This window comes from Leifsonia lichenia (assembly GCF_054780215.1).
In genome coordinates this window covers 739,648-1,108,997 of sequence record NZ_BAAGWT010000002.1, presented here as the reverse complement: position 1 = coordinate 1,108,997, position 369,350 = coordinate 739,648, and the positions used below count along the sequence as shown (strand labels likewise).

At 68.9% G+C, this 369,350-nt stretch carries 342 protein-coding genes, 4 tRNA genes, 1 other RNA gene, 1 pseudogene and 2 riboswitches (1 of these 350 running past the window's edge); of the genes and pseudogenes, 218 read left to right on the top strand and 130 right to left on the bottom strand.

The genetic code is table 11. From position 1 onward, the window contains the following. Positions 1 to 95 precede the first annotated feature (95 nt). The 3 genes from ACYVGI_RS09800 to ACYVGI_RS09790 all read right to left on the bottom strand — a co-directional run bounded on the left by ACYVGI_RS09800 (position 96) and on the right by ACYVGI_RS09790 (position 2,367). Positions 96 to 830, bottom strand: a complete 735-nt coding sequence (locus tag ACYVGI_RS09800) for an ABC transporter permease (protein WP_460632399.1) — start codon at positions 828 to 830, stop codon at positions 96 to 98. Further along, positions 827 to 1,654 (bottom strand): ABC transporter ATP-binding protein, encoded by an 828-nt coding sequence (locus tag ACYVGI_RS09795; protein ID WP_460632398.1) that lies wholly within the window; start codon positions 1,652 to 1,654, stop codon positions 827 to 829. Before ACYVGI_RS09795 ends, ACYVGI_RS09800 begins: the two co-directional genes overlap by 4 nt. 77 nt (positions 1,655 to 1,731) lie before the next feature. Continuing rightward, positions 1,732 to 2,367 carry a TetR/AcrR family transcriptional regulator gene (locus tag ACYVGI_RS09790; RefSeq protein WP_460632397.1) on the bottom strand — a complete coding sequence of 212 codons (636 nt, stop codon included), beginning with the start codon at positions 2,365 to 2,367 and terminating at the stop codon, positions 1,732 to 1,734. Positions 2,368 to 2,511: 144 nt separating this feature from the next. Here ACYVGI_RS09790 and ACYVGI_RS09785 point away from each other — a divergent pair, with 144 nt between their 5' ends. Together ACYVGI_RS09785 and ACYVGI_RS09780 are read left to right on the top strand one after the other, a co-directional pair. Continuing rightward, a complete protein-coding gene (locus ACYVGI_RS09785) occupies positions 2,512 to 3,078 on the top strand; it encodes a LemA family protein (RefSeq protein WP_055895541.1) in 567 nt (188 codons plus the stop codon). A 9-nt stretch (positions 3,079 to 3,087) separates the two neighbouring features. After that, complete coding sequence (locus ACYVGI_RS09780) at positions 3,088 to 3,987, top strand: M48 family metalloprotease (protein WP_460632396.1); 900 nt, start codon at positions 3,088 to 3,090, stop codon at positions 3,985 to 3,987. Between the two features lie 88 nt (positions 3,988 to 4,075). Here the strand turns inward: ACYVGI_RS09780 and ACYVGI_RS09775 are convergent, their stop codons facing one another. Both ACYVGI_RS09775 and ACYVGI_RS09770 read right to left on the bottom strand, forming a co-directional pair. Next, positions 4,076 to 4,498, bottom strand: a complete 423-nt coding sequence (locus ACYVGI_RS09775) for a hypothetical protein (RefSeq protein ID WP_460632395.1) — start codon at positions 4,496 to 4,498, stop codon at positions 4,076 to 4,078. A gap of 103 nt (positions 4,499 to 4,601) precedes the next feature. Continuing rightward, on the bottom strand, positions 4,602 to 5,813 hold the full coding sequence (locus ACYVGI_RS09770) for a winged helix-turn-helix domain-containing protein (RefSeq protein ID WP_460632436.1): 1,212 nt from the start codon (positions 5,811 to 5,813) through the stop codon (positions 4,602 to 4,604). 178 nt (positions 5,814 to 5,991) lie between these two features. Here ACYVGI_RS09770 and ACYVGI_RS09765 point away from each other — a divergent pair, with 178 nt between their 5' ends. The 6 genes from ACYVGI_RS09765 to ilvA all read left to right on the top strand — a co-directional run bounded on the left by ACYVGI_RS09765 (position 5,992) and on the right by ilvA (position 12,900). Further along, positions 5,992 to 7,131: an ABC transporter substrate-binding protein gene (locus ACYVGI_RS09765; protein ID WP_460632394.1), complete on the top strand. Its 1,140-nt coding sequence runs from the start codon at positions 5,992 to 5,994 to the stop codon at positions 7,129 to 7,131. Next, positions 7,110 to 8,132: an ABC transporter permease gene (locus tag ACYVGI_RS09760; RefSeq protein WP_460632393.1), complete on the top strand. Its 1,023-nt coding sequence runs from the start codon at positions 7,110 to 7,112 to the stop codon at positions 8,130 to 8,132. The genes ACYVGI_RS09765 and ACYVGI_RS09760 overlap by 22 nt, the downstream gene beginning before the upstream one ends. Next, entirely contained in the window at positions 8,120 to 8,986 is an 867-nt protein-coding gene (locus ACYVGI_RS09755) for an ABC transporter permease (RefSeq protein WP_460632392.1), read from the top strand. Before ACYVGI_RS09760 ends, ACYVGI_RS09755 begins: the two co-directional genes overlap by 13 nt. A 3-nt stretch (positions 8,987 to 8,989) precedes the next feature. Continuing rightward, positions 8,990 to 10,126 (top strand): ABC transporter ATP-binding protein, encoded by a 1,137-nt coding sequence (locus tag ACYVGI_RS09750; protein WP_460632391.1) that lies wholly within the window; start codon positions 8,990 to 8,992, stop codon positions 10,124 to 10,126. A gap of 120 nt (positions 10,127 to 10,246) precedes the next feature. Next, the gene (locus ACYVGI_RS09745) at positions 10,247 to 11,521 is read left to right on the top strand and encodes an AI-2E family transporter (protein WP_460632390.1); all 1,275 of its coding nucleotides are present in this window, start codon (positions 10,247 to 10,249) and stop codon (positions 11,519 to 11,521) included. 119 nt (positions 11,522 to 11,640) lie between these two features. Beyond that, the gene (gene ilvA, locus ACYVGI_RS09740; RefSeq protein WP_460632389.1) at positions 11,641 to 12,900 is read left to right on the top strand and encodes a threonine ammonia-lyase; all 1,260 of its coding nucleotides are present in this window, start codon (positions 11,641 to 11,643) and stop codon (positions 12,898 to 12,900) included. Between the two features lie 71 nt (positions 12,901 to 12,971). Here ilvA and greA read toward each other — a convergent pair whose 3' ends face one another. Together greA and ACYVGI_RS09730 are read right to left on the bottom strand one after the other, a co-directional pair. Beyond that, complete coding sequence (gene greA, locus ACYVGI_RS09735; RefSeq protein ID WP_460632388.1) at positions 12,972 to 13,460, bottom strand: transcription elongation factor GreA; 489 nt, start codon at positions 13,458 to 13,460, stop codon at positions 12,972 to 12,974. Between the two features lie 112 nt (positions 13,461 to 13,572). Further along, positions 13,573 to 13,968, bottom strand: a complete 396-nt coding sequence (locus ACYVGI_RS09730) for a DUF4307 domain-containing protein (RefSeq protein ID WP_460632387.1) — start codon at positions 13,966 to 13,968, stop codon at positions 13,573 to 13,575. 188 nt (positions 13,969 to 14,156) lie between these two features. Between ACYVGI_RS09730 and ACYVGI_RS09725 the strand changes: the two genes are divergently transcribed. Then, on the top strand, positions 14,157 to 14,438 hold the full coding sequence (locus tag ACYVGI_RS09725; protein ID WP_460632386.1) for a hypothetical protein: 282 nt from the start codon (positions 14,157 to 14,159) through the stop codon (positions 14,436 to 14,438). A gap of 77 nt (positions 14,439 to 14,515) precedes the next feature. Here ACYVGI_RS09725 and trhA read toward each other — a convergent pair whose 3' ends face one another. Next, positions 14,516 to 15,322, bottom strand: a complete 807-nt coding sequence (gene trhA, locus ACYVGI_RS09720; RefSeq protein WP_460632385.1) for a PAQR family membrane homeostasis protein TrhA — start codon at positions 15,320 to 15,322, stop codon at positions 14,516 to 14,518. A 71-nt stretch (positions 15,323 to 15,393) separates the two neighbouring features. On the opposite strand from trhA, the gene ACYVGI_RS09715 reads away from it, so the two are divergent. From ACYVGI_RS09715 to ACYVGI_RS09695, 5 genes are all read left to right on the top strand, one after another. Beyond that, positions 15,394 to 16,179 (top strand): isoprenyl transferase, encoded by a 786-nt coding sequence (locus ACYVGI_RS09715; protein WP_460632384.1) that lies wholly within the window; start codon positions 15,394 to 15,396, stop codon positions 16,177 to 16,179. A gap of 100 nt (positions 16,180 to 16,279) precedes the next feature. Continuing rightward, positions 16,280 to 17,221: a hypothetical protein gene (locus tag ACYVGI_RS09710; protein WP_460632383.1), complete on the top strand. Its 942-nt coding sequence runs from the start codon at positions 16,280 to 16,282 to the stop codon at positions 17,219 to 17,221. A 78-nt stretch (positions 17,222 to 17,299) separates the two neighbouring features. Beyond that, positions 17,300 to 18,421 carry an aminotransferase class V-fold PLP-dependent enzyme gene (locus tag ACYVGI_RS09705; protein ID WP_460632382.1) on the top strand — a complete coding sequence of 374 codons (1,122 nt, stop codon included), beginning with the start codon at positions 17,300 to 17,302 and terminating at the stop codon, positions 18,419 to 18,421. A 295-nt stretch (positions 18,422 to 18,716) separates the two neighbouring features. Continuing rightward, the gene (locus ACYVGI_RS09700) at positions 18,717 to 20,066 is read left to right on the top strand and encodes a PhoH family protein (protein WP_460632381.1); all 1,350 of its coding nucleotides are present in this window, start codon (positions 18,717 to 18,719) and stop codon (positions 20,064 to 20,066) included. A 69-nt stretch (positions 20,067 to 20,135) separates the two neighbouring features. After that, positions 20,136 to 20,798, top strand: coding sequence for a prepilin peptidase (locus ACYVGI_RS09695; RefSeq protein WP_460632380.1), 663 nt, complete (start codon positions 20,136 to 20,138; stop codon positions 20,796 to 20,798). Positions 20,799 to 20,943: 145 nt separating this feature from the next. Here ACYVGI_RS09695 and ACYVGI_RS09690 read toward each other — a convergent pair whose 3' ends face one another. Genes ACYVGI_RS09690 through xseA form a run of 5 tightly spaced genes read right to left on the bottom strand, consistent with a single transcriptional unit; the run spans position 20,944 to position 25,270 of the window. Further along, positions 20,944 to 22,350 carry a class II fumarate hydratase gene (locus tag ACYVGI_RS09690; protein WP_460632379.1) on the bottom strand — a complete coding sequence of 469 codons (1,407 nt, stop codon included), beginning with the start codon at positions 22,348 to 22,350 and terminating at the stop codon, positions 20,944 to 20,946. A gap of 54 nt (positions 22,351 to 22,404) precedes the next feature. Beyond that, a complete protein-coding gene (locus ACYVGI_RS09685; RefSeq protein WP_460632378.1) occupies positions 22,405 to 23,058 on the bottom strand; it encodes a carbonic anhydrase in 654 nt (217 codons plus the stop codon). Next, on the bottom strand, positions 23,058 to 23,714 hold the full coding sequence (locus ACYVGI_RS09680) for a DUF4245 domain-containing protein (RefSeq protein WP_460632377.1): 657 nt from the start codon (positions 23,712 to 23,714) through the stop codon (positions 23,058 to 23,060). Before ACYVGI_RS09680 ends, ACYVGI_RS09685 begins: the two co-directional genes overlap by 1 nt. Beyond that, entirely contained in the window at positions 23,711 to 23,989 is a 279-nt protein-coding gene (locus ACYVGI_RS09675; protein ID WP_460632376.1) for an exodeoxyribonuclease VII small subunit, read from the bottom strand. The genes ACYVGI_RS09680 and ACYVGI_RS09675 overlap by 4 nt, the downstream gene beginning before the upstream one ends. A gap of 18 nt (positions 23,990 to 24,007) precedes the next feature. After that, on the bottom strand, positions 24,008 to 25,270 hold the full coding sequence (gene xseA, locus ACYVGI_RS09670) for an exodeoxyribonuclease VII large subunit (protein WP_460632435.1): 1,263 nt from the start codon (positions 25,268 to 25,270) through the stop codon (positions 24,008 to 24,010). Positions 25,271 to 25,369: 99 nt separating this feature from the next. Here xseA and ACYVGI_RS09665 point away from each other — a divergent pair, with 99 nt between their 5' ends. Next, positions 25,370 to 26,398, top strand: a complete 1,029-nt coding sequence (locus ACYVGI_RS09665) for a 4-hydroxy-3-methylbut-2-enyl diphosphate reductase (RefSeq protein WP_460632434.1) — start codon at positions 25,370 to 25,372, stop codon at positions 26,396 to 26,398. Positions 26,399 to 26,458: 60 nt separating this feature from the next. On the opposite strand, the gene ACYVGI_RS09660 is transcribed toward ACYVGI_RS09665, so the two are convergent. After that, positions 26,459 to 26,908, bottom strand: coding sequence for a winged helix-turn-helix transcriptional regulator (locus tag ACYVGI_RS09660; RefSeq protein WP_460632375.1), 450 nt, complete (start codon positions 26,906 to 26,908; stop codon positions 26,459 to 26,461). Positions 26,909 to 27,003: 95 nt separating this feature from the next. Here ACYVGI_RS09660 and ACYVGI_RS09655 point away from each other — a divergent pair, with 95 nt between their 5' ends. Continuing rightward, complete coding sequence (locus tag ACYVGI_RS09655; RefSeq protein ID WP_460632374.1) at positions 27,004 to 27,873, top strand: SDR family oxidoreductase; 870 nt, start codon at positions 27,004 to 27,006, stop codon at positions 27,871 to 27,873. Between the two features lie 118 nt (positions 27,874 to 27,991). On the opposite strand, the gene ACYVGI_RS09650 is transcribed toward ACYVGI_RS09655, so the two are convergent. Continuing rightward, complete coding sequence (locus ACYVGI_RS09650) at positions 27,992 to 28,684, bottom strand: DUF6264 family protein (RefSeq protein WP_460632373.1); 693 nt, start codon at positions 28,682 to 28,684, stop codon at positions 27,992 to 27,994. Between the two features lie 63 nt (positions 28,685 to 28,747). After that, positions 28,748 to 29,776 (bottom strand): class II fructose-bisphosphate aldolase, encoded by a 1,029-nt coding sequence (fbaA, locus tag ACYVGI_RS09645; protein WP_460632372.1) that lies wholly within the window; start codon positions 29,774 to 29,776, stop codon positions 28,748 to 28,750. 231 nt (positions 29,777 to 30,007) lie between these two features. Here fbaA and glpX point away from each other — a divergent pair, with 231 nt between their 5' ends. Further along, positions 30,008 to 31,009 (top strand): class II fructose-bisphosphatase, encoded by a 1,002-nt coding sequence (glpX, locus tag ACYVGI_RS09640; RefSeq protein WP_460632371.1) that lies wholly within the window; start codon positions 30,008 to 30,010, stop codon positions 31,007 to 31,009. Between the two features lie 106 nt (positions 31,010 to 31,115). On the opposite strand, the gene ACYVGI_RS09635 is transcribed toward glpX, so the two are convergent. Then, complete coding sequence (locus ACYVGI_RS09635; RefSeq protein ID WP_460632370.1) at positions 31,116 to 32,492, bottom strand: DNA recombination protein RmuC; 1,377 nt, start codon at positions 32,490 to 32,492, stop codon at positions 31,116 to 31,118. Between the two features lie 112 nt (positions 32,493 to 32,604). Here ACYVGI_RS09635 and iolC point away from each other — a divergent pair, with 112 nt between their 5' ends. From iolC to ACYVGI_RS09600, 7 genes are all read left to right on the top strand, one after another. After that, entirely contained in the window at positions 32,605 to 33,606 is a 1,002-nt protein-coding gene (gene iolC, locus ACYVGI_RS09630; RefSeq protein ID WP_460632369.1) for a 5-dehydro-2-deoxygluconokinase, read from the top strand. Then, positions 33,593 to 34,495 (top strand): Cgl0159 family (beta/alpha)8-fold protein, encoded by a 903-nt coding sequence (locus ACYVGI_RS09625; protein WP_460632368.1) that lies wholly within the window; start codon positions 33,593 to 33,595, stop codon positions 34,493 to 34,495. Before iolC ends, ACYVGI_RS09625 begins: the two co-directional genes overlap by 14 nt. A gap of 102 nt (positions 34,496 to 34,597) precedes the next feature. Further along, positions 34,598 to 36,103 carry a CoA-acylating methylmalonate-semialdehyde dehydrogenase gene (locus ACYVGI_RS09620; protein WP_460632367.1) on the top strand — a complete coding sequence of 502 codons (1,506 nt, stop codon included), beginning with the start codon at positions 34,598 to 34,600 and terminating at the stop codon, positions 36,101 to 36,103. Positions 36,104 to 36,111: 8 nt separating this feature from the next. Next, entirely contained in the window at positions 36,112 to 37,122 is a 1,011-nt protein-coding gene (gene iolB / locus ACYVGI_RS09615) for a 5-deoxy-glucuronate isomerase (RefSeq protein WP_460632366.1), read from the top strand. A gap of 14 nt (positions 37,123 to 37,136) precedes the next feature. Further along, positions 37,137 to 39,020, top strand: coding sequence for a 3D-(3,5/4)-trihydroxycyclohexane-1,2-dione acylhydrolase (decyclizing) (gene iolD / locus ACYVGI_RS09610; RefSeq protein WP_460632433.1), 1,884 nt, complete (start codon positions 37,137 to 37,139; stop codon positions 39,018 to 39,020). A gap of 92 nt (positions 39,021 to 39,112) precedes the next feature. Then, positions 39,113 to 40,030 carry a sugar phosphate isomerase/epimerase family protein gene (locus ACYVGI_RS09605; RefSeq protein WP_460632365.1) on the top strand — a complete coding sequence of 306 codons (918 nt, stop codon included), beginning with the start codon at positions 39,113 to 39,115 and terminating at the stop codon, positions 40,028 to 40,030. Between the two features lie 50 nt (positions 40,031 to 40,080). Next, positions 40,081 to 41,097: a Gfo/Idh/MocA family protein gene (locus ACYVGI_RS09600; RefSeq protein ID WP_460632364.1), complete on the top strand. Its 1,017-nt coding sequence runs from the start codon at positions 40,081 to 40,083 to the stop codon at positions 41,095 to 41,097. A gap of 85 nt (positions 41,098 to 41,182) precedes the next feature. Here the strand turns inward: ACYVGI_RS09600 and ACYVGI_RS09595 are convergent, their stop codons facing one another. Together ACYVGI_RS09595 and ACYVGI_RS09590 are read right to left on the bottom strand one after the other, a co-directional pair. Beyond that, positions 41,183 to 41,905 carry a GntR family transcriptional regulator gene (locus ACYVGI_RS09595; protein ID WP_460632432.1) on the bottom strand — a complete coding sequence of 241 codons (723 nt, stop codon included), beginning with the start codon at positions 41,903 to 41,905 and terminating at the stop codon, positions 41,183 to 41,185. Positions 41,906 to 42,011: 106 nt separating this feature from the next. Further along, positions 42,012 to 42,593, bottom strand: coding sequence for an exonuclease domain-containing protein (locus tag ACYVGI_RS09590; RefSeq protein WP_460632363.1), 582 nt, complete (start codon positions 42,591 to 42,593; stop codon positions 42,012 to 42,014). A 184-nt stretch (positions 42,594 to 42,777) separates the two neighbouring features. Here ACYVGI_RS09590 and ACYVGI_RS09585 point away from each other — a divergent pair, with 184 nt between their 5' ends. From ACYVGI_RS09585 to ACYVGI_RS09560, 6 genes are all read left to right on the top strand, one after another. Then, a complete protein-coding gene (locus tag ACYVGI_RS09585; RefSeq protein WP_460632362.1) occupies positions 42,778 to 43,524 on the top strand; it encodes a class I SAM-dependent methyltransferase in 747 nt (248 codons plus the stop codon). A 170-nt stretch (positions 43,525 to 43,694) separates the two neighbouring features. Next, complete coding sequence (gene ychF / locus ACYVGI_RS09580; RefSeq protein WP_460632361.1) at positions 43,695 to 44,786, top strand: redox-regulated ATPase YchF; 1,092 nt, start codon at positions 43,695 to 43,697, stop codon at positions 44,784 to 44,786. Between the two features lie 234 nt (positions 44,787 to 45,020). Next, complete coding sequence (locus ACYVGI_RS09575) at positions 45,021 to 45,158, top strand: hypothetical protein (RefSeq protein ID WP_460632360.1); 138 nt, start codon at positions 45,021 to 45,023, stop codon at positions 45,156 to 45,158. Between the two features lie 449 nt (positions 45,159 to 45,607). Beyond that, positions 45,608 to 47,455, top strand: coding sequence for a hypothetical protein (locus tag ACYVGI_RS09570; protein ID WP_460632359.1), 1,848 nt, complete (start codon positions 45,608 to 45,610; stop codon positions 47,453 to 47,455). Between the two features lie 422 nt (positions 47,456 to 47,877). Beyond that, complete coding sequence (locus ACYVGI_RS09565; protein WP_460632358.1) at positions 47,878 to 48,750, top strand: DUF6414 family protein; 873 nt, start codon at positions 47,878 to 47,880, stop codon at positions 48,748 to 48,750. Positions 48,751 to 48,885: 135 nt separating this feature from the next. Then, complete coding sequence (locus ACYVGI_RS09560; RefSeq protein WP_460632357.1) at positions 48,886 to 49,725, top strand: hypothetical protein; 840 nt, start codon at positions 48,886 to 48,888, stop codon at positions 49,723 to 49,725. Positions 49,726 to 49,772: 47 nt separating this feature from the next. Here ACYVGI_RS09560 and ACYVGI_RS09555 read toward each other — a convergent pair whose 3' ends face one another. Continuing rightward, positions 49,773 to 50,270 carry a DUF427 domain-containing protein gene (locus ACYVGI_RS09555; RefSeq protein WP_460632356.1) on the bottom strand — a complete coding sequence of 166 codons (498 nt, stop codon included), beginning with the start codon at positions 50,268 to 50,270 and terminating at the stop codon, positions 49,773 to 49,775. A 50-nt stretch (positions 50,271 to 50,320) separates the two neighbouring features. On the opposite strand from ACYVGI_RS09555, the gene ACYVGI_RS09550 reads away from it, so the two are divergent. The 5 genes from ACYVGI_RS09550 (at position 50,321) to ACYVGI_RS09530 (ending at position 53,978) form a co-directional block, all read left to right on the top strand. Beyond that, positions 50,321 to 50,908, top strand: a complete 588-nt coding sequence (locus tag ACYVGI_RS09550) for an LON peptidase substrate-binding domain-containing protein (protein WP_460632355.1) — start codon at positions 50,321 to 50,323, stop codon at positions 50,906 to 50,908. 662 nt (positions 50,909 to 51,570) lie between these two features. Further along, the gene (locus tag ACYVGI_RS09545; RefSeq protein ID WP_460632354.1) at positions 51,571 to 52,002 is read left to right on the top strand and encodes a hypothetical protein; all 432 of its coding nucleotides are present in this window, start codon (positions 51,571 to 51,573) and stop codon (positions 52,000 to 52,002) included. Then, on the top strand, positions 51,999 to 52,499 hold the full coding sequence (locus ACYVGI_RS09540; RefSeq protein WP_460632353.1) for a WapI family immunity protein: 501 nt from the start codon (positions 51,999 to 52,001) through the stop codon (positions 52,497 to 52,499). The genes ACYVGI_RS09545 and ACYVGI_RS09540 overlap by 4 nt, the downstream gene beginning before the upstream one ends. Positions 52,500 to 52,879: 380 nt before the next feature. Continuing rightward, positions 52,880 to 53,353, top strand: coding sequence for a phage tail protein (locus ACYVGI_RS09535; RefSeq protein ID WP_460632352.1), 474 nt, complete (start codon positions 52,880 to 52,882; stop codon positions 53,351 to 53,353). Positions 53,354 to 53,411: 58 nt separating this feature from the next. Further along, a complete protein-coding gene (locus ACYVGI_RS09530) occupies positions 53,412 to 53,978 on the top strand; it encodes a GNAT family N-acetyltransferase (RefSeq protein ID WP_460632351.1) in 567 nt (188 codons plus the stop codon). A gap of 9 nt (positions 53,979 to 53,987) precedes the next feature. Here the strand turns inward: ACYVGI_RS09530 and ACYVGI_RS09525 are convergent, their stop codons facing one another. Then, entirely contained in the window at positions 53,988 to 55,103 is a 1,116-nt protein-coding gene (locus ACYVGI_RS09525) for an NAD(P)/FAD-dependent oxidoreductase (protein WP_460632350.1), read from the bottom strand. Between the two features lies 1 nt (position 55,104). Further along, positions 55,105 to 55,800 carry an alpha/beta hydrolase family protein gene (locus ACYVGI_RS09520; protein ID WP_460632349.1) on the bottom strand — a complete coding sequence of 232 codons (696 nt, stop codon included), beginning with the start codon at positions 55,798 to 55,800 and terminating at the stop codon, positions 55,105 to 55,107. A 238-nt stretch (positions 55,801 to 56,038) separates the two neighbouring features. Here ACYVGI_RS09520 and ACYVGI_RS09515 point away from each other — a divergent pair, with 238 nt between their 5' ends. From ACYVGI_RS09515 to ACYVGI_RS09500, 4 genes are all read left to right on the top strand, one after another. Continuing rightward, on the top strand, positions 56,039 to 56,311 hold the full coding sequence (locus ACYVGI_RS09515) for a hypothetical protein (protein WP_460632348.1): 273 nt from the start codon (positions 56,039 to 56,041) through the stop codon (positions 56,309 to 56,311). Positions 56,312 to 56,316: 5 nt separating this feature from the next. After that, on the top strand, positions 56,317 to 56,742 hold the full coding sequence (locus ACYVGI_RS09510) for a hypothetical protein (RefSeq protein WP_460632347.1): 426 nt from the start codon (positions 56,317 to 56,319) through the stop codon (positions 56,740 to 56,742). Between the two features lie 313 nt (positions 56,743 to 57,055). Continuing rightward, on the top strand, positions 57,056 to 61,303 hold the full coding sequence (locus ACYVGI_RS09505; protein ID WP_460632346.1) for a hypothetical protein: 4,248 nt from the start codon (positions 57,056 to 57,058) through the stop codon (positions 61,301 to 61,303). After that, on the top strand, positions 61,300 to 66,177 hold the full coding sequence (locus ACYVGI_RS09500; protein ID WP_460632345.1) for a hypothetical protein: 4,878 nt from the start codon (positions 61,300 to 61,302) through the stop codon (positions 66,175 to 66,177). Before ACYVGI_RS09505 ends, ACYVGI_RS09500 begins: the two co-directional genes overlap by 4 nt. A 180-nt stretch (positions 66,178 to 66,357) precedes the next feature. On the opposite strand, the gene ACYVGI_RS09495 is transcribed toward ACYVGI_RS09500, so the two are convergent. Then, the gene (locus ACYVGI_RS09495) at positions 66,358 to 67,755 is read right to left on the bottom strand and encodes an MFS transporter (RefSeq protein WP_460632344.1); all 1,398 of its coding nucleotides are present in this window, start codon (positions 67,753 to 67,755) and stop codon (positions 66,358 to 66,360) included. A gap of 85 nt (positions 67,756 to 67,840) precedes the next feature. On the opposite strand from ACYVGI_RS09495, the gene ACYVGI_RS09490 reads away from it, so the two are divergent. Then, on the top strand, positions 67,841 to 68,320 hold the full coding sequence (locus ACYVGI_RS09490) for a nucleoside deaminase (RefSeq protein WP_460632343.1): 480 nt from the start codon (positions 67,841 to 67,843) through the stop codon (positions 68,318 to 68,320). Here the strand turns inward: ACYVGI_RS09490 and ACYVGI_RS09485 are convergent. Then, a complete protein-coding gene (locus ACYVGI_RS09485) occupies positions 68,317 to 68,562 on the bottom strand; it encodes a hypothetical protein (protein WP_055896531.1) in 246 nt (81 codons plus the stop codon). The genes ACYVGI_RS09490 and ACYVGI_RS09485 overlap by 4 nt on opposite strands. 122 nt (positions 68,563 to 68,684) lie before the next feature. On the opposite strand from ACYVGI_RS09485, the gene ACYVGI_RS09480 reads away from it, so the two are divergent. The 3 genes from ACYVGI_RS09480 to ACYVGI_RS09470 are packed head-to-tail and all read left to right on the top strand — an operon-like array spanning position 68,685 to position 69,713. Beyond that, positions 68,685 to 69,056 (top strand): DUF7882 family protein, encoded by a 372-nt coding sequence (locus ACYVGI_RS09480; protein WP_460632342.1) that lies wholly within the window; start codon positions 68,685 to 68,687, stop codon positions 69,054 to 69,056. A 4-nt stretch (positions 69,057 to 69,060) separates the two neighbouring features. Further along, on the top strand, positions 69,061 to 69,384 hold the full coding sequence (locus tag ACYVGI_RS09475; protein ID WP_460632341.1) for a DUF7882 family protein: 324 nt from the start codon (positions 69,061 to 69,063) through the stop codon (positions 69,382 to 69,384). Positions 69,385 to 69,425: 41 nt separating this feature from the next. After that, positions 69,426 to 69,713 (top strand): DUF4287 domain-containing protein, encoded by a 288-nt coding sequence (locus ACYVGI_RS09470; protein WP_460632340.1) that lies wholly within the window; start codon positions 69,426 to 69,428, stop codon positions 69,711 to 69,713. Positions 69,714 to 69,735: 22 nt separating this feature from the next. Here the strand turns inward: ACYVGI_RS09470 and ACYVGI_RS09465 are convergent, their stop codons facing one another. From ACYVGI_RS09465 to ACYVGI_RS09450, 4 genes are all read right to left on the bottom strand, one after another. After that, positions 69,736 to 70,671 (bottom strand): NADP-dependent oxidoreductase, encoded by a 936-nt coding sequence (locus ACYVGI_RS09465; RefSeq protein WP_460632339.1) that lies wholly within the window; start codon positions 70,669 to 70,671, stop codon positions 69,736 to 69,738. 34 nt (positions 70,672 to 70,705) lie between these two features. Continuing rightward, positions 70,706 to 71,788 carry an NYN domain-containing protein gene (locus tag ACYVGI_RS09460; protein WP_460632338.1) on the bottom strand — a complete coding sequence of 361 codons (1,083 nt, stop codon included), beginning with the start codon at positions 71,786 to 71,788 and terminating at the stop codon, positions 70,706 to 70,708. Between the two features lie 174 nt (positions 71,789 to 71,962). Then, positions 71,963 to 73,381, bottom strand: a complete 1,419-nt coding sequence (locus ACYVGI_RS09455; RefSeq protein WP_460632337.1) for an aminotransferase class III-fold pyridoxal phosphate-dependent enzyme — start codon at positions 73,379 to 73,381, stop codon at positions 71,963 to 71,965. Positions 73,382 to 73,399: 18 nt separating this feature from the next. Further along, a complete protein-coding gene (locus tag ACYVGI_RS09450) occupies positions 73,400 to 74,884 on the bottom strand; it encodes a CoA-acylating methylmalonate-semialdehyde dehydrogenase (protein WP_460632336.1) in 1,485 nt (494 codons plus the stop codon). A 111-nt stretch (positions 74,885 to 74,995) separates the two neighbouring features. On the opposite strand from ACYVGI_RS09450, the gene ACYVGI_RS09445 reads away from it, so the two are divergent. After that, a complete protein-coding gene (locus ACYVGI_RS09445; protein ID WP_460632335.1) occupies positions 74,996 to 76,708 on the top strand; it encodes a PucR family transcriptional regulator in 1,713 nt (570 codons plus the stop codon). Between the two features lie 86 nt (positions 76,709 to 76,794). Here the strand turns inward: ACYVGI_RS09445 and ACYVGI_RS09440 are convergent, their stop codons facing one another. The 8 genes from ACYVGI_RS09440 to ACYVGI_RS09405 all read right to left on the bottom strand — a co-directional run bounded on the left by ACYVGI_RS09440 (position 76,795) and on the right by ACYVGI_RS09405 (position 84,003). Beyond that, positions 76,795 to 77,151, bottom strand: coding sequence for a cupin domain-containing protein (locus ACYVGI_RS09440; RefSeq protein WP_460632334.1), 357 nt, complete (start codon positions 77,149 to 77,151; stop codon positions 76,795 to 76,797). Next, positions 77,151 to 78,071 carry an ABC transporter permease gene (locus ACYVGI_RS09435; protein WP_460632333.1) on the bottom strand — a complete coding sequence of 307 codons (921 nt, stop codon included), beginning with the start codon at positions 78,069 to 78,071 and terminating at the stop codon, positions 77,151 to 77,153. Before ACYVGI_RS09435 ends, ACYVGI_RS09440 begins: the two co-directional genes overlap by 1 nt. After that, complete coding sequence (locus ACYVGI_RS09430; protein WP_460632332.1) at positions 78,068 to 79,105, bottom strand: ABC transporter permease; 1,038 nt, start codon at positions 79,103 to 79,105, stop codon at positions 78,068 to 78,070. The genes ACYVGI_RS09435 and ACYVGI_RS09430 overlap by 4 nt, the downstream gene beginning before the upstream one ends. Beyond that, on the bottom strand, positions 79,105 to 80,289 hold the full coding sequence (locus ACYVGI_RS09425; RefSeq protein WP_460632331.1) for a polyamine ABC transporter substrate-binding protein: 1,185 nt from the start codon (positions 80,287 to 80,289) through the stop codon (positions 79,105 to 79,107). Before ACYVGI_RS09425 ends, ACYVGI_RS09430 begins: the two co-directional genes overlap by 1 nt. A gap of 1 nt (position 80,290) precedes the next feature. After that, a complete protein-coding gene (locus ACYVGI_RS09420; RefSeq protein ID WP_460632330.1) occupies positions 80,291 to 81,430 on the bottom strand; it encodes an ABC transporter ATP-binding protein in 1,140 nt (379 codons plus the stop codon). A 66-nt stretch (positions 81,431 to 81,496) separates the two neighbouring features. Then, the gene (locus ACYVGI_RS09415; protein WP_460632329.1) at positions 81,497 to 82,903 is read right to left on the bottom strand and encodes an NAD(P)/FAD-dependent oxidoreductase; all 1,407 of its coding nucleotides are present in this window, start codon (positions 82,901 to 82,903) and stop codon (positions 81,497 to 81,499) included. A gap of 146 nt (positions 82,904 to 83,049) precedes the next feature. Beyond that, positions 83,050 to 83,406, bottom strand: coding sequence for a cupin domain-containing protein (locus tag ACYVGI_RS09410; protein WP_460632328.1), 357 nt, complete (start codon positions 83,404 to 83,406; stop codon positions 83,050 to 83,052). A gap of 27 nt (positions 83,407 to 83,433) precedes the next feature. Then, positions 83,434 to 84,003, bottom strand: a complete 570-nt coding sequence (locus tag ACYVGI_RS09405; protein ID WP_460632327.1) for a carboxymuconolactone decarboxylase family protein — start codon at positions 84,001 to 84,003, stop codon at positions 83,434 to 83,436. 70 nt (positions 84,004 to 84,073) lie between these two features. On the opposite strand from ACYVGI_RS09405, the gene ACYVGI_RS09400 reads away from it, so the two are divergent. Then, complete coding sequence (locus ACYVGI_RS09400) at positions 84,074 to 84,811, top strand: class I SAM-dependent methyltransferase (RefSeq protein WP_460632326.1); 738 nt, start codon at positions 84,074 to 84,076, stop codon at positions 84,809 to 84,811. 46 nt (positions 84,812 to 84,857) lie between these two features. Here ACYVGI_RS09400 and ACYVGI_RS09395 read toward each other — a convergent pair whose 3' ends face one another. The 8 genes from ACYVGI_RS09395 to ACYVGI_RS09360 form a co-directional block, all read right to left on the bottom strand. Next, on the bottom strand, positions 84,858 to 85,220 hold the full coding sequence (locus tag ACYVGI_RS09395; protein ID WP_460632325.1) for an iron chaperone: 363 nt from the start codon (positions 85,218 to 85,220) through the stop codon (positions 84,858 to 84,860). A gap of 28 nt (positions 85,221 to 85,248) precedes the next feature. Next, the gene (locus ACYVGI_RS09390; RefSeq protein WP_460632431.1) at positions 85,249 to 86,751 is read right to left on the bottom strand and encodes an MDR family MFS transporter; all 1,503 of its coding nucleotides are present in this window, start codon (positions 86,749 to 86,751) and stop codon (positions 85,249 to 85,251) included. 223 nt (positions 86,752 to 86,974) lie between these two features. Then, positions 86,975 to 88,117, bottom strand: a complete 1,143-nt coding sequence (locus ACYVGI_RS09385) for a cysteine desulfurase family protein (protein WP_460632324.1) — start codon at positions 88,115 to 88,117, stop codon at positions 86,975 to 86,977. Continuing rightward, positions 88,114 to 88,977, bottom strand: a complete 864-nt coding sequence (gene nadC, locus ACYVGI_RS09380; RefSeq protein WP_460632323.1) for a carboxylating nicotinate-nucleotide diphosphorylase — start codon at positions 88,975 to 88,977, stop codon at positions 88,114 to 88,116. The genes ACYVGI_RS09385 and nadC overlap by 4 nt, the downstream gene beginning before the upstream one ends. Further along, complete coding sequence (gene nadB, locus ACYVGI_RS09375; RefSeq protein ID WP_460632430.1) at positions 88,971 to 90,629, bottom strand: L-aspartate oxidase; 1,659 nt, start codon at positions 90,627 to 90,629, stop codon at positions 88,971 to 88,973. Before nadB ends, nadC begins: the two co-directional genes overlap by 7 nt. A 2-nt stretch (positions 90,630 to 90,631) precedes the next feature. Beyond that, on the bottom strand, positions 90,632 to 91,930 hold the full coding sequence (gene nadA, locus ACYVGI_RS09370; RefSeq protein WP_460632322.1) for a quinolinate synthase NadA: 1,299 nt from the start codon (positions 91,928 to 91,930) through the stop codon (positions 90,632 to 90,634). A gap of 6 nt (positions 91,931 to 91,936) precedes the next feature. After that, positions 91,937 to 92,680, bottom strand: coding sequence for an NUDIX hydrolase (locus tag ACYVGI_RS09365; RefSeq protein WP_460632321.1), 744 nt, complete (start codon positions 92,678 to 92,680; stop codon positions 91,937 to 91,939). Between the two features lie 54 nt (positions 92,681 to 92,734). Next, entirely contained in the window at positions 92,735 to 93,208 is a 474-nt protein-coding gene (locus tag ACYVGI_RS09360) for a hypothetical protein (RefSeq protein WP_460632320.1), read from the bottom strand. Here ACYVGI_RS09360 and ACYVGI_RS09355 point away from each other — a divergent pair. The 5 genes from ACYVGI_RS09355 (at position 93,195) to gcvP (ending at position 101,578) form a co-directional block, all read left to right on the top strand. Further along, on the top strand, positions 93,195 to 95,159 hold the full coding sequence (locus ACYVGI_RS09355; protein WP_460632319.1) for an alpha/beta hydrolase: 1,965 nt from the start codon (positions 93,195 to 93,197) through the stop codon (positions 95,157 to 95,159). The genes ACYVGI_RS09360 and ACYVGI_RS09355 overlap by 14 nt on opposite strands. Next, complete coding sequence (locus ACYVGI_RS09350; protein ID WP_460632318.1) at positions 95,156 to 95,860, top strand: hypothetical protein; 705 nt, start codon at positions 95,156 to 95,158, stop codon at positions 95,858 to 95,860. The genes ACYVGI_RS09355 and ACYVGI_RS09350 overlap by 4 nt, the downstream gene beginning before the upstream one ends. Positions 95,861 to 96,824: 964 nt before the next feature. Next, a riboswitch (glycine riboswitch) is annotated at positions 96,825 to 96,925 on the top strand. Position 96,926: 1 nt separating this feature from the next. After that, positions 96,927 to 97,027, top strand: a riboswitch (glycine riboswitch). Between the two features lie 67 nt (positions 97,028 to 97,094). Then, complete coding sequence (gene gcvT, locus ACYVGI_RS09345; RefSeq protein ID WP_460632317.1) at positions 97,095 to 98,264, top strand: glycine cleavage system aminomethyltransferase GcvT; 1,170 nt, start codon at positions 97,095 to 97,097, stop codon at positions 98,262 to 98,264. A 2-nt stretch (positions 98,265 to 98,266) separates the two neighbouring features. Beyond that, positions 98,267 to 98,638, top strand: coding sequence for a glycine cleavage system protein GcvH (gene gcvH / locus ACYVGI_RS09340; RefSeq protein WP_460632316.1), 372 nt, complete (start codon positions 98,267 to 98,269; stop codon positions 98,636 to 98,638). A 15-nt stretch (positions 98,639 to 98,653) separates the two neighbouring features. Then, the gene (gene gcvP, locus ACYVGI_RS09335) at positions 98,654 to 101,578 is read left to right on the top strand and encodes an aminomethyl-transferring glycine dehydrogenase (protein ID WP_460632315.1); all 2,925 of its coding nucleotides are present in this window, start codon (positions 98,654 to 98,656) and stop codon (positions 101,576 to 101,578) included. Between the two features lie 76 nt (positions 101,579 to 101,654). Here gcvP and ACYVGI_RS09330 read toward each other — a convergent pair whose 3' ends face one another. Next, positions 101,655 to 102,449, bottom strand: a complete 795-nt coding sequence (locus ACYVGI_RS09330; RefSeq protein WP_460632314.1) for a CPBP family intramembrane glutamic endopeptidase — start codon at positions 102,447 to 102,449, stop codon at positions 101,655 to 101,657. A gap of 272 nt (positions 102,450 to 102,721) precedes the next feature. Between ACYVGI_RS09330 and ACYVGI_RS09325 the strand changes: the two genes are divergently transcribed. From ACYVGI_RS09325 to ACYVGI_RS09315, 3 genes are all read left to right on the top strand, one after another. Continuing rightward, the gene (locus tag ACYVGI_RS09325) at positions 102,722 to 104,512 is read left to right on the top strand and encodes an ABC transporter family substrate-binding protein (protein WP_460632313.1); all 1,791 of its coding nucleotides are present in this window, start codon (positions 102,722 to 102,724) and stop codon (positions 104,510 to 104,512) included. Between the two features lie 192 nt (positions 104,513 to 104,704). Further along, a complete protein-coding gene (locus ACYVGI_RS09320; protein WP_460632312.1) occupies positions 104,705 to 106,237 on the top strand; it encodes an ABC transporter permease in 1,533 nt (510 codons plus the stop codon). Further along, complete coding sequence (locus ACYVGI_RS09315; RefSeq protein ID WP_460632311.1) at positions 106,237 to 107,250, top strand: ABC transporter permease; 1,014 nt, start codon at positions 106,237 to 106,239, stop codon at positions 107,248 to 107,250. The genes ACYVGI_RS09320 and ACYVGI_RS09315 overlap by 1 nt, the downstream gene beginning before the upstream one ends. Before the next feature lie 44 nt (positions 107,251 to 107,294). Here ACYVGI_RS09315 and ACYVGI_RS09310 read toward each other — a convergent pair whose 3' ends face one another. Beyond that, the gene (locus ACYVGI_RS09310; RefSeq protein WP_460632310.1) at positions 107,295 to 107,921 is read right to left on the bottom strand and encodes a PH domain-containing protein; all 627 of its coding nucleotides are present in this window, start codon (positions 107,919 to 107,921) and stop codon (positions 107,295 to 107,297) included. An 86-nt stretch (positions 107,922 to 108,007) separates the two neighbouring features. Here ACYVGI_RS09310 and ACYVGI_RS09305 point away from each other — a divergent pair, with 86 nt between their 5' ends. The 3 genes from ACYVGI_RS09305 (at position 108,008) to ACYVGI_RS09295 (ending at position 112,428) form a co-directional block, all read left to right on the top strand. Then, on the top strand, positions 108,008 to 109,861 hold the full coding sequence (locus ACYVGI_RS09305) for an ABC transporter ATP-binding protein (protein WP_460632309.1): 1,854 nt from the start codon (positions 108,008 to 108,010) through the stop codon (positions 109,859 to 109,861). Positions 109,862 to 109,982: 121 nt separating this feature from the next. Further along, complete coding sequence (gene typA, locus ACYVGI_RS09300; protein ID WP_460632308.1) at positions 109,983 to 111,905, top strand: translational GTPase TypA; 1,923 nt, start codon at positions 109,983 to 109,985, stop codon at positions 111,903 to 111,905. 61 nt (positions 111,906 to 111,966) lie between these two features. Further along, positions 111,967 to 112,428 (top strand): hypothetical protein, encoded by a 462-nt coding sequence (locus ACYVGI_RS09295; protein ID WP_460632307.1) that lies wholly within the window; start codon positions 111,967 to 111,969, stop codon positions 112,426 to 112,428. Positions 112,429 to 112,506: 78 nt separating this feature from the next. Here ACYVGI_RS09295 and efeB read toward each other — a convergent pair whose 3' ends face one another. Genes efeB through efeU form a run of 3 tightly spaced genes read right to left on the bottom strand, consistent with a single transcriptional unit; the run spans position 112,507 to position 115,958 of the window. Further along, positions 112,507 to 113,826 carry an iron uptake transporter deferrochelatase/peroxidase subunit gene (gene efeB / locus ACYVGI_RS09290; protein ID WP_460632306.1) on the bottom strand — a complete coding sequence of 440 codons (1,320 nt, stop codon included), beginning with the start codon at positions 113,824 to 113,826 and terminating at the stop codon, positions 112,507 to 112,509. 9 nt (positions 113,827 to 113,835) lie between these two features. Then, entirely contained in the window at positions 113,836 to 115,014 is a 1,179-nt protein-coding gene (gene efeO, locus ACYVGI_RS09285) for an iron uptake system protein EfeO (RefSeq protein WP_460632305.1), read from the bottom strand. A gap of 44 nt (positions 115,015 to 115,058) precedes the next feature. Beyond that, complete coding sequence (efeU, locus tag ACYVGI_RS09280) at positions 115,059 to 115,958, bottom strand: iron uptake transporter permease EfeU (protein ID WP_460632304.1); 900 nt, start codon at positions 115,956 to 115,958, stop codon at positions 115,059 to 115,061. Positions 115,959 to 116,059: 101 nt separating this feature from the next. Between efeU and ACYVGI_RS09275 the strand changes: the two genes are divergently transcribed. From ACYVGI_RS09275 to ACYVGI_RS09260, 4 genes are all read left to right on the top strand, one after another. Continuing rightward, on the top strand, positions 116,060 to 116,434 hold the full coding sequence (locus ACYVGI_RS09275; RefSeq protein WP_460632303.1) for a DUF6113 family protein: 375 nt from the start codon (positions 116,060 to 116,062) through the stop codon (positions 116,432 to 116,434). Between the two features lie 71 nt (positions 116,435 to 116,505). After that, a complete protein-coding gene (fdxA, locus tag ACYVGI_RS09270) occupies positions 116,506 to 116,826 on the top strand; it encodes a ferredoxin (protein WP_055895722.1) in 321 nt (106 codons plus the stop codon). 16 nt (positions 116,827 to 116,842) lie between these two features. Further along, positions 116,843 to 117,961, top strand: coding sequence for a succinyldiaminopimelate transaminase (dapC, locus tag ACYVGI_RS09265; protein ID WP_460632302.1), 1,119 nt, complete (start codon positions 116,843 to 116,845; stop codon positions 117,959 to 117,961). 124 nt (positions 117,962 to 118,085) lie between these two features. Next, a complete protein-coding gene (locus ACYVGI_RS09260; protein WP_460632301.1) occupies positions 118,086 to 119,423 on the top strand; it encodes a citrate synthase in 1,338 nt (445 codons plus the stop codon). A gap of 88 nt (positions 119,424 to 119,511) precedes the next feature. Here the strand turns inward: ACYVGI_RS09260 and ACYVGI_RS09255 are convergent, their stop codons facing one another. Both ACYVGI_RS09255 and ACYVGI_RS09250 read right to left on the bottom strand, forming a co-directional pair. Continuing rightward, the gene (locus tag ACYVGI_RS09255) at positions 119,512 to 122,154 is read right to left on the bottom strand and encodes a penicillin acylase family protein (protein ID WP_460632300.1); all 2,643 of its coding nucleotides are present in this window, start codon (positions 122,152 to 122,154) and stop codon (positions 119,512 to 119,514) included. Positions 122,155 to 122,268: 114 nt separating this feature from the next. Then, positions 122,269 to 122,895: an SACE_7040 family transcriptional regulator gene (locus ACYVGI_RS09250; RefSeq protein WP_460632299.1), complete on the bottom strand. Its 627-nt coding sequence runs from the start codon at positions 122,893 to 122,895 to the stop codon at positions 122,269 to 122,271. 122 nt (positions 122,896 to 123,017) lie between these two features. Between ACYVGI_RS09250 and ACYVGI_RS09245 the strand changes: the two genes are divergently transcribed. The 8 genes from ACYVGI_RS09245 (at position 123,018) to ACYVGI_RS09210 (ending at position 132,462) form a co-directional block, all read left to right on the top strand. Beyond that, positions 123,018 to 124,625, top strand: coding sequence for a carboxyl transferase domain-containing protein (locus ACYVGI_RS09245; protein ID WP_460632298.1), 1,608 nt, complete (start codon positions 123,018 to 123,020; stop codon positions 124,623 to 124,625). 5 nt (positions 124,626 to 124,630) lie between these two features. Then, positions 124,631 to 126,919, top strand: a complete 2,289-nt coding sequence (locus ACYVGI_RS09240) for an acetyl/propionyl/methylcrotonyl-CoA carboxylase subunit alpha (RefSeq protein WP_460632297.1) — start codon at positions 124,631 to 124,633, stop codon at positions 126,917 to 126,919. Between the two features lie 40 nt (positions 126,920 to 126,959). Then, entirely contained in the window at positions 126,960 to 128,171 is a 1,212-nt protein-coding gene (locus tag ACYVGI_RS09235; RefSeq protein WP_055895735.1) for an acyl-CoA dehydrogenase family protein, read from the top strand. A 102-nt stretch (positions 128,172 to 128,273) separates the two neighbouring features. After that, positions 128,274 to 129,041 (top strand): CoA transferase subunit A, encoded by a 768-nt coding sequence (locus ACYVGI_RS09230; protein WP_460632296.1) that lies wholly within the window; start codon positions 128,274 to 128,276, stop codon positions 129,039 to 129,041. After that, positions 129,038 to 129,712 (top strand): 3-oxoacid CoA-transferase subunit B, encoded by a 675-nt coding sequence (locus ACYVGI_RS09225; protein ID WP_460632295.1) that lies wholly within the window; start codon positions 129,038 to 129,040, stop codon positions 129,710 to 129,712. Before ACYVGI_RS09230 ends, ACYVGI_RS09225 begins: the two co-directional genes overlap by 4 nt. Continuing rightward, positions 129,709 to 130,260, top strand: coding sequence for a MaoC family dehydratase (locus ACYVGI_RS09220; protein ID WP_460632294.1), 552 nt, complete (start codon positions 129,709 to 129,711; stop codon positions 130,258 to 130,260). The genes ACYVGI_RS09225 and ACYVGI_RS09220 overlap by 4 nt, the downstream gene beginning before the upstream one ends. After that, positions 130,257 to 131,072, top strand: coding sequence for an HpcH/HpaI aldolase/citrate lyase family protein (locus ACYVGI_RS09215; protein WP_460632293.1), 816 nt, complete (start codon positions 130,257 to 130,259; stop codon positions 131,070 to 131,072). The genes ACYVGI_RS09220 and ACYVGI_RS09215 overlap by 4 nt, the downstream gene beginning before the upstream one ends. Before the next feature lie 316 nt (positions 131,073 to 131,388). Continuing rightward, the gene (locus ACYVGI_RS09210) at positions 131,389 to 132,462 is read left to right on the top strand and encodes an aldo/keto reductase (RefSeq protein ID WP_460632292.1); all 1,074 of its coding nucleotides are present in this window, start codon (positions 131,389 to 131,391) and stop codon (positions 132,460 to 132,462) included. 314 nt (positions 132,463 to 132,776) lie between these two features. Here the strand turns inward: ACYVGI_RS09210 and ACYVGI_RS09205 are convergent, their stop codons facing one another. After that, on the bottom strand, positions 132,777 to 133,361 hold the full coding sequence (locus ACYVGI_RS09205) for a TetR/AcrR family transcriptional regulator (RefSeq protein WP_460632291.1): 585 nt from the start codon (positions 133,359 to 133,361) through the stop codon (positions 132,777 to 132,779). 171 nt (positions 133,362 to 133,532) lie between these two features. On the opposite strand from ACYVGI_RS09205, the gene ACYVGI_RS09200 reads away from it, so the two are divergent. Both ACYVGI_RS09200 and ACYVGI_RS09195 read left to right on the top strand, forming a co-directional pair. Continuing rightward, positions 133,533 to 134,945 carry a M16 family metallopeptidase gene (locus tag ACYVGI_RS09200; RefSeq protein ID WP_460632290.1) on the top strand — a complete coding sequence of 471 codons (1,413 nt, stop codon included), beginning with the start codon at positions 133,533 to 133,535 and terminating at the stop codon, positions 134,943 to 134,945. 38 nt (positions 134,946 to 134,983) lie between these two features. Continuing rightward, positions 134,984 to 135,586: a histidine phosphatase family protein gene (locus ACYVGI_RS09195; protein WP_460632289.1), complete on the top strand. Its 603-nt coding sequence runs from the start codon at positions 134,984 to 134,986 to the stop codon at positions 135,584 to 135,586. 73 nt (positions 135,587 to 135,659) lie between these two features. Here the strand turns inward: ACYVGI_RS09195 and ACYVGI_RS09190 are convergent, their stop codons facing one another. Beyond that, entirely contained in the window at positions 135,660 to 136,151 is a 492-nt protein-coding gene (locus tag ACYVGI_RS09190; protein ID WP_460632288.1) for a GNAT family N-acetyltransferase, read from the bottom strand. Between the two features lie 116 nt (positions 136,152 to 136,267). Between ACYVGI_RS09190 and dapB the strand changes: the two genes are divergently transcribed. Together dapB and ACYVGI_RS09180 are read left to right on the top strand one after the other, a co-directional pair. After that, a complete protein-coding gene (gene dapB / locus ACYVGI_RS09185) occupies positions 136,268 to 137,050 on the top strand; it encodes a 4-hydroxy-tetrahydrodipicolinate reductase (protein ID WP_460632287.1) in 783 nt (260 codons plus the stop codon). Positions 137,051 to 137,055: 5 nt separating this feature from the next. Further along, positions 137,056 to 137,511, top strand: coding sequence for a hypothetical protein (locus ACYVGI_RS09180; RefSeq protein WP_402850704.1), 456 nt, complete (start codon positions 137,056 to 137,058; stop codon positions 137,509 to 137,511). Positions 137,512 to 137,599: 88 nt separating this feature from the next. On the opposite strand, the gene ACYVGI_RS09175 is transcribed toward ACYVGI_RS09180, so the two are convergent. From ACYVGI_RS09175 to ACYVGI_RS09160, 4 genes are all read right to left on the bottom strand, one after another. Next, positions 137,600 to 138,490 carry a TIGR01777 family oxidoreductase gene (locus tag ACYVGI_RS09175; RefSeq protein WP_460632286.1) on the bottom strand — a complete coding sequence of 297 codons (891 nt, stop codon included), beginning with the start codon at positions 138,488 to 138,490 and terminating at the stop codon, positions 137,600 to 137,602. A 3-nt stretch (positions 138,491 to 138,493) separates the two neighbouring features. Beyond that, positions 138,494 to 138,919: an OsmC family peroxiredoxin gene (locus ACYVGI_RS09170; protein WP_460632285.1), complete on the bottom strand. Its 426-nt coding sequence runs from the start codon at positions 138,917 to 138,919 to the stop codon at positions 138,494 to 138,496. 129 nt (positions 138,920 to 139,048) lie between these two features. After that, a complete protein-coding gene (locus tag ACYVGI_RS09165) occupies positions 139,049 to 139,564 on the bottom strand; it encodes a DUF4395 domain-containing protein (RefSeq protein WP_460632284.1) in 516 nt (171 codons plus the stop codon). Further along, on the bottom strand, positions 139,551 to 140,000 hold the full coding sequence (locus tag ACYVGI_RS09160; protein WP_460632283.1) for a TlpA family protein disulfide reductase: 450 nt from the start codon (positions 139,998 to 140,000) through the stop codon (positions 139,551 to 139,553). Before ACYVGI_RS09160 ends, ACYVGI_RS09165 begins: the two co-directional genes overlap by 14 nt. 141 nt (positions 140,001 to 140,141) lie before the next feature. Between ACYVGI_RS09160 and dapA the strand changes: the two genes are divergently transcribed. From dapA to dapF, 16 genes are all read left to right on the top strand, one after another. Further along, a complete protein-coding gene (dapA, locus tag ACYVGI_RS09155) occupies positions 140,142 to 141,119 on the top strand; it encodes a 4-hydroxy-tetrahydrodipicolinate synthase (RefSeq protein ID WP_055895766.1) in 978 nt (325 codons plus the stop codon). A 65-nt stretch (positions 141,120 to 141,184) separates the two neighbouring features. Beyond that, a complete protein-coding gene (locus ACYVGI_RS09150) occupies positions 141,185 to 142,861 on the top strand; it encodes a ribonuclease J (protein ID WP_460632282.1) in 1,677 nt (558 codons plus the stop codon). 140 nt (positions 142,862 to 143,001) lie between these two features. Then, positions 143,002 to 144,000 (top strand): efflux RND transporter periplasmic adaptor subunit, encoded by a 999-nt coding sequence (locus tag ACYVGI_RS09145; protein ID WP_460632281.1) that lies wholly within the window; start codon positions 143,002 to 143,004, stop codon positions 143,998 to 144,000. Then, positions 143,997 to 144,701, top strand: coding sequence for an ABC transporter ATP-binding protein (locus tag ACYVGI_RS09140; protein ID WP_460632280.1), 705 nt, complete (start codon positions 143,997 to 143,999; stop codon positions 144,699 to 144,701). Before ACYVGI_RS09145 ends, ACYVGI_RS09140 begins: the two co-directional genes overlap by 4 nt. Further along, complete coding sequence (locus ACYVGI_RS09135; protein WP_460632279.1) at positions 144,698 to 145,921, top strand: ABC transporter permease; 1,224 nt, start codon at positions 144,698 to 144,700, stop codon at positions 145,919 to 145,921. Before ACYVGI_RS09140 ends, ACYVGI_RS09135 begins: the two co-directional genes overlap by 4 nt. Positions 145,922 to 145,985: 64 nt before the next feature. Continuing rightward, entirely contained in the window at positions 145,986 to 146,477 is a 492-nt protein-coding gene (locus ACYVGI_RS09130; RefSeq protein ID WP_460632278.1) for a GNAT family N-acetyltransferase, read from the top strand. A 104-nt stretch (positions 146,478 to 146,581) separates the two neighbouring features. Continuing rightward, entirely contained in the window at positions 146,582 to 149,446 is a 2,865-nt protein-coding gene (locus ACYVGI_RS09125; RefSeq protein ID WP_460632277.1) for an FtsK/SpoIIIE family DNA translocase, read from the top strand. 5 nt (positions 149,447 to 149,451) lie between these two features. Further along, positions 149,452 to 150,075 (top strand): CDP-diacylglycerol--glycerol-3-phosphate 3-phosphatidyltransferase, encoded by a 624-nt coding sequence (gene pgsA / locus ACYVGI_RS09120; protein WP_460632276.1) that lies wholly within the window; start codon positions 149,452 to 149,454, stop codon positions 150,073 to 150,075. After that, complete coding sequence (locus ACYVGI_RS09115) at positions 150,062 to 150,562, top strand: CinA family protein (protein ID WP_460632275.1); 501 nt, start codon at positions 150,062 to 150,064, stop codon at positions 150,560 to 150,562. The genes pgsA and ACYVGI_RS09115 overlap by 14 nt, the downstream gene beginning before the upstream one ends. A 156-nt stretch (positions 150,563 to 150,718) precedes the next feature. Then, entirely contained in the window at positions 150,719 to 151,030 is a 312-nt protein-coding gene (locus ACYVGI_RS09110; protein WP_055895785.1) for a helix-turn-helix domain-containing protein, read from the top strand. Between the two features lie 88 nt (positions 151,031 to 151,118). Next, entirely contained in the window at positions 151,119 to 151,343 is a 225-nt protein-coding gene (locus ACYVGI_RS09105) for a DUF3046 domain-containing protein (RefSeq protein ID WP_460632274.1), read from the top strand. A 168-nt stretch (positions 151,344 to 151,511) separates the two neighbouring features. Then, positions 151,512 to 152,585 carry a recombinase RecA gene (gene recA / locus ACYVGI_RS09100; protein WP_055895789.1) on the top strand — a complete coding sequence of 358 codons (1,074 nt, stop codon included), beginning with the start codon at positions 151,512 to 151,514 and terminating at the stop codon, positions 152,583 to 152,585. Positions 152,586 to 152,989: 404 nt separating this feature from the next. Next, a complete protein-coding gene (locus ACYVGI_RS09095; RefSeq protein WP_460632273.1) occupies positions 152,990 to 153,694 on the top strand; it encodes a regulatory protein RecX in 705 nt (234 codons plus the stop codon). A gap of 147 nt (positions 153,695 to 153,841) precedes the next feature. Further along, positions 153,842 to 155,452 carry a tRNA (N6-isopentenyl adenosine(37)-C2)-methylthiotransferase MiaB gene (miaB, locus tag ACYVGI_RS09090; RefSeq protein WP_460632272.1) on the top strand — a complete coding sequence of 537 codons (1,611 nt, stop codon included), beginning with the start codon at positions 153,842 to 153,844 and terminating at the stop codon, positions 155,450 to 155,452. A 185-nt stretch (positions 155,453 to 155,637) separates the two neighbouring features. Beyond that, a complete protein-coding gene (gene miaA, locus ACYVGI_RS09085; protein WP_460632429.1) occupies positions 155,638 to 156,537 on the top strand; it encodes a tRNA (adenosine(37)-N6)-dimethylallyltransferase MiaA in 900 nt (299 codons plus the stop codon). A 2-nt stretch (positions 156,538 to 156,539) separates the two neighbouring features. Further along, positions 156,540 to 157,421, top strand: a complete 882-nt coding sequence (dapF, locus tag ACYVGI_RS09080) for a diaminopimelate epimerase (RefSeq protein ID WP_460632271.1) — start codon at positions 156,540 to 156,542, stop codon at positions 157,419 to 157,421. Positions 157,422 to 157,509: 88 nt separating this feature from the next. On the opposite strand, the gene ACYVGI_RS09075 is transcribed toward dapF, so the two are convergent. Then, on the bottom strand, positions 157,510 to 158,124 hold the full coding sequence (locus ACYVGI_RS09075; protein ID WP_460632270.1) for a class I SAM-dependent methyltransferase: 615 nt from the start codon (positions 158,122 to 158,124) through the stop codon (positions 157,510 to 157,512). Between the two features lie 57 nt (positions 158,125 to 158,181). Here ACYVGI_RS09075 and hflX point away from each other — a divergent pair, with 57 nt between their 5' ends. The 4 genes from hflX to ACYVGI_RS09055 all read left to right on the top strand — a co-directional run bounded on the left by hflX (position 158,182) and on the right by ACYVGI_RS09055 (position 163,868). Then, on the top strand, positions 158,182 to 159,735 hold the full coding sequence (gene hflX / locus ACYVGI_RS09070; RefSeq protein WP_460632269.1) for a GTPase HflX: 1,554 nt from the start codon (positions 158,182 to 158,184) through the stop codon (positions 159,733 to 159,735). 289 nt (positions 159,736 to 160,024) lie between these two features. Further along, the gene (locus ACYVGI_RS09065; RefSeq protein WP_460632268.1) at positions 160,025 to 161,059 is read left to right on the top strand and encodes a methylenetetrahydrofolate reductase; all 1,035 of its coding nucleotides are present in this window, start codon (positions 160,025 to 160,027) and stop codon (positions 161,057 to 161,059) included. Beyond that, positions 161,056 to 163,407, top strand: a complete 2,352-nt coding sequence (gene metE, locus ACYVGI_RS09060) for a 5-methyltetrahydropteroyltriglutamate--homocysteine S-methyltransferase (protein ID WP_460632267.1) — start codon at positions 161,056 to 161,058, stop codon at positions 163,405 to 163,407. Before ACYVGI_RS09065 ends, metE begins: the two co-directional genes overlap by 4 nt. Positions 163,408 to 163,517: 110 nt before the next feature. Further along, positions 163,518 to 163,868, top strand: coding sequence for a metallopeptidase family protein (locus tag ACYVGI_RS09055; RefSeq protein WP_460632266.1), 351 nt, complete (start codon positions 163,518 to 163,520; stop codon positions 163,866 to 163,868). A 155-nt stretch (positions 163,869 to 164,023) separates the two neighbouring features. Here ACYVGI_RS09055 and lexA read toward each other — a convergent pair whose 3' ends face one another. Next, positions 164,024 to 164,743 (bottom strand): transcriptional repressor LexA, encoded by a 720-nt coding sequence (gene lexA / locus ACYVGI_RS09050; protein ID WP_460632265.1) that lies wholly within the window; start codon positions 164,741 to 164,743, stop codon positions 164,024 to 164,026. Between the two features lie 234 nt (positions 164,744 to 164,977). Here lexA and ACYVGI_RS09045 point away from each other — a divergent pair, with 234 nt between their 5' ends. The 6 genes from ACYVGI_RS09045 (at position 164,978) to ACYVGI_RS09020 (ending at position 170,324) form a co-directional block, all read left to right on the top strand. After that, positions 164,978 to 165,346: a LysM peptidoglycan-binding domain-containing protein gene (locus tag ACYVGI_RS09045; RefSeq protein WP_460632264.1), complete on the top strand. Its 369-nt coding sequence runs from the start codon at positions 164,978 to 164,980 to the stop codon at positions 165,344 to 165,346. A gap of 748 nt (positions 165,347 to 166,094) precedes the next feature. Next, positions 166,095 to 167,198: a histidinol-phosphate transaminase gene (locus ACYVGI_RS09040; protein ID WP_460632263.1), complete on the top strand. Its 1,104-nt coding sequence runs from the start codon at positions 166,095 to 166,097 to the stop codon at positions 167,196 to 167,198. Further along, positions 167,195 to 167,797, top strand: a complete 603-nt coding sequence (gene hisB / locus ACYVGI_RS09035; RefSeq protein WP_460632262.1) for an imidazoleglycerol-phosphate dehydratase HisB — start codon at positions 167,195 to 167,197, stop codon at positions 167,795 to 167,797. Before ACYVGI_RS09040 ends, hisB begins: the two co-directional genes overlap by 4 nt. Beyond that, on the top strand, positions 167,794 to 168,426 hold the full coding sequence (gene hisH, locus ACYVGI_RS09030; RefSeq protein ID WP_460632261.1) for an imidazole glycerol phosphate synthase subunit HisH: 633 nt from the start codon (positions 167,794 to 167,796) through the stop codon (positions 168,424 to 168,426). Before hisB ends, hisH begins: the two co-directional genes overlap by 4 nt. A gap of 55 nt (positions 168,427 to 168,481) precedes the next feature. Then, positions 168,482 to 169,228, top strand: coding sequence for a bifunctional 1-(5-phosphoribosyl)-5-((5-phosphoribosylamino)methylideneamino)imidazole-4-carboxamide isomerase/phosphoribosylanthranilate isomerase PriA (priA, locus tag ACYVGI_RS09025; protein ID WP_460632260.1), 747 nt, complete (start codon positions 168,482 to 168,484; stop codon positions 169,226 to 169,228). Positions 169,229 to 169,532: 304 nt separating this feature from the next. Then, positions 169,533 to 170,324, top strand: coding sequence for an SseB family protein (locus ACYVGI_RS09020; protein WP_460632428.1), 792 nt, complete (start codon positions 169,533 to 169,535; stop codon positions 170,322 to 170,324). 163 nt (positions 170,325 to 170,487) lie between these two features. Here the strand turns inward: ACYVGI_RS09020 and ACYVGI_RS09015 are convergent, their stop codons facing one another. Further along, positions 170,488 to 171,714 carry an MFS transporter gene (locus ACYVGI_RS09015; RefSeq protein WP_460632259.1) on the bottom strand — a complete coding sequence of 409 codons (1,227 nt, stop codon included), beginning with the start codon at positions 171,712 to 171,714 and terminating at the stop codon, positions 170,488 to 170,490. A 78-nt stretch (positions 171,715 to 171,792) separates the two neighbouring features. Here ACYVGI_RS09015 and ACYVGI_RS09010 point away from each other — a divergent pair, with 78 nt between their 5' ends. The 11 genes from ACYVGI_RS09010 to ACYVGI_RS08960 all read left to right on the top strand — a co-directional run bounded on the left by ACYVGI_RS09010 (position 171,793) and on the right by ACYVGI_RS08960 (position 182,669). Next, positions 171,793 to 172,686, top strand: a complete 894-nt coding sequence (locus ACYVGI_RS09010) for a LysR family transcriptional regulator (protein ID WP_460632258.1) — start codon at positions 171,793 to 171,795, stop codon at positions 172,684 to 172,686. A gap of 85 nt (positions 172,687 to 172,771) precedes the next feature. Further along, a complete protein-coding gene (locus tag ACYVGI_RS09005; RefSeq protein ID WP_460632257.1) occupies positions 172,772 to 173,935 on the top strand; it encodes a hypothetical protein in 1,164 nt (387 codons plus the stop codon). A gap of 49 nt (positions 173,936 to 173,984) precedes the next feature. After that, positions 173,985 to 174,200, top strand: a complete 216-nt coding sequence (locus tag ACYVGI_RS09000) for an SCO4848 family membrane protein (RefSeq protein ID WP_460632256.1) — start codon at positions 173,985 to 173,987, stop codon at positions 174,198 to 174,200. A 20-nt stretch (positions 174,201 to 174,220) separates the two neighbouring features. Further along, the gene (locus ACYVGI_RS08995) at positions 174,221 to 174,790 is read left to right on the top strand and encodes an HhH-GPD-type base excision DNA repair protein (RefSeq protein ID WP_055895828.1); all 570 of its coding nucleotides are present in this window, start codon (positions 174,221 to 174,223) and stop codon (positions 174,788 to 174,790) included. A gap of 87 nt (positions 174,791 to 174,877) precedes the next feature. After that, positions 174,878 to 175,213: a nuclear transport factor 2 family protein gene (locus ACYVGI_RS08990; RefSeq protein ID WP_055895830.1), complete on the top strand. Its 336-nt coding sequence runs from the start codon at positions 174,878 to 174,880 to the stop codon at positions 175,211 to 175,213. A gap of 110 nt (positions 175,214 to 175,323) precedes the next feature. Beyond that, positions 175,324 to 178,881, top strand: a complete 3,558-nt coding sequence (locus tag ACYVGI_RS08985) for a TM0106 family RecB-like putative nuclease (RefSeq protein WP_460632255.1) — start codon at positions 175,324 to 175,326, stop codon at positions 178,879 to 178,881. Positions 178,882 to 178,913: 32 nt separating this feature from the next. Continuing rightward, entirely contained in the window at positions 178,914 to 179,321 is a 408-nt protein-coding gene (locus ACYVGI_RS08980; protein ID WP_460632254.1) for a helix-turn-helix transcriptional regulator, read from the top strand. A 101-nt stretch (positions 179,322 to 179,422) separates the two neighbouring features. Beyond that, on the top strand, positions 179,423 to 179,836 hold the full coding sequence (locus ACYVGI_RS08975; RefSeq protein WP_460632253.1) for a VOC family protein: 414 nt from the start codon (positions 179,423 to 179,425) through the stop codon (positions 179,834 to 179,836). Between the two features lie 198 nt (positions 179,837 to 180,034). Then, complete coding sequence (locus ACYVGI_RS08970) at positions 180,035 to 180,982, top strand: MetQ/NlpA family ABC transporter substrate-binding protein (RefSeq protein ID WP_460632252.1); 948 nt, start codon at positions 180,035 to 180,037, stop codon at positions 180,980 to 180,982. A 5-nt stretch (positions 180,983 to 180,987) separates the two neighbouring features. Continuing rightward, positions 180,988 to 182,013 (top strand): methionine ABC transporter ATP-binding protein, encoded by a 1,026-nt coding sequence (locus ACYVGI_RS08965; protein ID WP_460632251.1) that lies wholly within the window; start codon positions 180,988 to 180,990, stop codon positions 182,011 to 182,013. Then, positions 182,010 to 182,669: a methionine ABC transporter permease gene (locus ACYVGI_RS08960; RefSeq protein WP_460632250.1), complete on the top strand. Its 660-nt coding sequence runs from the start codon at positions 182,010 to 182,012 to the stop codon at positions 182,667 to 182,669. Before ACYVGI_RS08965 ends, ACYVGI_RS08960 begins: the two co-directional genes overlap by 4 nt. A gap of 112 nt (positions 182,670 to 182,781) precedes the next feature. Here the strand turns inward: ACYVGI_RS08960 and ACYVGI_RS08955 are convergent, their stop codons facing one another. After that, positions 182,782 to 184,221, bottom strand: a complete 1,440-nt coding sequence (locus tag ACYVGI_RS08955; protein WP_460632249.1) for a citrate synthase — start codon at positions 184,219 to 184,221, stop codon at positions 182,782 to 182,784. Between the two features lie 9 nt (positions 184,222 to 184,230). On the opposite strand from ACYVGI_RS08955, the gene ACYVGI_RS08950 reads away from it, so the two are divergent. Beyond that, a complete protein-coding gene (locus ACYVGI_RS08950) occupies positions 184,231 to 185,478 on the top strand; it encodes a citrate/2-methylcitrate synthase (RefSeq protein ID WP_460632248.1) in 1,248 nt (415 codons plus the stop codon). On the opposite strand, the gene ACYVGI_RS08945 is transcribed toward ACYVGI_RS08950, so the two are convergent. Then, positions 185,456 to 185,920: an anthrone oxygenase family protein gene (locus tag ACYVGI_RS08945; RefSeq protein WP_460632247.1), complete on the bottom strand. Its 465-nt coding sequence runs from the start codon at positions 185,918 to 185,920 to the stop codon at positions 185,456 to 185,458. The genes ACYVGI_RS08950 and ACYVGI_RS08945 overlap by 23 nt on opposite strands. 50 nt (positions 185,921 to 185,970) lie before the next feature. Between ACYVGI_RS08945 and ACYVGI_RS08940 the strand changes: the two genes are divergently transcribed. Then, positions 185,971 to 186,621, top strand: a complete 651-nt coding sequence (locus tag ACYVGI_RS08940; protein WP_460632246.1) for a putative glycolipid-binding domain-containing protein — start codon at positions 185,971 to 185,973, stop codon at positions 186,619 to 186,621. 68 nt (positions 186,622 to 186,689) lie between these two features. Here the strand turns inward: ACYVGI_RS08940 and ACYVGI_RS08935 are convergent, their stop codons facing one another. Beyond that, positions 186,690 to 187,955 carry an MFS transporter gene (locus ACYVGI_RS08935; RefSeq protein WP_460632427.1) on the bottom strand — a complete coding sequence of 422 codons (1,266 nt, stop codon included), beginning with the start codon at positions 187,953 to 187,955 and terminating at the stop codon, positions 186,690 to 186,692. Positions 187,956 to 188,068: 113 nt separating this feature from the next. Beyond that, positions 188,069 to 188,497: a hypothetical protein gene (locus tag ACYVGI_RS08930; RefSeq protein ID WP_460632245.1), complete on the bottom strand. Its 429-nt coding sequence runs from the start codon at positions 188,495 to 188,497 to the stop codon at positions 188,069 to 188,071. 99 nt (positions 188,498 to 188,596) lie between these two features. On the opposite strand from ACYVGI_RS08930, the gene ACYVGI_RS08925 reads away from it, so the two are divergent. Then, positions 188,597 to 190,141, top strand: coding sequence for a bifunctional phosphatase PAP2/diacylglycerol kinase family protein (locus ACYVGI_RS08925; protein WP_460632244.1), 1,545 nt, complete (start codon positions 188,597 to 188,599; stop codon positions 190,139 to 190,141). Between the two features lie 6 nt (positions 190,142 to 190,147). On the opposite strand, the gene ACYVGI_RS08920 is transcribed toward ACYVGI_RS08925, so the two are convergent. Further along, entirely contained in the window at positions 190,148 to 192,580 is a 2,433-nt protein-coding gene (locus tag ACYVGI_RS08920; protein ID WP_460632243.1) for an ATP-dependent DNA ligase, read from the bottom strand. Positions 192,581 to 192,615: 35 nt separating this feature from the next. Here ACYVGI_RS08920 and ACYVGI_RS08915 point away from each other — a divergent pair, with 35 nt between their 5' ends. From ACYVGI_RS08915 to ACYVGI_RS08905, 3 genes are read left to right on the top strand one after another with little or no spacing between them, the layout of a single operon-like run. Next, positions 192,616 to 193,215: a DUF1349 domain-containing protein gene (locus ACYVGI_RS08915; RefSeq protein WP_460632242.1), complete on the top strand. Its 600-nt coding sequence runs from the start codon at positions 192,616 to 192,618 to the stop codon at positions 193,213 to 193,215. A gap of 49 nt (positions 193,216 to 193,264) precedes the next feature. Beyond that, the gene (gene ku, locus ACYVGI_RS08910) at positions 193,265 to 194,167 is read left to right on the top strand and encodes a non-homologous end joining protein Ku (protein ID WP_460632241.1); all 903 of its coding nucleotides are present in this window, start codon (positions 193,265 to 193,267) and stop codon (positions 194,165 to 194,167) included. Next, a complete protein-coding gene (locus ACYVGI_RS08905; protein ID WP_460632240.1) occupies positions 194,164 to 195,129 on the top strand; it encodes a DNA topoisomerase IB in 966 nt (321 codons plus the stop codon). Before ku ends, ACYVGI_RS08905 begins: the two co-directional genes overlap by 4 nt. Positions 195,130 to 195,196: 67 nt before the next feature. On the opposite strand, the gene ACYVGI_RS08900 is transcribed toward ACYVGI_RS08905, so the two are convergent. Further along, positions 195,197 to 196,624: an MFS transporter gene (locus ACYVGI_RS08900; protein WP_460632239.1), complete on the bottom strand. Its 1,428-nt coding sequence runs from the start codon at positions 196,622 to 196,624 to the stop codon at positions 195,197 to 195,199. Positions 196,625 to 196,917: 293 nt separating this feature from the next. On the opposite strand from ACYVGI_RS08900, the gene ACYVGI_RS08895 reads away from it, so the two are divergent. Then, the gene (locus tag ACYVGI_RS08895) at positions 196,918 to 197,829 is read left to right on the top strand and encodes a sigma-70 family RNA polymerase sigma factor (protein WP_460632238.1); all 912 of its coding nucleotides are present in this window, start codon (positions 196,918 to 196,920) and stop codon (positions 197,827 to 197,829) included. 44 nt (positions 197,830 to 197,873) lie between these two features. On the opposite strand, the gene ACYVGI_RS08890 is transcribed toward ACYVGI_RS08895, so the two are convergent. Further along, positions 197,874 to 198,215: a DUF7882 family protein gene (locus tag ACYVGI_RS08890; protein WP_055895873.1), complete on the bottom strand. Its 342-nt coding sequence runs from the start codon at positions 198,213 to 198,215 to the stop codon at positions 197,874 to 197,876. Between the two features lie 62 nt (positions 198,216 to 198,277). Here ACYVGI_RS08890 and ACYVGI_RS08885 point away from each other — a divergent pair, with 62 nt between their 5' ends. Beyond that, positions 198,278 to 199,849, top strand: coding sequence for an SDR family oxidoreductase (locus tag ACYVGI_RS08885; protein ID WP_460632237.1), 1,572 nt, complete (start codon positions 198,278 to 198,280; stop codon positions 199,847 to 199,849). Here ACYVGI_RS08885 and ACYVGI_RS08880 read toward each other — a convergent pair. After that, entirely contained in the window at positions 199,794 to 200,369 is a 576-nt protein-coding gene (locus tag ACYVGI_RS08880; RefSeq protein WP_460632236.1) for a MarR family winged helix-turn-helix transcriptional regulator, read from the bottom strand. The two genes, ACYVGI_RS08885 and ACYVGI_RS08880, sit on opposite strands and share 56 nt — an antisense overlap. Before the next feature lie 74 nt (positions 200,370 to 200,443). Between ACYVGI_RS08880 and ACYVGI_RS08875 the strand changes: the two genes are divergently transcribed. Genes ACYVGI_RS08875 through ACYVGI_RS08850 form a run of 6 tightly spaced genes read left to right on the top strand, consistent with a single transcriptional unit; the run spans position 200,444 to position 205,691 of the window. Then, positions 200,444 to 201,529, top strand: a complete 1,086-nt coding sequence (locus tag ACYVGI_RS08875) for a polyprenyl synthetase family protein (protein ID WP_460632235.1) — start codon at positions 200,444 to 200,446, stop codon at positions 201,527 to 201,529. After that, on the top strand, positions 201,526 to 202,449 hold the full coding sequence (locus ACYVGI_RS08870) for a phytoene/squalene synthase family protein (RefSeq protein ID WP_460632234.1): 924 nt from the start codon (positions 201,526 to 201,528) through the stop codon (positions 202,447 to 202,449). Before ACYVGI_RS08875 ends, ACYVGI_RS08870 begins: the two co-directional genes overlap by 4 nt. Further along, positions 202,446 to 204,056: a phytoene desaturase family protein gene (gene crtI / locus ACYVGI_RS08865; protein WP_460632233.1), complete on the top strand. Its 1,611-nt coding sequence runs from the start codon at positions 202,446 to 202,448 to the stop codon at positions 204,054 to 204,056. Before ACYVGI_RS08870 ends, crtI begins: the two co-directional genes overlap by 4 nt. Beyond that, a complete protein-coding gene (locus tag ACYVGI_RS08860) occupies positions 204,053 to 204,493 on the top strand; it encodes a lycopene cyclase domain-containing protein (RefSeq protein ID WP_460632232.1) in 441 nt (146 codons plus the stop codon). The genes crtI and ACYVGI_RS08860 overlap by 4 nt, the downstream gene beginning before the upstream one ends. Then, on the top strand, positions 204,490 to 204,810 hold the full coding sequence (locus tag ACYVGI_RS08855) for a lycopene cyclase domain-containing protein (protein ID WP_460632231.1): 321 nt from the start codon (positions 204,490 to 204,492) through the stop codon (positions 204,808 to 204,810). Before ACYVGI_RS08860 ends, ACYVGI_RS08855 begins: the two co-directional genes overlap by 4 nt. A gap of 2 nt (positions 204,811 to 204,812) precedes the next feature. Beyond that, a complete protein-coding gene (locus ACYVGI_RS08850; RefSeq protein ID WP_460632230.1) occupies positions 204,813 to 205,691 on the top strand; it encodes a prenyltransferase in 879 nt (292 codons plus the stop codon). Here ACYVGI_RS08850 and ACYVGI_RS08845 read toward each other — a convergent pair. From ACYVGI_RS08845 to ACYVGI_RS08830, 4 genes are all read right to left on the bottom strand, one after another. Further along, on the bottom strand, positions 205,681 to 206,511 hold the full coding sequence (locus ACYVGI_RS08845; protein ID WP_460632229.1) for an alpha/beta fold hydrolase: 831 nt from the start codon (positions 206,509 to 206,511) through the stop codon (positions 205,681 to 205,683). The genes ACYVGI_RS08850 and ACYVGI_RS08845 overlap by 11 nt on opposite strands. Positions 206,512 to 206,515: 4 nt before the next feature. Next, positions 206,516 to 206,992 carry an SRPBCC family protein gene (locus ACYVGI_RS08840; protein WP_460632228.1) on the bottom strand — a complete coding sequence of 159 codons (477 nt, stop codon included), beginning with the start codon at positions 206,990 to 206,992 and terminating at the stop codon, positions 206,516 to 206,518. After that, positions 206,989 to 207,411, bottom strand: a complete 423-nt coding sequence (locus ACYVGI_RS08835) for an ArsR/SmtB family transcription factor (protein ID WP_460632227.1) — start codon at positions 207,409 to 207,411, stop codon at positions 206,989 to 206,991. Before ACYVGI_RS08835 ends, ACYVGI_RS08840 begins: the two co-directional genes overlap by 4 nt. A gap of 119 nt (positions 207,412 to 207,530) precedes the next feature. Further along, a complete protein-coding gene (locus tag ACYVGI_RS08830) occupies positions 207,531 to 207,911 on the bottom strand; it encodes a glyoxalase superfamily protein (protein WP_460632226.1) in 381 nt (126 codons plus the stop codon). Positions 207,912 to 208,114: 203 nt separating this feature from the next. Between ACYVGI_RS08830 and ACYVGI_RS08825 the strand changes: the two are divergent. From ACYVGI_RS08825 to ACYVGI_RS08815, 3 genes and pseudogenes are all read left to right on the top strand, one after another. Next, positions 208,115 to 208,255, top strand: a pseudogene (locus ACYVGI_RS08825) (DnaJ domain-containing protein); the annotation flags it as partial. 239 nt (positions 208,256 to 208,494) lie between these two features. Next, positions 208,495 to 209,067 (top strand): nuclease-related domain-containing protein, encoded by a 573-nt coding sequence (locus tag ACYVGI_RS08820; RefSeq protein ID WP_460632225.1) that lies wholly within the window; start codon positions 208,495 to 208,497, stop codon positions 209,065 to 209,067. 33 nt (positions 209,068 to 209,100) lie between these two features. Beyond that, on the top strand, positions 209,101 to 209,490 hold the full coding sequence (locus ACYVGI_RS08815; protein ID WP_460632224.1) for a VOC family protein: 390 nt from the start codon (positions 209,101 to 209,103) through the stop codon (positions 209,488 to 209,490). A gap of 83 nt (positions 209,491 to 209,573) precedes the next feature. Here ACYVGI_RS08815 and ACYVGI_RS08810 read toward each other — a convergent pair whose 3' ends face one another. From ACYVGI_RS08810 to ACYVGI_RS08800, 3 genes are read right to left on the bottom strand one after another with little or no spacing between them, the layout of a single operon-like run. After that, positions 209,574 to 210,386 carry a DUF72 domain-containing protein gene (locus ACYVGI_RS08810; protein ID WP_460632223.1) on the bottom strand — a complete coding sequence of 271 codons (813 nt, stop codon included), beginning with the start codon at positions 210,384 to 210,386 and terminating at the stop codon, positions 209,574 to 209,576. After that, positions 210,386 to 210,757 carry an RNA-binding S4 domain-containing protein gene (locus tag ACYVGI_RS08805; protein ID WP_460632222.1) on the bottom strand — a complete coding sequence of 124 codons (372 nt, stop codon included), beginning with the start codon at positions 210,755 to 210,757 and terminating at the stop codon, positions 210,386 to 210,388. Before ACYVGI_RS08805 ends, ACYVGI_RS08810 begins: the two co-directional genes overlap by 1 nt. Positions 210,758 to 210,759: 2 nt before the next feature. Next, positions 210,760 to 211,206: a hypothetical protein gene (locus ACYVGI_RS08800; protein WP_460632221.1), complete on the bottom strand. Its 447-nt coding sequence runs from the start codon at positions 211,204 to 211,206 to the stop codon at positions 210,760 to 210,762. Positions 211,207 to 211,278: 72 nt separating this feature from the next. Between ACYVGI_RS08800 and ACYVGI_RS08795 the strand changes: the two genes are divergently transcribed. After that, positions 211,279 to 211,806: a hypothetical protein gene (locus tag ACYVGI_RS08795; protein WP_460632220.1), complete on the top strand. Its 528-nt coding sequence runs from the start codon at positions 211,279 to 211,281 to the stop codon at positions 211,804 to 211,806. Here the strand turns inward: ACYVGI_RS08795 and ACYVGI_RS08790 are convergent. Beyond that, a complete protein-coding gene (locus ACYVGI_RS08790) occupies positions 211,796 to 212,620 on the bottom strand; it encodes a DUF1295 domain-containing protein (RefSeq protein WP_460632219.1) in 825 nt (274 codons plus the stop codon). The genes ACYVGI_RS08795 and ACYVGI_RS08790 overlap by 11 nt on opposite strands. A 79-nt stretch (positions 212,621 to 212,699) precedes the next feature. Here ACYVGI_RS08790 and ACYVGI_RS08785 point away from each other — a divergent pair, with 79 nt between their 5' ends. The 4 genes from ACYVGI_RS08785 to ACYVGI_RS08770 all read left to right on the top strand — a co-directional run bounded on the left by ACYVGI_RS08785 (position 212,700) and on the right by ACYVGI_RS08770 (position 215,244). After that, the gene (locus ACYVGI_RS08785; protein ID WP_460632218.1) at positions 212,700 to 213,314 is read left to right on the top strand and encodes a CDP-alcohol phosphatidyltransferase family protein; all 615 of its coding nucleotides are present in this window, start codon (positions 212,700 to 212,702) and stop codon (positions 213,312 to 213,314) included. 12 nt (positions 213,315 to 213,326) lie between these two features. After that, positions 213,327 to 213,830, top strand: a complete 504-nt coding sequence (locus ACYVGI_RS08780; RefSeq protein ID WP_321164258.1) for an FHA domain-containing protein — start codon at positions 213,327 to 213,329, stop codon at positions 213,828 to 213,830. 27 nt (positions 213,831 to 213,857) lie between these two features. Continuing rightward, complete coding sequence (ftsR, locus tag ACYVGI_RS08775) at positions 213,858 to 214,556, top strand: transcriptional regulator FtsR (protein ID WP_460632217.1); 699 nt, start codon at positions 213,858 to 213,860, stop codon at positions 214,554 to 214,556. Positions 214,557 to 214,698: 142 nt separating this feature from the next. After that, positions 214,699 to 215,244, top strand: a complete 546-nt coding sequence (locus ACYVGI_RS08770) for a MerR family transcriptional regulator (protein ID WP_460632216.1) — start codon at positions 214,699 to 214,701, stop codon at positions 215,242 to 215,244. A gap of 240 nt (positions 215,245 to 215,484) precedes the next feature. Here the strand turns inward: ACYVGI_RS08770 and ACYVGI_RS08765 are convergent, their stop codons facing one another. Then, entirely contained in the window at positions 215,485 to 216,291 is an 807-nt protein-coding gene (locus tag ACYVGI_RS08765; RefSeq protein ID WP_055895949.1) for a ParA family protein, read from the bottom strand. Positions 216,292 to 216,371: 80 nt separating this feature from the next. Here ACYVGI_RS08765 and ACYVGI_RS08760 point away from each other — a divergent pair, with 80 nt between their 5' ends. The 4 genes from ACYVGI_RS08760 to ACYVGI_RS08745 all read left to right on the top strand — a co-directional run bounded on the left by ACYVGI_RS08760 (position 216,372) and on the right by ACYVGI_RS08745 (position 222,654). After that, positions 216,372 to 219,776, top strand: a complete 3,405-nt coding sequence (locus ACYVGI_RS08760; protein WP_460632215.1) for a pyruvate carboxylase — start codon at positions 216,372 to 216,374, stop codon at positions 219,774 to 219,776. Positions 219,777 to 219,919: 143 nt separating this feature from the next. Next, entirely contained in the window at positions 219,920 to 221,242 is a 1,323-nt protein-coding gene (locus ACYVGI_RS08755; RefSeq protein WP_460632214.1) for a MinD/ParA family ATP-binding protein, read from the top strand. A gap of 36 nt (positions 221,243 to 221,278) precedes the next feature. Further along, positions 221,279 to 221,770 carry a peptide deformylase gene (gene def, locus ACYVGI_RS08750; protein WP_460632213.1) on the top strand — a complete coding sequence of 164 codons (492 nt, stop codon included), beginning with the start codon at positions 221,279 to 221,281 and terminating at the stop codon, positions 221,768 to 221,770. Between the two features lie 38 nt (positions 221,771 to 221,808). Beyond that, entirely contained in the window at positions 221,809 to 222,654 is an 846-nt protein-coding gene (locus ACYVGI_RS08745; protein WP_460632212.1) for an NAD-dependent epimerase/dehydratase family protein, read from the top strand. 80 nt (positions 222,655 to 222,734) lie between these two features. Here ACYVGI_RS08745 and ACYVGI_RS08740 read toward each other — a convergent pair whose 3' ends face one another. Next, on the bottom strand, positions 222,735 to 224,564 hold the full coding sequence (locus tag ACYVGI_RS08740; protein WP_460632211.1) for an AMP-dependent synthetase/ligase: 1,830 nt from the start codon (positions 224,562 to 224,564) through the stop codon (positions 222,735 to 222,737). A 149-nt stretch (positions 224,565 to 224,713) separates the two neighbouring features. Between ACYVGI_RS08740 and ACYVGI_RS08735 the strand changes: the two genes are divergently transcribed. The 3 genes from ACYVGI_RS08735 (at position 224,714) to ACYVGI_RS08725 (ending at position 227,820) form a co-directional block, all read left to right on the top strand. Beyond that, complete coding sequence (locus ACYVGI_RS08735) at positions 224,714 to 225,664, top strand: ROK family glucokinase (RefSeq protein WP_460632210.1); 951 nt, start codon at positions 224,714 to 224,716, stop codon at positions 225,662 to 225,664. Between the two features lie 9 nt (positions 225,665 to 225,673). After that, positions 225,674 to 226,363, top strand: coding sequence for a lysophospholipid acyltransferase family protein (locus ACYVGI_RS08730; protein WP_460632209.1), 690 nt, complete (start codon positions 225,674 to 225,676; stop codon positions 226,361 to 226,363). Between the two features lie 128 nt (positions 226,364 to 226,491). Further along, positions 226,492 to 227,820 (top strand): class II 3-deoxy-7-phosphoheptulonate synthase, encoded by a 1,329-nt coding sequence (locus ACYVGI_RS08725; RefSeq protein ID WP_157480411.1) that lies wholly within the window; start codon positions 226,492 to 226,494, stop codon positions 227,818 to 227,820. Positions 227,821 to 227,905: 85 nt separating this feature from the next. Here the strand turns inward: ACYVGI_RS08725 and pknB are convergent, their stop codons facing one another. Continuing rightward, positions 227,906 to 229,822: a Stk1 family PASTA domain-containing Ser/Thr kinase gene (gene pknB, locus ACYVGI_RS08720; RefSeq protein WP_460632208.1), complete on the bottom strand. Its 1,917-nt coding sequence runs from the start codon at positions 229,820 to 229,822 to the stop codon at positions 227,906 to 227,908. A gap of 91 nt (positions 229,823 to 229,913) precedes the next feature. Beyond that, entirely contained in the window at positions 229,914 to 231,047 is a 1,134-nt protein-coding gene (locus ACYVGI_RS08715; protein WP_460632426.1) for a LysM peptidoglycan-binding domain-containing protein, read from the bottom strand. Between the two features lie 157 nt (positions 231,048 to 231,204). Here ACYVGI_RS08715 and ACYVGI_RS08710 point away from each other — a divergent pair, with 157 nt between their 5' ends. Continuing rightward, positions 231,205 to 231,546 carry an Rv2175c family DNA-binding protein gene (locus ACYVGI_RS08710; protein WP_055895981.1) on the top strand — a complete coding sequence of 114 codons (342 nt, stop codon included), beginning with the start codon at positions 231,205 to 231,207 and terminating at the stop codon, positions 231,544 to 231,546. A gap of 36 nt (positions 231,547 to 231,582) precedes the next feature. Here the strand turns inward: ACYVGI_RS08710 and ACYVGI_RS08705 are convergent, their stop codons facing one another. Then, positions 231,583 to 232,698, bottom strand: a complete 1,116-nt coding sequence (locus tag ACYVGI_RS08705) for a polyprenyl synthetase family protein (protein ID WP_460632207.1) — start codon at positions 232,696 to 232,698, stop codon at positions 231,583 to 231,585. A gap of 76 nt (positions 232,699 to 232,774) precedes the next feature. Here ACYVGI_RS08705 and ACYVGI_RS08700 point away from each other — a divergent pair, with 76 nt between their 5' ends. The 21 genes from ACYVGI_RS08700 (at position 232,775) to dnaE (ending at position 256,836) form a co-directional block, all read left to right on the top strand. Beyond that, on the top strand, positions 232,775 to 233,164 hold the full coding sequence (locus ACYVGI_RS08700; RefSeq protein WP_460632206.1) for a DUF3040 domain-containing protein: 390 nt from the start codon (positions 232,775 to 232,777) through the stop codon (positions 233,162 to 233,164). Positions 233,165 to 233,419: 255 nt separating this feature from the next. Further along, positions 233,420 to 233,851: a division/cell wall cluster transcriptional repressor MraZ gene (gene mraZ, locus ACYVGI_RS08695; protein WP_055895993.1), complete on the top strand. Its 432-nt coding sequence runs from the start codon at positions 233,420 to 233,422 to the stop codon at positions 233,849 to 233,851. Positions 233,852 to 233,957: 106 nt separating this feature from the next. After that, positions 233,958 to 234,911, top strand: a complete 954-nt coding sequence (gene rsmH, locus ACYVGI_RS08690; RefSeq protein WP_460632205.1) for a 16S rRNA (cytosine(1402)-N(4))-methyltransferase RsmH — start codon at positions 233,958 to 233,960, stop codon at positions 234,909 to 234,911. Continuing rightward, positions 234,908 to 235,615: a hypothetical protein gene (locus tag ACYVGI_RS08685; RefSeq protein ID WP_460632204.1), complete on the top strand. Its 708-nt coding sequence runs from the start codon at positions 234,908 to 234,910 to the stop codon at positions 235,613 to 235,615. The genes rsmH and ACYVGI_RS08685 overlap by 4 nt, the downstream gene beginning before the upstream one ends. 20 nt (positions 235,616 to 235,635) lie before the next feature. Next, the gene (locus tag ACYVGI_RS08680) at positions 235,636 to 237,384 is read left to right on the top strand and encodes a peptidoglycan D,D-transpeptidase FtsI family protein (protein ID WP_460632203.1); all 1,749 of its coding nucleotides are present in this window, start codon (positions 235,636 to 235,638) and stop codon (positions 237,382 to 237,384) included. 11 nt (positions 237,385 to 237,395) lie between these two features. Continuing rightward, the gene (locus ACYVGI_RS08675) at positions 237,396 to 238,940 is read left to right on the top strand and encodes a Mur ligase family protein (protein WP_460632202.1); all 1,545 of its coding nucleotides are present in this window, start codon (positions 237,396 to 237,398) and stop codon (positions 238,938 to 238,940) included. Then, a complete protein-coding gene (locus ACYVGI_RS08670) occupies positions 238,940 to 240,367 on the top strand; it encodes a UDP-N-acetylmuramoyl-tripeptide--D-alanyl-D-alanine ligase (protein ID WP_460632201.1) in 1,428 nt (475 codons plus the stop codon). The genes ACYVGI_RS08675 and ACYVGI_RS08670 overlap by 1 nt, the downstream gene beginning before the upstream one ends. Continuing rightward, a complete protein-coding gene (gene mraY, locus ACYVGI_RS08665) occupies positions 240,364 to 241,476 on the top strand; it encodes a phospho-N-acetylmuramoyl-pentapeptide-transferase (protein WP_460632200.1) in 1,113 nt (370 codons plus the stop codon). Before ACYVGI_RS08670 ends, mraY begins: the two co-directional genes overlap by 4 nt. After that, a complete protein-coding gene (murD, locus tag ACYVGI_RS08660; RefSeq protein ID WP_460632199.1) occupies positions 241,473 to 243,002 on the top strand; it encodes a UDP-N-acetylmuramoyl-L-alanine--D-glutamate ligase in 1,530 nt (509 codons plus the stop codon). Before mraY ends, murD begins: the two co-directional genes overlap by 4 nt. After that, the gene (gene ftsW, locus ACYVGI_RS08655) at positions 242,968 to 244,212 is read left to right on the top strand and encodes a putative lipid II flippase FtsW (protein ID WP_460632198.1); all 1,245 of its coding nucleotides are present in this window, start codon (positions 242,968 to 242,970) and stop codon (positions 244,210 to 244,212) included. Before murD ends, ftsW begins: the two co-directional genes overlap by 35 nt. Further along, positions 244,209 to 245,276: a UDP-N-acetylglucosamine--N-acetylmuramyl-(pentapeptide) pyrophosphoryl-undecaprenol N-acetylglucosamine transferase gene (locus ACYVGI_RS08650; RefSeq protein ID WP_460632197.1), complete on the top strand. Its 1,068-nt coding sequence runs from the start codon at positions 244,209 to 244,211 to the stop codon at positions 245,274 to 245,276. Before ftsW ends, ACYVGI_RS08650 begins: the two co-directional genes overlap by 4 nt. 55 nt (positions 245,277 to 245,331) lie before the next feature. Then, positions 245,332 to 246,741 (top strand): UDP-N-acetylmuramate--L-alanine ligase, encoded by a 1,410-nt coding sequence (murC, locus tag ACYVGI_RS08645; protein WP_460632196.1) that lies wholly within the window; start codon positions 245,332 to 245,334, stop codon positions 246,739 to 246,741. Positions 246,742 to 246,751: 10 nt separating this feature from the next. Next, positions 246,752 to 247,735, top strand: a complete 984-nt coding sequence (locus ACYVGI_RS08640; RefSeq protein ID WP_460632195.1) for a cell division protein FtsQ/DivIB — start codon at positions 246,752 to 246,754, stop codon at positions 247,733 to 247,735. 157 nt (positions 247,736 to 247,892) lie between these two features. Then, on the top strand, positions 247,893 to 249,068 hold the full coding sequence (ftsZ, locus tag ACYVGI_RS08635) for a cell division protein FtsZ (RefSeq protein WP_460632194.1): 1,176 nt from the start codon (positions 247,893 to 247,895) through the stop codon (positions 249,066 to 249,068). After that, positions 249,034 to 249,735: a YggS family pyridoxal phosphate-dependent enzyme gene (locus ACYVGI_RS08630; protein ID WP_460632193.1), complete on the top strand. Its 702-nt coding sequence runs from the start codon at positions 249,034 to 249,036 to the stop codon at positions 249,733 to 249,735. The genes ftsZ and ACYVGI_RS08630 overlap by 35 nt, the downstream gene beginning before the upstream one ends. Positions 249,736 to 249,796: 61 nt before the next feature. Beyond that, a complete protein-coding gene (locus ACYVGI_RS08625) occupies positions 249,797 to 250,309 on the top strand; it encodes a cell division protein SepF (protein WP_055896036.1) in 513 nt (170 codons plus the stop codon). An 88-nt stretch (positions 250,310 to 250,397) separates the two neighbouring features. Beyond that, complete coding sequence (locus ACYVGI_RS08620) at positions 250,398 to 250,694, top strand: YggT family protein (RefSeq protein WP_460632192.1); 297 nt, start codon at positions 250,398 to 250,400, stop codon at positions 250,692 to 250,694. Between the two features lie 151 nt (positions 250,695 to 250,845). Next, positions 250,846 to 251,727: a DivIVA domain-containing protein gene (locus tag ACYVGI_RS08615; RefSeq protein ID WP_460632191.1), complete on the top strand. Its 882-nt coding sequence runs from the start codon at positions 250,846 to 250,848 to the stop codon at positions 251,725 to 251,727. A gap of 34 nt (positions 251,728 to 251,761) precedes the next feature. Continuing rightward, the gene (gene lspA, locus ACYVGI_RS08610; protein WP_460632425.1) at positions 251,762 to 252,352 is read left to right on the top strand and encodes a signal peptidase II; all 591 of its coding nucleotides are present in this window, start codon (positions 251,762 to 251,764) and stop codon (positions 252,350 to 252,352) included. Positions 252,353 to 252,354: 2 nt separating this feature from the next. Then, a complete protein-coding gene (locus ACYVGI_RS08605) occupies positions 252,355 to 253,275 on the top strand; it encodes an RluA family pseudouridine synthase (RefSeq protein ID WP_460632190.1) in 921 nt (306 codons plus the stop codon). 90 nt (positions 253,276 to 253,365) lie between these two features. Further along, a complete protein-coding gene (gene dnaE, locus ACYVGI_RS08600) occupies positions 253,366 to 256,836 on the top strand; it encodes a DNA polymerase III subunit alpha (RefSeq protein WP_460632424.1) in 3,471 nt (1,156 codons plus the stop codon). Positions 256,837 to 256,912: 76 nt separating this feature from the next. On the opposite strand, the gene ACYVGI_RS08595 is transcribed toward dnaE, so the two are convergent. Further along, positions 256,913 to 257,506, bottom strand: a complete 594-nt coding sequence (locus ACYVGI_RS08595) for a flavin reductase family protein (RefSeq protein WP_460632189.1) — start codon at positions 257,504 to 257,506, stop codon at positions 256,913 to 256,915. 62 nt (positions 257,507 to 257,568) lie between these two features. Between ACYVGI_RS08595 and hisD the strand changes: the two genes are divergently transcribed. The 3 genes from hisD to ACYVGI_RS08580 all read left to right on the top strand — a co-directional run bounded on the left by hisD (position 257,569) and on the right by ACYVGI_RS08580 (position 260,547). Beyond that, positions 257,569 to 258,873: a histidinol dehydrogenase gene (hisD, locus tag ACYVGI_RS08590; protein ID WP_460632188.1), complete on the top strand. Its 1,305-nt coding sequence runs from the start codon at positions 257,569 to 257,571 to the stop codon at positions 258,871 to 258,873. Between the two features lie 53 nt (positions 258,874 to 258,926). After that, a complete protein-coding gene (gene nrdR, locus ACYVGI_RS08585) occupies positions 258,927 to 259,409 on the top strand; it encodes a transcriptional regulator NrdR (RefSeq protein ID WP_460632187.1) in 483 nt (160 codons plus the stop codon). 94 nt (positions 259,410 to 259,503) lie between these two features. Further along, a complete protein-coding gene (locus tag ACYVGI_RS08580) occupies positions 259,504 to 260,547 on the top strand; it encodes a quinone-dependent dihydroorotate dehydrogenase (protein ID WP_460632186.1) in 1,044 nt (347 codons plus the stop codon). On the opposite strand, the gene ACYVGI_RS08575 is transcribed toward ACYVGI_RS08580, so the two are convergent. Next, positions 260,512 to 261,450: an RNase H family protein gene (locus tag ACYVGI_RS08575; protein ID WP_460632185.1), complete on the bottom strand. Its 939-nt coding sequence runs from the start codon at positions 261,448 to 261,450 to the stop codon at positions 260,512 to 260,514. The two genes, ACYVGI_RS08580 and ACYVGI_RS08575, sit on opposite strands and share 36 nt — an antisense overlap. A gap of 2 nt (positions 261,451 to 261,452) precedes the next feature. After that, a complete protein-coding gene (locus tag ACYVGI_RS08570; protein ID WP_460632184.1) occupies positions 261,453 to 262,049 on the bottom strand; it encodes a DUF3043 domain-containing protein in 597 nt (198 codons plus the stop codon). 42 nt (positions 262,050 to 262,091) lie between these two features. Here ACYVGI_RS08570 and ACYVGI_RS08565 point away from each other — a divergent pair, with 42 nt between their 5' ends. From ACYVGI_RS08565 to ACYVGI_RS08540, 6 genes are all read left to right on the top strand, one after another. Beyond that, positions 262,092 to 263,519: a M20/M25/M40 family metallo-hydrolase gene (locus tag ACYVGI_RS08565; protein ID WP_460632183.1), complete on the top strand. Its 1,428-nt coding sequence runs from the start codon at positions 262,092 to 262,094 to the stop codon at positions 263,517 to 263,519. A gap of 115 nt (positions 263,520 to 263,634) precedes the next feature. Continuing rightward, on the top strand, positions 263,635 to 263,991 hold the full coding sequence (gene erpA, locus ACYVGI_RS08560; RefSeq protein ID WP_055896079.1) for an iron-sulfur cluster insertion protein ErpA: 357 nt from the start codon (positions 263,635 to 263,637) through the stop codon (positions 263,989 to 263,991). A 143-nt stretch (positions 263,992 to 264,134) separates the two neighbouring features. Next, positions 264,135 to 265,022 carry an aa3-type cytochrome oxidase subunit II gene (gene ctaC, locus ACYVGI_RS08555; protein ID WP_460632182.1) on the top strand — a complete coding sequence of 296 codons (888 nt, stop codon included), beginning with the start codon at positions 264,135 to 264,137 and terminating at the stop codon, positions 265,020 to 265,022. A gap of 11 nt (positions 265,023 to 265,033) precedes the next feature. Further along, positions 265,034 to 266,785 (top strand): aa3-type cytochrome oxidase subunit I, encoded by a 1,752-nt coding sequence (gene ctaD, locus ACYVGI_RS08550; protein ID WP_055896086.1) that lies wholly within the window; start codon positions 265,034 to 265,036, stop codon positions 266,783 to 266,785. Between the two features lie 3 nt (positions 266,786 to 266,788). Further along, positions 266,789 to 267,211: a cytochrome c oxidase subunit 4 gene (locus ACYVGI_RS08545; RefSeq protein WP_460632181.1), complete on the top strand. Its 423-nt coding sequence runs from the start codon at positions 266,789 to 266,791 to the stop codon at positions 267,209 to 267,211. Positions 267,212 to 267,318: 107 nt separating this feature from the next. After that, entirely contained in the window at positions 267,319 to 267,906 is a 588-nt protein-coding gene (locus tag ACYVGI_RS08540; RefSeq protein WP_460632180.1) for a dihydrofolate reductase family protein, read from the top strand. Positions 267,907 to 267,919: 13 nt separating this feature from the next. On the opposite strand, the gene ACYVGI_RS08535 is transcribed toward ACYVGI_RS08540, so the two are convergent. The 5 genes from ACYVGI_RS08535 to ctaE all read right to left on the bottom strand — a co-directional run bounded on the left by ACYVGI_RS08535 (position 267,920) and on the right by ctaE (position 273,052). Then, positions 267,920 to 268,738: a methyltransferase domain-containing protein gene (locus ACYVGI_RS08535; RefSeq protein WP_460632179.1), complete on the bottom strand. Its 819-nt coding sequence runs from the start codon at positions 268,736 to 268,738 to the stop codon at positions 267,920 to 267,922. 99 nt (positions 268,739 to 268,837) lie between these two features. Continuing rightward, positions 268,838 to 270,457 (bottom strand): cytochrome bc1 complex cytochrome b subunit, encoded by a 1,620-nt coding sequence (gene qcrB / locus ACYVGI_RS08530; protein ID WP_460632178.1) that lies wholly within the window; start codon positions 270,455 to 270,457, stop codon positions 268,838 to 268,840. Next, positions 270,454 to 271,527 carry a cytochrome bc1 complex Rieske iron-sulfur subunit gene (qcrA, locus tag ACYVGI_RS08525; RefSeq protein WP_460632177.1) on the bottom strand — a complete coding sequence of 358 codons (1,074 nt, stop codon included), beginning with the start codon at positions 271,525 to 271,527 and terminating at the stop codon, positions 270,454 to 270,456. Before qcrA ends, qcrB begins: the two co-directional genes overlap by 4 nt. Positions 271,528 to 271,566: 39 nt before the next feature. Then, the gene (gene qcrC / locus ACYVGI_RS08520; protein ID WP_460632176.1) at positions 271,567 to 272,388 is read right to left on the bottom strand and encodes a cytochrome bc1 complex diheme cytochrome c subunit; all 822 of its coding nucleotides are present in this window, start codon (positions 272,386 to 272,388) and stop codon (positions 271,567 to 271,569) included. 25 nt (positions 272,389 to 272,413) lie between these two features. Further along, positions 272,414 to 273,052: an aa3-type cytochrome oxidase subunit III gene (ctaE, locus tag ACYVGI_RS08515; RefSeq protein ID WP_402850479.1), complete on the bottom strand. Its 639-nt coding sequence runs from the start codon at positions 273,050 to 273,052 to the stop codon at positions 272,414 to 272,416. Positions 273,053 to 273,184: 132 nt separating this feature from the next. Between ctaE and trpD the strand changes: the two genes are divergently transcribed. The 6 genes from trpD to ACYVGI_RS08485 all read left to right on the top strand — a co-directional run bounded on the left by trpD (position 273,185) and on the right by ACYVGI_RS08485 (position 280,018). Continuing rightward, positions 273,185 to 274,234, top strand: a complete 1,050-nt coding sequence (trpD, locus tag ACYVGI_RS08510) for an anthranilate phosphoribosyltransferase (RefSeq protein ID WP_460632175.1) — start codon at positions 273,185 to 273,187, stop codon at positions 274,232 to 274,234. Between the two features lie 20 nt (positions 274,235 to 274,254). Further along, positions 274,255 to 275,256 carry a dihydroxyacetone kinase subunit DhaK gene (gene dhaK, locus ACYVGI_RS08505; RefSeq protein WP_460632174.1) on the top strand — a complete coding sequence of 334 codons (1,002 nt, stop codon included), beginning with the start codon at positions 274,255 to 274,257 and terminating at the stop codon, positions 275,254 to 275,256. Positions 275,257 to 275,279: 23 nt separating this feature from the next. Continuing rightward, positions 275,280 to 275,918, top strand: a complete 639-nt coding sequence (gene dhaL, locus ACYVGI_RS08500; protein ID WP_460632173.1) for a dihydroxyacetone kinase subunit DhaL — start codon at positions 275,280 to 275,282, stop codon at positions 275,916 to 275,918. After that, positions 275,911 to 276,651: a dihydroxyacetone kinase phosphoryl donor subunit DhaM gene (gene dhaM, locus ACYVGI_RS08495; RefSeq protein ID WP_460632172.1), complete on the top strand. Its 741-nt coding sequence runs from the start codon at positions 275,911 to 275,913 to the stop codon at positions 276,649 to 276,651. Before dhaL ends, dhaM begins: the two co-directional genes overlap by 8 nt. 130 nt (positions 276,652 to 276,781) lie before the next feature. Next, positions 276,782 to 278,494 (top strand): MFS transporter, encoded by a 1,713-nt coding sequence (locus ACYVGI_RS08490; RefSeq protein ID WP_460632171.1) that lies wholly within the window; start codon positions 276,782 to 276,784, stop codon positions 278,492 to 278,494. 3 nt (positions 278,495 to 278,497) lie between these two features. After that, positions 278,498 to 280,018: a leucyl aminopeptidase gene (locus ACYVGI_RS08485; protein ID WP_460632170.1), complete on the top strand. Its 1,521-nt coding sequence runs from the start codon at positions 278,498 to 278,500 to the stop codon at positions 280,016 to 280,018. A gap of 73 nt (positions 280,019 to 280,091) precedes the next feature. Here ACYVGI_RS08485 and ACYVGI_RS08480 read toward each other — a convergent pair whose 3' ends face one another. Further along, positions 280,092 to 280,595, bottom strand: a complete 504-nt coding sequence (locus ACYVGI_RS08480; protein ID WP_460632169.1) for a GNAT family N-acetyltransferase — start codon at positions 280,593 to 280,595, stop codon at positions 280,092 to 280,094. 30 nt (positions 280,596 to 280,625) lie between these two features. Continuing rightward, positions 280,626 to 281,954 carry an aminotransferase class I/II-fold pyridoxal phosphate-dependent enzyme gene (locus ACYVGI_RS08475; RefSeq protein ID WP_460632168.1) on the bottom strand — a complete coding sequence of 443 codons (1,329 nt, stop codon included), beginning with the start codon at positions 281,952 to 281,954 and terminating at the stop codon, positions 280,626 to 280,628. Positions 281,955 to 282,022: 68 nt separating this feature from the next. On the opposite strand from ACYVGI_RS08475, the gene ACYVGI_RS08470 reads away from it, so the two are divergent. Next, on the top strand, positions 282,023 to 282,670 hold the full coding sequence (locus ACYVGI_RS08470; RefSeq protein ID WP_460632167.1) for a DUF1345 domain-containing protein: 648 nt from the start codon (positions 282,023 to 282,025) through the stop codon (positions 282,668 to 282,670). A 52-nt stretch (positions 282,671 to 282,722) separates the two neighbouring features. Here the strand turns inward: ACYVGI_RS08470 and ACYVGI_RS08465 are convergent, their stop codons facing one another. Together ACYVGI_RS08465 and ACYVGI_RS08460 are read right to left on the bottom strand one after the other, a co-directional pair. Continuing rightward, positions 282,723 to 283,217 carry a dihydrofolate reductase gene (locus ACYVGI_RS08465; RefSeq protein ID WP_460632166.1) on the bottom strand — a complete coding sequence of 165 codons (495 nt, stop codon included), beginning with the start codon at positions 283,215 to 283,217 and terminating at the stop codon, positions 282,723 to 282,725. Beyond that, positions 283,214 to 284,023, bottom strand: a complete 810-nt coding sequence (locus ACYVGI_RS08460; RefSeq protein WP_460632165.1) for a thymidylate synthase — start codon at positions 284,021 to 284,023, stop codon at positions 283,214 to 283,216. Before ACYVGI_RS08460 ends, ACYVGI_RS08465 begins: the two co-directional genes overlap by 4 nt. Positions 284,024 to 284,103: 80 nt before the next feature. On the opposite strand from ACYVGI_RS08460, the gene ACYVGI_RS08455 reads away from it, so the two are divergent. The 5 genes from ACYVGI_RS08455 (at position 284,104) to ACYVGI_RS08435 (ending at position 288,809) form a co-directional block, all read left to right on the top strand. Beyond that, on the top strand, positions 284,104 to 286,260 hold the full coding sequence (locus tag ACYVGI_RS08455) for a purine-cytosine permease family protein (protein WP_460632164.1): 2,157 nt from the start codon (positions 284,104 to 284,106) through the stop codon (positions 286,258 to 286,260). 10 nt (positions 286,261 to 286,270) lie between these two features. Beyond that, positions 286,271 to 287,089: a Nif3-like dinuclear metal center hexameric protein gene (locus ACYVGI_RS08450; RefSeq protein WP_460632163.1), complete on the top strand. Its 819-nt coding sequence runs from the start codon at positions 286,271 to 286,273 to the stop codon at positions 287,087 to 287,089. A 55-nt stretch (positions 287,090 to 287,144) separates the two neighbouring features. After that, a complete protein-coding gene (locus tag ACYVGI_RS08445; RefSeq protein ID WP_460632162.1) occupies positions 287,145 to 287,879 on the top strand; it encodes a zinc ribbon domain-containing protein in 735 nt (244 codons plus the stop codon). Positions 287,880 to 287,955: 76 nt separating this feature from the next. Then, positions 287,956 to 288,336, top strand: an RNA gene (rnpB, locus tag ACYVGI_RS08440) — RNase P RNA component class A. Positions 288,337 to 288,359: 23 nt separating this feature from the next. Next, positions 288,360 to 288,809, top strand: a complete 450-nt coding sequence (locus tag ACYVGI_RS08435; RefSeq protein ID WP_460632161.1) for a hypothetical protein — start codon at positions 288,360 to 288,362, stop codon at positions 288,807 to 288,809. Here ACYVGI_RS08435 and ACYVGI_RS08430 read toward each other — a convergent pair. The 8 genes from ACYVGI_RS08430 to map all read right to left on the bottom strand — a co-directional run bounded on the left by ACYVGI_RS08430 (position 288,770) and on the right by map (position 298,433). Continuing rightward, positions 288,770 to 289,474: a response regulator gene (locus ACYVGI_RS08430; protein WP_460632160.1), complete on the bottom strand. Its 705-nt coding sequence runs from the start codon at positions 289,472 to 289,474 to the stop codon at positions 288,770 to 288,772. The genes ACYVGI_RS08435 and ACYVGI_RS08430 overlap by 40 nt on opposite strands. Further along, positions 289,471 to 291,975, bottom strand: a complete 2,505-nt coding sequence (locus ACYVGI_RS08425) for a DUF4118 domain-containing protein (RefSeq protein WP_460632159.1) — start codon at positions 291,973 to 291,975, stop codon at positions 289,471 to 289,473. Before ACYVGI_RS08425 ends, ACYVGI_RS08430 begins: the two co-directional genes overlap by 4 nt. A gap of 5 nt (positions 291,976 to 291,980) precedes the next feature. Next, positions 291,981 to 292,589: a potassium-transporting ATPase subunit KdpC gene (gene kdpC, locus ACYVGI_RS08420; protein WP_460632158.1), complete on the bottom strand. Its 609-nt coding sequence runs from the start codon at positions 292,587 to 292,589 to the stop codon at positions 291,981 to 291,983. A gap of 18 nt (positions 292,590 to 292,607) precedes the next feature. Beyond that, positions 292,608 to 294,722 carry a potassium-transporting ATPase subunit KdpB gene (gene kdpB, locus ACYVGI_RS08415; protein WP_460632157.1) on the bottom strand — a complete coding sequence of 705 codons (2,115 nt, stop codon included), beginning with the start codon at positions 294,720 to 294,722 and terminating at the stop codon, positions 292,608 to 292,610. A gap of 2 nt (positions 294,723 to 294,724) precedes the next feature. Then, entirely contained in the window at positions 294,725 to 296,371 is a 1,647-nt protein-coding gene (gene kdpA, locus ACYVGI_RS08410; protein WP_460632156.1) for a potassium-transporting ATPase subunit KdpA, read from the bottom strand. Next, positions 296,371 to 296,460 carry a K(+)-transporting ATPase subunit F gene (gene kdpF, locus ACYVGI_RS08405; protein WP_157480388.1) on the bottom strand — a complete coding sequence of 30 codons (90 nt, stop codon included), beginning with the start codon at positions 296,458 to 296,460 and terminating at the stop codon, positions 296,371 to 296,373. The genes kdpA and kdpF overlap by 1 nt, the downstream gene beginning before the upstream one ends. A 288-nt stretch (positions 296,461 to 296,748) precedes the next feature. Further along, positions 296,749 to 297,504: a polyphosphate--glucose phosphotransferase gene (gene ppgK / locus ACYVGI_RS08400; RefSeq protein WP_460632155.1), complete on the bottom strand. Its 756-nt coding sequence runs from the start codon at positions 297,502 to 297,504 to the stop codon at positions 296,749 to 296,751. Positions 297,505 to 297,566: 62 nt separating this feature from the next. Continuing rightward, positions 297,567 to 298,433 (bottom strand): type I methionyl aminopeptidase, encoded by an 867-nt coding sequence (gene map / locus ACYVGI_RS08395; RefSeq protein ID WP_460632154.1) that lies wholly within the window; start codon positions 298,431 to 298,433, stop codon positions 297,567 to 297,569. Between the two features lie 12 nt (positions 298,434 to 298,445). Here map and ACYVGI_RS08390 point away from each other — a divergent pair, with 12 nt between their 5' ends. Beyond that, positions 298,446 to 298,658 (top strand): SPOR domain-containing protein, encoded by a 213-nt coding sequence (locus tag ACYVGI_RS08390; RefSeq protein ID WP_055896176.1) that lies wholly within the window; start codon positions 298,446 to 298,448, stop codon positions 298,656 to 298,658. Here ACYVGI_RS08390 and panB read toward each other — a convergent pair. Then, positions 298,655 to 299,506: a 3-methyl-2-oxobutanoate hydroxymethyltransferase gene (panB, locus tag ACYVGI_RS08385; RefSeq protein ID WP_460632153.1), complete on the bottom strand. Its 852-nt coding sequence runs from the start codon at positions 299,504 to 299,506 to the stop codon at positions 298,655 to 298,657. The two genes, ACYVGI_RS08390 and panB, sit on opposite strands and share 4 nt — an antisense overlap. A gap of 103 nt (positions 299,507 to 299,609) precedes the next feature. On the opposite strand from panB, the gene glnA (ACYVGI_RS08380) reads away from it, so the two are divergent. Next, on the top strand, positions 299,610 to 300,947 hold the full coding sequence (gene glnA / locus ACYVGI_RS08380) for a type I glutamate--ammonia ligase (protein WP_055896181.1): 1,338 nt from the start codon (positions 299,610 to 299,612) through the stop codon (positions 300,945 to 300,947). Positions 300,948 to 300,952: 5 nt separating this feature from the next. Beyond that, positions 300,953 to 303,976: a bifunctional [glutamine synthetase] adenylyltransferase/[glutamine synthetase]-adenylyl-L-tyrosine phosphorylase gene (locus tag ACYVGI_RS08375; protein WP_460632152.1), complete on the top strand. Its 3,024-nt coding sequence runs from the start codon at positions 300,953 to 300,955 to the stop codon at positions 303,974 to 303,976. Between the two features lie 180 nt (positions 303,977 to 304,156). Here ACYVGI_RS08375 and glnA (ACYVGI_RS08370) read toward each other — a convergent pair whose 3' ends face one another. Continuing rightward, entirely contained in the window at positions 304,157 to 305,581 is a 1,425-nt protein-coding gene (gene glnA / locus ACYVGI_RS08370) for a type I glutamate--ammonia ligase (RefSeq protein WP_055896186.1), read from the bottom strand. A 139-nt stretch (positions 305,582 to 305,720) separates the two neighbouring features. Between glnA (ACYVGI_RS08370) and ACYVGI_RS08365 the strand changes: the two genes are divergently transcribed. Next, the gene (locus tag ACYVGI_RS08365; protein ID WP_460632151.1) at positions 305,721 to 306,158 is read left to right on the top strand and encodes an RDD family protein; all 438 of its coding nucleotides are present in this window, start codon (positions 305,721 to 305,723) and stop codon (positions 306,156 to 306,158) included. Positions 306,159 to 306,279: 121 nt separating this feature from the next. On the opposite strand, the gene ACYVGI_RS08360 is transcribed toward ACYVGI_RS08365, so the two are convergent. From ACYVGI_RS08360 to lipB, 3 genes are read right to left on the bottom strand one after another with little or no spacing between them, the layout of a single operon-like run. Further along, entirely contained in the window at positions 306,280 to 306,978 is a 699-nt protein-coding gene (locus ACYVGI_RS08360) for a DUF4191 domain-containing protein (RefSeq protein ID WP_460632150.1), read from the bottom strand. A gap of 49 nt (positions 306,979 to 307,027) precedes the next feature. Beyond that, positions 307,028 to 308,017: a lipoyl synthase gene (gene lipA, locus ACYVGI_RS08355; protein WP_460632149.1), complete on the bottom strand. Its 990-nt coding sequence runs from the start codon at positions 308,015 to 308,017 to the stop codon at positions 307,028 to 307,030. Next, positions 308,014 to 308,661, bottom strand: coding sequence for a lipoyl(octanoyl) transferase LipB (gene lipB / locus ACYVGI_RS08350; RefSeq protein WP_460632148.1), 648 nt, complete (start codon positions 308,659 to 308,661; stop codon positions 308,014 to 308,016). The genes lipA and lipB overlap by 4 nt, the downstream gene beginning before the upstream one ends. Positions 308,662 to 308,771: 110 nt before the next feature. On the opposite strand from lipB, the gene ACYVGI_RS08345 reads away from it, so the two are divergent. Then, the gene (locus ACYVGI_RS08345; RefSeq protein WP_460632147.1) at positions 308,772 to 310,433 is read left to right on the top strand and encodes a hypothetical protein; all 1,662 of its coding nucleotides are present in this window, start codon (positions 308,772 to 308,774) and stop codon (positions 310,431 to 310,433) included. On the opposite strand, the gene sucB is transcribed toward ACYVGI_RS08345, so the two are convergent. The 3 genes from sucB to ACYVGI_RS08330 form a co-directional block, all read right to left on the bottom strand. After that, positions 310,434 to 311,930, bottom strand: coding sequence for a 2-oxoglutarate dehydrogenase, E2 component, dihydrolipoamide succinyltransferase (sucB, locus tag ACYVGI_RS08340; protein WP_460632146.1), 1,497 nt, complete (start codon positions 311,928 to 311,930; stop codon positions 310,434 to 310,436). Between the two features lie 64 nt (positions 311,931 to 311,994). After that, positions 311,995 to 313,368 (bottom strand): dihydrolipoyl dehydrogenase, encoded by a 1,374-nt coding sequence (gene lpdA, locus ACYVGI_RS08335; protein WP_460632145.1) that lies wholly within the window; start codon positions 313,366 to 313,368, stop codon positions 311,995 to 311,997. Between the two features lie 109 nt (positions 313,369 to 313,477). Continuing rightward, the gene (locus ACYVGI_RS08330; protein ID WP_460632144.1) at positions 313,478 to 315,010 is read right to left on the bottom strand and encodes a leucyl aminopeptidase; all 1,533 of its coding nucleotides are present in this window, start codon (positions 315,008 to 315,010) and stop codon (positions 313,478 to 313,480) included. A gap of 128 nt (positions 315,011 to 315,138) precedes the next feature. On the opposite strand from ACYVGI_RS08330, the gene ACYVGI_RS08325 reads away from it, so the two are divergent. The 5 genes from ACYVGI_RS08325 to ACYVGI_RS08305 all read left to right on the top strand — a co-directional run bounded on the left by ACYVGI_RS08325 (position 315,139) and on the right by ACYVGI_RS08305 (position 320,986). Next, positions 315,139 to 316,071 (top strand): proteasome assembly chaperone family protein, encoded by a 933-nt coding sequence (locus ACYVGI_RS08325; RefSeq protein ID WP_460632143.1) that lies wholly within the window; start codon positions 315,139 to 315,141, stop codon positions 316,069 to 316,071. A 27-nt stretch (positions 316,072 to 316,098) separates the two neighbouring features. Next, positions 316,099 to 317,439: an MFS transporter gene (locus tag ACYVGI_RS08320; protein WP_460632142.1), complete on the top strand. Its 1,341-nt coding sequence runs from the start codon at positions 316,099 to 316,101 to the stop codon at positions 317,437 to 317,439. A gap of 233 nt (positions 317,440 to 317,672) precedes the next feature. Further along, a complete protein-coding gene (locus ACYVGI_RS08315; RefSeq protein ID WP_460632141.1) occupies positions 317,673 to 318,989 on the top strand; it encodes an RNA polymerase sigma factor in 1,317 nt (438 codons plus the stop codon). A gap of 9 nt (positions 318,990 to 318,998) precedes the next feature. Beyond that, complete coding sequence (locus ACYVGI_RS08310) at positions 318,999 to 320,273, top strand: MurT ligase domain-containing protein (RefSeq protein ID WP_460632140.1); 1,275 nt, start codon at positions 318,999 to 319,001, stop codon at positions 320,271 to 320,273. After that, positions 320,270 to 320,986: a type 1 glutamine amidotransferase gene (locus tag ACYVGI_RS08305; RefSeq protein WP_460632139.1), complete on the top strand. Its 717-nt coding sequence runs from the start codon at positions 320,270 to 320,272 to the stop codon at positions 320,984 to 320,986. The genes ACYVGI_RS08310 and ACYVGI_RS08305 overlap by 4 nt, the downstream gene beginning before the upstream one ends. Before the next feature lie 151 nt (positions 320,987 to 321,137). Here the strand turns inward: ACYVGI_RS08305 and alr are convergent, their stop codons facing one another. From alr to ACYVGI_RS08290, 3 genes are read right to left on the bottom strand one after another with little or no spacing between them, the layout of a single operon-like run. After that, positions 321,138 to 322,214 carry an alanine racemase gene (alr, locus tag ACYVGI_RS08300; protein WP_460632138.1) on the bottom strand — a complete coding sequence of 359 codons (1,077 nt, stop codon included), beginning with the start codon at positions 322,212 to 322,214 and terminating at the stop codon, positions 321,138 to 321,140. Next, positions 322,211 to 322,918, bottom strand: coding sequence for an alanine racemase (locus ACYVGI_RS08295; RefSeq protein WP_460632137.1), 708 nt, complete (start codon positions 322,916 to 322,918; stop codon positions 322,211 to 322,213). Before ACYVGI_RS08295 ends, alr begins: the two co-directional genes overlap by 4 nt. 52 nt (positions 322,919 to 322,970) lie before the next feature. Next, a complete protein-coding gene (locus tag ACYVGI_RS08290) occupies positions 322,971 to 323,207 on the bottom strand; it encodes a DUF7455 domain-containing protein (RefSeq protein WP_055896232.1) in 237 nt (78 codons plus the stop codon). A 212-nt stretch (positions 323,208 to 323,419) separates the two neighbouring features. Between ACYVGI_RS08290 and ACYVGI_RS08285 the strand changes: the two genes are divergently transcribed. Beyond that, on the top strand, positions 323,420 to 325,504 hold the full coding sequence (locus ACYVGI_RS08285) for a DNA gyrase/topoisomerase IV subunit B (protein WP_460632136.1): 2,085 nt from the start codon (positions 323,420 to 323,422) through the stop codon (positions 325,502 to 325,504). Between the two features lie 87 nt (positions 325,505 to 325,591). On the opposite strand, the gene ACYVGI_RS08280 is transcribed toward ACYVGI_RS08285, so the two are convergent. Further along, complete coding sequence (locus ACYVGI_RS08280; RefSeq protein WP_460632135.1) at positions 325,592 to 328,069, bottom strand: DNA gyrase/topoisomerase IV subunit A; 2,478 nt, start codon at positions 328,067 to 328,069, stop codon at positions 325,592 to 325,594. 73 nt (positions 328,070 to 328,142) lie between these two features. Between ACYVGI_RS08280 and ACYVGI_RS08275 the strand changes: the two genes are divergently transcribed. Next, positions 328,143 to 329,270 carry an alkaline phosphatase family protein gene (locus ACYVGI_RS08275; RefSeq protein WP_460632423.1) on the top strand — a complete coding sequence of 376 codons (1,128 nt, stop codon included), beginning with the start codon at positions 328,143 to 328,145 and terminating at the stop codon, positions 329,268 to 329,270. Here the strand turns inward: ACYVGI_RS08275 and ACYVGI_RS08270 are convergent. After that, positions 329,218 to 330,486 (bottom strand): acyltransferase family protein, encoded by a 1,269-nt coding sequence (locus ACYVGI_RS08270; RefSeq protein WP_460632134.1) that lies wholly within the window; start codon positions 330,484 to 330,486, stop codon positions 329,218 to 329,220. The two genes, ACYVGI_RS08275 and ACYVGI_RS08270, sit on opposite strands and share 53 nt — an antisense overlap. 53 nt (positions 330,487 to 330,539) lie before the next feature. After that, positions 330,540 to 331,691 (bottom strand): septation protein SepH, encoded by a 1,152-nt coding sequence (gene sepH, locus ACYVGI_RS08265; RefSeq protein ID WP_460632133.1) that lies wholly within the window; start codon positions 331,689 to 331,691, stop codon positions 330,540 to 330,542. Between the two features lie 206 nt (positions 331,692 to 331,897). Here sepH and ACYVGI_RS08260 point away from each other — a divergent pair, with 206 nt between their 5' ends. Next, entirely contained in the window at positions 331,898 to 332,191 is a 294-nt protein-coding gene (locus ACYVGI_RS08260; RefSeq protein ID WP_026307201.1) for a DUF4193 domain-containing protein, read from the top strand. A 10-nt stretch (positions 332,192 to 332,201) separates the two neighbouring features. Here ACYVGI_RS08260 and ACYVGI_RS08255 read toward each other — a convergent pair whose 3' ends face one another. After that, positions 332,202 to 332,648, bottom strand: a complete 447-nt coding sequence (locus ACYVGI_RS08255) for a DUF3093 domain-containing protein (protein ID WP_460632132.1) — start codon at positions 332,646 to 332,648, stop codon at positions 332,202 to 332,204. Between the two features lie 38 nt (positions 332,649 to 332,686). Here ACYVGI_RS08255 and dut point away from each other — a divergent pair, with 38 nt between their 5' ends. The 8 genes from dut to dxs all read left to right on the top strand — a co-directional run bounded on the left by dut (position 332,687) and on the right by dxs (position 342,806). Then, positions 332,687 to 333,145: a dUTP diphosphatase gene (gene dut / locus ACYVGI_RS08250; protein WP_460632131.1), complete on the top strand. Its 459-nt coding sequence runs from the start codon at positions 332,687 to 332,689 to the stop codon at positions 333,143 to 333,145. Then, the gene (locus tag ACYVGI_RS08245) at positions 333,142 to 333,768 is read left to right on the top strand and encodes a DUF3710 domain-containing protein (RefSeq protein WP_460632130.1); all 627 of its coding nucleotides are present in this window, start codon (positions 333,142 to 333,144) and stop codon (positions 333,766 to 333,768) included. The genes dut and ACYVGI_RS08245 overlap by 4 nt, the downstream gene beginning before the upstream one ends. 10 nt (positions 333,769 to 333,778) lie before the next feature. After that, positions 333,779 to 334,588 (top strand): DUF3159 domain-containing protein, encoded by an 810-nt coding sequence (locus tag ACYVGI_RS08240; protein ID WP_460632129.1) that lies wholly within the window; start codon positions 333,779 to 333,781, stop codon positions 334,586 to 334,588. Positions 334,589 to 334,591: 3 nt separating this feature from the next. Then, positions 334,592 to 336,967, top strand: a complete 2,376-nt coding sequence (locus ACYVGI_RS08235) for an HAD-IC family P-type ATPase (protein ID WP_460632128.1) — start codon at positions 334,592 to 334,594, stop codon at positions 336,965 to 336,967. Positions 336,968 to 337,112: 145 nt separating this feature from the next. Next, positions 337,113 to 339,926 carry an aconitate hydratase AcnA gene (acnA, locus tag ACYVGI_RS08230; protein WP_460632127.1) on the top strand — a complete coding sequence of 938 codons (2,814 nt, stop codon included), beginning with the start codon at positions 337,113 to 337,115 and terminating at the stop codon, positions 339,924 to 339,926. 79 nt (positions 339,927 to 340,005) lie between these two features. After that, positions 340,006 to 340,278, top strand: coding sequence for a type II toxin-antitoxin system TacA family antitoxin (locus tag ACYVGI_RS08225; RefSeq protein WP_460632126.1), 273 nt, complete (start codon positions 340,006 to 340,008; stop codon positions 340,276 to 340,278). A gap of 13 nt (positions 340,279 to 340,291) precedes the next feature. Next, positions 340,292 to 340,810, top strand: a complete 519-nt coding sequence (locus ACYVGI_RS08220; RefSeq protein WP_460632125.1) for a GNAT family N-acetyltransferase — start codon at positions 340,292 to 340,294, stop codon at positions 340,808 to 340,810. Between the two features lie 58 nt (positions 340,811 to 340,868). Continuing rightward, the gene (gene dxs, locus ACYVGI_RS08215) at positions 340,869 to 342,806 is read left to right on the top strand and encodes a 1-deoxy-D-xylulose-5-phosphate synthase (RefSeq protein WP_460632124.1); all 1,938 of its coding nucleotides are present in this window, start codon (positions 340,869 to 340,871) and stop codon (positions 342,804 to 342,806) included. A gap of 61 nt (positions 342,807 to 342,867) precedes the next feature. Here dxs and ACYVGI_RS08210 read toward each other — a convergent pair whose 3' ends face one another. Continuing rightward, a complete protein-coding gene (locus tag ACYVGI_RS08210) occupies positions 342,868 to 343,404 on the bottom strand; it encodes a dihydrofolate reductase family protein (RefSeq protein WP_460632123.1) in 537 nt (178 codons plus the stop codon). A gap of 84 nt (positions 343,405 to 343,488) precedes the next feature. Between ACYVGI_RS08210 and ACYVGI_RS08205 the strand changes: the two genes are divergently transcribed. Both ACYVGI_RS08205 and ACYVGI_RS08200 read left to right on the top strand, forming a co-directional pair. Further along, entirely contained in the window at positions 343,489 to 343,869 is a 381-nt protein-coding gene (locus tag ACYVGI_RS08205; protein ID WP_460632122.1) for a MerR family transcriptional regulator, read from the top strand. After that, the gene (locus ACYVGI_RS08200; RefSeq protein WP_460632121.1) at positions 343,866 to 344,843 is read left to right on the top strand and encodes an aldo/keto reductase; all 978 of its coding nucleotides are present in this window, start codon (positions 343,866 to 343,868) and stop codon (positions 344,841 to 344,843) included. Before ACYVGI_RS08205 ends, ACYVGI_RS08200 begins: the two co-directional genes overlap by 4 nt. An 85-nt stretch (positions 344,844 to 344,928) precedes the next feature. Here the strand turns inward: ACYVGI_RS08200 and ACYVGI_RS08195 are convergent, their stop codons facing one another. From ACYVGI_RS08195 to ACYVGI_RS08180, 4 genes are read right to left on the bottom strand one after another with little or no spacing between them, the layout of a single operon-like run. Next, a complete protein-coding gene (locus tag ACYVGI_RS08195; RefSeq protein WP_460632422.1) occupies positions 344,929 to 347,916 on the bottom strand; it encodes a glycoside hydrolase family 2 TIM barrel-domain containing protein in 2,988 nt (995 codons plus the stop codon). Positions 347,917 to 347,918: 2 nt separating this feature from the next. Next, on the bottom strand, positions 347,919 to 348,857 hold the full coding sequence (locus ACYVGI_RS08190) for a carbohydrate ABC transporter permease (RefSeq protein WP_460632120.1): 939 nt from the start codon (positions 348,855 to 348,857) through the stop codon (positions 347,919 to 347,921). Continuing rightward, positions 348,854 to 349,741: a carbohydrate ABC transporter permease gene (locus tag ACYVGI_RS08185; protein WP_460632119.1), complete on the bottom strand. Its 888-nt coding sequence runs from the start codon at positions 349,739 to 349,741 to the stop codon at positions 348,854 to 348,856. Before ACYVGI_RS08185 ends, ACYVGI_RS08190 begins: the two co-directional genes overlap by 4 nt. After that, on the bottom strand, positions 349,738 to 351,087 hold the full coding sequence (locus tag ACYVGI_RS08180; protein WP_460632118.1) for an ABC transporter substrate-binding protein: 1,350 nt from the start codon (positions 351,085 to 351,087) through the stop codon (positions 349,738 to 349,740). The genes ACYVGI_RS08185 and ACYVGI_RS08180 overlap by 4 nt, the downstream gene beginning before the upstream one ends. Positions 351,088 to 351,166: 79 nt before the next feature. Here ACYVGI_RS08180 and ACYVGI_RS08175 point away from each other — a divergent pair, with 79 nt between their 5' ends. Next, the gene (locus ACYVGI_RS08175) at positions 351,167 to 351,799 is read left to right on the top strand and encodes a TetR/AcrR family transcriptional regulator (protein WP_460632117.1); all 633 of its coding nucleotides are present in this window, start codon (positions 351,167 to 351,169) and stop codon (positions 351,797 to 351,799) included. Between the two features lie 83 nt (positions 351,800 to 351,882). Here the strand turns inward: ACYVGI_RS08175 and ACYVGI_RS08170 are convergent, their stop codons facing one another. The 4 genes from ACYVGI_RS08170 to ACYVGI_RS08155 form a co-directional block, all read right to left on the bottom strand. Continuing rightward, positions 351,883 to 354,021: a 3-hydroxyacyl-CoA dehydrogenase NAD-binding domain-containing protein gene (locus ACYVGI_RS08170; protein WP_460632116.1), complete on the bottom strand. Its 2,139-nt coding sequence runs from the start codon at positions 354,019 to 354,021 to the stop codon at positions 351,883 to 351,885. Positions 354,022 to 354,024: 3 nt separating this feature from the next. Then, entirely contained in the window at positions 354,025 to 355,230 is a 1,206-nt protein-coding gene (locus ACYVGI_RS08165) for a thiolase family protein (protein WP_460632115.1), read from the bottom strand. 71 nt (positions 355,231 to 355,301) lie between these two features. Beyond that, on the bottom strand, positions 355,302 to 356,498 hold the full coding sequence (locus ACYVGI_RS08160) for an HRDC domain-containing protein (RefSeq protein ID WP_460632114.1): 1,197 nt from the start codon (positions 356,496 to 356,498) through the stop codon (positions 355,302 to 355,304). Continuing rightward, entirely contained in the window at positions 356,491 to 357,084 is a 594-nt protein-coding gene (locus ACYVGI_RS08155; protein WP_460632113.1) for a DUF3000 domain-containing protein, read from the bottom strand. The genes ACYVGI_RS08160 and ACYVGI_RS08155 overlap by 8 nt, the downstream gene beginning before the upstream one ends. Before the next feature lie 100 nt (positions 357,085 to 357,184). Here ACYVGI_RS08155 and ACYVGI_RS08150 point away from each other — a divergent pair, with 100 nt between their 5' ends. Further along, the gene (locus ACYVGI_RS08150) at positions 357,185 to 358,402 is read left to right on the top strand and encodes an alpha/beta hydrolase family protein (RefSeq protein WP_460632112.1); all 1,218 of its coding nucleotides are present in this window, start codon (positions 357,185 to 357,187) and stop codon (positions 358,400 to 358,402) included. Here ACYVGI_RS08150 and ACYVGI_RS08145 read toward each other — a convergent pair. Both ACYVGI_RS08145 and ACYVGI_RS08140 read right to left on the bottom strand, forming a co-directional pair. After that, positions 358,399 to 358,842, bottom strand: a complete 444-nt coding sequence (locus ACYVGI_RS08145) for a SufE family protein (RefSeq protein ID WP_460632111.1) — start codon at positions 358,840 to 358,842, stop codon at positions 358,399 to 358,401. The two genes, ACYVGI_RS08150 and ACYVGI_RS08145, sit on opposite strands and share 4 nt — an antisense overlap. A 9-nt stretch (positions 358,843 to 358,851) precedes the next feature. Next, positions 358,852 to 359,751: a sulfurtransferase gene (locus ACYVGI_RS08140; protein WP_460632110.1), complete on the bottom strand. Its 900-nt coding sequence runs from the start codon at positions 359,749 to 359,751 to the stop codon at positions 358,852 to 358,854. A 155-nt stretch (positions 359,752 to 359,906) separates the two neighbouring features. Here ACYVGI_RS08140 and zapE point away from each other — a divergent pair, with 155 nt between their 5' ends. The 4 genes from zapE (at position 359,907) to ACYVGI_RS08120 (ending at position 364,288) form a co-directional block, all read left to right on the top strand. Then, positions 359,907 to 360,956, top strand: coding sequence for a cell division protein ZapE (gene zapE, locus ACYVGI_RS08135; protein ID WP_460632109.1), 1,050 nt, complete (start codon positions 359,907 to 359,909; stop codon positions 360,954 to 360,956). A gap of 214 nt (positions 360,957 to 361,170) precedes the next feature. Then, the gene (locus tag ACYVGI_RS08130; protein WP_460632108.1) at positions 361,171 to 362,445 is read left to right on the top strand and encodes an ammonium transporter; all 1,275 of its coding nucleotides are present in this window, start codon (positions 361,171 to 361,173) and stop codon (positions 362,443 to 362,445) included. 114 nt (positions 362,446 to 362,559) lie between these two features. Continuing rightward, positions 362,560 to 363,867 carry an ammonium transporter gene (locus tag ACYVGI_RS08125; protein ID WP_460632107.1) on the top strand — a complete coding sequence of 436 codons (1,308 nt, stop codon included), beginning with the start codon at positions 362,560 to 362,562 and terminating at the stop codon, positions 363,865 to 363,867. Continuing rightward, positions 363,776 to 364,288 carry a type II toxin-antitoxin system PemK/MazF family toxin gene (locus ACYVGI_RS08120; RefSeq protein WP_460632106.1) on the top strand — a complete coding sequence of 171 codons (513 nt, stop codon included), beginning with the start codon at positions 363,776 to 363,778 and terminating at the stop codon, positions 364,286 to 364,288. The genes ACYVGI_RS08125 and ACYVGI_RS08120 overlap by 92 nt, the downstream gene beginning before the upstream one ends. Before the next feature lie 49 nt (positions 364,289 to 364,337). Here the strand turns inward: ACYVGI_RS08120 and ACYVGI_RS08115 are convergent, their stop codons facing one another. The 3 genes from ACYVGI_RS08115 to ACYVGI_RS08105 form a co-directional block, all read right to left on the bottom strand. Further along, the gene (locus ACYVGI_RS08115; protein WP_460632105.1) at positions 364,338 to 364,709 is read right to left on the bottom strand and encodes a hypothetical protein; all 372 of its coding nucleotides are present in this window, start codon (positions 364,707 to 364,709) and stop codon (positions 364,338 to 364,340) included. Then, positions 364,676 to 364,921: a hypothetical protein gene (locus ACYVGI_RS08110; protein ID WP_460632104.1), complete on the bottom strand. Its 246-nt coding sequence runs from the start codon at positions 364,919 to 364,921 to the stop codon at positions 364,676 to 364,678. Before ACYVGI_RS08110 ends, ACYVGI_RS08115 begins: the two co-directional genes overlap by 34 nt. 66 nt (positions 364,922 to 364,987) lie before the next feature. After that, a tRNA-Val gene (locus tag ACYVGI_RS08105) sits at positions 364,988 to 365,060 on the bottom strand. Positions 365,061 to 365,224: 164 nt separating this feature from the next. Between ACYVGI_RS08105 and ACYVGI_RS08100 the strand changes: the two genes are divergently transcribed. The 8 genes from ACYVGI_RS08100 to thrS all read left to right on the top strand — a co-directional run. Beyond that, positions 365,225 to 365,297 (top strand) — tRNA-Gly (locus ACYVGI_RS08100). A 53-nt stretch (positions 365,298 to 365,350) separates the two neighbouring features. Then, a tRNA-Cys gene (locus ACYVGI_RS08095) sits at positions 365,351 to 365,424 on the top strand. 20 nt (positions 365,425 to 365,444) lie between these two features. Continuing rightward, positions 365,445 to 365,519: transfer RNA gene (locus ACYVGI_RS08090), tRNA-Val, on the top strand. Positions 365,520 to 365,650: 131 nt separating this feature from the next. Continuing rightward, entirely contained in the window at positions 365,651 to 365,905 is a 255-nt protein-coding gene (locus ACYVGI_RS08085; RefSeq protein ID WP_460632103.1) for a hypothetical protein, read from the top strand. 149 nt (positions 365,906 to 366,054) lie between these two features. Next, on the top strand, positions 366,055 to 366,636 hold the full coding sequence (locus ACYVGI_RS08080; RefSeq protein ID WP_460632102.1) for a cyclodeaminase/cyclohydrolase family protein: 582 nt from the start codon (positions 366,055 to 366,057) through the stop codon (positions 366,634 to 366,636). Beyond that, positions 366,633 to 367,544, top strand: coding sequence for a bifunctional methylenetetrahydrofolate dehydrogenase/methenyltetrahydrofolate cyclohydrolase (locus ACYVGI_RS08075; protein WP_460632101.1), 912 nt, complete (start codon positions 366,633 to 366,635; stop codon positions 367,542 to 367,544). The genes ACYVGI_RS08080 and ACYVGI_RS08075 overlap by 4 nt, the downstream gene beginning before the upstream one ends. A gap of 91 nt (positions 367,545 to 367,635) precedes the next feature. Beyond that, the gene (locus ACYVGI_RS08070; protein ID WP_460632100.1) at positions 367,636 to 368,013 is read left to right on the top strand and encodes a hypothetical protein; all 378 of its coding nucleotides are present in this window, start codon (positions 367,636 to 367,638) and stop codon (positions 368,011 to 368,013) included. A gap of 186 nt (positions 368,014 to 368,199) precedes the next feature. After that, positions 368,200 to 369,350, top strand: partial view of a threonine--tRNA ligase gene (gene thrS / locus ACYVGI_RS08065; protein WP_460632099.1) — the 5' portion only. 832 nt of this gene lie beyond the right edge of the window; only the first 1,151 of its 1,983 coding nucleotides appear in the window; the start codon lies at positions 368,200 to 368,202; its stop codon lies off the right edge, out of view.

Here is a 369,350-nt window from a genome sequence, read left to right as displayed (position 1 = left end):
CCGCCGCTGACCGAAGCAATCGAGCCCAGGCTTTTTCACCTTAAGACGCGTTCTTAAGGTGAAAAAGCCTGGGCTCGATTGCGTCGGAGGCGCGGTCAGGCGGTGCGGCGCTGCAGGGTGAGGGCTCCGAGGATGATCGCGGCGAGCGCGAACGCTCCGATGATGAGGAGCTCGCCGCCGACGTACGCGGCGTCGTGCGTGTCGTTCGCCACCGCGTTCAGCGCGTCGACGGCGTGCGAGAGCGGGAGCCAGTCGCTGATGATGTGCAGCGCATCCGGGAGCTGGTCCCGCGGGATGAAGATGCCGCCGAGCAGGATCTGCGGGAACACCAGCGCCGGCATGAACTGCACCACCTGGAACTCGGTGCGGGCGAACGCGCTCACGAACAGGCCGAGCGTCGTTCCCAGGATCGCGTCGGCGAGCGCGACGGCGATCAGCAGCCAGACGCTGCCCGTGATCTCCAGCCCGCACACCCACACCGCGTATCCGACCGCCACGAGCGTCTGGACGATCGCCAGCAGGCCGAACGCGAGCGTGTAGCCGAGGATGAAGTCCGCCTTGCCGAGCGGCATCGACAGCAGGCGCTCCAGCGTGCCGGTGCGGCGCTCCCGCAGTGTGGTGATGCTCGTCACCAGGAACATCACGATGAACGGGAACAGCGCGAGCATCGCCGGGCCGATCGTCGAGAAGACCGGGGTGTCGGTGAAGATCCACGCGACCAGGCCGATCAGCAGGCTGGGCACGACGACGAGCAGCCCGATGGTGCGCGGGTCGTGGCGGATCTGCGTCAGCACCCGGCCGGCGGTGGCGATGGTGCGTGAGCCGTTCATCGGGCCGCCCCGCTCTCGTCGCCGGGATGTGCGACGTCCGCGTCGTGCGCGTCGTCCGCGCCGTCCGCGGCGTCCATACTGTCCGTCCCGTCCGCATCCGGCAGCGCGTGCTTGGGATGGCGGCGGCGGATCAGCGCCAGGAACGCGCCCTCCGCATCCTCCGCCCCTGTCGAGGCCAGCAGGGATGCGGGCGTCTCGTCCGCGAGGATCGCCCCGTCGCGCATCAGCAGCAGCCGGTCGCAGCGGCTGGCCTCGTCCATCACGTGACTGGAGATGAGCAGGCTCGTCCCCGCATCGGCCAGGCGGTGGAACAGCTCCCACAGCTCTACGCGCAGGAGCGGGTCGAGGCCGACCGTCGGCTCGTCGAGCACGAGCAGGTCGGGGGAGCCGAGCAGGGCCGCGGCGAGCGAGACGCGGCTGCGCTGCCCGCCCGAGAGCGTGGAGACGAGCTGCCCGGCGTTCGCGCCGAGGTCGGTGGCCGCGATGGCGCGGTCGACGTCGGCCTTCGCCGCCCCGAGGATGCGCCGGAAGTACGCGAGGTTCTGCTGCACCGTGAGGTCGTCGTAGACGCTCGCCGCCTGGGTGACGTAGCCGACCCTGTGCCGCAGCCCGGCAGAGCCGGCCGGTTCTCCCAGCACGTCGACCGTGCCCCCGGCGATGCGCTGCACGCCGACGATCGAGCGCATGAGCGTCGTCTTCCCGCATCCACTCGGCCCGAGCAGGCCGACCACCTCACCGCGCGGGATGCGCAGGGTCAGGCCGTCGAGGATCGTCGCGCGGCCGCGGCGCACCGTCAGCCCGTTCACGGAGACCGCTGTGCCCATCGAGGAAGTGCCCACCGAGGAAGTGCCCGCCGCGGAATTCATCATGTGATGAATTATTCGCCCGCGACGGCGAGGCGTCAAGGACGATCCAGGCTCCCCGCCGACGGGTTCCCGAACAGATGCCACTGCACCACGGGCCCGACGCGCCGCGCCAGCTCGTCGGCGTCCGCGTGCGCGATCGGCTCCAGCTTGAGCACGAACCTGGTCAGCATCAGCCCGACCAGTTGGGATGCGGCGAGGTTCGCCCGCAGGTCGGCGTCCTGCCCTCCCGCCAGGGCCGCCAATCGCACGAAAACCTCCCTGGTCAGGAACTCCTTGAGCATCCGGCTGCCAGGTCCGCTGCCGAGAGCCGTGCGCAGGATCGCGACGATGCGGGCCTGAGACTTCGCGTCGTCGAGCTGCCGGAGCAGCAGACGCACCACGGACGTGCCGATCTCCTCCCTGGGTCCGGCGAGGATGACCTCCAGGATGCGGTCGGGCCGCAGTGGCGCATCCAGAGACGCGGTGAACAGCTCGGCCTTGTCGTCGAAGTAGTGGTGCACGAGGGCGGAGTCGACGCCCGCGCGTCGCGCAATCGCCCGCAGCGACGCCGCGTCGTAGCCGTGCTCGGCGAACTCCTCCGTTGCCGCCTTGAGGATGGCGGACTTGGCGGATGCGCCGTCCCGCTCCTTGCGCGGACGGCCCCGTCTGCGACGCTCGGCGACCTCACTCACGTGCCCATTGTGCACCCCGCCTGCCGAACCGCACCACGCTTGCTTTGAGAGTGGTGGGAACGCGGTGGGAGCGCCGTGGCCCGCCGTTAGGATGAGATCTGCGCCCAGTCGTTCACGCGCCAGCACACCAAGGAGTACCCGAAAATGGAATGGCTCATCCCGGTCATCATCGTCGTCGTGATCGTCGCGATCATCGGGATCTACCTGTGGGCCACCTACAACTCGCTGGTGACGCTCAAGGTCCGTGTCGACGAGGCGTGGAGTGACATCACGGTGCAGCTCAAGCGGCGTGCCGACCTCATCCCGAACCTCATCGAGACGGTCAAGGGATACGCGGCGCACGAGAAGGGCGTCTTCGAGTCCGTCACGCAGGCGCGTGCCGAGACGCTGTCCGCGCAGGGGCCGGCAGAGGCGTCCGTGGCCGAGGGCCACATGCAGAGCGCCCTGAAGAGCATCTTCGCGGTCGCTGAGGCGTACCCGCAGCTCCAGGCGAGCCAGAACTTCCTGCGGCTGCAGGCCGACCTGGTCGACACCGAAGACAAGATCCAGGCATCGCGCCGGTTCTACAACGGCGGCGTTCGCGAGCTAAACACCAAGATCAAGGTCTTCCCCAACAACATCTTCGCCAAGCGCATGGGCTTCACCGAGCGCGACTTCTTCGAGGTCAGCGACCTCGCGGCCATCGCCGAGCCCCCGCGCGTCCAGTTCTAGCGGGCGGCGATGTATAGGGCGATAGCCAGGAACAAGCGCAATACGGTCTTCACGATCCTGCTGTTCCTGATCATCATCGGTGGGCTCGGCTGGCTGGCGAGCCTCATCTACCACAGCTACACGATCCTCTGGTTCGTGATCATCGGCGCCACGCTCTACGCAGTGGTGCAGTACTTCCTGGCCAGCAGTCAGGCGCTGAGCATGTCGGGCGCCGTCCCCATCACCAAGGCGGACAACCCGCGGCTCTGGAACGTGGTCGAGAACCTGTCGATCACCACGGGCACGCCGATGCCGGCGGTCTATGTGGTCAACGACCCGGCGCCCAACGCGTTCGCCACCGGCCGCGACCCGCAGCACGCCTCCGTCGCGGCCACCACCGGACTGCTGGACATCATGACCGACGCCGAGCTCGAAGGCGTCATGGCGCACGAACTCGGTCACGTCCGCAACTACGACATCCGGCTGTCGATGATCGTCTTCGGCCTCACCGTGGCCATCGGCTTCATCGCGGACATCTTCCTGCGCATGGCGTTCTTCGGCGGCATGGGCGGCAACCGCAACAACAACAGCGGCGGTGGCGGCGGCAACCCGGTCATCATCGTCTTCGGCCTCATCGCCGCGATCATCGCCCCGCTCGTCGCGACCCTCGTGCAGCTCGCGGTCTCCCGCCAGCGTGAGTACCTCGCCGACGCCACGGGAGCCATGACCACCCGGCATCCGGACGCGCTCGCGAGCGCCCTGCTCAAGCTGGAGGCCTACGGCCGCCCCATGCAGAAGCAGAACTCGTCGATGGCGCACCTCTGGATCGCCAACCCGCTCAAGCCCAGCGTGATGAGCCGCCTGTTCGGCACCCACCCGCCCATCCCCGAGCGCGTCGAGCGCCTCGAGAAGATGGGTTCCACCTTCTAGCCGTTCGCGCAGCTATCGAGCCCAGCCTTTTTCACCGCAGATCGCGCTTTTGCGGTGAAAAACCCTGGGCTCGATCGCTGCGGCGGGCTCAGCCGAGTTCGGCGGTGCCCGCGTAGCGGTACGGGATGCGCGTGGAACCGGCGCGCGACGCATCCACCGGGTGCCAGGCGGTGCCGACGGTCTGGCCTTCGACGGTCGACACATCGCGGATGGGGTCGGCCGGTTCGCCGTCGACGAAGCTCTGCACGACTTCGGCGTAGACGGTGTCGTCCGGGTTCAGCAGCACGGCGACGTAGTGGTCAGACGCCCGCACCTCGGCAGCGGGCACCCAGATGCGTCCGTCGAACTGCACGAGGCTCGTGCCGTCCTGCGCGCCCCCGCGTTTGACGCCGGTGACGAAACCGTCCACCCAGCTCTCCCCGTCGCGGTAGGCGTAGAGCTCGCGCATCGGCGATTCGAAGTCGGCCTCATCGGCCCCGGCAGCATCCAGATACTCCAGCGGTGAACTCATGCCCGCACACTACGCCCGCCCGCCTCCCGTGCCCAAGCAATCGAGCCGGGACTTCTGTACGCGACACGCGGGCGACTCGCGTACACAACTCCCGGCTCGATGGCTACGCGAGTGCGGCGGCGAGGAGCGGGGCGAGGTCGCCGCGGTGCGGGGCGGTGACCGAGACCGCGTCGAGGCCCTGCCAAGCGGCGGTGCTGCGCAGCAGCGGCACCAGGCGCTCCACCGTCTCGGCGGGCGCGCCGGGCTCCGACCACGCCGACTGCACGCGCAGCACGCGAGCCTGCCTGTCGCTCTTCAGGTCGATGCGCCCGACCACGCGGTCGTCGAGCAGGATCGGCAGGGTGTAGTAGCCGAAGATGCGTTTCTCGGCCGGGGTGTAGATCTCGATGCGGTAGTGGAAGTCGAACAGCCGCAGCGCCCGGTCGCGATACCAGACCACCGGGTCGAACGGCGAGAGCAGAGCCGTGGCCGACACCCGCCGGGGGAGGCGCGCATCCCGGTGCAGCCACGCCTTCTCCGGCTTGCCGCCGCGCTCCCAGCCGCCGACCGCCACCGGAATCAGCTCGCCAGCGTCCTCCAGCTCCTGGATGGCCGCGATAGCCGGAGCCCGCTTGATGCGGTAGTAGTCGCCCAGGTCGGCCGCCGTGCCGATGCCGTGCGCGACCGCCGAGCGGCGGATCAGCTCGCGCACCGCATCCACCGTCGGCACGGTCGTGTCGAGGACCGACGAGGGCAGCACGTCTTCCGCCAGCGCGTAGCGGCGCTGGAACCGCGTGCGCCCCGCCACCGCCACCTCGCCGAACAGGAACAGGAACTCCAGCGCCCGCTTCACGTCCGACCAGCCCCACCACGGCCCGCTGCGCTTGTTGGCGTCGTGCTCGATCTCGCCTGCGACGAGCGGCCCGCGTTCGGCGAGCTCTGCGCGCAGCCACTCCACGGTGGATGCGTTCCGCTGGTACCACCCGTCGGGGTCCGTGCCATAGCGCGCCCGGAAACCGTCCATCCGCCACTGGAACAGCGGCCAGTCCTCGCGCCGGATGAACCCGGCCTCGTGCGGCCAGTACTCCGTGTGCGGCGACTTGGCGGCGAAGGTCAGCTTGTCGAGCAGCTCCTTGTCGTACGCCCCGACCCGCGCGAACACCGGTAGATAGTGGCTGCGCTCGAACACGTTGACCGAGTCGATCTGCAACAGGTTGATGCGGTCGATCACCCCGTTGAGCTGCCGGGTGCCGACCGACTCGGGATGCGGGCGGCCGAACCCCTGCGCGGCAAGGGCGATGCGGCGTGCGAGCGCGGGGGAGACCTTTTCTACCACGGTGTCGACCATAGCGGGAACCTCGGACAGTCCTTCCCCGCTCGTTCACCTGCCGTCCATCGACGCCACCCCGGCTGGTCGAACGACCGCCATACGTTTGCATCGGCCCGGACGGGAATCCATGTGTCCCGCGACCGAACGCGGGACGACTGACCGGGCACCCCACACTGGAGGAACCGTGACATTCAAGCGCGCACGCGTCGCCGGCCTTGCCGCCGCGGCCACCGTCGTCGCACTCTCGCTCGCCGCCTGCACCGGCGGGGCGAACGCAGCAGACCCCACCGCGTCGAAGGACATCGCCTCGGCCGCCGATGTGAAGGCAGCGGGAGGCATGGATGCGCTCATCGCCGCCGCGAAGAAAGAGGGCACCCTCAACATCATCGCGACGCCGGGCGACTGGGCGAACTACCAGGAGATCTTCGACGGCTTCACCAAGAAGTACGGGATCACGATCAACCCGAGTCAGGACAGCGCATCCAGCCAGGAGGAGATCGACGCGGCGAAGAAGCTCAAGGGCCAGGACACCGCTCCTGACACCTTCGACGTCGGCTCGTCCGTCGCCCTCGCCAACACCGAGTACTTCGCGCCGTACAAGCCGACCGGCTGGGACGACATCCCCGCGAACGAGAAGGAGAGCACCGGTCTCTGGAAGGTCGGATACTACGGTGTCATGGCCGTCGGCTACGACGCCAACAAGATCAAGTCGGCTCCGAAGAGCCTCGACGACCTGCTCGGCTCCGAGTACAAGGGCGCCGTCGCGCTGAACGGCAACCCGACCCAGGCCGCGGCAGCCGCGGGCGCCGTCGCGTTCGCCGATCTGCAGGCCGGCGGAACCCTCGACGACCTGACCCCCGGCATCGACTGGTTCGCGAAGCTGAAGAAGGCGGGCAACTGGAACGCCGCCGACGGCAAGCCGAACACGATCGCCTCCGGCGAGACCCCGGTGCTGCTCGACTGGTCGTTCAACCAGAAGGGGTACACGACCTCCGACACGATCAAGGGCGGCGGCGTGAACTGGAAGTACACCGTTCTCCCCGGCACCGCGTACGTCGGCTACTACAACCAGGCCATCAACAAGGATGCGCCGCACCCGGCCGCCGCGCGCCTCTGGGAGGAGTACCTCTACAGCGACGCTGCGCAGAACGCCTGGCTCAAGGGCGGGGCGTACCCGGCCCGCGTGGATGCGATGGAGAAGGCCGGCACGCTGAACAAGGCCGACTTCCCCGGCAAGCTCGACAAGACCGCCGTCATGACGGACAAGCAGGCCACCGACGCCGGAACCCTGCTCAACGCCAAATGGGCGAACGCGGTCGGTTGATGTCAGAGACCACCGTCGGCGCTGCTGCGCCGCCGCTGGACAGCGATGGCGCCGGGGAGACCCGGCGCCAATCGCCGTTCGGCGTCGCGTCCGCCGAGCGGACGCAGCACGACTCCGGAGCGCGCTCCGGCTCGGCCCCGGTCCGGCGTCGCCGTCGCGGGCTCCCCGCCATCGTCGGCCTCACCCCGTTCGCCTTCTACGTCGTCGTCTTCCTCGCGATCCCCACGATCATCGCGGTCGGTAGCGGGTTCGTGGATGCGGACGGCCGGTTCACCTGGGCGAACCTCACCGGCCTCGCAGAGCCGGCCATCTTCGGCTCCTTCGTCGGCGCGTTCTTCCTCTCCGCGGTGACCGCCGTGGTCGGCGCGATCGGCGGCGCCGCACTCTGCTTCGCCATGCTGCGCTCGCGCCCGGGAGGGGCGACCCGCTCGCTGGTCGACTCGGCCAGCAGCGTCCTCGCCCAGTTCGGCGGCGTGATGCTCGCGTTCGCGTTCATCGCGACCATCGGAGCACAGGGGCTCGTCACGGTGCTGCTGCGCAACCAGTTCCACATCAACATCTACGAGAACGGCGTCTGGCTCTACACGGTGCCCGGCCTCATCCTGCCGTACCTCTACTTCCAGATCCCGCTCATGGTCATCACCTTCATGCCGGCTCTCGAAGGACTGAAGCCGCAGTGGCTGGAGGCGAACGCCACCCTCGGCGGTAACAGGGCGACCTACTGGTTCCGGGTGGGCATCCCGGTGCTGCTGCCGTCGTTCCTCGGCAGCCTGCTGCTGCTGTTCGCCAACGCGTTCTCCTCGTACGCCACCGCTGCGGCCCTCGTCGGGCAGGCGAACAACATCGTCTCCCTGCAGATCAGGCAGGCGCTCATCTCCGAGACCGTCCTCGGGCGCGCCAACCTCGCCGGGGCCATGTCGCTCGGGATGCTCGTGGTCATGGTCGTGGTGATGCTCGGCTACTCCGCGCTCGCCTCCCGCACCGCCAGGTGGCAGCGATGAGCGGCGCGAAGGTGGAGAGCAGACGCCCCACCCGCGCCCGCCGGAACGCCCAGGCTCTCCGCTTCGGCCCAGGGCCGTTCGCACGCGCGATCATCTGGACGATCTTCGGCCTCTTCTTCCTCATCCCGCTGTTCTCGATGCTGGAGTTCACGCTCCGCACCGCGAAGCCCGGCGTCTACAGCTTCGACAGGTGGGTGCTCGTCTTCAGCGGCGAGACCACCCGCTACGACCGCATCTACCAGGGTCTCGGCAACTCGCTCGTCCTGGCGGTGGTCACCGTCGCGATCGTGCTCCTCGTGCTGCTGCCGACGATGATCCTGGTCGAGGTGCGCATCCCGAAGCTGCGGCGCGTTCTGGAGCTGGTGTGCCTGCTGCCGATCGTGATCCCCGCGATCGTGATGGTCGTCGGGCTCGCGCCGACGTACGCGGTCGTCACCGACCTGTTCGGCTCCGGCACCTGGACGCTGGCCTTCGCATACGGGATCCTCGTGCTGCCGTACGCCTACCGGGCGATCCAGAGCAACATCGCGGCGATCGACGTCGTCACCCTCAGCGAGGCGGGTCGTTCGCTCGGCGCCGGGTGGCTGAGCGTGCTGCTGCGCGTCCTGGTGCCGAACCTGCGCCGCGGCATCCTGGCAGCGAGCGTGCTCTCTGTGGCCGTGGTGCTCGGCGAGTTCACCATCGCGTCGCTGCTCAGCCGGGTGAACCTGCAGACCGCTCTGCTGCTGGTCTCGCAGTCCGACCCGTTCGTCGCGGTCATCTTCGCACTCCTCGCGCTGGTGTTCGCGTTCCTCCTCCTCTTCGTCGTCGACCGTCTCGTGACGGCCGGTCGTCGACGCTCAGCGAAAGGCTGACCTGTGTCCGCACTCGAAACCTCCGTCCGTCCCGTCCCTGCGTCCGCGCAGGGGCTCGGCAGCACCGTCGAACTCCGCGGCGTCGTCCGCGACTTCGGCGGCGGCGCCGGTCTCGCCGGGCTCAGCCTCAGCGCCCGCCCCGGCGAGCTGATCGCCCTGCTCGGCCCGAGTGGCTGCGGCAAGACCACGGCGCTCCGCGCGCTGGCCGGGCTGGAGCGGGTGGATGCCGGAAGCATCCTCATCGACGGAGAGGATGTCACCGACCAGCCGACCAACCGCCGCGACCTCGGCATGGTCTTCCAGTCCTACTCGCTGTTCCCGCACCTCACCGCCGGGCAGAACGTCGAATTCGGTCTCCGGATGCGCAAGGTCGCGACCGCCGACCGCCGCCGCCGTGCAGCGGAGGCTCTCGAACTGGTCGGACTCGACCACCACGCGGATCGCTACGCGCACCAGCTCTCCGGCGGCCAGCAGCAGCGCGTCGCCCTCGCCAGGGCGCTCGTCACCCGCCCGCGCGTGCTGCTCCTCGACGAGCCACTGTCCGCCCTGGATGCGAAGGTCAGGGTGCAGTTGCGCGACGAGATCCGCCGCATCCAGACCGAGCTCGGCATCACCACCTTCTTCGTCACGCACGACCAGGAGGAGGCGCTCGCCGTCGCCGATCGGGTGGCGGTGATGCGCGCGGGCGACATCGAGCAGATCGGCGAGCCGGAGGAGCTGTACCGCAGGCCGGTGTCCGCGTTCGTCGCCGAGTTCGTCGGACTCACCAACCGCGTGCCCGGCGTCGTCACGGGCGGAGAGCTGACCGTGTTCGGGATGCGGGTGCCCCTGGTGTCGCCGTCGGCGGACGGACCCGTCACGGTGTACCTCCGGCCGGAGGACGTGCTGTTCGCGGGCCAGGCGGGGGCGCGAGCCGAGGCAGGTGCGGGAGCCGGGGAACGGGCAGGCGCAGGCGCGCTGGCGGGCGTCGTGCTGACGACGAGCTTCCTCGGGGCGCTGCGCCGCACCAGGGTGCGCCTCGACGACGGGACGGAGCTGGCCGTTCAGCACGAGACGCGGAACGCCCCTGCGCCGGGGGAGCGCATCCACCTGTCGCTGGCGGGGACGCCGGTCACGGTGGGGGCCGCGGCGCAGGCGTGATGGCTTTCGCCGCCGCGGTGGGCGCCGTCCGGCGCTCCACACCTGAGCGCATCCTGTGCGTTGTGCACAGCCGGAGTCAACCCCGTGGACGCCCGGAGCGGCCAGCCTAGACTGGCGAGCATGTCAGACAACGACGCGACGCCGAAGCAGATCACCGTCACGCCGGGCGAGAACCGCGCGCCTGCGCGGGGCTGGTTCCTGAAAGCCCGCGGTGCGGCGCAGAGCAAGCCGGGGCGCACCGGCCAGTCGGGCGAGCCTGGCGCATCGGTCGAGGAATCGCTGCCGCACGGGATGCTCGTGGCGGGCGCCTGGTCGTGGCGGCTGCTGGTCATCGGCGCGGTCATCGCCGTCGCGATCTTCCTGGTGGTGCAGTTGCGGCTCATCATCATCCCGCTGCTGATCGCCGTGCTCATCTCGGCGCTGCTCGTGCCGTTCGTCGACTTCCTGCACCGTCACCGGTGGCCGCGCTGGGCGGCGATCGTGGCCGCCATGGTGTCGGTGATCGTGGTGATCGGCGGCCTGCTCTATCTGGCCGTCTGGCAGGTCACCAAGGAGAGCCACGAGCTGCAGACGCAGTCGGTGGCGGCGTACGACCAGTTCCGCGCGTGGCTCACCTCCGGGCCGCTCGGCCTCAGCGAGAGCCAGATCAGCGGTGCGCTGGACTCGCTCGTCAAGTCGGTCCAGCAGGACAGCCAGATCTTCATCTCAGGCGCTCTCTCGATCGGCTCGACGCTCGGCCACGTGCTCGCCGGAGTGCTGCTCGCCCTGTTCAGCACGCTGTTCATCCTCATCGACGGACGCTCCATCTGGAGCTGGATCGTGCGCATCTTCCCGAAGCGCGCTCGCCGGGCGGTCGACGGTGCTGGCCAGGCGGGCTGGGTGACGCTGCGCAACTTCGTGAAGGTGCAGATCCTGGTCGCGTCGATCGATGCGCTCGGCATCGGCCTCGGGGCGTTCTTCCTCGGTCTGCCGCTGGTGATCCCGATCGCCGTGCTGGTGTTCCTCGGCTCGTTCATCCCGGTGGTGGGTGCGGTGGTCACCGGTGCGCTGGCGATCTTCATCGCGCTGATCTTCAAGGGCTGGGTGTTCGCGCTCATCATGCTCGCGGTCGTGCTCCTGGTGCAGCAGATCGAGGGCCACGTGCTGCAGCCGCTGATCATGGGAACCGCGGTCAAGGTGCATCCGCTGGCCGTCGTGCTCGCCGTCGCAGCTGGCTCGCTCCTCGCCGGCATCCCCGGCGCGCTGTTCGCGGTGCCGGTGGCCGCCGTGCTCAACGTGATGGTGCACTACGTCTCGAGCGGAGCGTGGCGGGAAGGCTCGTCCGGGCCGTACGCCGCGCCGGACACGGTGCTCTGGCAGACGGTGCCGCGGCAGCCGCGCAGGGCGCGGACGTGACGGTGACGTCGCCCGCGCCGGTCACCGGCGACCGCGGTCGCGGCGGTCGGCTGCGGTCGGCTGCGGTCGCCGTCGGTCACATTCGACTCGCGGAATACGTCCGCGAGTAGGCTGTCCCCGTGGCCACGCTGACTGATTCGACGCGCACTCCTTTCGCCGGGCCGAGCCTTGACGAGATCGAGGCTGCGCGCGCCATCGTGTCCAGGGTCGCAGAGCCGACGCCGGTCGAGACGTCGCGGTTCCTCGCCGACGTGCTCGGAGCACCGGTGCTCCTCAAGTGCGAGAACCTGCAGCGCACCGGGTCGTACAAGATCCGCGGCGCGTACAACAGGATGGCCACGCTGAGTGCAGAGGAACGCGAGCGCGGCGTCGTCGCGGCCTCGGCGGGCAACCACGCTCAGGGCGTCGCGTTCGCGGCCAGGGAGCTGGGCATCCACGCCACGATCTTCATGCCTGTCGGGGTCGCCATCCCCAAGTTCCAGGCCACCCGCGACTACGGGGCGGATGTGGTCCTCAGCGGCAGCATCGTCGACGAGACGCTGCGCGCCGCCGCCGACTTCGCCGCTGAGACCGGGGCCGTCCTCATCCCGCCGTTCGACCATCCGGACGTGGTCGCCGGTCAGGGCACGCTCGGTCTCGAGATCCTCGACGACGTCCCGGATGCGGCCACCATCGTCGTGCCCATCGGCGGCGGAGGGCTCATCTCCGGCGTCGCCAGCGCGGTCAAGCAGCGCGCGGCGGCCGAGGGTCGCGAGATCCGCGTGATCGGCGTGCAGGCCGCGAACGCCGCCGCATACCCGCCCTCGCTCGAAGCGGGGGAGCCGACCGAGATCGCGCTGGTCGCGACCATCGCGGACGGCATCGCCGTGAGCAAGCCGGGCTCGCTCAACTTCCAGATCATCCGCGACGTGGTCGACGAGATCGTCACCGTGTCCGAGGACGACATCGCCCGCGCTCTGCTCGTACTGCTCGAGCGAGCGAAGCTCGTCGTGGAGCCCGCCGGCGCCGCCGCGGTCGCGGCGATCCTCGCAGGCAAGATCCCGGCGCTCGGGCCGACCGTCGCGATCCTCTCCGGAGGCAACATCGACCCGCTGCTGATGCAGCGCATCATCAGCCACGGTCTCGCCGCCTCCGACCGCTACCTCAAGCTCACGATCATGCTGCCCGACCGCCCAGGCCAGCTCGCACGCATCTCCGAAATCCTCGCCGGTGTCAACGCCAATGTGGTCGAGGTGCTGCACACCCGCCACGGCCGGGGCCTGCAGCTCAGCCAGGTCGAGCTCGACGTGAGCGTCGAGACCCGCGGCACCGACCACCGTCACCACGTCATCGAGGCGCTGCGCGCCGCGGGCTACGACCCCGTTCTCGACTACGAGTAGGCCGCACGGATCGTGCAAAAAGCGCGGTGCAGGAGACCTGCACCGCGCTTTTCGCACGAGTCGAGCGCCGGTCAGCCGGTGTAGGTCTCGACCTTCAGGATGGTGACGGCGATCTGCTTGCCGTTCGGGGCCGTGTACGTGGTCGACTCGTCGACCTTGAGGCCGAGGATGGCCTCGCCCAGCGGGCTGCCCTCCGAGTAGACCTGCAGGTCGGTGCCCGCGGCGATCTCGCGGTTGCCGATGAGGAAGGTGCTCTCGTCGCCAGCGATCGTCGCGGTGATGACGGTTCCCGGTTCCACGACACCGTGGCTCTGCGGGGCTTCGCTCACCGTCGAGTTGCGCAGCAGGTTGGTGAGCTGCACGATGCGGGCCTCGATCTTGCCCTGCTCGTCCTTCGCAGCGTGGTATCCGCCGTTCTCCTTGAGGTCGCCCTCCTCGCGGGCCGCTTCGATGCGCTTCGCGATCTCGTTTCGGCCGTTGACGCTGAGCTCCTCGAGTTCGGCCGCGAGACGGTCGTACGCATCCTGGGTCAGAAAGCTGACCTGAGACTCCTGAGGCATGATGAACTCCTTTGCGCCGCCGGTCGGGGACCGGCTGGGCAGATCGGCCGGTCCGGGGACCGGCTGGATAAAGTCGACGCCCCGACATCAGGTCGGGGCGTATCGAAGAATCCTAGGTCAGCCAGCAACTGGAAATCAAACCAGTGTTGCTTTGTTCCGTCGTCCTGATCGTCTCGGTGTAGTCGGTGAGCCGCTTCTCGGAGGCCGGAATGCTGATGATGCGCCAGCCGACGACGGCGAACGACTCGTTCAGCGCCTGGATGGCGCAGGTCACCGGGGTGCCGGGAGGAGTGTTCACGGAGAAGCTGATCGACACGTGATGCGCATCCGTGATCGTGTATGCCGTGTCTGTCGTCTCCAGGTCGGCCTGGTCGTTGTCCCACCCCGCCCAGAAGACCCACGCGGTGAAGATCGCGACGAACGCGATGGCTGCTCCGATGATCCACCAGCGATCCCGGCGTTTGCGATTGGGCGTGCGACCGTAACGGCGATCGATGGTCTCGGTCACCGCCATCCTTCTCCCTGCACTGAGCGTTCTCCCGTGGAAAGTGCACCGTCCTGGCGACGGTAGGCTTGAACCCAGACTAGAAGACGAAGCTGTGAAACCCTGCGCTTCGTCCACGGCTCGAAAGTGGAGACCCGGATGCCCGTAACCGCCCTGCGCGCAGGAATCGTTCTCGACCGCGAGGGAGTGCGATGATCCAGGATGCGCTGCTGCGCGCGGCCGTGTGGGTCACCGCTGCGACCCCGACGCCCACCCCGACCGGTGGCCCGAGCGACGACCAGGTCACCCCTGGTGTGGTCGGATTCATCGTCACCTTCCTGGTGGCCGTCGCCGCTGTACTCCTCGCGCTCGACATGACCAGGCGCATCCGTCGGGTGCGGTACCGGGCTGAGATCGCGGAGAAGCTGGACGCCGAGCAGGCCGGCCAGAGCGGCGAGACCGGGTCGGACGGCCGGGACGACACCGCGCGCTGAGTCGCCAGTCGCGGAGTATGCGCTGAGTCGCCAGGCGCTGAGTCGCCAGGCGCGGAGTCAGAGCTCAGCCGCCGCCCTCAGCCCACGTTGTAGACCGGGTGCAGCGCGATCAGGAGCACCGCCGTCCAGTGGCAGAGGAACGCCAGGACGGTCAGCGTGTGGAAGATCTCGTGGAACCCGAACACACCGGGGACCGGGTTCGGTTTCTTGATGCCGTAAATGACCGCGCCGATCGAGTAGAACAGACCGCCGACGAGCACCAGCACCATCATGGCGACGTTCGCGTCGAGCAGATCGACGACGTACATCAGCGCGCCCCAGCCGAGCGCCAGGTAGAGCGGTACGTACAGCCAGCGCGGCGCGTGGATCCAGAACACCCGGAAGGCGATGCCGAGCAGGGCGCCCGTCCAGACCAGCGACAGCAGCAGGATGCCCTTCGACGGCGGCAGCGCGAGCACCGCCAGCGGGGTGTACGTGCCCGCGATCAGAAGGAAGATGTTGGCGTGGTCGATCCGCTTGAGGAGGACCTTCATCCGCGGCTTCCAGTTGAAGCGGTGGTAGAGCGCCGAGTTGCCGAACAGCAGCAGCGACGTGAGCACGAACACCGCGGACGACCACTTCGCCGGGGCGCCGTCCGCGAGCGTGATGAGCACGATCCCGGCCGCGATGGTGACGGGGAACGTGCCGGCGTGGATCCAGCCGCGCCAGGTGGGCTTGATCTCGGCGGGGTTGGCGGGGGACGCATCCAGGAGCGGGATGTTGGGGAGGTCTGGGCCGCGGCCTTCGTCTGCCTTGACGGCGGCATCGGCGGAGTCGAGAGTGTCTGCCGGCCCGCTCAGGGACTCGGCGACGTCTTCCGACTTCTGGGCATCGTGCGCTGTCATGGCCCAAGGGTACGGGAGCCGCGTGACCTCATGCTGTGAGTTCGGCGCTGAGGTCGCGGTAACGTACTTCCGTGAGCAGATGGAGTTTCCCCCTCGGACGTGGGCTGCTCTACGGGCTCTACCAGAGCAAGCTCAAGCGGAACCTGCCCGCCGAGTCGATGCCCCGCCACGTGGCGATGATCATCGACGGCAACCGGCGCTGGGCGCGCCAGCTCGGGCTGACCACCGTGGCCCACGGGCACCGTGCAGGTGCGGCGAAGATGCGCGAGTTCCTGGAGTGGTGCGACGACCTCGGGATCTCGGTGGTGACGCTCTACCTGCTCTCCAGCGACAACCTCACCAACCGCGAGAGCGGCGAGCTCTCCGACCTCATCGAGATCATCGCCGAGCTCGCCGACGACCTGTCCCGCTACCGCGACTGGCGCGTCCAGCACGTCGGCTCGACCGCTGGGCTGCCGGAGCCGCTGATCGCCGCTCTGACGGGCGCTGAGGACCGCACAGCGCAGAACACCGGCCTGCACGTGAACCTGGCGGTCGGCTACGGAGGACGCAAGGAGATCGTGGATGCGATGCGCGACATCGTCGCCGCCCACCACGCTCAGGGGGGAAGCCTGGAGACCCTCGCCGACCTGCTCACCCCCGACCTGATCGGCGAACACCTCTACACCGGTGGCCAGCCGGACCCCGACCTCGTCATCCGCACCTCCGGCGAGCAGCGGCTCAGCGACTTCATGCTCTGGCAGAGCGCGCACAGCGAGTTCTACTTCGTGGAAGCTCTCGGCCCCGACCTGCGCGAGGTCGACTTCCTGCGCGCCGTGCGCGACTACTCGCGACGGCAGCGGCGGTTCGGCGGCTGAGCGCCCGGCCGCTGCTATGGTCGGGGGGAATCCGTCAACGGAATCAGCTCTGGGGTGAGGGGCGGACGGTGACGACGGGGTTCGACCGATGGGGGTTGCGATGGGTGCTGCGAGACGACTCGCTCTGACGGCATGGCGGGCGGACGACGGCCGGATGCGCGTCGCGGCCTGGACGGCGTCGGCCGCCGCGCTGCTCGGCATCGGGCTCGCCTGGTCGGCACTGCGCGTGATCGGCCTCTATGCGCTCTGGACCGTCGGGATGAGCGACGGTGTGCTGTTCGCCTCGGAGTTCGGCGCCAGAGCGGTGCTGCTCGCTCTGACCGTCGTCTGCCTGGTGCTCGGCATCGCGCGCAGGGCAGCGCGGGGCGCTGGTCTCGGCTGGCTCGTCGCCGCGATCCTGCTGTCCGGGCTGCTTCTCGTCGTCCACGTGGTGCAGCTCACCTACCTCACGCATTTCGATCTCCGGAGCCTGTTCAGTTCCACGTCGCTCACCTGGCTGGGCTTCGCCGCCCTCACCCTCGCGGCGTGCGTGCTCGCCCTGACGGCGCGCCGACCGACCGCGCTGCGCTCTGCGCCCGTCGCCGAGCCGGACCGGAGCGCGCAGGCGGCGGGACCGTACCTGTGGTTCTCGGTCGCTGCCGCGTTCATCGCGTTCGTGGCGTGCATCCTCGTCGTCGCGCAGGCTCTGATCGTGCCGAACGCCTGGGGCCCTGCGATCGTGGCGCTCGTGCAGGCGGGGGTGACCGTGATCGTGGTGGCGGTGCAGGTGATCGGCTCCCTGTTCGTGCAGCGCGGGTCGGCGCTCGCCCGGCTGGTGGTCAGCGCGGTCGCGATCGTCCTCCTGAGCGACGCCACCGAGTCGTCGCTGCTCGGCTTCGGGGGCGACGACGGCGTCTCCCACGTGGGACTCCTCGTCGCGACCGTCTGCGCGATCGCGGCGGCGGTTCCGCTCTGGCTTCCCCCGGTGTCCCGCTACCTCGCGGATGCGGCGGAGCGTCGCGGCGACGCGAGCGCCGTGGAGCCCACGCGCGCCGCCGGGTGATTAGCCGCCCTGTGAGACGCCGCCGGGCGATCCGCGCATCCCCGGACTGACAGAATGTTCCGGGAGGTCACAACACACATGACGAAGACGATCGACGAGTTCGCTGCCGGGTTCACCGAGGAGTCCGGCTACCTCGACTACGGCAGGGTGGGTCCGATCTCGGCGGCGGCGCTCGCCGAAGCGGTCGGGCAGTACGAGATCCTCGCCAAGGCTCGGTTCGGCAGCATCGAGCGGATGCGCGCAGAGGACCAGCGGGTACGGGATGCGGTGGCCGCGCTCACCCGGTTCCCGTCCGACCAGGTGTCGTTCCAGCCGACCGCGTCGATCGGGCTCATGCACGCCGCGTTCGGGCTCACCGGCGGCGAGGTGCTGCTGTCCGCCGCCGAGTTCCCGAGCATCACCTACGCGGCCGTGCGGGCCTCGCAGGCGATGCGGGTCGTCACGCCGACCTGGCTGGAGACCGACCACCAGCGGGTCACGCCGGCGCGCATCAAAGAGCAGCTCACCTCCAACACGACGGCCGTGATGGTGAGTCTCGTGGACTCGCGCACCGGCTACCTGGCTGACATCGACGGCATCCGCCAGGTGATCGGCGACCGGCTGCTGATCGTGGATGCGATCCAGGGCTTCGGCGTCGTCGACGCGCCGTACGAGGTGGCGGACGTCGTGGTCGCCGGCGGGCAGAAATGGGCGCGCGCCGGATGGGGGACAGGCTTCCTCGTCGCGAGCGAGCGCGCCATCGAGCACCTCACCCCGGTGTTCAGCGGCTGGACCGGCGCCGATCTGGACGGATCGTGGGACGAGGTGGGGGAGCCGAGCGCCAGCACGCGCGCGTTCAGCATCTCGAACCCCGACCCGATCGCGCAGGCCAGGTTCGCCGCGGCGCTCGAGGACATCGCCGCGGTGGGCGTCCCCGCCGTCGGCGCGGCGATCGGCGACAGGGTGGAGCGCGTGTTCGACCTCGCCGACGAGTACGCGATCCCGGTCGCGTCGTCGCGCAACGCCGCCGAGCGGGCGGGCATGGTCGTGCTGGAGCCGCTGCCGGAGCAGCTGACCGCGCTGAGCGCGAGCCTCTTCAACCACGGGATCACCGCATCCATCCGGGCCACCAACGTGCGCATCTCGGTCCACGCCGGCACCACCGACGAGACCTTCGACATGCTCCGGGCCGCCTTCACCTCCTACGCCTCCGCCTCCTGAGCGCGCCCCAGCCCCTAGCCATCGAGCCCAGGGTTTTTCACCGTATACGCGTCGAATACGGTGAAAAAGCCTGGGCTCGATGGCGTCGGTGTGGGGCGCACCCGAAGTGGGGGCGAAAGTTCATCTGATGGAAACGCGACACGGCGGTGTGTCGGACGGACGGGGGCTTGGCGCGGCGTAGGTTCGGCTTATCGGGCACGGAGCCCGATCGAGACGGCCACGTAAGTTCGTTTCGACACCCACCGGCCGACTCGCCAAACAGATCCGCGAGCTCTACAGAGCGAGCGGGGTGGGAGTGGTCGTGGCTGAATCAGGTACCCGACAGTTCGAGTCGACCGGCAGCGGAATCAACCAGGCGGAGCGCACGTACGTGCTCGACACCTCGGTCCTGCTGTCCGACCCCCAGGCGATCTTCCGTTTCGCCGAACACGCTGTCGTCATCCCCGTCGTCGTCGTGAGCGAACTGGAGGGCAAACGCAACGATCCCGAGATCGGCTACTTCGCGCGGCAGGCACTGCGCAATCTGGACGAGCTGAGGATCAAGCACGAACGGCTCGATTTCCCCATCCCGGTCGGTGACGGCGGATCGTTGCGGGTGGAGCTCAACCACTCCAACATGTCGGTGCTGCCGAGCGGATTGCAGCTCGGGGACAACGACTCGCGCATCCTGGCGGTCGCGCTGAACCTCGCCAACGACGGCCTCGCCGTCACGGTCGTCTCCAAAGACCTTCCGCTGCGCGTCAAGGCGGCGTCGATCGGTCTGGCGGCGGAGGAGTACCGGCACGAACTCGCCGTCGACTCCGGCTGGACCGGACTCGCCGAGGTCTCCCTCGGCAGCGACGCGATGAGCGACCTCTACGAGAACGAGTGGATGCGCACAGAGCTGGTCGATGGGATGCCCGCCAACACGGGCCTCATCATCCACTCCGACCGCGGCTCCGCCCTCGGCCGCGTGGTGGCGGACGGCGAGCTGAAGCTCGTCCGCGGAGACAGGGACGTGTTCGGGCTGCACGGCCGCTCGGCCGAGCAACGCCTCGCCATCGACATGCTCCTCGACCCGGAGATCGGCATTCTCTCGCTGGGCGGACGGGCGGGCACCGGCAAGTCGGCCCTCGCTCTCTGCGCCGGGCTGGAGGCGGTGCTCGAACGGCAGCAGCACAAGAAGATCATGGTGTTCCGGCCGCTGTACGCGGTGGGCGGCCAGGAGCTCGGCTACCTGCCGGGCGACCAGGGCGAGAAGATGAACCCGTGGGGCCAGGCGATCTTCGACACCCTCGGAGCGCTCGTCTCGCAGAACGTGCTCGACGAGGTGCAGGACCGCGGCATCCTCGAGGTGCTGCCGCTCACGCACATCAGGGGCCGGTCGCTACACGACGCGTTCGTGATCGTCGACGAGGCCCAGTCGCTGGAGCGCAACGTGCTGCTGACCGTGCTGAGCCGGGTCGGACAGAACTCCCGCGTTGTGCTGACGCACGACGTCGCGCAGCGCGACAACCTCCGGGTCGGCCGTCACGACGGCGTCGCCTCGGTGATCGAGACGCTGAAGGGGCACCCGCTGTTCGGGCACATCACGCTCACCCGTTCGGAGCGCTCGGCGATCGCGGCGCTGGTGACGGAGATGCTGGAAGGGAACGAAGTGATGTGAACAACCGCATCCACGCCCCCGGATGTGGATAACGTACTGGGGCGTTCGACGGGTTGTTAGCGTCGCTCTGTGGGGAAGCAGCAGCGAACGTTACGGAGGCCGACCGGGCAGGCACCGGTCGGCCTCTGCGCTGCCTGGTGGGCGGCCAGGCTCGCGGCTGTCGCGGCTGTGCTGGCTGTGCTGGCTGTGCTGGCTGTGCTGGCCGTGCTGGCCGTGTTGGTCGGGTGCGCGCTGATCGCGCTGGACTCTGCGGGAGCGGCGCCGTCGCGTGTGGTCGGGACCGCGTTCCTCGCGGCCGTGACGTTTCCTCTCTGCGCGGTCGACCTGCGAGAGCGCCGCCTCCCGAACGCGCTGGTGCTCCCCGGATACGCGTTCGCGGCGGTGGGGATGCTCTGGGGAGCGGTGGGGCACGGAGGCGGGCTCGATGCCGTCACCGGTCCGGTGACGGTCGCGGCCGTTGTGCTCGCCGTCCTGCTCTGCGCGGCGGCCGGGGGAGCGCTCGGGATGGGCGACGTCAAGCTCGCGGGCGTCGTCGCGCTGGTGCTCGGCGGGCTGGCCGTGCACGCGCAGGTGGATGCGGTGGTCGCCGTTGTCGCGTGGCTGGCGGTGGCGTTCGGTGTGGCGGGGATCGTGGCGGCGGTTTCGCTGCTGCGTGGCGCATCCGCGGCGGACGGGGTGCCGCTGGGGCCGTACCTGCTCGGAGCTTTCTGGGCGGTCGGAGCGGTGCTGTGAGCCGGTCGCCGCCGGTCGCGCCGAGCGCCTGGACGCGAGGGGCGGGAACGCGAGGGCCGGGAACGCCGAGGGGCGGGAACGCCGAAGGGCGCCCTCCCGCAGGAGAGCGCCCTTCGTAGCGAGCATCTGCGTGAACGCCTCGGGCTCAGCCCGGGTGGGTCATGCTGAGGACGTCGAGCGCCTTGTCGAGCTGCTCGAGGGTCACCTCGCCGCGGTCGACGAAGCCGAGGTCGATGACGGCCTCGCGCACGGTCATGCCCTGGGCGACGGAGTGCTTGGCGACCTTTGCGGCGGCCTCGTAACCGATGGCCCGGTTGAGCGGCGTCACAATCGACGGGCTCGACTCCGCGTACGCGCGGGCGCGCTCCACGTTCGCCTCCAGGCCGGCGACGGTTTTGTCGGCGAGAACGCGCGAGCCCTGGGTGAGCAGGCGGATCGACTCGAGCAGCGCCGTGCCCATGACCGGGATCGCCACGTTGAGCTCGAACAGGCCGGACGCGCCGCTCCAGGCGATGGTGGCGTCGTTGCCGATCACGCGGGAGGCGACCATCAGCACCGCCTCCGGGATGACCGGGTTGACCTTGCCAGGCATGATCGACGAACCGGGCTGGAGGTCCGGGATGTGCAGCTCGCCCAGGCCGGTGTTGGGGCCGGAGCCCATCCAGCGGAGGTCGTTGCAGATCTTGGTGAGGCTGACCGCGATGGTGCGGAGGGCGCCGGAGGCCTCGACCAGCGCATCCCGGTTGGCCTGCGCCTCGAAGTGGTTGCGGGCCTCGGTGATCGGCAGCTCGGTCTCCTGCGTGAGCAGCTCGATGACGAGCTGCGGGAAGCCGAGCGGCGTGTTGATGCCGGTGCCAACCGCCGTGCCGCCGAGCGGGACCTCTGCCACACGGTGCAGGGACGCCTGCACGCGCTCGATGCCGAGACGGATCTGCGCGGCGTAGCCGCCGAACTCCTGGCCGAGGGTGACGGGGGTCGCATCCATCAGGTGGGTGCGACCGCTCTTGACGACGGTGGCCCACAGCTCCGCCTTCTGCTCGAGCGACACCGCGAGGTGGTCGAGCGCGGGGATGAGGTCGTCGATGAGCGCGCCGGTCACGGCGATGTGCACCGACGTGGGGAACACGTCGTTGGACGACTGCGAGGCGTTCACGTGGTCGTTCGGGTGCACCGGCCGACCGAGGGTGCGGGACGCCAGTGTCGCGAGCACCTCGTTCATGTTCATGTTCGACGACGTGCCGGAGCCCGTCTGGTACACGTCGATCGGGAACTCGCCGTCGTGCGCGCCGCTGACGACCTCGTCGGCAGCGGCCGCGATGGCGTCGGCGATCGACTGGTCCAGCACGCCGAGCTTGGCGTTCGCGAGAGCGGCCGACTTCTTGATGCGGGCCAGCGCAGCGATCTGCGTCGGCTCGAGCACCGATCCGGAGATCGGGAAGTTCTCGACGGCGCGCTGCGTCTGCGCGCCGTAGAGCGCGGCCGCAGGAACGCGGACCTCGCCCATCGTGTCGTGTTCGATGCGGTAGTCGGCGTCCGCCTGGGTGTCCACCACGGTGTGTTTTCCTTTCTGGTGCGGGGCCGGCAGAATCGCCGGGCTTCCCGCGGTTCAGTCGGTGACCGGGGCGGCCAATCCGACGACGACGTCGGGGACGACCCGACCTTCCTGAAGCCGGTAGTTGGCACCAACGATAGCCAACGAACCGTCCGCGACGGCGGCGCTGATCATCTCGGAGCCTTCGAGCAGCTCGGCGACGGTGTGCCGCAGGTGCTCGCGGCCGACCGCGAGCGCATCCACCGTCGCCGGATCGACCGGCTGATCGGCGGGGACGCCGGCGATGGCGTGCACGGCGGGGACGATGGGCGCGATGAGGTGCGCGATGTGCGGCGGGAGCGGGGTCGCATCCTGTGCCTGGGAGTCGATGGCGGCACGCACGGCGCCGCACTCGTCGTGCCCCAGCACCAGGATCAGCGGGACCTCCAGCACGCCGACCGCGTACTCCAGCGAGCCGAGCACGGAGTCGGAGATGACCTGACCGGCGTTGCGCACCACGAAGGCGTCGCCCAGCCCGAGATCGAAGATGATCTCGGCGGCGAGCCGGGAGTCTGCGCATCCGAAGATCGCGGCCAGCGGGGCCTGACCCGTGGCGATGGTCTCCCGGCGCTCGACGTCCTGGCGGGGATGCTCAGGCTCTCCGGAGACGAACCGCTCGTTGCCACGCAGCATCGCGTCCCAGACGCGTGACGGCCTCGGCTTACCCATTACGAACCTCCCAGTTGCCGGATCTGATCGGCGAGCGACCCTGCGACGGTGCCGAACTCGGCGTCGCTGGCCGTGCCGAAGACGATGATCGTGCTCTTGCCCGCCGTGCTGACGAGCGCGTACTCCACGTTGCCGTTGTCGTCGCTGGACGTGCGGTTGTCGTAGACGTCCCAGCGCACGCCGTCGATGGTGCGGGTGCCCTTGATCATGGATTTGTTGACCTGCTGCGCCGTCCAGGTGTCGTTCGCGTCGAAGCCCTGGGTGATGCCGATGTACTGGGCCTTCGGGGTGATCAGCCCGATGTACCAGGAGTCGACGCCGTCCGGCGTCTTGGTGCGCAGCTCGGCGTTGTTGGACTTCCAGCTCGACGGAAGCTCCGGCACGAGCAGCCTGTTCGGCTCCGAGCCCTGCGCCTGCGCGGCGATGGAGGCGTAGTCGACGGGCGGCGCGGACGACGTGGGGTTGCCGCGGGGCACGAACAGCACGATCACGGCCACGAGTGCGACGCACGCGATCAGCGAGTAGACGAGGTTGTTGACGGTCTGCCTGTTGCGGTGGTTGGCCGAGTTCACGGCCTTGCGCGCGGCGGTCTCCTCCGGCGTCTCCGGGCGTCCGAGCTCGGCGACCACCGCGGGTGGCTTGGTGCGAGGGCTCATTCGGCGTCCGTCGATCCGGCGGTTGCCGCGCCGACGCCCGCCCCGGCGCGTGCCGCATCCAGCCGGGCCTTCGCTCCGATCAGCCACTCCTCGCAGTGCCGCGCGAGGGCTTCGCCGCGCTCCCAGAGCGCGATCGAGTCCTCCAGCGTCGACGAGCCCTGCTCCAGTTGACCGACGACACGGATCAGCTCGTCGCGCGCCTCCTCGTAGCTGAGCGAGGCGAGCGGATCGCTGCCGAGGGCGTCGTCGCTGGAGGTCGACTCGGTGGGGGGCATGGCATCCATTCTATTTGTCTAGCTGAGTGCTGTCTTCGTGGCCGTGGCCTCTGTGCGCCCTGCCGGCGACGGGATGTGGTCTCCCGCCGTCGCAGCGACGGCCCCGCCGGACACGGTGAGCCGCAACCCGGTGCCGGGTGGCATCTCGTCCGGGGAGGTGACGACGTGGCCGGACGCGAGCTGCACGATGGCGTAGCCGCGGTCGAGCGTGCCCTGCGGCGACAGCGCGCGCAACTGGCCGCGGAGCTCGGCGACCCTGGTGGCCTCCCTGTCGACGCCGCGCTCGATCAGCTCGGCGCCGCGGGCGACGAAACGGGTGAGCTCCTCCGCTCGGGAGTCGACGATCCAGCTCGACGACGCGAGCGACGGGCGGGTGCGGAGGTGACCGATGCGATCGATCTCGGCGGAGATCATGTGCGTCACGCGCATCCCGATGCGGGCGCGCGCCTGCTGCACGCGGGCGAGCTCTTCTGCGACGTCAGGGACCACGCGCTTGGCCGCATCCGTCGGGGTGGATGCGCGCAGGTCGGCGACCTCGTCTATCAGCGGCCGGTCCGCCTCGTGGCCGATGGCGCTGACGATCGGGGTCGTGGCGGCTGCCGCAGCGCGCACGAGCACTTCGTCGCTGAAGCCGAGCAGGTTCTGGAAGTCGCCACCGCCGCGGGCGACGATGATGACCTCGACCTCGGGGTCGGCGTCGAGCTTCCGGATGGCAGCCGTCACCTCGGAGACGGTCCTGTCGCCCTGGACGGCGGCGTACACCGTGCGGAAGCGCACCTGCGGCCAGCGCAACTGGGCGTTGCGGAGCACGTCCTTCTCGGCGTCGGAGTCCTTGCCGGTGACGAGCCCGATGGTGTGCGGGAGGAACGGCAGGCGTTTCTTGCGCTCCGGAGCGAACAGGCCCTCGGCGGTGAGCTGCTGGCGCAGCCGTTCGAGACGTTCGAGCAGGTCGCCGAGGCCGACGTGGCGCATGTCGAACACCTGCATCGTGAGTGTGCCGCCCTTGACCCAGAAGTTGGGCTTGATGGCGGCGACCACGCGGTCGCCCTGCTTCAGGTCGGCGGGGATGCGCGCCCTGACGGACGACCAGATCGTGAAGCTGACCGTCGCATCCTCGTTGAGGTCTTTGAGCTTGCCGTAGACGTTTCCGCCGGAGACGCCCCACTGAGTGATCTCGCCCTCGACCCAGGCGGTGCCGAGCCGTTCGATCCAGCCGCGGATCTTGCCGGCCAGGGTGGCGACCGGCCACGGGGCGTCCGCTGTGGGCGGGCCGACCTCCATCGACGGTGCGCGGGTCGTGTCCGTCACCGAGCCTCCCAACCAGTGTTCAGCGCACTCACCTAGGATCGAAGGGTGAGCGACGCAACCATCAGCCTTCCGATGCCGAGGATTCCCGGTGCGCGAGGCCGGCTACAGGATACCCCGGTCGTCGGACACAAGAGGGTCCTGCTGGCCGCACCGCGTGGATACTGCGCGGGTGTGGACAGGGCCGTCATCGCCGTCGAGAAGGCGCTCGAGCACTACGGCGCGCCCGTCTACGTGCGCAAGCAGATCGTGCACAACGTCCACGTCGTGTCCACGCTGGAGCAGCAGGGCGCGATCTTCGTCGACGAGGTCGGGGAGGTTCCGGAGGGCGCGCACGTCGTGTTCAGCGCTCACGGTGTGTCTCCCGCTGTCGTGCAGGCCGCATCCGATCGCGGGCTGCAGGCCATCGACGCCACCTGCCCGCTGGTCACGAAGGTGCACCGCGAGGCCGTGCGCTTCGCCCGCGACGACTTCGAGATCCTGCTGATCGGCCACAAGGGGCACGAAGAGGTCGAGGGCACCGCCGGGCACGCGCCCGACCGCGTCACCCTCGTGAACAGCCCGGACGATGTGGACACGATCACCGTGAAAGACCCGGACAAGGTCGTCTGGCTCTCGCAGACCACGCTGTCCGTCGACGAGACGATGGAGACGGTGCGCCGCCTGCGCGAGCGCTTCCCGAACCTGCAGGATCCGCCCAGTGACGACATCTGCTACGCCACCCAGAACCGCCAGGTCGCGATCAAGAAGGTCGCAGAGCAGGCCGACCTGGTGATCGTGGTCGGCTCCGCCAACTCGTCCAACTCCGTGCGCCTGGTCGAGGTCGCGCTGGAGTACGGCGCGAAGGCCGCGTACAGGGTCGACTACGCCAGCGAGGTCAAGCAGGAGTGGCTCGACGGCGTGGCGACGGTCGGCGTGACGAGCGGAGCATCCGTGCCGGAGGTGCTGGTGCAGGAAGTGCTCGACGACCTCCGCGGCGCCGGCTACGGCGACGTGCAGGAAGTCAAGACGGCCGAGGAGGACCTCATGTTCTCCCTGCCCAAGGAGCTCCGTAAAGACCTCGCAGGAAACCAGGACGCCCGCGCCCTCGGCGGCCGTCGCTGACCCCTGGCCCCGGACCCCTGGCCCCCTGACCTCAGCTATCGAGCCGGGACTCATGCACGCCTAGGCGCGGCGTGTCGCGTGCATAACTCCCGGCTCGATGGCTTCGGCGGCCGGGGCGGTTTCGGCGGCGGCGGCGGCGGCGGCGGGGGCGACGATGTCGTCGGCGTTGGCGGCGATCCAGGACATGAGCGGCAAGAGGTGCTCGGTGAGGTCGCGGCCGCGCTGGGTGAGGCTGTAGTCGACGCGGGGCGGGATGGTCGGCTGGGCCGTGCGCAGGACGAAGCCGTCGCGCTCCAATGTGCGCAGGGTCTGGGCGAGCATCTTCTCGCTGATGCCCTGCACCGTGCGGCGCAGCTCGCCCCAGCGATGGTCGCTCTGAGAGAGCGCGACGAGCACGAGCACGCCCCAGGTGCTGGTGACGTGGTTGAGGACGACGCGGGTCGGGCAGGCCGAGGGGAGCACGCCATCCGTGAAGCCGAAGCCGTTCAACGTCTGAGTACTGGTGTCCACGTCAGTAACTTACCAAAAAGTGGGTACCTTCGAATGGGAAGTATCGGACAGGGGTCTCTGTTGGCCTCGATGACCGACCGAAAGGAAACACCACCATGACCATCGTCGTCACCGGAGCAACCGGCCACCTCGGACGCCTCGTCGTCGAATCCCTCATCGCCCGCGGCGTTCCCGCCGCCGACATCCGCGCGCTCGGACGCTCAGCGGAGAAGCTCGCGCCCGTCGCGGCGCTCGGCGTGCAGACCGCCACCATCGACTTCGAGAAGCCCGACACCCTGGTGTCCGCGTTCGCGGGGGCGGATGCGCTCCTGCTCGTCTCCGGCAGCGAGGTGGGCAAGCGGGTGCAGCAGCACGCCAACGCCATCGACGCGGCCGTGGCGGCAGGGGCCGGCCGGATCGTCTACACCAGCGCGCCGCACGCCGACGACACCGCGCTCGTCCTCGCGCCGGAGCACACCGCAACCGAGAAGCTGCTCGCGGACTCCGGGCTGCCGGTGACCATCCTGCGCAACAACTGGTACACCGAGAACTACGTCGGCCAGCTCGACACCGCCGCCGCGACAGGCGAGATCGTGTCGAGCGCAGCGGACGGCAGGGTCGCGAGCGCGTCGCGCGCCGACTACGCCGACGCTGCAGCCGTCGTGCTCAGCACCCCCGGCCACGACGGCGCTGTCTACGAGCTCTCCGGCGACGTGGCCTGGACGTTCGCCGACCTGGCCGAGACGGTCTCGGCCATCCTGGGCCAGCCCGTCGCATACCGGTCGGTGAGCCCCGAGGAGCACACGAGCATCCTGACCGGTGCCGGGTTGGACGATGGCACGGCAGGGTTCGTCGTGGCGCTCGACGGCAACATCCGGGACGGCGCTCTCGCCGACGCGACGCCCACGCTCAGCGAACTGATCGGGCGGCCGACGACGCCGCTCGCCGCCGGCCTGCGCGAGGCGCGCGGCGAGGCCGCTGCGTAACAGCAGCCGCCAGACGGCGGAACGGCCCGGTGCGGGATGCGCCGGGCCGTTCGTCGTTCGCGGGTCGTTCGCGGGTCGCTCGCGGCGCACAGGTCGTCCTGCGCGGCGGCCGCGAGGCTCAGGGGGTGGGCGTGCTCGTCGGCGGAGGGGTGATCCCGCTGTAGAAGTCGATCAGCACGGGGTCGGTGAGCAGCACCGCCGACATGAAGCCGAGCAGGGCGATGAGTGCGACGACGCCCGCGATCAACGGGATGTAGAACGCCATTCTGCGCTTGACCAGCAGCCAGACCGACAGGGCGGTCGAGATCACCCAGAGCAGACCGATGACGACGGCGCCAGCGATCAGCGTGCCCTGCACCGACGCCGCGGGGGTGTAGTCGCCGAGGTTCTGGTTGAGGTGCATGAGCTGCATCGCGGACGGCAGCGACAGCAGACCGCTGATCGAGTTGGTGGCGCCGAATAGGCCGAAGACGATGAGCACGACCGTGATGGTCATGTTCCAGCGCGGCGCGTCGGAGCGCAACTGTGTCGACGGGCTCTGCGGGTGCTGGCTGGCGAAGCCGGGACGGTCGGGGTACTGCGCGCGCGCATCCCGGTGGACGGGGATCGCGCCGCGCTGGGCGGCGTCGCGGTGGGCAGCGTCCTGCTGGGCAGCGTCGCCGTGCTCGCCGTAGCGGTCCGGCTCTGCCGTGGGATGCGAGGTGTCCAGTCGGTTCGCATCCGCCGGTGGATGCCACACCCATCCCTCTGGGGCGAGCTCGCCGTACTTCGGGCGTGGTCGCTCGTCGGGTTTCTGTTCCTCGTCGGCCATGGCGGCCAACCTCCCTGGATATGACGCGGCGGCCGGAGCGCGAGCCCCGACCGCCGCGGTGTACTACTTGCCGGAGTGTCCGGCCGAGCCGAGCTGCTTGGTGGCCTCGATCACGCGGGCGGCCATCGCCGTCTCCGCGACCTTGCCCCACGCGCGCGGGTCGTACAGTTTCTTGTTGCCGACCTCGCCGTCGACCTTGAGGACGCCGTCGTAGTTCTTGAACATGTAGTCGGCGATCGAGCGGGTGAACGCGTACTGCGTGTCCGTGTCGATGTTCATCTTGATGACGCCGTTGGCGACCGCCTCGGCGATCTCGGCGTCGGTCGAGCCGGAGCCGCCGTGGAAGACCAGGTCGAGCGGCTTCGGGCCGTGACCGTACTTGGCGGCGAGGCCGTCCTGGATGGTCTTCAGCAGCTCGGGGCGCAGCTTCACGTTGCCCGGCTTGTACACGCCGTGGACGTTGCCGAAGGTGAGGGCGGCCATGTAGCGGCCGTTCTCGCCGAGGCCGAGCGCTTCGACGGCCTTCTCGACGTCGGCGAGGGTCGTGTAGAGCGCCTCGTTGGAGCCCTCGTGCTGCACGCCGTCCTCTTCGCCGCCGACGACACCGATCTCGACCTCGAGGATGGCGTTGATGGCCTTGGTGCGCTTGATCATGTCCTGCGCGATCTCGAGGTTCTCCGCGAGCGGCACGGCCGAGCCGTCCCACATGTGGGACTGGAAGATCGGGTTGCGTCCGGCGCGGACCTCTTCCTCGGAGGCGGCGATGAGCGGCAGCACGAAGCTGTCGAGCGCGTCCTTGGGGCAGTGGTCGGTGTGCAGGGCGACCGTGACGGGATAGTTCTTGGCGACCTCGGTGGCGAACTTCGCGAAGGCGATGGCGCCCGCTGCGCGGTTCTTCACGGTCTGACCGGCGAAGTAGTCTGCGCCGCCGGTGGTCACCTGGATGATGCCGTCGCTGCCGGCTTCCGTCAGGCCCTGGAGGACCGAGTTGATCGTCTGCGACGACGACACGTTGAACGCGGGGTACGCGAAACCACCGGCCTTCGCCTTGTCGAGCATTTCTGCATATTGGTCCGGCGTGGCGATGGGCATTGCAGCTCCTTGAAGTCGAAGTGTCGAACGGGTCTCATCATACCGAGCCGGTGGGAGCGCTCCGGCTGGCAGGTACGGACCTGCCGCCCGGGGCCGGGATGCGCCGTCCGCGTACGCCAGGTGAACGTTCGTGCGCTTTCCGCCGCCGCGTGCAGGCGCGCGGATACACTGGCATCGCCGATACAGCAGCGTCGAAGACGACGACACCGAATCCGTCCGGGAGGACCCATCATGATCAGCACTGACACCGCATCCCTCTACCTGCATCCAGACAGGAACCTGGCCATGGAGCTCGTCAGAGCCACAGAGGCTGCGGCCATCCGGGCGACGCCGTTCATCGGCCGAGGCGACAAGAACGCGGCAGACGGCGCAGCAGTGGATGCGATGCGCAAGTTCCTCGGTACGGTCAACTTCGACGGGCTGATCGTCATCGGCGAGGGCGAGAAGGACAACGCCCCCATGCTGTTCAACGGCGAGCACGTCGGCAACGGCCGGGGACCGGCGGTGGACATCGCGGTCGACCCGATCGACGGCACGTCGCTGACCGCCGCCGGACGCCAGAACGCGCTGTCGGTGATCGCGGTGTCCGACCGCGGGTCGATGCTGGATGCGTCGAGCGTGTTCTACATGGACAAGATCGTCACGGGGCCGGAGGGCATCGGGGTCGTCGACCTGTCGCAGTCGATCGGGGACAACATCCGGGAGCTGGCGAAGGCGAAGGGCAAGCCGGTCGGCGAGGTCCGCGTCGCCGTCCTGGACCGACCGCGTCATGAGGGACTGATCGAGGAGATCCGCGCCGCGGGAGCGGGGACCAGGCTGATGCTCGACGGCGACGTCGCCGGCGGCATCAACGCGGCCCGCTATGAGTCGCGGATCGACATGTGCGTCGGCATCGGCGGGAGCCCGGAGGGCATCACCACGGCGTGCGCGATCAAGGCGCTCGGCGGATTCATGCAGGGAAAGCTGGCGCCGAAGGACGACGCAGAGCGCGCGGGCGGCATCGCGGCGGGTCTCGACATGGATCGCATCTACGGCGCTGACGACCTGGTGCAGGGCGACAACACGTTCTTCGTCGCGACGGGCGTGACCGACGGCGGGCTGGTCGAGGGCGTGCGCCGCAAGGGCCCGATCATCCGCACCGAGAGCATCGTGCTGCGCAGCAAGTCGGGCACCATCCGCCGCGTGATCGCGGACCACCTCGCCGCCAAGTGGCTCGAGGCCGACCAGCTCTAGAGCGCCCCACGCCATCGAGCCCAGGCTTTTTCACCGTTACGCGACGTTGTGCGGTGAAAAAGCCTGGGCTCGATTGCTGCGGGCTGCGGGCTGCGGGCTTGGGGGCTCAGGCGGAGCGGCGCTCGGGGAGGGAGGCGGCGGGCGTGCTGGGCTCGTCGTCGCCGAGCTCGGCGACGAGCTCGAACGCGGTGAGTTCGCGCGGCGCCTCGTCGATGCCTTCGAGGACGCCGATCATCTTGGACTCGTCGAGGGCGTTGAGCTTGCGCGCGGCGGGGAACACCTGGCGCTCGAACGACCCCACGAAGCCGTTGTAGTCCTTGACCGTGCGCTCCAGCGAGCGACCGAGCTTCTCGATGTGGGTGGCCGTGGTGGACAGCCGCGTGTAGAGGGTGCGGCTCAGGTCGAAGAGCTGCTTCGCCTCCTGGGTGAGCACATCCTGCTGCCAACTGAACGCCACCGTCTTCAGCACCGACCACAGCGTGACGGGCGATGCCAGGGCGACGCGCTTGCTGAACGCGAACTCCATGATCGACGGGTCGGCCTCCATCGCCGACGACACCAGCGACTCGCTCGGGATGAACGCGATCACCAGCTCGGGGGAGGAGTCGAGGCCCGTCCAGTACGCCTTGTTGCCGAGGGCCGTGATGTGATCGCGCACCGCCTTGACGTGCTGCTTGAGCAGCGCATCCCGCTGGGCGCCGTCTGCCCCCGTGGCGGTGGCGGGGATCTGGCTGGCCTCGAGATAGGCGTTGAACGGCACCTTGGCGTCGAGCGCGATGCTCTTGCCGCCCGGCAGGTGCACGATCATGTCCGGACGCCCGGCGCCGGATTCCGACTGGATGCTCGACTGCACGCTGAAATCGACGCGCTCGATCAGCCCGGCGGCCTCGACGACGCTGCGCAGTTGGGTCTCGCCCCACACGCCGCGCGTGCTGTTGGAGCGCAGCGCGGACGCCAGCGACTCCGCCGTGCTGCGCAGCCGCTCCTCCGACTCGGTGGCCGACTTGAGCTGCTGCGCGAGCTCGCCGTGCTGCTGGTTGCGCTGCGTCTCGAGGTCGGCGACCTTCTTCTGCATGTCGCTCAGGCTCTCGCGCACCGGCGCGAGCGCCTGCAGCACCTTGCTCTCCGCGCGTTCCCGCTGCTCCCTGGCCTCCGATTCGACGCGGTGCCGCTCGACCAGCTCGCGGTATTGAAGCTGGTGCGAGATGACCTGCTCGCGGAGGGCATCCGCCGTCGCCTGCGTGGCTGCGAGGTCTTGGCGGATCTCGGCCTGCACCGCCGCCTCCGCCGCGCGCAGCTCCGCCAGCTCTGCCGCGTGGCGGGCTGCGACCACGGCCGGGTCCTCCACCGGAACGGCCGGGGCGGCCGATGCGGCGGACTCGGCGCGGCGCCGCAGGAGCGTGACGACGGCGAAGCCGCCCGCTGCCGCTCCGAGCACGATTCCGGCGAGGAGTCCGAGGAGAAGGGAGAGGATGGGGTCCATGCTTCGAGTGTGACAGGGGCCTCTGACAGTGGGAGGTTGCGCGCAGGGCACGCCGCGAATAGGCTCTCCATGTCACTATGTCAGGACATGAGCGAAAGGCAACCACCGAGGGATGACCCAGATCACAGATCAGGCCGCGGAAGCACCGGAGGCACCGGAGGCACCGTTCGACCTCATCGCCATCGGCCGGTCGGGCGTCGACCTCTACCCGCTGCAGGACGGGGTCGGCCTCGAAGAGGTCAGCACGTTCGGCAAGTACCTCGGCGGAAGCGCCACCAACGTCACGGTCGCCGCCGCCCGCCACGGTCGCCGCGCGGCCATCGTCACGCGCACGGGCGCCGACCCGCTCGGTCGCTACGTGAGCGCCGAGATCGCGCGACTCGGCGTCGACAACCGCTTCGTCTCGACCGTTCCCGGCCTCAACACCCCGATCACGCTGTGCGAGATCTTCCCGCCGGACGACTTCCCGCTCTACTTCTACCGCGAGCCCATCGCGCCCGACCTCGTGATCGAACCCTCCGAGCTCGACCTCGCCGCCATCCGGGATGCGCGCATCTTCTGGGCCACCGTCACCGGCCTCTCGCAGGAGCCCAGCCGCACCGCTCACCACGCGGCCTGGAAGGCGAGGGGGCGCCGCCCGCTGACGGTCCTCGACCTCGACTACCGTCCGATGTTCTGGAATTCGCCGGCAGAGGCGACCGCAGAGGTGACGCGCGCGCTCGAACACGCGACCGTCGCCGTCGGCAACCGCGAGGAGTGCGAGATCGCCGTCGGCGAGACCGACCCGCACCGGGCGGCGGATGCGCTGCTCGACCGCGGCCTGGAGCTCGCCGTCGTGAAGCAGGGCCCGCGCGGTGTGCTCGCCAAGACCAGGACGGAGACCGTGGAGGTCGAGCCGTTCCCCGTTCAGGTGGTCAACGGCCTCGGCGCAGGAGACGGCTTCGGCGGCGCCCTGTGCCACGGCCTGCTGGCCGGATGGCCTCTCGAACAGGTGATCCGGTTCGCCAATGTGGCAGGCGCCATCGTCGCCAGCCGCCGCGAGTGCTCGACCGCCATGCCGACGACCGCCGAGGTCGACGCGCTGCTGGAGGGAGCATCCCGTGCAGCTCGCTGACGGTCCCATCTCGGCAGCCGACTTCGACCGACTGCGCCGCATCCGTGCGGCAGAGCCGGAGCGGATCGCCGACGCTCTCGCCACGCGTCAGACGCGCGAGCTGCTGACCGGCGACGACCGCCTCTTCATCGTGGCCGCCGACCACCCGGCGCGCGGCGCCCTCGGCGTCGGCTCCGACCCGCTCGCGATGGCCGACAGGTACGACCTGCTGCAGCGCCTCGCCGCGGCGCTCGAACGGCCGGGGGTCGACGGCGTGCTCGGCACCCCGGACATCATCGAGGACCTGGCCGTCCTCGGCCTCCTCGACGGCCGCATCGCTGTCGGTTCGATGAACCGCGGAGGGCTGCGCGGCGCCACGTTCGAGATGGACGACAGGTTCACCGCCTACGACGTGGATGCGCTGGTCGCCGCCCGCCTCGACTTCGCCAAGCTGCTCGTGCGGATCAACCTCGCCGACGACGGCACCGCATCCACTCTCTCCGCGTCGGCCGACGCGGTCACCGCGGCGGCAGCCGCCCGGCTGCCGATCATGATCGAGCCGTTCATGAGCGCGTGGAAGGACGAGCGGATCGTCAACGACCTGTCGACGGATGCGGTCATCACCTCGGTGGCCATCGCCTCCGGTCTCGGGGCGAGCTCGGCCTATAGCTGGCTGAAGCTGCCCGTCGTCGACGACATGGCGGCGGTGATGGCGGCGACCACCCTGCCGACCCTGCTGCTCGGCGGCGATCCAGCGCCCGGCGCCGAGCCGGGTGCGGTGTACGACGCCTGGGGGAGCGCCATCGGCCTGCCGGGCGTGAAAGGTCTCGTCGTCGGCCGAACGCTGCTCTACCCGGAGCACAACGACGTCGCCGCCGCGGTGGACCAGGCCGCATCCATCGTCCACTGACCCAGCACCCCACCCGGCCACTCACCACCCGGCCACTCACCCCCGGCCACTCACCCACAGACATCCCACGCCAAGCACCGCCCGCGAAGGAGTATCAGCACCATGTCAGACACCGACCTCCCCGTCATCCCGCACTACATCGGCGGCCGTCGCACGCCGAGCACCAGCGGCAGGCTGGCCCCGGTCTACGACCCGGCCATCGGAACGGTCAGCGCGAACGTCGGCCTGGCGGACGAGGCGGAGGTCGCCGCGGCGATCGACGCGGCCGCCGCGGCGTTCCCCGCCTGGCGCGACACCTCGATCGCCAAGCGCCAGCAGGTGATGTTCGCGTTCCGCGAGCTGCTGAACGCCCGCAAGGGCGACCTGGCCGAGATCGTGACGAGCGAGCACGGCAAGGTCGTCTCCGACGCGCTCGGTGAGATCACCCGCGGGCTCGAAGTGGTGGAGCTGGCCACCGGGTTCCCGCACCTCATCAAGGGCGAGCACTCCGAGAACGTCTCGACCGGTGTCGACGTGTACTCGCTCAAGCAGCCGCTCGGCGTCGTCGGCATCGTGAGCCCGTTCAACTTCCCCGCGATGGTGCCGCTCTGGTTCCTCCCCGTCGCCATCGCCGCCGGCAACGCCGTGGTGCTGAAGCCGAGCGAGAAGGACCCGTCCGCCGCGGTCTGGCTCGCCGAGCTGTTCACGGAGGCTGGACTGCCGGATGGCGTCTTCACCGTGCTCCAGGGCGACAAGGTCGCCGTGGACGGGCTGCTCGAACACCCGGAGGTGCAGGCCATCTCCTTCGTCGGCTCCACCCCGATCGCCCGCTACATCTACGAGACGGCCGCGAGGAACGGCAAGCGCGTCCAGGCCCTCGGCGGCGCCAAGAACCACATGCTGGTGCTCCCGGATGCGGACCTCGACCTGGTCGCGGACGCCGCGGTCAACGCCGGGTTCGGCTCGGCAGGCGAGCGCTGCATGGCGATCAGCGTCATCGTCGCGGTCGAACCGGTCGCCGACGACCTCATCGCCAAGGTGACGGAGCGCGTGCGCGGCCTGCGCATCGGCGACGGCCGCCGCAACTGCGACATGGGACCGCTGATCACGCGCGAGCACCGCGACAAGGTCGCCTCGTACATCGACGTCGCCATCGCGGACGGCGCAGACGTGGTGATCGACGGCCGCGGCATCGAGGTCGACGGTGCCGCGGACGGCTTCTGGCTGGGACCGACGCTGATCGACAGGGTGAGCACCGCTTCCCGGGTATACACGGAGGAGATCTTCGGGCCGGTGCTCTCTGTGGTGCGCGTCGAGACGTACCAAGAGGGCGTCGAGCTCATCAACTCGGGGGCGTTCGGCAACGGCACGGCGATCTTCACCAACGACGGGGGAGCGGCGCGCCGCTTTCAGAACGAGGTGCAGGTGGGCATGATCGGGATCAACGTTCCCATCCCTGTGCCGGTGGCGTACTACTCGTTCGGCGGCTGGAAGCAGTCCCTGTTCGGCGACGCGAAAGCGTACGGCGTGCACGGTTTCGAGTTCTTCACGCGCGAGAAGGCCGTCACCAGCCGCTGGCTCGACCCGAGCCACGGCGGCATCAACCTCGGATTCCCGCAGACCAAGTAGGAGCAGTCATGCGCAACGGCAGTGAGTGGGTCTACGGCCCCGGCGACCTGGCTGAGGACGGCTGGGAGTCTGTGGTGGATGCGCGCATCCCCGGCTGGCAGCACACCGGGCTGCGGATCGCGGAGCTCGACGGCGCTGTCGACGGCGGCGCGACCGTTGCGCTGGCCGCCGGCGACGTGGAGCGGATGATCGTGCCGCTCGCCGGGTCGTTCACGGTGGAGTACGACAAACCTGGCGCTGCGACCGCTTCGCAGACCCTTGCCGGGCGAGCGTCCGTCTTCGACGGCCCGACCGACGTGCTCTACCTCGGCGCAGGAACGTCGGCGACGATCGGCGGGCACGGGAGGGTCGCTGTGACCGAAGCGGTGACGGCGGAGCGCCGCCCTGCCGCATACCTCCCTGCCTCTGCCGTGCCCGTGGAGCTGCGCGGCGGCGGCCAGTCCAGCCGTCAGGTGCACAATTTCGGAGTGCCTGGCGCTCTGGATGCGGCCACGCTGATCGCCTGCGAGGTGATCACGCCCGCGGGCAACTGGTCGTCGTACCCGCCGCACAAGCACGACGAGCACCGGCCGGGCGTCGAATCCAGGCTGGAGGAGATCTACTACTTCGAGACCGCGGTGACGCGCGGAGCGGACGCTCCGGCGGAGGCTGCTCCGTTCGCCGTGTTCGCCACGTACTCGTCCGACGAGCGGCCGATCGCCATCGACGCGCGGGTCACGAGCGGCGACATCGCCCTCGTGCCGCACGGCTACCACGGACCGGCCGTCGCTGCGCCGGGATACGACCTCTACTACCTCAACGTGATGGCGGGCCCCGACGCCGAGCGCTCCTGGCTCATCACGGACGACCCCGCCCACGGCTGGGTGCGTCAGACCTGGGAGGCGGACGGGATGGATGCGCGGCTCCCGTACGCGTCCACCGGCACCACCGCATCCACCGGCACGACCGCATCCACCGGCACCACCGACACAACCGCATCCACCGACACCACCGCATCCACCGAAGGAGCAGCCCTGTGAGCGGCACCAAGCGCATGACCGTGAGCCAGGCTCTCGTCGAGTTCCTGGCCCACCAGTGGACCGTCGACGGCGGGCACCGCGAGCGCACGATCGCCGGAACGTTCGGTATCTTCGGGCACGGCAACGTGGCCGGCATCGGGCAGGCGCTCAAGCAGTTCGCCGTGCAGGACCCCGCCCTGATGCCGTACCACCAGGCCCGCAACGAGCAGGCGATGGTGCACGAGGCCGTCGGCTACGCGCGGCTGCGCCGTCGCCGGGGCACGTTCGCCTGCGCCGCATCCGTCGGGCCGGGCGCGACCAACATGCTCACCGGTGCCGCCCTCGCCACCACCAACCGCCTTCCGGTGCTGCTGCTGCCGTCCGACACGTTCGCGACGCGCGTGGCCGACCCGGTGCTGCAGCAGCTCGAACTGCCGCACGACGCCTCGATGAGCGTCAACGACGCGTTCAGGCCGCTGTCGCGCTACTTCGACAGGATCACCCGCCCCGAACAGCTCTTCTCCGCGGCCCTCGGCGCGATGCGCGTGCTGACCGACCCGGTCGAGACCGGCGCTGTCACCATCGCGCTGCCGGAGGACGTTCAGGCGGAGGCGCTCGACGTGCCGCTGGAATTCCTCGCCGACCGCGAGTGGCACGTGCGCCGTCCCGTGCCGGAGCGCGACGCGCTCGCCAGGGCCGCCAGGGCGATCGCTGCGGCAGAGCGGCCGATCATCGTCGCGGGCGGCGGTGTGATCTACTCCGACGCCGTGGCGGAGCTGCGCGCGTTCGCCGAGGCCACCGGGATCCCCGTCGGCACCACCCAGGCGGGCGGCGGCTCGATCGAGTGGGACCACCCGCTGTCGCTCGGCAGCATCGGCTCGACCGGAACCTCCGCCGCCAACCGATTCGCCGCGCAGGCGGACCTGGTGATCGGGATCGGGACGCGCTACAGCGACTTCACCACCGCATCCCGGACGGCGTTCGCCAGGGACGGCGTGCGGTTCGTCAACATCAATGTCGCGTCGTTCGACGCGTACAAGCACGGCTCGACGCTGCCGGTGATCGCCGACGCGAGGGAGGCGCTCGTCGCTCTGCGGGAGGCGCTCGCGGGCTTCGGGACGCCGCCCGCATACCGCGAGGAGGTCGGGACCGAGAAGCGCGCGTGGGACGCCGCGGTCGACGCGAGCTTCGCCGACCGGAGGCTCGACCGTCCGTCGCAGTCGGAGATCATCGGTGCGGTGAACGCGGCGAGCGACCCGCGGGATGTGGTGGTCTGCGCTGCGGGCTCGCTGCCAGGCGACCTGCACAAGCTGTGGCGGGTGCGCGACGACCTCGGCTACCACGTCGAGTACGCGTTCTCCTGCATGGGCTACGAGATCGCCGGAGGGATGGGCGCCAAGCGCGGCGCCGACGACCGCGACGTGATCGTGATGGTCGGAGACGGCTCATACCTGATGATGCACACCGAGCTGGTGAGCGCGGTGGCGGAGGGTGTGAAGATCATCGTGGTGCTCATCCAGAACCACGGCTACGCCTCCATCGGACACCTGAGCGACACGGTCGGCTCGCAGCGCTACGGCACCAGGTACCGCTTCCGCGACGACGCGGCGAACGCGTTCGACGACGGGCCCGCTCTGCCGGTGGATCTCGCGGCCAACGCGGCGAGCCTCGGCGTGGACGTGATCAGGGTCGAGCAGACCCCGGACGCGATCGCCGACCTCACGGCCGCGGTGGCACGCGCCAAGGCGGCGACGGGACCCACCCTCATCCACATCAACAGCGACCCGCTGCTGTTCTCGCCGGACGGCGAAGGCTGGTGGGACGTGCCGGTCGCGGAGACGTCGGAACTCGACAGCACGCGCGGCGCCAAGGCCGCGTACGACGAGCAGAAGACGCGCCAGCGTCCGTACGTCGGCTGAGGGCCGGCTCCCGCAGTCGCGCGGCCAGCGCATCCGCGATCATCCAGAACATCCACCGCATCCAGAGCATCCAGAGCATCACGAGGAGAACGATGACTGACAGCACCCCCGCCCTGCGGATCGGCACCGCCCCCGACTCGTGGGGAGTGTGGTTCGCCGACGACCCGAAACAGATCCCGTGGCAGCGCTTCCTCGACGAGGTGGTCGCGTCCGGTTACACCTGGATCGAGCTGGGTCCGTACGGTTACCTGCCGACCGACCCGCACCAGCTCGAGGACGAGCTCGGCTCGCGAGGCCTGAAGCTCTCGGCCGGCACGGTGTTCACCGGCTTCCACAAGGGCGAGGACCAGTGGCAGCGAGCGTGGGACCAGGCGCTGCAGGTCGCCGGACTCGCCACCGCTCTCGGAGCAGAGCACCTCGTGGTCATTCCCGACCTGTGGCGCAGCGACGCCACCGAGGAGGTGCTGGAGAGCCGGACGCTCGACGACGAGCAGTGGAAGAAGCTGGCCGCCGGGCACGACAAGCTCGGCAAGGCGCTCCTCGAGGAGTTCGGGATGCACCAGCAGTTCCACTCGCACGCCGACAGCCACGTGGGCACCTACGGCGAGGTCGAGCGGTTCCTCACCGAGACGGACGCGGCGTACACGAACCTGTGCCTCGACACCGGGCACTTCTCGTACTACCTCGGTGACAACCTCAAGCTCATCCATGCGTACCCGGAGCGCATCGGCTACCTCCACCTCAAGCAGGTCGACCGCGACATCCTCGCCGACGTGCTCAAGAACGACGTGCCGTTCGCGACCGCGGTCGCCCGCGGCGTCATGACCGAGCCGCCGTCGGGCGTGCCGGACTTCGCGCCGATCATCGAGGCGGTCAGCGCCATCGACCAGAACATCTTCGCGATCGTCGAACAGGACATGTACGGAACGGACATCGAGCGTCCGTTCCCGATCGCGAAGCGCACCCGCGAGCACATCTTCGGATGCACGCGTCACGCCCGCCAGGACTGACCGGCCCACTGACTCAACCGGCGACCCATCACCACCGAAAGAAGACCAGCATGACCACAGCACCACTCCGCATCGCCGTCGTCGGCGCCGGGATCATGGGCTCCGACCACATCACCAGGATCACCAGCCGCATCACCGGCGCCGAGGTCGCGGCCGTCGTCGAGCCCGACGCCGCCCGCGCGGCCGCCGCCGCTGCCGGCGCACCCGGCGCCGCGACGCGCAGCCGCGTCGAGGACGCCCTCGAGCACGACAGCATCGACGCGGTCATCATCGCGACCCCCGGCCCGTTCCACGAGTCCGTGCTGCTGCCTGCGCTCGACGCCGGGGTGGACATCCTCTGCGAGAAGCCGCTGACGCCGGACTCCGAGTCGTCGCTGCGCATCCTGGAGGCCGAGCAGAACACGGGACGTCCGCGCATCCAGGTGGGCTTCATGCGACGCTTCGACGACGAGTACATGCAGCTCAAAGAGCTCATCGACTCCGGGGATGCCGGCGCGCTGCTCGCGCTGCACTGCGCGCACCGCAACCCGTCGACCCCGCCCGGCTACACAGAGTCGATGCTGATCACCGACTCTGTGGTGCACGAGATCGACGTGGTGCCGTGGCTTGTCGGCGAGCCGATCGCCGCGGTCGAGGTGCGCAAGCCGCGCCGCAACTCGCTCGCCCCCGAAGGGCTGCGCGAGCCGCAGTTGGTGCTGCTGGAGACCGCATCCGGTGTGCTGGCCGATGTGGAGATCAGCGTGAACATCCAGTTCGGCTACCAGGTGACCACGGACGCGGTGTTCGAGCGCAGCGTCGCCGAGATCGGTCGCACGTCCGGCATCGCCCGGTACGTGGACGGGGCGTTCCGTCAGGCGGAGCACCTGTCGTACACGACGCGGTTCGCGAAGGCGTACGACACCGAGGTGCAGCGCTGGGTGGATGCGGTGCGTCGCGGCACGATCGACGGCCCGAGCGCCTGGGACGGCTACCTGGCTGCCGCCGTCTGCGAGGCGGGCGTGCGCGCGCAGGCCACCGGGCTCCGCACCGAAGTCAGCTACGTGCCGCGCCCCGCGTTCTACGCGTAAACACCGCCGTCCTGGCTCGAGATGCCAGTAACTGTCGCGCATCCCCGGTGATTCGCGGCAGTTACTGGCATCTCGTGCGTTCGGCCTACTTGTCGACGAGGGTGATCTCGAAGGAGTAGAGGTCGGGCCGGTAGCAGTGGTGGCCGAACTCGACCGCCCTGCCGGAGTTGTCGTACGCGGTGCGGTCCATGGTGAGCACCGGGCCGCCGCCGTCGATCTCGAGCAGGGTGCTCTCCTCGGTGGATGCGCGGCGCGCGCCGATCGTCTGCCGTGCCACCCGCATCGTGGTGCCGCGCCCGCGCATCACCTGGTAGAGGCCGTGCTGGCCGAGGTCGGCCTCCGTGATGTCGGTGAAGTCGGAGGGCAGATAGTTCTCGAGCACGCTGACGGGCACGCCGTCGGCGCTCCGCAGGCGCCGCAGGTGCAGGACGGGGCTCGACGCATCCAGGTTGAGGACCTCGCCGATCGTGGGTCCGGCGGGGATCACCTCGTGCAGCAGCAGCGTGGTCTCCGGGTGCTTGCCGCCGCGGGCGAGGTCGTCGTAGAGGCTGGTCAGCTCGACTTTCCTGGTGACAGGACCGTGGACGACCTGCGTGCCGATGCCGCGGCGCCGCACCACGAGGCCCTTGTCGACGAGCTCCTGGATGGCGCGCCGCACGGTCGGGCGCGACAGGCCGAGGCGTTCGCCGAGCGCGATCTCGTTCTCGAGCCGCGACCCCGGCGGCAGCTCGCCGTCCATGATCGCGTTCTCGATCCGCGTCGCCACCTGGAAGTAGAGGGGGACCGGTCCGGAGTGGTCGAGGTCCATGAACAGGTGTTGCGGGAGGGGGCCGTCGCTCTGGGGCACGATACCTCGTTCATGTCAGGACAAATGGGTGGTCCCGACATTAGCACCAGAGGCGCGGGTGGGGGCGCTAGGCGGCCTGCGCGGTTCCGATGCGGCCGAGCCGGGAGCCGGTGCTGGCGGCGAGCTCGTCGATGCTTGCTGCGCCGTGGCGGCGGGCGGCGTGCACGATGATGGCGGCGCAGGCTTCGGCGTCGGCCAGGGCGTCGTGGTGGTGGAAGTCCTCGAACCCGGCGGCCATCGCTGCGACAGGCAGCCGGTAGGAGTCGAGTGTGTATGTGCGGCGGGCGACCTGCAGACTGCACAGGTAGCTGTAGTCGGGGCAGGCGATGGCGGTGGCCTGGCACGCGGCGCGGATCACGCCCATGTCGAACCCGGCGTTGTGCGCCACGAGGTAGTCGTCCTCCGCGAACGCGACCAGGTCGGGAAGCTGGTCGATCCAGCCCGCGGCGTTCACCACGTCCTCGGCGTGAATGCCGTGGATGCGCGTGTTCCACTCCTGGAAGAAATCGTGTCCGATGGGCGGCTGGATGAGCCAGCCGACACGGTCGACCACTTTGCCGTCCCGCACCTTGATCAGCCCGACCGAGCACGCGGACGCCGCACTCCCGTTCGCGGTCTCGAAGTCGATAGCGGTGAAGTCCAGTGGCACGGGAACATGCTCGCATGGCCCACCGACGCCGCCTGGTTAGGGCGGCGGTGTGCCGTGGATGCGCGTGGGGCCGGGGGCGTGCATCCGCTGTCGGGTGTGTGGGGCCGGGGGCGTGCATCCGCTGTCGGGTGTGTGGGGCCGGGGGCGTGCATCCGCTGTCGGGTGCGCGCGTAGCATCGGCACCATGTACGAACGGAACGATCACGACGCCCACGCCCGCTCCTTCGACAAGGCCGCCGACGTGTACGACGCCGCGCGCCCCGACTACCCGGCAGAGGCGGTGTCCTGGCTGATCGGCGACGCGACCGGCCCGGCGATCGACCTCGGCGCAGGCACAGGCAAGCTCACCGCCGCCCTCGTGCGGCGCGGGCTCGACGTGACGGCCGTCGACCCCTCGCCGGAGATGCTGCGCGTGCTGGGCGAGCGCATCCCCGGTGTCGCCGCGCGGCTCGGCACGGGGGAGAGCATCCCGGTCGACGACCACTCCGCTGGACTGGTGCTTGCCGCGCAGGCGTGGCACTGGGTGGACCCCGCCCTGGCGGTTCCCGAGGTGGCGCGCGTGCTGCGGCCGGGCGGGGCGCTCGGGCTGGTGTGGAACTTCCGCGACGAGTCCGTGGACTGGGTGCGGCAGCTCGGCGAGCTGATGGACACCGGCTCCGCATACGCGAGCGACGAGGTCGAGCCCGTGGTCGGCGAGCCGTTCGGGCCGCTGGAACGGCACGAGGTGCGCTGGGTGCAGCCGCTGACCGTCGACGGGATGCTCGACCTGGCCCGCTCGCGCAGCTACTTCATCACCAAGGACGCGGACACCCAGGCCGCGGTGATCGCGTCGCTGCGCAGGCTCGCGGCCGAGCATCCCGACCTCGCCGGCCGCGACACGTTCGAGCTGCCGTACGTCACGCACTGCTACCGCGCCGTGCTCCCGCGCTGAACGGGCGCACGACTCGTGCCCTGCTGGCGGCACGACTCGTGCCGAACGCGCGGTGCTGGGCGGGCGGCTCGTGCCGAACGCGCGGTGCTGACCCCTGGCACCGCACGTTTCGCACGAGGGCTCCGGCCCGGGCCCGGGTCTGGAGCCCTCGGCCCGTAGAATGGTCGATCGTGGCTCTCACTATCGCAATCGTCGGACTCCCCAACGTGGGAAAGTCCACCCTCTTCAACGCCCTGACCAAGAACACCGTGCTCGCGGCGAACTACCCGTTCGCCACGATCGAGCCGAACGTCGGCGTGGTGAACCTGCCGGACCCGCGGCTCGACAAGCTCGCCGAGGTCTTCGGCAGTGAGCGCATCCTGCCCGCTCCCGTGTCGTTCGTCGACATCGCGGGCATCGTCAAGGGCGCGAGCGAGGGCGAGGGCCTCGGCAACAAGTTCCTCGCCAACATCCGCGAGGCCGACGCGATCGCCCAGGTGGTCCGCGGCTTCGACGACCCGGATGTGGTCCACGTCGCAGGCAAGGTGGATGCGGCCGGCGACATGGAGACCATCAACACCGAGCTGATCCTCGCCGACCTGCAGACCCTCGACAAGGCGATCGCCCGGTACGAGAAAGAGGTCAAGGGCCGCAAGCTGGAGCCCATCGTTCTCGAGACGGCGCAGGCCGCGCACGCGGTGCTGTTCGAGGGCAAGCCGCTGTCGGCCGCATCCATCGACCTGGAGCCCATCGCCGAACTCGGCCTGCTGACCGCGAAGCCGTTCATCTACGTCTTCAACGTGGACGAGTCCGTCCTGACCGACGACGCCCGCCGCGCCGAACTCGCCGCCCTGGTCGCCCCGGCGCAGGCGGTCTTCCTCGACGCGAAGCTCGAATCCGAGCTCATCGACCTCGATGCCGACGACGCCGCCGAACTCCTCGCATCCACCGGCCAGACGGAGAGCGGCCTCGACCAGCTCGCCCGCATCGGCTTCGACACCCTCGGCCTGCAGACCTACCTCACCGCCGGCCCGAAAGAGTCGCGCGCCTGGACCATCCACAAGGGCTGGAAGGCCCCGCAGGCGGCCGGTGTGATCCACACCGACTTCGAGAAGGGCTTCATCAAGGCCGAGGTGATCTCGTTCGACGACCTGGTGGATGCCGGGTCGGTGGCCGAGGCGCGGTCGCGGGGGAAGGCGCGCATGGAGGGGAAGGATTACGTGATGCAGGATGGGGATGTTGTGGAGTTCCGGTTCGGAAGTGCATCTACGTCGAAGGGGTAGGTTGCCGATTTGCCGCCTTCCGAACTGATCGTTGCCTTCCAATTCGGGTAGATTTTGGCTGTGAAACCTCCTCCCACCATCTACGAATGGTGGCCCGACTACGGCCAGGGACCGCTGGCGTTGCGTACAGGGCGAGGCGGTGCCCCAGTAGAGCTCAGTTCGGTAGGTCTCCCCGAGAGTCTCGCGTCAGAACTCGAATCGTGGAACGCATCATATGACGAGGCGAAGGTACCGGTGGACGGGTCTGATGGTGACCGCGGCTGGATCTTGCACGGCATCGACCTGCTCGCCCGAACACGAGAGGTGCTCGCCGGAAGGGCAACAGTCGTGGTGACGGAGCCGTGGTGGGGTGAGGAGCCGGTGGACTACTGACTCGCGGTCGATCTGCAGCGGAAATGCGGTCGAGTTTCGGTTCGGAAGTACATCTACGTCCAAGGGTTGAGATGTGAGTTTCGGACTCTTAGCGAGTCCCCGTTGCGGGAGCAAACACTATCGACATAGCCGTCGTGCAGCCGAGACCACTTACTTCTAAGTCAAGAGAGCGTTCTTGAGTCAAGTAGGCAACGAAGGCTCCCACGTGACCCGCTCATCGAGGGACGTCTCCACAGAATTGCCCCGCGAACGTACGGTGTCGGCCGCGCGGCCCACGAGCGACCGAAATGTCTGAGTTGTCCGGTAGCCTCGCGTTCGTGGGTGGGATCGAGACTCGGTATCAGTTTTACCTGGATGACGCGAAACAGCGAGCCGCTGGACGCTGATGGGCAACGGTATCCCTCAATCCCCGCGATGTAGCCGGTTTTCTTCACGATTTGGGGGAGTCATTGGACGATCTGGACAACACCGAATCTGTTGATTCGGTTCGGGCGCAGGGATACAGGGCTTTCTGGACTGCCGAATCAGGCCCGGGCTGGCGCGCCGAAGCGATACACCAAGCGGCTCGCTGGCTGGCTCCCAAATTCGGCTCCGAGATTGACCTCCATTCGGACGGTGTTGTCAGAGGCGCGGCGGGCAACAGGCTGGAGGTTAGACACCACCAGGCAAATCATCAAAACGCTCTGCGCTTTGTGATGGACGAGTCCAATCCTGGGGGGCAGTTCTCGACCACCCTCACCGCGGTTGAGGGCGAGCGCGGCGGTGGGTGGCTTGCGCTGGAGATTGTCCGCTCGGGCGGTGGGTGGGTGAACCGTCCGAGATTGGCTGAATGGCTACTTGGAGTATTGCCGCTAGCGGATGGCTCACATCTAACTCCCGAGCCTCGACATGTGGGCATCGCAGATGTCGGAGAACTCCTTGCACTTCTTGAGTCGTCGTCCCGTCGTGGTCCTGTTTTCGTGGCCGGCACCGACGGTCGCATTCCGTTCGACTCATTCGTGAGGCGCCTGTCGAAATGGTCCAAGGAGACCGTCGGGCTCGCGCAGGTAATTGCCCTGGATCCGGACGCAACCGAGGCGTTTTCCAACGCGGTCGGCAAGAGGTGGGCAACACCAGCTTGGACGTTGCGCACTTACTTGCCCGGGTTGGATCTTGCCAGCACCGCCGGTGCTCGGGCGAACAGGATACTCGGCACCGAACGATTGGCGCGCAATTCCGACAGGGAGATCATCCGCCTCCTCGGCCTTGTAGCGCGCGAGGTCCTGTCGACGCGCCCGACGCCCCAAGACCTCCTGCAATGGGGTCGGCGGTTCGAGCGAATCGGAACAGCTGCCGCCGCCTCGTTTGCAACGCCTGTACGTCCGGAACGACCCCGCGTAAGCGTCGCGGCCGCGGACATACACTTCCTCCGAGACTTGAGTTCCGCTCAGACGGAGGCCGAGCGGCTTGCGCGCGAGCTCGCGAGAGTGCAGGCAAACCTGGGCCTCCCGGACCTCTCGGAAGCCAGCCTCACGGAACTGCTCGAGCTAGCTACGTCCGAGAGGATAGAGCCACAGGCGTTCCAAGAAGCGTCGGACCAGCTTGCCAGGCTGCAACAGCGCAACGACGTATTGGTAGACGAAGCGGAGCTGGCAAAACTTGACCGCCTAGGTGCGATCGAAGAGCTAGAAGCAGCAGAGAAGACCATCGACGATCAGAATCGGAGAATTAGTTACCTGACCCGGTCGTTGGTCGACGTTGGCCGCCCGGACCTGGCGTTTGGCGGCACGATTGCAGGACATGACGACCTCTCAGACTTGGGTGAGGAGCCGATTGATTTCGCAGAGCTCTTAGAGCGGCTTGGGGAACTAGGGACACATCACGTGATTTTCACAGGTGACGCACGCACCACGGCCGGTCTGCAAACGATCGACACTGAAGGCAAGGCTCTTCAACGCGCGTGGGAGGCACTCACGACTCTCTGTGATTACGTCACAGCGAAGGAGCGTGGAGACGCTGATGGTAGCGTCCACAAGTTCCTGGAGGATCAGCCCGTGGGCTATAGGAGCTTTCCAGTCAACCGTCACGCCGCCACTGAAACGAAGTTCACGAAAGAACGCTACGGGGACGAGCGGGTGCTTCCGGTGCCTGGCCACGTAGATCCGCGGGGTGAGACAACCATGCTCGAGCACTTCAAGCTAGCGAGGATCGGTCGGCAGGATCCACGCCTGTACTACTTCGACGACACGTCGCGATCCGGCAACATCTATGTCGGATACATCGGCCCGCATATGACCAACTCGCAGACCGGGACCTAGCTACCTCAGTTGCGAGGAGAAACAGGTCGACTAGGGCGGTGTGTCTTCTGCCAAAAGACAAGGACTGCGACATGCTCGAGTTTCGCTCTGGATCACTGTCGACGTCCAAGGGAGGCTGGCGCGATCACCGCTCGTCGGTCGGCAGCGATCCGTATCCAGGATGGAGTCAACCGGAAACGGATCACCGTTTCGCGTGCCAGAAGAAGCGTGCGGAACGTCGAGATGACTGAGATCGCTATAACGTGTGCGTAGTCATGGCAGACGTTGAAACCGTCGCGCTCTAGCTCAAAGACAACGTCGATTGGCTGATCGCAGAGACCCGCAGCTTCTGACGTGGACGAGGCGGGCAGCGTGGTCGAGTTCCGTTTAAATATACAACTAGAGGATCGAGTTAAATATACAACTAGAGGATCGAGCGAGCTATGACCGTCTACAAGGCTCCGAAGGAGCGCCTGCATCGAGACTTCTTTTATCTCAACGACGAGGTCGCGATCAATTCCCTCTCGGCTCTCGAGTCGGGGAAGGTCGATGAGATCGTTTCCCGGACCACTACTGCGCGGGAGGGCGGCTTCAGTGGCGAGGTCAAGATCCCCGTGGCCGACATCGGCCTCGGCGGGAGCCGGAAGGCTTCTTCGGAGATTGAAGAGGAGATGGTGCGCACGCGCACCCGCTTTTCTATCTTCGATGCTTGGTACCGCCTGATGCACGAGAAGAAGGCAGTGGGCACTTTTGACGGGTGGGGTGAAGATGCTCTGGCGGGCGTTGAGCCTGGTGACACTCTCGAGATTAGAGCGCAACTGTCGCAGGGCCCCCTCCAGACCGTACTACGCCTATTCCTCTGGTTCGCCGATCAGGCGGCGAAAGATGGCAATATGTTCTCCCAAAAGGGCGAGGAACGTAAGACCACGATCGCGTCCGCGAAGAACGTCCGCCAACTCCTGGGCGATTCGGACAATGACGACGAGGTTCCGCTGCTCGCGACCCCATCCGGTGACGAGGGCCCGGTCGTTCTGCTTTCGGTTTCGCGGAAGTGGCTGATCGGAAGGCTGGGCCAGCTCGGCGGCACGTTTGGAATCGTCGGTCAGGTCGTACAGATCGTCGATGCAGGGGACGAGTACCCCGTCATTCGCTTGACCAAGGATGTGGCGCCCACACCTCTTGAGGTTGACACCTTGAAGGGCGCTGTGGAGCCCTTCGTCGAGCCGGCGAAAGGACTGGGCGTCGACGTGGAGGCTAGCGAGTCTGTGGTGAAAGGTCCGGTCTTGGTCATCAAGCCAATCGCGATCTACCGTTGATCGCCTCGGACTGTATTTTCACCCCAGCCCCAAAATAAGATGGGGATGTGGTCGAGTTCCGGTCCGGAAGTACGTCTACGTCCAAAGGCTGATCGGATGGCGGTAGAGGTGCGCGTCGGGTCCTAGGATCGTGACGTGCTGCTGACTGAAATGCCTCGTCGCCGACTCGGCGCGTCCGAGAACGAAGGGCCGCTTCAGTTCGGCAAGGCCGATTCGAGTGTTCCGTTTTCAGCGAGATACCTGTTTCTCGAGGGTAGGCCGGCCTTCGAGCTTTCCCTTTGGTGTGGCACCTGTCCTTTCCTGTTCGAACGGAAGGAGGGGGCGAACAGCACACTGTCGGGTGTGCGAGAGCGCCTGGAGGAACTGGAGCGGCCCCTCGGTTCGGTGAGCGAGGGCGTCATACAATCGTTCGCTTCCTTGCTTCCGCGCGGCGAGTACCTACCCCTCCTTCTTGAGGTGCGACCAGACCAGGTTGCACCGAACGATGAACGCGACTACTTCGTACATGAGCAGGTCGATACGTGGGGAGTCGACAGCTTCTGGGGGCTTCCAGAGAATCCGCGCAGCTACTACTATCGGACGTTCGAAACACAGGTCGAGTCAAACGAGCACCTTTACGAGTTCGTGGTCCCGATGGTGCCACCGGCTTGGAACGATCGGAAACGGGTGGCCGATTACCGCGACCTCATGCAAGGCGGGACTGCTCCGACGGCCGTTGCGCTATCGACGCTGGATGTCTGCCAGCCCGCGACAGATGACGATTCGATCGACTACTACACCCACTGGGGTCTCACCCACTTCTTGCTCGACGGACACCACAAGATGCAGGCCGCGGCCGAGGTGGGAGAGCCGCTTCAGTTGCTCGCGTTCGTCAGCCTCGACGACAGCCTGGCGCGCTCCGAAGATATTGCCCGCCTCCCCCAACTGCTCTCCCAGCCGTTCATGCGGAGAGCGGCTCCGGGCGTCGATCGTTAGCCGCGATGTGGTGGAGTTCCGTTTCAACGTTTAGGTATCCCCGGCCTTCACCAGCCCTGTGACCCTGGCGACCCCTTGAAAGGCCCGACGACGGCGCTCGTGATCCAGCCGCCGTAGAAGCCTCCGGGCTGAGGTGTGACGACCTCGCCGTCGACGGTGCACTCGTCCATCTGCTGCGCGTAGACGGCGACGCGGTCCCGGAGCGGCTCGAACCCGGGCGACGGATGCGGGTAGTTCCACGCGCAGGCGGACCGTACCTCGCCTCCGCCGCGCACGTCGAGATACCGCGCGGTGCCCTTGAACTCGCAGAACGACGAACCCTCGGCGTCGTGCAGCGCACCGGTTGCGAAGTCCGCGATCGGCAGGTAGTACACCGGCGGGTGGCTGGTCTCGAGAACCCGGACGACATCCCGGGTTTCAACGATGAGGCGCCCACCCAGACGGATCGCGACGGGCGCGGTGACACGCTCGATGCGCGGCGGTCTCGGGTAGTCCCACACAGACTCCTGCCCCGTTCCTGGGATCTCGGGGCGTGGCCGCGGCACCTGTTCACTCTACGTCAGCGGTGCTTCACTGGAGCATGGCCGCCTCACCGATGTTCCCGCTCGGATCCGTGCTGTTCCCATTCGTGCCCATCCCACTGCGGGTGTTCGAACCGCGGTATCTCACGATGGTCGGCCGACTGCTCGACGAGGACGAACCGGCGTTCGAGTTCGGCGTCGTCCTCATCGAGCGCGGACCCGAAGCCGGGGGTGGCGACCAGCGTGCCTCGGTCGGGACGATGGCGCGTCTTGTGAGCGCCGCCGCGGGCGCCGACGATCTGCTCATCGTCGGCGTGGGGACCCGGCGGTTCACCGTCGATCGCTGGGTCGACGAGAGCCCGTATCCCCGGGCCGAGCTCTCGATGCTGCCGGAGCTGGAGTGGTCCGAGGCGCTCGCACCCCTGCGGGCCGAGGCCGAAGCGGTCGTCCGCCGTGTGATCGCCCGCGTTGCAGAGCCGCAGTCGGATGCCGACGTCGAGCTGTCCGACGATCCCGTCGCGGCTGTGTGGCAACTCGCGGCGATCGCGCCGCTGGGCGAGTACGACAGGTACACCCTGTTGAGGTCGACGTCGATGGGGAGTCTCCTGCGTCAGACGATCGATCTGACCCTCGAGGCCGAGGAGCTCTGGTCCGCCGAGTGAGGCACCTGGCCGCCGCTCACCACCTCTGATCCTTCCGTCCGCAGGGAGACCGCACGGTCGCTGCCGGGGCTCGGATGGATCGGACGCGAACTCAGAAGAATCGGATGCGAATCCGATGTCACAGATGAAGTTGTCCAGTGATTGGGCTATCGCGACGTCGGTCCAGGACCGTCGGTGTGCCGCGGACGAGGTTTCTCGTTGTGGCTGTCTGGCGAGCGGACAACCCAGACTCAATCTACGACTTCACAGCCCGTTGGTTCGCCGAGCTGATGCCTCACGCCGTCGCCGAGCAATCTCCACAATCAGCTTTGGCAATCCCCAGATGAGCCAGCAGATGATGTATGCGATCACTACAAAAGCCACTAAAACGAGAAGCACGCCCGTGAACACGAGCACAACGTACCACTCGCGCACGGAGAAAAGGATGAGGCGAACGGGCTCTCGCCTGTAACGCCGTTGGGGGAAGCAAGCGGCAGCGAGGACCCACGGCGACGCGACTCGGCACTGGCCGAAAGCGTGCATAATCGACGGGTGGATGTGGTGGCGAAAGGGCGCGGGGGTGGAGCGCGCGCCGCGCGGCGCGGCGACGTTCGGGTCGGCCAGGACCGTATCGTCTCCACCGGCCTGGGCGCCTTCGACCTCCTCACCTTTCAGGCTGCTCGGTGATCGGACAGTTCATCGCTGACGCGGTCGCCTGGTTGGTGGGAGGCGCCGTCACGGATGGCATCACCGGTTCAGCGCGTCGTCGGGCGGCTCGCGATGGCGCCTTTCTCGGTGGGCTCCGGGTCGTCTCCGGGACACAGAAGGGGCTGAGCCGCGAGTGGCGGATCGGTGAATGGAAGGTGCGCGCTGGTCGGCTGACTCTGGATGAGGTGGAAGTTCCGGTCGATGAAACCGTCCGCGGGTCGCGACGGGACGCAACAACGAACGAGCTGGTGGGCGCAAGTGCCACGGTCGTCGTCAGCATCCGGACGGAGACCGCTCAACTCGAATGGTCCAACCTGCTGCAGTTCGAGGAGCTCGCGTTGAACGCCCTGGACGTTCCAGCGGGTACGGGCTCAGGACCAGGTCCCTCCACGATGGACGTCCCATGAGACTTGCCTTCGCGGGAGTGTCCGTTTCGCTTTCCCTTTCCGGATACCAATATCCAAACTTTGAGCCGCCATTCACGGATCGGGACTGGGATGCGGACTGGCTCGTCGTCAGCGGCACGTTCCAGTCGAACAGGCGCACGTGGGAGTTTCACGCCCCTTGCCTGACCGCACCCGAGGCTGATGAGCTCTGCCGCTGGCTGCGAGCGATTGCACCGAGCGGAGGCGGCCAAGAACGCTGGATCGTCACATCGCTCGACTTCACAGAGCCTGAGCTGGCCTTCGAATGCGAGCTCCAGAGCGACGAGGAAGCGGTGATTCGCGTCGTGCTCTCCGGGCGCGCGGCGCATCCCGGGGGTGGAGGCGGCGACGAGGTCGAGGAGGCCAGCGTCGTCACTGTGCGAATGTCTCTCGTCGATATCGGGCTGGCCGCAGACGACTGGGAGCGCGAGTGCGCGCTGTATCCCGCACGAAGCAGCGACGCAACGCCAGAAAGCTGAGCCGCCGAGCTCGGTAGGTCTGGGTCGTTCGATAGCGTGAGCGGGTGCATGGAAAGACGACCACTAACTCTGGTCGGCCAAACGGTCGGCAGACCTCATAGGCGTGGAGCGCTCTCACCGTTACAGGGACAGCGTGGACGGCTTCGCGCCATCACTGCCGTGTCGATCGGAACGCGACACCTGACGGCGCTCGCCGAGCTCCGAGGCGCGCAGCGGAGGAAAGTTCAGCTTCTGAGTGAACGACGTCTGTATCGGCATCGACGCGCGCCGCAGTTCCGGCGCCGCCAGACGCACTGTGGCAGAATTCGACCGCACCACCCCGCACCACCCGCACCACCCCGCACCGCCGCACCACCCCGCAACCCAGAAGGGCACCCCTCATGCCGTACACCGTCGACTTCGTCACCGTTTCCACCATCGGGCTCGAGTCGTCGCCCGTGGCCGATGCGCTCGCCGGGTTGCGGGCCAACGAGGCGCGCTACTTCCACAACAAGTACGACCACGATTTCACCGTCGGGTCGGTGGATGAGCCGGGGGAGGCGGCGGATGCGCTGGCGTGGGTCACGCGCATCCTGAAGGAGGAGCGGGACCTCGTGATCGGCTCCCCGGCGTTGGAGGCGACGGCGTTCGAGGTCGAGGGGATCAGGATGGCGTACGTGTTCTACGAGTCGGGGCTGTCGATCAACGTCATGTACACGATCGAGGATGCGGGCAAACGAGCTGTCGGGCTCAAGCTGTCGGACGGGATGGAGATTCCTGCGGAGCTGGCGGATAAGTTCAAGTTCGCCAGGCAGAAGTCGAAGCTGGCGGGGACGATCCGCGGGTCGTTCTTCGTGATCAAGGGCGAGTACTAGGGGCGAGCGACGCGGGCACGGCGGCGTGAATGTCGGTGGCTCGGGGTAGCGTTCTTCCATGGCGATCGACGTGCTTCCCGCGACAGGTCGCTGGGACGATTTCGCCGCCTTCATGGTGCCGCGCAAGCCGGGCGGCGGCGGGTGCGTGTGCATGTCGTACCGGGATGCGCGGCTCGGGATGCCGGAACGCATCGAATACATGCGGTCCGAGTGCTCGGCGGAGCCGGGGCCGGGGGTGCTCGCCTATCTGGACGGCGAGGTGGCTGGCTGGTGCTCCGTGGCGCCGAAGTCGACGTATCGGCGGCTGATGAACTCGCGGACCATTCCGCACCTCGACGAGGAACGCGACCCGTGGTCCATCGTGTGCTTCGTGGTGCGGGGCGGGTTCCGCAAACGAGGGCTCATGCACGACCTGCTGGACGGCGCGGTGGAGCATGCACGAGCATCCGGGGCCGCCCTGGTGGAAGGGTATCCGGTAGACGCCGGCGGCGAGCGAGTGGATGTGATCAGCGGCTACGTGGGAACGGTGGCGCTGTTCGAGAAGCACGGGTTCTCACGCGTCCAAGCGACGGATGCGCACTCGGGCGCGACGCAGCGGTGGGTGATGCGGCGGGAGCTGGGCTGAGCGCGGGCATCACACGCCCGCATCCACCTCCGACAGGAAGCCGTCCGGAGGCGCGCTCGCCTCGCCGGTGATCACGGCGGCGAGCAGGTCGCCGACGAGCGGTCCCATCGTCAAGCCAGCCGCGCCGAAGCCAGCGTTCACGAACACGCCGTCCACACCCTGGGGCGCGCCGACCACCGGCAGTTCGCCATCGGCGAGAGGGCGCAGCCCGACGCGCGTCTCGATGATGGTCGCATCCGCGAGACCCGGTGCGACAGAGAGGGCGTTCTCGAGGATCATCCGCTGACCGTCCGCGGTCACCCGCGGGTCGAACCCGGAGCCGGTCTCGCGGGTGGCGCCGACCACCACGCGGGAGTCGTCGAAGGCGACCAGATAGTGACTGGCCACGGGATGAACCGACGGCCAGGAGCGGGTGTCCGCCGCCACACGCAGGTGCGTGATCTGCCCGCGCTGCGGCTCCACCTGGATGCGGCGGTCGAGCGGTTCGAGCAGGCGGTTGGTCCACGCGCCGGCGGCGATGACGAGCGCGTCCGCTTCGAGGGGGCGGCCACCGACCGACACGGCCCAGCCGCCCGCATCCACCGGAGCAACAGACGCCGTCCCAGCCACCACGCGGGCGCCGAGCGCCTGCGACCCCGCGAGCAGTCCCGCGCGAAGCGTGCGGCCGTCGACCCGCGCGCCGCCGGTGATGTGCAGCGCGTCGAAGCCGTCGCCGAGCGGAGGGAAGAGTTCGCGGGCGCGGCTGGCGGGGATGCGCGCGACCTCGCCGATGGAGCGCGACACGGCGGCGCGGGCCGTGACGCGCGACTCGACCTCGTCCAGCACGGTGCTGTCCCGGTTGACCACCAACGCCCCGGACCGGCGGAAACCGATGTCGTGCACCTCGACCGAAGCCAGCCGGGCGATCAGTTCGTCGTAGTGGTCGGCGCCCGCCGCGTACAGGTCGTAGAACGGGCCGTCCGCCGCCGAGCTCCACGGCTGGATGATGCCCGCTCCGGCCGCGGTCGCCTGGCCGACGACGTCCGCATCCACCATGGTCACCGCCACGCCGCGCCTGGCGAGGGAGAACGCCGTCGACGCTCCGGCGACGCCGGTCCCGATGACGATCGCAGTCTGGGGCGCCATGTCACACCACCCCGTCCACGAACGCCGCGACCGACGACACGACGAGTTCGCGCACTGCCGACGCGGGCATCGGCGAGGACTTCAGCACCCGCATCCCGTGGTCGGCGCCGGGCACAGGCACCACCCGGATGTTCGTATGCGCCCCGGCACCGGCACCGGCACCGGTTCCGGCCCCGGTTCCGGCCTCGGTTCCGGCTTCGGCGGCGACGAGTGCGGCCGACCCGAACGTGTCGCGCTCGCCCTGCAGCACGAGCACGGGAACCTCCGGCATCAGCAGCTCGTCCAGCCTGCTCTTCTCCGGGCGTCCAGGCGGATGCAGGGGGAACGCCAGACAGACCACCCCGGCAGCCCCCGTGGATGCGGCGGTGCGGCACGCCACCCGGGCACCGGCGCTGCGTCCGCCCACCACGACGGGCAGGCCGTCCGCTATGCGGTCGACAGCGGCGGCGGTCTCGAGCCACGCCGTGTCCAGGGCGGCTGGGCGCGACGCGACGCGTTTACCGGCGACCCGCCAGGGCTGCTCGTAGCGGACGACGGAGATGCCGAGCGCTGGCAGCGCGGCGGCGAGTGCGGCGAGGTCGGTGGCGTCGATGCCTCCACCCGCTCCGTGACCGAGCCAGACGACGGCGCGCGGAGCCGCGGCGGCGTCGACGGTGAGGCGGCCGGGGCCGAGGGTCGTCTCCACGGTGACGGTCATGGGATCGACGCTACCGCTCGAGGTGGATGCGTGGGGAGTCCAGGCGGCTTAGCGGAGAATCCGGTCCGCAGCAGACGATACCGTCCACCTTTTTTAGAGTTTCTCTCACGTTTCACTGGCGTGTCGTGTGTAGGAGGGAGCACAATGGGCCGCGTCACGGCCTTCTGCCGGTCGTCGAGGGGTGAGTGGGAACCCTGCTCGAAGGGAACGCGGAAACAAAGCCATCTGGAGGCGTGCCATGTCAGCGTGGGACGACAGTCATTGGGTACAGGGATATACGGCAGTCATCAATAACGTCTTCACCGGGGGAGGGACCTCCTGGATCGACTTCAGCCATGAGCTGGGGCGGGTCGGCTGGAGGCGCATCCTGGCGGACACGGACGCCGAGAGGTCGAACATCCTCGCCGTCGCCACCGCGGCGATGGCCACGGGGCGACGGCTCAGCTACCGGGCCACGAACTCCGGCGGCCCGAACAATCTCTCCCAAATCACCGCGCTCCAATCGGTCTGACGCTCATGGAGCACGAAGTGCTGCCCTGGGGCGACCTCGACAGCGTGGACGGAGACCTGGACGAACGGGTGAACCCGCGCCGCGACGCGTTCGACGATCGGCACGCGGCACCGTTCGCCGCACTGGACAGTGTCGGCGACAGCGCCGACGACACCGACGAGCGCGCCATCCCGCGCGACGCGATCCGCGGTGCGAAGGGCGAACGGGGCGAGAAGGCCGAGCGCGGCGAGCAGGGCGAGAAGGGGGAGCTTGTGCCCTTCGGCGACCTCGACAGGATCGACGGCGATGCGGACGAGCGTGCCGTGCCACCGGATGCGGTCCGCGGCGAGCAGGGCGACCTGACGCCGCTCGGCGACCTCGACCGCATCGAGGGTGACGTCGACGAGCGGGCGAACCCGCCGGAAGGTCGCGACAGAGCGAACGCATACTGACCGTTCCGCCGCGGGCAGTGGCAGACTCCCGCGGCGGACGGCAGCCGGACCCGGCACGCGCCGGGCACGGCAACACACAACAGCAGGGTCCGACGCCGGACACACAAAGCCGGACACGCAAAAGCCGGACACGCAAACGCCGGACACGCAAAAGCCGGACACGCAGAAGCCGGACACGCAAAAACCCGGCCCACAAAAGTCTGGCGCGTCGGCCGTAGTCGGAGCATAATTTCCCCGTCAGCGGCATGAATCCACCCGCCGGGCTGGATCGGACACCCTGCTCTCGAAGGCATTCGATGAGAACGGTGAGCTCATGGCTGCAGGGCAGAACAACAGAAAACGACAGGACAGACAACGCGCGACGGGCGGCGCAGGGGCCGCACCGGCAGCGGCGGCCGGGTCCGGGAGAGCGGCTGCGGCCGCCCAGGACGCCGGGACCGCGAACGCCGGCGCCGCGCGCGGCCGGAGGGCGTCGGCGAACGCCGCACCCGAGACGCCCCCGGCCACCACGGGCCTCCGCTTCGCGGCGTCCTGGCGGCTGGTCGGCCACCCCGGCATTGCCTTCGGCGGTCCCGACCCCAGCCAGAGTCCCGGCATCCCGCGCTTCCCCGGCGCCCCACCGTTCGGCGGCGTGCGCCCCGTGCTGCCGGGGCGCGGCCCGCACGCGCGCGCCACGATCGTGGCGGACATCATCCGTCCGGAGGACCTGGTCGCCCTCACGGTCACCTTCACCGGATGCACGCTCACCGACGGCGCGAATCCCACCGTCACGCCGGTCGCGACCGCGCCCGCGCCCGCAGCCGATCCAGCTGCGCCGCCAGCAGCGCCGCCAGCGGCGGGGGCCGCCGACGCAGCCTCAACCATGACCGTCGACTTCGCGTTCCAGCACCTGCACGAGGAGGCTCTGTACGAGGCGCCCACCGGCCCGCCGGCGCTCATCGTCGACCCCGTCACCGGCAAGCCCATCCCGGACACGGCGACGCCGTCCCCGGCCGGGGCGACCGTGCATCCCATCGTCGGGCACCGGCCGGCTCGCGGCTCGCGGCTCGTGTTCTCCGTGCCGCAGGGGGAGAGCATCCCGTTCACCTCCGCCGGGATACTGGCGGCGATGACCCGGCTGACGCCGGTGCTGCATCCGCTGGCCGCGCCGTCCGGAACCGCGCCGTCGCCATGGAACCCTGGCGACAACCCGGCAGCGGCGAACCAGGGGAACGCCGGAGCGGGAGGTTTCCACCAGCGGGTGGTCGTCGGCAAGGGCATCATCGCCACGCTCACCGGCAGCGGCGTCGTCCTGGAGCCCGCGACCGCCGCCCAGCAGCGGAAGGTCGCAGGGCCAGCCACCCTGGACAACCTCGTCTCCACGGCGAAGGTGCTCGGTCAGGTGCGCGCATCCGTCGCCGCCGTGCGGCCCGTCGTGTCGGACGGTGTGAAGCTCGGCGGGCTCGACGCCAGCCTGGCGGCCGCCATCCCGATCGGCCCCATCGGCCGGGGAGAGTTCGGCGGGATCGGCAACCTCCCGCGCACGCGCCCCATCCTCAGCGACAAACCGGATGCGGGCCAGACCGCCATCGAAGCGCCCTTCCGGCTGATGATCTCGCCGACCGCGGACGGACGCTGGGCCCACGCCGTCTCACCCGTGCCGAGTGCGACCGCGCCCGGGTTCGTCGAACTGTGGCACTCCCGGCTCGGCGTGGCCTCCGACGATCCTGCCGCACCGGATGAGCGCGACGCCGACCATCGGGTCGTCCGCGCCATCTGGACCCGCGACCGCGACAGCGTCGGCGCAGCGGACTGGCAGTCCGCTGCCATCGACCAGGCCGGGGGCGCGTTCACCGTGCCGCCGCTCGGCGGGGACTCGCCGTTTCGCGCCTCGCTGAACGCCGCAGACCGGCACCGGCTGGTGCGGCAGACGTCGGAGTCGTGGCTGGCGAAGAACAGACGCAGCCGCATCGACCCGATCCCGGTCGGCGCGAAGGCGCTGTGGCTGTCCGGGCTCGGCGCGACGCTCGACCTGCACGGCGCGTGGCCGACCCTGCCGTACTCGCTGGCCGGGCTCGCCTCCGTGCTCGCCTGGGACCACCAGGCTCCGTTCGGCCGCGACCAGTATGTCCGCGTCGCCTACCCCGGCTACCTGTTCCCCCTCGGCCACAAGGCGGCGCTCATCAAGGTGACCGAACGCAAGATGAAGGCGGCCACGGGAGGGTCGGTCGCCGGGCTGTACCAGCGCAAGTTCATCGTGCTGCTGGAGCGGACGCGCAGCTACAGCGGTCAGCGCGACTTCCCGTTCGCATCCATCGAGCTGCAGCCGTCCGTGACGCCGGTGATCGACGACCCTGGCGCGGCGGAGAACTCGTCGTTCTGGCCGACCATCGGCGGCAAGCGATTCCTCTGGGTGGTGAACACCGTCGACCGCGATACGCAGCCGATCCGACTGAGCTTCCCGATGCTGTGGGTGAGCGAGTCGGTTCAACCGCCCGACTTCGCCACGGTGATCCACGCGAAGTACGACAACGACCCCGACCGCGAAGTTCCTGCCAACGGCCAGCGGGTCGCGTTCGCACCGCGCCCGGCCACCGGTTCGGGAGATGCGCAGGCGGAGACGCAGACCATCCGGCTGCTCGGCACGCCGGTGGTCGGCTCGTCCACACCGACGATGAGCTCGGCCGATGTCGTGCTGCCCGCCGTGCAGCACCTCTCCGCGACGCCGAGCCTGCCGGTCGCGTACGCCAAGCAGTTCCTCTCCACCGGGCTGGATGCCGGCAATGCGGGCCAGGTGTGGGCGAACGTGCTCGCAAACGACAGCACCATCACGCCCGCCGACTTCCCCGACCTCGTCCAGCACGGCATCCCGCTACCGTCGCTGTCGTTCGGCGGCTCCGGTTCGACCAGCGGCACGGACAAGGGCGGCGGTTTCATCGCGCCGAACCTGCCCATCCGCGGCGTCTCCGCGCTCTCCGGTCCCGTCGGCGACATCGACAACGCCATCCATCAGGACTTCGACCCCATCGCCTACCTCAAGGGCGCCCTGCCGAAACTGTTCGGCCTGGTCGACCTGGTGGACGTGATCGAGGCCATCACCGGCGAGCCGCTCAAGCTGCCGAAGGTGGTTTCGCAGGCCGTGCAGCTCATCGAGGGTTTCATCGACGACGTGCAACGGCTGCGGGATGCGGTCGAGCAGGCCGTCCGGGATGCGCAGCTCGCCGTCGACAAGGCCGCAGACCGCTCGAACGACGCCGTCGCAAAAGCCACCGCCGTCCGCGACCAGGTGGTGGCGGCGAAGGACGCGATCGTCGCGCTGGTCACCGACTTCCCCGGCCAGCTCGCCGGAGCCGTCGCCTCCCCGCCCACTGTCACCACCGCGCAGCTCCAGGGCACGATCGGCCAGGTGGGCACGGCCCTCGACGGCGCGCTCGCCATCGACGGACTTCCGGTCTTCGCCCGCAACCAGCTCACCTCGCTGAAGAAGGCCATCGACCCGGTCGTCGCCGACGTGGATGCGGCGCTCAAGGCCGTCGACTTCCTCCGTGGCCTCGCCTCCGACACCCCGCAGGTGCGGTTCCGGTTCGAGTGGACGCCGGAGATGAAGTCGTGGCCGGCGGGCGCCGACCCCATCCTGAGCCTGCAGAAGGACAGCCTGGTCATCGCCATCGACGGCCGTGCGAGCGCGACAGGCGACATGACGGTCGACGTGCTGGCCGAGCTGCGCGAGTTCCAGCTCAACCTGCTGCCGGGCGCACCGCTCATCCGGGTGCCGTTCGAACACATGTCGTTCAAGGCCGGCTCCAACGGCAAGACCGACGTGGATGTGGTGCTCGGCGACCTGAAGTTCGTCGGGCTGCTCTCGTTCGTGGAGGTCATCAAAGAGCTGATCCCGTTCGACGGGTTCTCCGACCCGCCGTTCCTGGACGTCTCGCCGTCCGGGCTGAGCGCCGGTTTCACGCTCGCGCTGCCGAACGTCGCCATCGGCGTGTTCAGCCTGTCGAACATGTCGCTCGGCGCGGACGTTCAGGTGCCGTTCCTCGGCAAGAGCGTCACGGTCGGGTTCAACTTCTGCACCAGGGAGCGCCCGTTCACCCTCGCCGTCGTGTTCCTCGGCGGAGGCGGCTGGTTCGGGATGCGCATCGGGCCGAAGAAGCTGGAGATCCTGGAGATCGGTCTCGAAGCCGGCGCGTGCCTCGCGGTCGACCTGGGGGTCGCATCCGGTTCGATCTCGGCGATGATCGGCATCTACATCCGGCTCGAAACCGACAAGGGCTCGCTCACCGGGTACTTCCGGCTGCGCGGAGAGGTGGATGTCCTCGGGCTCATCTCCGCCTCGATCGAGCTCTACATGGAGCTCGTCTACCAGTTCAACACCGGAAAGATGATCGGAAGGGCGACCATCACCGTGCAGGTGAAGGTGCTGTTCTTCTCCGCGTCCGTGCAGATCAGCGCCGAGCGTCAGTTCGCCGGGTCCAACGGCGACCCGAGCTTCCGCGAGGTGATGTGCGAGCCGGACGGCGACTCGCCAGCGTGGGCCGACTATTGCGAAGCGTTCGGATCGGAAGGGGTGCCGGCATGAGCACCGAGACGTTCATGACGACCGTGCTGCCGCGGTCGACGAGACAGGATGCCGACGCGCACGTGTCGGTGTTCATCAGTCCGAAGCTGGTGCCGGATGCGGCGTCCGCGCGGCTCGACACCTTCGCCCTGTTCCCGCACTGGGCGGCGCTGGTGCTCGATGGGGCGACGATCGAACTCGCCGACGACAACGGAGCGCTCGCCGCAACGGTGGCGACGGCCGCCGAGGTGGCGCCGGATGTGACGGTCTGGGACACGATCTTCCCTCCGGACACCCCGGTGTCGGGCAACCCCGTTCCTCGGCTCGACCAGAACAGGTGGCGCGGCTTCTCCGCCCGTTCGGTGCACGACATCGGCAAGCTGGTGCACCTGGCGACCGTGCTGTCCGACCCGACGAGCCCGCCGGCGCCGTCCGCGCATCCCCTGGCAGAGCAGGCGCTCGAGATGACGCAGCGCTGGCCCAGGCACGACCTGCCCGACCGCCGCAACCTGGAGTTCGACGAGTCGAGGCTGACCGCGTTCCTCGACGAGATCGTCGAGACGGATGCTGAGCCGCAGGAGGTCTCCCGCAGAATCGCCGCGAACGAGGACTGGTTCCTGCGCGCCCTCGGCGAACTGCACAGGGCCAGGCGCTATTACGAGCGACCGGAGTCCGAACAGCCGTACCAGGAGGTGCCGGACACGCAGCCGACCGGGCTGCCGCGCCAGGGACCGGAGTTCCACGCGCGGGTCGGCACGATCGGCGACCACGCCGCGCTGCTGCGGAAGACCGGGCTGGTCATCGACCTGCGGGTGACAGACCCGTCGCGGCTGCTGAAATCGCGCTGGCTCACCGCCGTGGTGTCCCTGAACGGGAGCGCGGCGGCCTGCCGCCCGACGCACGTCTTCGTGCGGGCGCTGGGCGACGGGACATTCGTGACGGTCGCGCAGACAGGCGACTGGCTGGACGGGTCGCTCGCTCTCGGCGACGACAGCCTGTTCTCCGTGCTCGATCTGGATGCGGACGGCACCGCTCTGAAGACCGAGCGGTTCGTCTGGACGCTGCCGAGGCTCCTGCACGTGCAGGACAACGACGACCCGGTCAACGCGGCGACACCGGCGATGCGTGCGAGCGGGCTCACCGTCTCCCGCGCGGAGGAGGCGCAGAGCGCGAAGGACCAGTTGGCCCACCAGGCAGCGCTCGAGACCACCCCCGTACCCGACCTCTTCACCGAGCAGGTGACCCGTGGGATGCGCGTGGAGGTCTGGGACGACACCGTGCGCACCTGGTCCTCGCTGCACGCGAGGATCGCCGATGTCGCCGCGAGGCACGACGACGGCACATACACGCCGGTCTTCACCGGCCTGGCGGAGCAGGGCTTCATCCAGGGGACCGCCGCCAATCAGACGCCAGGCGACCCAGCCAACCCGGTCAACGTGCACGAGGCCGTGTTCGGCTGGGAGGGCTGGAGCCTGTCCGCCCCTCGGCCGGGCAAGCGCGTGCGCAACGAGCAGCAGATGGTCGACGGGCGCGAGCAGACGGTGGAGGTGGTCGAGGACGTGCCGGACGACGTTCCCGACCCGACGCATCCCCTGCGGTTCGTCAACCGGGTGGCGCCGGGGACGCTGCCGCGACTGCGGTTCGGCCGCTCGTACGCGTTCCGAGCCTGGCAGGTGGACCTGGCGGGAAACACCCGCGCCGACGAGCTGAATCCGCAGCCGCTGCCGCCTGGACCGCCGCCGGAGGCGATCCTGGCCGGGCTGCAGACCGCGCCGCCGCCGCTGTTCGACGCACCGGGGGCGACGATCGGGCCGGTGCTCTCCGGGTTGCGCGACGGGACGGCGGCGCTCCACGAGGCGAGGATCGCTGCGGAGGATGCGGCGCGGGTCGCGGCGGAGACTCCGGTGGTCGGGGGACAGGGCGGCGCGACCGGCGCGACGGGCGCGAACGGCGCGACAGCCGCGAACGGCGCGACGGCCGCGAACGGCGCAGCGGACGCCGTGGATGCGGCGGGAACGCTGCGCTCGGTGTTCGCCGCCGAGCCGCCCGCCGCGGTGATCGACGGCCTGCTCGGACGGGTGAGGGCCAGGGCGCAGGGGACGGGCGTGGCGCGAGCCACAACGGTCAGCGCAGCGGTCACGAGGGCCGCGGCCGCCGACCGGCGCAGCCTGGTGGACGCCGCATTCGCCGCCGCCGTCGTCGACCCGGCCATCCCGTTCGCCCAGCCGACATCGACGCGCGACGCCGCGAGCCTCACCGCCGTCGCAGCCGCGCAGCTCCGCGGGCAGCCGGAGTTCCAGCGCGCGGCAGGAGGGGCACTCGACCCCGCCCTGGTCGCCGGGGCCGTGCTCGCAGCTATGAAGAAGGTCACCCCGCTCGTTCCCTTCCTGCGCTGGGACCCCATCCCGTCCCCGGCGCTCGTCCCTCGCCGCCGTTTCACAGAGGGGGAGTCGCTGCGCGTGCTCGTGATCCGCTCCGGCGTGACGCAAGACCCCGACACCCTCGCGGTCACGGTCACCGACCCCGCCGCCTATGCGGCGAGCGTCGACGCGTCCCTCGGCTACGCCGCAGACACCGAGCGGCACCTCACCGCCCCCAAGACCAGCCAGATCCAGGCCGAGCAGCACGGCGAGTTCGACGCCGCCATCGGCTCGGATAAGGCGGCGGCCCAGCGCGCGGCGCTCGCCGCGATCCTGCGCGAGAACGGCAGCTTCTTCGACATCGACGTCGCCGACCTCGCGACCGTGGGGGCGCGCATCCCGCAGCCTGGCATGGCGCTGCTGAGCCAGACCCTCGAACCGGACGGCAGCCAGCCGGTGCCGTCCCCGGCCAACGGGCTCAGGATGCTGCCGCTCCGGCCGGGCGAACTGCCGGACCCCGACCCGTCCGTCGAAGCGCTGCGGCTCCGGCCGGGCGATGCGCCTGCGCCTGGTCAGTACGTGGTGCACGACGTGGACGAGCTGGAGCTGCCGTACCTGCCGGACCCGATCGCGGACGGCGTCAGCTTCGTCTTCCCCGAGGCGGGGGCGGGGCGCACCATCCGCTTCCCGTTCGGCACGGAGGGGTTCACCGCCGCATACCCGGGCGGTTGGCCGGACAGGAAGCCGTTCCTGCTGGCGCTGGAGGGCGGGGATGTGCTGGACTCCGCGGTGGCGGGCAGGCGCATCCGGTTCGTGCTGCCTCCCGGCGATGTGCAGCGGGCACGGCTGTCGAGCAGCCTGGTGCGTGCGCGGCTCGACTGGCTGGGCATCTGGCGCAGTTTCGCCACGGTGCTGCAGCAGACGCCGGAGGTCCGTGAGGCCGCCGTCGACGGGTGGCTGTGGGGGCTGACGCCGTTCGAGGACCTGACCTTCGTGCACGCCGTGCCCCGGCCGCTGGAGGCGCCGCGGCCGACCGTGCTGCACGCTCTTCGGCTGCCGGGCGACACCGCGTCGTTCCTGTTCGGCGGCGTCGACATCGACGGGCAGAGCACCGACAGCATCACGGCGCAGGCGTCGTGGGACGAGCCGGTCGACGACATCACTCAGGATGCGCCGTCCAGCGCCCACACGGACGCCATCGCGTTCACGACGCCGATCCTCCCCGACGAGGACATCGCCGTGCTCGCCGGGCACGACGCGCTGATCACCCTGCCGGGCTACGGACCACTGCGCACCCACGAGTCGACGCACCGTTTCGCCGACACCAAGCACCGCCGCGTGTCCTACTTCTTCCGCGCGGCGACCCGCTTCCGCGAGTACTTCGCCCCCGAACTGCTGCGCGGCGACCCCGCGAACCCGCTCGACGACGGGGCGAGCGTGATCGGGGAGACAGTGGAGGTGTCGGTGCCGTCGAGCGCTCGCCCTGCCGCGCCGGTCATCCACTCGGTGCTGCCGCTGTTCCGCTGGAACGAGGGGGTCGAGCCGGAGCAGCCGATGGCGCGCAGGGTCACCAGGCAGGCCGGGGTGCGCATTTACCTGCAGCGTCCCTGGTATTCGAGCGGGGACGGTGAACTGCTCGCCGTGCTGCTCGCGGCGAACGGCGACGACGTCTTCGGCGAGCCGCCGGACGACCCGGGGACCGGCTTCCCGTACGTGAGCCAGTGGGGTGGCGACCCGCTCTGGGTGAGCGCTCCCGTCGCCGCCCGGCCGCTGAAGACGGTGCAGCTCGACGACCTGCTGCACTCCTCCGGCATCGACGACGAGCCCGTTCAGGGCCGCCCGGCGACACCCGCCGTCTCGCTGCCGCTGCCGGCAGGGGTCGCCGACAGGAACGTGCTGGCGGTCGGCTACCGTCCGCAGTACAGCGCGGAACGGAAGCTCTGGTACGTGGACATCGCGATCGACCCTGGCACCGCGTTCTGGCCGTTCGTTCGGCTCGCCGTTGCCCGCTACCAGCCCGACAGCGTCGCGGGGGAGCACCTCTCTTCTCCTGTGCGCTGCGACTTCGTGCAGCTCACGCCGGAACGCATCGCGAGCGTCGGCCGCACGGACGACACGCACGTGCGCGTGGTCGTCAGCGGCACGCGCGGCCTCACCCGGGACACCACGGCGCCGCGGTTCGGGCTGGAGGGCGCGTTCGCGCGGCCGGTGGACGAGAACCGGCTGCTGGTGGCGAGCATCCAGACCGTCGATCCCGCGATCGGCGGCGATCTGGGCTGGCGCACCGTCGCGACGGAGGAGCTGGTGCTGCGCGGCACGGGCGCGAACGCGTTCGAGGGCGCCTGGGTCGGCGAGCTCGACGCCGGCGAGGTGGTGCCGCTGAGCCGACCCGGCCACAACCCGGGCTGGCGCATCCACGTGGAGGAGTGGGAGCGGTTCCCCGGCGACCCGCCCGCCCCGGAGGATCAGCGCGTCTACCCGGACGGCCGCGTCTGGGAGCAGCGCCTGGTCTTCGCCGCCGACATGGAGTTGTGACGCCGTCGCCGTGCTCTCCGTCCGAACGGAGAGTCCGGCCGACACGCCGCCGACTTCTCCGTAACGAAGGAGTTACGGTCACAGCCCGCCACATTCTCCGTCCGGAAGGAGTCGCGACGCGGCCCGCCGCGGTCGCCGTAACGACGGAGGATGCGCGTCCGGGGGCCGCGTTCTCCGTCGTTACGGAGAAGTGGGCGGCGTGTCGGCCGACGGCTCCTGCGGTCGTCGCGGCCGCACGAAGACGAGCAGCGCCAGGTGCACCACCGCGAGCGCCGTCGCCACCCCCACCGCCGCCAGCCACGTGGATGCGGTGGTGCCGCCCGTGAACAGCAGGCCGAGCATCGTGGTCGCCACGATCGCGCCGACGTAGCGCGCCGTCTGGAAGATCCCGGCCGCGACGCCGGCATCCTGCGGACGGGCCGCAGCGTACAGCGCCTGGTTCATCGCGATGCTGACCACGCAGTACGGCACGCCGAGCACCGCCGTGAGCACCAGAACGACCACCGGCGCCGTGGTCGCCGCGCCGACCGCGAGCAGCGCCGCTCCGACGATCAGCGCCGACGCGCCCCAGAGCAGCGTCGTGCGCACCCCGACCCGCTCGATCGCGCGCGCGGCGAACGGCGTGGCCACGATGGTCACCGCCGCCAGCGGGAACATCAGCAGGCCGGTGATCCCGGCCGAGTACCCGCCGTGCTCCTGAAGGAACTGCGGCAGCCCGAAGAACGCCGAGTAGTAGACGACGTTGAAGATGGCGAAGCACAGGTACACCATCAGCAGCCGGCGGTTCGCGGCGAGCAGCCGCAGGTCGATGAACGGATGCGCAGTGCGCAGCTCCCGCCAGACGAACAGCGCGGCAGCGGCGATGCTCACCGGGAGCAGCCACCACAGCGGCTGTGGCCGCAGGTCGAGCAGGAAGACGAGCATCGTCGCGAGCGCCGCGACGAACGTCACGATTCCGGGAACGTCCGACTCGGCGACCACCTGCCGCAGCGGCGCGCGCACGCGCTCCGGGTCGCGCGGCGCGAACAGCCACACCCCGGCGAAGGCGGCGATGGCGATCGGCACGTTCACCCAGAAGATGGCCTGCCAGCCGAGGAAGGTCACCAGCACGCCGCCCAGCACCGGCCCGATCGCCGCCCCCGACGTGTTGGCGATCTGGATGCGCCCGAGCAGCCTGGGCGTCGCCGCTCCCGCCCCTGCCGCGATCGACCGCAGCATCGCGATGGCAGACGGGAACGCCGTCGCCGTGCCGACGGCGAGGGCCACCCGCCCGGCGCACACCGCGAAGAAGGAGGTCGCGAACGGCGTGAGGGCGCAGGCGGCGACGACCACGAGCATCCCGAACAGGAACAGGCGCCGCGGGCCGAACCGGTCGGCGAAGCGCCCCATCAGCGGCTGCCCCGCCGCCGACGCGAGGTAGAACGAGGTGATGACCCAGGTGACCGTCGCGATGTCCACCCGGAAGCTGTGCTGCAACGAGACCAGGGCGACCGCGATCATCGACGAGTTCAGCGGATTGAGCAGCGTCCCGACGCTGAGCGCTGCGACGGCGGCGCCGGGGCGCTTGGCATCGGTCACGCCGACCAGCCTACGACGGGGCGGCCAGTGCCCTGCGCGACCGGTCGGCCCGCCCGTGCGCACCGCGGCGGGCTATCGTGTGGGCATGACCATCAGCGACGACGACACCCGCCACATCGACAGGGCGGTGCAGCTCGCGGCCGAGGCTCTGGATGCGGGCGACGAGCCGTTCGGGTCCGTGCTGGTCGCAGAGGACGGAACGGTGCTCGCCGAGGACAGGAACAGGGTCAACAGCGGCGACGACACCATGCATCCCGAGTTCGAGCTGGCCCGCTGGGCCGCCAGGAACCTGGACCAGGATGCCCGCGCGAGCGCGGTCGTGTACACCTCGGGGGAGCACTGCCCGATGTGCTCGGCGGCGCACGCCTGGGTGGGTCTCGGCCGGATCGTCTACGCGGCGTCCGCTGCGCAGATCAGCGGCTGGCGCGCATCCTGGGGCGTTGCGCCGTCCGTGGTGAGCGCGCTGCCGATCGGCGCCGTCGTGCCCGGCCTCCCGGTGGACGGACCTGTCGCGCCGTACGACGACGAGGTGCGCGCGCTGCTGCAGCGAGCGGCGGGCCGCTAGTCGTCGAGGTCGGCGGTGGTGACGGGCACGGTCGCCTTGTACGGGTACGCGGGCATCGACGAGAACTCCTCGTCGTCGTCCAGCTCGTAGACGTCGTAGGCGAGCGCGCCTCCGAACGTCGTCGCGACGCGGATCTCGCCCGGTGGGCATCCGCCGATCAGGGGGACGATGACGACGCTGTCCAGCGTCACCCCGTCCTCGTACAGGAGGGCCGCTTTGATGGTTCGCGTGAGAGCGTCCATGCCGCGGAGCATACGACCGGATGCGCGCCGCCGTGCGCAGGAAACGCGCACAGCGCCGAAACCGGAATCCGACTTGACGCAGAGACCGGTGGAGGCGAAAGTGGACCCCGGAGAGGAACTGCATGGGAACGCTGATCTACGACGGGACGGACGGGTTCACCTTCGACGATCGCGTGCTCGCCCACCTGCAGGCCGTGATCGCGACGAAGCTTCGTCGGAGGGAAGGGTTCCTGCTGCTCTGGATCGACCGGTCGGGTGGCACGGAGGGCACGCTGCGCTCGGTCTGGCTCGACCCGTCGATCAGCATCCAGTTCGTCTTCACGCACGCCAAGCTTCCCGAGCTGAACCGGGAGTGGCTGACGCTGCTCACCGAACGGGCGAACAGCAACTCCGGGCTGCTGCTCGAGGACGAGCTGCGAGCGGAGATCCGCGAGGAGGTGCCGGTGGGCACGTACCGGGCGTCGCGGACGAAGCGCGCCGAGCGGGCGGAGTAGCACAGTGGGAAAACTGGTCTACGGCTACGGGGAGGAGTACGACTTCGACGACAGGACCCTCTCACACGTCAAGATCGCAATCGTCACCAAGCTTCGCAGACACGAGAGCTTCCTGCTGAACTGGGAGATCCCGCCTGAGCAGGGCGGCGGCAGAGTCAGCCTCTGGATCAGTCGGGAGCTGCCGATGGCGTTCGTGTTCGCCGGCAGCAGGCCGCCGACCCTGAACGACCAGTGGATGGAGGCGCTTCTCCAGTCGAGTCAGCGCACCGGCGGCATGGTGATCATTCCAGAGGATCAAGCGGAGGCGTACGTGCGCGACCCTCGCTAGACTCTGCGGATAGCGTCCGCGACGATGGGGAGAAGGAGCACATGTCGTTTCAGGCATATCTCGACAACATCGAGGAGAAGACCGGCAAGACGCCGCGCGAGTTCATCGAGCTCGCGAAGGAGCGCGGGTTCGGCGATGGCACCAAGGCGGGCCCGATCCTGGAGTGGCTGAAGACCGACTTCGATCTGGGCCGGGGGCACGGGATGGCTCTCGTCCATGTGATCACGAAGGGCCCGAAGATCAGCACGAAGTTCGTCGGAGACGACGGGACGCACGGCGACGCCTCCGAGACGCTGTGGCTCGACGGCAAGGCGAGCAAGCCCGCCTGAGCGCGCTCGCGGGCGCGCCGACTCAGGGCAGCAGCGCGATCTTCCCGCCCGGGTGACCCTCCTGCAGGAAGGTGAGCGCCTCGATCGCGTCGGCGAGCGGGTAGGTGCGCGCGACCGGGACCTGCAGTCGTCCGCTGCCCGCGAGGGCCAGCAGGTCGGCGCGGACGCTGTCGCGATACGCCGCGCTCTCCGGCTGGGCGCCACCGATCGCCTGGAAACCCTCCTGCGCTGCGCGACCAGCAGCCGCGATGGTGACGATGCGGTTGCGGTCGGCGACGAGTGCGAGCGACACATCCACGGCCTCATCGGTGCCGACCGTGTCGATGGCCGCCCTGATGCGACCGTGGCCGGCCTCGCGCGCCCGGTCGAGGAGGCCGGGACCGTAGGCGATGGGCGTCGCGCCGAAGCGGCGCACCTCGGCGAACCGCGCCTCGCTCGCCGTGCCGATCACGTGCACGTCGAGCTCGGCCGCCTGCTGGAGCACGCTCACCCCGACCGCGCCGGATGCGCCGTGCACGAGGATCGTCTCTCCCGCACGCGCACCGATGACGTGCAGCGCCTGCGACGCTGTCGATCCGGCGAGCAGCAGGTTCGCCGCCGCGGCGTCCTCCAGCCGGGGCGGCTTGGCGAAGACGTCCTTCGCCGGAACGACCACCTCGGTCGCGTATCCGCCGGAGATGCGGAAGGCGACGACCGCATCCCCGATCGCTCCGCCTCCGGAGGCGATCTCGGTGTCAGGGCCGATCGCGGACAGAACCCCGGCCGCCTCGTAGCCGATGGGTGCAGGCAGGTCGACTCCGTCGCGCGGGGAGGAGACGTGCTTGTAGTCGGCCGGGTTCACCCCGGCTGCGGTGACCCGGATGGTGACCTCGCCCCGGCCGGGCTCCGGGAGGTCTACCTCCTGGAACTCCCAGCCGTCCAGTCCACCCCATCGTGTCGCAACCCATCGTCGTGCCATGCGTCTATCCAATTCCCCCGACCTGTGTGCTGGCTCAGGACACGCGGCCCGAATGCTGAGCGCGTCGCGCCGCCCTGGTTGGCGCGAGGCGCAGCATCTGCGCCGTCGAGCTGTCGTCGAGTTCGACCAGCGTGCTGCGCGACTTGATGAAGTCGCTGAACGACCGGTAGCCGAGCGACTTCTCGCTGAACGACGGGTCCATGCGCTTCATCTGGCCCTTCACCGTCGAGCTGTGCAGCCACTCGGCGTCGTCCTTCTCGTGACCGAGCTGCATGGCGCGGGCGAGCAGGCGGGTGGCGACGACCTGCGGGTCTTCGCCCGGTTCCTCCGCCGGTTCTTCCACGACAGGCTCCGGTGCGGCGGCGGCCTTGGTGGAGCGGCGCTTCTTCGGTGCTACGGCGGGCTCTGCGGCCGGCTCGGCGACGGCCTCCGCTGGCGCGGCGGCACCAGTGGCAGGGGCGGCGGCGTCGACAGCCACGGTGCCCGCAGCGGCGGCGGCGCGCGAGCCGGAGGCGACCGGCGCGGCCACCTCGTCCGCGTCGTCGTCCTCCACGCGTGCGACGCCGGGCAGGTCGTCGTAGGTCACGAAGTCGTCGCACGCCGCGGCGAGCGACTTGCTCGTGGACCCGGCGACGCCGATCCCGATCACGTAGCGGCCGAGCCGCTTGCACCGCTGCGCGAGCGCGATGTAGTCGGAGTCTCCCGCCACGATCACCACGTGCGTGAGGTCCGGCAATCGGAAGAGGTCTTCGACCGCATCCACGGCCAGCCGGATGTCCGCGCCGTTCTTGGCGTACGCGGCGGCGGGGAAGAGCTGCACGAGGTCGACGGCCCGGCCGACGAGCTGGCCGCGGTAGTCGGCGTTGACCGCGGCCGACCAGTCCGCGTACGCGCGGGTGAGCACCAGCGTGCCGAACGACGATGCGAAGTCGATCACGGCTCCGATGTCGACGGTCGCCTCGGCGAGCTTCGCGGTGAAGGTGGGGTCGGTCTTGCCGGCCGCCTTCTGTCTGTCGCGCATGAACTGGCCGCGGCCGTGGACTTGGTCGTACCTCGAGATCACGATGTTGTCGAAGTCGATGTACACGGCGACGCGGCCGTCTCCGGGTTCGGTCATGGCCCAACCCTAACCGCAGAACGGGGCCCCGGCGTCCTGCCGGGGCCCCGCTGTGGATAGATCGACGCTGTGGATAGATCGACGCTGTGGATAGATCGACGCTGTGGATAGATCGACGCTGTGGTTAGATCGACGCTGTGGAGATCCGCGCTGTGGATGGGCGCGGTCGCCCGGTCAGCGCGTGTGGCGGTCGGCCACGGTGAGCGCTGCGTCGATCGCGTCGAGTCCGCGGCGCAGCTCGTCCTCCTCGATCACCAGCGGCGGCGCGATGTGCATCCGGTTGAAGTGGGTGAACGGCCACACCCCCGCCGCCTTGCACGCGGCCGCCACCTCGGCCATCGGGGCGGCGTCCGCGCCGGCAGCGTTGAACGGCACGAGCGGTTCGCGCCTCTCGCGGTCGCGCACGAGTTCGAGCGCCCAGAACAGTCCGCGTCCGCGCACCTCGCCGAGCGATGGATGCGTGTCCAGCCAGCCGGTGACGGTCGGCTCGATCACCCGCTCGCCGAGGTCGCGCACGCGCTCCAGGATGCCGTCGCGCTCGAACACCTCGAACGTCGCGACCCCCGCAGCGCAGGCCAGCGGATGCCCGGAGTACGTCAGGCCGCCCTGGAACGACACATCGTCGAAGAACTCCGCGATCCTGTCCGAGATCACCACACCGCCGAGCGGCACGTAGCCGGAATTGACCCCCTTGGCGAAGGTGATGAGGTCGGGGACGACGCCGAACGCATCCACGGCGAACCACTCGCCCACCCGCCCGAAGCCGACCATGACCTCGTCGGCGATGTAGACGATGCCGTAGCGGTCGCACAGCGCGCGCACCCCGGCCAGGTAGCCGGGAGGCGGTACGAGGACGCCGTTGGTCCCGACGATGGTCTCGAGGACGATCGCGGCGATCGTGGCTGCGCCCTCCAGCACGATCACGCTCTCCAGGTGCTCGAGCGCGCGCTGGGTCTCCTCCTCCGGCGTGGCGGCGTGGAAGGCCGAGCGGTACAGGTACGGTCCGAAGAAGTGCGCGACGGAGGGGTCGCTCGGCTCGTTGGCCCAGCGCCTCGGGTCGCCGGTCAGGGAGATGGCCGCCCCGGTGCCGCCGTGGTACGAGCGGTACATCGACAGCACCTTGCGGCGGCCGGTGACGCGCCTGGCCATGCGCACGGCGTACTCGTTCGCGTCCGCGCCGCCGTTGGTGAAGAACACCCGGTTCAGCGTGCCGGGGGCGACGCGGGCGATCCGCCTGGCGAGTTCCCCGCGCACGTCGTTCGCCATCGACGGCTGGATGGTCGCGAGGCGTCCTGCCTGCTCCTGGATGGCGCGCACCAGGTCCGGGTGCTGGTGGCCGAGGTTCAGGTTCACGAGCTGCGAGCTGAAGTCGAGGAAGGCGTTGCCCTTGTAGTCCCAGAAGGTCGAGCCTTCGCCTGCTGCGATGGGCAGCGGGTCGATCTGCGCCTGCGCGCTCCAGGAGTGGAAGACGTGGCTGCGGTCGTCGGCGCGCACCTGGGTCTCTGCGTCGCTGTCGCCGAAGGAGTGCGTGACGCCGCGCCTGTCTTGATACCCGGTGCGGGCGGCGGCAGTGGATGCGATGGTGTCGGTCATGGTGTCCGTCCTGTCTGCTCAGGAGTTGCCGGGGAAGGCGAGCTCGATCTTCGAGTGCACGGGGTCCGGCCAGCGCGTGGTCACGACCTTGCTGCGCGTGTAGAAGTGGAACGACTCCGGCCCGTAGATGTGCGAGTCGCCGAACAGCGAGTTCTTCCAGCCGCCGAACGAGTACGCGCCGATCGGCACGGGGATGGGGACGTTGATGCCGACCATGCCCACCTCGATCTCGAACTCGAACTGCCGGGCGGCGCCGCCGTCGCGGGTGAACAGCGCGACGCCGTTGCCGTAGACGTTGCTGTTGACGAGGGCGACGGCGTCCTCGAAGGTGTCGACCCTGACCACGGAGAGCACGGGGCCGAAGATCTCGTCGGTGTAGACGGCCATCTCCGTCCCGACGTTGTCGATCAGGCTGACGCCGATGAAGAAGCCGTCTGCGTCGAACTGCTCGGCCGTGCCGTCGACCACGACGGTCGCGCCCTCTGCAGCGGCTCCCGAGACGTATGAGGCGACCTTGTCGCGGTGCTCGCGGGTGATCAGCGGACCCATCTCGCTCGCCGCGTCCGTGCCGTCGCCGATCACGAGAGAACCGAGGCGGCGCTCGATCGCGGGGACCAGCCGGTCGCCGACGTCGCCGACGGCCACGAGCACGCTCACGGCCATGCAGCGCTCGCCCGCCGAGCCGTACGCGGCGGACACGGCGGCGTCCGCCGCCGCCTCGATGTCGGCGTCCTCCAGGACGACCATGTGGTTCTTCGCGCCGCCGAGGGCCTGCACCCGCTTGCCGTTGGCGCTCGCCCGCTGGTAGATCGACCGGGCGATCGGGGTGGAGCCGACGAAGCTGACCGCATCCACCCGGGGGCTGTCGAGGATGGTGTCGACGGCGACCTTGTCCCCGTGCACCACATTGAGGACCCCGGCCGGAAGTCCTGCCTCGAGGAACAGGTTCGCCAGGAAGACGGACGCGCTCGGGTCCTTCTCGCTGGGCTTGAGCACGACGGTGTTGCCGCAGGCGATGGCGCTCGCGACCATCCAGAGCGGCACCATCACCGGGAAGTTGAACGGCGTGATGCAGCCGACGACGCCCACCGGCTGCTTGACGCTGTGCACGTCGATGCCGGTGGAGACCTGCTCGCTGTACTCGCCCTTGAGCTGGTTGATGAGCCCGGAGGCGAACTCGACGTTCTCCAGTCCGCGGCCGATCTCGCCCGCCGCGTCGGAGAGCACCTTGCCGTGCTCGCTCGTGACGATGGCGGCGAGCTCGGCGGAGCGCTCCGTGAGCAGGTGGCGCAGCTTGAACAGCACGTCGGCGCGCTTGGTCAGGCTGGTCGAGCGCCAGCCGGGCAGGGCCGCGCGTGCGGCGGCGATGGCGGCTTCGACGTCGGAGACGCTGGCGAGCACGACCTCGTGCTGCTGCTCCCCGGTCGCCGGGTTGAAGACGGGACCGGTACGGACGGGCTCGCCGGTCTCCGCGCCGTCGATCAGGTGACGGATGAGGGCCACGGGCATTCTCCTTCGATGCGTGCCGGACGAACTGCCCGGATGAAAACAGTAGGCTTGCATCCCAATGGTTACAGAGAAGGAGGCGGGCGAGCGATGCCAGATCGTCGGGGCTTGACCGCAGGCGATACAGATCGTCCGGAGGACGGCTCGTCGGCAGTCCTGCCCACCATCAGGGATGTCCTCCGCTTCGACGAGGTCGCCCGGGCCCTGCCGGAGGTGCTGTCCGGGGAGGACGAGCTCGACCGCCCGGTGCGCTGGGTGCACGTCTCGGAGACGGCGGAGAGCGCCCGGTTGCTCAGCGGAGGCGAGCTGCTGCTCTCCACCGGCGCCGGCTGGCCATCCGACGACGCAGGGCTGCTCGCCCTGGCCGATCGTCTGGCGGCGGGAGGCATCGCGGGTCTCGTGCTCGAACTGAGCGACAGGATCCCGGAACCGCCCGCATCCCTCGTGGCGGGTTTCCGTGCCTCCGGGATGCCGTTCGCGGTGCTGCACAGAGAAGTGCGCTTCATCGCGATCACGGAGGCCGTGCACTCGCGCATCATCGCGGACCAGATGGTCGCCCTGCGCGCCAGGGACGAGATCCACGCCCTGTTCACCGAGCTCAGCCTGCGCGGGAGCCCCGCCGACTTCATCGTGGCGCAGGCCGCGCGGGCGCTCGCAGCCCCCGTGGTGCTCGAAGACCTCAACCACCGGGTCATCGCCGCCTCCGGCATCGACGCCGCCGAGATCGCCCTCCTGGACTGGGAGCAGCGCTCCCGGCAGGCGCACCGCGGCACGGGGGAGGAGCGCTGGCTGATCACCCCCGTCGAGGCGCGCGGGATGCGCTGGGGCCACCTCATCGCGCTCTCCGGGCTCCCGCATCCGGCCGGGCGCTCGAACGTGCTGGAACAGGCGGCGGTCGCCCTCGCGCTCAGCAGGCTCGCCGACCGGGATGCGGACGAGTGGACCAGGCAGAGCCACGACCGGCTGCTCGGCGCGCTCCTCGGGCGCCGGTTCGCGAGCGAGAGCGGGCTGGTCGCCCGCTTCGAGGCGTCTGGACTGCCGGTCGCCGGCCGCGTGCTGAGCGGAGCGGTGATCGGGCTGCGGCATGGCGGCGCCAACGGTGCGGTGCTCGCCGACGCCGCCACACGCGAGGCCCGCGATCAGGGACTCGACGTGCTCGTGGCTCAGCATCCGGAGCGCGCAGCGGGGATGCTCGTGCTCGCGGTGTCGTCGCGCCCGGAGCGGCCGGTGACGGATGCGGCGCTGACGGCGGTCGGGCAGGCGGTCGGGCGGGCGGCGGGCGCGGTTGGCGCGGCAGGCGCGGCAGGCGCGGCAGGCGCGGTTGGCGGCTCGGCGGGCGCAGCCGGAGCGGGCGGCGCGGCCGGAGCGGGCGGAGGCGCGGCGGTGACCGTCGCGCTCGGCTCGCAGGCCCCCGGCATCCCCGGCCTGCTGGCGTCCATCGCCGAGGCCGGCCAGCTCATCGCCCGCGCGGACGGCAAGCGCTCCCGCAGCACGACGATCCTGCGCGCGGAGCACCGCCCGCTGCTGCGCCTGGTCACTACGCTCGGCGCCGACCCGCGGATGCAGGAGCACAGTGAACTGATGCTGCGACCGCTGATCGACTACGACCTCGCCAACGGCGGCGACCTCCTCGACGTGCTGCGCGCCTACGCGGCCCACCCCGGCAACCGCACGAAGGCGGCGGCGGCGAGCCACCTCTCCCGCTCGGTCTTCTACCAGCGCATCGCCCTCATCGAGGACCTGCTCGCGATGGACCTCGACGACGGCGAGACCCTCTCCGCCCTGCACGCCGCCCTGCTGGCCCGCTCCGCCCGCGGCTGACCCCGCCCCGCCCCTCCGAAGCCATCGAGCCGGGACCTATGCACGCGACACGCCGGGCGGAGCGTGCATAAGTCCCGGCTCGATTATCAGGCCAGCCACAGTTTGCGGAGCGTTCGGGTCACCGTCCAGCGGGTGGCGTCGCCGGCGGTCAGCCGCACCACATCGCCAGGCTCGACGGTCAGCACGTCGCCGGTCGCCGTGAACTCGATGGTCGCGTGCCCGGCGAGCACCACGAACAGCTCGTCGACCTCCACGTCGGTCGACGTGCCGGGGGTCATCTCCCAGACGCCCACCTCCACGTCGCCGAACGTGCCGAGCGAAGCCAGCCCTGTCGTGGGCGAGCCCGCCACCCTCTGCGCGTCGGGGACCGGTTCGTGCGCGAGCGGCAGGGCGAGCGCATCCACTCGTCCCGTCGCGGAGAGACCGCCGGCAGCGTCGCCCATCACGCGCTCGCCAACGTCTTCGCCATCTCCTCCGTGGATGCGCCGCTGCGGCGAAGCACGAACGCCACGACCGCGAGGGCGATCAGGGTGAGCACGAACATCACGGCGGACACCGCGGCGATCTCCGGCCGCAGGCCGACACGGAGGGAGCTGAAGATGTAGACCGGCCACGGGGTCGAGCCGGGGACCTGCACGAAGCTGGACACGATCGTGTTGTCGAGACTGAGCGTGAACGACATCAGCGCGCCCGCCCAGATCGCCGGGCTCGCCACGGGGAGCGTGATCTGCCAGAAGCGTTTCAGCGGCGGCGCATACAGGTCGGCGGCCGCCTCCTCGAGTGCCTCGTCCATGCCCTGCATCCTGGCGCGGACGATGAACGTCACGACCGCGACGGACAGCACAGCGTGGGCCACGACGAGGCGCACAAGGCCATTGCTGAACACGCCGATGCCGAAGTCCGTGCCGAGGCTGACGAACCAGGGGAGCATCGACACCGCATCCACGATCTCGGGCGTGAACAGCGTGATCGTGAGCAGCAGCGTCGCCCAGAGCACCCAGGAGGCACGCGCCCTGGAGCGTGCGAGCGCCAGGCCGCCGAGCGTGCCGAGGATCGTCGAGAGCACCGCGGCTCCGAGCGCGGCCTCCAGCGAGGTCACCACGGACGACCGGATCACCGGGTTCGCCCACGCGTTCAGGTACGCGTCGAAACCGAAGCCCTGCCAGGTCGCCAGCAGCCTGCCGGTGTTGAACGAGTACACCAGCATCACCAGGATGGGCAGGAACAGGAACGCGAACACCAGAACGCCCCACACGGTCAGCCCGATGTGCACCCCGTCGCGGCGGTGCCGCACCCGAGGCCGGTCGCCGGACTCCTTCGTGCGGACTGCGGCCATCGCCTCTGTCGCCGTCTGCGCGCTCACGCCGACGCTCCCTTCGTGAGGTCGACCCGTCGCGAACGGCGGACCAGGAACCGGATGATCAGGGTCACGCCGCCGACGACGATCACGGCCGCGGCGATGAACAGCATCAGCAGCACCGCCATCGCCGAGCCGAGCGCCCAGTTCTGCGCGGTGTTGAACTGACTGGCCACGAGCTGGCCGACCATGTTCCCCTGCGCACCGCCGAGCACCGACGCCGTGACGTAGTCGCCCATCAGCGGGATGAACACCAGCAGGCATCCGGATGCGATCCCCGGAGCCGCAAGCGGAAGCGTCACCTGCAGAAACGTGCGCACCCGGTTGGCGCCCAGGTCGGCGCTCGCTTCGCGCAGCGGCTGGCCCGCGCGATCCATCGCGACGTAGAGCGGCAGGATCATCAGCGGCAGGTAGTTGTAGACCACGCCGAGCTGCACCGCCGCCTGGGTGTAGAGCACATCGAGGTTGCCGTGGATGATCCCGAGCCCCTGCAGCGCGTCCGAGAGGAAACCCTGCGGCGAGAGCACGATCTGCCAGCCGAGCGTGCGCACCAGGAAGTTGGTCCAGAACGGCACGAGCACCAGCGCCAGGGCAAGCGCCCGGTACTGCGGCCGCAGCTTCACCGCCAGCCAGTATGCGAACGGCACCGCGATCACCAGGCAGATCGCCGTGCCGAGCAGCCCGATCCGCAGGGTGTTCAGGAACGTGCCGAGGAAGGTCGCATCCAGCGCCTCCGCGTAGCGATCGAAGGACAGCTTGTCGTTGGCGTGCGCGGAGAACAGGTCGGGCTTGTAGCCGAAGCTGTACCAGAGCACGAGCGCCAGCGGCACGATGAAGAAGAACAGCACGAACGCCCAGGTCGGGAAGCCCGCCACGGTCGTCCCTGAGATCCGGGAGCGGAGCGGGCGGCGCTGCCGGGGCGCGCTGCCGCCAGCGTCGCGCGTACCGTCACCGCGCGTCCCGTTCCCCCGCGTGCCGTTCCCCCTTCTGGCCCCGGCGCGCTCGCCGTCGGCCCGGGATGCGGTCGCCGTCGCTGTCATCACGAGCCTGCCTTCGCCATCATGCGGTTCACGATCGACACCAGCCGTTCGGCCGCGTCGTTGAGTTCGGCCGGGGTGAGCCGCGCGATCACCTCGTCGGAGGGGAACACCAGCTCGGGAAGGTCGAAGCCCTCCTTCTGCGCCCGCTCCTTCAGCCCCTTCACGCCGGTCGAGTACCCGATGTAGTCGACCTCGCGGTACGAGGCGTCCGGTTCCAGGATCGCGTCGATGAACGCGTACGCCGCATCCGGATGCTGCGCGCCGGTCGCGATGGCCCAGGTGTCCATCCAGAGGTTGGCCGTGGGCGTCGGATAGACGAACTTCCAGTTCTTCGGGACGGTGTCCGTCGCGAGCAGTCCCTGCCTGGCGTCGCCGTTGAACGCCTGGATCAGCGCGAAGGTGCCCTCGGGGATGCCGCTGGTGACCGCGGTCGAGTTGAACGCCTTGAGGTGCGGGGCGAGCGTGTTCACCAGGTACTGCTCTGCCGCATCCAGGTCGGCCTTCTTCGTCGTATTCGGGTCGATGCCATTGGCGGCGAAGTACATGCTCGTCACCTCCCACGGGTCTTCCAGCACGGCGACGTTCTTGCTCGCCTCCTTCTGGGCGGCATCGAGGAAGTCGGCCCACGAGGTCATCGGGCGGGTGATGACGTTCGTGTCGTACGCGAACCCGGTGGTGCCCCAGTCCTTGCAGACCGTGTACACGTTGCCGCGGTCCCAGGACTGGTCGGTGTAGTGCGGGTCGAGGTTGCCGAAGTTGCGCAGACGCGAGTGGTCGAGCTTCTGCAGCAGACCGTTCGCGGCCATCATCGGCACGTAGTTGCCGGTCGGGACGACGATGTCGTAGCCGCTCGTGCCGCGGGTGGCGCCGAGCTTGGCGATCATCTCCTCGTTGGAGCCGTAGCTGTCGAGCTGCACGGTCACGCCGGTCTTCTTCTGGAACGAGGAGATGTTGGCCGGGTCGTCGTAGTCGCCCCAACTGTAGACGTTGAGCTGGCTCTCCAGCTTCCCGTCCGGGGCGATGGATGCGCCGAACGCGGTCTGCCTGCTGCACGCGCTGAGCGCCAGCCCGGCCGCGGTCACGGCGAAGCCGCTGAGCAGGGCGCGCCTGGTGATCCGCGCGGAGCCCGCCTTCGGGATGAGGGCGACGACGTCGGCCGTGCGCCGGTCTCCGAGACCCGCCATCTCAGGCGGCCTCTGCGTCGTCGGAGGCGGATGCGGATGCGGAGGCGGTCTCGGACGCGTCGTCGCCGGGGAACACGTGCACCTCGGTCTCCTCCCAGCCGCACCACACGTCCTGGCCGGTGCTGAGGTGTGCGGCCTGACCTGGAGCCTGCCGCGACAGCAGTTCGACACCCGCCGCCGTGACGACCACGTACTGGATCACGTCGCCGAGGAACGAGATCCCGGCCAGCGTTCCGCGCACCGCGTTCGTTGCCGGACGCTCGGCGGAGACCGTGACCGCCTCGGCGCGCACAGCGACCCGCACGCGGTCGCCCGCGTGCGCATCCGGTCGCCCGGCTGCAGAGCCGACCGGTCCGTCGGGGGAGAGCAGGACGCCGTCCTGCTGCACGGTCGCGTCGAGGAAGTTCTGCTTGCCGATGAACCCGGCCACGAACGCGTTCGCGGGAGACAGGTACACAGACTCGGTCGATCCGACCTGCTGCACCGCGCCGCCCTGCATCACCACGATGCGGTCGCTCATCGAGAGCGCCTCCTGCTGGTCGTGGGTGACGAACACGAACGTGATGCCGAGCTGGCGCTGCAGCAGCTTCAGTTCGATCTGCATCTCCTCGCGCAGCTTCCGGTCGAGGGCGGACATCGGCTCGTCGAGCAGGAGAACGCGGGGGCGGTTGACGAGTGCGCGCGCCAGGGCGACGCGCTGCTGCTGGCCGCCGGAGAGCTTCTGCGGGCTCCGGTCGGCGAACCCGCCCATGCGTGCCATGTCGAGCGCATCCCGCACCCGTCCGGCGATCTCGGCGCGCGGCACCCGCTTCTGCCGCAGGCCGTATGCGACGTTCTCGGCGACGGTCATGTGCGGGAACAGGGCGTACGACTGGAACACGGTGTTGACCGGGCGCTTGTACGGCGGAGTGTTCACGACGCTCGCCCCGCCGACCAGGATGTCTCCAGCATCCGGATGCTCGAACCCGGCGATCATGCGCAGCAGTGTCGTCTTGCCGCAGCCGGACGGACCGAGGAGGGAGATGAACTCGCCGCTGTGCACGTCGAGGTCGATGTGATCGACCGCCGTCTGCGAGCCGAACAGTTTGGTGACGCCGCGCAACTGCACGGAACCGTCGGTCTCGGGTGGGCTGATCGTCATCGATGTTCTCCTCGGTACTGTCGGGCCGGTGGGGTCGGGGCCGGTGGTCGGTGCGCGCTGGCGCGGTCAGCTATCGAAGCCGAGACCGACCGCATCCAGGGTCTTCAGGAACAGGTTGCGCCTGCCGTCGTTGTGGTCTGCGCGGTCGAGCGACACCCGTGTCAGGTTGATGCCGATGGATGCGGCGGGCTCGGGAGGGAACGGCAGCGGCTTGCTCTTCACCATCGCCAGCTCGGTGCGTTCGGTGCTGCGGCCGGCGAGCAGGTCGAGCATCACCCTCGCGCCGAAGTGCGTCGCGGCGACGCCGAGGCCGGTGTACCCGGTCGCGTAGGCGACGCGGCCTCCGCGGGCGGAGCCGAAGAACGCGCAGAACCGGCTGCAGGTGTCGATCGCGCCTGCCCACTTGTTGCTGAACCGCACGCCTTCCAGTTGCGGGAAGGTGGTGAAGAAGTGGTTCGCCAGCTTCGCGAAGGTCTCCGGCCGGTTCTCGTACTCCTCGCGCACCCGCCCGCCGTAGTGGTAGATCGCGTCGTAGCCGCCGAACAGGATGCGGTTGTCCGCCGAGAGCCGGTAGTAGTGGAACTGGTTGGCCGAGTCGCCGAGACCCTGCCGTCCCGACCAGCCGATGGATGCGAGCTGCGCGTCGGTCAGCGGCTCGGTCATCAGCACGTAGTCGTACACCGGGACGGTCGCCAGCTTGTTGCGCTTGAGCAGGCTCGGGAACACGTTGGTCGCGAGCGCCGTGCGCTCCGACCGGACGACGCCGCTCGGCGTCTCCAGCACGGTTCCGTCGCCGATGCTCTGCACCGGGCTGTTCTCGAAGATCTCGACGCCGGCGTCGACGCAGGCGCGGGCGAGCGCTCTGGCGAGCTTCGCCGGGTGCACCAGCGAGGAGTCGCGGGTGCGGAGCAGGCCGCCGAGATAGCTGGGGGAGTGCACCTCGGCGCGCACCGCGTCGGTGTCGAGGAACACAGCGTCGTCGCCGTCCGCCGCCTCGCGCAGCCACTCGACCTGGTGCGGCTCCGTGGCGATGTCGATGGCGCCGTTGCGTTCGAAGTCGGCGTCGAGGCCGAGCTGCAGGATCGTCGACTCGATCTCGTCGAGGTTCTGCATCCCGAGCCGCTGGAGCTGGTCGAACTCGTGGGGGAACCGGCTGCGCCCGTTCTCCTCGCCGTGGGTGAGGCTGGCCTCGCAGAAACCGCCGTTGCGTCCGGAGGCGGCCCAGCCGATGCGACGGGCTTCGAGAAGGACCACCCTGGCGGCCGGGTTCTCCTGCTTGGCGAGGAGCGCGGTCCAGAGGCCGGAGTATCCGCCGCCGACCACCGCGAGGTCGCAGCCGATGTCGCCGGTCAGCGTCGGGTATGCGTCGCCTGGCGCATCCTCCGTCCAGAACACCGCCTGCCGTGTGTCCGCCAGAGCGTGCCGCACGACGGACGCGTCCGGGCGGCTTCGTTCGAATACGGTGCTGCCCACGGTGTCACGCGCCTCTCTGCCTGGTGTTTGGAACATTCTGCCTGTCCCCACCGACACAGAACGACCGATTCCGTACCGATTCCGACGAGTTTCCATCCATTTCGTCCGACGATGTGCCGGGAACGGTGCGAAAACCGTCGTCGCGTTCAGGGGAACGCGATCGACGGCTCCTCGTCGGCGCCGACCGGGAAGTGCCCGAGGAATGTCACGCCCTGTGGGCCGGCGTCGAAGCGCGCGATCCGGCCGCCCTCCGGCTCGTAGAACATATCGCCCGCGATGAGCACGCGCTCCTCGCCACCCTCGATCTGGTAGATCGCGGTGCCGGTCTCGATGCTCCCGATGACGGGGCCGTTGTGGACGTGCAGCCCGGACTCGGCGCCGGGCGCGATCGTGATCCGACGGCTCTGGATGCGGCCGAACAGCCGCGGCTCCGGCAGCGTCACATCCTGCACGACGACACGGACGACAGGATTCTCGGCGGGGTTCTCGGCGGACGGCTCCATGTCTCCGACACTAGCGGCCAGCGCGCATCACAGGGGAGCGAGCAGCGCCCCGCGCAGCCGGTCGCTGAGACCGGGGGGCACGTCCACCTCCACCGCGAGCGCCTGAATCGCGCTGCTGAAGTAGCTGCGGGCGGCGGCCGCGAGGGTGATGTCGACGATCTCCCTGTCGGTGAAGCCCAGCTCGCGCAGCCTTAGGCTGTCCGCCTCCGTCATCGCGTGCGCCTCGCGGGCGACGCGTTCCGCGTAGTCCATCATGGCCACCTCCGCCTCGCTCAGGTCGGCGTCGTGGTAGTCGCGGGCGATGCGTTCGAGCTGATCCTCCTCGATCAGCGGGAGGGTCTTGCGGCCGTGCGCCAGCCGGCAGTGCTCCGAGTGGGTGCCCTGGGCGGCCGCGAGAGTGACCAGCTCGTAGCGGCGCATCCCGAGCTGGGACACGATGGCTCTGACGAGCTGCTCCCACGCCAGGTACGCCTCCGGGTTCACGGCCATGGCGCGCGTGTGCGATGCGACGTAGCCGAGGTCACGCTGGTCTTTGGCGTAGATCGCGGCGACGTCGCCCTCCGCGTCCTCCGGGTCTGTCGTCGAGATGATGGACATGTCTTCCTCCTCCGTCGCAGGACCTCTCCCCATGGTCGCACCGCGCCCGCGTGCCCGCTAGCGTTGAGCCGTGACCGAGGATGCCAGCTACCGAGACCCCCGCCTCGCCGCCCTCTACGACCGGATGAACCCGTACGCGGCCGACACCGAGTTCTATCTGGCGTTCGGCGACGAGCATCCCGGTTCCCGGATCGTGGACATCGGCTGCGGCACGGGGCTCCTGACCGTGGAGCTCGCCCGCAGGGGCCACCGGATGCTCGGGGTCGATCCGGCCGACGCCATGCTCGCGATCGCACGTGGCAGAGACGGAGGCGAGCTGGTCGAGTGGGTGACCGGCGACGCGAGCGCGCTGCCGCCTGCCGACGCGGACCTGGCGATCATGACCGGCCACGTCGCCCAGGTGTTCGTCGCCGACGACGCCTGGCGGGATGCGCTCACAGCGACCCGCCGCGCGCTCACGCCGGGCGGACTGCTGGTGTTCGAGAGCCGCGACCCGCGCGCGCAGGCGTGGCTGGGCTGGGAGGACGGCCGCGAGGTCATCGAGACGGACGATGGGCAGGTGATCGCCTGGAACGAGGTCACAGGCGACTCGGCGGGGGTGGTGGGCCTCACCGGTCATTTCGTGCTGCCGGACGGCGAACACCTCACGGACGAGGGCGCGCTGCGCTTCCGCACGGAGGAGGAGTTGCGGGCGTCGCTGGTGGGTGCCGGCTTCGCCGTGCGCGCGGTCTACGGCGATTGGATGCGCGGCCCCGTCACCGACAGCACCACCGAGCTCATCGTGGTCGCGGAGGCTCGCCCGTTCTAGCGCCTGACGCCCGGTCTAGCTGCCGACGCCCCGCCTAGCGCCCCGCCTAACGCCCTGCCTCGGCGACGCGATACTCGATGATGGTGCGCAGCGTGTCGACGCTGAGCGGCGCATCCGGTGAGAAGTGCAGGGTGGCGCCGCTGAACGAGCCCTCGCCGAGCGTGCCGTCGAGCGCGGCGGCAGCCGGGGGACTCATCAGCAGCAGGCTGCACTCCTTCGCCGTGGCGGAGAGGCCGATCAGGCCGCGCCCGCGGTAGCGGAACACGGGCACCCGGTAGCTGATGACCTGCTCGGCTTCCGGCAGGAGGTTCACGATGCGGTCGCGGACCGTTCGCAACGCCGTCGAGTACGGCTCTCCGATCCGGTCGAGGTACTCCTCGACGGTGTCTGCTTCGACGCCGCGTGCCATGTCGCCCTGCCGATCCGTTCGCGCAGGCTCAGTGCGCGAACTGTCCTTCCGGCGCGATCACATCGGCCGGTTTGCGGATGAAGAACGCACCGACCACCCCGAACAGCGAGATGATCGCCGCAGCGAGGAACGCCGCCCGGATGCCGCCCGCGGTCGCCGAGTCGATGTTGACGCCGGAGCCGACCAGCGTGGCCGTGTGCACCGACATGATCGCGACGAGAAGGGCCGTTCCGGCGGCGCCCGCCACCTGCTGCACCGTGCCGACGATCGCGCTGCCGTGCGAGTACAGGTTCGGCGGAACGGCGCCGAGGCCCGCGGTGAACAACGGCGTGAACATCAGCGCCAGCCCGATGCTCAGCGTGACGTGCCCGGCGAGGATCAGATACTGCGAGGTGTGCTCGGTGATGAGCGTGAACGCCCACAGCACCAGGCTGACCAGGATCGCTCCAGGCACCACCAGCACGCGCGGTCCGAACCTGTCGTAGATGCGCCCGACGAACGGCGCGATCAGTCCCATCACCAGGCCACCAGGCAGAAGCAGCAGCCCTGTCGCAAGCGTGTCCAGGTGCAGTACATGCTGCAGATAGAGCGGGAGCACGATGATCACGCCGAACATCGCCGCCGTGCTGATCGCCATCAGCACGATCGACACCGTGAAGATGGGGGCCGTGAAGGTGCGCAGGTCGAGCAGCGCCCTGTCCTGCCGCTGCAGCAGGAGCTGGCGCACGATGAACGCGGCGAGAGACGCGCCGCCGACAGCGAGCGACACCCACATGACCGCGGGAGACGAGCCGGGGCCGGACTCCGCGGTCTGGGTGAGGCCGTAGAGCAGTCCGCCGAAGCCGAACGCGGAGAGGATCACCGAGAGCACGTCGATCTTGACCTTCTGCGGCTCGGTGACGTTCTCGACGAACTTGATTCCGATGAGCAGCATGACCGCGGCGATCGGCAGCACGATCAGGAAGATCCAGCGCCAGTCGAGGTAGTTGAGGATGAAGCCGGAGATGGTCGGGCCGATGGCCGGGGCCACGGAGATGACGATGGAGACGTTGCCCATCGTGCGCCCTCGCTTCGCCGGCGGCACCAGGGTCATCAGCGTGGTCATCAGCAGCGGGATCATGATCGCCGTGCCGGACGCCTGGATGACGCGGGCGACGACGAGCAGACCGAACCCGGGGGCGATCGCAGCGGACAGCGTCCCGAGCGAGAACAGGCTCATCGCCGCGATGAAGATGCTGCGTGTGCTGAACCGCTGCAGCAGGAACCCGGTGATCGGGATGACCACCGCCATCGTGAGCATGAACGCGGTCGACAGCCACTGGGCGGCGAGCGCGTCGATCCGGAGGTCGTCCATCAGCTTCGGGATGGCAACCGACATGATCGTCTCGTTGAGGATGACGACGAAGGTGGCCGACAGCAGCAGCCAGATCACGCGGTTGTTGCGCTTGGTGTGGTCGGGGGCGGCGACCGCCTCTACCGGCGCACCCGTTCCGACCGGCGCACCCGTTCCGACCGGCGCACCCGCTCCCACCGTGGCGTCGGCGGCGGATCCGGCGACCACGGGGACGTCGAAGGCGGGGTCGGCGAGCGCCTCGGGCGCGGGAGGGGTGTTCTCAGTCACGGATTCGAGCGTACTGGTGACCACTGACATGCGGGGTTTCGGCAGCGTTAACGTTCGCCGCGTTCACTCTGCGCGTAATCCATGCGTCCGCATCCGCGCGGGACGGCGGCGCGCTGAGCCTGGGCCGCCCCGCTCAGCGCCGCAGGCCCGACACCTCGCGCACGGCGTCCCCGACCGCGGGAGCGACGGAGGCGAGCGTGTCCGCATCCACCTCAGGTCCCCAGGAGAACCGCACCGCCGTGCGCGCGATGTCCTCGTCGTAGCCGAGTGCGAGCAGCACGTGCGACGCGTCCTCGCTTCCCGCCGCGCAGGCCGAACCGCTCGACGACACGACGCCGCGCCGTTCCAGTTCGAGCAGGATGGTCTCCCCGTTGCTGCCGGGGAACACGAACGACGCTGTGCCGGGGAGGCGCGACGACGGGTGACCGGTGAGGCGCGCATCCGGGAGCTCGGCGAGCACGGCTGCGACGAACGCATCCCGTGCCGTCGCCGCAGCCGCGGCATTGGTCGACTGGTGCTCGGTCGCGAGCCGCACGGCCGCAGCGAGTCCGACCGCGCCCGCCACGTTCTCCGTTCCCGAGCGGCGCCCGCGCTCCTGCCCTCCGCCGTGCAGCACGGGCTCGACCGGGATGCGCCCGCGCACGTAGAGCGCGCCGATGCCCTTCGGGGCGCCGAGCTTGTGGCCGGAGACGCTGAGCGCATCCACACCCAGGCGTCCGACGTCGAGCGGCAGCCAGCCGGCCGCCTGCACCGCGTCGGTGTGGAACGGGATGCGCAGCTCCCGCGTCAGGGCGGACAACTCGGTGATCGGCTGCACGGTGCCGACCTCGTTGTTGGCGAGCATCACGCTCGCGAGCGTCGTGTCCGGTCGCAGCAGCGCGGCGAACGCATCGACGTCCACCAGACCGTCCCTGTCGACCGGTGCGACGTCGACGGTGAAGCCGTGCTGCCGCACCAGATAGTCCGCAGAGGCGAGCACGGCCTCGTGCTCGATCGGCGTCGTGACGATGTGCCGCCCGCGCGGGGCGGCGATGGCGATGCCCTTCACCGCGAGGTTGTCAGCCTCTGTGCCCCCGGAGGTGAACACGACCTCGGATGCGCGACAGCCCAGCCAGGACGCCACTGTCGAGCGCGCATCGGCCAGGGCCCGCGCAGCGGACTCGCCGACACCGTGGTGGCTCGACGGATTGCCGAAATCGCCGGTGAGGTACGGCCACATCGCCTCGAGCACCTCGCGGCGCACCGCCGAGGTGGCCGCCGCGTCGAGGTAGATCATGGCGTCGCGTCCACCACGACGTCGAGCCCGAGGTCGAGCGCGCGGACGCTGTGGGTGAGCGCACCGACCGAGATGACGTCGACGCCGGTCTCCGCGACGCTGCGCACGGTCGACAGGTTCACGTTGCCGCTCGCATCCACCCGTGCCCGCCCGGCGACGAGGGCGACGCCCTCGCGGAGCTGCTCGATGGTGAAGTTGTCGAGCATGATCGTGTCGATCCCCGCGGCGAGGACCGGCTCGATCTGGTCGATCCTGTCCACCTCGACCTCCAGGTGCGTCGTGTGCGAGAGCTGCGCGCGCACGGCGAGCAGCGCATCGGTCACCGACAGCCCGGTCTGATCGGTGAGGACGGCGAGGTGGTTGTCCTTCGCCATCACGGCGTCGGAGAGCGAGAACCGGTGGTTGTGCCCGCCGCCGGAACGGACCGCGTGACGCTCGAAGGCGCGCAGCCCTGGCGTGGTCTTCCTGGTGTCCACGATCCGTGCCGTGGTGTGCGCGACCTCGGCCACGTACGCGGCCGTGAGCGTCGCGATGCCGCTCATCCGCTGCACGAAGTTGAGCGCGACCCGCTCGGCCTGCAGCACCGAACGCGCCGGCCCCGACACGGTCGCGAGGGTGTCGCCCGCCTGGAACGTGCTGCCGTCCGCGACGGCGAGCTCCACGACGATGCTCGGGTCGGTGATGGTCATCGCAGCGGCGAACACCGCACCGCCGGAGAACGTGCCCGGCTCCCGCGCGGACAGGCGCGCCGTGGCATATGCCGTTTCCGGAATGAGCAGCGACGACGTGACGTCGCCCCAGGGCGCGTCCTCGACGAGCGCCGCGCGCACGACGGTCTGGACGATCTGATCGGTCAGCATGAAACGGTCACCTCGGTGTCGGTCAACAGGGCTGTGTCGGCCGCGACGGCAGTCCGCACAGTGTGCCGCGCCTCGGCGGCCGTGGAGGGGAAATCGGAGCGGAAGTGCGCGCCGCGCGACTCCTCGCGGCCGAGCGCCGACGAGACGACGAGCCTCGCCAGGTCGAGCAGGTTCGCGTCCTCGCGCTCGCGGGGCGTGCGTCCGCCGGCAGTGGATGCGCGCCACCCGGCGAGCACCTCCGCCGCTGCTTCGAGCCGATCCCGGTCGCGGTGCACGCCTGCGGCCTCCCAGAGCAGCGACTGGAGCTGCGCGCGGTCGACGGGGACCGCATCCACGTGTTCGGCGGGGGCGGCTGCGTCGAGTGCGCCGTGCAGCCAGTCGGGTGCGTCCGGCCAGTCACGTGCATCGGGCCAGTCGCGTGCATCGGGCCAGTCGCGTGCATCCGGCCAGTCGCGTGCATCCGGCCAGGCGACCGCGCTCGGCCACGCCCTGTCCGCGTCGATCGCCGCGACGGCCCTGTGGGCGAACACCAGACCCTCCAGCAGGGAGTTGGATGCGAGCCTGTTCGCCCCGTGCGCTCCCGTGCATGCCACCTCGCCGACCGCGTACAGGCCGGGGAGCGTGGTGCGCCCGCTGGTGTCGGTGGCGACCCCGCCCATCCAGTAGTGGGCGGCTGGGGTGACCGGAACGGGCTCGCTCGACCAGTCCATACCGGCAGCGCGGCAGGCCGCGTCGATGGTGGGGAAGCGTCTGGCCAGGAACTCCGCACCGAGTGCCGTCGCATCGAGCACGACGGGACGGCCGCCCTGCGCCGCCATCTCCACGGCTATGCCGCGGGCGACCACATCTCGCGGGGCCAGCTCGGCGTCGGGATGCACGTCGAGCATGAAGCGCTCGCCGCGCGCGTTCCGCAGCACGGCTCCTTCGCCGCGCACGGCCTCCGACACCAGGAACGAGCCGGGGATCGCGAGCGCGGTCGGGTGGAACTGGTAGAACTCCAGGTCGGCGACGGCCGCTCCTGCGCGCCAGGCGGCGGCGACGCCGTCCCCGGTCGTCACCGCCGGATTGGTGGTGTGCGCGTAGAGCTGGCCGGCGCCTCCGCTGGCGAGGATCACGGCGTCGGCGTCGAGCACCTCGGCGGTGCCGTCCGCCAGCAGCAGCTCGACGCCGGTGACGGCTCCGTTCGACACGACGAGGTCGCAAAGGAACGCCTGTTCCACGATGCGCGCTCCCGACGCGCGAACGGCGCGCACCAGGGCGCGCTCGATCTCGGCGCCCGTGGCATCCCCGCCGGCGTGCAGCACGCGCGCGTTCGAGTGCGCCGCCTCCAGTCCGCGAGCGAGGTCGCCGCCCGAGCGGTCGAACGCGACGCCGAACGCGATGAGGTCGCGGATGCGGTCAGGGCCCTCCGTGCAGAGGGCGGCCACCGCATCCCGGACGCCGAGACCGGCCCCGGCGCGCAGGGTGTCGTCCACGTGGGATGCGACGCTGTCGTCCGCGAAGTACGCCGCCGCGATCCCGCCCTGCGCATACGCCGTGTTGCTCTCCGCGAGCTCGGCCTTCGTCACCAGAGTGACGCTGTGCGTCCTGCTGGCCTCGACGGCGGCGACGAGCCCGGCGATGCCGCTGCCGACCACCACGATCCGCGGCATGGTCAAGCCGCCATCGTGGTGTCCGGCCGCGCGGCGAGCATACGCTCCAGTGCGACCCGCGCGGGCTCTGCCACCTCAGGGGCGACCTGGATGCGGTTCAGCACTTCGCCGCGCACCAGGCCCTCCAGCACCCAGGCTAGGTAGCCCGGGTGGATGCGGTACATGGTCGAGCACGGGCACACCACCGAGTCGAGGCAGAAGATGGTGTGCTGCGGGAACTGCGCCGCCAGACGCTGCACCAGGTTGATCTCGGTGCCGATCGCGAACGTCGAGCCTGCCGGGGCGGCCGCGATGGCCTTGACGATGTAGTCGGTCGACCCGTACTCGTCCGCCGCGTCTACCACGGCCATCGGGCACTCGGGGTGCACGATCACGCGCACGCCGGGGAATTCGGCGCGGGCGTGCTCGATCTGGCCGACGGTGAAGCGTTTGTGCACGGAGCAGAATCCGTGCCAGAGGATGACCCTGGCATCCTGCAGGGTGTCCTCGTCGCTGCCGCCGAGCGGTTTGCGCGGATTCCACAGCGGCATCTGCTCGACGGGCACGCCCATAGCCTTCGCCGTGTTGCGGCCGAGGTGCTGGTCGGGGAAGAACAGCACGCGCTGGCCGCGCTCGAAGGCCCACTTCAGCACGGTCTCCGCGTTGGAGGAGGTGCAGACGATACCGCCGTGCTCGCCGCAGAAGCCCTTCAGCGCCGCAGACGAGTTCATGTACGTGACGGGGATGACGGGAACGCGGCCGTCCGCATCCGGTTCGGTGCCGTACAGCTCCTCGAGCTGCTCCCAGCACTCGGTCACCGAGTCGATGTCGGCCATGTCGGCCATCGAGCATCCCGCTGCCAGGTTCGGCAGGATGACCGCCTGCTCAGGACGGGAGATGATGTCGGCGGTCTCCGCCATGAAGTGCACGCCGCAGAACACGATGGCCTCGGCCTCAGGCTTCGCTTTGGCGGCGTTGGCGAGCTGGAACGAGTCGCCGACGAAGTCCGCGTACTGCACCACCTCGTCGCGCTGGTAGAAGTGGCCGAGGGTCACCACGCGGTCGCCGAGCGTGGCCTTCGCGGCCAGGATGCGGTCGTGCAGCTCCTCAGCCGATGCGGTGCGGTACTCGTCGGGCAGTTCGCCCTGGCGGGGCGCATCCACCGGGATGGGGTCGGCCATCGACGCGCCAGGACCGTAGGACGGCGCGAGGGAGTCGAACGTCCACGGGGCGTCCACGAGGTCGGGGGTGCAGGTCTCGCCGTTCAGCTCGCCGGTGGCGATGAGCTGGATGGTGGTGTCGACCGAGGCGATGGTGCTCATTCTTCTCTACTCTCGAACGGGTGCTGCTGCAGGGGATGCGAACGGATGCTGCTGGCGGGGGAGCGGGCCGGCGTCGGCCAGGTCGATGGAGTCGTTGTACCGGTAGAGGCGCGGCGGCCGGTGCCGGGTGCCGGTGAGGTACTGGTCGGTGGCGACGACGGCGCCAGAGCCCTCGATGGTGCGCCGGAAGTTGGCGGGGTCGAGCGGCCGTCCGAGCACCGCCTCGTGCACCTCGCGGAGCTGCGCGAGGGTGAATGTCTCGCCGAGGAAGGCGTGCGCGATGCGCGAGTACTCCATCTTGGTGCGCAGCCGCCAGAGGGCGTACTCGACGATGAGCTTGTGGTCGAAGGCCAGGCTCGGCAGGTCGTCCGCAGGAAACCAGCGCACGTTCTCGCCGACGCTTGCGAGGGCGGCCTCCTCGCTGCGGACCAGCGCCCAGTAGACGATCGAGACGACCCGCTCCGCCCCCGTCGACCGGGAGGCGTCGCCGAACGCGTAGAGCTGTTCCAGGTAGCGCGGGGTGAGGCCGGTCGTCTCGTTGAGGGTGCGGGCGGCGGCGAAGGCGAGATCTTCCTCCCCGTGCAGCGGGCCGCCAGGCAGCGCCCAGCATCCCTCGAACGGTTGGCGCACGCGGCGAACGAGCGGAAGCCAGACGCTCGCGATATCGCCGGTCTGGTCGTCGTTGCGGAGCGAGAAGATCACCGTGGACACGGCGAGCACCGCGCTGACGCGCTCACTGTTCGCTGCCATGCGGTCCTCCCTCACTAAAAGTCAGTCTGACCCTAAGGTGCATTCATCTTAGTGTCATCTCGACCAGAACCACAAACCCTCACCGCGAAATCCTGAGCAGTGGCGACCATCGTTGATGGCAGGGGTGCGCGAGAGCCGTCTCATTTTTCTCTCGATATACTGCGTCTGGAATATGTAGGGCGAATGTTTGGCGGGCAGATGGTCAGAGCGATCGGTGTTGACGCGGATCAGTTGAGGTCCGGTGCGGAAGCGCTGAAGGGCGCCGCCACCGGCTCCCGTTCTTCGGCGGATGAGTCCGACGGGTTCGGCGCAGCGGTCGCTCTGGGCGCTGTGAGCAGGTTCGAGGGGTACTGGGTCCGCGGCCAGTCGACGGTCGATGAGCTGGTCGCAGGTTTGGGCGGCGCTCTCGACCAGGCAGCCGAAACGTATCTTCGTCGGGATGCGGAGGATGCCCACGCGTTCCGGAGCGATCGGGGCGGCTTTCATGGGTTCTAGGTGGGCGGACTGGTCGCCGGTGGGGTTCGACACCGATCCGACGCCGGGTGATCGGGACATGGTGGAGGCGCTGGTCGTTCACTTGCGCACGTGGTCGAGCCGGCTGGAGCGTCAGTCGGTGGTGGCGAGACAGGTGCTGGACACGAACCTCGGGGCGTCGTCGTGGTCCGGGCTGGCCGCTGACGTGTTCTCTGATCGGTTGCGGGCACTGGAGGCGGGGGCTGGCCAGGCGGCTGCGCGGCACAACGAGGGTGTCGAGGCGGCGACCAGGTGGTCGTCGTCGATGCTGTTCGCGCAGGACGACGCGGATCGTGCGTTGCGGGACGCTGAGCAGGCGTTGGCGGACCTGGAGGCGGCCGAGGCGTCGGCGGCAGCGCTGGGCGCCGAGCAGGCCGCGTTGTCGGCGGCGTTGCGGGCGTTGGAGAAGGCGTACAACTCGCGCGAGAAGCCGGCGCCGGGGTCGTCGGCACCCGCGCATGGGGAGGTGGCGTCTGCTCGACGCCGGGAGCAGGATGCGAGCGAGAAGCTGGCGAGCGCACGCTTCACGGTAGAAGACGCGCAGGAGCGACTGGACGACGCGAAGCGAAGGGCCGAGCGGGCGAGGCGGGAGTACAGCGAGGCAGAGAAGACCTTCGCTGACGCTCTGGACGCTGCGTTGCATGGCGCGTTGGCGCCTGTTCCGCAGCCGGAGCTGCAGGCATTCGCGTCGGTCGTCGGCAAGCTCTCGCACATATCCGCCTCGGCGAGCGTGAACGCGTCCCTGATGGCCACGTTGCAGCGTTTGACACCCGAGGAGTTGGCAGCGCTCGTGGCGTCGGATCCGAAGCTCGTCCAGCAGTTCTGGGAGCATCCACCGTCCGCGGACCAGGTCGCGAAATGGTGGTCGAGTCTCGGGGACGAGGCGAAGGAGGCGTTCCAGGCGGCGGCGCCCGGCGTTCTGGGCAACCTGGCCGGGCTGCCGTATGGGGTGAGGCATCGGTGCAACATGGCAGTGTATCTGGCAGCAGCGGACAGTCCTGTCCGTACTCCGGAGCAGCAGAAGGTGCTCGACGCGCTCAAGAAGGTTCTTGCCGATCCGTCGGTGTCATTGGTGTGTCTCAACCTGGACGCTTCGGTACCGATGGTCGCGGTCGGCTACGGCGATCTGGACACGGCGGACACGGTGACGTGGGCGGCTCCGGGGATGAACTCGGATGCGGCGGATGCGACCGAGGGTTGGTCACGCGCTGCGAGCAACCTGTACCGCGAACAAAAGCGCCTTGATGGAGGTCGTTCGCACGCCGTGGTGGGTTGGTTGGGGTATGACACACCGGATTTGGTGAGTGTGAGCACTCCGGCGTTGGCGCAGGACGGGTCGTGGCGGTTCGCGAACGAACTGGACGGGACGCACGCCACTCGTTCGGCGCATTCGTCGGTGTCGCTCCCGTATGTGTCGGTGGTGGCGCATTCGTATGGGACGACGATGGCGGCGGACGCGTTGACACGGGTCAAACACCCGGTGGATTCGTTCACGATGCTCGGGTCTGCGGGGATTGACACGCAGGTGGTCACGTCGTTTTCGGACCTCCGCGTGAAGCAGGCGGGGGAGCTGCCCGCGATCTTCACCACAGCGGCACAGTTGGACTTCCTCGCGCCGTTCGGCTCGGCAGTGGGCGGGCGTGCGGAACCGAACCCCGAGGCGCTCTTGAATCCGGGGACGATGCTCGCGATGCCGGTGAAGGGGCTGCTGAACATGCCGAAGTCGATGGGTGGTGCACGGTCGTTCTCGTCCGAAGGGACGGTGCTGCCTAGCGGTGAGATATTGAAGCAGACCAAGGGCCACAGCGTCCTGGGTGCGAACACGGACGGACCCAACCCGTTCAACGGGATCGCCCCGGAAGGCTCCGGATACCTCGATGAGGACACGGAGGCTTTGTGGAACACGGCCTTCGCGACGGTCGGTCTGCCAGAGAGTGTTGCGGGTGGGTTGAGGTCCACCCGATGAGCGAGACATCAGCGGGGCGTGTGGTTCGTTTCGAGAGAATGTTTGCCGTGGTTGCCGTCGCGGCTGTTGCGGTGTCGGTTTTGGGAGGGTGTATGTCTGTTCCTGCTGTGAGTGGTCCTGTTCCGCTGACTCCTGGCGCGCCGCAGAAAACAATCGGTGAACTACTGACACAGTGGGCGGACCTCACCGACGCCGCTATCGCCGCCACCGGTGTCACGGACGGTTGGTTCCGCGGGGCGGTGCTTGACAACAAGCCCTGGGATCCGGCCGCAGAGGAAGTAGCTCTGTCGCCGTGCGGGACAGTCGGGTCGAAGACCGCTCACCAAGTTGACGCCGACGTGGCTCATGCCGCGTTCGAGGCGGACCCGCATCCGATCGCGGACAAGCTCACCGCGTACTGGGAGAGCCAGGGGTTCACGGTGACGCGCACTGTCGACTCGATCACCCGCTCCGGCTGGATGGGTATCTCGATCCGCGCCGTGCGGTCCGATGGGGTGTACTACGGACTTACTGCTACCAGCGATCAAGTGTCCATCGGAGTGAAGTCGGAGTGCTCCACCGACCCCTCCATCGACACGTGGGCTGAGGAGCGCGTTCGAGAGAGGCTCAACTCACTGTTCCCCACCCCAAGCACGCCAACGCCCGCTGCGGGGGCGGATGCCCCGCCGATGGGCGCCGACGACTGGTTCTCGTGGATGTGACCCACGCACGCCGGACGACAGTTTCGGACGCGACCTCGTACGGGCCGCTGCAGGTTTCGACCGTCAGCGGCCGAATGGCGAGAACATGCGCTGTCGCGATCGTCGCGGCTGTGATGGTGTCGGTTTTGGGAGGGTGTATGTCTTTTCCTGCGGTGAGTGATCCTGTTCCGCGAACTCCGGGTGCGCCGCAGAAAACGATCGGCGAACTACTGACGCAGTGGGCGGGCCTCACCGACGCTGCGATCGCTGCGACCGGTGTCACGGAGGGTTGGTTCCGTGGGGCGAGGCTAGACAATAAGCCCTGGGATCCGGCCGCCGAGGAAGTCGCCTTGTCGCCGTGTGGACGGTCGGGGCGAAGGCCGCTCACCAGGTTGACAGCATGGTGACGCATGCCGCGTTCGAGGAGGATCCGCATCCGATCGCGGACAAGCTAACCGTGTATTGGGAGAGCGAAGGCTTCACAGTGACGCGGACCGTCGATTGGACTTCGCCCTCCGGTTGGATGGGTATCTCGATCCGCGCTGTGCGGTCGGACGGGGTGTTTTACGGACTTACTGCTACAAGCACTCAAGTGGCCATCGATGTTTCCTCGGAGTGCTCTACCGATCCCTCCATCCGGTCGTGGGCGCGTGAGAAGTCGCTGCGGAATCCGCGCTCACCGTCTCCTACACCATCTCCGTCGCCGGCTGCGGGGGCGGATGCTCCCGCAGCGGGCGCCGATGACTGGTTCTCGTGGATGTGACGCGGCCACGACGGACCGCGTCTGGCCCGACCTCGAACAGGCCACGCTGTCGCTGGCGTTGAGAGTGCAGGAGAAGCCCTAGCAACCCGCGCGAGAAGCCCGCGTGCGGTGTCGTCGGCGCCCGTGCATACGGACGTGACACCTGACCCGAGGTGATTCAGCGCCGGCGCGGCGCGTCGGATATGCTGGGCGCGCAGCACAGAACTGAATACTGGGCCAATCGAGGTCGATGCGGGAGAGCCGGGAGCGCGAGAGCGCCGATCCGGCACCGAAGGAGCAATCCTCCCCGACAATCTCTCAGGTACGCGTACCGCATCGGACTGGCCACTCTGAAAAGCAGGACGACGACACGATCGCCGTCCTCGCCCACGGTGAAAGCCGCGCGCCAGCGCGGTGAAACTCTCAGGCCGGATGACAGAGGGGGAGTTCTCACACAGCCGCATCGCGGTCTGTGCCCAACTCCCGGCGACGGCCAGCGAATCGGAGAACTCAATGACCTCGCACGAATCGGACCGCCTCTCCCCGCTGCACGACGCCCATCAGACGGCCGGGGCATCCTTCACGGACTTCGCCGGGTGGCAGATGCCCGTCCGCTACTCCAGCGACCTCGCAGAGCACCACGCTGTTCGGAACGCCGCCGGTCTGTTCGACCTCTCGCACATGGCGGAGATCGTCGTCCTCGGCCCGGAGGCCGGAGCCGCGCTCGACTACGCGCTCGCCGGCAAGCTGTCCTCGATCGGCATCGACCAGGCCAAGTACAGCCTGCTGCTGTCGCGCTCCGGCGGCATCGTCGACGACCTCGTGGTGTACCGCACCGGCGACGACCGGTACATGGTGGTCGCGAACGCGGCCAACCGCTACCAGGTGGTCGAGGAGCTGCGGGCGCGCACCGCGCCGTTCGACGTGGAGGTGTTCGACGAGAGCGACGACATCGCGCTCATCGCCGTTCAGGGTCCCGCCGCGCTGTCGATCCTCGCAGCGACGCCCGGCTTCGCCATCGAGGGCGGCTCGTACGACGGCGACGACGTCGCCGCCCGCCTCGACGGCCTCAAATACTACTGGTCGCTCCCCGCGCTGTACGAGTCGCATCCCGTGCTGATCGCCCGCACCGGGTACACGGGCGAGGACGGCTTCGAGCTGTACCTCGCGCCGGACAACGCGCCTCAGCTCTGGGATGCCCTGCTCGAGGCAGGAGCCGAGCAGGGCCTCGTGCCGGCGGGGCTCGCCAGCCGCGACACCCTCCGACTCGAAGCGGGGATGCCGCTGTACGGGCACGAGCTCGGCCTCGACACCTACCCGGCGCAGGCCGGACTCGGCCGCGTCGTCAACCTCGCGAAAGACACCGACTTCGTCGGCCGCGCCGCCAGCGAGGACGGCCCGGATGCGGAGGCCCCCGTGCTCGTCGGCCTGATGGGCCACGGCAAGCGGGCCGCCCGCGCCGGATACCCGGTGTACGCGACGAGCGAGACGGACGGCGGGGACGCATCCGTCGGCGTCGTCACCTCCGGTGCTCTCTCCCCGACCATCGGCGTGCCGATCGCGATGGCGTACGTCGCTCCGCGCTACGCCCGCCCCGGCACAGAACTGCACGTCGACATCCGCGGCAACCGTCTCGGATACACCGTCACCGCCCTCCCCTTCTACAGCAGAAAGAAGCGCTAGCCATGGCCGCAGAACAGGAACTCAAATACACCGCTGAGCACGAGTGGATCCTCGTGGACGGCGACGTCGCGACGGTCGGCATCACCGCGTACGCGGCCGACAAGCTGGGCGACGTGGTGTTCGTCGAGCTTCCCGCCGTCGGCAGCGAGCTGGCCGAGGGCAAGGTCGTGGGCGAGATCGAGTCGACCAAGTCGGTCGGCGAGTTGTTCGCGCCCGTCGACGGCACGGTCGCCGAGATCAACGACGCCGTCGTGGATGCGCCCGAGCTCGTCAACAGCGACCCGTTCGGCGAAGGCTGGCTGGTCAAGATCGCCTTCACCGCTCTCCCCACCCTTCTCAGCTACGACGAATACGCCGCCCTCACGGGCGAGTGAGGCACCAGCACTTCGATGACTGAACTCTTCCAGACGCGTCACATCGGCACCGGCGACGACGCGCAGCGCACCATGCTGTCCTCCATCGGCTACGAGACGGTCGCCGACCTGGTCACGGCCGCCGTGCCGGACACGATCCGCGTCGACCCCGGCTACGAGTCCGTGCTGCCCGCAGCGGCCAGCGAGCGCGCCGCGCTTCGCGAGCTGCGCGACCTGGCGGCCAAGAACACCGTCAACCGGTCGCTGATCGGCCTCGGGTACTACGGCACCATCACGCCGTCGGTCATCAAGCGCAACGTGCTGGAGAACCCGAGCTGGTACACGGCATACACGCCGTATCAGCCGGAGATCTCGCAGGGGCGCCTTGAAGCGCTCATCAACTTCCAGACGATGGTCGCCGACCTCACCGGCCTCGACACCGCCAACGCGTCGATGCTGGATGAGGGAACCGCCGTCGTCGAGGGGATGCTGCTGGCCCGCCGCGCATCCAAGGTGAAGTCGTCGAGGTTCGTCGTCGACGCCGACGCGTTCCCCCAGACTCTCGCTCTGCTGCGCAACAGGGCGGATGCGGTCGGCATCGAGCTGGTCGTGCTCGACCTCGCTACCACCCCCGCCGACTCCGCCGAGCTGACGGACGCCTTCGGGCTGTTCGTGCAGTACCCCGGCGCATCCGGCCGGGTCTGGAACCCCGCGGAGGTGATCGCCTCGGCCAAGGCCGGGGGAGCGGTCGTCGTCGCTGCGGCCGACCTGCTCGCGCTCACGCAGCTTCGCTCGCCGGGCGAGCTCGGCGCGGACGTCGCGGTCGGCACCAGCCAGCGCTTCGGCGTTCCGATGGGCTTCGGCGGCCCGCACGCCGGCTTCATGGCCGTGCGCTCCGGTCTGGAGCGTCAGCTTCCCGGCCGTCTCGTCGGCGTCTCGCAGGATGCGGTGGGCAAGCCGGCGTACCGGCTCACGCTGCAGACCCGTGAGCAGCACATCCGTCGCGAGAAGGCCACCTCGAACATCTGCACTGCTCAGGTGCTGCTCGCCGTCATGGCCGCCATGTACGCGGTCTACCACGGCCCCCGCGGGCTCAAGGCGATCGGCCGGCGCGTGCACCTCACGGCGGCGACCGCCGCGAGCGTGCTCCGCGAGCGCGGGGTCGACGTCGTCTCCGAGTCGTTCTTCGACACCATCCAGGTGCGGGTCGCCGACGCCGCAGCAGCGGTCGCCGCCGCCCACGAGCGCGGCATCCTGCTGCGCGCCGCCGACGCATCCACCGTCTCCCTGAGCTTCGACGAGGAGGTCGCGGCCGACCTCGCAGAGGGCTCGACGCTGTTCTCCGACCTGCTCGCGGTGTTCGGCTCGGAAAACAGCCTCGCCGCCGACGGTTCCGACGTGCGGATGCTCGACGGCGCCCCGTCCTTCGAGGCCACCCTGACCCGGTCCAGCGCCTACCTGACCCACCCGGTGTTCAACACGCATCACTCCGAAACGGCCATGATGCGCTACCTCAAGTACCTCGCCGACAAGGACTACGCGCTCGACCGCGGCATGATCCCGCTCGGCTCGTGCACGATGAAGCTCAACGCCGCGACCGAGATGGAGGCCGTCACCTGGCCGGAGTTCGCCGGTCTGCACCCGTACGCGCCCGCTGACGACGTCCGCGGCTCGCTCGCGCTCATCGACCAGTTGGAGACCTGGCTCGCCGACGTGACGGGCTACGACTCCGTCTCGCTGCAGCCGAACGCGGGAAGCCAGGGCGAGCTCGCCGGGCTGCTCGCGATCCGCGGCTACCACCGCTCGCGCGGCGACCTCGCGCGCACGGTCTGCCTCATCCCGCAGAGCGCGCACGGCACCAACGCGGCGTCCGCTGTCCTCGCCGGGATGTCCGTGGTGGTCGTCGCCTGCGACGAGCTCGGCAACGTGGACCTCGACGACCTCCGCGCGAAGATCGCGGAGCACGCGGACACCCTCGCCGCACTCATGATCACCTACCCGTCCACGCACGGCGTGTACGAGCACGAGGTCGTCGCGATCACGCAGGCCGTGCACGATGCGGGCGGTCAGGTCTACGTCGACGGCGCCAACCTGAATGCGCTCCTCGGCTACGCCCGCTTCGGCGACTTCGGCGGGGATGTCAGCCACCTCAACCTGCACAAGACGTTCTGCATCCCGCACGGCGGCGGCGGACCGGGCGTCGGCCCCGTTGCGGCGAAGGCGCACCTCGCGCCGTTCCTGCCCGGCCACCCGCTGGCTCAGGATGCGACGCACCCGCTGTCGTCGACGAGCGGGGCGGCAGGGGAGCGCGTCGAGCACGCCGGCGGCCCCGTGTCGAGCGCGCCGTACGGCAGCCCGAGCATCCTGCCGATCAGTTGGGCGTACGTGCGCATGATGGGCGCATCCGGCCTGCGGGATGCGACCGGTGCGGCCGTCCTCGCGGCCAACTACGTCGCCGTCAAGCTCCGCGACTCCTTCCCGGTGCTCTACGCGGGCGACAACGGGCTGGTGGCGCACGAGTGCATCCTGGACCTGCGGCCGCTCACCGAGCAGACCGGCGTGACCGTGGACGACGTGGCGAAGCGCCTCATCGACTACGGCTTCCACGCCCCGACGATGAGCTTCCCGGTGGCCGGCACGCTGATGGTCGAGCCGACCGAGAGCGAAGACTTCGGCGAGCTGGACCGGTTCGTCGCCGCGATGGTCGCCATCCGCGCGGAGGCCGACGCCGTCGCCGCGGGAGACTGGCCGGTCGACGACAACCCGCTGAGGGGCGCCCCGCACACCGCGGAGTCCGTCATCGCCGGCGAGTGGACCCACCCGTACTCCCGCGAGCAGGCCGTCTACCCCGTGCCCGGCATCGTCCGCAGCAAGTACTGGCCTCCCGTACGCCGCATCGACCAGGCATACGGCGACCGCAACCTCTTCTGCGCCTGCCCGCCGCCCGAGGCCTTCGCCTAGACCCGCAGCCGTCGAGCCCAGGCTTTTTCACTGTATTCCGCGCGGATACGGTGAAGAAGCCTGGGCTCGATGACGTTTAAGCGAAGATGTGCGGCCAGAGCGCGACGGCGAGGGGGTACCCGACGAACGAGACGATGTCGATGACGACGTGGGCGACGACGAGCGGCATCACCCGGCCCCACCGCGTGTAGCACCAGCCGAAGACGACGCCCATGATCGCGTTGCCGACGAACGGCCCGAAGCCCTGGTACAGGTGGTAGCTGCCGCGCAGGAGCGCGGCGGAGACGATGATCGTCCACTTGCCCCAGCCGAGCTGCCGCAGCCGGGTGAACAGATAGCCGACGATGATGACCTCCTCCTGCAGCCCGGCGCGCAGCGCGGCGAACACCAGGATCGGGATGGTCCACCAGTGCGTGTCCAGCGGAGACGCCTGCACCTGCACGGTCACCCCGACCACCCGGCCGAGGGCGTAGAACAGGATGCCGGGGATCCCGATGGCGAGGAACAGCAGCATCCCGCCGCCCAGGTCGGCCAGCGGCCTGGTCAGATCGAACCCGATCCGCCGGAAACCGCTGCGCTCCCGCTGCCAGAGCAGGAAGATCACAAGTGCGACCGCGAACAGCGGGAACAGGTTGCCGAGGAACTGGTAGGTGAAGTCCAGCCACTCCCTGGGGCTCTGCGACGGGTTGACCTGCGCCGTCTGGTCGGCGAGCGGCGTCGTGTCGGTGGACCGCGCGATGATCTCGACGATCGAGTAGACAGCGGATGCGCCGAGCGAGAGCCCGAGGACGATTGCGATCTCCCACCACAGCCGCGGGCGCTGTGCGCGTTCGAGCGGAATCTCGGCGGACCAGGGGGTTTCACGGCTCATAGAGGCATCCTGCCAGGTCTCGGGCGCCACCCACGGGATGCGGTTTGTCCAGTCCAAACGGGCGGATGCGGTCGATTCATTGCACGGCGCGGCCGAAAACCGCCGTTCTTGTGCACATCGTGCAATTTATCGCTAACCGAGTTACCACTGTGTAACGTTTTGCCGCCCCGTTTTGCATTCAAACCGTGCGCTACTTAGGGTCATTCATATCCAGCGCGGTCCGGACGCACTCGCATGTCCGCGGCCGTCGCACACTTCGCACAGGAGGAACATTGCACATCAAGGGAAGAAAGGTCAGGTACGCGGTCAGCGCGGTCGCCATCGCCGGCGTCGCAGCGCTCGCACTGTCAGCCTGCACCACGTCCGGCAGCACCGGTGGATCCACCGCTGCGCAGGGCGGCACCGTGACGGTCGCTGTCGTGAACGACTTCACGTCGTTCAACTCGCAGACGCCGCAGGGCAACCTGGACACCAACGGCCAGGTCGGATACCTCAACGGCTCGTACGGAACCGGGTTCCAGTACATCGACAACAACTACAAGATCGTCCACGACGACAAGTTCGGCAAGTTCGAGAAGACCTCGGACGACCCGCTGACGGTCAAGTACACGCTCAACAAGGACGACAAGTGGTCCGACGGCCAGCCCGTCACCGCTGACGACATGGTGCTCGCCTGGGCGATCGCATCCGGCTACTACGACTCGGCGACCACCGACGACCAGGGCAACGTCACCAAGGGAACCCAGTACTTCACGATCGCCGGTTCCACCGCTGGTCTTGACACCACCGCCTTCCCGACCGTCGGTGACAACAACACCTCGATCACCCTGAAGTACGGCACCCCGTACGTCGACTGGGAGCTCGTCAACCCGATCGCGCAGCCCGCGCACATCGTCGCCAAGAAGGCGGGCCTGTCCTCGGCCGCCGACCTGACGAAGCTGCTCAAGGGCCTCGACAAGGGCAACAAGGACAACCCTGCCGCTCCGGACGCCACGCTCAAGAAGGCTGCTGACTTCGTCAACACCGGCTACGACGTGACCGCGTTCCCGACCGACAAGGACCTCCTGGTCTCCTCCGGACCGTTCGTGGTCTCGAGCTGGACCCCCGGTCAGTCGCTCACGATGGTGAAGAACAAGTACTACGCCGGTGGACTCAAGCCGAACGTGGACAAGATCGTCTTCCGCATCATCCCTGACGCGAACGCACAGGTCACCGCTCTCCAGAACGGTGAGGTCGACATCATCAACCCGCAGGCCTCCGCCGACACGATCACCGCGCTGAAGAACACGAGCGCCAAGGTCCTCACCGGTGCACAGGCCTCGTACGACCACCTCGACCTCAACTTCGGCTCGCAGACGTTCGCGGACCCGAAGGTGCGCGAGGCGTTCCTGAAGACGATCCCGCGTCAGCAGATCCTCGACTCGATCGTCACCCCGGTCGACCCGAAGGCCAAGGTCCTCGACTCGCAGATCTTCCTGCCCAACCAGGAACAGTACGCGGACACCGTGAAGATGAACGGTTCTGACAAGTTCGGCAAGGTCGACATCGACGGCGCCAAGGCGCTGCTCGCCGGTGCCACCCCGACGGTCCGGATCCTCTACAACACGAACAACCCGAACCGTGTCGACGAGTTCCAGGCCATCTCGGCCTCGGCCTCCAAGGCCGGCTTCAAGGTCGTCGACGCTGGATCGCCCGACTGGAGCAAGCTCCTGCCGGGTGGCGACTACGACGCTTCGCTCTTCGGCTGGATCAGCCCCGGAGCCGGCACGTCGCAGATCCCGCAGTTGTTCACCACCAACGGTGGCGGTAACTACAACCGTTACTCGGCGGCGAACGACCTCGCTGTGAAGTCGCAGACGACGCTTGACCCGTCCGAGCTGACCAAGATCGAGCAGCAGATCGACGCGAAGACCTTCGCAGATGGATACGGCCTCCCGCTGTTCCAGCTCCCTGGTGTCTTCGGCGCTACCGCTCGTGTGGACGGCGTGAAGTACAACGGCGGACAGTCCGGTCCGTTCTGGAACTTCTGGGAGTGGTCGGTCAAGTCCTCCACCGCGAAGTAACCAGCTCCAACAGTGAGAGTGCCCGGGTGAACCCCGGGCACTCTCCTGCCGCGGGGCGTCGGCGGTTCCGTCGACGCCCCGTATCATGTAGTCGGTGGACGAGACCCGTTCATCCATTCCGATACGCGTCGACGCGGGCCGAGTGCCCGCCACCCCCGAGCCGGCGCGCACTGTCAGTGAGGTTTTCAACCTATGGCGAGTTTCATCCTGAGACGCCTTCTCGTCTCGGTGCTCATCATCATCGCCGCATCGTTCCTGATGTACATGCTGGTCGCGTACAGCGCAGACCCGCTCATGGACCTGCGGAGCAGCAATTCCCCCAACAAGACTCAGCTCATCAATGCCAGGATCCAGCTCCTGCAGCTCGACGTCCCCCCGCCGCTGCGCTGGCTTCTGTGGCTCGGAGGAGCGGCCAAGTGCCTCATCCCGTTCGCGAACGCGTGTGACCTCGGCTCCACGATCTCGAACGCTCAGGTCGTCGACATCCTGCCGCAGGCTCTCGCCTCGACCATCCAGCTCGTCACGGTCGCGCTCATCCTGGCGATCCTGCTCGGCGTCACCATCGGTATCGTCACCGCCCTCCGTCAGTACAGCGGACTCGACAACGTCGTCACGTTCCTCAGCTTCTTCCTGTACTCGCTTCCGGCGTTCCTCGTGGCCGTGCTCCTCAAGGAGTTCGTGGCCATCGGCTTCAACAACTTCCTCGCCAATCCGACGATCCAATGGTGGGTCGCCGCGTTGATCGGGGTCGTTGCAGGTCTCATCTGGCAGTCGCTCATCGGCGGTGACATGAGGCGTCGGGTGACCACGTTCCTCATCTCCGGCGTCGCGACGGCGGGAATCCTGCTGCTGATGTCTGCGACGGACTGGTTCCTCAAGCCCGGCCTCGGCCCGGTGGTGATGATCATCCTGGTGGCGGCCATCGTCCTTGGAACAACGGCTCTGATCTCCGGCCTTCAGAACCGCAGGGCGCTGCTCACGGCCGCGATCACCGGCGCGATCACGATCGTCTGCTACTTCGCTCTGCAGCCGCTGTTCGACATCTCGTCGGTCGCGACCATCATCATCCTGATCGTCGTCGCGATCGCGGTCAGCCTCGCCATCGGCTACTTCGTCGGGGGCTACGACCGCGGGCAGAACATGCGAGTCGGCGTCATCGTGACCATCGTCTCCGGCGCCCTCGTGCTGCTCGACCGCTTCATGCAGGCGTGGCCGCAGTACTTCCAGGACACCAACGGCCGCCCCATCGCGACCGTCGGCTCCTCGACGCCCGGTCTGTCCGGCGACATCTGGGAGACGGGCCTCGACACCTTCACCCACCTGGCGCTGCCGACCGTCGCGCTGCTGCTCATCTCGTTCGCGTCGTACACCAGGTACTCCCGCGCGGGGATGCTCGAAGTCCTCAACCAGGACTTCATCCGCACCGCACGCGCCAAGGGCCTGCCAGAGCGCACTGTCGTGGTTCGCCACGCGTTCAGGAACATGCTGATCCCGATCACCACCCTGGTGGCGTTCGACGTCGGCGCCCTGCTCGGTGGTGCGATCATCACCGAGCGCGTGTTCGCGATCCCCGGCATGGGCTCACTGTTCAACGCTGGACTCCAGCGCGGTGACCTCAACCCGGTGATGGCCTACTTCGTCGTGATCGCCGCCATGGCCATTCTGTTCAACTTCCTCGCGGACCTCGCGTATGCCGCACTCGACCCGAGAGTGAGGGTCCGATAATGTCCAGCACCGAACCCATGATCGCCGATGAGCTGCAGGCTCCGACCGCACCACCGGTCAGCCAGGGCAAGCTCATCTGGAAGCGGTTCCTGTCCAACAAGGTCGCCGTCATCAGCGCGATCCTGTTCATCGTCATCATCCTGTTCTCGATCTCAGCGATCGGCATCGGCCCCGTCCACGGCTGGTGGAAGTACGACTTCAAGGAGCTGAACGACCAGGTCAAGCAGGGGTCGCCGACGCTCGAGCACCCGTTCGGGCAGGACCGCATCGGCAAGGACTACTTCGCCCTCGTCATGCGCGGCATCCAGAACTCCGTGCTGGTGATGGTCATCATCGGCGTCATCGCGAGTGTCCTCGGCGTCTTCGTCGGCGCGGTCGCCGGCTACTTCCGCGGCATCGTCGATGCCATCCTGATGCGCATCACCGACGTGTTCATCGTCATCCCCGCCCTCGTGATCGGCTCGGTCGTCGGGCACTGGACCGGTGGCCTCGGCGCCCCGTTCCTCGCCCTGATGCTCGGGTTCTTCTCCTGGATGGGCATCGCACGACTGGTGCGCGGCGAGTTCCTGTCCCTGCGCGAGCGCGAGTTCGTCGAGGCGGCGCGCGTCGCCGGCGCCTCGGACATGCGGATCATCTTCAAGCACATCCTGCCGAACGCCATCGGCGTCGTGATCGTGTCATCGACGCTGATCATGGCCGCGGCCATTCTGCTCGAGACGGCGCTGTCGTTCCTCGGCTACGGAATCCGTCCGCCGGACGCATCCCTCGGTCTCCTGATCAGCTCGAACGAGTCGGCCTTCCAGACCCGCCCGTGGCTGTTCTGGTGGCCTGGCGCGTTCATCGTGACCCTCGCCCTGCTCGTCAACTTCGTCGGCGACGGTCTGCGGGATGCGTTCGACCCGCGCCACCGCCGGTTCAACCTGCGCAAGATGCGCGAGGAGGAGCCGGAGCCCGGTGAGGGAGACGGCGGATCCCCGAAGACCGGAGCGGCCATCGCGGAGGACGTGCTGTGACCAGCGCCGTCCTCGCCCTGCCCCTCGCCGCCGTGACCCGCTGGTCAGGCGAGGAGCAGGGCGGCGATCGTGCCGCCGAGCAGCAGCACCAGGGCCGCGAGGCTCACCAGGTGCCAGCGAACCGTCACGGGCGTCTCGTCGGCAATGCCGGCCTCCAGCGCTCCGCTTTCGCGCAACTGCGTCCACTGGCGGCGCACCACCTCGGCGGCGGCGCCCGACGGAGTGGACAGCAGATCGCCCGGACGGCGCACGCTGTCGGCGACGCTCGGCTTGCCCACGCGTCCCTTGGTCTCGCTGCGGGTGGCGCGGAGCGTCCTGGACGTTCCCGGCGCTGGCAGGGACCAGACGGCGTACTTGTGGCCGGGCGTGTAGAGGGTCAGCGCGAACTTGGTGTCGACGTTGATCAGCGCCTCCCACGGGATGTGCACGGTGCTCGTGACGTTGACAACGGTCAGTCCCTCGCGGGCGACGACGAACAGGGGACGCCACAGCGTCACCCAGGCCAGCAGCGCGAAGAAGGCGCACGGCACGATGTACAGCAGCCGCAGATCGTGGATGCTCACCAGCAGCCCGATGGTCAGCGCGGCACAGGCCGCCCAGATCAGGACGGCAACGACCCGGTTGAACCGGGAGACGAACACCTCGCGTTCGTCGGCGGAGGCGTAAGGCATGTGACCATGCTCTCACCCCTCGCGCCCTCGGACGGCGACCGGAGACGCCGGGCGATCCCCGGCGCTCGCGAAAGGAACATCACATCATGACCGACAACACCAACGGTCAGGCGGGCGTCGTGAGCGACGCCGCCGTCCTCCAGGTCACCGACCTGTCGGTGGACTTCGGCGTCGACAACGTCTGGGTTCCGGCCGCCAAGAAGCTCAACTACTCGATCAAGGCGGGCGAGGTGCTGGCGATCGTCGGCGAGTCCGGCTCTGGAAAGAGTGCGAGCTCGATGGCGATCCTCGACCTCCTGCCGGAGAACTCCCGCGTGCGAGGGAGCATCAAGCTGGAGGGGCGCGAGCTCACCGGCCTCACCCCGCAGCAGATGCGACGCGTGCGCGGACGCCAGGTGTCGGTGATCTTCCAGGAGCCGATGACGGCGCTGAACCCCGTGTACACGGTGGGCTTCCAGATCGTGGAGACCCTGCGCATCCACTTCGGGATGTCGCCGCACGAGGCGAAGGAGCGCGCGCTGGAGCTGCTCGGCATGGTCGAGCTGCCCGACCCGGTGAAGGCGTTCAACTCGTACCCGCACCAGTTGTCCGGCGGCCAGCGTCAGCGCGCGATGATCGCGCAGTCGATCTCCTGCGACCCGAAGCTGCTCATCGCCGATGAGCCGACCACAGCGCTCGACGTGACGGTTCAGGCCGAGATCCTGGAGCTGCTGCGCTCGCTGCGCGACCGTCTCGACAGCGCCATCCTGCTGATCACCCACGACATGGGCGTCGTCGCCGACCTGGCAGACAACATCGTCGTTATGCGCAAGGGCGACATCGTCGAGTCCGGCACCGTCGCCGAGGTCTTCGCCAACCCGCAGCACCCGTACACGATCGCCCTGCTGGAGGCGGTGCCCCACCTGGGTCAGCGCGAGGACGAGGAGATCGACACCACTGCTGCCCTCGCCGCAGGCACGGAGAACCCGGACGCCGCGTTCGCCGAGCGCATCCGGGTGAACGAGCGCATCGCCGCCGAGGAGCACACCAAGTCCGAGATGGACAAGCGTCAGGTGGTCGTCGACTTCCAGAACGTGGCCATCGAGTACCCGAAGCACGGCCGCGTGCCCGCGTTCCGCGCGGCGAGCGACATCGACCTGCAGATCCACGAGGGAGAGGTCGTCGGCCTGGTGGGGGAGTCGGGCTCCGGCAAGACCACCCTCGGCCGCTCGGCCATCGGCCTGCTGCCCATCCACTCCGGCAAGCTGGTCGTCGCCGGTCAGGACATCAGCAACGCGAACCGCGACGAGATCCGCAAGCTGCACCGCAATGTCGGCATCGTGTTCCAGGACCCGTCGTCGTCGCTGAACCCTCGCCTGCAGATCGCCGACTCGATCGGCGAGCCGCTGCGCCTGGCGAAGGGCCTGAAGGGCCAGGACCTCGCGAAGGAGGTCGACCGCCTGCTCGACAGCGTCGAGCTGCCGCGCGCGTACCGCAGCCGCTTCCCGCACGAGCTCTCCGGAGGCCAGAAGCAGCGCGTCGGAATCGCCCGCGCCCTGTCGCTGAAGCCGCAGGTGCTGATCGCCGACGAGCCGACCAGCGCGCTCGACGTCTCCGTGCAGGCCCGCGTGCTCGACCTGATGCAGAACCTGCAGCGCGAAATGAACTTCGCCTGCCTTTTCATCACCCACGACCTCGCCGTCATCGACGTGCTCGCCGACCGCATCGCCGTGATGCACCACGGCAACCTGGTCGAGGTCGGAACGCGCAACGAGATCCTGCGCTACCCGAAGGAGGCGTACACGCAGCGTCTCCTCGCCGCGGTGCCGCTGCCGGACCCAGACCAGCAGCGCGCCCGCCGCACGCTGAGGCTCGAACTGCTCGCCGCCGGCTCCGACGAGGCCGTCGTGCCCGCCGTCGAGCTGCAGGAGCCGGAGCCGCCGGTGGCGCAGGGGCTGTAGCCCCGCGCGGATCGACGCATCCATCGAGGGCCCGACGCCGAGTGCGTCGGGCCCTCGGTCGTTCCCTGATAGAATGGACCGTTCCCCACTTATCCTTCTGACGAGAGTCGAGTCTGCACGCATGTCCGAGAACGCCGTCGCCCACCGCGATGATCTGCGCAATGTCGCAATCGTCGCCCACGTCGACCACGGCAAGACCACGCTGGTCGACGCCATGCTCCGGCAGACGAATTCGTTCGGCGACCACGAACACGTCGAAGAGCGTGCCATGGACTCCAACGAGCTCGAGCGCGAGAAGGGCATCACGATCCTCGCCAAGAACACGGCGATCTCGTACAAGGGCAAGCACGCCACCAACGGCCCCATCACGATCAACGTGATCGACACCCCCGGCCACGCCGACTTCGGTGGAGAGGTCGAGCGCGGCCTGTCCATGGTCGACGGCGTCGTGCTGCTGGTCGACGCATCCGAGGGTCCGCTGCCGCAGACCCGTTTCGTGCTGCGCAAGGCGCTCGAGGCCAAGCTGCCCGTCATCCTCGCGGTCAACAAGACCGACCGTGGCGACGCCCGCATCGAGGAGGTCGTGAGCGAGAGCCACGACCTCCTGCTCGGTCTCGCCAGCGACCTCGCAGACGACGTGCCCGACCTCGATCTCGACGCGATCCTCGACGTCCCCGTCGTCTACGCGTCCGGTCGCGCAGGCGCGTCGAGCCGCAACCAGCCCGCCAACGGCGAGCTGCCGGACAACGACGACCTGGAGCCGCTGTTCGAGGCGATCCTCGAGCACATCCCCGCTCCCACGTACGACCCGAGCGCCCCGCTGCAGGCGCACGTCACCAACCTCGACGCCTCGCCGTTCCTCGGCCGCCTCGCGCTGCTGCGCATCTTCAACGGCACACTGAAGAAGGGCCAGACGGTCGCCTGGGTGCGTCACGACGGCGACGTGCACAACGTGCGCGTGACCGAGTTGATGATCACGAAGGCCCTCGACCGCTACCCGGCAGAGAGCGCCGGCCCGGGCGACATCGTCGCCGTCGCCGGTTTCGCCGACATCATGATCGGCGACACCCTCGCCGACCCGGAGGACATCCGCGCCCTTCCGGCCATCCACGTGGATGAGCCCGCCATCTCGATGACGATCGGCACGAACACCTCGCCGCTGGTCGGCAAGGTCAAAGGCCACAAGCTCACCGCGCGCATGGTGAAGGACCGCCTCGACCGCGAGCTGGTCGGAAACGTCTCGCTCCGCGTGCTCGACATCGGGCGCCCGGACGCGTGGGAGGTCCAGGGGCGTGGAGAGCTCGCGCTCGCCATCCTGGTCGAGCAGATGCGCCGCGAGGGCTACGAGCTCACCGTCGGCAAGCCGCAGGTGGTCACCAAGCGCGTCGACGGCAAGCTGCAGGAGCCGTTCGAGCACCTGACGATCGACGCTCCGGAGGAGTACCTCGGCGCCATCACGCAGCTCCTCGCCGCCCGCAAGGGCCGCATGGAGAACATGGCGAACCACGGCACCGGATGGGTCCGCATGGAGTTCATCGTCCCGTCGCGCGGCCTGATCGGCTTCCGCACCGAGTTCCTCACGACCACGCGTGGAACCGGCATCGCCAACGCCATCGGTCACGGCTACGACGACTGGGCCGGCCAGATCGTCACCCGCAGCAACGGCTCCATCGTGGCCGACCGCTCCGGTGTGGTCACCCCGTTCGCCATCATCGCGCTGCAGGAGCGCATGACGTTCTTCGTGAACCCCACGGAGGAGGTCTACGAGGGCATGGTCATCGGTGAGAACTCGCGTGCAGACGACATGGACGTGAACATCACCAAGGAGAAGAAGCTGACCAACATGCGTCAGTCGACCGCGGACAACTTCGAGTCGATGACGCCGTCGCGGCAGCTCACGCTCGAGGAGTGCCTCGAATTCGCCCGTGAGGACGAGTGTGTCGAGGTCACCCCGGAGGCCGTGCGCATCCGCAAGGTCGAGCTCGACTCGAACGCTCGCGCCCGCGCCACCTCGCGTCTCAAGAAGCAGGACCAGAACGCCTGATCGAACGTACCCTTGACCTGACGGCCAACGCAGTGAGCGTGGCCGTCAGGGAGGGGCGATCGTGAAGCGATCCAGGATGCTCGTGGGCGTTCCGCTCGCGATCGTGCTCGCCCTCGGCGTCACGCCGGCACTGACGGGCTGCGGCATCGAGGGAATCGTCAAAGACGCCACGGGCGGCAACGTCGACATCGGCAGCAAGAAAGTCCCCTCCGACTTCCCGTCCGCGGTCCCGCTCTACGACGGAGACGTCGTGCTCGGCGCATCCGTCGGTTCCGGCGACGCCGAAGTCTGGAACGTCACCGTCAAGCTGCCGGACGCGAAGGCATACCAGGACATCCAGAAGCAGCTCGCCGACGCCGGGTTCACCGGCGAGTTCGGCGTGACCTCGCCGGACGGCGGGGGCACGGGCACGTTCGCGAGCGACGCATACGGCGTGATCGTCGTGGTCACCTCGGCCGGCATCAACGGCTGGGTCGCCAACTACTCCGTCTCCCGCACCCCCGCATCCACCCCCACGCCGTAGCAATCGAGCCCAGGCTTTTTCACCGTATTCGGCCGGAATACGGTGAAAAAGCCTGGGCTCGATTGCTTGGGGGCGGGGTTAGGCGAAGAGGGGGGCGCCGACGAAGGAGCCGGAGCGGGCGCCGGGCGGAACGGCGAAGATGCCGGAGCCGACGTGCTTGACGTACTCGTTCATGGCATCGTTCTTCGCGAGCTGCAATTGGATGGGGATGAATTGCTTCCGCGGGTCGCTCTGGAACGCGATGAAGAACAGCCCGGCGTTCAGGCGGCCGAGCTCGTCGTTGCCGTCCACGAAGTTGTAGCCGCGGCGCAGCAGTTGAGCGCCGTTGTTGGTCTTCGGGTGCGCCAGCCGGACGTGCGAGTCCGGGTCGATCTTGGTGCCGCCGGTGGGCGAGAGCGCGAGGAAGTTCGGCTCACTGAACTCGGTGCCACCGGAGAGCGGAGCCCCCTCGCCCTTGTCGCGACCGATGATGCGCTCCTGCTCGCCGAGCTGCTGCCTGTCCCAGGTCTCAATGACCATCCGGATCTTGCGCGCCACCAGGTAGGAGCCGCCGCGCATCCACTCGTCGCCGCCGGCCGAGCCCGCCCACACCTGGTCGGCGACGACGGCGGTGTCCTCCGACTTGATGTTCGCGGTGCCGTCCTTGAACCCGAACAGGTTGCGGGGCGTGGTCTGGCTGCGCGACGTGGACGACGTGCGCCCGAAGCCGAGCTGCGACCAGCGGATGGTCGCGCGCCCGAACGCGATGCGCGACAGGTTGCGGATCGCGTGCACCGCCACCTGCGGGTCGTCGCTGCACGCCTGCACGCAGATGTCGCCGCCGACGAGCGCGTCCTGCAACGCGTCGCCAGGGAAGTGCGGCAGGTCGACGAGCGCGGCGGGACGACGGGATGCGATCCCGAACCGGTCCCGCCCGTCCGCCGTCTCGAACAGGGTCGGCCCGAACCCGAACGTGAGGGTGAGGCCGCCGGCGGGCAGGTCGAGAGCTTCGCCGGTGTCGTCCGGGGGCGCATCCACGGGGCCGCTCGCCGGTCCGTACTTGCCGGCCGGGCGTCCCTGGGTCATCCGCGCGGCGGCGGTGGTCCAGTCCTGCAGCAGTTCGACGAGGCCGGCGCGATCGAGGCCGTCGACGACGTCGAAGGTCGCGAAGTGCAGCCTGTCCTGTGCCGGCGTCGTGATCCCGGCCTGGTGCTCCCCGTAGAACGGGTACGTCGCCGACGCGTCCGTGGATGCGCCGAGCACGGTGCGGTCGACGGCGATGCCCGCGCCGACGCCGACCACGGCGGCGCCGGCCGCTGCTGCGCCGGCCAAACCGAGAAGCCCGCGGCGGGAGAGGCCGGACGTGCTGCCGGTCCCTCCCGCCGCTGGCGCGTTCTCGTCGCTGGTCTCTGATGTCACCCGCGGACCCTACTTGACGATGATCGAGGTGAGCTGGCTGAGCGGCTCGCTGAGGGCGTTGACCTCGTCGGACAGCTCCTTCACCTGGGAGGTGCTCAGCTCGGTGTAGCTGACGAAGCCGTCGCCCGACTTGTACTGGTCGAGCAGTTTGGTGATCGCGGCGAACTCGGTGTCGAGCTGTGCGACGACCTTCTTGCCGTTCGCCCCCTTGCCGTTCGCGATGTCGCGGACGATGCCGTATGCGACCTGCGCGCCCTCGACGTTGGCCTGGAAGTCCCACAGGTCGGTGTGCGAGAACGTCTCCTCCTCGCCGGTGATCTTGCTCCGGGAGACCTCCTCCATCAGGCCGATGGCGCCGTTGGAGATCTGGTCGATGGTGAGGTTGAAGTTCTTCGCGTAGACGAGGTCGTAGAGCTTCTGCGTGTCGGCGACGAGCTGGGTGCCGAGCACCATGCGCTCCGCCGGGTCGGACGGCGTGAAGCCCGCCGGAGCCCAGAGGTCCTTCTCGATGCGGTGCCAGCCCGTCCAGTTCTGCCCTGCCTCGAGGTCGGCCTCGCGCAGGTCGATGGCGGGGTCGATGTCGCCGAACTGCTCGGCGGTCGGCTCGATGCGCTCGTAGAATGCGCGCGCCGCGGGGTACTGGGCGCGTGCGGCGGTGTCGTCGCCTGCCTCGTACGCCTTGGCGAACGCCTGCGTGGCGGTGAGGAGCTGGCCGCTCTGGTCCTTGACGTAGGAGATGTAGTTGGTGACGGCCTGCGAGACCTGCTTGCTCTCGCTGGCGGAGGTGGTGGTGTCCTTGCCCTTGGTGACACTGAACTTCGCCATGGACGTCGGGCTGCCCACCATGCCCTTCTTGCAAGCGGTGTAGTAGCTGCCCTCGGCGAGCTGGACGACGTAGTTGACCGTGGTGCCCGGCCCGACGTTCTCCTTCTCGCCCGCGATGCGCAGCTTGTCGTCCGCGAGCACCTCGAACTCGTTGACGTCCGTTCCCGTGTTGGTGACCTGGAACGTGACGGCGCCGCTGGGGGCGGTGGCGGCGGAGACGGTGCACTTCTCGTCGTTCAGCGTGACGCTGATCGCTTCGGCGTCGGCGGCGGCTTTGTTCGGCACGCAGCCGGTCAGCGCGATCGCGATGGTGGCGGCGCCGATGGTTCCGGCGAGGATGCCGATGGTGCGGGATCGTGGCATGGGTGTGCTTTCTCGTGCGGGGGGATGCGCTGGTGCGGCGCGATTCAGGACGCTGTGGCGCGGGGGAGAGGGGAGGTGCTGCCGCTGGATGCGGTCGCCTGGTTCTGCTGGGGCGCATCCGGAGTCGTCGTCGTGGGTTTCGCGGACGCGCGGTGCTGCCGCAGGTAGAACGCGGACACGATCACGACGTATGCGACCCAGCCGAACACCTGCAGCCAGGTGGGCGACGGGTTGAAGTTGACGATGCCGGTGAGGAACGTGCCGTACCAGCTCGACGACGGGATGATCCCGCTGATGTCGTAGGCGTGCACCCCGGCACCGGGAAGGACGCCGGCTTCCTGCAGGTCGCCGATGCCGTACGCGAGCACCCCGCCGGCCACGAGGATGAGGAACCCGCCTGTCCAGGTGAAGAAGGTGCTCAGGTTGATCTTGACCATGCCGCGGTAGATGAGCGCGCCGATCACGACCGCCGTGAGGATGCCGAGCAGCGCGCCGACGACCGGCTCCCAGCCGCCGCCGACGCTGGCGACGGTGGCCCAGACGAACAGGGCGGTCTCGATGCCTTCGCGGCCGACGCTCAGCATGGCCAGGATGATGACGCCCCAGCCTGCGCCGACGAGCGCGGAGTCGAGCTTCGAGTGCAGGGTGGACTTCATGCTGCGGGCGGTCTTGCCCATCCAGAACGTCATCCAGGTCACGAAGCCGACCGCGACGAGCGAGAGGCCGCCGCCGAGGATCTCCTGCGCCTGGAAGCTGAGGCCGTACGGGCCCCAGGTGAGCAGCGCGCCGAGTCCGAGCGGCACGACGACCGCGATCCCGATGCCGGCCCAGAGCTTGGAGAGCACGTCGCGGCGCCCGACCTTCACCACGTACGCGATCAGGATTCCGACGACTAGAGAGGCTTCGAGACCTTCGCGGAGGCCGATCAGATAGTTCGCGAACACAGAGCACTTTCGGAAGGAGAGGCGGGGGAGGTTGGTAAGGCTAACCTTACCGCCTTCGACCTTAGACAACTGCGCCCAGCATGTCCAGATAGGATTCGAGAATGCTCAGCCGGATCGTCAACTACGTGCTGCTCTTCCTGGTGGGAGCGATCGTCGGCGCCGTCGGAACCGTCGCTCACCCGACCACGGTCACCTGGGGAGTGAGCATCCCGCTCGGCCTCATCGGGTCGCTGACGGCGTACACCGCGCTGCTCGTGGGGCTGCGCCTGCTCGGGACCAGCCGCATCCCTGCCCTTGTGGCCGCGATCGGCGCCATCCTCGCCGTGCTGCTGTTCTCGCAGAAGAGCGCAGGGGGGTCCGTGCTCATTCAGAACGACCTGCTCGGTCAGCTCTGGCTCGCCGGTCCCATCGTGATCGCCGCCATCGTGATGGCGTGGCCGGACCTGTCGAAGGCGCGCCTGGCCAGAACGGCGTAGGCGGCGCCGACGGCATCGGCCGGAACGGCATAAGCTAGACGAGTACAACTCGCGAAGGGAAATACTGCACTGTGACCTACGTCATCGCCCTCCCCTGCGTCGACGTGAAAGACCGGGCCTGTATCGACGAGTGCCCTGTCGATTGCATCTACGAGGGCGAACGGTCGCTCTACATCCACCCGGACGAGTGCGTCGACTGCGGCGCGTGCGAGCCCGTATGCCCCGTCGAGGCGATCTACTACGAGGACGACCTGCCCGAGCAGTGGGCCGACTACTACAAGGCCAACGTCGAGTTCTTCGACGACATCGGATCGCCGGGCGGAGCGGCCAAGGTCGGCGTCATCGCCAAGGACCACCCGGTGATCGCCGCCCTGCCTCCGCAGGCGCACTGAGCTCCGGCCGCCTCCGATGGCTCTCGCCGAACTCCCCGAATACCCCTGGGATGCGATGGCGCCGTTCGCGGCGCGCGCCAGGCAGCACGCAGACGGCATCGTCGATCTCTCCATCGGCTCCCCGGTGGATGCGACTCCCGACCTCATCCGCCGAGCGCTCGCCGAGGCGACGGACGCGCACGCATACCCGCAGACCGTCGGGACCCCTGCTCTGCGCGAGGCGATCGTCTCGTGGTTCGCGCGGCGCCGCGGCGTCACCGGCCTGACGGTCGACAACGTCCTTCCCACGATCGGCTCCAAGGAGCTCGTCGCGTTCCTCCCCTTCATGCTCGGCCTGGGGGAGGGCGACGTGGTCGTGCATCCACGGGCCGCGTACCCGACGTACGCGATCGGCGCCGCGATGGCCGGGGCGGAGGCGCTCGCGAGCGACGACCCAGCAGAGTGGCCGGAGAGCACCAGGCTCGTCTGGCTGAACAGCCCCGGCAACCCCGACGGCCGTGTGCTGTCGGTGGAGGAGCTGCGCGCCGCCGTGGAGCGTGCGCGCGAACTGGGTGCGTACGTCGCGAGCGACGAGTGCTACGCCGAGCTCGGCTGGGATGCTCCCTGGGACGAGACGCCCATCCCGAGTGTGCTGGACAAGCGGGTGATCGGCGACTCGCGGCACAATGTGATCGCCGTCTACTCGCTGAGCAAACAGTCCAACCTCGCCGGCTACCGCGCCGCGTTCATCGCGGGATGCGCGACCGTGGTCGGGCGTCTGCTGACCGTCCGCAAGCACGCGGGTCTCATGCTTCCGGCGCCGCTGCAGGCGGCGATGGTGACGGCGCTCGGCGACGACGAGCACGTCTCGGTGCAGCGCGAGCGCTACCGCGCGCGCCGCGAGCTGCTGCGCCCGGCGCTCGAAGCCGCTGGTTTCCGCATCGACCGCAGCGAGGCCGGGCTGTACCTGTGGGCGACAGAGGGCCGGGATGCGTGGGAGAGCGTCGGGCGGCTGGCCGACCTGGGCATCCTGGCCGGCCCTGGCGTGTTCTACGGCGACTCGTTCCCGCAGCATGTGCGCCTCTCGCTGACCGCGACGGATGAGCGGATCGCCGCCGCCGCGGAGCGCTTGCGCGCCGTTGGAGAGACTCTCTAACAGGATCGGCCCGCTTTTGCACGATGCGACAGTTGTCGCTGCCGTTCGTTAGGCTGTACCCGCACGACTTTTGCAGCGCTGCCACGATCAGCGCGCGAACCCAACCATTATCCCTGGAGGCGTTGTGAGCGGAATCGGCACCGAAAAGGCACAGGCGGGCAGCTCTGTTCCCGCCCGCACCGAGGCGGCGACCGCTTCGCTGAGCTACCCGGGTGGCACGGCCGAGTTCCCGATCCTGTCCAGCGTCTCCGGCGCGTCGAGCATCGACTTCTCCACGCTGACCAAGCAGACCGGCCTCACCAGCCTCGACTACGGCTTCGTGAACACGTCGGCCACGCGGTCGGCCATCACGTACATCGACGGCGACGCCGGCATCCTGCGCTATCGCGGGTATCCGATCGAGCAGGTCGCCCAGAACTCCACGTTCCTCGAGGTCGCCTGGCTCCTCATCTACGGCGAGCTGCCGAGCGCGAGCGAGCTGGCCGAGTTCGACGAGCGCATCCGTCGCCACACCCTGCTGCACGAAGACCTGCGCCGCTTCTTCTCCGCGCTGCCGCACGACGCTCACCCGATGTCGGTGCTTTCGAGCGCCGTGTCAGCGCTGTCGACGTTCTACCAGGACTCGCTCAGCGTGCACGATCCCGAGCAGATCGAGCTGTCCACCATCCGTCTGCTGGCCAAGCTGCCGGTGATCGCGGCGTACGCGCACAAGAAGAGCCTCGGCCAGGCGTTCCTCTACCCGGACAACTCGCTGAGCTTCGTCGACAACTTCCTGCGCCTGAACTTCGGCACGATGGCGGAGCCGTACGAGGTGAATCCGGTGCTTTCCAAGGCGCTGGAGCGCCTGCTGATCTTGCACGAGGACCACGAGCAGAACGCCTCCACGTCCACGGTGCGTCTGGTCGGCTCGACTCAGGCCAACCTGTTCGCCTCGGTCTCCGCCGGCATCAATGCGCTGTACGGCCCGCTGCACGGTGGTGCCAACGAGGCCGTCCTCGACATGCTGGCCGGCATCAGGGACTCCGGCGAGAGCGTGCAGAAGTTCGTCGAGCGCGTGAAGAACAAAGAAGAGGGCGTGAAGCTGATGGGCTTCGGGCACCGAGTCTACAAGAACTTCGACCCGCGCGCCCGCCTGGTCAAGGAGTCGGCGGACGAGGTGCTCGCGGCGCTCGGCGTGCACGACCCGCTGCTCGACATCGCGAAGGAGCTGGAAGAGGTCGCGCTGGCCGACCAGTACTTCATCGACCGCAGGCTCTACCCGAACGTGGACTTCTACACGGGTGTCATCTACAAGGCGATGGGCTTCCCGACCAGGATGTTCACCGTCCTGTTCGCGATGGGCCGCCTCCCCGGCTGGATCGCCCACTGGCGTGAGATGAACAGCGACCCGGCCACCAAGATCGGCCGCCCGCAGCAGCTCTACACCGGCTCCGCCGAGCGCACCTGGCCCACCGGCCGCTGACCTCGCGGCTCCCGCCGCCATCGAGCCCAGGCTTTTTCACCGCATTAGTCGCGAATAGCGTGAGAAAGCCTGGGCTCGATTGCTTCGCTCAGGGTGCCGGGCGGAGGGTGAGGGTCTGATCGGCCGCCGCGACGATGGCGGCGCGCGTGAACGGCCACGGACGTGTCTGGTTGTGCTGCCAGAGCGGGGTCTGGTCCGTGTAGTGCGGACTGAACGCGTGACCGGACGCGCCGGTGAGGTTGATCCAGGTGCTCGAGTCGAAGTTGCTCAGGTCGATCACCTGGCGCATCGACGGCACCCAGTCCACCTGGTAGCCGACCGAGGCGTCCCAGCCCACCGCATCCACGACGCTGGAGCTGCCGCCGACCGGGTACGGCCCGCGGTTGAACAGCCACTCGACGGGCGCCACCCCCGACTCGCCGAAACTGGCGTTGGTGAGCTCGATGGTGTGGATGCGGTCCCAGCGCCACGTGGTCTGGTCGCCGCCCATGAGCCGCCCGGCCTCCGCCCACGCCTTGCCTGCGACGACCTCGAACATCGAGTCCCTGTCGCTCGTGCCGAGTTTGGAGTCCACCCACCAGGACGAGTTCTGGTCCTTCACGAGGTTTTGCACCACCGCGAACCACCTGTCGCCTCCCACGGGCGGTGCCGATGCCGGCAGCTTGCGACCGAACGCCTCCTGCAGCAGCGTGCGCCAGAAAACGTTGAAGTACGCGGCGGCCGGGCTGTCGGCGTCGTCCTGATAGTTCCATCCCGTGAGGAGCTGAGCTGCCCTGGCGATGCCGGAGGACGGGTCGGCGTCAGCTCCGAGCTGGCGGATGACCGGCACGAGCGTGGCGGCGTTCGCGTCGTACTTGTCGGCCTGGATCGAGGCGTAGTCGGCCGCCGTGATCTTCGTACCGTCCGCGATCAGCGAGGTGAGCCGAAGCTGGATCTGGTTGGCCCGGTAGCCGTACTCCCAGTCCTTGGTGATGAGCTGCGGGAAGCCCGGCCCGACCGCGGCGTTGTTGGCCGTGACGATGACGCCGCTCGGCGGGTTGTACACCGATGGCAGCTCGTCATAGGGGATGGTGCCGACCCACCCGTACTGGCTGGTCCAGCCGGGAACCGGCATGGTGCCGTCTCCCGAGGCGCGGATCGGGACGCTTCCCGGCGCCTGGTAGCCGATGTTGCCGTCTACGTCTGCGTAGATGAGGTTCTGCGATGGCACCTGGAAGCTCGCTGCCGCCGAGCGGAAGCTCGCCCAGTCGGTGGCGGCGTCGAAGGCGAAGATCGCCCCCGCTGTCGGCCCGGGCGTGAGCGCCGACCACTGCAGCGAGAGCTGGAAGGTCTGCGCCGGCACGCCGAGCTTGCCCGCCTGGTCTTTCGCGATGATCCCGAACCCGTCGGTGAGGTCGGTGACGATCGGGCCGTGGCGGGTGGAGCGCACGGTCAGCGGAACGTCCTTGCCGCCCGCGACTTTGATCGTCTCTTTCCTGATCGTCAACGGCACCTGCGCGCCGTCGTACTCGTAGGTGTCGCCGGTGACCTTCTCCTCGTAGAGGTCGGCGACATCCGGCCCCAGATTGGTGAACCCCCAGGCGATGCGGTCGTTGTGCCCGATCACCACGCCGGGCAGACCGGAGAAGCTGAATCCGGCGACGTCGAACGGGCAGTCCGGCCCGACTGTGCGGCAGTGCAGTCCGATCTGGTACCAGACCGACGGCATCGCCGCCCCGAGGTGCGGATCGTTCGCGAGCAGGGGCTTGCCGCTCGCGGTGTGCGCGCCGGAGACCACCCAGGAGTTGGACCCGATGTCGCTGCCCGCCGGACCGAGGAGCGTCGGCAGCGCATCCAGGCTCGTCGCCAGTTGCGCGAGCGCCGGCGCGTACGATGCGGGCGTCGCCGGAACGCCAGCGGCAGACGGCGCAGCAGCGCCAGCGGACGGCGTGCTGGAATTCGACCCGCCCTGCCCGCCCGCGCTCCCCGCCGCGGCGGCGTCCGGCGTCGTGCGCGCGGGGTCGCCGCTGCCCTCCGCCGTGATTGTGGGGTGCGTCGAATACGGATACGGCGGATGCAGCTCGGCGATCTGCTGCGGGGAGAGCTTGGTGGAGAGGAGCGCTCTGTCGATCTCGTCCTCAAGGTTGGAGCGGAGGTCCCACGCCATCGCCTTGAGCCACGCCACCGAGTCGGCCGGGGTCCACTTCTCGGGTTTGTAGCCCGGGTTCTGCAGGCCGAGCACCGCGTATTCCAGGGACAGCTCTGCCCCCGAGTGCCGGGCCAGATAGGCGTTCACGCCGTCCGCGTAGTCCTGGTAGTAGCGGAGCTGCGTCTTGTCGAGCAGCTTCACCTCCTGCTCGGCGACGGTGCGCCAGCCGAGGGTGCGGATGAACGTGTCGGTCGGCACCTGGCTCGCGCCGAACATCTCCGAGAGCCTCCCTGCCGTGACGTGGCGGCGGAAGTCCATCTCCCAGAAGCGGTCCTGGGCGTGCACATAGCCCTGCGCCCGGAACAGGTCGTCGGCCGTCGACGCCTCGATCTGCGGGATGCCGGCGTCGTCCCTGTACACCGTGACCGACGACGAGAGCCCTGGCACGTCGATCGTTCCGGAGGTCTGCGGAAACGACCGCACCACGGTCCAGACACCGACGCCGCCCGCGATCACGACCAGGACGAGCAGCACGGCGACCACGATGCCGATGACCCGCAGCACACGGTGGTGTCGTCGTAGTCGGGGGGTGTCGTCGCCCACGCCAGTCCTTCCGGTGGTTGGTGTCCTGCGACTGTAACGCATAGGGGTGTCGCCCCGAATGCCAGCGAGAGAACTGTGGAGAAGTCCTCCTGTGGATGTGGGAAGCGACGTTCGTCAGTGCGCGTTGAGGCCCGCCCAGGCCATTCGCTCGAGCACCGGCCGCACCGTCGCGGCGTCCACGCTCGCACCGCCGACGCGCGCCGTGTGCGGGGTCGAGTTGATGAGTCCGAACGCCGCTTGCACGCGCATCCGGAGCTCGTCGGGGGAGAGGGAGGGGTGGAGGCGGCTGAGCACGCGCATCCACAGTTCGATGTACTGGCGTTGCAGGCGGCGGACGGCTCGGCGTTCGTCGCCGGGGAGCGCGTCGAGGTCGCGGTCCTGCACGCGGATCGTGTCCGGTTCGGAGACGGCGAAGTCGACATGGAAGACGATCAGGCCGCGCAGAGCACTCGCCGGGTCGTCCGCGGCGTCCTCGACGCGCGTGCCTCCCTCCAGCAGCCGTTCGCTGACGCCGACCAGCAGAGCGGCGAGCACGGCCTGCTTGGAGGCGAAGTGACGGTACACCGCCGGGCCGCTCACCCCGGCGGCCGACCCGAGGTCTTCGATCGAGACGCCGTTGAAGCCGCGCTCGGAGAACAGGGCAGCCGCCGCGTCGAGCAGGGCGGCGCGCCGGTCGGCCTTGGCCTGGCTGCGCTGGGTGGGTCGCCCCGTGTCCTGCGTGGTTGCTGCGAGTTCGGTCATGGCGTTCTTCCGGGTGCTGGACTTTTGAGTTAATGAACACTAACCTAAATTCGAGTTAGTGACCACTAACCGAATGGTCCACGAGGCCGACAGTCGACGACGACGAAGAGCGAGACGCGAACATGCCAACGCTGACCAGCGCCACCAGCGCAACGGACACCGGGTACGAGCAGAACGAGGCGGCCCAGCGCGCCCTCGTCGCCGAACTCCGCCAGCGCCTCGCCACCGCGGCGGCAGGAGGACCAGAGCGCTCCCGTCAGCGCCACATCGCCCGCGGCAAACTCCTCCCGCGCGAACGCATCGACGCCCTCCTCGACGACGGCAGCCCGTTCGTGGAGATCGCACCCCTCGCCGCGACCGGGATGTACGACGACGAGTCCCCGGCAGCCGGTGTGATCGCGGGCATCGGCCTCGTGCACGGACGCCACGTGCTCGTCATCTCCAACGACGCGACGGTCAAGGGCGGCACCTACTACCCGATGACGGTGAAGAAGCACCTGCGGGCGCAGGAGATCGCGCTGGAGAACAAGCTCCCGTGCATCTATCTGGTCGACTCGGGAGGCGCATACCTGCCGATGCAGGACGAGGTCTTCCCCGATCGCGACCACTTCGGCCGCATCTTCTACAACCAGGCCAGGCTGTCGGCGGCGAAGGTGCCGCAGATCGCCGCCGTTCTCGGCTCCTGCACCGCAGGAGGCGCGTACGTGCCCGCCATGAGCGACGAGACCGTGATCGTGCGCAACCAGGGCACGATCTTCCTCGGCGGGCCTCCGCTGGTGAAGGCGGCGATCGGAGAGGTGGTCACGGCCGAGGAGCTGGGCGGGGGAGACCTGCACGCCAAGACCTCCGGCGTGGTCGACCACCTCGCGGAGAACGACAGGCACGCCCTGCAGATCGTGCGCGACATCGTGGCGACGCTGCCGGAGCCGGCGCAACCGGCCTGGGATGTGCATCCCACCGTCGAGCCCGTCGCAGACCCGGCCGAGCTCTACGGTGTCGTCCCCACCGATGTGCAGGCGCCGTACGACGTGCGCGAGGTCATCGCCCGACTCGTGGACGGCAGCGAACTGCACGAGTTCAAGAAGGACTACGGCACGACGCTCGTGACAGGCTTCGCGCGCATCCACGGGCATCCGGTGGGCATTGTCGCGAACAACGGCGTGCTGTTCAGCGAGTCGGCGCTGAAGGGTGCGCACTTCATCGAGCTGTGCGACCAGCGCGGCATCCCGCTGCTGTTCCTGCAGAACATCTCCGGCTTCATGGTCGGCCGCGACTACGAGGCGGGCGGCATCGCGAAGAACGGAGCGAAGATGGTCACCGCCGTCGCCACGGCCAGGGTGCCGAAGCTCACGGTGGTGATCGGCGGATCGTTCGGCGCGGGGAACTATTCGATGTGCGGCCGCGCGTACTCGCCGCGGTTCCTCTGGATGTGGCCGGCCGCGCGCATCTCGGTGATGGGCGGCGCGCAGGCGTCTTCTGTGCTCGCGACCGTCAAGCGCGAGCAGCTCGAAGGCCGGGGCGAGGAGTGGTCTGCGGAGGCGGAGGCCGAGTTCAAAGCGCCGATCGCCGAGCAGTACGAGCAGCAGGGCAGCCCGTACTACTCCACGGCGCGCCTGTGGGACGACGGCGTGATCGACCCGGCCGACACCCGCACGCTCCTAGGCCTCGCCCTCGACGTGTGCTCCCGCACACCGCTCCCCGACACGGCCTTCGGCCTCTTCCGGATGTGATCGCCATGCCAGCGCACTCGTTCTCCGCACCGTCGACCGGTGTTCCGTTCGACACCGTGCTCGTCGCCAACCGCGGCGAGATCGCCTGCCGGGTGATCCGCACGCTGCGCCGCCTCGGCATCCGCTCGGTGGCCGTGTTCAGCGACGCCGACCGGGATGCGCCGCACGTCGCCATCGCGGACGTCGCCGTGCGCATCGGCCCGGCGTCCGCCTCCCACAGCTACCTCGACACCGCCGCCATCGTGGAGGCCGCCCTCGCCACCGGAGCGCAGGCCGTGCATCCCGGCTACGGGTTCCTCTCCGAGAACGCCGACTTCGCGGCAGCCTGCGAGGACGCGGGCATCGTCTTCGTCGGGCCGGGCGTGCACGCACTGCACGTGATGGGCGACAAGATCGCCGCGAAGCGCGAGGTCGAGGCGCACGGCGTGCCGACCATCCCCGGCATCGCGCGTCCCGGCCTCAGCGACGACGACCTGATCGCCGCCGCCTCCGACATCGGCTTCCCCGTGCTGGTGAAGCCGTCCGCCGGCGGAGGGGGCAAGGGGATGCAGTCTGTCCGCTCCGCCGCAGAGCTGCCGGACGCGCTCGCCGCGGCCAGGCGGGTCGCCGCGAGCGCGTTCGGCGACGACGCTCTGTTCCTGGAACGCCTGGTGGACACGCCGCGGCACATCGAGGTGCAGGTCCTGGCCGACCGGCACGGGCACATCGTGCACCTGGGGGAGCGCGAGTGCTCGCTGCAGCGCCGCCACCAGAAGGTGATCGAAGAGGCGCCGTCTCCTCTGCTCGACGCGGCGACCAGGGCGCGGATCGGCGAAGCGGCCTGCGCTGTCGCGGCGAGCGTCGACTATGTCGGGGCGGGGACGGTCGAGTTCCTGGTGTCCGACGCGGCGCCGGACGAGTTCTTCTTCATGGAGATGAACACCAGACTCCAGGTCGAGCATCCCGTGACCGAGCTGGTGACAGGGCTCGACCTGGTCGAGTGGCAGCTCCGCATCGCTGCGGGCGAGCCGCTGGGCTTCGCGCAGGAAGACGTACGCCTCAGCGGGCACGCCATCGAGGCGCGCGTCTACGCGGAGAACCCGGAGCGCGGCTTCCTGCCGAGCGACGGCCGGGTGCTGGCGCTGCACGAGGCCACAGGGGACGGCGTGCGCGTCGACAGCGGCCTGGCCGCCGGGGTGCCCATCGTCACCGAGTACGACCCGATGCTCGCCAAAGTCATCGCCTGGGGCGCCGACCGGGTGGATGCACTCGCCCGCCTCGACCGCGCCCTCGCCGACACCGCCATCCTGGGCGCTGTGACGAACGTGCGCTGGCTGCGTGAGCTGCTCGCCGACGACGATGTGCGCGCTGGACGGCTCGACACCACTCTGATCGACCGCCGCTTCTCCGAGCAGGCGCCGACCGAACCGGACGAGCGCGAACGGATCGCCGCCGCCATGCTCGCCCACCACGATCGGCTGCAGCGTGCTCGGGATGCGGCGGGCTCGCTCTGGGCAGAACCGTCCGGCTGGCGCCTCGGCGAGCACAGGCCCGCGGCCTACGACCTGGGGTCTGCGACCGTGCGCGTCGCGGGCGACGCCTCCGCACTGGAGGCCGGCACGGCGCGCGTGAGCGTGGTCGATGCGGACGGTGCTGCCGAGGCGGTCGGTTCGGCGAGCGCTGACGCTTCGGCCGACCCGACCGGCGACGCCACGCGCAGCGCCGGTCTGCGTGTGCTGCCCTCGACCCGTCCCGGCGAGCCCGGCACGGCGCTCCTCACGCTCGACGGCGTGGTGACGTCGTTCCGCTACGCGACCGACGGCGCATCCACCTGGCTTGCGCTGGGCGGTGCGGCACGCGAGCTGCGGTTCCTCGGTCGCGCGGAGCGGGTCGCGCGCGACCTTGCCGGGCTGGCGCGGGCGGCGGGGACGGTCGATCCCGAGCTGCGCACGCCGATGCCGGGGACCGTCGTCGCAGTGTCCGTCGCGACAGGCGACCGCGTGGAGGCGGGCGACACGGTGGTCACGGTCGAGGCGATGAAGATGGAGCACCGTCTGGTCGCGCCGCTCGCCGGGACCGTGCACGTGCGCGTCGCTCCTGGCGACCTCGTCAAGCTCGACCAGCTCGTCGCGAGCGTGGAAGCGGACGCCGCCGAACCGCAGGACGACGCCGAACCGCAGGACGCCGCCGAACCGCAGGACGACGCCGAACCGGACGACGCCGCCGAATCGAAGAGCTCACCCACCGCGCCGCCCCCGCCCACCGGCGAGGCGCGCGCATCCACAGGGCCGACACCATCGGCCGTCACTCCATGACCGTCGCACCACGACGATCCACCACGAGACAGGGAAACTCATGACCATGCAGATGACGCGAACGGAAGCAGCGGACACCGACGTCGCCGGCTTCGAGCTCACGGCGGAGCACATCCGGCTGCGCGACCAGGTGCGCGACTTCGCCGACACCGTCGTCGCCCCGGCCGCGTACGACTACGACACCCGCCGCAGCCTGCCGTACGACATCATCGCCGAGATGGGGCGGATGGGCCTGTTCGGGCTGCCGTTCCCCGTCGAGTACGGCGGACAGGGCAAGGATTACCTCTCGCTGTGCCTCGCCGTCGAGCAGCTCGGCCGCGTCGACCAGTCGATCGGCGTGACCCTGGAGGCGGGCATCGGGCTCGGTGCCATGCCGATCTTCCGCAACGGGACAGAGGAGCAGAAGCAGGAGTGGCTGCCCATGCTCGCCCGCGGCGAGGCGCTCGCCGGGTTCGGCCTCACCGAGGCGGACGCGGGCTCGGACGCGGCGGGGACCAAGACGACCGCAGAGCTGCGCGACGGCGAGTGGGTCATCAACGGTTCCAAGCAGTTCATCACCAACTCGGGCAGCGAGATCACCAAGCTCGTGACCATCACCGCGGTGACCGGGGAGCACGAGCGTGCGGACGGCTCGCTCAAGAAGGAGCTGTCCGCGATCCTCGTGCCTGTGGGAACGCCGGGGTTCGTGCAGGAGCCGTCGTACGACAAGGTCGGCTGGCACACCTCGGACACGCATCCACTGACTCTCACGGATGTGCACGTGCCGGAGGCGAACCTGCTCGGCGAGCGAGGCCGCGGGTACGCGAACTTCGTGCAGACGCTGGACGAGGGGCGCGTCGCGTTCGCCGCGCTCTGCACGGGAGCGGCGCAGGGCTGCCTCGACGAGGCGATCCGGTATGCGAAGAGCCGCAACGTGTTCGGCCGCCCGATCGGCGCCAACCAGTACATCGCGTTCAAGATCGCCAGGATGCAGGCCCGCGTGCACACCGCCAGGCTCGCGTACTACGACGCCTGCTTCAAGCTGATGGCGGGCAAGCCGTTCAAGATGGAGGCGTCGATCGCCAAGCTCACCTGCAGCGAGGCCGCGATGGACAACGCGCGCGACGCCACCCAGATCTTCGGCGGCTACGGCTTCCTCAACGAGAACCCGGTCGCGCGTCACTACCGCGACTCCAAGATCCTCGAAATCGGCGAGGGCACCACCGAGGTCCAGCTCATGGTCATCTCGCGCGCCCTCGGCTTCAACGCGTAACCCGTCCCCACACAATCGAGCCCAGGCTTTTTCACCGAAAGAACGGGTTTTAAGGAGACAAACCCTGGGCTCGATGGCTTCGCACGCAGGAGGAGGAAGACAGTGATCGACAAGGTGGTGGCGAGCGCCGCGGAGGCGGTCGCGGACATCGCGGACGGCAGCTCGCTCGCGGTCGGCGGGTTCGGGTTGTGCGGCATCCCGAGCGCCCTGATCGCGGCGCTGCACGAACGCGGCACAGCCGACCTCGAGGTCGTGAGCAACAACTGCGGCGTCGACGACTGGGGGCTCGGCATCCTGCTGGCAGACGGGCGCATCCGCAAGATGATCAGTTCATACGTCGGCGAGAACAAGGAGTTCGCCCGGCAGTTCCTCTCCGGCGAGCTGGAGGTGGAGCTGACGCCGCAGGGCACGCTGGCAGAGAAGCTCCGGGCGGGCGGAGCGGGCATCCCGGCGTTCTTCACGCCTGCGGGCGTCGGCACGCAGATCGCCGAGGGCGGCCTGCCGCGCCGGTACGCGCCGGATGGGTCGGTCGCGGTCGCCTCCGAGCCCAAGGAGGTGCGCTCGTTCGACGGCGCAGACTATGTGCTGGAACGCTCGCTGACCCCCGACTTCGCGCTCGTCCACGCGGCGAAGGGCGACCGATACGGCAACCTGGTCTTCCACGCGGCGGCGATGAACTTCAACCCGCTCGCCGCGATGGCGGGCCGCGTCACCATCGCCGAAGTGGAGGAGCTGGTGGAGCCGGGCGACCTCGACCCCGGCACCGTGCACATCCCCGGCATCTTCGTGCAGCGGGTCGTGCACGCACCGGATGGGGAGAAGCGCATCGAGCGCAGAACCGTCCGCCTCGACGACGGGAGCGCCCGATGAGCCTCAGCCGCAACGAACTCGCCGCCAGGGTGGCGCGCGAACTGCGCAACGGCCAGTATGTGAACCTCGGGATCGGGATGCCCACCCTCATCCCGAACTACATCCCGCGCGACGTGGAGGTCATCCTGCACTCCGAGAACGGCGTGCTCGGCGTCGGCCCGTACCCGGAAGAGGCAGCGGTCGACCCCGACCTGATCAACGCGGGCAAGGAGACGGTGACCGTCAACAGCGGTGCGGCCTTCTTCGACTCCGCTCTCTCGTTCGGGATGGTGCGCGGCGGCCACGTCGACGTCGCCGTGCTCGGCGCGATGGAGGTGTCGCAGAACGGCGACCTCGCCAACTGGATGATCCCCGGCAAGATGGTCAAGGGGATGGGCGGGGCGATGGACCTCGTCTTCGGCGCCAAGCGCCTCATCGTCATGATGGAGCACGTCGACAGGGAGGGGAGGCCGAAGATCGTCGCCGAGTGCTCGCTGCCGCTGACGGGCACGGGATGCGTCGACAGGATCATCACCGACCTGGCCGTGATCGACGTGGTGCGCGACGGCGGGAGCACAGACGCTCCGGCGCGGCTCGTCCTCCGCGAGACCGCCCAGGACGTCACCGTCGACGAGGTGGTGGCTGCCACCGGCGCCCCGCTCGCCGTCGAGCTGGACGGGAGCGCAGCATGAGGGACATCGAGCAGCGCGGCCTCTACTTCGAGGAGTTCGAGGAGGACACCCGCTACCTGCACCGTCCGGGACGCACGGTGACGGAAGCCGACAACGTGTTCTTCACCACCCTCACCATGAACACGCAGGCGCTGCACCTCGACGCCGCCTGGTCGGCAACGCAGCCGTTCGGAGAGCGTCTGGTCAACTCGATGTTCACGCTGGCGACGCTGGTCGGCGCCTCCGTCGCCCAGCTCACGCAGGGCACGATCGTGGCGAACCTGGGGTTCAGCGACGTGACGTTCCCGCATCCGCTGCATCACGGCGACACGCTCTACTCGGAGACGGTGGTGGTGGCCAAGCGGCTGTCGTCGTCGCGGCCGGGGCAGGGCATCGTGACGCTCGCGCACACCGGCCGCAACCAGGACGGGGCGGTCGTCGCCACCGCGACCCGCCAGGTGATGATGTGGTGCAGGGATGCGCACCTCGGCCTGAGCGCAGCGGCCGGAGCCGAGGGCGGATCAGCGGCCGGAACAGAGGCTGATGCCGAGGCCGGAGCCGAGGAATGAGTGCCGCCCCCTTCCCGTTCGGCCCTGCGCTGCTGTTCTGCCCCGCCGACCGGCCGGAGCGCTACGCCAAGGCGCTCGAGCGGGCGGATGCGGTCATCATCGACCTCGAAGACGCCGTCGATCCCGCCCACCGCGCCGAGGCGCGGGAGGCGCTCGCCGTCTCCGACCTCGACCCGGAGCGGGTGATCGTCCGGGTCAACCAGGCGGGCTCCGACGACCACGCCGCCGATCTGTCGGCGCTCGCCGTGACGCCGTACAGCACGGTGATGCTGCCGAAGGCGGAGTCCGTCGCCGACCTGCGCGACCTCGGCGGGCTGGCCGTGATCGCGCTGTGCGAGACGGCGACGGGTGTTCTCGCGGCGCCACGGCTGGCGTCTGCGTCGGAGGTGGTCGCGCTGATGTGGGGCGCGGAGGACCTCGTGGCGTCGCTCGGCGGCACATCGAGCCGCCGAGCGGATGGACGCTACCGGGATGTGGCGGCGCACGCCCGCTCGGCTGTGCTGCTCGCGGCGGGTGCGGCCGGGATCGCCGCCGTGGACACGGTGCACCTCGACATCGACGACCTCGCGGGCCTTGCGGAGGAGGCGGAGGACGCGGCGGCGGTCGGGTTCGCCGCGACCGCGTGCATCCACCCAGGGCAGGTGGAGACGGTCAGGGCGGCGTATCGGCCGACCGACGACCAGGTGAGGGATGCGCGCGAGCTGCTGGACGCCGCGGCGGCGGCCGGGGGAGTGTTCCGCCACCGTGGCCGGATGGTCGACGGGCCGGTGATCGCGCACGCGCGGTCGGTGCTGGCGCGAGCGGGGAACTGAGGGCTGATGGCTGAAAGCCGGGCGTGTCGACCACGAGAACGCACGATTTCGGAATGAACCATCGGCCTCCGCGCTTCGTGATGAAACTGTGACCAAGCATTGTGTAACAGTTCACCGCGATTGGCCGTGGCCCGTCGGACGTATGCCTTACGCTGCAAGTAAGTATCGGGGAGCCGGGGTCCTCGAATCGATTCGAATCACGCCAGAGTAAGGGGGAGAGCACATGCCGCAGTTGTTACCTCTCCGTCTGCGTGATACGGTCGCGCGCCGCGCGGCCGCGCAGGTGGACCCCAGTGGCGCCGACGGCACGGAGCCCGTGGCGCGTCCCGGAACGATCGGCCGCGGCGCAGACGCGCGCGACGCCATCGAGCCAGGCACGCCGGAAGAAGTCCTCACCGAGTCGATCGGCGTCGAGACCGCCGCGATGCCCGCCATCGACCCCGAGCTCGAACGCACGGGCCCGCTCTCGATCATCGCTCCCCGCCGCATCGGCGAGAGCGACCTCGCGGTGTTCCCGCTGTCGCTCGGCGCGAGCGTCTTCGGCTGGACGGCCGACGGCGACACCTCTCTGCGCATCCTGGACCGGTTCGCCCACCTCGGCGGCAACTTCATCGACACGGCGGACAGCTACGTCGGCGGACGCAGCGAAGTGCTCATCGGCAACTGGATGCGCGAGCGCCGCAACCGCGACCAGGTCGTCGTCGCCACCAAGGTCGGCCGTCACCACGAGAACCCCGGACTCGGCTCTGTCAGCATCGTGCGCGCCGTCGAGGCGTCCCTCGAGCGTCTGCAGACCGACCACATCGACCTGCTGTACTTCCACGACGACGACCCGGACGTGCCGCTGGAGGACAGCCTGGCCACCGTCGAGTGGCTGATCGAGACCGGCAAGGTCCGCTACCTCGCCGCGTCCAACTTCAGCGCTGACCGGCTCATCGAGGCGCGCATCCTGTCGTCCACCGGCCTGCCCAAGTTCATCGCGGTGCAGACCCAGTACAACCTGATGCACCGCACCGAGTTCGAGAGCGCCCTCCGCATCGTCGCGGCGGCGCAGGGTCTCGCCGTCATCCCGTACTACGCGCTCGCGAACGGCTTCCTCACCGGCAAGTACCGCAGCAAGGGCGACCTCAACGCGGACGCCCGCAGCATCCGCGCTGCGGCGTACGTCAACCGCAAGGGGCAGCGCGTGCTCGCCGCCCTCGACCGCATCGCGGCCGAGCAGGACGTCACGCCGGCGAGCGTCGCCATCGCCTGGCTGCTCGCCAAGCGCAACGTCGTCGCTCCCGTCGCGAGCGCGAGCCGCCCCGAACAGGTGGATGCGCTGATGGTCTCGGCGGGCATCCGTCTCACCCGTGCCAACATGCTCGAACTGGACCGCGTCTCCGAATAGCGCGCGGGCGTCGCCAGTCCGGCAGGAGTTTCCGCCGCCTCGGCGCGCGCTCTCCGTCCGGAAGGAGCTGCGGTCAGCGTGTCCGCCGCGCTCTCCGTCCGGAAGGAGTTTCCGCCGCCGCGGCGCGCTCTCCGTCCGGAAGGAGGTTCGTCCGGCGCGTCGACCGCGCCGACCGCGCTCTCCGTTCGGAAGGAGATTCGGTCGCCGCGCCGACCGCGCTCCGTCCGGAAGGAGCTTTGTCCGGCGTGTCGACCGCGCACTCCGTTCGGAAGGAGCTCGCGACTCCGCCCCTACGCCCCCGCGCCCCTCCGCCCCTACGCCTCAGCGAGGATGCGGTCGAGCGAGCGGTGCAGCGCGGCTCCCGCGGCGATCGGGTCGCCGACGTAGCCGCCGGCGAGCGCGCCGTCGCGCGCCAGGATGAGGTCGTCGGCGGCGTCACCCGGCCGAGGGTGGCCGATGTCGCGGAACAGTTCCTCGATGCGGCGGGCGTACCAGTCTCGGTGGGTGCTCACGGCGACGCGCACCGGGTGGGTTTCGTCGGCGAACTGGGCGGCCGCGTTGATGAACGGGTCGCCGTGGAAGCCGGGACGCACTGCTTCGAGGTTGATCGAGTCGACGAGCGCCCTGGCGATCTCCCGAGGGTCGTGGCCTTGGCGTTCCTGGTCGTCGAACCAGTCGCGCACCTGCTTGTCCCGGCCTTCGACGTACGCGATGATCAGCAGGTCTTTCGAGCGGTAGTGCTTGTAGAACGTCGCCTTGGTGACGCGCGCTCCCGCGATGATCCGGTCGACACCCACCGTGTGGATGCCTTCCTGGTAGAAGAGTTCGTCGGCCGTCGCAAGGATCTTGACCTTGGACGGCGCGGGCGGCCGGATGGTCGCTCGGGCACTAACGACCATCCGGCACGACTCCTTCACTGCAGGGGACGGTCGGGTCCGTCCTCTTGGTTCCGCATCGGCGTAGGGACCCGCCGATGCGCTGGTTCGACCAGTATAGCAGTAGACAGACCAGTCTGTTTGTCCTCATTTCACGTCCAGGGGTTTCATAGGCTCTGGCGTAGGGTGGAAGGGATGAACAGCGCAGTCGACCTCCCGCTCGGTCTGGCCGACCTCTCTTTCGCCGCATCCGGCGACGCGCTGGTCAGGCGCACAGTCCTGCCGAGCGGCGTGCGCATCCTGAGCGAACAGGTTCCCGGCGCCCGCAGCGCCACCCTCGGCTATTGGGTGGCCGTCGGCTCCCGCGACGAAGCGGATGCGATCCCCGCCGAGCCGGCCGTCCCAGCGCACGCAGGAGCCCCCGCCGAGCCGGCCACACCGGCCGTCCCGTCCAGCTTCGGCTCCACCCACTTCCTCGAACACCTCCTCTTCAAAGGCACCCCGACGCGCAGCGCGCTCGACATCGCCATCTCCTTCGACTCCGTCGGCGGCGAGCACAACGCGATGACGGCCAAGGAGTACACCTGCTACTACGCCAAGGTGCAGGATCGCGATCTGCCGATGGCGGTCGAGGTCATCGCCGACATGCTCACGTCGTCGCTGCTCGACCCCGTCGAGTTCGAGAACGAGCGCGGTGTGATCCTCGAAGAGCTGTCGATGGCCGAGGACGACCCGGCCGACGTCGCCAACGAGCGGTTCTTCGAGGCCGTGCTCGGTGCGCATCCACTCGGCCGTCCCATCGGCGGCAGCCCGCAGACCATCCGCGAGGCGACCAGGGATGCGGTGCTCGCCCACTACCGGGCCAACTACCGCCCCCAAGACCTCGTCATCACCGCGGCGGGCGCCGTCGACCACGACCTGCTCGTCGCCGGCGTCGAGCGCGCCCTCGTCGCAGCGGGCTGGGATCTGAGCGTCGAGGCGTCCCCGGTGCAGCGGCGCGCAGCCACCGCCGTCGCCATCGAGCGCGGGGCCTCCATCGTCACCGTCCAGCGGCCCACGGAGCAGGCCAACCTGCTGATCGGCGTGCCGGGCATCGTCGCCACCGACGAACGCCGCACCACGATGGGCGTGCTCAATTCAATCCTCGGCGGCGGAATGTCGTCCCGGCTGTTCCAGGAGGTGCGCGAGAAGCGCGGCCTGGCATACGCCGTCTACTCGTTCTCCGGCGCATACTCCGACGCCGGGATCTTCGGCCTCTACGCGGGATGCGCTCCCGCCAAGGCCACGCAGGTCGCCGAGCTGATGCTCGGTGAGCTGCACCGCCTCGCAGACGGCGGCGTCACCCCGGACGAGATGCGCCGCGCTGTCGGCCAGCTCTCAGGAGGCGCTGCCCTCGCTCTTGAGGACTCCGACACCAGGATGTCCCGGCTCGGTCGAGCCGAGATCAGCCTGGGGGAGTTCTCCGACCTCGACGAGAGTCTCCGGCGCCTGCACCTCGTCACCGCCGACGATGTGCAGAGCCTCGCCACCGACCTGGCGAGCAGACCGGTCTCCGTCTCCGCGGTGGGGAGCGTGACCGACGACATGTTCGCCGGCCTCGCTCCCTGATCAGCCGCTTCGCCCGTCACACCCGAAAGGCCATCCAGGTGCCCCACTACCTTTACCTCGTCCGCCACGGCGAGCAGCAGGACGCAGAACACGGTCTGCCAGACGGACCCCTCTCGCCGCGCGGCAAGCGTCAGGCACAGCTCGTGGCCGAACGGCTGAGCGGCGTACCGTTCACGGGCATGTACCACTCGCCGCTGAACCGTGCGGCCGAGACGGCGGCGATCATGGCCGAGCGAATGCCTGCGCTGACGCCGGAGCCGTCGAGCCTGCTGTTCGACTGCATCCCGTCGGGACCGACGCCGGACATGCCGAAGTCGTTCGAGTCGTTCTTCGGCAACATCACGGATGCGGAGATCGAGGCGGGCCGTGCGCAGATGGACGACGCGGTGGGCGAGTTCCTCACCCCGGCCATCGGGGACAGGCACGATCTGCTCGTCACGCACAACTTCGTGATCGGCTGGTTCGTGCGGCACGTCTTCGACGCTCCGTCGTGGCGCTGGCTGGGCCTGAACCAGGCCAATTGCGGGCTCACGATCATCCGGGTGCGCTCGGCGAAGCCGCCCGTGCTGGTCGTCCACAACGACCTCGGACACCTGCCAGTCGAGTTGCGCACGGGCCTCCCGGAGCTGCAGCCGGTCTAGCGGCCGCACGACTCGTGCGATACGCGCGGTCGGCAGCGTCGTGACCGCACGTTTCGCACGACTCGTGCCCGGGTCAGAGCAGCTTGCGGAACCAGTCGGTCGCGTTCGGGTTGTCGTTGTACGGCTGGATGTTGTCGTAGCCGTGCGACCGGTACAGGCGCCCCGCCGCCTCCAGACTCGCGTTGGTGTCGAGCACGACCTCCGTCGCGCCGAACCCCCGCGCCCGATGCTCCAGCTCGGACAGGATCGCCCGCCCCAGCCCACGCCCGCGATGCGTGGGCGACACCCACAGGTGCTTGATCTCGTAGCGGACCACCGGCAGCTCTGGGTCGATGTCGGCGAGCGGGACGCTCAGCTCCCTGATACCGCCGCAGCCCGCTTCGCCGTCCTCGTCGTACGCCAGCAGGAACACTCCGGCCGGCGCCACGAACTGGCCGGGGTCGGGGAACGTGGTGCGGTATGCGCCCTGCGACGCGGGGAACGACGCCGCGCGCTCCGCGAAGTAGTCGCTCAGCATCCGGTGGGCGGTCGCGTCCGTGACGGCGACATCAGCAAAAGACACCATCGACCCAGGTTAGTTCGATGCGGCTCGTTCGGTGCGGGTGGTTCGGCGCGAGTCGTCCGGCGCGCACCCCGAGCATCCCGGACTCTTCCCCATGGTGCGGCGGGTAGATTGGTCGAGTGACTATTCGCGTAGCCGTCGCAGGGGCGACCGGAAAACTGGGCAGCGTCGCCGTGCGGCTGATCGAGCAGGCCGCCGACCTCGAGCTCGTCGCCAGCCTCGACTCCCGTTCCCCGCTGGAGGACATGCTCGTCGCCGACGTGCTCGTCGATATGACGCTGCCGGCGGTGAGCCCCGGGATCGTGTCGTTCGCGGTCGACAACGGCCTGAACGTGCTCGTCGGGACGTCCGGGTGGTCGGCCGATCGCATCCTGGACCTGGAGCGGCGCGTCGCGGCGCACGAGGGAACCGGCGCCGTTGTCATCCCCAACTTCTCGCTGGGCTCCGCGCTCGGCACTGCGTTCGCGACCGTCGCCGCACGCTTTTTCGACTCGATCGAGATCATCGAGGCCCACGGCGCAGGCAAGGTCGACTCGCCCTCCGGCACGGCCGTGCGCACCGCCGAGCTGATCGGTGCAGCACGCGCAGAACGAGGGCCAGTGGATGCGCCGCACACCGACCAGCGCGCCCGCGGGCAGCAGGTGGCGAGTGTCCCCATCCACAGCCTCCGGATGCGCGGCCTCGTTGCGCAGCAGCAGGTCATTTTCGGCGGCGCGGGGGAGACTCTCACGATCCGGCACGACACCGTCGGTTCCGAGTCGTACGAGGCGGGCATCCTGCTCGCGATCCGTGCGGCGGCGTCCGCCACGGGGGTGACGGTCGGTCTCGATAAGCTGGTCGACCTCGGAATCGCAGAGCCCAACGGAGAGCCACCCCGGCCGACCGTACGCGAGACGGCGTAGCCGCCGTGCGCAACCGTATCGCCGCGATCGTGATGGCCGCGATCCTGGTCATCTACCTGGTGCTGGTGTTCCAGCGGGCGATCATGCTGATCGCGACGGGCGAGGGCATCGCCATCGCGATGGGGATCGCCCTGCTCGCTCTGCCGCTGGTGGCGGCGTGGGCCATCGGCCGCGAGCTGCTGTTCGGCGCTCGCACCGAGAAGCTGGTGAAGATCCTGGATGCGGAGGGCGGCCTCCCCGTCGAAGACCTCCCCGTGCGCGCCAGCGGCCGACCGCTCCGCGACGCGGCGGACGAGGAGTTCCCGCGCTACAAGGCCGAGGTCGAGGCGGAGCCGGAGAGCTGGCGTGCCTGGTTCCGGCTGGGTCTCGCCTACGACGCCTCCGGCGACCGCAGGCGGGCACGCTCGGCGCTGCGCGAGTCGATCCGTCTGTACCGCACGCAGCAGCGCGCGGCGGCGTAGGAGCCGCGCTGCGGGTAGTCGCCGCGCTGCGGGCAGCCGCCGCGCTGCGGGTAGCCGCCGCGCTGCGGGCAGCCGCCGCGCTGCGCACTTACCGCTTCGCGACCAGTCGGTTCATCGCATCCCGAACCGTCGGCTCGGAGAACACGAAGCCGTCGTCGAGCAGCTTCTGCGGCACCACCTTCTGGCTCGCCAGCAGCAGCTCGCGCCCCGCGTCGCCGAGCGCGAGAGTGATCGCCTTCTCCGGCAGCGGAAGGCCGTACGGTCGTCGCAGAGCCGCCGCGAGTGAGCGCAGCACCGTGTCGGCGGTCGCGGGGGTCGGGCCTGCGATGTTCACCGGTCCGCTCAGCGTCGAGCCGAGGAGGTGCACGATCGCCGCGGCCTCGTCGTGCAGGCTCACCCAGGGCCAGTGCTGGCCCCCGCCCGCGATCGGGCCGAGCAGGCCGAGCTTTCCAGCGGGCAGCAGTGGCTTCATCGCGCCGCCGCGCCCGATGACGACGCCCGTGCGCAGCGTGACGACGCGGGTCTTCTCCGGGGCCAGGTGTGCGGCGGACTCCCACGCCTCGACGACGTCAGGCAGGAATCCCGTTCCCCTGATCGCCGTCTCTGTGAGCTTCTGGCCGGGCCGGTCGCCGTAGAAGCCGACCGCCGATCCGCTCAGGAACACGGAGGGAGGGGACGCGGCCATCCGCATCGCGTCGGTCAGCGTGTGCGTCGCCTCCAGGCGCGAGGCCAGGATGTTCCGTCTCCACGCCGGCGTCCACGGCAGGCGGCTGAGGGATGCGCCGGACAGGTTGACGACCGCATCCACCCGGTCCATCAGGGTGAAGTCGATGATGCGAGCGGACGGCGCCCAGTTGAACTCGTTCGCGCCTTTCGGTGTGCCGCGGACGAGTCTCAGCACCTCGTGGCCGTTCGCTGCCAACTGCGCGGTGACCTCGGTGCCGATCATGCCGGAGGCGCCCGCGATGAGCACCTTCATGCGCTAGGCCAGGGTGGCTTCGATGGTGATCGGGATGCCGACCAGCGCGCGCGACACCGGGCAGCCGCTCTTCGCCTCGTCGGCGAGGCGGGCGAAGTCCTCCTGCGAGAGCCCGGGCACGGTGGCCTGGACGACCAGGTGGCTGCCGGTGATTCCCTCGGCGGGGTCGAAGGTCACGTGCGCGGTGACCTCGATGCGTTCCGGCGTGGTGCCGAAGCCGCTGAGAGCGTTCGAGAACGCCATGGAGAAGCAGGCGGAGTGCGCGGCGCCGAGCAGTTCCTCCGGCGTGGTGACGTCGTTGGAGCCCTGCGAGCGCGCGGCCCAGGTGACCGGGAACTGCGCGGAGTGCGACGAGTCGAGGGTGACCTCGCCCGAGCCGGATTTGAGGTCGCCGGTCCAGACCGTTGTCGATTCGCTCGTGACTGCCATGGTGGTCCTCCTCGTCGTTCCCTCCGCACGTTCCGCGGACGGTTCGACCAGCCTAATAGCGCCGTCCGACACCGCGAGGGGCGTACGGCGGATTCCCTGCTACCCGCTCAGACGCTCCGTGCTCTCCGCTCAGACGGCTGCTGCCGCGCTCCTCCTGATCAGGCCGGCGCGCACCAGGAGTAGGTAGATCTGGCAGCCGAGGCAGTATCCGAACACCGAGTTGAGGAACGCCGCGACGAACGCGAGACCGGCGGCGATCGGGAGCACGTACGGCACGCCGACCAGGTGCAGGAGCAGGCCGAATCCTGTCACGAAGAGCCCGACGCCCTGCGCGAAGGTCGGGGGAGCGGCATCCTCCAGTTCGGCCGGAGGGGAGAGCCGCGGCCGCACGACCGCGCGGAACAGTGCGCCGTACGGGTGGCGCCTGATTCCGGCGAACGCACCCCAGGCGAAGAGCAGCGCGATCGCCAGGAGAAGCCAGAACGCCGCCGTCGTCGCGCCGACCAGACCGAGGAAGACGTCGATCAGCAGCGAGACGGCGGTGATCCCTGCGCCGAAACGAGGGGAGCGCGGGTCGATCCCCGCGCGGGCGGCGGGCGCGGCGGGAGCCGGAGAGGTGGCGGGTGTGGCGTCAGGCTGAGACATGGTCGCTCCCTGCGATGGTGTCGATGGTGGAGCGCACTTCGTCAGCGCGGGCGACGCCGCCGATGCGTGCGCGGATGGTGCCGGACGGGTCGAGCACGAGGGTGGTGGGGGTCTGCAGCACGCCGAAGCGCTTGGCGAGGTCGGGGCGGTGGGTGAGGTCCACATCCACATGGGCGACGCCGGGTCGTTCTTCGGCGATGCCGCCCAGGATGCGCGCGGTCGAGCGGCACGGGGCGCAGTACTCGGTGGAGAACTGGAGGAGCGTGACGCTGCTGCCGAACGCGGGCGCGCCGACGTCGGCCGGCGTGACCACTTTCGCGTCGCGGGAGCGCCCTGCCTCGCGTACGCGGCCCGTCGTCCGACGCCAGAGCAGGCCGGCGGCGGTCGCGACGGCGACGAGCGCGACGATGACGGATGCCGCAGCCAAGGCGTTCATGGTCGCCGACGTTACGCCCGCCGCGGCACGGGATGCGGTGTGTGACGACAGATGACGCGCCGGCCTGTGCAGAACGCGACCTGTCCACAGATCCGCAGAAGGGGCGAGCGCCCGGAGCGACCGACCCGATAACCTTGTGCCATGTCGAACTCCTCCAATCCGTTCGGTCAGGTGCTGGTCGCCCTGGTCACCCCGTTCACCGCCGATGGCGAAGTCGACTGGGCAGGCGTGGAGAAGCACATCGACGACGTGATCACGGCGGGTGCAGACGGCATCGTCGTCACGGGAACGACGGGGGAGACCTCCACGCTCACCGACCACGAGAAGCTGCGGCTGGTCGAGGTCGGCAAAGACGTCGCGGCGGGCCGCGCCAAGATCATCACGGGCGGCGGCTCGAACGAGACGGCGCACGCCATCCAGCTCTACCAGCAGAGCGAGAAGGCGGGGGCAGACGGTGTCATGATCGTCACGCCCTACTACAACAAGCCGACGCAGGCGGGCATCCTCACCCACTTCCGCCTGATCGCGGACTCCACCGATCTTCCGGTGATCCTCTACGACATCCCCGGCCGCACGGGCGTCCCGATCAAGTACGAGACCATCCTCCGCATCGCGAAGCACCCGAACGTGCGCGCGATCAAAGACGCGAAGGGCGATTTCAGCGAGGTGAGCCGCGTGCTCAACCAGACCGATCTGCTCTACTTCTCCGGCGACGACGCCAACGTGCTCCCGCACCTGGCGATCGGCGCCACGGGACTCATCGGCGTCACAGCCAACATCGCTGCGCGGCCGTACCGCCAGATCGTGGATGCGGTCAACGCGGGCGACCTCGCCACGGCGACCGCAGCGCACCAGAAGCTCGAGCCGCTCGTCCGCGCCGTCATGACGCACGTGCCTGGCACGGTGGCGGCCAAGTACATCCTGCACGGCCTCGGCCGCATCTCCAGCCCGCGCGTGCGCCTGCCGCTCGTCGGTCCGGAGGAGTGGGAGGCCGCTCAGATCGAAGACGAGCTCGACCTCGTCAAAGACATCCCCGGTGTCGACTTCTCCAACTTCCGGCCGGATCGCAACGCCGCCGCAGGCGGTGCTCTGCCCCGAATCGCCGGAACCACTCGATAGGCCGTGCCACTGTACGGCTCGAACCACAACAGGCGCCCAGCGCCGGTATCTGTTTAGGAGGGCATATGCCCAACCTCGTCTCCGACCCGCCCGCTCTCGAACCGGGCACTCTCAGGATCATCCCCACAGGCGGCCTGGGGGAGATCGGCCGCAACATGACGGTCTTCGAATACGAGGGCAAGCTCCTCATCGTCGACTGCGGCGTCCTCTTCCCCGAGGAGAACCAGCCGGGCGTCGACCTCATCCTGCCGGACTTCCAGCCGGTTCGCGACCGTCTCGACGACATCGTCGGCGTCGTCCTCACCCACGGGCACGAAGACCACATCGGCGCCGTTCCATACCTCTTGAAGCTGCGCAGGGACATCCCGCTGATCGGCTCCGGCCTCACGCTCGCGCTGGTGGAGGCGAAGCTCAAGGAGCACCGCATCCAGCCGTACAGCCTCACCGTCAAGGAGGGCCAGGTCGAGCAGCTCGGGCCGTTCTCGCTGGAGTTCGTCGCCGTCAACCACTCCATCCCGGATGCGCTCGCCGTCGCGATCACCACGCCGGCCGGCGTCGTACTGCACACCGGCGATTTCAAGATGGACCAGCTCCCGCTCGACGACCGTCTCACCGACCTGCGCGCGTTCGCGAGGCTGGGCGAGAAGGGCGTCGACCTGTTCCTCGCCGACTCCACGAACGCGGACGTCCCGGGCTTCACGCCGCTGGAACGCTCGATCGGCCCCGTGCTCGACAACGTCATCGCCCGTGCGCCTCGCCGCGTGATCGTCGCCAGCTTCTCCAGCCACGTCCACCGTGTGCAGCAGGTGCTCGACGCCGCTGCCGCCAACGGGCGCCGTGTCGCGCTCCTCGGACGCTCGATGGTGCGCAACATGGGCATCGCGGCCGACCTCGGCTACCTCAAGGTGCCTGAGGGCGTGCTGATCGACTACAAGAAGGCCGCGGACCTTCCCGACGACGAGATCGTCTACATGTCCACGGGATCGCAGGGCGAGCCGATGGCGGTGCTCGCGCGCATGGCCAATCTCGACCACCAGATCGAGGTCGGACAGGGCGACACGGTCATCCTCGCGTCCAGCCTCATCCCCGGCAACGAGAACGCCGTCTACCGCGTGATCGACGGCCTCACCAAGCTCGGCGCCAACGTCGTGCACAAGGGCAACGCCAAGGTGCACGTCTCCGGGCACGCCGCAGCGGGCGAACTTCTCTACTGCTACAACATCCTGAAGCCGAAGAACGTCATGCCCGTTCACGGCGAGTACCGCCACCTGGTCGCCAACGCCCGTCTCGCGATGGACACCGGCGTGCCGGAGCAGAACACCATCCTCGCCGAAGACGGAACGGTCATCGACCTCCGCGACGGCGTCGCGCGCGTCGTCGGTCAGCTCGACCTCGGCTTCGTCTACGTGGACGGCTCGAGTGTCGGCGAGATCACGGATGCGGACCTCAAGGACCGCCGCATCCTCGGTGAGGAAGGCTTCATCTCGATCATCGTCGTCGTCGAGGCGGCGACCGGTCGCATCGTCACCGGCCCGGAGATCCACGCACGCGGATTCGCCGAGGACGACGCGGTGTTCGATGCCGTCAAGCCGAAGATCGCGTCGGCGCTGGCCGAGGCCGCCCACAACGGCGTCCGTGACTCGCACGCCCTGTCGCAGGTCGTGCGGCGAACGGTCGGTCGCTGGGTGAACACCAGCTACCGCCGCCGACCGATGATCGTTCCGCTCGTCATCGAGGCATGACACACTAGCCGAACAGATACCGGGGGGCCGGTTTGCCCCGTTCGTGCTGCGGACGGGGGCGGATTCAGCAGAAAGCAGGAGCAGTGGGGGTAACGCGACGATGGGTCTTTCCCATCATCCGTCTGGTTCTGGTCGCCGTCGTGGCGGCTGCGCTCGTCAAGCTGGCGTTCTTCGGCGATGGTCCGTCGACGAACGACCCGCTGCAACCGACCGCTGAGCTCAGCGATCCGACTGTCGCCGTGCAGACCGGCACGATCGTCAACGACGTGACCGTGAGCGGATCCATCGTCGCCGACCCCGCCGCCCCCGTCAGGGCCACGGCGGCGGGCGTCGTCGACGAGGTCCAGGTCGCGGTCGGCGCTGCGGTCGATGCGGGAGCGACGCTCTACGACATCAAGGTGGAGACGCCGCGCGACCCGGTGGAGTCGACCGGCCCGGACGGTCTGCCCGTCGTCACGCAGCCGAAACCCGCCGTGAGCTACGTCGAGGTCACCGCGCCGATCAGCGGAGTCGTCTCCGCGCTGCCGGTCATCCCCGGCCAGTCCGTCGCGGTCGGCGAGGCGACCGGAGGCATCGCGCCGCCGACCTTCTCGGCAACGGCGTCCCTCCCCTCGGCGCAGCAGTATCGCCTTCTCAACCGGCCTACCGAGGCCGTCGTCACGATCAAGAACGGACCGGCGCCGTTCACCTGCACTGGCCTCACCATCACGACGCCCGCGGCCACCGCTGACACGCCGCAGGTTCCGACCTCTGGCGGAGACCAGCAGGGAGGTGGGAACTCCGGATCGACCACGACCGTCCGCTGCGCCATCCCAGCCGGTGTCACGGTGTTCGCTGGTCTGGCCGCCGACCTCACGATGTCTGGCGGTCGTGCCGAGGGGGTGCTGACCGTGCCGACCACGGCGATCAAGGGCACGGCGGAGAAGGGCATCGTCTACCTGCCGGATCCGAAGGGTGGCGATCCGAAAGAGGTCGCCGTCACCCTCGGCCTCACCGACGGCAAGACCGTCGAGGTGCGCGGCGGGGTGAAAGAAGGGGACACGATCCTCGAGTTCGTTCCCGGCGCGCCGATGCCGGACGAGAACGGCTGCATCACCGGGCCGGACGGCTCGATGTCCTGCGCGTCGGTCGGCTCGTGAGCCTGCTGCGGCTCGAGGGCGTGACGAAGACCGTCGACATCCCGGATGCGGACCCGCTGACCATCCTGGACGGCGTCGATCTGGTGGTCGAGCACGGCGAGCGCGCCTCCATCGTCGGTCGCTCCGGCTCCGGGAAATCCACGCTGCTCAACATCCTCGGCCTGCTCGACGCCCCGACCTCCGGGGTCTTCGAGTTCGACGGCCGACCCGTTGCGCGGCTCCGTTCCGGCGCCCGCGACCGGCAGCGCGGCACCGATGTCGGCTTCATCTTCCAGCAGTTCAACCTGCTCTCCGGGCGCACGGCGCTGGAGAACGTGATGACCCCGCTGCTCTACGCGAGCGGGCGCAGGTTCTGGCGGCGGCGGGCGATCGCCGCCGAGATCCTCGACAGAGTCGGGCTCGGGCACCGCATGGACACCATGCCCGAGAAGCTGTCCGGGGGCGAGCAGCAGCGCGTCGCCATCGCCAGGGCGCTCGTTCGAGAGCCGCGGCTCATTCTCGCCGACGAGCCGACCGGCGCGTTGGACGTCGAGACAGGCACCTCGGTGATGGGACTGCTCGACACCGTCGCCACCGACTACGGAGCGGCGCTCGTCACCATCACGCACGATCCGGCCATCGCCGCCCTTGCGGACGAACGGCACCGTCTGGACGGCGGCAGACTGCATCCACTCGGCTCCGCGCAGGACGTCGCGGCATGAGGGCGGTCGAGTCCGTCTGGGGCGCGATCGTCGAAGCGTGGCAGGAGGTGCGCATCCATCGGGTGCGTGTGCTCCTGTCGCTCATCGGCGTCGCGGTCGCGGTCTGCGCGCTCAGCTCCGTGGTGGGACTGGCCAACATCGCCCAGCAGGGCATGACCGAGTCCAACGAGCGCTACGGCGGCAGGCCGGCGCTTCTCTCGGTGACGGCGTCGTACGCCCCGGACGGCACGCCGATGCCGGCGGGTGGGCTCCCCGAGGCGTGGGCCGGCGTCGTCGAACGTCACAAGATCGAATACACCTCGTCAGTGCGACAGGGCGGGATGCGCGTGCAGTTCCGCGGCGGAGTCGCCGAGGTGCAGACCACCGCCGTCGACCAGCCGTATGCGGCGATGCACCGTATCCGCGTCGCCCAGGGCTCGTGGTTCACGAAGGCCGATGCCGACCGGCTCGCACCGGCCATCGTGGTCAATGGGGACTTCTGGCGGAAGCTCGGATCGCCGTCGCTCGGGTCGCATCCCACTGCCAGGGTCACGAGCGGGGATGGCGAAGTCACGGCGGTCGTCGTCGGTGTGCTTCGCACCTCGGGGTACGAGGACATGACGCCGTCCGCGTTCGTCCTCACCTCCGCCGCGCCCCGGGTGATGTCGATCGACTACTCGGGAGGCGCGCCTGCGAACCTCGAGGCGTGGGTTCCGCCCGAGCTTGCCGAACCGCTCACCGCCACGATCCGTGCGGAACTCGACCAGTCGCTCGGCGCGGGAGCCACGAGCGTCAGCAGGGCGGACTACCTCGCCGGCGGCGACGACCCCCTCGTGTTCTTCAAGCTGATCGTCGGCGGCATCGCGGTGCTCGTTCTGCTGCTGGGTGCCCTTGGACTGGTCAACATCGCCCTGGTGACGGTGCGCCACCGCATCCGCGAGATCGGTGTGCGCCGGAGCTTCGGAGCGACCGCCGGTCGTGTCTTCTTCGCGGTGATGATGGAGAGCGTCGTCGCGACCGTCGTCGCCGGCGCTGCTGGGGTGGGGTTGTCCATCCTTATCGTGAAGAGCCCGTGGCTGGAGCAGATGATCGGCCAGGGCATGGTGTCCGACTTCCCGCCGTTCCCTGTCGAGGCCGCCGTGATCGGGATGGTCGCGGCGACCGCGGTGGGAGCGCTCGCCGGGTTGCTTCCCGCGCTCGTCGCCGTGCGGGTGAAGGTCATCGACGCCATCCGGTACTGATCGGCGATGGGGTGACCTCGGTTTCGTAACCTCGCCGTTACACGTCTCCCGGTAGCGTTCCTGCATGACAGCATTCCGGATCAGGGCAGCGACGGGCGATGACGCGCGCTTCCTCGCGGACATGCTCGTCGAGGCGTCCAACTGGAATCCCGTCCGCGCGCGTCCCCGGGTCGCCGTGCTCGAGGACCCGACGGTGTCCAGGTACATCAGCGGGTGGATGCGCCCCGGCGACTTCGGCTCTGTCGCCGTCGACACGCGTGACGTTCCTGTCGGCGCGTGCTGGGGCCGGTTGTTCCCCGCGAACGCGCCGGGGTACGGGTTCGTCGCGGTCGGCGTGCCGGAGCTCACGCTCGGCGTGAACACGCAATGGCGGGCCCGTGGCGTCGGAAGGGCTCTGTTGCAGGCGGTCGTCAAGCAGGCGGGAGCAGCAGGGCACAACCGGCTCAGCCTGAGCGTCGAACGGGCGAACTTCGCCCAGCGGCTCTACATCAGCGAGGGGTACATCACCGTCGAGTCCGGCGCCGACTCTGACACGATGGTGCGCGCGGTGCACTGACGCCGCTTTTCGCGATTCCTTCACAGCGAGGCCGTGTAACGGATTTTCCACAATCCGCGCGCGGTAACCGGCCGATGACACGGGTGCGAAGTACCGTGGACCCTATGGCTACGAGCACCAAGTCGACATCGCGCGCGCGGAACTCCTCCGGCCGCGGCGGCTCGACCGCGCGCAAGCCGGCGGCGAAGACCGCGGCCCAGAAGACGGTCGCATACCCGACCGCCGACGCAGGGCCGAACCCGCTGGTCCGCGCCTGGATGGGCCTCGCCCACCTCACAGGCGCCGCCTTCCGTGCCCTCGGGCCGGAGAAGCTCGCCAAGGAGGAGCGCCGCGACGGGTTCCCGTTCTTCCTGGTCCTGCTCGCCGTGGCCGGCGCCGTGGTCGAGTGGTTCCTCATCAACGACCAGGTCGCCCGCACTCTGGATGCGTGGACCTTCGGTGGGCTGTTCGGTCGCGTGGCGTTCGCACTCCCGGTCATCATGGTCCTGTTCGCCGCGTGGCTGTTCCGGCACCCGAGCTCCGTCCACGACAACACGCGCATCGGAATCGGTCTGAGCATCCTGCTGCTCACCATCTCCGGGCTGTGCCACCTGTTCAGCTCGCACCCGCAGCCGAGCGACGGCATGGCGAAGCTCGCAGAGGCAGGGGGAGTGCTCGGCTGGCTGCTCGCCGCGCCCCTCGCGGCCCTGATCACGCCGTACGGCGCCGCCGCCGTGATCATCGTGCTGCTCATCCTCAGCATCTTCATCATCACCAAGACGCCGCCGAACAAGGTCGGCGTCCGCGTCCGCGAGCTCTACGCCTACCTGTTCGGAGCGCAGCTTCCCACCGAGGAGGAGCGCCAGGCCGCGAAGGAGGCCAAGACCCAGCAGGTCGAGCTGGACGGCGTGGACGACGACGCGGAGCCCGAGGCGAATCTGCCCTGGTGGCGCAGGAACAAGTCCGGCCGCGAGGAAGACCCGGCGTTCGACACCCCCGTCGTCGACGACAGCATCACCGAGGTGTTCGGCGACAGGTCGAAGGGCAAGGGCGAGTTCGCCACCGCACTGGAGCCGGATCCGGCGAGCGACCACTACAACACCGAGGTGCTGAGCGAGCTTGCGCTCGCGGAGGACGCCGTCAAGCGCTTCACGGGTGAGATCCCCTCGGCCGCGGCGATTCCCGGTGTGCCTGCCGCTCCGGCCGCGCCCGCCGTCCTTCCGGGGTTCGTGCCCGATGCGCACGGTGCAGGAGCGGACGACTTCGACGAGACCGCCGCCATCCCGTCCGCCTCCGAGCCGGCAGCGCCGTACCACCTGCCGTCCGCGGGGATGCTGTCCGCCGGCACTCCGGCCAAGACGAGGTCGAGCGCCAACGACGAGATCGTCGCCGCGATCACCGAGGTGCTCACCCAGTTCGGCGTGGATGCGAAGGTCACCGGATACTCCCGCGGGCCGACGGTCACGCAGTACGAGATCGAGCTCGGCCCCGGCGTGAAGGTCGAGCGGGTCACAGCGCTCAGCAAGAACCTTTCTTACGCGGTCGCCAGCAATGAGGTGCGCATCCTCTCTCCGATCCCCGGCAAGAGCGCGATCGGCATCGAGATCCCGAACTCCGACCGCGAGATCGTCTCGCTCGGCGACGTGCTGCGCTCGGGCGCCGCCACCAAGAGCACGCACCCGATGACGATCGGCGTCGGCAAAGACGTGGGCGGCGGTTACGTCGTCGCCAACCTGGCCAAGATGCCTCACCTCCTGGTGGCGGGCTCCACCGGGTCCGGAAAGTCCAGCTTCGTCAACTCGATGATCACCAGCCTGCTGATGCGTGCCAAGCCGTCCGACGTGCGCATGGTGCTGATCGACCCGAAGCGCGTCGAACTCACCATCTACGGCGGCGTCCCGCACCTCATCACGCCCATCATCACGAACCCCAAGAAGGCGGCAGAGGCGCTGCAGTGGGTCGTCAAAGAGATGGACATGCGCTACGACGATCTGGCGAGCTTCGGTTTCCGCCACATCGACGACTTCAACAAGGCCGTCGTCAACAACGAGATCGTGCTCCCCGCAGGCAGTGAGCGCACGCTCAAGCCGTACCCGTACCTCCTGGTGGTCGTCGACGAGCTCGCCGACCTGATGATGGTCGCCCCGCGCGACGTCGAGGACTCGATCGTCCGCATCACCCAGCTCGCCCGCGCATCCGGAATCCACCTGGTGCTCGCGACGCAGCGTCCGTCCGTGGATGTGGTCACCGGCCTCATCAAGGCGAACGTGCCGTCGCGACTCGCCTTCGCGGTCACGAGCGTCACCGACTCCCGCGTCATCCTCGACCAGCCCGGCGCCGACAAGCTCATCGGCCAGGGCGACGCCCTGTTCCTGCCGATGGGCGCCTCCAAGGCGATCCGTGTGCAGGGCGCCTGGGTGAACGAGGCGGAGATCCAGAAGGTCGTCGAGCACGTCACGCGTCAGGCGCGGCCGGAGTACCGGCAAGACGTCGCGGCGGCCGCGGAGAAGAAGCAGATCGACTCCGATATCGGCGACGACCTCGAGCTGCTGCTCGCCGCAGCCGAACTGGTCGTGTCGACGCAGTTCGGTTCGACGTCGATGCTGCAGCGCAAGCTGCGCGTCGGATTCGCGAAGGCCGGGCGCCTGATGGACCTGCTCGAGTCGCGCGAGATCGTCGGCCCGTCCGAAGGGTCGAAGGCCAGGGATGTGCTCGCCACGGTCGAGCAGTTGCCCGCTGTGCTCGCGACGCTGCGCGGCGAGGAGTCGCCGGGCGGAGGTGCGGGCGGGGGCGCAGGTGCCGGCCTGAGCGCGGCGGGCCCTGGGAGCGCATCCACTGTGTCTGCCGGTACCGGCGCACCTTCTGCTGCCGCCTCGTACGAGGACGACGACCAGTACGGCGGCGACCCTGTCGCGCGGATGACCGAGGGCTATCCTGAGGTGGACGGCGACTCGGACGAGGACGCCTGGCAGCTGACCGACAGGGAGTAGACCACATGTCGGTGCACGACACGCCTCCGCCGGCACCGGCGGAGGGGACCCCGGCACGGGCGAGCAACTGGAATCTGCCCAACATCATCACGGTGGTGCGCATCCTGCTGGCGCCGCTGTTCGTGTGGATGCTGCTCGCCGACGCGGGCGACGACGGCTGGCTTCGCTGGGCGGCCGCCGTGCTCTTCGTCATCGCCATCGCGACGGACGGCGTGGATGGCGCCATCGCTCGGCGCAACAACCTCGTGACCGAGCTGGGCAAACTGCTAGACCCGATCGCCGACAAGGTACTCACCGGGGGAGCGCTCGTCGCCCTGTCGATCCTGGGAGAGCTTCCGTGGTGGGTCACCATCGTGATCCTCTTGCGGGAGATCGGCATCACCGTGTACCGCTTCGTGGTCATCCGGCAGGGTGTGATCGCGGCCTCGCGCGGCGGCAAGATCAAGACCATCGTGCAGTCCGTTGCCATCAGCCTCGCCCTATTCCCGCTCTGGACCCTGTTCGGCGACTGGGTGTACTGGGTCAACGGCGTCGTGATGACGGCCGCGGTGATCCTCACGGTCGTCACCGGTGTCGACTACCTCTGGCAGGCGTGGAAGGGCCGGAGGGCCAAGCGTGCCGTCGTCTGACCTGAGCTCCGGCCTCATCCGCTTCCTGGCCGAGCGCGGGCTGACCGTCGCAGCGGCCGAGTCGCTGACCGGTGGTGAGCTCACCGCGGAGCTGACGCGTGTCGGAGGAGCGTCCGCCGTCGTGCTCGGCGGCGTCGTCGTCTACGCGACCGAGCTGAAGCACACCATCGTCGGGGTGGACGCGGAGCTGCTCGCCGCGGAGGGCCCGGTGCATCCCGAGGTCGCCAGGCAGCTCGCGTCAGGGGTGCGGGATGCGCTGGCCGTCTCCGGCCGGGCAGCCGACATCGGGCTCGCCACCACCGGGGTGGCAGGACCGGACCCGCAGGGCGGTCAGCCGGTCGGCACGGTGTTCGTCGGCATCTCGACCGCGGCGGGCACGCGGGCGGTCGAGCTCGCGCTCACCGGGACGCGCTCGGAAATCCGCCGCCAGGTGGTCGAACGCGTGCTCGAGGAGCTGGCCGACGAGGTCGGTCTCGACCGCGCGTGATGGCCGGGAATACCTGCTGTTACGGTCTCGTTACACCTGCTGCATTCACAAGAAAAGCCCAGTCGTCGCCGATATCGTTGAGCCTCATAAGATGCGCTAGTGTTGGCATCCGTTTAAGGTCCGATTCGTCGGCAGGGTAGAAGAAGGAGGCTCCGAATGATTCTTGTACGTCAGGAAATCGGCGACGTGCTCAGGGACTTCCGCCTGCAAAAGGGCCGTACGCTCCGACAGGTGGCCAGCAAGGCGAGTGTCGCCCTCGGCTACCTCAGCGAGGTGGAGCGCGGTCAGAAGGAAGCTTCGTCCGAGATTCTCGCCTCGGTCGCAGAAGCGCTGGACACTCCGATCTCCGTCATCATGCGCGAGGTCGGTGACCGTCTCGCTGTGCTGGAGGGGATCGAGCCCATCATCCCCGACACCGTCCCCGACGAGTTCGTCTCGGCGATGGACGCGGATCTGGTCGCACGCTGACACAGACTCACCAGAGAACGCCCCGGGAGACCGGGGCGTTCTTCGTTTCCCCGGCGATCCGCGCCGGGCAGACCCGTAGGGTGGTTCCATGAAGTTGAGTGAGTTCCAGCGCGCGATCCTCGATGAGTTCGGCTCGACGTACGGACAGGCGCTCACCACGGACCTCGTGCTCGGCGAGCTCGGCAACCGCACGGCGCAGCAGGCGCTCGCAGCGGGCGTCGCGCCCCGCGAGGTCTGGATCGCGCTCTGCCGCGAGACCGGCGTTCCGCAGGCGCACTGGTACGGCGCGGGCAAACCTGCGCCAAAGCGCTGACGCGACACGCCGCGTTCGAAAGTCTCGAAGATATGTTCGGATGTAGTTAGACTTCTTCACAACGGCAATCGAAAACGGGTTGTCCACAGATTCGCGTGGCCAACACCGAGTGTCGGACGTCCCCCGTACAGTCGATCTCGTTAGCGAAGCCGAGAAGGAGAACCGCACATGCCATCACCCGCAGACCGCGAAAAGGCGCTCGAGACCGCGCTCGCGCAGATCGACCGCCAGTTCGGCAAAGGCTCGGTCATGCGACTGGGCAGCGACGAGCGCGCACCCGTCGAGGTCGTCCCCACCGGATCGATCGCACTGGATGTGGCGCTCGGCATCGGCGGCCTCCCGCGCGGCCGCATCGTCGAGATCTACGGTCCGGAGTCCTCGGGTAAGACCACTCTGACCCTCCACGCCATCGCGAACGCACAGCGCGCCGGCGGCATCGCCGCCTTCATCGACGCCGAGCACGCGCTCGACCCCGAGTACGCTCGCAAGCTCGGCGTCGACATCGACGCCCTGCTCGTGTCTCAGCCGGACACCGGTGAGCAGGCGCTCGAGATCGCCGACATGCTGGTGCGAAGCGGATCGATCGACCTGATCGTCATCGACTCCGTTGCCGCGCTCGTGCCCCGCGCCGAGATCGAGGGCGAGATGGGCGACTCGCACGTCGGCCTCCAGGCCCGCCTCATGTCGCAGGCGCTTCGCAAGCTCACCGGTGGTCTCAACCAGACCAACACCACGATGATCTTCATCAACCAGCTCCGCGAGAAGATCGGAGTCTTCTTCGGAAGCCCCGAGACCACAGCCGGTGGTAAGGCGCTCAAGTTCTACGCCTCGGTCCGCCTCGACATCCGCCGTATCGAGACTCTGAAAGACGGAGCGGAAGCCGTCGGTAACCGCACCCGCGTCAAGGTCGTCAAGAATAAAATGGCGCCGCCGTTCAAGCAGGCCGAGTTCGACATCCTCTACGGTGTCGGCATCTCCCGAGAGGGCAGCCTCATCGACTTCGGCGTGGAGCACGCAATCGTCAAGAAGTCGGGCGCCTGGTACACCTACGAGGGCGACCAGCTCGGCCAGGGTAAAGAGAACTCGCGCAACTTCCTGATCAACAACCCCGACATCGCGCTCGATATCGAGAACAAGATCAAGATCAAGCTCGGAATCGTCGCCGACCCGAACGCGGTCGCCGAGGCGCCCGACAACGTCGGATCGCTCGAGGCGAAGCTGCAGGCTAAGAAGGGCGCGTAGCGTCCGGCCCGTCACGTGTGGTTCGTGAACGAACGACACGTGGCGGTCCTTCGCTGGGGGGAGCCGCTGAGCGGGACCCGCTGGTCGGGTTCGGGTCAACGGGGCCGGGCGAGCTGGTCCGGGCGAATGGGCCAGGGTGAGGCGAGAAAAGCGAGGAGTGACCCGTGGTGGTGCGATTTCCCTCCGAGTCGGAGTCTGGGGCCGGCCGCGGAGACGGCAGCGCAGGCGAAGAGGTGCGAGCTGAAGGCGCGGCGTCTGAGGGCGTGAGTGACGACGGCGCGCCCGATGGTGGCGCGGCCGATGGCGGCGCGCCCGATGGCGGCGCGGCTGCGGAGCGGCTTGCTCCCGTGACGTTTCTGCCGCGCTCCCGTGGTGCGGACCACCCATCGCGGCGGGTGAGCGGCGTGGAACCGAGGAGCACGGACAGCGAGTCCGTCCGGTCGGTCGTCGCCTTCCCCTCCGCGCATCCGGTCGGCCAGTCCGAGGACTCCGCCGCTGAGCGCAGGCGAACCACGGGACTGTGGTCGAAGGCCTTCCTCGAGGAAGCTGACACAGAGTCCGGTCGGAACGACGGGCCTTCCGCGAGCGGCGAGGCCGAGCGTTCGGACGGCGGTGTCGAGAAGCAGGTGAAGCGCGCATCCAACGTGTCGATCCACCAGCTCGCGCGGCGCGGCATGTCGCGCTGGGAACTGGAGCAGGTGCTCGCGAAGCGCGAGATCGAGCCGACCGTCGCTCAGGCGGAGCTGGATCGGCTGGAGAGCGTCGGCCTGCTTGACGACGCGGCACTCGCTGTCACACTCGTGTACACCCAGCACAACCGCAAGGGCCTGGGACGATCGGCCATCGCCCAGGAGCTGCACAGGCGGCACATCGCGCCGGAACTCGTCGAGGAAGCGCTCGCGGAGATCGCCGACGACGATGAGCTCGAACGCGCCACGGAGCTGGCGATGAAGCGCGTCGGGCAGTTGTCCACCTACGACGACGAGACGGCGAAGCGGCGCCTCCACGGGTTCCTGGCTCGCAAGGGCTACAGTTCGTCCGTCGTACGGCAGGCGATGGATGCGGCGCTCGCCACCCGCGGTCGCCGCAGCGGAGTGCGCTTCGAGTAGCGGGCTCGCATCCGGGGCTGTTGCGGCAGTCGTGGCTGTTGGGGCTGTCGCGGCTGTCGCGGCGGTCGCGGCTGTTGCGGCGGTCGCTGCGGTCGCGTTGCGACGCGGTTCGGTTCTTCAGCCGGGCGAACGTAAACTTGTCGCACTATGAGCATTACCGAAGAGCGCAGCACCATCATGCCGTCGGACGCAGCCGTGCGACCGGACGGGCGCGCGCGCACCTATGAGGTCCGCACGTTCGGCTGCCAGATGAATGTGCACGACTCGGAACGACTCAGCGGTTCGCTGGAAGCGGCGGGCTACGTGGCGGCAGACGGCGAAGAGGCCGACATCGTCGTCATCAACACCTGCGCCGTGCGCGAGAACGCGGACAACAAGCTGTACGGCAACCTCGGTCACCTCGCCGCCGTCAAGAAGCGGCACGACGGGATGCAGATCGCCGTCGGCGGCTGCCTCGCGCAGAAGGACAAGAACGTCATCCTCGAGAAGGCGCCCTGGGTGGACGTCGTCTTCGGCACCCACAACATGGGGTCCCTTCCGAGCCTGCTCGAACGGGCACGGCACAACGACGCCGCCGAGATCGAGATTCTCGAAGCGCTCGAGACGTTCCCATCGACTCTTCCCACTAAGCGCGATTCCAGCTACAGCGGGTGGGTGTCGATCTCGGTCGGCTGCAACAACACCTGCACCTTCTGCATCGTCCCCTCGCTGCGCGGCAAAGAGAAGGACCGCCGACCGGGCGACATCCTGGCCGAGATCCAGGCGCTCGTTGACGACGGCGCCATCGAGGTCACCCTACTCGGCCAGAACGTCAACTCGTACGGCGTCGAGTTCGGCGACCGGCAGGCGTTCTCCAAGCTGCTTCGCGCGGCGGGCGAGATCGACGGACTCGAGCGAATCCGGTTCACCAGCCCGCACCCCGCCGCCTTCACCGACGACGTGATCGACGCGATGGCGGAGACGGACTCGGTCATGCCCCAACTGCACATGCCGCTGCAGTCCGGGTCGGACCGCATTCTGAAGGCGATGCGTCGCTCCTACCGGTCCGAGAAGTTCCTCGGAATCCTCGACCGCGTGGGCGCGAAGCTGCCGGATGCGGCGATCAGCACCGACATCATCGTCGGCTTCCCCGGTGAGACAGAAGAAGACTTCCTCGAGACGATGCGCGTCGTCGAGGCGGCCCGCTTCTCGTCCGCCTTCACGTTCCAGTACTCGGTCCGGCCGGGCACCCCGGCCGCGACGATGGACGAGCAGGTTCCGAAGGCGGTCGTACAGGACAGGTACGAACGCCTCATCGCCCTGCAGGAGCGTATCTCGCTCGAAGAGAACGAGAAGGTCATCGGACGCCAGGTCGAACTCCTCGTCGCCAACGGCGAGGGCCGCAAGGACGCAGACACGCACCGTCTCAGCGGCCGCGCCCTCGACAGCCGTCTGGTCCACTTCGAGGTCCCGGCCGGGTCTCCGGTGCCGCGCCCGGGAGACGTCGTCACCGTGACGGTCACCCAGGCTGCACCCTTCTACCTGATCGCCGACTCCGCCGACGGAGCGCCGCTCGCGATCCGCCGCACCCGCGCGGGCGACGCGTGGGACAGGGCAGAGGCCGAGTCCTGCGCGGTCCCAGCACACGGCGATGGCGTCGCGTCCGGAGGCAAAGGCCGCGTCTCGCTCGGCCTGCCGACCCTCCGCATCGGAGAGCCGCTCACGTCGCCCGGCGTCGGCACGATGCCGATCTACGACCCGACGGACGGCCAGCGCTGACCGCGCCGGCCACCTCGGAGGGCGGCGCCGATCCCGCCGAACCCGCCGATCCCGCTGGCGGCGCCTGTGGCGACGGGATGCGCGGTGCCACGGCACGAGTCGACGCGCGTCCGGCCGTCGATACCCCGCATCCCGCCGAGACCACCGACGGCGAACTCGACCCCAGCGCATCCGCCACCCCCATCATGGCGATTGTCGGACCGACCGGCACCGGCAAGACCGACCTGTCGCTCGACCTCGCCGAGCGTCTGCGCGCGGACGGGCGCGGCGCGGAGATCGTCAACGCCGACGCCATGCAGCTCTACCGCGGCATGGACATCGGCACCGCCAAGATCGGCCAGCACGAGTGGCGGGGCATCCCGCACCACCTGTTCGACGTGCTCGACGTGCTCGACGAAGCCACGGTCGCCCGCTATCAGCCGGAAGCGCGCGCTGCCGTCAGCGACATCCTCGCCCGTGGCAGCGTGCCCATCCTGGTGGGCGGGTCAGGGCTGTACGTGTCGAGCGTCATCTACGACTTCCGCTTCCCCGGCACCGACCAGACCCTCCGCGCCGAACTCGAAGCGGAGCTCACCGCGCACGGCCCTGGGACGCTCTATCGGCGGCTCCTCGACGTCGACCCGGCCGCCGCTGCGAACATCGGGCCGAGCAACGGGCGCCGGCTGGTGCGCGCGCTCGAAGTGGTCGCCATCACCGGGGAGCCGGTCAGCGCATCCCTGCCGGACGAGCCCGTTCCCTGGCGGCCGGCCACCATCATCGGTCTCGCCGCCCCGCGCGAGCAGTTGACGGCCAGACTGGATGCACGCGTCGGGCGGATGTGGGACGCGGGCCTTCTCGACGAGGTCGAGCGACTCATCCCGCTCGGGCTGGAGCGCGGTGTGACGGCCAGCCGGGCGATCGGCTACGCGCAGGCCCTCGCCGAACTGCGCGGAGAGCTCAGCCGCGCCGAGGCGATCGCGCAGACCCAGCAGCTCACCAGGCGGTACGCGCGGAGGCAGGTGAGCTGGTTCAAACGGTACCCGCGCATCCACTGGCTGGACTACGACGACGAGAATCTGACCGCCTCGGCGCTCGGTAGGCTGTGAGCATGGCGACAACCCTCCACTTCACCAAAGGTCAGGGCACGGGAAACGACTTCGTGCTGTTCTCCGACCCGGACGGCCAGGTGAACCTCAGCGCGACGCAGATCGCCGAGATCTGCGACAGGCACTTCGGGATCGGCGCGGACGGGATCATCCGCGCCGTGCGGTCGAAGCACCTCCCGGAGGGCGCAGAGGCGCTGGCAGAGGACGACGGCGCCGAGTGGTTCATGGACTACTACAACGCGGACGGGTCGCCCGCTGAGATGTGCGGCAACGGCATCCGGGTGTACGTGCGCTACCTGCTCGCGTCCGGCCTCGCCGAGCTCGCAGACGGCGACACTCTCGCCATCGGCACCCGCTCTGGCGTGCGCGACGTGCAGCGCAACCTCACGGGCTTCCAGGTGGACCTCGGACGGTGGTCGCTCGACGGCGGCGAGCCGCTGGTGCGCGCCAAGGAGCTTCCGGTGGCACGGCCAGGACTCGGGATCGACATGGGCAACCCGCACGTGGTGGTCGCCGTCGCCGACGAGTCGGAGCTCGAAGCCGCCGACCTCAGTTACATCCCGCACATCGAGCCGGAGCCCGCCGACGGAGCGAACGTCGAGTTCGTCGTGCCGCACGAGCCCCTGATCGTCGACGGCGTCGGACGCATCCGGATGCGCGTGCACGAGCGCGGAAGTGGCGAGACCCTGTCCTGCGGCACGGGAGCCGCGGCCGCGGCTCTCGCCGTGCGCTACTGGGCCGGGCAGGGCGCCCCGAACCAGTGGCGAGTGGATGTGCCGGGCGGCACGGTCGGCGTCCGCATGTTCGCGACGGAGGACGGCGAGCACGTCGCCCTGTCCGGCCCCGCCGAGCTCGTCTACACGGGCACCATCGACCTCGCCTGACCTCACCCGCCACGCAATCGAGCCCAGGGTTTTTCACCGCGAGTCGCGTGTTTGAGGTGAAAAAGGCTGGGCTCGATTGCTTGGGCGGCTAGGCGGCGGAGCGGCGGGCGCGGAGGACACGGTAGCCCTTGGAGGTGGCCGCGCGCGTGGTGCTCAGGTCGGGGAAGGTCGCCTGCATCCAGCGGTGCAGCGAGTCGGAGCCGAGGTTGCGCTGCACGACCAGCCACGCGTCCGAGCCCGGCTCGAGGCGCGGCAGCCAGCGCTCCAGCAGATTGTGCAGCTCGTTCTTGCCCACCCGGATGGGCGGATTCGACCAGATCGTCGTAAAAAATACATCATCGGGAACATCATCCGGCGTGGATGTGTTTACATTGGTGAGACCGAGCTTCTGCGCGTTCCTGCGCACCACGTCCAACGCTCGGGTATTGACGTCGACGGCCCAGACGGTCGCGTGAGGGGATTCGAGAGCAAGTGTGAGAGCCACAGGCCCCCAGCCGCATCCGAGGTCCAAGAGGTGACCTCCTGGCGGTGCTGAGGGGACATGGTCGAGGAGCACTCGCGTACCCGTGTCAACGCGCTCGGGGCTGAAGATTCCGTTCGCCGTCGTCAACTCGAAGGTCTGTCCGGCGAGTCGGACGGTGAACGGACGGAGCTTCAGTTCGCTCTCGGGCGCCGGGGAAAAGTAGTGATCTCCGCTGGCCATAAGAGGACCGTACAGGACGCTAACAAACTAGGGTTAACCCAGATGCAGGATTTTCAGATGAATGAACATGTGAGCACAGAAGAAACGCCGACGGCCGATCAGCCGACGGACACCAGCCGCGACGCCGACGTCGTTGCCCGCGTGCTCGCCGCCGCGGAGAGCCGCGCCGGCATGACGCTGTTCGGCGGGGGCGCCCAGGCGCTCCAGACCGAGCACACCGACGACGCCGGCCACGACGGCGAGCAGTTCGAACGCGAGGAACGCGCAGCGCTCCGCCGTGTCTCCGGACTCTCCACCGAGCTCGAAGACGTCACAGAGGTCGAGTACCGGCAGCTCCGCCTGGAGAACGTCGTGCTCATCGGCGTCTACTCGCAGGGTTCGCTGCAGGATGCGGAGAACTCCATCAGGGAGCTCGCCGCCCTGGCAGAGACTGCCGGTGCCGTGGTGCTCGACGGGCTGCTCCAGCGTCGACCGCACCCCGACCCGAGCACCTACCTCGGCAAGGGCAAGGCGCAGGAGCTCGCCGGCGTCGTCGCCGCCCTCGGCGCCGACACCGTGATCGCGGACACCGAGCTGGCCCCGAGCCAGCGGCGCGCGCTCGAAGACGTGGTGAAGGTGAAGGTGATCGACCGCACGGCCGTGATCCTCGACATCTTCAGCCAGCACGCCAAGAGCCGCGAGGGCAAAGCTCAGGTCGAGCTCGCGCAGCTCGAATACCTGCTGCCGCGTCTGCGCGGCTGGGGCGAGTCGATGTCCAGGCAGGCAGGTGGCCAGGTCGGTGGAGCGGGCGCCGGTATGGGGTCGCGTGGTCCGGGTGAGACGAAGATCGAGCTGGACCGTCGCCGCATCCACACCAGGATGGCCAAGCTGCGCAAGCAGATCGCCGGGTTCAAACCGGCGCGCGATGCGAAGCGGGCCAACCGCAACCGCAACGCTGTGCCGTCGGTGGCCATCGCGGGATACACCAACGCGGGCAAGTCGAGCCTGCTCAACCGCATCACCAAGGCGGGCGTGCTCGTCGAGAACGCGCTGTTCGCGACCCTGGATGCGACCGTCCGCAAGTCGGTGACCGCTGACGGCCGCCTCTACACGCTGGCCGACACGGTCGGTTTCGTGCGCAACCTGCCGCATCAGTTGGTCGAGGCGTTCCGCTCCACACTCGAAGAGGTGGCGGAGTCGGACGTGATCGTCCACGTGGTCGACGGTTCGCATCCAGACCCCGCCAGTCAGTTGGCGACGGTGCGGGATGTGATCGGCGAGGTCGGTGCGCGCGAGCTGCCGGAGATCGTGGTCTTCAACAAGTCCGACCTGATCACGCCGGACGACCGGCTGGTGCTGCGCGGGCTGGAGCCAGGGGCGATCTTCGCCTCAGCGCGCACGGGCGAGGGGATCGACGAGATCCTCGCGGCCATCGCACGGCTGCTGCCCGACCACTCGGTCGAGGTCGACCTGGTCGTTCCGTACGACCGCGGCGACCTGATCTCGGCGCTGCACGAGCGGGGCCGCGTGGTCTCGACCGAGTACGTCGAGGACGGCACGAGGGTGCGGGCGCGCGTGATGCCGGAATACCTGTCGGTGTTCGAGGCGTTCGCGGTGGAGCCGACCGCCTAGCGGACACCGCACGGCACGAAAGAGCGGGCAGGGACGAATCGTCCTTGCCCGCTTTTCGCGTCTTCCGGCGTCACACGGTGACACAGGGATACCGTCGCACGCCAACGGTTGCTAGATTGCCATTCAACCGCAGCGGGCGACCCGCTCGGTGGTGCGACAGCCGAGCCCGGCACCCGCCCGCGAAAACCTCACCGAACGGCCCCGGCCGTCCGGCGGGGCCCCACCTTGACCGAGGCGGGCGCGGCCCCGGGCGGGGCGACGCGTCACGCCACCGACACCAGAGGACGCCATGAGCTGTACCGACGCGCGGTTCTCCTTCGAGCTGTACCCGCCGCGGAATGCGCGCGCCGCAGAGGCGCTGCCCGCGACGATCCAGAAGCTCGCGGCCGCGCATCCGGAGTTCATCTCCGTCACCTACGGCGCCAACGGGTCGTCCAGGTCGTCGTCGCTCGACGTGCTGCGCTACATCCTCGACAACACCGACGTGAGCCCGATGGCGCACCTCACCTGCGTCGGCTCGTCGCACGCGGAGGCCGGGCAGCTCATCCGAGAGTTCCTGGATGCGGGCATCCGGCGCTTCCTCGCGGTGCGCGGCGACCCGCCGGCGGGCCTCGCGCCGGGGGAGACCGGCCTCGGCGACCTGCACAGCTCCGCCGAGCTGGTGCAGCTCATCCACCGGGTGCAGGCGGAGCGCGTCCCGTACGGCGAGCTCGCCGTTCCCGGGCTTCCGGCGAGCACCGTGCTTTCGCACCGCGAGCACGTCCAGATCGCCGTCGCCGCCTTCCCCAACGGGCACCCGACGTCGCACGGCGTCAGCCAGGACATCGACACCCTGCTCGCCAAGCAGGCCGCCGGTGCGAACCTCGGCATCACCCAGTTGTTCTTCCACCCGGAGGACTACCTCAGCTTCGCCCAGAAGGCACGGGATGCGGGCGTCCTCTTCCCGATCCTGCCCGGCATCATGCCCGTCACCAGTCCCGCCAGGCTGAAGCGGATGCTCGAGCTGAGCGGCGAGGACCTGCCGAGCGAGCTCGCGATCCAGCTCGAGATCGAGCCGACCGAGGAGGGGCAGCGGGAGATCGGCATCGCCTGGGCGACCGACTTCGCTCGGACACTGCTCGACGGCGGCGCACCGGGCATCCACCTGTACACGTTCAACCAGCACGAGGCGGTGCTCGCGGTGCTCGACAGGATCGGGCTCCTCCGCGCGGACACCGCCGCCGCAACCGCCACCGCAACCCCCGCCGCAATCGCCACCACGACCAGCACCACGACCAGTACCAGACCGACCGACCCCAGCACCACCGAAAGGGAACCAGCATGACCGACACCACCTTCCGCATCCCGTTCCCGACGGGGACGATCATCGGCTACCCGCGCATCGGGCGCAGGCGCGAGCTGAAGAAAGCCGTGGAGAGCTTCTGGGCGGGGAACAGCACCGCCGACGAGCTCGAAGCCACCGCCGCCGAGCTGCGCTCCGTGACGCGCGAGCGCCTTGCGGCCCTCGGCCTCGGACGCGACGACGCTTCCATCCCGGAGAGCTTCAGCTACTACGACCAGGTGCTGGATGCGGCGGTCACGGTCGGAGCGATCCCGTCGCGGTTCGCGTCGCTCGCCGACGCGGACGGCGCCGTCGACCTGGCCGGATACTTCACGATCGCCCGCGGCGAAGGCGAGAACGCGCCGCTCGAGATGACCAAGTGGTTCGACTCCAACTACCACTACCTGGTGCCCGAGATCGGCCCGGAGACCGCGTTCCGGCTCGCGTCCGACCGCATCGTGCGCGAGTTCGAGGAGGCGAAGGCTGCCGGGTTCGTCACCCGTCCGGTGATCGTCGGGCCGGTGACCTTCCTCCTGCTCAGCAAGCCGAGCGACGAGGCTCCCGATGGCTTCAGCCCGCTGTCGCGCCTCGGCGACCTGCTTCCGGTCTACGCCGAACTGCTGTCGCGCCTCGCGGCGGCGGGCGCCCCGTGGGTGCAACTCGACGAGCCCGCTCTCGTCAGCGAGTCCATCGACGAGCCGCGGGATGCGGTGCTCGCCGCCCTGGCGACGGCGTACGACACGCTCGGTGCGGTCCCCGCGCGGCCGGCGCTGTTCGTCGCCGCCCCCTACGGCAGCCTCGACGACGCCCTCCCCGTGCTCGCGGCCTCCCCGGTGGAGGCGCTCTCGCTCGACCTGGTGCGCGGCTCCGTTCCGCGCGGGCTCGACGCGGACACCGCATCCCGGCTGTCGGGAAAGACCATCGTCGGCGGTGTGGTCGACGGCCACAACATCTGGCGCGGCGACCTCGAAGCCGCCTTCGGCACGCTCACCGAACTGCTGTCGCTCACCCCGGACGTCGCCGTCGCGACCTCCACGTCGCTGCAGCACGTGCCGCACGACGTCGACGACGAGCCGGAGCTGTCCGACCAGCTCAAGAGCTGGCTGGCGTTCGCCGACCAGAAGGTCGGACAGGTCGCGACGCTCGCCCGCGGGCTGGTCGACGGCCACGAGGCCATCCAGGACGACCTGAGTGCCGCATCCACTGCCCTGGCGGACCGCGCGGCTGCGCCAGGGGTGCGGGTTCCCGCTGTGCGCGCACGCGAAGAGGCGCTGACCGAGGCCGACTTCGCCCGCGGGGAGTACGCCGACCGGCTGGCGGCGCAGGATGCGGCCCTCGGGCTGCCGTTCCTGCCGACCACGACGATCGGGTCGTTCCCGCAGACCGGCGACATCCGCCGCTCGCGCGCTCAGTTCGCGAAGGGGCTGATCACCGAGGCGGAGTACCTGGGCCGGATGCGCGACGAGATCAAGCGCGTCGTCGACCTGCAGGAGGAGATCGGCATCGACGTCATCGTGCACGGCGAGCCGGAGCGCAACGACATGGTTCAGTACTTCGCCGAGAACCTCGACGGGTTCGCCGTGACGCAGAACGGCTGGGTGCAGTCGTACGGCTCCCGCTGTACCCGCCCGTCCATCCTGTGGGGTGACGTGTCGCGGCCCAAGCCGATCACGGTCGAGTGGTCGACGTACACCCAGAGCCTCACGCCGAAGCCGGTCAAGGGGATGCTGACCGGGCCTGTGACCATCCTGGCCTGGTCGTTCGTGCGCGACGACCAGCCGCTCGGCGAGACTGCGCGCCAGGTGGCGCTCGCGCTGCGCGACGAGATCGCCGACCTGGAGTCCGCGGGCATCCGGGTGGTGCAGGTCGACGAGCCCGCGCTGCGCGAACTGCTTCCGCTGAAGAAGGCTGACCACGCGTCGTACCTGGACTGGTCGGTCGGGTCGTTCCGGCTCGCGACGTCCGGTGTGCGGGACGAGACGCAGATCCACACCCACCTCTGCTACTCGGAGTTCGGCGTGGTCATCGACGCGATCCGCAACCTGGATGCGGACGTCACCAGCATCGAAGCGGCCAGGTCGCGCATGGAGGTCGTCCACGACATCCAGAGCTCCGGGTTCGAGCACGGCATCGGCCCTGGCGTGTACGACATCCACTCGCCCCGCGTGCCGTCCGTCGCCGAGGTGACGGAGCTGCTCGAGACGGCGCTCGGTGCGATCCCCGGCCGCCAGCTCTGGGTGAACCCGGACTGCGGACTGAAGACGCGCGGCTACGACGAGACCGTCGCGTCGCTGCGCAACATCATCGCCGCGACGCGCGCCGTGCGCGCCGCCGCTCCCGTCACCGCCTAGCCCCAGGCCTCCACGCCTCGACGCCATCGAGCCCAGGGTTTTTCACCGTATTCCGCCCGGATGCGTTGAAAAACCCTGGGCTCGATCGCGTTCGGGGTGAGGATGGGGGAATGGTGGAGATCGGGGCTGATGCGTTCGAAGCGATGGTCGGCGACGTGTTCGACGCGCTGCCGCCGGACATGGTCGCGCCGCTCGAGAACGTGGCGATCCTGATCGAGGACCAGCCGCCCGGCGCCCGGCCGCGACTGTACGGGCTGTACAGCGGGCATCCACTGACCAGGCGCGGAGTCTACGGGTTCGGCGAGCTGCCCGACCGGATCACGCTGTACCGCAACAACCTCGCTGCCAGTGCTGCGGATCTGGATGCGCTGCGTGCGCGCGTTCGGGTGACCCTCGTCCACGAGATCGGGCACTACTTCGGGCTCGACGACGCCCGCCTGCAGGAGCTCGGCTGGGCGTGACCGGCCTGGTCCGCCGATCGAGTCTGACGCTGTTCGCTGTCGGTCGCGGCCGGCCGCGTGAACGACGTCGGACTCGATGGGGTGCAGAGCAGGGTGGATGCGCGTGAGCCCGGCCGTGCATCCACGGGCCGGGCTCGGAAACGCTGGGGTGTCGGTCAGACGGCGCGGAGGACCGCCACGACCTTGCCGAGGACTTCGGCGTAGTCGCCCAGGATGGGCTCGAAGTTGGAGTTGCGGGGCAGCAGCCAGGTGTGGCCGTCGCGCTGGCGGAAGACCTTGACCGTCGCCTCGTCGTCGAGCATGGCCGCGACGATGTCGCCGTTCTCCGCGGTCTTCTGCGTGCGGACGACCACCCAGTCGCCGTCGCAGATGGCGGCGTCGATCATCGACTCGCCCACGACCTTCAGCATGAAGAGCTCGCCGTTCCCGACGAGCTGGCGGGGGAGGGGGAAGACCTCCTCCACCTGCTGCTCGGCGGTGATCGGCACGCCGGCGGCGATGCGGCCGACGAGCGGGACCATCGCGGCGTCGCCGACAGGCGTCTGGTTCTCGTAGTCGACCGACTCGGAGGAGTTCGACGGCAGGTCGATCAGGATCTCCAGCGCGCGCGGCCGGTTCGGGTCGCGGCGCAGGTAGCCGCTCAGCTCGAGCTGGTTGAGCTGATGCGTGACGCTCGACAGAGACGAGAGGCCGACGGCGTCGCCGATCTCCCTCATGCTCGGCGGATAGCCGCGCTGGCTCACCGATCGCTGGATGACGTCGAGGATGGACAACTGCTTCTCGCTCAGGTTCTTACGTCTGCGCGTGCCCCCGCGCTCGCGTGCTCCCTGGTTGTCGTTCGCCACGGTCGTCCCTTTCGTGACCCGTCTGCGCATCCGGCCGGCCCGAATGTCGGTGGTGCCTGGTTGAGTGAAGTCCAGACAATCGAAACTGTATCCACGATGCAGGGGTAAAACAAACATGTGTTCGAGCGTGTCTCGAAATCACTGGTGTTTTTCGTCATTGAATCGTGCTTGTGGTTTCGAACATTCGAAGATATATTCGGAACACAGCTTCGCATCCGGCCTGCCGGCCAAGCACCGGGTGCGGAATCTTAGGAGGTCAGCAGCATGAGCACAGCAACGATCACGATGTCGTCGTCGCAGTTCCCGACGCCCGTGGGCGCGCGCACGCGCCTTCGTCTCACGCGACGCGGACGCGTCGTCCTCACCACGCTGGCCTCCGTGCCGCTCATCGTCGGAGCCCTCGTCTTCGCGCTCAACGGCGGAGGCGCTGCGGCCTCGGGCGACCAGGCCCACGTGCAGTTCCACTACGTGACGGTCGAGTCAGGCCAGTCGCTGTGGAGCATCGCGGAGAAGGTCGCGCCGAGCGCAGACCCCCGCGATGTGATCGCGGACATCGTCTCGCTGAACCAGCTCGATACCGCCGTGGTGTCGCCGGGCCAGCAGTTGGCGATTCCGACGCAGTACGCGGGGTAGGGCCCGGGCGGTCCTCGGTAGCGCGGGTTTGAGAGCGCTGGGGAAGTTTGGGGAGGGCGTGCCTGGATGGGTGCGCCCTTTTTGCGTGGCTGGTGGGGTGGTGCGGGCGCGGGCGCGGAGTGCGGGGTGCGGGGGGGAATTTGGGGCGCCTTGGTGGGGTGGTTCGTCGCTCGGCAGGACTCTTGGGCCGGTCAAGTGTCGGTTCTCCGTTCGGAAGGAGAAGTTGGCGGCGTGTCGTACGGATTGTCCTGCGGAACCGAGCCGAGCGGTCCCGCGGCAGTGCCGCCGGGTGACGGTGGTGAGCTGGGTGCTTCGATCCGAAGGAGGTCGTGGCTGGTTGGGTGTGGGTTCTCGGTTGGGCAGGAGTTTGCTGCTGGTGGGGTGTGGGTTCTGCGTTGGGCGGGAGTTTGCTGCTTGACGGTGTCGGTTCTCCGTTGGGCAGGAGGTTGCTGCTGACGGGGGTGTGGATTCTCCGTTGGGCAGGAGATTGCTGCTGGTGGGGTGTGGGTTCTCCGTTGGGCAGGAGTTTGCTGCTTAGCAGTGTGGGGTTTCCGTTGGGCAGGAGATTGCTGCTGGTGGGGTGCGGGTTCTGCGTTGGGCAGGAGGTTGCTGCTGGTGGGGTGCGGGTTCTCCGTTCGGAAGGAGGCGTTCGCGGCGTGGCGCGTGGGGTCTCCGTTCGAACGGAGTGCCGTGCGGGTTCGCCAGCCGCTCGGCGTCACACGGTGCGCCGCGTGACTAGCATTGGTGGGTGACTTCTCTTTCCGATTTGCCGATTCGTGATGACTTGCGGGGCAAGACCCCCTACGGAGCGCCGCAGAAGGTCGTTCCGGTGGCGCTGAACGTGAACGAGAACACGCATCCGGTGCCCGCGGATGTGGCCGCCGACATCGTCGCGCGCATCTCGGCGGCGATCGGGGGCGTCAACCGTTACCCGGATCGGGAGTTCACCGAGCTGCGCGAGTCGTTCGCGCGGTACCTCGGGCACGGACTGACCGCCGAGAACATCTGGGCGGCCAACGGGTCCAACGAGGTTCTGCAGCACATCCTGCAGGCGTTCGGGGGACCGGGTCGCAGCCTGCTCGGGTTCAGCCCGACCTACTCGATGTACCCGCTGCTCGCATCCGGCACCGGCACGAGCTGGATCGCCGCGCACCGCGACGGCGAATTCGAGCTGTCGGCGAAGACCGCCGCGGAGCAGATCCGGCGCGAAGACCCGGACATCGTCATCCTGTGCTCGCCGAACAACCCGACGGGGACGCCGCTGTCGCTCGCGACCATCGAGGCCGCGTACGACGCGGCCCGCGGCATCGTGATCGTCGACGAGGCGTACGCCGAGTTCCTGCCGGACGGCGAGCAGACCGCCCTTGGCCTGCTGCCCGGCCGTCCGCGCCTGCTGATCTCGCGCACCATGAGCAAAGCGTTCGCGTTCGCCGGAGCGCGTGTCGGCTACCTCGCCGCAGACCCGGCCGTCGTGGATGCGCTCCGTCTGGTCCGCCTGCCGTACCACCTGTCCGCTCTCACCCAGGCCGCAGCCACCGCGGCGCTCGCCCACTCCGGCGAGATGCTCGCGATGGTCGGGGAGATCCGCATCCAGCGCGACCGGCTCGTCACCGAGCTGGCCAGGCTCGGCTACCAGCCGCACCGCAGCGGCAGCAACTTCGTGCTGTTCGGCGGCGTCGCAGACCCGCAGGCGACGTTCGAGGCGCTGCTCGCCCGCGGTGTCCTCATCCGCGACGTCGGCATCCCGCACCACCTCCGCGTGACCGCGGGCACCGAGGCCGAGACCACCGCGTTCCTCGACGCGCTGGCGGCGCTCGGGCGTCCGGACGCCCCGGTAAACTCGCTGTCATGACGAATCGCATCGCCACCCTGCAGCGCGAGACCAGCGAGTCCAGCATCGAGCTGAGCATCGACCTCGACGGCACAGGCGCTACGGACATCGAGACGTCCGTGCCGTTCTACGACCACCTGCTCACGGCGTTCGCGAAGCACTCGCTCACCGACCTGCGCGTGCGCGCCAGCGGAGACACGAACATCGACGTGCACCACACTGTCGAAGACATCGGCATCGTGCTCGGTCAGGCCATCAAGATCGCGCTCGGCGACAAACGCGGCATCTCCCGCTACGGCGACGCCCTGGTGCCGCTCGACGAAGCGCTCGTGCAGGCCGTCGTCGACATCTCCGGACGTCCGTACCTCGTGCACACCGGCGAGCCGGCCGGGTTCGAGTTCCACCTGATCGGCGGCCACTTCACCGGTTCGATGGTGCGGCACGTCTTCGAGGCCATCTCGTTCAACGCGGCCATCACCACGCACATCACCGTCGTCGGCGGCCGCGACCCGCACCACATCGCCGAGGCCGAGTTCAAGGCGTTCGCTCGCGCATTCCGTCAGGCGAAGGCCCTCGACCCGCTGATCACAGGCATCCCGTCCACCAAGGGGGCGCTGTGACCGCACCCGACGTCGTCGTCTTCGACTACGGGACGGGCAACGTCCACTCCGCGGTCAAAGCGCTCGAAGAGGCGGGCGCGAACGTCGAACTGACCGGCAACCGCCGCCGCGCCCAGGAAGCGGACGGCCTGCTCGTCCCCGGCGTCGGCGCGTTCGCCGCCGTCATCGACGCGCTTCGCGCATCCCACGGCGACGAGGTGATCGACAGACGTCTCGCCGGAGGCCGCCCCGTGCTCGGGATCTGCGTCGGGATGCAGGTGCTGTTCGAACGCGGCGTCGAACACGGCCTCGAAAGCGAAGGTCTCGGCGAGTGGCCCGGCACTGTCGACGTGCTGAAAGCGGACGTGGTTCCGCACATGGGCTGGAACACGGTCGAAGCGCCCGAGAGCTCCGCCCTCTTCGACGGCCTCCACGACGAACGGTTCTACTTCGTGCACTCATACGCTGCGCAGGATTGGACGCTGGATGTGGTCCCGCCGTTCCCGAAGCCGCGCGTCACCTGGGCCGAGCACGGCAGCCGCTTCATCGCCGCCGTCGAGAACGGGCCGCTCAGCGCGACCCAGTTCCACCCCGAGAAGTCCGGCCGCGCCGGCATCCAGCTCCTCCGCAACTGGATCGGCACCCTGTAGGTCTCAGACCCACCCCGAGCCCGCCGCCACCGAGCGGGCCCAACCGAGGAAGAACATGAGCGAATTCAACAACACCCCCCGGCTCGTCCTGCTGCCAGCGGTCGACGTGGCCGACGGCAAAGCTGTGCGCCTGACGCAGGGGGAGGCCGGTTCGGAGACGAGCTACGGCGATCCGGTCGACGCTGCGGCCGAATGGGCCAACCAGGGCGCAGAGTGGATCCACCTCGTCGACCTCGACGCTGCGTTCGGACGCGGGGACAACCACGCGATCCTCAAGAAGGTCATCAAGCAGGTCCGCGGCGTCAACGTCGAACTCTCCGGTGGCATCCGCGACGACGCCTCCCTCGAGTCGGCGCTCGAGATCGGCGCGAAGCGCATCAACCTCGGAACGGCAGCGCTCGAGAACCCCGAGTGGGCGGCGAACGTGATCGGCCAGTACGGCGAAGCGATCGCCGTCGGCCTCGACGTGCGAGGAACCACCCTCGCCGCCCGCGGCTGGACCCGCGACGGCGGCGACCTGTGGCAGGTCCTCGACCGCCTCGAAGACGCAGGATGCGCCCGCTACGTCGTGACGGACGTCACCAAGGACGGCACCCTCCGCGGCCCGAACATCGAGCTCCTCCGCGAGGTCATGGAGCGCACCCCGCGTCCCGTGGTCGCGTCGGGCGGCATCTCCAACCTCGACGACATCGCGGCCCTCCGCGAACTGGTCTCGCTCGGCCTGGAAGGCGCGATCGTCGGCAAAGCCCTCTACGCCGGCGCGTTCACGCTGCCCGAGGCGCTGGATGTCGCAGGGAACTGAGCCGGGCGACGACCGGATGCACGGGGCCGGGCACCGGGCCGGGGCCGAGGCCGGAGACGGGACCGGGGCCGGAGACGGGGCCGAAGCCAGAGGCGGAGACGGGGCCGAGGCTCAAGGCGGATCGGTCGCCTGGGACGCTGAGCGCGATGGCGCAATTCCGGACAATGGCCCGACGCCGGACGATGGCGCGACGCCGGGCGATGGCGCGACGCCGGGCGATGGCGCGACGCCGGGCGATGGCGCGACGCCGGGCGATGGCGCGAGCGCCGCATCCACTGGTCCCAGCGCGAAGGGAGCCGCACGGCTGAGCGGGTTCGCGGCGCAGCTCGCCGCCGACGCCGCGAAGGCCGCCGACTCGGCGGGACAGCCCTGGGAGGGGCGCGAGTTCGACGAGAACGTGTTCGGCGACGACGACGGGAGCGCGCCACCCGCGCTGCTCGGCGCGCTGGCGGCGTTCCGCGCGGGCGAGGTCGGCGCCGAAGCCGTGGTCGACGCGGTGCGCGCCTCGCGACTGCTGATCCCGCTGATGGCGCGGCTCGGCGAGAGCGACACGACGGAGGACGGGCTGCTGATCGACAAGACGCAGGAGCTCGCCATCGTGACCGTGGCGGGTCCGGACGGTCGCACCGTGCTGCCGGTCTTCTCGTCGGTGACCGCGATGCAAACGTGGAACCGGGATGCGCGCCCCGTGCCGGCGGACGGGATGCGCGTCGCGCTCGCGGCGGCGGCGGAGGACACCGAACTGGTCGTGCTCGACCCGACCTCGGAGACCGAGTTCGTGCTGCGGCGTCCGGCGCTGTGGGCGATCGCGCAGAGTCGTGCGTGGCTGCCGAGCGACAGAGACCCCGAGGTGTTCGCGGCGTTCACCGCATCCATCGGGTCGGAGCTCGGCGTGCATGACATCGAGCTGGTCGCAGGCGACCCTGGCGCCAGGCTCGCGGGCGAGGAGCTGGTGGTGCGGCTGACACTGTCCAGCGGCCTCACCAGGGAGGAACTGGATGCGGTGCTCAGCCGCCTCGCGCAGCGCTGGGCCGCGGACGACGTGATCGCGACGCGCGTCGACTCGCTGCGCGTGCAGCTCCGCGCCGCGGAGTGACGCCGCCCGAGCGGCGCTGACGGCTCGTGCCGAAACGCCGTGCGCGGCCAGGCGCTGCGGCGTTTCCGCACGAGGCGTGCGACGGCGGGCGGCGCGCAGCAGCGGCGCGCAGCAGCGGCGCGCAGCAGCGGCACGCAGCAGCGGCGCGCAGCGGCGGCACGCCTCAGCGGCGCAGCATCCGGAAGCCCGCCGCCAGCGACAGCGCCGCGACCACCACCACGAACACCACCAGCACCGGCACCACCGGCCACACGATCAGCGCCACGCCGACCAGGAGCACGGGCACTGCGAGGCCGACGTACGCGATGAGGAAGATCGCCGCCAGCACTTCGCCACGGCGGTCGGGGGCCGCCAGGGACGCGGCGACCGCGATCGCAGAGCGGAACAGCAGCCCGACGCCCGCTCCCGCCACCACCCCGCTCGCGACGAACAGCACGAGCCCCGTCGCCAGCACTCCCACGGCGAGACCGGCCAGACCGGCCACCACCAGCGGGATCGCGAGCACGAGCTGCGCGCGGCCGGAGAGCCGAGAGAACACGATCTGCGAGAGGGCCGACGCCGCGAACACCGAGAACGGCACGGCCCCGGCGAGGAGGCGCGAAGGCTCGTGCAGTACGCCGGACAGCACCGTCGGGGCGAGCGCCGTGAACAGCCCGAACACCGCGAATCCGGCGAACGCGGCGACGGCCGCAGCGGAGAACGTGCTCCGCGCATCCCGGGGGAGGGAGATGCGCTGCGGCCGGTACGCCGGCCGCTCCTCGGCGCGCTCGACGGTCTCCGGCACCAGCGCCACAGCGACCGCCGCGACGGCGAGCACGACGAGGAACACGGCGTACGGGAGGATCAGCGGGGCGGGCAGGAACTGCGCGAGCGCCCCGGCGATCAGCGGCCCGAGCGCGAGGCCGCCGGTGTTGACGACCGTCGACACCGTTCCGGCGAGGCGCGGGCTCTCCTCCGGCCGCGCCGTCGAGCGCAGCTCGCTGAGATGGGCCGTCGCGCTCGCGGTGAGCGCCCCGACGCCGACGCCGGAGATGACGCGCGCGACCAGCAGGCCGGAGACATCGTTCCAGAACAGGAAGAGCACCGCCGCCACGATCTCCAGCGCGATCGCCACCAGGATCATCCGGCGTCGCCCCGCCCAGTCGCTGATGTGCCCGATCAGGAACAGGCTTGCGAGCACGCCGATCGCGTACGCCGCGAAGATCACCGTGACCACCCAGGTCGGGAAGCCGTCGCGCTGCTGATAGAGCGCGTACAGCGGGGTCGGCAGCGTGGAGAACGCCATCACCGCGAGGAAGGCGGCGGCGATGACCCAGAACCCCGCGCCGTGGCGGAGACGCCACGAACGGGTCGATGCAGCGGGCCGGAGGGGGGAGGTCGTGAGTGCCATACCGGTATCGTGCTCCCGCATGGTGATCGTGTCCAACGGATAGCATTGATAAGCGTGATCGGAGACTACGATTGCGATGTGGACACCCGTCAGCTCGAATACTTCGTCGCCGTCGCAGACGAGCTCAACTTCACCCGCGCGGCAGACCGGGTGTTCGCCGCCCAGTCCACCGTGTCCGCCGGGGTCAGGTCGCTGGAGCGCGAGCTCGGCGGAGCCCTGTTCGAGCGTGACAAGCACCGGGTGCGGCTGACCTCGCTCGGTCGCCACGTGCTGGATGCGGCGCGCACGACCCTCGAGGCCACCGAGCGGATGCGCCTGCTCGCCGACAGCTCAGGCGGCCTCCGCGGCGAGGTGCGCGTCGGGATCTTCACCAACCTCACCAGCATCGACCTTCCGGGGATCATGGGCGAGTTCCACGCACGCCACCCGCTGGTCGACCTGCGCCTCGGGCCGTCGCCGAGCGGGTCGACCGGGCTTGCGCGGGATGTGCGGCTCGGCAGGATCGACGTGGCGTTCCTCGGCCTGCCGGGCAGGGTCCCCGACCTGCTGTACCGGGATCTCGCGGTCTCGCCGTTCGTCGCGGTGCTGCCGGAGGCGCATCCACTGGCCGGTGCGGACGCCGTGTCGCTGACCGACCTCGCCGCGGAACGCTGGGTGGATGCGCGTGAGGGCTTCGGCAACCGGGTCGCCCTCGACCGCGCCATCGACGCGCTCGGGATCGCCAGGCGGGTGTCGACCGAGCTGTCCGACCTGGGGGAGATCCCGCGGTTCGTCGCCGCACGGCTCGGGGTGGCGGTGATGCCGCAGCTCACCGTGCTTCCCGCCGCAGGCGCCGTGGTGGTGCCGCTGGCGGAGCGCATCGACTGGGTGCTCAGTGCGGTGTCGCGCACGCGGCCGAGCGCGGCGGCCGCAGCCATGCTCGACCTGCTCGGCGAACGCTTCGGGCCGGTCGCGCGGCCGGCGGAGGAGTGAGCAGGCGGCCCGCCCTTTCCACAGCCCCGCTCGTGGGCGTACTCTTTCCCCGTCTGACGCCGCATTCTCCCGATCGGAGCCGATCATGGGCTGGACAGCACGGAACCTGACAGAGACGTTCCACTTCCCGACGGGCGTCTTCGCGCCCGCCGCATACGACTTCCCCGACGACAGAACGCGGCACGTGATCTACTTGGGCGGCTCCGGCGTCTCCGACGACACCGGGATCCTGCACGAGCTGTACTGCGGCACGGACGATGTCTGGCACGAGAAGGACCTGATGAACGAGAGCGGTGCCCCGCACTCGTCGTCGCCCCCGAAGGCGTACCTGTTCGTCCTGGAGGGAACGCAGCACGTCCTCTACCTCGGCACGACAGCGGACGGGCACCTGCGCGAGCTGTACCAGGACGACGGGTGGCACGCCAACGACCTGACCCACGATTCCGGGGCGCAGGCGGCGCAGAAGGCGGCGCAGGGATTCGAGTACACGGCGGGACGCGCGCAGGTGGTCGTCTTCCAGGGCATCGACAGGCACGTCCACGTGCTCACGAGGAAGTCCAAGGACGACGGAGACCCCACCTGGGTGCACAAAGACCTCACCTGGGATCACGGCGGACCGCTGTGCGCCCGAGCGCCGGGCGGGTACTCGTTCTCCTCCGGCAACACGATGCACGTCGACTACCTCGGCGACGACGGCCGCATGTACGAGTACACCGGCACCTCGAACCTCACCTGGGGCGAACCCGTCGACATCGGCGCAGGGCTCGACGGTCCCGCGGGTTTCGCCGACGACGCATACCGGGGCTACGGGTTCGCCGCGGACGGCACGCGCCACGTGGATGTGGTGGACACGTCCGGCGACGTGTGGGAGTACAGCTTCGACGGAACCTGGTCGGTCGAGAATCTGACGGCACCGCGCGGGGCGGAGCACGTGCTCGCCGGCACGAGCGTGTCCGCGTACGCGTTCGAGGCGACGGACGCGGTGCCGGTCGCCACCCAGCATGTCGTGTACGCGGGAGGCGACCACCGCATCCACGAGCTGTGGAAAGATCCGACCGGCTGGCACGAGAACCCGCTCACGAACGCCGACGATCCAGGCGCGGAGTCCACGCCGTCGGCGTTCGCCGACCACGCCGGCTCGACGCAGCACGTCTTCTACACGTCCCAGGCGAACGAGATCGTCGAACTGCGCTGGACGGACCGGCCGACGCTGTCGGAGGTGGTGCGGCCACGGCACAGGCTCGACTGAGCGCGGCTCGGGGACGGGCGCATCCCGTGTCTCCTAGGCTGGAGGCACCATGACCGTCTTCGCCGCCATCGTCCTGTTCCTCAACGCCGTCTTCAACGTCTTCGCCTGGCCGCGGTTCTTCGCCAGAGTCGCCACAGACAGCAGGGCACGGGATGCGGCGGGCAAGCCGACTCCGTTCCTCATCGTGCACGGCGTGCTGCTCGGCGTCGCGCTGCTGCTCGCGCTCGCCTCGCTCGTGGCCGGGGTGATGTTGCTGGTCTCCTGACCGGATGGCACCATGAACACATGGCTGTGAACATCACCGGCGACCCTGAGGCTGACGCCGTCCTCGACCAGTCCGCTTTCGCGCTCATCCTCGGGATGCTGCTCGACCAGCAGATCCCGATGGAGACCGCGTTCTCCGGCCCGGCCAAGCTGAAGGACAGGCTCGGCTCCCTCGATCCGGCGACCGTCGCATCCACCGACCCGGAGAAGCTGGTCGAGGTGATGAAGCAGACGCCGGCTGTCCACCGGTTCCCCGGTTCCATGGCCGGGCGTGTGCAGGCGCTCGCCGCGGCGATCGTGAACGACTGGGGCGACGACACCGAGGCGATCTGGACGCAGGGCGACCCGGACGGCCCGGAGATCCTGCGCAGGCTCAAGGCGCTGCCCGGCTTCGGAGAGCAGAAGGCCAAGATCTTCCTCGCGCTCCTCGGCAAGCAGCGCGGGCTGACGGCTCCCGGCTGGCGCGAGGCAGCGGGCGACTACGGCACGGAGGGCTCGTTCCGCTCGGTGGCCGACATCGTGAGTCCGGAGTCGCTGACGAAGGTGCGCGAGTTCAAGCGCGCGGCGAAGGCGGCGGCGAAGAAGGCGTAAGCCGCGCGTGCGACGGCGGCTGCGCCCTGAGCCTCGATCCCGTTTCGGCACTGGCGCCCAGCACGGGATGCGGTCCACACTGGGGCGATGACCGACGAGAGCCGCGATGGCATCCCGCCCGTCGTCGCCACGGCGATCGACGCGGCCAACGCTCACGACACGGAGCGCTTCCTCGACACGTTCGCGCCGACAGGCAGCGTGGACGACTGGGGCCGCGTCTTCACCGGCCGCGAGGCGATCAGGGGCTGGAGCGACGGCGAGTTCATCGGCTCGGCCGTCTCGCTCGACGATCTGCAGTTCAGCGCGGTGCCGGACGGCGTGGCTGTGACCGCGCTGGTCGGCGGGTCCGGGTTCAACGGCCCGTCGACGTTCACCTTCCTGGTGGGGCACGGCGGCATCGAGCGGATGACGATCACCGCCTGACGTCCGCGGCCGCACGATCGCCGCCCGACGCGGCCGTGTCGGTGGTTCCGGATAGGCTCGCTGGCAGCGGCGGCCGCAGGGGCCGTCTGGCGTCGCGGGAGGGAGCGCACGTGTTCCTTCTGGACGGTGTCATCGTCACGAGTGCCAGTGATCTGACCGAGGCGTCGAAGTGCGAGTTCGCGTTTCTGCGCGCCCTGGACGTCAAGCTCGGGCGGCTCGAGAAGACCGACGAGATCGAAGACCCGATGTACGTGCGGTCGTCCCGGTTGGGCGACGAGCACGAGCACCACATCCTGGAGCGCTACCGAGAGCAGTTCGGGGCAGCCGTGGCCGAGATCGAGCGGCCGGAGCGGCTGGACGCCGACAGTCTGGCCGCGGCGGTCGCTGAGACGGCAGATGCGTTCGCGCGCTCCTCAGAGGTGGTCTTCCAGGCCACCTTCTTCGACGGATCGTTCGTCGGGTTCGCCGACTTCATCGTGCGCCGTCCCGATGGCCGCTACCGGGTGCAGGATTCGAAGCTTGCCCGCAGCGCACGCGTCACCGCTCTGCTGCAGCTCGCCGCATACGCCGGTCAGCTCCGGCGCATCGGCGTCGACGTGGAGGACACGGTCGAACTGCTGCTCGGCGACGGCTCGGTGAGCGAGCACCGGGTCTCCGAGATCGAGCCGGTGTACCGCAAGCGCCGCGCCAGGCTGCTCTGGATCATCGAGCAGCATCTCGCAGAACAGGGGCCGGTCGCGTGGGGCGACCCGCGGTTCACTGTGTGCGGACGCTGCGACACCTGCGATGCCGAGATCCAGGCCACCAGAGACGTGCTCCTGGTGGCGGGGATGCGGGTCACCCAGCGGGCGAGACTGTTCGAGTCCGGCGTGTACACGATCGACCAGCTCGCCGCATCCACCGGGCCGGTCGACGGCGTGCCGGACGGAACGCTCGACGGCCTGCGCGAGCAGGCGCGGCTGCAACGGGATGCGGTCGATGGCGCGCCCCCGCCGATCCGCGTCTTCAACGCTCCCGTGCTCGCTGTGCTTCCGCATCCGGACGCGGGGGACATCTTCTTCGACTTCGAGGGCGACCCGCTCTACACCGAGGGGGCGGGGGAACGCTGGAACCTCGACTACCTGTTCGGGCTGGTCGACGAGAACGCCGAGTTCACCGCGTTCTGGGCGCACGACTTCGCAGCAGAACGGGTCGCGCTCGAAGCCTTCCTCGCGTTCGTGCGCGACCGGCGCGAACGCTACCCGAACATGCACATCTACCACTACGCCGCCTACGAGCAGACGCACCTGCTGGCGCTCGCCGCCCGGCACGGGGTCGGCGAGGAGGAGGTGGATGCGCTGCTGCGCGACAGCGTGATGGTCGACCTCTATCCGCTGGTGCGCAAGGCGGTGCGGGTCGGTTCTCGGTCGTACTCGATCAAGAAGCTCGAACCGCTTTACATGGGCGACGAACTGCGCGAGAGCGACGTCACGAACGGCGCGGACTCGATCACCCAGTACGCCAACGCGCGCGACCTGATCGCGGTCGGCCGCGAGGACGAGGCGCAGCCGATCCTGGATGCGATCGGCGACTACAACCGTTACGACTGCGTCTCCACGCTGCGGCTGCGGGACTGGCTGATCGCCAGGGCGAAGGAGAACGGGGTACCGATCGGGCAGGCGCCGGTCGACGATGTCGAGATCGCGCCGGAGGAGTCGCCGCTGCGCGCCGGCCTGCTGGCGTTCGCGGGCGACCCGCTCGATCCGCACCGCACGCCGGACAGGGAGGCGATGGCGCTCGCCGCGGCGGCCATCGACTTCCACCGCCGCGAGCAGAAGAGCTTCTGGCAGTCGCACTTCGCCCGGCTCATCCAGCCGGTCGAGGAGTGGGCGGACAACAGGGACGTGCTCGTCGTGGAGGACGTGCGCGTGCTGCGCGACTGGTATCAGGACGAGGGGCAGCGCGTCGAGCGGCGCGAGCTGCTGCTCAGCGGCCGGTGGGGGCCGGGGAGCGCGATCCGCGTGAGCGAGCGGACGGGCCCGTTCCTGCTCTACGAATACCCCGGTCCGTTCCGGCCACCGCGCTCGCAGCCGGGCGCGCGGGCCGCACGAACGGTGGCGGTGATCGACGCGACCGACGAGGGCGCCGTGGTCGTGCGCGAGACCCTGCCGAGGGACGTGCTGCCATACGACGACCTGCCGAGCGCCCTCACGCCAGCCGGGCCACCGGATGCGCGACGCCTGGCCGAGGCGATCCGCGAGTGGGGCAGCGAACTGCTGGAGGCGCGGAGCGGAGGCCGAGACACGACGCCCGGCGCTGGACTCGTGCCAGAAGTGCGGTCTGAGAGCGCTGCAGCGCACGATTCGCACGAGCCGAGCGACGGCGGCTGGCCGCGCGATGGCATGGTCGACCTCCTGCGGCGCACGCCCCCGCGCACGCGCTCGGGCGCGCTCGCCCCTGAGGGGCCCGCGGACGGCAGCGGGCGGGTCGACGCCGTCATCGCCAGCCTGCTCGACCTCGATCGGTCGTACCTCGCGGTCCAGGGGCCTCCGGGAACGGGCAAGTCCTATCTCGGCGCCCACGTGATCGCCGGGCTCGTGCACCGGCACGGGTGGCGGATCGGCGTGGTGGCGCAGTCGCATGCCGTCGTCGAGAACCTGCTCGACCGGGTCGTCGCAGCCGGGCTGGATGCACGACTCGTCGGCAAGGTCCCCGGCAGCGGCAGCGACAGCGACCGGGATGCGCACGCCTTCACTCCGCTCGAGCACGACGGTCAGCTCCTGTTCGCCCTCGACAACGAGGCGAGCGGGTATGTGGTCGGCGGCACAGCGTGGGACTTCGCCAACGCCGCGCGCATCCCGCGCGACAGCCTCGACCTGCTCGTCGTCGACGAGGCAGGGCAGTTCTCGCTCGCATCCACCATCGGCGCCGGCGTCTCCGCGCGCAACCTGCTGCTGCTCGGCGACCCGCAGCAGCTCCCGCAGGTCAGCCAGGGGCGGCACCCGGAGCCGATCGACGGATCGGCGCTCGGCTGGGTGAGCGACGGGCACGACGTTCTGCCGTGCGAGTTCGGATACTTCCTCGCCGAGAGCAGGCGGATGCATCCCGCGCTGGCGCGCGCCGTGTCCCTGCTGTCGTACGAGGGCAAGCTTCACGCCCACCCAGAGGCGGAGAATCGGGCGCTGGACGGAGTGGCCGCCGGACTGCATCCCGTTCCGGTCGAGCACGTCGGCAACTCCACAGAGTCGCCGGAGGAGGCGGCTGTGGTCGTCGGCATCGTGCTGGACGTCCTCGGGCGCGCGTGGACCGATCCCAGTGTGGGCCGCACGCGCGACGCGCTGCGCGAGGAGGACGTGATCGTGGTCACGCCGTACAACGCGCAGCTCGCTGCCGTCCGTGCCGCGCTCGACGAGGCCGGGCTGTCGCGCGTGCGGGTGGGGACGGTCGACAAGTTCCAAGGGCAGGAGGCCGCGATCGCGATCGTCAGCCTCGCCGCGTCGTCGTCGGCCGATGTGCCCCGCGGCATGTCGTTCCTGCTGATGAAGAACCGGCTCAACGTCGCCGTGTCCCGTGCGAAGTGGGCGGCGTACCTGGTGCACTCGCCCGAGCTCACCGAGTACCTGCCGACCACGCCCACCGGCCTCACCGAGCTGAGCGCCTTCATCCGCCTGGTCGAACAGGACGCATGAGCGGGTCGGGGGCGCGGTGCTACGCTCGTGGCGTGTCACCGGAGGAACTGGAAACACTCGCGCACCTGCGCAGGGCCCGCGACCTGATCGACCGCGAGTACGCGCGGCCGCTCGACGTGCCCACCATCGCGAGCAAGGCGCTCATGTCGCCCGCGCACTTCTCCCGCCAGTTCCGCGCAGCGTACGGCGAGACACCGTACAGCTACCTGATGACCCGCCGCATCGAACGCGCCATGGCGCTGCTCCGATCCGGGATGAGCGTGACCGACGCCTGCATGACCGTCGGCTGTACATCGCTCGGCTCGTTCAGCTCCAAGTTCAGCGAGATCGTCGGCATGAGCCCGACCGAGTACCGGGCACGCGAACACCGGGCCGTGGAGGCGATGCCGTCGTGCGTCGCCAAGCAGCGCACCCGGCCGGTGCGGTCCACGTCGGCCTGACCGGGAAGCGCGCATCCGGTGCTGCCGCGCCGCGCGCATCCATTGCCGATCGAGCAGTTTTGGAGAAGTGCGGACCCGCCCCCGCTTCATACAGTGGACTCATGACCGTTTCACTGCAGTACTACCAGATCACCGTCAGCGACCCCGTGGAGTCGCTCAACTTCTACCGCGACGCGCTCGGGCTCGACGTCGTGCGAGACGTCGAGTCCGGTGGGCACCACTGGATCACTCTCGGCAGCGCCGACCAGCCCGGGCTGGAGATCGTGCTCTCCGACCCGTACGGCGGCCGCTCGCAGGCCGACGGAGACACCATCCTGGAACTCCTCACCAAGGGCGTGTTGCAGAACATCGTCTTCCGCACGGACGACATCGACGGCACGTTCGAGCGGGTGCGCGCATCCGGAGCCGAGGTGCTGCAGGAGCCGATCGACCAGCCGTGGGGCCCGCGCGACTGCGCGTTCCGCGACCCGTCGGGCAACATGGTGCGCATCCAGACCATCCTGCAGCCCGCCTGAACCGCGCGCACGAGTCGTGCGAAAGGCGCGCTCGCGACCGCGAGCAGCGCACCTTTCGCACGACTCGTGCGGCGTTTAACGAGCTTCGGTGTCACATTTCGGAACACGGTTTGGGCATCCGGTGCACAGACGGCAGGCTCGAATAGCCGCCAACCGTTCGCCGGCACACCCCCACCCCTTCACAAGAGAGGCACAGCCATGTCCGAGGCCACCCCGCCCACCCCATCCCTTCCGGAGAAGCCGAAGTCCAAGACCGGCTGGATCGTCGGAATCGGGATCGCGGTCATCGCGGTCGTCGTCGCCGTCGTGCTCATCGTCGTGAACGTGACAGCTCCCGCCTCGAACGGCGCGGAGAAGCGCGTCACCGTGAAGATCGGCACCACCGAGCAGGCAGCCCCGTACTGGACCATCCTCAAGAAGGCCGCGGCCAAGGAGGGCATCGACATCCAGGTCGTCGGCTTCCGCGACTACACGCAGGCCAACCCGGCGCTGGCCGACAAGCAGATCGACCTGAACCTGTTCCAGCACCTGCAGTTCCTCGCGAACTACGACGTGAACGCCAACCAGAACCTGGTGCCGATCTCCTCCACCCAGGTGGTGCCCCTCCCGCTGTACTCCAAGAAGTACACCAAGCTGGACGAGATCCCGCAGGGCGCGAAGATCGCCATCCCGAACGACGCCACCAACCAGGCCCGCGCCCTCCTCGTGCTGCAGAAGGCCGGTCTGCTCACGCTGAAGGACGGCGGCAACACGCTGGCGACCCCCGCCGACATCGTGGCGTCCGACTCGAAGGTCTCCGTCATCCCGGTGGATGCGGCCCAGACCGCGCCCGCGCTCGACTCGGCAGACGGCGCGATCATCAACAACAACTTCGCCCTCACCGCCGGCATCGATCCCAAGTCGGCGCTGTTCCAGGACGACCCGAAGAGCGACACCGCTGAGCCGTACATCAACGCGTTCGTCGCCCGCGCCGCCGACAAGGACAACAAGACCTATCTCAAGGTCGCGGAGCTCTACCACACCAAGCCGGTCACCGACGCGGTGCTGGCCGAGTCGAAGAACACCGCGGTGATCGTCGACCGCCCGCAGTCCGACCTCATCTCCATCCTGGACAAGCTGAAGACGACCATCACGGCGGCGAAGTAGCGCGGATGAGTCCCATCATCGAGTTCCGCGACGTCTCGAAGGCGTTCCGCTCCGGCGACGCGACCATCACGGCGGTCGACGGGGTCAGCCTCGCGATCGAGCGCGGTGAGATCTTCGGCATCATCGGATACTCGGGGGCGGGAAAGAGCACGCTCGTCCGCCTCATCAACGCGCTCGAGCGGGCGACCGCAGGCAGCATCCTGATCGACGGCCAGGACATCACGCAGCTTCCCGAATCGAAGCTGCGCGCTGTCCGGGCCGGGATCGGGATGATCTTCCAGCAGTTCAACCTGTTCCGCTCGCGCACGGTGTTCGGCAACATCGCATACCCGCTCAAGGTGGCGGGCTGGCCGAAGGAGAAGCGCAAACAGCGCGTCGCCGAGCTGCTGGCGTTCGTCGGTCTCACCGACAAGGCCTGGGTCTACCCCGACCAGCTCTCCGGGGGCCAGAAGCAGCGTGTCGGCATCGCCCGCGCGCTGGCGACGAATCCGGCGATCCTGCTCGCGGACGAGTCCACCTCCGCGCTCGACCCGGAGACGACCGCGGATGTGCTGCGCCTCCTCAAGCGGGTCAACGACGAGCTGGGGGTCACCATCGTCGTCATCACGCACGAGATGGAGGTCGTGCGCTCGATCGCCGACCGCGTCGCCGTTCTGGATGCGGGCAAGGTCATCGAGACCGGGAGCGTGTTCGAGGTGTTCTCGTCGCCGCAGACCGGGACGGCGCAGCGCTTCGTCGGCACGGTCCTCAAGAACACGCCGGACGAGACGGAGGTGGAGCGTCTGCGCGGCAAGCACGCCGGACGCATCGTCTCCGCGCGCATCCACGACGACGGGCGCCTGGGCGCGGTGCTCTCGGATGCGGTCGGCAGGCACAACGTGCGCTTCGAGATCGTCTACGGCGGCATCTCCGCCCTGCAGGGCCGCTCGTTCGGCAGCCTCACCCTGGAACTGATCGGCGACGACACCGGGGTGGATGCGCTGATCGCCGACCTCCGCGAGGTCACCGAGGTGGAGGAGGTGGCGGCGTGAACGACTGGAACACCCTCTGGCCGGTGTTCGTGCAGTCCATCGGGCAGACCCTGTGGATGGTCGTGGCGACCCTGGTCCTCGGCGGCGCCCTCGGGCTGGCGCTCGGGGTGCTGCTCTACACGACAAGGCGCGGCGGACTTCTGGAGAACCGTGCGCTCTCGGCGGTGCTGAATGTGCTGGTGAACTTCATCCGCCCGATTCCGTTCATCATCTTCATGACCGCCGTCGCCCCGCTGACCCAGCTGGTGCTCGGCACCTTCCTTGGCACGCCGGCGGCGATCTTCCCGATGACGATCGCGGCGACGTTCGGAATCTCCCGCATCGTGGAGCAGAACCTGATCACGATCGACCCCGGGGTGATCGAGGCGGCCCGCGCGATGGGGTCGAGCCCGTGGCGGATCATCACCACGCTGCTCATCCCGGAAGCCCTCGGCCCGCTGATCCTGGGATACACGTTCGTGTTCGTGGCGATCGTGGACCTGTCGGCCATCGCGGGCAGCATCGGCGGTGGCGGCCTGGGCGACTTCGCGATCTCGTACGGCTATCAGCGCTACAACTGGGCGGTGACCTGGATCGCGGTGATCACGATCGTGATCCTGGTGCAGGCCGCGCAGTTCCTCGGCAACTGGCTGGCGCGGAAGGCGTTGCGGCGCTGACCGGGCTGCCGCGCTCGACGTCCAACCGAGTGGTCCCGAATTGCCGTGGGTGCGTCGGCCCGCACGGCAATTCGGGACCACTCGATTGGACGTCGGCGCGTCGTGAGGCGGCTCAGCCGACGTAGCGGCCGACGGGGCGCAGGCGCAGCGGCGGTTGCTCGTACTCGTCGAGGGCGTGGACGATCCAGCCGACGCTGCGCGCCGTGGCGAAGATCACCTCGCCTGCGTCGTCGGCCATGCCCGCCGCGAGCGAGAGAGCGCCGAGGGCCAGGTCGATGTTGGGATGCAGGCCGGTGCGGCGGCGGACGATGGCGGCGACGTCGGCCGCAGCGGCGGATGCGGCGGCAGTGGATGCGGTGGCGGCGGATGCGTCGGCAGTGGATGCGGTGGCGGCGGCGGATGCGGTGGCGGCGGCGGATGCGGCGGCCGCGCCGCCCGAGCTGGTCGCGGAGGCAGCGGCCGACTCCCCGAGCATCCCGAGCAGTGCCCGGGCCCGTGGGTCGCCGTCCGGGTAGAGTCCGTGGCCGAACCCCGGCACGGGCCCGCGTCCGGCCACCACCGTGTCGGCCACCACGCGTTCGGCCGCTTCACCGGCGACGACGCGGGCGAGCATCCGGTGGGCTGCCCTGCTGGCGTTGCCGTGCAGGGGCGAGTCGAGGGCGCCGAGTCCGGCCGTGACCACCGCGTACGGGTTGGCGCGGGCGGATGCGGCCGCGCGCGCCGCGAGCGTCGACACGGCGAGGTCGTGGTCGAGCAGGAGCACGAGCGCTGCGTTGAGCACGGGGAGCACGGGGAGGGCGGGGAGCGCGGGGAGGGCGGAGAGGGCGGGGAGGGCGGTGGGCTCAGCGCCGGTCAGTGCGGCCCACAGCCGAGCCGCCAGCGGTGCGGGCGTCTTCAGCGGGTCAGCACACCGCCGCGGCAGCGCATCCACCATCCCCGCCACCAGCCCTTCCGCCGCTCCCACCACCGCCGCCCGGTCGAGCGAGTAGCGGAGCGGGTCCGCCGCCGCCAGCGCGGTCACGGCCACTTGCTGCCGGTCGCGCGTCGTCGCGGCGGCCGGCAGCGCATCGCCCACCTGTCGCGCGGCGTCGAGCCCCGGTCCGGCGGAGAAGGCCGCGGCCGCATCCCAGTCGCCGGTCAGCGCCCAGCGGGCCACGGTCTCGAACGGTTCGGCGATCAGCGAGGCGGTGTTGCGTCCGCGGTAGAACAGCTCGCCGTCCTCGATCAGCGCGAACGAGGTCTCGACCACCATCAGCGGGCGCCCGTCCGAGTGTCCGTGCGTGCCAGAGACCGGTCGCCTGCGCCGGTCGCTCGCGAATCGCTCCACCTCCAGCGGGTCGAACGTCGAACCGTCGGGGGTGCGGATGCGGTCCAGCCGTCCGCGGGCCACATACGCGTACAGGGTCTCGAGCTTGACCCCGAGGCGCTCCGCCGTCTGCTCGGCGGTGAGGCGGGGGAGTGATCGGTCGTCCGCCGCAGCGGGCACAGCTCGCTTCACAGCCACCTCCACATTGACGAGATCAACGTTGACGCACGGATGATCCATGCTCATGCTCATACTATGCAGAACCACCGGATGGACGACACCCTCATCGACGTGCCCCGCGGCCTCGCCAACGTGGTCGCAGCGGAGACGGCGCTCGGCGACGTGCGCGGTCACGAGGGCTTCTATCACTACCGCCAGTACTCGGCTGTCGAGCTGGCGAGCGAGCGGAGCTTCGAGGAGGCCTGGCACCTGCTGCTGTTCGGCACGCTGCCAGGCACGGCCGAGCTGGCCGCCTTCCGGGAGCGCGTCGCGCGGGCGCGCACCATCCCGGACGAGGTCACCGCGCTGCTCCCTGTCATCGCCCGTCTGACCGCAGACGCACCGGATGCTCTGGCCGGGGTGCGCATGGCGCTCGCCGCCGTGGCCGCCTGCGACCGCATCCGCCCGCTCTACGACGAGGACGTGGACGCGAGGATCGCCGACGCCGTCCGGATCAGCGCCGTCACCCCCATGCTCCTCGCCAGCCTGCACGTGCTCTCCACCGGTCGTGTCCTGCTGCGCAGCCGCGACGACCTCGGCCACGTCGCCAACTACCTCTACCTGGTGACGGGCGAGGCTCCGGATGCACGCAGCGAGCACGCGGTGAGCGCGTACATGACCGCGGCGATCGACCACGGCTTCAACGCGTCGACGTTCACCGCCAGGGTGATCGCATCCACCGGCGCCGACCTCGCCGCCGCGGTCACGGGCGCGCTCGGATCGCTCTCCGGGCCGTTGCACGGCGGCGCCCCGAGCAGGGCACTGGACACGCTCGACGAGATCGCGACGCCCGACCGCATCGACGAGTGGGTGACAGGCACAGTGCAGGGCGGCGGCCGCATCATGGGCTTCGGCCACGCCGTGTACCGCACGGAGGACCCGCGCTCCAGGATGCTGCGCGGCATCGCTGAGGGGTTCGGCGGGGCGCGGGTGGAGTTCGCCGTGCAGGTCGAGCGCCGGGTGCAGGAGCTGCTCGCCGAGCTGAAGCCGGGCAGGGAGCTGCACACGAATGTCGAGTTCTACGCAGCGATCGTGATGGAGGCGTGCGGCATCCCGCGGTCGATGTTCACGCCGACGTTCGCCGCGGCGCGTGTGGTCGGCTGGACCGCCCACATCCTGGAACAGGCGGCGGACGGCAAGATCGTGCGGCCGTCGTCGCGCTACGTCGGGCCCCCGGCACCGGAGCCGCTGCCGGAGCGCGCGGCCCCGACCGAGCGCGCGGCTGCGACCGAGCGCACTGCCGCGACCGATCGCGCTGCCGTCACGCCACCAGAGCGCCGATGAACGACACGGCGCCGAGCAGCGACAGGGTGCCGCGTGCGGTGTTCGCGTGGCTCCAGCGCCGCTCGAACGCCGCGTAGCCCGCTCCGTCCCTGCTGGCAGCCAGCCGGTTGTTCAGCGGCACGTTGACGGACGCCGTCACCAGGAAAGCCACGACCCCCAGCACGCCGCCGACGATGGCGAGCACCGCCTCGGTCGACGGCAGGCCGGGGAACGCCGCGAACACGGCGACCCCAGACGCGAGAGCCGAGCCGAGGAACACCACCATGAACACCGAGCGCACCGCGAACACGTTGATGCGGTTCATCGTGCCGGCGGCATCGTCGGGGTCGGCGCCGCGCAGAGCGGGCATCACCATGGTGGAGAAGCCGAGGTAGACGCCGCCGGCCGCCGCGGTGGTGAGGGCGGCGATGCCGACGACGATCGCGAGGAAGGGGTCCGTCATGCCTTGAGGGTAGCGCGCGGAAGGGTCATCCTGGAGGGGAGGTGGTCGGGATGCGCGGAGCGGTCAGGCAGGTGGAGTGGGTCGGCGACGACGATCCCGAGCGGCTGGAGGCGGCCACGATCACCCTCGCGGCCGACCGGCTGGATGCGCTCGGCACCTCGCGCACGGCCGATTACGTCACGAGCTGGTCGCTGGAGACCGGGCCGGGCTGGGTGACGAGCAGACTGGACGTCGCCGTGTCCGGCCGCGGGTTCACACGCCGTCTGGCCCTGGCACGGGATGCGCGTGGCCGCTGGACGAGCGAAGTCACCCAGGAAGGCACCCGCCGCTACCACGACGAGGACCTTCCCGACCCCGGCATCTCCGAGGCGGATGCACGCTCCGGCGCCCTCGACGGCGCGGACGATTGCGACCTCGCGCTCTGCCCTGTCACGAACACCATGCCCATCCTGCGGCTCGGCGCCCACCGGCGCGCCGTGCAGGAGACGGCCTTCGTGATGGCGTGGGTGTCGCTGCCGTCGCTCGCGGTCATCCGCAGCGAGCAGGTCTACAACTCGCGCCCGTTCGCCCCGGGGGCCGGGCACGCGGTCGTCCGCTACAGCAGCGCGCTCCGGGACTTCACCGCCGACCTCACCGTGGACCAGGACGGTGTGGTCATCGACTACCCGCAGCTCGCCCGTCGCATCCGCACCCGCCCCTAGCGGCAATCGAGCCCAGGGTTCTTCACCTCAAAACGCGTGCTTGAGGTGATAAATCCTGGGGTCGATCGCTACGGCGTGGGGGCCAGGGCGTCGTACTTTCGGAACGCGCCCTGGACGCGCACGACGGTGGCGACCAGGACCATGATGATGAGGCCGCCGAGCAGCGGAGGGAACCACAGGGCGCCGGTGAGCGCGAGCAACCCGATGTACAGGTCGCCGAGGCGAGGGCCGCCGGTGACGACGACGGTGAAGACGCCCTGCAGCCGGCCGCGCATCGCATCCGGGGCAGAGGCCTGCAGGATGGTCATGCGGAAGATCGAGCTGATGTTGTCGGCGGCGCCGGAGCCGGCCAGCAGCAGAGCGGCGACGATGAGGGCAGGCAGGTTCGCGTCGGCGAAGTTCTGTCCGCTGCTGCCGAGGCCGGAGAACGCGATCACCGCCAGCACGATGCCGAAGCCCAGGATGCACGCGCCGTAGACCACGATCGCCCTCCCGACCGCGCGGCCCTGCCAGCGGACGTGCCCGAGCCGTCCGGAGAACACACTCGACAGCAGCGTCCCGACCGCTCCGGCGGCCGTGAGGATGCCGACCGTCACCGGTCCTCCGCCGATCAGCAGTGCGCCGACCGCGGGGAACAGCGCGCGCGGCTGCCCGAAGGTCATCGCGATCAGGTCGAGCACGAACGTCATGGACAGGTTCGGCGCCGTCTTGAGGAAGCGCAGCCCGTCGAGCACCCCGGCGAAGCCCGCCCGCTGCCGCTCGCCCTCCGGGACGATCCTGGGGAGCGTGAAGATGCCGAGGAACGCCGCGGTGAAGAGCAGCACGTCGACCGTGTACGTCCAACTGATGCCGACGCTCGCGACCAGCAGTCCGGCCAGGGCAGGGCCGATGGTCACCTGCACACCGAACCCGATGCCGCCGAGCGCACTCGCCGCGGGCAGCAGGCGTGCGGGCAGGAGCCGGGGCGTGATGGCCTGCCTGGTGCCGCCGATGACGATGGTGGCGACGGCGTTGATGGTGGTGAGGATGTAGAGCGGCCACACCACCTGGATGTCCAGCCAGGCGAACGTGGCGATGCCGGCGGTCGACACCCACGCGACGATGGCGGTGACCAGAGCGACCAGACGGCGGTCGAACGCATCCGCCAGCACGCCGCCGTAGAGGCCGAACACCACCATCGGCAGCAGCGCGAACAGCGCGACGGCCGAGACCGCGAGGGTCGAGTGGGTGAGGTCGTAGATGTGCAGGCCGACGGCGACGACGGTCATCTGACCGCCGATGCCCGCGATCGAGCCGCCCAGCCAGAGCCGGGCGAACGCGGGGGACTCCTTCAGCGGGGAGAGATCGACGAAGTGACGGCGACGCGCGAGCGTCGTATCGTCGGGCTCCTGTGGTTCGCGCCCGCCGGCGCTGTTCGGTTCGGTGCGGGAGCCGGTCGGCTCGCCGGTCAGAACCGGGGCTTCTTGCTCAGTGCGACGGCTGCGGTGGAGAAGACGACGCCCGCGGCCATGATCGTGACCGTCACGCCCTGCAGCAGCGTCTGCCAGAACGGTTCGAACGGGGTGACGGACACCCAGAGCCAGAGCACGGCACCGATGAGCGTGATGACGTAGCTGAACGTCTTGCTCGCGTAGAGCGCGTTGAGCGACACCACGGTGCCGGCCACGAAGACCTGGAAGAGCGGGAGGAACGCGTGCGGGTCGCCGCTCCAGGTGAAGACGAGGCTGATCACGAAGAAGACCGCGGAGACCAGCACGACGATGGTCGCGAGGAGCTTGCCGAGCGGGCCGGGCAGGACGGCGCTCAGGCTGCGGACGAGGCTGCCGTGCTCGTCGTCGACGTCGGCGGTGCGGGGTTCTTCAACGTGTGTGCTCACGTCCACGATCCTAGCGCCGCACCCCCGCCAGTCCGAAAAACGGCACAGGTCGCCGACCTCTCCGTCGAGGATGCGGGCGGCCGAGGATATGGTGAAGGCATGTGGCGAGTGCGGGTGCGACGGGTCGACGAGAAGGTGGCCAGGCGCGTGAACGCGCGGAAGACGGGGCAGGGAGTCGACCGATTCTGGCGCCTGGTGTCCAGTGCGGCCAACCACGGCAAGCTGTGGTTCGCCGCCGCCGCCGTGCTGATGCTGCTCGGCAAGCCACGCGCTGCCGCACGCGGGCTGGCGTCGCTCGGCGTCGCGAGCCTGGTGGCGAACCTGGTCGGCAAGCGGCTCATCGGCGGCGAGCGGCCGGCGCTCACCTCCATCCCGATCAGCAGGCGGCTGCAGCGCACGCCCACGTCGCCGTCGTTCCCGTCTGGTCACACCGCTAGCGCCGTCGCGTTCGCGACCGGCGCTGCGCTGGAGTCGCCCGCATCCGGAGCCGCCCTCGCACCGTTGGCCGCCGGGGTCGCGTACTCGCGGCTGCACACCGGGGCGCACTGGTTCTCGGATGTGGCAGGGGGAGCCGCCATCGGAGCGGGCGTGGCCATCGCTCTCAAGGCCGCCGTCCCCGTGCCGAAGCCGTCCACTCTGCTCAACGAGGCGCCGCCGACCGCGGAGACCGTCGAGCTTCCCGCGCTCGCCGACGGGGACGGAGCGTTCATCGTGGTCAACCCCGGCTCCGGCCGCGGGCTGGGCCGGCCGGACCCGCGGCCCCTGATCGCCAAGCGCCTCCCGAAGGCCGTCATGCACGAGCTGTCCGCCGGCGACGACTTCGCCCAACTGGTGGATGTGGCCATCGCGTCCCCGAATCCGCCCCGCGTCATCGGCATCCATGGCGGCGACGGTTCTGTCGGCGCGATGGCGACCATCGCACGGAAGCACGACCTCCCGCTGCTGGTCTTCCCCGGCGGCACGTTCAACCACTTCGCCAAAGCCGCCATGCTCGACAGCGTTGACGTCGCCATCGACGCTCTGCAGCGGGGCCAGGGGCGCGCGGTCGACGTCGCCGACCTGCGCTTCGCGACGGGGGACCCCATCACGGTCCTGAACACGGTCTCCGTCGGCATCTATCCGTCGTTCGTGGAGGAGAGGGAGAAGCACGAGAAGCGGCTGGGCAAGCCGGTCGCCGCCCTGATCGCCGCCATCCGCGTGCTGCGCAGCAGCAGCCCGCTGCGAGTCGAGATCGAGGGCGGCCGCCGCACGATCTGGTCTGTCTTCGTCGGCGTCGGCCGGTACTACCCCGTCACCGCTGCGCCCATCGAACGGAGGAGGCTCGACGACGGCGTCCTCGACGTGCGCGTGCTCTTCGCCGGTGGCAAGCCCAAGACGCGCGGGGCCGTGGCGCTCGCGCTCGGCGGCCGCATGGACGCGCTGGCCGCACGCCTGCCGTTCCTGCAGGGCCCGCCGGTGCTCGACGCCTTCACCGGGACGGGGCTCACGATCCGCTCACGCGAAGACGACCCCGGATACGCCCACGACGGCGAGGCGTCAACGGAGACCCCGGGCGGCACGGACGACGACGGCGCCAAGCGCCTGAACCTCACCCTGGTGCCGGGCGGCCTGCGCGTGTACTCGCCTGCGCAGCGCGGGGAGTGAGCCGACTCACTCCACGTTGACGTCGGCCACCGCCTTGTCCAGCCGGAGTCCGCGCCACGACGGCTGACGCAGCCGCTTGGTGGGCGTCCACTCGGCGAACTCCACCTCGCCGACCAGTTCGGGGCGCACCCAGTGCGCATCCCTCGCGTCGGCGGAGGGGATGTCGGTCAGCGGGCTCGTCTTCCTGGGATGCGCGGCGAGCCGCTTCGCGAGGTCGTCCAGCATCGCGTCGGTGAACCCGGTGCCCACTTTGCCGACGTAGCGGAGCCCGTCGCCGTCCGGGATGCCGAGCAGCAGTGCACCGACGCCGTTGGCACGGCGGCCGTTGCCCGGCGTCCATCCGGCGATCACCACCTCCTCCATCCGGTGGTGCTTGATCTTGATCCAGGTGCGCGAGCGGCGCCCAGTGGCGTATGTGCCGTCGCGCTGCTTGGCCATGACGCCCTCCAGGTTCAGGTCCCTGCTCGCGTCGACGGCGTGGCGCAGGTCGCCGTCGAACGCCGGCGGCACCTGCACGGGGTCCTTCTTCGGCGGCCGGAGCACGTCCTCGAGGGTCGCGCGGCGCTCGTCGTAGGTGTTCCTGCGCTGGTCATGGCCATCGAGTTCGAGAATGTCGAAGACCAGGTAGTGCACGGGCGCGCGCGTGACCGCCGCATCCACATCCCCTGGCCTGGTGAGGCCCATCCTGGTCTGCAGGAGGCCGAAGTCGGGGCGTCCCGTCGGGTCGAGCGCGACGATCTCGCCGTCGAGGACGAGGTCGTGGCCGTGGGCGAGCGAGGTGAGAGTCGCCAGCTCTGGGTATGCGACGGTGACGTCGTTGCCGTTGCGGGTGCTCAGCCGCAGCGCGTCCCCGCGCACCTCCGCGATGGCGCGGATGCCGTCCCACTTCATCTCGAACGCCCACTCGGCTTCGTCGTGCACGTCCTTCTCCGAGCCGAGCGTGGCGAGCATGGGGGAGATGGGCTCCTTCGCCTTCTGCGTGGCCGTCGCCTTCTGCGTGGCCGTCGCCTTCGGCGTCCCCTTCGCGCTCGCCCCGTCGTCCTTCATCAGGTGGATCAGCCAGTTCTGCTCCGCCTTGCCCTCCCCACCCGTGTGGATGAGGGCGAACCTCCTGTCGCCGCCCAGCCCGCCGCCCTTCGTGCCGTGCAGGGTGACGATCACCTCGTCGTCCCGCCACTTCTCCAGGTCGTAGTCACCCGCATCCCAGATCGTCACGTGTCCTGCGCCGTACTCGCCGTGCGGGATGTCGCCCTCGAACGCGCCGTACTCGAGCGGGTGGTCCTCGACGTGCACGGCGAGATGGTTCTGGCCTGGGTCGGTCGGTGGCCCCTTGGGGAGCGCCCAGCTCACCAGCACGCCGTCGTGTTCGAGCCGGAAGTCCCAGTGCAGCCGCCTGGCGTGATGTTCCTGGATCACGAACGTGCGCCCGCTGGTCGAGTGCTCCAGCTTGTCCGGCACGGGTTCCGGCGTCTTCGCGGCGTCGCGCTTGCTGCGGTAGACGGTGAGCCTGTCCTCCGCGGCGCCGTGCACGTCCTCGTCGAGGTGCCCGGCCGAGAGGTCGGCGAGCGGGTCGCCCCTGCGTTTCACCCGGGCGAGCACCTCGGTGTATTCGAGCTGCGCCAGGTCTTTCCGCGCCAGCTCGCGCCAGGTGCGCGGCGCCGCAACCGTCGGGCGGAACCGGCCGCGCAGCGAGTACGGGGCGATCGTCGTCTTGGCGCCGTTGTTCTGGCTCCAGTCGACGAGCACCTTGCCGGCACGGAGCGCCTTCTTCATGTCGCTCACCACGAGGTCGGGGTGGTCGGCTTCGAGCACGCGGGCGAGCTCGTGTGCGACGGCGGACACCTGGTCGCTGGTCTGACCTCCGTCGAGCGCCGCATACAGGTGGATGCCCTTGGACCCGCTGGTCACCGGCATCGGGTCGAGCCCCATGTCGGTCAGGATGCCGCGGGCGAGCACGGCGACCTCGGCGCAGTCGGCGAGCGTGACACCCTCGCCTGGGTCGAGATCGAGCACCAGCCTGTCCGGGTTCTTCTGCGTCCCGTTCCGCGACACCCGCCACTGCGGGACATGGATCTCCAGCGAGGCGATCTGCGCCAGCCAGATGAGCGTGGCCCTGTCGTTGACCAGCGGATAGTCGTTGCTGTGGCTCTTGTGCGTGATCGTGCGCCGCTTCACCCAGCTCGGCGTCGACGAGGAGTCGAGGTTCTTCTGGAAGAACACCTCGCCGGGCTCGTCCGGCGTGCCGACGCCGTGCACCCACCGCTTGCGCGTGGCGATGCGATCCCGGATGTGCGGGAGCATGACCTCCGCGATGGCGTTGTAGTAGCCGATCACGTCGGCCTTGGTCGTGCCGGTTTCCGGGTACAGCACCTTGTCCAGGTTCGTCAGCTTCAGCCGGTGACCGTCGAGCTCGACGACTTCGGTGTCCGTGGAGGCCATGGCCAGATCGTACGCCGAACCTCTAGCCTGAACAGATGACCATTGTGATCGAAAACCTTCCTCCCCTCTCCTGGAGCAACGGACCAGGCACGGCGGAGCAGCCTCGACGCGGCCGCGTGGTCGTGACCGCAGCGGCAGGGACCGACTGGACCAACAGCGCGTTCGGCGGCGAGCAGCAGCACGCGGCGACCTCCATCGGCTTCGTGCCCACCGAGGATTTCAGCCTCAGCGCTCGCGTGCGTGTGGCGGGGGAGCGCAGCACCTTCGACGCGGGCGTCCTCGCGATCTGGGGCGACAGGGATCACTGGGCAAAGCTCTGCTTCGAGTTCTCCCCGCAGGGGCAGGCCATGGTGGTCTCCGTCGTGACGAACGAGTACTCCGATGACTGCAACTCCACCGTCGTCACCGGCGACCACGTCTTCCTCCGGGTGATGCGGTCGGGCAGTGGATGGGCGTTCCACTCCTCCGCAGACGGGCGCACCTGGGACTTCGTGCGCGTCTTCCGGCTTGACTGGGCGGGTCAGGTGAACGTCGGCCTGATGGCCCAGGCGCCGCTCGGCGACACCTGCGTCGCGGAATTCGACGAGATCTCGTACAGCACGAGCATCCCCAGCGACGTCCGAAACGGCGAGTAAACCTCGATCACTGGTTGAAAATCCGCGCATCCACGGTCACGATGGGCTCATGAGGGCCATATGGACGGGTGCGATCACTTTCGGGCTGGTCAACGTACCGGTGAAGGTATACAGCGCGACGGAGGATCACGACGTCGCACTGCACCAGGTGCACGACGCCGATGGCGGGCGCATCCGGTACCAGCGTCGGTGCGAGATCGACGGCAAGATCATCCCGTACGAGCACATCGCGAAGGCGTACGACGACGGGGAGCGCACGGTCGTGCTCACCCCGGAAGACCTGGCCTCGCTGCCCGCGGAGCGCAGCAGGGAGATCGACGTGGTCGAGTTCGTGCCGAACGACCAGCTCGACCCGCTGATGTTCGACCGGAGCTACTACCTGGAGCCCGACTCGAAATCGCTGAAGGCGTACGCGCTGCTGCGCCGTACCCTGGAGGACTCCGACCGCACGGCCATCGTCAACTTCGCGCTGCGGCAGAAGACCAGGCTCGGCGCACTGCGGGTGCGCGGCGACGTGCTCGTGCTGCAGACCCTGCTCTGGAACGACGAGGTGCGGGAGGCGAGCTTCCCCTCCCTGGCGGACACGCCGCGGATCACACAGCGCGAGCTCGATCTCTCCGCCGCGCTGATGGAGAGCTTCGCAGGCGACTTCCAGCCGGAGAAGTTCAGCGACGAGTACCAGGACGAGCTGCGCAAGCTCATCAACGCGAAACTCGAACAGGGCGACACCATCGACACGGCGGAAACCTTCGGCGAGCAGGAGGAGAAGGCGAAGGGCGGGGGCGAGGTGATCGACCTGATGGAGGCGCTGCAGCGCAGCGTCGAGCGCAGCCGGGGCTCCGGCGCGAAGAGCGAGGCGAAGAGCGGTGCGAAGAAGGACGACGACGAGAAGCCGGCAGCGAAGAAGTCGGGCGCGAAGGCGAAGAAGACCGCCGCCAAGAAGCCAGCGTGACCCGGCTTCGCCGCAGCGACCCGTCCGGCCCCGGCTACCGCAGGATCAGCACGAAGAAGGCGCCGAGCTATCAGGACGAGGCGGGCAACCCGATCGTCGACGAGCGCGAGCTGGAGCGCATCCGGTCGCTGGTGATCCCGCCGGCCTGGCAGGACGTGTGGATCTCCCCGGACGCCCGGGGGCACATCCAGGCGGTCGGCATCGACCAGGCGGGGCGCAAGCAGTACCTCTACCACGAGTCGTGGAGGCTTCATCAGGACCGCCTCAAGTTCGAGCGCGCGGCTCAGCTCGCGGAGACGCTGCCCGCTGCACGCCGTCGCGTCACGATGGATCTGCGGGAGGACGGCTTCGGGCGCGACCGGATCCTGGCCGCGGCGCTACGGATCATCGACCTCGGGTCCCTCAGGATCGGCAGCGAAGAATACCTGCACGCCAACGGAAGCAGAGGGCTCACCACCCTGCTCTGCCGCCACGTCGCCATCGACGGCGACGACGTCACCCTGACCTTTCCGGCGAAGAGCGCCCAGAAATGGACGAGCACCGTCACCGACCCGGATGTGGCCGCCCTGCTCTCCGAGATCGTCGCCGCGCGCGGTCAGCGCTCCCGGCTGCTGTCCTGGAAAGACGGAACCTGGCACACGATCCGGCCGGCGTCGCTCAACGAGTACATCCGCCGCCAGACCCGCGGCGAGTTCACCGCGAAAGACTTCCGCACCCTGCACGGCACGATCACCGCGGCCGCAGCGCTCGCCGACTTGGGCACGGGAGGAACGGAGCGGGAGCGCACCAAGCGGGTCACCGCAGCGGTCGCGGCCGCAGCGGACGCGCTCGGGAACACCCCGGCCATCGCCCGCAACAGCTACATCGACCCGCGCATCTTCGACCGCTACCGGCAGGGCGAGGTCATCGACCTGCGCGGCGGGCGAGCGCCGGAGCCGGCGCTGCTGGAGCTGCTGGGGTAGTCGCTTCGGCGGTAATCACTCCGGCTGCTCACTCCGGCTGCTCACTTCGGCTGCTCACTTCGGCTGCTCACGTCTCCGCCGGTGCGTCCTCCGAAGACACATCCTCGCTCGACAGCGGGGCCGCGATCTCCTCCAGCGACTTGCCCTCCGCATCCACGCCCAGGAACAGTTCCACGAGCCCGGCGGCGATCATCAGCCCCGCTCCGATGTAGTAGCCGATGGCGACAGCGTGGATGCCGCTTTCGATCAGGTTTCCGAACAGGATCGGGCCGATGATGCCGCCGAGGCCGGTGCCGATCGCGTAGAAGAACGCGATCGCCATCGCACGCGTCTCCATCGGGAAGATCTCGGAGACGGTCAGGTATGCGCTGCTCGCGCCGGCGGAGGCGAAGAAGAACACGATCATCCAGCACGCGGTGAGCCAGAACGCATCCAGGATCTTCGCGTCGAACATCACCGCCGTGCCGACCAGCAGCACCCCGCTGCCGACGTAGGAGAGGGTGATCATGAAGCGGCGGCCGACCGAGTCGAACAGGTGCCCGAGCAGCGCGGGGCCGAGGAAATTGCCGATCGCGATCGGGACGAGTGCCCACGGAGCGAGATCGTCCGGGACGCCGAGGAGCTTGGTCAGCACCAGCGAGTATGTGAAGAACACGGCGTTGTAGAGGAACGCCTGGCCGGTGAACAGGGACAGGCCGAGCACGAAGCGCTTCGGATAGCGTGTCACCGCGACGCGGGCGATCTCGCCGAAGCCCGTCGAGCGGCGCTGCTTGATGCGGATCGCCTTGTCGGCGGGGACGGCGTCGAGCGGCTTCCCTGTGTCCTTTTCGACGTCCTCCTCGATCTCGCCGACGAGCTTCTCCGCCGCCTCGTCTTTGCCGTGGATGAACATCCACCGCGGCGACTCCGGGACGTTGCGCCGCACGAGCAGGATGACGAGGCCGAGCACGGCGCCCAGGCCGAACGCGATGCGCCAGCCGATGTCCGCGGCGAAGATGTCGGTGTTCAGCAGGAAGACCGTGAGCACGGCGCCGAACGCCGTGCCGAGCCAGTACGACCCGTTGATCGCCAGATCGACGAGGCCGCGGCGCCTGGCCGGGATGAGCTCGTCGATGGCCGAGTTGATGGCCGCGTACTCCCCGCCGATGCCCGCGCCGGTGAAGAACCGGAACAGGAAGAACATCCACGGGGCGAACGAGAACGCGGTGAGCACGGTCGCCACCAGATATAGGCCGAGTGTGACGATGAACAGCTTCTTGCGGCCGAAGCGGTCGGTGAGGTAGCCGAAGACGAGTGAGCCTGTGCACGCCCCGGCGACGTAGATGGCGGCGGCGAGACCGACGTCGGCGGTGGACAGCCCGAGGCCGCTGGAGGGCTCGGTGAGTCTGCTGCCGATCGCGCCGACGATGGTGACTTCGAGCCCGTCGAGGATCCACACGGTGCCGAGGCCGATGACCACGAGCCAGTGGAATTTCGACCAGGGGAGTCTGTCCATCCGGGCGGGGATGGTCGTTTCGATCGTCTTCAGCGACGTTGCCTGGGAATCCGATGTATGCGCACTCACGGAGCGCAACATACGTCGCCGTCCCCGATCCCAGCAGGGGCTTGACAGAACGGGATGCGTGTGACGAATCCGACACGCCTAGCGTTCCTATACCCCTGCTGTCAACCCCTTGTTGGGGGTCAAGCCGCGCTGAGAGCCTGAAGTCAGATTCCCCGCCCGACCGCGGGATCGCGCACCGCAGGGATGCAGAGCGAACAAATGAACATGAGTGATGGGAAGAAGACATGACAGTCCTCGAAGTGACCAACGACCCGGTGCGCGACTACCTGAACTCAATCGGGCGCACGCGCCTCCTCACGGCAGAAGAGGAAGTCGCTCTGGCCAAGCGCATCGAGATCGGTGTGCTGGCCGGCGAACGCCTCAGCAAGCGTCAGGGACTCACCGGCATGGAGCGCCGTGAACTCCAGTGGCTGGCCGACGACGGCAAGCGCGCCTTCGAGCGCTTCATCGAGGCGAACCTGCGCCTCGTGGTCAGCATCGCCAAACGCTACGCGGGCCGCGGCCTGCCGGTGATGGACCTCATCCAGGAGGGCAACCTCGGCCTCGTCCGCGCCGTCGAGAAGTTCGACTACGGCACAGGCAACAAGTTCTCCACCTACGCCACCTGGTGGATCCGCCAGTCGATCCTCCGCGGCATCGCGGACACGGCCAGGCTCATCCGCATCCCGGTTCACACCGTGGAGAAGATCGACAAGCTCGACCGCATCCGCCGCGACCTCGGTGGTGAGCTCGGACGCACCCCCACGCTCGACGAGATGGCAGAGGCGTCGAACCTGACCCCGGCCGAGGTGCACAAGCTGCAGATGAGCGACTCGGAGACGGTGTCGCTCGCTGTGCCCGTCGGCGAGAACGAGGGCGCAGAGCTCGGCGACCTGATCGAGGACGACGACTTCCCGACCCCCGCGGAGGCGGTGGAGGTCGGCTTCCGGCACCGCGACCTGGAGGAGCGCCTCAAGGATCTGCCCCCGCGCGACGCCAAGGTGGTCCGGATGCGCTTCGGCCTCGACGGCCAGAAGCCGATGACTCTGGACGAGGTCGGCGAGGTCTACGGCATCACCCGCGAGCGCGTCCGCCAGCTCGAGACCCGCAGCCTCAAGCGCCTCCGCAGCCCGGAACTGCTCGAGTACCTGCGCTGATCAGCGCGTCAGTGCGCATCGGTCCGTCCGTGCCGGTCGAGGAATCAGCGGCCGGGAGCCGAGTCCGCGTTCACCTCGTCGGCGCCGATCGCGCCGATCTCCTCCGTGAGCTGGAGGCCCTGTGCGCTGTTGGACGAGAGCGTGAGGGCTTCCAGCCACGCCTTGTTGATCGACGGCTGCCGTCCGCCGCTGTAGCGGAACAGCAGCGGGATGGACGGGTCGACCCAGATCGCGCTCCGGCCGTCGCCGACGCCCTGCTCGTCGCGCCACGACATGAAGAACCCTTCTTTGCGGCGCAGTTTCAGACCCACCACGATCTGCAGGTGTGCGAGGACCCGGTCCTCGAAGCCGATCTCCGTCGTCCCCGCGTATACAAGCTTGCCCATGGCACGAAGCTACAGGACGCGGAGGGCCTTCGCGTGCGAAGCGCCGAGCGTAAGGTCGCGGCATGACCGATTCAGCAGTGCATCCCGAGCAGCAGACACCAGAGGGGACCGGCGGCCGCCTGGCCCTGGTCACCGGCGCGACCGGCTACATCGGCGGACGCCTGGTGCCGAGGCTCCTCGCCGAGGGATTCCGGGTGCGTGTGCTCGCGCGCTCGCCGCAGAAACTCACGGATGTGCCGTGGGCTCCGCAGGTCGAGGTCGCCGAGGGCGACCTGCACGACCGGGATGCGGTGGCCGACGCCATGCGCGACGCCGACGTCGTGTACTACCTCGTCCACTCGATGCGCGCCTCCGGCGACTTCGACGACGAGGAGGCCGACGCCGCCCGCGTGGTGGCGGAGGAGGCGGGCGCCGCCGGAGTCGGCCGCATCGTGTATCTCGGCGCGCTGCACCCCGAGGGCGAGCTGTCACGCCACCTGCGGTCGCGGGTGGCGGTCGGCAGGATTCTTCTCGACTCGGGGGTGCCGACCGTCGTGCTGCAGGCCGGGGTCGTCATCGGCTCCGGCTCGGCGTCGTTCGAGATGATCCGTCACCTGACGGAGGTGCTGCCGTACATGCCCGCTCCGCGCTGGGTGCGCAACCGCATCCAGCCCATCGCGATCCGGGATGTGCTGCGCTACCTGGTCGCCGCCGCCGGCCTGCCTCCCGAGATCAACCGGGCGTACGACATCGGCGGGCCGGACATCCTGCGCTACGGCCAGATGATGAACGGCTTCGCGCTGGAGGCGGGGCTGCGGCAGCGCCCGATCGCGTCGCTGCCGGTGTTCACGCCGTGGCTCGCCTCGCAGTGGGTGAACCTCGTGACGCCCATCCCGCGCAGCCTCGCCGTTCCGATCATCGAATCGCTGCAGTACGACTGCGTGGTGCGCGAGCACGACATCGACGAGGTCATTCCGCCGCCGGAGGGCGGCCTCACCGGCTACCGCACGGCTGTCCGGCTCGCGCTCGCGCGGGTGCGCGACGGCGATGTGGAGACGAGCTGGCGCAACTCCTCGGTCGGGAACGCACCGAGCGACCCTCTGCCGAGCGACCCCGATTGGGCAGGGCACACCGTGTACTCCGATGTGCGAGAGCGGGAGAGCAGCGCATCCCCTGACCGGCTGTGGCGTGTGGTGGAGGGCATCGGCGGCGAACGCGGCTGGTACTCGTTCCCGCTGGCCTGGGCGCTGCGCGGGTGGATGGACAAGATCGTCGGCGGGGTTGGCCTGCGCAGGGGACGCAGGGATGCCGACCGGCTGCAGACCGGAGACGCGCTCGACTGGTGGAGGGTCGAGCGCATCGACAGAGGCAGGGAGCTGCGGCTTCGTGCCGAGATGCTGGTGCCGGGACGGGCGTGGCTGGAGATGCGGGTCGATCCGGACGGCGACGGCTCGCGCTACCGTCAGCGCGCGATCTTCTTCCCGAAGGGCTTGGCCGGGCGGCTCTACTGGTTCGCGATCCTGCCGTTCCACGGCGTGATCTTCAACGGGATGGCGAACCGGATCGTCGCCGCGGCGACCGCTCCGGACGAGGGTCCGGCTACTCCGCCACCGGCACCGGCGTCGCCACCGGCACCGGTGTCGCCACCGCAGTGAGCTCGGTGAGGAACCGGATGACCACCTCGCGCTCGTCGGGCGTCATCGCCCTGGCGACTTCGAACCGCTGCGCGTGCTGCTTGCCCATCATGCGGCGCACCTGCTGGTGCGTCTCCTCGGTGATGGCGACGGTGACTGCTCGGCGGTCGGTCGGGTGCGGCCTGCGCTCGATGTGTCCGGCGCGTTCCAGCCGGTCGAGGAGCTTGGTGGTGGATGCGGTCGAGATGTGGAGGTGCTCGGAGAGCGCCCCCGCCGTGACGGCGACTCCGGAGTTGACCGACGCGATGATGTATCGCAGGGCTTTCATGTCTGTGTCGTTCAGCTTCATCCGGCTGCGCGATTCGAAGCTCAGCCTCTGCTCGGCCTCTCGCCAGTCCCTGATGGCGGTGAGCACCTGCACCACCTGCGCGAGGTCGTCGTCGCTGAGGTCGTCGTGGCGGACGAGTTCCTGTCGGGGATCGATGACGCGGGGATCGAGAAGCGACCCTGAAACGCGTCGCGCGTCGTCCTTGGAACCCATTCCCACATCCTAGGCCCGAGTGTAAGAATCGTGCTAGGTTATTTACTTACTTGGCTAGACAAAGGGGAGCGGAGATGACCCAGGTCCATCAGGGAACACCACCGCGGATCGGTCTGGCAGAGGTCGATGCCCGGCTCGCCGCGTTCTTCGCCGAGCGAACGGAGCAGGCCACCCGCTACGGCAGCGAGTACCAGCGGCTCTGGACAAGCGCGAAGAGCGCCAGCGACGGCGGCAAGCGCATCCGGCCCGGTTTCGTGCTGAGCGCGTTCGACGCCATCGGTGGCCCCGCGTCCGGAATCGCGACCACCGCCGATGCCGTCGACACCGCCGTGGCCTTCGAGCTGCTGCACACCGCCTTCCTGCTGCACGACGACGTGATCGACGGCGACACGATGCGGCGCGGCAGACCCAATGTGTCCGGCGAGTTCGCCAGGGATGCGGTCTCCCGCGGCGTCCAGCCTGAGCGCGCCGCCCTCTGGGGAGAGACGGCCGCCATTCTCGCCGGCGACCTCCTGCTGCACGCTGCGGCCTCCCTGGTCGCCCGCCTCAGCGTCCCCTCCGCCTCCCGCACGGCGCTGCTCGACCTGCTCGATCACAGCATCTTCGTCACGGCGGCCGGCGAGCTCTCCGACGTGTCGTTCAGCGTGCGGCTCGATGAGGCGCGCCTGCCGGACGTGCTGGCGATGACCGAGCGCAAGACGGCGGCGTACTCGTTCGCCGGACCGCTCGCTGCCGGGGCGATCCTGGCCGGAGCAGGTGGAGACGTGCTGGCGGCTCTCGGCGAGTACGGCCGGCTGCTCGGCATCGCCTTCCAGCTCGGCGACGACCTGCTCGGGGTCTTCGGACGCGAGGACGCGACGGGCAAGAGCATCGTCAGCGACCTCAGGGAGGGCAAGGAGACCTCGCTCATCGCGTACGCGCGCGCCACGTCCGCCTGGCCGGGCATCGAACAGCAGTTCGGACGCGCCGACCTGGACCACGAGGCAGGCCGCCGCCTCGCAGCAGACCTCGAGGCCTGCGGCGCGCGCGGGTTCGTCGAGGGCCTCGTGACCGAGTACGCGGACGCCGCCGTCGCTGCGCTGGACGCGCCGGGCCTGCCCGTCTCGCTGAGCGACGAGCTCCAGGCGGTGGCCCGCTCCTGCGTGGGGAGGATCGCATGACCCGAGAGGCCGAACTCACCGCACCGGGCGGCTCGCACCCGGCCAATCCCACCGACCTGTCCCTCTACACCAGGGCGGCTCACACCAGCTCCGCCACGATCATCCACGAGTACTCGACATCGTTCGGGATGGCGACCAGGCTGCTGTCGCCCGAGGTGCGCCCGCAGGTCGAGGACATCTACGCCCTGGTGCGGATCGCCGACGAGATCGTGGATGGAGCGGCCGCGGAGGCCGGTCTGGCCGTCGACGATCAGCGCGCCCTCCTCGACGCGCTCGAAGCCGACACCGAACGGGCGATGCGCACGGGATACAGCGCGAACGTCGTCGTGCACTCGTTCGCCTGCACGGCACGCGCGGTCGGCATCGACGCCGCACTGACCGCGCCGTTCTTCTCGTCGATGCGCCGCGACCTCAGCCCGGTCGACTTCAGCTCCGACGAGCTGAGTGCATACATCTACGGCTCCGCCGAGGTGGTCGGCCTGATGTGCCTGCGCGCGTTCCTCTCCCACGAGCAGGTGGCCACCGAGCGCCGGATGCGGTTGGAGCGCGGCGCACGCCGGCTCGGCTCCGCCTTCCAGAAGATCAACTTCCTCCGCGACCTCGCCGTGGACTGGACAGAACTCGGCCGCAGCTATTTCCCTGGCATCGACCCCGGCAGACTGACCGAGCGGCAGAAGCTCGAGCTCGTGGTCGACATCGAGCGCGATCTCGGGGCGGCGGAGGACGCCATCCCCGAGCTCCCGGACAACTGCCGCAGGGCCATCGTGGCGGCGCACTCCCTGTTCGCGGAACTGACGGATCGCATCCGGTTGACGCCCGCGCCGCTGCTGCTGTCGACCCGCGTGAGCGTGCCGACCCGCACGAAGCTTGCGATCCTGGTGCGCGCGACAGCCGGGTGGGGGGCGGGATCGTACCGATGACGCGTCCGGCCTCCGTGGTGGTGATCGGCGGCGGGATCGCCGGAGTGGCGACCGCAGCCCTGCTGGCAGACGACGGCTACCGGGTGACGCTGCTCGAACAGCACGACACCCTCGGTGGTCGGGCCGGCACCTGGTCGGCGGACGGCTTCCGGTTCGACACCGGACCGTCCTGGTACCTGATGCCGGAGGTCTTCGACCACTTCTTCCGTCTGCTCGGCACCACGTCGGAGGAGCAGCTCGACCTCGTCACGCTCGACCCCGGCTACCGGGTGTTCGCGGAGTCGGGGGAGGCGCCGCTGGACGTGCGGGCGGACTACCCGGCCAACCGGGCGATGTTCGAGGCGGTCGAGCCCGGCTCCGGCGCACGACTGGACCGCTACCTGGACAGCGCCAGGGAGACCTACCGGATGGCGGTCGACCGCTTCCTCTACGGAACGTTCGCATCCTTCCGCCCGCTGTTCGCCCGCGACCTGGTGACCAGGCTCGGCCGCCTCGCCCGCCTTCTGCTCGAACCGCTCGGCCGGCTGGCCGCGCGCACGGTGAACGACACCCGGCTGCGGCAGATCCTCGGCTATCCAGCGGTGTTCCTCGGCACGTCGCCCGGCCGCGCACCGAGCATGTACCACCTGATGAGTCACCTCGACCTGGAGGACGGCGTCCACTATCCCCAGGGCGGCTTCACCACCATCGTCGACAGCATCGCGGCGATCGCCCAGTCAGACGGAGCAGACCTGCGAACCGGGGCCAGGGTCACCGCCATCCGCACCGAACCGGGCGTCGCCAGGGCCAGGGTCACCGGTGTCGAGTACCGGGATGCGGCAGGCGGGCTGCACTTCAGCCCCGCCGACATCGTCGTGTCGGCCGCCGATCTGCACTTCACAGAGACCCGGCTGCTGCCGGAGCAGCTTCGCACGTACCCCGAGTCGTACTGGGACCGCCGCGACCCCGGACCAGGCGCCGTGCTCGTGATGCTCGGCGTGCGCGGCGCGCTCCCGGAGCTGACCCACCACAACCTGTTCTTCACCACCGATTGGGACGACAACTTCGAGCGCATCTACGGCGCCGATCCGTCCATCCCCGACCCCGCTTCGCTCTACGTCTGCAAGCCGAGCGCCACGGACGGCACTGTCGCGCCCAATGGCTGCGAGAACCTCTTCGTCCTCGTGCCTGTGCCCGCCGACGTCTCCATCGGCTCCGGTGGGATCGACGGCGCGGGCGACAGAGTCGTGGAGCGCACGGCGGACGCGGCGATCGCGCAGGTCGCGGCCTGGGCGGGCATCCCGGACCTCGCGGAGCGCGTGATCGTGCGACGCACCGTCGGGCCTGACGACTTCGCCACCGACCTGAACGCCTGGCGAGGTGGGGCACTGGGGCCGGCGCACACCCTGCGGCAGAGCGCCTTCTTCCGCGGCCGCAACGCGTCGGCGAAGGTCGACGGCCTCCTCTACGCGGGAGGGACCACCATCCCTGGCATCGGACTGCCGATGTGCCTGATCAGCGCCGAACTCGTCCTGAAGCGTCTCCGCGGCGACACGAGCACCGGACCCCTGCCGGAGCCCCGCACCGCGGAGACCTCGGCGGAGTCCAGGCAGGAGCCGGTCGGGTGAGCATCCTCTACCTGGTGGCTCTGCTGATCCCGCTCGGCTCGATGGTGCTGCTCGACCGCGGCTTCCGGCTGTTCTTCTGGCGGGATGCGCGGCGGGCCGCGATCGTGCTGGTCGTCGGCGTCGCGTTCTTCCTCGCCTGGGACCTGGCCGGCATCGGACTGCACGTCTTCGCCCGCGGCGGCTCCCGCTTCATGACCGGCATCGTGCTCGCGCCGGAGCTTCCGCTCGAGGAGGTCTTCTTCCTCACCTTCCTCTGCTACCTCACGATGGTGCTCGTGACGGGAGCCAGGCTCCTGCTCGACCGCCGCGCGGCGGGCGGGGCTCCGGGCGATACCACCGCCTCGACGGGCACGGCCTCGACGGGCACCGCCTCGATGGGCGCCGCCTCGACGGACGCTGCGGCACACGACGGCGCCCGCGATCGGGGCGACGCATGACCTACCTACTCCTCAGCCTCGGGTTCCTGGCCGTCGCCGTCGCTGTGCTCGCCGTTGCGCTCGCGACCGCGCGCGATCGCGCAGCCGTCGTCCGCCGGTGGTGGCTCCCCGTCCTGATCGCCGGGCTCCTCCTCGCGGTGCTCACCGCTGTGTTCGACAACGCGATGATCGCCTCCGGCCTGATGACCTACGGCGAGGCGCACATCAGCGGCGCCAGAATCGGTCTGGTTCCCGTCGAAGACTTCGCATACCCGCTCGCCGGCCTCCTGCTCCTGCCTGCACTGTGGCTGCTGCTGCGGAGGCGGCGCCCGGAATGACGATGACGCGCTCCACCTCCCCGTTCCGCCAGCTCGTGCTCGCCTCGCGACCGCTGAGCTGGATCAACACCGCGTTCCCTTTCGCCGCCGCCTACCTGCTGACCACCCGGCAGCTCGACCTCACCCTCGTCGTCGGCACGATCTACTTCCTCGTCCCGTACAACCTCGCCATGTACGGGATCAACGACGTGTTCGACTACGAGTCCGACCTCCGCAATCCGCGCAAGGGCGGCGCGGAGGGCGCCATGCTCGACCGGGGGATGCACCGGCGCACTCTGATCGCTGCGGCCGTCACGAACATCCCGTTTCTGCTCTACCTCGTCGTGGTCGGCTCCCCGCTGTCCTGGCTGGTGCTCGCGGTGAGCGTGTTCGCCGTGCTCGCGTACTCGGTGAAGGGTCTGCGGTTCAAGGAGATCCCGTTCCTCGACTCCGTGACCTCCAGCACCCACTTCGTGAGCCCCGCGGTCTACGCGCTGGTGCTGGCCGGCGCCGCGTTCACGCCGCAGCTCGGCGCCGTGCTGCTCGCCTTCTTCCTGTGGGGGATCGGCAGCCACGCGTTCGGCGCCGTGCAGGATGTGGTGCCGGACCGGGAGGGCGGTATCGCCTCCATCGCCACCGCACTCGGCGCGAAGGCGACGACCAGGTTCGCCATCGCCGCGTGGGCGCTCGCCGGGGTCGCGATGCTCTTCACTGCCTGGCCTGGACCGCTCGCGGCGGTGCTCGCTGTGCCGTACATCGTTGCGGCCGCGCCGTTCTGGCGGATCACCGAAGAGGACTCCGCCGCCGCCAACCGCGGCTGGCGGCGCTTCCTCTGGATCAACTACGCCTGCGGCTTCCTCGTGACCATGCTGCTCATCCTGTTCGCGGCGATCACGAGCTGAACGACGCGATCTCTGGCCCGACGGCCTTCTCGGAGACCTGGTGGGTCTGCCCGGCGAGCACGCCGAACCGGGCGCCGGGGATGGTCGCGGCCAGCGCATCCTGAGCCTCGCGCATCGGGTCGGCGGCTTTCGATCCCACCAACACCAGGGTCGGCACGGCGATGGTCGCCAGCCGTTCGGTGGGGAGGCGAAAGCCGTCCATCACCCGGATGTCGTTCGGCAGTGTCGGGGCGACGGCCGTGAGCTGCTTCCAGACCTTCGGCATCAGCCGCATCATGGCGGGCATGAACACGGGAGCGCCGACCATCTTCGTGAGGAAGTAGCCGACGGCCGCACCGTTCTTGCCCTGGGCGAGCAGCGCTTGCACGGCGGCGAGGTGATCGACGCTCGTGTCCTTCCAGCCGTCCGCGATGTACGGCGCCTCGTAGGTCACGAGCCGGCGCATCGGGATGCCGGCCGCAGCGGCTTCGAGCGCGACGCCGGCTCCGGACGAACTGCCGTACACGTCGACCTCCCCTCCGGTGTCGGCCCCCGCCTGGGCGATCACGGCACGCAGGTCGTCGACTTCGTTCTGCACGGCATACGGCTGTCGGTCGCCGCTTTCACCGCGGCCGCGCCGATCGTACGCATAGACGGTGAAGCGGTCGGCGAGCAGCGCGGCGAGCGGTCGCGCAGGGCCGAATGCGCGCGAGCACAGCGCGCCGTCGACCAGCACGAGCGCTGGTCCCGTTCCGGAGCGCTCGTACACGATGCGAGTGCCGTCTTCGGAGCTCACCGCCCCGGTGGTCGGGGCGACGGTGGATGCGGTCTTGTCGGTCATGCTGCTATCCCTTCGTTCTCGCAAGCTGCGCGTCGAGCTTGACGAACGACTCGCCCCAGCCGGTCTCGGTCTCGTGCTGGGCGTCGCGGTCGAACGGGCCCTGGTGCAGGGTGATCCTGGTGCGGTCTCCGTGGTCGTGGAACTGGATGCGCAGGAAGAGGTTGTCGAGCGCGCCCATCTCGGCCACGGCGGAGACATCGAGAACGAGCAGTTCCGGCTCGACCAGTTCGACGATGGTGCCGCGCATCGGGAAGGTGCCGCCCGTGGCGTCGTTCACCATCGCGAGCTCCCACCGCCCGCCGACCCGCGGCTCGACCACGATCGATTCCTCCGGTGCCGAATGCGCCGTCGGTGCGAACCAGGACGCGAGCAGGTCGGGCTGCATGAAGAACTTCCACACCAGCGCGCGCGGAGCGTCGAACGCCCTGGTGATGTAGACGTCGGTGTCGGCGATCCCCGCCGGTCGGCCGCTGTCGTTCATGATGCCTCTTCTTCCTCGTGTGGCTGGTGTCCTGTCATCGAACCGGGCTCGCGATCGCGCACAGGCTCGTGTTCGTGCCGGCGTTCCTGCTGCTGGAAGGCGGCAATGGCTGCATCGAGGCGGTCGAAGCTCGCGTTCCAGAACCGCTTGTACCGCTGCATCCACTCGGTCGCCTCCCTGAGCGGTTCCGCCTCGAGATGGCTGAGCCGCGTCGTGGCGACCCGGCTTCGGGAGACCAGCCCAGCGTGCTCGAGCACCTTGAGGTGCTTGGAGATCGCCGGCTGGCTCATCGCGAACGGCTCGGCGAGCTCGCTCACGGAGGCGTCGCCGTCTTGGAGGCGAAGGAGTATCTCGCGTCTGGTGGGATCGGCGAGGGCGGCGAACACCGCGCTGAGCTGGTCGGTCTGCTCCACACCCATCGACGTTCGTCCTATCCATAACCAAATGGTTCTATAACCGATGAGGCAAGAATAGTGGATGCGCGGCCCGTGTCAAGAGGGACCGCGCATCCCGCGCCGATGCCCGCGCGCAGTCCTTCTCAGTCGCGCTTCGGCAGCTCCTGCAACGCCCACTCGTTGCCGTCCGGGTCGGCGAAGGTCACGAAGCGGCCCCAGTCCAGGTCGGCCACGCCCTCCGCATCCACGCCGTTCTCCCGAAGGTGGGCGAGTGCGTCGTCTGCGTTCTGCACCACGATCTGCAGTCCGCGCTGCGACCCGGGCTCCATGTCCGTCAGCCCTTCGCCGAACGCGATCGAGCAGGCGGAGCCAGGAGGGGTGAGCTGCACGAAACGCAGTGTCTCGGAGACCCGCTGATCGTGGTCGGCGACGAAGCCGACCTGGTCGACGTAGAACGCCTTGGCGCGGTCGACGTCGGTGACGGGGATGGTGATGAGTTCGATGCGCCAGTCGGTGATGGCCATGAGCTGAGCCCTTTCTCTCGTGTTGTCCGTTCGTTGTTCCCAGCGTACGAACGATTGCGGTCATCTTCCGGCCGCAATGAAAATCTGGGGAAAACATCTCACTCCCTGCCAGTGGGGAGGAAGCTCACAGCGCAGGGACGGTATCGTCAAAAGGCAACGCGGACACCCTCCGCACCAGGACGCCCGAGAAAGACGAACGAGCGATGAGCGACAGCCCGGCTTCGCCCACCCCATACGAGGTGCTCGGCGTCGCCTCCACCGTCAGCCACGACGACCTCCGCCGCGCCTATCGTCGGCTGCTCAGGGAGACCCACCCGGACACCGGCGGCACCGCGGCGCGCTTCCAAGCGGTCCAGGAGGCCTGGGAGCTCATCGGAGAACCGGACGACCGCGCCCGCTACGACCGCGGCGAGTCCGCATACACCTCCGACGTCACAGCGGAGGGCTCCACCGGAGGCGGGTTCAGCGCCACCTTCCACGCCACCCGCTCGCAGTCGCAGGGCGCAACGGTGCGCGCGCGCGCAGCTACGGCCATCCCGGCGGACAGGCGCGCGAACGCTACCTGCACCTCATGCGTGAGTGGATGGGCAGGGGAACCGAACTCGACGACCCGTACGATCCCGGGCTCGTCCGTTCCGCCCCGCGCGAGATCCGCCAGCTCCTCGCTGTCGCGCTCGCCGAGGAGGCGACCGCGCGCGCCGTCACCGGCCTCGGCATCGGCTTCACCATCTGGAACGACGTCTCCGTTCATCCCCGTTCCGACGCGAAGCTCGACCACGTGGTGCTCGGCCCTGCGGGGCTCTTCGCCATCCGTTCGGCCGACTGGGGAGGAGAGGTCAAGCTCTCCAAGGGCGATGTGGTCGGCCAGACGGTCGACCGCGACGAGCAGCCCTTCCACGACCTGCTGCGCGACGCCAAGACGTTCTCGCGTCAGGTGGGCGTGCGCTTCACCGGCCTGATCATCGTGGTCCCGGACGACGCGCTCGCCGTGCCGTACGACCGCATCGAACGCGGACGACTCGCCGGGTCGCTGCTCGTGCGCCGCTCGCTGCTTCCGCTCGTCCTCCGCAACGGCGCGAACGCCGCGGGCAGGGAGAGCGTCGACCGGGCGTTCGAGCTGCGCCCCCGGCTCCAGGAGAGCATCCGGTTCGTCTAGACGCGAAGGCCGCCGGAGGAGCAGAGTGGGGACATGGTCACACCACTCGACATCTTCAGCGGTTTCAGCGTCAACGACATCCCAGCGGCCAAGGCGTTCTACGCCGACACGCTGGGGCTCCAGGTCACCGACGGCCCGATGGGCAACCTCGACCTCGCGCTGCCGTCCGGAAGCCATGTCTTCATCTACCCGAAGGACGACCACACCCCGGCGACCTTCACCATCCTCAACCTGGTCGTGGAGAACATCGACGACGCGGTCGACGAGCTCAACGCCAAGGGTGTCAAGACCGACATCTACGACGACCCCAACCTGCCGACCGACGCCAAGGGAGTCCTGCGCGGCAAAGAGGTCGACCGCGGGCCGAACATCGCCTGGTTCCTCGACCCGGCTGGCAATGTCGTCTCGGTGATCGAGAACTAGCCAGTCGAGTGGTCCCGAATTGCCGTGCGGCCTACGCGCGCACGGCAATTCGGGACCACTCGTTGCCGGGCGGGGGTGACGGGTCAGGGGGCTAGCCGGGTGCGGAGGGAGGTCGCATCGACGGGGGAACGCACTTTGAGGTCGTTGTCGAAGTAGGCGTAGACGTCCTGACCGGCGTGCAGCCAGGTCCGGATGTCCTCCGCCCAGCGGTCGAGCGCATCCGGGGTGTATCCGCTCGCGTACAGCTCTTCGTCGCCGTGCAGTCGCAGGTACTGGAAGTCGGCGGTCGTCTCCCGGATGACGGGGTAGCGGCCGGCCGTGTCCGCGACGACGATGGCCACTCCCGCATCCCGTGCGATGGCCGTGAACTCGGGCACGTCGAAGGTCGTGTTGCGCACCTCGACCGCGTGACGCAGCGGGGCGTCGACCGCGGGGGAGAGGAACGTGCGGTCCTCGTCCAGCGTCGACTCCGCGCCGAGAGTCGCTGCCGCGGAGGTCGTCCGCGGCAGCAGTGCAAGGAACGCGGCGACCGCCTCCGGGTCGAACGACAGGTTCGGCGGGAGCTGCCACAGCATCGGCCCGAGCTTCGCGCCGAGCGCCAGCACTCCGGAAGCGCAGAAGTTGGCCACGGCCTCTCGCGCGTTCCTCAGCCGCAGAATGTGCGTGATGTACCGGCCGCCCTTGACAGAGAAGACGAAGTCGTCTGCCGTCTCCTCGGCCCAGCGGCGGTAGCTCGCGGGTTTCTGCAGCGCGTAGAAACTGCCGTTGATCTCGATCGAGTCCAGCCGCTCTGCCGCGTACGCCAGCTCGGCACGGTGCGGGAGACCCTTCGGGTAGAAGGTTCCGCGCCACGGTGCATACGTCCATCCGGAGATGCCGATGCGGGCGACGGCCATCAGCGCCCCCGCAACTGGTCCAGGATGCGCCTGTCGCGCTTCGTCGGACGCCCGGCCCCGCGCTCGCGCACGATCGCAGACGGCGCCTCGGCCTTCGGCGGCGGAGGGGGAGTCAGCTCGTCGACGCACTCGGCCGCGACCGCGGCGCCCACCCGCTTCACGATCAGCTTCCTGGCGATCAGGATGCGCTCCGTCTCGCCGACGCGAGCCCGCACCTCGTCGCCGACCTTCACGGGCGTCGCCGGTTTGGCCTTGTCGCCGTTCACCCGCAGGTGGCCGGCCTTGCACGCCGTGGATGCGGCGGAGCGGGTCTTGTACAGCCGCACCGCCCACGCCCAGGAGTCGACGCGGACGCTCGCAGGTTCAGCCACGATCAGATCGCTTCTGCGAGCTGGCTCTTCCACTTCACGAGGCTGCGGACGGTCTTGCTCCTGTCGCCGGCGAGCTTGTCCATCACATCCGCCGGGACGAAGTAGTTGACGGCCACCCAGCCGCGCACGACCTCCGAGCGGTCGTCGGCGAGCATCCGGAGGATGTCGCACGGCGTCGCCTCGTTCTTGGCGACACATCCGCGGACCCCGGCGTCCTGGTCTTTCGCGAGGGTGAGGAAGAGGTCCTCCGGCGTGTTGTAGCTGCTCGCGACGCTCTCCCTGATCTTCGGGTTCGGGTCGGCGGCCAGCAGACGCAGGCGACGGATCTTGCTCTCGGTGACCGGGGGAGACGGATGCAGCGCCGCCGCCTCCTCCGCGGTGAGCATCGCAGGCCGGTGCTCACGCATCGCCTGACGCTGGGCCGGGGTGTTGAACCGAATGCACGACATCCTCCAACGGTACGCGCTCGATCCATCGAAATGTGGAAGCGGGCGCGCGTCGCGCCGGGTTACCGTAAAAGCATGGAATCCCTGCTGAGAACGCTCGACCGCATCGCGGGAGGACGGAACGCCGACTACACGATTCCGGATGAGAACCTGCGCGATCCGAAGACCCGCCGCGCGTTCGTGGTGATCACCTGGCTGCTCGTCGCCGAGTTCGTCGTCGGCGTCGCCGCCGTCGCGATCGCGGTGGTCCTGGCCGTCGGCGGCGAGAGCATCCCGTGGGCGGTGTGGATGCGCAGCGTCGTGGTGCTCGGCATGACGGTGACGCTCTTCTACTTCGCCTGGCGCGCGCAGAAGGGCTACTACTGGGCGTACTCGCGGCTGCGGCTGTTCTCGAAGATCTTCCCGGTCGTCACGCTCGTCATCGCCGCGATCCCCGGGCTGTACCCGCTGTGGATGGTCACCGAGCAGATCCTGTTCAGCCTCATCCTGATCGGCGTCGCGGACTACCTCGACTCCGACCACATGCGCGCCGCTTTCCCCAAGCCTGCGAAGTCCGGCGGGGACAAGCCGCGCCGGGCCGGGCACGGTCCGGCTACGGCGTGACCGGCTCCTCGCCTCGACCGCGCGGCGGCCACGGCACGATCGGCGACGTGCGGCGCTGGTACTGCGCGTACTCGGGGTAGCGCGACAGCGAGATGCTCTCGGTGAACACCGTTGAGCCGATGAACAGCCCGGTCAGCAGCAGAGGACCGATTACCGTCCACTGCAGGATCGACCCCGCGGCGACGCAGCCGAACAGGAAGACCACCCACCACTGCGCCTGCTCGAAGAAGAAGTTGGGATGCCGCGAGACGCGGAACAGGCCGGACTGCAGGAAGCGCGGCTGCGGCTCGCGTCCAGCGGCCTTCTCCGCGTTCTTCCACTGGTGGAAGTTCCACTGCTGCTGGTCGGCGACTGTCTCGCCGACCAGGAACGCGAGGAAGACGACGGCGCAGACGATGTCCAGCGCGCCGAGCGGGGTCTGGTGCAGGTATGCAGTCCAGGCCGGGAGCGTGATGAGGAACAGCAGCACGTTCTGGTAGATCACGATGAAGAACAGGTTGAACAGCCAGAACTGCCAGGCGGGCATCCGTCCGCGCAGCACGGCCCAGCGGTAGTCCTCTCCGCCCGGCGCGTACCCGCCCTTGCGCGCGAAGTTGAAGGTGAGCCTGATGCCCCAGAGGGTCACGAGGATCGCCATGAGGTTGAGCCGCGCATCCTGCAGACCGGCGAAGCCCGCGTAGATCCAGACGTACCCGACCGGCACCACCGACCAGATGCGATCGACCCAGGAGTGCTCGCCCGTGATGAGCGAGAGCACCCAGGTGACGACGCAGACGCCGACCAGGACCCACAGACTGACGATGAAAGGCTCCACGCCCACATCTTATGCACGCATTCGTCCCGCGCCGGGGAGCTTCCCGGCGCGGGCGGCTGGATCACTAGACTCGTACCTCGTGGATGGTGTCGGTGCGCGCGAGGCGAGTTCGCGGGTTCTGACGATCCCGAACATCCTGAGCTTCTTCCGGCTGGCCCTCGTGCCGGTGTTCCTGGCGTTCGTGATCGTCGGTCAGGATGCGCTGGCGCTGCTCGTGCTCGTCGTGTCGAGCATCACGGACTTCCTCGACGGTTTCCTCGCCAGGCGCCTCGATCAGGTGTCGCGGCTTGGACAGTTGCTCGATCCGGCCGCCGATCGGCTGTACATCTTCGCCGCCCTGATCGGGCTGGCCTGGCGCGAGGTCATCCCGTGGTGGCTGGTGGCGATCATCGTGGCCAGGGATGTCATGCTCGCGGTGCTCGGCGTCATCCTCGCGAACCACGGCTACGGCCCGCTTCCCGTGCATCACCTGGGCAAAGTGGCGACGTTCTGCCTGTTCTGGGCGCTCCCGCTGCTCATGCTCGGCGAGGCATTCGACGCTCTCGCGCCGTTCTCTCTGCCGCTCGGCTGGGCGTTCGCGCTCTGGGGAGCCTTCCTCTACTGGTGGGCCGGATTCGTGTATATCGGAGAAACGGCTCGGGTAATCCGCCTTCCGGCCGACGACGGAGCCGACCGATCCGATACGCTGGAATAAGAGGAGGTTGACGTGCCTGACGAGACATACCCGAATGGGCCGGCGGACGACGCCGAGAACAACCCCCTGCGTAATTCAGCCGCGGGGAACGAAGACACGACCGCACGCTTCGGCGAGGAGTTCGTGTCGAAGATGTACCCGATGGATGGGGAGATCTCCCCGGAGGAGCAGGAGGCCATCGCCGCCCTGCCGTCCGGGTCGGCTCTGCTGATCGTCCGCCGTGGTCCGAACACCGGCGCGCGCTTCCTGCTCGACGCCGATGTGACGAGCGCCGGACGCCACCCCAACGCCGACATCTTCCTCGACGACGTGACCGTGTCGCGCCGTCACGCGGAGTTCACGCGCCGCGGAACGGCGTTCGAGGTCCGCGACCTCGGTTCGCTGAACGGCACGTACTACGACGGAGTCCGCATCGAGAGCGCCCTGCTCTCCGACTCCGCCGAAGTGCAGATCGGCAAGTTCCGGCTCACGTTCTACGCCTCGCGTCTCGACCTCGCAGCGTCGGCGCAGAGCTAGTGGCCCGCAACTGATGGCACCGCGCTAGTGGCACGGCAGGCAGCGAGCGCTCGCGCCGGCTCGCCTGCGCTGCTCAGCATCGGCCAGGTGCTCGCGCGCCTGACTCCCGAGTTCCCCGACCTGTCGTCGTCGAAGCTGCGCTTCCTCGAAGAGCGAGGGTTGGTGTCCCCGGCGCGGACCGCATCCGGCTATCGCAAGTTCTCTCCGGACGACGTGGAGCGACTCCGCATCGTGCTCGGGATGCAGCGCGACCACTACCTGCCGCTCAAGGTCATCAAGAGCTACCTCGCCGATCTGGATGCTGGCCTCAACCCGCAACTGCCGGGCGCGGCTCCCACGGCCGGTCCCTCCATGCTGCCCACAGGGCGTCGTTTCAAGCGCGGCGAGCTGCTGCGCGAGGCGCAGGCGAGCCAGGAACTCCTGCAGGACGCGATCAGCGCATCCGTCATCGCGCCGGCCGAGGTCTACGGCGAGGAGACGCTGGCGGTGCTGCGCGCACTGGTCGAGCTCCAGCGGCACGGCATCGAGCCCCGCCACCTCCGCGGTTTCCGTGCGGCGGCGCAGCGTGAACTCGGCCTCATCGAGACGGCCCTCGTGCCCATCGCCAGACGCAACGACGTGTCGAGCAGGGCACAGACCGCCGAGCTCGCCCGCGAGATCGCCGGGCAGCTCGACGTGGTGCGCGGGAGCATCATCCGGTCGGCTCTTGCGCGCATCCAGCCATGACCGCGTGCGCCGCACTGACGGATCGCTTCGACACGCCGATAGTCAAACTGCGAATGTCGTTGCCCGCGACCCTGACCATGGGTACCGTGGATGATGCGCCTGTCGAACACGCGCATCCCAAGACCGGGCGAGAGGCGAACCCATGAGTGAACTGAGTCGTGACAACGACGCGGCCCGGTACGATCTGGGGTTGCTGTTCACCGACGGCCTCCCGGAGATGGACGACGCCAACGGCTATCGCGGTGCTGTCGCCGCCCGCGCCGCCGGCATCTCCTACCGCCAGCTCGACTACTGGGCGCGCACGGGACTGGTCGAGCCGACCGTCCGCGGTGCGGCGGGCTCCGGCTCGCAGCGCCTCTACGGCTTCCGCGACATCCTCGTCCTCAAGCTCGTCAAGCGCCTCCTCGACACCGGCATCTCCCTGCAGCAGATCCGCACTGCGGTGAACCAGCTCCGCGAATCCGGCGTCAACGACCTCGCGCAGACCACGCTGATGAGCGACGGCGCGAGCGTCTACCTCTGCACCTCCAACGACGAGGTCATCGACCTCGTCAGCCGCGGCCAGGGCGTCTTCGGCATCGCCGTCGGCAAGGTCCTCCGCGAGGTCGAGTCGAGCCTCGTCGAGCTCGACACCCAGACCGACGCCATGGACGAGCTCGCCGCTCGTCGCGCCTCCCGCGCTTCCTGAGCCGCTCCTGACCGGCGTTCGACCTCCGTTCAGACGGAGTCTTCGCGCGCCACGCCGCCAGTAACTCCGTTCGGACGGAGTTCTCGAATCCTGGCGCCACGAACTCCGTTCGGACGGAGTTCTCGCGACGCCGCCAGTAACTCCGTTCGGACGGAGAATGCGGGCGCTGCGCGGCGCTTCTCCTGCTGAACAGAGTTTTCGACGGCGCGTCGGCCGGAGACTCCTGCGGAAACGGTAGTGTTACGGTGCGACCGCGTACTCACCGATGCGGGCCGTGCGCAGCACGCGCTCCAGCAGCATGTCGAAGTTGTGCGCCATCTCCTGCGCGCTCTCGCCCGGCCAGACGTGCAGCGGCTTCGCCGCGCCCTGCGCCTGCTGGAGCGACGTGCGTTCTGGAAGCTGCGGGGAGAGCACGAGCGGCCCGAACATGTCGCGGAGCTCCTTGATGCGGAACTGGTGCTCCAGCGACTGAACGCGGGCGCGGTTCACGATGATGCCGAGCGGCTGGAGGCGGGGGGAGAGTCCGCGGCGGATCTCCTCGATCGCGCGCAGCGCACGGTCGGCAGCAGCGACAGAGAACAGGCCGGGCTCGGTGACGACGGCGACGCGGTCGCTCGCCGCCCACGCGGTGCGGGTCAGAGCGTTGAGCGACGGAGCGCAGTCGATCAGCACCAGCTCGTAGTCGTGCTCGACGTTCGCCAGCGCCTCCTCGAGCTTCCAGATGTCGCGGATGCTCGGGTGCGGGCCGTCGAAGTTGATGGCGGACGGGCTGCCGATCATGACATCGATCTTGCCGGTGCGGCCCTTGGTCCAGCCGGAGGGGGCGATGGCCGCGCGGACGATCTTCTCCTTCGGCGACGCGAGCACATCGGCCACATTGAGGTGGCCAGCCACCTGGATGTCCATGCCCGTGGACACGTCCGATTGCGGGTCGAGATCGACCACGAGCGTTCGGAGCCCCTTGGCGAACGCCGCGGAGGCCAGTCCAAGCGTCACCGTGGTCTTGCCGACACCGCCCTTGAGGGAACTAACGCTGAGTACGTGCACAAGAAGCCACGTTACCTTCACTAGTCTTAGAGAACCTAACCGTTTGCTGTGTGGCGTCGCCCCCTGCTCGAAAGGTCCCCATGTTCCGTAAGATCCTCGTTGCCAATCGCGGTGAAATCGCCATCCGGGCCTTCCGGGCCGCTTACGAGCTCGGCGCTCAAACCGTGGCGGTGTTCCCGTATGAGGACCGCAATTCCATGCACCGCCTGAAGGCGGATGAGGCGTACCAGATCGGCGAGCCGGGTCACCCCGTGCGCGCCTACCTCGACGTCGCGGAGATCATCCGCGTCGCCAAGGAGTCCGGCGCCGACGCGATCTACCCCGGTTACGGCTTCCTCTCCGAGAACCCGGAGCTGGCGGAGGCCGCCCGCGAGGCCGGCATCACCTTCATCGGCCCGCCGTCGCGCGTGCTGGAGATGGCGGGCAACAAAGTCACCGCCAAGGAGCACGCGATCGCCGCGGGCGTCCCCGTGCTCAAGTCGACCCCGCCGTCGAAGGACATCGACCTCCTCGTCTCGCAGGCGGACGAGATCGGCTTCCCGATCTTCGCCAAGGCCGTCGCGGGTGGCGGCGGACGAGGGATGCGCCGCGTCAACACCAAGGACGACCTCCGCGGAGCCCTCGAAGAGGCGATGCGCGAGGCGGACAGCGCCTTCGGCGACCCGACCATGTTCCTGGAGCAGGCCGTTCTGCGCCCGCGCCACATCGAGGTGCAGATCCTCGCGGACTCGCACGGCGCCACCATGCACCTGTTCGAGCGCGACTGCTCGGTGCAGCGCCGTCACCAGAAGGTGATCGAGATCGCACCGGCCCCGAACCTCGACGACGAGACCCGTCAGGCGCTCTACGCCGACGCGATCGCGTTCGCCAAGTCGATCGGCTACGAGAACGCCGGAACCGTCGAGTTCCTGCTCGACACGGCGGGGGAGCGCGCCGGTGAGCACGTCTTCATCGAGATGAACCCGCGCATCCAGGTGGAGCACACGGTCACCGAGGAGATCACCGACGTCGACCTGGTGCAGTCGCAGATGCGCATCGCCGCGGGCGAGTCTCTCGCCGACCTCGGCCTCAGCCAGGAGACCGTGCACATCCGCGGCGCAGCGCTGCAGTGCCGCATCACCACGGAGGACCCGACGGCGGGCTTCCGCCCGGACACCGGCAAGATCACCACCTACCGCTCCCCGGGCGGCGGCGGCATCCGCCTCGACGGCGGAACCATCAACCCCGGCGCGCAGATCAGCCCGCACTTCGACTCGATGCTCGCCAAGATGACCTGCCGCGGCCGCGACTTCGCGGCAGCGGTGAGCCGCGCCCGCCGCGGTCTGGCCGAGTTCCGCATCCGCGGCGTCTCCACGAACATCCCGTTCCTGCAGGCCGTCCTGGACGACCCTGACTTCATCGCAGGCAACGTCAGCACCTCGTTCATCGAGGAGCGACCCGAGCTGTTCAAGGGCCGTGCGTCCAAGGACCGCGGAACCAAGGTGCTCAACTGGCTCGCCGACGTCACGGTCAACCAGCCGAACGGCGTGCGTCCGGAGACGCACGCGCCGGTCGACAAGCTGCCGAAGATCGACCTGTCCGCTCCCGCGCCGTCCGGCTCGCGGCAGAAGCTGCTCGAGCTCGGCCCTGCCGGGTTCGCGAAGGCCCTGCGCGCGCAGACCGCCCTCGCGGTGACAGAGACGACGTTCCGCGACGCGCACCAGTCGCTGCTCGCGACCCGCGTCCGCACCCGCGACCTGCTCGCCGTCGCCTCGTACGTCGCCAGGATGACCCCCGAGCTGCTCTCGGTCGAGGCGTGGGGCGGAGCGACATACGACGTCGCGCTCCGCTTCCTCGGCGAAGACCCGTGGGAGCGCCTGGCCGCACTCCGCGAGGCGCTGCCGAACGTCAACATCCAGATGCTGCTGCGCGGGCGCAACACGGTCGGCTACACGCCGTATCCCACCCAGGTGACGGATGCGTTCGTCCGTGAGGCCGCCGCCACCGGCGTCGACATCTTCCGCATCTTCGACGCCCTCAACGACGTCTCCCAGATGCGTCCGGCCATCGAGTCCGTGCTGGCCACGGGAACCGCCGTCGCCGAGGTCGCCGTCTGCTACACCGGCGACCTGCTCGACCCGGCGGAAGACCTCTACACGCTCGACTACTACCTGCGTCTGGCCGAGCAGATCGTAGAGTCCGGCGCGCACATCCTCGCCATCAAGGACATGGCGGGACTGCTCCGCCCGTCGGCGGCGGAGAAGCTCGTCTCGGCGTTCCGCGAGCGCTTCGACCTGCCGGTGCACGTGCACACGCACGACACCCCAGGCGGACAGCTCGCGACCCTGCTCGCGGCCAGCCGCGCGGGAGCGGACGCGGTGGACGTTGCCAGCGCGCCGATGTCGGGCACCACCAGCCAGCCGAGCGCATCCGCCCTCGTCGCCGCCCTCGCGCACACCGAACGCGACACGGGGATCTCGCTCGCGTCCGTCAACGCGCTCGAGCCGTACTGGGAGGCCGTTCGCCAGGTCTACCGTCCGTTCGAGTCGGGTCTGCCGGGCCCGACAGGTCGCGTGTACAAGCACGAGATCCCTGGCGGGCAGCTCTCCAACCTGCGTCAGCAGGCGAAGGCGCTCGGCCTCGCCGAGGACTTCGAGCTGGTCGAGGACATGTACGCCGCGGCCAACCAGATCCTCGGGCGCATCCCGAAGGTGACGCCGTCGTCGAAGGTCGTCGGCGACCTCGCGCTGCACCTCGCCGCCGTGCACGCCGACCCGGCCGACTTCGCCGAGAACCCGCAGAACTACGACATCCCGGACTCGGTCGTCGGCTTCATGGCAGGCGAGCTCGGCGAGCTGCCCGGCGGCTGGCCCGAGCCGTTCCGCACCAAGGTGCTGGCGGGCAAGACGGTCAAGATCGGCGTCGAGGATCTCTCCCCGGCCGACGTGAAGGCCCTCGAAGGCTCCAGCCAGGAGCGCCGCTCCACGCTCAACCGTCTGCTGTTCCCCGCCCCGACGCGCATCTACGAGCAGATGCGCGAGCTCTTCGGCGACCTGTCCGTGGTCGACTCGCTCGACTACCTCTACGGCCTCAAGCAGGGCAACGAGCACGTCATCGAGATCGACAAGGGCGTGCGCCTCTACATCGGCCTCGAAGCCATCGGCGAAGCCGACGACAAGGGGATGCGCACGGTCATGACCACGCTCAACGGCCAGCTCCGGCCGGTGTTCGTGCGGGACCGCGGCATCGTCGTGGAGGCGAAGGCGGCCGAGAAGGCGGACACGGCGAAGCCTGGTCAGGTCGCTGCGCCGTTCTCCGGCGTGGTCACGCTGCAGGTCGCGGTCGGCGACACGGTCGCGGCCGGCCAGTCGGTCGCCTCCATCGAGGCCATGAAGATGGAGGCGGCCATCACCGCCCCCATCGCCGGCACGATCGAGCGGCTCGCCATCCCGAAGACCCAGCAGGTCGACGCCGGCGACCTCCTCGTCGTCGTGGCCCCCGCCTGACCCACCCCCCCCAGATAATCGAGTCCGGACTTATTCACGTCTGCGCCCGGCGTGGCGCGTGAATAAGTCCGGACTCGTTTGCTGCGTGCGGCGGCCAGCTAAACTGTGTCCGTCGCTCGCTGCGACAGAAAGAGATGTGATCCGTGCCAGACAACCTCAAGCCCGAGCGCCCCGAACCGGGCGCGCTCGTGTCGCCTGACGACGATCTGACCATCGCGGTTCCAGAGAATCTCAGCATCGCCGTCGACCTGCCGCCCGCTCCGGCGCCCGAGGTCCCGGAGGACGAAGCGGCCGTCGCGATCGATGAGGTCCCGGTCGATCCTGGGTTCGTCGCGTCTCCGGCAGAGCCGACGACCATGTCCGTCGCCATCGTCGCCTCGCGGCTGACGACAGGCCCGACCGGCACCATCCCTGGCGCAGCGGCGGCGCAGGGCGACGCCCAGCACGAGGCCCAGGAGCTCCCGGCCGCCGACCCGTTCTCGCAGTCGCGCCGCGGCCGCCTGCGCGGCGAGCACTCGCAGCAGCCGGAGCCGGCGGCCATGCTCACCGCCGACCGGCTGCTCGAGGTCAACCGCAACACCCGGCCGGGGCCGGAGGGCGGCTGGCAGCGCTTCGTCTACAACGTCACCTTCCGCATGGTCAACCTCGGCGACTCCGCCAAGGCGCGCGCTCGCAAGGAGCTCGACCACCGCATCCAGAAGCAGTTCGAGGGCGGAACGCGGTTCGTTCCCGTGCTCACCCGCAAGGGCGGCGTCGGCAAGACCACCGTCACGACGCTGCTCGGGATGGCGCTGGCCGACGCCCGCGAGGACCGCATCATCGCGATCGACGCGAACCCCGACCGCGGCACCCTCTCGGAGCGCGTGCCCAAGCAGACCCGTGCGACTGTGCGGGATGTGGTCCACAAGGCCGCGACCATCGGCGGCTTCACCGACTTCTCCGCTCTCGTCTCGCGCGACGAGACCAGGCTCGACATCCTCGCCTCCGACACCGACCCTCTGCTCTCCGAGGCATTCGACGAGAACGACTACAACGTCGTCGCCGACCTGTCGGCGCGGTTCTACTCGATCGTGCTCACCGACTGCGGCACCGGCATCGTCCACTCCGTCATGCGTGCCACGCTGCAGCGCGCCGACTCGGTCGTGATCGTTTCCGGCGGAAGCGTCGACGAGGCGCGCCTGGCGTCCGAGACGCTGACCTGGCTGGAGGCCAACGGCTACGGTGAGCTGGTGCGGAACGCGGTCGTCGCCCTCAACACGGCCACCCAGGGCACCAACCTGGTGAAGCTCGAGGAGATCGAGTCGCACTTCCTGTCGCGCGTGCGCGACGTCGTGCGCATCCCGTACGACCCGCAGCTCGCCGCCGGGTCCGTCGTGTCGTACAAAGACCTCAAGCCTCTGACCAAGCAGTCGGCGCGCACCCTCGCCGCCCTGGTGGTCGAGGGCCTGCCCACCTCACGCGGCTGAGCCGCGCATCCCGTTCCCCGTGCCTAGGAGACCGCTGTGACCGAACGTCAGATCCGCCTGTTCGGCGACCCCGTCCTCAAGACCGTGTCCGAGCCGATCGGCGACATCGACGACGGCGTGCGCGGCCTGGTGGAAGACCTGGTGGACAGCGTGCTGCCTCCCGGCCGCGCTGGTGTCGCCGCCCCGCAGATCGGCGTCAACCTGCGCGCGTTCAGCTACAACGTCGACGGTGAGATCGGCTACGTCATCAACCCGGTGCTCGTCGAGGTCTCCGGGGAGCCAGAGCTGGTGGATGAGGGCTGCCTGTCGGTCCCCGGCCTCTGGTTCAAGACCGCCCGCTATCCGTCGGCGACCGTGCGCGGCATCGACCTCGACGGCAACGAGATCGAGGTGTCTGGCACCGGTGTGATGGCGCAGGCGCTGCAGCACGAGACCGACCACCTGGACGGCAAGCTCTACCTCGACCGTCTCGACAAGGACAGCAGGCGCGAGGCGATGAGGCAGGTCCGCGAGTCCGACTGGTTCTAGGAGCGCGCCACCGGTCGCCCGCCACCTAGACTGGCGTCATGCGTATCGCGGTCACCGGCGGATCAGGAAAACTCGGGCGCACGGTCGTCCGCGAGCTGAGGGCGGCGGGCAACGCCGTCGTCAATCTGGATGCGACGGGGGAGCGTGGGCCTGGGTTCGTCCGGGTCGACCTCACCGACTACGGGCAGACGATCGACGCGATCCTCGGCGTCAACGACCAGCACGACGGCTTCGACGCGATCGTGCACCTGGCGGCGATCCCGGCCCCGGGCATCCTGAGCGATGTCGCCACCTTCCACAACAACATCCGGGTCACGTACAACGTGTTCCAGGCGGCGCGCAGGGCGGGCATCCGGAACATCGTCTACGCGTCGAGCGAGACCGTGCTCGGCCTGCCGTTCGACGTGCCGCCGCCGTACATCCCGGTGGATGAGGACTACCCGGCCCGCCCGGAGAGCACGTACTCCCTGGTCAAGCACCTCGAAGAACAGCTCGCGATCGAGCTGGTGCGGTGGGACCCGGCGCTGAAGATCGTGGCCCTGCGGTTCTCGAACGTGATGAACCCGGAGGACTACGCCGCGTTCCCCGGCTTCGACGCGGACGCGCTGGCCCGCAAGTGGAACCTGTGGGGCTACATCGACGGCCGCGACGGAGCCCAGGCCATCCTGCGCGCGCTCGAATGGGACACCACCGGATTCGACCGCTTCATCATCGCGGCGGCCGACACCGTGATGACGCGCCCCAACGACGAGCTGGTCGCCGAGGTGTTCCCCGGCGTGCCCCTCACGGGAGAGCTCGGCGTCAACGACACCCTGCTGTCGATCGCCAAGGCGCGCCAGGTGCTCGGCTACGAGCCGAAGCACTCCTGGCGCGACGAGGTCTAGCCCCGCGCGACGAGTGGTCCCGAATTGCCGTGGCGCGACGACGCGACGCGGCAATTCGGGACCACTCGATGCGGGCGGCGCTAGTGGGCCAGTGAGATGCCCTGCGTGGCGGGGGCGCCGCTGTAGATGCCCTCGATCACATCGGCGAAGTCGGTCAGGATCACGTTGCGCTTGATGCTGAGCTTCGGCGTGAGGTGCCCGCTGGCCTCGGTGAGGTCGGTGGAGAGGATCACGAACTTGCGGATGGACTCCGCACGGGACACACCGGCGTTCGCCGTCTCGATGGCGCGCTCGATCTCCGCGTAGACGGCCGGGTTGACCGACGCCTCGGCGAGCGTCATGTCCTTGTCCTCGCCGTTGTTGGCGAGCCAGGTCGGCAGCATCTCGGTGTCGAGCGTGACGAGGGCCGCGATGAACGGCTTCTGGTCGCCGACCACGATCACCTGGCTGACCAGCGGGTTCGCCCGCACAGGGTCTTCGAGGGCGGCGGGGGAGACGTTCTTGCCGCCCGCCGTCACGATGATCTCCTTCTTGCGACCGGTGATGGTGAGGAAGCCGTCGTCGTCGAAGGAGCCGAGGTCACCCGTGCGGAACCAGCCGTCGTCGAAGGCCGCCGCCGTCGCCTCGGGGTTCTTCCAGTACTCCTTGAAGACGTTGATGCCCTTCACCTCGATCTCGTTGTCGTCTGCGAGACGCAGCGAGACGCCGGGGAGCGCGGGGCCGACCGTGCCGATCCGGAACGTGTCCGGCCGGTTCACCGTCGCCGGAGCCGTGGTCTCCGTGAGGCCGTAGCCCTCCAGGATCTTGATGCCAAGACTGTGGAAGAAGTGACCGAGGTGCGAGCCGAGCGGCGCGGAGCCGGACACCGCGTACTTCACGCGGCCGCCCATCGCGGCGCGCAGCTTGCTGTAGACCAGGCGGTCGAAGATCGCGAAGCGGACGCGCAGCCCGAACGGCACGCTGCCTGCCTCGACGGCCTTCGAGTGCTCGACAGCGACGGCCGCGGCTTTCCGGAAGATCTTGCCGCGTCCACCGGACTCGGCCTTCTGCTCCGCCGAGTTGTAGACCTTCTCGAACACGCGGGGAACGGCGAGGAGGAACGTCGGCTTGAAGCTGGCAAGCGCAGGCAGGAGCTGCTTGGTGTCCGCCTGGTGGCCGACCTTCACGCCTGCCGTCACGCAGAGCACGGCGATGAAGCGGGCGAAAACATGCGCCGTCGTGATGAACAGCAGCGTGGATGCGCCGCCCGGCTGCATCACGACCTCTTTCAGCGCCTCTGCCGAGTTGCGCGAGAGCTCGACGAAGTTCGCGTGCGTGAGAACGCATCCCTTGGGCTTCCCGGTGGAGCCGGAGGTGTAGATGAGCGTGCCGATGTCCTCGCCACGCGCCAGGTTCCTGCGGCGCTCGATCTCGCCGTCCGGGATGCCCGTGCCAGACGCTGCGAGCTTGTCCAGGTCGCCGAGGTGGAGCTGCCAGACGTTCTGGATGAGGGGGAGGTCGGGGTGCACCTCGTCGAACCGCGAGAACATCTCCGCGTTCTCCAGGATGACGGCGATGGCTCCGGAATCGCTCATGTTCCACTGCACCTGTGCGGGGGACGACGTCTCATAAATCGGCACGAGCACCGCCCCGGCGAACCAGGCGGCGAAGTCGATCAGCGACCACTCGTAGCGGGTCTTGCACATCAGGCCGATCTTGTCGCCCGGCTGGATGCCGGCCTGCACGAACCCCTTGGAGAGGGCGACGACCTGGCGCAGGAACTCCGCGGCGGTCACGTCTTTCCAGGCGTCGCCGTCCGGGATGCTGAACAGGGGCGCATCCGGAGTGGCGGCGACGCGGTCGACCAGCAGGTCGGTCGCGTTCGCCTCAGGGTCGGCGGGAACGATGGCGGGTGAATCGAACTGTTTCACGGTAACTCCCTCGGTACCGGGGCGGGCGTCAGACGGGCCAGATGGCTTCGGCCACACTGGGTAACTACACTCTAGATGGTGCGGATGTGAGTCTTCTGGCGCTCGCCGACTCCCGCGCCATACCCGCAACTCAACGAAAGGCTGTGTCTGTGCACGCGATCGGGATCGACATCGGCGGAACGAAGATCGCAGGCGCAGTGGTCGACGAGCTCGGCACCATCGTCCGCGAGGACAGAGTGCCCACCGATGCCGCCCAGCCGCACGAGATCGAGAACGCGGTCGTCGAGATGATCGAGCGGCTCGCCGACGGCGACGAGGAGATCGCGGGCGCCGGCGTCGCCGCCGCCGGATTCATCGACGCGGCGCAGTCGACGGTCTACTACGCCCCCAACATCAACTGGCGCAACGAGCCGTTCCGGGAAAAGCTGGAGAAGCGCCTCGACCTGCCGATCCTGATCGAGAACGACGCGAACGCCGCCGGCTGGGCCGAGTTCCGCTACGGCGCGGGCCGCCTGGTCAGCGACATGGTCATCCTCACCATCGGCACCGGCGTCGGCGGCGCGATCGTCAGCGGCGACCGCCTGTTCCGCGGCGGCTTCGGCGCCGGGGCCGAGGTCGGCCACATGCGCGTCGTGCCAGGCGGGCTGCCCTGCGGCTGCGGCGCCCACGGCTGCATCGAGCAGTACGGCTCCGGTCGCGCCCTGCAGCGCATGGCGAACGAACTGGCGGATGCGGGCGGCATCGGGCAGACGCTCGCCGACGTCCGTTCGCGCAAGGGTTCGCTGAGCGGAACCGACATCAGCGAACTCATCATGGCGGGCGACCCTGGCGCTCTCGCGGCGCTGCGCCAGCTCGGCGACTGGCTCGGCCAGGCGTGCGCGAGCCTCGGCGCCGTGCTCGACCCCCAGTTGTTCGTCTTCGGCGGCGGTGTCGCCCAGGCAGGTGAGCTGCTGCTCGAACCGATCAGGCTCGCCTACCTGGAGAACCTACCGGCCCGCGGCTTCCATCCGGAGCCCGAGTTCCGTATCGCGGAGCTGGTCAACGACGCCGGTGTGGTCGGCGCGGCCGACCTCGCGCGGTTGCACGCGACCGCGCGTTAGGCTGAGCCGGTGTTCTACTGGCTGATGAAGCACCTGATCGCGGGCCCCCTGCTGAAGGGGATCTTCCGTCCGTGGGTCGTGGGGCTCGAGAACGTCCCGGCGAACGGCGCCGTGATCCTCGCCAGCAACCACCTGTCGTTCATCGACTCGATCTTCCTGCCGCTCGTGGTCGACCGGCACGTGTCCTTCCTCGCCAAGAGCGACTACTTCACCCGCAAGGGCTTCAAAGGGTGGGCGACCAAGTCGTTCATGACCGCGACCGGCCAGATCCCGATCGACCGCTCTGGCGGCAAGGCGTCGGAGGACTCCCTCAACACCGGCCTCGCCGTGCTCTCTCGCGGGGAGATCCTGGGCATCTACCCGGAGGGGACGCGCAGCCCTGACGGCAAGCTCTACCGGGGCCGCACCGGCGTCGCGCGGATGATCCTGGAGGGCGAAGTTCCCGTCGTGCCCGTCGCGATGGTCGACACGGAGAAGATCATGCCGATCGGAACGCGCCTGCCGAAGATCGGGCGCATCGGGATCGTCATCGGCGAGCCGATCGACTTCTCCCGCTTCGAGGGAATGGAGGGTGATCGCTTCATCCTCCGCTCCGTCACCGACGAGATCATGTACCGGCTGCACGCGCTCAGCGAGCAGGAGTACGTGGATGTCTACGCCAGTAGCGTGAAGGAAAAGCGCGCGTCCCTTTCACGGTAGGCTCAAGTACCCGGCGCCGACCCGTGCGCCGGAAACCCCATCGGCGTGCCGATTTCGTGGCACGCCCTGAACTGAGCGGAAGACCAGTGCTAGACACCTCCGATCCCGTCGTTTTGGCTGACGAGTCTGTGATCGAGGGCCTGGACTATTGGCGCACGCTCGAGATCAAGCAGCAGCCCACGTGGCCGGATCAGGATGCGGCGGCCGCTGCCTCTGCGGAGATCGCCACGCTGCCACCGCTGGTCTTCGCCGGTGAAGTGGACCAGCTCCGCGACCGTCTCGGCCGCGCCGCCGACGGCAAGGCGTTCCTGCTGCAGGGAGGCGACTGCGCCGAGACGTTCGCCGGCGCGACCGCCGACCAGATCCGCAACAGGGTGAAGACCGTGCTGCAGATGGCCGTCGTGCTCACCTACGGCGCATCCATGCCTGTCATCAAGATGGGGCGCATGGCCGGGCAGTTCGCCAAGCCGCGCTCCAGCGACACCGAGACGCGCGGCGGCGTCACGCTGCCCGCATACCGCGGCGACATCGTGAACGGCTACGACTTCACGCCGGAGTCGCGCCAGGCCGACCCGCGCAGGCTGGTCAAGGGCTACCACACCGCCGCATCCACGCTGAACCTCATCCGGGCGTTCACGCAGGGTGGCTTCGCCGACCTGCGCCAGGTGCACAGTTGGAACAGAGGCTTCGCCGCCAACCCGGCCAACCAGCGCTACGAAGGCCTGGCCAAGGAGATCGACCGCGCGATCAAGTTCATGGAGGCGGCGGGAGCCGACTTCGACGAGCTCAAGCGCGTGGAGTTCTACTCCAGCCACGAGGGTTTGCTGATGGACTACGAGCGTCCGATGACGCGCATCGACTCACGCACGGGCACCCCGTACAACACGTCGGCGCACTTCATCTGGATCGGGGAGCGCACGCGCGACCTCGATGGAGCGCACGTCGACTTCCTGTCCAGGGTGCGCAACCCGATCGGCGTCAAGCTCGGCCCGTCGACCACCCCGGAGACGATGCTGGAGCTCATCGAGAAGCTCGACCCGAACCGCGAGCCTGGGCGTCTGACGTTCATCACGCGCATGGGCGCCGGCAAGATCCGGGATGCGCTTCCCCCGCTGCTCGAGGCCATCAAGGCGTCGGACGCGAAGCCGCTCTGGGTCACCGACCCGATGCACGGCAACGGCCTCACGACGCCGAACGGCTACAAGACCCGCCGCTTCGACGACGTGGTGGACGAGGTCAAGGGCTTCTTCGAGGCGCACCGCGCCGCTGGAACGCACCCGGGCGGCATCCACGTGGAGCTGACCGGCGACGACGTCACCGAGTGCCTCGGCGGCTCGGAGCACATCGACGAGGAGACGCTGGCGACGCGCTACGAGTCGCTCTGCGACCCGCGCCTCAACCACATGCAGTCCCTGGAGCTCGCGTTCCTCGTCGCCGAGGAGCTCGCGGCCCGCTAGCCCCGCGCCCCACCTGCGCCATCGAGCCCAGGGTTCTTCACCTTATAAGCCGTGCTTGAGGTGAAGAACCCTGGGCTCGACTGCTTCAGCCGAAGATGGGCTTGAAGGTGACCTTGACCGTCGAGCCCTTTTTGGCGTCGGTGCCTGCGGCGGGGTTGGTGCTCGCGACGATGGCGACGCCGGGCAGGATGTCCGCCGTCTTGTCGTAGTCGAGCTGGAACCCGGCGTCCTGGAGCGCCTTCTTGGCGTCGATCCAGGTCTTGCCGGCGACATCGGGCACGGGGACGGGCTCCGGGCCTTTCGACGTCTCCAGCAGGAGCGTGTCGTTGGGCTTCACCGGGCCGTCGCTCTGCGCCTGCGCCTGGATGACGTCGCCCTCCGGCACCGTGTCGCTGTAGCTCTGCGGCCCTTGCTCGGCGAACAGCCCGACGTCTTTGAGGGTGGCCGTCGCGTCTGCGACCGACGTGCCGGCAACGCTCGGGATGGCGCCGACCGACACCACCAGGCTCACCTTGGCGCCCTCGAAGTACTTGCCGCCGCCGGAGAGGTCGGTGCCGTCGGCCGTCGCGGCCGAGATGACCGTGCCCTTCGGGATCTTGGCGTCGAACTGCTGGGCGACCGGTCCGAGCTGCGCTCCGACTCCGGTGATCAGGGACGTGGCTTTCTCCTGCGTTTGCCCCGCGAGGGCTGGAACGTCGATCGGCTTAGGGCCCTGCGACACCTTGAGGGTGACGATGCTCCCGCGATTCGCGGACGCTCCCGGCTCAGGATCGGTGTTGGAGACCAGCCCGATGGCGATGGTGGTGCTGTACTCCTGGCCGAGCTTGGTCTCGAAGCCGAGCGCTTTCAGTTGCGCGGCCGCCGCATCCGGGGTCTTGCTCGCCACGTTCGGGATCTGCACCAGCGAGCCGGGGCCCGAGCCGAAGTACCAGCCGGTGCCGCCCGCGACGCCGGCGAGCAGGATCACGAGCGCGAACAGCCACCAGCCCTTGCCGCGCCGCCGCTTGGCCGTGGCGGTGAGGGTGTCGATGGTGCTCGGCGTGGTGGACGCGACCTGCTGCCGGATGGCCGGGTTGATGATCTGCGTGTCGCCGTCGTCGATGCCGGGGCCGAACGCGGGAGGCATGACCATCGTCGGCTGGAAGGCCGAGGTCTCGCCCCTGATCGCCTTCTCGGCCTCGACCAGACGGTCGAGCATCTCCCTCGCGTCCTTCGGGCGCTGGTCGGGGTCTTTGGCCGTGGCCCAGAGCACGAGGTCGTCGAGCTCCGCCGGCACGGCAGGGTTCTTGCTGCTCGGCGACGGCACGGAGTCGTTGGCGTGCTGATACGCGATCTGCATCGGCTGCTCGCCCTTGAACGGCTGCTCGCCGGTGAGCATCTCGAACATCATGATGCCGAGCGCGTAGATGTCGCTGCGCGCATCCGCCACTCCGCGGGTGACGAGCTCGGGGGAGAGGTACGCGATGGTGCCGAGGAGCGCCTGGCCGGTCGCCGTGTTGGCGCTCGCGGCCCGCGCGAGCCCGAAGTCGCCGATCTTGATGCGCCCGTCGTCCGCCAGCAGCACGTTCTCCGGCTTGAGGTCGCGGTGCACGATCCCCGCCTTGTGCGCTGCAGCCAGGCCGGAGAGCACCGCCTCCATGATGTCGATGGTCTGCTCGGGGGTGAGCTTGCCGTAGTCCTTCAGCAGATCGCGCAGGGTGATGCCGGGCAGGTACTCCATGACCAGGTACGCCATGTCGGAGTCCTGGCCCTGGTCGAAGACGTTGACGACGTTCGGATGCGCGAGCCGGGCGGCAGAGCGCGCCTCTTGCACGAAGCGGCTCTTGAACGTGCTGTCGTCGGCGAGGTGGCCGTGCATGATCTTGATCGCGACCCTGCGCTCGAGGCGCAGATCGGTCGCGAGGTACACGGTGGCCATGCCGCCTCTGGCGATCCGCGAGCGCACCTGATAGCGGCCGTCGATAAGACGGCCGATCATGGGATCGGTCTGGCTCGTGGTCACGAGTCGAGTTTAGGGAAAGGGGTCTGCGCGAAGCCTGCAAAACACCGTGAACGGCCGGGCTGTGATCGCGTTGTGACCATCCAGGGCCCGATCACCCGAGTTGGGCGAGCCAGGCCCGCGCCGACGCCTCCCATTTCGCGTACGCGTCCGGGTACGCGGAGATCTGCACGGCCTGTGCGGCCTGGGTCACGCTCATCGATGTCCAGCCAGGGATGTCGAGCAGTCCTCGGGTGCGACCGGCGTTCGGATTGGTCTTCCCGCCGTAGAACGCCATCGCCGCGAAGTGCGGGTCGAGGATCTGGGCGGGCGAGCCCCATCCGGTGCTCGGACGCTGCTGGAACAGGCCGAGCGAGTCGCGGTCCCCGTAGCGCACATTGCGCATCCCGGACTCCTGGGCGGCCGCGGCGAGGGCGATCACGATGCCCTGGTCGCTGACACCCTCCTGTCGTCCGACCTGCACGATGACGGCCGCGTTCGCGCGCATCTCGTCGGTCAACGCGACGACCGCGCCGGTGGCAGGGGCGGGGATGGGCGCCGGCGCAACCGGGGCTGGTGCCGGTGCAGGAGGCGGTGCGGGCGCTGCCGCGTGCGGGGTGTTCAGCGCGGCCGTCGTCATCCCAGGGATGGTGACGAGCTGGCCGGGGAAGATCAGGCTGGACCTGCTGAGTCCGTTGGCGCTCAGCACGGCGCTGGTCGCGACGCCGAACCGCGCGGCGATGCCGCTGATCGTGTCGCCGGACGCGACTTTGTACTTGCTCGCGGCGGGAACGGGCGATGGGGCGGTGACGGGCGCCGCGACGGCGCCTCCGCCAAGGGCGAGCACCTGCCCGGGGAAGATGAGGCTCTTCCAACTGAGTCCGTTGAGGGCGAGCACGCTCGCGGTGGACAGCCCGAACCTCCCGGCGATGCCGGAGACGGTGTCGCCGTTCTGCACGCGGTAGCTCGCCGGGGCGGCAGCCACCGCCGTCGCACCCGTGGATGCGTTCTGCGCCCCGCCGATGGCGCTCACGGTGGAGCCGTTCTCGCCCTGCTTCTGCGGCGCCTTCTCTTTCGAGCGCTCCGCCTCGCCGCTCGGTGCCGCTGCATGCGCCGGTGTCACGAGCCCGAGGGTGACGGCGACGGAACTGGCGATGGCGATGGGCACGGTTCCGAAGATCCCGCGCGTCGTCCTGCGCTGAGCGCGCGTCGGAGTGTCCGTTGCTGAGCTGGTCTCACTGTCGATCATCGACATAGAACCCCCACCTTCGTGCTGTGTTGCGAGTCTCCACGCTGACACACAATGAATTAGGAGTCAATTAGTGTGACGGATGTGATTTGAGTTTACATGATCGTAACAATTGGATGCGCTCACGCCGGGGGCCAGGCCGTGGCACTCTTGAGGGGTGACTGAGCAAGCCCCAGCCCGCGAGTGGCTGACCATCCCCGACCTCGTCGACTCCCTCGGACTCGGTGTCAGCCGGGTCCGCCGCCTGATCGACGACCGCCACCTGGCGGCCAAGCGCATCGACGGCGTCCTCAAGGTCCCGTCCGACTTCCTGAAAGACGGCCAGCCGCTCGGTGAACTCCGCGGCACGCTGATCGTGCTCGGCGACGCCGGTTTCGACGACGAGGAGGCCGTCGACTGGCTCATCCAGGAGGACGAAGTCCTCGGCACCGCGCCGATCGACGCGCTGCGCGCCGGCCGCAAGGCCGAGGTGCGTAGGGTCGCCCAAGCGCTGGCCTGACTGCCGCTCGCCTGACCGCCGCTCGCCTGCTGCGGCTCAGTAGTTCCTGCGGGTGACCGTCACGGCCAGCTCGCGCAACTGCGCCTTGGCCTGCGCGCCGAGCGGGGCGGTGTCGAGCGCCTCGATCGCCCGCGCAACGTTGTCGGCGATCAGCTTCTCCACGTTGTCCACGGCCCCGGATGCGCGGATCGTCATCTGCATCGTCTCGATCTGCTGAGCGGTGAGGGCCGGGTCGCCGAGGAGTTCGTCGAGCGTGGAGCGCGCGCCGCTGGGGATCGCATCCCTGGTCAGAGCGATCAGCACGGTGCGCTTGCCCTCCCGGAGGTCGTCGCCGCTCGGCTTGCCCGTGACGGAGGCGTCTCCGAACACGCCGAGAAGGTCGTCGCGAAGCTGGTAGGCGATTCCGAGCGGGAGCCCGAACCGGCGCAGGGCGTCGAGCTGGCCGATCGTGGCCCCGGCGAGGCTGGCGCCAATCAGCAGGGGGGCCTCGATGCTGTACTTGGCCGACTTGTAGACGATCACCCGCTCCGCGCGTTCGAGCTGGTCGGCGTCCGGCTGGCTGCTCCAGCCGATCTCCTCGAAGATGTCGAGATACTGCCCGGCCATCACGTCGATGCGCATCCGGTTGAACTCCGCCCGCGCCGCGCGCCGGGCGGACGGGCTGACCACCTCGGTGAGCCCCTCGTCGAACAGTTCGTCGCTGAGGATCAGCAGCAGATCGCCGAGCAGGGTCGCCGCCCCCGTCCCGAACGTCTCGCCCGAGCCCTGCCAGCGGTTCTCAGCGTGCAGCGACTCGAACCGCCGATGGGCGGCAGGAGCACCGCGTCTGGTGTCCGAGTTGTCGATGATGTCGTCGTGCACCAGCGCGGCCGCGTGGAACACTTCGAGGGCGCTCGCGGCGGACACGACGGCGTCGAGCGGACCGCCGGGCGTGATGGTCTCGAGGTCCTCGTTCCCCGCCGAACGGACGGCTTGCCAGCCCCAGAAGCAGAACAGTGCCCGGAATCGCTTGCCGCCGCTGAGAAAATCCCGGGAGTACGCCGCGATCGGGGAGAGTTCGTCCGCGATGGAGACGAGAATGGATGCGCGTGCATCGAGGAATCCATCGATTCTGGACTGGATGAGGTCGACGAACCGAATGCTTTCTGACACACGCCTAGCCTAGCCATCACGGCGGGACTAGAATCAGGCTCACAACGCCACGAACCCGGGAAAGAGGGGGAAACGGATGCCGCTTTCGGAACATGAGCAGCGCCTCCTCGAAGAGATGGAGCGCAGCCTCTATCAGAACGACGCAGATTTCGTCGCGAAGGTCGGAGGCACGCGAGCTCGACCCGCGTACCGCTCCATCGTGCTCGGCATCCTCATCGCCGTGGTCGGCATCGCCGTCCTCGTCACCGGGGTGTTCGTGCAGCAGCCGCTGGTCGGCATCCTCGGCTTCGTCGTGATGTTCGCCGGTGTCCTCGTGGCCATCGCCCCTGGCAAGCGCATCGCGCCGGACCCGGATGCGACCCCGTCGCCCTCCAGCCGTGGCGCCAAGCAGGGCAAAGCCGCCCAGGCCGGCTTCATGAACAAGCTCAACGACCGCTGGGACAAGCGTCAGGACGGGCAGAGCTAGGCGCCCTCCCTCCACAGGGCTCCACGCCCACCCCTTCTTCGGGCCGATCTTCGGATCGGCCCTTTTTTTGTGCCCTTTTCGCGCCCGGTTGATCCAAACCCATCCACTTCCCTCCACCGCAGATTTCCCTGATTTTCCGCGGCTTGTTGACCCCTTATCGGGGCAATATTCCCGAATCTGCTGAAAATGTGGATGGATGTGGAGTAAAGTGGAGCCACACCGCAACCTTGGCCGGAAGAGTGGGGGGAGTCACCGATGTTCCTCGGTACGTACGCCCCCAAGCTCGACGAAAAAGGGCGCATCATCCTGCCGGCCAAATTCCGGGATGAGCTCGCGTCCGGCATCGTCCTCACTCGCGGCCAGGAGCACTGCGTCTACGTCTTCAGTCAGCGCGAGTTCGAAGCGCTGCACGAGAAGATCCGGCAGGCGCCGGTGACGAGCAAGCAGGCCCGCGACTACCTCCGCGTCTTCCTCTCCGGAGCGAGCTCGGAGGTTCCGGACAAGCAGCACCGCGTGACGGTGCCGCAGACCCTGCGGTCGTACGCAGGACTCGATCGCGACCTGGTCGTGATCGGTGCGGGAAGCCGCGCAGAGATCTGGGACGCACAGGCATGGGAGACCTACCTGGCCGAGCAGGAAGCAACATTCGCCAACACCACAGAGGAGGTGATTCCGGGACTCTTCTAGCCCCTGACGCCCGACTCCCAGCCATTCATACCGCCCTGACGCACTTCCCCGGCGCCAGGTACCGAATGGATGGGGATCAGGTTTCAGGAGCCGGTCCTCTCGCATCATGACCGACGATCAGATCCACACCCCGGTCCTCCTCGAGCGCTGCATCGAGCTGCTGGCCCCCGCCCTCGACACCCCGGGAGCCGTCTTCGTCGACGCCACCCTCGGGATGGGAGGGCACTCGGCGGGCATCCTCGAGCGCTTCCCCGACGTCACACTGGTCGGTCTCGACCGCGACCCGGACGCCCTCGCCATCGCGGGGGAGCGTCTGGCCAGGTTCGGCGACCGCGTGCACCTGGTGCACACGGTCTACGACGGCATCCTGGATGCGCTCGACGGCCTCGGCATCGACGAAGTACACGGCATCCTGTTCGACCTGGGCGTCTCGTCGCTGCAGCTCGACAGGGTGGAGCGCGGCTTCTCGTACTCGAAGGACGCCCCGCTCGACATGCGGATGGACGGCACCAGTGAGCTGACCGCCGCAACGATCCTCGCCGAGTACAGCGAGGCGGACCTGCGCCGCATCTTCCGTGAGTACGGCGAGGAGAAGCTCGCGGCCCGTTACGCGCAGAAGATCGTCGCCGCCCGCGAGGTCGAGCCGTTCGTGCGCTCCGCGCAGTTGGTGGACGTGATCACCAAGGCGACCCCGGTGGCCGTGCAGCGTCAGGGACACCCGGCCAAGCGCGTGTTCCAGGCGCTGCGGATCGAGGTCAACCAGGAGCTGTCGGTGCTGGAACGGGCGATCCCCGCCGCCATCGACGCTCTCGCGGTCGGCGGACGCATCGTCGTCGAGGCGTACCAGTCGCTCGAAGACCGGATCGTGAAGCGCGAACTGCAGACCAGGTCCACCTCCAGCGCACCAGCGGGGCTTCCGGTGGAGCTGCCGGAGCACCGACCGGAGCTGAAGCTGCTGATCCGTGGCGCCGAGCTGGCGAATGACGAAGAGAAAGCGGCGAACCCGCGAGCGACGCCTGTTCGCTTGCGTGCGGCCGAACGCGTGAGGAGGGGCTCGTGAGCACCAATCTGGCCGAGAAGCGCCCATCCATCGGGTGGATCGGACGCACAGCGCCACGGCCGGAGGTCGAGGAGCGCCCCAGTCACCTCGAGGTCGTCACCACCCGCTCGCAACGTCGGGCGCGCCCGCGCACCGTCTACGCGATCATCGCCGTCGGCGTGCTGTTCGGCGTCGTCGTCGCCCAGTTGCTGATGAGCATCGCCGTCTCCCAGGGGGCGTACCAGCTCAACTCGCTGCAAGACAAGCAGACCGAGCTGCAGCGTTCGTACCAGGCGGCGTCTGAGGACCTGAACCGGCTTTCCTCACCGCAGAACCTCGCAGCGAATGCCAACGCGCTCGGGATGGTCACCAACAGCAACCCGGTCTACCTGCGCCTGTCCGACGGCGCGGTGCTCGGTGCTCCGATCCCGGCGAACGGCGCCGCGGGCACCGTGACGGGCGGCCAGGGCAACCTCGTCCCGAACTCGCTGCTCGCCGGGGTCCCGCTCGCGGCGGCCAAGACTCCGGCAGCGAACGCGACGGCGACGCCCCTCACTGGTGCGCCAGCGGGATCGACGGCGGGCGCCAAGACCGGCGCCGGTGCCGGGTCGGCCTCGGCGGGCGCGCAAGCTGAGAATTCCGGCAGCACGAGCGCGCCGGACACGCAGGCGACACCGCCGACCGTACCGTTGGACGGAGCGTTGCCGACCCCGGTGACGCACTGACGCGGGGACGAGTTCCGAACGTGCTTACGAGAAAGATGATGCGGCGCAGGACCGCCATCACGGTCGTCGCTGTCGCGGCGACCGTCGGCATTCTGGGCGCCAAGCTGGTCGACATCCAGGTCGTCAACGCCGCCGAGCTGCAGAAGAAGTCCGTCAACGCCAAAGAGGTCGAGACGACCCTGCTCGGCGCCCGCGGCAGCATCGTCGACGACAGCGGCACGGTCCTCGCCGACACGGTGTACAAGTACACCGCCGCAGTCTCCCCGCGGGATGCGGTGGCCGGCAAGGACGGCAAGGCCACCATGATCGAGGCGGCGGCGAAGATCGGCGCCATCACCGGTCAGGGCGGCCCCGCGGTGCAGAAGATCATCGAGGACGCCCTCGCGGCCAACCCGAAGTCGCAGTACGCCCTCGTGAAGACCGGCCTCGACGTCGGCGCGTTCACCAAGCTCGACAAGCTCCCGTACCCGTGGCTCACCTTCACCAAGGTGCCGGCACGCACGTATCCGAACGGCGCCGTCGCGGGGAACCTGCTCGGCTTCGTCTCCGCCGGCGGACTCGGCGGTCTCGAGGACAGCGAGAACGCCTGCCTCGCCGGCGAGAACGGATCGCAGACGTATCAGCGGGGAGCGGACGGCGTCGCCATCCCCGGCAGCACGGTCACGCAGAAGGACGCGAAGGACGGCGGCACGCTCAAACTCACCATCGACCGCGATCTGCAGTGGTTCAGCGAGCAGACGCTCGCCCAGCAGGTCGCAGCGACGGGGTCCAAGTTCGGCTTCGTGACCGTCGCCGACGCCAAGACGGGCAAGATCAAGGCCATCGCCCAGTGGCCGGCTCTCGACCCCAACAACATCGATGCCACGGACTCGCAGTACTGGGGTCTCCTGCCGTTCACGACTCCGTACGAGCCCGGTTCGACCTTCAAGGCGCTCACCGCCGCGATGCTGATCGACCAGGGCAAAGCGAGCCCGACGAGCGAGGTGCTCGCCCCGTACCGCTTCGTCTCCGGCCAGGGCGCAGATCTGCACGACTCCGGCTATCACGACCCTGAACGGCTGACCCTCACCGGCGTGCTCATGAACTCGTCCAACGTCGGGATGTCGATCCTCGGCAAGGCGCTCACCGACCAGACCCGCTACGACTACCTCAAGAAGTTCGGGATCGGCGATGCCACCGGGGTGCCGTACCCCGGCCAGTCGGACGGCATCCTGAACCCGGTCGCCGACTGGGACGACCAGACCAAGTACGCCACGATGTTCGGCCAGGGCGTCTCCGCCACGCAGGTGCAGATGGTGAGCGCCTACCAGGCGCTCGCCAACGGCGGCAAGCGCATCCCGCTGTCGCTGGTCGAGGGATGCACGAAGTCGGACGGCACGGTCGTCGACGTCCCGAAGCCCAAGGCCACCCAGGTCGTCTCCGCCGACGCGGCCAACACCACCCTCGGGATGATGGAGAGCGTCGTCACCCAGGGCGAGCTCGCCAGACAGCTCCAGATCCCCGGCTACCGGGTCGCCGCGAAGACCGGAACGGCGCAGCAGCCGGACGGCAACGGAGGCTACCTGCCGTCGTACTACGTGTCGGTCATGGGCGTCGCCCCTGTCGACGATCCGCAGTACGTCGTTTCGGTCAACCTCGGATACCCGACTACCATTACTTCGTCGGCAGCCGCCGCTCCGCTGTTCCACACGATCATGAGCCAGGTGCTGAAGACCTACCGGGTGAAGCCGTCAACGTCCACCCCGGCCGACTACCCTCCGTACTACTGAAAGTGAGCCCCGTGACAGGACCGGCGCCTACGTCCCTGCGCCCCGAACATCCCGTCGCCCGACCGCTCGCACAGCTGGCCAGGGAGTTCGGGCTGGAATGGCGCGGCGATCTCGATGCAGTCGAGGTCACCGGTGTCGCACTCGCGACCACCGCCATCGAGCCAGGCGACCTCTACGTCGGCGTCCCCGGCAGGAACGCCCACGGTGCGAGCTACGCGGCGAAGGCCGCTGAGGTGGGCGCCGTCGCGATCCTGACCGACGAGGAGGGCGCGGAGCTCGCCGCAGACAGCGGCCTCCCCGTCATCGTCACCCAGGATGCGCGTGCGGCCCTCGGCGCGGTCGCCGCGTGGATCTACCGCACGGACGAGAACGCGGCGACGCTGTTCGGCGTCACGGGCACGAACGGCAAGACCAGCGTCGTGTACCTGCTGAACGCGATCCTCGGGCAGCTCGGCGTCGTCTCCGGCCTCAGCTCCACCGCGGAGCGCCGCATCGGCAGCACCGCGATCACGAGCAAGCTGACCACTCCGGAGGCGAGCGAGTTGCACGCCCTGCTGGCCAGGATGCGCGAGGAGGCCGTCCGCGCCGTCGCCATCGAGGTCTCGGCGCAGGCGCTCAGCCGCCACCGCGTCGACGGCATCGTGTTCGACGTCGTCGGCTTCACGAACCTCAGCCACGACCACCTCGACGACTACGACGCGATGGACGACTACTTCGCGGCGAAGCTGGAGCTGTTCCAGCCCGACCGCGCCCGCCGCGGCGTCATCACGGTCGACTCCGACTGGGGCCGCGCCCTGGTCGAGCAGTCCCGCATCCCGGTCACCACGCTGTCGACGTCTCCTGGCGGAGAAGCCGAGTGGACCATGACGGTCACCGACGAGACGCTGGAGCACACCGCGTTCGTGCTGGAGGGCCCGGAGGGCAGCCGCATCGAGACGCGCGTGCCGCTGCTCGGCTCGTACATGGCGGCGAACGCCGCGCTCGCGATCATCATGCTCGTGGAGTCGGGGTACGACCTGCACGCCATCGGAGCGGCGCTCGACCGCGACGGCGGCATCGACGCGTACATCCCCGGTCGCGCAGAGCGCATCTCCGGCGACCGCGGCCCGGTCGTCTTCATCGACTACGGCCACAGCCCCGACGCGTTCCTCTCGACCCTGAGCGCGCTCCGCAAGGTCAGCGACGGCAAGATCGTCATGGTCTTCGGAGCGGACGGCGACCGCGACACCACCAAGCGCACCGACATGGGCGCCATCGCGGCCCGCGGGTCGGATGCGGTGGTCATCACCGACTTCCACCCGCGCTGGGAGGACCCGGCCGCCATCCGCGCGACCCTCCTCGACGGAGCGCGCGGGGCCGTCCCCGACCTGGAGCTGTACGAGGTGGCAGATCCCAGGGCGGCGTTCCGCACGGCGCTCTCGCTCGCCGGAGAGGGCGACGTGGTGCTCTACGCGGGCCCCGGGCACGAGGACTACCAGGAGGTCGCGGGGGAGCGCATCCCGTATTCCGCCCGCGACGACGCCAAGCTGGCGTTGCGAGAGGCCGGGTGGCTCTGATGATCGGCCTGACTCTGGCGGAGATCGCGTCCGCCACCCGTGGCTCCCTCGTGCTCGACGGCACGGGCGCGACCGAGGAGACCGTCGTTGACGGCCTCTCCACCACCGACTCCCGCGAGGTCGTGGACGGCACGCTGTTCTTCGCCAAGCACGGCGAGTTCACCGACGGCCACCTGTTCGTGCCGCAGGCCGTGGATGCAGGAGCCTCCCTCGTCGTGGTCGATCACGCTCTCGACACCTCCGGCTGGTCCCGTCCCGTCCCGCAGCTCGTGGTCGACGACACGGTCGTCGCGCTCGGCGACCTCGCCACCGAGGTCATCGCACGCGTGCGCTCGGCCGGCCTGCTGAAGATCGTCGGCGTCACCGGCTCGAACGGCAAGACCACAACCAAGAACCTGCTGCGCGAGATCCTCGAGCAGGTCGGGCCGACCATCGCTCCGCGGGCGTCGTTCAACAACGAGGTCGGCGCTCCGGTGACCATGCTCGAAGTCACCGAGGACACCGAGTTCCTCGTGGCGGAGATGGGCGCGAGCGGCATCGGCGAGATCGCGCGCCTCGTGCGGATGGCGCGCCCGGACATCGGCATCGTCCTCAAGGTCGGGCTCGCCCACGCGGGAGAGTTCGGCGGCATCGAGGCGACGCTGGCCGCGAAGACCGAGATGGTCAGCGACCTGCTGGACTCGGACGTCGCGGTCCTCAACCTGGACGACCCGCGGGTCGCGTCGATGGCGGACAAGACCGTCGCGCGCATCCTGTGGTTCGGGCTGGACGACCGCGCAGCGGTGCGGGCGACGGACATCGTCTCGAGCGCCCGCGGCACCTCGTTCGTGCTGCACCTGCCGAACGGCGAGTCCCGCGCTGTGCAGTTCCGGGTGCTCGGCGAGCACCACGTGATGAACGCGCTGGCCGCTGCCGCTGCCGCCCACACGCTGGACGTCGGCATCGACAGGATCGTCGACGGCCTGCAGAGCGTCACCAGGGCCGAACGCTGGCGGATGGAGGTCATGGGCGGTGCCCGTGGCGTCACCGTCATCAACGACGCATACAACGCCAGCCCTGACTCGATGGCGGCGGCGCTCAAGACGCTCGCGCAGATCGCGGAGCCCGGCGGACGCACCGTCGCGGTCCTCGGCGAGATGAGCGAGCTCGGCGAGTTCTCCGGCGAGGAGCACGACCGCATCGGTCTGCTCGTCGTGCGCCTCAACATCGACCAGCTCATCGTCGTCGGCCCCGCGGCACGCCGGATGCACATCTCGACCATCAACGAGGGCTCGTGGGACGGCGAGTCGAAGTACTTCGACACGCCGGACGAGGCCTTCGAGCACCTGCAGGAGTCCCTGAACGAGGGGGACACCGTGCTGGTGAAGTCCTCCAACTCCGCCGGTCTCCGGTTTCTGGGCGATCGACTGGGAGAATTGTTCTCGTGAGAGCTCTGCTGACGTCCGGTGCGCTGTCGATGGCGTTCACCCTGTTCCTCACACCCGTGTTCATCCGGTTGTTCCGTCGCCTGCAGTGGGGACAGTTCATCCGCGACGACGGCCCGCAGAGCCACCACGCCAAGCGCGGCACCGCCACGATGGGCGGGATCGTCGTCATCCTCGGCACGCTCTTCGGGTACTTCGTCGCCCTCCTGCTGACCGGTGACGAGACCAGCGTGTCCGCGCTGCTCGTGCTGTTCCTCATGGTCGGTCTCGGCGTCGTCGGCTTCATCGACGACTTCCTCAAGACCAGGAGGGAGCGCAGCCTCGGCCTCACCGGCTGGGCCAAGGTGGCTGGACAGGTGGTCGTCGCGACGGTCTGGGCGTTCCTCGCGATCATGTTCCCGAACGGCAACGGCGACACGCCCGCGACCATGAGCGTCTCGCTCATCCGCGACCTGCCGATCGACTTCATGTCGATCACCAAGTTCGGCGCCATCGGCGTGATCGTCGGCTACGGGCTCTACCTGATCTGGATCAACTTCATCGTGGCCGCCACGTCGAACGGCGTGAACGTCACGGACGGTCTCGACGGCCTGGCGTCCGGTGCATCCATCCTCGCCATCGGCGCGTACATCATCATCGGCTTCTGGCAGTCCATCCAGTCCTGCTCGAACATCAAGCTCGACCCGGCGAACGTGGCAAAGTGCTACGACGTGCGCGACCCCTTCGACCTGGCGATCGTGGCGACAGCCATCGTCGGCGCTGTCGTCGGCTTCCTCTGGTGGAACACCTCGCCTGCGCAGATCTTCCTCGGTGACACCGGCTCGCTCGCCCTCGGCGGCGCGGTCGCGGCCCTCGCGATCCTCAGCCGCACCGAGCTGCTGCTCGTCCTCATCGGCGGCCTGTTCGTGATCGAGGCAGGCTCGGTGATCGTGCAGCGGGCGTACTTCAAACTCACCAGGGGCAGACGCATCTTCCTGATGAGCCCGATCCACCACCACTTCGAGTTGAAGGGCTGGGCGGAGGTAACGGTCGTCGTGCGGTTCTGGATCATCGGCGGACTGCTGGTCGCAGCGGGCGTCGGCAGCTTCTATCTCGAATGGCTCGCGACGTGACAGAGCTCGACGATCGCCTGGCTGCGCTGACCAGTTGGCACGCCGACTGGCGCGGCCTGCGCGTGGCCGTCTACGGCCTCGGCGTCACCGGCTTCTCCGTGGCGGACACCCTCGCCGAGCTCGGCGCGGACGTGCTCGTGGTCACGGCGAAGGCCGACGACGAGCGCGCGATGCTGCTCGAGGTCATCGGCGCCGAGCTCCTGGAGGAGGCCGACCTGAGCGCACCCCCGGCGCGGCTGGCGGAGTTCGACCCGGAGCTCGTGATCGCATCCCCCGGCTTCCACCACGACCATCCACTGCTGAACTGGGCGGCCGAACGCGGCACGCAGATCTGGGGCGACATCGAGCTCGCCTGGCGGTTGAGGGACAAGGTCGGTGCACCGGCCGACTGGATCGCCGTCACCGGCACCAACGGCAAGACCACCACCGTGCAGCTCACCGCGACGATGCTCGTCGCCGGTGGATACCGTGCAGCGCCGTGCGGCAACATCGGCATCCCGGTGCTGGACGCCATCCGCGACCCGCAGGGCTTCGACGTGCTGGTGGTGGAGCTGTCGAGCTACCAACTGCACTGGATGAACAGGAACGCGGGCGGCGAGCTCTCGCCGTACTCGGCCGCCTGCCTGAACATCGCAGACGACCACCTCGACTGGCACGGCTCGCTCGACGCGTACAAGGCCGCCAAGGCCAAGGTCTACCAGAACGCGCAGGTCGCCTGCGTCTACAACAAGGCGGACAGCGCGACCCGCGAGATGGTCGAGGAAGCGGAGGTCATCGACGGCGCCCGCGCCATCGGCTTCGGTCTCGACGTGCCGGGCCCGAGCGACTTCGGCATCGTCGACGGCATTCTCTGCGACCGCGCGTTCCTCGAAGACCGGTTCACCACGGCCATCGAGCTGACCACGCTCGACGAGCTGCGCGAGGCCGGCCTTGCCGCACCGCACGTCGTCGCCAACATCCTCGCCGCCAGCGCGCTCGCCAGGTCGTACGGGGTCGAGCCCATCGCGATCCGGGATGTGCTGGCCGCGTTCCGCCTGGACGCCCACCGCATCGAGCTGGTGCGCATCGAGGCCGGTGTGCACTGGGTGGACGACTCGAAGGCGACCAACCCGCACGCCGCCTCAGCATCGCTGCGCGCATACGAGTCCGTGGTCTGGATCGCGGGCGGCCTGCTCAAAGGCGTCGACATCGACGAACTGGTGCGCACGCACATCGGCAGGCTTCGCGCCGTCGTGCTCATCGGAGCGGACAGGGAGGCGCTGCGCTCCGCATTCGCGCGACACGCCCCCGAGCTCCCGGTCTACGAGGTGGACGCCGACGAGACTGAGAATGTGATGCCGTTGGCGGTCAGGCTGGCCGGTGGCGTCGCGCAGGCAGGAGACACCGTTCTCCTCGCTCCTGCGGCGGCGTCGATGGACCAGTTCTCCGACTACGCAGAGCGTGGCCGTCTCTTCCAGGCGGCTGTCAACGAGTTCTTTGGAGGTGAGGCGGATGACCAATCCGCCTCGCACCCTGGAGAGGCCTGACCTGGAGAAGTCCGGCGCGTCCTCGTCGAAGCTCGCCGGTCTGACCGCGCGGATCTCGCTCGGCAAGGCGGTGCAGGCCGAGTCGGCGAACTATTTCCTACTGCTCGGCATCACCCTGTTCATGGTCGTCTTCGGACTCGTGATGGTGCTGTCGTCGTCGTCGGTGGAGTCGCACAACGACACGGACAACTTCTTCGCCAGGTTCTGGTCGCAGGGTGCGTACGCCCTGATCGGCCTGCCGCTGATGTTCATCGTCTCGCGGCTGCCCTCGCGGTTCTGGAAGAAGACCATCTGGTTCTTCCTCGCCTTCGCCTGCTTCCTGCAGTTGCTCGTGCTCTTCACCCCGCTCGGGATGGAGATCGGCGGCAACCGCAACTGGCTCAAGATCGGCTCGCAGACGCTCCAGCCGTCCGAGGCGATCAAGGTCGCGCTCGTCGTCTGGCTCGGGGTGGTGCTCGCCCGCAAGAAGGACATGCTCTGGCAGTGGAAGCACGTCGCCGTTCCCATCGTGCCGATCGGCGGAGGGGCGATCCTGCTCGTCACGCTCGGCGGTGACCTCGGAACCACGATGATCATGGCGGCCATCCTGCTCGGCGCTCTGTTCTTCGCGGGGGTGCGGTTGCGGCACCTGGCCGTCGGCACGATCGCCATCGGCATCCTCGCCTTCCTCGTCGCCATCTCCAGTGAGTCGAGGCTCGGGCGCATCGCAGCGCTCTTCGGCGGTTCGTCCGCCGCCAACCCGGATGTGAACTGGCAGATCGACAACGGCTTCTACGCGCTCGCCTCCGGCGGCGTGTTCGGCGTCGGGCTGGGCAACTCGCACTCCAAGTGGTCCTGGCTTCCCGCTGCCGACACCGACTTCATCTTCGCCATCATCGGAGAGGAGCTCGGACTGATCGGCGCTGTGGTCGTGCTCATCCTGTTCGTGCTGCTGGCGATCGTGTTCCTGCGCATCATCCACGCGTCCACCGACCCGTTCGCGCGCGTCACGACGGCGGCGATCATGGTGTGGCTGATCGGCCAGGCGTTCGTGAACATCGCGGTGGTGCTCGGCGTGATACCCGTGCTCGGCGTGCCGCTCCCACTGATCTCTGCGGGAGGCACTGCGATGATTAGTTCCATGATCGCAATCGGAATCGTCCTGTCCTTCGCCCGGGAGACCGGCCGTGAGGCGCGCCGCGAGCGCGTCGCGGACGGCTCGGCGGAGTGACCCGCTACCTTCTGGCCGGTGGGGGAACCGCCGGTCACGTGAACCCGTTGCTCGCCGTCGCCGACCGGCTCCGCCGTGACGATCCGGCGGCCGAGGTGCTGGTGCTCGGCACGGCGGAGGGCCTGGAGGCCCGCCTCGTCCCTGCCCGCGGCTACGAACTGGCGACCATCCCGAAGCTGCCGTTCCCTCGCCGCCCGAACGCCGCCGCCCTCCGGTTCCCCGGCGAGTACCGGCGAACGATCCGCACGGTGACCTCGCTCATCCGGGATCGCGGCATCGACGCCGTCGTCGGTTTCGGCGGTTACGCCTCTGCGCCCGCATACTCCGCCGCGCGCAAGGCCGGTGTGCCGCTCGTCTTGCACGAGGCGAACGCCAAGCCCGGCCTCGCCAACCGGCTGGGCGCCCGGTACACGCCGTACGTCGGCGTGGCCTTCGACGGCACGAGACTCCCGCACGCGACCTTCGTCGGGATGCCCCTCCGCGTCGAGATCGAGGACCTCGACCGCGCAGCGTCCCGGCCGCTCGCCGCAGCCGAGTTCGGTCTCGACGCTTCGCGGCCGACCCTCCTCGTCACCGGGGGCTCGCTCGGCGCTCGTCGGATCAACCAGACCATCGCCGACCGCGCGCAGGCCATCGTCGCCGCCGGGTACCAGATCCTGCACATCCAGGGTGGCCGCGGCGAACTGTCCGACCCGGGCATCGAGCACTACAGGCTGCTCGACTACTGCGACAGGATGGACCTCGCCTTCGCGATCACCGACGTCGCCGTCGCGCGCGCGGGAGCGGCGACCGTCTCCGAGTTCGCCGCCCTCGGCATCCCTGCCGCCTACGTGCCGTTCCCGGTCGGCAACGGTGAGCAGCGCTTCAACGCGGCCGGCGTGGTGCAGGCGGGTGGGGGAATCCTCGTCGACGACGCGGCGTTCCTTCCCGCGTGGGTGGATGCGAAGTTCCTGCCGCTGCTCGCCGACGGCGTCGCCGTGGCTGCGATGGGCGCCCGCGCCGCGACAGCCGGCGTCCGCGACGGTTCCGACCGCATGGTGTCGCTCATCCGAAGCTCGCTGTAGAGCGCGTACCGTCATACTTGATGGTGCGATTCCGTCCCGACCGAAAGCAGTGCTCGTGATCAAACCCGACCTCACCATGACGCTCCCCGAGGAGCTCGGCGCCCTCCACTTCGTGGGCATCGGCGGCTCGGGTATGAGCGGCATCGCCCGCCTGTTCCTCGAGGCCGGGTACACGGTGACCGGTTCCGACGTGCGCGAGTCTGCCAACGTGCTCGCCCTCCGCGAGCTCGGCGCGACCATCGCCGTCGGTCACGCCGCGGAGAACGTGGGGGATGCGGACACGCTCGTCGTCACCGGCGCGCTCTGGCAGGACAACCCGGAGTACCAGCTCGCGCTCGCGAATGGCCTTCCCGTCCTGCATCGCTCGCAGGCGCTCGCCTGGCTGATCAGCAGGAAGCGCCTCGTCTCCGTCGCCGGGGCGCACGGCAAGACCACCTCGACCGGGATGGTCGTCACCGGCCTCCTCGGCATCGGAGAGGACCCGAGCTTCGTCAACGGCGGCGTCATCGAGTCGCTCGGCAAGAGCTCGCAGACCGGCTCCGGCGACCTGTTCGTCGTCGAGGCGGACGAGTCGGACGGTTCGTTCCTGCTCTACGACACGGCTGTGGCCCTCATCACCAACGTCGACCCCGACCACCTCGACCACTACGGGTCGCTCGAAGCGTTCGAGGACGCGTTCGTCACCTTCGCCCGCGAGGCGAGCGAGTTCGTCGTCGTCTCCTCGGACGACGCCGGCGCCGTGCACGTCACCGGCAAGCTCCGTGCGGAGGCGCCGGACAAGCGCATCGTGACCTTCGGTGAGGCGGAGGACGCCGAGGTGCGCGTGCACTCCATCGTCACCGACGGCCCCGTGGCCTTCACGCTGTCATACGACGGCGCCGAGTACTCCGCGCAGCTCCGGGTGCCCGGCCGCCACAACGCGATCAACGCGGCAGGCGCGTTCGCGGTGCTCACCGGCCTCGGCTTCGACCCGGCAGCGTCCCTGGCCGCCATCGCCGAGTTCGGCGGCACAGAGCGCCGCTTCGAGCTGCACGGCACAGTCGGCGGTGTCAGCGTCTACGACGACTACGCCCACCACCCGACCGAGGTGGCCGCCGCCCTGGCCGCCGCGCGCACGGTCGTCGGTGAGGGCAGGATCATCGCCGTCCACCAGCCCCACCTCTACAGCCGCACGCGCCTGTTCGCGAAGGAGTTCGCCGAGACGCTGGAGACCTACGCGGACGAGACCGTCGTGCTCGACGTGTACGGTGCCCGCGAAGACCCGGAGCCCGGCGTGACCGGGGCACTCGTGGCCGACCGGTTCGCGCATCCGGAGCACGTCGCGTTCATCGCCGACTGGCAGGATGCCGCCGACCACACGGCCGAGATCGCCCGCGACGGCGACTTCGTGATCACCCTCGGCTGCGGTGACGTCTACCGCATCGTGCCGCAGTTGCTCGACTCGCTCCGCCGCGTGCGAGGATAGCCGTCCCGTCGTGAAGCGTCCCCAGGGTTTCGACCGGTCGGCTGCCGGCGTTCAGCCGCAGCCGCCCGTCGCACCGCCGAGCCGTCCTGAGGCGAGCACGGAGCCCATTCCGATCGTCAGGGCGAGCCCGGCGGATGCGGCGCCCTCGGTCGCCGCTTCGGCTCCCGCTGCCGCTTCGGCCGAGCGCAAGCCCGCCGAGCCGTACGACCACCTTCCGTCCAACCGGGAGATCAGCCGCGAGCTGCGCAAGGCCAAGAAGGAGCGCGCACGCGTCGAGCGCGGCGAGGTGCGTCGCTTCACCAAGCGCTCCCGGCGCAGGAAGCTCGTCTGGTTCTCCGCGCTCGGCGTCGTGGTCGCTCTGGTCCTCGGGGTCACACTGACCGCGTTCTCCCCGCTGATGGCGCTGCGCACCATCGAGGTCACCGGCACCTCCCGCCTCGATGTCGCGGCGGTGAAGAAGGCGCTCTCCGACCAGGTCGGCCGACCGCTTCCCCTGGTCGACCAGGGCGCGATCCGCGGCGACCTCGCCGCGTTCCCGCTGATCAGGAGCTACAGCGTCGAGAGCCACCCGCCGAACACGATCGTGGTGCGGATCGTGGAGCGCCAGCCGATCGGCGTGCTGCAGAGCGGTTCCACGTTCACCCTCGTGGATGCGGCGAAGGTCTCGATCGCGACCGCAGGCACGCGGCAGGACGGCTATCCGCTGATCACCGCATCCGGCGCCGCGGCGGAGACGGACGCCAAGTCCGGTTTCGCGGCGGCCGCCGAGGTGCTCCGCGCGCTGCCGGCCGACCTGCTCGCCCGCGTCGACACGATTTCGGCGACGACGGCCGACGATGTGAGCTTCACGCTCCGCGACAGCGGCGCGAAGGTGATCTGGGGGAGCGCGGACGACTCGTCGCTCAAGGTGGCCGACCTGTCCGCCCTGCTGAAGGGCGCATCCACCGCCCGTGTCTTCGACGTCTCGTCCCCACACAGCGTGACGACGGGTTGACCGGGCAGAATGGCCGGGTTGGGCGCCGACTTTTCCGACACGCCCCGTGCGATACGCGGGCAGAGCCCGTGCGCACCTAACGTCGAATCAAGAATTGCATACTGAGCATAACTTTAAGCCTCGACTTGAGGTTGAAGGTTCCCAGTGGAGGCCGGACGTGACATCAAACCAGAACTACCTCGCCGTGATCAAAGTCGTCGGCATCGGCGGCGGCGGCGTCAACGCCGTCAACCGGATGATCGAACTCGGGCTTCGCGGCGTCGAGTTCATCGCCATCAACACGGATGCGCAAGCACTGCTGATGAGCGACGCCGACGTCAAGCTCGACGTCGGCCGTGAGATCACCCGCGGACTCGGAGCAGGAGCCGACCCGGAGGTCGGTCGCCGCGCAGCCGAGGACCACGCGGAGGAGATCGAGGAGGCGCTCGCCGGCGCCGACATGGTCTTCGTCACAGCTGGCGAGGGCGGTGGCACCGGCACAGGAGGCGCTCCCGTCGTCGCGCGCATCGCCAAGTCCATCGGCGCGCTCACCATCGGTGTCGTCACCAAGCCGTTCGGCTTCGAGGGCAAGCGCCGCTCTGAGCAGGCGGAAGCCGGTGTGCAGCGGCTGAAGGAAGAGGTCGACACCCTCATCGTCGTGCCGAACGACCGGCTGCTGGAGATCAGCGACCGCGGGATCAGCATGTTGGAGGCGTTCTCCACCGCCGACCAGGTGCTCCTCGCCGGTGTGCAGGGAATCACCGACCTCATCACCACCCCCGGCCTCATCAACCTCGACTTCGCCGACGTCAAGTCGGTCATGCAGGGAGCGGGGTCCGCCCTCATGGGCATCGGCTCCTCCCGCGGAGCCGACCGCGCCATCAAGGCGGCGGAGCTCGCCGTCGCGTCCCCGCTGCTCGAGGCGAGCATCGACGGGGCGCACGGCGTGCTGCTCTCCATCCAGGGTGGGTCGAACCTCGGTATCTTCGAGATCAACGACGCGGCCCGGCTGGTGCAGGAGGCCGTGCATCCAGAGGCCAACATCATCTTCGGAGCCGTCATCGACGACACCCTGGGCGACGAGGTGCGCGTGACGGTCATCGCAGCCGGATTCGACGGCGGAGAGCCCAACGCGGTCAAGGCGCAGCTCGCAGAGGCGCGCCGCACCACGTTCGTCGAGGCCGGCGACGAGGACGGGCTGGCGAGCACCGCCGCGCTCGACGCAGAGGACATCCCATCGCCGTCCACGGACGCCTGGTCTGCGGGGGAGAGCCCCGTGTCCGACGCCGCGCCCAAGGACCCTGCCTTCGACGACGAGAATGACGACCTCGACATCCCCGACTTCCTCAAGTAGTCCGCTCGCGGAGCGGCTCGGCGCCGTGCGGGCAGGCATCGCCGATGCCGCCCGCGCCGCCGGGCGTTCGCCGCAGGAGCTGACGACCATCGTCGTCACCAAATTCCACCCGGCGTCGCTCGTGCGCGAGCTGGCGGAACTCGGCGTCGCCGACGTGGGGGAGAACCGTCACCAGGAGGCGCAGGCCAAGGCGGCGGAACTCTCCGACCTCGACCTGCGCTGGCACTTCGTCGGGCAGCTCCAGAGCAAGAAGGCGAGACAGGCGCGTGCGTACGCGTCCGTCATCCACTCGGTCGACCGTGTGTCGCTGGTGGATGCACTGCGCTCGGACGAGTGGGACGTGGACTGCTTCGTGCAGCTCAACCTCACAGACGACCCCGCTCGCGGCGGCGTCGCAGACCGCGACCTCGAACCGCTCGTCGACCACATCGTCGACACGCCGGGCCTCCGGCTGCTCGGCGTGATGGCGGTCGCGCCGATCGACGAGGAGCCCCGTCGCGCCTTCGAGCGGGTCCGGCTCGCGAGCGAGCGCGTCCGCCGCATCGCGCCGGACGCCACGAACATCTCCGCAGGCATGTCCCAGGACTACGCCGACGCCATCGCGGAGGGGGCGACACACCTTCGCATTGGCACGGCCATTACCGGGAATCGACCGCAGCCCGGTTAATCTCGAAGAGAAGGTTCGTCGTGCGTGGAAAGCGACGGCGCACAGGTACACGGAGGATCGCATGTCCAACCCGCTGAAGAAGACGATGGTCTACCTCGGCCTCGCCGACGAAGAGCTCGAGTACGACGAGCAGGCTCAGGAGCAGCCGCAGCGTCAGCAGGCGCCCCAGCAGCACCAGGCGCCCGTCGCACCCGTTCCCCATCCAGCACCGGTCGCCCCCGTGGCCGGTCGCGCCCCGGTGACCCCGCTGCGCAAATCGTCCACCGCACGGAATGTTTCGGTACAGGAAATGAACGAGATCCTCACGGTCCACCCCCGCCAGTACCGCGACGCCCAGGCGATCGCCGAGTCCTTCCGCGAAGGCATCCCGGTGATCATCAACCTGTCGCAGATGAGCGAAGGGGATGCACGTCGCCTGATCGACTTCGCCAGCGGCCTCTCGCAGGGCCTCTACGGCAAGATCGAGCGCGTCACGCCGAAGGTCTTCCTGCTCTCCCCGTCGCACGTCGTCGTCTCCGGCGAGCACGGCGGCCAGGACGCCGAGGTCGACGCGTCCTTCTTCGCCCAGGGCTGACCCCGCTTCGCCCAGGGCGAAACCACCGACACTCCGAGAGCGCGCCGTTCCCAGCTTGGGCGGCGCGCTCTCGGCCATACTGAGACTCGTGTTCGTCCTCTCCATCGTCGCCACTGTGGCGTACTACCTCCTCCTGATCTATTTCTTCGTGCTCTGGGCGCGCTTCGTGCTCGACCTGGTCCGCACCTTCAGCAGGGGATGGCGGCCGCGCGGCTTCGGCCTGGTGCTCGCGGAGTCGGCGTACGTGGTGACCGATCCGCCGATCAAGTTCTTCCGCAGGATCATCCCTCCGCTCTCGATGGGCCCGATCGCCATCGATTTCGGGTGGAGCCTCACGATGCTGGTCGTCATCATCGGCCTGTACGTGACACCCGGTCTTATCTGAGAGTCGATCCGCAGCCAGGTGCGCCTCGGGATGTAGTGTTGACGAGCCGACGCCGGATGAGTGCGGGCGGAGTGCGCACCCCCAGCGCACTTTGCTAGCGTTGGCTGAACGCATTTTTTTGTTCGTACCCCAAGATCTAAGGTGGCTTGCCATGGCGCTGACTCCGGAAGATGTAGTCAACAAGCGGTTCCAACCGACGAAGTTCCGTGAGGGCTATGACCAGGACGAGGTCGATGACTTCCTCGATGAGGTCGTCGTCGAACTGCGTCGTCTGAACCAGGAGAACGAGGAGCTCAAGCAGCGCCTCGTGGCGAGCGATTCCCGCATCGCCGAACTGCAGCGCAGCGGAGGCCAGGGCGGCGCAGCCCCCGTCGCCGCAGCTCCCGCAGCCGACAACGGCGAGGTCACCCGCCTGCAGCAGGAGAACGAGGAGCTCAAGCAGCGCCTCGCCGCAGCCCAGCAGGCAGCGCAGGCAGCACAGGCGGCCCCCGCGCAGGCAGCGGCTCCGGTCGCAGCAGCGGCGGCGGGCGCGGCGACCGCCGCGTACACGGCTCCGGACGCAAGCGCATCCGACCCCAACAGCACCAACAACCTCCTGCAGCTGGCCCGCCGCCTGCACGAGGAGCACGTGCGCGAGGGCATCGAGAAGCGCGACGCGCTCATCGCAGAAGGACACGCCACCGCCGCACGCATCGTCGCAGAGGCGGAGTCCAAGCAGCGCGCTCAGATCAGCGCACTCGACCAGGAGCGCACGTCGCTGGAGAGCCGCATCGACGGCCTCCGCTCGTTCGAGCGCGAGTACCGCGAGAAGCTGAAGGGCTACATCGAGGGCCAGCTCCGCGACCTCGAGAGCTCGTCGGTCTCCGGCTCCGGCACGGGCGGCTACGCCGCGCAGCGCTCCACGCAGGACGCAACGGGCAACGTCAACTCCGGGGCGGTCCCCACCCCGGTGTCCGCCAGCGCCGGCGACAACGCCGCCAACGGCCAGGACCAGGGCCAGCAGCCCCCGGTCTTCCCCGGCTTTGGAGGCTAGTACCTCCCGCGCCAAGGTCAGCACCCGGGCCTTGGTGATCCTCGGTGCGGTCGCGCTCGTCGTGTACCTCATCGACCAGATCGCCAAGGTCCTGGTGGTGCAGAACCTGTACGAGGGACAGCGGGTCGAGGTTCTCGGCCAGCTCCTGCAGTTCAACTTCGTCAAGAACGCGGGCGCCGCGTTCTCGATCGGGAGCGGGTCCACCTGGATCTTCTCGATCGTGGGGGTCGGCGTCCTCGGCTTCGTGATCTGGTACGCCCCGCGGATCCGGTCGGCTGCCTGGGCCATCCTGTTCGGGCTGTTGCTCGGGGGCCTGCTCGGCAACCTGACCGACCGGCTGTTCCGGGAGCCGGGCTTCGGGGTCGGCCACGTGGTCGACTTCCTGCAGATCCCGCTCCTTCCCGCCATCTTCAACCTGGCCGACGTGGCCATCGTGTCGAGCATGGTGCTGTTCCTCATCCTCACCATCCGCGGCATCGGCCTCGACGGCAAGCGCACGGACGACGAGGAGGAGGCGGAGGCCGAAGCGGTCGCCGCCGAGGCGGAGCCCGACCCGCACAACCTGCCGCACGGGTCTTCCGACGCCGACGTGCGCGGCGAGCAGCACGACAAGCCCACCGCCTAGTCATGGAATCCCGGAGTTTCCCCATCCCTGACGGCCTCGAAGGCAGCAGGGTGGATGCGGGCCTCGCCAAGCTCCTCGGCTTCTCGCGCAGCTTCGCCGCCGAGATCGCCGAGGCGGGCGGCGTGACCGTCGATGGTCGCGATGTGGGCAAGTCGGACAGGCTCTCGGCCGGAAGCTGGCTCGAGGTGAGCTGGCAGCCGAAGACCGAGGTGCAGATCGTGCCGATCGCCGTGCCGGAGCTGACCATCGTGCACGACGACGACGACATCGTCGTGATCGACAAGCCGGTCGGCGTCGCCGCACATCCCGCCGCCGGCTGGGAGGGTCCGACCGTGCTCGGTGCCCTCGCGGCAGCGGGTTTCCGCATCTCCACCTCCGGCGCCGCCGAGCGTGCGGGGATCGTCCACCGGCTGGATGCGGGCACCAGCGGCCTGATGGTGGTCGCCAAGTCGGAGCGTGCGTACACCCACCTCAAACGGGCGTTCCACGACCGCACGGTGGAGAAGATCTACCACGCCGTCGTCCAGGGCCACCCCGATCCGCTCGTCGGAACAGTGGATGCTCCGATCGGCCGCCACCCGAAATCCGACTGGAAGTTCGCGGTCGTGGCCGGCGGAAAGCCGTCCGTGACGCACTACGAGACCATCGAGGCGTTCCCTGCCGCCAGCCTCCTCGAGGTGCACCTGGAGACCGGCCGCACCCACCAGATCCGCGTGCACATGGCCGCCCAGCGGCACCCATGCGTCGGAGACGCGATGTATGGAGCGGACCCCACGCTGTCGGCCAGGCTCGGCCTCACCAGGCAGTGGCTGCACGCCGTGCAGCTCGCGTTCGAGCATCCCGGTTCCGGCGAGTGGGTCACCTTCACCACGACGTACCCGGAGGATCTGCAACACGCACTCGACGTGCTTCGCACGTCGTAGGCACGACGTAGTCTTAAGCCCTCACCTCGACCCGGAGCAATAGTGCCGACAGACTCCTTCGTACACCTCCACGTCCACAGCGAGTACTCGATGCTCGACGGTGCGGCGCGTATCAAACCCCTGGTCGACGCCGCGGTCGAGCAGGGGATGCCCGCCGTGGCGGTCACCGACCACGGCAACATGTTCGGCGCGTTCGACTTCTGGCGAACGGCGACGGACGCGGGAATCAAGCCGATCATCGGTACAGAGGCGTACCTCACGCCGGGCACGCACCGCACCGACCGCACCAGGATCCGCTGGGGCGACGGCGGGGGAGACGACGTCTCCGGCTCCGGCGCGTACACGCACATGACGATGTTCGCCGCGACCACCGAGGGGATGCACAACCTCTTCCGGATGTCGTCGCTCGCCTCCACCGAGGGCTACTACTTCAAGCCGCGCATGGACAGGGAACTGCTCAACCGGTACTCGAAGGGCATCATCGCCACCACGGGCTGCCCGTCCGGCGAGGTGCAGACGAGGCTCCGTCTCGGCCAGTACGACGAGGCCAAGAAGGCCGCGGCGGAGTTCCGGGACATCTTCGGCAAGGAGAACTTCTTCGCCGAGATCATGGACCACGGGCTCGGTATCGAGCGCCGCATCATGGCCGACCTCATCCGGCTGGCGAAGGAGCTGGACATCCCGCTCGTCGCCACGAACGACCTGCACTACACGCACGCCGCGGACGCCAAGAGCCACGCGGCGCTGCTCTGTGTGCAGTCCGGCTCGACCCTCGACGACCCCAACCGGTTCAAGTTCGACGCCGACGAGTTCTACCTCAAGACGGCCGAGGAGATGCGCCAGCTCTTCCGCGACCACCCGGAGGCCTGCGACAACACGCTCGCCATCGCGGAGCGGTGCGACGTGAAGTTCGACACCTCGGCCAACTACATGCCGCGCTTCCCCGTACCGGAGGAGGAGACGGAGCAGAGCTGGTTCGTCAAGGAGGTAGAGAAAGGTCTGCACGAGCGCTACCCGGACGGCATCACGGAGGACGTGCGCAAGCAGGCGGACTACGAGATCGGCGTCATCTCGCAGATGGGCTTCCCCGGCTACTTCCTGGTGGTCGCCGACTTCATCAACTGGTCGAAGCGCAACGGCATCCGCGTCGGTCCCGGGCGTGGCTCCGGCGCAGGCTCGATGGCCGCGTACGCCATGCGCATCACCGACCTCGACCCGCTTCGCCACGGCCTCATCTTCGAGCGCTTCCTCAACCCGGACCGCGTCTCCATGCCCGACTTCGACGTCGACTTCGACGACCGCCGCCGCGGCGAGGTCATCAAGTACGTGACGGAGAAGTACGGCGAGGAGCGCGTCGCCCAGATCGTCACATACGGCACCATCAAGGCGAAGCAGGCGCTCAAGGACTCCTCGCGCGTCCTCGGCTTCCCGTTCGGGATGGGCGACAAGCTCACCAAGGCGATGCCGCCGCCCGTGATGGGCAAAGACATCCCGCTCACCGGGATCTTCGACAAGAACCACCCGCGCTACAAAGAGGCGGTGGACATCCGGGCGGTCGTCGAGAGCGACCCGGAGGCCAAGACGGTGTTCGACACCGCGCTGGGCCTGGAGAACCTGAAGCGCCAGTGGGGCGTGCACGCCGCCGGCGTGATCATGTCGTCGGATCCGCTGATCGACATCATCCCGATCATGAAGCGCGAGCAGGACGGCCAGATCGTCACGCAGTTCGACTACCCGGCGTGCGAGTCGCTCGGGCTGATCAAGATGGACTTCCTGGGGTTGCGCAACCTCACGATCATCAACGACGCGCTCGACAACATCGAGGCCAACCGCGGCGAAAAGCTCGTCCTCGAAGACCTCGAACTCGACGACCGCGGTGCGTACGACCTGCTCTCGCGCGGCGACACGCTCGGCGTGTTCCAGCTCGACGGCGGACCGATGCGCTCCCTGCTGCGCCTGATGAAGCCGGACAACTTCGAGGACATCTCGGCGCTCATCGCCCTCTACCGGCCTGGCCCCATGGGCGCCAACTCGCACACCAACTACGCGCTGCGCAAGAACGGCCTCCAGGAGATCACCCCGATCCACCCGGAGCTGGCCGAGCCGCTGGCGGAGATCCTGTCCACCAGCTACGGCCTCATCATCTACCAGGAGCAGGTGATGGCGATCGCGCAGAAGGTCGCCGGCTTCTCGCTCGGCCAAGCGGACATCCTGCGCCGCGCGATGGGCAAGAAGAAGAAGTCGGAGCTGGACAAGCAGTTCGAGGGCTTCGCCGGCGGTATGCAGGCCAACGGGTTCTCGATGGAGGCGGTCAACAAGCTCTGGGAGATCCTGCTCCCGTTCTCCGACTACGCGTTCAACAAAGCGCACTCCGCCGCATACGGTGTCATCTCGTACTGGACCGCCTACCTCAAGGCGCACTACCCGGCCGAGTACATGGCTGCGCTGCTGACGAGTGTCGGCGACTCCAAAGACAAGATGGCGCTCTACCTCAACGAGTGCCGCCGCATGGGCATCAAGGTGCTCCCGCCGGACGTCAACGAGTCCAACCTCTACTTCGCCGCCGTCGGCACCGACATCCGCTTCGGGATGGGCGCTGTGCGCAACGTCGGAGCGAACGTGGTCGAGGGCGTGCGCGAGGCGCGCGAGGCGAAAGGCCGGTTCGACTCGTTCCACGACTTCCTCACGAAGGTGCCGATTCACGCCGCGAACAAGCGCACCGTGGAGTCGCTCATCAAGGCGGGGGCGTTCGACTCGCTCGGGCACACCAGGCGCGCCCTGGTCGAGGTGCACGAGGACGCCGTCGAGTCGGCGGTCAAGATCAAACGCAATGAGGCCAACGGCGACGTCGGCTTCGACTTCGACAGCCTCTGGGGCGAGGACGAGCAGACGGCGTCGCAGCACCACATCCCGGATCGGCCGGAGTGGGGCAAGCGGGACAAGCTGGCGTTCGAGCGCGACATGCTCGGCTTGTACGTTTCCGACCATCCACTGGCCGGGCTGGAGCTGCAGCTCGCCAAGCTCGCGAGCACGTCCATCGCCGACCTGGTCGGTTCCGACAACATCCAGGACGGCGAGACGGTCACGATCGCCGGTCTGGTCACCAGCGTGCAGCACCGCGTGGCGAAGGCGTCGGGCAACCAGTACGGCATGATCCAGGTCGAGGACTTCGGCGGCGAACTGACCGTGATGTTCATGGGCAAGGCGTACCAGGAGTTCTCGCCGATGCTGCAGGGCGACGCGATCGTGGTCGTGCGCGGCCGGGTCAGCCTGCGCGACGACGGGATGAACCTGCACGCGTTCAGCCTGATGACGCCCGACCTCGGCCAGAGCGTCGGCACCGGACCGCTGATGATCACCATGCCGGACCAGCGCGCGACCACGGACACGGTCACCACCCTCGCGGAGGTGCTCGCGCGTCACCCGGGAGACAACGAGGTGCGCCTGCGGCTCGTGAAGGGCCAGGTCGCCCGCGTCTTCGAGGTGCCGAAGCCGGTCGCGATCAGCGCCGACCTCTACGGCGAGCTCAAGGGCCTCCTCGGCCCCAACTGCCTCGTCTAGCCACGCAATCGAGCCCAGGCTTTTTCACCTCATATGCGCCGCTTAAGGTGAAAAAGCCTGGGCTCGATAGCGTCGGTCAGGCGGACTCGCCGGGGGTGAGGTAGCGGCGCTCGTGGTAGAGGAGGGCGGCGTCGTCGGCGCCGACTTCGCCGTCCTCGATCTGGACGACGACGACCGCGTTGTTGTGCACGGAGACCCGCTCCACGATGCGGCCGACCATCCAGCTCGTCACGTCCTTGATGACGGGGAGGCCGTGCGGACCCGGATACCAGTGGTCGCCGTCGAAGCGCAGCGCATTGTCCCCGGCCAGCTTCTCGGCGACGGCGCGGTTGCGCACCCCGAGCATGTGGATGACCACCCTGTCGGTCTCGGAGATGGCCGGCCAGCTCGACGCGGACCGGGCGATGTTGAACGTCGCGAGCGGGGGCACGGCGGCCAGGGAGGCGAGCGAGGTCGCCGTGAAGCCGACCGGCGTTCCGTCGGGGGAGAGCGCCGTGATGATGGCGACCCCGGCTGCGTGGCGGCGGAACGACTGGCGGAAGGCCGCCAGGTCTGGCGTCACATCCGGCTCGACGCGGTCGGCGGGCCGGGGCGGCGCGCTCTGCGCGTTCTGCGCGCTCTGCGGGTTCTGCGCGCTCTGGGAGTTCTGGGGTTCGGGCGAACTATTCATACGTATGCATCAGCGCGGTCGGGCTCCTGGGTATTCCGGGTTGCGGATAGTCTTGTCTGGTCATGATGCAGACCATTGATCTCCGCGGAATCCAGCCTACCCGCGCCGCCTTCCAGCGCCTCGTCCCCCGTCCCGTCGTGGATGTTTCCGTCGCGCTGACGGTGGCGTCCGAGCTGATCGAGGACGTGAAGGCGCATGGCGCCGCAGCACTCGCCGCGCAGGCGGAGAGGTTCGACGGCGGCGCCCCCGCCGCCGTGCGGGTGCCGCAGGAGGACATCGACCGCGCCGTCGAGAACCTGCCCGCGGATGTCCGCGCGGCGCTCGAGGAGGCCATCGCCCGCGTGCGCGAGGCGACCGCCGCCCAGGTGCCCGCGCCCGCCGAGACACGCATCGGCCCCGGCGCGACCGTGGTGCAGCGCTGGCAGCCCGTCGAGCGCGCGGGGCTCTACGTTCCCGGTGGCAAGGCCGTCTACCCGTCGAGCGTCATCATGAACGCGGTGCCGGCGCAGGTGGCGGGCGTCGCATCCATTGCCCTCGTCAGCCCGCCGCAGCGCGAGTTCGGGGGAGCAGTGCACCCCGCGATCCTCGGTGCAGCCGGGCTGCTCGGCATCGACGAGGTCTACGCGATGGGTGGCGCCGGCGCGATCGGCGCTCTCGCCTGGGGCGTCGAGGAGATCGGGCTCGACCCCGTGCAGGTCATCACCGGTCCTGGCAACATCTACGTCGCCGCGGCCAAGCGCGTCGTGCGCGGGCAGACCGGCATCGATGCGGAAGCGGGCACCACCGAGATCCTGGTGATCGCGGACGACACGGCGGATGCACGGTTCGTCGCCGCCGACCTGGTCAGCCAGGCGGAGCACGACGAGGCGGCCGCCTCCCTGCTCGTCACTGACAGCCCGGCGTTCGCCGCGCGAGTCGTGGCCGAGCTGGAGGCCATCGCGTCTGCTACCAAGCACACAGAGCGCGTTCGCACCGCGCTGTCCGGTCAGCAGTCGGCCATCGTGCTCGTCGACGACCTGGCCGCGGCCGCCGCGTTCAGCAACGCGTACGGCCCCGAGCACCTGGAGATCCAGACCGCGAATCCTGATGCGGTCCTCTCCGCCATCGAGAGCGCGGGCGCCATCTTCCTCGGTGCCCACTCGCCGGTGAGTCTCGGTGACTACCTCGCCGGTTCCAACCATGTGCTGCCCACCGGCGGTCAGGCCCGGTTCTCGTCCGGTCTCGGCGCGTACTCCTTCCTGCGCCCGCAGCAGGTGATCCGCTACGACCGGCCGGCGCTGCAGCAGGTGGCCGACCGCATCGTCGCGCTCTCCAGCGCGGAAGACCTTCCGGCGCACGGCGAGGCCGTCACCGCCCGTTTTCGCTGAGGTCCTCCCGCATCCCCCGGATGGGGTCTGCCGAACGGTAGAATCGTCTCACCATGTTCTGCCCTTTCTGCCGCCACCCGGATTCCCGTGTCATCGACTCCCGCACGAGCGACGACGGGCTGTCGATCCGTCGCCGCCGACAGTGCCCGGAGTGCGGTCGTCGCTTCTCCACCACGGAGACCGCGAGCCTCAGCGTCATCAAGCGCAGCGGCGTGGCCGAGCCGTTCAGCCGCGAGAAGATCGTGCTCGGTGTCCGCAAGGCCTGCCAGGGCCGTCCGGTGACCGACTCCGACCTCGCCGTGCTGGCGCAGAAGGTGGAGGAGACCATCCGCTCCACTGGCGCATCGCAGATCGAGGCCAATGACATCGGTCTCGCCATCCTGCCGCCGCTGCGCGACCTGGACGAGGTCGCCTACCTGCGGTTCGCGAGCGTCTACCAGGGTTTCGACTCCCTCGACGACTTCGAGGACGCCATCCAGCAGCTCCGCATCGAGCACCACGGCGCCCCGGTGGATGCGCAGGCCGGCACGGTCTGACCCCGGCCAGACGATCGCCTGACCATCGCCTGAGGTCCGGCCCGATCGAGGACTGACACCCCGCCGCCCGCGCGCCCGGTATCCTCGTACAGGCATGTATCGCACACTCTTCTCCCTCGTCCTGTCGAAGCTCGATCCAGAGCGCGCGCACCACCTGGCGTTCCTGGTGATCCGCGCCCTTCCCGTGCTGGGTCTCGGTCGTCTCGTGCGCCGGTTCACCGCACCGGATGCGTCGCTCGCCGTCGAAGCCCTCGGCCTCCGGTTCGACTCTCCGTTCGGCGTCGCGGCCGGGTTCGACAAGAACGGCGAGGCCGTGCTCGGTCTCGGCTCCCTCGGTTTCGGGCACGTCGAGGTGGGAACCATCACGGCCATTGCGCAGCCGGGCAACGACAAGCCCCGACTGTTCCGCCTCATCCCCGACCGCGCCGTCATCAACCGGATGGGCTTCAACAACCAGGGCGCGGCAGCCGCGGCCAATCGGCTGCTCGGCGTCGTGCGCAAGCGGAACCGTCCGGTGCTCGGTGTCAACATCGGCAAGAGCAGGGTCGTCGCCGTCGAGAACGCGACGGTCGACTACCTCACCAGCGCCCGCTCCCTCGCGCCGGTCGCCGACTACCTCGTCGTCAACGTCAGCTCGCCGAACACCCCTGGCCTGCGCGGTCTGCAGGAGCTCGACCTCCTCGCCCCGCTGCTCACCGCGGTGAAAGTGGTGGCGGGGGAGAAGCCGCTGCTGGTCAAGATCGCACCCGACCTCACCGACGAGCAGGTCGCGAAGATCGCCGCACTCGTGGTCGACCTCGGCCTCGCGGGCATCATCGCCACGAACACCACCATCAGCCGCGACGGCCTGCGCACCGACGCCGCCGCGGTCGAGGCCGCGGGAGCGGGCGGTCTGTCTGGCGCCCCGCTCGCCGACCGGTCGCTCGAGGTCCTCAGGCTGATCCGCGCGAACGTGCCCGCCGAGCTCTGCGTCATCTCGGTCGGCGGCGTCGAGACGGCCGCCGATGTGCAGGCCCGGTTGGATGCGGGCGCCACCCTGGTGCAGGGATACACCGCGTTCCTCTACCTCGGCCCGCTGTGGGCCAGGCAGATCAACCGCGGACTACTCCGCCTCCGGCGTCCCCTGGTGGAAGCGTAGCCGCCAGCGGCCGTTGACCCGCTGCCAGAGCGAGCTACGGAGGGAGCTGCCACGCGCATCCACGGTGCGGGCGGTGAGCAGCATGATCTCGGGCGAGAGCGCTTCGGTGCCGAGCACCTCGAGGCTGGCAGCGGCGGCGCCGTCGTCCGCGCCGATCTCCTGCACGATGGCGTCGCGTCCCCAGAGTCGCCCTGAGCGGCCGATCTCCTCGAAGTCGGCGTGCAGCAGCGCCGCGACCCGGGAGGCGTCCGCGCGCACCGCGGGGTCGAGCAGTTCGCGCTCCAGGCGCACCACTGTCTCTGCGTCGGTCTCTGCAGCGCCCAGGTGGTCTGCGTCGAGGTCGCCGAACAGGTCGAGCTCGACGCTCTCCTGCGCGGCGTCTACGCCGGCAGGGCCGGTCGCCTCGATCACCTCGCCCGTCGCCTCGTCGGTGCGGGCACGACCGGGCCAGCCCGGTCCGATCGGGATGGCGTCGCCCTTCTGATAGGCCGTCGCCACCGCGCGTGCGCGCACGTCCGCGGCCTCGTTGAGTTCGTGACCCGCGTGTCCTTTGACCCACTCGAAGGTGTACCTGCGGCCCTGCACGGCGCGGTCCAGCCGCTCCAGCAGCTCGCGGTTGAGCACGGGGGAGCCGTCGGCCTTCCGCCACCCCTTGCGCTTCCACCCGGGCATCCACTTGGTGACGGCGTTGATGACGTACTGGCTGTCGCAGAGGATGCGCAACTCCTCGTCGAGGTGAGCCGTGGAGTCGAGCAGGTCGATCACAGCCATCAGCTCGCCCTGGTTGTTGGTGCCGTGCGGCCATCCGCCGGCGGCCCAGGTGTTGTCGTCGACGTACCACGCCCACCCTGCTGGACCGGGATTGCCCAGTGCGGAGCCGTCCGCCGCTGCGACGATCGTCACGATCAGCTAGGGAACTGGCCGCGCTTGACCTGCGGCTTCGGCAGGCGCATGACACGCAACTGCAGAGCACGCATGGCCGCGTACCAGCGGACGCCGCGCTCGACCTTGCTCTCGCCGAACTTCTCGCGCAGGCGCTTGCGCACCAGGAGGCCGAGGACGAAGCAGTCGATGACCGCGATGGCGAAGAACGCCCACAGGGCGAGCAGGCCGTACACCTGGAAGTAGCCGGGCAGGAAGGAGAGCACGATCACCAGCAGCATGACCGGGATGAGGTACTCGCCGATGCTGAAGCGCGCATCCACGTAGTCGCGGACATAGCGGCGCTGCGGACCGCGGTCGCGAGCCGTGAGGTAGCGGTCGTCGCCCGCTGCCATGCCGACGCGCGCCTTCTCGCGGGCCTCCGCCGTCTTGGCGCGGGCCTGACGTGCCGCCTCCTTGCGGTCCTCCGGCACCAGGGGGCGCTTGCGGGCGGCCTCCTGCTCACGGCGGGTCGGGGTCGGGGCGCCCTTGCCCTGCCTCAGACGCTCAGCCGTCTCTTCTGCGGTCTCGGTGACCGGCGTCTCCGCCTTGGTCGCCTGCGGGTTCTCTCGTTTTGCCAACGTCAAGCCTTCGGTTCGTGGGGTCCGCTTAAGATTACCGTCATGACGAACGGACAGCAGACCCCGCCCACCGAACCCACAGCAGCAGAGGAGGCGGTGCGCGCCAGCGTCGAGGCGGCGATGCCGTCGACCGTCGCCGATCTCGCGTCGCTCGTGCGCATCCCGTCGGTGTCCTGGTCGGCGTTCGACCCGGCCAACGTCGCCGCGAGCGCCGCCGCCGTTGCGAAGCTGCTGGAGGAGACCGGCGCCTTCGAGAGCGTCGAGATCAGGCGCGCGCCGATCGGAGACGGGGCAGAAGAGGGCCAGCCGGCGGTGCTCGCCACCCGCGCTGCGAAGAACGGTCGCCCCACCGTGCTGCTCTACGCCCACCACGACGTGCAGCCGCAGGGCAAGGACGAGGACTGGAACACCCCGCCGTTCGAGCCGACCGTGCGCGGAGACCGGATGTACGGCCGAGGAGCCGCGGACGACAAAGCGGGCGTCATGGCGCACGTGGCCAGCGTGCGCGCCATCGTGGATGCGCTCGGCGACGGCTTCGACCTCGGCCTCGCCGTGTTCATCGAGGGGGAGGAGGAGTTCGGCTCCCGCTCCTTCGCCAACTTCCTGCAGCAGAACAAGGACGCGCTCGAAGCGGATGTGATCGTGGTCGCCGACTCGGACAACGTCGACATCGACACGCCGGCCCTCACCGTCTCGCTGCGCGGCAACGTGACCTTCCGCCTCACCGTGTCGACACTGGAGCACGCCTCGCACTCCGGAATGTTCGGCGGCGCAGCTCCGGATGCGATGCTCGCCATGGTCACGCTGCTCGCCACCCTGCACGACGAGAACGGCTCCGTCGCCGTCGATGGCTTCACCGGCCGCACGGACGCCGCGGAGCCGCCCGTCGTCACCGAGGAGCACTTCCGCGAGGAGGCCGCGCTGCTCGACGGCGTGACGCCCATCGGCACGGGGCCCATCCTGTCCAGGATGTGGTCGCAGCCGACCGTGACGGTCACCGGCATCGACGCGCCGAGTGTCGCCAACGCATCCAATACGCTGCTGCCGAGCGTCTCCGTGCGGATCAGCGCGCGCGTCGCGCCGGGCCAGCCCGCCGCCGACGCGTACGCGGCACTGGAGCGCCACCTGCGCGCCAACGCGCCGTTCGGAGCGCACATCGCCATCGACGACGTCGACACGGGCGAGGCGTTCCTGGTCGACACGAACGGCTGGGCGGCGACGGAGGCCAAACGGGCGATGACGGATGCGTGGGGCAAAGAAGCGGTCGAGACCGGCGTCGGCGGCTCCATCCCGTTCATCGCCGACCTGGTCCGCGAGTTCCCGGAGGCGCAGATCCTGGTCACCGGCGTCGAGGACCCAGACTCGCGCGCCCACAGCCCGAACGAGTCGCTGCACCTCGGCGTGTTCAAGCGGGCCATCCTCGCCGAGGCCCTGCTGCTCGCTCGCCTCGACGCGCGCACAGAGGGCTGAGCGCAGACGGCCAACCTGGGCGGTCGCGGAATGCCCGGGGTGATTTCCCGGTTTTCCGACGTAGAATCGTCCCAGATTTTCCAGAAGTCCGAACAAGACCCGTAAGAGGAGTCCCATGACCGACACAATGCTGACCGAGACGAAGGCGCACGGCGTCGGGCTGTCCGACGCCGCGGCGAGCAAGGTCAGGAGCCTGCTCGAGCAGGAGGGCCGCGACGACCTGCGTCTGCGCGTCGCCGTCCAGCCCGGTGGATGCTCCGGCCTGATCTACCAGCTCTACTTCGACGAGCGGATGCTCGACGGTGACGCCACCGTCGACTTCGACGGCGTCGAGGTCATCGTCGACAAGATGAGCGTCCCGTACCTCGATGGCGCGTCCATCGACTTCGAGGACACCATCCAGAAGCAGGGTTTCACCATCGACAACCCCAACGCATCCGGCTCGTGCGCCTGCGGAGACTCGTTCCACTGAGTTCCTATAGCACACGAAAAGGTTGAGGGCCGCCCCATCGGGGCGGCCCTTTCTGTTCAAATCGGCGCGTGCGGCGGAGTAGGGTGGATACAGCCAAATACAGTTACGTGTGAACTGTCCATGAGTCACTCGAAAGGTCACCGGTGCGTCACAATCGCCGTCTCCGATGGGCTGCCATCCCGATCGCAGCGACGCTCGCCGTCGTTCTCGCGGGATGCACGCAGGCACAGCTGAACGGATTCCTCCCCGGATTCGTCGAGGGTGAAGAGCCCGTCACCAACCACACGGAGCGCATCAGCGGCCTGTGGGTGACGAGCTGGATCGTCCTCCTCATCGTGGGTGTGATCGTCTGGGGTCTCATCGTCTGGGCGGTCATCGTGTACCGCCGCCGCAAGGGACAGACCGGCCTGCCGGTCCAGATGCGGTACAACATGCCGATCGAGATCTTCTACACGATCGTTCCGCTCATCCTCGTGCTCGGGTTCTTCGCCTTCACGGCGCGCGACCAGAACGCCATCGAGCAGCCGTACGCGAAGCCGGACCTCAAGATCCAGGTCTACGCCAAGCAGTGGGCGTGGGACTTCAACTACGTGAGCGACAACGTCTACGACCCGGGCATCCAGGTGCAGCCGGACGACTCGAGCGCCACCCCCGGTTCCGTGCAGGAGGGAGAGATCCCGACGCTGTACCTGCCCGAGGGCAAGAAGATCACGATCCAGCTCGACTCGCGCGACGTGATCCACTCGTTCTGGGTGCCGGCGATGCTCTACAAGAAGGACATCATCCCCGGCAAGACCAACTACATGTACTTCGAGACGACGGGCCGCACCGGCACGTTCGTCGGAAAGTGCGCCGAGCTCTGCGGCGAGTACCACTCTGCGATGCTCTTCAACGTGAAGATCGTCCCCCAGGACGTGTACGACGCTCACATCCAGAGCCTGCGCGACAAGGGCTACGAGGGCCAGTTGGGCTCCGAGTACGACCGTAATCAGAACCTGCCCGGAACGGGCGCTCCCAAGGGTAACGAGTAGGGCATCCACGAATGACGACGACAGCACCGGCCCCAGCGGCGACCACGGCGCCCGCACCGAAGGCCAATCCGGCCCTCGGCGCGAACCAGGTGGAGCGCAAGGGCAACATCCTCGTGAACTACATCACGTCGACCGACCACAAGACGATCGGGTACATGTACCTGATCTCGTCGTTCATCTACTTCCTCATCGGTGGAGTGATGGCGCTCATCATCCGTGCTCAGCTCTTCGAGCCCGGACTCGAGGTCGTGCAGACCAAGGAGCAGTACAACCAGCTCTTCACCATGCACGGCACGATCATGCTGCTGATGTTCGCGACGCCGCTGTTCGCCGGTTTCGCCAACGTGCTCATGCCGCTGCAGATCGGCGCGCCTGACGTCGCGTTCCCGCGACTGAACGCTCTGGCGTACTGGTTCTACTCCTTCGGCTCCCTGATCGCGGTCGCCGGATTCCTCACCCCGCAGGGCGCTGCGTCCTTCGGCTGGTTCGCCTACGCCCCACTATCGAGCACGACATTCTCACCAGGGGTCGGCGGTAATCTCTGGGTGGTCGGCCTCGGCCTCTCGGGCTTCGGCACCATCCTCGGCGCGGTGAACTTCATCACCACGATCATCACGATGCGCGCCCCCGGCATGACCATGTTCCGGATGCCCATCTTCACCTGGAACACGCTCGTCACCTCGATTCTCGTGCTGATGGCCTTCCCGGTCCTCGCCGCCGCCATGTTCGCCCTCGCGGCCGACCGTGTCTTCGACGCCCACATCTACGACGCTGCCAACGGCGGAGCCCTGCTCTGGCAGCACCTGTTCTGGTTCTTCGGGCACCCGGAGGTCTACATCATCGCGCTGCCGTTCTTCGGCATCGTCTCGGAGATCTTCCCGGTGTTCAGCCGCAAGCCGATCTTCGGGTACAAGACCCTGATCTACGCGACGATCGCGATCGCGGCCCTGTCCGTCACCGTGTGGGCTCACCACATGTACGTGACCGGTTCCGTGCTGCTGCCGTGGTTCTCGCTGATGACGATGCTCATCGCGGTCCCGACCGGTGTGAAGATCTTCAACTGGATCGGCACGATGTGGCGCGGCTCGCTCACGTTCGAGTCGCCGATGCTGTGGTCGATCGGCTTCCTGATCACCTTCACCTTCGGTGGTCTGACCGGTGTCATCCTGGCGTCGCCGCCGCTCGACTTCCACGTGTCGGACACGTACTTCGTCGTGGCCCACTTCCACTACGTGGTCTTCGGAACCGTGGTCTTCGCCATGTTCGCCGGCTTCTACTTCTGGTGGCCGAAGTGGACGGGCAAGATGCTCAACGACCGCCTCGGCAAGTGGCACTTCTGGCTGCTCTTCATCGGCTTCCACACCACCTTCCTCGTGCAGCACTGGCTGGGTGTCGTCGGTATGCCGCGTCGGTACGCGACCTACCTTCCGTCTGACGGCTTCACCTGGATGAACCAGCTCTCGTCGATCGGTGCCGGCATCCTCGCCATCTCGATGATCCCGTTCTTCGTGAACGTGTACCTCACGGCGCGCAACGCTCCCAAGGTCACGGTCAACGACCCGTGGGGCTACGGCCGTTCGCTCGAGTGGGCGACGAGCTGCCCGCCGCCGCGCCACAACTTCACGTCGATCCCGCGTATCCGTTCGGAGTCTCCCGCGTTCGACCTGAACCACCCGGAGGCAGGCATCCCGATCGGTGTCGGCGGCGCCAAGGACGCCCCGGACGCCCCCGTGCTCGACGTCGCGAACAACGAGGTGAAGTAACCCATGAGAGCCAATGCAATCCTCTTCTGGATCCTCGCGATCTTCTTCTTCCTCTCGGCGATCGTGTACACGGTGTGGAGCCTGCTCGACCCGATGCACCTGAAGGTCGAGTGGGTGGGAACGGTCGCGCTCACGCTGAGCGCGATCCTCGCCGCCTTCATCGCGTTCTATGTCGGACGCTCGCACGCCTCCCAGGGCGGGGAGCTGCCGGAGGACCGCCTCGATGCGAACATCGACGACGGCGACCCGGAGCTCGGTCACTTCAGCCCGTGGAGCTGGTGGCCGGTGGCCCTCGCCTTCGGGGCCGGTCTCGTGATGCTCGGCCTCGCGGTCGGCTTCTGGATCTGCTTCATCGGCGTCGCCTTCGCGCTCGTCTGCATCGTCGGCTGGACCTACGAGTACTACCGCGGCTACTTCGCCCGCTGATCGCACTCGCTCGAAGCGCCGCATCCCTCCGGGGGTGCGGCGCTTCCGCGTTCCCCGCGAGGGAACACCTCTCGCTACGATGGACAGCCACACGCAAGGAGGTGCCGATGGGCACGGTGGTCATGTACAGCTCGGTGTCGGTCGACGGCTTCATCGCGGATGAGAACGACCAGCCGGGGCCCCTGTTCGACTGGCTGGTCGGCGGGGATGTGCCGCTGGACGAGAGCGGCGCGCTGACGGTGTCGCAGACGTCGTTCGACTACACCCGGCCGTACTGGGATCGCATCGGGGTGACGATCGTCGGTCGCCACGTCTTCGACCTCACGGACGGGTGGGACGGGCAGCCGCCGAGCGGTGTCGGCCACGTGGTCGTGGTGACGCACCGGCCGATGCCGGAGGGCTGGGACCCCGCGGCACCGTTCCTCTTCGTCGATGGCGTCGAGGCGGCCGTCGCCAGGGCACAGGAGCTCGCGGGGGACCGCATCGTCGAGGTGGCCGCCGGGGATGTCGGTGGTCAGGTGTTCGCAGCCGGACTGGTCGACGAGGTGCGGATGGACGTGGTCCCCGTCGTCTTCGGTTCTGGCAAACGCTACTTCGGTCAGGTTGACGCACAGCACCTGCTGGAGGACCCGGACGCCGCGATTCAGGGCAGCGGTGTGCTGCACCTCCGCTACCGGGTGCGCCGATCGGGCTGAGCTGCCTGGATCGCTAGCGAGTGAACCGGAGGACGTCCACCGAGATGGTCGCCGTCGCGACGACGTCGACGGGGGTGGTTCGTGTGTGGTGCGCGGACGGCCCCATGCCCACGAGAGCGGCCAGGAGTTCGGGATCGAGTGCGAGGACCTTCGTGATGTGTTCGCGCGTCTGGAGCGCGAACAGAGGCTCGGCGGTGGCGATGAGGTCGTCCGCCTTGTCAGCGGGAACGTCGAGCATGGCTCCGCTGGCGCGCAGCTCGGCCAGGTGGTCGCCCCGGGGGACCACGACGACCAGCGTGCCGCCCGGTCGGAGCACGCGGTGGAACTCCGGCAGGTTGCGCGGGGCGAACACGTCGAGCACGCTGTCGGCTGTGGCGGAGCGCACCGGCAGCGGCTGCCAGGTGTCGGCGACGAGGCCCTGGATGCGGTCGGAGCTTCGGGCGGCTCGGCCGACAGCAGCGGGGGAGAGGTCCATGGCGAGGCCGTGCGCATCCGGATACTCCGCCAGCGCTGCCCGCAGATAGTATCCGGTGCCCGCGCCGGCGTCGAGGATGCGCGTGCCGGTCGCCGCGCGGGCGACGGCGTCGGCGATGGGAGCGTATGTGCCGTTCTCGAGCACCGCATCCCGTGCGTCGAGCATGGCGGCGTTGTCGCCCTGGAACTTCGTCCCAGCGGCCAGGAGCGTCACGTAGCCGCGCTTGTTCACGTCGAAGCTATGAGCACGCACGCACGCCAGTCTGAGGCGTCCAGCGGGCTCCAGGGGCTCCCCACAGACGGTGCAGCGAAGCCACTCAGCCAGGCCGGCGAGCTGGACGGCATCGGACGGACTCATGGGTTGCCTCTCAACACGGAACGAACGGCGGGTGGATGCGCGAAAGCGCCGGCGCGATGATCGCGGCCGGCGCTTTCACGTCGGTGGAGCAGGTGCGGCTCAGTGGTGGCCGTGGCCCGACTCGAGCTCGCCCTTGGTGGGCGGCACGATGCGGTCCTCGAAGAACCAGCGGGACATGCTGGCGCGCATCCGGTTGCCGACCGTGATCTTTCCCTTGCTGTTGGGGCGGATCATCAGCGGCTCGTAGCTTTCGAAGCTGACCAGGCGCCAGCGCTCGTACTCGTCGAGCTGCTCGTGCACCTCGATGAACTCGCCACCGGGGAGCTTGACGATGCGGCCGGACTCGTAGCCGTGCAGCGCGATCGAGCGGTCCTTCTTCTGCAGCGCGATGCAGACGCGCTTGGTGACGAAGTAGGCGATGATCGGGCCGACGATGAGCAGAGCCTGCAGGGCGTGGATGACGCCCTCCATCGTGAGCTTGAAGTGCGTCGCGATGATGTCCGAGCTCGCCGCGGCCCAGAAGACCGCGTAGAACGTGACGCCGGCAGCGCCGATGGCGGTGCGGGTTGCCGCGTTGCGCGGACGATCCAGGATGTGGTGCTCACGCTTGTCGCCAGTGATCCACGCTTCGATGAAGGGGTAGATCAGCACGGTGACGATGAACAGGCCCAGGATCGCGACGGGCACGATGATGTTGAACGACCAGGTGCGGTCCAGCCAGACGAACTCCCAGCCCGGTGGAACCAGACGCAGGGCCCCGTCGGCGAAGCCGATGTACCAGTCAGGCTGTGTACCTGCCGACACCGGGGACGGGTCGTACGGACCGTAGTTCCAGATCGGGTTGATGGTGAAGAACGACGCCATGAGGGCGACGACACCGAACACGATGAAGAAGAAGCCGCCGGCCTTCGCCGCGTACACCGGGAGCACCGGGTAGCCGACCACGTTGCCCTGCGTGCGACCGGGGGCCGCGTACTGGGTGTGCTTGTGGATGACCACGAACATCAGGTGTAGCGCGATGAACGCGAGTACGAGTGCCGGGAGCAACAGGATGTGCAGCGTATACAGGCGTCCGACGATCGCCGTGCCCGGGAACTCGCCGCCGAAGAGGAGGAACGAGATCCAGGTGCCGACGAGGGGGAGACCCTTGATCAGACCGTCGATGATGCGGAGGCCGTTGCCCGAGAGCAGGTCGTCGGGGAGCGAGTAGCCGGTGAAGCCCTCTGCCATCGCCAGGATGAACAGCACGAAGCCGATCACCCAGTTGAGCTCGCGCGGCTTGCGGAACGCACCCGTGAAGAAGATGCGGAGCATGTGCAGGCCGATGGCCGCCACGAACAGCAGAGCCGCCCAGTGGTGGATCTGACGCATGAGCAGTCCGCCGCGGATCTCGAACGAGATGTTGAGCGTGCTCGACATCGCGGCCGACATCTCGACGCCCTTGAGCGGGACATACGAGCCGTGGTAGACGACCTCGGCCATCGACGCCTGGAAGAAGAACGTCAGGAACGTTCCGGACAGCAGGATGACGATGAACGAGTAGAGGGCGACCTCACCGAGGAGGAAGGACCAGTGATCGGGGAAGATCTTCCGGCCGAACTCCTTGACGGCGCCCGAGATGCTGGTGCGGTCTTCGAGGTAGTTCGCGGCTGATGCCGTGAACCCGCCCTTCTTGGCCGGTGCTTGTGCCGCGGCAGGTGCGGCGGTGGTGGTGCTCAATGACGCTCCCAGAAGCTCGGGCCGACAGGCTCGGTGAAGTCGCTGCGCGCGACCAAGTAGCCATCGGCGTCCACGGTGATCGGCAACTGCGGCAGCGGACGCTTGGCCGGGCCGAAGATCACCTCGGCCTCGTGCGTGATGTCGAACTGCGACTGGTGGCACGGGCACAGAAGGTGGTGGGTCTGCTGCTCGTAGAGTGCGACGGGGCAGCCGACGTGCGTGCAGATCTTGGAGTACGCGACGATTCCGTCGTAGTTCCAGTTCTCACGGCCCTTGGAGACGTGGAGGTCTTCGGGCTTGAGGCGCATGAGGAGCACGGCCGCCTTGGCCTTCTCCTCGAGACGGTTCTCCTTCTCGTTCAGCCCCTCGGGGATGACGTGGAAGGCGCTGCCGAGTGTGACGTCGGACGCCTTGATCGGCGTTCCGGACGGGTCGCGGGTGAGGCGGATGCCCTTGGCCCACATGGTCTGCGAGAGCAGCTCCACCGGGTCTTCGTTCTGCGGAGCGAGTCCGCGGAAGAGCACGACGGCGGGGAGCGGGAAGGCGATGAGCGCGCCGATCAGGCTGTTGCGCACGAGGACGCGACGGCTGAAGCCCGACTCCTCGTCTGCCTGCTTGAAGATCTCGGCGGCACGCTCCGTGGTCGACTCCGACCCGCGGACGGGGTGACGGAGGTCGACGCCCTCCTTCTCGTGCATGAGGGCCTTGCCCCAGTGCACGGCGCCGATACCGATGGCGAGGAGCGCGAGGGCGATTCCGATGCCGATGAACAGGTTGTTCAGGCGGACGGAGCCCGGGTCGCTGTCGTTGATCGGGAACGCCATGTACGCCGCGACGGCCCAGACGCTGCCGACGATCGACAGGTAGAAGAGCGTGTAGACGGTTCGCTCCGCCCGACGCTCCTTCTTGGGGTCGAGGTCGGTGACGCGGGGGCGGTGCGGCGGGAAGCCGGGGTTCTCCAGTTCGTCGCGGATGATCAGCGCCGTTCCCGGGTCGCCCGTCCTGTGCACGTCGACGGCTGACGAACTGGCAGAGGTCAGCTCGTGACCGCTGTTATCGTCGTGTGCCATTGTTCTCCTTCTTAAGCTGTGACATGTCCCGAGTACCGGCTAGTTCGACTTCGCCGTGATCCAGACGGTCAGCGCGACGATGGCGCCGAGTCCAAAGATCCAGAGGAAGAGACCCTCCGCGACCGGGCCGAGCGAACCGAGCTCGAAGCCGCCGGGGGACGGGTTGTTCTGGATGTACTTGAGGTACGTGATGATGTCGGCCTTGCCCTGCGGCGTGATGTTCAGGTCGTTGAAGACCGGCATGTTCTGCGGGCCGGTGACCATGGCCTCGTAGATGTGCTGCGCGCTCACGCCGGTGAGCGGGGGAGCGTACTTGCCCTCCGTCAGCGCACCGCCGGCGCCGGCCACGTTGTGGCACATCGCGCAGTTGATGCGGAAGAGCTCTGCACCGTTGGCGGCGTCGCCCTTGCCGTCGAGGTACTTCTGCTCCGGGATCGAGGGGCCGGGGGCCAGTGACGCGACGTACGCGGCGAGCTGCTTGATCTGCTCGTCGGTGAACTGGACCGGCTTCTCCTGGGCCTGCGGGCCCTGCATCTGCATCGGCATACGGCCGGTGCCGACCTGGAAGTCGACGGATGCTGCTCCGACGCCGATCAGGCTCGGCGCGTTGACCGTGCCCTGGGCGTCGAGGCCGTGGCAGGTGGCGCAGTTCGACTGGAAAAGCTTCTTGCCCTGGTCGACCGTGTCTTGCGACGCGGCCTGGACCTGCTGGGTCTCTGCGGAGGCGGTGGTCGTGTTGAACGCCGCGTACGCGCCTCCGGTGAGGCCGAGGCCGATCGCGATCAGCGCGACGGTGGCGAGGGGATGACGGCGGCCGCCCTTGCGGACGGTCTTCGTCTTGGTGCGGTTTTTCGGACGCATGGTGGGTAGGTCAGCTCCTGTTGTTCTATCTGATGATGTAGATGACCGCGAACAGTCCGATCCACACGACGTCGACGAAGTGCCAGTAGTACGAGACGACGATGGCGCTCGTCGCCTCCTTGTGGCCGAAGGTCTTGACCGCGAACGCGCGGCCGATGACGAGGAGGAACGCGATGAGGCCGCCCGTGACGTGGAGGCCGTGGAAGCCGGTGGTCAGGTAGAACGCCGACCCGTATGCGTTGGAGCTGAGCGAGATGCCCTCGGAGACGAGCGTCGCGTACTCGAGGATCTGGCCGGAGACGAAGATCGCGCCGAGCGCGTACGAGACCGTGAACCACTCGACCATGCCCCACTTGAGCGGGCTCCAGCCCGTAGCGCGCGGCTGCAGGCGCTCCGCTGCGAACACACCGAACTGGCAGGTGAACGAACTGGCGACCAGGATGATCGTGTTCGTCAGCGAGTACGGGATGTTCAAGTGTGCCGTCTCGGCCGCCCACAGGTCGGGGGACGTGGACTTGAGGGTGAAGTAGATCGCGAACAGGCCCGCGAAGAACATGACCTCACTGCCCAGCCAGACAATGGTGCCGACGGCCACGACATTGGGCCGGTTGATCGTAGGCGCACTCGCCGTAGGAGATATTGAGGTGCTCGTCACGGTAACCATTATGGCTGAAAAGAAGCCGTGGTTTTCTCATCCGACAGGCCGGAATCGCGCTTAAATCTGGTTAGGATGCCCTAAATTCGCCAGTTCCACGCGGGTTGCCGCACCAGGGCGCCCGCTCAGTAGGATCGGTACATGTCGGAAATGCAGTCCTGGTCCTCCGTGCTCACCACCCTTCTCGGGGGCGAAGACCTCAGCGTGGCGGACGCGGCGTGGGCGATGGACCAGGTGATGACCGGCGAAGCCACGGAGGCGCAGGTCGCCGGATTTCTCATCGCGCTACGTGCGAAGGGGGAGACCGTCGACGAGATCGTCGGCTTCCGCGACGCGATCCTCGACCACGCGGTTCCCCTGCCGGTGAACCCGATGGCGCTCGACATCGTGGGCACGGGAGGCGACAGGTTCGGCACCGTGAACGTGTCGACCACCGCATCCATCGTCGCCGCGGCGGCCGGAGTGCCTGTGATCAAGCACGGCAACAGGGCGGCCAGCTCGTCGTCTGGATCGTCCGACGTGCTCGCGGCGCTCGGGATCGACCTGACCCTCTCCGCCGAGAAGGTGGCCGAAGTGCTGGACACGGCCGGTATCACCTTCGCGTTCGCGAGCGCCTTCCACCCCGGATTCGCGAACGCCGGGCCTGTCCGCGCCCAGCTCGGCGTCCCGACGGTGTTCAACTACCTCGGCCCGCTGTGCAACCCGGCCAGGCCGGAGGCGTCCGCGGTCGGCGTCGCTTCGCTCGACCGCGTCCCGCTCTTCGTCGGGGTCTTCCAGACCCGCGGCGCGACCGCGCTGGTCTTCCGCGGAGACGACGGTCTCGACGAGCTGTCGACCACCGGCCACAGCCACGTCTGGGAGGTCTCCCGGGGCCTCGTCACCGAGCACGACATCGACCCGCGCGACCTGGGCATCCCTCGCGCGAAGATGGCCGATCTGCTCGGAAAGGACGCCGCGTACAACGCCGGCGTCGTACGTGCCGTGCTCGCGGGCGAAACCGGCCCCGTGCGCGACATCGTGTTGCTCAACGCGGCGGCAGGGCTCGTGGCATACGAGCTCGCGTCCGACCCGTCGAGGGTTCAGGAAGCCATCCTGGATCGGTTCCGTTCGCAAATGGCGATCGCCGCCGAAGCGATCGACTCCGGGGCTGCGGCCGCGAAGCTCGAGGATTGGATAGCGGCGACGCACTGACAGCAGTGGAAAGGGTTTCGATGAAGAAGCTCATCAACGGCGTACCCGACGTCGTGGACGAATCCCTCGATGGATTCGCCCGAGCTCACTCGGACATCGTGAAGGTGTCCCACGACCCGCGCTTCGTGTCCAGGGCCGACGGCCCTGTGCAGGGCAAGGTCGGCCTGATCAGCGGCGGCGGAAGCGGTCACGAACCCCTCCACGCCGGTTTCGTCGGCAGGGGGATGCTCGACGCGGCCGTGCCAGGAGAGGTGTTCACCTCGCCGACGCCCATGCCGATCGTCGAAGCCACGAAAGCGGCGGACGGCGGCGCAGGCGTGCTGCACATCGTGAAGAACTACACCGGTGACGTGCTGAACTTCGAGACGGCGGCCGACCTGGTCGCCGCGGAGGGCATCGCGGTCAGGGCGGTCGTCACCAACGACGATGTGGCCGTGCAGGACTCGCTGTACACCGCTGGCCGCCGCGGCGTCGCAGGCACGGTGCTGGTCGAGAAGATCGCAGGGGCGGCGGCCGATCGTGGAGACGACCTGGACGGGGTCACCGCCATCGCGGAGAGGGTCAACGCCAACGTGCGGTCGATCGGCCTCGCGCTCTCGGCAGGGACGGTGCCGCACGCGGGCGAGCCGGGATTCGACCTGGCGGACGACGAGATCGAGTTCGGTGTCGGCATCCACGGGGAGCCGGGCCGCGAACGCGTCAAGGTGCAGCCGGCCGACGCCCTGGTGGACCGCATGATGGCCGCTATCCTCGACGACCTGCCGTTCGCATCCGGAGACTCGGTGCTGCTGTTCGTCAACGGGATGGGAGGCACGCCGCTGTCCGAGCTGTACATCGTGTTCCGGCGCGCGGCTCAGATCCTGGACGAGCGCGGCATCACGCTCAGCCGTTCCCTGGTCGGCAGCCTGGTGACCTCCCTGGAGATGCAGGGAGCATCCATCTCCGTGCTGAAGCTGGACGACGAACTGACCGCCCTCTGGGATGCGCCGGTGCACACCGCCGCACTCCGCTGGGGACTCTGAGAACCGCACGAGAGGAGGCGCTCATGGCGCTGGACACGAACTGGGTGAAGTCCTGGATGACGGACGCCGCTGCCGTCATCGCCGAGCACAAGCACGAGCTGAACACGCTCGACCGCGAGATCGGCGACGGCGACCACGGCGAGAACATGGACCGCGGGATGCACGCCGTGGTGGATGCGCTCGGCAAGCTGCCGGAGGACGCGACGCCGAACGCCGCGTTCCGGTCGATCGCCATGACCCTCATCTCGACGGTCGGCGGTGCGTCCGGCCCGCTCTACGGGACGGCGTTCCTGAAGGCGGGGGACCCGATCGGGGACGCCGCGCAGCTCGACGCGGACACGCTGGTCGCCGTTCTCGCCGCCGCCCGCGACGGGATCGTCTCCCGTGGCAAGGCCGAGGTCGGGGACAAGACCATGATCGACGCCTGGACTCCGGCCGTGGCTGCTGCGGCCACCGCGGCGGAGGACGGCGGTTCGCCCGCCGACGTGCTGCGCGAGGCCGCTGACGCCGCGGAGGCCGGCGCGGTCGCCACCGAGCCGCTCGTCGCCCGCAAGGGACGCGCGAGCTACCTCGGCGAGCGGTCGGCCGGTCACCGGGACCCCGGTGCGCAGTCCACGGCGCTCCTGCTTCGCGCCGCTGCGGAGGCGGCGGCCGATGAGTGAGCGGGTCGGGATCGTCTTCGTCTCGCACAGCGTGCAGTTGGCGGACGGCGCCGTCGCCCTCGCAGGTCAGATGGCGCCGTCCGTCCGGCTGCTCCCCGCGGGCGGCACGGACGACGGCGGGATCGGAACGAGTTTCGCCAGGGTGAGCGCTGCTGTCGGCGACGCCGATGGCGGGTCGGGGGTCGTGGTCATCAGCGACCTCGGCTCGGCGCTGCTGACGGCCGAGACGGCGCTCGACTTCCTGGCGGACGAGCAGCGGGCGAAGGTGGCCGTCGTCGACGTGCCGTTCGTGGAGGGCGGAGTCGCCGCGGCGGTCGCAGCGGAGAGCGGCGCCGACCTCGCCGGGGTCGTCGCGGCCGCCGAGGGTGCGAGAACGGCGTGGGCAGACGAGACGTCGTCCACTCCGACGGAAGCGGCGGCGGCGCCTGCGAGCCCTGCGAGCCCTGCGAGCTCTGCGAGCCCCGCGGCCTCGACCGGCCGGTACGTGCGCGAGGTCGTCCTGCGCAACAAGGACGGCCTGCACGCCAGGCCGGCGGCCGAGTTCGTCAAGCTCGCCAACACCTTCGGCGCATCCGTCACCGTCAACGGCAAAGACGCGAAGAGCCTGCTCGGCATCATGTCGCTGGGGCTGACGGCGGGAACGACCGCCGAGATCGCGTCGTCGGACGACGGCGGAGTTCCGGCTGTGGATGCGCTGGCGGCCCTGGTCGAGAGCGGTTTCGGGGAGGCCTGACACGGCAAAAATGCAAGTAATGACAGATCGCCCTCCGCGAGGCCAGAATGAAGCCAGTCCCCACCCGGGGAGACAACCGAACAGGGCGCGGCAGCCTTCGTGATGGCGAGCCGCGCAGGAGGGCCGGGCGATGAGCTCACCATCAACCACAGTCCCGACGACGGCAGCCAAGACATCCTGGCTGCCGCTCATCGTGGTCGTCCTGACGCAGATACAGGCGTCGTTCGCCGTCAACACCCTCACCGTGTCGATGGCGGGGATCACCTCCGACCTCCACATGGCGGCCACCTCGGTCGGCACGGCGATCACCGCAGGCACCTTCGCGATGGCGGCGTTCATCCTGCTGGGCGCGAAGGTGGGCGCCCGCTTCGGCACCAGGCGCGTCTTCCAGATCGCCGTGGTCATCCACGCGGTTGCGATGGCGGTCGTCGCCCTGAGCGTCACCCCGGCGATGCTGTTCATCGCACAGGCCGTCTCCGGCGCCGTGATCGCGCTCATCGCCCCGGCGCTGACGGTGTTCATCGCCACCAACTACAAGCGCGAGCAGCAGGCGACGGCGATCGGACTGCTGGCCGCCGCGATCCCGGCAGCCGGTGTGCTTGCCCTGCTGATCGCAGGGACGTTCGCATCCACGATCGGCTGGCGCTGGTCGTTCTGGCTGATCGTGGCGCTCGGCGTGATCAACCTCCTGCTCAGCTTCCGGTTCAAGGTGGTCCCCGCACAGCGCGACCTGGCCATCGACTGGACAGGCGCGGTGCTCGCCGCCGTGACGATCATCCTGCTGAGCTTCGGCTTCAGCGGTCTCGAGCCGTGGGGCGTCGTGCTGGCGACGGACGGAGCGCCGTTCACCATCCTTGGCCTGTCGCCCGCACCCGTCCTGGTCCTCCTCGGCCTCATCGGAGGCCAACTGTTCTTCGTCTGGCTGCGTCGCAGGCAGAAGGAGAAGAAGCCGCGCATCTTCGACCTTCGGGTGCTGGCGACGGGTTCGGAGCGGGCGGTCACGATCTGCATGGGCGCGATGCTGTTCGTCGGAACGGCGGCCAACTTCCTCATCCCGCTCTACATCCAGGTGGTGCAGGGCAGGAGCAGCTTCGAGACATCCATCGCCGTCATCCCGTACACGCTGTCGATCTTCGTCGCGAGCACGTTCGTCGCGACGCTGTACAAGCGGTTCTCACCGCGTGTGCTCGCCCGGTTCGGGTTCATCGTGGTCGCGGCCGGCCTCGTCATCCTCGCGTTCAGCGTGCGCAACGAGTGGGAGCAGTTCGTCGTGATCGTCGGCCTGATCGTGCTCGGCCTCGGCCAGGGCTCCATCGTTGCGCTGGTGTTCAACACGCTCCTGTCCGCCGCCCCCAAGAAGCTCGCCGGTGACGTCGGCGCGTGGCGCGGGCTGGTGCACAACCTCTCCGGCAGCGTCGGCATCGCCGTGGCGAGCGTCTTCGCCGTCGGCGTCCTCGGCGGTCTCCTGTCGGCGAGCCTCGCCGACCACCCGACCCTGCCGCCCGCCCTCGTCTCCCAGGTCAACCTCGACGACGCGAACTTCGTCACCAACGACCACCTGAAGGGCTTCCTGGAGACCAACACCGACGCGACGCCCGCCCAGGTCGACGAGGCCGTCGCGGTCAACGCGGATGCGCGGCTGCGGGCGCTCAACATCTCGCTGCTCGGCCTCGCCGCCATCGCGCTGCTGGCCATCGTGCCGGCTGGTCGGATGCCCGGCCGCCGCTCCGGAGACCTGCCGGAACAGCTCGAACCGTCCGATCCGGAGGACATCGCGTCCCCGGACGACCCTGTCGCCGAGGAAGGCGACACCGTGACGACCATCGCAACCTCGAAGGACTGAACCATGGCATCCAGCGCATACAAGCTCATCCCCGACTCGTTCACCCCAGCTCCGTCGATCGTCCCGGAGCGGGTCGTCGACTTCGACGCCGTCACCGCGTTCTCCGCCGACCTCGACGCCATCGGCATCACCGTCGGCGCCGACGGGCCGGTGGATGCGGCGCTCGGGCTCGACAGGGACGCCCTCTCCCGCGCGGGCTTCGACGGGAAGGCGGGCCAGACCCTCCTCGTCCCGACCGAGTCGGGGCCACTGCTCTTCGCCGTCGGCACCGGGGAGGCCTCCGACCTGGACGCCGATGCGCTCCGCGACGCCGCAGCGATCTTCGCGCGGGCCGCATCGTCCGCCGCGCGCGTCGGTCTTCGGCTCACCGATGTCGGAGCCGTCACCGCAGAGCGGGCCGGCCAGGTCGCCGCAGAGGGCGTGCTGCTGGCGCGCTACCGGTACAGCGAGCTCAAGAGCGATCCGAAGGTGACCGCTCTCGCGGCGGTCGAACTCGCGGTCGACGGTGTTGACGCATCCGGTGTCACCGCGGGCATCCCGCGCGGGGTGGTCTCAGCGCGCGGGGCTGCGCTCGCCAGAGACCTCGCCAACACGCCGCCGAGCCACCTCACGGCGACCGACTTCGGCGACCTGGCGCTGTCCATCGCGGAGCGGTTCGGCATCGAGGTGGAGGTGTTCGACAGGGAGCAGCTCATCGCGCTCGGCGCCGGCGGACTGCTCGGCGTGAACGCGGGGAGCGCGGAGGAGCCGCGCATGATCAAGCTGCGGTACACCCCGAACGGCGAGCCGACGGGACACCTGGCGATGGTCGGCAAGGGCATCATGTACGACTCCGGCGGCATCAGCCTCAAGCCCTCCGACCCGATGCACCTGCTGATGAAGATGGACATGGGCGGCGCGGCGGCGATTCTCGGCGCGTTCACCTCGCTGCGCGACCTCGGCTGCACGACCGCGGTGACCGCGTTCCTGATGTGCACGGACAACATGCCGTCCGGCAGCGCGTACAAGCTCGGCGACGTGCTCACCGCCCGCAACGGCACCACCATCGAGGTGAAGAACACGGATGCGGAGGGCAGGCTCGCGATGTGCGACGGCCTCGTGCTCGCCGCGGAGGAGAAGCCGGACGCGATCGTCGACATCGCCACGCTCACCGGGGCGGCCCTGATGGCTCTCGGACCGATCCGTGCCGCGCTGTTCGGCAACGACCAGGCGTTCGTCGACCAGGCGACGGCCGCATCCACCGCGACGGACGAGCGGGTGTGGCAGCTTCCGCTGGAGAAGAAGTACCGCAAGGCGCTGGACTCCGACATCGCGGACATCTCCAACCTCGGCGGCCCGTTCGCGGGCGCGACGACGGCGGCGCTGTTCCTCAACGAGTTCGTGGACGGCGTGCCGTGGGCGCACCTCGATATCGCGGGCACGATGCAGTCCGACACCGACGACGCCTGGCGTTCCAAGGGCGCGACGGGCTTCGGCGCGCGGCTCCTGACGGAACTCGCCCTGCACTTCCGTCCCGTCCGCTGACGTCCCCCAGCAATCGAGCCGGGACTTGTGCCCGCTTCGCCCCGGCGTGTCGCGTGCACAAGTCCCGGCTCGATTATCGGAGGGGGAGGGCCATTTCGAGTTCGCGGGCGGAGCGGTCGAGGGGGTATGGCTCTGTCGCGCCGGTGAGGGCGAAGCCGCGGCGTTCGTAGAAGCGGATCGCGGCCGGGTTCTGCTCGTGCACCTGCAGAAGCAGCCGCGTGCCGCGCGGACGCGCCCAGGCGATCACCGCATCCAGGAGGGCGTCGGCCATGCCGCGCGCTCGGCCGCGGAAGGCGGGCGTGATGTAGACGCCGACGAGGTGCGGGTTCTGCGCTCCCGTGGCCTGGAAGCCGCCCATCGTGCCGAGCCAGCGACCGTCGTCGCCGACCGCCGCGAACAGGCGGCTCGACGACGATGCGTTGGCGGCGCGGTTGCGCCAGTGTTCGTCGGGGAGCGTCCTGGCGTGCTCCAGCGTGTCCAGGAACGCGATGGGGGTGTCCTCGAGCATTTCGAGGCGAATGGCGCGGTAGGCGCTCCAGTCGTCCTCTGCGCTCTCGCGCACCAGCCAGTTGGTCATGCCCGCCGGCCGGTCACGCCCGCCCGCCGCTCATGCCTGCGGTGCGCCGTTCGCCAGCAGCAGCTCCGTCTCGGCCAGCAGGATCGCCGTGCACAGACCGTCGAGCGCCGTCTCGAGTTCGGCGAGCGGCGGGAAGGTCGGCGCGATGCGGATGTTCGCATCCCGGGGGTCGTCGCCGTACGGGAACGTGGCGCCGGCCGGGGTGACGGCGATGCCGGCCTCCGCCGCGAGCTGCACGGCACGCTTCGCGCAGCCGTCGAGCACGTCGAGGCTGACGAAGTATCCGCCCTTCGGCGCCGTCCAGGCGCCGGCGCCGTACGGCGCGAGACGGCTCTCGAACGCGCGGGAGACCGCGTCGAACTTGGGCTCCAGGATGGCGCGGTGCTTCTCCATGTGGGCGGCCAGGCCGTCCGCGTCGCGGAGGAACTGCGCGTGGCGGAGCTGGTTGAGCTTGTCGGGGCCGATGCTCTGCGCGGACAGGTTGTGCAGCATCCACTCGACGTTGGCAGGCGAGCCGCCGACGAACGCGACACCGGCGCCGGGGAAGGTGACCTTGGAGGTGGATGCGAACACCAGCGGCCGGTCGGGGTTGCCGGCCTCGGCGGCGAGCGTCAACACGTCGAACGGCGTCGGCCGCTCGTCCGTGAGGTGGTGCACCGCGTACGCGTTGTCCCAGAACAGCCGGAAGTCGGGCGCCGCTGGCAGCGAGATGAGCGCGCGGACGACCTCCTCCGAGTACACGGCGCCGCTCGGGTTGGAGTAGACGGGGACGCACCACATGCCCTTGATGCTGTCGTCGGCGGCGAGCAGGGCGGCGACCGCATCCACGTCGGGTCCGTCGTCGTTCAGCGGGACGGGGATGAGGCGGATGCCGTAGCGCTCGCAGATCGTGAAGTGCCTGTCGTAGCCGGGCACCGGCGCCAGGAAGCTGATCGGCTGTGCGCCCCACGGTCGCTCGCCGCCGGGGACGCCGTGCAGCAGCGCCTGGACGATCACGTCGTGCATCACGGTCAGGCTGGCGTTGCCGAGCGCGAGGAGCTGGGCGGTGGGCACCTGGACGGCGTCCGAGAAGATGGCGCGCAGCTCCGGCAGGCCGGTCGCCCCTCCGTAGTTGCGGAGGTCGGTTCCGGCTGCATCCCGGTATGCGCCGTCCGGCAGGTGAAGCAGGTCGTTCGACAGATCGAGCTGCTCGGCGGACGGCTTGCCGCGGGTGAGATCCAGCTTGAGACCGGAGGAGCGCAGCGCTTCGTATGCGGCAGCGAACTCGGCGTGCGCGGCGCGGAGCGCGTCGGGGGACAGGTCGGCCAGTGGGGAGGGCGAGCGCAGAGGGGAGGGCGAGTGCAGAGGCGCGGAAGTCACGATCCGATCGTAGCCGCGCCCGCAGTGGCGTGGGCCACCTCAGGGCAGCCTGTGCGAACATCACAGATGTGTCAGACCAATTGAAGACCGTTCGCGGCCGTTCCCGGCTGCGTATGATCGCGGCGTTCCTGTTCGGCTTCATCGTCGCGATGCTCACCGGGGTGCTCGGGGAGTGGCAGTTCGCGCTCATCACCGGGTGGGCGGGCGCGTGCGTCGTCTACATCGTGTGGGTGTGGTCCATCGTCTGGCGGATGGATGCGGACGAGACGCGGTCGCACGCGACCAGGGAGGACCCCGGCACGACCGTCTCCGACCTGCTGCTGCTGATCGCCAGCCTGGCCGGGGTGGTCGCGATCGTGTTCGTGCTCGTCGCGGCCAGGCAGGTGCACGGTGCACCGCAGGCGTGGCTGGCGCTGCTCGCCATCGCGTCCGTCGCCCTGTCCTGGACGCTGGTGCACACCATCTACACCCTGCGCTATGCCCGGATGTACTACCACCAGCCGCAGGGCGGCATCGACTTCAACCAGGACGAGCCGCCGCGGTACAGCGACTTCGCCTACGTGGCGTTCACCCTCGGCATGACGTTCCAGGTGAGCGACACGAACATCGGAAACCCGCACATCCGGCGTGCCATCCTGCGGCACACGCTGCTGTCGTACCTGTTCGGCTCCGTCATCCTCGCCACCACCGTGAACCTCGTCGCCGGTCTCACCTGACCACGTGATCGAGCCCGCGGTTTTTCACCCGACACGCCGGGGCGAGCGGTGATTAAGTGCGGGCTCGATCGCGTTCGAGGTGCGTGAAGCGGTAGCGGAGGCCGGAGGCGGCGGTGAGCCAGGGGCCGGGGTCGCTGGTCCAGGATGCGTCGATGGCGGGAGCGCGGGTGTCTCCGTCGACCGAGAGGTCGATCTCGGTGAGCTCGACGCGGTCGGCGGACGGGAGGGCGAGCCGGTAGAGCTCTGCGCCCCCGATCACCCAGGTGGTCTCGGAGGTGGACGCGGCCAGCGCATCCTGGACGCTGTGGGCGACGATGGCACCTGGCGCCTGCCAGTCGGCCTGCCGGGTGACCACGATGTTCCTGCGGCCGGGAAGCGGCCGGAACCGCTCGGGCAGCGACTCCCAGGTGCGGCGGCCCATGACCACGGTGTCGTCTCCGGTGAGCTCGCGGAAGTGCTTCAGGTCTTCCGGCAGGTGCCAGGGCATGGTGCCGTCTGCGCCGATGACGCGGTCGTGCGCCTCCGCCCAGATGAGCGCGAGGCTCATACGGCGACCAGCGCCCGGATGGCCGGGTGGTGCTGGTAGTCCTCGATCACGAAGTCGTCGAAGCGGTAGTCGAAGATGCTCTCCGGGGTGCGGGCGAACCGCAGAGTCGGCGCGGGATAGGGGTCGCGCGACAACTGTTCGGTGACCTGCTCGACGTGGTTGTCGTAGATGTGCACGTCTCCGCCCGTCCAGACGAACTCGCCCGGTTCGAGGCCGACCTGCTGGGCGACCATCATCGTGAGCAGCGCGTAGCTGGCGATGTTGAACGGGACGCCGAGGAACATGTCAGCGCTGCGCTGATAGAGCTGGCAGGAGAGCTTGCCGTCTGCGACGTAGAACTGGAAGAACGCGTGGCAGGGCGCGAGCGCCATCTGCGGGATGTCGGCGACGTTCCAGGCGGAGACGATGATGCGGCGCGAGTCCGGGTCGCTGCGCAGGGTGTCGATCACCTGGCTGATCTGGTCGATGTGCGTGCCGTCCGGCGCGGGCCAGGAGCGCCACTGCACGCCGTAGACCGGGCCGAGCTCGCCGTTCCCGTCCGCCCACTCGTCCCAGATGGTGACGCCCTTCTCGCGCAGCCAGCCGACGTTGCTGTCGCCGCGGAGGAACCAGAGCAGTTCGTACGCGATCGACTTGAAGTGGACACGCTTGGTTGTGATGAGCGGGAAGCCGTCGGCGAGGTCGAATCGCAGTTGCCGGCCGAACACGCTGCGCGTCCCCGTTCCGGTGCGATCGGATTTGCGGGCTCCGTTCGCGAGCACGTCGCGGAGCAGGTCTTCGTACGGGGTCTCGATCGTCTCGCTCATCGAGTCGATCGTAACGCCGATCGGTCGAATCGGCGGGCGCGAACCGGCTTCGTGACGCGACTCGTCGCTAGTCTTGCCCCATGGAAGGCGACGAGGTCGAGCCGGACCCGGCCTCCCTCACCGACGACGAGGTGAAGGAGCTCGTCGGCCACGACCTCGCGGCGCACGACACGCTCGCGGCGATCGAGCATCTGGAGAGCGTGCTGGAGGCTCGCGCGACGGCGGCGATCCCGATTCAGCGGGCACGGGATGCGGAAGCTGAGCCGGAGCCGGAGCCGGAGCCGGAGACAGAGTCCGAGCCGGAGCCGGACTCCGACACCGACGGCGCCCCCACCCAGCTCATCAGTTTCGACGACCTCCCCGTCCCGCGCCGCACGTCTGGCCCGCAGCCGACCTTCAGCGCGTGGATCGCGCCGGCGGCGGCCGCGCATCCAGAGCCGCTCGTGCAGCGGCCGGAGCCGCTCGACTTCGTGCCGGAGGACGTCGCGCCGCGCGACTCGGAGCCCGTGCCCATCGTGCCGCTGCTGCCGCTGCTCCCGCTGCCGGTGGAGCATCCGGATGCGCCGAGCCTCGACTCCGTTCCGCTGCCGGTGCTCCAGGCCGACGCCCTGGCCGGTCACGACCTCGGCGCTGCAGGGCCGGTGGCGGACGCGATCGACGCCGACCTCGCCGACGACGCCGACGACGTCGTGCTGCCGACCGGCTCGCTCGCCGCCCCCGTCGCGAGCCAGCGCGTCGCGTCCGGCGAGCGCATCCTGTTCGGCGACGAGCCGGTGCCCGCGCCGCTGTTCGAGGTGGAGGTCGCCGACTTGGAGCCGACCGCCGTCGACCGCAGGGTGGGGCGCGCATCCCGGCTGTTCTGGCTGTGGTTCGCCGGCACGTCGTCGCTGATCAGCGTCGGCGTCGGCGCCACCCTGTTCACGCTGGGGCTCAGCCTGCGGCAGATGCTGGTGGCGACACTGTTCGGCGTCGCGCTGTCGTTCCTGCCGCTCGGTCTCGGCACGCTTGCCGGGAAGTGGAGCGGGCAGCCGACCATGGTGGTCTCACGGGCGACGTTCGGTCTGCGCGGCAACGTGGTTCCCGCCTCTCTCGCCCTGCTGACCAGGATCTTCTGGGGCGCTGTGCTGCTCTGGCTCGCCGGGGCGGCGGTCGGCGCACTGTTCACGTCGGAGGGCTGGGCGGCCGACCCGCTGCTGCCGACCACCATCGGACTCGTCGTCGCCATCGGCGTCGCGCTCGCCGTCGCATACCTCGGGTACGCGCTGGTGGCGCGGGTGCAGCTCGTGCTGACCATCGCATCCGCCGCCCTGATCGTGGTGATGATCGCGGCGACCTGGCGGCACGTCGACCTGCCGACGGCGCTCGGGGCTCCTGACGCGATCTGGCTGCGCGTCATCACCGGTGCCGTCCTCGTGTTCAGCTATCTCGGGCTGGCCTGGGCGAACAGCAGCGCGGAGGTCGCCCGCTACCAGCGGCCGACATCGTCCGGGGCGACGGGGATGCTCTGGGCCACCTTCGGCGCGGCGCTTCCCCCGTTCATCCTCATCTCATACGGCGGACTGCTGGCGGCCTCGGACACGACCCTCGCCGACGACTTCGCGGCCAACCCGGTGAGCGCCTTCTCCCAGCTCGGCCTCCCCGCCTGGTATCCCGTCCCGCTCCTGCTGGCCGTCACGCTCAGCCTGATCTCCGGGCTGGTGCTCAACATCTATTCCGGCGGCTTCACCCTCGAAGCGCTGGGCGCGCGGCTCGGCAGACGCTGGAGCACCGTCGCGGTGGGCGGCGCCATCGCGCTCGCCGGGTTCGTGCTCGCTGCGACCGTGAGTGATCTGTCGAGCGTCGTCCGCAGCCTGCCGACGACCCTCGCGGTGCCGGTCGCCGCGTGGGCAGGGCTGTTCGTCTCCGAGATGATGCTGCGCACCAGGCGCTTCCACCAGCCGTCTCTGCTGCACAGCGGCGGCGCATACCCCGACTGGCGCTGGACCAACCTCGGGATGCTCGTGGCCGCCTCCGTGATCGGCCTCGGGCTCATCTCGTCCGACCTGCCCTGGCTGCGCTGGGAAGGCTACCTGTTCCGGCTGATGGGAATCGCGCCAGGCAGCGACATCGGCATGACCGATATCGGCGTCGTCGTCGCGCTCGGCATCGGCATCCTGACCCCGATCGTCGCGGGGGTTCCTGCGCTCCGCCGCCAGGAGGAGGCGATCGACACCGCGGCGCTGTCCCTCGGCAAGTAGGCTCTATCCCGTGCCGTACACGCTTGCTACCGTCCGTGAGACCGTCGAGCGACTCTGGCCGCTCTCCGGCGCAGAGGCGTGGGACGCACCCGGTCTCGTCGCCGGGGATCCTGCCGCGCAGGTCGAGCGCATCCTGCTGGCCGTCGATGCGGTCTCCGCCACCGTCGAGGAAGCCGTCGACGCCGGCGCCGACCTGCTGCTGACCCACCACCCTCTGCTGCTGCGCGGCGTGACGAGCGTGGCGGAGGACAGGTACAAGGGCGCGATCCTCGCCCGCCTCATCAAGGCCGACTGCGCACTGATCGCCGCGCACACCAACGCCGACGTCGTGGCAGACGGCACCTCCGCCGTGCTCGCGCGGCTCCTCGGACTCACCGGCACCACGCCGATCGCACCGTCCGCCGACAGCACCGTCGGCATCGGCCGCGTCGGAACGCTGCCGGAGCCCACCACTCTCGGCGCACTCGCACGCCGCCTCGCCGAGATCCTGCCTGCCACCGCCGGCGGCATCCGCGCCGCAGGCGACTACCAGCAGCCGGTGCGCACCGTCGCCGTCTGCGGGGGAGCAGGAGACTCGCTGCTCGGCTCGGACGCCGTCCGCGGCGCCGACGTCTACATCACCGCCGACCTCCGCCACCACCCGGCCTCCGAGGCGCGGGAGCAGGCGGCCATCGGGGGAGGGCCAGCCCTCCTCGACGTCTCCCACTGGGCCAGCGAGTGGCTGTGGCTCGACACCGCGGCCGAACAGCTCAGAGCAGAGCTCCCCGGCGTCGTCGTCGACGTCAGCGACCTGCGCACCGATCCGTGGGACTTCGCGATCCTGCAGTGATCGTCCCAGCCATCCAGCACACCGAGCACAAGCAGCACCGAGAGAGCGGACCACCGTGAAAGCCAGCCCCACCGACCAGAACGAGCTCCTTCGCCTCCAGACGGCGGACACCCGCCTGACCCAGCTCGACCACGCGGCCAAGACCCTGCCGCAGCTCGCCCAGCTCGCCGCCCTGCAGCCGGAGGTGGATGCGCTCCGCACCCGCTGGATCGCCCGCACAGGCGAACTCGAGGACTCGCGGGCCGAGCTCACGCGCGTCGAATCCGACGTCGCTGTGGTCGAGGCGCGTATGGAACGCGACAGCGGTCGCCTCCAGCACACGTCGTCCACCAAGGACGTGCAGGCGCTCGAAGCGGAACTGACGGCCCTCGGCAAGCGCCGCGACGACCTCGAAGAGATCGAGCTCACCGTGATGGAGCGCGTCGAGGAGCAGGAGAGCGCGCTCGCCGCCGTGGAGGCGGAGCGCGCGGAGCTCGACAGCCGCGTGCAGGCGCTGGAGACGGCGAAGGCGGAGGAACTGGCGAAGCTGGATGCGCAGCGCACGGCCCTCGCGAAGGACCGCGCCGCCATCGTCTCCGGTATCCCCGCCGATCTGATCGAGCTGTACGAGAAGCAGCGCGCCCGCTACGGCATCGGTGCCGCCCTTCTCGTGCGCGGCGTCTCGATGGGCAGCAACGTGAAGCTCACCGAGTCGGACCTGTCGGTCATCCGCCGCGCGGCGGACGACGATGTGGTGCTCTGCCCGGACAGCGGGGCGATCCTGATCAGGAACGAGGAATCGGGGCTCTAGGCCGCCGGGCGCCCTGCTCCGAGCATCCTGTGGGTGCGGGGGACCGCATCCACGGCTGCGATAGTGTGGGAGCGAATGGGCCGGCAAGACGGTCGCGTCGGTCTGCTTCGGCAGGCCGCCGAGGAACGTCCGGGCTCCACAGAGCAGGGCGGTGGGTAACACCCACCCGGGGCAACCCGCGAGACAGTGCCACAGAGAACAGACCGCCCCGCGTCGATCCTCGGATCGTCACGGGGTAAGGGTGAAACGGTGGGGTAAGAGCCCACCAGCGACCGGGGTGACCCGGCCGGCTCGGTAAACCTCGCCCGGAGCAAGGTCAGACAGGAAACGTTGAGGCTGCTCGCTGAGTTTCCGGGTAGACCGCTGGAGGGCGGCGGCAACGCCGTCCCGAGATAGATGGCCGTCGACGGTGCTTCGCGCACCTGGACAGAACCCGGCGTAGCAGCCGGCCCATTCCTCACCGGGGCGCAGGAGCAGCCGGTGGATGCTCGAGGGGACGGGATCGAGGCAGGGGTGAAGGCGAAGCAGGCGAACCTGCGGCGGATCGCGGAGATCGCGAGCGCGCTGACCGCTCTGGTCATCGTGCTCGTCGCACTCGGATACTGGTTCTGCGTCTGGTTCTTCTTCTCGATGCCGCGGTTCGTGACGCCGCCTGTCGACTCCGCCGAGTTCACCTCCAGGGCCGACGTGTTCCAGAGCGCTGTCGGCAACCTCGCGTACTGGGTGGCGGCGTTCACCGTCACCCTGGGTCTCGCGCTCCTGATCACCGTGCTCGGCGTGCGAGCGATGTCCACGCTGTGGCAGTGCGCACCGGATGCGCTGATCGTCGACAGGGTGGACGAGAGCGACCCCGCGACCACGGTGGCGCGGCTCGATCTCAACCGGCCGCGTCAGGCGGGATCGGGCTCCGCGTCCGGCGAGAAGCGGTAGCCCATCCCCGGCTCGGTGAGCAGGTAGCGCGGGTGCGACGGCTCCGGCTCGAGCTTCTTCCGCAACTGGGCGAGGTAGAGCCGCAGGTAGCCGGTGTCGCTCGTGTACTGCGGCCCCCACACCTGGGTGAGCAGCGCCTGACGCGTGACCAACCGCCGCGGGTTGCGCACCAGCACCTCGAGGATCGCCCACTCGGTCGGCGTCAGGCGCACCGGCTCGTCGCCGTCGGCGGTCCGCCTGGTCACCTGGTGCGCGGCCAGGTCGACGGCGATGCCGCCGAAGGTCACCACGGGCTCGTCCGCGGACGGCACCTGCCTCCTGGTGAGCGCCCGGATGCGGGCGAGCAGCTCGTCGGCTGCGAAGGGCTTGGTGACGTAGTCGTCTGCGCCGGCGTCCAGCGCATCCACTTTGTCGCCGGAGTCGGTGCGGCCGGAGACGACCAGGATGGGCACAGACGTCCAGCCGCGCAGGCCCTCGATCACCTCGATGCCGTTGAGCTCCGGCATCCCGAGGTCGAGCATCACGAGATCGGGGTGGTGCTCGACGGCCTGGCTGAGCGCTTCCGCGCCGGTCCGCGCGACGCTGACCTCGTAGCCGCGGGCCCTCAGCAGGATGCGCAGCGCCCGGAGGATCTGCTGGTCGTCGTCGGCGATCAGGATTCTCACGCGGACTCTCCTTCCTGTGGTTCTGGGGCGGCCGCGACAGGCAGCGCCACCACCATCGTCAGTCCGCCACCGGGGGTGTCCTCCGCTTCGAGAGTGCCGTCCATCCCCTCGACGAAGCCCTTCGAGAGCGCGAGTCCCAGCCCGATGCCGGTGTCGTTGTCCGTGTCGTCGAGCCGCTGGAACGGCACGAACACGGCGTCGCGGCGCTCGCCGGGGATGCCGGGGCCGTGGTCGATCACCCGCACCTGCACCGAGCCGCCGAACTCGCTGGCGGCGATCACCGGGGGCGAGCCTGCAGGGCTGAACCGGAGGGCGTTGCCGAGCAGGTTGACCAGCACGCGCTGCAGCAGCACACCGTCCGCCGCGACGGGCGGGAGGGCGTCCGGCAGGTCGAGCTCGACCTCCGCAGGTCCAACGCCGAGTTCGTCGAGCACGGCGGGAACCACGTCGTCGATGTCGGTCGGCGCCAGGGAGACGGCGAGCACGCCCGCCTGCACCCGGCTCACGTCGAGCAGGTTGGTGACGAGCTGGGCGAGGTTGCCGAGACTGTCCTCCGCGGTCTCCAGCAGCGCATCCCTGTCGGTCTGCGCCAGGGTGATGTCGGTCTGACGCAGCGTGGTCACGGCGGCCGTCGCCGCGGCGAGCGGGCGGCGCAGATCGTGACCGACCGCGGCCAGCAGGGCGCTGCGCACCCGGTCGGCCTGGGCGAGCGGGGCGAGTTCGCTGGCGGTGGCCTGCAGGTCGCGGTGCTCCAGGGCGGCGTCGAGCTGCGCCACGATCGCGGCGAGCAGGCGGCGGTCGCTCGCCTCCAGCGTGCGGCCGGAGAGTTCGAGCGTGCCCCTGGTGCCGACCGGGATGCTCTGGGTGTGCTCGTCGTCGGACGGCTCGCCGTCGGTGGAGACCACATCCGCGCCGTCGAGCAGGCGCACGCCGGTGAGCGAGAACGCCTCCCTGGTGCGCGTGACAAGCGCCTGCAGCGCGTTCTCGCCGCGGATGACGCCTCCGGCGACCGTGGCGAGCAGCTCGGCCTCGGCCGCCGCACGCTTGGCCGCCCTGCTCCTGCGCGCAGCCTGGTCGACCACCAGGCTCACCAGAGCGGCGATCACGAGGTAGAGCACGAGCGCGAGCAGGTGCAGCGGCTCGCTGATCGTGATCGTGTAGAGCGGGTCGACGAAGAAGAAGTCCAGCGTGATGCCGGAGAGCAGCGCGGCGAACAGGGCAGGCCAGATCCCGCCGACCAGGGCCACGACCACCACGAGCAGTTGGTACGACAGCACATCGCTCGTCATCGAGTCGGGGGAGCGCACGCTGGTCAGCAGCCAGGTCAGCAGCGGGCCGCCGACGATGGCGAGCGCGAATCCGTAGACCTTCCGCCTGGTGGTGAGACCACCCCGGATGCGCGGCAGCGAGAACCGGCCGCCCGCCTTGGCGTGCGACACGATGTGCACATCGATGTCGCCGGACTCCCGGATGACGGTCGCTCCGATGCCCGGCCCGGTGAGAAGGGCGGCCAGACGGCTGCGGCGGCTGACGCCGATGACGAGCTGGGTGGCGTTCTCGCCGCGCGCGAACTCGACCAGCGCGCGCGGAATGTCGCTGCCGACCACCTGGTGGTAGCTGCCGCCGAGCTGCTCGACCAGGGCGCGCTGCGCTGCGAGGGCGCCGGGCGTCGCCTCGCGGAGTCCGTCCTGGCTGGTGACGTGCACCGCGAGGAGTTCGCCGCCGGCCGAGCGCGCCGCGATCCGCGCGCCCCTGCGCAGCAGCGTGTCGCCCTCCGGGCCGCCGGTGAGGGCGACGACGACGCGCTCGCGCGCCTCCCAGGTGCCGGAGATGCCGTGCTCGGCGCGATAGCGCTGCAGCGAGCTGTCGACCTCGTCGGCCAGCCAGAGCAGTGCGAGCTCGCGGAGCGCGGTCAGATTGCCGAGCCGGAAGTAGTTGGAGAGCGCGGCGTCGATGCGCGCGGCAGGGTAGACGTTGCCGTCGGCGAGCCGGTCGCGCAGCGCCTGCGGGGCCAGGTCGACGACCTCGATCTGATCCGCGCGGCGCAGCACGGCATCCGGGATCGTCTCGCGCTGCTGGGCGCCCGTGATCTGCTCGACCACGTCGTTCAGCGACTCGATGTGCTGGATGTTCACGGTCGACATCACGTCGATGCCGGCGGCGAGGAGCGCATCCACGTCCTGCCACCGCTTCTCGTGCTCGGAGCCGGGGGCGTTGGTGTGCGCGAGCTCGTCGACGAGGGCGAGCTGCGGGGCGCGCGCCAGGACCGCATCCAGGTCGAGCTCCGTCAGTTCGATGCCGCGGTGCTCTACGGTCTTCCGCGGCACGACCTCCAGCCCGTCGAGCATGGCGGACGTGGCGGAGCGGCCATGGGTTTCCACGACCGCCACCACCACATCCTTGCCGAGGGCCTGCAGGCGTTTGCCCTCTTCGAGCATCGCGTACGTCTTGCCGACGCCCGGCGCGGCGCCGAGCATCACCCGCAAGTGGCCACGTGGCATCTTCCCTACTCGTCCATCTTCGCCAGCGCGATGTTCAACTGGAGCACGTTCACAGTGGGCTCGCCCAGATAGCCGAGGTCCCGTCCCTGAATCTTAGACTCGACCAGCTTCTGCACCGCTGCCACCGGCAGGCCGCGGGCCTCGGCCACCCGCTGCACCTGGTCGCGGGCGTACGCGGGGGAGATGTGCGGGTCGAGACCGGACCCGGATGCGGTCACCGCGTCCACGGGGACGTCGGCGACCGCGATCCCGTCGTCCTTCGCCACGGCGGCCGTGCGCTCCTTCACGGCCTTCGCCAGGTCGGGGTTGTTCGGACCGAGGTTGCTGCCGGACGACGCGGCTCCGTCGTAGCCGTCGCCGGCCGCGGACGGGCGCGACTGGAACCACTTCGCCAGGGCGTTGCCCTTCGCGTCGGTGAAGCCCTGCCCGATGAGAGCCGAGCCGACCGTCTTCCCCTCCGAGCTGACGAGCGAGCCGTTCGCCTGAACCGGCAGGGCGAGCTGGCCCACCCCGGTCAGCACGAGCGGGTAGACGATGCCCAGGGTGACGGTCAGCACGATCATCGCCCGGATGGCGACCCAGTAGTGGCGCCAGGCGCCACGGAGTCCGTTCATGATTGGTGTTCTCTCTTCCTAGAATCCGGGGATGAGCGCGACCAGCAGGTCGATCAGTTTGATACCGATGAACGGGGCGATGATGCCGCCGACGCCGTAGATCAGCAGGTTGCGGCCGAGCAGAGCTGACGCCTTCGACGGCCGGTACGTCACGCCGCGCAGCGCCAGCGGGATCAGCAGCACGATGACGATGGCGTTGAAGATCACCGCGGAGAGGATGGCCGACGCCGGGGAGTGCAGCCCCATGATGTTCAACGCGGCGAGCCCGGGGAACGCTCCGACGAACATCGCGGGGATGATCGCGAAGTACTTCGCCACGTCGTTCGCGATCGAGAACGTCGTCAGCGCTCCGCGGGTGATCAGGAGCTGCTTGCCGATGCGCACGATGTCGATGAGCTTGGTCGGGTCGGAGTCGAGGTCGACCATGTTCCCGGCCTCCTTCGCCGCGGACGTGCCGGTGTTCATCGCCACCCCGACGTCCGCCTGAGCGAGAGCAGGCGCGTCGTTCGTGCCGTCACCGGTCATGGCGACCAGGTTGCCGCCCTCCTGCTCCCGCCGGATCAGCGCCAGCTTGTCCTCCGGCTTCGCTTCGGCGAGGAAGTCGTCGACACCGGCCTCCGCCGCGATGGCCTTGGCCGTGAGCGGGTTGTCCCCGGTGACCATGACGGTCCGGATGCCCATCCGGCGGAGGTCGGCGAAGCGTTCTGCCAGGCCGTCCTTCACCACATCCTTCAGGTAGATCACGCCGAGCAGGCTGGCGGAACCGGCCGCATCCCTGGTCGCGACAGCCAGTGGAGTGCCGCCGACCATGGAGATGCGTTCCACTTCCTCGTCGAGGTCGTGCAGCACCGAACTCGCCGTGGGTCCGGACTCGCGCACCCAGGCCACGACGGCGCTCGCCGCGCCCTTGCGCACGCTGGTGCCGTCCGGAAGGTCGAGGCCGCTCATCCTGGTCTGTGCCGTGAACGGGACGATCTCGCCGTTCAGGTCGCCCTGGTGGCTGTAGCCGAGCTGTTCGGCGAGGGCGACGACGGAGACGCCCTCCGGCGTCGGGTCGCTGAGCGACGAGAGTGCTGCTGCGCGGACGAGCTCCATGCTGTCTGCGCCGCCGACCGGAGTGAACTCGGCCGCACGCCGGTTGCCGTAGGTGATGGTGCCCGTCTTGTCGAGCAGCAGCGTCGTCACGTCTCCGGCCGCTTCGACGGCCCGGCCGGACATCGCCAGCACGTTGCGCTGCACCAGCCTGTCCATACCAGCGATGCCGATGGCGGAGATGAGGGCGCCGATCGTGGTGGGGATGAGGCACACCAGCAGGGCGATCAGCACGGGCACGGTCGGGGCGGCGTTCGAGTATCCGGCGGCGGGAGCGAGGGTCAGGACGACCACCACGAAGACGATCGACAGGCTCGCCAGCAGGATGTTGAGCGCGATCTCGTTCGGCGTCTTCTGCCGGGATGCGCCCTCGACGAGCTTGATCATCCTGTCGACGAACGTCTCGCCCGGCTTGCTGGTGATCCGCACCAGGATGCGGTCGGAGAGCACCCGGGTGCCTCCCGTCACCGCACTCCTGTCGCCCCCGGACTCGCGGACCACAGGGGCGGACTCGCCGGTGATGGCCGACTCGTCCACGGATGCGATGCCGCGCACGATGTCGCCGTCGCCGGGGATGAGCTCTCCCGCCGTGACCACGACGACGTCGCCCAGCCGCAGCTCGCTCGACGCGACCTGCTCCATCTGGGAGCGGACAGCATCCGGATCGACGGACTCGTCGTACCCGGCGACGCGGTTGGCGACGGTGGTCGACCTGGTCGCCCGCAGGCTCGCGGCCTGGGCCTTGCCCCTGCCCTCAGCGACCGCCTCCGCCAGGTTGGCGAAGACAACGGTGAGCCACAGCCAGATGGCGATTCCCCAGGTGAACGCGAGGTTCTGCTGACCACCGCTGCCGCTGCCGATGAACGGCTGCGCGATCGCGAGCACGGTCGTCAGCGCCGCGCCCACCTCGACGATGAACATCACGGGGTTGCGCCACATCAGGCGCGGGTCGAGCTTGCGGAGAGCGCCGGGAAGCGCCGCCGCGAGTTGCGCGACGGAGAAGGCGCGTGCCGACTGTCGCTGTGAGGAGATGGTTGTCATGGTTACTGCAGCCCTTCCGCCAGGGGACCCAGCGCGAGAACGGGGAAATAGGTGAGGGCGGACACGAGGAGCACGGTTCCGACGAGCAGGCCGACGAACTGCGGCCGGTGGGTCGGGAGGGTGCCGGCTGTCGCCGGGATCTTCGTCTGCCCGGCGAGCGAGCCGGCCAGGGCGAGGACGAACACGATCGGGAGGAACCGGCCGAGGAACATCGCGGTGCCGAGCGCCGCGTTCAGCCACGGGGTGTTCGCGGTGAGGCCGCCGAACGCCGAGCCGTTGTTGTTCGCTGCGGAGGTGAACGCGTAGAGCACCTCGCTGAAGCCGTGCAGGCCGGGGTTGAAGATCGAGGTCTTCTCCACGTCGGCCCTGATCGCCGGGATGGCGAAGCTCAGGCCGGTGCCGACGAGCACCAGGGTCGGCGTCGTCAGGATGTAGAGGCTCGCGAGCTTGATCTCGCGCGGGCCGAGCTTCTTGCCGAGGTATTCGGGGGTGCGCCCGACCATCAGACCGGCGATGAACACGGCGATGACGGCGACCACGAGGATCCCGTACAGCCCCGCCCCGACACCGCCGGGGGCGACTTCGCCGAGCATCATGTTGATCATGGCCATCATTCCGCCGAGCGGACTGTAGCTGTCGAGCATCGAGTTGACGGCGCCGGTGGAGGTGACGGTGCTCGTGGTGTTGAACAGCGTCGAGCCCAGGATGCCGAACACCTGCTCCTTGCCCTCCAGCGAACCGCTCGACAGCTCGAACGCCGTCATCGCGCCGAGGGAGGCGAGGAACAGCACACCCATGGTCGCCAGGATCGCGTAGCCCTGGCGCCGGTCGCCGACCATCGTGCCGAAGGCGCGGGGAAGCGAGAACGGGATGATGAGCATCAGCACGATCTCGATCAGGTTCGTCCAGGCGGTCGGATTCTCGAACGGATGCGCCGAGTTCGCGTTGAAGAAGCCGCCGCCGTTCGTGCCGAGCAGCTTGATCGCCTCCTGCGACGCGACCGGTCCGCCCGGGATGGTCTGGGTCGCCCCGGTGAGCGTCGTCACGTGCTGGAAGCCGGAGAAGTTCTGAATCGCGCCACCGGCGATCAGCACGATCGCGGCCACGACGGCGAGCGGCAGCAGGATGCGCACGGTCGCCCGCAGCAGATCCACCCAGAAGTTGCCGATGGTACCGCTCGACCGGCGAGCGAAACCGCGGACCAGCGTGACGGCGACGGCGATGCCGACGGCGGCGGAGACGAAGTTCTGCACGGCCAGTCCGGCGATCTGGACCGTGTAGCCCATCGTCGCCTCCGGAGAGTACGACTGCCAGTTCGTGTTGGTGACGAACGAGATCGCGGTGTTGAACGCGAGCCCTTCCGGCACGGCGGGCAGGCCGAGCGCGTACGGCAGGAACTCCTGCAACCGCTGCAGACCGTAGACGATCAGGATGCCGACCACGGAGAACGCGAGAACGCCACGGAGGTAGGCGGGCCAGGACTGCTCCGCGGAGGAGTCGACCCCGATCATCCGGTAGACGCCGCGTTCGATTTTCAGGTCCTTCGGCGAGGTGAAGACGCGCGCCATGTAGTCGCCGAGCGGGCGGTATGCGATGGCGAGGATCAGCGCGAGCGTCGCCAACTGGGCGACGAACAGCCAGAGCACCACTAGAAGCGCTCCGGCTTCACCAGGGCGACCACCAGGTAGGCGATCGCGGCCACCGCGAGCAGGGCGCTGATCACATTGATGACGATCACAGCTTCTCGACCCCCCGGCCGACGAGCCCGACGACAAGCGCGAGCACGACGATTCCGAGGAGGTAGACGACGTCCAGCAAGACTCTCTCCATCCGTGAGGATGCCGCGCCGATCGACGCGACGGTGAGAGTCCACACCCTGGGCGGGCGCCGGGAGCCGGTCCTAACGCATCCCTAACGCCCGCTCGCCGAACGCATACGCGCCCCTAACGAACGAGTGGTCCCGAATTGCCGCGCGCACAGGGATGCGCGCGGCGATTCGGGACCACCAGATGGGCCTGACGCCGGGTCAGGACCGGACGGCGAGGGCGGCCGCGCCCAGGATGCCCGCGTTGTTGCGGTGCACAGCAGGCACGATCTCCGTCGTGAGGTCGAGCAGGGGAAGGAAGTCCTTGTAGTTCTTGGAGACGCCGCCGCCGACGATGAAGAGGTCGGGGGTGAACAGGAACTCGAGGGTCGAATAGTACGTCTGCAGGCGCTTCGCCCACTTCTCCCAACTGAGATCCTCGCGCTCCTTCGCCGAGTACGCCGCCTTCGACTCGGCGTCGTGACCGTCGATCTCCAGGTGGCCGAGTTCGGCGTTCGGGATGAGGACGCCGTTGTAGATCAGGGCAGAGCCGATGCCGGTGCCGAGCGTCGTCATGATGACGAGGCCGTCCTTCCCCTTCGCCGCGCCGAACCTGGTCTCCGCGTATCCCGCGGCGTCGGCGTCGTTGACGAAGTGGATGTCCCGCTTCAGCCCCTTCTCGAACAGGTCCTCCGCGCGCAGGTCGATCCACTTCTTCGACACGTTCGCCGCCGACAGGGTGACCCCGTGGCTGACGATGGCAGGGAAGCAGACGCCGACCGGCGCATCCGGGTCTTCCGCTGCCAGCTTGTCGACGATCTCCTTGGTGGTCTCGACGATGTCGTCCGGCTTGCCGCCCTCCGGCGTGGGCAGCTTCACCCTGTCGCTGATGAGTTCTCCGGTGTCGAGGTCCACGAGACCTCCCTTGATCCCGGTTCCTCCGATGTCGATTCCGATTGCCTGGTTCTTCGAACTCATGGCACGAATCTACCCCGCAGTGGATGCGCGGCGCGTCAGCCCGGCCGTGCGACCGATCGCGCTCACGGAAGCGTGAGCACCTCGGCGCCGCGTTCGGTGACCACGAGGGTGTGCTCGAACTGCGCCGTGATGCTCGTGTCGCGGGTGACGACCGTCCAGTCGTCCTCCCACATGTCCCACTCGTGGGTGCCGAGGGTGAGCATCGGCTCGATGGTGAACACCATGCCCACCTCCATCACGTCATCGTGCAGGGGAGCGGAATCGTAGTGCGGGATGATCAGGCCGGAGTGGAAGGCGGCGCCGACGCCGTGTCCGGTGAAGTCGCGCACGACGCCGTAGCCGAACCGCTTGGCGTACGACTCGATGGCGCGGCCGATCACATTGACCTGCCTGCCGGGGGCGACGGCCTTGATCCCGCGGTTCAGCGCCTCGCGCGTGCGCTCGACGAGCAGCGCGACCTCCTCGGCGGCCGTCCCGGCGATGAAGGTCTGGTTGCTGTCCCCGTGGAACCCGTTCTTGTACGCGGTGATGTCGATGTTGACGATGTCGCCGTCGTCGATCACGGTGTCGTCCGGGATACCGTGGCAGATCACCTCGTTGACCGAGCTGCAGATCGACTTCGGGAACCCGCGGTAGCCGAGCGTCGACGGGTATGCGCCGTTCGCGATCAGGAACTCGTGGCCGATCACGTCGAGCTCTTCTGTGGTGACGCCCGGCCGCACGTTCTCGCCGACGAGCGCGATGGCCTGGGCGGCGATCTGGCCGGACTCGCGGATCAGCTCGATCTCCTCCGGGGTGTACACGTCCGACCCGGTGTACGGCGCAGGCGCCTTCTTGCCGACGTACTCCGGTCTGGCGATGTCCGCCGGCACGGAGCGCAGGGGACTGACACGTCCTGGAATCAGGTGACCGGCGGAATCCTTGGGCATAGGATCAAGCTTATGACCGGCGAGAATGACCACGGAATCACCCAGGACGCCGAACACAAGTTCTGGTACAACATGAAGACCGGCCAGGTCGAGCAGGGTTTCCTGTCGCCTGCCCCCGACCGCGTCGGCCCGTTCGACACGCACGCCGAGGCTGAGAACGCCCTCGAGAAGCTGCGCGAGAACAGCGCCAAGTGGGCTGAGGACGACGCGGCGGAGAACCGCTAGAAGCTGTGCTCCGGGGCGGGGAACGTCCCGTCCTGCACGTCGGCCTTGTATGCGGTCGCCGCCTGCGTGAGGATCCCCTGCAGGTCGGCGTACTGCTTCACGAAGCGCGGGATGCGGCCGGTGGTGAAGCCCGCCCAGTCCGTCCAGACGAGAAGCTGCCCGTCCACATCCGGGCCTGCGCCCACGCCGATGGTCGGGATGCGCAGCTCGGCGGTGACCCGAGCGGCCACTTCGGCGGGCACCATCTCCATGACCACCGCGAACGCACCGGCGTCCTCGACGGCGTGCGCGTCGGCGAGCACCTGCTCCGCCCCGTCGCCGCGACCCTGGATGATGTGACCGCCGAGCCCGTGCTCGCTCTGCGGCGTGAAGCCGATGTGCGCCATGACCGGGATGCCCGCATCCACGATCCGGCGGATCTGCTCCGCGCTGCGCACGCCGCCCTCCAGCTTGACCGCGTGCGCACCGGTCTCCTTCATGAACCGTACCGCCGTGTGCAGCGCCTCCAGCGGCCCTGTCTCGTATGAGCCGAACGGCATGTCCGCCACGACGAACGCGCGCTTGACCGCACCGGCCACCGCGCGAGTGAGCGGGATGAGCTCGTCGACCGTCACAGGGAGGGTGGTCTCGTAGCCGAGCACGTTGTTGCCTGCCGAGTCTCCGACCAGCAGGAAGTCTATTCCGGCGGCGTCGAAGATCTGCGCGGTGAGCTGGTCGTAGCTGGTGAGGCCGGTGAACTTGGCGCCCTCCTCCTTCGCGGCCTGGAAGTGCCTGGTGCGGACGCGCTTCAGCGACTGCATCGACGACGTCGTCGGGTGGGCGGACGGCATAGGAGACTGCTCTGACATGGCCTCAGTCTAATGACGCGTTCAGACTCGGAAACGGACGCGCACAGCGCCTGAATCGAGCCCCCGAAACCACTAGTCTGGGAAGGCTGACGAAAGGGGCAGGATGGACAAGCAGCGCGACTTCGTTCTTCGCACGATCGAGGAACGTGGCATCAAGTTCGTGAGGCTGTGGTTCACCGATGTGGTCGGCACGCTCAAGTCCGTCGCCATCGCGCCCGCCGAGGTGGAGGGCGCGTTCAGCGAGGGGCTCGGCTTCGACGGCTCCGCCATCGAGGGCCTGACCCGGGCGTACGAGTCCGACCTGCTCGCGCATCCGGACCCCACCACATTCCAGATCCTTCCGTGGCGCGGAGAGATCGACCCGACGGCGCGCATGTTCTGCGACATCACCACTCCGGACGGGCAGCCGTCGGTGTCCGACCCCCGCAACGTCCTCAAGCGCACGCTGGAGAAGGCCGCAGACCGCGGGTTCACGTTCTACACGCATCCCGAGATCGAGTTCTACCTGCTGAAGTCGTCGGCGTTCGACGAGAACGGCCCTGAGCCGGTCGACTCCGCCGGATACTTCGACAACGTGCCGGGCGGCACGGCCCACGACTTCCGTCGCCGGTCGGTCAGGATGCTCGAAGACCTCGGCATCTCCGTCGAGTTCAGCCACCACGAGGCGGGGCCCGGCCAGAACGAGATCGATCTGCGCTACGCGGACGCCCTCACCACGGCGGACAACATCATGACGTTCCGCACGGTCATCAAAGAGGTCGCCATCGAGCAGGGCGTGTACGCCACGTTCATGCCGAAGCCGCTCTCCGGTCACCCCGGCTCCGGGATGCACACCCACATGTCGCTGTTCGAGGGCGACACCAACGCGTTCTTCGAGGCCGGTGCCGAATACCAGCTCTCCAAGGTCGGCCGCCACTTCATCGCCGGTCTCCTGCGCCACGCGCCGGAGATCACGGCCGTGACCAACCAGTTCGTCAACTCGTACAAGCGCCTCTGGGGCGGGGACGAGGCGCCGAGCTTCGTCTGCTGGGGCCACAACAACCGGTCCGCTCTCGTGCGCGTCCCGCTCTACAAGCCCAACAAGGGCCAGAGCTCGCGCGTCGAATACCGCGCCATCGACTCTGCGGCCAACCCGTACCTCTCGTTCTCGCTCATGCTGGCCGCCGGCCTCAAGGGCATCGAGGAGCAGTACGAGCTTCCGCCGGAGGCCGAGAACAACGTGTGGGCGCTCAGCGACGCCGAGCGCCGCGCTCTCGGATACAACCAGCTCCCCGCGAGCCTCGACCACGCCATCTCGCTGATGGAGGAGTCGGAGCTGGTGGCAGAGACGCTGGGCGAGCAGGTCTTCAACTATGTGCTGCTGAACAAGCGGCAGGAGTGGTCGGCCTACCGCGCCCAGGTCACGCCGTACGAGCTGCGCACCAACCTCGAGATCCTTTAGGCGCCGTGCCGCGCGACCAGCTCTCACTGACCACTCTCGCGCGGTCGGGCTTCGTCGGCCTGAGCTCGGTGCGTGCTCAGCTCGACGAGCTGGCCGCGCTCACCGGCGTTCCGGTCGAGGATGCGCTTCCCGCGTTCTCGGTGGCAGCCGACCCTGACACGGCGCTCGGCTGCACGCTCGCCCTGGTGCGGCGCGCTCCCGACCGCGCTGCTCCGTACCTTCGTGAGCAGGACGCGGCCAAGCGCATCCTGAAGGTGATCGGCGCGTCGGAGGGCATCGGCGACTTCTTTCTGCGGCAGCCGGCCCAGGTGGATGCACTGAGCCAGCCCGTCACACGCCTTCCGTCCTCCGCCGAGCTGCGAGACGACCTGCTGGATGCGGTCGGCGCGGTCGACGGCTTCGCCTCCGTGACCGAGGAGGAGGCGTGGACGGCCCTGCGCATCCGGTATCGCCGGCGGCTGGTGCAGGTGGCGAGCTTCGACCTGGAGCAGGCGGACCCCGTCGACGGCTTCGACGCGGTCGCCGCCACCATCTCCGATCTGGCGGGCGCAGCCCTCGAGGCGTCGCTGGCGATCGCGCGGAGGCAGACCAGCGGCACCGGCCCCGGCCGGTTCCCCGAGGCGGAGGTGCGCGCGACGCGCATCGCCATCATCGGCATGGGCAAGGCGGGCGCACGCGAGCTCAACTACGTGAGCGATGTGGATGTGATCTACGTCGCGGAGGGCGACGAGGACGCCGGTGTCTCCTCCGGTCGCGCCGTCGACATCGCCACCAGGCTCGCGATGCTCACCATGCGCGGCATCCACGACCCGGCGATCGAGCCCGGCCTCTGGGAGGTCGACCCGAATCTGCGCCCGGAGGGCAAGGACGGCGCACTGGTGCGCACGCTCGAATCGCACATCGCGTACTACGACAGGTGGGCGAAGGGCTGGGAGTTCCAGGCGCTGCTGAAGGCGCGCCCGATCGCCGGCGACCTCGACCTGGGGGAGCGCTACGTCGCCGCGCTCGCGCCCAAGGTGTGGAGCAGCGCGTCCAGGGAGAACTTCGTGGAGTCCGTGCAGCGGATGCGCGAGCGCGTCACGGACAACATCCCGGACGACGAGGTGCACTACCAGCTGAAGCTCGGCCCCGGGGGTCTGCGCGACGTGGAGTTCACGGTGCAACTGCTGCAGCTCGTGCACGGGCAGACCGACGACCAGGTGCGCCAGCGCGACACGCTCTCCGCCCTCGCGGCGCTGGCCGCGCAGGGCTACATCGGCCGAGAGGAGTCCGCCGACTTCTCCCGCGACTACCGCACGCTGCGCCTCATGGAGCACCGGCTGCAGTTGCGGCACCTGTCCCGCACGCACCTGATGCCGCGGGACGAGAGCGACCAGCGGGTGCTCGCGCGCGCCACGGGCCTCGCGCCGGGCGCAGAGCAGCTCTTCGAGCGCTGGAACGCGATCAAGCACAGGGTGCGCGGGCTGCACGAGCGGCTGTTCTACCGGCCGCTGCTGAGCGCCGTCGCCTCCACGCCGAGCGAGGACACGAACCTCACCGGCCAGGCCGGGCTCACGAGCGCGCAGGCCGAGGCCCGTCTCGCCGCCATCGGCTTCCGGGACGCCCGCGGTGCGCTCGCCCACATCGGAGCACTCACCGGCGGTGTGTCCAGGCGCGCGACCATCCAGCGGCATCTGCTCCCGGTGATGCTCCAGTGGTTCGCCGCCGGCGCGGACCCCGACTACGGCCTGCTCACCTTCCGCCGCCTGAGCGAAGACCTCGGCTCCACCCACTGGTATCTCAGGATGCTGCGCGACTCCTCCGGGGCTGCGGAGCGGCTCACGAGGGTGCTGTCCGGGTCGCGGTTCGCCGGGGAGCTTCTGGGGCGCATCCCGGAGTCGGTGGCGTGGCTCGAATCGGAGGAAGAACTGCGACCCCGGTCGGCGGCACTGCTGCGCGAGGAGACGAGGGCGATCCTCGGCCGTCACGCCTCCGCGGAGTCGGCAGCGGCCGCGCTGCGGGCCGCCCGCAGGCGCGAGGTGCTGCGGCTGGCGTTCTCCGGCATCCTCGGCTTCAGCACGATCGAGGAGCTGGCGCAGGGACTCACCGCCGTCACCGAGAACGTGATCGCGGGCGTGCTGGAGGCGATCAGGGACAGCCGCGACGACCGCGGGCTGTTCGAGTTCGCGGTGATCGGGATGGGCAGGTTCGGCGGCTGCGAGCTCGGTTTCGGCTCGGACGCCGATGTGATGTACGTGTTCCGCGCTCTCGGCGACGACCAGGATGCTGCGCACCGTGCGGCCCTGCAGGTGGTCTCCGACCTGGGCAGGCTCACCGAGGACAACGTCCTCCCGCTCGACCTGGACATCGGCCTGCGCCCGGAGGGCAAGAACGGCACCCCGGTCAGGTCGCTCGACTCGTACCGCGCCTACTACCAGCGCTGGTCGCTGACCTGGGAGGCTCAGGCGCTGCTGCGCGCCCGCGGGGTGGCAGGTGACGCCGCCCTCCTCGACGACTTCGAGCGCGTGGCAGACGAGGTGCGCTACCCGGCGGCGATCGCCGAGCAGGCCGTCCGCGAGGTCAAGCGCATCAAGGCCCGCGTCGAGAGCGAGCGCCTCCCGCAGGGCGCCGACCCCGCCAGGCACCTCAAGCTCGGCCGCGGCTCCCTGAGCGATGTGGAGTGGTTCGTGCAGCTCATCCAGTTGCAGCACGCGGCGGCGGTGCCCGACCTGCAGACCACGTCCACTCTGGATGCACTCCGCGTCGCCGCGGAGACCGGTTACGTGACCGCGGAAGACGCCGCGAAGCTCCGCGACGCCTGGGTCTTCGCATCCCGTGCCCGGTCGGCGATGACGCTCTGGACCAACAAGACGGCCGACGTCCTCCCCTCCGACCGGGTCGCCCTCGATGGCGTCGCGCGCCTGATGGAGTATCCGCCCGGCTCCGCCAGCCGCCTCGAAGAGGACTACCTCGCCGTCACCCGCCGTGCCCGCGCGGTCTTCGAGCGCTCCTTCTACGGCCAGCCCGGCCGCCCCACCCCCTCCACCTGACCAGACCCCTCGTCCCCCCGTTCCCCGTCCGAACGGAGTTCCGCCCCGACCCGGCTCGTTTCTCCTTCGTAACGGAGTTCCGGGCGGCGCGTCGCGCAGATTCTCCTGCCCAACCCGGAAACGGCGGAAGGCCGCATCCCCGAGGGGATGCGGCCTTCCGGACGACAGAGCGTCGGAGCGTCAGACGCCGAAGTACAGCTCGTACTCGAACGGGTGCGGACGCTGCGCGAGGGGCTTGATCTCCTTCTCGCGCTTGTAGTCGATCCAGGTCTCGATGAGCTCCGGGGTGAACACGCCGCCGGCGAGCAGGAACTCGTGGTCGGCCTCCAGCGCATCCAGAACCTCGGCGAGGGTGCCGGGGACCTGGGGGATGTTCTTGGCCTCCTCGGGCGGGAGCTCGTAGAGGTCCTTGTCGACCGGCTCGTGCGGCTCGATGCGGTTCTTGATGCCGTCGAGGCCGGCCATGAGCTGGGCGGCGAACGCGAGGTACGGGTTACCGGACGCATCCGGAGCGCGGAACTCGATGCGCTTCGCCTTCGGGTTGGTGCCCGTGATCGGGATGCGGATCGACGCCGAGCGGTTTCCGGCCGAGTAGACCAGGTTGACCGGGGCCTCGAAGCCGGGGACCAGACGGTGGAACGAGTTCACGGTCGGGTTGGTGAACGCCAGGACGGCCGGGGCGTGCTTGAGCAGGCCGCCGATGTACCAGCGGGCGATGTCGGAGAGGCCGCCGTAGCCAGCCTCGTCGTAGAACAGCGGCTTGCCGTCGTTCCACAGCGACTGGTGCGTGTGCATCCCCGAGCCGTTGTCGCCGAACAGCGGCTTCGGCATGAAGGTCGCGACCTTGCCCCACAGCTCAGCCGTGTTCTTCACGATGTACTTGAACTTCAGGATGTCGTCTGCCGCGTGCACCATCGTGTCGAAGCGGTAGTTGATCTCGGCCTGGCCGCCGGTGCCCACCTCGTGGTGCGCGCGCTCCAGGATGAGGCCGGCGTCGATCAGCTTCAGGGAGATGTCGTCGCGCAGGTCGGCCTGCTTGTCGACCGGCGACACGGGGAAGTATCCGCCCTTGTACGGGGTCTTGTTGGCGAGGTTTCCGCCCTCCTCGACACGACCGGTGTTCCAGGCGCCCTCCTCGGAGTCCACCGAGTAGAAGCTGGAGTGCTGGTTCACCTCGTAGCGGACGTCGTCAAAGATGTAGAACTCCGCCTCGGGGGCGAAGAACGCGGTGTCGGCGATACCGGTGGATGCGAGGTACTTCTCGGCCTTCTTGGCCACCTGACGCGGGTCCTTCGAGTAGATCTCGCCGTTGCGCGGGTTGTAGATGTCGAAGACCATGATGAGCGTGCGCTCGGCACGGAAGGGGTCCACGTACGCCGTCGAGACGTCGGGGATGAGCTGCATGTCCGATTCGTGGATGGACGCGAAGCCGCGGATGGACGATCCGTCGAAGAGCTGGCCGACGGAGAAGAACTCCTCATCGACGGTCGACGCGGGGATGTTGAAGTGCTGCTGCACACCGGGCAGGTCGGTGAAGCGGATATCAAGGAACTTGACGTCGGTGTCCTTGATGAACTTGAGCACCTCGGAAGAATCACGGAACATGCGGAGGACTCCCAAAAATGGATTGAGGTGGTGGACTGCACCTGCAGCCCAAGTCCCAACGTAGGGGGATGGAGTTTCCCCGGAGTGACGCAAATGTTTCCGGCGTGTTACGCATACCCATGACCGGTAAACTCGTCCGGTGCCTCAGAACCCGCAATCGTCCAGCAACGGCAACATCGCGCCGAGCCGCTATCCCGGTGAACGACTGGGACTCCCGGAGTCCGGCCGGGGCTCCGTCGGTCGCGCAGGCCGCCGCATCGGCGCCATCGTGATCGACTGGGCGATCGCCTACCTTATTTCGTTCGCGTTCTTCCGCGTCGACGGGATCGCGAACGGCTGGGCAACCACGGGCATCTTCGTGCTCATGCAGATCGTCTTCATCCCGACCATCGGCGGCGGCATCGGCCACCGGGTGTTCGGGATGCGCGTGGTCGCGATCCGCGGAGGCTGGGTGGGTCTGTGGCGCCCCATCGTGCGCTCCCTGCTGCTCGCCATCGTCATCCCCGCGCTCGTCTGGGACTCCGACCAGCGCGGCTTCCACGACAAGATCGCCGGAACCGTCCTCATCCGCGCCTGATCCGCCGCCTCCCACCGCTGCCAGCAAAAATCGAGCCGGGACTTATGCACGCGACACGCCGGTCGCGAGAGTGCATAAGTCCCGGCTCGATGGATGCGCGAGCGAGGTCGCGCGGGCGAGGTCAGCGCGCGCGCTGCGCGCGCACCTTCATGGGGTCGATGCCCTTCGGGATCGGCATGGCGTTCTCGAGGGACTGCAGACGGTTGCTGATGGCCATGACCTCGGCCTTGGTCAGCGTCGGCTTGATCTTGGCGAGCACGCGCGGGATCTTGTGCAGGGGAGTGGCGTCCGCATCCGGGCCGACGCTGATCGTCGTGACGGGAACGTTCGGCAGCACGCGGGTGACCTTGCGGCGTTCCTCGTCGATCATCCGCTGGGTGCGGGTCTTCGGACCCTCACTGATCAGCACGACGCCGCCGCGGCCGGTGGCACGGTAGATCGCATCCTGGGTCTTGCCGTTGACGGCGACCGGCATCTCGGAACCGCGCCAGCTCCGCTTGAGCGAGCTGCGCAGCACAGCGCCGACCGCTCCGGGCTGGCCCTCGATCTGCGAGTACGCGGCACGCTCGGCGCGGCGACCGAGGATGATGAGGCCCACCAGCACGCCGGCGAGCACACCGGCGAGGATCCACATCGCCATCGTGAAGCCGTTGCCGTCCGAGAGGAAGACCGCGAGCAGCACGCCGACGATGATCGGCAGCACGATGCCGCCCACGATGTACAACACCGCCCGGTTGTCGTAGCGGCGGGTCATCTGGAAGACCTGCCACATCTGCTTGAGCCGACCGGGCTCCTTGGTGGACTTGTCCTTGCGTGCCATAGTCACAAGGATACCGGCTCGACTGCCCGCGCAGTGACGTTGTTCGCGGTCAGGAGACGGCCTGTGCGAAGCCGAGCGACGCATCCGCCAGATGACGGAGCTGCTCGGGCACCTCGCGGCCTTTCGCCTGCATCGACTGCGCCCACAACCGGCCGGCCCGGTACGACGAACGAACGAGCGGACCGGCCAGCACGCCGAGGAATCCGATCGCCTCCGCCTCCTCCTTGAACGCGACGAACTCGTCCGGATGCACCCACCGCGCCACCGGCAGATGCCGCGGACTCGGCCGCAGGTACTGGGTGATCGTGATGATGTCCGTGCCGGCGTCGTGCAGGTCGCGCAGGGCCTGGCTGACCTCCTCCGGCTCCTCGCCCATCCCGAGGATGAGGTTGGACTTGGTGATGAGCCCGGCCGCACGTCCCTGGGTGATGACGTCGAGCGAGCGCTCGTACCGGAACGCAGGGCGGATGCGCTTGAAGATGCGCGGGACGGTCTCGACGTTGTGCGCGAACACCTCCGGCTGCGCGGAGAACACCTCGCCGAGGTAGTCCGGGTTGCCGGAGAAGTCCGGCACCAGGATCTCGACGCCGGTGCCGGGGCTCTGCCGGTGGACCTCGCGGATGGTCTCGGCGTACAGCCAGGAGCCCTCGTCGTCGAGGTCGTCGCGGGCGACGCCGGTGACGGTGGCGTAGCGCAGGTCCATCTTCGCGACCGACTCGGCCACTCGACGCGGTTCGTCCGTGTCGTAGTCGGCGGGTTTGCCGGTGTCGATCTGGCAGAAGTCGCAGCGGCGGGTGCACTGGGCGCCGCCGATCAGGAACGTCGCCTCCCTGTCCTCCCAGCACTCGTAGATGTTCGGGCAGCCTGCCTCCTGGCAGACCGTGTGCAGTTCCTCGCTCTTCACGAGACTCTGCAGTTGCTGGTACTCCGGCCCCATCCTGGCGCGGGTCTTGATCCACTCCGGCTTGCGCTCGATCGGTGTCTGGGCGTTGCGGATCTCAAGGCGCAGCATCTTGCGCCCCTCTGGCACTGCGCTCACGCGGCGGTCTCCCGTTCGGTGTCGAATTCTCTGTCGAAGCGGGCCCGGATGAGGGGGACGACGTCTTCCGGGGTGACCGTGCGGCCGAGGACGCGGCTGATCGAGGTGATCCCCGCATCCCGGATGCCGCACGCGACGATGGCGTCGTACGCCTCGAAGGTGTTCGAGCAGTTGAGCGCGAAACCGTGCATGGTGACGCCTTCGGCGACGCGGATGCCGATGGCGGCGATCTTCTCGTCGCGCTGGACGCCGCGGATCCAGACTCCCGACCTGCCCTGCACCCGTTCGCCCGTGACGCCGAGTTCGGCGAGCACGTCGATCAGGATGCTCTCGAGCCGCCGGACATAGCCGACGACGTCGATGGGCTCCGGGAGACGGAGTATCGGGTATCCCACGAGCTGCCCCGGCCCGTGCCAGGTGATCTTCCCGCCGCGGTCGACATCGATGACGGGTGTCCCGTCGGTCGGCCTTTCGTCGGGCTCTGTGCGTTTCCCCGCGGTGTACACCGAGGGATGCTCGAGGAGGATGACAGTATCGGGCGCCCGGCCTGCGACGACATCAGCGTGCATGGCACGCTGCTGCTGAAGGGCCTCGGAATACGGCACGGAGTTGGCGCTTAGCCCCGTGACGACGTAGTCGACCACGCAGCCAGTCTATGTGCTCGTTGGCTCTCCACAACTCGGGTGCGGCGCGAGTTGTCCACGGATTCGATGCGGGCGCGCCATAGTGCTGCCGGATGCTCTGGACTTGGACCATGCCGAACGAACCGAACGCCGTGCGCCGATCCGGCGCCGCCCTGTCCAGAAGTCCCGACCTTGCGCGTCTCGCCGCCGCCCGCGCCAGGGAGCGAGGGTGGCAGTCGCTCGCGACGCTGGCAGTGGATGCGCGGGAGCTCCGCCAGGTCGTGCTGCTGCCGGAGTATCCGCATCCGGTGGTGATGTGTGTGCGGGTGCGGTCTGACACGGGAGGTGGAGCCGCGTCAACATCGGCGTGGGAGACTGCCGCGCGCAGCGCAGCGAGGTCGGAGCACGTCGTCGGGGTGCTGGCGCCGCACGGCGACGATGTCGCGCGTGGGGGCGCTGTCGAGTTCCTCATGTTGGAGCACGCGTTGGGCGGAACGCTCTCGGCGCTGCTCGACCGCCGCCGGACGGTCAGGGCCGATGAAGCGGCGACCATCCTGATCGGCGTCGCCCTCGGGCTCGGAGCCCTGCACGAGGCGGGCTGGTCGGTGGGCGGCCTCACTAGCGACGGCATCGCCTTCCGCCGCGACGGCTGCCCAGCCATCGACGGCCTCCGCCACGCGCGACCACTCACCGGCACCGACGCCGTCGCGGACGCCGTCGCATATCGCGCCGTCGCCGACCGGCTCAGCACGCTCGTTCCCGCCCCGGGCGGCTGGCGCCTGCTCAACGCCGTGGATGCGGCCCTCGCCGGCTGCGCGCACGCCGTCGACTGCGCCGCCTGGGAGCGCGTGGTCGCGGGAGTGCTCGCGGTCGTCGAGCCGGGCGTCGTGCACCTGGGCGACGACCTCGCAGGAGTGGGGGATGAGAAGAGTTCCGAGGTCGTCCGGTCGGACAGCGAAACGGAGGGCGACCGCGCCCGATGGCGGACACAGAGCGAACTGCTGAGCGCCGGTCTGAGCGGTGCAGCCGAACGGGCCAGGCTCTCGGAGTCGCGCCGGCCGCCCTCGTGGACAGGCCAGCGGCCCCCGCTGGAGCTCGGGCGGGGACAGCCCGATTCAGCGCACGGCACAGCTTCCTCAGCGCTCTCGCCGCTGTCCGCGTATGAGCCGGTCGCAGCGGTGACCAGCGCTCTCCTCGACGGGCGCCCGCTCGCGCACCTCACGGGTCGAGTGCGCGCCTGGCTGGCTGTTCGCAAGAAGCTCGTCGCCGTCGCGGTCGCCCCGGTCATCGCCGTCGGCGCGGTCCTCGTCCTCCTGCCTGGCGCCGCCGATGGCGCGGGATCTGGCCCGGCCGCGGCTGGTCCTGAGGCCGAGCACACCAGGCTCGGCTCGGAGAATGATCGGACGACCTCTCCGCCTGCCGCAACACCGACCCTCTCCCCGTCCGCTGCCTCCGCGCTCAGTGTGCCGGGCGACCCTGTGGGGGCGGCTCCGGTGTTGCTGCGAGCCCGCCACGCGTGCTTCGCAGCCACGGCGCCGAAGGCGTCCTGCTTGAACGACATCGTGCAGGATGGTTCACCGCTCGCAGAGGCGGATCGCGCGGCGCTCGATGGTGGGGAGTCCGCTGACCGGTTCGACTACGCCGGTGCTGCCGTCGAGCTCGTGCAGCGCTGGGGCGATGCCGCGTTGGTGTCGGTGGCGCCGGATCGTGCGCGCACGCCGAAAAGCGAACCGGCCTCGCTCCTGATGGTCAGGAGCGAGGCCGGTTGGCGACTGCGGGAGGTGTTCCCGTGATCAGATGCCGAGGTTCGCCTCGAAGTTCCCGCCCTCGAGACGGTTCTTCACCGCGACGAGGAAGCGGGACGCGTCGGCGCCGTCGACGATCCGGTGGTCGTACGAGAGAGCCAGGTACACGGTCGAGCGGATCGCGATCGAGTCGGTTCCGTCGGCCGAGATGACCACGGGGCGCTTCGTGACGATGCCGGTGCCGAGGATGGCCACCTGCGGGAGGAACACGACGGGAGTGTCGAACAGCGCGCCACGCGAACCGGTGTTGGTCAGCGTGAACGTGCCGCCGGCGAGCTCGTCCGGCTTCAGACGGTTCTCACGGGTGCGCTCGGCGAGGTCCGCGATCTCCTTGGCGAGACCGGCGAGGTCGAGCTCCGAGGCGTTGCGCACCACAGGGGTGAGCAGGCCACGCTCGGTGTCGACGGCGATCGACATGTTCTCGTGGTCGGGGTAGACGATCGAGTCGCCGTCGATGGTGGCGTTGATGACGGGGTACGTCTTCAGCGCCTCGGCGGCGGCCAGAGCGAAGAACGGGAGGAAGGACAGCTTCACCCCGGTCTTGGTCTGGAAGTCGGCCTTCACCTTGTCGCGGAACGCTGCGACCTTGGTCACGTCGACCTCGACCACCGAGGTGAGCTGAGCGGACGACTGCATCGACACGACGGCGCGCTCGGCGACGACCTTGCGCAGACGCGACATCGGCTGCGTCGTACCGCGCAGCGGCGACACCTCGGGGGTCGGAGCAGCGGCAGCGGTCGACGGCGCGGCGGAGGCGGCGGGAGCGGCAGCCGCGGAGAGGATGTCCTCCTTGCGGATGCGTCCACCGACGCCGGTGCCGGTCACGGTCGACAGGTCGATGCCCTGCTCGTTCGCGAGCTTGCGGACGATCGGGGTCACGTACCCCGCATTGCCGGCGTGCGCGCCACCCGTGGATGCGGGAGCAGCGGCCGAAGCCGGTGCGGCAGCGGGAGCCGGAGCAGCCTCTGCGGCCGGTGCGGCAGCAGGTGCCGGTGCGGCAGCGGGTGCCGGTGCGGCAGCGGGTGCCGCGGCGGGCGCAGCAGCAACAGGCGCGGCCGGTGCCGTCTCAGCGGCCGGTGCCGGTGCGGCCTCGGCCGGTGCGGCCTCGGCCGGTGCAGCCTGAGCAGGTGCAGCCTCGGTAGGTGCAGCCTGAACCGGTGCAGCCTCGGCGGGTGCAGCCTCGGCAGGCGCTGCCTCAGCCGGTGCAGCCTCGGCGGCGGGCGCGGCCGGGGCCTCGCCTCCGCCGGAGCCGTCGCCGATCGTCACGAGCGCGGTGCCCACCTCGACGGTCTCGTCCTCCTGCACCAGGATCGCCTCGATGACACCCGCGATGGGGGAGGGGATCTCGGTGTCGACCTTGTCGGTCGAGACTTCGAGCAGGGGCTCGTCCACCTCGACACGGTCGCCAACGTTCTTCAGCCAGCGGGTGACCGTGCCTTCCGTGACACTCTCGCCGAGTGCCGGGAGGCTGACGGATTCGCTCATGAGCTTGTCTCCTTCAAACCAATTCGTTCAGTAGTTTATTGCAGTCGCGCCGACCGGCGGCGGACTAAAGGGTGTGCAGCGGCTTGCCCGCGAGGTACAGGAACGCCTCGCCGAGCGCCTCGTTCTGCGTGGGGTGCGCGTGGACGAGCGGAGCGATGTCCTCGGGGTACGCCTCCCAGTTCACCGCGAGCTGTGCCTCGCCGATGAGCTCGCCGACGCGCGCGCCGATCATGTGGACGCCGACCACGGGGCCATCGATGACGCGGACGACCTTCACCGAGCCGTTGGTGCCGATGATCTCGCTCTTGCCGTTTCCGGCCAGGCTGTAGTCGTAGCTCGACACCTTGTCGGCGCCGTACTGCTCGACGGCCTTGGCCTCCGAGAGACCGACCGAGGCGACCTCGGGGTCGCAGTAGGTGACCTTCGGGATGTTGACATCCGGGACGATGATCGGGTTCAGGCCCGCGATCTCCTCCGCGACGAAGATGCCCTGCTGGAATCCGCGGTGCGCGAGCTGCAGGCCGGGGACGATGTCGCCGACGGCGTACACACCGGGAACGCTGGTGTGCAGGCGCTCGTCGGTGATGACGAAGCCGCGGTCGAGGGTGACGCCGGCCTCTTCGTAGCCGAGGTTCGCCGTCGACGGGCCACGGCCGACGGCGACGAGCAGCAGCTCCGCGTCGACGGTGTCGCCGTTCTCGAGCGTGACGACGACGCCGTCATCGTTCTGGGTGACGCCGGAGAACCGGACGCCCAGACGGTAGTCGATGCCGCGGCGGCGGAACGCGCGCTCAAGCGACTTGCTGATGGACTCGTCCTCGTTCGGCACGAGGTGGGGGAGCGCCTCGATGATGGTGACGTCCGCGCCGAAGGACTTCCAGACGCTGGCGAACTCGACGCCGATGACTCCGCCGCCGAGCACGGCGACCTTCTTCGGAACGAAGTCGAGTTCGAGGGCCTGCTCGCTCGTGATGACGCGGCCGCCGATCTCCAGACCGGGGAGCGAGCGCGAGTATGAGCCCGTCGCGAGGATGACGTTCTTGCCGACGATGGTGTCGTCGCCGACCTGCACCGTGGTGGGGGAGGTGAGGCGCCCCTCGCCCTCGATGACCGTGATCTTGCGGGCCTTGACCAGGCCCTGCAGTCCCTTGTACTTCTTGGCGACGATGCCCTGGCGGTACTCCGTCACACCGTTGATGTCGATGCCCTGGAACTCGGTGACGATGCCGTACTTCGACGACTCGCGCGAGTAGTCCGCCACCTCGGCCGCGTGCAGCAGCGCCTTGGTGGGGATGCATCCCCGGTGCAGGCAGGTGCCTCCGACCTTGTCTTTCTCGATCATCCCAACGGTGAAACCGAGCTCGGCCGCACGCAGCGCTGCTGCGTAGCCTCCACTCCCACCGCCGAGTACCACAATGTCAAAGTTCTGCTCAGACACCCAGCTACTCCCTCGCGCATCAAGATTCGTGACACGACCCTGCCCCGAGGGGTCACTCGAGGGCAGGCGTTTGAATGCGGCAAGAATTTTTCTTGCCCATACGACCCTACTACTTCCGGGAAAAGTCCTCGGCCAACCGGATGAGCGCTCGCACCGTGACGGCGGTCGGTCCCTTGCCGGTGAAACCGTACGGCGACGCCGGTCCCTTGGCCGGCCCGGCGATGTCGAGGTGAGCCCACGGGATGCGCGGGGAATCCTCAGCATCTCCTGTGCGTCCGACGAACTCCTGCAGGAAGACGGCTGCGAGCAGCATCCCGCCCGCGGTGTTGCCGGGGTTGGCGTTGGCGATGTCGGCGACGTCCGAGTTGATCGTTGCGCGCAGCTCGCCGGGGAGCGGCATCGGCCAGAGGAGTTCGCCTGACGCCTTCGCCGCCTCGATCACCTCACCGACCAGGGCGTCGTCGCCCATGACCGCGGCATAGCGGGTGCCGAGAGCGACCATCGCCGCGCCGGTGAGCGTCGCGACGTCGACGATCGCATCCGGCCGCTCCTCGCTCGCCGCGACCAGTCCGTCCGCCATGACCAGGCGGCCTTCCGCATCCGTGTTGAGGACTTCGACGGTCCTGCCGCCGCGGATGCGCAGCACGTCGTTCGGCCGGATCGCCGAGCCGGACGGCATGTTCTCCGCGATGCAGAGCCAGGCCGTCACCTTCACGGGGAGGGCGAGTCTGGCGGCGGCGAGCGCGACGGCCAGCACGGTGGCCGCGCCGGTCATGTCGTACTTCATCCCGACCATCCCGGTCGGCGGCTTGAGGGAGAGTCCGCCGGTGTCGAACGTGATGCCCTTGCCGACGAGCGCGAGATGCTTGTCGGCTCCCGCGGGAGCGTAGGTGACCTTGACCAGGCGGGGCGGCCTGGCCGAGCCCTGGCCGACGCCGAGGATGCCGCCGAAGCCCTCCGCTTCGAGCTGCGTCTCGTCCCACACCTGCACGTCGACGGGCAGCCCGGCGGCTGCGCGCTCTGCGGCGTCGGCGAGCGTCGCAGGGTAGAGGTCGAGCGGTGGGGTGTTGACGAGGTCCTTGACGAGCGCGACCGCCTCGGCGGACGCGACAGCGCGAGCGACGAGCGCGTCGGAACCGCCCGCGTCGGAACCGGCCGCATCGGAGGGTGCCCCGACGACCTCGATGGATGCGACGGGCGCCTTCACCGACGGCTTCGACGCCTCGCGGTACTCCGTGAACGCGTACGAGCCGATCGCGGCTCCCTCCAGCACGGCGGCGAGTTGCTCGTCGCCGTCCGCCGGGAGGGCGACCGTCACAGCGGCGGTCCCGGCGAGCTGGCGCACACCGCTGCCCGCCGCGTACCGCAGAGCGTCAGCATCCACAGGCTCCGGCAGTCCGATCACGGCGAGCGACGGTCCGGTCGTGCCGCCTGGCAGCCGCACCAGCTCGTCCTTGCCGCCGCCGAAGCCGACCGCCTGGAGCTGTGCCGCGACGTCGCCGTCCGCACGCAGGACCTCCTCGACGGCGGGGGATGCGGCGACGACGATCGACCCGCCGGACGCGCGCGCGCCGATCAGGAGCACGTCACCGGTCGGGGAGACGACGGGGGAGGACGAGAGCGAAAGAGAGGGGACGGTCATGCTTCGAATCTAGCCGCTCGACCCCGGAGCGCCCGCGCAGACGCAGGCGGGTGCGTGTTCGCTGTGGGCGTGCGACTTCGGAGCCCGTTCGCAGCGTCGGGCCTGAATGGTCGGCCTAGAGTTGAAATATGCATGATCCGGCTGAGCTGTACGACCTCAACGAGCCTCTCTCCGAGGTGCCGGAAGGGCTCAACCTGGTCGCCGGTCTGACCGGGTTCGCCGACGCCGGCTCTGGCGTCACACAGCTCGGAACCTACCTGCTCGGCACCCTCGACAACGAGGTCGTCGCCACCTTCGACACGGACATCCTGCTCGACTACCGCGCCCGCAGGCCGATCATCTACTTCGACCAGGATCACCTCACCGACTATCAGCCGGCGTCGCTCAAGCTCTACCTCGCATACGACGAGCTCCGCCAGCCGTTCCTCCTCCTCTCCGGGTTCGAACCCGACTTCCAGTGGGAGCGGTTCACCCAGGCCGTGCTCGATCTCATCGACGGGCTCAAGGTCAAGTCGGTGACCTGGGTGCACTCCATCCCGATGCCCGTGCCGCACACCCGTCCGATCGGCGTCACCGTGAGCGGCAACCGCACCGACCTCATCGACTCCATGTCCATCTGGAAGCCGCACACCCAGGTGCCGGCGAACGCGCTTCACCTGCTGGAGTTCCGGCTGCAGCAGCTCTCCTATCCGATCGCCGGGTTCATCCTGCTCATTCCGCACTACCTGGCCGACACCGAATACCCGGCGGCGGCCATCGCGGCGCTCGACAGCATCAGTGCGGCGACCGGGCTGATCTTCCCCACCGACCGGCTCCGCCAGGAGGACAGGGAGTTCGTCGCGAACATCGACGAGCAGGTCGACCAGAACGCGGAGCTCGGCCGCCTGGTCGGCACCCTCGAGGAGCGGCACGACAGCTATATGGAGGACAACCAGCTCCGGTCGCCGCTGACCGACCGCGACGGCGAGCTGCCGAGCGCGGACGAGATCGCCGCCGAACTGGAGAACTTCCTCGCCTTCCGTCGCCACGGCGACGAGGAGAACGGCCCGGCAGCATCCTGAGCGCCCGGGCGGTAATACGCTGGTGAGGTGAATTCGCGGCGCTCCTGGCTCATCTTCGGGGTCGGCGTCTTCGCGTACCTCGTCGCGGTCATGCAGCGCACCAGCATCGGCGTCGCCGGTGTCTCCGCCACGGAGCGCTTCCACAGCACGGCGTCCGTGCTGTCGACGCTCGCCGTCGTGCAGCTCATCGTGTACGCCGCCATGCAGATCCCGGTCGGCGTGCTCATCGACAGGGTCGGCTCCCGCACCCTGATGGCGGTGGGCACGGCCCTGATGATCGTCGGCCAGGTGACGGTGGCGTTCGCGCCCAGCATCGGCGTCGCGATCATCGGGCGCATCCTGGTCGGGGCAGGGGATGCGACGGTGTTCACCTCGCTCATGCGCCTGATCAACTCGTGGTTCCGCGGGCGGCTCGTGCCGCAGCTCTCCCAGTGGATCGGCAACATCGGCCAGCTCGGCCAGGTGCTGTCCGCGATCCCGTTCGCGCTCATCCTGCACCAGGCCGGATGGACGACCGCTTTTCTCAGCGCCGCATCGCTCTCGGTCATCGCACTGATCGGGATCGTCGTCGCGATCTCCGACCGGCCGGTCGGCTCGACAGAGGGGCCGCGTCCGGCGACCTGGGGCGAGTCGCTCAGACAGCTCCGGATCAGCCTCGCCAGACCGGGTACGCAGCTCGGGTTCTGGTCGCACTTCGTCACCCAGTCCTCCGGCACGGTGTTCAGTCTGATGTGGGGACTGCCTTTCATGGTGTTCGCGCTCGGGATCGATCCGGCGGAGGCCTCTGGGCTGCTGATCGTCGCCGTCGTCGCCGGGCTCATCTCCGGCCCGATCCTCGGCGTGCTCACGGCGCGGTATCCGCTCCGGCGCAGCAACCTCGTGCTCGCGATCGTGGCGATGATGGGCGTCGTCTGGGCTGTCGTGCTGCTCTGGCCGGGAACTCCGCCGCTGTGGCTGCTGATCGTGCTGCTGGTCGCCATCGGGGTCGGCGGCCCCGGCTCCCTGATCGGCTTCGACTTCGCGCGCACCTCCAACCCGCTGCACAGCCTCGGATCGGCGAACGGCATCGTGAATGTCGGCGGCTTCCTGGCGAGCTTCGTGATGATGTTCCTGATCGGCGTCGCCCTCGACGCGCAGAACACGGCGCACGTCGCCGCCGGGGGCGCGGCCGATCTCTACGCGCTCGACTCGTTCCGCTGGGCGTTCGCCATCCAGTACGTGATCGTCGGGGCCGGTGTCGGCTTCCTCATCCACGCCAGACGCCGCACGCGCCGCCTTCTTTCCGAGGACGAGGGAATAGAAGTGGCCCCGTTGTGGGTTTTACTCTCCGACGCGTGGAAGAGACGCGGACGAGGGGCGGCGAGCTGACGGACCGGCAGGACGGCGGCAGGGCGGATAGCGCACGTTTGGTCGGGGGTGTCCATGAAACGTGCAATAATTGTTGATCGGACCCGTTCATATCCAGGGGCTCGGAGCATTCTGAATGCTCGGCGCACACACCCCGGACTTGACATGGGTCTTAGTAATGTCCGCACGCAACCTGAGCCAGGCCAAGGCGCTTCGGATTCTCGGCCCCTCCGCTTGGTATGAAAGGTGTTCACATGGCAACCCGTGCAGCAACGAAAGCTCCAGAGGCCGAGGTGACCGAGGCCGAGGTCACCGAGACGGCAGCGGCGAAGACCGCGACGAAGACAGCAGCGAAGAAGACGGCGGCGAAGGCTCCCGCGAAGAAGACTCCGGCCAAGAAGGCTCCCGCCAAAAAGGGCGCAGCCAAGGCGAAGGGCGACGACGAGATCGGCGACGACGAAGCCGTCGAGATCGACGAGGAAGAGACGGCTGACGTCGAGCCCGAGGCTGTCGCCGACGACAGCGACGACGCAGACGAGAAGTCCGACGACGACGAGGCGAAGCCCGCCGTCGTCGAAGAGCCGCTCCCGACGGGTGCGCTCGTGCTGCGCGCGGTCGACGAGGACGACGACATCCCCGTCTACTCCACCACGATCACCGGCGCGACGGCGGACCCTGTCAAGGACTACCTCAAGCAGATCGGCAAGGTCGCCCTGCTGAACGCGGCGGAGGAGGTCGAGCTCGCGATGCGCATCGAGGCCGGCCTGTTCGCCGAGGACAAGCTCGCGAACACGCCGAACATGACCAAGGAGCTCGAGCGCGAGCTCCGCTGGGTCGCCCGCGACGGTCAGAGGGCGAAGAGCCACCTGCTCGGCGCCAACCTGCGACTCGTCGTCTCGCTCGCCAAGCGCTACACCGGGCGCGGGATGCAGTTCCTCGACCTCATCCAGGAAGGCAACCTGGGCCTCATCCGTGCCGTCGAGAAGTTCGACTACACCAAGGGCTTCAAGTTCTCCACGTACGCGACCTGGTGGATCCGTCAGGCGATCACCCGCGCGATGGCCGACCAGGCCCGCACCATCCGCATCCCGGTGCACATGGTCGAGGTCATCAACAAGCTCGCCCGCGTCCAGCGGCAGATGCTGCAGGACCTGGGCCGCGAGCCAACGCCGGAAGAGCTGAGCCGCGAACTCGACATGACGCCGGAGAAGGTCATCGAGGTGCAGAAGTACGGGCGAGAGCCGATCTCCCTGCACACCCCGCTCGGCGAGGACGGCGACAGCGAGTTCGGCGACCTGATCGAGGACACCGAAGCGGTCGTCCCGGCGGACGCGGTGGGCTTCACGATGCTGCAGAAGCAGCTTGAGAGCCTGCTCGACTCGCTGTCCGAGCGCGAGGCCGGTGTGATCCGGATGCGGTTCGGGCTCGGCGACGGTATGCCGAAGACGCTCGACCAGATCGGCGACACGTTCGGGGTGACGCGTGAGCGCATCCGTCAGATCGAGTCGAAGACGATGGCGAAGCTGCGCCACCCGTCCCGGTCGCAGTCGCTCCGCGACTACCTCGAGTAGGCCGGGGGAGTGCGCTACAGGCTAGCGGTCGTCGCCGGTCGCCTCGCCCGCTGGCTGCTGCGCCTGCGCGGCGGCGGCTCGGCCGTGCCAGGACGAGTCGCTCTCGCGATCGCGCCGAAGTTCCTGGAACGGGCCGTCGCGGAGCTTCCGCTCGGCGTCGTCTTCGTCTCCGGGTCGAACGGCAAGTCGACCACCACGAACATGCTCACCGGCATCCTGCGCGAGCACGGCCTGACGGTGTTCACGAACCCGTCCGGCGGGAATCTGCCCCAGGGCATCGCCTCCGCGCTGCTCGCGACGGTCCCGCTCGACGGCCGCGTGCGCGCGGACGTCGGCGTGATCGAGGTGGACGAGGCGTACGGCGTCGACCTCGCGACCATCCTCAAGCCACGGGGCTCCCTGCTGCTCAACGTGCAGATCGACCAGCTCAACCGGTTCTTCGAGCCGACCAGGGTGGTCGGGATGCTGCGTTCCATCGGCGCATCCTCGTCCGAGTTCGTCGTTGTGAACGCGGACGACGACAGTCTCGCCCGCGTCGGCGCTGAACTGCTCGCCGAAGGCCGGGACGTCTCGACGTTCGCTGTTGCGCCGTCCATCATCGACGCCTCCCCGAACGGCCTCGCCAACGTCAAGGACGTCTCCGGCGTCCCCGCTGGTGCGCTTCCGGTGCCCGCGGTGTTCGTCAGCGAGCTGGATGCGCGCAGCGCCCGGCTCGCGTTCGGCGGCGAGAGCGTGCAGGTCGCGCTCCCCGCCCGTGGTCTGCACTATGCGGTGGATGCGGCAGGGGCGACGGCGATGGCCCGTCGCGTGCTCGGGGAGCGATTCCGCCCGGAGGCCGTGGTGGCCGCGATGGCGTCGCTGCGCACCGTCTACGGTCGCGGTGAGACCCTGCGGGTCGGCGACGAGGACATCGAGATCATCATGATGAAGAACCCGCCGAGCCTGCAGCTCAATCTCGACTACCTGAGCGCGCCGCCGGAGCAGGTCTTCGTCGCCGTCGACGAGGGAACGCCCGACCCGTCCTGGGTCTACGACATCGACCTCTCCTCGATCGAGCACGTGGATGTGGTCTCCGGCACCAAGGCGTGGCAGTTCGCCACGCGCTTCGCATACGCGGGCATCCCGGTCGACCAGGTGGTGCCGGAGCTGAAGCCGGCGCTCACCGCCTTCCTCGCCCTCCCGAAGCCCGCGACAGGCACCAAGACCATGATCGTCAACTACGAGCAGATGATGCTGATCCGCAAGCAGCTCGGGTTCCTCGACCTGGAGGGCGGCGAACGATGAGCGTGCTGCGCATCCTGCACCTGTACCCCGGCGAGCTCGGAATCAACGGCGACGCCGGGAACGTGACGGCACTGGTCGAGCGCGCCAGGTGGCGCGGCATCGAGACAGAGGTCGTGCGGCACCAGGTCGGCGGCGTGCTGCCGGACGCGGCGGACATCGTGCACTTCGGCAGCGGGCCGCTGTCGTCGCAGCGCGCCGTGCTGGAGGACGTTCAGCGCATCGCGCCGGCCCTTCGCGCGTGGCGGGATGCCGGCATCCCGATCCTCGCGATCGCAGGCGGCTGGCAGCTCCTCGGCAGTGAACTGGTCACGGCCGACGGCGAACGCCTCGCGGGCGCGGGGGTCTTCCCGACGCGTGCGCAGCTCGGAGCGGTCCGGCATGTCGGCGAGATCGTCGTGCGCACAGCCCAGGGCACCGTCGCCGGGTTCGAGAACCACTCGGCGGTCACCACGCTGGAGGGTGCCGAGCCGTTCGGCCAGATCGTCAGCGGCACGGGCAACGACGGCGGCCAGACCGAGGGCGTGGTGCTCGCCGCTTCCATCGGCACCCACCTGCACGGTCCGCTGCTGCCCATGAATCCGTCGCTCGCCGACCGGATGCTCGCCACCGCACTGCGCGGCGAGGTCCCGGCTGTGCCGCAGACCGAGAGCGTCGACCGCTACGCCGCCAACGCACGCCGCGCGATCGCCGACCGGCTCGGCGTCAAGCTCTAGCCGGCGTCGCGTCCGCTCGCGGCAACGCAGGATAACCGCCGCGACGCGCCACGGGACTCTCCGTCCGGAAGGAGTTCGGCCTCGCTTGCGGCGCTTTCTCCGTTCGGAAGGAGATGCGCGCGGCGCGTCCGCCGCGGGGTCCTGCTCGGCGTCAGCCGACGTACACTCGGGGGACGCGAGCGGCGACGCCGGTGAGCATCTCGTCGGCGATGGTCTCTGCCCAGTCGGCCCACTTCTCGGCGATGACCTCGCCGTTCACGCCGGGGCCGAACAGGATGGCCGTGTCCCCGACCTCCACCCGGCTCGCGCCGACATCGACGAGCATCGAGTCTGCGTCGACCGAGAGCACCCGGCACGGCAGGCCGCCGATGGCGACGTGAGCCTTGGCGATGCCGAGGGTCGGGACGCCGTCCGCGTAGCCGATGCCGATGCGCGCGTGCGTCGTTCCTCCGACGTGGATGTGGGTGACCGGCGCTTCGAGGCGCATCGCGGGGACCAGCCCGAGATCGGCCCCCGTGCTGTCGTCGAAGGGGGAGACACCATACGCGGCGATACCGAACCGCACCAGGTCGAAGCGTGCCTCCGGCATCCGGATTCCGGCAGAGCTGGCAGCGAGGTGGAGGATCTCGAACGTCGCTCCGTGCTCCTCTGCGACCGTGACGGCCTCCCGGAACTGCACCAGCGCGGCCTCGTCGTCCTCGATCGAGGCGTCGGCGAGGTGCGACCAGGCGGCCCGGATGCGCACGATGCCCTGCTCCTGGAGGGCGACGGCCGCATCCACCAGCCCGGGCCAGTCCTCTCGGGTGGCGCCGTTGCGGCTGAGCCCGGTGTCGACTTTGAGGTGCAGGACGGCCGGGCGGTCGGCCCCCGCGGCCGCGATGGCGTCGAGCTGCCAGCGCGCCGAGATGCCGAGTTCGATGTCGGCCTCGATGCCGGCGCGCCAGTCCGTGTCCTGGCCGTGCAGCCAGGCGAGCAGCGGCACGGTGACCCCGGCGTGACGCAGCACGAGACCGGCGGGGATCTCCAGCACGGCGAGCGACGCCGCACCGGAGGCGATGCCCGCCTCGGCGACCGGCAGCAGGCCATGACCGTACGCGTCGGCCTTCACGGCGAGCATCAACTCGGACGGCGCGATCAGCCCGGCGAGGCGGGAGACATTGTGGCGGAGAGCTGCGAGGTCGATGACCGCGCGCGGCAGCGGCTCCGCGATGGCGTCGACGATGGTCATGCGCTGTAGACCCTCTCGATGCGGCGGCCGAGCCGCGAGGTGATGACGGGGGCGGCGATGCCGATGATCTCGGCCCATTCGCGCACGCTTGGGTCACCGGCTGCTGGGTCGCCGAAAAGGATCGCAGGGTCTCCGGGAGAGGCATGGTGGCCATGAAGGTCTACGACGAATTGGTCCATTGCGATCCGGCCCGTGATGCGACCGGAGAAGTCACCGATCCGCACCGGCGCCTTGTTCGTAGCAACGCGCGGAAGACCATCGGCGAATCCCAGCGCGACGAGTGCGAGCGTCGTCTCGTCACGGGTCCGGTATGTGTAGCCGTAGGAAACTCCACTGTCTGCAGGCACCCGTTTGACAGCGATGACTTCGCCGACGAGCCGCATAGCGGGAACAGCGCGCGCGCCCGCCGTCAGTCCGAACAACTCAGGCCCCAGCACGGTCGCGCCGGTCGCGGCCCCCGCATCCCGTGCATCCTGATTGGCGACGCGTGCCCCGGTCAGCCCGCTGTCGGCGAGAGCCGCCGCGTCTTCGAGCCGGGAGACGAGAAAACCGCCGACCCCCGCAGCCGAGAGCGCACGAGCCACGGGGATGAGCCCGTGGCCGTACGCGTCGGCGCGAAGGTCGGCGGTGAGGTCGGTGAGCGACCCGGCAGTTGCAGCGTTGGCCAGGATGGCGTCGAGGTCGATGTGGGCGCGCCTTCGCACGCCTGTCGGCCTTCCGCTCATCGTCTGGGTCGCTGCAGCGTCGCCGGACGCGTTACGCGCGCTGCTCTTCGAAGAGACGTGCCGTCTCGTCGTGCCAGCTGTGCGCGATCTGCGAGAGCTTCTCCTGGTGCTTCTTGCCGTGGTGGGCGCAGAACAGGAGCTCGCCGTTGTTCACGACGACGCGGATGTATGCCTGGGCTCCGCAGCTGTCGCAACGGTCGGCCGCCGTCAGTTGCGGCCCCGATGCGAGCTCGTCAACCGCACCGTTCTCCGTGGTGATCGTCGACATGTGATGCTCCTTTCAGATCGCAACCGTGAACTCGGTATCTCTATAGAACCACGTTCCGCGGGCAACACTGCGCGATTTGCCCGCTATTTCGCTGAACGCGTAGCACACACTCAGCCGGGTGTCGGTGGCGGGCAGCGCATCCGGGAGTACGTAGGCTGGAAGTTGTGTGACGTCGGCACCCATCCGGCGCATCGGAATCGCAAGGAGCGCTCGTGGCGAGCTCGGACTATTCGGCCAGACATCTCTCGGTCCTCGAGGGTCTGGAGGCGGTGCGCAAGCGCCCCGGCATGTACATCGGATCGACCGACTCGCGCGGTCTCATGCACTGCCTGTGGGAGATCATCGACAACTCTGTCGACGAGGCGCTGGCCGGCCACGGCTCGAGCATCGACGTCATCCTGCACAGCGACGACAGCGTCGAGGTGCGCGACAAGGCGCGCGGCATCCCCGTCGACATCGAACCGAAGACCGGGCTGTCCGGCGTCGAGGTCGTCTTCACCAAGCTGCACGCCGGCGGCAAGTTCGGCAGCGGCTCGTACGCCGCGTCCGGCGGTCTGCACGGCGTCGGCGCGTCCGTCGTCAACGCGCTGTCGGAGCGACTCGATGTCGAGGTCGACCGCGACGGCAAGGTCTGGGCGATGTCGTTCCACCGCGGAGAGCCGGGCATCTTCGACGACGGGAAGAACGAGCCGAGCCCGGACGCGCCGTTCACGCCATTCGTGAAGAACAGCGAGCTCCGGGTGGTCGGCAAGGCCGCCAAGGGCGTGACGGGAACGCGCATCCGGTACTGGGCCGATCGGCAGATCTTCACGAAGGGTGCGAACTTCCAGGGCGACGACCTGATCGGCCGCGCGCGTCAGACCGCGTTCCTCGTGCCCGGTCTCTCCATCAGCATCGACGACAAGCGCAGCGAGGAGGGGGAGAGGACCACCTTCGAGTATCAGGGAGGCATCTCCGAGTTCGTCGACTTTCTCGCGCCGGACAGCCCGATCACCGACACCTGGCGGCTGACGGGGAACGGCACGTTCACCGAGACGGTGCCCGTGCTCTCCGACAGCGGGGCGATGCTCCCGACCGAGCTCACGCGCGACTGTCAGGTCGACATCGCCCTGCGCTGGGGAACGGGCTACGACACGGTGATGCGCAGCTTCGTCAACATCATCGCCACCCCGAAGGGCGGCAGCCACCAGACCGGCTTCGACCAGGGGATGCTCAAGTTCCTCCGCGCGCAGGTCGAGCAGAACGCGCGCAGGCTCAAGGTCGGCAACGACAAGCTGGACAAGGACGACGTGATGGCCGGGCTCACCGCCGTGCTCACGGTGCGTCTGCCGGAGCCGCAGTTCGAGGGGCAGACCAAGGAGATCCTCGGCACTCCCGCTGTGCGCGCGATCGTCGCCCAGGTCGTCCAGAAGGCGATGGCGGAGCGCTTCGGCTCGTCCAAGCGCGACGACAAGGCGCAATCGGCGTTGCTGCTCGACAAGGTGGTCGCCGAGATGAAGTCCCGCATCTCCGCGCGCGCCCACAAGGAGACGCAGCGGCGCAAGAACGCGCTGGAGACCTCATCCCTGCCTGCCAAGCTGGTGGACTGCCGGTCGAGCGACGTGGCCAACAGCGAGCTGTTCATCGTCGAGGGCGACTCGGCGCTGGGCACAGCGCGGCGCGCGCGCGACAGCGAGTACCAGGCGCTGCTGCCGATCCGCGGCAAGATCCTCAATGTGCAGAAGGCGTCGGTCTCCGACATGCTCTCCAACGCGGAGTGCGCGGCGATCATCCAGGTGATCGGAGCGGGTTCCGGCCGCAGCTTCGACCTGGCGACGGCCCGCTACGGCAAGGTCATCATCATGTCCGATGCGGATGTGGACGGTGCGCACATCCGGACCCTGCTGCTGACGCTGTTCTTCCGCTACATGCGGCCGATGATCGAGGAGGGGCGCGTGTTCGCGGCCGTTCCTCCGCTGCACCGCGTGATCGTGGTGAACCCGGGATCGAAGCCGAACGAGACCATCTACACATACTCGGAGGCGGAACTGCAGGCGGTGCTGGCCGACCTCAAGAAGCGCAACAAGCGCTACCAGGAGCCGATCCAGCGCTACAAGGGACTCGGCGAGATGGATGCTGACCAGCTCGCGACCACGACGATGGACCGCCACCACCGCACGCTGCGGCGCGTGCGCGTTCCCGATGCCGAGCAGGCCTCGCGCGTCTTCGAACTCCTGATGGGCAACGACGTCGCCCCGCGCAAGGAGTTCATCATCGCCGGAGCAGACGACCTCTCCCGGGCCCGCATCGACGCCTGACCTCCGCTCCCAAGCAATCGAGCCCAGGCTTTTTCACCGTATTCAGCGCGAATACGGTGAAAAAGCCTGGGCTCGATTGCTTGGGGGCTAGGCGAGGCGGCGGCCGATGGAGCCGACGACCATGTCGAGGGGGGCGCCGGAGGCGTCGCGGCGCACCGGGGTGTCCGGGAGCGCCCGCGCTGCGCCGTCGGGTGCGACGGCCAGGGCCGGGGCGCGACCGACCCAGGCGAGCTGGAGCTCGGTCTCGCCCTTGAGGAAGCGCTGCGAGCGCACCCCGCCGGTCGCGCGTCCCTTGGCGGGGAACTCGGCGAACTCGCTGAGCTTGCCGCTGCCGGGGTCTGCGCCCAGCAGCGTGTCGCCGCCCGCCGCGATGGTGACCACGACCGTCTCGTCCTTCTCCTCGGCCGGAACGCTGCCGAAGAAGACGACCCGCGCATCCGCACCCAGGTTGATGCCGGCCATGCCGCCGGCGGAGCGACCCTGCGGGCGCACGGCGGAGGCCGCGAAGCGCAGCAACTGGCTGTCGCTCGCAACGAACACGAGCTCGTCCGTCTCTTCACCCTGCAAGGCTCCGACCACCTCGTCGCCCGCCTTCAGCGCGATGATCTCGAACTCCGGCTTGTTGGCCCAGTCGCCGGCGGTGACCCGCTTCACGACGCCCTGCTTCGTGCCGAGTGCGATCGAACGCGGAGCGTCGAGCGAGACGACGGCCAGGATGCGTTCCTTGCGGTCGGCGAGGGCGAGGTAGTCGCCGATCTTCACCCCTGCGCCGAGCTGGATCGAGTTCACCGGGGCCGCGGGCAGGTCGACGGGGGAGAACCGGATGAGGCGCCCGCGGTTCGTGACGGCTCCGATCTCGGTGCGCGTCGTGGTGTCGAGCTGCGACAGGATCGCGTCGTGCTTGCTGCGCCTGGCGGGAGCGGCGATGCGGTCGAGACCGCCGTCGTCGCCCGCCTGCTGGTCCACCCTCAGGATGCGGCCGGTGGTCGACAGCAGCACGCGGCACGGCACGTCGGCCACTTCGAGCACCACCTGCTGCTTGCCGCGCGCCGACGCCGTCGCGATGGACGGTCGCGCCTCGGTGAGCAGCGTGCGGCGCGGGGTGCCGAACTTCACGGCGACCTGCTCCAGCTCGTCGGAGACGAGGGCGTTGATGCGGTCGCGGCTGGACAGCAGCTCCTCCAGCTCGGCGATCTCCGCTTCGAGCTGGGCCTTCTCCGTCTCCAGCTCGATGCGGGAGAACTTGGTCAGGCGACGCAGTCGCAGTTCGAGGATGTAGTCGGCCTGCAGAGTGCTGAGGTCGAACACATCCATCAGCCTGGTGCGCGCCTGCTCGGTGTCATCGCTGGTGCGGATGACCTGGATGACCTCGTCGATGTCGACGATGGCGATCAGGAGGCCCTCGACCAGGTGCAGTCGTTCCTTGCGCCTGGCGAGCCGGAACTGCGAGCGACGAGTGACCACCTGGATGCGGTGCCCGAGGTACACGGACAGCAGCTCACGCAGCCCCAGGGTCTGCGGGCCGCCCTCGACGAGAGCGACGTTGTTGATCGAGAAGCCGTCTTCGAGCGGGGTGTGCCGGTAGAGCTGTTCGAGCACCGCCTCCGGGCTGAACCCCGTCTTGATGCCGATCACGAGCCGCAGGCCGTGCTGGCGGTCGCTCAGGTCGGTGACGTCGGAGATGCCGGAGAGCTTCTTGGAGTTGACGCCGTCCTTGATCTTCTCGATCACCTTCTCCGGGCCGATCAGGTACGGCAGCTCGGTGACGACCAGGCCGCTCTTGCGCGCGGTGATCGACTCGACGGTGACCTTGGCGCGGGTCTTGAAGCTGCCTCGGCCGGTGGCGTACGCATCCCTGACGCCGGACAGGCCGACGATCGTCCCGCCGGTGGGCAGGTCGGGGCCGGGCACGTACTCCATCAGGTCGTCGAGCGTCGCATCCGGATGCGCCAGCAGGTGCCGGGCGGCGCCGACCACCTCGATGAGGTTGTGCGGGGCCATGTTGGTCGCCATGCCGACCGCGATGCCGCTCGCGCCGTTGACCAGGAGGTTCGGGAAGGCGGCGGGCAGCACATCCGGCTGCATGAGCTGGTTGTCGTAGTTGGGGACGAAGTCGACGACGTCCTCGTCCAGGTCCTCCGCGAGGGCGAGGGCCGCTGCGGCGAGCCGCGCCTCGGTGTACCGGGGTGCGGCAGGGCCGTCGTCCAGGGAGCCGAAGTTGCCGTGCCCGTCGATCAGCGGCACGCGAAGGGTGAAGTCCTGCGCCATGCGCACGAGCGCGTCGTAGATGGCGCTGTCGCCGTGCGGGTGCAGCTTTCCCATGACCTCGCCGGTGACGCGCGCGGACTTGACGTGCCCGCGGTCGGGGCGCAGGCCCATCTCGGTCATCTGGTACAGGATGCGCCGCTGAACGGGCTTCAGGCCGTCGCGCGCATCCGGAAGTGCTCGCGAATAGATCACGGAGTACGCGTACTCGAGGAAGGAGCCCTGCATCTCGGTCGTGACGTCGACGTCTTCGATGCGTTCGGTGGTGCCCGCGGTGGCCTGGTCGTCTGCTGGTGTCATTCGTGCAATCTCGGGAGGGGAGAGAGGGGCCGCAGGCGGTCACTGGTGTGACAAACTGGGCCGGATGCCCCCCATGCTACCGGCCGCCTTCACCACGCGAGCGAGCCTTGCCGCTGTTCTGCCAAGTTCCCTGGCGGCGCTGAGCGGCGATGCGAATGCGCTCGACCTGCCCGCCCTCGATCACGTGGTGGTCCTGGTGGTGGACGGCCTCGGGGCGTCGTCGTTGCGAGCCCGCTCCGGTCACGCCCGCACGCTCGCCCCGCTGCTCGGCAAGGCGACGACGATCGACGCCGGTTTCCCGACGACAACGGCCTCCGCTCTCGCCACGCTCGCCACCGGCACGACGCCAGGCGAGCACGGCCTGGTCGGCTACCGCGCGCTCGACACGGCCAACGACAGGGTCGTCAACCAGCTCAGCGGCTGGGACGACCGCCTCGACCCGGCCACCTGGCAGCGTTCGCGCACAGTGTTCGAGCAGGCTCGGGATGCGGGAGTGGCCACCCGCGCGATCGGCCTGCAGAAGTACAGCGACTCCGGGTTCACGGCTGCCGTGCTGCGCGGAGCGGAGTTCGTCGGCGGCCGGACGATGGCCGACCGCTTCCAGGCGGCTACCGAGGTCGTGCAGACTCCGGGGCCGGGCCTCACCTATCTCTACGTCGCCGAGCTCGACCAGCTCGCCCATGCCAAGGGCTGGGAGTCACCGGAGTGGACCTCCGCCCTCGAGACGCTGGACGCACTGGTCGCGTCGTTCGCGCGCCGACTCGGTCCGAAGCAGGGGATGCTGCTCACCGCCGACCACGGCGTCGTGGATGTTCCGGCGAGCGGTCACGTGCTCTTCGACACCGCACCCGAGCTGATCGACGGCGTGCGCCTGATCGCGGGCGAGCCGCGCTTCCTGCATCTGCACCTCGACCGGCCGGACGACGCGACCGCCGTCGCGGAGCGCTGGCGGTCGATCGAGGGGGACAGGGCGTGGGTCGCGACCAGGCAGGAGGCGGTGGACGCCGGCTGGTTCGGGCCGTCCGTGCATCCCGAGGTCGCGCCACGGATCGGCGACGTGCTCGTCGGGGCGCGCAAACGGGTGGCGTATTACGACTCCCGCGACCCGCTGGACACCGGGCGCGGCATGATCGGCCAGCACGGGTCGCTCACTGCGGACGAGACGCGGGTTCCTCTGCTCCGGTTCGGGGCTGCGGGCTGACGGTGGGCAGTTCCGCCTCGTTCGGGTCCTCCGGGGCGGGCGGCAGGTGCCGGGGGCGGAGGCGGAGGACGGACCTGGCCCACTGCCACCAGTACGCGATCCCGCGGCCGGGACCCCAGTCCTTGAGCATCATCGCGCGCTTCTCCACGATGTGCCAGGACAGCCACGCGCACACGGCCGTGACGATGGTCGCGCCGAGCAGGTACGGGACGAAACCGAGCCTGTATAGGCCGAAGTATGCGAGCGTCTGCTGCACCAGGAAGCCGTAGATGTAGACGCCGTATGAGTAATCGTTGGTGCGGCCCACTCGGCGCAGGGGAGCGGGGAGGATCGCGCCGAGCCACAGCACGAAGTACACGCCGGCGGGAACGCCGAGCACGGCGTAGCCGCCGTTCAGGAGGGTGAGTACGAGCACGAGGCCGCTGGCGATGCCGAGCCGGTGGTCGAGCGGGATCGAGCGCGAGTACACGGCGATCAGCGCACCGACCATGAACGGGTAGCTCATCCAGAGCAGGAGCACGCTGCCGAACAGCGGGGTGACGTTCCCCATCGTGCCGGGGGCGACGAGCTGCACGATCTGGCCGATGGCGATCAGAGCGGTGATGGCGGCCACGATGGGGCGGGCTTTGAGCAGCACGGCGGAGGCGCAGAGGACCGCGATGATCAGGTAGCAGGTCCACTCGTAGTCGAGGGTCCAGAGCGAGCCGTTGAGCACGCTGGCGCCCGTCTGGCGGCCGTACGGCGTGGTGCTCTGGAAGACGTCCTGGATGCCGAACGAGCCGACCCGCAGCGTCCAGTTCGAGGCGAGGTAGTGCCACGGGCTCGTCGGGGCGAGTGAGAAGTACGCGGTGAAGGAGTGCCCGTCGAGCACCCAGATCAGCGGGCCGACGACGAATGCGCCGACGGCAAGCACCACGAGGAAGGCAGGGAAGATGCGCAGCACACGACGCCACAGGAACTGCAGGACGTCGGCGGACATCCCGCTCTTGGCGATCAGGTAGCCGCTGATGGCGAAGAAGCCGGCGACGGCGAGCGAGCCGAGGTTGGCCTGGTCGTGCGTGTACCTGCCGCCGAAGTCGGGCCCGAACCCGCCGAGCGGGAACGAGTGGTCGACCAGGACGAAGAACGCAAGCACGAGGCGGATGAAGCCCAGTGCGTTGTCGTGTCCGCGCAGGCCGACGCCGATGGAGCGCAGGGAGGCGTCGGCAGAAGGCATCCGATTATCCTAAGGGACGGCCGGGGCGAGAACGGACCCGGCCGTCACGGCTGCTATGCGAGGTCGTCGTCGGTGCGGGCACCGAACACGATCTCGTCCCAACTCGGCATGGATGCGCGGCCCTTCTTGCCCGCACGCGCTGACGCGGACGAGGAATCGGGCGACGGCGCGGAGGACGACGGCGCTGTGGAGGACGACGCTGACGACGGCGCGGGAGCCGAAGACTCCGGCACCTCCGGCGCGGCGTCGACCGGCGTGTCGAAGATCGCGATCGGCTCGTCGACGACCCGGAACGGCGCGTCGCCGAGCTCGGGGGCGTCTCCGCGCGCATCCACCGGCTCGTCGTAGACCGCTGCCTCACGCTCACCGCGGCGGCGGCGCAGGGCTTCGAGCAGGTCCGCGGTCTGGTGCAGGTCGCGCGGGGTCTCGTCGTCGGCGCGCTTGATGGCGGAGACGGCGATCGAGTTGTTGGCGCCGTTGGGCGTGCGGCTGTACGTCAGCGGTTCGAGCGGCTGCGTGATCTCCGGGCCGAGCAGGTCGGGAGCCTCAGGGAACGTGAATGCTCCGCTGTCGAAACGGGACTCGTCCGGCTCGCCCTCGTGCGGCATCACGGCGCGCAGCCGCGGGATGAGGGTGCCCCCCTTGAGCTCGCCGGCCTGCGAGAGCGTGGTCGCCTCGGAGTTGAGCGGGGCGAGAGCGTGCTTGCGCGCGTCGTAGCCCCAGCGGGCGTCGTGGTCGATCTGGTCGGCCGTGAACTCCAGCTTGACGATCCAGCCGGCCTCGCTGTCCTTCCAGCTCGCCCAGCGCTCGCCTGCGACGCCGAGCGATGCCAGCCGGTCGCGGATGACCGTGCCGAAGGTGTTGCCCTCGCCGAGCGGATCGACGTCCGCAGTCGTGTGCACGGGCACGCTGAGCGCGCTCGCGACGATGTGTTCGCGCTCGGCGACGATCGGTCCCTCGAAGCGCTGAACGTAGTCGAGCGGGGCGCCTGTGACGCTTGCGACGTCCTCGGCGGACATACCGGAGCGGATGTGCGCCTGCACTTCCCGCGGCGACAGCTTGGGCGCTGTGGCCGACGTCTCCTGCCTGACCTGGCGGATCTTCGACTGCAGCACATCGTCGACGGCGATGCGGAACCGCTCACCGTCGTCGCCGACGGCGAGCAATGCGCCGTTCTCGACCCCGATGACCTTTAAATCCTGCATAGTGGATGCCTTCCCAACCGCGTGCGTACCGGCCCAGGATGCCACGGAAACGAGCGGAATCCGGGGAATAACCGTGGCGTGCCGGAAGTTGAAAACCGAGCAATAGCCGAGAGGCACCCGAGTGGTTTGCTATTCGCACCCCGATGATGCAAACTATGGCCGCCGATTGCGAAGAATCGGCCGTTAAGTACGAGAAGTGGATGGGCATGGCAACGGATTACGACGCACCGCGGAAGACCGAAGACGACTCCGAGTCGATCGAGGCCCTCAAGGAGCGAGTTCCGGACAAGATGTCCGGTGTCGTCGACGTCGAAGACGCTGACAACCCGGGTGGATACGAGCTTCCGGGAGCCGACCTGTCGGACCTCGACCTCGATGTCGTGGTGCTCCCGCCGCAGGCGGATGAGTTCACCTGTGTGAACTGCTTCCTGGTGAAGCACCGTTCACAGATCGACCACGAGACCAAGCTCGGACCGATCTGTGTGGAGTGCGCCGCCTAAGGGCGAACAGTTACGACGCGAGTCGAGCCTCATCGAGAACCCGGACCAGTCGGTCCGGGTTTCTTGTTGAGATGAGCCAGTACGGCGCTGGGTCGCTCGCGTCGAGCACGGGGACCTTGACCACGGGCTTGACCCAGCCGCGGATGAGCAGCCAGGCGCGCGCATCCAGCAGGCGGCCGCGCTGCAGCGAAGCGTCCTCTCCCGTGTATGCGGTGGGCTCTCCGACGAACTCCAGCGGGATGCTCGCCCGCCCGGCGATCAGTTCGCTCTTCGTCACGCGCACGGGAGCGGCGGACGACATGATCATCCCGACGATCGCCAGGTAGAACACGATGGCGAGAACGATCCCGACCACCATGTTGATCGGCGCGAAGACGAGGATGGTCGCGGGGATCACGAGGGCGGTCGAAATGTAGAGCCAGGGGGCCGCCCACAGGCGCTCACGGTACAGGTCCATGCTCCTATTCGATCAGACTTCTGCACTACCCTCGACACGTGACCGATACCGTTGATGTTCCGATCGTCGCGAACACCCTTCCTGTCTACGCCCACCCAGGCGACGCCGGAGCCGATCTGTGCGCTGCGGAGGCTGTGAATCTGGCTCCAGGACAGCGCCACACGGTGCCGACGGGCGTGTCGATCGCCCTCCCTGACGGCTTCGCGGCTTTTGTGGTTCCTCGCAGCGGATTGGCAGCGAAGCACGGCATCACGATCGTGAACGCGCCGGGAACAGTGGATGCGGGATATCGCGGAGAGATCCGCGTGACCGTTCTGAACACCGACAGTTCGATGCCGTACGATATCGCCGTCGGCGACAGGATCGCCCAGTTGATCGTCATGCCGGTCACGCGGGCCGTCTTCGTGCCCGTCGACCGTCTGCAGGACAGCCACCGCGGAACGGCGGGATTCGGTTCGTCCGGCTACACAGTCACCCAGTCAGGAGAACACGCTTGAGCGACACCAACGACACCAGCAGCGATAGCTGGGAGAAGTCGGCGCCGGAGGACCGCGAGACGGAGGGACCGCTCGACGAGAGCGAGGCCAACCCCGTGCGTCCGTACGTCGACCTCGGCGGCGTCAAGATCCTCCCGCGCGAAGGCCTGCACCTCCGTCTCGAAGTGGAGGAGGAGACGCAGCGCGTCGTCGCCGTCGGCCTGGACTACGCCAACTCGACGCTGCAGGTGCAGCCCTTCGCCGCACCGCGGTCGAGCGGCCTGTGGCACGAGATCCGCGAGCAGATCACCGAGCAGGTCAACCGCCAGGGCGGCCGCACGTCGGAGCGCGACGGCGTGTTCGGCCCAGAACTGGTGGCCGAGATCCCCGTCGCCGCCCCCGCAGGCGGACCTGGCGAGACCCGCGTCGCGCGCTTCGTCGGCGTCGACGGCCCTCGCTGGTTCCTCCGCGGCGTGATCGCGGGCGACGCGGCCATCAAGCCGGAGGCAGCGGCCCTCGTCGAAGACCTGTTCCGCAGCATCGTGGTCGTCCGCGGCAACTCGCCGATGCCGCCGCGCGACCTCATCCCGCTCCGGATGCCGACGGCTCCCGAGTCCGGTCCAGACAGCTACACCTCCCTCTAGGCAGGACACCGTGACCGACCGCTCCGACAGGGAGCACGACGCAGAGCGCTCGATCGACCAGGCGCAGCAGGCCGACGCGGAGCGGGTGGACCGGCAGCGGATGGAGCCCGACGAGAAGGCCGCGGCGACCATCGGCGAGTCCCTCGCCCGCGCCGCGCAGAAGTCCGGCCTCGGCCAGCTCGCCGACGGAGACACCCCGACCGGCGTCGCGCTGCTCGGCGCGCTCGGCGGCATCCGCGGTCTCGCCGAGACGATCATCCCTGGTCTCGTCTTCCTGATTCTGTTCACCTTCACGCAGAACGTCCCGCTGTCGATCGGCTGCTCCGTGGCGGTCGCCGTGGTGTTCACCGCGATCCGGATCATCGGCAAGACGCCCGTGACGCAGGCCATCGCCGGGCTGCTCGGCGTCGGCATCTCCGCGATCCTCGCCCTCATCACCGGGCGCGGCGAGGACAACTTCATCCTCGGCATCTGGACGAACGCCGCTTACGGCGCGGCTCTCCTGATCTCGATCCTCGTGCGCTGGCCGCTCATCGGCCTCGCCGCCGGATACCTGATGGGCAACGGCCTCGCCTGGCGCAGCGTCCGCAGCACGTTCCGCGTGATGCAGGCGCTCACCTTCCTCTGGTTCCTGCTGTTCGCCGCCCGGCTGCTGGTGCAGGTGCCGCTCTACCTCGCCCACACGGACGCGGCGACGAGCGCCCTGGCCCTGACCAAGCTGCTCATGGGCGTCCCGCTCTACGCGCCACTGCTCCTGATCACCTGGTTCGTCGTGCGCGGCCAGTTCCCGACGCCGCAGAAGAAGCCAGCAGAGGGGTAGGCCATGCTGGATGCGCGAACCAGGGAGGGGCTGACCAGCGCACAGGTCGCCGAGCGTCATCAGGACGGTCGCGGCAACACCCAGCGCCAGCCGAGTTCGCGCTCCATCGGCGACATCCTCCGCGAGAACATCTTCACGCTCTTCAACGGCATCCTGACCGTCTGCTTCGTGGCGGTGCTCGTGCTCGGCGACCTGCGCGACGGCTTCTTCTACGGCGTCGTCGTCGTGAACGCGCTGATCGGCATCGTGCAGGAGGTGCGCGCCAAGATCGTCCTGGATCGCGCGGCGCTGCTCGCCGCACCGGAGAGCAGGGTGCGCCGCGACGGGGTCGTGGTCACGGTGCCGGTGGACGGCGTCGTGCTCGACGACCTGCTCGTGCTGCGGCCAGGCGACCAGCTCCCCGCCGACGCGCGTGTGGTGGAGAGCACGGGGCTGTCACTGGACGAGTCGATGCTCACGGGGGAGTCCGACCCGGTGTTCAAAGACGACGACGCCACGCTCCTCTCCGGGTCCCATGTCGCCTCCGGCACCGGGTACGCGGTCGTCACGGCGGTCGGGGCCGACTCGTACGCCAGCAAGCTGACGAGCGAGATCCGCCGCCACACGCTCGTGCACTCGGAACTGCGCGACGCGACCAATCGCATCCTGGTGTACCTGTCCTGGATCCTCGGCCCTGTCATCCTGATCACGCTCATCGGCCGGGTGCTCGCGTACGGCGGCTGGAGCGAGCTGTTCGTGGATGCACGCTGGCGGCGGGCGCTGCTGGATGCGGTCGCCGCGGTGGTCGGGATGATCCCGGAGGGCCTCGTGCTGCTGACGAGCCTCGCGTTCGGCGTCGCGGCGATCCAGCTCGCGGCCCGCAAGGTGCTCGTGCAGGAGCTCGCCGCCGTCGAGGTGCTCGCCCGCGTCGACGTGCTCTGCCTCGACAAGACGGGGACGCTCACCACGGGCGAGCTCGTGTTCGACAGGACGGAGGCGGCGGGGGACGCGGTTCCCGATGACCTTGCGAGGGTCGCTCTCGCGGCCTTCGGCGCCGACGACGCAGGCAACGCCACGTCGGGGATCCTGTCGAGCGCATTCAGGTCCGACCGGTTCCGGGTGCTGCGGAGGGTGCCGTTCTCGTCCGCCACAAAGTACAGCGGCCTCGTGATGGCGGTCGACGGCGAGGAGTCGTCGTGGCTGCTCGGTGCGCCGGAGAGGGTGCTCGCCGCGCATCCGGACGAGTTGGCCAGGGCGAACGCCATCGCGGCGACGGGACAGCGCACGCTCGCGCTCGCCCGCTCCGTCGAACCGCTTCCGCCCGGCTCCCACGTGCCGCTCGACGGACGGGAGGTGCTGCCTGCGCTGCTCATCGTGCTGAGCGAGACCGTGCGGCCGGAGGCGAGGCAGACACTCGGCTACTTCGGCGAGCAGGCGGTGCGCGTCGTCATCATGTCGGGCGACAACCCGATCACCGTCGCCGCCATCGCGCGCGCCCTCGACCTCCCTGGCGAAGCAGTGGATGCGTCGACCCTGGCCGACGACGCCGCTCTCGCCGAGGCGCTGGCCACGGCGAACATCTTCGGCCGGGTGAGCCCGGAGCAGAAGCGAACGGCCGTCGGGCTGCTGCGCGAGCAGGGCAGGACCGTCGCGATGACCGGCGACGGCGTGAACGACGCGATGGCGATCAAGGACGCGAACCTCGGCATCGCGATGGGCAGTGCGACAGCGGCGACCAAGGCGGTCAGCCGGCTGGTGCTGCTGGACGATCGCTTCGACAAGCTTCCGGACGTGCTGGCCTTCGGCCGCAGGGTGATCGCGAACGTCGAACGCGTCTCCAACATCTTCCTGGCGAAGACCGTGTACGGCATCGTCCTCGCACTGGTCAGCGCCGTGCTGCTCCTGCCCTTCCCGTTCCTTCCCCGGCAACTGACCCTGGTGTCGACGCTCGCCATCGGCATCCCGTCGTTCTTCCTCGCGCTCGCGCCGAACGCCCGCATCTACACGCCCGGCGTGCTGCGACGAGTGCTGCGGTACTCCATCCCGACCGGGCTGATCGCGGGGGCGACGGCGGTGATCGCCTATCTGCCGCTGTATCGGAGCATCCCGCTGCGGGAGGCGAGGAGCGTGACGACGATCGCGCTGTTCTGCGTCTCGCTGTGGATCCTGTGCGTGCTCACCCGGCCGCTCAGCGGACCGCGGCTCGCTCTGCTCGGAGCGGTCGCGGCTGCGATGGTACTGGTGTGCGTGATCCCGGCCACGGCGGAGTTCTTCCAGATGCATGTCCCGCTGTCGCCGGAGCTGGCCTGGGGCATCGCGGTCGGGGCGGTGGGAGCGGCGGGAATCGAACTCTTCTATCGCTTCGCCAGACGGCGCGGCCTGGTGTTCGATCGCGTGTGACGCGTGGTAGATTTATCTTGACGTCAAGATATCTTTTCCAGTGGCGGACTTAGGATTGCCTTGCTGGAAACTCGGTTCGACGGACAACCAAGATGGACATTCGAAGGCATGCGTCACCAGGCCTGCCGATGAAGGAGAGGGCAACGTGTCTGCGGTAAACAGCTTCGGTGCAAAAGACACCCTGACGGTCGGATCGACCGACTACCAGGTATTCCGGATCGACAAGGTCGACGGATACAAGAGACTTCCGTTCAGCCTCAAGGTTCTGCTGGAGAACCTGCTGCGCACGGAGGACGGCGCGAACATCACCGTCGACCACATCCAGGCCCTCGCGGGCTGGGACCCGGCCGCTGAGCCGGACACGGAGATCCAGTTCACTCCGGCGCGCGTGATCATGCAGGACTTCACCGGCGTGCCGTGCATCGTCGACCTCGCCACCATGCGCGAGGCGGTCTCCGCCCTCGGCGGCGACCCCAAGAAGATCAACCCGCTCGCGCCGGCCGAGATGGTCATCGACCACTCGGTGATCGCCGACCTGTTCGGCACGGAGAACGCACTGGAGCGCAACACCGACATCGAGTACGAGCGCAACGGCGAGCGTTACCAGTTCCTGCGCTGGGGCCAGACCGCGTTCGACGACTTCAAGGTCGTCCCGCCGGGAACCGGCATCGTGCACCAGGTCAACATCGAGTACCTGGCCCGCGTCACGATGACCCGTGAGGTCGGAGGCGAACTGCTCGCATACCCGGACACCTGCGTCGGCACCGACTCGCACACCACGATGGTCAACGGCCTCGGAGTGCTCGGCTGGGGCGTCGGCGGCATCGAGGCAGAGGCGGCCATGCTCGGACAGCCCGTCTCCATGCTCATCCCGAAGGTCGTCGGCTTCAAACTGACCGGTGCCATCCCGACCGGCGTGACCGCGACGGACGTGGTGCTCACCATCACGCAGATGCTGCGCAAGCACGGCGTCGTCGGCAAGTTCGTCGAGTTCTACGGAGCAGGCGTCGCCGAGGTGCCGCTCGCCAACCGCGCCACCATCGGAAACATGAGCCCGGAGTTCGGTTCGACGGCCGCCATGTTCCCGATCGACGACGTGACCCTCGACTACCTGCGCCTCACCGGCCGCAGCGAGGAGCAGATCAAGCTCGTCGAGGAGTACTCGAAGCTGCAGACCCTGTGGCACGACGCCTCCGTCGAGCCCGTGTTCAGCGAGTACCTCGAGCTCGACCTGTCGACGGTCGTCCCGTCGATCGCCGGGCCGAAGCGCCCGCAGGACCGCATCGAGCTGAGCGGCGCCAAGGAGCAGTTCGAAAAGGACCTCGTCGACTACGCGGAGATCTCGCACGACATCGTCGACCTGACGATCTCGGAGTCGTTCCCGGCGTCCGACCCCGGCGAGCTGAGCCCGGAGGACTCGCACAGCACGCACGAGCACCACCACCACAGCCACTCGCCCAAGACCGCGTCCAACCCGACGCCGGTCACGCTGGCCGAGTCGGGCACGGAGTTCACGATCGACCACGGCGCGGTCGCCATCGCGGCGATCACCTCGTGCACGAACACGTCGAACCCGTCCGTGATGCTCGCCGCCGGCCTCCTCGCCCGCAACGCGGCGCAGAAGGGCCTCAAGGCCAAGCCGTGGGTCAAGACCACGCTGGCTCCCGGCTCCAAGGTCGTCACCGACTACTACGAGAAGGCCGGTCTGACCAGCTACCTCGAAGAGCTCGGTTTCTACACGGTCGGCTACGGCTGCACCACCTGCATCGGAAACTCCGGCCCGCTGATCGACGAGATCTCGCAGGCGGTCAACCAGAACGACCTCGCGGTCACCGCGGTCCTCTCCGGAAACCGCAACTTCGAGGGTCGCATCAACCCCGACGTGAAGATGAACTACCTGGCGAGCCCGCCCCTGGTCATCGCGTACGCCCTCGCCGGTTCGATGAACTTCGACTTCGAGGTGGATGCGCTCGGCACGGACGCGGACGGCAACGACGTGTTCCTCAAGGACATCTGGCCGGACGCCGCCGAGGTGCAGGAGACCATCGACTCCTCGATCAACGAGGGCATGTTCACCCACGAGTACGCGAGCGTGTTCGAGGGCGACGAGCGCTGGAAGTCGCTGCCGACCCCGACCGGCTCGGTGTTCGAGTGGGACGAGAAGTCCACCTACGTGCGGAAGCCCCCGTACTTCGACGGCATGACGCTGGAGACCACTCCGGTCACCGACATCGCAGGGGCACGCGTCCTCGCGAAACTCGGCGACTCGGTCACCACCGACCACATCAGCCCCGCCGGAAACATCAAGGCGGACAGCCCCGCCGGCCGCTACCTCGACGAGCACGGCATCGAGCGCAAGGACTTCAACTCCTACGGCTCGCGCCGAGGCAACCACGAGGTGATGATCCGCGGAACCTTCGCCAACATCCGCCTGAAGAACCAGCTCCTGGACGGCGTCGAGGGCGGATACACCCGCGACTTCACGCAGGAGGGCGGCCCGCAGTCGTTCATCTACGACGCGTCGCAGAACTACCAGGCACAGGGCACCCCGCTGGTCATCTTCGGCGGCAAGGAGTACGGCTCCGGTTCATCCCGCGACTGGGCGGCGAAGGGCACGAGCCTCCTCGGTGTCCGCGCGGTCATCACGGAGAGTTTCGAGCGCATCCACCGGTCGAACCTGATCGGCATGGGCGTGGTTCCGCTGCAGTTCCCCGCAGGCGAGAGCTGGGCGTCGCTCGGCCTCGACGGCACGGAGATCGTCTCGATCTCCGGGCTGGAGGAGCTGAACCAGGGCACGACGCCGAAGACGGTGCACGTGGTCGCCGAGCCGAGCAGCGACTCGCCCGCCGGAAAGCAGACCATCGAGTTCGACGCGGTCGTCCGCATCGACACCCCGGGTGAGGCGGACTACTACCGCAACGGTGGCATCCTGCAGTACGTGCTGCGGAGCCTCGTCTAGCGCACGCACGCGAGCGGCCGGTGACCGGATGGTCACCGGCCGCTTCCATTTGTGTGCCTGATGGGCGTACGCTGTCGTCATGACCATCATCAAGCAGGAACGTCTTGCCGTGCGCGTCACCGCGCAGCAGAAGCAGACGATCGAGCGCGCCGCGGAAGTGATGGGACGCAATGTCACCGAATTCTCCGTGGATGCGCTCACCGAGCGTGCAGAGGAGGTCCTCGCCGACCGCTCCGCCTTCGGCGTCTCGCCCCAGGCGTGGGCCGAGTTCTCCGCCCGCCTCGACGAGCCGGCTCGCCCCGTCGCCGAGCTCGTCGAGCTGCTGAAGCGGCCGTCCGTCTTCGACGAGTGAGTGATCGTAACGCGTGAGTGGATTCACCGCTCCGGCGCGCCTGACGCCGGAGCACGAGCTGGCCGACTTCACCTGCGGTAACGCCGCGCTGGACTCGTGGTTCCGTGACCGCGCGCTGCGGAACGAGGTGTCGGGCGCATCCCGAACGTATGTCACGCGGATCACCGGCAGCGCGAGAGTCGCCGGGTTCTACACCCTGGCGGCGTCCTCTGTCCTGCTCGCGGATGCGCCCGGCTCGGTGAGGCGGAACATGCCGTCGCCGATCCCGGTCATCCTGCTCGGGCGGCTCGCGGTGGATCGTGACTCCCAGGGGGCGGGCCTCGGCGCCTCTCTGTTGCAGGATGCGGTGCTTCGCGTCACTGCGGCAGCGGAGGCGGTCGGCGTTCGGGCCATGCTCGTGCACGCCATCGACGACGCAGCGGTCGCCTTCTACCGGCATTTCGGATTCTCGCCGTCGCCCCTGGACGAGCAGACGCTGTTCCTCGCGCTGTCGACGATCAGGAAGAGCGCCACGGCGGCGGTGCTCGGATGATGATCCGGATTCGCCGTTTCGGAGCGAGCTTCGATTTGTGCGCGCCTAGACTCGAAGCATGAGCATCCTCGAGACCATCCACGGTCCCCGCGATCTGGACAAGCTCTCGGAAGAGGAGCTCGTTCGGCTGGCGGGGGAGATCCGCGCGTTCCTGGTCGCGAACGTCGCGAAGACCGGGGGGCACCTCGGGCCCAACCTCGGCGTGGTCGAGTCGACCATCGCCATCCACCGGGTCTTCGACTCCCCGCGGGACGCCATCGTGTTCGACACCGGGCACCAGTCGTACGTTCACAAGCTCCTCACCGGGCGGCAGGACTTCTCGCAGCTCCGGCAGCGCGGCGGGCTCGCCGGATACCCGCAGCGGTCGGAGTCCGAGCACGACATCGTGGAGAGTTCGCACGCCTCCAGTTCGCTGTCCTGGGCGGACGGGATCTCGCGCGCTTTCGCGATGACCGGGCAGGACGACCGGCACGTGATCGCCATGGTCGGCGACGGCGCGCTCACCGGCGGCATGACGTGGGAGGCGCTGAACAACATCAGCGACGACAACACCCGCAAGCTCATCATCGTCGTCAACGACAACGGACGTTCGTACGCGCCGACCATCGGCGGCATGGCCCGCTTCCTCAACACGGTGCGCACGCGGCGCAGCTACCGCAACCTCTACCTGTCGAGCCGCAAAGCGTTCGACAAGCTGGGCGGGCCCGGCCAGTCGTTCTACCGCGGCATCCGCGGCGGCCTGCACGGGTTCCTCAGCCGCTTCTCCAACAACGAGGCCCTGTACTCCAACCTCGACATCAAGTACATCGGGCCGGTGCACGGCCACGACATCGAAGCGATGGAAGAGGCGCTCCGGCAGGCCAAGAACTACGGCGCCCCGGTGATCGTGCACGCCATCACGCAGAAGGGCCGCGGCTATGAGCCGGCGCTCCGGGATGCGGCGGACCAGTTCCACTCCGTCAACAAGATCGACCCGGAGACGGGGGAGCCGATCGAGAGTTCGAGCAAGCCGTCGTGGACGAGCGTGTTCGCCGACGAGATCGTGTCGCTCGCCGAGAAGGACGAGAAGATCGTCGGCATCACCGCCGCGATGCTCCGCCCGACCGGCCTGCACAGGTTCGCCGAGCGTTTCCCCGAGCGAGTGCACGACGTCGGTATCGCCGAGCAGCACGCGGCGACGAGCGCCGCGGGTCTCGCGTTCGGGGGACTGCATCCCGTGGTCGCGATCTACGCCACGTTCATCAACCGCGCGTTCGACCAGGTGCTGATGGATGTGGCCCTGCACAAGGCCGGAGTGACGTTCGTGCTCGACCGGGCAGGGGTGACGGGCCCGGACGGCCCGAGCCACCACGGCATCTGGGACCTCGCGATCCTGCAGGTCGTCCCGGGCATCCGGCTCGCCGCGCCGCGCGACGGCGCACGGTTCCGCGAGGAGCTGGCCGAAGCGGTCGCGGTCGACGACGCCCCGACGGTGCTCCGGTTCCCGAAGGGCTCTGTCGGCCCGGACATCGACGCGGTGCGTCGCACAGACGACGGCGTGGATGTGCTGCGCGAGTCCGACCGCAAAGACGTGCTGATCGTGACGGTGGGGCCGATGGCAGACCTGGGCCTCACCGTGGCGGACCGGCTCGCGGCGCAGGGCATCGGGGCGACCGTGGTCGACCCGCGCTGGGTGGTCCCGGTGGCCACGAGCATCCTGGAGCTGGCGGCGGAGCACCGCATCGTGGTGACCATCGAGGACGGCATCCGCGTCGGCGGCATCGGCACGCGCGTGCGGCAGAGCCTGCGTGAGGCGGGCATCGATACCGCGGTGGACGAGCTGGGGCTCCCGGATGAGTTCATCGACCACGCGACCCGTGAGCAGATCCTCGAGGATGCCGGTCTCACGGCGCAGAAGATCGCCCGCGACCTCGTGGCCCAGGTGCTCGGCAGCCGCATCCCGATCGCTCGCCCGCTTCCGGCCGACGAACTGAGCGAACGGCACCTCGACGCGTAGCGGCGTCAGGGAGGCAGAGCCGCGTAGGCGGCGTCCGGGTGGCAGAGCCGCGTGAGCCGCGTCAGCCGATGCGGTAGACGTGCTCCACGGACCCGCTCGGGAACGTGGTGGTGCCGGCGAGTGTCAGCGGGCTGCTCGCCTGCGCCACCGGCAGCAGTCGCTTGCCAGAGCCGACGAGCACCGGAACGTAGGTGATGTGCAGTTCGTCGAGCAGTCCGGCGTTCGCGAGCTGCGCCGCGATCTGACCGCCGCCGACCACCCACACGTCGCGGTCGCCTGACGCTTCGCGGAGTTCCGCATCCAGTGCCGTCAGGTCGCCCTCGAAGTAGGTGATGTCGGCGCCGGGGATGGTCGGGAGCACGCGGTGGGTGACGACCCAGGTCGGGATGCCAGCGTACGGCCATTCGGTGGTGTCGTCGGCGAGCAGGAACTCGTAGGTGGCTGCGCCCATCACGATGGCGCCGATGCCGGAGAGGAAGGCCTGGTAGTGCTCGTCGAACTCTTCGAAGCCGAACTGCAGGAGCCAGTCGATGCGGTCGTCCGTGTCTGCGATGAAACCGTCGATGGAGGACGCGACGTAGTACTTCGTGAGAGCCATTCTGCGAAGTTAGCAGGAGCATCCGACACCGGATGTGCCCTCCCGGTTGACTTGGAGTGCACTCGAAGTCCTATCGTGGCAATCATGACCGATACAGCGACAGAGCTCTCGATCTCAGAGGTCGCGGAGCGCACGGGCCTCACGACCCACACGCTCCGCTACTACGAGCGCGAGGGGCTGATGCGCACCCCCGTCGGGCGGGCATCCTCCTCGCATCGTCGCTACACCGACGCTGACGTGAACTGGGTCGTCTTCCTCACCAAGCTGCGTCTCACCGCCATGCCCATCGCCAGGATGCGCGAGTACACCGAGCTCGCCCGCCGCGGCGACGACACCACCGCGGAGCGGCTCGAACTGCTGCTCGTGCACCGGATGAACGTGGTGAGGCAGCTCGAGGAGGTCACGGCCAGTCTGGCGGCCATCGACCACAAGATCGGTCTCTATCAGGAGAAGGTAATCGCATGAAGAAGATCACACTCGGCACGGAGAAGCTCGAGGTCTCGCGCCTCGGCCTCGGCTGCATGGGAATGTCCGCGTTCTACACCGGAGCCGGCGACGACGACGCCGGCTCGATCCGCACCATCCACCGGGCCATCGACCTGGGGGTGACGTTCTTCGACACCGCCGAGATCTACGGCCCGTACGCCAACGAGGAACTGCTCGCCAGGGCGTTTGCGGGAAAACGGGACCAGGTGGTCATCGCGACCAAGTTCGGCACGATTCTGCACAGGAGCAAAGACGAACGCGGCCTCGACGGCTCGCCGGAGAACGTGCGTCTTTCGGTCGAGGGGTCGCTCCGGCGTCTGCAGACCGACCACATCGACCTCTACTACCAGCACCGGATGGACCCCGGCACGCCGATCGAGGACACGGTCGGCGCTCTCGCCGAGCTGATCGAGGAGGGCAAGATCGGTCACTACGGTCTGTCGGAGGCGGCGCCGGAGACCATCCGCCGCGCCAACGCCGTGCATCCCGTGACGGCGATCCAGACCGAGTACTCGCTCTGGAGCCGCGACCCGGAGGCCGAGATCCTGCCGACCGTCCGCGAGCTGGGCATCGGCTTCGTGCCGTACTCGCCGCTCGGCCGCGGCTTCCTCACCGGCACCATCCGCTCGCTCGACGAGCTGGCGCCGGACGACTTCCGCCGGTTCAACCCGCGCTTCGAGGGCGACAACCTGGAGGCGAACATCCGCATCGTCGAGCAGGTGGATGCGGTGGCACGCGAAGCCGGGGCGACTCCCGGCCAGGTGGCGCTCGCCTGGCTGCTGGCGCAGGGCGACGACATCGCGCCCATCCCCGGCACCCGGCGCGTGGAGAACCTGGAGCAGAACGTGGCGGCGGACGAGCTGGAGCTGTCGCCGGAGCAGCTCGAGCGGCTCGGCGCCGTCGCCCCCGCGGTGGGCGACCGGTATGCCGACATGTCGCCGCTGAACCGCTGACCCGCTAGAACCCCATCGAGTGGTCCCGAATCGCCGTGCGGCAGGCTGCGCGCACGGCAATTCGGGACCACTCGTGTGAGGTGAGTCAGGCGAAGCGGATCGTGATGGTCCGCGCCTCGGGCCGCAGCGCGTGCTCTGCCGCGACGTCCGGGCCGCACGCCCGGGAGCCGAGGCCGTGCTGGGCGGCGTCGACGAACAGGTATGTCGTCGTGCTGTCCGGCAGCTCGTGCGGGTGACCGGCCGCTGCGACCTGCTGCGGCGTGTGCCGCGCGAGGCTGAAGCCAGGGCGGCGGCCGGCGGTGTCCTGGAGCAGGGTGAGGCGCAGGGCGTCGGTGTCCGCGGTGCCGAGCACGAGGGTGCGGACGTCGGCCCGGTGTCCCGTCTCTTGCGGGCGCGCGTAGACGACGTTGAGCTCGTCGACCGTCGCGCCGAACGAACCGACCAGGGCGGCGGTCATGCTGTCCGGGTACGCCTCCAGCGGGCCGCGGCCGAACCACTCAGCCCTGTCGACGGCGCTCGACCCGTCGGACAGGTCGAAGCGCAGGCCGATGCGCGGCCAGACAGTGTCCCAGCCGGTGGACGGCGCGATCTCGGTGCGCAGGGTGAGCCGGTCGTCGGCGTCGAGCGTCCACAGCGCGTCCACCCAGACGGCGGCGGACGAGTTCGCCGCAGACACACGCGTGCGCACGCGCAGCGCCCGGTCGGCGTGCTCGACGGACACGACGCGGTGGGTCAGCCGGTCGAGTCCGGCCGCCCGCCAGAGTGCTGCGCTCGACACGCCCGCGATGCTCGCGTCGTCCTCGTCCGGCTCTGCACGGGATGCGCCTTCGTCGTTGTCGGTCGGGGCGCGCCACAGCTCCAGGCGCGGACCTGCGACCTCGCGGCCGCCCAGGCACACCAGGACGCCGTCCTCGAATTCCGCTTGGCCGAGCGTCAACCGCGACGGGGCGCCCGCGACGAGAGCGGGAGACTCGGTTCGCGGGACAGCCCGGGGGATGCGCGCGCTCAGGTCCGCCTGCCCGCTCGCGACCACGTGGCCCGCCTCCGCCCACGCCGTCCCGGACTGCAGCACGGCGTCGATCGTCAGCCAGGTCTCCGCATCCGGAGCCACCTCGGCCGTCGGCAGCGCGACCGTGACCGTGGCGCCCGCGGCCAGCGGCTCGACGTCGAGTTCGCCGCGCGACACGCGCCGCCCGTCGTGCTCGACGCGCCAGCGGAACGACAGGTCGGAGGAGTCTGCCGTGTGGCGCAGGTTGGTGATGGTCACGGTGCCGTCGCCGAACTCGAACCGGAGCGGCTGCACGACGGCCTTGTACTCGCTGAGTCCGGGGGTGGGGGTGTCGTCGCTGAGCACCATGCCGTCCATCACGAAGTTGCCGTCGTGGATGACCTCGCCGAAGTCGCCGCCGTATGCGTAGTACGGCGTGCCGTCGTCGGTGGTGGTGAGGATGCCGTGGTCCCGCCACTCCCAGACGAAACCGCCGTGCAGGCGTGGATGCTCGTGCACCAGTCGCTCATACGCATCCAGGGCGCCAGGGCCGTTGCCCATCGCGTGCGCGTACTCGCAGAGCAGGAACGGCTTCGTGCGCTGACGCGCGCCCTGACCCGGCGTCGTGCCGAGGAGCGGGTAGCGGGAGTCGTCCGTGCCGATCTCGGCCGTCTCGCGCACCGACGAGTACATGCGCGAGTAGATGTCGGTGTACTCGCCCGTGTAGTCGCCCTCGTAGTGCACCGGGCGGCCGGGGTCGCGATCGTGCACCCAGGCGGCGTTGGCCGCGAGGTTGGCGCCGGTTCCCGACTCGTTGCCGAGCGACCAGATCACGATGCTGGGGTGGTTCTTGTCGCGCTCGACGGTGCGCTGGATGCGGTCGAGGTATGCGTCGCGCCAGCGCGGATCGTCGCTCGGATTGCCCGCCCAGCCGAGCTTGTCGAAGCCGTGGGTCTCGAGGTCGCACTCGTCGATGACCCAGAAGCCGAGTTCGTCGGCGAGGTCGAGGAAGCGGGGGTGCGGTGGGTAGTGGCTGGTGCGGATGGCGTTGACGTTGAACCGCTTCATCCTGGCGAGGTCGGCGCGGGCGTGCTCCTCGTCGAAGACGCGGCCGCGGACGGGGTGGGTCTCGTGCCGGTTCATGCCGTGGAACACGACGCGTCGGCCGTTGACCAGGAACCGGTCGCCGACGATCTCCACCGTGCGGAACCCGAGGCGGAGGCTGATCTTCTCCGCGGCGTTGGAGACTGTCGCGTCGTAGAGGCGTGGCAGCTCGGCCGACCAGGGCTCCACCGCATCCACGGTCAGCGGCGTCACCTCGGCGGCGCTCTGCCAGGTCTGCTCGACCCCCAGCTCGGGGATGCGCAGGGTCACCGGGTACGCGGACGACGCCGCGGTCAGTTCCGCCTCGACCGTCCCTGCGCCGTCACGGTAGCCGGTGCGCAGCCAGACGTCGTCGATGCCGCCGGCGGGACGGGCGAGCAGGGTGACGCTGCGGAAGATGCCGGGCAGCCACCACTGGTCCTGGTCTTCCAGGTAGGAGGCGGCCGACCACTGGTGCACGCGCACCACGATCAGGTTCTCGCCGGGATGCACGAGGCCGGTGACGTCGAACTCCTGCGCCAGGCGCGACCCGGCGCCAACGCCGGCCTCGGCGCCGTTGACCCACACCTTGTACATCGACTCGACCCCGTCGAAGCGCAGCAGCACCCGGTCGGCTGCGGCGAACGTGTCGGGCAGGGTGAACCGGCGGCGGTGGTCCCCGGTCGGGTTGTCGTCCGGGACGTGCGGCGGGTCGATCGGGAACGGGTACTGCACGTTCGTGTAGATCGGCCGCCCGTACGCGCCGTCGCCGTGCAGCACCCAGTGCGACGGCACCGGCAGGGTGTCCCAGCCGGTGTCGTCATAGTCGGGGGCGGCGACGTCCTCAGAGACGGCGGCGGTGGGGGAGAGCCGGAACGCCCAGTCGCCGTCGAGCGAGAGCATCGGCGCGTCGGTGTGCAGCCACGACCGGGGTGCGGAACGCGCACCACGACCCGGCGCGGTGTCGGACAGATACGTGTCGGTCGGGTTCGACTGTGTCAGCACTACTTCACGGCTCCTTCGGTGAGACCGCCGCGCCAGAACCGCTGCAACACGATCATGGCGATTGCGAGGGGGATGATCGACAGCAGCACGCCGCCGGTGGTCAGCTCGTAGAACTCGGGCAGACGGTCGGTCTGGCTGCGCCAGTTGTTGAGTCCGAGGGTGATCGGGTACAGAGTGTTGTCCGACAGCATCACGAGCGGCAGGAAGTAGTTGTTCCAGATGCCGACGAGCTGGAACAGGAAAACGGTCACCAGCGCCGGCACCATGATCCGCAGGCCAACCGTGTGGAAGATCCGCAGTTCGCCTGCCCCGTCGATCCTGGCGGCCTCGATCAGGGCCGTGTCGACCGTGGCGTCCGCGTAGATCCGGCAGAGGAACAGGCCGAACGGCGACACCAGCGACGGCAGCAGCACCGACCAGTACGTGTTCGCCAGCCCGAGCTGACTGAACAGCAGGAACAGCGGCAGGGCCGTCGCCGTTCCTGGCACGAGCACGCCGCCGAGCACCAGGCCGAAGATCAGGCCGCGCCCCCGGAAGACGTACTTCGACAGCGCGTACCCGCCCGCGGCGGCGAAGTAGGTCGCGAGGATCGCGCCGACCCCGGCGTACAGCACCGAGTTCGCGAACCAGCGCACGAAGATGCCGCCGTCGTAGGTCAGCACCTCGCCGAGGTTGTGCCAGAGCGCGAAGGTCGGGGCGAACCAGAAGCCGTTGGTCGAGAACAGGTCCTGCGTGGTCTTCGTGGCGGCGATGATCACCCAGTAGACCGGCACCAGGAAGTAGACGGCGACCACGACCAGGATGCCGGTGACCAGGATGCGCATCCCCGGCCTGCGCCCTGCCGAGCGGTCCGGCCCGGTGCCTCGCGCCTTCTGGGCCGTGATGGAGGACGTGCCGGGGGCGGCGACGCTGCCGGTCTGGGTGTCTGTTGTGGTCATTTCGCTCTCCTGTTCGTGAGACGCAGGAACGCGAACGACAGCAGGAACGCGACCAGGGCGATGAGCACAGCCTGCGCGGCTGCGACGTTGTAGTCGTTGTACGCGAACGCGGTCGTGTACGCGCTGAGGTTGGGCGTGTACTCGCTGTCGATCGCGGGGGAGACCGTCTGCAGCACCTGCGGTTCGGCGAAGAGCTGCAGGGTGCCGATGATCGAGAACACGGTGGTGAGCATCAGCGCCGGTTTGATCAGCGGCAACTGGATGCTCGTCGCCACCCGCCAGGGGCTCGCGCCGTCGACCTTCGCCGCCTCGTACACCTCGGTCGGGATCGACTTGAGCTGAGCGATGATGATCATCATGTTGTAGCCGGTGTACGTCCAGGTGACGATGTTCGCGATCGACCAGAGCACCGTGTTCGGCCCGAGGAAGTCGATCTGAAGGCCGAACGCTCCCGCGAGGTCCACCAGCGGGCTGAGCCCTGGCACGTAGAGGAACGACCACAGGATGGTCGCGACCACGCCTGGAATGCCGTACGGCAGGAAGTACACGGCCCTGAACATCCCCGGCCAGCGCGCGGACGCCGACTCGAGCAGCAGGGCGAGCACGGTGCACAGCGCGATCATCAGCGTGACCTGAACGACGCCGAACAGGAGCATCCGGCCGATGGATGCGATGAAGTTCGGGTTCGAGAGCGCCTGCGCGTAGTTGGCGAACCAGGCGAACTCGCTCGTCACGCCCTTCTCGCCGAAAACGCCCTGCCTGGTCACCTTGGTGAAGCTGCTGCCCACCGCCACGATGATCGGGAGGATGAACGTGAGCAGGAACAGGGCGAGGAACGGCCCGAGCAGCACCCACGGAGCCCAGGAGCGCCGCACGCCCCTCACGAGGTCACCTTCTCGATGCTGAGTCCCTTGTCGCGGAACGCGGTGACGATGTTCTTCTCGCTCAGCACGATCGCGTCCACCAGCGAGAGTCCGGACGCCTTCTTGCGGAACCCGTCGGCGAGGATGTTGAACGACTGCTGTGTCAGCGGCCACCACGACCAGTCCTGGTTCTGCTGCCGAGACGCGGGGAGGAAGACCTCCTCGTTGTAGTTCTGGCCGCCGAAGAACTTCGACGGCTTCTGCCGCGCGGTGCCGATGAAGTCGGCGGAGGGCGACCAGCCGATGCCGCTGTTCTCGATCATGGCGTCGATGCCCTCGTGGCTCGTGGTCATCCAGACGGCGAACTCCAGCGCCTCTTTCGGATGCTTGCTGTTCGCGAGCACCGCGGCGGTCGAGCCGCCGAGGTAGCTGGAGCCGTAGCCGGTCGTTCCGTCGGAGCCCCACCGTGCCATCGGGGCGACCCGCCACTTGCCCTCGCCTCCCGAGACGCCCTCGAGCAGCGCGTCGCCCCAGCTCGCGCTGGTGAGACCGGCGATCTTGTCCGAGGCAGCGGCGGCGAACCACGGCGTGGTGTACGCGCCGTACGCGGTCTGGATCACGCCGTCGTCGATCGCCTTGTCGAAGAACCGGGCGGCGGTGAGGGTGGCGTCGTCCGTCATGTTCACGGTCCAGCGGTCGCCGTCGACCGCGAACCAGGATGCGCCGGCCTGACCGGCGACCGCAGCGAACCAGGACGGGTCGGCGTAGTTGAAGGTGTCGATCCAGGAACCGGCCTTGCGCAGTTCGGCGCCGGTGCGCATCCACTCGTCCCAGGTGGTCGGGGCGGAGGCGCCGACCTTCTCGAACAGGTCCGGCCGGTGGTAGAACGCCATCGGTCCGGAGTCCTGCGGGATGGCGTACACGCCGTCGACGTAGCTGACCTGCTTCCAGAGCGTCGGGTCGTAGCGGTCGGCGTAGTCGTTCGCGCCGTAGCGGGCCAGGTCGACCAGACCGTTCACGAGCATGAACTCCGGCACGGAGCGCAGCTCGACCTGGGCGAGGTCGGGACCGCCGCCCGCCGCGAGGGCCGAGTACAGCTTCTGGTATCCGCCGCTGTTGCCGCCCGGGATCCAGACGGCCTCGACCTGCACATCCGGATGCGTGGCGTTCCACACATCCGCGACCTTCTGCAGGTCTTTCAGCCAGGCCCAGTACGTGAGGGTGATCTTCTCGCCGCTCGCGGCCGGCTGGATGAGCGGCCTGCTGTTGACGGAGGTGGTGCCGGGGGTGCTGCACCCGGCGAGCAGCGCGGTGACCCCCGCCGCCGCTCCCAGGCCGAGGAGACTTCGTCGTGTGAGTTGCGCCATGTCCTTCACTTCGTTGTGAGTGGGAATACGAGTACTGCGACCCTATACAAAACTAGCGCGGGTGACCTAATTTGGTTTCGTGGACACCGAGATCAGCGGTCCCCGCCGTCGCGGACCGTACGCCAAGAGCGCAGCGCGCCGCCGTCAGATCGTCGAAGAGGCGTACCGCGTGTTCGCCACCCGCGGCTACCACGGCAGCTCCCTGCGTGAGATCGCGGCGGCGGCGGGGATCAGCCTGTCCAACCTGCAGCACTACTTCACCGGCAAGGAGGACGTGCTGCTCGCCGTCCTGGAACTCCGCGACGAACTCGGCGCCGGTCTTGACGCCTCGGCGCGCGACCTGCCGTTCGAGCGGCACATCGTGGCGCAGGCGGCTGCCAATGAGCGCATCCCCGGCGTCATCGCGCTGTACAGCGTGCTCTCCGCCGAGGCCGTGACCGACGACCACCCTGGCCGTGACTACTTCCTCGGCCGCTACGACACGCTCCGCACCGAGTACGAGGGAGAGTTCGTCGCCCTCCGCGACCAGGGCCGCCTGCGCGACGACGTGGACCCGGCGGTCGCCGCCGCGACCGTGATCGCGCTCTGGGAGGGCATCCAGCTCCAGTGGCTATACACGCCGGACCGGATCGACGCGGCTGCCACGCTCCGCGCCTACCTCGACCTGGTGCTCGCGCCGGCGCCCGCAACGGCGAAGCCGGTCGTCGGCTAACCCACGAGTGGTCCCGAATTGCCGTGCGGCTCGACGCGCGCGCGGCAATTCGGGACCACTCGAATCCGGGACCACTCGTGGGGTTAGAGCACGCCCTTCACCGGCGGGTGCTGGAACGTGTCCCCGAACACGCGCTCGGAGGCGCCGACGCGGTCGAGGTACGGCGTGATGCCGCCCATCTGGAACGGGAAGCCCGCGCCGAGGATCATGCACAGGTCGATGTCCTCCGGCGCCGCGACGACGTGGTCGTCCGCGAGCATCCGGTGGATCTCGTCGGCGAGGCCGTCTTCGAGGCCGCGCAGGATCTGCTCCTTGGTCCACGGGTTCTTCCCGCCGGAGACGATCTTCGCCGCCTGCTTGTCGATGCCCTTGACCCTGCCCTTGGAGTCCTTCTCCAGCAGCGTGCCGTGCTCGGCCAGCTTGTGCAGGTTCTCGCTGCGGTAGAACCGGTCGGGGAACGCGGCGTGGTGCGTGTCGAGCACGTGCGCGCCGACCTTCAGCCCGACCAGGTCGAGCAGGGCGGACGGCGGCATCGGCAGGCCGAGCGGCGCGAACGCCTCGTCGACGGTTTCGAAGGGCGTGCCGTCATCGACGGCGTGCATCGCCTCGCCGAGCACCTTCGCCAGCACGCGGTTGACCACGAAGCCGGGAGTGTCGGCGGTGATGACGGCGTTCTTCTTGAGCGTCGCCGCCGTGACCATCGCTGTCGACAGCGTCGCCTCGTCCGTGTTCGGGGTGTTCACCACTTCGATCAGCGGCATGACAGCGACCGGGGTGAAGAAGTGGAAGCCGACCAGGCGCTCCGGGTGCTTCAGCTTCGCGCCGATCTGCTCGACCGACAGCGACGAGGTGTTGGTGGCGAGCACGGCGTCGTCGGAGATGTACTGCTCGATCTCGGCGAAGACGTCCTGCTTGACGGACAGTTCCTCGAACACGGCCTCGATCACCCAGTCCGCGTCGGCGAAGAGGGACTTGTCGGTGGTGCCGGTGACCAGCGCGCGCAGGCGGTTGCCCTCATCCGGTGAGATGCGGCCCTTCTCCTGCAGCTTGCCGATCTCATCGTGGATGTACGCCACGCCCTTGTCGACGTGCGCCTGGTCGAGGTCGGTGATGACCACGGGCACCCGCAGCCGGCGCACGAACAGCAGCGCGAACTGGCTGGCCATGTATCCAGCGCCGATCACGCCGACCTTGGTGACCTTCTTCGCGAGCTTCTTGTCCGGCGCACCTGCCGGGCGCTTGGCCCGCTTCTGCACCAGGTTGAAGGCGTAGATGCTGGCCTGGAACTGGTCGCCGGAGATGAGCTCGGCGAGCACGTCGTCCTCGCGCTCGAACCCCTCCTCCTTGGTGCCCGACTTGGCCGCCTTGAGCAGGTCGAGCGCCGCGTACGGCGACTTCGGCACGGTGCCGATTCGGCTCTCCAGCATTTTGCGGGCGATGCCGATGGCCGCATCCCACTTGACCATGCGCTCGACCTTGCCAGGCACGTTCGGTCGCTTCACGGTGAGCTCGCCGGTGAGGACCTTGTCCGCCCAGCGCAGCGAGTCCTCGAGGAAGTTCGCCGAGTCGAAGATCGCGTCGGCGATGCCGAGGTCGAAGACGTCCTGCGGCTTCAGCATCCTGTTCTGCTTGAGCGGGTTCTCGACGATCACCTTGAGGGCGTTCTCGATGCCGATCAGGTTCGGCAGGATGTACGCGCCGCCCCAGCCGGGGATGAGGCCGAGGAACACCTCGGGGAGGGCGAAGGCCGCGGCGGAGCGGTCGATGGTGCGGTAGTCGGCGTTCAGCCCGATCTCGACACCGCCGCCGAGCGCGAGGCCGTTGGTGAACACGAACGACGGGACCCCGAAGGTCGCCTGCTTGCCGAGCACGTAGTGACCGAGCTGGGGGAGCAGCTTCGCGACCTCGACGCTCGGGATGTCTCCCACCCTGCTGAGGTCGGCGCCTGCGGCGAGGATGAACGGCTTGCCCGTGACGGCGACCGCGTCGATCTCGCCGCGGCCGGCGCGCTCCGTCAGCTCGTCGAAGGTCTTCCCGAGCTCCAGGAGGGTCGCGGGGCCCATCGTGTTCGGTCGCGTGTGGTCGCGGCCGTTGTCGAGGGTCACCAGTGCGAGCGTCTTGCCGCTCGGCAGCGGGATGTCCTTGACGAACGAGTGGGTGACGACCTCGTCGGAGGTGAGGTCGACGAGCGGGGTGAAGTCGATCTTGCTGTAGTCCGTCACGTTTCAGCCCTTCTTGGCGCGCTTGTTGTAGTGGGGGTTCTCCCAGATGACGGATCCGCCCTGGCCGAGTCCGACGCACATCGCGGTGAGCCCGTAGCGGACCTCGGGGTGCTCCTCGAACTGACGGGCGAGCTGGATCATGAGCCGGACGCCGCTGGCGGCGAGCGGGTGGCCGACGGCGATGGCGCCGCCCCACTGGTTGACACGCGGGTCCTCGTCGTCGATGCCGAAGTGGTCGAGCAGCGAGAGCACCTGGATCGCGAACGCCTCGTTCAGCTCGAACAGGCCGATGTCGTCGATGGTGAGGCCCGCCTTGCGGAGCGCCTTCTCGGTCGACGGCACGGGGCCGATGCCCATGATCTCCGGCTCGACGCCGGCGAACGCGAAGCTCACCATGCGCATCTTCGGCTGCAGGCCGAACTCCTTCACCGCGTCGCCGGACGCGAGGATGCTCGCGGTCGCTCCGTCGGTCAGCGGCGACGAGTTGCCCGCGCTGACGCGGCCGTGCGGGCGGAACGGGGTGCGGAGGGTCGCGAGCGACTCCATGTTCGTCTCCGGGCGCATCCCCTCGTCCTGGGTGGCGAGGCCCCAGCCGCTCTCCGAACGGATCGCGACAGGCACGAGGTCGGGCTGGATCTTGCCAGCGGCGTATGCGGCGGCGGTCTTCTGCTGGCTGCGCATCGCGAAGCGGTCGGAGCGCTCCTTGGTGAGCGCGGGGAACCGGTCGTGGATGCGCTCGGCGGTCATCCCCATGTTGAGGGCGTCCTCGCCGACCAGGCGCTCCGAGAGGAAGCGCGGGTTCGGGTCGGCGCCGAAGCCCATCGGGTGGCGTCCCATGTGCTCGACGCCGCCGGCGATGGCCAGGTCGTATGCGCCGAACGCGATCCCGGAGCCGAGGGTGGTGACGCTGGTCATCGCGCCCGCGCACATCCGGTCGATGGCGAAGCCTGGCACGGACTTGGGCAGTCCGGCGAGCAGCGCGGCGGTGCGGCCGAGGGTCAGGCCCTGGTCGCCCTGCTGCGTCGTGGCGGCGATGGCCACGTCGTCGATCCTGTCCTTGGGCACGTTCGGGTTGCGCTCCAGCAGGTCGATCATGGCCTTGACCACCAGATCGTCCGCTCGCGTGTTCCAGTACTGCCCTTTTTCGCCGGCTCGCCCGAACGGAGTGCGAACTCCGTCGACGAAGACGACATCAGCTCTATCGGCCACAATGCCTCCCAAATCAGGTCGAATTCGATCCTAGGGACGCGGAGGAACGGGGAAGAATCGTTTGATTCTTTCTACGAATCCACTTCCGTGGTCTCCGGGCCGTTTTGGCTGGCTTCCACAAACGCCTGGGCGATCGACTGTGAGGTTGCCTCAATCTGCCAGGGTCGTGCGCCCCACTCGGCGAGGGCGGCTGCGATGGCTGCAGCGTCGATCTCGGCGGGCGGATTCCAGGCGACACGGCGCAGCGTCTCCGGCGTGAGCAGGTTCTCGATCGGGATCGACAGCTCCTCGGAGAGGGCCGTGACGGCGGCGCGGGCCGCCTTGAGCCTGGCGTCCGCCTCCGGGTTCCTGTCCGCCCACGCGCGCGGAGGGGGAAGGGTGTCTCCGTTGCCACGCATCACCGGGAGGTCGTCCGTGGTGCGTCCGGCCTCGATGGCCTCCCACCAGCGGTCGAGCTCCGTCCTGCTCGCTCTGCCGTTGAACTCGCGGAGCGCCGCGAGGCCGCGCTTGGTCTCCGGCATGGCCTTCGCTGCGGCGGTGAGCGACGCATCCGGAACCAGGCGGCCGGGCGCGATATCGGTGGTGCGGGCGAGCTCGTCGCGGCTCAGCCACAGCTCACGTGCGACGGCGAGATTGCGGATGCCCCTGATCGAGTGGATGCCCGACAAGCGCCGCCAGGGCTCGCTGCGGACCACCTTGAGGTCGCGGGCGAGCTCGTCGGCGAACTCCTGCTGGGCTATCCCGGTCTTGCCCTGCTCCTCCAGCAGCGCGGCGATGGCGTCCCGGAGGTCGGGCAGCAGCTCGACGTCGAGCGCTGCGTAGACGAGCCAGGGCTCCGGCAGCGGCCTGGTGGACCAGTCGGCGGCCGAGTGCTCCTTGGCCAGGTGGATGCCGAGCAGTTCCTCCACGACGGTGCCGAGGCCGACCCGCGGCATCCCGAGCAGGCGCGCAGCGAGTTCGGTGTCGAACACGTGCTTCGGGTCGAGTCCCACCTCGCGCAGGCAGGTGAGGTCCTGGGTGGCCGCGTGCAGCACCCACTCCTCGTCGGCGATGGCGGCGTTCAGCTCGTCGAAGCGCCCGATCGGCGGAGGGTCGAACAGAAAGGTGCCCGCCCCGCGACGGAAGACCTGGATGAGGTAGGCCCGCTGAGAGTACCGGAAGCCGCTCGCGCGCTCGGCGTCGACGGCGACGGGGCCGTTCCCCGCCGCGATCGTCTCGACGGCGTCGAGGTATTCGTCCCTGGTCGCGATGACGTGATGGTCAGCCACGCGGCTCCCGTCTCGTCAGCAGGCTGACGCCCTCTCCGGTCGGAGGCAGCCCGGCGAGCATACACAGCAGCTCGCCCCACCCTTCGACGTGCGCGGTGATGTCGCTCTCCAACGGGCTCCAGGATGCGCGCAGCTCGATCTGCGAACCGTCGCCCTGGGCGGCGAGCTCGCCGAAGCCGGTGGAGATGATCTTGGTGGCGGTGCCGCTGGCCGCCGTGTACTTCGCGTGCCGCGCATCCAGTGCATCCACCAGCCACGACCAGGCGACATCGGCGAGGAACGGATCGAGACCGATGTCGGTCTCCAGCGGCGCCTGCGCGAAGCAGACGATGCGGAACGGGCCGCCCCACGCCTCCGGCTCGTCCTCGTCGTAGAGCAGGATGAATCGGCCGGTGCCGAGGTCGGAGTCGCTGCCGTGCCTGGTCGGACGCACATCGGCCGCCAGCGCGACGGAGTGCGGCGCGAGCTGGCCGGGAGCTGGGATCTCGGTGACCACGAGCTCCGGGCGGGACGTCGCGTGACGGATGGTCTCCAATGCCGCGGCGAACTCCGGGGGAGTGCGTGGGGTCGAGGGTGTTGTCGGCACGTTAGGAACACTATGGTCCATTCGGGGCATGTGACGGTACGGCACGCCGCCTGAGGAAGTCCTGAACACCCCGCGAACGCATCGGGGTTACGCTGGCGGCATGGCGCGTTCGACGTTCGCGAAATCCGTCCGCACGGCCGTCGTCGCGGCCGGTGTCCTCGGCCTGGCGGCCGGTGCGGTTGCTGTGCTGATCATGGCGAGGGTGGCTCGCACCGTCGTGACGCCGGTGCGCAAACGCCCGCAGAACCAGAGCATCCGGGCCGTCGACCTGGATGCGGGAACGGTGACGCTGCGCGAGACGCCCGACTCGTCCGTGCCCGGCCGCTACGGCCTCTGGTTCGCCGAGGACGCTGGCTACGCGAAGATCGGCGGCGTGATCTCCCGCGAGGACGGCTCCGTCACGCGCACGCTGGAGTCCGTCGCGTTCGGCGACCTCCGGCCCGGCCGAGGGCGCATTAGCGGCTACTACTACCTCGAACCCTCCGAGCTGGACTACCGGGTGGAGAGCGTCACCGTCGAGACCGAGCTGGGCGAAGCGCCCGGCTGGCTGTTCCCGCCTGAGCCGGGAGAGGACGCCGGTCGCTGGGTGATCCAGGTGCACGGCTGGGGCGCCACCAGGCAGGAGGGGCTGCGGGCCGTCCGCACCTTCCACGAGCAGGGATACACCGTGCTCCTCGCGTCGTACCGCAACGACGGGGATGCGCCGAACAGCGCCGACCGCCGCTACGGCCTCGGCGGCACCGAGTGGCACGACATCGACGCCGCGCTCCGGTACGCCGCCGACCACGGGGCCACGTCGATCGTGCTGATGGGCTGGTCGATGGGCGGCGCCGTCGTGCTGCAGACCGTCACCAGGTCGACCGCCACCGACCTGCTCCGCGGCCTCATCCTGGAGTCCCCGGTGATCGACTGGATCGACACCCTCGAATACCAGGCGAGGATGCTCCGCCTCCCCGACCCGATCACCCAGGGCGCGCTGCGCCTGATCGAGTCCACCTGGGGAGGGCCCATCACCGGGCAGGCGGCGCCGATCGACCTCACCAGCATGAACTTCGTCGCCCGCGCGGCCGACCTGAACCTGCCCACCCTCATCCTGCACAGCGACGACGACGGGTTCGTGCCGTCGACCGCATCCCGTGCCCTGGCGGAGGCCCGCAGCGACATCGTCACGCTGGTGCCGTTCGCGACCGCGCTGCACACCAAACTCTGGAACTACGACGAGGAACGCTGGAAGACGTCGATCGCCGACTGGCTCGCCGAGCACGTCGACGTCGAAGCCGACACGCCGGACGCGTCCGCCGTCGAAGCGGCCGGCTAGGCCGCCAGCTTCTCCCGCACCTGCCGCTTGGTGCGGCCGAGGAGCGCCGTCATGCCCCGGATGCGCAGGGGAGAGACCGCCTGCGTGAGCCCCAGCGTCTGCGGGTAGTCGTCTGGCACGGCCAGCACCTCGTCGGCCGTGAGACCGGCGAGACCCTGCGCCAGGATGGACGCGAACCCGCGCGTGGTGGGCGACTCCTGCGGAGCTGTCGCGTACAGGTGCACGATGCTGGCGCCGTCCACCTCCACGAAGATGTAGACGGGCGACTGGCACTCCTCGACCCGCTCGAACAGATCGGGATGGTCGCGGTAACGCTCGGGCAGCTCCGGCAGCTCCTCGGAGAACTCCAGCAGAAGCTGAAGTCTGTCGGGCTGCTCGAGCGCCAGGAAGTCGTCGCGGATCTCCGCGAGAGCGGGTGCCAGGGCCGCAGGATCAGTCATACGACAAGGCTACTTCGCCGGAACGGCCCCCGGCTCGCTGCCCGTCACGATCGGTACGCGCACAGCGGAACCCCACTCGGTCCAGGAGCCGTCGTAGTTGCGCACGTTCTCGAAACCCAGCAGGTGCGTGAGCACGAACCAGGTGTGGCTCGACCGCTCGCCGATGCGGCAGTAAGCGATCACATCGTCGCCCTCTTTCAGCCCCGCCTCGCCGAGATAGATGGACTCGAGCTCCGCGCGGCGCTTGAACGTCGCATCCGGTGCCGCCGCCCTCGCCCACGGCACGGACGCCGCCGACGGGATGTGGCCGGCGCGCAGTGCGCCCTCCGTCGGGTATCCGGGGATCTCGGTGCGCTCGCCGCTGTACTCCTCGGGCGAGCGGACGTCGATGAGCGGTTGGCCGAGATGCGCGAGGACATCGTCCTTGAACGCGCGGATGACCGTGTCGTCTCGCTCGACCACGGGGTATTCGACCGGGGTCACGCTCGGCTTGTCCTTGGTGAGCTCGCGGCCCTCGGCGATCCACTTGTCGCGTCCGCCGTCGAGCAGCCGGACGTCCTCGTGGCCGAACAGCGTGAACACCCAGAGCGCGTACGCCGCCCACCAGTTGTTCTTGTCGCCGTAGATCACCACGGTCGTGTCGCGGGCGATTCCCTTGGAACCGAGCAGCTCTGCGAAGCGCTCGCCGTCGACGTAGTCGCGCTGCACAGGGTCGTTGAGGTCGGTGTGCCAGTCGATCTTCACCGCGCCGGGGATGTGGCCCGTCTCGTAGAGCAGCACGTCCTCGTCGGACTCCACCACGGCCAGGCCGGGCTGCCCAAGGTGCTCGGCGAGCCACTCGGTGCTCACCAGCCGCTCGGGATGCGCGTAGTCGGCGAAAGCGGGGGAGCGGTCGACCTCGATGGACATGGTTGCATTACCTCCAGAGAGCGCCTCGTGAGCGCGAGGGGAACAATCGACTGCGTCGGTTTAGGCTGGACACCCCGACACTGTGCGAACTTACGTTCCAGGCTATCTGCGCGTAAACCGGTGCGGTAAGACTTCGACACAAAGGTGCAGCTTCCATGACGATCGACCAGACCGGCGCTCTCGTGCGCCTCGCCGACCGTGCCCCGCAGATCACCGGGGCCGAGATCGCGTCATCGCTGGTCCCGCCGTCGCAGTTCCACAACGCCACCTTCGAGTCGTACCGCCCGGACCACGACTACCCGTCGCAGGCGGAGGCCGTGAGCATCCTGCGCACCTTCGCGAAGTCGTGGGAGCCGCAGCGCCCGGCGGGACTGTTCAGCCGCAACCGCAAGAAGGCGGAGACGAAGCCGGGCGTGTACCTCGACGGCGGGTTCGGCGTCGGCAAGACCCATCTGCTCGCATCCCTCTGGCACGAAGCGCCCGGCCCCAAGTACTTCGGCACGTTCATCGAGTACACGGCTCTGGTGGGGGCGCTCGGCTACGCGGGCGCCGTCAACCTGCTCCGCGGCTCCGCCCTGATCTGCATCGACGAGTTCGAGCTCGACGACCCGGGCGACACGATGATGATGACCAGGATGCTCGGCGAGCTCGTCGCATCGGGGACCCGTATCGCGGCCACCAGCAACACCCCGCCCAACGCGCTCGGCGAGGGCCGGTTCGCCGCGAGCGACTTCCTGCGCGAGATCCAGTCGCTGTCCGCCAATTTCGAGACCATCCGCATCGACGGGCTCGACTACCGCCGCCGCGACACGGAAGGGCGTGCGGTCACCGTCGAACGCGAGGAGTACGACAGGATCACCGGCGCGCTCAGCTCGCGCGGCGAGACCGTCACCAGCGACGACTTCGACGCGCTCATCGCGCACCTGGCGACCGTGCATCCATCGCGGTACATCAAGCTTCTCGACGGCGTCGACGTCATCGGGCTCACCGATGTGCGCATCCTGCACGATCAGATGGCGGCGCTCCGCCTGGTCGCGTTCATCGACCGCGTCTACGACGCCGAGATCCCGATCGTGCAGACCGGCACCCCGCTCAGCGAGGTCTTCGACGAGGAGATGCTGGGCGGCGGCTACCGCAAGAAGTACCTCAGGTCCGTCTCCCGCATGATCGCGCTGACCACCGGGGAGCTTCCCCCGCACGACTGATGCCGCACGACTGACGCAGCACGCACGTCGGTGCACGACGGATTCGTGGCGGCGCGAAACACGATGTTTACATGCATTGTGGATGCGTAACAGACGCGAAACACGAGCATCCCTCCACGGAAACCTCCCGTGATGAAACTGGGCACACCCCGAAACGCTCACCGATCAGCCAGACCGGGGCCCGTGTGCATTCATGAGAGAGGTAGACCAACGTATGTTGCTACACACAGCAGCGGACTACGCACCCGCAGGGACCGTCAACTCCCTGTGGCTGCTCGTCGCCGCAGCACTTGTTCTGCTGATGACCCCCGGTGTCGCCTTCTTCTACGGAGGAATGGTCCGCGCCAAGAGCGTGATCAGCATGATGATGATGAGCTTCGGCGCGATGGCGATCGTGGGCGTCCTGTGGGTGTTCTACGGGTACGGCCTCGCGTTCGGCAAGCCGATCATCCCGCACTTCCTCGGAGCCCCCGACTGGTTCCTGTCCAGCCTGATGGGCAAGGACGGCATGACCCCCGACCTCGGCGGCCTCGCCTTCGCCGGGTTCCAGGCCACCTTCGCCATCATCACGGTCGCCCTGATCTCCGGCGCGATCGCCGACCGCGCCAAGTTCGGCGCGTGGATGGTGTTCGCGGGCATCTGGGTCACGGTCGTGTACTTCCCGGTCGCATACTGGGTGTTCAACCTGGCCGATGGATGGGCGCCCGCCGTCCTCCACGTCAACGACTTCGCCGGTGGCACGGCGGTCCACATCAACGCCGGTGCTGCTGGCCTCGCGCTCGCCCTGGTGCTCGGCAAGCGCGTCGGCTTCCAGAAAGGCATGTCGAAGCCGCACAACGTGCCGCTCACGCTCCTGGGCGCGGCTCTCCTGTGGTTCGGCTGGTTCGGCTTCAACGCCGGCTCAGAGGCCGCTGTCGACGGCGTCGCAGCGCTCGCCTGGATCAACACCCTCGCCGCTCCGGCAGCCGCGACCATCGGCTGGCTGATCGTCGAGAAGCTCAAGGACGGCAAGCCGACCTCCATCGGTGCGGCGTCCGGTGCGGTCACCGGTCTGGTCGCGATCACCCCGGCCTGTAACATCCTGACGCCCGGCTTCGCGATCCTCCTCGGCCTCGTGGCCGGTGCTGTCTGCGCCATCGCCATCGACCTGAAGTTCAAGCTCGGCTTCGACGACTCGCTCGACGTGGTCGGCATCCACCTCATCGGCGGCCTCATCGGAACGCTGTGGATCGGCGTCTTCGGCTTCACCCACATCGACGGCGACGCCAGCAAGGGCTTCTCCAGCCTGCTCTACGGTGGCAGCTTCGCGCAGTTGGGAGCGCAGGCGGTCGGCGCGTTCGGCGTCATGATCTACTCCTTCGTGCTCGCCTGGATCATCGGCACGGTCATCCAGCGCACGATGGGCTTCCGGATCAAGAACGAGGACGAGCTCGCCGGTGTCGACACGGTGGTGCACGGCGAAGAGGGCTACGCCCTCGAGACGGTCTGATCGGTTCGGCAGCCACACAGCACGCGAGCGGGGTGTCGCCTTCGGGCGGCGCCCCGTTCCGCGTGTGCGGCCCAGTAGGGTGTTGCTGCCCGGTTCGCGCGATGAGGAGGACGGATGACGCCTGCCACGAGCCAGCAGGTCGACGCCCTCCTGCTGCTGGTGAGCGCCACCTTCGTCATGGCGGTGGTCCCCGGCCTCGCGTTCTTCTACGGAGGGATGACGGGTGCCAGGGGAGCGTCGCAGGCATTCCGGGCAGCGCTCACCGGCTCCGCGATCGTCGTCGTCCTCGCGGTGCTCGGCGGCTACGGGATGCTCGCGGGCGTACCGCTCGTCGCCCACCTGATCGGGCGGCCGGACTGGGGTCTCGCCGACGTCTTCCGTCCGGGGCAGGGGACCGCATCCACTCTGTATCCGTTGGCGCGCGCCTGCTATCTGATCGCGGTGTGCGCGGTGGCGGTGACCATCCTGGGCACGGCCGTCGCCTCGCGGGTGACGCTGCGTGCCTGGGCCGTGTTCTCCGCGCTCTGGTCGGTGCTCGTGCTGTTCCCCGCCGGATACGCGGTGTTCGCGCTCGGCGACGGCTGGGCGGTGGCAGGGATGCACGTCATCGACTTCGGCGGAGCCATCCCGATCAGCCTCGCGGCCGGCAGCGGAGCGGCCGGGGTCATCCTCGCCTGCGGCCACCGCGACCATCCCGTCGCCGGCGAACGCCGTCTCCCGCTGGTGGCGGCCGGGGGAGCGCTCGTCTGGGTCGGCTGGTTCGGCCTCACGGTCGGCTCCGAGGGCGCCCTCGACGCGTTCGCCCCGCTGATCGCGCTGAACACGCTGATGGCGTCCGCGGGCGGCGCGTTGATGTGGATCATCGTCGACAGGGTGCTGCTGCGCCGGCCGACGGTCACGAGCGCGCTCTGCGGGGCCGTGGCCGGCCTGGTGGCGATCACCCCGGCATCCGGTGTGCTGACGCTCGGCTGGTCGCTGCTGCTCGGCGCGCTGGCCGCGATCGCCTGCGCGAGCATGGTCGACCTGGCCGCCAGAGCCCGGTTCGGCGTGCCCATGACGATCTGCGTCATCCACATCGTGGCGAGCCTGGTTGGCCTTCTCTACATCGGCCTGTTCGCCAACGGAGACGGGATGGTCGACAGCGGCAACTTCGACCTGTTCGTGGCGCAGGCGGTCGCCGGGCTCGGCGTGGCCGCGTACTCGTTCGTCGTCTCGCTGCTGATCGCGGTCGCGCTGCGCTACACCCTCGGGCTGACCAGGCTCCGGTATCGTGCGGACGGTGGCTTTCCCGATGAACCTCGTGCGCGCGATCGCGAACGCGCTGCTTCCGATGAAGAAGACGCCGCCGATCACGACCAGGACGACGACCCGGCCGACGACGCAGAAGCGCTCGGCGGTTCCGCCGCGGACAGCAGGGGATGAGCCCGGCCGTTCCGGCCCGTCCGCGACCGTCGAGGTCGACCCGCGCGCCATCGGCCGCGTGACGATGGCGTACGCCCCGAGCACGGACGGCGACGCCGACCCCGGCGAGATCGTCTGGACCTGGGTGCCGTACGAGGAGCGCGACGGCCGAGGCAAGGACCGGCCGGTGCTGGTCGTCGCCACCGAGCGCGCGGGCACGGTGCTGGCCGTGCAGCTCACCAGCCAGGCGCATCCCGGCCGCACAGAGTACGTGCCGATCGGCACGGGGGACTGGGATGCGCAGCACAGGCCGAGCTACGTGAACACCGACCGCGTCTTCCGCCTCCACCAGGCGGGGATGCGGCGCGAGGCCACGGCCCTCGACCGCCGCCGCTACGGCGCGGTGCGCGACGCGCTCGTCGCGCGCTACGGGTGGCGCTGAGGGGCTAGAGCTGCTGAGGGGCTGGAGCTATTGTGTTCGCCGTTCGGCGTCACGGGCCTCCGCTGAGGGAACAGTGGCGCAGTTCGCCGTTCCCGGACACGACGATCCCGGTCGGCGTGTCGTTGCCGGGCGGCGCGTAGATGACTCCGCCGCCGACAGTGTGCCCGCGCGGTTCGAGTCCGTCCACCTCGCTTCGCTCGGCAGGCCTCGGCCGCCCGCCGTCGAGGCAGCTGAAGTCATGATGGTCGTACTGCACGCGGGTGGGGATGGCCTGTGGCCACCAGTCCGCTGTTGCGGCGTGCAGGCTCGCGAGCGCGTACAGCCCGCCGATCCCGACGACCACGGCGAAGGCAGCGACGATTCCACTGATCCACCTGGTGCGCACCCTCACCGGTCGGCGGTCGCCTTCTGTCGCAGCCACGGCGAGACCTCCACGTCGCCCGCAGACGGCTCGTCGACAAACCCGCCTGCCCGCACGGCGAATTCGACTCCGGTGACCGTGGTCACGCCGAGCACGCCTGCTCTCGCAGGCGCATCGTCGCCGGCGGTTCTCTCGCCGTCGAACGGGGACGGCACGCTGACGCATCCCGCCAGTCCCACGGCGAGAACAGCCGCACCAAGCACAATGAACAAGCGCTTTATCGCATACCCCCGCGTGTCACGGTAGCAGGCCGCGATGGCGGCGATCGGGATCTTCGGTGGGCGATACCGGACTCGAACCGATGACCTCTTCCGTGTGAAGGAAGCGCGCTACCAACTGCGCCAATCGCCCTGGGGTTTCGCTGCCGTGAACCGGCTGCGAGACTCGATACTAGCCGACGAACAGGGGCGAGCGCACATCGACAGCGCGACACACCCGGCTGCGTCACCCGGTTTGGTTTTCCGCGTCGGCATCAGCTAAAGTCATTCAAGTGCCGCAGAGATGCGGAACGAAATGCGGATGTAGCGCAGTTGGTAGCGCATCACCTTGCCAAGGTGAGGGTCGCGAGTTCGAATCTCGTCATCCGCTCGAGTCAGCCCGACCGAAAGGTCGGGCTTCTCACAACGGTGGTGAACCCAAACGGTGGATTGGCCGAGAGGCGAGGCAGCGGCCTGCAAAGCCGTATACACGGGTTCGAATCCCGTATCCACCTCCAACCTGGAATCATTCAGGCTTGGGCGATTGGCGCAGCGGTAGCGCGCTTCCCTGACACGGAAGAGGTCACTGGTTCGATCCCAGTATCGCCCACCACGCAAAACCCCCGGTTCACCCGGGGGTTTTTCTGTTTCTCGGTTCGCGCCTACCCGGTTCGTGCATCCCCTCCGTATGCCTGTCGGAGAACTCCCGGCCGATCTGCCATCGAAACGATTGCACCGACCCGGGTGGTGGAGTCACATGATGGGCGCGGTATACAGCGACCGGGCACGGTCAATGCCTATCTGACGGCGTGGCTCATCAATGAACTGCGACTCCATCAGACGCCGTACATCGCCGGAGCAGGGGTGCGCGTGTTCGACGGCGTGCCTCCGCAGCAGTTCGAATCGACCCCGGTCCGTCAGGCGTCGCGGGTGACGCACCGGACCTACCGGCCGCTCGGTGCCCGCAGCACGGACCGGCGACTGACGAGCCCGCGCTGACGAGCCCTCGCTGACGAGCCCTCGCTGACGAGCCCTCGCTGACGAGCCCTCGCTGACGAGCCCTCGCTGACGAGCCCTCGCCGAGGGACCCTCGCCGAGGGACGCACGTCGAGGCCGGGCTGCGCTTCCGGCGTGGATAGGCTTGGTGGGTGCAACAGAGTTTGTGGGTGCTCCCCTCGTCGGAGCTGCTGTCGAGGACAGCATCGTCCGAACCGACCCCGGGCGGCGGTTCCATCGCTGCGATCACCGGGGCGCTCGGGGTGAGCCTCGTGCAGATGGCTCTCGCGGTGACGGCCGACCCGGAGCTGGACGCGCTGGGTGAGCGGCTCGCTGCCCTTCAGGGGCGCATCGTCCCCGGAGCGGATGCCGACGTGGCGGACTTCGAGAGCGTGATGTCCGCCTACCGCCTGCCGCGCTCGGACAACGCAGAGCGTGAGCAGCGCCGAGAGGCCATCGAGGCGGCGACCGTTGCAGCGACACAGCGCCCGCTCGCGCTCGTCGCGGCCCTCGTCGACGCCATCGACGCCGCACACGCGGCCGAGTCCGTCGTGAAGCCGGGAATCGTCAGCGACGTGATCGCGGGCCGCGACGTCATCCGCGGCGCCGCGTGGGCCGCCATCCGCACCGTCGACGTCAATCTCGCCCAGCTCGACCGCTCGAATTCCCTCCACGCGCCCGCCCTCCTCGCGACGCGCACGGAGCTCGCCCATCGTCTCCAGGAGGCCTCATGACCGCGACCGTGCTCGATCCGTCCCCCGTGGCCGCAGCCTTCCGCGACGAGGTCCGTGAGGATGTGGCACGGCTCCGGGCAGAGGGGCGCACGCTGCGCGTCGTCGGTCTCCTCGGCCAGGACGATGGGCCCGCCGCAACGTATGCGCGCTTCGCACGGCGGGGTTTCGACGATGTCGGCATCGACTTCGACCTCCGCCATGTCACGCCGGACGAGGCAGAGGCGGCCGTCGCGGCCGCGAACGTCGACGCGGAGGTCGACGGCATCTTCCTCTACTACCCGCTCGCCGGCCGCGACGACCGGTGGCTGCGCGAACTGGTCGACCCCCGCAAGGACATCGAGGGGATGCACTCCTTCTGGAGCCGCCTGCTCTACGAGAACGAGCGGTTCGTCGACTCCGGCCGCACGCTGCGTGCGATCCTGCCGTGCACGCCACTCGCCATTCTGAAGCTGCTGAACCGAGCAGGGATGCGCGGCACCAGCGGGAACGCCCCGCTCGAGGGTGTCACGGCGTGCGTGATCAACCGCAGCGAGGTCGTCGGACGCCCGCTCGCGGCGATGCTCGCCAACGACGGCGCCCGCGTCCACTCGCTCGACATCTCGGGAGCCGTCACCTACGAGCCCGCCATCGGACGGCACACCCACGAGGTGCGCTCCTCGGGTATCGACCGCGCCGCAGCGCTGGCAGACGCCGACGTCGTCATCTCCGCGGTGCCCTCCAGGGACTTCGAACTCATCCGCGGCGACGAGATCCGTGAGGGCGCGATCTGCGTCGATGTCGCGGAGTTCACCAACTTCGCCGAGTCGGCCAAGGAGCGGGCTGGCGTCTTCGTCCCGCGCGTCGGGCCGCTCACCGTCGCCATGGCGGCCAGAAACCTCATCCGGCTGGCGCACATCACGGGAAAGTGAGACGGAGCCACCGAGCACCGGGCCAGTGGACTCCGGGGAACCGCTCTGCCGGTGTGGGCGAGCTGGAGCCGCGGGGCGTAGAGTTCGCGACGTGACGGACAACACACAGGGGCAGGCGGAGACGCCGATCGCATACACCGCACTCGCCAAAGGCACGGCTGTTCTGGATGCTGACGGCGCCGAGATCGGCACCGTCGAGCACGTGCTCCAGGACAGCACGATCGACCTCTTCGACGGAATCGCCGTCTCGACTCGGCGGGGGCTGAGGTTCGTGGACGCCGGCGTGGTCGGCCGCATCACCACGGCCGCCGTGCACACGACGCTGACAGCCGCTGAGGCGGACGCGCTCCCCGAACCCGAGGGTACGGAGGTCTTCGACGCCGACCCGGACGAATTCGGCGGCAACGGCCTCAGCGCGTGGTTCGGGCGGATGTTCCTGCGCGAGCACTGGATGCGCCGCAACGACTAGCGGCCACGAGATACCGGTAACTGCGCCGATCCCACCCGATCTCGACGCCGTTTCTGGCATCTCGTCGTTTCCGGACCCGCGGCCTGTGGAGAACGCTGTGCGCTTCGCCCTGGCGCGCCAAGCCGCCCATCCCGTGCGCACTAAGGTTGAAGGGTTCCGATTAACACGATCCAAGGAGTGGAAAAGGTGGCTGACGGCTTCGAGCTCTTCACCGACCGTTCCGTTGTCGCGATGCGCGTCAACGGCGAGCTGAAAGATCTCGCAACGCAGGTCACGACTACGGACACCGTCGAACCGGTGACCATCGACTCCCCGGACGGGCTGAACATCCTGCGGCACTCGACGGCGCACGTGCTCGCGCAGGCCGTCCAGGCGATCAACCCGGAGGCCAAGCTCGGCATCGGCCCGCCCATCACCGACGGGTTCTACTACGACTTCGACGTCGCCGAGTCGTTCACGCCGGAGGACTTGAAGGCGCTCGACAAAGAGATGTCGCGCATCGTGCGCGCCGGTCAGCGTTTCGTGCGCAGGGTCGTCACGGACGACGAGGCGCGCGCCGAGCTCGCGAACGAGCCGTACAAGCTGGAGCTCATCGGGCTCAAGGGCGGCGTCGTGCACGGCGACACCACCGCGTTCGACGACAGCGAGTCCGTCGAGGTTGGCGGCTCCGAGCTCACCATCTACGACAATGTGGACCCGAAGACGGGGGAGACGGTCTGGAAGGACCTCTGCCGGGGGCCGCACCTGCCGAACACCCGGATGATCGGCAACGGCTGGTCGCTCACCCGCGTCGCCGCAGCGTACTGGCGTGGCAACGAGAAGAACAAGCAGCTCCAGCGCGTCTACGGAACGGCGTGGCCGACCAAGGACGAGCTGCGCGCTTACCAGACCCGCATGGAGGAGGCCGCCAAGCGCGACCACCGCAAGCTGGGCTCCGAGCTCGACCTGTTCAGCTTCCCGGAGGAGATCGGCTCCGGTCTCGCGGTCTTCCACCCCAGGGGTGGAATCATCCGCAACGAGATCGAGAACTTCATGCGCGAGCGCCTCATCGCGAACGACTACGAGCTCGTCAACACCCCGCACATCACCAAGGGCCGCCTCTACGAGATCAGCCAGCACCTCAACTGGTACAAAGACGGCATGTTCCCCGCCATGCACCTGGACGAAGAGGTGGATGCGGAGGGTCACGTGACCCGCCAGGGCCAGGACTACTACCTGAAGCCCATGAACTGCCCGATGCACAACCTGATCTATCGCGCACGTGGACGCAGCTACCGGGAACTGCCGCTGCGCCTGGCCGAGTTCGGCACGGTGTACCGCTACGAGAAGAGCGGCAC

Bases quoted from the DNA above. Each gene is read 5' to 3' on its own strand.
- hflX (WP_460632269.1), top strand. From the start codon at position 158,182: ATGAATGAACATGTGAGCACAGAAGAAACGCCGACGGCCGATCAGCCG.
- ACYVGI_RS08290 (WP_055896232.1), bottom strand. From the start codon at position 323,207: ATGTCGACGATCACCACGGAGAACGGTGCGGTTGACGAGCTCGCATCG.
- ACYVGI_RS09385 (WP_460632324.1), bottom strand. From the start codon at position 88,117: ATGATCTACCTCGACGCGGCGGCCACCTCGGCGGTGCGCCGCGAGGTG.
- ACYVGI_RS09000 (WP_460632256.1), top strand. From the start codon at position 173,985: ATGACCGTCTTCGCCGCCATCGTCCTGTTCCTCAACGCCGTCTTCAAC.
- efeO (WP_460632305.1), bottom strand. From the start codon at position 115,014: ATGCCACGATCCCGCACCATCGGCATCCTCGCCGGAACCATCGGCGCC.
- ACYVGI_RS08120 (WP_460632106.1), top strand. From the start codon at position 363,776: ATGAAGAAGACGCCGCCGATCACGACCAGGACGACGACCCGGCCGACG.
- fbaA (WP_460632372.1), bottom strand. From the start codon at position 29,776: ATGCCCATCGCCACGCCGGACCAATATGCAGAAATGCTCGACAAGGCG.
- ACYVGI_RS08595 (WP_460632189.1), bottom strand. From the start codon at position 257,506: ATGAATAGTTCGCCCGAACCCCAGAACTCCCAGAGCGCGCAGAACCCG.
- nadA (WP_460632322.1), bottom strand. From the start codon at position 91,930: ATGAGCACCATCGCCTCGGTCGACACCACCATCCAGCTCATCGCCACC.
- ACYVGI_RS09215 (WP_460632293.1), top strand. From the start codon at position 130,257: ATGAGTGCCGCCCCCTTCCCGTTCGGCCCTGCGCTGCTGTTCTGCCCC.
- ACYVGI_RS09565 (WP_460632358.1), top strand. From the start codon at position 47,878: ATGACCGTCTACAAGGCTCCGAAGGAGCGCCTGCATCGAGACTTCTTT.
- ACYVGI_RS09350 (WP_460632318.1), top strand. From the start codon at position 95,156: ATGAGCGAGACATCAGCGGGGCGTGTGGTTCGTTTCGAGAGAATGTTT.
- ACYVGI_RS09595 (WP_460632432.1), bottom strand. From the start codon at position 41,905: ATGGACCTCGACCACTCCGGACCGGTCCCCCTCTACTTCCAGGTGGCG.
- ACYVGI_RS09235 (WP_055895735.1), top strand. From the start codon at position 126,960: ATGACCATGCAGATGACGCGAACGGAAGCAGCGGACACCGACGTCGCC.
- glnA (WP_055896186.1), bottom strand. From the start codon at position 305,581: ATGTTCCGTGATTCTTCCGAGGTGCTCAAGTTCATCAAGGACACCGAC.
- ACYVGI_RS09315 (WP_460632311.1), top strand. From the start codon at position 106,237: ATGTCCAGCACCGAACCCATGATCGCCGATGAGCTGCAGGCTCCGACC.
- ACYVGI_RS08940 (WP_460632246.1), top strand. From the start codon at position 185,971: ATGCGCGGAGCGGTCAGGCAGGTGGAGTGGGTCGGCGACGACGATCCC.
- ACYVGI_RS08815 (WP_460632224.1), top strand. From the start codon at position 209,101: ATGGTCACACCACTCGACATCTTCAGCGGTTTCAGCGTCAACGACATC.
- ACYVGI_RS08580 (WP_460632186.1), top strand. From the start codon at position 259,504: ATGTATCGCACACTCTTCTCCCTCGTCCTGTCGAAGCTCGATCCAGAG.
- ACYVGI_RS08625 (WP_055896036.1), top strand. From the start codon at position 249,797: ATGTCCAACCCGCTGAAGAAGACGATGGTCTACCTCGGCCTCGCCGAC.
- ACYVGI_RS09150 (WP_460632282.1), top strand. From the start codon at position 141,185: ATGCCCAACCTCGTCTCCGACCCGCCCGCTCTCGAACCGGGCACTCTC.
- ACYVGI_RS09240 (WP_460632297.1), top strand. From the start codon at position 124,631: ATGCCAGCGCACTCGTTCTCCGCACCGTCGACCGGTGTTCCGTTCGAC.
- ACYVGI_RS08390 (WP_055896176.1), top strand. From the start codon at position 298,446: ATGACCGGCGAGAATGACCACGGAATCACCCAGGACGCCGAACACAAG.
- ACYVGI_RS09600 (WP_460632364.1), top strand. From the start codon at position 40,081: ATGACCACAGCACCACTCCGCATCGCCGTCGTCGGCGCCGGGATCATG.
- ACYVGI_RS08280 (WP_460632135.1), bottom strand. From the start codon at position 328,069: ATGACACCAGCAGACGACCAGGCCACCGCGGGCACCACCGAACGCATC.
- xseA (WP_460632435.1), bottom strand. From the start codon at position 25,270: ATGGAGGTCGGCCCGCCCACAGCGGACGCCCCGTGGCCGGTCGCCACC.
- ACYVGI_RS08490 (WP_460632171.1), top strand. From the start codon at position 276,782: ATGAGCTCACCATCAACCACAGTCCCGACGACGGCAGCCAAGACATCC.
- kdpC (WP_460632158.1), bottom strand. From the start codon at position 292,589: ATGAACGGACTCCGTGGCGCCTGGCGCCACTACTGGGTCGCCATCCGG.
- iolD (WP_460632433.1), top strand. From the start codon at position 37,137: ATGACCGTGAGCCAGGCTCTCGTCGAGTTCCTGGCCCACCAGTGGACC.
- ACYVGI_RS09725 (WP_460632386.1), top strand. From the start codon at position 14,157: ATGATCCAGGATGCGCTGCTGCGCGCGGCCGTGTGGGTCACCGCTGCG.
- hisB (WP_460632262.1), top strand. From the start codon at position 167,195: ATGACGAATCGCATCGCCACCCTGCAGCGCGAGACCAGCGAGTCCAGC.
- ACYVGI_RS08605 (WP_460632190.1), top strand. From the start codon at position 252,355: ATGGAATCCCGGAGTTTCCCCATCCCTGACGGCCTCGAAGGCAGCAGG.
- ACYVGI_RS08465 (WP_460632166.1), bottom strand. From the start codon at position 283,217: ATGAGCCTCGCGCTCATCTGGGCGGAGGCGCACGACCGCGTCATCGGC.
- ACYVGI_RS08360 (WP_460632150.1), bottom strand. From the start codon at position 306,978: ATGGCACGCAAGGACAAGTCCACCAAGGAGCCCGGTCGGCTCAAGCAG.
- ACYVGI_RS08225 (WP_460632126.1), top strand. From the start codon at position 340,006: ATGACCATCATCAAGCAGGAACGTCTTGCCGTGCGCGTCACCGCGCAG.
- ACYVGI_RS08270 (WP_460632134.1), bottom strand. From the start codon at position 330,486: ATGCCTTCTGCCGACGCCTCCCTGCGCTCCATCGGCGTCGGCCTGCGC.
- mraZ (WP_055895993.1), top strand. From the start codon at position 233,420: ATGTTCCTCGGTACGTACGCCCCCAAGCTCGACGAAAAAGGGCGCATC.
- ACYVGI_RS09410 (WP_460632328.1), bottom strand. From the start codon at position 83,406: ATGGAGCCGTCCGCCGAGAACCCCGCCGAGAATCCTGTCGTCCGTGTC.
- trhA (WP_460632385.1), bottom strand. From the start codon at position 15,322: ATGACAGCGCACGATGCCCAGAAGTCGGAAGACGTCGCCGAGTCCCTG.
- ACYVGI_RS08315 (WP_460632141.1), top strand. From the start codon at position 317,673: ATGGCAACCCGTGCAGCAACGAAAGCTCCAGAGGCCGAGGTGACCGAG.
- ACYVGI_RS09675 (WP_460632376.1), bottom strand. From the start codon at position 23,989: ATGCCCCCCACCGAGTCGACCTCCAGCGACGACGCCCTCGGCAGCGAT.
- alr (WP_460632138.1), bottom strand. From the start codon at position 322,214: ATGACCATCGTCGACGCCATCGCGGAGCCGCTGCCGCGCGCGGTCATC.
- greA (WP_460632388.1), bottom strand. From the start codon at position 13,460: ATGCCTCAGGAGTCTCAGGTCAGCTTTCTGACCCAGGATGCGTACGAC.
- ACYVGI_RS08345 (WP_460632147.1), top strand. From the start codon at position 308,772: ATGCCGAACGAACCGAACGCCGTGCGCCGATCCGGCGCCGCCCTGTCC.
- ACYVGI_RS08190 (WP_460632120.1), bottom strand. From the start codon at position 348,857: ATGACCACAACAGACACCCAGACCGGCAGCGTCGCCGCCCCCGGCACG.
- miaA (WP_460632429.1), top strand. From the start codon at position 155,638: ATGGCGATTGTCGGACCGACCGGCACCGGCAAGACCGACCTGTCGCTC.
- ACYVGI_RS08545 (WP_460632181.1), top strand. From the start codon at position 266,789: ATGAGAGCCAATGCAATCCTCTTCTGGATCCTCGCGATCTTCTTCTTC.
- ACYVGI_RS08745 (WP_460632212.1), top strand. From the start codon at position 221,809: ATGCGTATCGCGGTCACCGGCGGATCAGGAAAACTCGGGCGCACGGTC.
- ACYVGI_RS09170 (WP_460632285.1), bottom strand. From the start codon at position 138,919: ATGGCAGTCACGAGCGAATCGACAACGGTCTGGACCGGCGACCTCAAA.
- ACYVGI_RS09365 (WP_460632321.1), bottom strand. From the start codon at position 92,680: ATGGCAGCGAACAGTGAGCGCGTCAGCGCGGTGCTCGCCGTGTCCACG.
- qcrA (WP_460632177.1), bottom strand. From the start codon at position 271,527: ATGGCACACGACGATAACAGCGGTCACGAGCTGACCTCTGCCAGTTCG.
- ACYVGI_RS08715 (WP_460632426.1), bottom strand. From the start codon at position 231,047: ATGATCGACAGTGAGACCAGCTCAGCAACGGACACTCCGACGCGCGCT.
- ACYVGI_RS09530 (WP_460632351.1), top strand. From the start codon at position 53,412: ATGGCGATCGACGTGCTTCCCGCGACAGGTCGCTGGGACGATTTCGCC.
- ACYVGI_RS09780 (WP_460632396.1), top strand. From the start codon at position 3,088: ATGTATAGGGCGATAGCCAGGAACAAGCGCAATACGGTCTTCACGATC.
- ACYVGI_RS08830 (WP_460632226.1), bottom strand. From the start codon at position 207,911: ATGGCCATCACCGACTGGCGCATCGAACTCATCACCATCCCCGTCACC.
- zapE (WP_460632109.1), top strand. From the start codon at position 359,907: ATGACGATCGACCAGACCGGCGCTCTCGTGCGCCTCGCCGACCGTGCC.
- ACYVGI_RS08700 (WP_460632206.1), top strand. From the start codon at position 232,775: ATGCCGCTTTCGGAACATGAGCAGCGCCTCCTCGAAGAGATGGAGCGC.
- ACYVGI_RS08565 (WP_460632183.1), top strand. From the start codon at position 262,092: ATGACGAACGGACAGCAGACCCCGCCCACCGAACCCACAGCAGCAGAG.
- ACYVGI_RS09605 (WP_460632365.1), top strand. From the start codon at position 39,113: ATGACTGACAGCACCCCCGCCCTGCGGATCGGCACCGCCCCCGACTCG.
- ACYVGI_RS08875 (WP_460632235.1), top strand. From the start codon at position 200,444: ATGACCCAGGTCCATCAGGGAACACCACCGCGGATCGGTCTGGCAGAG.
- priA (WP_460632260.1), top strand. From the start codon at position 168,482: ATGAGCGAATTCAACAACACCCCCCGGCTCGTCCTGCTGCCAGCGGTC.
- ACYVGI_RS09470 (WP_460632340.1), top strand. From the start codon at position 69,426: ATGTCGTTTCAGGCATATCTCGACAACATCGAGGAGAAGACCGGCAAG.
- qcrC (WP_460632176.1), bottom strand. From the start codon at position 272,388: ATGCGTCCGAAAAACCGCACCAAGACGAAGACCGTCCGCAAGGGCGGC.
- ACYVGI_RS08255 (WP_460632132.1), bottom strand. From the start codon at position 332,648: ATGGACCTGTACCGTGAGCGCCTGTGGGCGGCCCCCTGGCTCTACATT.
- ACYVGI_RS09490 (WP_460632343.1), top strand. From the start codon at position 67,841: ATGACCATCAGCGACGACGACACCCGCCACATCGACAGGGCGGTGCAG.
- ACYVGI_RS08260 (WP_026307201.1), top strand. From the start codon at position 331,898: ATGGCAACGGATTACGACGCACCGCGGAAGACCGAAGACGACTCCGAG.
- dapF (WP_460632271.1), top strand. From the start codon at position 156,540: ATGGCGACAACCCTCCACTTCACCAAAGGTCAGGGCACGGGAAACGAC.
- ACYVGI_RS09005 (WP_460632257.1), top strand. From the start codon at position 172,772: ATGGGCTGGACAGCACGGAACCTGACAGAGACGTTCCACTTCCCGACG.
- ACYVGI_RS09460 (WP_460632338.1), bottom strand. From the start codon at position 71,788: ATGACCGAACCCGGAGACGGCCGCGTCGCCGTGTACATCGACTTCGAC.
- ACYVGI_RS09425 (WP_460632331.1), bottom strand. From the start codon at position 80,289: ATGGCGGGTCTCGGAGACCGGCGCACGGCCGACGTCGTCGCCCTCATC.
- nrdR (WP_460632187.1), top strand. From the start codon at position 258,927: ATGTTCTGCCCTTTCTGCCGCCACCCGGATTCCCGTGTCATCGACTCC.
- ACYVGI_RS09515 (WP_460632348.1), top strand. From the start codon at position 56,039: ATGTCAGCGTGGGACGACAGTCATTGGGTACAGGGATATACGGCAGTC.
- ACYVGI_RS09405 (WP_460632327.1), bottom strand. From the start codon at position 84,003: ATGTCCATCATCTCGACGACAGACCCGGAGGACGCGGAGGGCGACGTC.
- ACYVGI_RS09200 (WP_460632290.1), top strand. From the start codon at position 133,533: ATGAACAGCGCAGTCGACCTCCCGCTCGGTCTGGCCGACCTCTCTTTC.
- sepH (WP_460632133.1), bottom strand. From the start codon at position 331,691: ATGCAGGATTTAAAGGTCATCGGGGTCGAGAACGGCGCATTGCTCGCC.
- ACYVGI_RS09045 (WP_460632264.1), top strand. From the start codon at position 164,978: ATGAGCACAGCAACGATCACGATGTCGTCGTCGCAGTTCCCGACGCCC.
- ACYVGI_RS09685 (WP_460632378.1), bottom strand. From the start codon at position 23,058: ATGGGTAAGCCGAGGCCGTCACGCGTCTGGGACGCGATGCTGCGTGGC.
- ftsW (WP_460632198.1), top strand. From the start codon at position 242,968: ATGACCAATCCGCCTCGCACCCTGGAGAGGCCTGACCTGGAGAAGTCC.
- ACYVGI_RS09225 (WP_460632295.1), top strand. From the start codon at position 129,038: ATGAGCCTCAGCCGCAACGAACTCGCCGCCAGGGTGGCGCGCGAACTG.
- ACYVGI_RS08890 (WP_055895873.1), bottom strand. From the start codon at position 198,215: ATGGGCAAGCTTGTATACGCGGGGACGACGGAGATCGGCTTCGAGGAC.
- rsmH (WP_460632205.1), top strand. From the start codon at position 233,958: ATGACCGACGATCAGATCCACACCCCGGTCCTCCTCGAGCGCTGCATC.
- ACYVGI_RS09130 (WP_460632278.1), top strand. From the start codon at position 145,986: ATGACAGCATTCCGGATCAGGGCAGCGACGGGCGATGACGCGCGCTTC.
- ACYVGI_RS09745 (WP_460632390.1), top strand. From the start codon at position 10,247: ATGTCAGACAACGACGCGACGCCGAAGCAGATCACCGTCACGCCGGGC.
- ACYVGI_RS08995 (WP_055895828.1), top strand. From the start codon at position 174,221: ATGGCTGTGAACATCACCGGCGACCCTGAGGCTGACGCCGTCCTCGAC.
- ACYVGI_RS08305 (WP_460632139.1), top strand. From the start codon at position 320,270: ATGAGCGTGCTGCGCATCCTGCACCTGTACCCCGGCGAGCTCGGAATC.
- glpX (WP_460632371.1), top strand. From the start codon at position 30,008: ATGATCAGCACTGACACCGCATCCCTCTACCTGCATCCAGACAGGAAC.
- ACYVGI_RS09480 (WP_460632342.1), top strand. From the start codon at position 68,685: ATGGGAACGCTGATCTACGACGGGACGGACGGGTTCACCTTCGACGAT.
- ACYVGI_RS08130 (WP_460632108.1), top strand. From the start codon at position 361,171: ATGTTGCTACACACAGCAGCGGACTACGCACCCGCAGGGACCGTCAAC.
- kdpB (WP_460632157.1), bottom strand. From the start codon at position 294,722: ATGACAACCATCTCCTCACAGCGACAGTCGGCACGCGCCTTCTCCGTC.
- ACYVGI_RS08485 (WP_460632170.1), top strand. From the start codon at position 278,498: ATGGCATCCAGCGCATACAAGCTCATCCCCGACTCGTTCACCCCAGCT.
- ACYVGI_RS08180 (WP_460632118.1), bottom strand. From the start codon at position 351,087: ATGGCGCAACTCACACGACGAAGTCTCCTCGGCCTGGGAGCGGCGGCG.
- ACYVGI_RS08075 (WP_460632101.1), top strand. From the start codon at position 366,633: ATGACCGCGACCGTGCTCGATCCGTCCCCCGTGGCCGCAGCCTTCCGC.
- ACYVGI_RS08835 (WP_460632227.1), bottom strand. From the start codon at position 207,411: ATGGGTGTGGAGCAGACCGACCAGCTCAGCGCGGTGTTCGCCGCCCTC.
- ACYVGI_RS09710 (WP_460632383.1), top strand. From the start codon at position 16,280: ATGGGTGCTGCGAGACGACTCGCTCTGACGGCATGGCGGGCGGACGAC.
- gcvP (WP_460632315.1), top strand. From the start codon at position 98,654: ATGACTGAACTCTTCCAGACGCGTCACATCGGCACCGGCGACGACGCG.
- dapA (WP_055895766.1), top strand. From the start codon at position 140,142: ATGTCGAACTCCTCCAATCCGTTCGGTCAGGTGCTGGTCGCCCTGGTC.
- iolC (WP_460632369.1), top strand. From the start codon at position 32,605: ATGACCCAGATCACAGATCAGGCCGCGGAAGCACCGGAGGCACCGGAG.
- gcvT (WP_460632317.1), top strand. From the start codon at position 97,095: ATGACCTCGCACGAATCGGACCGCCTCTCCCCGCTGCACGACGCCCAT.
- ACYVGI_RS09540 (WP_460632353.1), top strand. From the start codon at position 51,999: ATGAGACTTGCCTTCGCGGGAGTGTCCGTTTCGCTTTCCCTTTCCGGA.
- ACYVGI_RS09310 (WP_460632310.1), bottom strand. From the start codon at position 107,921: ATGCCTTACGCCTCCGCCGACGAACGCGAGGTGTTCGTCTCCCGGTTC.
- ACYVGI_RS08900 (WP_460632239.1), bottom strand. From the start codon at position 196,624: ATGGACAGACTCCCCTGGTCGAAATTCCACTGGCTCGTGGTCATCGGC.
- ACYVGI_RS09245 (WP_460632298.1), top strand. From the start codon at position 123,018: ATGCCAACGCTGACCAGCGCCACCAGCGCAACGGACACCGGGTACGAG.
- dnaE (WP_460632424.1), top strand. From the start codon at position 253,366: ATGCTCGACGGTGCGGCGCGTATCAAACCCCTGGTCGACGCCGCGGTC.
- ACYVGI_RS09305 (WP_460632309.1), top strand. From the start codon at position 108,008: ATGACCGACAACACCAACGGTCAGGCGGGCGTCGTGAGCGACGCCGCC.
- crtI (WP_460632233.1), top strand. From the start codon at position 202,446: ATGACGCGTCCGGCCTCCGTGGTGGTGATCGGCGGCGGGATCGCCGGA.
- ACYVGI_RS08145 (WP_460632111.1), bottom strand. From the start codon at position 358,842: ATGACTGATCCTGCGGCCCTGGCACCCGCTCTCGCGGAGATCCGCGAC.
- ACYVGI_RS08455 (WP_460632164.1), top strand. From the start codon at position 284,104: ATGGAAGGCGACGAGGTCGAGCCGGACCCGGCCTCCCTCACCGACGAC.
- lexA (WP_460632265.1), bottom strand. From the start codon at position 164,743: ATGCGCAGACGGGTCACGAAAGGGACGACCGTGGCGAACGACAACCAG.
- ACYVGI_RS09775 (WP_460632395.1), bottom strand. From the start codon at position 4,498: ATGAGTTCACCGCTGGAGTATCTGGATGCTGCCGGGGCCGATGAGGCC.
- ACYVGI_RS09525 (WP_460632350.1), bottom strand. From the start codon at position 55,103: ATGGCGCCCCAGACTGCGATCGTCATCGGGACCGGCGTCGCCGGAGCG.
- dxs (WP_460632124.1), top strand. From the start codon at position 340,869: ATGAGCATCCTCGAGACCATCCACGGTCCCCGCGATCTGGACAAGCTC.
- ACYVGI_RS08885 (WP_460632237.1), top strand. From the start codon at position 198,278: ATGACCGATTCAGCAGTGCATCCCGAGCAGCAGACACCAGAGGGGACC.
- ACYVGI_RS08540 (WP_460632180.1), top strand. From the start codon at position 267,319: ATGGGCACGGTGGTCATGTACAGCTCGGTGTCGGTCGACGGCTTCATC.
- ACYVGI_RS08955 (WP_460632249.1), bottom strand. From the start codon at position 184,221: ATGAGCATGGATCATCCGTGCGTCAACGTTGATCTCGTCAATGTGGAG.
- ACYVGI_RS09520 (WP_460632349.1), bottom strand. From the start codon at position 55,800: ATGACCGTCACCGTGGAGACGACCCTCGGCCCCGGCCGCCTCACCGTC.
- dhaL (WP_460632173.1), top strand. From the start codon at position 275,280: ATGGCGCTGGACACGAACTGGGTGAAGTCCTGGATGACGGACGCCGCT.
- typA (WP_460632308.1), top strand. From the start codon at position 109,983: ATGTCCGAGAACGCCGTCGCCCACCGCGATGATCTGCGCAATGTCGCA.
- ACYVGI_RS09395 (WP_460632325.1), bottom strand. From the start codon at position 85,220: ATGGCACGCGGCGTCGAAGCAGACACCGTCGAGGAGTACCTCGACCGG.
- ACYVGI_RS09110 (WP_055895785.1), top strand. From the start codon at position 150,719: ATGATTCTTGTACGTCAGGAAATCGGCGACGTGCTCAGGGACTTCCGC.
- gcvH (WP_460632316.1), top strand. From the start codon at position 98,267: ATGGCCGCAGAACAGGAACTCAAATACACCGCTGAGCACGAGTGGATC.
- ACYVGI_RS08970 (WP_460632252.1), top strand. From the start codon at position 180,035: ATGTCCGAGGCCACCCCGCCCACCCCATCCCTTCCGGAGAAGCCGAAG.
- miaB (WP_460632272.1), top strand. From the start codon at position 153,842: ATGAGCATTACCGAAGAGCGCAGCACCATCATGCCGTCGGACGCAGCC.
- ACYVGI_RS08800 (WP_460632221.1), bottom strand. From the start codon at position 211,206: ATGTCGTGCATTCGGTTCAACACCCCGGCCCAGCGTCAGGCGATGCGT.
- ACYVGI_RS09165 (WP_460632284.1), bottom strand. From the start codon at position 139,564: ATGTCTCAGCCTGACGCCACACCCGCCACCTCTCCGGCTCCCGCCGCG.
- ACYVGI_RS08325 (WP_460632143.1), top strand. From the start codon at position 315,139: ATGCATGATCCGGCTGAGCTGTACGACCTCAACGAGCCTCTCTCCGAG.
- ACYVGI_RS09250 (WP_460632299.1), bottom strand. From the start codon at position 122,895: ATGACCGAACTCGCAGCAACCACGCAGGACACGGGGCGACCCACCCAG.
- ACYVGI_RS08840 (WP_460632228.1), bottom strand. From the start codon at position 206,992: ATGAACGACAGCGGCCGACCGGCGGGGATCGCCGACACCGACGTCTAC.
- ACYVGI_RS08125 (WP_460632107.1), top strand. From the start codon at position 362,560: ATGACGCCTGCCACGAGCCAGCAGGTCGACGCCCTCCTGCTGCTGGTG.
- ACYVGI_RS08670 (WP_460632201.1), top strand. From the start codon at position 238,940: ATGATCGGCCTGACTCTGGCGGAGATCGCGTCCGCCACCCGTGGCTCC.
- ACYVGI_RS08820 (WP_460632225.1), top strand. From the start codon at position 208,495: ATGGGCAGGGGAACCGAACTCGACGACCCGTACGATCCCGGGCTCGTC.
- ACYVGI_RS09175 (WP_460632286.1), bottom strand. From the start codon at position 138,490: ATGAAGGTGCTCATCGCGGGCGCCTCCGGCATGATCGGCACCGAGGTC.
- ACYVGI_RS08275 (WP_460632423.1), top strand. From the start codon at position 328,143: ATGCTACCGGCCGCCTTCACCACGCGAGCGAGCCTTGCCGCTGTTCTG.
- ACYVGI_RS09680 (WP_460632377.1), bottom strand. From the start codon at position 23,714: ATGAGCCCTCGCACCAAGCCACCCGCGGTGGTCGCCGAGCTCGGACGC.
- ACYVGI_RS08330 (WP_460632144.1), bottom strand. From the start codon at position 315,010: ATGACCGTCCCCTCTCTTTCGCTCTCGTCCTCCCCCGTCGTCTCCCCG.
- ACYVGI_RS09510 (WP_460632347.1), top strand. From the start codon at position 56,317: ATGGAGCACGAAGTGCTGCCCTGGGGCGACCTCGACAGCGTGGACGGA.
- ctaE (WP_402850479.1), bottom strand. From the start codon at position 273,052: ATGGTTACCGTGACGAGCACCTCAATATCTCCTACGGCGAGTGCGCCT.
- ACYVGI_RS09220 (WP_460632294.1), top strand. From the start codon at position 129,709: ATGAGGGACATCGAGCAGCGCGGCCTCTACTTCGAGGAGTTCGAGGAG.
- ACYVGI_RS09065 (WP_460632268.1), top strand. From the start codon at position 160,025: ATGAGCTGTACCGACGCGCGGTTCTCCTTCGAGCTGTACCCGCCGCGG.
- ACYVGI_RS09135 (WP_460632279.1), top strand. From the start codon at position 144,698: ATGAGGGCGGTCGAGTCCGTCTGGGGCGCGATCGTCGAAGCGTGGCAG.
- ACYVGI_RS09455 (WP_460632337.1), bottom strand. From the start codon at position 73,381: ATGACCGACACCATCGCATCCACTGCCGCCGCCCGCACCGGGTATCAA.
- ppgK (WP_460632155.1), bottom strand. From the start codon at position 297,504: ATGAGTTCGAAGAACCAGGCAATCGGAATCGACATCGGAGGAACCGGG.
- ku (WP_460632241.1), top strand. From the start codon at position 193,265: ATGAGGGCCATATGGACGGGTGCGATCACTTTCGGGCTGGTCAACGTA.
- ACYVGI_RS08205 (WP_460632122.1), top strand. From the start codon at position 343,489: ATGACCGATACAGCGACAGAGCTCTCGATCTCAGAGGTCGCGGAGCGC.
- ACYVGI_RS08870 (WP_460632234.1), top strand. From the start codon at position 201,526: ATGACCCGAGAGGCCGAACTCACCGCACCGGGCGGCTCGCACCCGGCC.
- ACYVGI_RS08915 (WP_460632242.1), top strand. From the start codon at position 192,616: ATGACCATTGTGATCGAAAACCTTCCTCCCCTCTCCTGGAGCAACGGA.
- ACYVGI_RS08210 (WP_460632123.1), bottom strand. From the start codon at position 343,404: ATGGCTCTCACGAAGTACTACGTCGCGTCCTCCATCGACGGTTTCATC.
- ACYVGI_RS08880 (WP_460632236.1), bottom strand. From the start codon at position 200,369: ATGGGTTCCAAGGACGACGCGCGACGCGTTTCAGGGTCGCTTCTCGAT.
- ACYVGI_RS09440 (WP_460632334.1), bottom strand. From the start codon at position 77,151: ATGGGCGACGCTGCCGGCGGTCTCTCCGCGACGGGACGAGTGGATGCG.
- ACYVGI_RS08990 (WP_055895830.1), top strand. From the start codon at position 174,878: ATGACCGACGAGAGCCGCGATGGCATCCCGCCCGTCGTCGCCACGGCG.
- ACYVGI_RS08460 (WP_460632165.1), bottom strand. From the start codon at position 284,023: ATGAGCGAGACGATCGAGACCCCGTACGAAGACCTGCTCCGCGACGTG.
- dhaM (WP_460632172.1), top strand. From the start codon at position 275,911: ATGAGTGAGCGGGTCGGGATCGTCTTCGTCTCGCACAGCGTGCAGTTG.
- ACYVGI_RS08480 (WP_460632169.1), bottom strand. From the start codon at position 280,595: ATGACCAACTGGCTGGTGCGCGAGAGCGCAGAGGACGACTGGAGCGCC.
- ACYVGI_RS08425 (WP_460632159.1), bottom strand. From the start codon at position 291,975: ATGCCACGTGGCCACTTGCGGGTGATGCTCGGCGCCGCGCCGGGCGTC.
- ACYVGI_RS08235 (WP_460632128.1), top strand. From the start codon at position 334,592: ATGCTGGATGCGCGAACCAGGGAGGGGCTGACCAGCGCACAGGTCGCC.
- ACYVGI_RS08895 (WP_460632238.1), top strand. From the start codon at position 196,918: ATGACAGTCCTCGAAGTGACCAACGACCCGGTGCGCGACTACCTGAAC.
- pgsA (WP_460632276.1), top strand. From the start codon at position 149,452: ATGTCGGTGCACGACACGCCTCCGCCGGCACCGGCGGAGGGGACCCCG.
- ACYVGI_RS09800 (WP_460632399.1), bottom strand. From the start codon at position 830: ATGAACGGCTCACGCACCATCGCCACCGCCGGCCGGGTGCTGACGCAG.
- metE (WP_460632267.1), top strand. From the start codon at position 161,056: ATGACCGACACCACCTTCCGCATCCCGTTCCCGACGGGGACGATCATC.
- ACYVGI_RS09535 (WP_460632352.1), top strand. From the start codon at position 52,880: ATGCCGTACACCGTCGACTTCGTCACCGTTTCCACCATCGGGCTCGAG.
- glnA (WP_055896181.1), top strand. From the start codon at position 299,610: ATGGACAAGCAGCGCGACTTCGTTCTTCGCACGATCGAGGAACGTGGC.
- dapC (WP_460632302.1), top strand. From the start codon at position 116,843: ATGGCTCTCGCCGAACTCCCCGAATACCCCTGGGATGCGATGGCGCCG.
- trpD (WP_460632175.1), top strand. From the start codon at position 273,185: ATGTCGGAAATGCAGTCCTGGTCCTCCGTGCTCACCACCCTTCTCGGG.
- ACYVGI_RS09620 (WP_460632367.1), top strand. From the start codon at position 34,598: ATGTCAGACACCGACCTCCCCGTCATCCCGCACTACATCGGCGGCCGT.
- ACYVGI_RS09485 (WP_055896531.1), bottom strand. From the start codon at position 68,562: ATGGACGCTCTCACGCGAACCATCAAAGCGGCCCTCCTGTACGAGGAC.
- ACYVGI_RS09655 (WP_460632374.1), top strand. From the start codon at position 27,004: ATGACCATCGTCGTCACCGGAGCAACCGGCCACCTCGGACGCCTCGTC.
- ACYVGI_RS09665 (WP_460632434.1), top strand. From the start codon at position 25,370: ATGCCGAGGATTCCCGGTGCGCGAGGCCGGCTACAGGATACCCCGGTC.
- erpA (WP_055896079.1), top strand. From the start codon at position 263,635: ATGACCGACACAATGCTGACCGAGACGAAGGCGCACGGCGTCGGGCTG.
- ACYVGI_RS09055 (WP_460632266.1), top strand. From the start codon at position 163,518: ATGGTGGAGATCGGGGCTGATGCGTTCGAAGCGATGGTCGGCGACGTG.
- ACYVGI_RS09635 (WP_460632370.1), bottom strand. From the start codon at position 32,492: ATGGACCCCATCCTCTCCCTTCTCCTCGGACTCCTCGCCGGAATCGTG.
- ACYVGI_RS08810 (WP_460632223.1), bottom strand. From the start codon at position 210,386: ATGGCCGTCGCCCGCATCGGCATCTCCGGATGGACGTATGCACCGTGG.
- ACYVGI_RS09550 (WP_460632355.1), top strand. From the start codon at position 50,321: ATGTTCCCGCTCGGATCCGTGCTGTTCCCATTCGTGCCCATCCCACTG.
- ACYVGI_RS08950 (WP_460632248.1), top strand. From the start codon at position 184,231: ATGCAGAACCACCGGATGGACGACACCCTCATCGACGTGCCCCGCGGC.
- sucB (WP_460632146.1), bottom strand. From the start codon at position 311,930: ATGAGCGAATCCGTCAGCCTCCCGGCACTCGGCGAGAGTGTCACGGAA.
- ACYVGI_RS08770 (WP_460632216.1), top strand. From the start codon at position 214,699: ATGAGTGAACTGAGTCGTGACAACGACGCGGCCCGGTACGATCTGGGG.
- ACYVGI_RS09500 (WP_460632345.1), top strand. From the start codon at position 61,300: ATGAGCACCGAGACGTTCATGACGACCGTGCTGCCGCGGTCGACGAGA.
- ACYVGI_RS08965 (WP_460632251.1), top strand. From the start codon at position 180,988: ATGAGTCCCATCATCGAGTTCCGCGACGTCTCGAAGGCGTTCCGCTCC.
- ACYVGI_RS08630 (WP_460632193.1), top strand. From the start codon at position 249,034: ATGACGACCTCGACATCCCCGACTTCCTCAAGTAGTCCGCTCGCGGAG.
- nadC (WP_460632323.1), bottom strand. From the start codon at position 88,977: ATGCTGACCGATCAGATCGTCCAGACCGTCGTGCGCGCGGCGCTCGTC.
- ACYVGI_RS08945 (WP_460632247.1), bottom strand. From the start codon at position 185,920: ATGACGGACCCCTTCCTCGCGATCGTCGTCGGCATCGCCGCCCTCACC.
- ACYVGI_RS09650 (WP_460632373.1), bottom strand. From the start codon at position 28,684: ATGGCCGACGAGGAACAGAAACCCGACGAGCGACCACGCCCGAAGTAC.
- map (WP_460632154.1), bottom strand. From the start codon at position 298,433: ATGCCCAAGGATTCCGCCGGTCACCTGATTCCAGGACGTGTCAGTCCC.
- ACYVGI_RS08200 (WP_460632121.1), top strand. From the start codon at position 343,866: ATGAAGAAGATCACACTCGGCACGGAGAAGCTCGAGGTCTCGCGCCTC.
- ACYVGI_RS09760 (WP_460632393.1), top strand. From the start codon at position 7,110: ATGGGCGAACGCGGTCGGTTGATGTCAGAGACCACCGTCGGCGCTGCT.
- ACYVGI_RS09015 (WP_460632259.1), bottom strand. From the start codon at position 171,714: ATGGCACTCACGACCTCCCCCCTCCGGCCCGCTGCATCGACCCGTTCG.
- ACYVGI_RS09465 (WP_460632339.1), bottom strand. From the start codon at position 70,671: ATGGCACGACGATGGGTTGCGACACGATGGGGTGGACTGGACGGCTGG.
- panB (WP_460632153.1), bottom strand. From the start codon at position 299,506: ATGTCAGAGCAGTCTCCTATGCCGTCCGCCCACCCGACGACGTCGTCG.
- ACYVGI_RS08535 (WP_460632179.1), bottom strand. From the start codon at position 268,738: ATGAGTCCGTCCGATGCCGTCCAGCTCGCCGGCCTGGCTGAGTGGCTT.
- ACYVGI_RS09585 (WP_460632362.1), top strand. From the start codon at position 42,778: ATGTACGAACGGAACGATCACGACGCCCACGCCCGCTCCTTCGACAAG.
- ACYVGI_RS08760 (WP_460632215.1), top strand. From the start codon at position 216,372: ATGTTCCGTAAGATCCTCGTTGCCAATCGCGGTGAAATCGCCATCCGG.
- iolB (WP_460632366.1), top strand. From the start codon at position 36,112: ATGCGCAACGGCAGTGAGTGGGTCTACGGCCCCGGCGACCTGGCTGAG.
- ACYVGI_RS09205 (WP_460632291.1), bottom strand. From the start codon at position 133,361: ATGGTCGTTAGTGCCCGAGCGACCATCCGGCCGCCCGCGCCGTCCAAG.
- ACYVGI_RS09075 (WP_460632270.1), bottom strand. From the start codon at position 158,124: ATGGCCAGCGGAGATCACTACTTTTCCCCGGCGCCCGAGAGCGAACTG.
- dhaK (WP_460632174.1), top strand. From the start codon at position 274,255: ATGAAGAAGCTCATCAACGGCGTACCCGACGTCGTGGACGAATCCCTC.
- ACYVGI_RS08920 (WP_460632243.1), bottom strand. From the start codon at position 192,580: ATGGCCTCCACGGACACCGAAGTCGTCGAGCTCGACGGTCACCGGCTG.
- ACYVGI_RS09320 (WP_460632312.1), top strand. From the start codon at position 104,705: ATGGCGAGTTTCATCCTGAGACGCCTTCTCGTCTCGGTGCTCATCATC.
- ACYVGI_RS09705 (WP_460632382.1), top strand. From the start codon at position 17,300: ATGACGAAGACGATCGACGAGTTCGCTGCCGGGTTCACCGAGGAGTCC.
- recA (WP_055895789.1), top strand. From the start codon at position 151,512: ATGCCATCACCCGCAGACCGCGAAAAGGCGCTCGAGACCGCGCTCGCG.
- ACYVGI_RS09275 (WP_460632303.1), top strand. From the start codon at position 116,060: ATGCTCAGCCGGATCGTCAACTACGTGCTGCTCTTCCTGGTGGGAGCG.
- nadB (WP_460632430.1), bottom strand. From the start codon at position 90,629: ATGCCGCGGATCGTGGTGGTCGGCAGCGGCATCGCCGGGCTCGTCGCC.
- ACYVGI_RS09105 (WP_460632274.1), top strand. From the start codon at position 151,119: ATGAAGTTGAGTGAGTTCCAGCGCGCGATCCTCGATGAGTTCGGCTCG.
- ACYVGI_RS09125 (WP_460632277.1), top strand. From the start codon at position 146,582: ATGGCTACGAGCACCAAGTCGACATCGCGCGCGCGGAACTCCTCCGGC.
- ACYVGI_RS08615 (WP_460632191.1), top strand. From the start codon at position 250,846: ATGGCGCTGACTCCGGAAGATGTAGTCAACAAGCGGTTCCAACCGACG.
- ACYVGI_RS09795 (WP_460632398.1), bottom strand. From the start codon at position 1,654: ATGGGCACAGCGGTCTCCGTGAACGGGCTGACGGTGCGCCGCGGCCGC.
- ACYVGI_RS08975 (WP_460632253.1), top strand. From the start codon at position 179,423: ATGACCGTTTCACTGCAGTACTACCAGATCACCGTCAGCGACCCCGTG.
- hisD (WP_460632188.1), top strand. From the start codon at position 257,569: ATGATGCAGACCATTGATCTCCGCGGAATCCAGCCTACCCGCGCCGCC.
- ACYVGI_RS08850 (WP_460632230.1), top strand. From the start codon at position 204,813: ATGACGCGCTCCACCTCCCCGTTCCGCCAGCTCGTGCTCGCCTCGCGA.
- ACYVGI_RS08845 (WP_460632229.1), bottom strand. From the start codon at position 206,511: ATGACCGACAAGACCGCATCCACCGTCGCCCCGACCACCGGGGCGGTG.
- ACYVGI_RS09330 (WP_460632314.1), bottom strand. From the start codon at position 102,449: ATGAGCCGTGAAACCCCCTGGTCCGCCGAGATTCCGCTCGAACGCGCA.
- ACYVGI_RS09505 (WP_460632346.1), top strand. From the start codon at position 57,056: ATGGCTGCAGGGCAGAACAACAGAAAACGACAGGACAGACAACGCGCG.
- ACYVGI_RS08795 (WP_460632220.1), top strand. From the start codon at position 211,279: ATGGAATCCCTGCTGAGAACGCTCGACCGCATCGCGGGAGGACGGAAC.
- ctaD (WP_055896086.1), top strand. From the start codon at position 265,034: ATGACGACGACAGCACCGGCCCCAGCGGCGACCACGGCGCCCGCACCG.
- ACYVGI_RS09190 (WP_460632288.1), bottom strand. From the start codon at position 136,151: ATGGTGTCTTTTGCTGATGTCGCCGTCACGGACGCGACCGCCCACCGG.
- ACYVGI_RS09430 (WP_460632332.1), bottom strand. From the start codon at position 79,105: ATGACAGCGACGGCGACCGCATCCCGGGCCGACGGCGAGCGCGCCGGG.
- ACYVGI_RS09420 (WP_460632330.1), bottom strand. From the start codon at position 81,430: ATGACGATCAGCCCACCCGAGACCGACGGTTCCGTGCAGTTGCGCGGC.
- ACYVGI_RS09785 (WP_055895541.1), top strand. From the start codon at position 2,512: ATGGAATGGCTCATCCCGGTCATCATCGTCGTCGTGATCGTCGCGATC.
- ACYVGI_RS08140 (WP_460632110.1), bottom strand. From the start codon at position 359,751: ATGTCCATCGAGGTCGACCGCTCCCCCGCTTTCGCCGACTACGCGCAT.
- ACYVGI_RS08925 (WP_460632244.1), top strand. From the start codon at position 188,597: ATGTGGCGAGTGCGGGTGCGACGGGTCGACGAGAAGGTGGCCAGGCGC.
- ACYVGI_RS09160 (WP_460632283.1), bottom strand. From the start codon at position 140,000: ATGAACGCCTTGGCTGCGGCATCCGTCATCGTCGCGCTCGTCGCCGTC.
- ACYVGI_RS08150 (WP_460632112.1), top strand. From the start codon at position 357,185: ATGGCGCGTTCGACGTTCGCGAAATCCGTCCGCACGGCCGTCGTCGCG.
- ACYVGI_RS08855 (WP_460632231.1), top strand. From the start codon at position 204,490: ATGACCTACCTACTCCTCAGCCTCGGGTTCCTGGCCGTCGCCGTCGCT.